General features: G+C 70.8%; 436 protein-coding genes, 3 tRNA genes, 7 pseudogenes and 1 riboswitch (2 of these 447 cut by a window edge). Of the genes and pseudogenes, 254 read left to right on the forward strand and 192 right to left on the reverse strand.

The window, feature by feature from the left end; all coding sequences use genetic code 11:
* Window positions 1-1,250 carry the 3' portion of an FUSC family protein gene (locus tag O7614_RS04040; RefSeq protein WP_278137144.1) on the forward strand. It extends 76 nt beyond the left edge of the window, so 1,250 of the gene's 1,326 nt are visible here — the last part of the coding sequence; the start codon falls outside the window, past its left edge; it ends in the stop codon at window positions 1,248-1,250.
* Window positions 1,251-1,262: 12 nt separating this feature from the next.
* On the opposite strand, the gene O7614_RS04045 is transcribed toward O7614_RS04040, so the two are convergent.
* The 8 genes from O7614_RS04045 to eccB all read right to left on the reverse strand — a co-directional run bounded on the left by O7614_RS04045 (window position 1,263) and on the right by eccB (window position 7,654).
* Entirely contained in the window at window positions 1,263-1,919 is a 657-nt protein-coding gene (locus tag O7614_RS04045) for a C39 family peptidase (RefSeq protein ID WP_278137145.1), read from the reverse strand.
* 226 nt (window positions 1,920-2,145) lie between these two features.
* Complete coding sequence (locus O7614_RS04050; RefSeq protein ID WP_278137146.1) at window positions 2,146-2,553, reverse strand: TIGR03618 family F420-dependent PPOX class oxidoreductase; 408 nt, start codon at window positions 2,551-2,553, stop codon at window positions 2,146-2,148.
* 31 nt (window positions 2,554-2,584) lie between these two features.
* The gene (locus O7614_RS04055; protein WP_278137147.1) at window positions 2,585-2,923 is read right to left on the reverse strand and encodes a YkvA family protein; all 339 of its coding nucleotides are present in this window, start codon (window positions 2,921-2,923) and stop codon (window positions 2,585-2,587) included.
* 33 nt (window positions 2,924-2,956) lie between these two features.
* Window positions 2,957-3,775: a hypothetical protein gene (locus O7614_RS04060; RefSeq protein ID WP_278137148.1), complete on the reverse strand. Its 819-nt coding sequence runs from the start codon at window positions 3,773-3,775 to the stop codon at window positions 2,957-2,959.
* A gap of 153 nt (window positions 3,776-3,928) precedes the next feature.
* Window positions 3,929-4,285 (reverse strand): hypothetical protein, encoded by a 357-nt coding sequence (locus tag O7614_RS04065; protein ID WP_278137149.1) that lies wholly within the window; start codon window positions 4,283-4,285, stop codon window positions 3,929-3,931.
* A 199-nt stretch (window positions 4,286-4,484) separates the two neighbouring features.
* A complete protein-coding gene (locus O7614_RS04070; RefSeq protein WP_278137150.1) occupies window positions 4,485-5,768 on the reverse strand; it encodes a WXG100 family type VII secretion target in 1,284 nt (427 codons plus the stop codon).
* The gene (locus O7614_RS04075) at window positions 5,761-6,171 is read right to left on the reverse strand and encodes a hypothetical protein (protein ID WP_278137151.1); all 411 of its coding nucleotides are present in this window, start codon (window positions 6,169-6,171) and stop codon (window positions 5,761-5,763) included. Before O7614_RS04075 ends, O7614_RS04070 begins: the two co-directional genes overlap by 8 nt.
* A gap of 46 nt (window positions 6,172-6,217) precedes the next feature.
* A complete protein-coding gene (gene eccB / locus O7614_RS04080; RefSeq protein ID WP_278137152.1) occupies window positions 6,218-7,654 on the reverse strand; it encodes a type VII secretion protein EccB in 1,437 nt (478 codons plus the stop codon).
* Between the two features lie 160 nt (window positions 7,655-7,814).
* Here eccB and O7614_RS04085 point away from each other — a divergent pair, with 160 nt between their 5' ends.
* Entirely contained in the window at window positions 7,815-8,996 is a 1,182-nt protein-coding gene (locus O7614_RS04085) for a type VII secretion protein EccE (protein ID WP_278137153.1), read from the forward strand.
* A 12-nt stretch (window positions 8,997-9,008) separates the two neighbouring features.
* On the opposite strand, the gene eccD is transcribed toward O7614_RS04085, so the two are convergent.
* Window positions 9,009-10,406 (reverse strand): type VII secretion integral membrane protein EccD, encoded by a 1,398-nt coding sequence (gene eccD / locus O7614_RS04090; RefSeq protein WP_278137154.1) that lies wholly within the window; start codon window positions 10,404-10,406, stop codon window positions 9,009-9,011.
* A gap of 166 nt (window positions 10,407-10,572) precedes the next feature.
* On the opposite strand from eccD, the gene eccCa reads away from it, so the two are divergent.
* The 3 genes from eccCa (at window position 10,573) to O7614_RS04105 (ending at window position 15,356) form a co-directional block, all read left to right on the forward strand.
* Complete coding sequence (gene eccCa, locus O7614_RS04095) at window positions 10,573-14,538, forward strand: type VII secretion protein EccCa (RefSeq protein WP_278137155.1); 3,966 nt, start codon at window positions 10,573-10,575, stop codon at window positions 14,536-14,538.
* Window positions 14,539-14,743: 205 nt separating this feature from the next.
* Entirely contained in the window at window positions 14,744-15,052 is a 309-nt protein-coding gene (locus O7614_RS04100) for a WXG100 family type VII secretion target (protein ID WP_088951260.1), read from the forward strand.
* A 25-nt stretch (window positions 15,053-15,077) separates the two neighbouring features.
* A complete protein-coding gene (locus O7614_RS04105; RefSeq protein WP_278137156.1) occupies window positions 15,078-15,356 on the forward strand; it encodes a WXG100 family type VII secretion target in 279 nt (92 codons plus the stop codon).
* An 87-nt stretch (window positions 15,357-15,443) separates the two neighbouring features.
* On the opposite strand, the gene mycP (O7614_RS04110) is transcribed toward O7614_RS04105, so the two are convergent.
* Window positions 15,444-16,676, reverse strand: a complete 1,233-nt coding sequence (gene mycP, locus O7614_RS04110) for a type VII secretion-associated serine protease mycosin (protein WP_278137157.1) — start codon at window positions 16,674-16,676, stop codon at window positions 15,444-15,446.
* 50 nt (window positions 16,677-16,726) lie between these two features.
* The gene (locus O7614_RS04115; protein ID WP_278137158.1) at window positions 16,727-17,053 is read right to left on the reverse strand and encodes a MarR family winged helix-turn-helix transcriptional regulator; all 327 of its coding nucleotides are present in this window, start codon (window positions 17,051-17,053) and stop codon (window positions 16,727-16,729) included.
* 196 nt (window positions 17,054-17,249) lie between these two features.
* Here O7614_RS04115 and O7614_RS04120 point away from each other — a divergent pair, with 196 nt between their 5' ends.
* The gene (locus tag O7614_RS04120; protein ID WP_278137159.1) at window positions 17,250-17,963 is read left to right on the forward strand and encodes a carbonic anhydrase; all 714 of its coding nucleotides are present in this window, start codon (window positions 17,250-17,252) and stop codon (window positions 17,961-17,963) included.
* 56 nt (window positions 17,964-18,019) lie between these two features.
* On the opposite strand, the gene O7614_RS04125 is transcribed toward O7614_RS04120, so the two are convergent.
* Window positions 18,020-19,039 carry a hypothetical protein gene (locus tag O7614_RS04125; protein WP_278137160.1) on the reverse strand — a complete coding sequence of 340 codons (1,020 nt, stop codon included), beginning with the start codon at window positions 19,037-19,039 and terminating at the stop codon, window positions 18,020-18,022.
* A gap of 4 nt (window positions 19,040-19,043) precedes the next feature.
* Window positions 19,044-19,174, reverse strand: a riboswitch (cyclic di-AMP (ydaO/yuaA leader).
* Window positions 19,175-19,340: 166 nt separating this feature from the next.
* Window positions 19,341-20,711, reverse strand: a complete 1,371-nt coding sequence (locus O7614_RS04130) for a YibE/F family protein (RefSeq protein WP_278137161.1) — start codon at window positions 20,709-20,711, stop codon at window positions 19,341-19,343.
* Window positions 20,712-21,023: 312 nt separating this feature from the next.
* Here O7614_RS04130 and O7614_RS04135 point away from each other — a divergent pair, with 312 nt between their 5' ends.
* Entirely contained in the window at window positions 21,024-23,084 is a 2,061-nt protein-coding gene (locus O7614_RS04135) for a heavy metal translocating P-type ATPase (RefSeq protein WP_278137162.1), read from the forward strand.
* A 6-nt stretch (window positions 23,085-23,090) separates the two neighbouring features.
* Here the strand turns inward: O7614_RS04135 and O7614_RS04140 are convergent, their stop codons facing one another.
* Complete coding sequence (locus O7614_RS04140) at window positions 23,091-23,387, reverse strand: metal-sensitive transcriptional regulator (RefSeq protein WP_030329541.1); 297 nt, start codon at window positions 23,385-23,387, stop codon at window positions 23,091-23,093.
* A gap of 87 nt (window positions 23,388-23,474) precedes the next feature.
* Between O7614_RS04140 and O7614_RS04145 the strand changes: the two genes are divergently transcribed.
* From O7614_RS04145 to O7614_RS04165, 5 genes are all read left to right on the forward strand, one after another.
* Window positions 23,475-23,684 carry a copper ion binding protein gene (locus tag O7614_RS04145; protein WP_278137163.1) on the forward strand — a complete coding sequence of 70 codons (210 nt, stop codon included), beginning with the start codon at window positions 23,475-23,477 and terminating at the stop codon, window positions 23,682-23,684.
* A gap of 13 nt (window positions 23,685-23,697) precedes the next feature.
* Window positions 23,698-23,859, forward strand: a complete 162-nt coding sequence (locus tag O7614_RS04150) for a hypothetical protein (RefSeq protein ID WP_278137164.1) — start codon at window positions 23,698-23,700, stop codon at window positions 23,857-23,859.
* A gap of 12 nt (window positions 23,860-23,871) precedes the next feature.
* Window positions 23,872-26,127 (forward strand): heavy metal translocating P-type ATPase, encoded by a 2,256-nt coding sequence (locus O7614_RS04155; RefSeq protein WP_278137165.1) that lies wholly within the window; start codon window positions 23,872-23,874, stop codon window positions 26,125-26,127.
* 74 nt (window positions 26,128-26,201) lie between these two features.
* Window positions 26,202-26,375: a CsbD family protein gene (locus tag O7614_RS04160; protein WP_278137166.1), complete on the forward strand. Its 174-nt coding sequence runs from the start codon at window positions 26,202-26,204 to the stop codon at window positions 26,373-26,375.
* Between the two features lie 49 nt (window positions 26,376-26,424).
* Window positions 26,425-26,634, forward strand: a complete 210-nt coding sequence (locus O7614_RS04165; protein WP_278137167.1) for an alpha/beta hydrolase — start codon at window positions 26,425-26,427, stop codon at window positions 26,632-26,634.
* A 132-nt stretch (window positions 26,635-26,766) separates the two neighbouring features.
* Here O7614_RS04165 and O7614_RS04170 read toward each other — a convergent pair whose 3' ends face one another.
* From O7614_RS04170 to O7614_RS04180, 3 genes are all read right to left on the reverse strand, one after another.
* Window positions 26,767-28,047, reverse strand: coding sequence for a DUF6596 domain-containing protein (locus tag O7614_RS04170; protein ID WP_278137168.1), 1,281 nt, complete (start codon window positions 28,045-28,047; stop codon window positions 26,767-26,769).
* The gene (locus O7614_RS04175) at window positions 28,044-28,400 is read right to left on the reverse strand and encodes a YciI family protein (protein ID WP_278142142.1); all 357 of its coding nucleotides are present in this window, start codon (window positions 28,398-28,400) and stop codon (window positions 28,044-28,046) included. Before O7614_RS04175 ends, O7614_RS04170 begins: the two co-directional genes overlap by 4 nt.
* 148 nt (window positions 28,401-28,548) lie before the next feature.
* Window positions 28,549-29,820: a DUF2786 domain-containing protein gene (locus O7614_RS04180; RefSeq protein WP_278137169.1), complete on the reverse strand. Its 1,272-nt coding sequence runs from the start codon at window positions 29,818-29,820 to the stop codon at window positions 28,549-28,551.
* Between the two features lie 310 nt (window positions 29,821-30,130).
* Here O7614_RS04180 and O7614_RS04185 point away from each other — a divergent pair, with 310 nt between their 5' ends.
* Together O7614_RS04185 and O7614_RS04190 are read left to right on the forward strand one after the other, a co-directional pair.
* On the forward strand, window positions 30,131-30,613 hold the full coding sequence (locus tag O7614_RS04185; RefSeq protein ID WP_278137170.1) for a DUF2243 domain-containing protein: 483 nt from the start codon (window positions 30,131-30,133) through the stop codon (window positions 30,611-30,613).
* Window positions 30,614-30,669: 56 nt separating this feature from the next.
* A complete protein-coding gene (locus tag O7614_RS04190; protein ID WP_278137171.1) occupies window positions 30,670-31,515 on the forward strand; it encodes a cytochrome c oxidase assembly protein in 846 nt (281 codons plus the stop codon).
* Here O7614_RS04190 and O7614_RS04195 read toward each other — a convergent pair whose 3' ends face one another.
* The 4 genes from O7614_RS04195 to O7614_RS04210 are packed head-to-tail and all read right to left on the reverse strand — an operon-like array spanning window position 31,516 to window position 37,238.
* A complete protein-coding gene (locus O7614_RS04195; RefSeq protein ID WP_278142143.1) occupies window positions 31,516-32,643 on the reverse strand; it encodes a CaiB/BaiF CoA-transferase family protein in 1,128 nt (375 codons plus the stop codon). It lies immediately after the preceding gene.
* Window positions 32,644-32,699: 56 nt separating this feature from the next.
* On the reverse strand, window positions 32,700-34,853 hold the full coding sequence (locus O7614_RS04200; protein WP_278137172.1) for a 3-hydroxyacyl-CoA dehydrogenase NAD-binding domain-containing protein: 2,154 nt from the start codon (window positions 34,851-34,853) through the stop codon (window positions 32,700-32,702).
* A gap of 14 nt (window positions 34,854-34,867) precedes the next feature.
* The gene (locus tag O7614_RS04205; protein ID WP_278137173.1) at window positions 34,868-36,082 is read right to left on the reverse strand and encodes an acetyl-CoA C-acetyltransferase; all 1,215 of its coding nucleotides are present in this window, start codon (window positions 36,080-36,082) and stop codon (window positions 34,868-34,870) included.
* Entirely contained in the window at window positions 36,072-37,238 is a 1,167-nt protein-coding gene (locus O7614_RS04210; RefSeq protein ID WP_278137174.1) for an acyl-CoA dehydrogenase family protein, read from the reverse strand. Before O7614_RS04210 ends, O7614_RS04205 begins: the two co-directional genes overlap by 11 nt.
* Window positions 37,239-37,818: 580 nt before the next feature.
* On the opposite strand from O7614_RS04210, the gene O7614_RS04215 reads away from it, so the two are divergent.
* On the forward strand, window positions 37,819-38,463 hold the full coding sequence (locus O7614_RS04215; RefSeq protein WP_278137175.1) for a TetR/AcrR family transcriptional regulator: 645 nt from the start codon (window positions 37,819-37,821) through the stop codon (window positions 38,461-38,463).
* 10 nt (window positions 38,464-38,473) lie between these two features.
* Here O7614_RS04215 and O7614_RS04220 read toward each other — a convergent pair whose 3' ends face one another.
* Window positions 38,474-39,451 carry a zf-HC2 domain-containing protein gene (locus tag O7614_RS04220; protein ID WP_278137176.1) on the reverse strand — a complete coding sequence of 326 codons (978 nt, stop codon included), beginning with the start codon at window positions 39,449-39,451 and terminating at the stop codon, window positions 38,474-38,476.
* 24 nt (window positions 39,452-39,475) lie between these two features.
* Here O7614_RS04220 and O7614_RS04225 point away from each other — a divergent pair, with 24 nt between their 5' ends.
* From O7614_RS04225 to O7614_RS04260, 8 genes are all read left to right on the forward strand, one after another.
* Complete coding sequence (locus tag O7614_RS04225) at window positions 39,476-40,516, forward strand: SAM-dependent methyltransferase (RefSeq protein WP_278137177.1); 1,041 nt, start codon at window positions 39,476-39,478, stop codon at window positions 40,514-40,516.
* A gap of 437 nt (window positions 40,517-40,953) precedes the next feature.
* A complete protein-coding gene (kdpF, locus tag O7614_RS04230) occupies window positions 40,954-41,043 on the forward strand; it encodes a K(+)-transporting ATPase subunit F (RefSeq protein ID WP_036390805.1) in 90 nt (29 codons plus the stop codon).
* On the forward strand, window positions 41,043-42,698 hold the full coding sequence (gene kdpA, locus O7614_RS04235; RefSeq protein ID WP_278137178.1) for a potassium-transporting ATPase subunit KdpA: 1,656 nt from the start codon (window positions 41,043-41,045) through the stop codon (window positions 42,696-42,698). The genes kdpF and kdpA overlap by 1 nt, the downstream gene beginning before the upstream one ends.
* Before the next feature lie 20 nt (window positions 42,699-42,718).
* On the forward strand, window positions 42,719-44,926 hold the full coding sequence (gene kdpB / locus O7614_RS04240) for a potassium-transporting ATPase subunit KdpB (RefSeq protein WP_278137179.1): 2,208 nt from the start codon (window positions 42,719-42,721) through the stop codon (window positions 44,924-44,926).
* Window positions 44,926-45,807 carry a potassium-transporting ATPase subunit C gene (locus tag O7614_RS04245; protein WP_278137180.1) on the forward strand — a complete coding sequence of 294 codons (882 nt, stop codon included), beginning with the start codon at window positions 44,926-44,928 and terminating at the stop codon, window positions 45,805-45,807. The genes kdpB and O7614_RS04245 overlap by 1 nt, the downstream gene beginning before the upstream one ends.
* A 76-nt stretch (window positions 45,808-45,883) precedes the next feature.
* The gene (locus O7614_RS04250) at window positions 45,884-48,433 is read left to right on the forward strand and encodes a DUF4118 domain-containing protein (protein WP_278137181.1); all 2,550 of its coding nucleotides are present in this window, start codon (window positions 45,884-45,886) and stop codon (window positions 48,431-48,433) included.
* Complete coding sequence (locus O7614_RS04255) at window positions 48,430-49,110, forward strand: response regulator (RefSeq protein ID WP_278137182.1); 681 nt, start codon at window positions 48,430-48,432, stop codon at window positions 49,108-49,110. The genes O7614_RS04250 and O7614_RS04255 overlap by 4 nt, the downstream gene beginning before the upstream one ends.
* Before the next feature lie 100 nt (window positions 49,111-49,210).
* Entirely contained in the window at window positions 49,211-51,220 is a 2,010-nt protein-coding gene (locus O7614_RS04260; RefSeq protein WP_278137183.1) for an FAD-dependent oxidoreductase, read from the forward strand.
* On the opposite strand, the gene O7614_RS04265 is transcribed toward O7614_RS04260, so the two are convergent.
* From O7614_RS04265 to O7614_RS04275, 3 genes are all read right to left on the reverse strand, one after another.
* Window positions 51,121-51,507, reverse strand: coding sequence for an SAV_915 family protein (locus tag O7614_RS04265; protein ID WP_278137184.1), 387 nt, complete (start codon window positions 51,505-51,507; stop codon window positions 51,121-51,123). The genes O7614_RS04260 and O7614_RS04265 overlap by 100 nt on opposite strands.
* Window positions 51,508-51,636: 129 nt before the next feature.
* Window positions 51,637-52,041 carry a hypothetical protein gene (locus tag O7614_RS04270; protein ID WP_278137185.1) on the reverse strand — a complete coding sequence of 135 codons (405 nt, stop codon included), beginning with the start codon at window positions 52,039-52,041 and terminating at the stop codon, window positions 51,637-51,639.
* A 105-nt stretch (window positions 52,042-52,146) separates the two neighbouring features.
* Window positions 52,147-53,070, reverse strand: a complete 924-nt coding sequence (locus O7614_RS04275; RefSeq protein WP_278137186.1) for an SDR family oxidoreductase — start codon at window positions 53,068-53,070, stop codon at window positions 52,147-52,149.
* A 181-nt stretch (window positions 53,071-53,251) separates the two neighbouring features.
* On the opposite strand from O7614_RS04275, the gene O7614_RS04280 reads away from it, so the two are divergent.
* Window positions 53,252-54,007: a dienelactone hydrolase family protein gene (locus tag O7614_RS04280; RefSeq protein WP_278137187.1), complete on the forward strand. Its 756-nt coding sequence runs from the start codon at window positions 53,252-53,254 to the stop codon at window positions 54,005-54,007.
* Between the two features lie 29 nt (window positions 54,008-54,036).
* Here O7614_RS04280 and O7614_RS04285 read toward each other — a convergent pair whose 3' ends face one another.
* The 8 genes from O7614_RS04285 to O7614_RS04320 all read right to left on the reverse strand — a co-directional run bounded on the left by O7614_RS04285 (window position 54,037) and on the right by O7614_RS04320 (window position 61,282).
* On the reverse strand, window positions 54,037-55,140 hold the full coding sequence (locus tag O7614_RS04285; protein WP_278137188.1) for an L-dopachrome tautomerase-related protein: 1,104 nt from the start codon (window positions 55,138-55,140) through the stop codon (window positions 54,037-54,039).
* A 155-nt stretch (window positions 55,141-55,295) separates the two neighbouring features.
* Window positions 55,296-56,177, reverse strand: a complete 882-nt coding sequence (locus O7614_RS04290; RefSeq protein WP_278137189.1) for an SMP-30/gluconolactonase/LRE family protein — start codon at window positions 56,175-56,177, stop codon at window positions 55,296-55,298.
* Between the two features lie 73 nt (window positions 56,178-56,250).
* A complete protein-coding gene (locus O7614_RS04295; RefSeq protein WP_278137190.1) occupies window positions 56,251-57,192 on the reverse strand; it encodes a sugar kinase in 942 nt (313 codons plus the stop codon).
* A complete protein-coding gene (locus tag O7614_RS04300) occupies window positions 57,189-57,809 on the reverse strand; it encodes a bifunctional 4-hydroxy-2-oxoglutarate aldolase/2-dehydro-3-deoxy-phosphogluconate aldolase (protein ID WP_278137191.1) in 621 nt (206 codons plus the stop codon). Before O7614_RS04300 ends, O7614_RS04295 begins: the two co-directional genes overlap by 4 nt.
* 11 nt (window positions 57,810-57,820) lie before the next feature.
* Window positions 57,821-58,654 carry a hypothetical protein gene (locus O7614_RS04305; protein WP_278137192.1) on the reverse strand — a complete coding sequence of 278 codons (834 nt, stop codon included), beginning with the start codon at window positions 58,652-58,654 and terminating at the stop codon, window positions 57,821-57,823.
* Window positions 58,648-59,793, reverse strand: coding sequence for a galactonate dehydratase (gene dgoD / locus O7614_RS04310; RefSeq protein WP_278137193.1), 1,146 nt, complete (start codon window positions 59,791-59,793; stop codon window positions 58,648-58,650). The genes O7614_RS04305 and dgoD overlap by 7 nt, the downstream gene beginning before the upstream one ends.
* The gene (locus O7614_RS04315) at window positions 59,790-60,500 is read right to left on the reverse strand and encodes a FadR/GntR family transcriptional regulator (RefSeq protein ID WP_278137194.1); all 711 of its coding nucleotides are present in this window, start codon (window positions 60,498-60,500) and stop codon (window positions 59,790-59,792) included. Before O7614_RS04315 ends, dgoD begins: the two co-directional genes overlap by 4 nt.
* A gap of 35 nt (window positions 60,501-60,535) precedes the next feature.
* The gene (locus tag O7614_RS04320) at window positions 60,536-61,282 is read right to left on the reverse strand and encodes an SDR family oxidoreductase (protein WP_278137195.1); all 747 of its coding nucleotides are present in this window, start codon (window positions 61,280-61,282) and stop codon (window positions 60,536-60,538) included.
* A 159-nt stretch (window positions 61,283-61,441) separates the two neighbouring features.
* Between O7614_RS04320 and O7614_RS04325 the strand changes: the two genes are divergently transcribed.
* Genes O7614_RS04325 through O7614_RS04345 form a run of 5 tightly spaced genes read left to right on the forward strand, consistent with a single transcriptional unit; the run spans window position 61,442 to window position 68,863 of the window.
* Window positions 61,442-62,737: an extracellular solute-binding protein gene (locus tag O7614_RS04325; protein ID WP_278137196.1), complete on the forward strand. Its 1,296-nt coding sequence runs from the start codon at window positions 61,442-61,444 to the stop codon at window positions 62,735-62,737.
* 1 nt (window position 62,738) lies between these two features.
* The gene (locus tag O7614_RS04330) at window positions 62,739-63,656 is read left to right on the forward strand and encodes a sugar ABC transporter permease (protein WP_278137197.1); all 918 of its coding nucleotides are present in this window, start codon (window positions 62,739-62,741) and stop codon (window positions 63,654-63,656) included.
* Window positions 63,656-64,477, forward strand: a complete 822-nt coding sequence (locus O7614_RS04335) for a carbohydrate ABC transporter permease (protein WP_278137198.1) — start codon at window positions 63,656-63,658, stop codon at window positions 64,475-64,477. Before O7614_RS04330 ends, O7614_RS04335 begins: the two co-directional genes overlap by 1 nt.
* Window positions 64,474-66,552, forward strand: a complete 2,079-nt coding sequence (locus O7614_RS04340) for an alpha-galactosidase (protein ID WP_278137199.1) — start codon at window positions 64,474-64,476, stop codon at window positions 66,550-66,552. The genes O7614_RS04335 and O7614_RS04340 overlap by 4 nt, the downstream gene beginning before the upstream one ends.
* A 46-nt stretch (window positions 66,553-66,598) precedes the next feature.
* Window positions 66,599-68,863: a glycoside hydrolase family 27 protein gene (locus tag O7614_RS04345; RefSeq protein WP_278137200.1), complete on the forward strand. Its 2,265-nt coding sequence runs from the start codon at window positions 66,599-66,601 to the stop codon at window positions 68,861-68,863.
* 530 nt (window positions 68,864-69,393) lie between these two features.
* Here the strand turns inward: O7614_RS04345 and O7614_RS04350 are convergent.
* The 4 genes and pseudogenes from O7614_RS04350 to O7614_RS04365 all read right to left on the reverse strand — a co-directional run.
* Window positions 69,394-69,594, reverse strand: a pseudogene (locus O7614_RS04350) (HNH endonuclease); the annotation flags it as partial.
* A 103-nt stretch (window positions 69,595-69,697) separates the two neighbouring features.
* Window positions 69,698-71,200, reverse strand: coding sequence for a group II intron reverse transcriptase/maturase (gene ltrA / locus O7614_RS04355; RefSeq protein ID WP_278137201.1), 1,503 nt, complete (start codon window positions 71,198-71,200; stop codon window positions 69,698-69,700).
* Window positions 71,201-71,666: 466 nt separating this feature from the next.
* On the reverse strand, window positions 71,667-72,794 hold the full coding sequence (locus O7614_RS04360; protein ID WP_278137202.1) for a DUF222 domain-containing protein: 1,128 nt from the start codon (window positions 72,792-72,794) through the stop codon (window positions 71,667-71,669).
* A 446-nt stretch (window positions 72,795-73,240) separates the two neighbouring features.
* Complete coding sequence (locus tag O7614_RS04365; RefSeq protein ID WP_278137203.1) at window positions 73,241-73,720, reverse strand: helix-turn-helix domain-containing protein; 480 nt, start codon at window positions 73,718-73,720, stop codon at window positions 73,241-73,243.
* A gap of 275 nt (window positions 73,721-73,995) precedes the next feature.
* Here O7614_RS04365 and O7614_RS04370 point away from each other — a divergent pair, with 275 nt between their 5' ends.
* Complete coding sequence (locus O7614_RS04370; RefSeq protein WP_278137204.1) at window positions 73,996-75,465, forward strand: MFS transporter; 1,470 nt, start codon at window positions 73,996-73,998, stop codon at window positions 75,463-75,465.
* A gap of 6 nt (window positions 75,466-75,471) precedes the next feature.
* Here O7614_RS04370 and O7614_RS04375 read toward each other — a convergent pair whose 3' ends face one another.
* Complete coding sequence (locus O7614_RS04375; protein WP_278137205.1) at window positions 75,472-76,338, reverse strand: oxidoreductase; 867 nt, start codon at window positions 76,336-76,338, stop codon at window positions 75,472-75,474.
* Between the two features lie 131 nt (window positions 76,339-76,469).
* Here O7614_RS04375 and O7614_RS04380 point away from each other — a divergent pair, with 131 nt between their 5' ends.
* The 6 genes from O7614_RS04380 to O7614_RS04405 all read left to right on the forward strand — a co-directional run bounded on the left by O7614_RS04380 (window position 76,470) and on the right by O7614_RS04405 (window position 81,742).
* Window positions 76,470-77,351: a helix-turn-helix transcriptional regulator gene (locus O7614_RS04380; protein ID WP_278137206.1), complete on the forward strand. Its 882-nt coding sequence runs from the start codon at window positions 76,470-76,472 to the stop codon at window positions 77,349-77,351.
* 5 nt (window positions 77,352-77,356) lie between these two features.
* Window positions 77,357-77,479 (forward strand): hypothetical protein, encoded by a 123-nt coding sequence (locus O7614_RS04385; protein ID WP_278137207.1) that lies wholly within the window; start codon window positions 77,357-77,359, stop codon window positions 77,477-77,479.
* Window positions 77,480-77,525: 46 nt separating this feature from the next.
* A complete protein-coding gene (locus tag O7614_RS04390) occupies window positions 77,526-78,068 on the forward strand; it encodes a TetR/AcrR family transcriptional regulator (RefSeq protein ID WP_278137208.1) in 543 nt (180 codons plus the stop codon).
* 90 nt (window positions 78,069-78,158) lie between these two features.
* A complete protein-coding gene (locus O7614_RS04395; RefSeq protein ID WP_278137209.1) occupies window positions 78,159-79,190 on the forward strand; it encodes a medium chain dehydrogenase/reductase family protein in 1,032 nt (343 codons plus the stop codon).
* A gap of 201 nt (window positions 79,191-79,391) precedes the next feature.
* Window positions 79,392-80,606 carry a PP2C family protein-serine/threonine phosphatase gene (locus O7614_RS04400; protein ID WP_278137210.1) on the forward strand — a complete coding sequence of 405 codons (1,215 nt, stop codon included), beginning with the start codon at window positions 79,392-79,394 and terminating at the stop codon, window positions 80,604-80,606.
* A 68-nt stretch (window positions 80,607-80,674) separates the two neighbouring features.
* Window positions 80,675-81,742 (forward strand): DUF2855 family protein, encoded by a 1,068-nt coding sequence (locus O7614_RS04405; RefSeq protein ID WP_278137211.1) that lies wholly within the window; start codon window positions 80,675-80,677, stop codon window positions 81,740-81,742.
* A gap of 16 nt (window positions 81,743-81,758) precedes the next feature.
* Here O7614_RS04405 and O7614_RS04410 read toward each other — a convergent pair whose 3' ends face one another.
* Window positions 81,759-82,565, reverse strand: coding sequence for an RNA polymerase sigma factor SigF (locus O7614_RS04410; protein ID WP_278137212.1), 807 nt, complete (start codon window positions 82,563-82,565; stop codon window positions 81,759-81,761).
* A 371-nt stretch (window positions 82,566-82,936) separates the two neighbouring features.
* Here O7614_RS04410 and O7614_RS04415 point away from each other — a divergent pair, with 371 nt between their 5' ends.
* From O7614_RS04415 to O7614_RS04425, 3 genes are all read left to right on the forward strand, one after another.
* Window positions 82,937-84,811: a sigma-70 family RNA polymerase sigma factor gene (locus O7614_RS04415; RefSeq protein WP_278137213.1), complete on the forward strand. Its 1,875-nt coding sequence runs from the start codon at window positions 82,937-82,939 to the stop codon at window positions 84,809-84,811.
* Window positions 84,812-85,026: 215 nt separating this feature from the next.
* Entirely contained in the window at window positions 85,027-85,551 is a 525-nt protein-coding gene (locus tag O7614_RS04420) for a DUF305 domain-containing protein (RefSeq protein WP_278137214.1), read from the forward strand.
* Between the two features lie 24 nt (window positions 85,552-85,575).
* Window positions 85,576-86,274: a hypothetical protein gene (locus O7614_RS04425; protein WP_278137215.1), complete on the forward strand. Its 699-nt coding sequence runs from the start codon at window positions 85,576-85,578 to the stop codon at window positions 86,272-86,274.
* 18 nt (window positions 86,275-86,292) lie between these two features.
* On the opposite strand, the gene O7614_RS04430 is transcribed toward O7614_RS04425, so the two are convergent.
* Window positions 86,293-86,853 (reverse strand): GNAT family N-acetyltransferase, encoded by a 561-nt coding sequence (locus tag O7614_RS04430; protein WP_278137216.1) that lies wholly within the window; start codon window positions 86,851-86,853, stop codon window positions 86,293-86,295.
* 81 nt (window positions 86,854-86,934) lie between these two features.
* Between O7614_RS04430 and O7614_RS04435 the strand changes: the two genes are divergently transcribed.
* The 8 genes from O7614_RS04435 (at window position 86,935) to O7614_RS04470 (ending at window position 97,580) form a co-directional block, all read left to right on the forward strand.
* Window positions 86,935-87,645 carry a siderophore-interacting protein gene (locus tag O7614_RS04435; RefSeq protein WP_278137217.1) on the forward strand — a complete coding sequence of 237 codons (711 nt, stop codon included), beginning with the start codon at window positions 86,935-86,937 and terminating at the stop codon, window positions 87,643-87,645.
* A complete protein-coding gene (locus O7614_RS04440; protein WP_278137218.1) occupies window positions 87,642-88,898 on the forward strand; it encodes an MFS transporter in 1,257 nt (418 codons plus the stop codon). Before O7614_RS04435 ends, O7614_RS04440 begins: the two co-directional genes overlap by 4 nt.
* Before the next feature lie 28 nt (window positions 88,899-88,926).
* Window positions 88,927-90,099, forward strand: coding sequence for a siderophore biosynthesis protein (locus O7614_RS04445; RefSeq protein ID WP_278137219.1), 1,173 nt, complete (start codon window positions 88,927-88,929; stop codon window positions 90,097-90,099).
* The gene (locus O7614_RS04450) at window positions 90,092-91,720 is read left to right on the forward strand and encodes an IucA/IucC family siderophore biosynthesis protein (protein ID WP_278137220.1); all 1,629 of its coding nucleotides are present in this window, start codon (window positions 90,092-90,094) and stop codon (window positions 91,718-91,720) included. Before O7614_RS04445 ends, O7614_RS04450 begins: the two co-directional genes overlap by 8 nt.
* On the forward strand, window positions 91,717-93,312 hold the full coding sequence (locus O7614_RS04455; protein ID WP_278137221.1) for an IucA/IucC family protein: 1,596 nt from the start codon (window positions 91,717-91,719) through the stop codon (window positions 93,310-93,312). Before O7614_RS04450 ends, O7614_RS04455 begins: the two co-directional genes overlap by 4 nt.
* The gene (locus O7614_RS04460; protein WP_278137222.1) at window positions 93,309-94,454 is read left to right on the forward strand and encodes an alanine racemase; all 1,146 of its coding nucleotides are present in this window, start codon (window positions 93,309-93,311) and stop codon (window positions 94,452-94,454) included. The genes O7614_RS04455 and O7614_RS04460 overlap by 4 nt, the downstream gene beginning before the upstream one ends.
* Before the next feature lie 224 nt (window positions 94,455-94,678).
* Window positions 94,679-95,983: a cellulose binding domain-containing protein gene (locus O7614_RS04465; protein ID WP_278137223.1), complete on the forward strand. Its 1,305-nt coding sequence runs from the start codon at window positions 94,679-94,681 to the stop codon at window positions 95,981-95,983.
* A 208-nt stretch (window positions 95,984-96,191) separates the two neighbouring features.
* Complete coding sequence (locus O7614_RS04470; protein WP_278137224.1) at window positions 96,192-97,580, forward strand: glycoside hydrolase family 6 protein; 1,389 nt, start codon at window positions 96,192-96,194, stop codon at window positions 97,578-97,580.
* Window positions 97,581-97,844: 264 nt separating this feature from the next.
* On the opposite strand, the gene O7614_RS04475 is transcribed toward O7614_RS04470, so the two are convergent.
* Together O7614_RS04475 and O7614_RS04480 are read right to left on the reverse strand one after the other, a co-directional pair.
* Window positions 97,845-98,219, reverse strand: coding sequence for a hypothetical protein (locus O7614_RS04475; protein WP_278137225.1), 375 nt, complete (start codon window positions 98,217-98,219; stop codon window positions 97,845-97,847).
* Between the two features lie 11 nt (window positions 98,220-98,230).
* A complete protein-coding gene (locus O7614_RS04480) occupies window positions 98,231-98,659 on the reverse strand; it encodes a hypothetical protein (RefSeq protein WP_278137226.1) in 429 nt (142 codons plus the stop codon).
* Between the two features lie 133 nt (window positions 98,660-98,792).
* Here O7614_RS04480 and O7614_RS04485 point away from each other — a divergent pair, with 133 nt between their 5' ends.
* Window positions 98,793-99,359, forward strand: coding sequence for a TetR/AcrR family transcriptional regulator (locus O7614_RS04485; RefSeq protein WP_278137227.1), 567 nt, complete (start codon window positions 98,793-98,795; stop codon window positions 99,357-99,359).
* A gap of 72 nt (window positions 99,360-99,431) precedes the next feature.
* Here the strand turns inward: O7614_RS04485 and O7614_RS04490 are convergent, their stop codons facing one another.
* Window positions 99,432-100,262: a peptidoglycan DD-metalloendopeptidase family protein gene (locus O7614_RS04490; protein ID WP_278137228.1), complete on the reverse strand. Its 831-nt coding sequence runs from the start codon at window positions 100,260-100,262 to the stop codon at window positions 99,432-99,434.
* A 251-nt stretch (window positions 100,263-100,513) separates the two neighbouring features.
* Here O7614_RS04490 and O7614_RS04495 point away from each other — a divergent pair, with 251 nt between their 5' ends.
* Together O7614_RS04495 and O7614_RS04500 are read left to right on the forward strand one after the other, a co-directional pair.
* On the forward strand, window positions 100,514-101,461 hold the full coding sequence (locus tag O7614_RS04495) for an SDR family NAD(P)-dependent oxidoreductase (protein WP_278137229.1): 948 nt from the start codon (window positions 100,514-100,516) through the stop codon (window positions 101,459-101,461).
* Window positions 101,458-101,697: an NAD(P)-binding domain-containing protein gene (locus O7614_RS04500; RefSeq protein ID WP_278137230.1), complete on the forward strand. Its 240-nt coding sequence runs from the start codon at window positions 101,458-101,460 to the stop codon at window positions 101,695-101,697. The genes O7614_RS04495 and O7614_RS04500 overlap by 4 nt, the downstream gene beginning before the upstream one ends.
* A gap of 41 nt (window positions 101,698-101,738) precedes the next feature.
* Here O7614_RS04500 and O7614_RS04505 read toward each other — a convergent pair whose 3' ends face one another.
* From O7614_RS04505 to O7614_RS04520, 4 genes are all read right to left on the reverse strand, one after another.
* Window positions 101,739-102,305 (reverse strand): hypothetical protein, encoded by a 567-nt coding sequence (locus tag O7614_RS04505; RefSeq protein ID WP_278137231.1) that lies wholly within the window; start codon window positions 102,303-102,305, stop codon window positions 101,739-101,741.
* Window positions 102,295-102,432 carry a hypothetical protein gene (locus tag O7614_RS04510; RefSeq protein WP_278137232.1) on the reverse strand — a complete coding sequence of 46 codons (138 nt, stop codon included), beginning with the start codon at window positions 102,430-102,432 and terminating at the stop codon, window positions 102,295-102,297. The genes O7614_RS04505 and O7614_RS04510 overlap by 11 nt, the downstream gene beginning before the upstream one ends.
* 297 nt (window positions 102,433-102,729) lie before the next feature.
* Complete coding sequence (locus O7614_RS04515; protein ID WP_278137233.1) at window positions 102,730-103,452, reverse strand: class I SAM-dependent methyltransferase; 723 nt, start codon at window positions 103,450-103,452, stop codon at window positions 102,730-102,732.
* A gap of 102 nt (window positions 103,453-103,554) precedes the next feature.
* Window positions 103,555-104,007 (reverse strand): hypothetical protein, encoded by a 453-nt coding sequence (locus O7614_RS04520; protein WP_278137234.1) that lies wholly within the window; start codon window positions 104,005-104,007, stop codon window positions 103,555-103,557.
* A gap of 75 nt (window positions 104,008-104,082) precedes the next feature.
* Between O7614_RS04520 and O7614_RS04525 the strand changes: the two are divergent.
* Both O7614_RS04525 and O7614_RS04530 read left to right on the forward strand, forming a co-directional pair.
* A pseudogene (locus O7614_RS04525) lies at window positions 104,083-104,222 on the forward strand (methyltransferase domain-containing protein); the annotation flags it as partial.
* A gap of 8 nt (window positions 104,223-104,230) precedes the next feature.
* Window positions 104,231-104,395, forward strand: a pseudogene (locus O7614_RS04530) (transcriptional repressor); the annotation flags it as partial.
* Between the two features lie 57 nt (window positions 104,396-104,452).
* Here O7614_RS04530 and O7614_RS04535 read toward each other — a convergent pair.
* The 4 genes from O7614_RS04535 to O7614_RS04550 are packed head-to-tail and all read right to left on the reverse strand — an operon-like array spanning window position 104,453 to window position 107,301.
* A complete protein-coding gene (locus O7614_RS04535; RefSeq protein ID WP_278137235.1) occupies window positions 104,453-104,875 on the reverse strand; it encodes a Fur family transcriptional regulator in 423 nt (140 codons plus the stop codon).
* 1 nt (window position 104,876) lies between these two features.
* Window positions 104,877-105,746 carry a class I SAM-dependent methyltransferase gene (locus O7614_RS04540; RefSeq protein ID WP_278137236.1) on the reverse strand — a complete coding sequence of 290 codons (870 nt, stop codon included), beginning with the start codon at window positions 105,744-105,746 and terminating at the stop codon, window positions 104,877-104,879.
* Window positions 105,743-106,003, reverse strand: coding sequence for a type B 50S ribosomal protein L31 (locus tag O7614_RS04545; protein WP_278137237.1), 261 nt, complete (start codon window positions 106,001-106,003; stop codon window positions 105,743-105,745). Before O7614_RS04545 ends, O7614_RS04540 begins: the two co-directional genes overlap by 4 nt.
* Entirely contained in the window at window positions 106,000-107,301 is a 1,302-nt protein-coding gene (locus O7614_RS04550) for a GTP-binding protein (protein WP_278137238.1), read from the reverse strand. Before O7614_RS04550 ends, O7614_RS04545 begins: the two co-directional genes overlap by 4 nt.
* Window positions 107,302-107,515: 214 nt before the next feature.
* Here O7614_RS04550 and O7614_RS04555 point away from each other — a divergent pair.
* The 14 genes and pseudogenes from O7614_RS04555 to O7614_RS04620 all read left to right on the forward strand — a co-directional run.
* Window positions 107,516-107,718: pseudogene (locus O7614_RS04555) on the forward strand (winged helix-turn-helix domain-containing protein); the annotation flags it as partial.
* Between the two features lie 74 nt (window positions 107,719-107,792).
* Window positions 107,793-108,029 carry a 50S ribosomal protein L28 gene (gene rpmB / locus O7614_RS04560; protein ID WP_278137239.1) on the forward strand — a complete coding sequence of 79 codons (237 nt, stop codon included), beginning with the start codon at window positions 107,793-107,795 and terminating at the stop codon, window positions 108,027-108,029.
* Window positions 108,029-108,196: a 50S ribosomal protein L33 gene (gene rpmG, locus O7614_RS04565; protein ID WP_018783846.1), complete on the forward strand. Its 168-nt coding sequence runs from the start codon at window positions 108,029-108,031 to the stop codon at window positions 108,194-108,196. The genes rpmB and rpmG overlap by 1 nt, the downstream gene beginning before the upstream one ends.
* On the forward strand, window positions 108,196-108,501 hold the full coding sequence (gene rpsN / locus O7614_RS04570) for a 30S ribosomal protein S14 (RefSeq protein WP_278137240.1): 306 nt from the start codon (window positions 108,196-108,198) through the stop codon (window positions 108,499-108,501). Before rpmG ends, rpsN begins: the two co-directional genes overlap by 1 nt.
* A gap of 53 nt (window positions 108,502-108,554) precedes the next feature.
* A complete protein-coding gene (locus tag O7614_RS04575; RefSeq protein ID WP_278137241.1) occupies window positions 108,555-110,027 on the forward strand; it encodes a choice-of-anchor M domain-containing protein in 1,473 nt (490 codons plus the stop codon).
* A gap of 130 nt (window positions 110,028-110,157) precedes the next feature.
* Window positions 110,158-111,420: a DUF916 domain-containing protein gene (locus tag O7614_RS04580; protein WP_278137242.1), complete on the forward strand. Its 1,263-nt coding sequence runs from the start codon at window positions 110,158-110,160 to the stop codon at window positions 111,418-111,420.
* A 25-nt stretch (window positions 111,421-111,445) separates the two neighbouring features.
* Window positions 111,446-113,035, forward strand: a complete 1,590-nt coding sequence (locus O7614_RS04585) for a TIGR03773 family transporter-associated surface protein (protein WP_278137243.1) — start codon at window positions 111,446-111,448, stop codon at window positions 113,033-113,035.
* Window positions 113,032-114,624, forward strand: a complete 1,593-nt coding sequence (locus O7614_RS04590; protein ID WP_278137244.1) for an anchored repeat ABC transporter, substrate-binding protein — start codon at window positions 113,032-113,034, stop codon at window positions 114,622-114,624. Before O7614_RS04585 ends, O7614_RS04590 begins: the two co-directional genes overlap by 4 nt.
* The gene (locus O7614_RS04595) at window positions 114,624-115,616 is read left to right on the forward strand and encodes a choice-of-anchor M domain-containing protein (protein WP_278137245.1); all 993 of its coding nucleotides are present in this window, start codon (window positions 114,624-114,626) and stop codon (window positions 115,614-115,616) included. Before O7614_RS04590 ends, O7614_RS04595 begins: the two co-directional genes overlap by 1 nt.
* Complete coding sequence (locus O7614_RS04600; RefSeq protein ID WP_278137246.1) at window positions 115,613-116,356, forward strand: anchored repeat-type ABC transporter ATP-binding subunit; 744 nt, start codon at window positions 115,613-115,615, stop codon at window positions 116,354-116,356. Before O7614_RS04595 ends, O7614_RS04600 begins: the two co-directional genes overlap by 4 nt.
* Window positions 116,356-117,231 (forward strand): anchored repeat-type ABC transporter permease subunit, encoded by an 876-nt coding sequence (locus O7614_RS04605; protein WP_347404332.1) that lies wholly within the window; start codon window positions 116,356-116,358, stop codon window positions 117,229-117,231. Before O7614_RS04600 ends, O7614_RS04605 begins: the two co-directional genes overlap by 1 nt.
* Before the next feature lie 62 nt (window positions 117,232-117,293).
* Window positions 117,294-117,944: a choice-of-anchor M domain-containing protein gene (locus O7614_RS04610; RefSeq protein ID WP_278137247.1), complete on the forward strand. Its 651-nt coding sequence runs from the start codon at window positions 117,294-117,296 to the stop codon at window positions 117,942-117,944.
* Window positions 117,941-118,594 (forward strand): choice-of-anchor M domain-containing protein, encoded by a 654-nt coding sequence (locus O7614_RS04615; RefSeq protein WP_278137248.1) that lies wholly within the window; start codon window positions 117,941-117,943, stop codon window positions 118,592-118,594. The genes O7614_RS04610 and O7614_RS04615 overlap by 4 nt, the downstream gene beginning before the upstream one ends.
* A 667-nt stretch (window positions 118,595-119,261) precedes the next feature.
* The gene (locus tag O7614_RS04620; RefSeq protein ID WP_278137249.1) at window positions 119,262-120,041 is read left to right on the forward strand and encodes a transposase family protein; all 780 of its coding nucleotides are present in this window, start codon (window positions 119,262-119,264) and stop codon (window positions 120,039-120,041) included.
* Between the two features lie 255 nt (window positions 120,042-120,296).
* Here O7614_RS04620 and O7614_RS04625 read toward each other — a convergent pair whose 3' ends face one another.
* The 3 genes from O7614_RS04625 to O7614_RS04635 form a co-directional block, all read right to left on the reverse strand.
* A complete protein-coding gene (locus tag O7614_RS04625; protein ID WP_278137250.1) occupies window positions 120,297-120,944 on the reverse strand; it encodes a nucleotidyl transferase AbiEii/AbiGii toxin family protein in 648 nt (215 codons plus the stop codon).
* A gap of 2 nt (window positions 120,945-120,946) precedes the next feature.
* A complete protein-coding gene (locus O7614_RS04630; RefSeq protein ID WP_278137252.1) occupies window positions 120,947-121,513 on the reverse strand; it encodes a hypothetical protein in 567 nt (188 codons plus the stop codon).
* Between the two features lie 95 nt (window positions 121,514-121,608).
* Entirely contained in the window at window positions 121,609-123,957 is a 2,349-nt protein-coding gene (locus tag O7614_RS04635) for a DEAD/DEAH box helicase (protein ID WP_278137253.1), read from the reverse strand.
* Window positions 123,958-124,018: 61 nt separating this feature from the next.
* Here O7614_RS04635 and O7614_RS04640 point away from each other — a divergent pair, with 61 nt between their 5' ends.
* On the forward strand, window positions 124,019-124,330 hold the full coding sequence (locus O7614_RS04640) for a hypothetical protein (protein ID WP_278137254.1): 312 nt from the start codon (window positions 124,019-124,021) through the stop codon (window positions 124,328-124,330).
* A 6-nt stretch (window positions 124,331-124,336) separates the two neighbouring features.
* Complete coding sequence (locus tag O7614_RS04645) at window positions 124,337-125,485, forward strand: hypothetical protein (protein WP_278137255.1); 1,149 nt, start codon at window positions 124,337-124,339, stop codon at window positions 125,483-125,485.
* Between the two features lie 57 nt (window positions 125,486-125,542).
* Here O7614_RS04645 and O7614_RS04650 read toward each other — a convergent pair whose 3' ends face one another.
* Window positions 125,543-125,881 carry a hypothetical protein gene (locus O7614_RS04650; protein WP_278137256.1) on the reverse strand — a complete coding sequence of 113 codons (339 nt, stop codon included), beginning with the start codon at window positions 125,879-125,881 and terminating at the stop codon, window positions 125,543-125,545.
* A gap of 589 nt (window positions 125,882-126,470) precedes the next feature.
* Here O7614_RS04650 and O7614_RS04655 point away from each other — a divergent pair.
* Entirely contained in the window at window positions 126,471-127,715 is a 1,245-nt protein-coding gene (locus O7614_RS04655) for an IS256 family transposase (protein WP_278137257.1), read from the forward strand.
* Window positions 127,716-128,063: 348 nt separating this feature from the next.
* Window positions 128,064-129,254 carry an IS110 family transposase gene (locus tag O7614_RS04660; protein ID WP_278137258.1) on the forward strand — a complete coding sequence of 397 codons (1,191 nt, stop codon included), beginning with the start codon at window positions 128,064-128,066 and terminating at the stop codon, window positions 129,252-129,254.
* Between the two features lie 205 nt (window positions 129,255-129,459).
* On the opposite strand, the gene O7614_RS04665 is transcribed toward O7614_RS04660, so the two are convergent.
* Window positions 129,460-130,491, reverse strand: a complete 1,032-nt coding sequence (locus tag O7614_RS04665) for an XRE family transcriptional regulator (RefSeq protein WP_278137259.1) — start codon at window positions 130,489-130,491, stop codon at window positions 129,460-129,462.
* Between the two features lie 202 nt (window positions 130,492-130,693).
* Here O7614_RS04665 and O7614_RS04670 point away from each other — a divergent pair, with 202 nt between their 5' ends.
* The 9 genes from O7614_RS04670 (at window position 130,694) to O7614_RS04710 (ending at window position 140,386) form a co-directional block, all read left to right on the forward strand.
* The gene (locus O7614_RS04670) at window positions 130,694-131,221 is read left to right on the forward strand and encodes a patatin-like phospholipase family protein (RefSeq protein WP_278137260.1); all 528 of its coding nucleotides are present in this window, start codon (window positions 130,694-130,696) and stop codon (window positions 131,219-131,221) included.
* A complete protein-coding gene (locus O7614_RS04675) occupies window positions 131,193-131,645 on the forward strand; it encodes a hypothetical protein (protein WP_278142144.1) in 453 nt (150 codons plus the stop codon). Before O7614_RS04670 ends, O7614_RS04675 begins: the two co-directional genes overlap by 29 nt.
* 4 nt (window positions 131,646-131,649) lie before the next feature.
* Window positions 131,650-132,807, forward strand: coding sequence for a nucleotidyltransferase (locus O7614_RS04680; protein WP_208635351.1), 1,158 nt, complete (start codon window positions 131,650-131,652; stop codon window positions 132,805-132,807).
* Entirely contained in the window at window positions 132,779-133,195 is a 417-nt protein-coding gene (locus tag O7614_RS04685; protein WP_104115817.1) for a hypothetical protein, read from the forward strand. The genes O7614_RS04680 and O7614_RS04685 overlap by 29 nt, the downstream gene beginning before the upstream one ends.
* An 85-nt stretch (window positions 133,196-133,280) precedes the next feature.
* The gene (locus O7614_RS04690) at window positions 133,281-136,280 is read left to right on the forward strand and encodes a hypothetical protein (RefSeq protein ID WP_278137261.1); all 3,000 of its coding nucleotides are present in this window, start codon (window positions 133,281-133,283) and stop codon (window positions 136,278-136,280) included.
* Between the two features lie 243 nt (window positions 136,281-136,523).
* Window positions 136,524-136,979 (forward strand): hypothetical protein, encoded by a 456-nt coding sequence (locus tag O7614_RS04695; protein ID WP_278137262.1) that lies wholly within the window; start codon window positions 136,524-136,526, stop codon window positions 136,977-136,979.
* Window positions 136,964-137,608 carry a hypothetical protein gene (locus O7614_RS04700; protein ID WP_278137263.1) on the forward strand — a complete coding sequence of 215 codons (645 nt, stop codon included), beginning with the start codon at window positions 136,964-136,966 and terminating at the stop codon, window positions 137,606-137,608. Before O7614_RS04695 ends, O7614_RS04700 begins: the two co-directional genes overlap by 16 nt.
* A gap of 184 nt (window positions 137,609-137,792) precedes the next feature.
* Entirely contained in the window at window positions 137,793-139,316 is a 1,524-nt protein-coding gene (locus O7614_RS04705; RefSeq protein ID WP_278137264.1) for a hypothetical protein, read from the forward strand.
* 140 nt (window positions 139,317-139,456) lie between these two features.
* A complete protein-coding gene (locus O7614_RS04710) occupies window positions 139,457-140,386 on the forward strand; it encodes a hypothetical protein (RefSeq protein WP_278137265.1) in 930 nt (309 codons plus the stop codon).
* A 507-nt stretch (window positions 140,387-140,893) separates the two neighbouring features.
* Here O7614_RS04710 and O7614_RS04715 read toward each other — a convergent pair.
* From O7614_RS04715 to O7614_RS04735, 5 genes are all read right to left on the reverse strand, one after another.
* On the reverse strand, window positions 140,894-142,342 hold the full coding sequence (locus O7614_RS04715) for a PIN-like domain-containing protein (RefSeq protein ID WP_347404333.1): 1,449 nt from the start codon (window positions 142,340-142,342) through the stop codon (window positions 140,894-140,896).
* A 392-nt stretch (window positions 142,343-142,734) separates the two neighbouring features.
* The gene (locus O7614_RS04720) at window positions 142,735-143,514 is read right to left on the reverse strand and encodes a DUF3883 domain-containing protein (protein WP_278137267.1); all 780 of its coding nucleotides are present in this window, start codon (window positions 143,512-143,514) and stop codon (window positions 142,735-142,737) included.
* A 112-nt stretch (window positions 143,515-143,626) separates the two neighbouring features.
* Window positions 143,627-145,516, reverse strand: coding sequence for a DEAD/DEAH box helicase (locus tag O7614_RS04725; protein WP_278137268.1), 1,890 nt, complete (start codon window positions 145,514-145,516; stop codon window positions 143,627-143,629).
* Window positions 145,513-146,841, reverse strand: a complete 1,329-nt coding sequence (locus O7614_RS04730; RefSeq protein ID WP_278137269.1) for a ParB N-terminal domain-containing protein — start codon at window positions 146,839-146,841, stop codon at window positions 145,513-145,515. The genes O7614_RS04725 and O7614_RS04730 overlap by 4 nt, the downstream gene beginning before the upstream one ends.
* Window positions 146,838-147,617: a hypothetical protein gene (locus tag O7614_RS04735; RefSeq protein ID WP_278137270.1), complete on the reverse strand. Its 780-nt coding sequence runs from the start codon at window positions 147,615-147,617 to the stop codon at window positions 146,838-146,840. The genes O7614_RS04730 and O7614_RS04735 overlap by 4 nt, the downstream gene beginning before the upstream one ends.
* A gap of 1,052 nt (window positions 147,618-148,669) precedes the next feature.
* Between O7614_RS04735 and dcm the strand changes: the two genes are divergently transcribed.
* The 5 genes from dcm to O7614_RS04760 all read left to right on the forward strand — a co-directional run bounded on the left by dcm (window position 148,670) and on the right by O7614_RS04760 (window position 153,217).
* Window positions 148,670-149,848, forward strand: a complete 1,179-nt coding sequence (gene dcm, locus O7614_RS04740) for a DNA (cytosine-5-)-methyltransferase (RefSeq protein ID WP_278137271.1) — start codon at window positions 148,670-148,672, stop codon at window positions 149,846-149,848.
* Between the two features lie 58 nt (window positions 149,849-149,906).
* On the forward strand, window positions 149,907-150,620 hold the full coding sequence (locus O7614_RS04745) for a GIY-YIG nuclease family protein (protein WP_278137272.1): 714 nt from the start codon (window positions 149,907-149,909) through the stop codon (window positions 150,618-150,620).
* Between the two features lie 78 nt (window positions 150,621-150,698).
* Window positions 150,699-151,139, forward strand: a complete 441-nt coding sequence (locus O7614_RS04750; RefSeq protein ID WP_278137273.1) for a very short patch repair endonuclease — start codon at window positions 150,699-150,701, stop codon at window positions 151,137-151,139.
* 261 nt (window positions 151,140-151,400) lie between these two features.
* Window positions 151,401-152,102 carry a hypothetical protein gene (locus O7614_RS04755; RefSeq protein ID WP_278137274.1) on the forward strand — a complete coding sequence of 234 codons (702 nt, stop codon included), beginning with the start codon at window positions 151,401-151,403 and terminating at the stop codon, window positions 152,100-152,102.
* The gene (locus O7614_RS04760; RefSeq protein WP_278137275.1) at window positions 152,099-153,217 is read left to right on the forward strand and encodes an XRE family transcriptional regulator; all 1,119 of its coding nucleotides are present in this window, start codon (window positions 152,099-152,101) and stop codon (window positions 153,215-153,217) included. The genes O7614_RS04755 and O7614_RS04760 overlap by 4 nt, the downstream gene beginning before the upstream one ends.
* Before the next feature lie 307 nt (window positions 153,218-153,524).
* On the opposite strand, the gene O7614_RS04765 is transcribed toward O7614_RS04760, so the two are convergent.
* On the reverse strand, window positions 153,525-154,577 hold the full coding sequence (locus tag O7614_RS04765) for a GlsB/YeaQ/YmgE family stress response membrane protein (protein ID WP_278137276.1): 1,053 nt from the start codon (window positions 154,575-154,577) through the stop codon (window positions 153,525-153,527).
* Window positions 154,574-154,993: a PadR family transcriptional regulator gene (locus tag O7614_RS04770; RefSeq protein WP_278137277.1), complete on the reverse strand. Its 420-nt coding sequence runs from the start codon at window positions 154,991-154,993 to the stop codon at window positions 154,574-154,576. The genes O7614_RS04765 and O7614_RS04770 overlap by 4 nt, the downstream gene beginning before the upstream one ends.
* A gap of 382 nt (window positions 154,994-155,375) precedes the next feature.
* Here O7614_RS04770 and O7614_RS04775 point away from each other — a divergent pair, with 382 nt between their 5' ends.
* On the forward strand, window positions 155,376-155,714 hold the full coding sequence (locus tag O7614_RS04775; RefSeq protein WP_278137278.1) for a hypothetical protein: 339 nt from the start codon (window positions 155,376-155,378) through the stop codon (window positions 155,712-155,714).
* A 296-nt stretch (window positions 155,715-156,010) separates the two neighbouring features.
* Here O7614_RS04775 and O7614_RS04780 read toward each other — a convergent pair whose 3' ends face one another.
* The 3 genes from O7614_RS04780 to O7614_RS04790 all read right to left on the reverse strand — a co-directional run bounded on the left by O7614_RS04780 (window position 156,011) and on the right by O7614_RS04790 (window position 159,818).
* Complete coding sequence (locus O7614_RS04780; protein WP_278137279.1) at window positions 156,011-156,946, reverse strand: replication-relaxation family protein; 936 nt, start codon at window positions 156,944-156,946, stop codon at window positions 156,011-156,013.
* Window positions 156,947-157,571: 625 nt separating this feature from the next.
* The gene (locus O7614_RS04785) at window positions 157,572-158,540 is read right to left on the reverse strand and encodes a replication-relaxation family protein (protein ID WP_278137280.1); all 969 of its coding nucleotides are present in this window, start codon (window positions 158,538-158,540) and stop codon (window positions 157,572-157,574) included.
* A gap of 411 nt (window positions 158,541-158,951) precedes the next feature.
* Entirely contained in the window at window positions 158,952-159,818 is an 867-nt protein-coding gene (locus O7614_RS04790) for a hypothetical protein (RefSeq protein WP_278137281.1), read from the reverse strand.
* A gap of 1,836 nt (window positions 159,819-161,654) precedes the next feature.
* Between O7614_RS04790 and O7614_RS04795 the strand changes: the two genes are divergently transcribed.
* From O7614_RS04795 to O7614_RS04810, 4 genes are all read left to right on the forward strand, one after another.
* Window positions 161,655-161,975, forward strand: a complete 321-nt coding sequence (locus tag O7614_RS04795) for a helix-turn-helix domain-containing protein (RefSeq protein WP_278137282.1) — start codon at window positions 161,655-161,657, stop codon at window positions 161,973-161,975.
* Window positions 161,976-162,174: 199 nt separating this feature from the next.
* Window positions 162,175-163,638, forward strand: a complete 1,464-nt coding sequence (locus O7614_RS04800) for a site-specific integrase (RefSeq protein ID WP_278137283.1) — start codon at window positions 162,175-162,177, stop codon at window positions 163,636-163,638.
* An 80-nt stretch (window positions 163,639-163,718) separates the two neighbouring features.
* Window positions 163,719-164,144, forward strand: coding sequence for a class I SAM-dependent methyltransferase (locus O7614_RS04805; RefSeq protein WP_278137284.1), 426 nt, complete (start codon window positions 163,719-163,721; stop codon window positions 164,142-164,144).
* A gap of 54 nt (window positions 164,145-164,198) precedes the next feature.
* Window positions 164,199-164,543: a hypothetical protein gene (locus tag O7614_RS04810; protein ID WP_278137285.1), complete on the forward strand. Its 345-nt coding sequence runs from the start codon at window positions 164,199-164,201 to the stop codon at window positions 164,541-164,543.
* A gap of 369 nt (window positions 164,544-164,912) precedes the next feature.
* On the opposite strand, the gene O7614_RS04815 is transcribed toward O7614_RS04810, so the two are convergent.
* Genes O7614_RS04815 through O7614_RS04830 form a run of 4 tightly spaced genes read right to left on the reverse strand, consistent with a single transcriptional unit; the run spans window position 164,913 to window position 168,741 of the window.
* Window positions 164,913-165,581 (reverse strand): GNAT family N-acetyltransferase, encoded by a 669-nt coding sequence (locus tag O7614_RS04815; protein ID WP_278137286.1) that lies wholly within the window; start codon window positions 165,579-165,581, stop codon window positions 164,913-164,915.
* Window positions 165,582-165,624: 43 nt separating this feature from the next.
* Window positions 165,625-166,308: a GPP34 family phosphoprotein gene (locus tag O7614_RS04820; RefSeq protein WP_278137287.1), complete on the reverse strand. Its 684-nt coding sequence runs from the start codon at window positions 166,306-166,308 to the stop codon at window positions 165,625-165,627.
* Window positions 166,309-166,324: 16 nt separating this feature from the next.
* Window positions 166,325-167,338 carry an acetamidase/formamidase family protein gene (locus tag O7614_RS04825; RefSeq protein ID WP_278137288.1) on the reverse strand — a complete coding sequence of 338 codons (1,014 nt, stop codon included), beginning with the start codon at window positions 167,336-167,338 and terminating at the stop codon, window positions 166,325-166,327.
* The gene (locus O7614_RS04830; protein WP_278137289.1) at window positions 167,335-168,741 is read right to left on the reverse strand and encodes an APC family permease; all 1,407 of its coding nucleotides are present in this window, start codon (window positions 168,739-168,741) and stop codon (window positions 167,335-167,337) included. The genes O7614_RS04825 and O7614_RS04830 overlap by 4 nt, the downstream gene beginning before the upstream one ends.
* A gap of 282 nt (window positions 168,742-169,023) precedes the next feature.
* Here O7614_RS04830 and O7614_RS04835 point away from each other — a divergent pair, with 282 nt between their 5' ends.
* The 4 genes from O7614_RS04835 (at window position 169,024) to O7614_RS04850 (ending at window position 173,060) form a co-directional block, all read left to right on the forward strand.
* A complete protein-coding gene (locus O7614_RS04835) occupies window positions 169,024-170,256 on the forward strand; it encodes a helix-turn-helix transcriptional regulator (protein ID WP_278137290.1) in 1,233 nt (410 codons plus the stop codon).
* A 3-nt stretch (window positions 170,257-170,259) separates the two neighbouring features.
* On the forward strand, window positions 170,260-170,970 hold the full coding sequence (locus O7614_RS04840) for a creatininase family protein (RefSeq protein ID WP_278137291.1): 711 nt from the start codon (window positions 170,260-170,262) through the stop codon (window positions 170,968-170,970).
* A 135-nt stretch (window positions 170,971-171,105) separates the two neighbouring features.
* Window positions 171,106-171,228 carry a hypothetical protein gene (locus O7614_RS04845; RefSeq protein ID WP_278137292.1) on the forward strand — a complete coding sequence of 41 codons (123 nt, stop codon included), beginning with the start codon at window positions 171,106-171,108 and terminating at the stop codon, window positions 171,226-171,228.
* A gap of 644 nt (window positions 171,229-171,872) precedes the next feature.
* Window positions 171,873-173,060 carry a prolyl oligopeptidase family serine peptidase gene (locus O7614_RS04850; protein WP_347404393.1) on the forward strand — a complete coding sequence of 396 codons (1,188 nt, stop codon included), beginning with the start codon at window positions 171,873-171,875 and terminating at the stop codon, window positions 173,058-173,060.
* On the opposite strand, the gene O7614_RS04855 is transcribed toward O7614_RS04850, so the two are convergent.
* A complete protein-coding gene (locus O7614_RS04855; protein WP_278142145.1) occupies window positions 173,024-174,418 on the reverse strand; it encodes a helix-turn-helix transcriptional regulator in 1,395 nt (464 codons plus the stop codon). The genes O7614_RS04850 and O7614_RS04855 overlap by 37 nt on opposite strands.
* 115 nt (window positions 174,419-174,533) lie before the next feature.
* Here O7614_RS04855 and O7614_RS04860 point away from each other — a divergent pair, with 115 nt between their 5' ends.
* From O7614_RS04860 to O7614_RS04885, 6 genes are read left to right on the forward strand one after another with little or no spacing between them, the layout of a single operon-like run.
* Window positions 174,534-175,394 (forward strand): SDR family oxidoreductase, encoded by an 861-nt coding sequence (locus O7614_RS04860; protein WP_278137294.1) that lies wholly within the window; start codon window positions 174,534-174,536, stop codon window positions 175,392-175,394.
* Window positions 175,391-176,194 carry a class I SAM-dependent methyltransferase gene (locus O7614_RS04865; RefSeq protein WP_278137295.1) on the forward strand — a complete coding sequence of 268 codons (804 nt, stop codon included), beginning with the start codon at window positions 175,391-175,393 and terminating at the stop codon, window positions 176,192-176,194. The genes O7614_RS04860 and O7614_RS04865 overlap by 4 nt, the downstream gene beginning before the upstream one ends.
* Window positions 176,191-177,114 carry a hypothetical protein gene (locus tag O7614_RS04870; protein WP_278137296.1) on the forward strand — a complete coding sequence of 308 codons (924 nt, stop codon included), beginning with the start codon at window positions 176,191-176,193 and terminating at the stop codon, window positions 177,112-177,114. The genes O7614_RS04865 and O7614_RS04870 overlap by 4 nt, the downstream gene beginning before the upstream one ends.
* Entirely contained in the window at window positions 177,114-177,677 is a 564-nt protein-coding gene (locus O7614_RS04875; RefSeq protein ID WP_278137297.1) for a hypothetical protein, read from the forward strand. The genes O7614_RS04870 and O7614_RS04875 overlap by 1 nt, the downstream gene beginning before the upstream one ends.
* Window positions 177,674-178,870 carry an NUDIX domain-containing protein gene (locus tag O7614_RS04880; RefSeq protein ID WP_278137298.1) on the forward strand — a complete coding sequence of 399 codons (1,197 nt, stop codon included), beginning with the start codon at window positions 177,674-177,676 and terminating at the stop codon, window positions 178,868-178,870. Before O7614_RS04875 ends, O7614_RS04880 begins: the two co-directional genes overlap by 4 nt.
* Window positions 178,867-179,553 (forward strand): hypothetical protein, encoded by a 687-nt coding sequence (locus O7614_RS04885; protein ID WP_278137299.1) that lies wholly within the window; start codon window positions 178,867-178,869, stop codon window positions 179,551-179,553. Before O7614_RS04880 ends, O7614_RS04885 begins: the two co-directional genes overlap by 4 nt.
* A gap of 56 nt (window positions 179,554-179,609) precedes the next feature.
* Here O7614_RS04885 and O7614_RS04890 read toward each other — a convergent pair whose 3' ends face one another.
* Complete coding sequence (locus tag O7614_RS04890; protein ID WP_278137300.1) at window positions 179,610-180,056, reverse strand: hypothetical protein; 447 nt, start codon at window positions 180,054-180,056, stop codon at window positions 179,610-179,612.
* Window positions 180,057-180,234: 178 nt separating this feature from the next.
* Here O7614_RS04890 and O7614_RS04895 point away from each other — a divergent pair, with 178 nt between their 5' ends.
* From O7614_RS04895 to O7614_RS04910, 4 genes are all read left to right on the forward strand, one after another.
* Window positions 180,235-180,942: a helix-turn-helix transcriptional regulator gene (locus O7614_RS04895; RefSeq protein WP_278137301.1), complete on the forward strand. Its 708-nt coding sequence runs from the start codon at window positions 180,235-180,237 to the stop codon at window positions 180,940-180,942.
* A 313-nt stretch (window positions 180,943-181,255) separates the two neighbouring features.
* On the forward strand, window positions 181,256-182,815 hold the full coding sequence (locus O7614_RS04900; RefSeq protein WP_278137302.1) for a reverse transcriptase domain-containing protein: 1,560 nt from the start codon (window positions 181,256-181,258) through the stop codon (window positions 182,813-182,815).
* 212 nt (window positions 182,816-183,027) lie between these two features.
* Window positions 183,028-183,408 (forward strand): hypothetical protein, encoded by a 381-nt coding sequence (locus tag O7614_RS04905; protein ID WP_278137303.1) that lies wholly within the window; start codon window positions 183,028-183,030, stop codon window positions 183,406-183,408.
* Window positions 183,409-183,871: 463 nt separating this feature from the next.
* Window positions 183,872-183,944: transfer RNA gene (locus O7614_RS04910), tRNA-Arg, on the forward strand.
* Window positions 183,945-184,131: 187 nt separating this feature from the next.
* Here O7614_RS04910 and O7614_RS04915 read toward each other — a convergent pair.
* The 13 genes from O7614_RS04915 to O7614_RS04975 all read right to left on the reverse strand — a co-directional run bounded on the left by O7614_RS04915 (window position 184,132) and on the right by O7614_RS04975 (window position 192,829).
* Window positions 184,132-185,448: a tyrosine-type recombinase/integrase gene (locus O7614_RS04915; protein WP_278137304.1), complete on the reverse strand. Its 1,317-nt coding sequence runs from the start codon at window positions 185,446-185,448 to the stop codon at window positions 184,132-184,134.
* 89 nt (window positions 185,449-185,537) lie between these two features.
* Window positions 185,538-185,726 carry a helix-turn-helix domain-containing protein gene (locus tag O7614_RS04920; RefSeq protein WP_030504500.1) on the reverse strand — a complete coding sequence of 63 codons (189 nt, stop codon included), beginning with the start codon at window positions 185,724-185,726 and terminating at the stop codon, window positions 185,538-185,540.
* 26 nt (window positions 185,727-185,752) lie between these two features.
* On the reverse strand, window positions 185,753-187,558 hold the full coding sequence (locus O7614_RS04925; protein WP_278137305.1) for a replication initiator: 1,806 nt from the start codon (window positions 187,556-187,558) through the stop codon (window positions 185,753-185,755).
* On the reverse strand, window positions 187,558-187,821 hold the full coding sequence (locus tag O7614_RS04930) for a hypothetical protein (protein WP_278137306.1): 264 nt from the start codon (window positions 187,819-187,821) through the stop codon (window positions 187,558-187,560). Before O7614_RS04930 ends, O7614_RS04925 begins: the two co-directional genes overlap by 1 nt.
* On the reverse strand, window positions 187,818-188,645 hold the full coding sequence (locus O7614_RS04935) for a DUF2637 domain-containing protein (RefSeq protein WP_278137307.1): 828 nt from the start codon (window positions 188,643-188,645) through the stop codon (window positions 187,818-187,820). The genes O7614_RS04930 and O7614_RS04935 overlap by 4 nt, the downstream gene beginning before the upstream one ends.
* Window positions 188,632-188,928 carry a hypothetical protein gene (locus O7614_RS04940; RefSeq protein WP_088986530.1) on the reverse strand — a complete coding sequence of 99 codons (297 nt, stop codon included), beginning with the start codon at window positions 188,926-188,928 and terminating at the stop codon, window positions 188,632-188,634. The genes O7614_RS04935 and O7614_RS04940 overlap by 14 nt, the downstream gene beginning before the upstream one ends.
* Window positions 188,925-189,335, reverse strand: coding sequence for an RRQRL motif-containing zinc-binding protein (locus O7614_RS04945; RefSeq protein WP_278137308.1), 411 nt, complete (start codon window positions 189,333-189,335; stop codon window positions 188,925-188,927). Before O7614_RS04945 ends, O7614_RS04940 begins: the two co-directional genes overlap by 4 nt.
* Entirely contained in the window at window positions 189,332-189,634 is a 303-nt protein-coding gene (locus O7614_RS04950; RefSeq protein ID WP_278137309.1) for a hypothetical protein, read from the reverse strand. Before O7614_RS04950 ends, O7614_RS04945 begins: the two co-directional genes overlap by 4 nt.
* Window positions 189,634-190,077, reverse strand: a complete 444-nt coding sequence (locus O7614_RS04955) for a hypothetical protein (RefSeq protein WP_278137310.1) — start codon at window positions 190,075-190,077, stop codon at window positions 189,634-189,636. The genes O7614_RS04950 and O7614_RS04955 overlap by 1 nt, the downstream gene beginning before the upstream one ends.
* Before the next feature lie 86 nt (window positions 190,078-190,163).
* Window positions 190,164-190,373 (reverse strand): hypothetical protein, encoded by a 210-nt coding sequence (locus O7614_RS04960; RefSeq protein ID WP_278137311.1) that lies wholly within the window; start codon window positions 190,371-190,373, stop codon window positions 190,164-190,166.
* Window positions 190,370-191,239 carry an FtsK/SpoIIIE domain-containing protein gene (locus tag O7614_RS04965; protein ID WP_278137312.1) on the reverse strand — a complete coding sequence of 290 codons (870 nt, stop codon included), beginning with the start codon at window positions 191,237-191,239 and terminating at the stop codon, window positions 190,370-190,372. Before O7614_RS04965 ends, O7614_RS04960 begins: the two co-directional genes overlap by 4 nt.
* An 83-nt stretch (window positions 191,240-191,322) precedes the next feature.
* Window positions 191,323-192,216: a hypothetical protein gene (locus tag O7614_RS04970; protein ID WP_278142146.1), complete on the reverse strand. Its 894-nt coding sequence runs from the start codon at window positions 192,214-192,216 to the stop codon at window positions 191,323-191,325.
* A 295-nt stretch (window positions 192,217-192,511) separates the two neighbouring features.
* Window positions 192,512-192,829, reverse strand: a complete 318-nt coding sequence (locus O7614_RS04975; protein WP_278137314.1) for a hypothetical protein — start codon at window positions 192,827-192,829, stop codon at window positions 192,512-192,514.
* Window positions 192,830-192,988: 159 nt separating this feature from the next.
* Between O7614_RS04975 and O7614_RS04980 the strand changes: the two genes are divergently transcribed.
* Complete coding sequence (locus O7614_RS04980; RefSeq protein ID WP_278137315.1) at window positions 192,989-193,747, forward strand: XRE family transcriptional regulator; 759 nt, start codon at window positions 192,989-192,991, stop codon at window positions 193,745-193,747.
* A gap of 4 nt (window positions 193,748-193,751) precedes the next feature.
* Complete coding sequence (locus O7614_RS04985; RefSeq protein WP_278137316.1) at window positions 193,752-194,222, forward strand: NUDIX domain-containing protein; 471 nt, start codon at window positions 193,752-193,754, stop codon at window positions 194,220-194,222.
* Here the strand turns inward: O7614_RS04985 and O7614_RS04990 are convergent.
* From O7614_RS04990 to O7614_RS05020, 7 genes are all read right to left on the reverse strand, one after another.
* Window positions 194,210-194,770: an HD domain-containing protein gene (locus tag O7614_RS04990; protein WP_278137317.1), complete on the reverse strand. Its 561-nt coding sequence runs from the start codon at window positions 194,768-194,770 to the stop codon at window positions 194,210-194,212. The genes O7614_RS04985 and O7614_RS04990 overlap by 13 nt on opposite strands.
* Window positions 194,771-196,691: 1,921 nt before the next feature.
* Window positions 196,692-197,690, reverse strand: coding sequence for a hypothetical protein (locus O7614_RS04995; RefSeq protein ID WP_278137318.1), 999 nt, complete (start codon window positions 197,688-197,690; stop codon window positions 196,692-196,694).
* A gap of 239 nt (window positions 197,691-197,929) precedes the next feature.
* Window positions 197,930-198,148: a hypothetical protein gene (locus tag O7614_RS05000; protein WP_278137319.1), complete on the reverse strand. Its 219-nt coding sequence runs from the start codon at window positions 198,146-198,148 to the stop codon at window positions 197,930-197,932.
* A gap of 416 nt (window positions 198,149-198,564) precedes the next feature.
* The gene (locus O7614_RS05005) at window positions 198,565-198,831 is read right to left on the reverse strand and encodes a hypothetical protein (RefSeq protein WP_278137320.1); all 267 of its coding nucleotides are present in this window, start codon (window positions 198,829-198,831) and stop codon (window positions 198,565-198,567) included.
* 54 nt (window positions 198,832-198,885) lie between these two features.
* Window positions 198,886-199,236 (reverse strand): DoxX family protein, encoded by a 351-nt coding sequence (locus O7614_RS05010; protein ID WP_278137321.1) that lies wholly within the window; start codon window positions 199,234-199,236, stop codon window positions 198,886-198,888.
* Between the two features lie 428 nt (window positions 199,237-199,664).
* Window positions 199,665-200,243 (reverse strand): ATP-dependent Clp protease proteolytic subunit, encoded by a 579-nt coding sequence (locus O7614_RS05015; protein ID WP_278142147.1) that lies wholly within the window; start codon window positions 200,241-200,243, stop codon window positions 199,665-199,667.
* 157 nt (window positions 200,244-200,400) lie between these two features.
* A complete protein-coding gene (locus O7614_RS05020) occupies window positions 200,401-200,988 on the reverse strand; it encodes a helix-turn-helix transcriptional regulator (protein ID WP_278137322.1) in 588 nt (195 codons plus the stop codon).
* 176 nt (window positions 200,989-201,164) lie between these two features.
* On the opposite strand from O7614_RS05020, the gene O7614_RS05025 reads away from it, so the two are divergent.
* On the forward strand, window positions 201,165-202,178 hold the full coding sequence (locus tag O7614_RS05025; protein ID WP_278137323.1) for a potassium channel family protein: 1,014 nt from the start codon (window positions 201,165-201,167) through the stop codon (window positions 202,176-202,178).
* A gap of 59 nt (window positions 202,179-202,237) precedes the next feature.
* Here the strand turns inward: O7614_RS05025 and O7614_RS05030 are convergent, their stop codons facing one another.
* Window positions 202,238-202,717 carry a MarR family winged helix-turn-helix transcriptional regulator gene (locus O7614_RS05030; RefSeq protein WP_278137324.1) on the reverse strand — a complete coding sequence of 160 codons (480 nt, stop codon included), beginning with the start codon at window positions 202,715-202,717 and terminating at the stop codon, window positions 202,238-202,240.
* Between the two features lie 82 nt (window positions 202,718-202,799).
* Here O7614_RS05030 and O7614_RS05035 point away from each other — a divergent pair, with 82 nt between their 5' ends.
* A complete protein-coding gene (locus O7614_RS05035) occupies window positions 202,800-203,444 on the forward strand; it encodes an NAD(P)H-dependent oxidoreductase (protein WP_278137325.1) in 645 nt (214 codons plus the stop codon).
* Window positions 203,445-203,515: 71 nt separating this feature from the next.
* On the opposite strand, the gene O7614_RS05040 is transcribed toward O7614_RS05035, so the two are convergent.
* The 3 genes from O7614_RS05040 to O7614_RS05050 form a co-directional block, all read right to left on the reverse strand.
* Complete coding sequence (locus O7614_RS05040; RefSeq protein ID WP_278137326.1) at window positions 203,516-204,550, reverse strand: 2-oxoacid:ferredoxin oxidoreductase subunit beta; 1,035 nt, start codon at window positions 204,548-204,550, stop codon at window positions 203,516-203,518.
* Entirely contained in the window at window positions 204,543-206,390 is a 1,848-nt protein-coding gene (locus O7614_RS05045) for a 2-oxoacid:acceptor oxidoreductase subunit alpha (RefSeq protein WP_278137327.1), read from the reverse strand. The genes O7614_RS05040 and O7614_RS05045 overlap by 8 nt, the downstream gene beginning before the upstream one ends.
* A gap of 287 nt (window positions 206,391-206,677) precedes the next feature.
* Window positions 206,678-208,105: a hypothetical protein gene (locus O7614_RS05050; RefSeq protein ID WP_278137328.1), complete on the reverse strand. Its 1,428-nt coding sequence runs from the start codon at window positions 208,103-208,105 to the stop codon at window positions 206,678-206,680.
* A 130-nt stretch (window positions 208,106-208,235) separates the two neighbouring features.
* Here O7614_RS05050 and ndhC point away from each other — a divergent pair, with 130 nt between their 5' ends.
* Window positions 208,236-208,613 carry an NADH-quinone oxidoreductase subunit A gene (gene ndhC, locus O7614_RS05055; protein ID WP_088986508.1) on the forward strand — a complete coding sequence of 126 codons (378 nt, stop codon included), beginning with the start codon at window positions 208,236-208,238 and terminating at the stop codon, window positions 208,611-208,613.
* 67 nt (window positions 208,614-208,680) lie between these two features.
* On the opposite strand, the gene folP is transcribed toward ndhC, so the two are convergent.
* Window positions 208,681-209,550, reverse strand: a complete 870-nt coding sequence (folP, locus tag O7614_RS05060; protein WP_278137329.1) for a dihydropteroate synthase — start codon at window positions 209,548-209,550, stop codon at window positions 208,681-208,683.
* Between the two features lie 153 nt (window positions 209,551-209,703).
* Between folP and O7614_RS05065 the strand changes: the two genes are divergently transcribed.
* Both O7614_RS05065 and O7614_RS05070 read left to right on the forward strand, forming a co-directional pair.
* Window positions 209,704-210,306, forward strand: coding sequence for a DivIVA domain-containing protein (locus tag O7614_RS05065; protein ID WP_278137330.1), 603 nt, complete (start codon window positions 209,704-209,706; stop codon window positions 210,304-210,306).
* On the forward strand, window positions 210,303-210,800 hold the full coding sequence (locus O7614_RS05070; protein ID WP_278137331.1) for an SRPBCC family protein: 498 nt from the start codon (window positions 210,303-210,305) through the stop codon (window positions 210,798-210,800). Before O7614_RS05065 ends, O7614_RS05070 begins: the two co-directional genes overlap by 4 nt.
* Here O7614_RS05070 and O7614_RS05075 read toward each other — a convergent pair.
* A complete protein-coding gene (locus O7614_RS05075; protein ID WP_278137332.1) occupies window positions 210,745-211,638 on the reverse strand; it encodes a sterol desaturase family protein in 894 nt (297 codons plus the stop codon). The genes O7614_RS05070 and O7614_RS05075 overlap by 56 nt on opposite strands.
* A 137-nt stretch (window positions 211,639-211,775) precedes the next feature.
* On the opposite strand from O7614_RS05075, the gene O7614_RS05080 reads away from it, so the two are divergent.
* Entirely contained in the window at window positions 211,776-212,357 is a 582-nt protein-coding gene (locus O7614_RS05080; protein WP_278137333.1) for a DNA-3-methyladenine glycosylase I, read from the forward strand.
* A 13-nt stretch (window positions 212,358-212,370) separates the two neighbouring features.
* Window positions 212,371-212,997 (forward strand): hypothetical protein, encoded by a 627-nt coding sequence (locus tag O7614_RS05085; RefSeq protein ID WP_278137334.1) that lies wholly within the window; start codon window positions 212,371-212,373, stop codon window positions 212,995-212,997.
* Between the two features lie 45 nt (window positions 212,998-213,042).
* Here O7614_RS05085 and O7614_RS05090 read toward each other — a convergent pair whose 3' ends face one another.
* The 4 genes from O7614_RS05090 to O7614_RS05105 are packed head-to-tail and all read right to left on the reverse strand — an operon-like array spanning window position 213,043 to window position 217,271.
* Window positions 213,043-214,284 carry a DUF1501 domain-containing protein gene (locus tag O7614_RS05090; RefSeq protein ID WP_278137335.1) on the reverse strand — a complete coding sequence of 414 codons (1,242 nt, stop codon included), beginning with the start codon at window positions 214,282-214,284 and terminating at the stop codon, window positions 213,043-213,045.
* A gap of 14 nt (window positions 214,285-214,298) precedes the next feature.
* On the reverse strand, window positions 214,299-215,597 hold the full coding sequence (locus tag O7614_RS05095; protein WP_278137337.1) for a DUF1800 domain-containing protein: 1,299 nt from the start codon (window positions 215,595-215,597) through the stop codon (window positions 214,299-214,301).
* A 59-nt stretch (window positions 215,598-215,656) separates the two neighbouring features.
* Complete coding sequence (locus O7614_RS05100) at window positions 215,657-216,448, reverse strand: enoyl-CoA hydratase-related protein (protein ID WP_278137338.1); 792 nt, start codon at window positions 216,446-216,448, stop codon at window positions 215,657-215,659.
* A gap of 4 nt (window positions 216,449-216,452) precedes the next feature.
* Window positions 216,453-217,271 (reverse strand): PaaX family transcriptional regulator C-terminal domain-containing protein, encoded by an 819-nt coding sequence (locus O7614_RS05105; RefSeq protein ID WP_278137339.1) that lies wholly within the window; start codon window positions 217,269-217,271, stop codon window positions 216,453-216,455.
* Window positions 217,272-217,461: 190 nt separating this feature from the next.
* On the opposite strand from O7614_RS05105, the gene O7614_RS05110 reads away from it, so the two are divergent.
* Both O7614_RS05110 and O7614_RS05115 read left to right on the forward strand, forming a co-directional pair.
* Window positions 217,462-217,629, forward strand: coding sequence for a DUF3117 domain-containing protein (locus tag O7614_RS05110; protein WP_007455245.1), 168 nt, complete (start codon window positions 217,462-217,464; stop codon window positions 217,627-217,629).
* A 148-nt stretch (window positions 217,630-217,777) separates the two neighbouring features.
* On the forward strand, window positions 217,778-219,232 hold the full coding sequence (locus O7614_RS05115) for a leucyl aminopeptidase family protein (protein ID WP_278137340.1): 1,455 nt from the start codon (window positions 217,778-217,780) through the stop codon (window positions 219,230-219,232).
* A gap of 5 nt (window positions 219,233-219,237) precedes the next feature.
* On the opposite strand, the gene O7614_RS05120 is transcribed toward O7614_RS05115, so the two are convergent.
* Window positions 219,238-219,888 (reverse strand): O-methyltransferase, encoded by a 651-nt coding sequence (locus tag O7614_RS05120; RefSeq protein WP_278142148.1) that lies wholly within the window; start codon window positions 219,886-219,888, stop codon window positions 219,238-219,240.
* 440 nt (window positions 219,889-220,328) lie between these two features.
* Here O7614_RS05120 and O7614_RS05125 point away from each other — a divergent pair, with 440 nt between their 5' ends.
* Window positions 220,329-221,597, forward strand: a complete 1,269-nt coding sequence (locus O7614_RS05125; protein ID WP_347404394.1) for a trypsin-like peptidase domain-containing protein — start codon at window positions 220,329-220,331, stop codon at window positions 221,595-221,597.
* Between the two features lie 76 nt (window positions 221,598-221,673).
* Window positions 221,674-222,096 carry a preprotein translocase subunit TatB gene (locus tag O7614_RS05130; protein WP_278137341.1) on the forward strand — a complete coding sequence of 141 codons (423 nt, stop codon included), beginning with the start codon at window positions 221,674-221,676 and terminating at the stop codon, window positions 222,094-222,096.
* A gap of 69 nt (window positions 222,097-222,165) precedes the next feature.
* On the opposite strand, the gene O7614_RS05135 is transcribed toward O7614_RS05130, so the two are convergent.
* The 3 genes from O7614_RS05135 to O7614_RS05145 all read right to left on the reverse strand — a co-directional run bounded on the left by O7614_RS05135 (window position 222,166) and on the right by O7614_RS05145 (window position 225,320).
* Window positions 222,166-223,314, reverse strand: a complete 1,149-nt coding sequence (locus tag O7614_RS05135) for an Mrp/NBP35 family ATP-binding protein (protein WP_278137342.1) — start codon at window positions 223,312-223,314, stop codon at window positions 222,166-222,168.
* A 76-nt stretch (window positions 223,315-223,390) separates the two neighbouring features.
* The gene (locus tag O7614_RS05140) at window positions 223,391-224,041 is read right to left on the reverse strand and encodes a DUF1003 domain-containing protein (protein WP_278137343.1); all 651 of its coding nucleotides are present in this window, start codon (window positions 224,039-224,041) and stop codon (window positions 223,391-223,393) included.
* On the reverse strand, window positions 224,034-225,320 hold the full coding sequence (locus O7614_RS05145) for a CBS domain-containing protein (RefSeq protein ID WP_278137345.1): 1,287 nt from the start codon (window positions 225,318-225,320) through the stop codon (window positions 224,034-224,036). Before O7614_RS05145 ends, O7614_RS05140 begins: the two co-directional genes overlap by 8 nt.
* A gap of 33 nt (window positions 225,321-225,353) precedes the next feature.
* On the opposite strand from O7614_RS05145, the gene O7614_RS05150 reads away from it, so the two are divergent.
* Together O7614_RS05150 and O7614_RS05155 are read left to right on the forward strand one after the other, a co-directional pair.
* Entirely contained in the window at window positions 225,354-226,223 is an 870-nt protein-coding gene (locus O7614_RS05150; protein WP_278137346.1) for a PhzF family phenazine biosynthesis protein, read from the forward strand.
* Between the two features lie 12 nt (window positions 226,224-226,235).
* Window positions 226,236-226,763, forward strand: coding sequence for a hypothetical protein (locus tag O7614_RS05155; RefSeq protein ID WP_278137347.1), 528 nt, complete (start codon window positions 226,236-226,238; stop codon window positions 226,761-226,763).
* Window positions 226,764-226,771: 8 nt separating this feature from the next.
* On the opposite strand, the gene O7614_RS05160 is transcribed toward O7614_RS05155, so the two are convergent.
* Entirely contained in the window at window positions 226,772-227,497 is a 726-nt protein-coding gene (locus O7614_RS05160; RefSeq protein ID WP_278137348.1) for an HAD family hydrolase, read from the reverse strand.
* 106 nt (window positions 227,498-227,603) lie between these two features.
* Between O7614_RS05160 and O7614_RS05165 the strand changes: the two genes are divergently transcribed.
* The 3 genes from O7614_RS05165 to O7614_RS05175 all read left to right on the forward strand — a co-directional run bounded on the left by O7614_RS05165 (window position 227,604) and on the right by O7614_RS05175 (window position 230,519).
* On the forward strand, window positions 227,604-228,548 hold the full coding sequence (locus O7614_RS05165; protein ID WP_278137349.1) for a DMT family transporter: 945 nt from the start codon (window positions 227,604-227,606) through the stop codon (window positions 228,546-228,548).
* A 64-nt stretch (window positions 228,549-228,612) separates the two neighbouring features.
* The gene (locus tag O7614_RS05170; RefSeq protein WP_278137350.1) at window positions 228,613-229,140 is read left to right on the forward strand and encodes a SigE family RNA polymerase sigma factor; all 528 of its coding nucleotides are present in this window, start codon (window positions 228,613-228,615) and stop codon (window positions 229,138-229,140) included.
* Entirely contained in the window at window positions 229,137-230,519 is a 1,383-nt protein-coding gene (locus O7614_RS05175; protein ID WP_278137351.1) for a hypothetical protein, read from the forward strand. Before O7614_RS05170 ends, O7614_RS05175 begins: the two co-directional genes overlap by 4 nt.
* Here the strand turns inward: O7614_RS05175 and O7614_RS05180 are convergent.
* Both O7614_RS05180 and O7614_RS05185 read right to left on the reverse strand, forming a co-directional pair.
* Window positions 230,452-230,772, reverse strand: coding sequence for a hypothetical protein (locus tag O7614_RS05180; protein ID WP_278137352.1), 321 nt, complete (start codon window positions 230,770-230,772; stop codon window positions 230,452-230,454). The two genes, O7614_RS05175 and O7614_RS05180, sit on opposite strands and share 68 nt — an antisense overlap.
* Before the next feature lie 10 nt (window positions 230,773-230,782).
* Window positions 230,783-231,610, reverse strand: a complete 828-nt coding sequence (locus O7614_RS05185; RefSeq protein WP_278142150.1) for an SDR family NAD(P)-dependent oxidoreductase — start codon at window positions 231,608-231,610, stop codon at window positions 230,783-230,785.
* Between the two features lie 128 nt (window positions 231,611-231,738).
* Between O7614_RS05185 and O7614_RS05190 the strand changes: the two genes are divergently transcribed.
* Entirely contained in the window at window positions 231,739-232,695 is a 957-nt protein-coding gene (locus O7614_RS05190; RefSeq protein WP_278137353.1) for a CoA ester lyase, read from the forward strand.
* Between the two features lie 76 nt (window positions 232,696-232,771).
* On the opposite strand, the gene O7614_RS05195 is transcribed toward O7614_RS05190, so the two are convergent.
* Window positions 232,772-233,302 carry a DUF4190 domain-containing protein gene (locus O7614_RS05195; RefSeq protein WP_278137354.1) on the reverse strand — a complete coding sequence of 177 codons (531 nt, stop codon included), beginning with the start codon at window positions 233,300-233,302 and terminating at the stop codon, window positions 232,772-232,774.
* Window positions 233,303-233,418: 116 nt separating this feature from the next.
* On the opposite strand from O7614_RS05195, the gene O7614_RS05200 reads away from it, so the two are divergent.
* Window positions 233,419-234,324 carry an SDR family NAD(P)-dependent oxidoreductase gene (locus O7614_RS05200; RefSeq protein ID WP_278137355.1) on the forward strand — a complete coding sequence of 302 codons (906 nt, stop codon included), beginning with the start codon at window positions 233,419-233,421 and terminating at the stop codon, window positions 234,322-234,324.
* A gap of 20 nt (window positions 234,325-234,344) precedes the next feature.
* Here O7614_RS05200 and O7614_RS05205 read toward each other — a convergent pair whose 3' ends face one another.
* On the reverse strand, window positions 234,345-234,884 hold the full coding sequence (locus O7614_RS05205; protein WP_278137356.1) for a DUF4190 domain-containing protein: 540 nt from the start codon (window positions 234,882-234,884) through the stop codon (window positions 234,345-234,347).
* 177 nt (window positions 234,885-235,061) lie between these two features.
* Between O7614_RS05205 and O7614_RS05210 the strand changes: the two genes are divergently transcribed.
* The 5 genes from O7614_RS05210 (at window position 235,062) to O7614_RS05230 (ending at window position 241,812) form a co-directional block, all read left to right on the forward strand.
* Window positions 235,062-236,258, forward strand: a complete 1,197-nt coding sequence (locus O7614_RS05210) for an acyl-CoA dehydrogenase family protein (RefSeq protein WP_278137357.1) — start codon at window positions 235,062-235,064, stop codon at window positions 236,256-236,258.
* Window positions 236,259-236,529: 271 nt separating this feature from the next.
* Window positions 236,530-236,691 carry a hypothetical protein gene (locus O7614_RS05215; RefSeq protein WP_278137358.1) on the forward strand — a complete coding sequence of 54 codons (162 nt, stop codon included), beginning with the start codon at window positions 236,530-236,532 and terminating at the stop codon, window positions 236,689-236,691.
* A gap of 467 nt (window positions 236,692-237,158) precedes the next feature.
* On the forward strand, window positions 237,159-237,635 hold the full coding sequence (locus O7614_RS05220; protein ID WP_278137359.1) for a hypothetical protein: 477 nt from the start codon (window positions 237,159-237,161) through the stop codon (window positions 237,633-237,635).
* 239 nt (window positions 237,636-237,874) lie between these two features.
* The gene (locus tag O7614_RS05225; protein ID WP_278137360.1) at window positions 237,875-241,393 is read left to right on the forward strand and encodes an ALF repeat-containing protein; all 3,519 of its coding nucleotides are present in this window, start codon (window positions 237,875-237,877) and stop codon (window positions 241,391-241,393) included.
* A complete protein-coding gene (locus O7614_RS05230; RefSeq protein WP_278137361.1) occupies window positions 241,384-241,812 on the forward strand; it encodes a hypothetical protein in 429 nt (142 codons plus the stop codon). Before O7614_RS05225 ends, O7614_RS05230 begins: the two co-directional genes overlap by 10 nt.
* Before the next feature lie 73 nt (window positions 241,813-241,885).
* Here the strand turns inward: O7614_RS05230 and O7614_RS05235 are convergent, their stop codons facing one another.
* On the reverse strand, window positions 241,886-242,293 hold the full coding sequence (locus O7614_RS05235; RefSeq protein WP_278137362.1) for a CoA-binding protein: 408 nt from the start codon (window positions 242,291-242,293) through the stop codon (window positions 241,886-241,888).
* Between the two features lie 25 nt (window positions 242,294-242,318).
* Window positions 242,319-244,385 (reverse strand): intein-containing Rv2578c family radical SAM protein, encoded by a 2,067-nt coding sequence (locus tag O7614_RS05240; RefSeq protein ID WP_278137363.1) that lies wholly within the window; start codon window positions 244,383-244,385, stop codon window positions 242,319-242,321.
* A gap of 93 nt (window positions 244,386-244,478) precedes the next feature.
* Between O7614_RS05240 and O7614_RS05245 the strand changes: the two genes are divergently transcribed.
* Window positions 244,479-244,898, forward strand: a complete 420-nt coding sequence (locus tag O7614_RS05245; RefSeq protein WP_278137364.1) for a DUF393 domain-containing protein — start codon at window positions 244,479-244,481, stop codon at window positions 244,896-244,898.
* Here the strand turns inward: O7614_RS05245 and O7614_RS05250 are convergent.
* The 3 genes from O7614_RS05250 to trxA form a co-directional block, all read right to left on the reverse strand.
* Window positions 244,862-245,797, reverse strand: coding sequence for an HTTM domain-containing protein (locus O7614_RS05250; RefSeq protein ID WP_278137365.1), 936 nt, complete (start codon window positions 245,795-245,797; stop codon window positions 244,862-244,864). The two genes, O7614_RS05245 and O7614_RS05250, sit on opposite strands and share 37 nt — an antisense overlap.
* Window positions 245,794-246,234: a hypothetical protein gene (locus O7614_RS05255; RefSeq protein ID WP_278137366.1), complete on the reverse strand. Its 441-nt coding sequence runs from the start codon at window positions 246,232-246,234 to the stop codon at window positions 245,794-245,796. Before O7614_RS05255 ends, O7614_RS05250 begins: the two co-directional genes overlap by 4 nt.
* 150 nt (window positions 246,235-246,384) lie before the next feature.
* Entirely contained in the window at window positions 246,385-246,747 is a 363-nt protein-coding gene (trxA, locus tag O7614_RS05260) for a thioredoxin (protein WP_030329190.1), read from the reverse strand.
* Between the two features lie 548 nt (window positions 246,748-247,295).
* Between trxA and O7614_RS05265 the strand changes: the two genes are divergently transcribed.
* From O7614_RS05265 to O7614_RS05315, 11 genes are all read left to right on the forward strand, one after another.
* Window positions 247,296-247,811, forward strand: a complete 516-nt coding sequence (locus tag O7614_RS05265) for a MaoC family dehydratase (protein WP_278137367.1) — start codon at window positions 247,296-247,298, stop codon at window positions 247,809-247,811.
* A 112-nt stretch (window positions 247,812-247,923) separates the two neighbouring features.
* Window positions 247,924-248,439 (forward strand): hypothetical protein, encoded by a 516-nt coding sequence (locus O7614_RS05270; protein ID WP_278137368.1) that lies wholly within the window; start codon window positions 247,924-247,926, stop codon window positions 248,437-248,439.
* Between the two features lie 52 nt (window positions 248,440-248,491).
* A complete protein-coding gene (locus O7614_RS05275) occupies window positions 248,492-249,115 on the forward strand; it encodes an RNA methyltransferase (RefSeq protein WP_278142151.1) in 624 nt (207 codons plus the stop codon).
* A gap of 81 nt (window positions 249,116-249,196) precedes the next feature.
* Window positions 249,197-249,874 carry a DUF6758 family protein gene (locus O7614_RS05280; protein ID WP_347404334.1) on the forward strand — a complete coding sequence of 226 codons (678 nt, stop codon included), beginning with the start codon at window positions 249,197-249,199 and terminating at the stop codon, window positions 249,872-249,874.
* A 116-nt stretch (window positions 249,875-249,990) separates the two neighbouring features.
* Window positions 249,991-250,149, forward strand: a complete 159-nt coding sequence (locus O7614_RS05285) for a hypothetical protein (protein WP_007455302.1) — start codon at window positions 249,991-249,993, stop codon at window positions 250,147-250,149.
* Window positions 250,150-250,155: 6 nt separating this feature from the next.
* Window positions 250,156-251,031, forward strand: a complete 876-nt coding sequence (locus O7614_RS05290; RefSeq protein WP_278137370.1) for a PH domain-containing protein — start codon at window positions 250,156-250,158, stop codon at window positions 251,029-251,031.
* Between the two features lie 103 nt (window positions 251,032-251,134).
* On the forward strand, window positions 251,135-251,923 hold the full coding sequence (locus tag O7614_RS05295; protein ID WP_278137371.1) for a SigE family RNA polymerase sigma factor: 789 nt from the start codon (window positions 251,135-251,137) through the stop codon (window positions 251,921-251,923).
* Between the two features lie 83 nt (window positions 251,924-252,006).
* Window positions 252,007-253,182: a hypothetical protein gene (locus O7614_RS05300; protein ID WP_278137372.1), complete on the forward strand. Its 1,176-nt coding sequence runs from the start codon at window positions 252,007-252,009 to the stop codon at window positions 253,180-253,182.
* A 51-nt stretch (window positions 253,183-253,233) separates the two neighbouring features.
* Window positions 253,234-254,106, forward strand: a complete 873-nt coding sequence (locus tag O7614_RS05305; RefSeq protein ID WP_278137373.1) for a PHP domain-containing protein — start codon at window positions 253,234-253,236, stop codon at window positions 254,104-254,106.
* Window positions 254,107-254,146: 40 nt separating this feature from the next.
* On the forward strand, window positions 254,147-254,761 hold the full coding sequence (locus O7614_RS05310; RefSeq protein ID WP_278137374.1) for a MarC family protein: 615 nt from the start codon (window positions 254,147-254,149) through the stop codon (window positions 254,759-254,761).
* Between the two features lie 137 nt (window positions 254,762-254,898).
* Window positions 254,899-255,726, forward strand: coding sequence for a PD-(D/E)XK nuclease family protein (locus O7614_RS05315; protein WP_278142152.1), 828 nt, complete (start codon window positions 254,899-254,901; stop codon window positions 255,724-255,726).
* A gap of 28 nt (window positions 255,727-255,754) precedes the next feature.
* Here O7614_RS05315 and O7614_RS05320 read toward each other — a convergent pair whose 3' ends face one another.
* Window positions 255,755-256,618: an oxygenase MpaB family protein gene (locus O7614_RS05320; RefSeq protein ID WP_278137375.1), complete on the reverse strand. Its 864-nt coding sequence runs from the start codon at window positions 256,616-256,618 to the stop codon at window positions 255,755-255,757.
* Window positions 256,619-256,677: 59 nt separating this feature from the next.
* Complete coding sequence (locus O7614_RS05325; protein ID WP_278137376.1) at window positions 256,678-257,106, reverse strand: Fur family transcriptional regulator; 429 nt, start codon at window positions 257,104-257,106, stop codon at window positions 256,678-256,680.
* Between the two features lie 204 nt (window positions 257,107-257,310).
* Between O7614_RS05325 and O7614_RS05330 the strand changes: the two genes are divergently transcribed.
* Window positions 257,311-257,793: a DUF2231 domain-containing protein gene (locus O7614_RS05330; RefSeq protein WP_278142153.1), complete on the forward strand. Its 483-nt coding sequence runs from the start codon at window positions 257,311-257,313 to the stop codon at window positions 257,791-257,793.
* A 16-nt stretch (window positions 257,794-257,809) separates the two neighbouring features.
* Here the strand turns inward: O7614_RS05330 and O7614_RS05335 are convergent, their stop codons facing one another.
* A complete protein-coding gene (locus O7614_RS05335) occupies window positions 257,810-258,145 on the reverse strand; it encodes a hypothetical protein (RefSeq protein WP_278137377.1) in 336 nt (111 codons plus the stop codon).
* Window positions 258,146-258,285: 140 nt separating this feature from the next.
* On the opposite strand from O7614_RS05335, the gene O7614_RS05340 reads away from it, so the two are divergent.
* Window positions 258,286-258,468: a hypothetical protein gene (locus O7614_RS05340; protein ID WP_278137378.1), complete on the forward strand. Its 183-nt coding sequence runs from the start codon at window positions 258,286-258,288 to the stop codon at window positions 258,466-258,468.
* Window positions 258,469-258,591: 123 nt separating this feature from the next.
* Here the strand turns inward: O7614_RS05340 and O7614_RS05345 are convergent, their stop codons facing one another.
* On the reverse strand, window positions 258,592-258,864 hold the full coding sequence (locus O7614_RS05345) for a hypothetical protein (RefSeq protein WP_278137379.1): 273 nt from the start codon (window positions 258,862-258,864) through the stop codon (window positions 258,592-258,594).
* A gap of 694 nt (window positions 258,865-259,558) precedes the next feature.
* Between O7614_RS05345 and O7614_RS05350 the strand changes: the two genes are divergently transcribed.
* On the forward strand, window positions 259,559-259,768 hold the full coding sequence (locus tag O7614_RS05350; RefSeq protein ID WP_278142454.1) for a hypothetical protein: 210 nt from the start codon (window positions 259,559-259,561) through the stop codon (window positions 259,766-259,768).
* 14 nt (window positions 259,769-259,782) lie between these two features.
* On the opposite strand, the pseudogene O7614_RS05355 reads toward O7614_RS05350, so the two are convergent.
* Together O7614_RS05355 and O7614_RS05360 are read right to left on the reverse strand one after the other, a co-directional pair.
* Window positions 259,783-259,989 (reverse strand): annotated as a pseudogene (locus O7614_RS05355) (FmdB family zinc ribbon protein); the annotation flags it as partial.
* Window positions 259,986-260,663 (reverse strand): 5-formyltetrahydrofolate cyclo-ligase, encoded by a 678-nt coding sequence (locus O7614_RS05360; RefSeq protein WP_278137380.1) that lies wholly within the window; start codon window positions 260,661-260,663, stop codon window positions 259,986-259,988. The gene O7614_RS05360 and the pseudogene O7614_RS05355, both read right to left, overlap by 4 nt.
* Before the next feature lie 85 nt (window positions 260,664-260,748).
* On the opposite strand from O7614_RS05360, the gene O7614_RS05365 reads away from it, so the two are divergent.
* The 7 genes from O7614_RS05365 (at window position 260,749) to O7614_RS05395 (ending at window position 269,403) form a co-directional block, all read left to right on the forward strand.
* Window positions 260,749-263,106 carry a diguanylate cyclase gene (locus tag O7614_RS05365; RefSeq protein WP_278137381.1) on the forward strand — a complete coding sequence of 786 codons (2,358 nt, stop codon included), beginning with the start codon at window positions 260,749-260,751 and terminating at the stop codon, window positions 263,104-263,106.
* 9 nt (window positions 263,107-263,115) lie between these two features.
* Window positions 263,116-264,078 carry a UTP--glucose-1-phosphate uridylyltransferase gene (locus O7614_RS05370; RefSeq protein WP_278137382.1) on the forward strand — a complete coding sequence of 321 codons (963 nt, stop codon included), beginning with the start codon at window positions 263,116-263,118 and terminating at the stop codon, window positions 264,076-264,078.
* On the forward strand, window positions 264,075-265,388 hold the full coding sequence (glp, locus tag O7614_RS05375; RefSeq protein WP_278137383.1) for a gephyrin-like molybdotransferase Glp: 1,314 nt from the start codon (window positions 264,075-264,077) through the stop codon (window positions 265,386-265,388). Before O7614_RS05370 ends, glp begins: the two co-directional genes overlap by 4 nt.
* 109 nt (window positions 265,389-265,497) lie before the next feature.
* Window positions 265,498-266,148, forward strand: a complete 651-nt coding sequence (locus O7614_RS05380) for a GNAT family protein (protein ID WP_278137384.1) — start codon at window positions 265,498-265,500, stop codon at window positions 266,146-266,148.
* A gap of 237 nt (window positions 266,149-266,385) precedes the next feature.
* Entirely contained in the window at window positions 266,386-267,168 is a 783-nt protein-coding gene (locus tag O7614_RS05385) for a hypothetical protein (protein WP_278137385.1), read from the forward strand.
* Between the two features lie 215 nt (window positions 267,169-267,383).
* Window positions 267,384-267,460: transfer RNA gene (locus O7614_RS05390), tRNA-Ala, on the forward strand.
* A 734-nt stretch (window positions 267,461-268,194) separates the two neighbouring features.
* Window positions 268,195-269,403 carry a helix-turn-helix transcriptional regulator gene (locus O7614_RS05395; protein WP_278137386.1) on the forward strand — a complete coding sequence of 403 codons (1,209 nt, stop codon included), beginning with the start codon at window positions 268,195-268,197 and terminating at the stop codon, window positions 269,401-269,403.
* A 326-nt stretch (window positions 269,404-269,729) separates the two neighbouring features.
* Here the strand turns inward: O7614_RS05395 and O7614_RS05400 are convergent, their stop codons facing one another.
* Window positions 269,730-270,578, reverse strand: a complete 849-nt coding sequence (locus tag O7614_RS05400; RefSeq protein WP_278137387.1) for a hypothetical protein — start codon at window positions 270,576-270,578, stop codon at window positions 269,730-269,732.
* Between the two features lie 357 nt (window positions 270,579-270,935).
* A complete protein-coding gene (locus O7614_RS05405) occupies window positions 270,936-271,190 on the reverse strand; it encodes a hypothetical protein (protein ID WP_278137388.1) in 255 nt (84 codons plus the stop codon).
* Between the two features lie 70 nt (window positions 271,191-271,260).
* Here O7614_RS05405 and O7614_RS05410 point away from each other — a divergent pair, with 70 nt between their 5' ends.
* Both O7614_RS05410 and O7614_RS05415 read left to right on the forward strand, forming a co-directional pair.
* Window positions 271,261-272,346 carry a Gfo/Idh/MocA family oxidoreductase gene (locus O7614_RS05410; protein ID WP_278137389.1) on the forward strand — a complete coding sequence of 362 codons (1,086 nt, stop codon included), beginning with the start codon at window positions 271,261-271,263 and terminating at the stop codon, window positions 272,344-272,346.
* Between the two features lie 131 nt (window positions 272,347-272,477).
* Window positions 272,478-273,467, forward strand: a complete 990-nt coding sequence (locus tag O7614_RS05415; RefSeq protein WP_278137390.1) for a hypothetical protein — start codon at window positions 272,478-272,480, stop codon at window positions 273,465-273,467.
* Window positions 273,468-273,530: 63 nt separating this feature from the next.
* On the opposite strand, the gene O7614_RS05420 is transcribed toward O7614_RS05415, so the two are convergent.
* Complete coding sequence (locus O7614_RS05420) at window positions 273,531-274,184, reverse strand: DUF4352 domain-containing protein (protein WP_278137391.1); 654 nt, start codon at window positions 274,182-274,184, stop codon at window positions 273,531-273,533.
* A gap of 411 nt (window positions 274,185-274,595) precedes the next feature.
* Window positions 274,596-275,252 (reverse strand): 4'-phosphopantetheinyl transferase superfamily protein, encoded by a 657-nt coding sequence (locus O7614_RS05425; protein ID WP_278137392.1) that lies wholly within the window; start codon window positions 275,250-275,252, stop codon window positions 274,596-274,598.
* A 201-nt stretch (window positions 275,253-275,453) separates the two neighbouring features.
* Here O7614_RS05425 and O7614_RS05430 point away from each other — a divergent pair, with 201 nt between their 5' ends.
* Window positions 275,454-275,723 (forward strand): hypothetical protein, encoded by a 270-nt coding sequence (locus tag O7614_RS05430; RefSeq protein ID WP_278137393.1) that lies wholly within the window; start codon window positions 275,454-275,456, stop codon window positions 275,721-275,723.
* 48 nt (window positions 275,724-275,771) lie between these two features.
* On the opposite strand, the gene O7614_RS05435 is transcribed toward O7614_RS05430, so the two are convergent.
* The 3 genes from O7614_RS05435 to O7614_RS05445 all read right to left on the reverse strand — a co-directional run bounded on the left by O7614_RS05435 (window position 275,772) and on the right by O7614_RS05445 (window position 279,865).
* A complete protein-coding gene (locus O7614_RS05435) occupies window positions 275,772-276,554 on the reverse strand; it encodes a peptidase (RefSeq protein WP_278137394.1) in 783 nt (260 codons plus the stop codon).
* Window positions 276,554-277,837 carry a VWA domain-containing protein gene (locus O7614_RS05440; protein WP_278137395.1) on the reverse strand — a complete coding sequence of 428 codons (1,284 nt, stop codon included), beginning with the start codon at window positions 277,835-277,837 and terminating at the stop codon, window positions 276,554-276,556. Before O7614_RS05440 ends, O7614_RS05435 begins: the two co-directional genes overlap by 1 nt.
* 366 nt (window positions 277,838-278,203) lie before the next feature.
* Complete coding sequence (locus tag O7614_RS05445; RefSeq protein ID WP_278142154.1) at window positions 278,204-279,865, reverse strand: phospholipid carrier-dependent glycosyltransferase; 1,662 nt, start codon at window positions 279,863-279,865, stop codon at window positions 278,204-278,206.
* Between the two features lie 131 nt (window positions 279,866-279,996).
* Here O7614_RS05445 and rsmI point away from each other — a divergent pair, with 131 nt between their 5' ends.
* Complete coding sequence (rsmI, locus tag O7614_RS05450; protein WP_278137396.1) at window positions 279,997-280,845, forward strand: 16S rRNA (cytidine(1402)-2'-O)-methyltransferase; 849 nt, start codon at window positions 279,997-279,999, stop codon at window positions 280,843-280,845.
* A 104-nt stretch (window positions 280,846-280,949) separates the two neighbouring features.
* Here the strand turns inward: rsmI and O7614_RS05455 are convergent, their stop codons facing one another.
* Window positions 280,950-282,068 (reverse strand): hypothetical protein, encoded by a 1,119-nt coding sequence (locus O7614_RS05455; protein ID WP_278137397.1) that lies wholly within the window; start codon window positions 282,066-282,068, stop codon window positions 280,950-280,952.
* Between the two features lie 158 nt (window positions 282,069-282,226).
* Between O7614_RS05455 and metG the strand changes: the two genes are divergently transcribed.
* The gene (metG, locus tag O7614_RS05460) at window positions 282,227-284,029 is read left to right on the forward strand and encodes a methionine--tRNA ligase (RefSeq protein WP_278137398.1); all 1,803 of its coding nucleotides are present in this window, start codon (window positions 282,227-282,229) and stop codon (window positions 284,027-284,029) included.
* 46 nt (window positions 284,030-284,075) lie between these two features.
* Here metG and O7614_RS05465 read toward each other — a convergent pair whose 3' ends face one another.
* On the reverse strand, window positions 284,076-285,323 hold the full coding sequence (locus O7614_RS05465) for a hypothetical protein (protein WP_278137399.1): 1,248 nt from the start codon (window positions 285,321-285,323) through the stop codon (window positions 284,076-284,078).
* A gap of 131 nt (window positions 285,324-285,454) precedes the next feature.
* Between O7614_RS05465 and O7614_RS05470 the strand changes: the two genes are divergently transcribed.
* From O7614_RS05470 to O7614_RS05495, 6 genes are all read left to right on the forward strand, one after another.
* Window positions 285,455-286,354 carry a TatD family hydrolase gene (locus O7614_RS05470; protein WP_278137400.1) on the forward strand — a complete coding sequence of 300 codons (900 nt, stop codon included), beginning with the start codon at window positions 285,455-285,457 and terminating at the stop codon, window positions 286,352-286,354.
* Window positions 286,355-286,400: 46 nt separating this feature from the next.
* Window positions 286,401-287,270, forward strand: coding sequence for a 16S rRNA (adenine(1518)-N(6)/adenine(1519)-N(6))-dimethyltransferase RsmA (gene rsmA, locus O7614_RS05475; protein WP_278137401.1), 870 nt, complete (start codon window positions 286,401-286,403; stop codon window positions 287,268-287,270).
* 87 nt (window positions 287,271-287,357) lie between these two features.
* Window positions 287,358-288,308 carry a 4-(cytidine 5'-diphospho)-2-C-methyl-D-erythritol kinase gene (locus O7614_RS05480; protein ID WP_278137402.1) on the forward strand — a complete coding sequence of 317 codons (951 nt, stop codon included), beginning with the start codon at window positions 287,358-287,360 and terminating at the stop codon, window positions 288,306-288,308.
* A gap of 120 nt (window positions 288,309-288,428) precedes the next feature.
* The gene (locus tag O7614_RS05485) at window positions 288,429-290,234 is read left to right on the forward strand and encodes an ABC-F family ATP-binding cassette domain-containing protein (RefSeq protein WP_278137403.1); all 1,806 of its coding nucleotides are present in this window, start codon (window positions 288,429-288,431) and stop codon (window positions 290,232-290,234) included.
* Window positions 290,235-290,334: 100 nt separating this feature from the next.
* The gene (locus O7614_RS05490) at window positions 290,335-290,790 is read left to right on the forward strand and encodes a DUF4383 domain-containing protein (RefSeq protein WP_278137404.1); all 456 of its coding nucleotides are present in this window, start codon (window positions 290,335-290,337) and stop codon (window positions 290,788-290,790) included.
* 206 nt (window positions 290,791-290,996) lie between these two features.
* Window positions 290,997-291,473: a DUF4383 domain-containing protein gene (locus O7614_RS05495; RefSeq protein WP_278137405.1), complete on the forward strand. Its 477-nt coding sequence runs from the start codon at window positions 290,997-290,999 to the stop codon at window positions 291,471-291,473.
* A gap of 7 nt (window positions 291,474-291,480) precedes the next feature.
* Here O7614_RS05495 and O7614_RS05500 read toward each other — a convergent pair whose 3' ends face one another.
* A complete protein-coding gene (locus O7614_RS05500; protein ID WP_278137406.1) occupies window positions 291,481-292,179 on the reverse strand; it encodes a TetR/AcrR family transcriptional regulator in 699 nt (232 codons plus the stop codon).
* 224 nt (window positions 292,180-292,403) lie between these two features.
* Complete coding sequence (locus tag O7614_RS05505; RefSeq protein ID WP_278137407.1) at window positions 292,404-293,369, reverse strand: acyl-CoA desaturase; 966 nt, start codon at window positions 293,367-293,369, stop codon at window positions 292,404-292,406.
* Between the two features lie 229 nt (window positions 293,370-293,598).
* Here O7614_RS05505 and O7614_RS05510 point away from each other — a divergent pair, with 229 nt between their 5' ends.
* The 9 genes from O7614_RS05510 to O7614_RS05550 all read left to right on the forward strand — a co-directional run bounded on the left by O7614_RS05510 (window position 293,599) and on the right by O7614_RS05550 (window position 302,176).
* Window positions 293,599-294,342: a helix-turn-helix domain-containing protein gene (locus O7614_RS05510; protein ID WP_278142155.1), complete on the forward strand. Its 744-nt coding sequence runs from the start codon at window positions 293,599-293,601 to the stop codon at window positions 294,340-294,342.
* 50 nt (window positions 294,343-294,392) lie between these two features.
* Window positions 294,393-294,464 (forward strand) — tRNA-Gln (locus tag O7614_RS05515).
* A 102-nt stretch (window positions 294,465-294,566) separates the two neighbouring features.
* Window positions 294,567-296,138, forward strand: coding sequence for a bifunctional UDP-N-acetylglucosamine diphosphorylase/glucosamine-1-phosphate N-acetyltransferase GlmU (glmU, locus tag O7614_RS05520; protein WP_347404335.1), 1,572 nt, complete (start codon window positions 294,567-294,569; stop codon window positions 296,136-296,138).
* A 58-nt stretch (window positions 296,139-296,196) separates the two neighbouring features.
* Entirely contained in the window at window positions 296,197-297,177 is a 981-nt protein-coding gene (locus O7614_RS05525) for a ribose-phosphate diphosphokinase (protein ID WP_030329105.1), read from the forward strand.
* A gap of 335 nt (window positions 297,178-297,512) precedes the next feature.
* On the forward strand, window positions 297,513-298,211 hold the full coding sequence (locus tag O7614_RS05530; protein WP_278137408.1) for a 50S ribosomal protein L25/general stress protein Ctc: 699 nt from the start codon (window positions 297,513-297,515) through the stop codon (window positions 298,209-298,211).
* 93 nt (window positions 298,212-298,304) lie between these two features.
* Complete coding sequence (gene pth, locus O7614_RS05535) at window positions 298,305-298,895, forward strand: aminoacyl-tRNA hydrolase (RefSeq protein ID WP_278137409.1); 591 nt, start codon at window positions 298,305-298,307, stop codon at window positions 298,893-298,895.
* A 135-nt stretch (window positions 298,896-299,030) separates the two neighbouring features.
* A complete protein-coding gene (locus O7614_RS05540) occupies window positions 299,031-299,861 on the forward strand; it encodes an inositol monophosphatase family protein (RefSeq protein WP_278137410.1) in 831 nt (276 codons plus the stop codon).
* Window positions 299,862-299,936: 75 nt separating this feature from the next.
* Window positions 299,937-300,848, forward strand: a complete 912-nt coding sequence (gene cysD, locus O7614_RS05545; protein ID WP_278137411.1) for a sulfate adenylyltransferase subunit CysD — start codon at window positions 299,937-299,939, stop codon at window positions 300,846-300,848.
* Between the two features lie 74 nt (window positions 300,849-300,922).
* Complete coding sequence (locus O7614_RS05550; protein ID WP_278142157.1) at window positions 300,923-302,176, forward strand: GTP-binding protein; 1,254 nt, start codon at window positions 300,923-300,925, stop codon at window positions 302,174-302,176.
* A gap of 109 nt (window positions 302,177-302,285) precedes the next feature.
* Here O7614_RS05550 and galK read toward each other — a convergent pair whose 3' ends face one another.
* Window positions 302,286-303,455 (reverse strand): galactokinase, encoded by a 1,170-nt coding sequence (gene galK / locus O7614_RS05555; RefSeq protein ID WP_278137412.1) that lies wholly within the window; start codon window positions 303,453-303,455, stop codon window positions 302,286-302,288.
* Window positions 303,452-304,381 carry a UDP-glucose 4-epimerase GalE gene (galE, locus tag O7614_RS05560; protein ID WP_278142158.1) on the reverse strand — a complete coding sequence of 310 codons (930 nt, stop codon included), beginning with the start codon at window positions 304,379-304,381 and terminating at the stop codon, window positions 303,452-303,454. The genes galK and galE overlap by 4 nt, the downstream gene beginning before the upstream one ends.
* A 249-nt stretch (window positions 304,382-304,630) precedes the next feature.
* On the opposite strand from galE, the pseudogene O7614_RS05565 reads away from it, so the two are divergent.
* From O7614_RS05565 to O7614_RS05590, 6 genes and pseudogenes are all read left to right on the forward strand, one after another.
* Window positions 304,631-305,605: pseudogene (locus tag O7614_RS05565) on the forward strand (hemolysin family protein); the annotation flags it as partial.
* Between the two features lie 216 nt (window positions 305,606-305,821).
* A complete protein-coding gene (gene trpS / locus O7614_RS05570) occupies window positions 305,822-306,847 on the forward strand; it encodes a tryptophan--tRNA ligase (protein ID WP_278137413.1) in 1,026 nt (341 codons plus the stop codon).
* A gap of 24 nt (window positions 306,848-306,871) precedes the next feature.
* Complete coding sequence (locus O7614_RS05575; protein ID WP_278137414.1) at window positions 306,872-307,441, forward strand: 2'-5' RNA ligase family protein; 570 nt, start codon at window positions 306,872-306,874, stop codon at window positions 307,439-307,441.
* A gap of 79 nt (window positions 307,442-307,520) precedes the next feature.
* Complete coding sequence (locus O7614_RS05580; RefSeq protein ID WP_278137415.1) at window positions 307,521-308,447, forward strand: YhjD/YihY/BrkB family envelope integrity protein; 927 nt, start codon at window positions 307,521-307,523, stop codon at window positions 308,445-308,447.
* Window positions 308,448-308,464: 17 nt separating this feature from the next.
* On the forward strand, window positions 308,465-308,833 hold the full coding sequence (locus O7614_RS05585) for a GntR family transcriptional regulator (RefSeq protein ID WP_278137416.1): 369 nt from the start codon (window positions 308,465-308,467) through the stop codon (window positions 308,831-308,833).
* Between the two features lie 81 nt (window positions 308,834-308,914).
* On the forward strand, window positions 308,915-309,352 hold the full coding sequence (locus O7614_RS05590) for a hypothetical protein (RefSeq protein ID WP_278137417.1): 438 nt from the start codon (window positions 308,915-308,917) through the stop codon (window positions 309,350-309,352).
* 154 nt (window positions 309,353-309,506) lie between these two features.
* Here O7614_RS05590 and O7614_RS05595 read toward each other — a convergent pair whose 3' ends face one another.
* A complete protein-coding gene (locus tag O7614_RS05595) occupies window positions 309,507-311,144 on the reverse strand; it encodes a glycoside hydrolase family 13 protein (protein WP_278137419.1) in 1,638 nt (545 codons plus the stop codon).
* A gap of 70 nt (window positions 311,145-311,214) precedes the next feature.
* A complete protein-coding gene (locus O7614_RS05600) occupies window positions 311,215-312,261 on the reverse strand; it encodes a LacI family DNA-binding transcriptional regulator (RefSeq protein ID WP_278137420.1) in 1,047 nt (348 codons plus the stop codon).
* 200 nt (window positions 312,262-312,461) lie between these two features.
* Here O7614_RS05600 and O7614_RS05605 point away from each other — a divergent pair, with 200 nt between their 5' ends.
* From O7614_RS05605 to O7614_RS05655, 11 genes are all read left to right on the forward strand, one after another.
* On the forward strand, window positions 312,462-313,712 hold the full coding sequence (locus O7614_RS05605) for a maltose ABC transporter substrate-binding protein (RefSeq protein WP_278137421.1): 1,251 nt from the start codon (window positions 312,462-312,464) through the stop codon (window positions 313,710-313,712).
* The gene (locus O7614_RS05610; RefSeq protein WP_278137422.1) at window positions 313,712-315,352 is read left to right on the forward strand and encodes an ABC transporter permease subunit; all 1,641 of its coding nucleotides are present in this window, start codon (window positions 313,712-313,714) and stop codon (window positions 315,350-315,352) included. The genes O7614_RS05605 and O7614_RS05610 overlap by 1 nt, the downstream gene beginning before the upstream one ends.
* On the forward strand, window positions 315,349-316,260 hold the full coding sequence (locus O7614_RS05615) for an ABC transporter permease subunit (protein ID WP_278137423.1): 912 nt from the start codon (window positions 315,349-315,351) through the stop codon (window positions 316,258-316,260). The genes O7614_RS05610 and O7614_RS05615 overlap by 4 nt, the downstream gene beginning before the upstream one ends.
* A gap of 68 nt (window positions 316,261-316,328) precedes the next feature.
* Entirely contained in the window at window positions 316,329-316,670 is a 342-nt protein-coding gene (locus O7614_RS05620) for a hypothetical protein (protein WP_145786243.1), read from the forward strand.
* A 277-nt stretch (window positions 316,671-316,947) separates the two neighbouring features.
* A complete protein-coding gene (locus tag O7614_RS05625) occupies window positions 316,948-318,015 on the forward strand; it encodes a BMP family ABC transporter substrate-binding protein (protein WP_278142159.1) in 1,068 nt (355 codons plus the stop codon).
* A gap of 249 nt (window positions 318,016-318,264) precedes the next feature.
* Window positions 318,265-319,863 (forward strand): ABC transporter ATP-binding protein, encoded by a 1,599-nt coding sequence (locus O7614_RS05630; protein ID WP_347404395.1) that lies wholly within the window; start codon window positions 318,265-318,267, stop codon window positions 319,861-319,863.
* 76 nt (window positions 319,864-319,939) lie between these two features.
* The gene (locus tag O7614_RS05635; protein WP_278137424.1) at window positions 319,940-321,316 is read left to right on the forward strand and encodes an ABC transporter permease; all 1,377 of its coding nucleotides are present in this window, start codon (window positions 319,940-319,942) and stop codon (window positions 321,314-321,316) included.
* Window positions 321,317-321,319: 3 nt separating this feature from the next.
* The gene (locus O7614_RS05640) at window positions 321,320-322,600 is read left to right on the forward strand and encodes an ABC transporter permease (RefSeq protein ID WP_278137425.1); all 1,281 of its coding nucleotides are present in this window, start codon (window positions 321,320-321,322) and stop codon (window positions 322,598-322,600) included.
* 181 nt (window positions 322,601-322,781) lie between these two features.
* Window positions 322,782-323,492: a cytidine deaminase gene (locus O7614_RS05645; RefSeq protein WP_278137426.1), complete on the forward strand. Its 711-nt coding sequence runs from the start codon at window positions 322,782-322,784 to the stop codon at window positions 323,490-323,492.
* A gap of 233 nt (window positions 323,493-323,725) precedes the next feature.
* Window positions 323,726-325,006, forward strand: a complete 1,281-nt coding sequence (locus tag O7614_RS05650; RefSeq protein WP_278137427.1) for a thymidine phosphorylase — start codon at window positions 323,726-323,728, stop codon at window positions 325,004-325,006.
* Window positions 325,007-325,117: 111 nt separating this feature from the next.
* Complete coding sequence (locus O7614_RS05655; protein WP_278137428.1) at window positions 325,118-325,798, forward strand: DUF4272 domain-containing protein; 681 nt, start codon at window positions 325,118-325,120, stop codon at window positions 325,796-325,798.
* Window positions 325,799-325,800: 2 nt separating this feature from the next.
* On the opposite strand, the gene O7614_RS05660 is transcribed toward O7614_RS05655, so the two are convergent.
* Window positions 325,801-326,793 (reverse strand): putative RNA methyltransferase, encoded by a 993-nt coding sequence (locus O7614_RS05660; protein ID WP_278137429.1) that lies wholly within the window; start codon window positions 326,791-326,793, stop codon window positions 325,801-325,803.
* 1 nt (window position 326,794) lies between these two features.
* On the reverse strand, window positions 326,795-327,283 hold the full coding sequence (locus O7614_RS05665) for a MarR family transcriptional regulator (RefSeq protein ID WP_278137430.1): 489 nt from the start codon (window positions 327,281-327,283) through the stop codon (window positions 326,795-326,797).
* Window positions 327,284-327,341: 58 nt separating this feature from the next.
* Between O7614_RS05665 and O7614_RS05670 the strand changes: the two genes are divergently transcribed.
* Complete coding sequence (locus O7614_RS05670) at window positions 327,342-327,758, forward strand: PPOX class F420-dependent oxidoreductase (RefSeq protein ID WP_278137431.1); 417 nt, start codon at window positions 327,342-327,344, stop codon at window positions 327,756-327,758.
* Between the two features lie 45 nt (window positions 327,759-327,803).
* Complete coding sequence (locus O7614_RS05675; RefSeq protein WP_278137432.1) at window positions 327,804-328,877, forward strand: adenosine deaminase; 1,074 nt, start codon at window positions 327,804-327,806, stop codon at window positions 328,875-328,877.
* Between the two features lie 5 nt (window positions 328,878-328,882).
* On the opposite strand, the gene O7614_RS05680 is transcribed toward O7614_RS05675, so the two are convergent.
* Entirely contained in the window at window positions 328,883-329,218 is a 336-nt protein-coding gene (locus tag O7614_RS05680) for a hypothetical protein (protein ID WP_278137433.1), read from the reverse strand.
* Between the two features lie 460 nt (window positions 329,219-329,678).
* On the opposite strand from O7614_RS05680, the gene O7614_RS05685 reads away from it, so the two are divergent.
* From O7614_RS05685 to O7614_RS05700, 4 genes are all read left to right on the forward strand, one after another.
* Complete coding sequence (locus tag O7614_RS05685; protein WP_278137434.1) at window positions 329,679-333,287, forward strand: nitrate- and nitrite sensing domain-containing protein; 3,609 nt, start codon at window positions 329,679-329,681, stop codon at window positions 333,285-333,287.
* On the forward strand, window positions 333,284-333,688 hold the full coding sequence (locus tag O7614_RS05690) for a roadblock/LC7 domain-containing protein (protein ID WP_030329023.1): 405 nt from the start codon (window positions 333,284-333,286) through the stop codon (window positions 333,686-333,688). The genes O7614_RS05685 and O7614_RS05690 overlap by 4 nt, the downstream gene beginning before the upstream one ends.
* A gap of 98 nt (window positions 333,689-333,786) precedes the next feature.
* On the forward strand, window positions 333,787-334,164 hold the full coding sequence (locus O7614_RS05695) for a DUF742 domain-containing protein (protein ID WP_030329021.1): 378 nt from the start codon (window positions 333,787-333,789) through the stop codon (window positions 334,162-334,164).
* A gap of 1 nt (window position 334,165) precedes the next feature.
* Window positions 334,166-334,759: an ATP/GTP-binding protein gene (locus O7614_RS05700; RefSeq protein ID WP_278137435.1), complete on the forward strand. Its 594-nt coding sequence runs from the start codon at window positions 334,166-334,168 to the stop codon at window positions 334,757-334,759.
* Window positions 334,760-334,987: 228 nt separating this feature from the next.
* Here the strand turns inward: O7614_RS05700 and O7614_RS05705 are convergent, their stop codons facing one another.
* Window positions 334,988-337,414, reverse strand: coding sequence for a transposase (locus O7614_RS05705; RefSeq protein ID WP_278142161.1), 2,427 nt, complete (start codon window positions 337,412-337,414; stop codon window positions 334,988-334,990).
* A 39-nt stretch (window positions 337,415-337,453) separates the two neighbouring features.
* On the reverse strand, window positions 337,454-338,413 hold the full coding sequence (locus tag O7614_RS05710; RefSeq protein WP_278137436.1) for a DNA primase: 960 nt from the start codon (window positions 338,411-338,413) through the stop codon (window positions 337,454-337,456).
* 160 nt (window positions 338,414-338,573) lie between these two features.
* Between O7614_RS05710 and O7614_RS05715 the strand changes: the two genes are divergently transcribed.
* Window positions 338,574-338,915 (forward strand): helix-turn-helix transcriptional regulator, encoded by a 342-nt coding sequence (locus tag O7614_RS05715; RefSeq protein WP_278137437.1) that lies wholly within the window; start codon window positions 338,574-338,576, stop codon window positions 338,913-338,915.
* Between the two features lie 52 nt (window positions 338,916-338,967).
* Here O7614_RS05715 and O7614_RS05720 read toward each other — a convergent pair whose 3' ends face one another.
* From O7614_RS05720 to deoC, 10 genes are all read right to left on the reverse strand, one after another.
* The gene (locus tag O7614_RS05720; RefSeq protein ID WP_278137438.1) at window positions 338,968-339,642 is read right to left on the reverse strand and encodes a permease prefix domain 1-containing protein; all 675 of its coding nucleotides are present in this window, start codon (window positions 339,640-339,642) and stop codon (window positions 338,968-338,970) included.
* Window positions 339,643-339,710: 68 nt separating this feature from the next.
* Complete coding sequence (gene cydC, locus O7614_RS05725; protein WP_347404336.1) at window positions 339,711-341,486, reverse strand: thiol reductant ABC exporter subunit CydC; 1,776 nt, start codon at window positions 341,484-341,486, stop codon at window positions 339,711-339,713.
* On the reverse strand, window positions 341,483-343,159 hold the full coding sequence (gene cydD / locus O7614_RS05730) for a thiol reductant ABC exporter subunit CydD (protein WP_278137439.1): 1,677 nt from the start codon (window positions 343,157-343,159) through the stop codon (window positions 341,483-341,485). Before cydD ends, cydC begins: the two co-directional genes overlap by 4 nt.
* Window positions 343,156-344,163, reverse strand: coding sequence for a cytochrome d ubiquinol oxidase subunit II (locus tag O7614_RS05735; RefSeq protein ID WP_278137440.1), 1,008 nt, complete (start codon window positions 344,161-344,163; stop codon window positions 343,156-343,158). The genes cydD and O7614_RS05735 overlap by 4 nt, the downstream gene beginning before the upstream one ends.
* A 26-nt stretch (window positions 344,164-344,189) precedes the next feature.
* The gene (locus O7614_RS05740) at window positions 344,190-345,443 is read right to left on the reverse strand and encodes a cytochrome ubiquinol oxidase subunit I (protein WP_278137441.1); all 1,254 of its coding nucleotides are present in this window, start codon (window positions 345,441-345,443) and stop codon (window positions 344,190-344,192) included.
* Between the two features lie 406 nt (window positions 345,444-345,849).
* The gene (locus O7614_RS05745; RefSeq protein ID WP_278137442.1) at window positions 345,850-346,755 is read right to left on the reverse strand and encodes a M56 family metallopeptidase; all 906 of its coding nucleotides are present in this window, start codon (window positions 346,753-346,755) and stop codon (window positions 345,850-345,852) included.
* A 10-nt stretch (window positions 346,756-346,765) separates the two neighbouring features.
* The gene (locus tag O7614_RS05750; RefSeq protein ID WP_278137443.1) at window positions 346,766-347,227 is read right to left on the reverse strand and encodes a BlaI/MecI/CopY family transcriptional regulator; all 462 of its coding nucleotides are present in this window, start codon (window positions 347,225-347,227) and stop codon (window positions 346,766-346,768) included.
* A 183-nt stretch (window positions 347,228-347,410) separates the two neighbouring features.
* On the reverse strand, window positions 347,411-348,235 hold the full coding sequence (locus tag O7614_RS05755) for an aldehyde dehydrogenase family protein (RefSeq protein ID WP_278137444.1): 825 nt from the start codon (window positions 348,233-348,235) through the stop codon (window positions 347,411-347,413).
* Complete coding sequence (locus tag O7614_RS05760) at window positions 348,228-349,658, reverse strand: aldehyde dehydrogenase family protein (RefSeq protein ID WP_278137445.1); 1,431 nt, start codon at window positions 349,656-349,658, stop codon at window positions 348,228-348,230. Before O7614_RS05760 ends, O7614_RS05755 begins: the two co-directional genes overlap by 8 nt.
* Before the next feature lie 6 nt (window positions 349,659-349,664).
* Entirely contained in the window at window positions 349,665-350,624 is a 960-nt protein-coding gene (deoC, locus tag O7614_RS05765; RefSeq protein WP_278137446.1) for a deoxyribose-phosphate aldolase, read from the reverse strand.
* A 134-nt stretch (window positions 350,625-350,758) separates the two neighbouring features.
* Between deoC and upp the strand changes: the two genes are divergently transcribed.
* Both upp and O7614_RS05775 read left to right on the forward strand, forming a co-directional pair.
* Window positions 350,759-351,391 carry a uracil phosphoribosyltransferase gene (upp, locus tag O7614_RS05770; protein WP_278137447.1) on the forward strand — a complete coding sequence of 211 codons (633 nt, stop codon included), beginning with the start codon at window positions 350,759-350,761 and terminating at the stop codon, window positions 351,389-351,391.
* A 74-nt stretch (window positions 351,392-351,465) separates the two neighbouring features.
* Entirely contained in the window at window positions 351,466-352,143 is a 678-nt protein-coding gene (locus O7614_RS05775) for a GPP34 family phosphoprotein (RefSeq protein ID WP_278137448.1), read from the forward strand.
* A 75-nt stretch (window positions 352,144-352,218) separates the two neighbouring features.
* On the opposite strand, the gene O7614_RS05780 is transcribed toward O7614_RS05775, so the two are convergent.
* Together O7614_RS05780 and O7614_RS05785 are read right to left on the reverse strand one after the other, a co-directional pair.
* Window positions 352,219-353,886, reverse strand: coding sequence for a phospho-sugar mutase (locus O7614_RS05780; RefSeq protein WP_278137449.1), 1,668 nt, complete (start codon window positions 353,884-353,886; stop codon window positions 352,219-352,221).
* A gap of 48 nt (window positions 353,887-353,934) precedes the next feature.
* On the reverse strand, window positions 353,935-356,010 hold the full coding sequence (locus O7614_RS05785; RefSeq protein WP_278137450.1) for a serine/threonine-protein kinase: 2,076 nt from the start codon (window positions 356,008-356,010) through the stop codon (window positions 353,935-353,937).
* A gap of 206 nt (window positions 356,011-356,216) precedes the next feature.
* On the opposite strand from O7614_RS05785, the gene O7614_RS05790 reads away from it, so the two are divergent.
* Together O7614_RS05790 and O7614_RS05795 are read left to right on the forward strand one after the other, a co-directional pair.
* On the forward strand, window positions 356,217-357,800 hold the full coding sequence (locus tag O7614_RS05790; RefSeq protein ID WP_278137451.1) for a methylmalonyl-CoA mutase family protein: 1,584 nt from the start codon (window positions 356,217-356,219) through the stop codon (window positions 357,798-357,800).
* 446 nt (window positions 357,801-358,246) lie between these two features.
* A complete protein-coding gene (locus O7614_RS05795) occupies window positions 358,247-359,506 on the forward strand; it encodes an amidohydrolase (protein WP_278137452.1) in 1,260 nt (419 codons plus the stop codon).
* On the opposite strand, the gene O7614_RS05800 is transcribed toward O7614_RS05795, so the two are convergent.
* Complete coding sequence (locus O7614_RS05800; RefSeq protein ID WP_278137453.1) at window positions 359,463-360,410, reverse strand: DUF4349 domain-containing protein; 948 nt, start codon at window positions 360,408-360,410, stop codon at window positions 359,463-359,465. The genes O7614_RS05795 and O7614_RS05800 overlap by 44 nt on opposite strands.
* Before the next feature lie 114 nt (window positions 360,411-360,524).
* Here O7614_RS05800 and O7614_RS05805 point away from each other — a divergent pair, with 114 nt between their 5' ends.
* From O7614_RS05805 to O7614_RS05820, 4 genes are all read left to right on the forward strand, one after another.
* The gene (locus O7614_RS05805) at window positions 360,525-361,157 is read left to right on the forward strand and encodes an MBL fold metallo-hydrolase (RefSeq protein ID WP_278137454.1); all 633 of its coding nucleotides are present in this window, start codon (window positions 360,525-360,527) and stop codon (window positions 361,155-361,157) included.
* 4 nt (window positions 361,158-361,161) lie between these two features.
* Complete coding sequence (locus O7614_RS05810) at window positions 361,162-362,184, forward strand: hypothetical protein (RefSeq protein ID WP_278137455.1); 1,023 nt, start codon at window positions 361,162-361,164, stop codon at window positions 362,182-362,184.
* Between the two features lie 134 nt (window positions 362,185-362,318).
* On the forward strand, window positions 362,319-363,053 hold the full coding sequence (locus O7614_RS05815; protein WP_278142162.1) for a hypothetical protein: 735 nt from the start codon (window positions 362,319-362,321) through the stop codon (window positions 363,051-363,053).
* Between the two features lie 55 nt (window positions 363,054-363,108).
* Window positions 363,109-364,065, forward strand: a complete 957-nt coding sequence (locus O7614_RS05820) for a GNAT family N-acetyltransferase (protein ID WP_278137456.1) — start codon at window positions 363,109-363,111, stop codon at window positions 364,063-364,065.
* Between the two features lie 75 nt (window positions 364,066-364,140).
* Here the strand turns inward: O7614_RS05820 and O7614_RS05825 are convergent, their stop codons facing one another.
* Window positions 364,141-364,596 (reverse strand): gamma-glutamylcyclotransferase, encoded by a 456-nt coding sequence (locus tag O7614_RS05825; RefSeq protein WP_278137457.1) that lies wholly within the window; start codon window positions 364,594-364,596, stop codon window positions 364,141-364,143.
* 106 nt (window positions 364,597-364,702) lie between these two features.
* On the opposite strand from O7614_RS05825, the gene O7614_RS05830 reads away from it, so the two are divergent.
* A complete protein-coding gene (locus O7614_RS05830) occupies window positions 364,703-366,106 on the forward strand; it encodes an NAD(P)H-quinone dehydrogenase (RefSeq protein WP_278137458.1) in 1,404 nt (467 codons plus the stop codon).
* 44 nt (window positions 366,107-366,150) lie between these two features.
* On the opposite strand, the gene O7614_RS05835 is transcribed toward O7614_RS05830, so the two are convergent.
* Window positions 366,151-366,318, reverse strand: coding sequence for a hypothetical protein (locus O7614_RS05835; RefSeq protein WP_278137459.1), 168 nt, complete (start codon window positions 366,316-366,318; stop codon window positions 366,151-366,153).
* Between the two features lie 262 nt (window positions 366,319-366,580).
* Entirely contained in the window at window positions 366,581-367,201 is a 621-nt protein-coding gene (locus O7614_RS05840; RefSeq protein ID WP_278137460.1) for a DedA family protein, read from the reverse strand.
* Between the two features lie 523 nt (window positions 367,202-367,724).
* Between O7614_RS05840 and thrS the strand changes: the two genes are divergently transcribed.
* The gene (thrS, locus tag O7614_RS05845) at window positions 367,725-368,942 is read left to right on the forward strand and encodes a threonine--tRNA ligase (RefSeq protein WP_278137461.1); all 1,218 of its coding nucleotides are present in this window, start codon (window positions 367,725-367,727) and stop codon (window positions 368,940-368,942) included.
* A gap of 39 nt (window positions 368,943-368,981) precedes the next feature.
* On the opposite strand, the gene O7614_RS05850 is transcribed toward thrS, so the two are convergent.
* From O7614_RS05850 to O7614_RS05875, 6 genes and pseudogenes are all read right to left on the reverse strand, one after another.
* Window positions 368,982-370,907: an ABC transporter ATP-binding protein gene (locus O7614_RS05850; protein WP_278142163.1), complete on the reverse strand. Its 1,926-nt coding sequence runs from the start codon at window positions 370,905-370,907 to the stop codon at window positions 368,982-368,984.
* A 152-nt stretch (window positions 370,908-371,059) separates the two neighbouring features.
* Window positions 371,060-372,793, reverse strand: a complete 1,734-nt coding sequence (locus tag O7614_RS05855) for an ABC transporter ATP-binding protein (protein WP_278137462.1) — start codon at window positions 372,791-372,793, stop codon at window positions 371,060-371,062.
* Window positions 372,787-373,269 carry a MarR family transcriptional regulator gene (locus O7614_RS05860; RefSeq protein WP_278137463.1) on the reverse strand — a complete coding sequence of 161 codons (483 nt, stop codon included), beginning with the start codon at window positions 373,267-373,269 and terminating at the stop codon, window positions 372,787-372,789. Before O7614_RS05860 ends, O7614_RS05855 begins: the two co-directional genes overlap by 7 nt.
* A 25-nt stretch (window positions 373,270-373,294) precedes the next feature.
* Window positions 373,295-373,405: pseudogene (locus O7614_RS05865) on the reverse strand (DoxX family protein); the annotation flags it as partial.
* A 116-nt stretch (window positions 373,406-373,521) separates the two neighbouring features.
* A complete protein-coding gene (locus O7614_RS05870) occupies window positions 373,522-374,961 on the reverse strand; it encodes a GuaB1 family IMP dehydrogenase-related protein (RefSeq protein WP_278137464.1) in 1,440 nt (479 codons plus the stop codon).
* Between the two features lie 108 nt (window positions 374,962-375,069).
* Window positions 375,070-376,824 (reverse strand): biotin carboxylase N-terminal domain-containing protein, encoded by a 1,755-nt coding sequence (locus tag O7614_RS05875; protein WP_278137465.1) that lies wholly within the window; start codon window positions 376,822-376,824, stop codon window positions 375,070-375,072.
* A gap of 148 nt (window positions 376,825-376,972) precedes the next feature.
* Between O7614_RS05875 and O7614_RS05880 the strand changes: the two genes are divergently transcribed.
* The 3 genes from O7614_RS05880 (at window position 376,973) to O7614_RS05890 (ending at window position 379,513) form a co-directional block, all read left to right on the forward strand.
* Entirely contained in the window at window positions 376,973-377,584 is a 612-nt protein-coding gene (locus O7614_RS05880) for a PadR family transcriptional regulator (protein WP_278142164.1), read from the forward strand.
* A 121-nt stretch (window positions 377,585-377,705) separates the two neighbouring features.
* A complete protein-coding gene (locus O7614_RS05885) occupies window positions 377,706-378,665 on the forward strand; it encodes an ATP-binding cassette domain-containing protein (RefSeq protein WP_278137466.1) in 960 nt (319 codons plus the stop codon).
* A 92-nt stretch (window positions 378,666-378,757) separates the two neighbouring features.
* Window positions 378,758-379,513: an ABC transporter permease gene (locus tag O7614_RS05890; RefSeq protein WP_088986366.1), complete on the forward strand. Its 756-nt coding sequence runs from the start codon at window positions 378,758-378,760 to the stop codon at window positions 379,511-379,513.
* A gap of 128 nt (window positions 379,514-379,641) precedes the next feature.
* Here O7614_RS05890 and O7614_RS05895 read toward each other — a convergent pair whose 3' ends face one another.
* The 6 genes from O7614_RS05895 to O7614_RS05920 form a co-directional block, all read right to left on the reverse strand.
* Window positions 379,642-380,295, reverse strand: a complete 654-nt coding sequence (locus O7614_RS05895; RefSeq protein ID WP_278137467.1) for an O-methyltransferase — start codon at window positions 380,293-380,295, stop codon at window positions 379,642-379,644.
* Window positions 380,292-380,960: a Maf family protein gene (locus O7614_RS05900; protein WP_278137468.1), complete on the reverse strand. Its 669-nt coding sequence runs from the start codon at window positions 380,958-380,960 to the stop codon at window positions 380,292-380,294. The genes O7614_RS05895 and O7614_RS05900 overlap by 4 nt, the downstream gene beginning before the upstream one ends.
* A 159-nt stretch (window positions 380,961-381,119) precedes the next feature.
* Window positions 381,120-382,223: a type VII secretion-associated serine protease mycosin gene (gene mycP, locus O7614_RS05905; protein WP_278142165.1), complete on the reverse strand. Its 1,104-nt coding sequence runs from the start codon at window positions 382,221-382,223 to the stop codon at window positions 381,120-381,122.
* Window positions 382,224-382,276: 53 nt separating this feature from the next.
* Window positions 382,277-383,605 (reverse strand): hypothetical protein, encoded by a 1,329-nt coding sequence (locus tag O7614_RS05910; RefSeq protein WP_278137469.1) that lies wholly within the window; start codon window positions 383,603-383,605, stop codon window positions 382,277-382,279.
* Window positions 383,606-383,652: 47 nt separating this feature from the next.
* Entirely contained in the window at window positions 383,653-384,111 is a 459-nt protein-coding gene (locus O7614_RS05915; protein ID WP_278137470.1) for a hypothetical protein, read from the reverse strand.
* Between the two features lie 89 nt (window positions 384,112-384,200).
* Window positions 384,201-384,395: an acyl-CoA carboxylase subunit epsilon gene (locus O7614_RS05920; protein WP_278137471.1), complete on the reverse strand. Its 195-nt coding sequence runs from the start codon at window positions 384,393-384,395 to the stop codon at window positions 384,201-384,203.
* 90 nt (window positions 384,396-384,485) lie between these two features.
* Between O7614_RS05920 and O7614_RS05925 the strand changes: the two genes are divergently transcribed.
* Both O7614_RS05925 and O7614_RS05930 read left to right on the forward strand, forming a co-directional pair.
* Entirely contained in the window at window positions 384,486-386,474 is a 1,989-nt protein-coding gene (locus tag O7614_RS05925) for a serine/threonine-protein kinase (RefSeq protein ID WP_278137472.1), read from the forward strand.
* A 65-nt stretch (window positions 386,475-386,539) separates the two neighbouring features.
* Window positions 386,540-386,767 (forward strand): hypothetical protein, encoded by a 228-nt coding sequence (locus tag O7614_RS05930; RefSeq protein WP_278137473.1) that lies wholly within the window; start codon window positions 386,540-386,542, stop codon window positions 386,765-386,767.
* A 76-nt stretch (window positions 386,768-386,843) separates the two neighbouring features.
* Here the strand turns inward: O7614_RS05930 and O7614_RS05935 are convergent, their stop codons facing one another.
* The gene (locus tag O7614_RS05935; protein WP_278142166.1) at window positions 386,844-387,596 is read right to left on the reverse strand and encodes a GH25 family lysozyme; all 753 of its coding nucleotides are present in this window, start codon (window positions 387,594-387,596) and stop codon (window positions 386,844-386,846) included.
* A gap of 125 nt (window positions 387,597-387,721) precedes the next feature.
* Entirely contained in the window at window positions 387,722-388,273 is a 552-nt protein-coding gene (locus O7614_RS05940) for a Uma2 family endonuclease (RefSeq protein ID WP_278137474.1), read from the reverse strand.
* Window positions 388,274-388,374: 101 nt separating this feature from the next.
* Here O7614_RS05940 and O7614_RS05945 point away from each other — a divergent pair, with 101 nt between their 5' ends.
* The 4 genes from O7614_RS05945 (at window position 388,375) to O7614_RS05960 (ending at window position 391,674) form a co-directional block, all read left to right on the forward strand.
* The gene (locus O7614_RS05945; protein WP_278137475.1) at window positions 388,375-389,118 is read left to right on the forward strand and encodes a M50 family metallopeptidase; all 744 of its coding nucleotides are present in this window, start codon (window positions 388,375-388,377) and stop codon (window positions 389,116-389,118) included.
* 162 nt (window positions 389,119-389,280) lie between these two features.
* Entirely contained in the window at window positions 389,281-390,264 is a 984-nt protein-coding gene (locus O7614_RS05950; protein ID WP_278137476.1) for a 2-dehydropantoate 2-reductase N-terminal domain-containing protein, read from the forward strand.
* Window positions 390,265-390,326: 62 nt separating this feature from the next.
* The gene (locus O7614_RS05955) at window positions 390,327-390,827 is read left to right on the forward strand and encodes a SigE family RNA polymerase sigma factor (RefSeq protein WP_278137477.1); all 501 of its coding nucleotides are present in this window, start codon (window positions 390,327-390,329) and stop codon (window positions 390,825-390,827) included.
* Complete coding sequence (locus O7614_RS05960) at window positions 390,820-391,674, forward strand: hypothetical protein (RefSeq protein ID WP_278137478.1); 855 nt, start codon at window positions 390,820-390,822, stop codon at window positions 391,672-391,674. Before O7614_RS05955 ends, O7614_RS05960 begins: the two co-directional genes overlap by 8 nt.
* A gap of 8 nt (window positions 391,675-391,682) precedes the next feature.
* On the opposite strand, the gene O7614_RS05965 is transcribed toward O7614_RS05960, so the two are convergent.
* Entirely contained in the window at window positions 391,683-393,266 is a 1,584-nt protein-coding gene (locus O7614_RS05965) for an acyl-CoA carboxylase subunit beta (RefSeq protein ID WP_278137479.1), read from the reverse strand.
* A gap of 84 nt (window positions 393,267-393,350) precedes the next feature.
* Here O7614_RS05965 and O7614_RS05970 point away from each other — a divergent pair, with 84 nt between their 5' ends.
* Both O7614_RS05970 and O7614_RS05975 read left to right on the forward strand, forming a co-directional pair.
* A complete protein-coding gene (locus O7614_RS05970) occupies window positions 393,351-394,226 on the forward strand; it encodes a biotin--[acetyl-CoA-carboxylase] ligase (RefSeq protein ID WP_278137480.1) in 876 nt (291 codons plus the stop codon).
* Window positions 394,227-394,378: 152 nt separating this feature from the next.
* Entirely contained in the window at window positions 394,379-394,951 is a 573-nt protein-coding gene (locus tag O7614_RS05975) for a PH domain-containing protein (protein ID WP_278137481.1), read from the forward strand.
* Between the two features lie 44 nt (window positions 394,952-394,995).
* Here O7614_RS05975 and O7614_RS05980 read toward each other — a convergent pair whose 3' ends face one another.
* The 3 genes from O7614_RS05980 to O7614_RS05990 all read right to left on the reverse strand — a co-directional run bounded on the left by O7614_RS05980 (window position 394,996) and on the right by O7614_RS05990 (window position 397,007).
* The gene (locus O7614_RS05980) at window positions 394,996-395,694 is read right to left on the reverse strand and encodes a MaoC/PaaZ C-terminal domain-containing protein (RefSeq protein WP_278137482.1); all 699 of its coding nucleotides are present in this window, start codon (window positions 395,692-395,694) and stop codon (window positions 394,996-394,998) included.
* Window positions 395,691-396,395 (reverse strand): GtrA family protein, encoded by a 705-nt coding sequence (locus tag O7614_RS05985; protein WP_278137483.1) that lies wholly within the window; start codon window positions 396,393-396,395, stop codon window positions 395,691-395,693. The genes O7614_RS05980 and O7614_RS05985 overlap by 4 nt, the downstream gene beginning before the upstream one ends.
* Window positions 396,396-396,458: 63 nt before the next feature.
* Entirely contained in the window at window positions 396,459-397,007 is a 549-nt protein-coding gene (locus O7614_RS05990; protein ID WP_278137484.1) for a GtrA family protein, read from the reverse strand.
* Between the two features lie 427 nt (window positions 397,008-397,434).
* Between O7614_RS05990 and O7614_RS05995 the strand changes: the two genes are divergently transcribed.
* The 4 genes from O7614_RS05995 (at window position 397,435) to O7614_RS06010 (ending at window position 402,656) form a co-directional block, all read left to right on the forward strand.
* On the forward strand, window positions 397,435-399,279 hold the full coding sequence (locus O7614_RS05995; RefSeq protein WP_278137485.1) for a phosphoenolpyruvate carboxykinase (GTP): 1,845 nt from the start codon (window positions 397,435-397,437) through the stop codon (window positions 399,277-399,279).
* Window positions 399,280-399,316: 37 nt separating this feature from the next.
* Window positions 399,317-400,174: a hypothetical protein gene (locus tag O7614_RS06000; protein WP_278137486.1), complete on the forward strand. Its 858-nt coding sequence runs from the start codon at window positions 399,317-399,319 to the stop codon at window positions 400,172-400,174.
* A gap of 537 nt (window positions 400,175-400,711) precedes the next feature.
* Window positions 400,712-401,854 carry a geranylgeranyl reductase family protein gene (locus O7614_RS06005; protein WP_278137487.1) on the forward strand — a complete coding sequence of 381 codons (1,143 nt, stop codon included), beginning with the start codon at window positions 400,712-400,714 and terminating at the stop codon, window positions 401,852-401,854.
* A gap of 31 nt (window positions 401,855-401,885) precedes the next feature.
* Complete coding sequence (locus tag O7614_RS06010) at window positions 401,886-402,656, forward strand: isoprenyl transferase (RefSeq protein WP_074316799.1); 771 nt, start codon at window positions 401,886-401,888, stop codon at window positions 402,654-402,656.
* A 36-nt stretch (window positions 402,657-402,692) separates the two neighbouring features.
* Here the strand turns inward: O7614_RS06010 and otsB are convergent, their stop codons facing one another.
* The 3 genes from otsB to O7614_RS06025 form a co-directional block, all read right to left on the reverse strand.
* Window positions 402,693-403,517, reverse strand: a complete 825-nt coding sequence (gene otsB, locus O7614_RS06015; protein WP_278137488.1) for a trehalose-phosphatase — start codon at window positions 403,515-403,517, stop codon at window positions 402,693-402,695.
* Between the two features lie 67 nt (window positions 403,518-403,584).
* Complete coding sequence (locus O7614_RS06020) at window positions 403,585-403,938, reverse strand: hypothetical protein (protein WP_278137489.1); 354 nt, start codon at window positions 403,936-403,938, stop codon at window positions 403,585-403,587.
* A gap of 162 nt (window positions 403,939-404,100) precedes the next feature.
* Window positions 404,101-404,544 carry an XRE family transcriptional regulator gene (locus O7614_RS06025; RefSeq protein ID WP_278142167.1) on the reverse strand — a complete coding sequence of 148 codons (444 nt, stop codon included), beginning with the start codon at window positions 404,542-404,544 and terminating at the stop codon, window positions 404,101-404,103.
* A gap of 264 nt (window positions 404,545-404,808) precedes the next feature.
* On the opposite strand from O7614_RS06025, the gene O7614_RS06030 reads away from it, so the two are divergent.
* The 7 genes from O7614_RS06030 (at window position 404,809) to O7614_RS06060 (ending at window position 411,852) form a co-directional block, all read left to right on the forward strand.
* Window positions 404,809-405,153, forward strand: a complete 345-nt coding sequence (locus O7614_RS06030) for a hypothetical protein (protein WP_278137490.1) — start codon at window positions 404,809-404,811, stop codon at window positions 405,151-405,153.
* A 31-nt stretch (window positions 405,154-405,184) separates the two neighbouring features.
* The gene (locus O7614_RS06035) at window positions 405,185-405,520 is read left to right on the forward strand and encodes a hypothetical protein (RefSeq protein WP_278137491.1); all 336 of its coding nucleotides are present in this window, start codon (window positions 405,185-405,187) and stop codon (window positions 405,518-405,520) included.
* A 405-nt stretch (window positions 405,521-405,925) separates the two neighbouring features.
* Window positions 405,926-407,341 carry a PhoH family protein gene (locus tag O7614_RS06040; protein ID WP_278137492.1) on the forward strand — a complete coding sequence of 472 codons (1,416 nt, stop codon included), beginning with the start codon at window positions 405,926-405,928 and terminating at the stop codon, window positions 407,339-407,341.
* Between the two features lie 277 nt (window positions 407,342-407,618).
* Window positions 407,619-408,296 (forward strand): lytic transglycosylase domain-containing protein, encoded by a 678-nt coding sequence (locus O7614_RS06045; protein WP_278137493.1) that lies wholly within the window; start codon window positions 407,619-407,621, stop codon window positions 408,294-408,296.
* A 107-nt stretch (window positions 408,297-408,403) separates the two neighbouring features.
* Complete coding sequence (locus O7614_RS06050) at window positions 408,404-409,057, forward strand: rhomboid family intramembrane serine protease (protein ID WP_278137494.1); 654 nt, start codon at window positions 408,404-408,406, stop codon at window positions 409,055-409,057.
* A 105-nt stretch (window positions 409,058-409,162) separates the two neighbouring features.
* The gene (locus O7614_RS06055; protein ID WP_278137495.1) at window positions 409,163-410,131 is read left to right on the forward strand and encodes an NAD(P)/FAD-dependent oxidoreductase; all 969 of its coding nucleotides are present in this window, start codon (window positions 409,163-409,165) and stop codon (window positions 410,129-410,131) included.
* Between the two features lie 65 nt (window positions 410,132-410,196).
* Window positions 410,197-411,852 (forward strand): hypothetical protein, encoded by a 1,656-nt coding sequence (locus O7614_RS06060; RefSeq protein WP_278137496.1) that lies wholly within the window; start codon window positions 410,197-410,199, stop codon window positions 411,850-411,852.
* Between the two features lie 23 nt (window positions 411,853-411,875).
* Here the strand turns inward: O7614_RS06060 and O7614_RS06065 are convergent, their stop codons facing one another.
* Together O7614_RS06065 and glpX are read right to left on the reverse strand one after the other, a co-directional pair.
* Entirely contained in the window at window positions 411,876-412,847 is a 972-nt protein-coding gene (locus tag O7614_RS06065; protein WP_278137497.1) for a DMT family transporter, read from the reverse strand.
* On the reverse strand, window positions 412,844-413,875 hold the full coding sequence (glpX, locus tag O7614_RS06070) for a class II fructose-bisphosphatase (RefSeq protein ID WP_278137498.1): 1,032 nt from the start codon (window positions 413,873-413,875) through the stop codon (window positions 412,844-412,846). Before glpX ends, O7614_RS06065 begins: the two co-directional genes overlap by 4 nt.
* Before the next feature lie 159 nt (window positions 413,876-414,034).
* Between glpX and O7614_RS06075 the strand changes: the two genes are divergently transcribed.
* The 3 genes from O7614_RS06075 (at window position 414,035) to O7614_RS06085 (ending at window position 416,702) form a co-directional block, all read left to right on the forward strand.
* Window positions 414,035-414,682 (forward strand): DUF4245 domain-containing protein, encoded by a 648-nt coding sequence (locus O7614_RS06075; protein WP_278137499.1) that lies wholly within the window; start codon window positions 414,035-414,037, stop codon window positions 414,680-414,682.
* Window positions 414,683-414,799: 117 nt separating this feature from the next.
* Window positions 414,800-415,612 carry a hypothetical protein gene (locus tag O7614_RS06080; RefSeq protein ID WP_278137500.1) on the forward strand — a complete coding sequence of 271 codons (813 nt, stop codon included), beginning with the start codon at window positions 414,800-414,802 and terminating at the stop codon, window positions 415,610-415,612.
* Window positions 415,613-415,853: 241 nt separating this feature from the next.
* Complete coding sequence (locus tag O7614_RS06085) at window positions 415,854-416,702, forward strand: hypothetical protein (RefSeq protein ID WP_278137501.1); 849 nt, start codon at window positions 415,854-415,856, stop codon at window positions 416,700-416,702.
* A 125-nt stretch (window positions 416,703-416,827) separates the two neighbouring features.
* Here O7614_RS06085 and O7614_RS06090 read toward each other — a convergent pair whose 3' ends face one another.
* The 3 genes from O7614_RS06090 to xseA are packed head-to-tail and all read right to left on the reverse strand — an operon-like array spanning window position 416,828 to window position 418,447.
* Window positions 416,828-417,049, reverse strand: a complete 222-nt coding sequence (locus O7614_RS06090) for an exodeoxyribonuclease VII small subunit (RefSeq protein ID WP_234584122.1) — start codon at window positions 417,047-417,049, stop codon at window positions 416,828-416,830.
* Between the two features lie 10 nt (window positions 417,050-417,059).
* A complete protein-coding gene (locus tag O7614_RS06095) occupies window positions 417,060-417,218 on the reverse strand; it encodes a hypothetical protein (protein ID WP_278137502.1) in 159 nt (52 codons plus the stop codon).
* Window positions 417,215-418,447 (reverse strand): exodeoxyribonuclease VII large subunit, encoded by a 1,233-nt coding sequence (gene xseA, locus O7614_RS06100; RefSeq protein ID WP_278142168.1) that lies wholly within the window; start codon window positions 418,445-418,447, stop codon window positions 417,215-417,217. Before xseA ends, O7614_RS06095 begins: the two co-directional genes overlap by 4 nt.
* A gap of 170 nt (window positions 418,448-418,617) precedes the next feature.
* On the opposite strand from xseA, the gene O7614_RS06105 reads away from it, so the two are divergent.
* Together O7614_RS06105 and O7614_RS06110 are read left to right on the forward strand one after the other, a co-directional pair.
* Entirely contained in the window at window positions 418,618-419,604 is a 987-nt protein-coding gene (locus tag O7614_RS06105; RefSeq protein ID WP_278137503.1) for a 4-hydroxy-3-methylbut-2-enyl diphosphate reductase, read from the forward strand.
* Window positions 419,605-419,644: 40 nt separating this feature from the next.
* Entirely contained in the window at window positions 419,645-420,088 is a 444-nt protein-coding gene (locus O7614_RS06110; RefSeq protein ID WP_278137504.1) for a hypothetical protein, read from the forward strand.
* Between the two features lie 70 nt (window positions 420,089-420,158).
* On the opposite strand, the gene O7614_RS06115 is transcribed toward O7614_RS06110, so the two are convergent.
* Window positions 420,159-423,458, reverse strand: a complete 3,300-nt coding sequence (locus O7614_RS06115; protein ID WP_278137505.1) for a S8 family serine peptidase — start codon at window positions 423,456-423,458, stop codon at window positions 420,159-420,161.
* A 149-nt stretch (window positions 423,459-423,607) separates the two neighbouring features.
* Window positions 423,608-424,768: a DNA recombination protein RmuC gene (locus O7614_RS06120; protein WP_278137506.1), complete on the reverse strand. Its 1,161-nt coding sequence runs from the start codon at window positions 424,766-424,768 to the stop codon at window positions 423,608-423,610.
* A gap of 53 nt (window positions 424,769-424,821) precedes the next feature.
* On the opposite strand from O7614_RS06120, the gene O7614_RS06125 reads away from it, so the two are divergent.
* Window positions 424,822-425,622, forward strand: a complete 801-nt coding sequence (locus tag O7614_RS06125; protein ID WP_278137507.1) for a hypothetical protein — start codon at window positions 424,822-424,824, stop codon at window positions 425,620-425,622.
* A gap of 136 nt (window positions 425,623-425,758) precedes the next feature.
* On the opposite strand, the gene ppc is transcribed toward O7614_RS06125, so the two are convergent.
* On the reverse strand, window positions 425,759-428,545 hold the full coding sequence (ppc, locus tag O7614_RS06130) for a phosphoenolpyruvate carboxylase (protein WP_278137508.1): 2,787 nt from the start codon (window positions 428,543-428,545) through the stop codon (window positions 425,759-425,761).
* Window positions 428,546-428,672: 127 nt separating this feature from the next.
* Window positions 428,673-429,749: a hypothetical protein gene (locus O7614_RS06135; protein WP_278137509.1), complete on the reverse strand. Its 1,077-nt coding sequence runs from the start codon at window positions 429,747-429,749 to the stop codon at window positions 428,673-428,675.
* A gap of 71 nt (window positions 429,750-429,820) precedes the next feature.
* Between O7614_RS06135 and O7614_RS06140 the strand changes: the two genes are divergently transcribed.
* Entirely contained in the window at window positions 429,821-430,861 is a 1,041-nt protein-coding gene (locus O7614_RS06140; RefSeq protein ID WP_278137510.1) for a S66 peptidase family protein, read from the forward strand.
* 87 nt (window positions 430,862-430,948) lie between these two features.
* Here the strand turns inward: O7614_RS06140 and O7614_RS06145 are convergent, their stop codons facing one another.
* A complete protein-coding gene (locus tag O7614_RS06145; RefSeq protein WP_278137511.1) occupies window positions 430,949-431,863 on the reverse strand; it encodes a cyclase family protein in 915 nt (304 codons plus the stop codon).
* 753 nt (window positions 431,864-432,616) lie between these two features.
* Between O7614_RS06145 and mfd the strand changes: the two genes are divergently transcribed.
* The 4 genes from mfd (at window position 432,617) to O7614_RS06165 (ending at window position 439,915) form a co-directional block, all read left to right on the forward strand.
* Complete coding sequence (gene mfd, locus O7614_RS06150; protein WP_278137512.1) at window positions 432,617-436,267, forward strand: transcription-repair coupling factor; 3,651 nt, start codon at window positions 432,617-432,619, stop codon at window positions 436,265-436,267.
* A 177-nt stretch (window positions 436,268-436,444) separates the two neighbouring features.
* Window positions 436,445-437,197: a hypothetical protein gene (locus O7614_RS06155; protein WP_278137513.1), complete on the forward strand. Its 753-nt coding sequence runs from the start codon at window positions 436,445-436,447 to the stop codon at window positions 437,195-437,197.
* Window positions 437,198-437,199: 2 nt separating this feature from the next.
* Complete coding sequence (locus O7614_RS06160; RefSeq protein WP_278137514.1) at window positions 437,200-438,186, forward strand: nucleoside triphosphate pyrophosphohydrolase; 987 nt, start codon at window positions 437,200-437,202, stop codon at window positions 438,184-438,186.
* Window positions 438,187-438,295: 109 nt separating this feature from the next.
* Window positions 438,296-439,915 carry a DUF885 domain-containing protein gene (locus tag O7614_RS06165; RefSeq protein ID WP_278137515.1) on the forward strand — a complete coding sequence of 540 codons (1,620 nt, stop codon included), beginning with the start codon at window positions 438,296-438,298 and terminating at the stop codon, window positions 439,913-439,915.
* Window positions 439,916-439,934: 19 nt separating this feature from the next.
* Here the strand turns inward: O7614_RS06165 and nudC are convergent, their stop codons facing one another.
* Window positions 439,935-440,816, reverse strand: coding sequence for an NAD(+) diphosphatase (gene nudC / locus O7614_RS06170; protein WP_278137516.1), 882 nt, complete (start codon window positions 440,814-440,816; stop codon window positions 439,935-439,937).
* On the reverse strand, window positions 440,813-441,505 hold the full coding sequence (locus tag O7614_RS06175) for a hypothetical protein (RefSeq protein WP_278137517.1): 693 nt from the start codon (window positions 441,503-441,505) through the stop codon (window positions 440,813-440,815). The genes nudC and O7614_RS06175 overlap by 4 nt, the downstream gene beginning before the upstream one ends.
* 213 nt (window positions 441,506-441,718) lie before the next feature.
* Between O7614_RS06175 and eno the strand changes: the two genes are divergently transcribed.
* The 17 genes from eno to O7614_RS06260 all read left to right on the forward strand — a co-directional run bounded on the left by eno (window position 441,719) and on the right by O7614_RS06260 (window position 456,338).
* Window positions 441,719-443,002: a phosphopyruvate hydratase gene (gene eno, locus O7614_RS06180; RefSeq protein WP_269681111.1), complete on the forward strand. Its 1,284-nt coding sequence runs from the start codon at window positions 441,719-441,721 to the stop codon at window positions 443,000-443,002.
* 78 nt (window positions 443,003-443,080) lie between these two features.
* Entirely contained in the window at window positions 443,081-443,719 is a 639-nt protein-coding gene (locus O7614_RS06185) for a septum formation initiator family protein (protein WP_278142169.1), read from the forward strand.
* Window positions 443,720-443,812: 93 nt separating this feature from the next.
* Entirely contained in the window at window positions 443,813-444,370 is a 558-nt protein-coding gene (locus O7614_RS06190) for a DUF501 domain-containing protein (RefSeq protein ID WP_278137518.1), read from the forward strand.
* Window positions 444,367-444,888 carry an amino-acid N-acetyltransferase gene (locus O7614_RS06195; RefSeq protein WP_278137519.1) on the forward strand — a complete coding sequence of 174 codons (522 nt, stop codon included), beginning with the start codon at window positions 444,367-444,369 and terminating at the stop codon, window positions 444,886-444,888. Before O7614_RS06190 ends, O7614_RS06195 begins: the two co-directional genes overlap by 4 nt.
* Window positions 444,889-444,939: 51 nt before the next feature.
* The gene (locus tag O7614_RS06200; RefSeq protein WP_278142170.1) at window positions 444,940-445,881 is read left to right on the forward strand and encodes a Ppx/GppA phosphatase family protein; all 942 of its coding nucleotides are present in this window, start codon (window positions 444,940-444,942) and stop codon (window positions 445,879-445,881) included.
* Between the two features lie 171 nt (window positions 445,882-446,052).
* Window positions 446,053-446,505, forward strand: coding sequence for a peptidoglycan-binding domain-containing protein (locus O7614_RS06205; protein WP_278137520.1), 453 nt, complete (start codon window positions 446,053-446,055; stop codon window positions 446,503-446,505).
* A 121-nt stretch (window positions 446,506-446,626) separates the two neighbouring features.
* Complete coding sequence (locus O7614_RS06210; protein ID WP_179782175.1) at window positions 446,627-446,959, forward strand: PadR family transcriptional regulator; 333 nt, start codon at window positions 446,627-446,629, stop codon at window positions 446,957-446,959.
* Window positions 446,956-447,993 carry a hypothetical protein gene (locus tag O7614_RS06215; protein WP_278137521.1) on the forward strand — a complete coding sequence of 346 codons (1,038 nt, stop codon included), beginning with the start codon at window positions 446,956-446,958 and terminating at the stop codon, window positions 447,991-447,993. The genes O7614_RS06210 and O7614_RS06215 overlap by 4 nt, the downstream gene beginning before the upstream one ends.
* 130 nt (window positions 447,994-448,123) lie before the next feature.
* A complete protein-coding gene (locus O7614_RS06220) occupies window positions 448,124-448,789 on the forward strand; it encodes a hypothetical protein (RefSeq protein WP_278137522.1) in 666 nt (221 codons plus the stop codon).
* A 199-nt stretch (window positions 448,790-448,988) separates the two neighbouring features.
* Window positions 448,989-449,675, forward strand: coding sequence for a dienelactone hydrolase family protein (locus O7614_RS06225; protein WP_278137523.1), 687 nt, complete (start codon window positions 448,989-448,991; stop codon window positions 449,673-449,675).
* Window positions 449,668-450,408, forward strand: a complete 741-nt coding sequence (locus O7614_RS06230) for a uracil-DNA glycosylase (RefSeq protein WP_347404337.1) — start codon at window positions 449,668-449,670, stop codon at window positions 450,406-450,408. Before O7614_RS06225 ends, O7614_RS06230 begins: the two co-directional genes overlap by 8 nt.
* 20 nt (window positions 450,409-450,428) lie before the next feature.
* Window positions 450,429-451,217, forward strand: coding sequence for a DUF4129 domain-containing protein (locus O7614_RS06235; protein WP_278137524.1), 789 nt, complete (start codon window positions 450,429-450,431; stop codon window positions 451,215-451,217).
* A complete protein-coding gene (locus tag O7614_RS06240; RefSeq protein ID WP_278137525.1) occupies window positions 451,214-451,798 on the forward strand; it encodes a hypothetical protein in 585 nt (194 codons plus the stop codon). The genes O7614_RS06235 and O7614_RS06240 overlap by 4 nt, the downstream gene beginning before the upstream one ends.
* Window positions 451,798-452,805, forward strand: a complete 1,008-nt coding sequence (locus tag O7614_RS06245; protein ID WP_278137526.1) for a MoxR family ATPase — start codon at window positions 451,798-451,800, stop codon at window positions 452,803-452,805. Before O7614_RS06240 ends, O7614_RS06245 begins: the two co-directional genes overlap by 1 nt.
* A complete protein-coding gene (locus O7614_RS06250) occupies window positions 452,805-454,232 on the forward strand; it encodes a DUF58 domain-containing protein (RefSeq protein WP_278137527.1) in 1,428 nt (475 codons plus the stop codon). Before O7614_RS06245 ends, O7614_RS06250 begins: the two co-directional genes overlap by 1 nt.
* A gap of 108 nt (window positions 454,233-454,340) precedes the next feature.
* A complete protein-coding gene (locus O7614_RS06255; protein WP_278137528.1) occupies window positions 454,341-454,904 on the forward strand; it encodes a hypothetical protein in 564 nt (187 codons plus the stop codon).
* Window positions 454,905-455,006: 102 nt separating this feature from the next.
* Window positions 455,007-456,338, forward strand: coding sequence for an NAD(P)/FAD-dependent oxidoreductase (locus O7614_RS06260; RefSeq protein ID WP_278137529.1), 1,332 nt, complete (start codon window positions 455,007-455,009; stop codon window positions 456,336-456,338).
* A gap of 91 nt (window positions 456,339-456,429) precedes the next feature.
* Here O7614_RS06260 and O7614_RS06265 read toward each other — a convergent pair whose 3' ends face one another.
* Window positions 456,430-457,842, reverse strand: the 3' portion of a protein-coding gene (locus tag O7614_RS06265; RefSeq protein WP_278137530.1) for a hypothetical protein. 447 nt of this gene lie beyond the right edge of the window; 1,413 of the gene's 1,860 nt are visible here — the last part of the coding sequence; its start codon lies off the right edge, out of view; it ends in the stop codon at window positions 456,430-456,432.

Genomic DNA, 457,842 nt, shown 5'->3' on the forward strand with positions numbered 1-457,842 from the left:
TCGAACGGGTACGCCACCGGAGCGGTGAGGCGGGGCGGATCCGCGCCCGGCAGTGGGAGGTCACCCTGGTGATCTCCATTCAGGCCGGGCTGGCCGCCGCGATCGCCGCCCTGCTCGCCAACAATCTGCTCGGCCCCGGATCGCACGTCTTCGCCCCTGCCGCCGCCGTCGGAACGATCGCCACCGCCATCGGGCAGCGCGCCCGGCGCACCTTCGAGCTGTTGGGCGGCGTGTCGCTGGGCATCGTCATCGGGGACACGCTGCGTTACCTGCTCGGCTCGGGCCCGTGGCAGACCGGTGTGGTCGTTGCGCTGGCCATCGCCGCCGCGCTGCTGGTGGCCGGCAAGGGTGGCGCGCTGGTCGGTCAGGCCGGCGGTACCGCCGTGCTGATCGCCACGCTCGCCCCGATGGACCGTGGCCTGGAGGTGCCCCGGATCTTCGATGCGCTCGTCGGTGGAGTGGTCGGTCTGGTGGTGGTCGCGCTGTTGCTGCCGATCAACCCGATGCGGGTGCTGGACCGCGCCGCGGCACCGATCTTCGAAGTCCTCTGCGAGCAACTCGCCAAACTGGCGCGGGCCCTACGGGAGCGCGACGGCGACCGGACGATGCGCGTTCTGGAGCGACTCCGGGACACCGAGAGCGACCTGGGCCGGCTGCACGACGCGCTCAGCGGTGCGGAGGAGGTGGTGACCATCGCCCCGGCCCGGTGGCACCGCCGCGAGCAGTTCCACAGGTACGCCCGCAGCGCGGACCACCTGGAGCGTCTGCTGCTCGACAGCCGGGCCCTGTCCCGCTGGTCGTCGACAGCACTGCAGTACGGCGAGCCGATCCCGTCGGAGCTGCCGGACGCGATCGGCCGGCTCGGTCGGGCGGTCGCGGCGATGCGCATGGAGTGCCGGGTCGGCGACGACCCCCGGGCCACCCGCCGGCTGGTCGAGGAGTGCGCCGAGCTGGCAGGGCGTGCCGCCGTGAGCGGGGTCAAGTCGTTCGGCGAGTCGCTGGTCACCGGAGTGCGTACCGCGGCCAGCGACCTGCTCCGGGCGTGTGGGTACGGACCCGACGACGCCAACCGGATCGTGCGTCGGGCGGCAGGCGCCGGTGAGGCGGAGGTCCATCCGCCGGCCCGGCTGACCATGCGCCGGATCCGGCCCGGCCGAGCCACCCGAGCGCGCCGCCGCGCGCACCTCGCCTCCCGTGCCCGCAACGAGAGCCGGGCCGGCCTCCCCCCGAGGGAGAGACCGGCCCGGTGAAACTCGTCCAGGTCAGGAGGAGTAGCCGCGCTCGGCGATCCAGTTGGCGACCTTCGGCAGGCTCACCCAGTACTCGCCCAGCGTCGGGTCGGCCGGGTCGGCGACCCGGATGCTGTCGCCACCGTCCCGGTAGCCGACGAGGGTCAGGTAGTGGCCGCCCTCGTACGAGTGCGGGTTGCCGTCGGTGTCGACGGTTGTGCCCTTGACGTTGGCCACCACCGGGCGGCCGGCGTCCACCGCCGCCAGTACGTCCCGGCGCAACTGCTCGACCTGGTCGGGACGGGCGACGGAGTCACGAATCTCGGTGGTCCGGTACTTGCCACCGGTCAGCTCGTTCAGCACCCGGGTGGTGTCCAGGGCCGAGGGAGTGCCCGCCTCGGTGGTGCCGAGCAGCTTGGCCACCTCGTCCTGGGAGAGCGCCTTGCCCTGGGCGGACAGCGCGATCCGGGTCGCGGCCGGGCCGCAGTAGTAGAAGTTGGGCTGGGCCTGGTAGTCGATGCCGAGGACCCGCTCGGCGGACCGCTGGGTCTGCTGGCTCGTCGACGTCGACGACGTCTGAGCCGGAGTGGCCGGGGCGGCATGGGCGGCTACCGCCGGGCCGAGGGCACAACCGCCGGCAACAAGCAGGCCGGCAACGGACAAACCGCTCTTCTGGGCGATCGGATTCATTGTCGAGTCTCCGTTCGGGGGTTGACGTCTCCGCGCAGCGGAGGACGCAGCACCGGGAATGGCGCTCGGCTCAACACGGGGGGCGACCACCGGCGGGTTCGGCCGTTGGCGCACCGGGGACGCAACGGCCCTGCTCCGGCGGACATTCCTCCGGCGGCGTGGTGCGGCCGTCGCGATCAGGTGTAACGGCAGGAGACCGGGCGGGATTCCGCCGGCCCTCAGCGGATCAGAGGCTCCGCAGCAACCCGGTCACGGTGATCTCGATGACCACCCGCTCCGGATTCGGACGGGGGGTCCGGTACCGCTCGGCGTAGCGGCGCTCCGCCTCTGCCACGGAGGCGCGGTCCGACCGCAGCACCGCGCGGCCCTCGATGGTCAACCAACGGCGGCCATCCACGTGGCAGACGGCCACCGCCGCGCCCGCCGGACCCGCAGCGGCCACCTGGCGGGCCTTGCTGGACGTGCCGGAGGTGATGACCCGGGCCAGTCCGGCTGCCGGGTCGAGGGTCACCCCTACCGGTACGACGTGCGGAGTGCCGTCGGCCCGCAGAGTGGTGAGCGTGGCGAGATGACGTTCCGCGCAGAACGCGACAACCCGCTCATCGTGCACGTCCAGCCGATGACCGCCCGCCATGCCCGCCCCCTGTCCGCCGCACCGAACCCGATCATGGCACGCGGCGTGCGCGGTCCCGATCCGGCAGGGCATCCGGCTGACCGGGCAGGTGTCGACCGGCCGCCCGACGCTTGTGCACCAGCCGGGTGAGGTAGATCAGTGCCGCAGCCAGGACACCCATGTCGTCCAGGTAGATCGGGTCCGGGAGCACGTCGACCGGGAAGATCGTGTAGATCAGCGCCCCGTAGAAGGCGACCTTGCCGCCGGCGCCGAGCCCGGTCAACATCCGTCGCGTACGCACCACGCGCACCGCCAGCACCACGGCACCGACCAGTGTGGCGATCGCCAGGATGCCGACGATCACCACGAGGACCCACGCCTGTCGGGACATGCCGTCACGCTAACCCACCCGACGGCAGGCGGCTCAGAACGCGGGCACCGTCGCGCGACCGCGCGCCGTCACCTTGTTCTCCCGGGTCTGCTCGACGTTCTCCCGGGTCTGCTCGACCGCCGACCGGGCAACCTCGCTGAGCGGCAACACCGACGACGAATCCGCGACCCGTCGCCCGGTGGCGGCGTGTGCCTCCTCACGGAGACTGCGGGCCGCCGACATGGCCAACTCGGCCGCCCGCCAAGCAATCTGCTCCTGCTCACGGGCGACGGCGTGCTTGGCCGCCAGGTTGTCGCGGATCGCCCGTTGCAGCACCAACTCCTGCTCGACCGGGTGCAGCCGCGGGTCCCAACCGTCGCGGTGCGCGAACACCTCGCTGAGCTGTTCCACCGACAACTCCCGCCGCCAGTACGCATTCAGCGCGGCGCGGTGCAGGTAGCGCTCACGGTCCGCGTACTCGGCGGGAGTCCGGGCGGTGTGCGGCAACGGCATGGCGGCCGCAGCGGCGAGCCGTCGTACGGCTGCCTCGGCTGTCTCGTACGTCTGCCAGGCCGCCTCGACAGCCTCCTGCGCGGTCACCCACTCCGCCCGGCGGCGCTGGGCGGAACTGGTCGCCCGCTCCGCGGCTACCGCGATCTCCTGCGCGTAGCGGCTCTGCTCGCGCTCCTCCTGCACCTGTTCGAGGTGACTTGGCATGGCGGCGCTGCGGATCCGGGCAGCCGGGTCGAAGCGGAGTCGGCCGGGCCGCAGCAGGAGCGCGGAGACGGTGACGCCGACCACCCCGAGCAGGCTCAGCCAGATGACGGCGGCTCGGGAGAGGTCGGGCAGGGCGGCGGAGAGGATGGTCTGCATGATCAGCACCTCGCGGTCGAAGGCGGGTATCGACGGGTGGCAGGAGGAGCCCGACAGCACCGGTCGGCCAGGTGGTGGGGGTCGTCCCGTCGGCGGAGACTCAGCTGCCGCGACGGACGACCGGGACCGGGCCCGGGAATCGCCGGAACTGGATCAGCGGGCGGGCGGACCGCGCCGCGCCGGAGTGCCACGGCCGGGATCGACGGCCGGCGCGGGGCGCTGGCTCACCGGGACGAGAACGGGTGCGGCGGCGATGTCGACCGCGTCGGCCGGCGGGGCGACGAACTGGCCGGCACGCTCAGTGGCCGGGCCCGCATCGGGGTGAACCGTTGCCACCCGGCTGCTGACGGCGCTCGGCCGCAGTGGTGTCGGGGTGGGCGGCGGCGTCGCGGCGAGAGCGCCGCCGAGGCCGACCGCCAGCACCAGCGCGGTGACCGCCAGTCGGGTCAGTTCGCGCAGCGACCGCAGCGCAGCCCACAGGGCTGGGCGGACACAGGCTGCGGACGACACAGGACCAACCTATCGCCCACTCCGGTGTGCCGCAGCACGGTGACGGCCTGATCCGCCGTGACCACCACCACCCCGGGCACAGTGGAGGGTTTGGATCGGCGACCGGAAATGGCGGTGCCCCCGGCCGGAAGGGGGCCGATCGGGGGCACACGCGTCTTTCAGCTGACCGCGCCGCTGGCGTGCCGGCGGCGGTGGGTGGTCAGTGGCCGGTGCCGAGCACCGGGGGCGCGGCGTCGCCGTTGTCACGCCACACCATCTCGTCCTCGGTCAACCAGGTCATCCGCTCGTCGGGGTCGTCCTCGTGAGGTCGACCCCGCCCGCCGAGCACTCCGGAATTGCTGCCACCCGGCCTGCTGTTGCCGCCGGCCGTGGCTGCCCGGCCGCCACGCTGGCCGTCGATGCCGCGCCCGACCCCGCTGGCGGAGCGAGTGTCCGCCGGGGCGACCGCACCGGTCGGACGAGTCGCCGTGGTGGGCGTGCTGCCCGAACCGGCGAGCGTGGCGGTGCGCAGGACTCCGCCGGCCGGCGCACCGCCCTGCGTACCGAAGAGCAGGCCAGGGCCGGAGCTGGCGGCGAGGGTCGCCGTGCTCGGCCCGGACAGCCCCACCAGCCCGGCGGCACCACCAGCGACCAGAGCCCCGCCGACCAACGGGTCAGCCCCGGCGAGCGACGTGCTCCGTGGATCGGAGTCGCCGGTGGCGTCGATCGGGCCGGTGACGACGGCCGGCACGCCACCCGTACCCGGGCCGTGCTGGCCAGGCACCGAGCTGTCGCCGATGCCCGGCGGCTGGGCGCCGCGGTCAGGCTTCCCGATGGTGGCATCACCGGTACGCGCGCTGACGTCGGTGCTGGTAGGCCCGGCGCTCGCCCTGGCGACCGTCGGAACAGCCTGCGGTGACGTCGGGTCCTGGCGGGCACCGTTCGGAGTGTCCGGATGGGGCAGGGGTGGATCGACGACCCGGTCATAGGCGGACATCTGATAACCGTCGGCCAACTCGGCCACCAGGTTCACCATCCGCTGGTGGGCTTTCTCCTGCTCTTCCTTGTCCTGCTGGTGGCCGACGATGCCCATGACCACCGCGCCCGGCAGACCGAAGGTGGCGGCACCCTTGACCGCACCGGAGATCGCCTTGTCGTTGTCGTCGGTCTCCTCCGGGCTCTCGGCCTGCTTGCGGGCGGTCCGTAGATGGTCGGCCATCATGGTCAGCCCCTGCTTGATGCCGGCCATCCCGTCACCCAGCGCGTCGGAGTGGGCGACGATCAGGCTGAGCCGCCGGTGGAACTCCCGACCCGCCGAACCCGTCCAGGTGTTGCCGAGCTTCTCCAGGTCGCCGCTCAACTCGCGGCCGAAGCCGTCCAGGATGCCCTTGAGCTCGGCCCACTGGGCGGCCACCCCCTCGATCTGCTCCGGCTGGCCGGCCATTACGCCGTCGTAGAGCTGCTGGTGGGTGTTGCCCTGGTAGCGCTGGGTGTAATCAGACACGCCCGTCCTCCTTCGGCTCGAACGCCCGATCGACGCCGTTCAGCGCTGCGGTGACATCGGTGGCGTTGGCCGCGTTGCGCGCCTCGGCGGTGCGGTAGTTGGCCAGGATCGTGCTGGTCGCCTGTTGCGCCGCCAGCACCGCCCGGCGGACCCGCTCGGCCTGGTCGACATAGGACTGGTGGACCTCGGTGTAGCGGCGCGCCTGGGCGGTGGCGTCGAGGAAGCTGCCGAGCGCCGGCGGGCTGCACTGCATCTCGGTGTTGAGCTTGCGCAGCACCGACTCCACCTGACTCAACCGCGAAGCCAGGTGCTGGTGGAAGTCCTCTAAGGACAACAGGTCGACTTCCGTACGCCCGGTCATGGCAACATCCCCGTCGTTCTGGTTGACAACCGTCAGCGACATCCAGGCTAGTCCACGGCTACGACGCGGGGCGACCCGTCACCGCTGCTCAGCCATCCGCCCCGGTCACTGCCGGACCGTCGGGCGAGAAGACCGTCATCGCGCCCTCGCGGCTGAGGGTGGGCCCGGTCGGGACCAGCGCGAGCAGCGAACCGGGCACCGCCAGCGGAGTGACCCCGCCGTAACCGAGCACCCCCAGCGTCTCCGCCGAGCCGAGCGGGTAGCGGATGCCCTGCGGGCTGATCAGGTAGATCGTCGACCCGGCGGCGCCGGAACCGCTGGTCCCGGCGCCGGGTGAGGCCTGCGCGATGACCCCCTTGCCGCCGGGCAGCAGGACCGCCTCGGTGGTCCGTACCGCGTCGCGCCTGGTCTGTGGCACCGGCACCGGGCCCGGGTTGGTCGCGGTCAGCTCGGCCGGGGCCCGCTCGAACACCTCCAGGGTGGTGGTCGGCGGCCCACCCGAGCCGCTCGCCCGGTACGTCGCGCACAGCGCGGTCTGACCCGAACTGGTCGGGTAGAAGCTGGGCATCGTCCTCGGCAGCCCCTCCTCCTCGACCCGCTGCTCGACGAACAACTCACCAGCCTGGTTCGGTGTGATGTCCGTGATCCGGCCCCCGCCGCTGACCATCAACAGGGCGGTGATCTCACTGATCGAGGCGAGACCCTCGCGGGTGAGCACGTAGTACCGTCCGGCGGCGCTGAAGACCTGACCGACGGTTGCCGGTCGGCCGGCGACCATCCGCGTGCTGGACTCACCCTCGCCGGGCAGCGACGGCTTGCGCAGCGGTGGCCCGGCCGGAACGGTGTTGAGCAGTTGCTGCCCGACCCGTAGCGGCGCCGTGTCGGCCATCTTCAACGCCGTGAGCGTGCGGTCCCCGCCGAGCACCTGGAGCCGGACGTTGTTGGTGACCAGGTACCGCTGGTCGTCTACCACGACGAGCGCCGCCCGGTCGGCCAGCGGGACGCCGCCGGGCAGCGCCCGGTCGATCACCACCCGGGTGCGGGAGCGCTGCGGGTCGACCGGATCGGGCACGTCGCAGACCGACCAGGGCAGACCGGTCAGCGACTTGCGGTCCGGCAGGGCGTCCGGTGCGCCGACGATGCCGAGGGTGAGCCCGCGTGGCCGGTCCCGCAGGGAGGCCTGGGACATCGTCCGCACCGTGGCGTCCGGCTTGTCGAGGATCAGACGCGCCGAGGCGTAGTTGAGCGTCGGATGAAGCTGCCCCTGCAGGAACACGTACGTCGCGCCGGTCTCCCGTTCGATGACCAGGGTCTGGTCCTGCAACGGCGCGGTGTTACCGGTGAGCTGACCGTACGCCCCGACCCCGCCGAGCACGACGGCCGCGGTGATGACACTGCCGAAGACGGCCATCCCGAGCCTCCGCATCGGCAGGTTGGTGGTCTCCGGATCACCCGACAGCAACGCGGAGACGATCCGGCGGGTGACGAAGCGGTACGCCTGCACCTGATCGCGGCGGGTCCGCATGACTTACCTCCGGCGGGGTGGATCCGCGACGATCAGGTCGGGGTGCCGTCGCGGGCTTCCCTACGATAAGGGGCCGACCGGGGTTCCTCGGGACCACCGTTCGTGGCCGGCACCGGACCGACCCGGCGCAGAGCCGTACGTGCAGGAGGGACAGTCAGCGATGACGCAGGTTCAGGCACGACCCGCCCGAGCGGCCGCGGACCGGTCCACGACAAGCTCGACGCCGCCGATCGACCGGCCAGATCGGGGACGCGTCGGCCCGGTGCTGGTGGGGCAACTCGTCGTGCTGGAGTTGTGTGTGCTCGGCGTCTGGGCCGCGTCGGCCGGGCCCGGCTGGGTGCTCGCCGCGGCAGGTGGCGTGGGGCTGCTGGTCGTCCTGGCCACCTTCGCCCGACGGGGTGGCCGCTGGTGGTTCGAGGACCTGCTGCTGCGGCGACGGTTGCGGCGTCGTGCTGAACGCGCCTCGGCCGCGGTGGCCGGTGGCACGGCGGTGGACCCACGGCTGGCCACACTCGCTCCCGAGTTGAGCATCATCGAGCTGACCGACCGGGGCACCCGGCTCGGCATCGGGCAGGACGCCCAGGGGTGGTTCGCCGCGGTCGCGCTGCAGTCCGTCAGCGGGGCCACGGTCGGGTCGGTGCAGGCGTCCACGGTGGACCAGGTGTTGCGGGTGCTCACGGATTTCAGCGCCCCGGTGTCCCGGGCCCAGGTCGTCGCACACACCCTGGTCTGGTACCCGGCGCCCGGCGCGCCGCCGGCCGCACACCGGACCGTCTGGGTGGCACTGCGGCTCACCGTCCGCGACGCTCGGGTCGAGGCGGTGAGCCGGGGAGGCGGGCTGCCCGGTGTACACCGGACCGTGGCTGCCGGGATCGGCCGTCTCGGCAAGGCGCTGACCGGCGCGGGCCTGGCCCACCGGCCGCTGGGCCGGGAGGAGTTGCGCGCTGCCATCGTCTCGGCCGCCGGCCTGGACCTCGGGCCGGAAGCGCCGACGGAGACCTGGCGAGCGCTGCGTGGCGGCGGGTGGACCCACCGGTGCATGGCACTGCGGGGTCGTTCGGACGCGCCGCTCGGCCCGCTCGTCGACGCGATCACCGCGACCTCGGCGCCCTCGCACACGGTGGCCGCCACGGTGTCGATGGACGGCCGGGTGGCGGCGCCGCTGCTACGGATCGCCGCGATGGACGGCCACGTCGACGCGTTGCTGAAGGTGGTCCGTGACGTGGCGCATCGGGCTGGCATGTCCACCCGACCGGTGGACGGTCAGCACGGACCGGGCGTCTACGCCAGCGCGCCGGTCGCGTCGGCGTTGGGGGCCTCCACCCGACCGCGACCGCAGTGACCGGGCGGACGGTCAGGGCCGGAGGTTGACGATCCAGCCGTAGAGCCCGCACACCCAGAAGGCGAGCGGGACCAGCGCGATGATCAGCAGGATCTCGACGATGTCGAGGAGCCTGCCCCAGACCGGCGAGATGCGCTTGCCGGCAACGGTCAGGCCGTAGATCAAGCTGATCACCGCAGCCAGCACCAGGCCGCCGAGGACCAGACCGAGCCTGACCGGCAGCGACCCGTCGGTGAAGGTCGCCGCAGCGGTCAGGCCCAGCCCCACGGTGCCGGCGAGCAGCACCGGGGCGCGCTGGGCCCGGCCCAGCAGCGGTCGGGCCCGCAGCAGCGACAACAGCGCCAGCACCAGGCACAACAGCACCGCCGCCAGCCGGCCGTCGACAGCCAGCACGAGTTGCGCGCCCAGTACCAGCAGCGCGACAGTCCACAACAGACCGGTCAGGAACTGGTCGGCACGTTCACTGCGCTGGAGCACCTGCCGGCCGTCCACCGACTCGGTGTCGGTCTTCAGGTCCTCCGGGCCGGTCGGGATCGACGGCACCGGCAACCGCGCCAGCCGGTAGGCCGTCATCGGCAGGGCCGGGACCACGCCGAACGCCACCGCGGCCACCACCGCGGCGGCGGCCGGCGCGTCGAGGCCGAGGACCAGGCACAACAGCGCGCCGAGGCCGGTCGCGGCGCCCACTCCGATCGCGGCGAAGAAGAGGGGGTACCGGTCACCGACCGCCAACACGGCAACGGCCCCGGCGACCACCGCGGCGGTCGCCGCCATCAGCACGTGCGGGCTGGCCAGGTCGGCCAGCGGCCGGTCGCCGGCGAGCAGCAGCAGACCGCCGGTGGCGGCGTGCGCCGAGCCGACGATGGCGAGCACCGCACCGGTCTGGCTGTCGCCGGCAGCTCTGGAGAGCACCGCCGCGCCGACCAGGAGTGCCACCGCGACCAGCAGGGCGGCCAGCGCACCCGGCAGGTGCGGTGGGCCGGCGAAGAGCGCGGCGAGTGCGCCGGCGCCGAACGCCGCCGCCGCGAAGACCACCGCGAAGGACCGGGTCGCACCGGCCTGCCAGGCCCCGGGACGTTGGTTGGTAGCGGTGGCGACCGCGTCCACCACATCGTCGAAGACGATTTCCGGTGCGGCGGCGGACCGAGGGTTGAAGTAGAGCACCTCGCCGTCGCGGATGCTGAGCTGCGCAGCGGTACGGCCACCGTCCAGCGGAGCACCGCCCAACCGGGACAGAGCCCAGCCGCCGTGCCGCGCGCCCTCGTCGGCCAGGTCCTCGCCGGCGTAACGCAACAGGGTGGGGAGCAGGTCCGCAATCGGCACGTCCGACGGCAGCGCCAGATCCATCCGGGTACGCGGAGCCACGATGGTGATCCGGCTCAGACCACCGGTCGCCGTCTTCGTCGCCACAGTGGCCTCCAGGTGTGCGTCTGCGATCGGCTGGCCGCGATGCTGCGGTCCGGGTCCACCGCGCCCACGGCAGATTACCTACGATGGCGGGCACGTACGATGCCCACCCGCGGGCTCCGATCCGCGACGGCACGTCATCAGGGCCGCTTCTGGGGAGGAGACAGCCGTGAGCACGGTGGTGTTCCGCCGGCTCCCGCGTCAGCCGGGGCCGGCCCTACCTCGGGGCGAGGTGCTGCTGGAGTCGCCCCCCGAGCTGCCCGAGCCGACCCCCCGCGGCATGGGGCAACTGCTCATGATCCTGCCGATGTTCTGCGGGGTCGGCGCGATGGCCTTCCTCTATGCCGGCAGGGGCGGCGGCATGATGACGTACGTCGCCGGCGGCCTCTTCGGCGTCTCGATGCTCGGCATGGCGATCGGCTCGCTGGCCAACAGCGGTGGCAAGGACAAGGCCGAGTTGAACGCCGACCGCCGCGACTACATGCGCTACCTGGCGCAGATGCGTAGGCGCACCCGGCGTGCCGCCGAGCAGCAGCGGGCCGCGATGGCCTGGCGGCACCCGGAGCCCGACGCGCTCTGGTCGATCGCCGCGTCCCGCCGGCTCTGGGAGCGGCGGATCACCGAGGACGACTTCGGCGAGACGAGGATCGCCCTCGGCCCGCAGCGACTGGCGGTCGAAATCGTCCCGCCGGAGACGAAACCGGTGGAGGACCTCGAGCCGATGAGCGCCATCGCGCTTCGCCGGTTCGTCCGCGCACACTCCACAGTGCCCGAGTTGCCGACCGCGCTGTCGTTGCGCGCGTTCAGCCGGGTGGTGCTGCGCGGCGACCGCGAGCCGGTGCTCAACCTGACCCGGGCGGCGCTCGGTCAACTGGCCACCTTCCACGCACCGGACGACCTGGTGGTCGCGGTGGTCGCCGCTCCGGACCGGCAGTCGTCGTGGGGCTGGGTGAAGTGGCTGCCCCACGCCCACCACAGCGCCCGTACGGACGCGGCCGGCGCGCGCCGGCTGGTCTTCGCCAGCCTGGCCGAGGCCGAGGCCGCGCTCGCCGGTGAGCTGGCGGCGCGACCCCGCTTCGCACCCGAGGCCAAGCCGCTGACCACCGCCGCGCACCTGGTCGTGGTCATCGACGGTGGCGAGGTCTCGCCGACCTGCCAGCTGGTGGGGCCAGGGTTGCTCGGCACGACCGTGATCGACCTGTCCGGCACGGTGCCGCGCGACGCCGGCCGCTGGCTGCTCTGCCTCGACGTGGCCGACGGCAGCTCGCTCGACCTCGTCCGTGGCAGTTCGTCGTCGCCGTTGGGTCGACCCGACCAGCTCAGCGCGGAGGCCGCCGAAGGGCTGGCCCGGCAGATCGCCCCCTACCGGCTGTCCCAGCAGCAGACCAGCAACGAGGAGCCGCTGGCCCGCAGCATGGAGCTACCGGACCTGCTCGGTGTGGGTGACGCCGCCACGGTGGACGTCCAGAACACCTGGCGTCCGCGCGGCCACCGGGACCGGCTGCGCATCCCGCTCGGCGTCGGCCCGGACGGCAACGTGGTCGAGCTCGACTTCAAGGAGTCCGCGCACGAGGGCATGGGCCCGCACGGTCTGGTGATCGGCGCGACCGGGTCCGGCAAGAGCGAGTTGCTCCGTACGGTGGTGGCCGCGCTGGCGGTGACCCACTCCTCGGAGGAGTTGAACTTCGTCCTGGTGGACTTCAAGGGCGGCGCGACGTTCGCCTCGTTGGAGGCGCTGCCGCACACCAGCGCGGTGATCACCAACCTGGCCGACGAGCTGCCGCTGGTCGACCGTATGCGGGACGCGCTCGCCGGCGAGATGGTGCGTCGGCAGGAGTTGCTGCGGGCGGCCGGAAACTACGTCTCGCGCTTCGAGTACGAGAAGGCCCGCGCGGCCGGCGAGCCGCTCGCCCCGATGCCCAGCCTGCTGATCATCTGCGACGAGTTCAGTGAGCTGCTCGCCGCCAAACCCGACTTCATCGACCTGTTCGTGATGATCGGCCGGCTCGGCCGGTCGCTCGGCGTGCACCTTCTGTTGGCCAGCCAGCGGCTCGAAGAGGGCAAGTTGCGTGGTCTGGACACGCACCTGTCGTACCGGATCGGTCTGCGTACCTTCTCCGCCGTGGAGAGCCGGATCGTGCTGGGCGTGCCGGACGCCTACGAGCTGCCGAACGCCCCCGGTCACGGCTACCTGAAGACCGACACCAGCACGATGCTGCGGTTCCGGGCCGCTTACGTGTCGGGGGCGTACCGGGCGCCGGGGCAGCAGGCGAGCGCCTCGCAGGCGTTGGTGCAGCGTCGGATCGTGCCGTACGGCCTCGACTTCGTTGCGGCCCAGCTTCCGCAGATGCCGGTGGCCGCCGCTCCGGAGCCGGAGCAACCGGCCGACGGCAAGGCCGTGGCGATGCTCGACGTGCTGATCGACCAGCTCAAGGGTCGAGGCCGCCCCGCCCACCAGGTGTGGCTGCCCCCGCTGGCCGATCCGCCGGGTCTGGGCGAGCTGCTCGGTGCGCTGGCCGTCGACCCGACCTACGGGTTGTGCACCGCGTCCTGGCCCGGGCGGGGGCGGCTGACCGTGCCGGTCGGTGTGGTGGACCGCCCGTACGAGCAGCGCCGTGACCCGATGATGGTCGAGCTGGCCGGTGCCGGCGGCAACGTGGTCATCGTCGGCCGTTCGCTGAGTGGCAAGAGCACCATGCTGCGTACGCTGCTCGCCTCGCTGGCCCTCACGCACACGCCGCGCGAGGTTCAGTTCTTCTGCCTGGACTTCGGCGGGGGCGCGCTGCGCAGCCTGGAGCGGCTCCCGCACATGGCGGGGGTGGCCGGTCGACGAGACGTCGAGGCGGTACGCCGGACGGTGGCCGAGGTGGTGGCCGTCCTGGACGACCGGGAGACGCGCTTCGCCCAGCACGGCATCGACTCGGTGGCCAGCTACCGCCGTCGCCGGGCTGCCGGCGAGTTCGGCGACGACCCGTTCGGCGACGTGTTCCTGGTGGTGGACGGCTGGAACACCCTGCGCCAGGAGTACGAGGAGCTGGAGCAGACCATCACCACGCTGGCCAACCGTGGCCTGGGTTTCGGCGTACACGTGGTGCTCACGGCCGTGCGGTGGGCGGAGATCCGGATCAACATGCGGGATCTGCTCGGCACCAAGCTGGAGTTGCGGCTCGGCGACGCGTCCGAGTCGGAGATCGATCGCCGGGCGGCGACGAACGTGCCGGAGAAGTCGCCTGGTCGCGGCCTGACCCGGGACAAGCTGCACTTCCTCACCGCGATCTCGCGAATCGACGGTCGTCGGGACATCGACGACCTCAGCGAGGCGTCGGTGTCCCTGGCCGGGCACGTGGCGGCGAACTGGCCGGGGCGCCCGGCGCCGAAGGTGCGGCTGTTGCCCCGCCGGCTGCCGGTGGACGAGTTGGCGCGGATCATCGACCGGTCGGCACCCGGTCTGCCGATCGGTGTCAACGAGTCGGCGCTCGCGCCGGTCTACCTGGATCTGGTCAACGAGCCGCACCTGACGGTCTTCGGTGACGCGGAGTGCGGCAAGACCAACCTGTTGCGGCTGATCGCCCGGGGCATCACCGAGCGGTACACACCGGCGCAGGCCCGCCTGGTGATCGCCGACTACCGGCGTGGTCTGCTGGGCGCGGTGGAGGGCGATCACCTGCTGGACTACGCCCCGTCCAACCAGGCGTTCGCGCAGGGGCTCGCCTCGATCCGCAGCGCGTTGTCCAACCGGCTACCCGGGCCGGACGTGACCACCGCCCAACTGCGTGACCGCAGCTGGTGGAAGGGCCCGGACCTGTACATCCTGGTCGACGACTACGACCTGGTCGCCTCCGGTGGCAGCAATCCGCTCAGCGCTCTGCAGGAGTTGCTGCCGCAGGCACGCGACATCGGTCTGCACCTGATCATCACGCGTCGGGTCGGCGGGGTGTCCCGGGCGCTCTACGAGCCGGTGCTGCAACGGTTGCGTGAGTTGGACTCCCCGGGGCTGCTGATGTCCGGTAACCGGGAGGAGGGCGCGGTCTTCGGGTCGCTGCGGCCGAGCCCGCAGCCACCGGGTCGAGGCACCCTGGTCCGGCGGCGGGACGGCCAGCAGCTGATCCAGACCGCGTGGGCCGAGCCGTCGTGACGGGCATCGGTCTTCGGTAGGGCGTCCTGGGCCGCCTCGGTCCGATTCACCACCATCCATCGGACGTCGGTGGTCAGGGCTGCGAGGGCTGGTCGGCTTCCGCTACGGTCTTCACTGGAGTGTCCGTCGGTGGGGTGTTGCTGCCTTGCCGCGGGGGAGGGGTGCGGCGGAGCCGCCACCACAAAATGACGGAAGGGTGTGAAGCATGGCGTTCGAGGTCGAAGCAGCGACTCTGCATACCGCCGCGAGTGACGTGCGGTCCACGCGCAGCGAGGTTGACGGCGAGCTGAAGAAGCTGTGGAACGTGGTCGACGACCTGGCAATGGCGTGGAAGGGCCAGGCGTCCACGGGCTTCCAGTCGCTGATGACGCGTTGGAGCGAAGACACCAGCAAGCTGCTGACGGCGATGGACAACATCGCCGATCTGCTCGACAAGTCGGGTACGACGCACCAGGTCAACGACGAAGAGCAGCAGCAGATGCTGGACAAGTTCCACTCTGCTCTCAACCCGTGATCCGCAGCCAGCAGAGGAGGAAATCGTGACGATCAAAGTTGACTATGCGGTCCTCGAGAGCAGCAACCAGCAGATGCAGGCCATCTCGAAGACCCTTGAGGAAAAGCTCGACACGCTGCGGGCCATGCTGACCAAGCTGCACTGGGACGGCGAGGACCGGGTTGCCTACGAGGCGCACCAGGCGAAGTGGGATGCGGCGGTGCAGGACATCAACCGGATCCTGAACGAGATCGGTGGTGCCGTCGGCATCGCGCGGGAAAACTACCTCACCACCGAGATGAGCAACTCGAAGGTGTGGGGCTGAGCGGTTCGCTGGTGTGGCTCCGGTCCGGTCGACCCGGGCCGGAGCCGCATTGTTTCTGGCCCCGGCGAGGTGCTGCGGACCGGCGGGTCAACCGGCTGTCGGTGCGTCGCTGCGTCGGCCCGGGCGCCAACCGCGCCGGCGGCCCCGGGTGACGATCGGCCGTCCGATCAGCAGCAGCACGGCGATCAGTCCGCCGATCAGTGCGGTCCAGATCGCGGCGCCACGTTGCCAACGCAGCGGGTCGTCCTGCGTCATCGGCATGGGGATCGCGCTGACGGGCGGGTTCGTCCGGGTGCCCAGCAGACTCGACACCGCCCGGTACGGGTTGATCATGCCGTAGCCGATGTCGGCGTTGTGGCCTTCCGGTGGGTTGTCGGCGGTGCGTTCCAGCCGTTCGGCGACCTGTTGCGGGCTGAGGTCGGGGTAGGCGGCCCGGACCAGCGCGGCCGCACCCGAGACGTACGCGGCGGCGTAACTGGTGCCGCCGTTCGGCTCGGCGCGGTAGCCGGCCCCGCGTGGTGCCGGCCCGATGATGTTCAACCCTGGCGCGGCGATGTCGACGTAGTCGCCGCTGATCGAGGTGCCGACGTGCCCGCCCGCCTCGTCGACCCCACCGACCGCCAGCACCCCGGGGTACGCGGCCGGATAACCCGGCCTGCTCTGCTGCCCCTCCTCCTGGTTGCCGGCGGCAGCGACCAGCACCACCCGCTCGGCCAGTGCCCGTTCGACGGCGGCGGTGAGTTCCGGGCCGGGAATGGTCGTCAGGGACAGGTTGATCACGTCGGCGCCCTGCTCGACCGCCCAGTCGATCGCGGCGGCGATCTGCTTGGGAAGCTGCGGGTCGTCGGTGTCCCTGAGGTCCGGCAGGACCCGGATGGGGAGGATGCGGGCGGCTGGGGCGATGCCGCTGAACGGGACGCCAGTGCCCTCCCGGCCCGCGATGATGCCGGCGATCATCGTGCCGTGCCCGACGAGGTCGCACTGGCCCTTGTTGGCCGGCAGACCGTTGAAGTCGCGACCTTCGAGCACCTGGCCGCTGAGCAGGGGGTGGGTTGCGGAGACGCCGGAGTCGATCACGGCTACCGTCACTCCGGCGCCCCGGGACAGCGGCCACGCCGAGGACGGTTCGAGCCGCCGCAGTGCCCACGGTGTCTCTGCCAGACCCTCCTCGCCCTCGGGACCGCAGCTGGAGGGTGCGGCGTTGGCCGGGGGCGGTGCCACCATGCCGGTGCCGAGCAGCACCGCCAGTATTCCACTGAGGACCGCGAGGGTGGTGTGGCGGGACGCGGGGGTCGCGCTCGACGGCGGGCATTCGCGCACCCGCAGAGATTACCGCTGTGCCCGTCCGGGCAACGGCCCGGCGACGAGAGTCAGGCCGGGGAGCCGACGTCGGCGGTCGGCGTATCGGCGAACAGTGCGAGCAGCGCGCCGACCTGGCGGTCGGCTTCGGCGGGATGCCGGAACCGGCCGGCCGGGTTGAGGGTGTATTCGTTGCGCCGTCCGACGCGGGTGCGGTGCAGGTATCCGTCCGCCTCCAGGTCGGCGACGATCGCCTGCGCGGCGCGCTCGGTCACCCCGACCTCGGCGGCGACATCCCGCAGTCGGGCGGTGGGGTCGCGGGCGATGGCCAGCAGAACGTGGCCGTGGTTGGTGAGGAACGTCCAGTTCCGCCCGCTGCCGGCCGACGTGTTCGCCATCGTGTGACCGCCTCTCCGGATGCCGCTCTCGTAGCGTCGCCCACGGGTCGTGTCGGGGTCAACGTATGAAATCTATATCACGCATCCCTTGACGCGTCTTTCGGTGCGTGTGACGGTGGACCCCGAGCCAGCGCTCGCCGCCGGCCCGCCTGAAGCCGTTTGACCAGGTCAGATGCGTCGAGACGAGGTGCGGGGAATGAGTCATTCCGGAACGATCGGCGGGCAGCCAGGGCTGCAGCGGACCACCGACCGGGCACCCGCGCTGAGCGAGCCGGTCCGGGCGTACGCCGAGTTGGTCGCCGGTAACCGGCGCTTCGTCGACGGTGCCCCTCGCCACCCGAACCAGGACGCCGGGCGCCGGGCCGCCGTGGCCGACGGGCAGCACCCGTTCGCGGTGATCGTCGGCTGTTCCGACTCCCGCCTGGCCGCCGAGATCATCTTCGATCGCGGGCTGGGTGATCTGTTCGTGGTCCGTACCGCCGGCCACACCGCCGGCCCGGAGGTGCTCGGCAGCGTGGAGTACGCGGTGACTGTGCTCGGCACCCCGCTGGTGGTGGTGCTCGGACACGACTCGTGCGGCGCGGTGCAGGCGGCCCGGGAGTCCGCAGCGACCGGCACCCGACCGCCGGGCCACCTGCCCGCGGTGGTCGACGCCGTGCTGCCCAGTCTGCGCCGGGCCGAGGCCGAGGGTGTGCAGGACATCGACGGCATCGTGGACATCCACATCGCACAGACCGTCGAGACCCTGCTCGGGCAGTCGCCCGTGCTGGCCGACGAGGTGGCGCAGGGGCGGTGCGCGGTAGTGGGTGTGTCGTACCGGCTCGCCGCTGGAGAGGCACGCCCGGTGGCCGCGGTGCCGGCCGGCTTCACGACCCTCGCCACCGACCCGGCCGCGCCTGCCGCCGCCTGACGCGACGAGGGCCGCCCCGCGAAGCGGAACGGCCCTCGCGTCGAGGATCCGGCGGGTCAGAGCAGCGACATGTGGACGTGGTCGGTGTGGTTCGACGGCCCGCTGTACGAACTCCAGCCGGTCGCCGGGAACCAGATCTGCCGGTTCCAGATCACGTAGTAGATGCCCAGCCGGTCGGCGTTACGGATGAGGAAGGCGGCGACATTGTTGCCGTACTTCCGGGTGTCGTCGTTGTGCCACGGGGCGAAGCCGCTCTTCTGCAGCGACCAGTCGCAGGCGCGGCCCTTCGGGTGCTCCCACGGCCCGCCGGAGCGGTAGCAGCCGACGAACCGGTTGAAGCCGGCCGCCCTGACCTCCTTGTACGCGTGCAACGTGCGGGGCGTGACGCAACCGGACGTGGTCGGGTCCTTCTCGCTGCACGACTGCGGCTTCCAGTCACCGTCGGCGGTGCGACCCGGGCCGATTTTGGCAACCTTCGAGGTGGCGTCCACCAGGCCGCCGGTGAAGCCCTTGCCGCCGACGAGGGAGAGCGCCTTGTCCGCCTCGCTCTTCCGCTTCGCCATCAGGGCGGTCTGCTTCTGCTGCTCGCGGACCTCCGCGTCGAGGGCCAGCTTGGCCTGCTCGGCGCGGGCCTTCACCGTGTTGACCTCGGCGAGCTTCTTCTCGTGCACCATGTTCAGCTCGTCGAGCAGTGAGGCGCGCTGGACGAACGAGTCGGGAGCCTCGCTCTCCAGCAGCACCGCGAGCGCGCCGATGCGGCCGGTCCGGTACGACTGGGCGGCGATCTGCCCGACCTGCGGCGTCAACGCGTCCAGGTCGGCCTGGGCCCGATCGACCTCCTGCGCCAGCTCACCCTGCCGCTTCTTGGATTTGTCCAGTTGGGACTTGGCTGCGGAGTAGTCGCGGTTGGCCTGCTCGATGACGTCGGTGAGCAGCTGCGGCTCGTCGTCCTCCTCGTGCCCGGACGGGGTGGGAGTCGTCGGGGCGGCGTGGGCCGGGAGGGGCCCGGCGAGCATGGTCAGTGCGGCGATCACGGCCACCACGGGTGTCAACCAGCGGCGTAGGGGTGCCGTCACAATGTTCCCTTCCGTCGACCGCCGACCGGGTTAGCTGACGGGTTCGGGGCGGAAGTGGCCCCTACCGCTGACGCGGATTCACCCCACGTAACTGGGTCCCCGGCTCGCCGGTTGGCGATTGGGCGGTGGCACCGCAGGCGCCGCTTCGCGCCTTCATCGGTGACCGGCAGCGAGGTTACCCGAGAGTCGACCGGCTGAGCTATGCCTGGATGCCGACCAAAAGTGTCATTTCGCCATAGCGTTGAGTGACCAGTGACGTGGTTCTCAGGGTGGAGGCCCGATCTGGTCACGCTGAGGAGTGTCACCATGTCGTATCCGTGCTCCTGTTCGGCTCCGGCCACCGGTCGGCGGCGGTGGATGGGGGTGAGGTCCGCGTCGGGTCCGACTCGTCGGGGTGACCCGTTCGCGGTGAGATCAGTGCGGCCAGTGCCTCCGCCCGGTCCGTCTGCGGTCGCGGGGCGGGAGCGTCGGCGGGCGACGTGGTGTCGGTGCGACCGGCGGCGGTCACCATTGCGGCCAGCCCGGTGGTCAGCGGCACCGCGGCGATCAGGCCGAGGGTGGCGACCGCGCTGCGGACGATCTCCTGGGCGAGGAACTCGCTGGTCAGGATCTGCCCGATCGGCCGCGCGTCGGCGGTGAGCAGGAGCAACAACGGCAGCGACGCGCCCGCGTACGCCAGCACGATGGTGTTGACAGTGGACGCGATGTGCGCTCGACCGACCCGGGTTGCCGCACGGTACAGCTGCAACCGGGTCAGCCCAGGGTTGGCGTACGCCAGCTCGGTGACGGTGGCCGCCTGGGTGACCGTGACATCGTCGAGCACCCCGAGCGATCCGATGATGATTCCGGCGAGCAGCAGGCCGTGCAGGTCCACGTCGCCCTGGAACATCGAGAGGGTGGTGGCCTCCTCGCTGCCGAAACCGGTGAGGTGGGTCGCGGCGGTGGCGATGGTGGCGAGCACGCCGGTCAACACCAGGCTGCCCAGGGTCCCGAGCACCGCGACCGAGGTCTGTGCGGTGACCCCGTGCGTCAGGTAGAGCACCACGAACATGATCAGAGCGGCGCCGACCACGGCGACCAGCAGGGGCGACCTCCCCGCGCTGATGCCCGGCAGCACGAAGGTGAGCAGGATCGCGAAGCTGGCGGCCAGCCCGGCGAGCGCGGCCAGGCCCCGCCACCGACCGAACGCGACGATCGCGGCGGCGAAGACCACCGCCAACCACAACAGCGGGGTGCCCCGCTGGTGCTCGGCGATGTTCCAGTTGCTGATGGTGGGATCGGTGGGGTCGGTCAGCTCCACCAGGATGATCTCGTCGCCGACCTCGACCCGGGGCGCTCCGGGCCCGTCCGGCACCGGCGTGCGTACCTGCTGGCCGGCCGACGGTCCGTCGTCCACGCGGACGTCGACAGTGCCACAGCGCCCGTCGCCGACGCGCGGTGTGCCCTCGGGTGTCGACGGCGTCGGCGGGCACGGCTCGGTCACCACCCGGGTCACCGTGCCGGGGTAGCGCGGCACGTCCGCCCCGCCGTCGGACTGTGGCGAGCCGCCGCGCGGCCAGAGGAGCACGGCCGCGAGCACCGTGGCGACGAAGAGGGGCACCACGGTCATGACGAGGATCCGTCGGACCCGGGGCGGGGCGGACGGAGCGGGACGGGTGTGGTCGGAACCCACTGTGAGACTCCCAACGATCCGGTGCGGGGTACGTGTCAGTGGGCCGGTCGGTTCACCGTCACTGTCGAAACCCGGTGGAAGAACGCGACCGTTCGCCGGCTGACGACCGCTTGATCACGGACGGTCAGCGCCGGGCCCGAACGGCCAGCCGCGACGCCGCCGCGAAGCGGCGCCGGTGCCTGTTCGTGCCTCGGTCTACGGGGGGTCATCGTGGGGAATGCTAACCAGGGAGGCTGGGAGATCGCAGGTCGTGACGGAGTGTCGGTGGTCGAACCGCGCGCGGGGAGGTTCCCGGACCGGCATGTTGGAGACATGCCCGTACCGTCACCGCACGACCCTGGACGGCACGCCCCGGCCGCGCCGTCGCAGCACGACGAGCACGCCGGGCACGACAAGCACGCCGGACACGATCCCGGGATGTTCCGCCGTCGCTTCTGGGTCTGCCTGGCTCTCACCGTCCCGGTGGTCCTGAGCAGCCGCCTGGTGTCGGACCAGTTGGGTCTGAGCTGGGACGTTCCCGGTCGCTCCTGGGTGGGCCCGGTGCTCGGCTCGGTGGTGTTCTGGTGGGGCGGTTGGCCGTTCCTCGTCGGTGCGGTGCGGGAGGTGCGGGACCGGGCACCCGGAATGATGCTGCTGGTCGCGATGGCGATCACCGTGGCCTACACGGCGTCACTGGCGACCAGCGTGGGTGCCTTCGACCTGGACTTCTGGTGGGAGTTGGGAGCGCTGGTCACCATCATGTTGCTCGGGCACTGGCAGGAGATGAAGGCCATCGGGCAGGCCCGGGGAGCACTCGCGGCGCTGGCCGCGTTGTTGCCGGACGAGGCCGAGCGGGTCGCGGCGGACGGGCAGGTCGAGGCGGTGCCGGTGTCCGGCCTGCGGGTCGGTGACGTGGTGCTGGTCCGCCCGGGCGGTCGGGTGCCGGCGGACGGTCGGGTCGTCGACGGCGCCGCCGAGCTGGACGAGTCGATGATCACCGGTGAGTCACGGCCGGTCGCCCGGTCGACGGGTGAGCGGGTGGTGGCCGGCACCGTGGCGACCGACTCGGCGATCCGGGTCCGCGTCGAGGCGCTGGGTGAGCAGACCGCGCTTGCCGGCATCCAACGGATGGTCGCGCAGGCCCAGGGTTCCGGCGGACGGGCTCAACTACTGGCCGACCGGTTCGCCGCCGCGCTGTTCTACGTGGCCACCGGCACCGCCGTGCTGACCGTGCTGGTCTGGACCGCGCTCGGTCGCCCCGACGAGGCGGTGGTTCGCGCGGTCACCGTGCTGGTGATCGCCTGCCCGCACGCGCTGGGTCTGGCCATCCCTCTCGTCGTCGCGCTCTCCACCGCGTTGGCCGCGCGGTCCGGGATCCTGGTCAAGGACCGGTTGGCGTTGGAGCGGATGCGGAGCGTCGGTGCGGTGCTCTTCGACAAGACCGGCACGCTGACCCGGGGCGAGCACGTGGTGACCGACACGGTGACGATGCCGGGTGTCGAGCAGGACGAGGTGCTGCGGATCGCGGCGGGCGTCGAGTCGGACAGCGAGCATCCGCTGGCCCGGGCGATCGTGGCGGCGGCCGGGTCCGCCGGCCCGCTCCCGGCCGCCGGGTTCCGGTCGCTGCCGGGCCGCGGCGTGCGGGCGACGGTCGACGGCACGGAGTACGCGGTCGGCGGTGCGGCCCTGCTGCGGGAACTGGGCCTGTCCCTCCCGACTGAGCTGGAGGCGGCGACCGGGCGGTGGTCGGCGCGGGGGGCTGCGGTGCTACACCTGGTGCGGCTGCCGGAGACCGTGCTCGGCGCGTTCGCGCTGACCGACGAGGTGCGCCCGGAGGCTCGGCGGGCCGTCGACGAGCTGCGTGCCGAGGGCGTCCGGACCATCGCCATGATCACGGGTGACGCCCGGCCGGTGGCCGAGGCGGTCGCGGCCGAACTCGGTTTCCGGCCCGGCGTCGACGAGGTCTTCGCCGAGGTGCTGCCGGCGGAGAAGGACGACCGGGTGACCGACCTGCAACGGAGAGGGCTGACCGTGGCGATGGTCGGCGACGGGGTGAACGACGCACCGGCGTTGGCCCGGGCGGACGTCGGCGTCGCGATCGGCGCGGGCACCGATGTGGCGATCGAGTCCGCCGGGGTGGTCCTGGCGTCGTCGGACCCGCGCGGGGTGGGGGCCGTGGTCCGGCTCTCCCGGGCGTCGTACCGCAAGATGCGACAGAACCTGGCCTGGGCGGCGGGCTACAACGTGGTGGCGCTGCCGCTGGCGGCGGGGGTGCTGGCCGGGGCCGGTGTGGCGTTGAGCCCGGCGCTGGCGGCGGTGCTGATGTCCGCGTCCACCATCGTGGTGGCGCTCAACGCGCAGTTGCTCCGCCGGGTCCGTCTCGACGCGGACTGAGAGTCGTCAGCCGCGCTTCATCAGCCGGCCGACCGCCGCCATCATCTCGGTGGCCATCTCGTCGGCCCGGCCCTCGGCCGCCCCCTCGTGCATGCAGTGCCGGGCGTGCCCGTCCAGCAGCCCGAGCGCCACCTTGTCGAGGGCGGCCTGGATCGCGGAGATCTGGGTGAGCACGTCGATGCAGTAGCGGTCGTCGTCGACCATCTTCTCGATGCCGCGGACCTGCCCCTCGACGCGGCGGAGTCGCGCGAGCAGTTGGTCCTTGCTGGCGGTGTACCCGCGGATCGGGGTGGGTGCGGTCATGCCGACCAGGATAGCCTACCCCCGGGGGGTATGGTACGGTCGCTTCCGGTGGGATACCCCCACCCGGTATCGGTAAGGAGACGTTCGATGGTCAACACGACGTACCAGGTGCAGGGCATGACCTGTGGGCACTGCGTCAGCGCGGTCGCCGCCGAGGTCGGTGCCATCGCCGGGGTGCACGACGTCCAGGTCGACCTCGCCGCCGGCCGGGTCACCGTCGACAGCGACCAGCCGTTGGACACCGAGGCGGTCCGGGCCGCCGTCGACGAGGCCGGCTACCACCTCGTCGACGCGTGATCGGAGGGCCGCCATGCGCACCGTGACGAGGCTGGCCGGCGTCGGGCAGTGGCGGGCCTTCGCCGACTTCGCCCCGACCGGGGGCGAGCCGCTGACCCTCGGTGTGGACGTGACCGTCCCCGGCGAGCCGACCGGGGGCGCCGCCCACGGCACCCCCGGGCACGGGCACAACTGACGGGAAAAGACGATGACCACCACCAGCAGTAGACCGCTACCCGAGGCACCGAACCGGATCGAGTTGGCGATCGGCGGCATGACCTGCGCCGCCTGCGCCGCCCGGATCGAGAAGAAGCTCAACCGGATGGACGGCGTGAGCGCGACCGTCAACTACGCCACCGAGAAGGCCACCGTCCGGTTCGTCGACGGGGTCACCCCGGACGACCTCATCGACACCGTGCAGAAGACCGGCTACACGGCGGCGCTGCCCAGCCCACCGATCGAGGAGCACTCGGTGGACCCGCTACAGGGTCCGCGTACGCGGCTCTGGGTCTCGGTGGCGTTGAGCGTGCCGGTGGTGCTGCTGGCCATGGTCCCGGCCTGGCAGTTCGACTACTGGCAGTGGCTGTCGCTGACCCTGGCCGCCCCGGTGGTGGTCTGGGGTGGCTTGCCGTTCCACCGGGCCGCCTGGACGAACCTGCGGCACGGCGCGGCGACGATGGACACCCTGGTGTCGCTCGGCACGCTGGCCGCGTTCGGCTGGTCGCTCTGGGCGCTGTTCCTCGGTGACGCCGGGATGCCCGGGATGACGCACCCGTTCCGCCTCGACATCACCCGCACCGAGGGCACCGGCAACATCTACCTGGAGGCGGCCTCCGGGGTGACGGTGTTCATCCTGGCCGGACGCTACTTCGAGGCGCGATCCAAGCGCACCGCGGGCGCGGCCCTGCGGGCCCTGCTCGAACTCGGCGCCCGCGAGGTGGCGGTGCTGCGCGACGGGGTGGAGAGCCTGATCCCGGTGGACCGGCTCGCCGTCGGCGACCGGTTCGTGGTCCGCCCCGGGGAGAAGATCGCCACCGACGGGGTGGTCGACGAGGGCACCTCCGCCGTCGACGCCAGCATGCTCACCGGTGAGTCGGTGCCGGTCGAGGTCGGCCCCGGTGACCGTGTGGTCGGTGCCACCATCAACGCGGGCGGGCGGCTGATCGTCACCGCGACCAGGGTCGGTGCGGACACCCAACTCGCCCGGATGGCCGACCTGGTCGAGCAGGCGCAGAGCGGCAAGGCGGCGGTGCAGCGGTTGGCGGACCGGATCTCCGGTGTCTTCGTGCCGATCGTCATCACGCTCTCCGTCGGCACCCTCGGCTGGTGGCTCGGCACCGGAGCGGGCCCGACCGCGGCGTTCACCGCCGCCGTGGCCGTGCTGATCATCGCCTGCCCCTGTGCGCTCGGCCTGGCCACCCCGACGGCGTTGCTGGTCGGCACCGGTCGGGGAGCGCAGCTCGGTGTGCTGATCAAGGGGCCGGAGGTCCTGGAGTCGACCCGCCGGGTGGACACCGTCGTGCTGGACAAGACGGGCACCGTCACGACCGGCCGGATGACGCTGGTGGATGTGGTGCCGGCGAGCGGGGAGGACCGGGCCGAGCTGCTCCGGCTCGCCGGCGCGGTGGAAGCCGCCTCCGAGCACCCGATCGCCCGAGCGGTCGCCACGGGTGCCGCCGAGGCCGGTGCGCTGCCTCCGGTGAACGGCTTCCGCAACCTCGAAGGGTTGGGCGTGACCGGCACCGTGGACGGTCGGGTCGTGCTGGTCGGCCGCGCCCGGCTGTTGCGCGAGCGGCAGGTCGACGTACCGCCGGAGGTCGAGTGGGCTGTCAGCGAGGCGGAGGCCGCCGGCCGGACGGCGATCGTCGCTGGCTGGGACGGGCGGGCCCGCGGCGTGCTCGCGGTTGCCGACGTGGTCCGGCCGACCAGCCGGGCGGCGGTCGCCCGGCTGCGTGCGCTGGGGCTCACTCCGGTCCTGCTGACCGGGGACAACACCGCAGTGGCCAGAGCGGTCGCGGCCGAGGTGGGCATCGACGAGGTGATCGCCGAGGTGTTGCCGGCCGGCAAGGTCGACGTGGTCAAGCGGCTTCAGGCCGAGGGGCGGTCGGTGGCGATGGTCGGTGACGGGGTCAACGATGCCCCGGCGCTGGCCCAGGCCGACCTCGGGTTGGCCATGGGCACCGGCACCGACGTGGCGATCGAGGCGTCCGACCTCACTCTCGTCCGGGGTGACCTGGACGCCGCGGTGGACGCCATCCGGTTGTCCCGACGCACGCTCGGCATCATCCGGGGCAACCTGTTCTGGGCGTTCGGTTACAACGTGGCCGCCCTGCCGTTGGCCGCCGCCGGTCTGCTCAACCCGATGATCGCCGGTGCCACCATGGCGCTGTCCTCGGTCTTCGTGGTGGCCAACAGTCTGCGGCTGCGCCGATTCCGGTCGGCGGCCGCCGACAGCGGACTGTGATGGCGGTAATGGTTGGACCGGTGACGGCGGGGGTATTGCTGATGTCGTAGCGACGCTAGCGATGGAGGTTGACGATGGGTTTCGACGACAAGATCAACAACGCCAGCGAGGACGCGGCCGGCAAGCTGAAGGAAGGCGCCGGTCGGGCCACCGACAACGAGCAGCTCGAGGCCGAGGGTCGCGCTGACCAGTCCACGGCCAAGCTCAAGCAGGCCGGCGAGAAGATTAAGGACGCCTTCAAGAGCTGACGTACGACGTACCCCGCACGCCGGGTCGGTGATCTCTCACCGACCCGGCGTGCTGCGTGTCCCGGCGAGCGGCTATGGCTGGGCTCGTAACGTGGCCCGGCAGTTGGGCCGGCACGGCGTGCTGCTCACCTACCAGGGGTGGGGGCACGGCAGCTACAGCAGCAGCCCGTGCGTGCAGCAGACCGTCGACGCCTACCTGATCGACCTGGTGGTGCCGGCTCGGGACGCCGTTTGCCCGGCCGTCGAGCCCGAAGTCTGACCGCCCGCCCGCCGGCCGTCGCGGAACCCCCGGCGGCCTGCGGTGTGGTCAGCTGCGGCGGGTGGCGCCCGACGAGTGCAGGTGACCGACGGTCACCGTCGGGCGCGCCCAAGCCCCAGCCGGGGTGAGGACCTACTCGTCCAGGGCGCCGCCCTGAGGAGCGCGGGTCCCCGTCGGGCGGGCGGCCCGCAGCTCCAGGTAGCGCTGCTCGGGCAGGCTCGTGGTGCCGCGTGCCGCCGCCAGGTACGCGTCCCGCGCCGCCCCGGGTTCACCGGCCAGCTCCAGCAGGTGCGCACGTACGGCGGCGAGCCGGTGGTGCCCGGCGGTGCGCTCGTCGGCGTCCAGCGCGGTGAGCAGGTCGAGCCCGGCCCGAGGGCCCTCCACCATGGCCACCGCCACCGCCTGGTTGAGGGTGACCATCGGGTTCGGGGCGATCCGGGCCAGCAGCCGGTAGAGCGCGACGATCTGCCGCCAGTCCGTCTCCGCCGCCGTCGACGCCTCGGCGTGCACCGCGGCGATCGCCGCCTGGAGCTGGTACGGGCCGGGCGGCGACCAGGTCAACGCCTCCGTGATCAACGTGATCCCCTCCGCGATGGCGGCGGCGTCCCACCGGGTGCGGTCCTGCTCGGCGAGGGGCACCAACTCCCCGTCCGGGCCGAGCCGGGCCGCCCGGTGCGCGTCGGTCAGCAGCATCAGCGCCAGCAGCCCGGTCACCTCGCCGTCGTCCGGCAGCAGCCCGCGCAGGATGCGGGCCAGCCGGATCGCCTCGCCGGTCAGGTCGCCCCGGTGCAGGTCCGGCCCGCTGGACGCGGTATACCCCTCGTTGAAGATCAGGTAGAGCACCCGGAGCACCGACCGCAGCCGCTCGTCCCGCTCGGCCGGCTCGGGCATGGTGAACCGGGCACCGGCGGCCTCGATCCGCTGCTTGGCGCGGCGGATCCGTTGACTCATCGTCGCCTCGGGCACCAGGTGCGCCCGGGCGATCTGGGCGGTGCTGAGACCGCCGACCGCGCGCAGGGTGAGCGTCACCTGCGCCGATCCGGTCAGCGCCGGGTGGCAACAGAGGAAGAGCAGGGTCAGCGTGTCGTCGGCGTCCGGCACCGCCGGTTCCGCGTCGGCAGGCGGCGACACCCCGGCGTACGCCGGTTCGCGCAGCGTCACCGCCACCTCGCGGTCCCGGCGAGCGCTCTCGCTGCGCCACTCGTCGGTGAGCCGGCGGGTGGCCACGGTGAGCAGCCAGGCGCGGGGACTGTCCGGTACGCCTTGCCCGGGCCACTGCGTCGCGGCGGCGAGCAGGGCCTCCTGGACCGCGTCCTCGCACCTGTCGAACTGGCCGTGCCGGCGGACCAGGAGGCCGAGGACCTGCGGCGCGAGGGTTCGCAGCAGATCCTCGACCGTCCGGTCCTCGGTCACATCTCCGTCCCGGCCTGCTCCATGACGGGGCGGACCTCCATCGCGCCGCCGAAGCGTACGTCCGGCCACCGGGCGGCGATCTCGGCGGCCCGCTGCGGGCTGTCGCAGTCCACGGTCAGGTAACCGGCGAACTGCTCCTTGCTCTCCATGAACGGCCCGTCGACGACCTCGGTGCTGCCGTCGATCTGCCGGACCGTCAACGTCTGCGACGGGTTGGCCAGCGCCTGCCCGTCGACCAGCTCGCCGGTCTCGGTCAGCTCCTTCATGATCTCGTCGACCTCGCCGAAGAGGGCGGTGCGGTCCTGCTCGGTCAGCTCCTCGGTGAAGCCGGGCCGGTTCCAGATCAGCAGCATGTACTTCACAGCGGTGCTCCTCAGACCTCGGTCGCACCCCCGGTCGGGGCGCGGCTCACCGGAGGGTCGGAGCCGACAACCCGTTCCCTACGGCGTACCGAAGAAAATCGCAGATATCTTCGCCGGTGGTGGTCCCACGCCGGTCGGGTCAGCGGCGATCGGGCCGGCCGGGTACCTGTCGGGGCTGCTTGCGCCCGCCGCCGACGTCCAACGAGGCCCGGTCTGCCGCCGACGTGCCGGAGGACCAGCCCTCGGCGTCCCGGACGCTGAGCCGGTGCCGGGTGACGCCGGGGAAGAGCGTGTCCAGCCGTTCCCGGACCGCCTCACCCCGTGCGGCGAGCACCGGCAACAGTCGCTCCGCCCCGGCCGTCTCGGCCGCCGCCCGGTCCGCCGCGTCGGTCGCCGCCTCGGTGGCCGTCCGCAGCCGCTCGCCGATCCGCAGCGCGAACGCGTTGAGGAAGGACTCGTCCCACACCTTCGTCCGCCGTCCCGCCCCCGAGCGCCGCTCGGCGCGTCCACGCAGCATCGCGGCCGTGGCCTGGACCAGCAGCGAGGTGTAGAGCAACTCCACCGCGACCAGATCGGCCGGCCAACCCAGCACGGTGGTGAAGCCGAGGTCGTCGGACCAGACCGCCTCGCACCGGTTCGCCGCCGCCACCTCCTGCACCAGCAGCGCCTTCGCGCCCGCGTACGGGGTGTCGGTGCTCAGGCGTACCCCGCCCGGCAGGTCGCCGCGCTCCGCGCCGGCCGCCAGCAGCGCCTCGTCGATGCTGTGCCGGGCGATCAGCTCCTGCGCCTTGGCGGTCAACGCCTCCGCCTCGGCCGGGAAGGTGGTCGACTCGGCCTTGGCCAGCAACGCCCGTACCCGGTCGAGCATCGGCGACCCGCTGCGGGCCGCTCTTGCCGGTCGGGCGGTCACCGCGCCGGTCGTGCCCGGCGGCGGGCGCAGCACCGCGATCGGCGGCAGGCTCTCCACCAGCGCGAGGGTGTCCACGGCGGTCCGGAGCGCGTCGGCCCGGTCCAGGCCCTCCGCAGTGGTCCAGGCGGCCAGCACGTAGTGGTCGTCGTCGCGGGCGTCGGCGGTCAGCTCGCGTAGCTGGTCGTCCCACCAGGCGGGGACCGGTTCGGCCTGCGCACGCCGTTGGGCGGCCATCGCGGCACGGACCAGCCGCGCCGCACGGGCGTCGAGCCGCCGGCCGGTGATCCGGTCCACGTCGACGGGCTGCCAGCCGCGCGGCCAGAGTCGGCTCAGACCGCGGACCAGGCGGCGCAGCAACGCGGCGTCCACCGCCGCGGTGCCGTCCGCCGCGCCGGTGCCGACCATCAGGTGGTCGAGCTGTCGTTCGGCCTGCCGTACGTCGGTGCCGCGCACCGCCGCGAGCGCGTTGGCGACGAGTTCGTCCGCATCCGGCACGGGCACCTCCTCTCCTCGGTTCTGACCTCTGCTGCCCCGACAGGTCCCATGTGCTGCCCCGACAGGTCCCATGATCATGCCGCGAGCGATGTCGGAGCGGTGAAACGGGCATCTACCCGGGTTGCCCGGCCCTGCCTTCCCGGCCGGCGTGTGATCGACACCAGGTCCCGGAAGTGCCGGTATCTCGCCGGGGGGATCACGTAACAGCGCCGACCTGGGGCGACCGTGGCCTTCGGTCCTCGGCGCGAGCGGGTCATGGCATGGCTCATCTGGTTTGGGGTATTTGCCGGCTAACCGACATGACGCGAGGTGTGTGATGGCCGATTCGAGCATGCCGAGGGCAGGCACCGTCGACGTGCGCGCGTCCGTCCTGGCCGGTGTCCTGATCGGCGTCGCGATCATGGCGGCCGTGGACGAGATCGTCTTCCACCAGTTACTCGCCTGGCACCACTTCTACGACCGGTCGACGCCGTCGGTCGCGCTGCTCTCCGACGGGCTGCTGCACGCCGCCGAGGTGGTCGCCCTGGTCGGCGGATTCTTCTGGTTCGCCGACCTGCGCCGACGGGGTGCGCTGTCGACCCGGCTGACCTGGGGTGGCTTCCTGCTCGGTGCCGGAGGTTTCCAGCTCTTCGACGGGCTGGTCGACCACAAGGTGCTCCGGCTGCACCAGATCCGCTACGGCGTACACCTGGTTCCGTACGACCTGGTCTGGAACGTGGCCGGAGCGGTGCTGCTGCTGGCCGGCGTCGCGGTGCTGGTGCGGGCCCGGTCCCGCCGGCCCGGCAACGGCAATCGATGACGTGCCCGGCGGTGCTCGCGCACGGCGGGCCTGCGGCGAACGGATCGGGCTGGCCCGTGCCGCCACAACTGGCGCACGGCGGGCACGCGGCGGAGGGGCCGGGTTGGTCGCCGCTGTTCCCGGTCGTGCTGCTGGCGGGCGTCTACCTGCTGGCCGCCGTCCGCGACCCGCGTGGTTGGGACCACCGGCGTACCATCGCGTGGCTGGTCGGCTGCGCCCTGCTGGCCGTCGCCGTGGGGCCGCTGGGCCGACTGTCCGACGATCCGCGCGGGCACATGGCGCAACACCTGCTGCTCGGCATGCTCGCTCCGCTCGGGCTGGTACTCGGCGCCCCGGTGACGCTGCTGCTGCGGGTCTCCCCGCCGCCGGTACGCCGGACGGTGGGTCGGCTTCTGCGCGCCCGGCCCCTGCACCTGCTCGCCCATCCGGTCACCGCCGCGCTGCTGAGCACCGGTGGGTTGGCGCTGGTGCTGCTCACTGCGCTGTATGCGGTGGCCGAGCGTCAGCCGGTCCTGCACCACGCGCTGCACCTGCACTACCTGGCCGCCGGGTACCTGTTCGCCTGGTCGTTGGTCGGACCGGACCCGGCGCCCCGACGCCCCGGGCTCGCCGTACGGGTCGGCGCGCAGATCGGTGCGGCGGCCGGTCACTCAGTGCTGGCCAAGTATCTGTACGCGCACGCCGAAACGCTCCCACCCGGCCTGGTCGACCGCGATCCGGTGGAGTTCCAGTCGGCCGCCCAACTCATGTACTACGGCGGCGACCTGGCCGAACTCCTCCTGGCGGTAGCCCTCTTCGCCACCTGGTACGCCCACCGCACCCGCCGCCCGGTCCGCCCCCCGAGGCGGTTGATCAAGAGGTTTGCGTCACCACAGGACGATTCCCTGACGCAAAGCTCTTGATCAACCTGGCGGGCGCGGGGGCCACCCGGTCAGGATGTCGTCGACGGGTTGCGCGTCTCGTTCTGGGTCGGGGGCTGGGGTCGGGCGCGTTGTCGGCGTCCGGTCGAAGCGCGGCGCAGGTGCCGGCTGGATCTCACCACCCACCTCGACGAAGGTGTCCCGGGCGGCGTTGTGCGGATGCCGGTGCGCCTCGCCGGGAGCGAGCACCGGCGCGACGCAGGCGTCCAGGTCGGCGAAGACCGCCGTCCACTCGTCCCGGGTGCGCTCGGCGAACCGCTCGGTGAACCGTCGCCGCAGCTCGTCCCAGCCGCTCGGGTCGTACTGCGCGGGCAGGCCCGGGTCGTCGGCGAGGTCGAGGCCGGCCAGGAGTACGGCGTAGAAGGCCGGTTCCATAGCGCCGACAGCCATGAATCCACCGTCCGAGGTGGCGTACGTGTCGTAGAACGGCGCCCCGCCGTCGAACATGTTGCGCCCGCGCGGTGCGGCCCACAGCCCGCTGTCGAGCAGCCCGTGCAGGAACGAGGTGAGCAGGGCCGAGCCGTCCACCATCGCCGCGTCGACCACCTGGCCGGTGCCGGAACGCTCCCGCTCCAACAGGGCGGCCAGCACGCCCACGGCGAGCAACATGCCGCCCCCGCCGAAGTCGCCGAGCAGGTTCATCGGCGCGTACGGGCGCTCACCCGCGCGTCCCAGCGGCTCCAACGCCCCGGCGACCGCGATGTAGTCGATGTCGTGCCCGGCTCGGGCGGCCAGCGGGCCGTCCTGGCCCCAGCCGGTCATCCGCGCGTACACCAGCCGGCGGTTGCGGGCCTGGCACACCTCCGGGCCGAAGCCGAGCCGCTCGGCCACCCCCGGCCGGTACGCCTCGACCAGCACGTCCGCCCGATCGGTCAGCCGTAACAGGTCCGCCACCCCGTCCGGGGTTTTCAGGTCCAGCGTGGTGATCCGCCGACCGCGCTGCAACGGGCCGCCGGTCGGAGCGGCCAGCCGGCCCGCTCCCGGAGCGCCCGGCCGGTCCACCCGCACCACGTCCGCGCCCAGGTCGGCGAGCACCATGCACCCGAACGGCGCGGGCGCGAGGCTCGCCAGCTCGACCACCCGCACCCCGGCCAGCGGCCCACCGCGCACTGCGGTGCCCGGGCCGTCGTCCGCCGTGGATCCGCCGGGGCTCGGCCAGGGCGCCGTCACGCGACGCCGACCGGTTCGGCGGTACGGGCGGCGAGCCGGTCGACCAGGTCGGCGGGCGGCCTGAACCGGTCACCGTAGCGGTCGGCCAACTCGGTGGCGCGGGCCGCGAAGCCGGCCGGACCGCCCGCGTACTGCCGGACGTAGCGGATCACGCCTCCCGTCCACGCCGGGAAGCCGATGCCGAAGATCGAGCCGATGTTGGCGTCGGTCTCGGTACGCAGGACGCCCTCGTCGAGGCAGCGCAGCGCGTCCAGCGCCTCGGCGAAGAGCATCCGCTCCTGCAGGTCGGTGAACGGCACCGCCCGTCCCGCGTCGGTGATCAGGTCGGCCAGGCCGGGCCACAACCGTCCCCGGGTGCCCTCCTCGTACGCGTAGAAGCCCCGCCCGGCTCCGCGCCCCGGCCGGTCGTACGCGTCGACCAGCTCGTCCACGAGCCGGTGCGCCGGCAGCGGCCGGAACTCCTCGCTGGCCGCCTCGAACTGGCGGCGGATCCGCTGGACCAGGGTGAGGCTCACCTCGTCGGCCAGCGCGAGCGGCCCGGTCGGGTAGCCGGCCTGCAGCGCGGCCTGCTCCACCGACGCGGCGGGGACGCCCTCGGCGACCATTCCGATCGCCTCGTCCATGAACTGGCCGATCACCCGGCTGGTGAAGAAGCCCCGCCCGTCGTTGACCACGATCGGGGTCTTGCCGATCCGCCGACCCAGGTCGAACGCGCGGGCCAGCGCGGCGTCGCCGGTGCGCTCGCCGACCACGATCTCCAGCAGTGGCATCCGGTCCACCGGGGAGAAGAAGTGCATGCCGATGAAGTCGGCCGGCCGGTCCACTCCCTCGGCCAGCCCGGTGATCGGCAGGGTGGACGTGTTGGAGGCGATCAGCGCGCCGGGTGCCAACACCGGCAGCACCTCGGCGAACACGGCCTTCTTGAGCGCCGGGTCCTCGAAGACCGCCTCGATGACCGCGTCGCAGCCGGCGAGGGCGTCCACCTGGTCGGTGGTGGCGATCCGGTCCAGCACCGCGCGGGCGTCCGCCTCGGAGGCCCGGCCCTTACGGACCTTGCGGGCCAGCAGCCGTTCGGCGTGCTCCCGGGCCCGCCCGGCGGCCTCCGCCGTGACGTCCTTGACCACCACGTCGATACCGGCGCCGGCGCAGGCGTACGCGATGCCCGCGCCCATCATGCCCGCGCCCAGCACCGCCACCCGGCGCACCGGCGCAACGTCCACTGACGGTCGGGCGGCACCGCCGTTGACGGCCTTCAGGTCGAAGAAGAACGCCCCGATCATGTTCTTGGCGACCTGCCCGGTGAGCAGGCCGATCAGGTGCCGGGTCTCCACGGCCAGGGCGGTCTCCAGGTCGACCTGTGCGCCTTCGACGGCGGCGGCCAGGATCGCCTCGGGCGCGGGCAGCCGGGCCCCCTTGAGCTGCTTGCGCAGGGTGGCAGGGAAGGCGGGCAACTGGGCGGCCAGCGACCGGCTGGACGGGCTGCCGCCGGGCATCCGGTAGTCCGGCCGGTCCCACGGCTGCTTCGGCTGCGGGTTGGCCGCGATCCAGGCCCGGGCCCGGTCCAGTAGCTCCGCCTCGGTGGCGACCACCTCGTCCACGATCCCGGCGGCCAGGGCGTCGCCCGGGCGCATCCGTCGGCCGGTGAGCAGCACGGTGGTCAGCGCACCCGCCAGGCCGAGCATCCGTACGGTCCGGGTGACGCCGCCGGCCCCGGGCAGCAGGCCCAGGGTCACCTCGGGTAGCCCGAGCCGGCTGTCGGGCACGTCCAGCGCGATCCGGTGGTGGCAGGCGAGCGCGATCTCCAGGCCGCCGCCGAGCGCCGAGCCGTTCACCGCCGCGACCACCGGGCGGCCCAGCATCTCCAGCCGGCGCAGGTCCCGTTTGATGGTGCCGAGCAGGTCGGCCAGCGCGGGCGCGTCCTCGCGGGTGGCCCGGATCATCTCCGGCAGGTCACCGCCGGCGAAGAACGTCGACTTCGCGCTGGTCACGATGACTCCGGCGAGGTCGGGCTCGGCCTCCAGCCGGTCCAGCACCGCGCTCATCGAGGCGACGTACGCCCGGTTCATGGTGTTCGCGGACTGGGTGGGGTCGTCGAGGGTGAGCGTGACGACGCCGTCGGCGCCGCGGTCGTACCGGATGGTGTCGGTCATGGTCGTCCTCCGGGTCAGCAGCGCTCGATAACGGTGGCGACGCCCATGCCGCCGCCGATGCAGAGGGTCACCACGGCGCGGCGCAGGTCGCGGCGCTCCAACTCGTCCAACGCCGTACCGAGCAGCATCGCTCCGGTCGCGCCGAGCGGGTGGCCGAGAGCGATCGCGCCACCGTTGACGTTCACCCGGTCCGGGTCGAGGCCCAGGTCACGGACGTACTTGAGCACCACCGCCGCGAACGCCTCGTTGATTTCGAACAGGTCGATGTCGTCGACTGTCAGTCCGGCGGCGGCGAGCGCCTTGTGAGTGGCCGGGATCGGGCCGGTCAACATCAGCGTCGGGTCCGCCCCGCTGACCGCAGCGCCGACGATCCGGGCGCGCGGAGTGAGGCCGAGGTCGCGGCCGACCTGCTCGGAGCCGAGCAGCACCAGCGCCGCACCGTCCACGATGCCGGACGAGTTGCCGGCGTGGTGGACGTGCTCGATCGCCTCCAACCAGTGGAACTTCTGCAACGCGACAGCGTCGAAGCCGGCCGCCTCGCCGATCGTGGCGAAGGACGGGGTGAGCCGGGCCAGCGCCTCCCGGGTCGTCTCCGGGCGCGGGTGTTCGTCAACGGTGAGGATGTCCAGCCCGTTGCCGTCCCGGACCGGCACCACCGACCTGCCGAAGTACCCCCCGGCCCACGCCTTGGCGGCCCGTTCCTGCGAGCGCAGCGCGTAACCGTCCACGTCGTCGCGGGTGAAACCCTCAAGCGTCGCGATCAGGTCGGCGCTGACGCCCTGCGGCACGAACGACGTGGCCAGCGCGGTCTGCGGGTCGGTGGCCCAGGCCGCGCCGTCGGAGCCCAGCGGCACCCGGGACATCGACTCCACCCCACCGGCCAGCAGCAGATGCTCCCAACCGGAGCGGATCCGTGCGGCGGCGGAGTTGACCGCCTCCAACCCGGAGGCGCAGAACCTGTTGAGCTGCACCCCGCCCACCTCGTTGGGCAGCCCAGCCAGCAGCGCGGCGGCCCGCGCCAGGTCACCGCCCTGCTCGCCGACCGGGGTGACGATGCCGAGCAGCAGATCCTCCAGCCGGCCGACGTCCAGGCCGGGATTGCGCTCGCGCACCGCGTCGATCAGGCCCACCACCAGCGAGATCGGCTTGACCCCGTGCAGCGCGCCGGTGTCCCGGCCGCGTCCGCGCGGGGTGCGGACCGCGTCGTAGACGTACGCCTCAGAGGGCACGGGCGATCAGCTCCTTCATGATCTCGTTGGTGCCGCCGTAGATCTTCTGCACCCGGGCGTCGGCGTACATCCGGGCGATCGGGTACTCCGTCGTGTAGCCGTAGCCACCGAAGATCTGCAGGCACCGGTCGACGACCTCGCACTGCCCGTCGGTGAGCCAGGACTTCGCCATCGCGGCGGTGGCCACGTCCAGGTCGCCGCGGCTGTGCCGGACGATGCAGTCGTCCAGGAAGACCCGGCTGACCCGGGTACGGGTGGCGCACTCCGCGAGCACCATCCGGGTGTTCTGGTGGCCCATCAGCGGCTTGCCGAAGGCGGTGCGCTCCTTCGCGTACGCGACGGTGAGCGCGACCGCCCGCTCCATCGCCGCGACCGCGCCGACACCGATGACCAGCCGTTCCTGCGGGAGCTGCTGCATGAGCTGGATGAAGCCCAGCCCTTCGGCCCCGCCGAGCAGGTTGGCCGCCGGCACCCGGAACTCGTCGAAGAACAGCTCCGCCGTGTCGTTGCCGTGCAACCCGATCTTGGCAAGCAGTCGGCCCCGGCGGAAGCCATCCGGGTCGCCACCCACCTCGCAGACCAGCAGTGAGACCCCGGCTGCCCGCTGCTCCGGGTCGGTCTTCACCGCCACGATGATCAGGTCGGCCAGGCCACCGTTGGTGATGAACGTCTTCGCGCCGGTGACCAGGTAGTCGTCCCCGTCGCGGATCGCCCGGGTCCGCATCGCCTGAAGATCGGAGCCGCCGTCCGGCTCGGTCATGGCGATCGCGCCGACCAGCTCGCCGCTGCACAGGCCGGGCAGCCAGCGTCGCTTCTGCTCCTCGCTGCCGTACGCCGCCAGGTAGCCGGTGACGATCCCACTGTGGACGGCCAGCCCGAGGCTGCTCTCCCCGGTGTACGCCTGCTCGTGCAGCAGCACGGCCTCGTGGGTGAAGTCGCCGCCACCGCCGCCGTACTCCTCCGGGACGGACAGGCCGAGCAACCCCAGCTCACCGGCGCGCCGGTAGTGCTCACGATCCGGGTGGCCCTGTGCCAGCAGGCGCTCGGTGTGCGGCAGCACCTCCTTGGTGAAGAAGGTGCGGGCCAGCTCGGCGAGGTCGCCGTGCTCCGGCTTCCGCCAGGGCGAGGGTGGACCGTCGGGTGGGGGCGTCGGCATGAGCACCACCCTCGCGTCCTGTTGACGGCATGTCAATAAGTCGTGATCAGCTCCCGGGCCCCGGTGGCCGCGCACACGTCGGGGTGTCGGGAACCGCCGCCCGGGACCGCTGGGCCTGGGTCCGGCGCGCCAGCACGAACTCATTCGCACCTGGCCCGGGCATCGTCGATCAGGGGGTTGTGGTGCCCCGAGGCTGTGGGCGCGGAGATCTTGGACAGTTTCCGTTACGCGCTAACAGTGCTGTCCCGAGACATGTGTCAAGGGGAAGTCCCGATAGATGTGTCATGGGTGCGCAGTCCTTCCGAACGGGTGAGGGTGGACACGACGATGCAGCCGCGGGGCGAGCGACCTGGGCAGCGTGGGCGTGGTCGGAGAGGGGTGCGGATGGATCAGGCGACGGAGTTGGCGTGGTTGCGGGAGCGGGTCGGGGGATTGGAGGCAGCGCTGCGCTGTGCACGGGGCGCCACCTGGGACGGCACGTGGTTCGGCGTCGCTAGGACGCGCGGTGAGCGGTTACGGACAGCAGCGGCGGTGCCTGACGACGAGGGCGACGCGGTGAGCTGCCGATAGGGTCGGGCAGATGAGTGTCGAGACGGCTCCCCGCCGCCGCCGGTTGGAGCCGGACGCCCGGCGCGGCCAGATCCTGGCCTGTGCGGTCCGGTTGTTCGGCGAGCGGCCGTACGCGGACGTGTCGACCACCGACGTCGCCCGCGAGGCCGGTGTCGCCCGGGGCCTGGTCAACCACTACTTCGGCACGAAGAAGGACCTCTACCTGGAGGTCGTCCGGGTCATGGTGACCATTCCTGAGGTGGCAGTGGAGCGGCTACCCAGGGGGGACCTGCGGACCCGGGTCGACGCCAGCGTCACCTGGTTCCTCGACGTGGTGTCCCGGCACAGCACCTCCTGGTTGGCGGCGGTCACCGCCCGGGGGATGGGCGGGGATGCCGACGTGGAGCGGGTGCTGGCCGAGGCCGAGGAGGTCGCCGCGGACCGCATGCTCGTCGCCGTCGGGCTGGCCGGCCAAGCCGCGCACCACGAAGAACTTCGCGGCATGGTCCGGGCGTACTGCGGGTTGGCGACGTCGACCGCCCGGGAGTGGCTACAGCGCGGCGCGTTGACCCGTGACCAGGTGCACCTGCTGCTCACCACCACCCTGCTGGCCATCGTCGAACAGGTCATCCCGCAGGTCATCGCCGACGGCGGGCCGGCACGCCCGCAGAGCTGAGCGGCCCCGATCAGGCCGCATGTCGCTCGTCGGCCCGCCCGGCACGAGCCGCCCTGCCGACCCGTCCGCCTCGAGCCGCCGGAGTGGTCGCACCGACGTGCGACGCCGCGGCGGCTGGCCCGAACTGCGCTGCCGGGGCGGCGAATCGGTCGGCGGCCTGGGCCGGGTACGACTCGGGGCGGACCAACCGCAGCGGCCGATCCACCTCGTCGGCGCCGAACCGCCAGCGGGACGGTCCCGGCTGCCGCTGCGGGGCGGGCCCACCGGGGCGTAGGCCGGGCCGGGACAGCAGCACGGTGATCAGGTAGCCGACCACCAGGAAGCCGTGGCTGACCAGCCGTTCCGCGCTCACCGACCCGGTGGCCAGGTCGTTGACCGAGAGCAGTAGCAACGTGCCGACGAATGCGCTGAGCATCGGCAGCAGACCCGCCGGCGGGGTGCGGCGTACCGCCACGAAGAGGAAGCCGGCCCCGACCGCCACGTTCCAGGCGGCCGACTCGTGCCACAGGTGCTGGCCGGCGGCGTGCAGGTGGTCGGCGGTCGCTCCCCGGCCCACCTGGGACAGGCCGAGCACCAACTGCACCGCGCCGAGCAGGCCGAGCGCCGCGCGCAGCCCGACGACCAGGGTGCCGCGTCCCGGCAGGTGGGGCCGCCACCGCGACCGGCGGGCCGGCGGCGTGGCGTCGGCCGCCGTGCCGGCATCGACGCTCGCGCCGGCCACGACACCGCCGCCGATGGCGGCCAGGATCGCGTCGGTCCGGTCAGGGACGTCGGTGACCAATCGGGTACGAACGCGGCGCGTCACCGCAGCCGCCGTCGTGAACCAGGCCCGGCAATCGGCGCACCCGTCCAGGTGCCCCTGCGCCGCCGCCCGTTCGGCGGCGGTCTCCTCCCCGTCCAGCTGCGCGGACAGGATCTCCCGCCACTGCTCACACCCCATGTGTGGGTAGTCGGTCCGGGCGTCGCTCCGGTTCCCGGCGGTCGTCACGCGTTGTGGAATACTCGCCCGATCATGACGCGCTACGGCCTGCTGATCCTCCCCGCCACCAACCGGGTGTACGCCCGCTCCGCCATCGACCTCACCCGGGCCGAGCTGGAGATCTTCGGCCGTTCGGCGCTCGACGGCCGGATCGGCGAGCTGGACACCGAGGTGGTCGGCGGTGCGACGTACGTCACGTTCGCCGGTGACGGGCTGACCGCGCGGGACCTGGCCGTCCTGGGCAACCTCTCTGCCGGGTACGCGTTGTTCGAGATCGTCGGCGACCTGCTGCGCCCGGTCGAGTGGAGCCGGCTGGACCGCTACGACGACGACCTGCTCACCATCCAGAAGTACCCGGGCAAGACCAACGAGCAGTTCACCAAGCTGCTGCTCAACGTCACCCTGCTCGCCTCGGACTGGGCGACCGAGTTGACCAGCCGGCGGTTCCGGGTGCTCGACCCGCTCTGCGGCCGGGGCACCACCCTCAACCAGGCGCTGATGTACGGCTTCGACGCGGCCGGCATCGAGCGCGACCAGAAGGACGTCGAGGCGTACCGGGCGTTCATCACCACCTGGCTGAAGCAGAAGCGGGTCAAGCACCGGGTGCTCGAATCGGGGCCGGTGCGGCGCGAGCGCAAGGTGGTCGGCCGGCGGGTCCGCGTCGAGCTGGCGCCGACCCGCGAGGAGCACAAGGCGGGCCGCACGCAGTTGCTGGACGTGGTCAACGCCGACACCACCCGCGCGGGCGAGTTCTTCCGGCCGGAGACCGTCGACCTGGTCGTCGCCGACGCGCCGTACGGCGTGCAGCACGGCAGCCGTACCGCCGATCAGGGTCTGTCGCGCGACCCGCTGGCGCTGCTCGCGGACGCCGCGCCGGTCTGGGCGCGGGTGCTGCGGCCCGGCGGCGCGCTCGGTATCTCCTGGAACACCCACGTCGCGGGCCGCGACGACGCGGCGGCGGCGTTGGCCGACGCCGGTCTGACCGTGGTCGACGACGAGCCCTACCGCGCGCTGCGGCACCGGGTCGACCAGTCGATCATGCGGGACGTGCTGGTGGCCCGCCGCCCGGCCTGAACGGCCTCGCGGATCCGCCCGCGCCGCGCCGTGCGCCACCCCGTCCGGGTCGCGCATGGCCTCTCTCGTGCGTCCCCTTTGCTCTGCACCCGCGGAGGCACCAGCTACAGACCGTGAGTGTCGCCTCCGCGGGTGCAGAGCAAAGGGCGGACACCTGGTCTTGCCCCTGCGGATCACCGAGGGGCTTGTGTCGCATTTCACCCGTTCAGTGAGCGGGTGTGAAAACCACGTCAAGAAAAGGTTCGCCTCCGTCATGGTCGCGTTATGACCCCTGCCGTCCGGCGGGTGGTGGGGCTTTGATTGCCCGGCGCGACCGGAAGGCGGTCGCGGCGAACCTTTCCGGTAAGAGGAGTCAGCGTGTCTGACGTGGTGTTCGTGGTCCTGACGGTGGCGCTGTTCGCAGTGCTCGCCCTGGTGGTCCGGGCGGTGGAGAAGCTGTGAACGCGGTCAACGCCGTCGGTCTGGTGCTCGCGATCGTCCTGGGCGCGTTCCTGGTGTTCGCCCTGTTGTTTCCGGAGCGCTTCTGATGACCATGACAACAGCGGGCGTCATTTTCGTGCTGACGCTGGTGGCGGCCCTCGTCGCCGTCTACAAGCCGTTCGGCGACTACATGTTCCGGGCGGTCTCCGGCACGAAGCAGTCCCGGGTCGAGCGGGGCATCTTCCGGCTGGTCGGGGTCAACCCGGCCGCCGAGCAGACCTGGGGCGTGTACGCCCGCAGTGTGCTGGCGTTCTCCGCGGTCTCGATCCTGTTCCTGTACCTGTTCCAGCGGGTGCAGAACCACCTGTGGCTGTCGCTGGGCTTGGACCCGGTGATGACCCACGGTGCCTGGAACACCGCCGTGTCGTTCGTGACCAACACCAACTGGCAGTGGTACTCGGGTGAGTCGACCATGGGCCACCTGGTGCAGATGGCCGGCCTGGCCGTGCAGAACTTCGCCTCGGCGGCGGTCGGCATCGCGGTGGCGGTGGCGCTGGTCCGCGGCTTCGCCCGCAGCCGGACCGGGCAGCTCGGCAACTTCTGGGTCGACCTGACCCGGATCGTGCTGCGTATCCTGCTGCCGATCGCGGTCCTCGGTGCCATCGTCCTGATGATCGGCGGGGTGGTGCAGAACCTGTCCGGTGGCACCGACGTGACCACGCTGACCGGCGGCACCCAGACCGTCACCGGTGGCCCGGTCGCCAGCCAGGAAGTGATCAAGGAGTTGGGCACCAACGGGGGCGGCTTCTACAACGTCAACAGCTCCCACCCGTTCGAGAACCCCACCACCTGGACGAACTGGCTGGAGATCTTCCTGCTCCTGCTGATCCCGTTCAGCCTGCCCCGGGTGTTCGGCCGGATGGTCGGGCAGAACCGGCAGGGCTACGCCATCGCGGCGGTGATGGGCATCCTGGCGTTCGCCAGCATCGCCATCACCAACGCCTTCGAACTGGTCGGCCACGGCACGGTGCCGCAGGCGGTCGGTGCGGCGATGGAGGGCAAGGAGGTGCGGTTCGACGTCTCGAACTCGGCCACCTTCGCCGCCGCCACCACGCTCACCTCGACCGGTTCGGTGAACTCGTTCCACGACTCGTTCACCTCGCTCGGCGGGGGAATGTTGCTGGGCAACATGATGCTCGGCGAGGTCGCCCCCGGTGGCGTCGGTGCCGGTCTGTACGGCCTGCTCATCCTCGCCGTGATCACGGTGTTCATCGCCGGGCTGATGGTCGGCCGCACCCCGGAGTACCTGGGCAAGAAGATCAGCTCGCGAGAGATCAAGTTCGCCTCGCTCTACTTCCTGATCACGCCGATCCTGGTGCTCGTCGGCACGGCGGCCGCCTTCGCCACCGGCAACAACTCCACCGCGCTCAACGTCGGCCCGCACGGCCTCTCCGAGGTGCTGTACGCCTTCACCTCGGCCAGCAACAACAACGGCTCCGCGTTCGCCGGCATCACGGTCAACACGGCCTGGTGGAACACCGCGCTCGGGTTGTGCATGCTGCTCGGCCGATTCCTGCCGATCATCTTCGTGCTCGCGTTGGCCGGCTCGCTGGCCCGCCAGGCACCCACCCCCGCGTCCGAGGGCACCCTGCCGACCCACCGACCCCTGTTCATCGGGATGGTCGTCGGCGTCACGGTGGTCCTCGTCGCGCTGACCTTCCTGCCCGCGCTGGCGCTCGGCCCGCTGGCAGAGGGGCTCTGACCATCATGAGGAACGAGGACATGTCCGTCACCTCTGTGACATCCGGGACCGACGAGCAACCGACCGCCGGCACCCCGGCCACCCAGGGCAACCGTATCGGCGGGGGCCTGCTCGATCCCAAGCAACTGCTCCGGTCTCTGCCGGACGCGGTCCGCAAGCTCAACCCGACCACCCTGTGGCGCAACCCGGTGATGCTGATCGTCGAGGTCGGCGCCGCCTTCACCACCGTCCTGGCGGTGACCGACCCGTCGGTGTTCGCCTGGGCGATCACCATCTGGCTCTGGTTGACAGTGATCTTCGCCAACCTGGCCGAGGCGGTCGCCGAGGGTCGGGGCAAGGCCCAGGCCGCGACGCTGCGGCAGGCGAAGAAGGACACCATCGCCACCCGGCTGATCGACTGGAAGCCCGGCGCCCGGGCCAACACCTACCGCGACGAGGCGGTGCCCGCGCCGGAACTGCGCCAGGGCGACATCGTGCTGGTCGAGGCGGGCGGCATCATCCCCGGTGACGGTGACATCGTCGAGGGCATCGCCAGCGTCGACGAGTCGGCCATCACCGGCGAGTCGGCCCCGGTCATCCGCGAGTCCGGCGGGGACCGCAGCGCGGTCACCGGCGGCACCAAGGTGCTCTCCGACCGGATCATCGTGAAGATCACCCAGAAGCCGGGGGAGAGCTTCATCGACCGGATGATCGCCCTGGTCGAGGGCGCCAACCGGCAGAAGACACCGAACGAGATCGCGCTGAACATCCTGCTCGCCGCGCTCACGATCATCTTCCTGCTGGCCGTCGTCACCCTCCAGCCGCTGGCGATCTTCTCCAAGGCGTACCAGGCGGCGGCACCGGACAGCGGGGCGATCACCGACTCCGGCGTCACCGGGGTCGTGCTGATCTCGCTGCTGGTCTGCCTGATCCCGACCACCATCGGCGCGCTGCTCTCCGCCATCGGCATCGCCGGCATGGACCGGCTGGTGCAGCGCAACGTCCTGGCCATGAGCGGCCGGGCCGTCGAGGCGGCCGGCGACGTCAACACCCTGCTGCTGGACAAGACCGGCACCATCACGCTGGGCAACCGGCAGGCCGCCGAGTTCGTGCCGGTCGAGGGGGTCGACGCCGCGACCGTGGCCGACGCCGCCCAACTGTCCAGCCTGGCCGACGAGACCCCGGAGGGGCGCTCGGTGGTCGTCCTGGCGAAGAACGAGTTCGGGCTGCGCGAGCGGGAGCCCGGCGTCATGCCGCACGCCACGTTCGTACCGTTCACCGCGCAGACCCGGATGAGCGGCGTCGACCTCACTCCGGACGCCAGCGTGGACGCCGGCGCGGTGGGCACGGCCCGCCGGGTCCGCAAGGGCGCCGCCGCCGCGGTGATGAAGTGGGTACGCGAGAACGGCGGCCACCCGACCGAGCAGGTCGGCGAGATCGTGGACGCGATCAGCGGCACCGGCGGCACCCCGCTCGTGGTCGCCGAGCACGTCGACGGTGAGCCCGCCCGCGCCCTGGGCGTCATCCACCTCAAGGACGTCGTCAAGTCCGGCATGCGGGAGCGGTTCGACGAGATGCGCCGGATGGGCATCCGCACCGTGATGATCACCGGTGACAACCCGCGTACCGCCAAGGCGATCGCCGACGAGGCCGGGGTGGACGACTTCCTGGCCGAGGCGACGCCGGAGGACAAGCTCGCGCTGATCAAGCGGGAACAGGAGGGTGGCCGGCTGGTCGCGATGACCGGTGACGGCACCAACGACGCCCCGGCGCTCGCCCAGGCCGACGTCGGCGTGGCCATGAACACCGGCACGTCGGCGGCCAAGGAGGCCGGCAACATGGTCGACCTCGACTCCGACCCGACCAAGCTGATCGAGATCGTGGAGATCGGCAAGCAGTTGCTGATCACCAGGGGTGCGCTGACCACGTTCAGCATCTCCAACGACATCGCGAAGTACTTCGCGATCATCCCGGCCATGTTCGCCGGCCTCTACCCGAGCCTGGACACGCTGAACATCATGCGGCTGGCCAGCCCGGAGTCGGCGATCCTGTCCGCGGTCATCTTCAACGCCCTGGTGATCATCGCGCTGATCCCGCTCGCCCTGCGCGGTGTGCGGTACCGGCCGGCCGCCGCGTCGAAGCTGCTCAGCCGCAACCTGCTGGTGTACGGGCTGGGCGGCATCATCGTGCCGTTCATCGGGATCAAGCTCATCGACCTGCTCATCCAGTTCATCCCGGGGATTTCGTGATGCGCCTACCCACCTGGATCGCCCAACACCTCGCCGCGCTGCGCGCCCTGCTCGTCTTCACGGTGCTGCTCGGCCTGGTCTACCCACTGGCCCTGGTCGCGGTCGGTCAGCTGCCCGGCCTCAACCACAAGGCCGACGGTTCGCTCATCGACACCGGCGGGAAGACGATCGGCAGCGCGCTGATCGGCCAGTCCTTCACCGACGCGGACGGCAACCCGGTCGCCCGTTACTTCCAGTCCCGCCCCTCCGCCGCCGGCGACGGCTACGACCCGACCTCCACCTCGGCCAGCAACCTGGGCCCGGAGAGCGTTGTCGACACCATCGCCACCGACCCGGAGGAGTCCAGCGAGAGCCTGCTCACCCAGGTGTGCGGGCGCAGCAAGTCGGTCGGCGAGCTGAACGGCGTCGACGGTCGCCGCCCCTACTGCACCGACGACGGGGTGGGGGCCGTGCTCGCGGTCTTCCGCGCTGACGGGCTGACCGGCCCGGTCACCCGGGTGGTCAGCGTCAACCAGACCGCCCCGGCAACGCCCTTCGTCAGCTCGTACCAGGGGGTCACGGTGGAGCTGGCCCAGCCCGGCGAGGACTACGTGGCCGCCGGTGGCGTGGTCACCCCGATCCGGGGCGACGCGCCCGCCGACCCGGCGGTGCCGGCCGACGCGGTCACCGCCAGCGCCAGCGGCCTCGACCCGCAGATCAGCCCGGCGTACGCCGAGTTGCAGGTGAACCGGGTCGCGCGGGAGCGCGGCGCGGACCCGGCGGCGGTCCGCAAGCTGGTCGAGGAGCACACAGACGGGCGGGCGCTCGGGTTCATGGGTGCGCCCGGGGTCAACGTGCTGGAGCTCAACATCGCCCTCGACAAGCAGTTCACCGCGCGCTGAGCGTGCAAGGAAGGGCCCCTTATTAACGCCAGGCGTTAATAAGGGGCCCTTCCTTCGAGATTGAGAGGATGGTCCCGTGCCACGCGGAGAACTGCGCATCTATCTCGGAGCCGCCCCCGGCGTCGGCAAGACGTACGCCATGTTGGAGGAGGCCCAGCGGCGGGCCGCGCGCGGCACCGACGTGGTGATCGGTTTCGTGGAGACCCACGGCCGGCAGCAGACCGCCGCGATGCTCGGCGACCTGGAGCAGGTGCCCCGCCGCACGATGGACTATCGCGGCGCCGAGTTCACCGAGATGGACCTGGACGCGGTGCTGGCCCGCCGGCCGGAGATCGCGGTGGTGGACGAGCTGGCGCACACCAACGTGCCCGGTTCCCGCCACGACAAGCGCTGGCAGGACGTCCAGGAGCTGCTCGACGCGGGGATCGACGTGCTGTCCACGGTCAACGTGCAGCACCTGGAGTCGGTCAACGACGTCGTCGCCCAGATCACCGGCACCACCCAGCGGGAGACCGTGCCGGACGAGATCGTCCGCGCCGCCGAGCAGGTCGAGCTGGTCGACATGACCCCCGAGGCGCTGCGTCGGCGGATGGCGCACGGCAACATCTACCGACCCGACAAGATCGACGCCGCGCTGGGCAACTACTTCCGGGTCGGCAACCTCACCGCGCTGCGTGAGCTGGCGCTGCTCTGGCTGGCCGACAAGGTCGACGAGCAGCTCGACCGGTACCGCAACCAGCAGGGCATCGCCGCGACCTGGGAGGCCCGGGAACGGGTTGTGGTGGCGTTGACCGGCGGCCCGGAGGGCGAGACGCTGATCCGGCGTGCGGCCCGGATCGCCGCCCGCAGCAAGGGCGCCGACCTGCTCGCCGTGCACGTGGCCCGCAGCGACGGCCTGGCCGGCGCGGACCCGGCCCAACTGGCCCGCCAACGAGTGCTGGTGGAGAGCCTCGGCGGCACGTACCACCAGGTGCTCGGCACCGACGTGCCGGCCGCGTTGCTGGACTTCGCCCGGGGCGTGAACGCCACCCAGCTGGTGCTCGGCGCCAGCCGGCGGGGCCGACTCGCGCAGATCTTCGCCCGAGGTGTCGGGGTGACCACCACCGCGCTGTCCGGGGCGATCGACGTGCACCTGGTCACCCACAAGGAGGCCGGTAAGGGTCGTCGGGCGGGGGCCGTACCCGCGGCGCTGTCGCGCCGGCGCCGGCTGCTCGGCTTCGGCCTGGCCGTACTGGGTATGCCGCTGCTCACCCTGCTGCTGAAGACCCTGCCCGACCTGACGCTGACCAACGACATCCTGCTGTTCCTCGCCGGCGTCGTCGGGGTCGCGCTGGTCGGCGGGGTGTGGCCGGCCCTGGTCGCCGCGCTCGGCGGGTCGCTGCTGCTCAACTGGTTCTTCACCCCGCCGTTCCGCACGCTGACCATCGCCGAGGCGGACAACCTGCTCGCCCTGGCCGTGTTCGTCGGGGTGGCCCTCGCGGTGAGCTGGATCGTCGACGTGGCTGCCCGGCGCACCCGGGAGGCCGCCCGCGCCGCCGCCGACGCGCAGACCCTCGCCGCCGTCGCCGGTGGCGTGCTACGCGGCGAACGCACTCTGACCGCCCTGCTCGACCAGCTCCGGGAGACCTTCGGCCTGCGCGCGGTGAGCGTGCTTGAGTTGGCCGAGGACGCCAGCGGTCGCCCCGACCGGGCCCGCGAGGAGCACGCCTGGGGCGTCGTGGCCAGCGTCGGCGACCAGCCGCCCTGCACGCCCGAAGGCGGCGAGACGACGGTACCGGTCGACGACCGGATCACCGTCGTGCTCTGCGGTCGACGGCTGGAGGCCGCCGACCGGCGGATCGTCGAGGCGTTCGCCGCCCAGGCCGCCGTCGCGCTGCGCCAGGAACGGCTCGCCGAGGAGGCCGCCACCGCCCGACCCCTTGCCGCGGCGGACCGGATGCGCACCGCGCTGCTCGCGGCGGTCAGCCACGACCTGCGTACGCCACTGGCGTCGGCGAAGGCGGCGGTGACCAGTCTGCGCAGCCACGACATCGAGTTCGACGAGTCCGACCGCGAGGAGCTGTTGGAGACCGCCGAGGAGTCACTGGACCGGCTTGCCCGGCTGGTCGGCAACCTGCTGGACATGAGCCGGCTCCAGGCGGGCGTGCTCGGCATCTCGGCGACGGCGATCGGCCTGGAGGACGCCGTACCCCTGGCGCTTGACGAACTTGGTCCGGCGGCCGCGACGGTCGGCACGGACATCCCGGCCGACCTGCCGGCCGCCACCGCCGATCCGGGTCTGCTGGAACGGGTACTGGTCAACGTCGTCGCCAACGCGCTGCGCTACAGCCCGCCGGACCAGCCTCCGACGATCACCGCCAGCGCGCACGCCGGCCAGGTGGAGCTGCGGGTGATCGACCGGGGTCCGGGTATCCCCGAGGACCAGTGGGAGCACGTCTTCCTGCCGTTCCAACGCCTCGGCGACCGGGACAACCAGACCGGCGTCGGTCTCGGTCTTGCCCTGTCCCGGGGCCTGGCCGAGGCGATGGGTGGCAGCATCACCCCGGAGACCACCCCGGGCGGTGGGCTCACCATGGTGCTGCGGCTGCCCGCCGCGCCCACCAGCTCGGAGGGGCCGCAGGAATGACGCGCATCCTGGTCGTCGACGACGAACCGCAGATCCTTCGTGCTCTGCGGATCAACCTGCGCGCCCGCCGGTACGACGTGGACGTCGCCGCTACCGGGGCCGCCGCGTTGAAGGCCGCCGCCAGCCACCCGCCCGACCTGGTGGTGCTCGACCTCGGGCTGCCCGACATCGACGGCGTGGAGGTGATCCGCGGTCTGCGCGGATGGACCGCCGTGCCGATCATCGTGCTCTCCGGTCGGGCCGGCAGTGAGGACAAGGTGGCGGCGCTCGACGCCGGCGCGGACGACTACGTCACCAAGCCGTTCGGGGTGGAGGAACTGCTGGCCCGCATCCGCGCCGTCACCCGCCGGCTCGGCGCGCCCAGCGAAGCGGTGCCGGCGCTGCGGATCGGCCAGCACACCGTCGACCTGGTCGACCACAGTGTGCGGCGCGACGACGGCACCGAGGTGAAACTGACCCCCACCCAGTGGAGTGTGTTGGAGAAACTGCTGCGACACCCCGGCAAACTGGTCAGCCAGCGTCAACTCCTCCAGGACGTGTGGGGGCCGGAATACCAGAACGAGACCAACTACCTGCGGCAGTACCTGGCCCAGCTGCGGCGCAAGCTGGAGGACGACCCGGCCCGCCCTCGGCACCTCATCACCGAGCCGGGAATGGGTTACCGCTACCGGCCGTGACCCGTTGACACCCGCCGGCAGAGATTGAAGAATTTCTGTTTGCAGCGGCAGCGGCGTGCTTCTGTAACCGTCCCCTCCGGTTACCCCTCGGGAGTTCGCCGTGTCAGTGCCCCTGTCCCGCCGCCGACTGCTGACCGCCGGCGGTGCCGGCCTCGTCCTGGCCGGCCTCTCCGATCCGTTCCGGGCCGGTCCCGCCCGCGCCGCTGTCACCACCGCCGACCTGGTCGTCTACGGTGCCACCTCCGGCGGGTTGGCCGCCGCGATCACCATGCGCCGGCTCGGCCACACTGCGGTGGTGCTCGAGCCCACCAGCCACGTCGGTGGGCTGAGCACCGCCGGGCTGGGCGCCACCGACACCGGGGTCCAGGCGTCCATCGGCGGGCTGGCCGCCGAGTTCTACCGCCGGGTGTACGTGAAGTACCACGGCGGAACACTCACACCGACGTCCCCGCTGCGGATGACCTTCGAGCCGCGCGTCGCCACCGCCGTCTTCGCCGAGATGCTGGCCGAGGCCGGGGTTCCGGTCATCGTCGACGCCCGGCTGACCGGTCTCGGCCGCAGCGGCAACCGGATCACCGAGCTGCGCACCGAGGACGGGTCGATCTACTCCGGCGGCGTGTTCGTCGACGCCACCTACGAGGGTGACCTGCTGGCCATGGCCGGGGTGGGGTTCACCGTCGGGCGGGAGTCCAACGACACCTACGGCGAGACGATAAACGGGGTGCAGTCCCGCAACACCCACCAGTTCGTCTACCCGGTCGACCCGTACGTGACGGCCGGCTCACCCACGAGCGGTCTGCTGCCGGGGATATCCGCCACCCCGCTCGCCCCGCAGGGCAGCGGCGACGACCGGATCCAGGCGTACTGCTTCCGGATGTGCCTCACCCAGGCGGCCAACCGGATCCCGTTCGGCAAGCCGTCCGACTACGACCCGATCCGGTACGAGCTGCAGCTGCGCCACATCCAGGCCGGCTTCACCGGGCCGTACTTCACCACCCACTCGATCGGCGGCGGGAAGACCGACTCCAACAACAACGGCGCGGTCTCCACCGACCACATCGGCTTCAACCACGCGTACCCGACGGCCAGTTGGGCGGCACGGGAGAGCATCATCGCCGAGCACCGCAGCTACCAGCAGGGGATGATGTGGTTCCTGGCCAACGATCCCCGGTTGCCGGCGTCGGTGCGTGAGTCGACCGCCCGGTGGGGGCTGCCGGTCGACGAGTTCACCGGCACGGGTGGCTGGCCGCCGCTGCTCTACATCCGGGAGGCCCGCCGGATGGTCTCCGCGTACGTGATGACCGAGGCCGACTGCCGGGGCCGGGTGCGGGCCACCGACTCGGTGGGGCTGGCCAGCTACACGATGGACTCGCACAACTGTCAGCGGGTAGTAGTCGACGGAAAGGTCCGCAACGAGGGGGACGTGCAGATCGGCGTGCCGTCGCCGTACCCGGTCAGCTACCGGGCGATCGTGCCGCACCAGGCGCAGTGCGCCAACCTGTTGGTGCCGGTCTGCCTCTCGGCGAGCCACATCGCGTACGGGTCGATCCGGATGGAACCGGTGTTCATGATCCTCGGGCAGGCGGCGGCCACCGCCGCGTCGCTGGCGCTCGGCGGGAACCTCGCCGTACAGGCCGTGTCCGTGCCCGCCCTGCAGGCCCGGCTGCGCCAGGACGGCGCGGTGCTGGAATGGGGATCGACCAGCGAGGTGATCCTCGACAACGCGGCGGCCAGCGGAATCACCCGGGCCGGGACGTGGCTGCGCAGCACCAGCATCGGTGGCTACTACGGCCCGGACTACGAGCACGACGGCAACACCGCCAAGGGCGTCAACCGACTGCGGTTCCGCCCGACACTGCCCACCTCCGGGTCGTGGACCGTGCAACTACGCTGGACCGCCGACCCCAACCGGGCGACCAACGTGCCGGTGGACATCGCGTACTCCGGCGGGGTGGCCACCCGGACGGTCGACCAGCGGCAGTCCGGCGGCCAGTGGGTGCCGTTGGGCACCTACCCGTTCACGGCGGGCACCGAGGGGAGCGTGCTGATCCGCACCGAGGACACCGACGGCCACGTGATCGCCGACGCGGTGCGCTTCGTCCGCGCCTGACCGATCGGACCGGCGGCGGTCCTCGGATCCAGAGGTGGTGCCACCAGCAACGGGTCGACCTGGATCACGTCGATGCCGAGCGGGCGAAGCATGCCGCGCAGTGCCGACTCGCAGAGCTCCTCCCACGGCTGCTCCGCGCCCATCGCGGTGACCAGCAGCTCGGGGCGGCTGAAGGCGATGCCCACCCGCCGCCCCTGCGGGGATCGGCCGGTCCGTACCGTCCGCACCAGCCGTCCCGGCAGGTCACGCACCGGAACGGCGTAGATTGCCGGGCCCTCGTCGTCCATGGTCGGGGTTGGTCCTCTCCACACGTGCCGCCAGGGCGGCGGTGATCAGCTGAATCGTTCGAGGTCGCGGGCGAAGCGGCGGATCGTCGCGGCCCGCGCCCATGACGGTGCGGGCACCGGCTGGGCGGCTCATGCGGCGGACACCGTCCACGCCGGGGTGGCCGTCGCGGTACGCGGGTCCGCCGGCGCGCTCAGGTCGAGCGCGCGGAGGATGTAGTTGGCCTCCGCCACCTCCACCCCGGCGCGCAGGCGCAGGTCGGCCACGGCGCGGTGCAGCACTGTCATGCTGTCGGCGGAGAGGCGGATCACGGCGTCGACGTCGGCGGCGATCCACCACGCGTCGACCGCGCACGGCTCGTGCCGCAGGTACTCCACCAGGTGGCTGCCGGGCGCGGATGGGCCGAGCCGGACGCTGACCAGCGCCTCGTGTCGCCGCTCCGGCAGGTCTGTGCTGGTCGTGGGCTCGCCGAGGTTGTCGTCGGTGCCCGGTGGGGTGTCTCCGCGTTCCCAGCGTGTCATCCGCCAAGGACTCATTGACCCATCGTCGCCACCGGGCGACGGTGGAGCGCCCGTCGATACGCCGTTTCGACGGGCGACCGCCCATTCTTGACGCCCCGTTCACGCGGGGGCGCCCACGGTTCAGAACTCGACGCCCACCAGCCGCTCGGAGATCCCCCAGAGGCGGGCGGCGTCGTCGGTGTTGCGCGCCGAACGGTAGACGGCCAGCTCGGTCGGTTTGCCGGTGAACTGGCCCAGACCGTCCGGGCCGTAGAACCGGCCGCCCTGCGCCTGCGGGCTGGTGGCCGCGTAGAGGGCGGGACGCAGCCCGGCGTCCACCGAGTGCACCAGGAAGCCCCAGCGGGCCAGCCGACTCATGATCGAGTGGTGCAGTGAGGGGCGGCTGCGGCCCAGGTTGGGGCCGGAGGCGTACAGGTTCGTCATGGTGGTGCCCGGGTGGGCGACATTGCTGACGATGCCCCAGCCCCCGGTGCGACTGCGCCGGTCGAGTTCCAACCCGAAGTGCAGGGTGGCCAGCTTCGAGGCGTTGTAGGCGCGGATCGACGCGTATCGCCGGGTGCTCTGGAGGTCGTCCCAGTCCAGCCGCCCTGAGCGGGCGGCACTGCTCGACATGGTGGTGACCCGCGCCCGCCCGGCGCGGAGTAGCGGCAGCAGCCGTCCGGTCAGCGCGAAGTGGCCGAGGTGGTTGGTGCCGAGTTGCAGTTCGAAGCCCTCCGCGGTGGCGTGCCGGGTAGGGGGTGTCATCACGCCCGCATTGTTGATCAGGAGGTGGATGGGCCGGCCCTCGCCGAGCAGCGTGCCGGCCAGCGCCGCCACCGAGTCCAGCGAGGCGAGGTCCAGCTCCCGGGTCGACGCGACGGCGCCCGGCGCGGCAGCCCGTACGGCGTCCAGTGCGGCGGCGCCCTTGGCCGGGTTGCGGACCGGCAACACCACCTCGGCGCCGGCCTGCGCCAGTCGGGTGGCCAGGCCGAGGCCCAGCCCGTCGCTACCGCCGGTCACGACGGCGAGTCTTCCGGTCAGGTCCGGAACGGTCAGGTCGAGCACAGCATCTCCCGGGTCGAGGATGTCCGTCAGGTGTCGTGGACAAGCCTGGATCGATCTCCGGTCACCACCCAGGGTGGCTCTGTCCAGGGACCACCGGTCCCTGGCTGAGGGAAGCTGCCGGGCCGCCGGCTCCGGCGAGTAGCGTTCCGGACGGACCAAGATCGGCGTACGAGGAGGCACGGTGCAGACGACGACGGTGGACATCCCGACCGACGACGGCGTGGCGGACGCAACTCTGAGCCGGCCGGACGGCAACGGCCCGTTCCCGGCGGTGCTGCTCTTCATGGACGCCTTCGGGCCGCGCCCACGACTCGTGGAGATGGCGGAACGGATCGCCGCCCAGGGCTACCTAGTGCTGACGCCACACCTCTTCTACCGGGGCGGCCGGGCACCGCTGTTCGACCTGTCCCGACTCGGCGAGCCGGACCAGCGCGGCGCCCTCTTCGAGCAGATCATGCCGCTGATCGGCGCGCTGACCCCCAAGGTGATCAGCCGGGACACCGCCGCCTACCTGGACTTCCTGGCGGCCCGCGACGACGTCCGGCCGGGCCCGGTGGCGATCACCGGATACTGCATGGGCGGCACGAACGCGCTGCGGGCCGTCGAGGCGCATCCCGACCGCATCGCGGCGGTCGCCAGCTTCCACGGCGGGCGGATCGTCACCGACGCGCCGGACAGCCCGCACCTGGGCGTCGGCTCGATCACCGGTGAGGTGTACCTCGGGCACGCCGACAACGACCAGTCGATGACGCCCGAGCAGATCGCCACCCTGGAGAAGGCGCTCGACGCCGCCGGCGTGCGCTACCGCTCCGAGGTGTACGAGGGCGCGCACCACGGCTTCACCATGGCCGACACCCCGATGTACGACGAGAAGGCCACCGAGCGTCACTGGACCGCCCTGTTCGACGTCCTGGGCCGCGCCCTGCCCACGGGCTGACGATCGGGGATCGCCAGCCACCCGCACGCTCAGCGGCGCAGCAGCACCGGGCCGGCGTCGATGCGGGTGCGGAACAGCGCGTACGGCTTGCGCCGTAGGTCGTGGCCCCGCTGATACTGCGGCTGCCGGTGCAGTTGGTTGGCGGTGACGTAGAGGTGCCCGTCGGTGGCCACCGACATGGTGTCCGGCCAGAGCAGTCGCGGGTCGTGGACAAGCGTTTCGTACCCGCCGTCCGGCAGCCGGCGCAGCACCGCGTCGTGCTCGTACGAGGTGAGGTACAACCGGCCCGCGTCGTCGCTCTCCAACCCGTCCGAGGCGGTGCCCTTGTCGCCCTCGTCGACCACGGTCGCCGCGGCTGCCTCCTGGGTGACACCGGGGTCGGCCAGCGCCTCGGTGGAGACGCTGTACCAGTGCCGGGACGCCAGCGGGCAGTAGTAGAGCCGGCTGCCGTCGGCGGAGATCGCGATGCCGTCGGAGCCCATGGTCAGCGGCTTCGGCGGCCCGTCCGCCGGGCGTTCGAGGAACGGTCGGCCCTCGACCACCGGGCGGAACGACGTCAGCGGCTCCGCCTTGGTGGACGGGTGGTCGTGCAGCCGCCGCCAGGAGGCCCCGCTGGCCAGGTCCACGACGATGATCCCGTTCGGCCCGGTGGCCGCGGAGTCGGTGATGTAGGCGACCCCCGACTCGCCCCGCCGCAGGTCGAAGCGGACGTCGTTGAGGTACGTCGTCGGCAGCGCCACGTCCGCCGGAAAGGTGATCACCTGGGCGACCGTGTCGGTGTCCAGGTCGATCCGCACCAGCTTCGGGCCGCCCGGCTTCGTGGGCTGGAACATCGGGCTGCCGGTGTCCAGTACCCAGAGCCGGTCGGCCGGGTCCACCACGATGCTCTGCACCGAGACGAACGCGCCCGCGTCGTCGTCGCCGGACGGGTCGTTCCACGCCTGGTCGGGGTAGGGCACCTCCCGGCCGTCGCGCAGCTCCACGACGGTGGCGGGCACCTCGTCGCCCCACTTGGGGAAGTTGACGAAGATCCGACCGGAGTGCGAGACGCTCACCCCGGTCGGCATCGGGCCGGTGAAGGTGTGCACCAGCTCCAGCTCGCCAACCGGCTCGTCGCCGACCGGCCCGTTCACGCCGCCCGCCCCACGGTGCTCATCGCCCGCCCCCTGCCGATCCGCCGGATGTCCCCTCCACTGCTGCTATTCCCGCCAGGACGTCCGGTATGCGTCGCCGCTCAGCGGAGCCGGGGAGGGGGCGGCGGAGCCGGAGGCGGGCCGGCGGGGCTCGGTCAGGCCACCGGCGCGGCGGCCCTGGCGGCCGGCAGGCCGGGCACCGGTACGTCCACCGCGAGCAGCGCTCCGTCCTCCGGGCCGGCCGAGGTCAGCCCCACCCGGGCGGTGCCGATGAAGAGTCGGCGCAGCTCGGGGCCGCCGAGGCAGATGCCGGCCGGCTGCTTGGCCGGCAGCCGGATCTCCCGCTCCAGGGTGCCGTCCGGCCGGTAGCGGCGTACCGCCGAACCGCCCCACAGCGCTATCCAGAGGTGCCCGGCGGCGTCGACGGTCATGCCGTCCGGGCCGCCGTCGGCAGGGGACAGCCGCAGGAACGGCTCCCGCCCGTGCAGGGCGCCGGTGGCGGGGTCGACGGTGAAACGGTCGATCTCGCCGCGCGGCGTGTCGGCCAGGTACATGGTGCTGCCGGTCGCGTCGAACGCCGGCCCGTTCGGGATGGTCAGCCCGGTCACCGCGGGCACCGGCGCCGCGCCCGGCGCGAGCCGGTACAGCGCTCCCTCGCCGGGCACCATCGCGTACGTCATGCTGCCGGCCCAGAAGCGGCCGTGCGGGTCGGCCACCGCGTCGTTCATCCGGGTCGGCTCGGCCGCGGTGCCGACCAGGTCGGCGACCGGTCGGCTGTCACCGGTGGCGGGCAGCAGGCTGACCCCGGTCCCGGCGGCGGCCAGCCAGTCACCGGGCCGACCGGCCACCGGGGCGACCGCGCCGAGCGGCACATCGAGACGGCGTACCTCACGCAGTGGGGCCGGTGCGTCGCCGTCGGTCTCCAGCAGTCGTCCGACCAGCAGATCGACGAGGATCAGCCGGTCGTCGACCCAGCGCAGTCCTTCGCCCAGCTCCAACCGGTCAGTGCTCCAGACGGTCGGCTCGGTCAGCTCCATCTCGCTCCTCCAACTGTCAGCGGCGGTCGGCGGTGCGCGGTCGTACCGGCCGGGCGGTCCGCCGATCACCCGGTCAGCGGACCGTACCGCCCGGCTCGTGGTCCAGCAGTGTCAGCTCCGCCCGGTCGGGCAGGCCCTCCCAGTCGCCCCGGCTGGCCACCGCGAACGCCCCGGTGGTGACGGCCCGGTCCAGTCGGGCCGGCGCGTCGGCGCCGTCGAGCCAGCCGGAGAGCAGTCCGGCCACGAAGGCGTCGCCCGCGCCGACGGTGTCCACCACCGGCACCGTCCGGGCTGGACGGTGCAGCGTGCCGGTCGCGCGGTGGCTGGTTGCCCCGCCGGCGCCGTGCTTGACGACGACCTCGGCCACCCCGGCGGAGAGCAACGCCGTGACCGGGTCGGGGGCGTCGGTCAGCACGGCCAACTCGTCGTCGGAGGCGACCACCAGGTCGATCGAGGGCAGCAGCGGTCGTAGCGCGGTGGCGGCCTCGACGACCGACCAGAGCCGATGCCGGTGGTTGACGTCCAGGCAGACGGTGCTGCCGGCGGCGCGGGCGCGCCGCACGGCCTCCACCACCGCCTGGTACGGCTCGACGCCGAGCGCGCAGGTGATGCCGGTGACGTGCAGCAGCCGGGGCGGCGACCCGGGTGCGTCGAAGGCCCGGGTCACGTCGGCCGGGCGCAGCCGCGAGCCGGCCGAACCGGCGCGGTGGTAGGTGACCCGGTTGATGTCGGCGACCCGGTTCTCGAAGAGGATCAGCCCGGTCGGGGCGCTCGGGTCGACCCGGGACCAGCGCAGGTCGACACCCTCGGCGCGCAGCGTACGGCGGACCAGCTCACCGGGCTCGTCGGCGCCGGTGACGCCGACCCAGGCCGCCTGGTGGCCGAGCCGGGCCAGGCCGATCGCCACGTTCGACTCGGAGCCGGCGACGGAGATCCCGGCGGTGCCGCCCAGCCGCAGTGGGCCGGTGGTGCGGAACGCCGCCATCGTCTCGCCGAGCGTGAGGAGGTCGGTCATCGCCGCACCGCCGCGAGGAAGGCGCCGGCGCGTTCCCGCAGCGCCGCCGGGTCGCCGCCGCGGACGGCGTCACCGAGCAGGGGGGAACCGACCCCGACCGCGAGGGCGCCCCGGTCCAGGTAGCGTCGCGCGCCCTCCGCGTCGACGCCGCCGACCGGTACGAACGCGGTGCCGGGGAACGGGTCGCGCAGCGCGCCGAGGTAGTCCGGCCCACCGAGGGACGCCGGGAAGAGCTTGATCGCGGTGGCCCCGCCGCCGTTGGCCTGCACCACCTCGGTGGGGGTGAGCGCACCGGCGAGCACCGGCAGCCCGAGCCGCCCGCCTTCGGCGAGGCTCGGCGCGAGCGCCGGGGTGACCAGGAAAGCAGCGCCCGCGTCGGCCGCCGCGCGGGCGTCCTCGGCGCTGAGCACGGTGCCCGCACCCAGTGCGTAGTCGGGCCCGAGGGTGGCCCGGGCACGTCGGATGACGTCGAGTGCGTCGGCGCTGGTGAGCGAGACCTCGACCAGTGCGACACCGCTCTCGGCCAGGGTGAGCACGGCGGTCAGCGCCGCCGCCGGGTCCGGGCCGCGGACGATGGCCAGCAACCGGTGGGTACGCAGCTCGTCGAGCAGGTTCATCGCGGGTGTCCTCAGTGGGTGCGGTGGGCGGAGATGCTGAGTCGCCAGGCGACCTCGCCGGTGGGGGGTACGACCGCCGCGTCGGCCGGGCCGGCGTCGGCCAGGTCGAAGGCGGCGCCGAGCATCGGCTCGACACCGATGCTGCGGTAGGGGCCGGTTTCCGGCCAACCACCGAGGTTGCGCCAGAGCGCGGTGCTACGGGGCTGGTCGGCGCACTCCAGCTCCAGGGTCAGGCGATCAACACCGTCGATCACCTGGACCCGGGGGCAGTCGAGCAGCACCGCGCCGAGCGCGGTCCCGTCGTCTGCGCCGAACGTGTCCAGCGGCAGTCCGCCGGGTGCCGGCCACGCCCCGCTGAGCCACGGCGCGTCAGCGGGCCAGGTGCCCGGCGGCAGCAACGCGGCGGCTTCCGGATGCAGCCGGGTCGGCGTGCCGGTGGGCGCGTCGAGGCGGGCTGCGGAGGAGAGGTCGAGCAGGGCGTGCGCGGCCCAGACGAAGCGGTACCCCGGATCGGCGGCCAGCCGGTAGTCGGCCACCACCACCCCGGCGGAGTCGGCGATCCGGCGGGTCAGGACGAACGTCGGGCGTTGGATGACCACGGTGCCGGGGCCCGCGCTGCGCCAGGGGCGGGACCACACCTCGCCGTGGTCCGGTCGACCGCGAACGGTGGGCAGGCACTCCTCCAGGCCGCCGGCGTCCACGAACGCGTCGTCGGGGCGTACCCCGTGGCGGCCGGGCTCCGGGCCCCGCCACAGCCACTCCCGGCCCCCGCCGCGCAGGCTGGTCCACCGGCCTCCGTGCGCGGCGTCGTACGTCACCCGCAACGCCACCGGCCGGGTCACCATTCGGCGAACGACCCGTCGGCGTGCTGCCAGACCGGGTTGCGCCAGGCGTGCGGGGTCTCGGCGGCCTTGCGGACCGCCGCCTCGTCCACAGTGATGCCCAACCCGGGCCGGTCGAAGCGGGCGATGTGTCCGTCGACGAACCGGAACGGCTCCGGGTCGACCACGTAGTCCAGCAGCTCCGAGCCGGCGTTGTAGTGGATGCCGATGCTCTGCTCCTGGATCAGGAAGTTCGGCGTCGCGAAGGCCACCTGGAGGCTGGCGGCCAGGGAGACCGGGCCGAGCGGGCAGTGCGGGGCGAGTAGCGCGCCGTACGTCTCGGCCAGCGCGGCGATCCGGCGGACCTCGGAGATGCCGCCGGCGTGCGACAGGTCCGGCTGGACCACTGCCACCCCGGCCTGCAACGGGCCGAGGAACTCGTTGCGGCCGTAGAGCCGCTCGCCGGTGGCCACCGGGATCGGCGTGCTGGCGACGATGTCGCGCAGGTGGTGGGCCTGGTCGGGCAGGACCGGCTCCTCCACGAAGAACGGACGCAGCGGGGTCAGCTCGGGCAGGATCCGGCGTACCGCGGCCAGGCCGGCCCGACCGTGGAAGTCCAGCGCGATGTCCCGGTCGGGGCCGAGCACCTCCCGGGCCGCCGCGACCCGGCCGACGACCGCGTCCACCTCGGCGGAGGTGGGGATGGCCGACAGGCGCCCGGACGCGTTCATCTTGATCCCGGTGAGACCGGCGGCGACCTGCGCGGCGGCGGCGTCGGCGATCTCGTCGGGCTCGTCTCCGCCGATCCAGGAGTAGATCCGCACCCGGTCGCGGACGGCACCGCCGAGCAGAGCGTGCACCGGTGCCCCGTACGCCTGCCCGGCGATGTCCCAGAGTGCCTGGTCCAGGCCGGCGACCGCGCTGGAGAGGATCGGGCCACCCCGGTAGAAGCCGCCCTTGGTGAGGATCTGCCAGTGCTGCTCGATGCGGAGCGGGTCCGCGCCGATCAGGTACTCGGAGAGCACCTCGACGGCGCTGCGCACCACTTCGGCGCGCCCCTCCACCACCGGTTCACCCCACCCGACCAGCCCGTCGTCGGTCTCCACCCGACAGAACAGCCACCGTGGCGCGACGAGGAAGGTCTCGATCCGCTCGATCTTCACTGACTGCCCCTCTGTCCGCGTGCCTTCTCGACGTCGCGGACGGCCTTGTCCAGCAACTCACGCATGGCGGCCTCGGCCGCCGTCTCGTCCCGGCTGCGCAGTGCGTCCACGACGGCCCGGTGGCTGGGCACCGGGTCGTCGTGGGGGGCTCCGCCGTGCACCAGCCGGTCCCGTTCGGCGAGCCCGGTCTCCATCACCACTTCCATCCGCTCCAGCAGCTCGTTGTGGGTGGCGGTGAGCAGCGCGCGGTGGAAGGCGAGGTCGGCGGCGATGGCGGCGGTGGGATCGCCGTTGGCTTCGGCCATCTCGGCCAGGGCCCGGTCCAGGGCGGCTAGGTCGTCCTCGGTGGCCCGGGTCGCGGCCAGCCGGGCGGCGGCCGGCTCGATGATGGCGCGCACCTCGTGCAGTTGGTCGAGCAGCCGCTGGTCGGTGCCCTCGGCGAACTGCCAGCGGATCACGTCTCCGTCGAGCAGGTTCCAGTCGGACCGGGGCCGGACGAAGGTGCCGCGCTTCTGCCGGGCGTCCACGATGCCCTTGGCGGAGAGGACCTTCAGCGCCTCGCGGAGCGCCGTGAGGCTGACGTCGAACTCCTCCTGCAGCGCGACTATGTTCAGGGTCGCGCCGGCGGCGATCTCACCGGTGAGGATGCGACGGGCGATCGCTTCGACGGTCTGTCCGTGGATGCCGCGGCGGGCGTACTGTGCCAATGCTCCTGGCCTTTTCGCTGGTCGGTATCGATCTCTCAGGCCGAGGCTTTCACCGCTGTCCAACCACCGTCCACCACGAGGCTCGCGCCGGTGATGTAGGCGGCGTCCGGTGAGGCCAGGAAGGCGACCGTCGAGGCCACCTCGTCCGGAGTGCCGAAGCGCTTCGCCACGGTCTCGGCGACGCTCTGCCGACGGTCCTCTTCGGACACGTCGGCCCAGGCGGCGGTGAGGATCGGCCCGGGCAGCACCGTGTTGACGCGCACCTGCGGGCCGTACTCCACGGCGAGTTGGCGGCCGAGTGCGACCAGGCCACCCTTGGCGGCGGCGTACGCGGGCCGGCCGGGCAGCCCGACCAGCGCGTGCACCGAGGAGATCAGCACCACCGCTCCCGAGCGGGCCCGCAGGTCGTCCAGGCAGGCGCGGACGCCGAGGAAGGAGCCGGTGAGGCTGACGCCGAGCTGGTGGTCCCAGGACTGTCGACTGGTCTCGTGCGCCGGAGCGACCCGCACGGCGTACGCGGTGCTGACCAGGATGTCGACCGGGCCGAGGCGGTCCCGTACGGCGGTCACGGCGGCCGTCCAGTCGGCCTCGTCGCTGACATCGCCCACTACGGACAGTGCTCGGCTGCCGTGCGCCGTCAGCTCCTCGGCCAGCGGGGCCGGGTCGGCCACGTCGAACAGCGCGACCGCTGCTCCCTCGGCGGCAAGCCGCCGGGCGGTGGCCGCGCCGATCCCGCCCATCGCGCCGGTGACCAGCGCGTTCTTGCCTTCAAGCCGGCGCATAGGCTGATCCACCTGACCCCCACCCTGGTCTCATCTAATCATTAATTACGAAGATATCTTGACAGCCGGCAGCGGCCGATGCAACCTTCTGGTCACAGCATTCACATGGACGACACATCGCGCGGTGACGCTGCGTGTCGTAAAGGAAGGGATACCTCCGTGAGCGACTTCGACCCCGGTCGCCGGCGATTCCTTGGCCACCTCGGGCTCGCCGGTCTGGGCGCGCTCGGCGCCAGCTCGTTCCTCAGCGCGTGCGCCAGCTCCGCCAGCGGGCCGACGACGAGCAACGGCTCGGGCGCGGTCACCATCCAGTCCAACCTCTCCTCGCCGCAGGCCAAGGCCGCGATGGAGAAGCTGATCGAGACCTTCAACGCGCAGGGCAAGGGCACGGCGAGTCTAAACACGATCGCCTCGGAGACCTTCCGGACCCAGCTGCCGACCTACCTGACCTCGGCCAACCCACCGGATCTCTACACCTGGTACGCGGGCTCCGTCGCCAACGACTACGCCAGCAAGGACCTGTTGCTGGACGTCTCCGACGTCTGGAAGTCGCTGGGCGACTACCCCGAGTCGCTGCGCATCCTCTCCACCGCCGCCAGCGGCAAGCAGGTCTTCGTTCCGATGAACAACTACTGGTGGGGCTTCTTCTACCGCAAGTCCAACTTCGCCAAGTGGGGCGTGCAGGAGCCGAAGACCTGGACCGACTTCCTGGCGCTGTGCGAGACGCTGAAGAGCAAGGGCGTCCCGCCGATCGGCATCGGTCTCGGCGACACCCCGTGGGTGGCCTCGGCCTGGTTCGACTACCTGAACATCCGGATCAACGGCGCGCCCTTCCACCGCGAGCTGCTCGCCGGCAAGCAGCGCTTCGACGACCCCAAGGTCAAGGCGGTCTTCACCCGCTGGCGCGAAGCACTGCCCTACTTCGACCCCAAGGGCAAGGCGTACCCGTTCCAGGAGGCGACCACCGCGCTGCTGGCCGGCAAGACCGGGATGTTCCTGATCGGCACGTTCTTCGCCGACGCGGCGCCCAAGGACGCCCTCGGTGACCTGGACTTCTTCCGGTTCCCGATCATCGACCCGGCGGTGCCGCTGGCCGAGGAGGCCCCGACGGACGGTTTCTTCGCCAGCGCGAAGACCGCCAACCCGACCGGCACCAAGGCCCTGCTGACCTACCTCTCCGGGGTCGAGGCCCAGGAGGCGTACGTCAAGGCCAGCTCCGGCATCGTGCTGCCGGCCAATCCCAAGGCCAAGGCGTCCGACTCGCCGCTGGTGGTCAAGGGCAAGGCGATGCTCGGCGAGGCCAAGGAGCTGACCCAGTTCTTCAACCGGGACTCCAGCGACGCGCTCCAGCCGACCGCGGACACCGCGCTGACCAAGTTCATCGACAAGCCGGACCAGATCGACGCGATCCTGCGGGAGTGGCAGGCCGGCGCCGAGAAGGTCTTCAAGGGCTGACGTGACAGCAACGATCTCCCCGACTTCGGTCACCCCCACCCGGCGGCGGCGACGGTCGGCTCGACTGTCGCCGCTGCTGGTGGCCTTCGTCCTCGTGCCGTTCGCGGTCGAGAGCATCTGGGTGTTCTGGCCGGCGCTCCAGGGCTTCTGGTTCTCGCTCACCCGCTGGGACGGGATGTCGTCGCCGGCCTTCGTCGGCACGGACAACTACGTCGAGCTGGCCGGTGACGCGACCTTCCGGGGCGCGCTGGTCAACACGGTGATCTGGCTGGTGCTCTTCGGTGGCCTCTCCGTGCTGGGCGGGTTCGGCATGGCGCTGGTCCTGCAGAAGGAGCGGCGCGGTGTCGGCTTCTACCGCGCCGCGCTGTTCACCCCGGTGGTGTTCTCGCTGGTGGTGACGGCGCTGGTCTGGCGGGTCTTCTACCAGCCCGACGGCATCGCCGACACGCTGCTGCGGGCGGTCGGTCTGGAACAGCTGATCCGGCCCTGGCTCGCCGACCCGCAGACCGCCCTGTACGCGGTGATCCTGCCCGCCCTGTGGCGGCAGATCGGGTACGTGATGGTGCTGTTCCTGGCCGGCCTGAAGGCGATCGACCCGGCGCTGCACGAGGCGGCCCGGATGGACGGCGCCAACTCCTGGCAGCGGCTGCGGCACGTGACGATCCCGCAGCTCAAGGGAGTCAACGCGGTCGTGCTGTCGGTCATCGTGATCGACTCGCTGCGCTCGTTCGACATCGTCTGGTCGCTGACCAAGGGCGGCCCGTACCACTCGTCGGAGCTGCTCAGCACCTACATGTACTCGACCGCGTTCCAGAGTCTGCGGCTGGGTTACGCCTCCGCCATCGCCGTCGTGATCTTCGTACTCGCGCTGGCGGTCATCCTCGGCTACCTGGTCCGCGCGTTCCGGGAGGAAGCGTGATGAACAAGCTCCGTACCGGGGCCTTCCACACCGGCATGATCCTGCTCTCGCTGCTCTGGCTGGGGCCGGTGCTCTGGGTGGTGGTGATGTCCACCCGGTCGTTCGACGACATCGCGGCCCACGGGGTCGGCAGCCTGCCCCGGTCGTTCACCCTGGACACCTACCGGCAGGCGTGGACCGACGGCGGCGAGTTGCGCGCGCTGATCAACAGCATGCTGGTCACCGTACCGTCGGTGGCGCTGAGCCTGGGGCTGGCCGCGATGGCCGCGTTCGCGCTGAGCCGGTTCCGGATCCCCGGCCGGCGGACCGTCCTGCTGCTGATGCTCGCCGGCAACCTGCTGCCACCGCAGATCCTGCTCATCCCGGTGGCCAAGTTCAGCGAGCTGACCGGCCTGTACGACACGCTCTGGGCGCTGATCACGGTGCAGGTCGGCTTCGGGCTCGGCTTCTACACGTTCGTGCTGCACGGCTTCATGCGGGACCTGCCGAACGAGATCCAGGAAGCGGCGACGATCGACGGCGCGGGCACGGCACAGATCTTCACCAGGGTGATGCTGCCGCTGACCCGACCCGCGCTGGCCGCCCTGGGGGCGCTCTCCTTCACCTGGATCTTCAACGACCTGCTGTGGGCGATCACCGTGCTGCGTACCGACGACAACATGCCGGTCACCCCGGCGCTGCTCGCCCTGCAGGGGCAGTTCGTCTCGTCCTGGAACGTCATCGCCGCCGGTACGGTCATCGCTGCCGTACCCACCGTCGCGGTGTTCCTGCGCTTCCAGCGGCACTTCGTCTCCGGCCTGGCGCTGGGAGCGGTCAAGTGACCGGGCAGCGGTGGACGCTGCGCGGCACGCACACCGAGTACACGGTGACAGTGCCGGCGCACGGCCGCTGGCTGGAGCTTGCCGCGTGGGGCCCGCACGGTGTCTCGGACGGCCCGTCACCGGTCGCCTACGACGGCCCGGTGCCGTTCCTCACCGCCGGCGACGCGGCCCCCATCGAGTACGCGACCGACGCCGACCGGCCGTTCACCGGCGCCGACCTGGTGGTGGAGAACTCGGACGGGCAGCGCCGGGTGGGCTTCGTCCACACCGGCGAGCGGGTCGACGCCAACCTGCGGGAGCTGGCCGTCGACTTCGCCGACCCGGTGACCGGGCTGCGCGCCACGATGCACTACCGGGTGCCCGCCGGCACGGACGTGGTGCAGCGCTGGGTCGAACTGACCAACGGCGGGTCCGCGCCGCTGCGGGTGGTCCGGGCCTTCTCGGGCGGCTTCTGCGTGCCGACTCCGCACGGTGCGCTGCTCAGCCACCAGTGGGGGCAGTGGGCACAGGAGTTCCAGCTGTCCCACGTCGAGTTGGGCCACGGCACCTTCAGCATCGGCAGCTCTCAGGGCGTACCCGGGCATCTGCACGTGCCCTGGCTGGCCGTGCGGGACACCGCGGACCCGGCCGGCTCGGCGTGGGGGATGGGGTTGGCCTGGACCGGCTCCTGGGAGATCAGCGCGGAGCGGGACACCGGCGGCCTGACCCGGGTCCGGATCGGCCGCCAGCTGGTCGACGGACCGCTGGAGCTGGTCCCCGGCGAGTCCCTGGCCCTGCCGGTGGTCACCGGCGCGTACAGCCCGGACGGCCTGGACGGGCTGGCCCGGGTCTGGCACACCCACCAGCGGTTGCTGGCCGGTGAACGGCTCACCCCGCGCCCGGTGCTCTACAACTCCTGGGAGGCCACCTACTTCACGGTCGAGGCGCAGAGTCAGCTCGCGCTGGCCCGGATCGCGGCCGAGCTGGGCGTGGAGACGTTCGTGGTGGACGACGGTTGGTTCGTCGGCCGCAACGACGACACCGCCGGGCTGGGTGACTGGACGCCCGACCCGGCGAAGTTCCCGGCCGGGTTCGACGCGTTCATCGCCGACGTGCGCGCACTCGGGCTGAACTTCGGGCTCTGGGTCGAGCCGGAGTGCGTGAACCCGAAGTCGACGCTCTACGCCGAGCACCCGGACTGGGTCTACTCCGTCGACGGCCGGCCCCTCACCCCGGTCCGCAACCAGTACCTGCTCGACCTGGGCCGACCGGAGGTCGCCGAGTTCGTCCACTCCACAGTGGACGGCCTGCTGCGCCGCTACGACATCGACTACCTGAAGTGGGACTTCAACCGGCCACGTACCGAGCCGGGTCGTCCCGGTGGGGTCGCTGCGCTCGACCTGGACGGCGGACACGTCGCCAACCTGCACCGGATCTACGAGCAGCTGCGCCGGGACCACCCCGGTGTGCTGATCGAGGCCTGCGCCGGCGGTGGCGCGCGGACCGACCTGGCGATGGCCGCCCGGGCCGACGTCTTCTGGCCCAGCGACAACACCGGGCCCCTGGACCGGCTCGCCATCCAGTACGGCTTCCTGCACGCCAACGCCCCCCACCTGCTCAGCTCCTGGGTCACCGACGCGCCCGGTCTGTTCGACAGCCGGCCGCGAACGCTGGCGTTCCGGTTCGTCCTGGCGATGGCCGGTGTGCTCGGCATCGGCGCGGACATCCGCGCCTGGACTCCCGACGAACGGGCCGAGGCGGCCGACTGGATCGCCCGCTACAAGGAGATCCGGGACGTCGTCACGACCGGCGCTGTGCACCTGATCGGTGGCCCCGACCAGACCCGATGCGCGGTGCAGTACACGGCCCCGGACGAGCGGCGGGTGGTCGTCCTCGCCTGGCACACCGGCCGGCTCGACGGCACCGGCCTGCTGCCGGCCCGCCCGGTGCGGCTGCCCCTGCGGGGCCTCGACCCGACAGGTCGCTACCGACACGGCGACCAGCTCTACTCCGGCAGCCACCTCGCCGCGGTGGGCCTGCCCGTGCAGTGGAGTGCGACCCACGACGCCGAGCTCATCGTGCTGACCCGCGACTGAGATCGGAGCACCACCACCCCCACCCCCGAGGGACAGGAGTACCTCCATGCGCCTGAACCGACCGCTGACCGCTGCTCTTGCCGTGCTCGGCCTGGGCCTGGCCAGCCCCATGCCGGCGCTGGCCGGCCCACCCCAGGCTGGCCCACCCCAGGCCGGCGGCCCGGCGCAGGCTGGCCCACCCCAGGCCGGCGGCCCGGCGCAGGCCGGTCATGGGCCCGGTCGTCCCGGCCACGCCCCGGCCGGCAGCGGCGCGGAGGACCAGGGCGCGCCCGCCTACTTCAACAGCGGGCTCGCCCCGACGCCCTACCAGGGCTGGAACACCTACTTCGGCCTCGGTGGCGACCCCACCGAGGCCGAAGTACGGTCGGTCACCGACTTCATGGTCCACAGTGGCCTCCGCGACGCCGGCTACACGTACGTCTGGATCGACGGCAACTGGGCCGCGCCCACCCCGCGCAACGAGGCAGGTCAGCTCGTCGCCGACCCGGCCCGCTTCCCCGGCGGGATGGCCGCGCTGGCCGCGTACATCCACAGCAAGGGGATGAAGGCCGGCATCTACACCGACGCCGGCCCCTACCTGCCGGGACAGTGCGGGCTCGGCAGCAACGGGCACTACCAGGCCGACATCGCACAGTTCGCCGGCTGGGGCTTCGACGCGCTCAAGGCCGACTGGCTCTGCGGTCGCGCCGCCGGCCTCGACCCCGAGGCCACCTTCCGTGAGCTGGCCGAGGCGGTACGCCAGTCACCGCGCCCGATGCTGCTCAACATCTGCAATCCGGTCAGCTCCGACTGGGGTGGCGGCCCGTACACCCCGGAGCAGCTCTCCACCTGGAGCTACACGTACGCGCCCACCATCGCCGACTCCTGGCGGACGTACACCGACGTGGGGCTGACGGACCCGACCCCGCAGTGGGCGTACCAGTGGGTGTTGCGCAACATGGACGTCAACGCGTACCACCCGGCGGCCACCGGACCGGGGCACTACAACGACCCGGACTACCTGCTGCCGATGCGCCCGCTGCCCGACGGCGGGTACGAGTTGAGTCTGGACGAATCCAAGACGCAGCTCGGCATGTGGGCGATCATGGCCGCGCCGCTGGTGATCGGCTCCGACCCGCGGGGCCTGCCGAAGGAGATGATCTCGGCGTTGACCAACCCGGAGATCATCGCCGTGGACCAGGATCCGCTGGTCCGACAGGGCGTCAAGGTCGCCGACACCGGCACCGACGCGCAGGTCTGGAGCAAGGTGCTCACCGGCTCCGGCAAGCGGGCCGTCGCGCTGCTCAACCGGCACGACACCGCCCAGCAGATCACGGTGACCTTCGCCGACGTCGCACTCGGCGGTGCGGTCCGCGTTCGCGACCTCTGGGCCCGCGCCGACCTGGACGCCCAGCCCGGCACCGTCGGAGTCCAGCCGTTCACCGGCTCGTACACCGTCGAGGTGCCGGCGCACGGGGTGGCCATGCTTCGCCTGGACGGCACCGACCAGGTCGCCGGCGCCAACCTCGGCGGCACCGCCAGTGCCAGCCCGGCCCTGGTCCGGGTGGACGACACGCACGCCACCGCCTTCGTCCGCGACGCTTCCGGCGCGCTGGCCGTCAACACCCGCACCGGTACGACGTGGGGCACGCACTGGACCTCGCTCGGCGGCCCGGTCGGCGGCCGGATCCTCGGCCAGCCGGCGGCGTACGCCTCGGCGGGTGGGCGGCTCGACGTCTTCGTCCGCGGCACCGACAACGCGGCTTGGCAGCGCAGTTACACCGCCGGCAGGTGGGGACCGTGGCGCAGCCTCGGTGGCACGTTGACCGACGCGCCGACGGTGGCCTGGACCAGCCCGACCCAGTGGACGCTCGTCGGGCGTGGTGCCGACGGCAAGCTCTGGTCGCGTACCCCGAGCACCGGCTGGACCGGCGTCGGAGCCCCCGACGACAGGCCGTTCTACGGTCGCCCGAGCGCCGTCGTCGACGACGCCGGCGTCCTGCACGTGGCGGTCCGTAGCCGCACCGACGAGGTGTGGTGGAGCAGCCGCACCGGCACCACCTGGTCGGCCTGGACCAACCTGGGCGGCACGACCAACGGCAGTCCGACCCTGCTCGCCACCTCCGGCCGGGTCTACCTGTTCTCGCTGGCCGCCGACAACCGACTGTGGCAGCGCAACCTGACCGACGGTGCCTGGGGCGGCTGGTTCCAACGTGGTGAGTTAGCCACGGACGCGTTCCGGGGTGCGCCCGGCGCCACCGCCGGTGCCAACGGCAGTGCCTGGCTGGCGGTACGCGGTGTGGACAACCGCGTGCACCAGGTCGTCCTCTGATCCACGGTGGCGGGCCGTCCACCGGCGGCCCGCCACCGCGCCCGCAAGGCCGGGCCGCCTCGGTGTGATTGTCGGCTCCGCCCTGGGCTCCGCTTCGCGGTTCAGGCTGGGACGAGCTCCCGGCATCGAAGCGGCGGGCCGGCGTTGGTTCGTCAAGACGGCCACCACCACTGCGGGCCGGGCGTCCCCTCGAACGAGCCCGCGCGTTCCTTCTCGACTCTGCGGCCGGCTGGCGGGGCAACGACGATCAGCGCCATGCCGTGGACCGGTCGACCAGAGAGGCGCCGACCGCTCGATATACCGAGGTGTCAGCGCTGGTCCGTGCCTGGCGGTCGGCAGTGACCCGACGCCACCGACCGTCGCCGAACGCCCCGCCACCGTCCACGGTGTGCCGAGGTGCCGACCGCTCGGCCCGCCGACGTACCAGCGCTACTGCTTGGCTGGCTGCACTCCGATGCCGCCGACCACGCGATTGCGCAGGCCGGCCGAGCTGGACGCAGGTTCGGTAGCTCCGGCGATCGAGGATCGGCCTACGTTCGCCGGTGGTAGTGGTTGCGGCGGGGTAGTTGGTTGGGGTCGAGCCAGGCCGGTGGCATGAACTCGGGCTGGCCGTCGTCGCCGAGGCGCACCGTCCACTCGCTGTGGTGGACGTGTCGGTGGTGGTGGGCGCAGAGCAGGACGGCGTTGTCGAGGCTGGTCGGCCCGCCGTCAGCCCAGTGCCGGATGTGGTTGAGTCGGCCCGGGGCGCGGTGGCGGCGTTGCCGCTGCCCCGTTTCCCCGGGCCGCTCTCCGAACCCGGCGTGCGACTTTCACCGCACCGGGCTCTCCACGAGGTCATGCCATCTGGTCGGTGATCTGTAAGGGCCAAGGGGATGGGATCGTGTTGCCTCGCAGCCGGTATCGGCTGACTCGTGTTGAGGCGATGTTGAACAGTTCGATCCCGTCCAGGGCGATGGGACGCCAGCCAGTAGGGCCGCGTAACCATCGCCGGACGTCTCTCCAAGGCATGCGTTGGCGGCGCATCACCCAGTGCACGACGCGCCACCAGACGAAGGTCTGGAGTTTGTCGAAGGTGTGTTTGGCCACCGCGTGTTTGAAGTAGTTCGCCCAGCCACGCTGGATCTGGTTGATCCGGATCAGCGTTGCCCGGTACTCGGCCTGGGACAATCTGCGGGTCAGAGTTCGGATCTTTGCCTTGAAATCGCGGACTGGCCTGTCTGCGATGAAGGTGTAGACGTAGCTCTTATCCGTTCCCCGTTTACGCATCCACTTGATATGGAAGCCGAGGAAGTCGAACCCGTCGCTCATGTGCACCACCTGGGTTTTCGCCACGGACAGGCGAAGTCCCACAGGTGCCAGCACCCTGCTCACCTCCTCGCGCACCGTTTCGGCGTTGGTTTGGGTACCGAACACCAGCACGACGAAGTCGTCCGCGTAGCGGACCATCCGCCAGGTGCCCAGCCCGTTGCGACGCCGGGTCTTGCGGCGCTCGTGGCTCCATGACCGCCACTGAGCGTCGAAGTGCTCATCGAGCACGCTCAGAGCGATGTTGGCCAGCAGCGGTGAGAGAATGCCCCCTTGAGGAGTGCCGGTGAGGCTGTCCTCCCGATCACCGGATCTGGTCATGACTCCGGCTTTCAGGAACGCCTTCACCAGGGCCAGTACACGTTTGTCCGAGATCCGTAGACGCATCCGATCCATCAACGCGGTGTGGTCGATGGAATCGAAACACGCTTCGATGTCGGCATCCAGGACCCACTGATAACCCTTCGTGCCCAACATCTGAATCTCGGCAATCGCGTCGTGCACTCGCCGGTTGGGCCGGAAACCGAACGATGACGGCTTGAAGTCCGCCTCGAAGATCGGCTCCAACACCAGCTTCAGCGCCGCTTGGACCACCCGGTCGGTAACCGTCGGGATCCCCAACTTGCGGACCTTGCCCGACCCGCGCTTCGGAATCAGTTGCTGCCGCACCGGCAACGCCTGAAACTCTCGCGCTTTCAACCGCTCTCGAATGCGTTCCAAGAACGCCTGTTCACCGACCCGCTCCCGAATGTCAAAGACGGTTGAGCCGTCCACACCCGCAGAACGGGCCCCGGCGTTGCCCGCGACCCGGTCGAACGCCATCATCAGCGTCGCCGGGTCATACACCAGGTTGTACAGATCATCGAAGCGACGGCACGGATCGGCCGTCGCCCATTGGTGCAATTTGGTCTGCATCCGTCGTACCCGCGCCTGCGCCAACCCGGCGTCAGGCCACGCGCCCGGAACATTCACTCCGGGATCTTCGACCATCACAGTCCCTTCCTTGCTGACCTCGCTGTCGCCCTTCGCCATGCGGCCGGCTCTCCCGACCTCGGACTACTACGGCGACTCCGCCCCGTCACGGCCGGATCGGCCGACGGTGGACCCAGCCCCACCCGCGTTGGCCACGCGGTATCAGGCACGTCCGTGACGGTTCCCGTGTTCACTGACCGATCGATCGTCGAAGGAGGCGCCTGGCTCTACCCCCGCGGCATCGCCACGACTACCCCGCGGCACTTCGTCGTGGCCTCCAGCCGGCCGTCCACATCACCGACCCGGAGTTCCCCGCCCATCAGGGGCGGGTACGCACCGCGCCCAGCCATCTGCCAGATTCCCAGCTGGTGGTCCATTAGGGGGCTTCACACACCAGTTCCTCACGTACACCTCTCCGACTCGCTAGCCGAACCCGCACCATCTGGCAGTACTGGCACGCCTCGGCGTCGTCAGGGGCCGCTTGCCGCCAGGCCCGGCACCTCCCGAACCCGGCTGCCCCTCAGCTTCACCGTCCTGCCGCGACAGGACGGCGGTGGTGGTCTCTCACCTCCACTCGATCAATCAGCGCCTCACGGCGCACGTGGGCGGCGCACCAACGCGGGGGCCGGTCGCAGCCGGGGAACGCGCAGCCGCCGTCGCGCAGCACCAACGCCCGGCGTAGTGGGCCGGTGATGAGGCGGCGTTGTCGGCCGACGTCGAGGACCTGACCGGCGCCGCCGAGGACGGCGGGCAGCACGGTGGCGTCGCAGGCGATTCGGCGCACGGTGTCGCGGGTGAGTCGCAGGCCGATGTCGAGGGTGCCGGCGCGTAGTTGCCGGGTGAGGATGTCGTAGTTAGTGGTGACGACGATCTGGGCGGGGTCACCACCGTTGTCGGGTACGTCGCCGGTGCGGAGGGCGAGGCGGCAGACGTCGGCGAGGGCGTCGTGGCGGCGTTGGCCGGCGCTTCGGGTGTCGTCGGGGCCGGCGGGTGCGCTCAGCGGGTCGATGGCGGCGCGTAGCAGCCCGACGGCCTCCGCGTCGAGGATGCCGGTGAGTCGGATTCGCCCGTCGGTTTGTGTGGAGATGGTGAGGTGTCGGTCGCGGGTGGCGCGGGCGTCCTCGGCGGCCAGGGCCGCTGCGGCGGCGTCGTCGGCGAGGTCGGGGGCGACGTGGTCGAGAATCCGGCTGCCCATCCGACGTAGCAGGGTGGGGTCGAACTGGCCCGCCCATTCGACCAGCACGCCAACCGCCTTGTCGGCCACCTCATCGCCCGCCGACGCCGTCACCGTGGCGGCTATGTCGGCGATGACCCGGGCCTGCTCCACGCTGACCGCCCCGCCTGCCAACGCCTCCCGCACCGCTGGCGGGGCGACGTCGACCGAGGCCGCGAGCCCGACCAGCCGACGCGCGGCGGCGACGTCGAGCCGCAGGCGATGACGCAGCCACACGGTCGTCGAGGACGCGCCCTGCGCCACGGCTGTGCCCCGCCCGTCCAACTCCCGCACGACCGCCAACTGCACCGCCGCCAGCCGCTGCTGCAACCGATGGGCGGCGTCAAGCGCCGCGATCAGCTCACGCTCGGAGAGGGCCCAGGCAGCGGCGTCGGCGCAGCTCGCCACCGCACTCTCCGCCCGCGCCAACTCATCGATCACCAGCAAATTCTAGAACAGGTGTACGACAAGAATCGGCCGTCGCGTGACCGCGGAAACCGACGCGTCCGCCCACACCGAAGCACGCGCCGCCAAGATCGGCACAACATCAGCGATGTTGGTGCCTCCCGCGCTGTCGTAGGCACCAACAGCCGGGAAGTTGCTCAAATCTCGGGCGCAGGGCGCAGGGCGCAGGGCGCAGGGCGCAGGGGCGCTCGGGCGCGGGGCGGGCGCGGGGCGGGCGCGGGGCGGGCGGGCGGGCGCTTGGTGCGGGGCGGGCGCTTGGTGCAGGGCGCGCCAGGCGCGACGCGGGGGCGCGGTGATGGGCGCGGTGATGGGGGCGGTGATGGGGGCGGCGGCCGGAGGGATGCGCGGCTCGCCCTCGCGGGCGCGGCGTCAACGGGTCGGGGGCCACCGGGCGTCGCTCGCCCTGATGGTGGCCGAAGGCGTCAGTCGCGTCGGATCGCTCCCGGCCCGGCGTTGATGTCGATGTCACCGCTCTCCACGTGGTGGCCTGCGGCGCAGCGGAGTACCGCGCGTACCGGTTCGCCGCAGTCGTGGTGGGTGGCGGTGACGGACGGGCCGGCCTCGTCGGCGGTCCAGGTGTCGCCCCAGGTGCGGAGCGCGGTGATCACGGGTAGCAGTTCGCGGCCCTTGCGGGTGAGCTGGTACTCGTGGCGGGTGCGCTGCCCCGGCTCCCGGTAGGGGATCCGTTCGAGCAGGTTGGCCGCGACCATCTCCTTGAGGCGGGCGGCCATGGCGGGCTCGCCGACGCCGACCCGGCGGACGAAGTCGTCGAAGCGGCGGGTGCCGAGCAGTGCCTCGCGCATGATCAGGACGGTCGACCTGCTGCCCACGATGTCCATAGCCCGGGCCACCGAGCAGTTCGCAGTCGACCAGGAGTCGCGATCGTCTCGTAGGTCTTCCATGTGGTTCAGCTTACCTGGCTTGCGTCGACGCTAGCCAGGTGCTTCACTGGGACGCTGCTGGCTTAGGCATACGCAAGTCAGCCCGACCAGCACCGAGCCCGGCCAGCACCGAGCCCGGCCAGCACCGAGCCCGACCAGCATCGAGCCCGGCCAGCACCGAGCCCGGCCAGCACCGAGCCCGACCAGCATCGAGGACGCCAGTGACCACCAACACCACGGCCCCGACCGCCGCCACACCAGCCGCCGGGCGCCCATCCGTCCGCGGCTCTCGCCCGATGACCCTGATCGCCATGTGCCTGGGCGCGATGATCACGTTCCTGCAGATCACCGCGACGGTCTCCGCCCTGACGACCATCCAGCGCGACCTTGAGATCGACCCCACCACCGTGATCTGGATCCCCAGCGCCTACACGCTGGTCGTGGCGAGCGTGGTGCTGTCCGCTGCCACGCTGGGCAACCGCTACGGACGCCGACGCATGTTCGGCGCTGGCGTCGTCGCCATGATCGTTGGTGGTGCCGTGGTGGCCGGTGCGCCCACGGCGGCCTGGGTGATCGTCGGGCAGTTGGTCGCCGGCCTGGGCGGGGCCCTGATCCTGCCCAACAGTCTCGCGATCCTCGGCGCGACCTTCACCGACCCGCACCGCCGCACCGAGGTCATCACCGCCTGGTCGGCCGCCTCCGGGATCGGACTCGCGATCGGCCCGCTCATCGCCGGCGCGCTGCTGCGGCACTACCAGTGGCACAGCGTCTTCCTGTCCACGATCGTGCTGGGCGTGATCACCCTCGTCGTCGCCGCCATCGGGGTGGCCGAGTCCCGACCGAGCGCCGCCCGACTCGACGTACCCGGCCTGCTGCTCGGCACCGTCGCCATCGCCGCCGCCGTCTACGCGATGATCCAGGGCGGCAAGGACGGCTACACCAGCCCGGTGATGGTGGTCGCCTGGGTGGTGGCGGCCGTCGCTCTCGTCGGGTTCGTGCTCGTCGAGTCGCGCACCAGCGCGCCGATGCTCGACGTACGGCTGTTCCGGTCTGGTTCGTTCAGTGCGGTAATGGTCGTCGCCGCGGTGTCGCTGTTCGGCTTCACCGGCGTGGCGATCCTGCTGGTCCTCTTCCACGAGCGGGCGCAGGCACTCAGCCCGCTGGACACCGGATGGCGGATGCTGGCGTTCTTCGGTGTCTACGCGGCTGCGGCCTTCGGTGCGGGGCGGCTGATCCGCCGTACCGGGTTCAAGGCACCCCTCACCGCCGGCCTCGTCCTCGGCGCCCTGGCCAGCTTCGGGCTGGCCGCCCAGGGCCCGACCACCCCGTTCGGTCAGCGTTGGCCACTACTCGCGTTGTTCGGCGCCGCCAGCGCCCTGGTGGTGGCCCCGGCCACGGCGGCGGCGTTGGCCAGCGTCGCGCCCGCCCAGGCGGGGATGGCCTCCGGCGCGGTCAACGCCGCCCGCCAGGTGGGCTCGGTGATCGGCTCGTCCCTGCTGGGGACGCTGCTCACCACCACGATGCTTGCTGACCTGCCGGACCGACTCGCCGCCCACCAGGTGGGGGAGCCGACCCGGACGGCCGTCCAGGCGGCGGTGGCCGCCGGCGCCACCGGCGACCAGCCACTGCCCGACCCGGTCCGGTCGGCGCTTGCCGAGGCGCTGACCGCCGGTGTTCAGGCCGGTCTGCGGATCAACGGCATCGTCTTCCTCGTCACCGCCGTGCTCGCGCTCACGCTGATCCGCAACCGGCCCCACGAACACTAGAACCGGCTAGGCGGCGAACGCGTCCAGCTCCTCGATCGCGTCGGCCGGCAGCTTCAGGTCGGCGGCGGCGACGTTCTCCCGCAGGTGTGCCACGCTCGACGTGCCGGGGATCAGCACGGTGGTGGGGGAGCGCTGAAGTAGCCAGGCCAGGGCGACCTGCTGCGGTGAGGCGCCCACCCGGGCGGCGACGCCGTCGAGCGTGTCGGACTGCAGGGGCGTGAACCCGCCGAGCGGGAAGAACGCGGCGAACGCGATGTTCTCCGCCGCGCACCTGTCGACGAGGGCGTCGTCCTGTCGGTTGGCGAGGTTGTAGAGGTTCTGCACGGTGACCACCGGCGCGATGGCCTGGGCCTCGGTGAGCTGGCCGAGCGTGACGCCGCTGAGCCCGAGGTGCCGGATCAGGCCCTCCTGGCGCAGCTCCGCCAGCGCGGCGAACTGCTCACCGAGGGGCGCGTCCCTGGTCGTCTCCGACATGCCGACCCGCAGGTTGACCACGTCGAGGGTGTCCAGGCCGAGGTGCCGGAGATTCTCCCGGACCTGGGCCTTCAGGTCCGCCGGATCCAGGGACGGGATCCAGGAGCCGTCGTCGCCGCGCCGCGCGCCGACCTTGGTGACCAGGTGCAGATCTTCGGGGTACGGGTGCAGCGCCTCCCGGATCAGCTCGTTGACCACCACCGGGCCGTAGAAGTCGCTGGTGTCGATGTGCCGGACACCCAGGTCGACGGCCTCGCGGAGCACGGCGAGCGCCTGCTCGCGGTCGCGGGGCGGGCCGAAGGCCCGGGGGCCGGCCAACTGCATCGCCCCGTAACCCATCCGGCTCAGGGTGAGGCCGTCGGCCACTGTCAGCGGGCCGCCGGGAAGGTTCTCGATCATGTCGTCCTCTTTTCGTCATCGCCATGGACAGCTGCGACTGTGCGCCGGCAGCCGATCGGCCGGCAGGGCGAGTTGTTCCTGGTAGTGACACGACCAGTCACCGGCCGGCAAAGCGGCCTACCGTCGAGGACATGGACGCGACCAACCAGCTCGGCGACTTCCTGCGTGCCCGTCGGGAGCAGATCCGACCCGAGGACGTCGGGCTCGGTCCGGGCGTGGGTCTGCGCCGGGTGCCGGGGCTGCGGCGCGAGGAGGTGGCGATGCTGGCGGGCATCAGCGCCGACTACTACCTGCGGTTGGAGCAGGGACGCGAACGGCACCCCTCCGTGCAGGTCCTCGATGCGCTCGCCGGGGTGCTGCGGTTGGACCCGGAGGCGACCGCGTACATGATCGGGTTGACCCGGGTGCGTTCGCGCCGGGCGGCCCGGCCGGCGGTCGAGCGGGTGCCGGTCAGCATCCTGCACCTGCTGCGGCAGCTCACCATGCCGGCCTACGTGCAGAACCGCTACCTCGACATCCTGGCCTCGAACCCGATGGCGAGGGCGCTGTCGCCGAACCTCGCCCCGGGGGCCAACCGGCTCCGTGCGGTATTCCTGGACGAGGCCGAGCGGGACCTGTTCCGGGACTGGCGGCCGGCGATGCAGAGCGTGGTGGGGCAGATGCGTGCCGACTCGGCCGGGGACGCCGACGACCCACGGCTGGCGGCGCTGGTGGGGGAGTTGTCGATCAAGAGCGACTGCTTTCGTCGGTTGTGGGCACGCCACGAGGTGCGTCGCCGCGAGGGCGTGATCAGCCGGCTCCACCATCCGGAGGTCGGCGACCTCGACCTGTACTGCGACAAGCTCGCGGTCGCGGGCGCCGACGGGCAGCTGTTGGTGATCTATCACGCCGAGCCCGGTACGGAGTCCGCGCGCTCGTTGGCTCTGCTCGGCTCGATCGCGGCCAGCACGGCGGACGACGTCCCGGACAGCCTCCGCCCCGGCGATCCGGCCCGCCTCTACCCGTTGGAGTGAGCGGGGTGGCCGCTCAGCGTTGGCGCGGGGTCACCGGCGACTTTCCCGGCAGTCCGTTCGCCGGGCTGCGGTACCGCTTCGGCGACTACGACGAGAGCGCGATTCGGCTCCTGCGCATCGCGCCGTGAACGTGAGGCTTGACGGACGATAGTTTGTGAGTGCACACTTACAAACATGCGATCGACCGCCGAGGCCCGCCGGGTCACCGTCCTGAACGCCGCCGTGTCGGCGTTCGCACGCACCGGCTTCCACGCCACACCGGTCACCACCGTGGCCGCCGCCGCAGGCATCTCCGAGGCGTACGTCTTCCGGCTCTTCTCCGGCAAGCTCGGGTTGTTCGTGGCGGCTGCCGGCGCGTGCTTCGAACGGATCGCCGCGGCGATCGAGGCGGGGGCCGAGCGCGCTGTCGCCGACAGCCCGGAGGAGATCCTCGACGCGATGGGCGGTGCCTACGCGGAGCTGATCGCCGACCGCGATCTGCTGCTCTTCCAGGTGCAGGTGCAGGCCGTCACGGACATCCCCGAGATCGCCGAGGCGGTCCGCGCCGGCTATCGCCGGGTCGCCACCTTCGTGCAGGACCGCGCCGGTGCCAGCGACGCGCAGGTGCAGCAGTTCTTCGCGTACGGCCAGCTCTGCCACCTGATCGTGACCGCAGGCCTGGAGCAGGTGCCCGAGCCGTGGGCTCGCGCACTGACCGCCGGCATCCGCCACCCCTGATCCGACTTCCGACCCTGGGCCGCGCCAGCGGCCCACTTTTCGCGGCCAACATGTGTGTGAGTGCACACTTACGAACAAGAGGAGATGACGATGACGACCGACGCAATGATCACCGAAGTGGTGCTGCCCGGCGTGGTGGAGCCCGACGGGCTCCGGCTGCACCGACGCCCCCTGCCCGTCGCGGGCCGGGGGCAGGCGCTCGTCGAGGTCGAGGCCACCGGCATCTCGTTCGCCGAGCAGCAGATGCGCCGGGCCCTCTACCCTGGCCAGCCGAAGTTCCCGTTCGTGCCCGGCTACGACCTCGTCGGCACGGTCCGGGCGGTCGGTCCCGACACCGACGAGTCGCTGGTCGGTACCCGGGTCGCGGCGGTCACCAAGATCGGCGCCTGGGCCTCACACGCGCTTGTCGAGACCGATGCCCTGACGCCCGTGCCCGCGGACCTGGACCCCGCCGAGGCCGAGACCGTCGTGGTCAACGGGGTGACCGCCTGGCAGATGCTGCGGGGCGCCGACCTGCGGGCCGGACAGACCATCCTCGTGCACGGCGCGAACGGCGGAGTCGGGACCGTGCTCGTCCAACTCGGACGACACCTCGGCCTGCGGGTCATCGGCACCGCCGCCGCACGACACCACGCCGGGCTGCGCAACCTCGGTGTCGAACCGCTCGACTACCGCGATCCGGACCTCGCCACGCGGATCCGTGAACTGTCGCCCGGCGGCGTCGACGCCGTCTTCGACCCGGTCGCCGGCCCCGGCGTCCGCACCTCGTACGCGCTGCTCGCCCCCGGTGGCAAGCTGGTGGTCTACGGCAACGCCGCCGCCGTGGGCACCGGGCAGTCGGTGCTGTGGGTCTTCGTGAAGCTGCTGGCGCGCCTCTACACCTGGAACGTGCTGCCGAACGGCCACCGGGCCGGTTTCTACAACTTCTGGGCCGGCAGCCGCACCCGGCGGGCCGCGTTCCGGCGTCGCCTGCGTACCGACCTGGGCATCGTGCTCGACCTCCTGCGGCAGGGAGTGATCGTGCCGCAGATCGCCGCCCGCTACCCGCTCAGCGAGGTCTCCGCGGCTCTGGTGTTCGCCGAGACCCGCAGCCGGGCCGGCAAGGTGGTGCTCGAACCCTGACCCGTGGGCCCGTCGAGGGCGCTGGTGGGGAAGTCGGCGTCACCCCGGCTACTGTCAGCAGACGACGGGCCCGCTGACCGAGCGTCGGTCGGGGCCGTCGGTCCGCGACGGGCTGTCGTGCTGGTCGCCGCGACAGGTCGACCGCCGATGACAGGGGCGCCACCGTGCTCCTACGGTGGGTACGACACGGGGAGGTGGGGCGTGGCCGACGTCGGCGAGGTGGTGCGTTGGCTGCAGCTCAACGCACCCCGAGGTGGACCGGACGAGCTGTCCCACCTGGTCGCCCGGGCGGCTCCGGCCATCAACGCCAGCGAGATCGTGATCTATCTGGCCGACTACACACAGACCCTCCTCGTGCCGCTGCTCGGCGCGGGTCCGGTCCGGGACGAGCTGCCGATCGAGACGACCCTCGCCGGCCGGGCCTTCACCACCCTCGACATCCAGCGTGCGCCGGACGGCCCCGATCGGATCTGGGTCCCCCTCCTGCTCGGGTGCGAGCGGATGGGTGTGTTGGAGATCGTCTCGCCGGAGGCCGCCAGCGAGGCGATGGACGGGCCCGCCTGGGAGGTGGCGGTCAACGTCGCTCAGATCCTGGTCAACCGCCGGCTCTACGGTGACGTGGTCGAGCGGATGCGGCGCCGACTCCCGATGCAGGTCGCTGCCGAGATCGTGTGGGGCCTCCTCCCACCGCTGACCTTCGCCACCGACGACCTGGTGATCACCGCCATCCTCGAACCGTGTTACGACGTCGGCGGCGACATCTTCGACTACGCGCTGAACGACGAGGTGCTCAGCGTCGGACTCTTCGACACCTGCGGGCACGGCATCAAGGCGAGCACCCTCGCCTCACTCGTCGTCAGCGCGTACCGCAACGCCCGCCGGAGTGGCCTCGACCTGGTCGACACGGCGATCAGCATCGACAGGTGGGTGCGATCCGAGCACCCGAACTTCTTCGCGACCGGGTTGCTCGCCGAGTTGGATCGCCGCACCGGCCGCCTGAGCATGATCAACGCAGGCCACCCCGGTGCGATGCTGCTGCGCGACGGCAAGGCCATTCGCGAGCTTCCGGGGCCGACCGCGCTGCCGCTCGGCCTGGGCCACCTGTCTGCCCGCCGCCCCCGGGTGCACGTGGAGGACCTGCACCCGGGCGACCGCATCCTCGCCTACACCGACGGCATCACCGATGCGCGCAGCGCCGACGGGGAGCGGTTCGGGCTCGATCGGCTCGTCGACTTCGTCAACCGGGCCCTGAACGACCAGCTGCCCAGCCCGGAGACGATGCGTCGGCTGGTACGCGCCGTCGTCGGGTACCAGGACGACACGCTCGAGGACGACGCGACGGCTCTCTTCGTGGAATGGCGGCCGCCGCACCTGCCGCTGGCGCACCTGCGTGACCTGGCCGCGAACCGCCCCTGACCGCGCGAGTGGGATTTTGCACTCGCAGTGCACTTGTCTGCTCTCGTGGGGGTGTCTAGCGTCACCTCATGGCCGACTCATGGACCTTCGCCGTGACGCGTGACGACCTCGGGCAGACCACACTCGTCGATGGCGCCGCGCCGGTCGCGGCCGACGGCGAGGCGGTGCTGCGGGTGGACCGCGTCGGCCTCACCGCCAACAACGTGACCTACGCGGTGCTCGGCGACGCGATGCGCTACTGGGAGTTCTTCCCGCCGGCGTCCCGAGGGCTCGGACCGCAGTGGGGCCTGCCACCGCTCTGGGGTTTCGCCGAGGTGGTCGCCTCGACGGTTACCGGCGTCGAGGTCGGGCAGCGGGTCTACGGATACCTGCCGCCCGCGGGTCACCTGCTGGTGCGTCCGGACCGGGTGGACGCCTCCGGCTTCCGCGACGCGAGCCCGCACCGGGCACAGTTGCCGTCGCCGTACAACGCGTACCGGTCGACGAGCGGTGACCCGGCGTACCGGCCCGACCAGGAGGACCTGCTGATCCTGTTCCGGCCACTGTTCTTCACCTCGTTCATGCTGGCCGACCAGGTCGTCGACAACGACTTCTACGACGCCGAGTCGCTGCTCGTGTCGTCGGCGTCGAGCAAGACGGCGTACGCCGCCGCGTTCGAGCTGCGCGGTCGTGGGCCGCGCCTGGTCGGGCTCACGTCACCCGGCAACCTCAGCTTCACCCGGTCGCTGGGCTGCTACGACGAGGTCGTCTCGTACGACGACATCTCCGCGCTCGACGCCGTCCCGACCGTCTACCTCGACCTGTCCGGCGCTCCCTCGACCCGGGTCGCACTGCGCCGGCACCTCGGCGACCGTCTCGTCCGGGACATCGCCGTCGGGCTCACCAACCAGACGCCGAACGCCGAGGCCGCCGGGGAGGTGTTCTTCGCGCCGGTGCAGATGCGCAAGCGCAGCCAGGACTGGGGGCGCGACGGTCTCGACAGGAGATTCACCGAGGCCTGGCAGCGCTTCACCACAGTCGTCAGCGCATGGCTCGACGTTCGGCTGGGGGTGGGCCCGGATGCCCTCCGCGAGGCGTGGCTCGACGTCCTCGCGGGTCGTACGCCGCCGCGGGTGGGTCACGTCGTCCAGCTCTGAGCGGTCGACCGGGCCTCTAGAAGGCGTTGTCGGCGGTGAGGTGTCGACGCAGCGTGGCCAGCGATCGGGTGATCAGCCGGGAGACGTGCATCTGCGAGACGCCGACCTGCTCGGCGATCTGGGCCTGGGTCAGGTTGCCGTGGAAGCGCAGGCTCAGGATTTCGCGTTCCCGCGGCGGCAGCGTCGCGAGGGCCGGAGCGAGGGCCACCCGGATCTCGACGCGGTCGAACTCGTGGTCGTCACCACCGAGGGTGTCCGAGAGTTCCCGATCGCCGGCAGCCCCGATCGGAGTGGACAGCGAGGTGGCCCGGTAGGCGCGGGCGCCCTCCAACCCCTCCAGGACGGTCTCCTCGGGAAGGCCGAGGTAGGACGCGACGTCGGCCACCGTCGGCGAGCGACCGAGGGTCTGGGTCAGGGTGCTGTTCGCCGCGCTGATCGACAGACGCAGCTCCTGGAGGCGGCGGGGCACGCGCACTGCCCAGGTGCGGTCCCGGAAGTACCGCTTGATCTCGCCGATGATGGTGGGGATGGCGTAGCCGGTGAAGTCGACGCCCCGGCTGGGGTCGAAGTTGTCGACGGCCTTGATGAGCCCGACCGAGGCGGTCTGGGCCAGGTCCTCGTCGGCGGCGCCCCGCCCGCCGTAACGGCGGGCCAGGTGACGGGCGAGCGGCAACCACGCCTCGATGGCGCGGTCCCGTAGCTCGGCCCGGCGAGGGTGGTCGGTCGGGGTCGCCGCCAGGGCGGCCAGCAGCTCGTCCGGGCTCTGGTCACCGCTCAGCTGCCTGAGGAGGGTGGTGGTCGCTGTTCCGGCGATGCTGGCCATGAGGATGGTCCTTCCGCAGATGCCCGTCGTTCGGGTCGACCGGAAGAGATCTCCGAACCGGCTGCCGCCGGGGCGCACGTGCGGGCGAGGGTGCGCTGTCGCAAGGCCACGAGCACGGGCCTCACCGCCGCGTCATGTCGTTCATTTGGTGACGTGGACGTTACCCGAAAGACTGGCTATTTACTAGCCGAAAGTACGATGCCGCGCAGGCGAATGTCGCTCAATTTGCCGCCTGCGGCCCTGGATGGCGATCGGCCCGTCGTCGGCCCGACAATTCTGTAATCCGACCCGACGCTGCCAGTCTCCGATCTTGAGGGCGGTCAACGCGCAGCGCGGGCACCGCGCGGACGAGCACACGAGGAGTGACACAGATGTCGTCAGCCGGTCGAGCACTACCCGATGCCGGGTTGGTCGTCGCGGCCCGACAGGGCGACCAGCGCGCCCTCGACGACGTCGTCGCGGCCTCGCTCCCGCTGGTCTACAACATCGTCGGGCGTGCGTTGCGCGGTCACGCCGACGTCGACGACGTGGTCCAGGAGACATTGGTACGGGTGATCCGCTACCTGCCCGCGCTCAACGACCCGGCGGCGTACCGGTCGTGGCTGGTGGCGATCGCCATCCGTCAGGTGCGCGACTGGGAACAGCGCCGACGCGTCGCGCTCAACCGCGACGCCGGGCTCGACGCGATCCACAACGTGCCCGACCCCGCCTCGGACTTCGCCGGGATGACCATCCTCCGGCTCGGCCTCACCGACCAGCGACGGGAGGTTGCCGAGGCGACCCGCTGGCTCGACCCGGACGACCAGGAGCTGCTGTCACTGTGGTGGCTGGAGGAGACCGGCGAGATCGCCCGCAACGAGGTCGCCGACGCGCTCGGGCTGTCACCAGGGCACGTCGCGGTGCGGATCCACCGGATGAAGGAGCAGATCCAGAGCGCCCGAGGCGTCGTACGCGCGCTGCGTGCCCGGCCCGGCTGCCCGGACCTGCAGGCCGTGACCGCCGAGTGGGACGGCACTCCCAGCCCGCTGTGGCGCAAGCGACTGGCCCGGCACGTCCGCGACTGCGCGTTCTGTGGGCGACTCGGCTCCACGCTCCTGCCGATCGACCGGCTGCTCGCCGGCCTGCCGATGCTGCCGTTGCCGGCGGGCCTCACCGCCCACTTCCCGGGCACCGCGGCGCCGACAGCCGCAGCGCAGGTCGTCGGACCCCCGAGCCCGACGGTCGCCCACGGCGCCGGGCCGACCCCACCCTCCGACGCCGGCGGTGGCGGCCCGAGCGTCGTCGACCTCGCGATGAACCGGCCGCGTGGCCTCGTCCCATCCCTGGCCGCCGGTGTGGCGGCGGCCGTCCTGGCCATCACCACGGCGGTCGTGATCCTGCCGGACGACCCGTCCGCACCCTCCTGGGCCGCTCCGCCGTCCGCGGCGCCCACCGTCGTGGTCCCGCCGAGCGTCGCGCCCTCGCCGAGCGCACGGCCCTCGTCGAAGGCTCCGGTCGTCCCGGCGGTCAGCTCCGCCCGAAAGGGCGTCGGAGTGTGGAACTTCGCCGGTGCCAGTCAGGCGTTGGCGAACTCGAAGGCAGGCTGGTACTACACCTGGGGCACCCAGCACCCGGGGATCAGCACCCCGCGGGGTGTGACGTTCGTGCCCATGATCCGCAGTGCGGAGAACGTGACGGCCCCGGAACTGGCCCGGGCGAAGGCGGCAGGTCCGGACCTGCTCACGTTCAACGAGCCGGACATGCCCGAGCAGGCGAACATGACCGTCGAGCAGGCGCTCGACCTGTGGCCGCAGCTGATGGCGACGGGCAGCAGGCTGGGCAGCCCGGCGGTCGCCTTCGGCGGGCCCGATCCGCAGGGTTGGCTCGGCCGGTTCATGACCGGCGCCCAGGCCCGAGGTCACCGGGTGGACTTCATCACCCTGCACTGGTTCGGGGCCGACTTCGCGACCACCGCCGCGGTCGACCAACTCCGGCAGTACCTCCAGGCTGTCTACCAGCGGTACCGGAAACCGATCTGGCTGACCGAATTCGCCCTGATCCGCTTCGACGGCGGCGGTGCACAGTTCCCCGGCCAGGAGCAGCAGGCGGCCTTCCTCACCGCGGCCACCGCCATGCTCGGTGAACTGTCCTACGTGCAGCGCTACGCGTGGTTCGGCCTGCCCGCCACGGACAAGGACCGGTCCGGGTTGTTCAGCAGCGGAACCCAGGCGACAGCGGTCGGCCGCGCCTTCCAGGCCGCCCGTTGAGCGGGGGCGCGCCGGTGGACCAGCCGGTCACGGTCGGGCGCGCCGGGGTCGGCGGGGGCGTCGCAGGGCCTCGTCGCCCGCGCCGGGGAACCACGTCGGGGTCTGCCTGGCGGCTCGTCGGTGTCGTCGCGACCCTGGTCGCGACGACGCTGGCCGTCGGCCTCAGCCAGGGTTGGGGTCGCGCCGAGACGGCAGGCCGGTCGGCGGCAGCTTCGGTGACGGCAGCCCCATCGCCCGCTGCGGTGCCGTCCGCTGCGGCGACCGCGCCGGTGGTGCTCAACGGCACCGATGACGCCTTCATCCAACTGCTGATCCCGATGAACGAGGGCGCGCTCGCGCTGATCGACCACCTCGACACCCGGTCGACGGGTGCCGATCCGTCGCTGCTGGCCGTTCTCGGTGACGTTCGGAAGGCGCACCAGGCCGAGTTGCGGGACCTGCGCGCAATCCTGGCCGCCGGCAACGTGCCGGAGCTGAACATCCACGAGGGGCATCAGATGCCCGGCATGGTCACCGCTGCCAGTCTCGCCGAGCTGCGCGACGCGCCCGACGCCGAGGTGCCGTCCCGAGCAGCTGCCTTGTTGCGGGCGCACCTCGCGCAGACCGTGGTGCTGTGCCGGGGGGAGCAGAGCGCCGGGGGCAGCTCGGAGCTGAAGGCGCTCGCCGGCCGGATCCAGCAGGCGAGAGCCATCGAGTTGAGCGCTCTGGACGGTCGTCCCGGCGCTGCGCGGGTCGACTGAGCATGCCGCGCAGAAGACCGACCGATGCGGGTGTCTGACCTCCACTCCGCCGTCCGTACCCCGGCCCGGGTGGCACCGGCGGCCCACCGTGCCGAGGCGTCGCCGGTCGCCCGGCGTGCCGCGCACCGTACCCGGACCTCAATGCCGACCGGTGCGGTCGCAGCGGTGACCTCGTCACCGACCGCAGGGTGGCGGGGCGGTCATCGCCGCGCTGCCGGCCGGAACGCGATCGTCGCGTCGATCCTGACGATGAGCGCAGGTTGGTTGCTCGCGATCCTGGTCGCGCCGCACGTCACGCTCTCTCCGGGCTGGCGGATGGCTGCCCTCTTCTGCCACCTGACCTGCCTCGTGGTGGGCTTCGGCGCGGTGTTGACCGTGGACTGGATCAGCCTCCGCTGGCTGCTCCGCCGCGAACCGCTGGGCAGCGTGCTGACCGCGGCACGCGGCGTGCACCTGCTCATCTGGCTGGGCCTGGTCGGTCTCCTGGTCAGCGGTGCCGCCCTGGGCCCGGACACGTCGTCCGGGCTTGTCTGGGTCAAGCTGCTCGCGGTGTTGGCGGTGGGTATCAACGGGCTGTTCCTCGGACGCGTCCGGGATCGACTCACCGCCGCGGACGGCAGCCCGCCCTGGTCCGCCCTGCTCGCGGGTGTCGTCGCGGCCACCGTTTCCCAAGTGGGATGGTGGACCGCGACCCTGATCGGCTTCTGGAACGCCAACAGCTGACGCCCTCCGCGTCGGTGCTCAGGCCGGCGTCGGGTGGTTCGCCTCGAACCGGTCGCGCGTCAGGAATGCGAGCTGGGCCCGCTTGTCCGGCATGTCGATCTCCGAGTCGAGGGTGAACCCCTCGATCTCCAGTCGGCGCAGGGCGAGATGGTTGCGAACGTCCGGCTCGACCACGATCCGCCGGGCGGACGGGTCGCGGAACAGGAAGCGGGCGAGGGCCGGACCGACGACGTTGGTGAGACCGCGGGCCAGCCGCCGGTCCGGGCTGAGCAGCAGGTGCATGCCCACGTCGCCGGGCTGGACGCGGTAGCGCTCGCCGACCGGGTCCGCCTCGGGCTGGTAGGTCTGGAAGAGGCCGACCGGCTCCGCGTCGACCATGATCAGGTACGCGTGGTGTGTCGGCAGGCTGTCGACGAAGGCGTAGATCTCGCGTACCTCTTCGAGGGTGTGTGACCCCATACCCCAGAACGAGTTGCGGGGCAGGGTCACCCAGCCGTGCAGGAGCGCGGCGTCCCGGTCAGGATCCACGGTCGCCAACGACAACTCACCGAGACCGGCGACTTTCTCCAGGTACGTCATCGGGCGCTGTCCTCTGTTCCTTCCAGGACGTGACTTAGGTTAACCTCCCCTAACCAAGGATGACCTTACCTGGAGGGGTGCGTGAAACGGAACTGGGAGGCCCTGGTCCTCAAGGCCATGGGAGGCCGGGACTTTCGGTTGACCGTGCTGGGCACCGAGTCGATCGATGGTCACTACCAGCGGCTCCTGCTCGACGGCGGCGGCCTGCTGGAGGCGTGCGGGGTGCACCCCACGATGTGGATCCGGCTGTGGTTCGACAACGACGGCCGAGCACACCAGCGGGCGTACACGCTGGTCGACCCCGACCCGGCCACCGGCCGATTCACCCTCGAATTCGCCATCCACGACGGCTGCGCGGCCCGCTGGGCCACCACGGCCCAGATCGGCGACACCATCAGCGCGACAGTGCAGGGCAGCGCGTTCGAACTGCCCGACCCGGCACCCGAGCACCTCTACCTCGTCGGCGACGCGGCGTCCCTACCCGCGGTGAACAGCCTGCTCGACGCCAGCGCCGACATCCCGGCGACGGTCTGGCTGGAGTACGCCCACGACGGCGAGAAGGCGCTCGTGCCGCGCGCCCGAGCGCACCACGACGTCACCTGGGTGCCGCGGCGCGACGGGGGTCAACATCTCGTCGACACGGTCTGCGCGGCCCTGCCGACCGGCGGCGCGGGGCACTACTGGGTGGCCTGCGAGGCGGCCACGACCCGTGGCATCACCCGACACATCCGGCGGACGTTGGGTGTCGACAAGGACCGGGTCACCTCCCTCGGCTACTGGAAAGCCGCATGAAGGGCCGGCTCGGCACGCTGACCGCGCTGTACGTCACCCAGTACCTCGGGGTCGGCTTCATCACCGTCGGGCTGACCGCCATCCTGCGCGACGGCGGCACCTCGCTGGACACCCTGGCCCTGTTGCAGATCGTCGGCCTGATCTGGCCCATCAAGTTCCTCTGGGCACCCGTCCTGGACCGGTACGGTTCGCGCCACCGCGGTCACTACCGGTCCTGGCTGCTCGTGCTCCAGAGCGCCCTGGTGCTCGCGCTGTTGGCGCTGTTGCCGTTCACCGACCCGGCCGACGCGCTCGGCCCGATCGTCGCGATCTGCGCCGCGTACGTCTTCTTCTCCGCCACGCAGGACATCGCCGTGGACGCCGTCGCGGTCCGGATGCTCGCCGAGTCGAGCCGGGGGACCGGTAACGGGATCCAGGTCGCCGCGAGCTACCTCGGCAACCTGCTCGGCGGTGGAGCGTGCGTCCTGGTCTACGACCGGTTCGGCTGGGTTCCGGCGATCGGCCTGCTGGCCGCGATGACCGCTGTCGGCCTGCTGGTGGTGTGGCGGTTCCGGGAGCCTCCCCGTACCGATCGGGTCGCCGGGATCGGCCCCGCCTACCGGGCGCTGCTGTCGGTGTTCGGCCAGCCGGGCTGCCGGTGGTGGACGTTCGGTGTGGTGCCACTGGTCTACGTCGGCGCGGGCATGGCGTACGCCCTGGTGACGCCCGCCCTGGTCGACGCCGGTTGGTCGTTGGGCCGGATCGGCGTCGTCACCGGGGTGGTGACCAGCGCCCCGGCCATCGTGGCCGGGCTGGTCGCCGGGCTGGGCATCGGGCGGTTCGGCCGCAGCGGCGTCCTCGTGGTCGGCGGTGCGGCCCTCACGGTGTCGACCCTGCTCCTGCTGCCACTGATGAACGGTCGCGCGCCGTTGGGCGCGACGGTCGCCGCGCTCTGCTGCTTCATGGTGGCCTACACGATCGCCAACGTGGTGCTCTACACGGTCAACATGGACTACTCGCGCCCCGACACCGGCGGCACCGACTTCACTGTCCTGTCGTCGTTCGGCCTGGTCTGCTCGTTCGTGGCCGCGTCCATCGGTCTCGCGGCCGCCGACCGGGTCGGCTACCCGGCGGTCGCGGTCGCCGCCATCGTGCTGGTGGCCGCCGGTGTCGCCCTCGGTCTCGCACACCAGCGGCGGTTCCCCCGCGGCTCCGGTCCCGTCGCCGACCCGGCAGCGCAACCGACCGGGGACGGTGTGAAGGCTGCGGCGTGACAACGGTTGATGGCCGGCGGAGGCGTCGTTGCGGCTGTACCTGACCGCGCTCAACCCCACCGACTCCGTTGTGGACGGGTTCCTCCCCGCCGCTGCGGCGCTCGGGCTTCCGGTCACCGTGCTGACCGACCGGCCGGCGGAGTGGCCGGCGGACGTTCCGGTGGCGCTCTGCGCGGTCCGTGACGCGGCCGCGGTGGTCGCGGCGACGGCACCGAGCCCACCGGTGGCGCTACTGTCCAATAGCGACCACCTCCAGGAGGTCACCGCGATCGCCGCCCGCCAGCTGGGCCTGCCCGGCAAGAACCCCGACGCCGCCCGCCTGTGCAAGGACAAGGCCGCGGCCCGCCGGGCGATCGCGGCTGCGGGGCTCGACCTGGTACGCACCGTCACCATCGACCCCGGTGCCGTACCACAGGTTCCGGCCGGGATGTTCCCGGCCGTGGTCAAGCCCCGGGCGGGGGTGGCCAGCGAGGACGTGTACCTGGTGGTCGACCAGCCCGAGCTGACCGCCCGGGTCACCGAGATCCGTGGCCGTCGCCCCGAGGTGGCCCTGGTGGTCGAGGAGTACCTCGCCGGCGAGCTGCGGACCTTCGAGACCCTCGGTGACGGCGCCGCGCTGGCGTCGCTCGGCGGTTGGTGTACCGGCCTCGGGCCGCCACCGACCTTCACCGAGGAGAGCCTCGCCTGGTCGCCCCCGGCGGAGCGGGAGAGCACCCGGTTGCGGGCGCGCCTCGACGCGCTCGGGGTCGGCTTCGGCGCCTGCCACACCGAGTACGTCATCTCCGACGGCCGGGTCCGGCTGATCGAGGTGAACTACCGGCTCATCGGCGACCGGATGGACCTGATCCTCGCCGAACTGCTCGACGTGCCGTTGTTCGAGCACGTCATCCGCCTGCACCTCGGCGAGCCGTTGACCGCTCTCGACCTGCCCGCCACCGTCGACAGGTACGCCCAGGTCGAGTATGTGTGCGCGGATCGACCCGGACGCCTCGTCACCGCACCGGGCCGGGTGGAGGCCGTGCACGGCGACGTCCGGTTGGCCTGCTATCCGCTGCGCGAGGTGGGCCGCGTCGCCGACCGCACCGGAACGAACCGTGACTACCTCGCCGTGCTGCACGCCGTCGGCCCCGACGAGGGCAGCGTCCGGCAGTCGCTGGCCGCCTTCCGCAGCGATCTCCAGTGGACCATCGTCGGTGACTGACGACTGTGAGCGGGAGCTCTTCGCCCGGGTGCTCGACGCACTGCTGCGCGAGGATCACCTCGGTCTGCTCAGCACCGGCCGAGCGGACGGGCCCGACTGGTGGCAGGTGCCGCATCCCGCCGGTGTGCTGCGCGTCCCGGTGCGGGGGGACGGGTTCCAGCAGGCCCTGCGCAGTGCCGCACCGATCGTGCTGCTGCTCGACGGTGACGGCGACATCCAGCGCATGGACACGCTGGAAGGGCTGTTGACGCTGCTCGCCCCGCGCGGCAGCCCCGAGGCCGAGGCCGGCTGGCGGGACTTCGGCGTCGAGTGCCGCGCCGACCTGCGGGCCCGGCGGCTCGCCGCCCGCAACCGGCAACGGGTGCTCGCCGCGGTGGCCGCCGAACGTTCGAGCACCCCGACGGGCCTGCCGGCGGCGCTCCTGGACGACGTGCTCGCCGCCCACCACGGCCACCCGGTCTACCCCACCGACCGGTGCCGGCACGGTCTCGGTGACGACGAACTGCTCCGGTACGCCCCGGAACACGCCCCGCGTCTCACGCTGCGGTGGCATGCCGTCCCCGCCGAGGACGTCCGGCTCACCGGCGAGCTCCCGCCCTGGTGGCCGAGCCCGCAGCGACCGGACCAGGTCTTGATGCCGGTGCATCCGATCACCGCGACACGGGACGCGCTACCGGTGACGGACCTGCCGGCGATCACCGCACGGCCCACCCTCTCCATGCGGACGGTAGCGCTCGACCACGACCCGTACCTGCATCTCAAACTGCCGTTACCAACCGCGAGCCTCGGCGCCCGCAACCGGCGCACGCTGCGCCCCGGCTCACTCGCTGACGGCGCGGCCGTCGCAGTGCTGCTCGACCGGATCGCCAACGCCGAACCCACCTTCGCCGGGCGGATCCGGCACGCCGACGAGGGCACCTGGGCACACGTCGACGGGGACGAGCGGCGCAGCTTCCTCCTGCGCCGATTCCCCCGCGATCTGGCCGGCGTGCACGTGGTGCCGGTCGCGGCCCTCGCCGCAGCCGACCCGGCCGCCGGAACGGTCCTCGAACGCATCAGCCCCGAGCGACCGGTGACGCTGCTCGAGTCCTACCTGGACCTGCTGCTCGACTGGCACGTCCACCTCTGGCTGCGGCACGGGATCGCCCTGGAAGCGCATCCGCAGAACATCCACCTGCTGGTGCATCCCGACGGCACTGTCGGTCTGCTCTACAAGGACAACGACGGGGCCCGACTCGACGCGCGACACGGCGGCCCGGGCGGGCTCGTCCTCGACGACGACCGGATGTGGGCGCGCGACCCGCAGGAACTGGCCGACGTGTTCATCACCATCACCCTGCACCTGGCCGCCGCCGCGCCCCTGGTCGCGCTGGCCGCTCGGGGGCTGCCCGTGCCGTCACCCGCCGACGCGCTGGCACCCCGGCTCGCCGCCGCCCGCGACCGTTGGGGAGACGGACCCACCGCGCGAACATTCACCGAGCGGGTCCTGCGGGCCGCCCACCTGCCCATCAAGGCGATGCTCACCGCCGGCACCCTGCTGCCCAAACAGCGGTTGGGCTGTGCCGACATCAACAAGTACTACCTTCGTACCGGCCCGAACTACCTCCGGGAGACACGATGAGCGCCCAGTTGCGCTCCCGGCCGGGCACCGACACCGGTCGGCTCGCCGACCTGGCCGCCGCGCACGCCGTCTTCGGCTGCCTGGTCCGCGAGCTGGCCCTGCCGGACGCCACCCCGAAGGTGGTCGACGATGCCGCCCACCTGCTGCTGCCCAACCTCGACGTCACGGTGCGCTGCGAGGTCGCGCGGAACTCACCGCTCGGGGCGCACCGCTACGTCGGCCCGGTGCAGCGGACGACCGACAGCGGCCGGTGGGCGGACCTCGACGCCGACGGGTTGGCCCGCCTGGTCGCGGCCGAACTCACCAGCCGTACCGGCCTGGTCAACGACGAGTTCGTCGAGCAGGTCCAGGCCAGCCGGGACACCGTGGCCCGACTGCTGGCCGACCGACCGGCCGAGAACCCGAAGCCCACCGGCGAGCCCGCCATCGACGCGTACGTCGACTCCGAACAGTCACTGGTCTTCGGCCACCCGTACCACCCCACCCCGAAATGGCGCAGCGGTGACCCGGACCGTTGGCGGGCGTACGCGCCGGAGCTGCGCACGTCGTTCCGGCTGCACTGGCTCGCCGTACCGGACGATCTGGTCGTCGGCGCCGGGCCGTTCGACTCTCTCGTGGCCGCCCTCGAACCGCCGCGCCCCCCGGCCGGGCACCGCGTCCTACCGGTGCATCCCTGGCAGCTTTCCCTGCTCCCGCCGACGCACGCGCGCCTGCGCGACCTGGGCGAGGCCGGCGTGCCGGTGCGGCCGACGGCGAGCGTCCGCACCCTCTACGCCCCGGCGGCCGACCTGTTCGTCAAGACCAGTCTGCACGTACGGATCACCAACTGCCTGCGCAAGAACGCCCGTTACGAACTCACCGGGGCGGTGGCGCTGACCGACCTGCTGGCCCGGGTACCGATGCCGGACGGCGTCCGACTGCTCACCGAACCCGCCTACCGCACCGTGGACGTTCCCGGCCCGGACGAGGCGTACGGGACGATCCTGCGCACCGGCCTGCGCCCGCACCTGCGTCCCGGGGACACCCCGGTGCTGGCGGCGGCGCTGGCCGCCACGCCGCTGGTGACACCGGACCCGGTGGCCTGGTGGCGCGCGTACGTCGGGTTGCTGGTGCCGGCGGTGCTGCGGTGCTGGCTCCGCCACGGGGTCGTGCACGAGGCACACCTGCAGAACGTGGTCGTCGTGCTCGACCGCGACCGCCGCCCGGTACGCATGCTGCTGCGCGACCTGGAAGGGGTGAAACTCGACGCCGACCGGCTGGTCGGCTGGCCCGACAGCGTCCCCCCGCAGGTCCGCTACCGGTCCGGGGACGCCTGTCGGCGGATCGTCTACTGCCTCTTCGTGAACCACCTCGGTGGCATCTGCGGGGCACTGGCCGACGCGCGACCCGGAATCGAACGGCGACTGTGGCAGGAGCTACGGACCGTCCTCGACGCGGTGGCGACCGATCTCGACGATCCACCCGAGCTGCGCGCGCTGCTGGCCGGGGAACCGCTGCCGGCCAAGGCGAACCTGCTGGTCCGGTGGCGGCGCGACGCGGACCGGGCGGCGCCCTTCGTGTCGGTGCCCAACCCGATGGGCGGTCCCCGATGACGCGACCCGTCTACGTCCACGACCTCGACGCGCTGGCCACCGAGGTCCGCGCCATCCGGGCGGCGCTGCCCCGGCAGGTGGAGTTCCTCTACGCGGTCAAGGCCAACCCGGATCCCGGTGTGCTGCGGACCCTCGCCCCGGTCGTCGACGGGTTCGAGGCCGCGAGCCGTGGCGAGCTGCGGAGGCTGGCCGAGCTGCTGCCGGGCCGGGCTCCCGCCGCGTACGCCGGGCCGGGCAAGACCGACGCGGACCTCGCCGCCGCTCTCGCCGCCGATGTGCACCGCATCCACGTCGAGTCACCCGCCGAGCTTCGGCGGCTCGGCGCGCTGGCCACCGCCTCGGGTCGGTCGGCCCAGGTGTTGCTGCGCGTGAACCTGCCGGTCGACGCGCCCGGCGCGAGCCTGGTCATGGGCGGTGGGCCGAGCCCGTTCGGTATGGACCCGGCCGAGGCTGTCGAGTGTGCCCGCCGCCCGCCCGCCGGCATCGACGTACGCGGAATCCACGCTCATCTGGCCAGCGGGCTGGACGCCTCCCTCGCCGGCACGGTCGCGGCCGCTGTCGTCCGGTGGGCCGTCACCGAGGTCGGTGCCGACGAGGTCGACGTCGGCGGAGGCATGGCCGTCGACTACACCGACCCGGCGGCCCGATTCGACTGGGTGGCCTACGGTCGGGCACTGGCGGACGTCCTCGACACGTATCCGGGAGTGCGGCTGCGCATCGAGCCAGGCCGGTCGGTCACCGCCTACTGCGGGGCGTACCTCACCGAGGTCGTCGACGTGAAGCGCTCCTACGGCGAGTGGTTCGTGGTGGTGGCCGGTGGGACCCACCACCTGCGCACGCCGGCGGCGAAGGGGCACGCGCAGCCATTCAGCGTGCACCGGCGGTACGACCTGGACGGCCCGCGTACCGACGGCGGGCCGGTCACCGTCGTCGGGCAGCTCTGCACCCCGAAGGACGTGCTGTCCTTCTCGGCCACCGCCGGGACGATCGGCGTGGGTGACGTGTTGGCCTTCGGCATGGCCGGGGCGTACGCCTGGAACATCAGTCACCGCGACTTCCTGCTGCACGAGCCTCCGCTGTTCCGGACCGGTGACCCGCAGGAGGTGGCCGCCGAGTGGGCGGCCCGACCGCCCGGAACGTGACGTCCGGCGACCTGACCAGCTCGGCGTGTTATCGATAACATGCTATCTTTCACCCGGGAGTGAAGGGCACGCTCCCGGTCACCGCAGCTAGTCGGCGAAGACGTGCCGCCGCACGCCCTGTCCCGCCGACTCCCAGGCCGTGACCCGTCCGGGCACCCGAGTCGATGCCAGCCGATCGCAGTCCGTCGCTGGCCGACGCAGCCCTACGGCAAGGAGCCCAGGCAATGCTGAAACGTAGGTATCTCCTCCCATCCATCACGGCCGCGGCACTTCTCCTCGCGGCCACCGCAGGCGGCGCACTGAGCGGCGGTTTCGGTGCGACAGCGGTCGCCGCCACCAACGGCACTCTCGCGGCGACCGCCGGTTGCGGCAAAGCCCCCACGCTCACCAGTGGAACGCGCACGATCCAGAGCAGCGGGCAGAGTCGTACCTACAACCTGCGGATCCCGGACGGGTACGACCGGAACCGCCCCTACCGACTGATCTTCGGCTTCCACTGGTTGAACGGCTCGGCGAACAACGTCACCTCGGCTGGCTACTACGGGCTGCAACCGCTGTCGAACAACAGCGCGATCTTCGTCGCGCCGCAGGGCCTCAACGCCGGCTGGGCCAACACCAACGGCCGGGACCTGACTCTCTTCGACGACATCTCCCGGCAGGTCGAGAACGACCTCTGCGTCGACACGACCCAGCGTTTCGCGCTGGGCTGGAGCTACGGCGGGGCCATGAGCTACGCGGTGGCCTGCGCCCGACCCACCGTCATCCGCGCGGTCACCGTCATATCCGGCGCCAACCTCAGCGGCTGCAACGGCGGGACACAGCCCGTCGCCTACTTCGGCATCCACGGCACCTTCGACAGCGTGCTGAACATCTCCCAGGGTCGGCAACTGCGCGACACGTTCGTGCGGAACAACGGCTGCACCGCGCAGAGCCCTCGCGAGCCGAGCCGGGGCAGCCTCACCCACATCACCACCGCCTACTCCGGCTGCCGAGCCGGATACCCGGTGCAGTGGGCCGCGTTCGACGGCGACCACACGCCGAGCCCGGTCGACGGCTCCGGTAGCCCCAACGACTCCCGCACGTGGACCTCGGGGGAGATCTGGAGGTTCTTCAGCCAGTTCGAGTCGACCACCCCGCCGACGACTCCGCCTCCGACGACTCCGCCGCCGACGAGCCCGCCGCCCACCACCCCGCCGCCGACGACCCCGCCGCCCACCGGTGAACCGGGCACCTGCACCGCCACCTACCGGGCGGTCAACAGTTGGCCCGGCGGCTTCCAGGGCGAGGTGACCGTGGCCAACAACACGGCCACGACGATCAACGGCTGGACCGTGGGCCTGACCCTGGCCGGCGGCCAGGCCATCAGCAGCCTCTGGAGCGGGGTCAACTCCGGCACCACCGGGAACGTCACAGTGCGCAACGCCGCCTACAACGGCACGCTGGGCTCGAACGCCTCGACCACGTTCGGATTCACCGCCACCGGCGACGGCTCCACCCCACCCGGCAACGTCACCTGCACCAGCCCCTGACCGACGGCACGAAGGAGGGCCCGGAGCTGGCTTGCTCCGGGCCCCACAGGTGTGGGAACGGCGCGGGTACGCGAGCCGCGCCCCGCAACGCGGCTGATGTCGCATCGACGAGTCTGCACACCTTGGCAGGGGAGCGCGCCTCCGCTACCGTCCATGGGAACGCTCCCACAAACTTAGATACATCAATGTGATCAGGAGGAAACACGTCGTGGCTATCCTCTCCCCGCTCCGCAGCAGATCGGCGGCCATCAGTGTGGCGGCCATCGCGGGCACCGCCGCTGCAGCCGTCTGCTTCGCCGTCGGCGGCGCGTCCGCCGGCACGGTGTCCGGATCGCTCTACCGCGACCCGAGTTCGGCAGTCGTCCGCTGGGTCGCCGCCAACCCCGGCGACTCGCGTGTCGGCGTCATCCGCGACAAGATCGCGAGTCAGCCGCAGGCCCGTTGGTTCGCCAACTTCAACCCGTCCACCGTGCAGGCGGAGGTCTCCGAGCACATCGGCGCCGCCAACGCAGCACAGCAGATCCCGGTGCTCGCGGTCTACGAGATCACCAACCGGGACTGCGGCGGAGCCAGCGCGGGTGGGGCGCCGGATCTCAACCAGTACCAGACGTGGGTGTCCAACTTCGCCAGAGGACTGGGCAACCAGACCGTCCTGATCATCCTGGAGACCGACTCGCTCGCTCTGCTGACCTGCCTGAGCAGCAGTGAAATCAACGCGCGCAACCAGGCGATCTCGACGGCCACCCGGACCATCAAGTCGGCCAACCCCAACGCCAAGGTGTACCTCGACGCCGGCCACTCGACCTGGAACAGCGCGGGTGAGACGGCCAACCGGCTCCGGGCGGCCGGGGTGCAGTACGCCGACGGCTTCTTCAGCAACGTGTCGAACTACAACTCCACCTCCAGTGAGGCGAACTTCGGCCGGGCGGTCATCTCCTCCCTCAACGGCATGGGCGTCTCGGGTAAGCGTCAGGTCATCGACACCAGCCGCAACGGAGGTGCCAGCGGGGACTGGTGCGGCGACGACAACACCGACCGGCGCATCGGGCAGTACCCGACGACGAACACCGGCGACGCCAACATCGACGCGTACCTCTGGGTGAAGCCGCCGGGGGAGGCGGACGGTTGCCGCTACACGGCCGGTTCGTTCCAGCCTGACCTGGCCTTCAGCCTGGCCAACGGCGCACCCAACCCGCCGACGACCACGCCACCTACCACCACGCCGCCGACGACCACGCCGCCGACGACCACGCCGCCGACCACGAACCCGCCGACCACTCCCCCCAACAGCACGCCGCCGGCCGGCGGCGGCTGCTACGCGGACGTGGCGATCAACCAGTGGGCCGGCGGGTTCACCGCGAGCGTGACGGTCACCGCCGGCATGTCGGACATCAACGGATGGACGGTGACCATCGTGCTGCCGAGCGGTGCCGCGGTCACCGGCACCTGGAACGCCCAGGCCAGCGGCACCAGCGGAACCGTCCAGTTCCGCAACGTGAGCTACAACGGGCGCGTCCCCGGCCGGCAGTCGACCAACTTCGGCTTCCAGGGCACCGGCACCGGTCCGGGCACGACGGCCACCTGCGTGACCGCCTGATCCACCCGATGCCGCGGCCCGGCGCGGAGGAACACCCTCCGCGCCGGGCCCGTCGCCGTCCGGCGGTACGAGGCGGCCCGACGCTCGTTGGTCGCCGGCCGCCAGCACCCGGGCCGGGCACCGCCGGCACGGCGTGTCGGCCATCGCCCGGCTGGAACTGGCCCGGACGCTTCGGGAACTGGACGCGTCGCCATCGCTCCGGACGGCACGGCCTACGTGACCTTCGCGTCTCTCGACAGGTCGCCGCACGTCCGACGGCTCGCCTCACGGCCGGATAGGCGTGCTCGGGCGTCGACGACCGAGGTGGAAGGCCGCGCCCGCGACCAGCGCGGCCACGACGATCAGTGCGGCGAAGACCGGGTGCATGTCCTTGGACAGGCTCGGGGCGCGTTCGGGCCCGATGGCCCAGAGGATCAGTGGTGTGGCGTAGGCGGCGGCGAGAGCGACCGTCCAGCGGCGTATTCCGCGGAGATGGGCGTGCCGCAGGCTGACGATCAGCGCAAGGGTGACCGGGACGATTGCCAGCATGGCGAACTGGCCGATGACCAGGACCGGGACCGCCCAGATCGAGATGATGGCGGTCCGGTCCGCACGCCGGGCGCTGCCTTCCTGACTGTGGGGAAGTGAGGTGGAGGGCATGGTCGTCCCCGTCATCGGGCCGGGTTGGTGGTCGCGGGACGCCACGCCAGCCAGCCGCGACACAGCACGTAGGCCGCCGCGACGACGGCAACGAGCCCGAAGTCGATGATGGCCGACAGGCGTGCCTCAGGGACGTCTCCGATCAGCGCGCCGAACACGACGAGAGCGGCTTTGCCGACGAGCACGACCTCCCAGACACCGGCCGTTTGGCGCGGCCTGACCGCGAGCAGGGCAAAGAGCGCGGCGAAGATGCCGAAGCTGGACACTCGCCAGCCTTCGATGAACAGACGGTCGTCGCTGGCGTTGATGGTGAGCAGCACGCCGTTGACGAACGCGACGCCGGTGGCGAGGGAGGCGAGGGCCGCCAGCCCACGGCCGGCGAGGTCTGCGCGGTGGGTGGGGGTGGCGATGTCGATTCGGGTAGCAGTCGCGGCGGTCATGAGGGAGTCTCCTTCTCTGGAAACGAATGTAAACTTACAACCGTTAACTTACATGGTCGCCTAACACCTGTAAAGTCAACGTGTGACCACACCGCGAACACGGGCCCGCAACAAGCGCGGCGAAGGTGCTCAGTTGCGTGACGAGATCGTCGACGCCGCGATGAAGCTGCTGGAGGACGGCACACCGCAGAACCTGACCCTGCGGGCGGTCGCCCGGCAGGCCGGCATCTCCGCACCGTCGATCTATCCGCACTTCCCGGACCTGGACTCGATTCTGCTCGCGGTCGCGCAACGCGCGTTCGGCATCCTGGAGCAGGAACTGGGCGTACCGGATGACGCGGATCCGGTCGACCGCCTGCGCGCGATCTGCGCGGTCTACCTGACCTTCGCCGAACACCGGCCCCACCAGTACCGGGTGATGTTCGGTGCCGTTTGGGATGCCGGGCAGGCCCTTGAGCGGGCCCCGGCCATGGCGGACGAGCTCGCCGTTCTCGGCATGGGAGCCTTCGAGATCTTCCGGCGTACGCTCGCCGACTGCGTTGCGGCGGGACGGTCGGCCAGCGCGGACCCCTTCGGCGACGCGACGGCCCTCTGGGTCGGGTTGCACGGGTTCGCCCAGCTCCAGGTGGCGGCGCCATTGTTCCCGTGGCCACCGGAGCTGCGCGACTCCGTCATCGACCGGCTGGCGCTGCTGCGCTGACGGCGAGGCCGGCCGGACCCCCTCGCCAGACTGTGGTGTCCGAGTTCATCGACCCGAACACCTTCCGCTGAATCAGCCGATGCCGTCGACCGCGGCCCTGAGTGCATTGATCGACGGATCCCAACTGAAGTTCAGGACGGGGATGCCGGAAGCGGCAGCGTTGCTGTCGCTACCAAGGACCACCGCCCGGGGCTTACCGGTGCCCTGGGGCACCACCAGGTACCAGTTTCCCTTCACGTTCGCGATGAACACTTCGTCTACCTCCTGGTCGGGCGGGTTCGGAGTGGTGACGTCTCCGACGTAGGTCTCGAAATCGACAGTCGCGCGGAAATTCGTCGGACTGCCGGTGTTCAACCACAGACTCGTGTGCACATGCGGTCCGACACCCGAGTCACTGCCGTTCGCCGAAGCGCCGGAGTACGCGATCGTCTGGCCTCGCGACACGCGTCGACCCGTGGAGACGGCGATCGACGACAGGTGCAGGTGCCGGGTGTAGTTGCCGTCGTCGTGGGCCATCCCCACGACCCGCCCGGTCGCGGTGGAGGTGTCGGTCTTCACGTAACGGATCGTGCCGTTCGCCGCGGCCACGACGGGAGTGCCGATGCCGACCGCGTAGTCGGTACCCGGCTCACCCGAGGGCGGCGTCCGGTTCCGGTGATCCTGCCAAGAGCTGGAGATCCGGACATCTCCGCACGGCCGCTGATAGCTGCCAGCGGCCTGGGCTGAGCCGGGCAGCAGACCAAAGGCGGCCGACACCCCGGACGCCGCCAACGCGGCGCCGGTGAGGAACCCCCGCCTCGAGAGCCCTCGCAGGTAGGCGATGCCACCGAGATCCTCGGGCCCCAGATCGCCGTAGCTGGCGTTCCGGGAAAGGTCGGGGGGCGGCTCCTCGTTGAGGATCATCGATGAAATTTAGGGCCATCGTCCGTTGCGGGGCAAGCCCGGAGTTGGTGTTTCGGATCTGAGGGCTTCAGATGCGGTCCGTCCCGGTGGGCCTCCTCGCGCGGTGGGCCGGCGTGCTCAGCCGCCCGTCGAAGGAGCGGTGACCGGCGCTCATCCTGGTCCTGCCACTACCAGGAAAACCAGGACCCGGACCCCGCCCGCTGGTTGAGTGACAGTGGTTGCCGTAAGCGTGATCGGAAGAGGGGACAGAGATGACTGAGCGAATCACCACCCCGTTCGGTTTCACCTCGACCGCCGACGAGGTCATCGCCGGGGTCGATCTCACCGGTAGGCGGGCTGTCATCACCGGAGGGGCTGCCGGGATCGGCGTGGAGACCGCCCGCTCGCTGGCCGCCGCCGGTGCCGAGGTGGTGCTCGGGGTCCGCCGGGTGGCCGCCGGTGAGCAGGCCGCCGCCGACATCGCCGCCGCTATCGGCGCGGACCGGGTCACCGTCCGTGAGCTGGACCTGGCCAACCAGGAATCGGTACGCCGATTCGTCGCCGACTGGGACCAGCCGTTACACATCCTGGTCAACAACGCCGGGATCATGGCGCTGCCGGAGTTGGAGCGCACCGCCGAGGGCTGGGAGATGCAGTTCGCCACCAACTTCATGGGGCACTTCGCGTTGACCGTCGGCCTGCACGACGCGCTCGCCGCCGCCGGAGGGGCGCGGGTCGTGTCGGTCAGTTCCAGTGGCAACCTGTTCTCCCCGGTGATCTTCGACGATCTGCACTTCGCGTTCCGTCCGTACGACCCGTTGCTGGCGTACGGGCAGTCCAAGAGCGCCGAGGCGTTGCTCGCCGTCGAGGCGACCCGCCGCTGGTCCGGCGAGGGCATCTACGCCAACGCGTTGAACCCCGGAGCCATCGCCACCGGCCTGCAGAAGCACACCGGAGGGCTGCGTACCCCGAAGGAACGGCAGAAGACCCCGCAGCAGGGTGCCGCGACCTCGGTGTTGCTCGCCGCGTCCCCGCTGCTCGACGGCATCGGCGGTCGCTACTTCGAGGACTGCGCCGAGGCGCCGGTGGTGACCGAACGGCCGGCCGACTACAGCGGTGTGGCCGCGTACGCGGTCGACCCGGGCAACGCCGAGCGGCTCTGGAACGTGGCGTCGGACCTGATGACGGCCGGCGCGACGACGTCGGGTGGGGCCCGATGAACGCCGCTGGTCTCATCGGCCTCGGCGATCAGGGCGCGCCGATGGCGCGGGCGGTCGGCGGCGGGTACGACCTGCACGTCTGGGCCCGCCGACCGGAATCGCTGCGGACACTCGACACAACCGGGTTCACCGTCGCGGACAGTGTCGCGGCGCTCGCCGGTGCGGTGGACGTCCTGCTGCTGTGCCTGCGTGACGACGACGACATCCTCGATCTGCTGGAGTTTCTCCGCTCCTGACACGTGGCCGGACCGTCGCACGTCAGGATGCGTACCGGGGATCAGGCGCGTCGGCCCCACAACGGCAGCAGCGGCGGCAGGTCCCCCAGTATGGCCGTCGAGCGGCGGTCGGGGCACGCCTCGGGGGGCTCACCAGGCATGGAGCGGCCGTACTGGTCGGGCAGATTTCCCCAGCCGCCGACGGGGCGCGGAGCGCGCGGCGGCGCGGGACAGGTGTCGGCGGCACGGCTGACCGTACACAGATGCGTCCAGTCCTCACCGAGGTCGAACACGTAGGCGAACGACATCCCGGGGCGCAGCATCTCCAGCCGGCAGGACCGGCCGTCACGGGTGCCCGGAAAGGCGGGACCCGCCCGCCAGGCCGACAAGCTCACCTGCACCCCGCCGGGCAGGACGAACATCCGCAGGTGACCCAGGTCCCAGCGGCCGAAGGCGACATCGACCGCCTCGGCGAACTCCGCGAACGTGTGCGCCGCACTGGCCGCGAAAACCCGACCGGGCCGCGGCCACCAGTCCCGGCCGCGCCCCGTCACCAACTCCACCGCAATCGACAACGCCTCCGCCGAAGCCTCCCCGGCGCGCGCGGCTGGCACGACGTCAGCGCCCATCCGGCCCACCGAACACCGCCGCCACCAGCGCGACGCCGGTCACCACCACCGCACCGGCAGCCACCTCGACACCCAACGGCGTCGGCCCACCATCGGCAACACGCCCAGGACCCCGATCGACACTCACCGCATGCCTCCACCAGCCCGGGCCCGCGCATCGGACCCGCCGTGACATCCATGTCAGCCCCGCCGGCCAGCCACCGTCGACGACTTTCACGCGACCGCTACGACCATCGCGCGAATTTTCACGGCAATCCGACGGCCCCCGTGCCGACGAACGGCAAACGCCATCAGGAGGCGGCCAACCACAGACCCCACACCGCGCAGTGAGACGGGCGGCCGGCGAAACCCTCCATATCGGGAAACGACGCTCTCCGCGAACAGCCTCGGCGGACGAGTGCCTCGGCCCCGGATCGCCGACGTATCAGGGCCGGCGTACGGCCCGGACCACGTCCAGTGGCCCGACCTCGCCGGTCAGGCCGGCGTCGGTGAGCTCAGCGAGCAGAACGCGGGCCGACGTGACGTACCAGCGGTATGCGGCATGGTCCTCGCGTACCGGGGTGCCGTCGGCGTCGCGGACCCGGTAGCGCATCCGCCAGGTCACCGTGTCCGGGCCGGACGGTTCGGCGGACCCGCCGCCCTCGTACGTGTGGCGGCCGACCCGCACCGTGCTGAAGGTGGAGTAAGGAATCGGCACGGGTTCTGTCGGTGGTTGCAGGTTGATCACCAGCGGTGCGCCGGGTGCGAGGCGCTCGGCCACCCGGCGCAGGAACGTGCGCCGTCCGTCGGGATCGAGGTGGCCGATCATGTTCATCGCCAGGACGGCACCGAGGCGGGCCGGTAGGTCGACGCCGAGGGCGTCGGCCGCGACGACCGTGACCCGCTGGCGCAGGTCGGGCCGGGCGGCCATCCGGGACAACAGCACCGCCCGCAGCACCGGCGACGGTTCCACCGCGACCACGTCGGCGCCGGGGACGGCCGCGGTGAGCACCTCGGTGCCGAGGCCGCTTCCCGCCCCAACGTCGAGCAGGGCCGCGTCACCGACCGCGCCGCGCAGCGCCTCGGTCACCGGCGTGCGCAGGGCCTGCCAGGCCGGCTCGCTGAGCAGATGCAGGTACTCACCGGAGATCGCGTACTCGTCGCTCACCCCGCCACCATAGTGGAAATGATTTCCGTTAGCACCTCCTGTGGGGTGGGCCGCACCGCAGGGGCGCGCCCCACGGGTGGACCGCTCGTCCCGGAAGGAGCCTCAGTGCTCGTCGTAGTGGCCGGCGTGTGCCGCGTGTCGGTGGCCGTGGTGGATGTAGTCGAGGTGGTCGCCGTGCAGCACCGGCGAGTGACCGCAGCCGTCGCCGTGGACGTGGTCGTGCTCCTCGGCGGCTACGTGCTCGCCGGAGGCGCACTCGTCGTAGTGGTCGTCGTGTGCCTGGTGCACGTGCCCGTCGTGCAGGTAGTCGGTGTGCCCGTCGTGCGCGACGGCAACGTGCCCGCATCCGTCGCCGTGGCGGTGTTCGTGCTGCCCGGTGGGGCGGTGGCCGTCGGTGCTGCACTCGTCGTAGTGCCCGTCGTGGGCGTGGTGCAGGTGCCCGTCGTGCAGGAAGTCGACGTGTCCGAGGTGCTCCACGCTGGGGTGCCCGCACTCCGGTCCGTGGGTGTGGCGGTGCTCGTCGGTGTGGGTCGGGTGCATGGTGCCGGTGCTCATCTGGTCCTCCTGAGATCGCTTCGTCTCCAAAATACATGCAATAGTGCGCACCTTTTTACTGATTGCGAATACCGGGAGGTCGACGTGCGGGTGGGCGACGCCCAGCAGCCAGGCTTCCCGGCCGGCAGCTTCGACGCGGTCCTGACCGGGCTGGTCGTCCTCCTGCTGCCGACCCCGGGCAGGCCCTTCAAGCGCACGCGCGGCTGCTCCACCCGGCAGACCGAGCAAACACCACCACCATCAGGTCTGCGGCGAGTGCGGGCGCACGGTGGAGGTGGCCGGGCCCGCCGTGGAGCGGTGGGCCGAACAGGTGGCCGCCCAGCGCGGCTTCACCGAGGTGGGGCACACCCTGGAAATCTTCGGCGTCTGCGCGGAGTGCGCCCGCTGACCTCCGCCGGGAGGGACAGTGATCTGCCCTGCCTCGACCCGCTCCGCGACGCCGTCCTCACGTGCCGGCGCAGGTCGCGCAGACGCCCAGGAGGTCGAGCCGGTCAGGATGCGGGGTGAAGCCGGTGTGCTGGTGCAGTTCGCCGAGCCAGTTCGTCACGATCTCGGGTGGGCACTCGGTCACCGTCTCGCAGCGGGTGCAGATGAGGTGCTGGTGCGGTGCGGTGCCGCAGTGACGGTAGGCGCGCTGGCCGTCGAGGTCGAAGGTGTGCAGGAGGCCGGCGTCGGCGAGGCTGTGCAGCGCCCGGTAGACGGTGGTCAGGCCGATGTGCCGCACGGTGCTGACGAGCTCGGCGTGTACCTCTTGAGCGGTGAGCGGGCGGGATCTTCCGACCAGCAGCGCCAGGACGGCGCGGCGCTGCGCGGTGGGTGTCAGACCGGCGACCCGCAGTTGCGCCTCCGGAACGAGAGGGGCGGCCATCTCAGGGGTGTACGCCGAGGTGCACGCTGCGAGCGGAGAGCCGGAACAGGTCGCCGCGATGACCGAGCCACTCCTTGCCAGCCGGGTCGAGGAGGTGGTCCCAGGCGTCGAGGTCGGCGGCGCTGAGCAGACCGGTGGGCCGCAGCCGGCTGACCCGTCCGGCGAGGGCTTCCACGACGGCCCACCGGATGGTGTCGGGCAGCGGCGCCGGCTGCTCGTCCAGTGCGGTGCGGGTGGTGACCGGTGACAATCCGGCGTGTCGTAGTGCTTCCGTCCACCCGTACGGCATCCGCCGGCTGTCGGGCAGCTCCGCCCGCATCCGGGCGAACCAGCGGTCCTGGGCGGCGTGCAGCCGGACCTCCAGACCGGGTTCGCCGAGGCCGACGTCCCAGGGCAGGTGGCGATCCGGCAGACCACCCTCGGCGAGAGCCAGCCGTCCGCCGGGGGCGAGCAGACCGGCGAGGGCGGTGACCGCCGCCTGCTGGTCCCCGGCATGGTGTACCGAGGCCGATGCCCAGACCAGGTCCGCCGGAGCGTCGAGCGCCTCCCGCAGAGCGGCCGTCTCGGCGGGGATGTCGACGCGCAGTGGCTCGATGCGTACCCGGCGGTCCGACCATTCAGCGCTGATGTGGTCGCGGGCGGCGTCCAGGACGGTCTGGTGCGCGTCCACCGCGACGACCCGGCCGCAGGTCATCATCCGGGCGATGGCCAGGGACATCCCGGCGGCGCCGCAGCCCACGTCGACCGCGAGCCGATCGCCGGGGGCGACCAGCTCGCGGGCGATCATCAGGTACCAGTTGCGGTCGCGCCGGGCCGCGTCGACCAGCTGTGGCGCCAGCTCGGTCCAGTCGACCGGCGCGTCGGTGCTCACTTGTTCTGGGGGCCGCGGCGGGCGTATTTCTGGCGGAATTTCTCGACCCGGCCGGCGGTGTCGAGCAGGCGTTGCTTGCCGGTCCAGAAGGGGTGGCTGGCGGACGAGATCTGCACGTCGATGACGGGGTAGGTGTTGCCGTCGGTCCACTCGATGGACTGGTCGCTGGTGGCGGTGGAGCGGGTGAGGAAGGCGAAGTCAGCGCCCTTGTCGCGGTAGACGACGGGTCGGTAGTCGGGGTGGATTCCGGGCTTCATGCGGGTCGTACTCCTTCGGTGTCGGTGTCGGTGTCGGTCAGTTCTTCGGCGCCGAGGGGGAAGCAGCCGGCGAACGGGTCGGGATAGGTGCGCCAGGTGTCTTCGCCGTCGGCGAGTTCGGCGTCGGTGAGCAGGCAGCGGGCGAGGGTGTGGTGTAGCTCGACGGGGTCGGTGTCGAGGCCGATGAAGACCAGGTGCTGGTGGCGGTCGCCGTAGTAGGGGTCCCAGTCCATGGCGGCGGCGAGGCGGCGTTGGTCTTCGACGTGGTCCCAGCGGTCCTCGGGCAGGCTGACCAGCCAGTGTCCGAGGGAGCCCATGGCCAGGCCGCCGCCGGCGAACTCCCAGGCCACCACGGTGTCGGGTTGGCTGGCCAGCCAGAAGTGGCCCCGGGAGCGGATCATCTCGGCGTTGACGTCTTCCAGGGCGTCGTGCAGGCGTTGCGGGTGGAACGGGCGGCGGGCGCGGAAGACGGCGGAGACCACGCCGCAGTCGGATTCCGGCTCGTGGGTGCCGAGTGTGTAGCCCTGCAGGCCGCGGGCGAGCACCCCGGGGGTCTCTGGTCGGTGCCGGTGGGTGTGGCGCAGCTGGCGGGTCAGCGTGTCGGCGTCGACGAGGTCACCGTCGACGCGGAGGTGGGCCGCCCACGGTGCCATGCGCTGCAGCAGGACCGCCATCCGGCTGGTGTCGAACTCGCCTTCCCGGGACTGGCCCCAGAGCAGCAGGGTGTCGGCGTACTCGATCTGCCGGACGACGACGTCGGCGAGCGCCCGGTGGTCGTCGTCGGCGGCCTGGATGCCGAGGGCGGTGAGGTCGTCGGTGCTGGCCAGGCCGTCGAGGAGGTGTTCGGCGTCGAGGACGGTGACGTAGGAGTCGATGCGGATGAGGTCGGTGATCGGTGCGCCGTCGACGAGGCAGTGGGCGCAGGCGGCGGCGACCGCCTCGGGCTCGACCACTTCGGGCAGCATCAGCACCAGGTCCTGACCGGGGTGGCTGCGGGTGAACCGGACGAGGGTGGGCAGCACGTCCTCGCGCAGGGTGCAGGAGACGCAGCCGTGCCGAAGCTCGACCTGCTCGTCCTCGACGATGCCGCCGCCGGACCGGACCACCCGACGGACCAGACCCTGCCGGATCCCGGTGAGGTCGTGCCGCACCAGCAGCAGCGACTCGTCGGCGGCGAGTAACGCCCGGGCGACGGCGAAGGTCGCCGCTGGCCAGAACCCGGACAGCACCGTCAGCGATGGGCGGGTATCGGCGTCGGCTGTCACGGTATGGGTCGGGGCCTGTGGTGACGACGACATCAGATTCCTCTCGACTTACTTGAAAACGATTGTCATTCTAAGCACATGCGAGCCGTCGAGGCGAACAGGGATGTGTCGGTGGGGGCGCCGCCGGCGCGCGAGGCCGGTGACGTCCTCACCGCCACGGTCCACCTCACGCTCGGCCCGGGCGGCTGTGAAGTGGACGTCGATCGACTAGCTGCTCTGCCGGCCTTTCTGGGCGGCGACGGCCGAACATCCACGCCAGGTCTTCACCCGACGGCAACTGCTGGATCGGGTCTGGGGCAGCCCTGCACGGGGCCGCGCGGCGTGGACGTCCACGGCCGGCGGCTGCGCGCCAAGATCGGCACGGACCTGCCGGTGGTGACGACGCTGTGCGGTGTTGGCTACCGCCCCGGCACCGACTGCGCCGTCGAGATCGTGGGCGACCCGGCGTGAGACTGACCGAACAGCTGATGTAACACTGAAAACCGTTTTCGTTACTGTTTGAGTCCCAGCGAGGAGAGAGCACTGTGTCCCGACGTTGTGACGTCACCGGCGCGAAGCCGAGCTTCGGCAACGCCGTGTCCCACTCCCACCGGCGCACCCGCCGCCGGTGGAACCCGAACCTGCAGAACCACCGCTACTGGCTGCCGTCGGAACGACGCTGGGTCAGCCTCACCCTGACCGCCAAGGCGCTGAAGACGGTGGACCGCAAGGGCATCGAGAAGGTTGTCGCCGAAATGCGTGCCAAGGGAGTGAAGCTCTGATGGCCAAGCAGACCGATGTGCGTCCGATCGTGCGGCTGCGCAGCACCGCCGGCACCGGCTACACGTACGTCACCCGCAAGAACCGCCGTAACGACCCGGACCGGCTGGTCCTGCGCAAGTACGACCCGGTCGTGCGCCGGCACGTCGAGTTCCGTGAGGCCCGCTGATGGCCAAGAAGAGCCTGGTCAACCGGCAGGCGCGCCGCGAGGAACTGGTAGCCCGGCACGCCGAGAGGCGCGCGGAGCTGAAGCGGCTGGTCGCGCACCCGGACACCGACCCGGAGGTACGCGCCGACGCGGTCCGTCGGCTCAGCCGGCTGCCGCGGGATTCCAGCCCGGCGCGGCTGCGCTCGCGCGACCAGATCGACGGCCGCCCACGCGGCGTGCTGACCCGCTTCGGGTTGTCCCGGGTGCGGTTCCGTGAGCTGGCGCTGCGTGGCGAGTTGCCCGGGGTGCGCAAGGCGTCCTGGTGATGTCACCACATGTACCACCGCGCGCAGCTAAGCGCGGTGCTGAAAGGGGAGGTATGAATGCGACTCTGAGGGCTCGCGGTTTCGCGGCCCTGGTTGCCGGGGCGGTGGTGGTCGCCGGCACGGTGCTGGCGCCGACCGCCGCGTCGGCGGCCGAGAAGGTGGTGTTGTCCAAGGGGCACACCGATGCGGTCGACGTGCACTACGAGGGCGGTGCGCTGTCGTTGAAGGTGCACGACGACACCGTCAGCCCTTCGGTGACGCGGGATCCGGCGGACGTGACGTTCCAGGTTCTCCCGGAGGCGGCCATGACCGTGCCGGACGACGCCCGGTTCGCGTTCCTCGGGCCGGCGGGAAGCCAGGTCTGGCTGCTTCCGATGACCCAGGACCCGGATCTGCTCTGGCCGGGCTGGAACACCACGACGCTCGACTCCGGCGTGTTCGAGGGCGACAAGGTGCGTCTGAGCCTGGTCGACGTGGAGGGCCCCGGCAACGTCACGCTGTTCACGCAGGACTCGTTCGGCGGTCCGATCATCAAGTTCCGCTCCGACGACGGCCTGCCGGACGCGATCGACGTGCCGGCGCACACCCACGCGCACTCGAACTGGGCGTTCAGCGCGCTGGGCAACTACACGCTGAAGTTCCAGGCCGACGCGACGTTGACCAACGGCACGACGGTCAGCACCGGGCCGGTCGACTACTCGTTCGTCGTCGGCGAGCTGTCCGGCGGCGGGCCGGAGGTCGGCCTGTCGGTCAGCGGGATGGCCGACGAGTACCAGCCCAACGACACGGTCACGCTCAACGCGGTGCAGACGCCGCAGACCGAGCTGGACCACTACCACTGGTTCAGCAAGTGCCCGGGCGCCGCGGACTGGAGCATCATCTCGGGCGAGGCGGGCGCGAGTTACTCGTTCACCGCGACCCGGGAGCTGAACGCCTGCGAGTACGTGGCCAAGCTCTACGACGACGACCACGAGGTCGTGGCGACCAGCGAGCCGGTGACCCTGTGGGTGGCGTTCCCGCCCGAGGATCCGGCCGCCTCGCAGACGATCACCGCGTCGATCGACGAGACGCAGGGCTCGCTGGTGATCAGCGTCAACCCGGACGACCGGGCCGTGGTGCTGCCGCCCGCGCAGCTCAACTCCGCCGGTGACCGGTGGGAGAGCAACGGTGAGCTGCGGCCGGTCACGGTGACCGACACCCGCGCCGGCCAGCCGGGGTGGAGTGCGTCCGGGCAGATCCCGGCGGACTTCGTCGGGCCGGACGGGGCGACGTTCAGCTCCGGCTACCTCGGCTGGACGCCGCAGGTCCTGACCCAGGCTGACGGGCAGGGCGTGGTCCCCGGGCCGGAGGTCGCACCGTACGTCGTCGGAGCCGGCGGCGGTCTCGGTAACAGCGCGGTGCTCGGCTCGGCGCCGGACGGCACCGGACGGGGTACCGCGCAGCTGGGCGCGGGCCTGCGGCTGAGCCTGCCCACCGAGACGGCGGCAGGGACCTACACCGCGACCCTGACCCTCACCGCCATCTGATCGCACCGAACCGTCCGGTGGCCGGGTGTTGAGCCTGGCCACCGGACGACCGCGCGGGGTGGGCGCGTCGTTGCCGCGACCCGCCCGCCCCGCACCTCCCCTCGTACCCAGGAACGGACCCGTCCCCGCAATGCGCCTGCTCGCCACCATCGCCGCCGGGATCGCCCTGCTCGGCGTGGTTCCTGTGCCACCTGCCCCCGCGCTGGCCGTACCCGCCCCCGCCAGCCCGCCTGCGACACAAGGGACGTCGCCGTCGCCGGCACCGTCGCCCGCAGCCGCGACCTGGGGCGTGGCTCCGTCGAGCGCGCGTGGGCCGAACGGCCGGCCGGCGTTCAGCTACAAACTCGACCCGGGCGCCACCCTGACCGACTACGTCGGCGTCACGAACCATTCCAACCGCCCGCTCACCCTGAACCTCTACGCCAGCGACGCGGTCACCACCACGCGGGGCGGGTTCGATCTGCTGGCCGCCGACCGGAAGCCCACCGACGTGGGCTCCTGGGTCCGCCTGCCGAGCCGCACCCTGACCATCCCGTCGACGTCCCGGCTGGACGTCCCGTTCACGCTCACCGTCCCGCGCAACGCCACGCCCGGAGATCACGCCGGAGGAATCGTCGCCTCACTGGCCGGCACCGCCGTCGACGCGCAGGGCAACCAGGTCGCCGTCGACCACCGGGTCGGCGCGCGTATCTACCTGCGGGTCACCGGTGAGCTGCAGCCGACGCTGACCGTCGAAGACCTGCGCGTGCGGCACACCGGCTCGGCCAACCCGCTGGCCGGGGGCACGGTCACCGCCACGTTCACGGTCCGCAACACCGGCAACGTACGGCTCAGCGGGCAGCCGGTGCTCGGTGTGGCCGGGCCGTTCGGCCTGGGCCGGCGGTCCGTCACCGGTGCGGACCTGCCGGAGATCCTGCCCGGCGGCGAGCTGACCACCACCGTACGCATGTCGGGTGTTCCGCCGCTGTTCCGGCTGACCGCGAACGCGGCCGTCACGCCGGCCGCCGTGGGGGACCAGGTCCTCGACCCGCCACCGCGGGCCGGCACGGCGCAGGCGGCCGTCTGGGCGGTGCCCTGGCCGCAGCTGGCCCTGCTGGCCCTACTCGTCCTCGTCGGCTGGGCGCTGATCGCGGCGCGACGCCGCCGGACGGCGCAGTTCGCGCGGGCGGTGGCCGCCGCCCGGGAGGAGGGCCGAGCGCAGGCCGGCCGGGCACCGGACAGCCGGGCACCGGACGGCCAGGACACCCCGGTAGCCGCCGGCCGGCAGACCCCGGCCGCCGCACCGGGCGGACCAGCACCCGACAACCACCCGATGCCACACGTCGACCGTCCCGGTCCGGGCCCCGACAACCGGCAATCCACCAGCGAAGACACGGGAAAGGACGAGAAGTGACTCGGCTACGCCTGGGGAGCGACCAATGAGGATGAAAAGCATGCGCGCCGGCGCCGCGAGCCTTGCCGCCGTCGTGCTGGCGCTGGCACCCGGAGCAACGCCGGCCGCCGCCGAGCCGGCCGCCGTCACCTCGGCCGGCGCCGATCTGGTCTCCGTCGCGCTCGACGGTGACACGATGTCGTTGCGCTTCCGGGATGCCGCGCAGGTGTCCCGTGACGCGCTCGGACACGAACCGGCCGAGGTGGTGCTCGGGCCGGACGGCGGCCTGGCCGGCCGCGTCCCGGCCGGACCGGCTTTCGCCTTCCTCGGGAAGCCGGGCCACGCCGTGTGGTCACTGTCCGCCGGTGACACCGGGTTCCCGGCCCTGGACACCACCGGAGTACGCCCCGGCGCCGTCGCCGACGACACGGTGGACCTCACCGTGAGCTCGCTGGAGGGTCCGGGAACGTTCACCGCGTACACCCTCTCCGGTCTCGGCGCGGCGACCCCGCTCTTCGGCAGCGGTCCGGGCCTGACGCGGACGGCGCGGCTGCCGGTGGCGTCGCGGACCGGTGGCGTCGTCTGGGCTTTCGACGCGGCCGGTGACTACCGGTTGACCCTGACCGGCTCGGCCACCCTGCGCTCCGGTCGGAAGGTCAGCGCGGAGACGACGTACCGGGTGCGCGTGCCGGCGATCAGCCCGATGGAGCAGGCGCCGCCTGCGGCTGCGGTCGAGCAGGTGCCGGGGTCCGGCAAGCAGCCGGCGGCGCGCGCGTTCGCGGCACCCGAGGCTGCGCCGAAACCCGCGGCTGCGCCGAAACCCGCCGCAGCCCCTCCGGCGGCGGCCCCGAAGGCGGCGGCCACCACCGCCTCGGGCGCCCGGCAGGTGATCGCCGACGGGCACGTCGACATGGGCCCGCAACTGTCCGGGGACAACTGGACGATCCGGATCAAGGACGACCGGACCAGCCCGCCGGTCTGGCGGGAGACCGCCGACGTGGTGCTGCACGTGAAGGACAAGGCGAAGATAACGGTGCCCGCCGGCGCCGACTTCCTCGGCAAGCAGGGTGACACGGTGTGGCTGCTGCCGCAGACCCAGCAGGCGGGTCTCGTCTGGCCGGGGTGGAACACCCAGCACGAGTCCGTCGTCTCGGGCGTCAAGGGCAACGTCACCTGGACGCTGAAGGGCGTCGACGGGCCCGGCCGGTTCGCTCTCTTCCTGACCGGCTCGTTCGGCGGCGAGAACGTGCTGTTCGACTCCACCAAGGCGTTCCCGCAGAAGTTGGACATCCCGCTGAACACCCACACCCACGGCAACTGGGCGTTCGGCAAGCCCGGTCTGTACCGCCTCGCGGTGCAGATGAGCGGCACCACCACGGCGGGCCGGGCAGTCAGCGCCACGAAGACGCTCACCATCGCCGTCGGCGACAGCACCGATCCGAACGCCGGGTTCGGCCCCGGTTCTGGTTCCGGCTCCGTCGGCGACGGCGGTTCGGATCAGGGTGGCGGTGGCCCGCTGCCGCGTACCGGCGCCGGTTGGGTGCTCACGGCCGCGGCGCTGGGCGTCGTCCTGGTGGCGGTCGGCGCTCTGCTGATGGTGCTGGCCCGTCGACGCGCCGCGCTCCGGACCCGGTGACGGCGGTGCCGAGCACGGCAAGCCACCGCGCACCGCCGCGGTGGCTTGCCGTGCTGCCGCTGCTGGCCGCGTTGCTCGTCGGCGGCTGCCAGTCGGAGGTGGCGTTGAGTTCGCACGACGAGCGGATCCAGGTGTTGACGACCACCGGGATCCTGCGGGATCTGGCCCGCAACGTGGGCGGCGACCGGGTGACCGTGACCTCGATGGTGCCGGACGGGGCCGATCCGCACAGCTACGAGCCGTCGCTGCGGGACATCCGTGACGTCGTCTACGCCGACGTGGCGTTCAGCAACTACCTGCTTCTTGAGGAGCAGGTAGTCATCAAGGCGCTGGACGCGAACCTGCGCGACGGCGTACCGAACATCTCGCTGGCCGAGGGAGCGGTGAAGTACGCCGCGGAGATCATCCCGCTGGTCGAGGACGTGTCGCTGGACACCATCTGGCTGGGCATGCGGGTACGCGGCACCGGTGCGGCGCAGGGAGCGGACCGGTCCTCGGAGGTGCTGCTCAGCGCGACCGGCGTGGACGGGCCGGGGCAGATGTACGCGTACCTCACCGAGTCGTTCGGCAACCCGTCGTTCTCCGTCGACTCGGGCGACGGGTTCGACCCCGCCAACGGCTACCGGGACGACACCGCGACGCTGCCGCCGGACGCGCACACCCACATGAGCTGGGCGTTCACCAAGCCGGGAATCTACCGGCTGACCATGCGGGCGCGGCTGGCCGTCGACCCGCAGACGGCGCCCGTCCCGATGGGTGAGCAGGTGTTCACCTTCGCCGTCGGGGTCGACCCGCACTCGGTGCCGGGCATGTCGGACGTGCTGAGCGGCGGGCACGCCGATGTCACAGTTGACCTCGACCAGCGTCGGCTCTACCTGCTCGCCGACCTCGAGGGTGGCGGCGAGGCGACCCAACGGGTGTACGACCCGGCGCGCACCGTGATCGAGGTGCCGAACAAGGCACTGCTGGAGGTGCCCGGTGACCGGCGTTTCCGGTTCCTCGGCCGGCCGGGTACCCAGGTCTACCAGTTGCCGCAGGCGGTCCTCGGCAAGCACGTGCACGGTGAGATCGACCCGCACCTGTGGCAGAACGTCCGTAACGCCATGTCCTACGTGGAGCTGATCCGGGACACGCTGATCGGCGTTGATCCCGACGGCGCCGCCGACTACCGGGCGAACGCCGCGGCCTACATCCGGCAACTGGAAGAACTCGACTCGTACGTGCGGGACACCATCGCGCAGATCCCACCGTCGCGGCGTCACCTCGTCACCACGCACGACGCGTTCGGTTACCTGGGCCAGGCGTACGGGGTGCAGATATCCGGCTTCGTCACGCCCAACCCGGCCGCCGAGCCGAGCCTCGCCGACCGCCGCAAGCTCACCGAGACGATCCGCAACCTGCGCATACCTGCTGTCTTTCTGGAGCCGAACCTGGCGTCCCGGTCCGCCACGCTGACCGAGGTGGCCCGGGAGGAGGACCTGCGGGTGTGCCCGATCTACGGCGACGCGTTCGACCGCGACGTCACCACCTACGCCGAGATGATGCGGTTCAACGCCGAATCGCTGCACGAGTGCCTGACGGAGAAGTGATGGAGGAGCCAGTGACGGCAGGACGGGCGCGACGCCGCCCCCGCACGACCAGCGCCATCCTGCGGTGCGCGGTGGCCACGGTCATCGTGCTGGCCACGACGCAGGCCCCGGCCCGGGCCGAGGAGCCGACACCGGGCCTCGACCAGTCGATCGCCGCCGACCAGCCCCTCGCCAGCGGGCGGACGACGCTCGCCACCGGGCACGTCGACATCGGCCCCCGCTACGTCGACAACCGGTGGACGTTGCTCATCCACGACGGCACGCAGGCGCAACCGGTGTGGCGTGATCCCGACGAGGCCCTGCTGCGGGTCTCCGATGCCGCGCTGCAGACCGTTCCGGACGATCCGGCGTACGCCTTCCTCGGCATCGAGGCCGGCAAGCGGGCGTACGTGGTGCCGCAGGTCCAGAACCAGGACGTCGTCTGGCTGGGCTGGAACACCCAGGACCCCCGGGTGATGCAGACCATCGACCGCGGCGTCACTCTGACCCTGCTCGGTGTGCGTGGTCCGGGGACCCTCACCACCTACCTGCAGTCGGGCAACTTCGCGCCGCCGCAGCCGCTGTGGCGGTCTGCCGAGGCGACGGCACAGCCCTTCTGGGTCGAGGTCAACACCCACACCCACGCCAACTGGGTCTTTTCCGCACCGGGTGTCTATCTGGTCGCGGTGCAGGTCTCGGCCGACCTGGTCGACGGGGAGACGGTGTCGGCGACCGGCACACTGCGTTTCGCGGTGGGCGATGCCACCAGCGCCGACGAGGCCCTCGCCGCCGTGGCCGACATTCCCGCACCGGCTGGCCAGGAGCCGCCCGCCGACGGCCCGGCCGCAGCCGACGACCGCGCGGACGGCTCGCCAACCCTGCTGATCGCGGCGCTCGCAGGGACAGCGGTCGCGCTCGCTCTCGGCCTGGTCATCTTGATGCTGCGCGGACGTGGCGCCCGACGGCGGGCCGAGCAGGAACGCGCCGTCGCATCGTCGGAGGGCCAGCGGTGAGAGCACTGGACATCGACGGGTTGGACGTCGATCTGGGTGGCCGGCCCGTCCTGCGGGACATCCGGCTGCACCTGGACCGGGGTGAGCTGGTCGGGTTGCTCGGGCCCAACGGCGCCGGGAAGACCACCCTGCTCCGCGCCATCCTGTCACTGACCCGCACCCGCGGTGGCACGGTGACTGTGGAGGGTAAGCCGTCGCGTCCCGGCCGTTCCGGAATCGGATACGTCCCCCAGCGCCACGAGTTCACCTGGGACTTTCCCATCTCCGTCGAACAGGCCGTGATGAGCGGCCGGACCGGCCGCATCGGCTTGCTGCGGCGACCTGGCGTCGCCGACTGGCGGGCGGTCGGCGACGCGCTGGACCGGGTACAGCTGACCGGATTGCGGCACCGGCCGGTCGGCGAGCTCTCCGGCGGGCAACGGCAACGCGTGCTGGTCGCGCGGGCCCTCGCGCTCGCGCCGCGCATCCTGCTGCTGGACGAGCCGTTCACCGGACTCGACATGCCCACCCAGGAGCTGCTGGGCGACCTGTTCGTCAGCCTGGCGGCAGAGGACCGGGCGGTGTTGATGACCACTCACGATCTCGTCGCGGCGGTGGACTCCTGCACCCGTCTGGTCCTGCTCAACGGCCGGATCGTCGCCGACGGGCAGCCGGCGGACCTGCAGGACGCCGAGTTGTGGACGAAGACCTTCGGGGTGAGCGCGACCTCCCCGCTGCTGAAGCTCGTGAGGGCAACCTGATGTCGATCACCGATTTCCTCACCGACCTGTTCAACCCCGACCTCGCGTTCCTGCCCAAGGCGCTGGCGATCGCGGTCATGTCCAGCATCGTCTGCGGAGTCGTCGGCTGCTACGTCGTCCTACGCGGGATGGCGTTCATCGGTGACGCCGTGGCGCACGCGGTCTTCCCGGGCATCGCGGTCGCCTTCGTGTTCCAGGGCAGCCTGGTGCTCGGTGGCGCCGTCGCCGGTGTCGCCACCGCCCTGCTGATCGCGATCTTCTCGCAGAACCGGCGGATCAAGGAGGACTCGATCATCGGTGTCTTCCTGGTCGGCGCGTTCGCCCTCGGCATCGTGATCATTTCGCAGGCCCCCGGATACGCCGGGTCGTTGCAGCAGTTCCTCTTCGGCTCGATCACCGGTATTCCGGACCGGGACCTCTACGTCGTCGGGGGCACCGGCCTGGTCATCCTCGGCCTGGTGCTCGCCCTGCACAAGGAATTCGTCGCGGTCTGCCTGGACCGGGAGATGTCGCGTGGCATGGGGCTGTCGGTGTTCTGGCTCGACATCGTGCTCTACGTCCTGGTCACCCTGGCCGTGGTGATCTCCCTGCAGACCATCGGCAACATCCTCGTGCTGGCCCTGCTGATCACCCCCGCGGCGGCAGCCCGGCTGCTCACCGACCGCCTCGGCGTCATGATGCTGCTCGCCCCGGTGATCGGCGGCACGTCGGCACTCGTCGGGCTGTACCTGTCCTGGAGCTACGACACACCGGTCGGCGGCACCATCGTCCTGGTCGCCACCGCGGTCTTCCTCACCGCCTGGCTGGCAGCCCCCCGGCACGGAGTGCTGGCCCGGCGCTGGAAGCGTCCGATCGTAGAACCTTCCCCACGTTGAATAAAACGACTATCGTTTTCGATAACGTGGTCCACAGGGGACCACGTGGAAGGAGTTCCTTCGTGCGCAAGCCCATCCGCCTGCTTCTCGCCTCCGGTGTGGTGACCGCGGCGCTGCTCGCGGCCGCCCCCGCGGCGGCGCAGGCATCCCTGGTGACGTTCAACTCCGGGCACCTCGACCTGGTCGACATCGCCTACGAGGACGGTGCGCTGGAGCTCGGCGTCCACGACGAGGACAACGACGTCGAGTACGCCGCCGACGAGGTCAAGGTCGTCGTCAAGCGACAGGCCAAGGTCACCGTCCCGAACGATCCCGCCTTCGGTTTCCTCGGTACGCCCGGCGTGTCGAAGGTGTGGATCCTGCCCGAGATCCAGAACGCCAGCCTGGTCTGGCCCGGCATCGCCGCCGAGGAGGTCGAGCCCGGCACCTTCACCGCCGACACCCTCACCCTCAGCCTGCGGTCGGTCAACGGCCCCGGGCAACTCGCCATCTACACCGAGAACGCCGTCGGTCAGCCCACCGTCCTCGCCGACAGCGGCGACGGCCTGCCCGACACCATCGCCGTGACCGCCGGCGACCACACCCACGCCAACTGGGCCTTCGACAGCGCCGGCACGTACCGCGTCACCTTCCGGGCCACCGGCACCCTCGCCGCCAACGGACAGAAGGTCACCAGCGAGCCGGCAACCCTGCGCGTCGTGGTCAAGGAGTGAACACCGTGCGTACCCGTAGTCGCTTCCTCACCGGCCTGACCCTGACCGCAGCCCTGCTCGCCGGCGCCGCCACCCCCGCCACCGCTGCTCCGATCGTCCTGTCCAGCGGCCACACCGACGTCATCGACGTCGACTACGCCGGCGGGGCGCTGACCGTCAACCTGCTCGACGACACCGTCAGCCCGTCGGTGGAGCGCAACCCCGCCGACGTCGTCCTGCGCGTCCCCAACACCGCCAAGCTCACCGTGCCCGGCGGCAGCGCCTGGTCGTTCCTCGGCACCGGCGGTCAAGCCTGGGTGCTGCCCCAGAGCAACACCGCCGGACTGCTCTGGGCCGGGTGGAACACCACCGAGGTGCCCAGCGGCGTGCTGCAGAACAACCGGGTGACCTTCAAGCTCACCAACGTCACGGGACCGGCGGGCTTCAGCATCTACACCGTCTCCGGCGGCACCCCGACGGTGCTGTTCGACAGCGGCAACGGGCTGCCCGACAGCCTCAACGTCAGCCGCAACACCCACGCCCACGCCAACTGGGGCTTCGACGCCGCCGGCACCTACACCGTCACCTTCGAGGTCACCGCCAAGCTCGCCTCCACCGGCGCCACCATCACCTCCGGTGCCAAGACCTGGACCTTCGAGGTTCTTCCCTGACCGTAGTGCTGGAACGCAGACGTCCGCCGAGGTAGGGGTTACCGGCAAGCGGCGGACCTGGCCGGCGCGCGAGCCCCATCGCCCACCCGGGCCGTGCGCCGGCCGGGCCCGCGTCAGCGGCCATTGACGCCACGCCTGGTGCGTGTTGCGCGTGACGCAACGTCAACGACAACCGTGATCGTTGTCGTGGGTGAGGAGGAGAATGTCTCTCACCCTGCCACCGGATCTGTCGCAGGCGCGACCCCCATCGCGCCGGCCGCTTCACCCTGCCCAACAAGATCAACCGGAGTCACAGGGAGACTCCAAAGACGACGCTCCGCCGGTGTCCGCAGGCTAGTGACCTGCGGCTTTCCCGCCATCGAGGAAACCATCGCAGGCATCGTCGCCACCGCCAAGCCACCGCCGCCCTGTCCAGACAACGCCTCAACGTCCTTTGGGCCTGCATCCGCGACAAGACCCCCTACCAGCCTAAGCAGCCAAGATCGGCAGAGGTGGCGCTGTGCGAACTCGCGTAGAGACTCCGAGCTGTGGTCCTGGGCTGCGACAACGGCGGTCCGGGGAACGTAGGTGAACGTCGGCCACTCCCTGCCACCCCAGGTGAACCCCAGGTCGCTAGACTAAGGGATGTCTCGTAACTCTGTGATGGTCCATGGTGGATCATGTCGGGGTGCAGGTGATCTCAGCGGCCCGCTCGGAGTGGATCTTCCCGTTCACCGGGTTGCAGCCCGTCCAGTTCCGCAGGCTGGTCAGGCTGGTCGCCGAACGTGGCGGGGACGCGATCGCTGATGGCCGGCCGGGTCGGCAGTGGTCACTTGACCTCGCTGATCGGGTGTTGCTGGTGGCCGCGTACTGGCGCACGAACCTGACCATGCGGCAGATCGGTCCGCTGTTCGGGGTGTCGCACTCGGCCGCGCACCGGGTGATCGACACCCTCGGCCCGCTGCTCGCCCTGGCCCCTGTGCGTCGGCGCCGGGTCGACCAGATCGCGATCGTCGACGGCACCCTGATCCCGACCCGGGACCACCGGCTGGCCGCCCAGAGTAAGAACTACCGCTACAGCACGAATCTGCAGGTCGCCATCGACGCCCACACCCGCCTCGTCGTGGCCCTCGGTGACCCACAGCCCGGCAACCGCAACGACACCATCGTCTACCGCACCTCGGGTATCGACCAGAAACTGGCAGGTAGACCGGTCATGGCCGACGGCGCCTACCGCGGCAACCCCGAGGTGATCATCCCGTACCGCAAACCGGCCGACGGCAGCGAACTACCCGACTGGAAGAAGGAGCTGAACAGGCAACACCGCAAGGTCCGCGCGCAGGTCGAACACGCCCTGGCCCGGATAAAGACCTTCAAGATCCTGCGGGACTACCGACGAGCCGCCCACACATTGGCCGACACCGCTTCCGGCATCGCCAATCTCCACAACATCATCCTGCTCCGGTGACACCGACACCGTTGACCGGCAACGCCTTCACCGAGTTACGAGACATCCTTTAGGCCCTCGCGCCCCCGTAGCTCAGGGGATAGAGCATCGGTTTCCTAACCCGACGCACCGCCGGTGTCCGCAGGCCGATAACCTGCGGCTTTCCTATCGTCCCCGTTGCGTGCCGGTCGCTTCGCGGGCTCGCTGCGATCGCTTGCCGAAGATCCGCTGGAACGTCGTGGGTCCTGCGTGTACAGGCTCAACGTCGCCGTCGGCTCATCCCTCCTCGGCGTCGAGCAGTTCGCGGCGCCACTCCGCGAATCGGCTTCGGAGATCGTCCAGCGCTGGGCCGGTGACGCCGTACTGGGCGAAGTCGTCGGGATCGAGTTGGGCGGCTTGTCCGAGGGCGTCGGCGAAGATGCGCGGGTCGAAGCCGCGGTCGGCGCGCTGCGCGAGGGCGAGGAGGGCGTCGCGGGTGTAGCGGCCGGAACTGAGCGTGGCGTCGATGTCGATGAAGTCCCGGGCGAACGCGCGCCCGTAGAGGGCGCTCATCTTGTTCGCGACCGCGTCGTCGGGGTGCAGGACCGGTCCGATCGCCATGAGGATCGGTTCGTTGGCACGCCAGTCCACGCCGAGTTCGACCTTGGAAACCCGTGCGCCGTCGGTGACTGCGAGCCGGGCGAAGGTGTCGTACTGCCGCTCAACCTCGACGGTGAGGCCGTCGTCCCGGTAGGCGTGCACGACTGCGGCGACTGCGGCGGTGAATTCGTCGCGGCGGTCCCAGGCGGTGAACAGGTCGACGTCCTCGCTGGGCCGCTCGACGAGCCCGGCGGCTTGGACCGCGTAGCCGCCGGCCAGCGCGAAGCCGTATCGATGGCTTGCGCCGAGGCCGGTGCGGGCGAGGCGTTCGTGGAAGGGGTCCACCGTTATGCCGCGTTGCTGCGGGTCGCGGCGAGTTCGGGGAAGGCGTCTTCCCAGCGTTGGCGGAGCTGGGGTGGCAGCCAGAGGGTGGGCCAGAGCCGCCGGAGTAGGTCGGCGTCGAGCCAGGTGTGCAGATCCTCGACGGTGTTGGCTTCGGTGAGTACCACCTTGTACATGCTGGTCAGGCGTGCGGGCCGGTCAAGGTCGTACTCGGCGTGCCCGGACCAGTCGAGGTGACGCGGAAGCGTCACCGTGCCCTCGGTCGGGCCCAGCAGCGCGGCGAGGGTCTCGGCCACCACGTAAGGCTTCCGGTCGCCGTAGGACCGGTAGTCCGCCGGCGGCTGGGGTGGTGTCCGGCGCCGGCTGATGTTGGTCGCCCGCCGGACCTCCGGTCGTAGCGCCTGACGGATCGTCTCCCGGCTGTAGCCGGTGACCCGCTGCAGATCCACCGGCCGCCACCCGGCCGCGTGGAACGCCCGCAGCCGCTCGTCCCGCTCGGTCAACGCGGCCGCGCGCGTCGCCTCGTACCTGGAGACAACCCCATGCAGCTCATCCTCGGAGAACCGGCTCATGCTCGTCAGCCTACTACGCTAGGCCAAGCGCGCTTGGCTTTTGGTCATTTCCGGGTACCCGGCGGGACCAGCCAGGTGATCGCGATCGGATGCACTCATGTTCTGGTGAAGCCGAGTGCCCGATATCCGGGCATGCGGCGTGGGAGTGAGGCGGCGAGGATGGGGGTGGCCGGGTCGTGGTAGTCGTGGACCTCGGCGACGTCCTTGCCGGGTGCGGCGCGGATGACACGACCGGCGCATTGGACGAGTAGGCCGTCGTAGGAGATCGGGCCGGCGAGGAAGAGGGTGTCGAGGGCGGGGGCGTCGAAGCCTTCACCGATGAACGGTGTGGTGCCGATGACGAGCACGCCGTCGCCGACCTTGGCGCCGTCGAGCCGGCCAACGATGGTCCGCCGTTCGCTGGTGCTCATCGCGCCTTGGAGCACGAGCGCGTGATGGCCACGTGCGGCGAGCAGGGCGGTGAGAGCCTCGACCTGGGCGACCCGTCGGGTCAGGACGAGACAGTTGCGACCGAGAGTCAGGGCAACGGTGACATCATCGGCGATCTGGGTGTTGCGGGGCTCGTCGAGGGCCAAGCGCCGGTGGACCTCGGCGAGCGCGCCGGGGGCGTCAAGGTCGACGTCGCCGGGCTGGAAGGTAGTCTCGTGGATGAACAGCGCTCGTCGCGGTCCGGCGTCGGCGTGCATCGCTGCCGCGAGGGTGCCTTGTTCCTCGTCGGTGAGGGTGTGCCGGACGGGTCCGAGTTGCCAGGTGACGAGTTGGCCGAGGCCGTCGCGTCGGGTGGGTGTGGCGGTGAGACCGAGCCAGAACTGCGCGGCGATCCGCTTGACCGAGTGCTCGTATGCGGCGGCGCCGAGGTGGTGGCATTCGTCGACGATGACGTGCCCGTACCCCTGAGTCAGGGTGGCGACGTCGTCGCGCCGGGCCAGGGAGGGCAGCAACGCGATGTCCACCGTGCCCGTGAGCTTGCGTCGGCCGCCGCCGAGTTGGCCGGGCTTGATGCCGAGGAACTGTTGGATGCGGGTGCGCCACTGGTCGGCGAGGGCTTTGCGGTCGACGAGGACGAGGGTGGAGGTGTTGCGTTCGGCGATCACGGCGCAGGCCATGACGGTCTTGCCGGAGCCCGGTGGAGCGACCAGGATCCCGTCATCGTGGGCGAGAAGCGCGCTGACCGCGTTGGCCTGCCTGCTGATGAGTTCGGCGGTGAACGCGGCGTCGATCTCGGTCCCGGGGTTTCTTGCGTCCGTGACTGCCAGCCGCGACCCGGCGCGCTCGACGATCGTGGTGATGGTGTGCCGCAGGCCCCGCGGGAGGACCAAGCGGTCATCGAGGGTGAGGTCGTAGCCCTGGATGAAGCGCGGGGTGTCCCAGGTGGACTTGCGGAGTCGCTGCAACTCGTAGAACTTCGGGTTGGCCATGGCAGCGGCGTGCTTGAACGTCGCCAGCGCGGCGGGGGTGAGCTGTCCGGCGTCGATGCTCAGCCCGGCGCCGACTTCCGCGTGGACCACCCCAGGGAGCGGAGGATGGACCCGGGTCGCGGCGGACCGGCTCATCGTGGCGACGTCGGCACCGGTGACGGCTTGCCTGGCCTGCCGGGCGACGTGTTCGGCGTCGCCGGGGCTGAGCCGGTCCAGCGTCGACAGGAACGCCCACTGATCGGCATACGGCTCGAGGGTGCCGAGGTCGAGGAACGTGGTCAGTCCATCCTTGCGGCGGCGTCCCTGCAGCGGTGCGGCGATGAGGTTGCCGAAGCCACCCTCGGGCAGCACGTCCTGGTTGGGAAACAGCCTGTCGTACGACCGCAGATCCATCGACCCGCGCAGCACCATCGCCTCACGCAGCAGAACCGTGCCGACGGCGCGCGCGGTGACCGCGGGAACAGCGCCACTGAAGAAGATCCACACGTGGGCGCCGCGGCCTGACTGGGAGATCTCCAACGCGGCAGGCACCGCGCCGGCTCGTGCCGCTTTCACGTACGCGAGGGCGTCGAGCATCGCCGTCGGCCCGTCGAAGTCGGCCACGACGAAGTGGCAGGTGTTGCCGGGCAGCAGCGGGTACAGGCCCATGAACACGTCGCCGACCAGATGCGCCGCGACGACCTCCGTCGTCCGGGGCAGGTAGGCGGCACCCCGCCGGTCCATACCCTTACGCCAACCGCCCGCGACCGCGGGCATCCAACCGGCAGCGCCGGTACGGGCGTTGTCCCACCGCACGGCGTACACGTCGGCCCGGGCCTGGAACCGGTCGGCGAACAACGCCAGCTTGTCCCGAGTCGGCGAAGCCATGGTGACCAGCCCTGGCGGCGCAACCGGCGCGGACAGCTGCTCCGGCGCCGCAGACGTGTCCTGGCCGCGCAACTCCAGCAGACGCGCCAGCCGGGCGTTCTCCGCCCGTAACCGCTCCACCTCCCGCCGAAGATCGACGAACTCGGCCACCGAACTCATGCCGACCATCCTCGCGCATCGGACTCCGAACGCCCCGACAGCCGTCCGCTATCCTCCGCCGATGGCATCGGAGGCAAACGCCGCGCTGGAGGCGATGATCGAGGAAGCCACCGTCGACGCGTACGGCGACGACGAACAGCTCACCGGCTTGTTCACCATGATCGAAGAGCATCTGGCGGTGCCGTTCACCACCACCGTCCTCGGCGTCGAGGCCACCGTGCGCAAGATCGACCTGACTGCCGACACCATCGTCGCGGTCTGCGCCCGAGACCGCCACCGGCAAAAGATCGACCTCCTCGACCTGCCGCTACCCACCCCAGCGCCCGTAGGCGCCGCGTGGATCGACGCCTACCGGCACTGGGCCGGAAGGTAGGCCACGGTGAGCGAGTACCAGTACTACGAGTTCACCGCCGTCGACCGAGCCCTCACTGCCCGGGAGCGGGCCGAGTTGCGGTCGCTGTCTACCCGAGCCGACATCACCGCCACCAGCTTCGTCAACACCTACGAGTGGGGCGACTTCAAGGGCGACCCGCGCACGCTGATGGAACGGTACTTCGACGCGCACCTCTACCTGGCGAACTGGGGCACCCACCAGCTCATGCTGCGGCTACCGAAACACGTGCTCGACCCCGCAACCGTCGCCCAGTACTGCCAGGGCGACAGCGCGTCCGCGTGGACCGTCGGCAAGCACGTCATCGTCGACCTGCACGACGAGGACGAGGACGGCACCGACGAGTGGGACCTCGACGGCCACGGTCTACTCGCCTCCATCATCCCGGTCCGGGCCCGCCTCGCCGCCGGCGATCTGCGCCTGCTCTACCTGGCCTGGCTGCGCTGCGTACAGTCCGAGGAGATCGCCGACGACGAGCCTGAACCGCCCGTCCCCGCCGGCATGGGCACCCTCGACGCGGCCCTCACCGCCGTCGCCGAGTTCCTGCGCATTGACCCCGACCTGATCGCGGCTGCGGCGGCTGGGTCGTCGCCGGCCGCCGCTGGCGAACCGACCGCTACACAACTACGGAAGTGGGTCGTCGGGCTGCCCGCCCGGGACAAGGACGCCATTCTGACTGACCTGATCACCGGCGGCGACAGCCACCTACGCAGCCGGCTGCTGCGCCGCTACCGCGACGCAGATACCGACATCCCCACCCCAGCAGCCGGCCGCACCGCCGGGGAACTGCTCGCCACCGCCACGGACCTGCGCGCCGAAAGGGAACGACGGGACGTCGAGCAGCGCGAACGCGACCGGGTCCGCCGGGAACGCTCCGCCACAGCCGCCCGGCAACGGCACCTTGACACCCTCGCGATCGACCAACCCACCGCCTGGCAGCGGGTAGACGAACTCATCGCCACGAAGAAACCCCGCGAGTACGACACCGCCGTTCAGCTCCTCGTCGACCTACACGATCTCGGCGAACGCGACGGAGACAGCACATCGTTCCGACACCGGCTGGCCGAGCTACGGGCGGTGCACGCCCGCAAGCCCAGCCTGCTCGAACGCCTCAACCTCGCGGGCCTCGACACCTGACGCACGGTTCGCCGCCCGATATCAGCCGCCGTATATCACCGCCAAGCAGTACCCGGATCAGGGGTTGAGGTCGGCCCACTGCGCCTGCGTCAGCAGGCCCTCATGCTCCAGCCGGTGGGCGATCTTGGCCTTCGTGGCCGCATCCAGCGTCTCGGGTAGATCCTCGAACGAGGCGGGCAGGACATCCAGCAGGGAAACGATCTGTTGGCCGTCTCGCACCGTCAAAAGCAGCATGCACCGCCAGTGCGGCGAAAGCTCAGGCCGGTGCCCCAACCGGTGCACCAGTACCGGCCACAGATATTGCACCGCTGCTGGATCGGCGAACTCCGCCAACCACCCTGCCCCATGATTGCGGTTCAGTCCGCAATGAATCGCCTCGGTGTCGAGCCGGATCAACTCTGAAGTGTCGACTGCCTTGATCGTCCGGGGAGCACCTGAACTCACAGCGAGAGTTTCCCATGCGAGAACGAGCCGCCCGACACGCCGATCCCGGCCCGCCCGCCCGCGGACCGGCCAGGACGAAGGGTCAACCCTGACCGGCAAGCCTAGGACTCATGAGGAGATCGTCGGGCGATGGCGCACCCGCTCCGCCGAACGCCGGCACGCGTCGGCCTCATGCTGATTCAGCCTCCGAAGTCCGCGGACGATTTCCGTGAGGCCCGTCGCCTGCCCGGCTGCACGCTTCCACGCCTGGGAGCGCGCAGCCTGTCGACGCCGCGTGGAACCTTCGGCCGGCGTTGACACGCGGGCTCGCACATCGTGTCCGTGGTGCCGGCCGGCAACGGCGACAGGCTGACGCTGCCGTGCCCGCGGGGCCGGGAATAGGGATGGCTGTGTGTGTTCCGCCGTGATCGTGGCTGAGCGCGCCTCGGGTTGCGTCCACGGGAGTGGTGTACGACTTGCCCGTGATGGGCGTGTTGCGTAGATAGGAGACGGCCATCGCGTGATCCTTCGAGACGACCAAGTCATGAAGGAGAGGAACGCGATGGCCGCATCTGAGAGTGTGAACCCTGTTGACCTGCTGCGCGAGCAGATCGAGGGCGCGTCGCCGGACGTGTTGCAGGCGATGGTCAAGGCGTTTGCGCAGGCGTTGATGTCTGCGGAGGCGGACGCGGTCTGCGGCGCTGGGTATGGGCAGCGCAGCGACGAGCGGGTGAACTCCCGCAACGGCTACCGGTCCCGGGAGTGGGACACCCGGGCCGGGACGATCGACCTGGCGATCCCGAAGCTGCGCCACGGCTCCTACTTCCCGGACTGGCTGCTGACGCACCGGCGGCGGGCCGAGCAGGCCCTGGTCTCGGTCGTGGCCACCTCGTATCTGCTCGGGGTGTCGACCCGGCGGGTGGAGAAGCTGGTCGAGCAGCTCGGCATCCGGCAGTTGTCGAAGTCGCAGGTCTCGGAGATGGCCACGCATTTGGACGCCCAGGTCGAGGCGTTCCGCAACCGACCCCTCGATTCCGAGCATTACACGTTCGTGTGGATGGACGCGCTCACGATGAAGGTCCGCGAGCACGGCCGCACCGTCAATGTCCACGCGCTGATCGCCGTTGGGGTCAACGCCGACGGCGGGCGTGAGGTGTTGGGCCTCGACGTGGCCTCCGACGAGGACGGCGCCGGCTGGTTGGCGTTCCTGCGGTCGCTGACCGCCCGCGGCCTGTCCGGTGTTCGCCTGGTCATCTCCGATGCCCACGCCGGTCTCGTGGCCGCGATCGGGGCGGCCTTACCCGGCGCCTGCTGGCAGCGGTGCCGCACCCACTACCTGCGCAACCTTCTGACCAAGGTGCCGAAGTCCGCGCAGCCCTGGATCGCCACCCTGGTCCGCACGATCTTCGACCAGCCCGACGCCGACGCCGTCCACGCCCAGTTCGCCCGGGTCGTGGCCACGATCGAGGCGAAGTTTCCCGCCGCTGCTGAGCATCTCGATCAGGCGCGCGACGACCTCCTGGCCTTCACCGGCTTCCCCCGCGAGATCTGGCGCCAGATCTGGTCGAACAACCCCCAAGAGCGGCTGAACAAGGAGATCCGCCGCCGCACCGACGTCGTCGGGATCTTCCCCAACCGCCCAGCGATCATCCGCCTCGTCGGCGCCGTCCTGGCCGAGCAGACCGACGAATGGACCGAAGGACGCCGCTACATGGGCCTGGAACTCCTCGCCAAAGCCCGCACGATCACCATCGACACCCACCAACACGACACCGACCACACCGACACGGCACCGATCACCGCATAACATCAAACCGGATCCCGCGATGGCCGTCTCTTACACCACCAGCGCGGACGTGACCGAGCCTCGAGGTGCCACCCACTCCCGCCTCGCGGGCGCGCTGGGTTGAACGGGCGCGGCCTTGGCGGCCGTAGACCCTGAAGCCCAGGAAGTGGCGGGTATGGCTGCGTGTGTTTCGCCGAGATCGCTTGGCTCACGGTAGGAGATGTCACCCGCCGCCTCGCCGTCTGTGAGATTCGGTAGACCGCTGATGGAGACCCGCGACCCGCGTTCGCATCGTTAGAAGGTGCCGGCAAACCCGAACCCACAGACCAGGGCATCCGGAAAGACTCCTCAACGAAGGGAAGAACGACGGTGGCGAGGCTGTGGATCGGCGTGGACATCGGCAAGACCCACCACCACGTCGCCGCCGTCGACGGCGACGGCCGGCTCGTCTACTCCCGTCGGGTCGCCAACGACGAGACCTCCCTGCTCACCGTCATGGCCGAGGTGTCGACGCACGGCCGTCCGGTCTGCTGGGCGGTCGACGTCACCACCGGCCTGTCCGCGCTGCTGCTGACTCTGCTCTGGCGCCGACAGGTCCAGGTCCGCTACGTCTCCGGCACCGTCGCGTTCCACATGGCCGCTGCGTTCGCCGGAGAGAACAAGACCGACGCCCGCGACGCGGTGGTCATCGCCCAGACCATCCGCATGCGCCCCGACATCCCGATCCTGGAACCCTCCGACCGGCTCCTCGCCGAACTCACCGTCCTGACCAGCTACCGCGCCGACCTCGTCGGCCAGCGCGTCGCCACCCTGTTCCGCTTGCAGGAACTCCTCACCGGGATCAGCCCCGCCCTCGAACGCGCGGTCGACCTCAACCGCAAAGCACCGATGATGGTCCTGGCCTGCTGGCAGACACCGGCGGCAATCCGGCACGCCGGCGTCGACCGGATCACCGCCCTGCTCCGCCGCGGCCATGTCAGGAACGCCGTCCAGGTGGCCGAGGCGATGGTCGCCGCCGCCCGGCAGCAGACCGTGAACCTGCCCGGCCAACGCGCCGCCGCCGTGGTCGTCGGGCAGATGGCCACCGAGATCCTCGCCCTCGAACAACGCATCGCCACTGTCGACGACCTCATCGCCGACCAACTCGACCAGCACCCCCTCGCGCCGATCATCGGGAGCCTGCGCGGCATGGGCGCGCTGCTCACCGCCGAACTGCTCGTCCACACCGCCGGCATGACCGAGTACGACAGTCCGGCGAAACTGGCCGCGCACGCGGGGTTGGCACCTGTTTCCCGCGACTCCGGAACGGTCTCCGGGAACCATCGACAGCCTCGCCGCTATCACCGCAGGCTGCGGCACGTTCTGTGGATGGCCGCCTTCACCGCTGCCAGGGAATGCCCCACGTCGCGTGCCTATTACGAGAAGAAACGGGCCGAAGGAAAGAACCACCGCCAAGCAATACTCGCCCTCGCGCGACGACGCGTCGACGTCCTCTGGGCGCTTATCCGCGACCGCAAGACCTTCAGCCGACCGGCACCAACGATCCGCGCCGCAGCCTGAACCAGCCTGTTTGCCGCCGACGCGAACCCATCGCGCCGGCCGCTCCGCCCTGCCCACCAAGATCAGCCGGAGTCACATGGAGACTCCTCTAAAACGGTGCTCTATTTGTGTCCGCAGGCCGACTGCCTGCGGTTTATCTATTCTGCCCCTTGTGTGCGGGTCGCAGCGGACAGGTGCTGTGCTCGCTTGCTGAAGATCAGATTCTTTATTCGGTAGATGTTGTGGCTGTGGTGATGCCGGCGATGATGTGGGCCGGTAGGGCTGCCCGTGCGGTCTTGCTGTGTGGGGCCTCCAGATAGCTGAGCAGGCGTGATGGCGTCTCAGGTGGTCCGAGTGGGACTGGTTCGAGGCGTCGCCATCCGCGGGCGGAGGAGGCCTTGATGGCTGTGAGGTAGGTGCTTTCGGTCATGCGGCCTAAGGTGCGGGCGCGCATGAGTAGGGCGGCTAGGGACACCTGCCAGCATCGCTTGAGCTCGAATAGCTTGGGCCAATCTACTGTGGTTGGTAGTTGGTTTCGGATCTCGTCCGCTGGCATGAGGAATGCCGCAGCGAATTGGTGCGCTTGTGTTTCGACCTCTTTTATCCCCCAGATTTGTTCGCCGTGGAGGACGAGGTGGGCGAGTTCGTGAGCGGCGTCGAAGCGTGAGCGTGACCGGTCATTTTTGTCCGTACCGAGCACGACGACTGGGTGGTCGGAGAAGGGCAGTGAGAAGGCGTCGACGTCTGCGGTTCCGAGCGGGAGTCGGATGACGGCGATGCCGTGCCCTTCGAGGAGCCGGACGACGTCGGTGATCGGGCCGGCGGGGACGTTCCATGTCTTGCGGACTTGGTCGGCGATCCGCTCGATCTCGCTGCGGGGAGCGTCGAGCCCGCTGGAGCGGATGCGGGGGACGTCGCCGCCGGCGAAGTGTCCGGTCCGAGTCGCGTGGAGGGCTAGATCGTGGGCGACGTGGGCGATCGCTCTTGCGCGACGGCGGTCTACCACTGCGGTCCGGCGCAGCGACCGGAAGAAGCCTTCGTGTGTCTCGGTCAACGGCTGGGCGAGGAACTCGGTGGGCACCTGCAGCGTGGCGCTGAGGGCGTGAACGCTCTCCGGGCTGGGACGTGCTGCGCCGCTCTCGAACTGGCTGATGGCCGCCGGTGTCAGGCCGACGGCGGCAGCGAGCTGAGCCTGGCTGAGCCCGACGAGTTCGCGGGCCACCCGCAGGCGTCCCCGTTCGAACGTCGACGTGCTCATGACTCTCCCAACCCGATCTTGTACTCCCGCATTGTGGCTGATCCGGCGCGTCGTGCCCGGTTGGCGCGGCGAAACAGTTACCTTCCGAGTGTAGAAGCACGCGCGGAAGTGGACGTCGTGATATTAAGTACGAGGCCAAAGTTGATGATCGTCGAGGAGGGCGGATCGCGGTGGTGACGGTGACGAGACCGGGTGGCGGCGGGTGACGACGCAGCGGTTCCAGATCCTGTCGCTGGACGGCGGGGGGTTGCGGGGGATGTTCTCCGCAGCCGTGCTGGCCCGGCTCGAGGAGGATCTCGGCATCCGGGTCACGGATCACTTCGACCTGATTGCCGGCACGTCGACCGGTGGCATCATCGCGTTGGGCCTGGGGTTGGGCATGACACCTCGCGAGATCCTCGAGTTCTACACCGACCTCGGTCCGCGGGTCTTTCGTGACCGCAGCCGGTTGCGGGGCCTGCGGCACCTGGTACGTGCCAAGTACGCCGCCGGGCCGCTGCGCGCCGCGCTGACCGAGGTGCTGGGCGAGCGGACCTTCGGCGAGAGCACCAAGCGGTTGGTGATCACCTCGTACAACGTGGGGCGCCGACGACGTGTACCTGTTCCGCACCCCGCACCTGCCGCAGCTGACCCGGGACTGGCGCGAACGGGCCGTCGACGTCGCCATGGCCACCGCCGCCGCCCCGACCTATCTGCCCGGCATGCCGCTGGGCGGTACCCGGCTGGTTGACGGAGGCGTCTGGGCGAACAACCCGGCGATGGTGGCCCTGACCGAGGCCGTCGGGCCGCTCGGCCTGCCGCTGGACGCGATCCGGGTCTTCAGCCTGGGCACCACCACCGACGTGCGCCACCGCAGCCGCCGCCTCGACGGAGGAGGGCTTCTGCCGTGGGCTCGCGACGCCGTCGAGGTGCTGATGCGCGCGCAGAGCGAGAGCGCGATCAAGCAGGTCCGCCACTTCCTCAGCAACGACCGGGTGCTCCGGCTCAACCCGACCGTGCCAACCGGGGTGCTCGCCTTGGACAAGGTCGACGCCGACGACCTCATCGGCCGGGCCGCCCACGAGAGCCGCGCCGCCTCCCCGAGCTTCAACCGCTGCTTCGCCGACCACCGCGCGCCGGCGTACGTCCCGTACCACCCGGCCCGGAAGGACTGACGCGATGGACACCATCGAGCAGATGCTCTCCATGCTCCTCGACGGGGCGGTGGAGACCCTGGACATCTCCCCGCACCTGCAGCAGCTCGCCGTCGAACGCTACGAGGAGGTTGGCACCTGGCTCGCCGAACACGGCGAGCCGGACTGGCGCATCTACCCCCAGGGATCCTTCCGGCTCGGCACCGTGGTGCGTCCGACCACCCGGACGGGAGAGTACGACATTGACCTGGTCTGCCGGGTGCCGCGGCGCAAGGAGAACATCACCCAGGCCCAGCTCAAGCAGTTGCTCGGCGACATGCTCCACGCCTACCTGCGGTGGAAGACCCGGCAGGGCCACACCGACGGCCCCAAGTCCTGCGAGGCCCGCCGCCGCTGCTGGACCCTCGAGTACCCAGACCACGGCTTCCACCTCGACGTCCTGCCCACCATCCCGGACATCGAGCACCCGCCCACCGGCATCCTGCTGACCGACCAGAACCTGCGCGAGTGGCAGCACAGCAACCCGATCGGCTACGCCGACTGGTTCAAGCGGCGCTGCGAACAGGGCCGGAGCCTCGTCGAGGCCAAGCGCCACCTCAACGTCGCTGACGTGCCCGACTGGACGGTCCGCAGCACGCTGCAGCGCATCGTCCAGGTTCTCAAGTGGCACTGCATGCTGCGGTTCGCGAACGACCCGGACAAGCGGCCCCCGTCGATCCTGATCACTACCCTCGCCGCCCGGGCCTACCGCGGCGAGCAGGACCTGTTCACCGGCACCCGAGCCGTGCTCGACGGGATGACCTCCTTCATCGAGAACCGCCACGGCACATGGTGGGTGCCCAACCCGGCGCACGAGGAGGAGAACTTTACGGACAAGTGGAACGAGTACCCCGAGCGGCGCCTGGCCTTCATCGCCTGGCACCGGGACATCGTCACCGTGCTCGACGACCTCGCCGGCCTGCAGGGCAAGGGCCTCCAGGTCATCGCTTCCCGCATGTCCGAGGGCTTCAGTGCCGGACCTGTGTTCAAGTCGGTGGAGGGTTACGGTGACCGCATGCGCCACAGCCGCGAGACCGGGGCCCTGCGCATGACCTCCACCGGCCTGCTCACCACCACCGCCACCACCGGCCCCCGGGTCCGCGACCACCACTTCCATGGCGAGCACCCCGACCCGCGCCGTTAACCTCCGCCGTCAGCTCATCGCGATCACCGCACTGCTACCGGACGCCGTCGGTGCGGTCCACCGTGGTGAGCTGGCGTGCATCATCCGCCTGCAACCGTCCCCGGCCAGCCAGATCTACACCGTGCGGCTGACCTATCGGCACGGCCGACGCCCCGAGGTGATGGTCACCGACCCGCCGCTCGCCCGGCACCCAGGGGCTGCCGCACTGCCGCACGTCTACGCCGGCGACGAGCTCTGCCTGTACTACCCCGGCCAGTGGAAGCAGGACATGTTCCTCGCCGCCACGGTCGTACCGTGGGCCGCGGAGTGGCTCATGCACTATGAGATCTGGCTCGTCACTGGACGATGGACTGGAGGTGGCCACACCCATGCCGGCGCAGGCCAATAGCCAGCTAGGAGCTACAGGGTCGTGGACCCCGGTTCCGCTCGATTCTCGGCTGCACCGCGGCCCTGCGGCCATCACCTTCGCTCCCGTGCTCGGGAAACTCGAGTCGCTGCCGTTGGACCAGCTCACCTGGGAGAACTTCGAACGGATCCAGTGGCGGGTCATGCGCGATGTCGAGGGTCTGCGTCACGCGCAGATCTACGGCGAGCGCGGCCAGAGTCAGTACGGGCTGGATGTTGTCGCGCTCGCGCCGGACGGGGTCGGCGTTGCACTGCAGAGCAAGCGCTACAAGCGGTTTGGCCCGGCAGAGCTCAAAGCCGCTGTGACGAAGTTCCGGTCGACGACCCGTCCGTTCCAAGTGAGTCGGCTCATCATCGGCGTGAGTCGAGAGGTCACGTCGACCAAAGTCGTCGAGGATCTCGCTAAGTTCCGGGCCGAATTTCACCCGATCACGTTGGACCTGTGGGACAGGCAGGAGCTGTCCCGACTCCTTCGCGGCGCACCGGAGATCGTCATCGAGTTCTTCGGCCTCCCGACAGCCGAGGCGTTCTGCCTGCCGTTCGAGCTGGAACCCGTGCGGGTGCCGACCGCCGACGCGGTAGCCATCCGGGAGGCTCTGGCCCGGACACCGGAGGAGACAACGGGTGCAGCCGCCCTGCTCCGGAAGGCACGCGCCGCGTCGGAAGAGCCCGAGCGCGCCTTGGCTCTGATCGAAGAAGCTCAGGGAAAACTGCGCGCAGCAGGATTTGCCAGCTACGCCGAGCAGCACGAAAACGAGCGTACTCGCCTTCTGGCGGGTCTCGGTCGCGTCGGCGAGGCGGCTCGGCGGATCCTGGATGACATCTGGACAGCCCTCGACCGAGGGCTGAGCACCACTGCGCAGATCGGCCAACGGCGACTGCGCGAACTCGCCCGCGACGCGGCACCCGACGGTCCAGCGGTGGAGTTGGTGAAGGTCGCCGACGCGGCGATGGACCTGTATTTCGACCCGCTGGCGTCCTTGCCGGAAGCCCGTGTGCTGGTCGTCGGTGAGCACGCTGACCAGGTCCGACTCGCCGTCCTTGCCGGCGAGACCGCACTCGCGAACGACGACCATGCCTGGCTGACCCGCGAGCGGCAGAAGCTGGCCGCGCTGGCGGAAACGGAGACCAGTGACCGAGTGCTCCAGACGCGGCTGCGGCTGCTGGTCGCCGAGTCGAGCGGCGACTGGTCGAACCTTCTCGAGGACGCGCGGAAACTCCGCCTCGGACACGCCCTCGGCGGCCTGGTCACAGCGCGCTACGCGCGGCACTGTGCGCTACATCAAAGATTCGAGGAGGCAGAAGCCCTCTGGGACGAGGCAGCCGGTGACGCGTGCCTCGCCCAAAGCTGGACAGACGCGGCAACCTGGACATTCAGCCGCCGAGCCTTCCGCAGCCGCTGGAAGCCCTTCACAAGCGACAAACTGCTGCCGCTGCAAACGGCGCTACGCGAGATGGGGCCCACTCGCCCCATCATCGCGACTGCCGAGGGCGCCTACGAGGACGCTCTGGAAGGGCTACGCGTTCACAAGCTGCGCTCCGCAGCGATCTCCGCCCAACGAGCACTGCGAGACGCTGTGGCGATCAGCGACTGGGTGGCAGAGGGCAAGGCCAGGCAAGTCCTGGCCGCCGCGCTGATCGAGGCGGACGAGCCGGTGGCCGCCGCGCGCCACCTCACCCGCGCAGGCGACGTCGAAGCCATCAAGAACCTAGGCAAGGCGTGCTCCAGCAGCTTCATCGACATCACCGCCGACCTGTCCGCCCCCAACTACTGGACCGTCGGTACCGCCTACCGGCTGATCTCTCAGCAGGCAGACGTGATTCCCGACGGCATGGTAAGGGTGATAGCGGGTCACATCGTCGCCGAGATCGCAGGCGCTGAAGCACACGAGCTTGTCGACCTCAGATCCTTCGCGACCTCTCGTTACCGCGGAGCCCTGAGCGCTCTCGCCGGCATCTCCGACCGCCTCACGTCTGAACATGCCGAGACGGTCTTGTCCCACTTCGAGCGGCAGCCGCAGGTAGAAGTCAATCACTATCGCCTCCACGATGAGGACGAAGCCACAGCGGTAGCGCGCATCGCAATCAACCAGCCGGCACTCAGCCAGCGAGCCATACCGCACTTGGTGGCGTTGTTGGCCCGGTCGCAGTCATCTCGCAACCAGGCCGCGCGGGAAGCTATCGACCATTACATCGAGATCGCGAAACCTCACCTCGCCGAGCTGGCCGCCGAAGATGACGGGTGGGCGCAGGAGACGATCGCCTATCACGATCCCGAAGCCAACCCGCCGGAAGTTGTCGAGCAGGCGTTGAGCCGCCTCACTACCCCACTCAGCCACCAGCCGGGCGTCTACAGCACGGGAACCACCGCCGTCGGCGACTCGCTGCTCGTTCGTGCGATGCCCTCCACGCGCCTGGAGCCAGCCGTCGCGGAACTCCTCCGGCGAGCCGACGACCCCCACGTCGGCTCTAGCGACCGAGGGGAATACCTGATCGCCGCGTCCAATCTCGCTCACCATCTCGACGACAACGACCGCGACAAGCACTTCCCGGTCGCCCTGCGATGTGCCTCCGCGCCTACACCGTCTGAGCACGACGAATTTGATCAGCGGTTCGACCATCGGCTCGGATTCCTACAGATCACCAACCCCGACCAGGATAGCCGTGACCGCGCGTTGTTCCTCGCGGCCTGCCTAGCCACCGACGACGCTCAACGCGTTGCGGTCAGACGCCAGGCGTACGCACTTCTCAGAGCCGGCGAAAACTCGGACTACTGGCCGACGCGAGCCCTGCAACAACTCGGTGACGCAATGAAGGACGACGTTGGATTCCTGGTCGCGCAGGGGTGGGCACTCAGGTCGCTCGCGGCAATCCTCTGGGCGCGGCACGGCAACCCGCCGCAAGCCGGGGCACGGCTCGCCGCCGATACTGACGTCCGCGTCCGACGAGCCCTTGCCAAGGCCCTCGCCAACGTCGAAGTCGCGGACTATCAGTCCTCCGCGCGTGACCGGCTCGCCCAAGACCCCTGCCACAGCGTCCGCTCCGCCCTGTGCAGCCGGACAAGATAGTCCGAGTAGCGTGACCCCACGCTGCGATTGACTGCCGCTCTTCGGCCGGGATGCTCCGCCTTTCCGGGGTGCTCAACCTTGCGCCAAGGCATCAGAATGGACTGCGTGGCAGTTTCGCCCGGCACAGCAAGAGCGACCGGCCCCAACGGCAACTCGTCGGCACCTACGGTCCCGGGTAGGTCTGCCACGCCCGGTGGCCTATCTGGCCCTGCCTACGTCAGATATTCCCGCGACACCCTGACCGTGGACGGCGGGCCGGACGGCCGGTGGATCGCCGCAGACGAGTCTGGCTGGGATGGCGAGGCCCTTTTTCAGCCCACTGAGCCGTACATGACCATCGGTTCGGTCGCCATCGACGACGGCGATGCCGACACGGTGCTGGCCCTGCTGCGCCGCGACGCCGGGATCGAGCAGGCCGCTGAGCTCAAGTTCGGCCACTTCGCCCGGGGCCGTAACCAGCGACGACTTGAGGTGCTCGCCGGAGCGCTAAGGCCCGGCGGCATGCTTGCTGGCAGGGTGAGCATCTTCATGATCGACAAGCGGTTCTTTGTCACAGCCAAGATCATTGACTTGCTGCTTGAGGAGTATGCGCACGAGAACGGGGTGGACCTGCACGCGGACGACCAGGCTCGGCGGTACGCACAGAAGCTGATCGAAGAGGGCCCGCGGCGCTTGGGGCCACCATGTTCGACGAAGTGATCAGAATGTTCGTCCGCTTCGCCGGCATCCGCAACCGAGGACAGGCGTTGGTCGAGGTAGCAGAGTTGTTCCAGGTACTCGATGCTGCCGAACGCCGATCGCATCGCCGAGCGATCACGGACATCCTGGGCATGCTGCTACGGTGCCGCGCTGAGGCTGATGAACTGCAGAAGACGATGCTCGAACCGGACTTCCTTCTGGCCATGGAACCGTTAATCCCGACGATGCCCGCCGTGCTCAACGAGTGGTCACGGCAAATCGGGCCGGCAAGCCTGCTCATGGACGCCCACAAGGTTCTGACCGACGACCGCATCGACATCTTGTGGAAGGCCATGACGGCGGGTCACCCAGACTTCCGATACCTCTGGACTGGCGTCAGGCCACGAGGGCTGGCACGGGGTGACTCATCGAATCATCCGTCGATCCAACTCGCCGACCTCGTAGCAGGGGCGGGACGTGCCGTGGCGCACTTTCACGAGGGCTTGACCACCTCCACCGCCGAGGTCGGCGCCGCACTCGCAGCCAGCGTCGCCCCGCTCATCACACCGCACAGCCTGATCGCGCACGACGAGCCCATCCGCTTCTCCCGGCCAAAAGAGTGGAGGGGCCGCCCGCCTGCAGGCTCGTAGTTCGCAGGCACCCCGATCCTGTTCGGTGTGAACGCGGGTTCAACCTTGGCCCATTCGTTCGGGGGTCCGAAACCATGGGTCAGTTTCAGGCGGAGCCAGACGTTCGATTCGTTCTTCGGACCGGACTGCTCTATATGGCCGTGTCCAGCTCGATCGAGTACGCGGGGCCCCTTACTGTCGGGTGGTGCAGCGATGGGATTCGCTCAATGAGCGGCAGCTCGACCTGCTTCGCCGGATCCACGGCGGCGATGACCTCAGCGGCTCGGACGGCGTCGAGTACCGCCGGTCGGCGCGTGCGCTCCAGGACCGGAACCTGGTGACGGTGACACGCAAGGCAGGGGTGTGGAGGGCGTCCTCGACCGATGCCGGTCGCTACTACCTTGAGCATGGCCACCATCCCGATCATCCCGACCATCGTGCTTCCCTCCCGCGGTCCGAAACACCGGCACCCGGCGGCATCGCCGGCGGCGCTTCGTCGGCGGACCTGCTGCGATCGGCTCGCGAACTGCTCGACCGCCTACAGCACGAGGGCGGCATGGTCCGTATCGAGAGTCCCGACAGTGAAACGCGGGCCCGGTACCGCCGGATCATTCACGCGTTCAAGCAGCAGGGACTTGTGCCATCGGGTCACCATCTGCGCCACACTGGCCGCGACGCCGGCGACATCGTCATCCGCTTATACACCGGCGCCGGTCTGGACGAGACCGACTGGAACAGGATCCGGCTCAACACCCGACGTGTCACCACCGACCCGCATCTGGCGTTCAGCGCCCTCGAAGCCGATCCGACCAGCCTCGCCGTCAGCCCGGACCTACTGCCCCGGGCGTTGCTGCTGATCCGGCAGCTCGCCGGCGAGGCGGCCCGGCGTGGGCACCGGCTCGGGGTCAACACCAAGGCGAAACACCCGCGGATGTTCCTCCAGGCCGGGCAGGTCCGACGCACGGTCACCCTGACCGAGGAACGCGACCAGGTCCTGCACGAACCCACCGCCGAGGAGCTGAAGGTGCTGCGCCTGCGGCCGTGGATGAAACCCGCGGAGTTTGACGTCGTCGACTCCGGCAGGCTCCGCTTGGAGATTGCCCGGGCCGGACACGACAACCGGGACACCTGGACCGACACCGCACGCGTACGTCTGGAACAGCGCGTCGCGCAGATCATCCAAGGGTTCGAGGCTGGCGTCACCGCCGACGAACAGCAACGGCGGGCAGCCGAAGCCGCGCGGGAGAAGGCCGCGGCCGAGCACCGGCGGCGGCAGGAGGAAGCCGCGGCCGAGCGCAGACGGCAGGAGGAGGCCACCCTCGCCCAATGGCACGCCGCGATGGCCGACGCCCGCGTCCAGGCCGCGGACAACATCCGCGCGGAAACCTTCCGCCACGCCTACCAGGCGTGGACCACCGCAGCCGGCATCCGCGCGTTCTGCACCGCCCTTGAACAAGCGGCCGAGGGGCGGACCCGCGCCGGTGGGTACCTCGCCAGCTGGGTCGCGTGGGGCAGGGCCGCCGCCGACCCCATCCGCAATCCCCGCGTGCTAGCTGACATCGACTACAACCCCGAACCCGGACCCGACGACCTGCGCCCGCTCCTCAATGGCTGGAGCCCCCACGGGGCACGCAAGGAGCACCGCCCTGATCACGACCGTCAGGCCCACGCCGGCATCCGCCGACAGGCCGAATCGTGGCACCACGGGCTGCTCGACCGCGGCGCCTGACGTGCGTCCACCCCTCAACCGCCACCACACTCCGGCCGGATGCGCACGAGCATGCGCCGGGACCTGCCGCCATCGCGGCGCGAACCGCCGCCATGACCCGGTACCACGCAACAAGCGACGCTCACCCGAAGGACGACTGGATGAGAATCGACCCCTCCCGCTTCACCGTCGGCGACGAATGGGCGTACCGGCAGTCGGACCACGCACGGTCCGAACGCGTCCGCATCCTGGCCGTCGAGCCGAAGAAGAACAGAGCCCGCCTCGAGATCAGATTCCTCGACGACCCCGACGAACGCGTGGAGAAGGTCCCCGGATCGCGGCTGCGGGTGCCGTGGAGCGAGGTCGGGAGCTTCGATGCGCTGATGGCGAACTGGCAACGCATCGACGACCTGAGCCTCGATCACACAGAGGAAGCCTGCGTCGAGGAGATCTTCGGCCTCCTGATCAGCGAAGACGTAGCCGAACTGCTCTGGTCCCCGGTGTCATGCGCCACCGACATCCACGACAGGGCCCGGCTGAGCGAGATCATCGACGGCCCGGTCGACGACATCCTCGCCTCGGCTGAATGGTTCGACCACGACGGCCGGACCATCCTGTCACCGGCCGGCACCCTCCACCTGGTCGAGGCCGCGTGCCATGCCCATCCGACCCAGGTCCTCGACCTCGTCATCGAGCAGGAAGCCCAGTCCCGCCGCAAATGCAAGTTCGGCGATGAGCACCGCGTCGGCCGCGACAGCCGGTCGACGACACCGGAATGGGAGTACGACTGGTACCGCCGCCACGACCGGCCCCGTCACGAGCTACTACGCCAGTGGTGCGGCCACCGAGCAGTCACCCACCACGAACGGTTCCTCGCCGCCGAAGCCGAAACCCACCGCCTCGACATCCTGGTAACCGACCTCCTCAAGGCCTTGGACAACCTCGGCGAACACGATCAGGCTGCCCGGTTCGCGGAGGAACACGAACGCGACCGCATCACACCCCACACGATCCGCCCCGTGGTCGAACGCCCCCTACACCCCTCCGAGATACCCGTACGCGAGATCAAGGTCAGGCACCGCTGGTGGTAAAACCTCGCCGGACGACGCTGTCCTCGCTGCAACGCCGCCATAACCAGCCGTCGCGTGCCAGCGACTGCGGATCCGGCTGCAGAACTAGTCGTCGACGGCGGTCAGCGCGGCTACGACCAGCGTGAGCGCGGCGACCATCCCCTCCGGCGACGGCGACGGCGACGGCTGTTGCGGCTCGGCGCTGAGCGACCGCGGTGCCGCACCAGAGGGCCCCACTAGCTGCTGTCAGCCCGGGAGCGGGCTTGCCCGAGCAGTTCTCGTGTGTGAGCCAACTCCACGGTGACGCCGGCGAAGCCGGCGGCCACCGCCCGGGCGGTGATCTGCACATTGGTCGTGTTCCAGCGGCACCCGTTTCTACGATGCCACAGTTCGCATGGACTCGCGGCAGGGTAGTGCGGTGTCACTCATCGACAGCATTGGTGCCGACTAGCAGGCGATAGCGGCAGGCGTGGACCCGGCGCAGCAGGAGGCCGCAGCTGTCGACCATGCAATTGAACGCTGGAGCACTCACTCCTCCTCGGAGAGCGTTGAGATGGTAGCCCCTATTTCTAGCAACTCATGCAGCAGCTTCAGCAACCGCCGACCATCAATCAACTGTACATCCCACGCGCCGATAGCCTTCTTAGCCGTCTCTGAAAACTCGCCTGTGGTCACCACCATCCCAGACTCGGCCGCATGCTTTTGCATTGCCTTCACGAGTGCGTGAATACTCTCGCTTTCAATCGGCTCTGAGCCACGTTCGATCGCCACTAGAGTGATACCGCTGGCGAGATTCGAATGAGGATGCGCCGCTCGAACGCTATAGCCCGAAGTTGAGCTATCTACGACCGGCTCGACGTCCTGATATCCCATCGCGATTAGAAGTGCCAGAACAAGCTGTTCAAACACAAATGGTGGCAGAGATTGCAAATCAGAGTCCAGCGGTTCGCTATCGGTAGCGCGCAAAACGCTCACCGTCTCGGCAATCCGTGTCATTGTCTCCGACCTACGAACTGAACGCACCGTCTCAACACTGACGCTGCCCGGGAACTTGGCAGCCGCCGTTCCAAGCAACCCAGAAAGGGTCAACAGACGCAATTGCGCGCCTGTGCACTCAAACATTTCCTGGCCAAGTTCGGGGCGAGGGCTTATCGGCTCCCCGTTTTTGTCGAAAATCCACCAATCGCTTTTGACGTCATTCGTCACCAAGGTAATTAGGTTATGCCGAGGCTCCTCGGAAGCTCGATCGAGAACCTGCCTCCAGAAAACGTAATCGCCTGCAGCGCCATACGGAGACTTTTTCCCCGCATCCTTGTAGCCAGGAGGAATTTCGTTTGGGAAGCGGAAATCGATAGCTTCGCTAACGATTTTCGTCAGTTGTGGCTGCGAGTACGGCTTCCCTATCCTGCCTCGCGTGAGGAGGTCGAGCCGCTGAAGTATCGGATCTTCGTTCCCGATATCGCCGGGACCGATGTCATGTTCCTCCTGCAACGCCTTCAGCTCCGCCAAAGCCGAATCCATGAGACCGACAAGCCTGTCGTGAATGGACTTCTCGTCCAGTCCATGTTCTTGTGGGGCCCAATCTCTGCCTGCCATGTTGTACTGCCTAAATTCAACCAGGCGCTGAACTGACTTCTTCAGATTCGACACAGCAACGGCACTGGCCTGCGCAAGCGTCAATCGCATATCCCGAAACTGAGCCATCTTGCCTTCGACCACCCCCCGCCTGTTCCGGTGGAACTCGGTCGCAGCTTGGTGCGGAACCCACAGGCGATCCTCGACATTCTTGAGAGTCGCAAACACCTGCTCTCTTGCTGCTCTGGTCACTCTGTACAGGTGAAGCAGAGCACTTGCATCTAAAACAACCAAGCCGCCAAAGGAAGGGCCCCCTACGTCCGGATTTGTCCAGGAGCGGAAGGCCTGATGAAGTCCTAGCTTGCCTGGATCGGGGGTGCCGAGTGAGTCGCTCACGGGCACAAACTACGCTTCTCCAAGCTTGCCGTCGAGCCTGCGTCGATGCGTGTCGACCCGATGCGGCGCACTAGGTAGCCTCCTATTGAGGCCTCGCTTCTGCGAGCAGAAGTAGGGCGTCGGCCGACTATGGTTGGTCATGGTGACTTCGATATCGCATCAACTCTGACTATTGCAGTTTGAGCGCCTTCGGATACCGGCAGGTCGCCCAGCGCAGCGCTACCTGTGCCAACTGGCACGATAATGACCAGTCAACGCTGAGTTGCACGCAGACGGTCCCAGCAGCGGCGCAGGTTCAAATACTGCCGCACCGCCATGACTCAGATCAGAGGCGTCTGATCGGTTCGCCGCAAGCTTGAGGTGCGGAGAATTGGTCCGCCTATGGTGGCTCATCCGAGTCAGCGTGCGAGGCCTGGCATGGTGAAGTCAGCGAGGGAAAAGGAGACTGGACGCCACGCAGTAGGCAGTGGGGTGATCACCGCCGACTCGGTCCATGTAAACTCAGTAGTATCCGATGGAACCACCGAAGCGACATCCTGAGCGCTGACCTCGAAGACGCCAGCGATATGCGCTGGTTTAAGAACCGACGCGACAAAAGCCTCGCTTTTGAAGACGACCTGAGTGAGAATCCACTCGTCACCATAAACGACGCTTTTGTTGTACTCATTACGGCTCAAGTGAAAAGTGCCGCGGCTGTTGACGCTGCAACCTTTGACCTCGACGCGAAGCGCGGGCGGGCCGCTGCACTCGATGTCATAGCCAAATGTATCGGAGATGGGCGCCACGTGGGTGGGATTCCGGCCGTCGGCTCGCAGCGCCGCCAGGATAACCGCCTCGGCGGCATCGCCCATTCGCTTAGCGAACTCGGACTCACGGGAAGGGCTCACTGAGCGGACGACGTCCAGAAGTATGTCGTCAAGCTCGGGATCAAGCCATTCCAAGTCGCGCAAGACATTTGTAGGGATGTACTCGCGGGAAACGCGGTGGGGCGACACCGCGAGGCGCAGCCAGGAAGGCTCGTCGTAGGTCAACAGCACCCGGGCAATATGACGCAAGGTTGCACTGTTAGCTATGCTCGCGATCCCGGCGAGCGGAGGCGCTAGAACAATCGACCTGGTTTGCTTGGCGAGCCCGACCGCCAGCAGGCGCTCCGCATGCGTTGTCAAATCCGTGGCCACCGCTATGAAGCCACCTTGGGCACTGGCGGCACCGACCCAGTCTGCGACATCGCGGCGCGGTGCAAGGTGAGCGGCATGACAGAGGAGCAGAACCGCGTGAGCTACACCGCGCTTAGGCAGCATCGAGCCGTGCCTTAACATGCGACGCGATAGCCTCTAGATCGTCCGAGGCTGCCGGCTGTTCGGGCGTGTCGTTGTCCGGCTCAGGAAGAGCCACACGAACCAAGCCTGGATCGTCCATTAGCACGGACAGCGCAGTGATCTTTTCACGCAGTCGAATGTTGATGGTCTCGTCGATGCTTCCCTCACTGAGCAGCAGTGTAAACCGGGTAGTCACGTTGTCCTTGAGCCCGAGCCGGTGGATGCGGTCTTGGCTCTGCAGGAAGTGGCCAGCGTTGAAGGTCCGGTCGAGGTAGATGGCGTGATGGCACCAGTGGTGCAAGCTGATGCCTTCACCGCAGGCAGCCGGGTTGGCGAGCAGGACGTGGCAGTCTCGGTCGTGTCGGAAGCGATCCAGCTCGGCCTCGCGACTGAGCGCCCCGTTCGGCGCGCTATCTCGCGTGGGAATTCCTCCATGGACGATGGCCGGCTGGAAGCTCTTGAGGTGCGTGGCAAGCGACCGGATGTTACGTACGAAGGTAGACCAGACGATGACTTTTTCGCCACGTTCGCGCGCTTGTTCGACCATCGATTTAACATGCTGATACTTCCAAGGCGTTTCATAGTCCCGGTACCGGGCCAGCAGCTCGGCGAGCGGCTCGCTGCCGTCTAGGGCAAGCGGCGGGTGTATGAATCCAAGCTCGTCGGCGTCGTCCGAGCCGGCGACCAACAGCATCGGGTTAGTCGCGGCCTCCAATAGGTACATGACGACCCTACCGAGCCTGTCGAACTGCCGACGGGTCGGGCGGTCGAGCTCGAAGTCGCCGCGATAACGACCTAGCAGAGCGCTATAAATCGCCTGCTGGATAGGACTCATCATTCGCGTAGTCACATCGAAAGTGGTGCCGGGCAGGCCAAGGCGTGACTTGGGCGTGCGGACGAAGTAGCGTTGAATCGCGGCGCTGGTCTGGCTCAGCACATCGTCGTCGCGACCCGCGCGTTCGTTGTAAGCGCTCGCCGGCAGAATCTTTTGGTCCTGTCCTGGATAGAGAAAGCGCATGAGGGCGATTAGGTCGAAGGCGCCTTGAGGGGCTGGGGTGCCGGTCAGGATGTCACGGCGCTGAGCGGCGTAGGCGAGGTCAAGCACCGCGCGGCCGTGCACTCCCTGGGCTCCACGCTTCACCCGGTGCGCTTCGTCGAGGATGACGTGGGTGGGTCGGCGGCCGACATACCCCCGGATGCGGTCGTAGTCGGAGGCGACGCGGTTGTAGCTAGTCAAGAGCACCTCGACGTCGCTATCGATTGAGACAGCCCCAGCGTGGGTCGCGATGCGTGGCGGCCTCTCAAAACATGCGGCAGCATCCTCACGCCAGGCCTCGAAGGCGGCTAGGGGCGCGATGACGAGAAGCTGCTCAACGTCCTTGCGAGCTCGCATCAAAGTGTAATTGGCCAGCGCTACCGTGGTCTTGCCGGCACCGGGGACGGAGAAGTCCGCACCGTGCGGGAGCCGCTGGATCATCGCGAGGTTCTCCAGCTGGAAGCCGCGCAATTGTCGGCGGAAGCCCGCTGCGGCTAGCTGGGCCGCTAGTGTGTCGGGCGAGGTCGGATGGGATCCGGCAGCTACGTCCTCGCGGCGCTTCTGGTCACTGATAAGCGAGCGAATCTGTTCCTGCAGCGTTGCGCCCAGCCGAACCGGCTCCGAAAAGACCGTTCGCACCTCACGGAGCGCTGTCAGTTCGGCCAGAAATACATCGACACGCACCTCCATGCGGTCGGCCGACCCGCCGATGATTCCTCGTGACATCGATGCCTGCAGGCGGGCCCAAGCCCCAGCGACGGCTGGGGCCTGGCGGGTGACGACGACGAGCGGGCGGCCCTGCTGATAGAGCTCGGCAAAAATCACGCCTGGCGGCTTTCGATTTCGTTCAGCAGACCTCTGATTTCGGCGAGTTTAAGACCGAAGGTATGCTCATCCCACTCAGTCTGAGCCCGAGCCTTTGGGAGATCTTTGCCGATTCGCCTAAGCGCGTTGATCGCCTTATCAGCCTGGGAAAGAGGAGCCTTGACTGCTGACTGGTCTGCCACTTCGTCTGCGGCCTCCTCTGCGGCAGCGACGATTGCGCCACGTAGGGAGGTGAGAACCTGACGGGCGGAGACTCTGTCCCCGTTACCGAGGTCTACGTTCTCATCGGGCGTCCGAGCAGCAATCAAGCTGAGCAGCTCATTTAACGGCTGCGCAGGTGGGTCCTCGCCAAGCAGGTCGTCCAGCAGGTCGTCGCCCGGATCGGTAGCCTCGGCGGAATGGGCGGCGGCGAGCACCGGCTTGAGCGCCGGATCACGCTCTATTTCGCGATGGATAAGCTGTGCGGCGTCTGCACGCCGGAGATGACGCAGCTTGCGGTACTCCACGTTGGCCAACGTGCCGAGGAAATATGCCGCCCGCACACTGTCGGCCTCGGCCGCGGGTTTGTTTCGAATATGCCCGGTCAGCTCAGTAAAGGCGGACTCGTTGTCGGCGAAATCGACGTGCAGGCGAGCGCCCTTCGACAGGTCAACTAGCTGGTGCACCTGTTGAAGCTTATCGTGCAAATCCCGCACTTTCGCAACGTCGCTGTGCATGCGACGGGCGACGCGCCCAAAGTCCTTGCCCTCGCGATCGTAAAGTTCTTCGATGAGGAACGCTTCATTAACCCATGAGTACTCTTGCTTAAAGTCGCGCGCGATCTGCAGTTCTGCCTCAAGATCGACAAGCTCGTCGATCTGGGCGTCTTCCGGGAGGACAAGGCATTGGACGTAACGCGCTCTCAACCAATCGTCGTCCTGATATAGGGAGCGCAAGGCGGCGGTACGCCGATTTCCATTGATAAGAACACCCTCGGCAGTGATGATTGCAGGGTCCTGCTGACCGCGATCTCTCAGGTCCGCCTTTAGCTCTTTGAAGCCTTCCTGGCTGGTGAGGATGCGGTACTGCGCCTCCTGTGCGACCGGGCCGAGCGGGTCAGCACTGAACAGATCAGCTTGGCCAGCGCGGTGAATCTCACGGCGCTGCTCGGCCTTGGTGCGATGGTTGAGCGTGGAAAAGCGGACCCAGGCAACCTCAACCTCGACCTGCGGCAACTCCTTCTGCTCGCGTGGCCAGGCCGGAACCAGCACATGGCGCGTTGGGGGACGGTTCCGCAGCAGCGCCACGCGATCCTGGTCAAGCATCGGATTGAGCAACCGGATCATCTCCTGTAGGTGGTCGAACGGCCGATGCCGAATCTAGCCGAGATGGTGGTTCGGACCTCGCCGTTTTTGCGCTGGAAACCGACATGCCCCAGATACGCCGGCAAGGCCTGCCTATCAATTCCGAATAGGCCGAGCAAGATGCCGGGAAAGAAACGCTGCTCCGTACCCGCCCAGTTCAAGTCGCGTGCATCGGGATTGCTGCTGTCGGGCATGATATAGATGCACGGCGGGGGTACAAGTAGCCCGCCAATTTGAACGGCTCGATTCTGCTTCGGGCACCGGCGCTTGGGTGTACCACATAGGTGATTGTGAAATATGACGCCATCTACAGTCCGGTCGGCCGGGTCAAGGACGCGGGTGCGCATGCGCTGGATGCCCTTAGCGATGTGCTCACCCGGTTCGGCCTTCATGCTATCGCATAGCCACCAGAGGTACGTCTCGCGCGCCCAATCCGGCACCGACCAGCGAATGCTGCTATGTACGCCATCCGGGCAGCCTTTCTGGATGATCGCCACGTCGCCAAACCGGGGGACCGACAGCCGGTAAATAGTGTCATCGCCGTACTGGGGTTTGGTGACGCTGTCTACCAATCCCGCCCCCAGCAGCGCCTCCAGGATGTCGAGCAAAAATTGGCGGCGGCCGGCGTTGCTCGCGCTCATGCTGCCGCGCGCTGCTTCAATCGCCGCGGGCACTGCGTCGCGATACTCCTCGGCCGTCAGTCCGTACCGGGCCAGCACCTCGGTATCCGTGACCAAGTTCTGGATGAGGTAGTCCACCCGGCGCACGGCGTCAGGCGTCGGCGCCCCCGCATGGCGACATGGTGCAGCTTCGTCCGGCAGCACTGTCGTTAGCCTCCCCAGATGTCCGGCCCCGTCCACCAGGCCGTTGGGCGATCCTATGGACGGTCTCGTTCCAGGACCATGGACTTTCATGTTGCTGCGGGCCGCTCAGCCCGAGATCCCACAGTCATGATTGCGGCACAGAAGAATACAGTCTGCTGCCGGCTGAGGGCGAGCACCAGGGCCGCCCCGAAAGTTCCTCGGATACTTCTGTCCTGCTCGCAGGAAGTTGACGAGGCCGATGGCCCATGGTCAGCGGCTCGCACGGCAGCGTCAGGACTTCGGGCCTGGTCCTTCAGGGACCGTCCTTCGGGGACCGTCAGTCTTTTCGATTCGGAGAGCTGCGCTGGAGGCAGCGGCGTGTTGAGACGCAGCCGTCATGATCTGTGGTGAGGTCGTTGGCGGACGAGCGCCGACGAGAGTTGCGTGGGATCGGCGTCGGGCGGGCGGCAGCCTAGCCAGGAATCCAGAATTCGCAGCGGTGCCTGGCTCGACGGCGATCGTGGTGATCCCGCCGTCGAAGGTCGAAGAGTGTGGCGGCGTGGCTCGTCCTGGCGACGGGAACTAGCGCGGTGCCCGGAACGGGGGCGCGTCGAATGCGGTGCCGTACCCGGCGATGACGTCAAGATCGCCAGAAGAGCCGAAGTTGATCTCCAACGTGATCAAACAGCGATGGGTCTTCGAGCGAAGTCTGAGCCCGGCTCATCCATCATCGCCAGCTCATTCACGACCATGAAGCCCACGCGACAACTTCGACGGCGTGATCACCATCATCATGATCGACATCCCTGCCAAGCGCCTCATGACTCAGCAGATCAACTCGATAATCGGTACGAACGTCACATAACCGATGAAGCACGTGAACCGGACGTTATCTAAGCCTTTTGTGGTCGACGGGCCATGATCGTGGCGACTGACGCAGAATACGGCGTGCGACCCGCGAGCCCCGATGGCTTGTGGATCAACGTAAGGTTTGTACTGTAAGACCCGTGACCGAGCTAGTGTTGATCCCTTCCGATGCCAGCGCTACCAAGCCCACCGCGGCGGAGTTCTTCGCCGGCATAGGTCTCGTGCGCCTCGGTCTAGAGGACGCCGGCTTTGAGGTCACCTGGTCGAACGACATCGAACCGGCCAAGAAGGAGATGTACGAAGGTCACTTCAGGGACCCGGTTGGCGCGCACACCTACGAGCCCGGCGACATAGCGAACGTCAAGGGCGCTCAGATGCCAGACGACCTAGCCTTGGCCTGGGCGTCATTTCCCTGCACCGACCTATCCCTGGCAGGCGCACGACGCGGCCTCGCTGGCAGCGAATCAGGAACATTTTGGCACTTCGTGCGAGTGCTTGAGCAGATGGGCGACCGACGGCCGTCCGTCGTGGCGTTGGAAAACGTCGTAGGCCTGGCGACCAGCCACGGCGGCGAGGACCTTGCCGCCGCCATCCGCGCCCTAAATGATCTTGACTACTCAGTGGATGTGCTCGCGCTCGATGCCCGTCGCTTCGTGCCGCAGTCACGCCCACGGCTATTCCTCGTTGGCGCGCTTGAGCCCCCAGCCGACGAGCCCGTCCCCAACAGCGAGCTGCGGCCGGACTGGCTGCAAGCGCCGTTCGGCGATCCGAGCTTGCGGACTCACCGCACTTTGCTGCCGGCGCCTCCGCCGCCGATGACCACAGGCTTGACCGAGCTCGCGGACAAGGTGCCGTCCAGCAGCGACCTCTGGTGGGATGAGCAGCGCCAGGCAGCCTTCGTCAGCTCCCTGTCGCCCATTCAGGCCGAGCGGCTGGAATCCCTACGCAAGGGTCGCGGACTCTCCCGTCGAACCGCGTACCGGCGCACCCGCGCCGGGAAGCCGACCTGGGAGATCCGTCCCGATGACATTTCCGGATGCTTGCGCACAGCGCGAGGTGGGTCCTCGAAGCAGGCCGTCGTCGAGGCTGGGCAGGGCAAGGTTCGGGTGCGTTGGATGACGCCGCGGGAGTACGCGAAGCTGATGGGCGCCGCTGACTACCGCCTTGACGGGCTGCGCACGAATCAGGCTCTGTTCGGCTTCGGTGACGCGGTGTGCGTGCCTGTGGTGGCGTGGCTCGGCCGTGAGTATCTGATGCCGCTCGTGCGCGGCGAGCTGCGCTCGGCGGAGTCGCGACGCCTGGCGGTGGTGGGTGCCTAGCGTTCCTCGGCCGGCCCGCAACACGCTGCCGGCTCCGGCGGTCCGCGACTTTCGGGGAATGCTGGACGCGGCGCTCGCCACACGGGACGTGCATGGCCGGCAGTGGTCAGATGCCCGCTGGGGCTGCTACGCGTTCTACGACTACGACGGTGAGCCCATCTACGTTGGCCAGACCAACGAGCGGTTGCGCGTGCGGGTGCGACGGCACCTGACCAACCAGCGCACCGACGCTGTGGCCATGCGCATCCTCGACGTCTTCGAGGTCGCCGAGATGGAACTGTGGCCGCTGTGGGAGTTCGAAGAGGTCGCGGGTAAACGACACCCGGACTACGCGGCAGCCCAGCAGAGGCTCAACGCGGTCGAGTACACCGCTTACTTGAAAGCGATCCGGGAGAGCCGCTTCAAGGCCATCCTCAACGAGAAAATCCCGCCAGTCTCACCGACTGTCGACCTGCCCACATCCGGCCGGTTTCCGCTCATTAGCGACGCCATCCGCCGTGAGAGGGGGCATCCGGATATCCGCATCGCCCGTCGTGCCGAGACGATCTCCCGACTCGCTGCGGTGGCGCATGAGCGGGGTGAGGTCTCCGACGGTCTGCGGCGGGTGCTGGTCATCCAAGGCGTCCGGCTGGCCTACATCGCCGCCGTCCGGCTGGCCTACGCCGAAGGCCGACCTACACCCGACCCCTCTGCCATCGACGTCACCGGTCTCGTCGGCAGTGTGTTGTTCGAGCATGACGACAGCCCTGACCTCTTCGACACGGACGGGTAGCGGACCGAGACGACGGGCGCGCTTGGGCGCGGCGAGCACCGGACGGCTTTCGAGGCGGTTCTGACTAGGGTGAGAGACATGCCAGATCAGTCGTGGGCCTCCAGCCCGGCGACTCGACGCGCCATGCAGGGCAACCGTAGCCGCGACACCAGTCCAGAATTGGCGCTGCGCCGGGCGCTGCACGCCAAGGGCCTTCGCTACCGCGTCTGCGCTCAACCGCTTCCGGACCTGCGCCGCAAGATCGACATCATTTTCCGCCCAGCCCGCGTCGCCGTCGAGGTCTACGGATGCTTTTGGCACGGCTGCCCCCAGCACCACCGACAGCCGACGGCAAACAACAAATACTGGCGCGAGAAGCTCGCCAGAAACATGGACCGCGACCGACGGACTCACCAGGCCCTCGAGGACGCCGGTTGGCTGCTGATCATCGTGTGGGAGCACGACGACCTAGCTGCGGCGGCGGGCCGGATCGCCGAGTCGGTGCGAGGCCGTCGAGGATTCAGTACGCCTGAAGGATGAGAATCAAGGGCAGGGCCTTCTTGCACCAGCTAATACAGGGCGTTAGATGGCTAGGCCGTTGAGCTACGGCTCCCTCGCATGCCCTACTCGGCGTCCAACTCATGTTGCCGGTGCCGATGGTGGCACGGGCGTGCGTCGGCGCATGGTGGCGCTGCTAATTCCGAGCGCTGCGGACGCGTGAGGTGAGCGGTATTCGAGTCCCGGCGTGTTGTCCGCTTGATTTCCGCGACTTCAACTGTGGTGTCGGCTAGATTTCCCGGCATGAGCCTGTTGGACAACGCGGCCGCGGTACTGGATGAGCGGGGCGTGCTTGAGCCGCTTGGCGGGTTGATCCGGCAGGTGTACCGGCGTGCCGCGGACCGGCACGAGCCGGAGCTCGGCGACGATGCGATGAGTTTCGGCACCACCGTGTGGCGCAACTTGACCAACCTGGGCAAGGCAACGTTCGCCGGTGTCGACGGAGTGCGGGTGCGGCTGGAGGACAACTCCCTGGAGGTCCTTTGCGCCGGGTACGTCGTGCGGCTCTACTCACTGCAGGGTGGGATCGAGTCGATCCGGTGGGAGGGTAGCGAGGCCCGGCTGGGCGGGGCGGTGGAGAACAGCCACGACGGCCAGTTGGCTTTCGACGACGACGAGCAGTTCCCGGAGGTCTTCGCCGGTATGGTGCCGCCCAAGCGGCATCTGCGCGTCGCGCACACCGGGGACATCACGACCGGCGAGGCGACGGCGTACCTCGGACTGCCCCGGGACAACCGTGAGGGCGGATCGCCGTGGTTCGAGGTGATGCTGTGGTTCGGCGAGGCGGTGACGGTCGGGACCCCGCTGCCGGTCGTCGGCGATCCGACCGGCGTGCCGGGGCAGCGGCACGATGAGCTGCCGATCCCCGAGCTGCCGATTGAGACGCTGCGGCCCGGCCTCGCCGCCGGCCGTACTTTCGGTGCTTCCGCCGGCCGATCGGCGTGACCGGAGGGATCCGCCCGCCGGTCCCGGCCACCGCGGCCGTCGCGGCGTTTGAGCCGCACGCCCTCGGGTTGGCGCGCCGGTGGCGGCGGATGCGCAAAAACGAGCTGGCTCGGCAGATCGGGGTCACGGCGGCGGCGGTCAGCCAGTACGAGCTGGGGCAGGCCCGTCCCTCGGCGGCGGTGCTGGCCCGGCTGGCGTTGGCGCTGATGATGCCGGTCGAGTTCTTCGCCGCCGGCATTCCGGCTCCCACGTCGCCGGGGCGCGCGCACTTCCGTAGCCTGCGGACCACAAGTCAGGCTGAGCGCGACCAGGCGGAGGCTTTCGGCGAGGTCGCCTGGCGGATGGTCGAGGTGTTGAGCCGGCAGCTGCGGCTGCCCGAACTGCGGCTGCCCCAGCTTGACCTGCCGGAACCGGCGCGTGCCGAGGATATCCGCGCAGCCGCCGCGGCAGGGCGCCGGGAGTTCGGGCTCGACGACGGGCCGGTGCCGCACACGGTACGGCTGCTGGAGGCGCACGGGGTGATCGTGCTGTCGTTGCCGGACGCCTCGGAGCGGGTCGACGCCTTCTCGCACTGGTACGGGCAGCGGCCGTTCGTCTTCCTGAACCCGGGCAAGAATGACAGGGCTCGCTCCCGGATGGACACCGCCCACGAACTGGGTCATCTGTTGCTGCATCACGACGCGGAGCCCGGCAGTCAGATCCTTGAGCGTGAGGCCACGGCCTTCGCTTCCGAGTTCCTCGCCCCCAGTCCGGCGTTGGCCGCGGAACTGCCGGCCCGCCTGGACTTTGACCGGCTGCACGAGTTGAAACGCCGCTGGGGCATCAGCCTGAAGGCGCTCGTGTATCGGGGTCACGACCTGGGCGTATACCGGGACCACACTTACCGGCGGGGCATGACCCTGCTCGCCCAGTGGGGGCATCCCGAACCGGGTGACCTGGGTCCTCGCGAGCAGCCCTCCCTGCTCGGCCGGGCTGTGGCACTCCTCGGGCCGCAGCGGGTAACGATAGATAGTTTGGCAGCGCAGGCCGGCCTTCCGGCAGCCCTGGCTCGTTCAGTGATCGACGCCGCCAGCGAACAGTTGCCCGAACTGCGGCTGGCTACAGGAGACTCCTGATGCAACGGAGGGTGCGTCGGAACTGCTGGGCCGGCCGACGATCGGGATGATCCTTCGAGGTTGCGGCACTCCGCCCCTGGGCGGGGCGGGCACTCCGGTGTCCTGCGGGTGGGGACGGCTGGTTGGTGTGGCTATCCCAGGCCCACTGTTCGTCCACCGACGGCCCGCCAGTTGCGCTGGCGAAAGCGGTGGGTTCCGGGCGGACGTAGCGCAGGCAAGTGATCGGCCCGGCGGGGCCGGCGCAGCATGATCGCGAGAGCTTCCAGGTGCAGGCGGGGGCCGGAGGCAGCTCAGGGCTGCGGAAGTGTCACCCCTCTGCTGTCGCTTCCGGCCGATGCCCGCAGGTCGCGCAGGCGTTGTCCAGCACTCGTCGACGTACGCTCCGGTGTCGTGCGGCCTGACACGCGAGGGCAACTGTGAGCAGCGCCGCGCCGGCGAGAAGAATCAATGATCCAGTGGTGACGACGAGGCCCGCCGGGGTGTGTCCGCCGCCGCTGGTCCCCCAGATCGCCTGGCTGAGCTGATCGGTGCCGAGCAGACCGGCGGGGGTGGTGAGGAGCACCGTCGCCCAGAGTCCGGTGTCATCGGCGCGCAGGGCGCGGCCGAGTCCGACGAGTAGGACCAGGGCGAACAGAAGCCCACCGGCCATCGCCAGAAGTTCCGGGGTCGAGCTGTACGAGACAAACCAATTCCCGCCGTTCTCGGCGGAGCTGAAAGCCGCGGACACGGCTGTTCCGAAGCCGGCCGCGAGGAGCGGCAGGCCTCGTGCGATCCAGCTGGGATGAGAGGGCAGTGCGAGGGTGGCGAGGCCAAGCGCGATGGCGGGGAGTAGCACGGACAGCGGCGGTCGGGGTTGTCCGATGAGAGCGGCCACGAGTGGCAATGCGACGGTCAGCAGGAGGCCGCCGGCCGCCGCGGTTCGTGCCCAAGACCCGGGCAGCGCCGTGGCGGTGAGGCCGACGACCAGCCAGCCCAGCCAGATGACGGCGCCGATGGTCTGGAACGGACCCGCCGGGTCCAGCCCGGTGACGCGGGGGTCGTTCAGCTCGACCTGCAGGAGCAGGAAGGTCGCGACTGCGACGAGGGTGTTCAGCGCGGCGGTCGCGGCCAGTGGCAAGGCGGCGGCCAGCCCGAGGGCGCCGTACCCGCGCAGTCTCTCCCGGAGTCCGGCACCGAGGAGGTCGAGGGCGTCGTGCGGGGAGGGCCAGCGCCGCCCCGGTCCGACCGTGTCGAGGTATGTTCCGACGATCTCGTCGCCTCGCTCGGCCTGGTAGTCACCCGGGTAGGCCCGCAGCAGTCGCCGGTAGCGGGACTCCAGCGGTGACCCGGCCTGCTCCGGCGCGGGGTTGGGCTGGTTCATGCCAAGCCTCCGCTCGGTCGAAGGGTGGGGCGGGCGATCGCCCCCGGGAGGTTGACAGGGGCGCGTGAGGTGCCGCCGGCGGCGGTGCCTGCGGGCCGAATCCGTAGCCGCTGACTGGCGGCCTCTACGTTGCGGCGCAGTCGTTCGGTCTCCGCGGTGAGCACGGACCGGCCCACTTCGGTGAGCCGGTAGTAGCGGCGCAGCCGTCCCTCGACGATCTCCTCGTGGTCCCGCTCGACCAGCCCCTCGTCGCTGAGGCGATCAAGCGCGCCGTAAAGGGTGCCGGGCCGCAGCGCCAGCCGACCGCCGGAGAGCGCGGCGACGTCGCTGATGATGCCGTAGCCGTGCATGGGCTCCCGTGCAAGGGCGGTAAGGATGAGGAAGGTGGGCTCCCGCAGCGGCGTGGGTGTGGCCATGGCCTCAATATATCGGTGATGAAGCTATACCGGTGGCCAGGCGCTGAAAAACGCCGGCCCGGTCCTAGCAAAGGGCAATCGCTGGCGGAGCTTGCCGATCAGGTCGGATGTCGTCCTATGCGGCCGTCGGTGCCGAAAAGGATGGCCGAGGAGATCGCTGCAGGCGCCTGTCCGCCGCCGGCTCTGCCGGCGAAGTGGTGAACCAGCCACGAAACGGCAGCGGCCGGGAGGCGACCACGGTCGCGCGCCGGTGCGGTCGCCGGGTTGTGGACGGGGTGGCGGCCGGCCGTGCTGGCCGGGCGAGGTTCATGGCTCGGCGGGCGGCGCGGGCGGCAGCGCACATGCCGCGCTGGCCGGCGCACTGCAGGTTGCGGCAGTTGCCGTGGTTGTCGGGTTGGTGGGCGGCGGTGACATCGAGGGCGAGCCGCCACAGGAGTGGGTCGATCACATCGCCGGGGATCACGGCGAGCAGGCTGAGGCGTTCACGAGGCATGGTGAAGTCCCTTTCGTCGACGGTCGCATCGTCCGGCACGGACTACCGGACGGACGGTGGACACGATCGACGCTCACCTTTGCCCAAAGATCAAGTCTTCCGGTCTCTTCGGCCTTTCCGGCTGGCAGCGCGAAGGTTGTTGTGACGGTCAGCTACAACTGTCACTTTTCAGCGATGGTTATCACCGCGGCTGATCCGCCGCTCCGGGCGGTGGTAGGAATTCGCTGAAGATTGATCGCCGGGTTCCGCCGGCCGGAGTCGGCGGCGGTCGCGTGAAGACGTTCGCCACTCACAGCAACTCACAGCGGCGTGCCGCCAGTGCGGGCGCGGGCGCTATCGCCGGAGAGCGTGGCTGACAGATTCTGACAGTTCCCGATCGAGGCGCGGTTCGCTTCCGGTCGCCTCGGTGCGCGCCCGTAAGGCGGTGACGGTTACCGGGCCGGCGAGCTGGCGGGTGGGGGTGGTTCGGCGGCGTGCGGCGGCCTGCAGGCCGCCGCACGCGCCGCGTGTTCCGCTGCTCCTCATTAGGCGGCCCGCTCGGCGGGGGTGGGCTGGTTGTGGGTGGGGTATTGGTCGTCGTGGTGGGTGTCGGTGTAGGGCAAGTCGATGAGTCGGTGACGGCCGGTACAGCCGGGGAGTTGCCAGATCTGGTGGGCGGGGCTGGCGGCGAGGGCGGTGCGTAGTTCGGCGGTGGTGGTGGCGATGACCGCCTTCGGGTCGGTGCCGGCGATCCGGTGGTGCAGGTTCGCCTCGCGTCGTGCGGAGGGTAGGTGCAACAGCACCGGCCATGCCCAGGTGCTCAGCATGTACAGCCGCTCGTATTTGATGATTTTGTCAATGAGGACCTGCAGGTTCTCACCGCTGGTGTCGTACTCGAGGAAGAACGGCACGGACCTTCCGTCCTCGGTCCATATTCCGGCGCCGTCGGGACGGGGGAGGCCGGTCGCTCCGGCGAGGATGATGTTCGGGTTGGCGCCTTCGCGGTAGAGGGTGCCGGGTTCGTGGTAGGCCGATGCGGGTTGCCAGCGGGCGAGGTCGCTGTCGGGGTGGGTGCGGGCGTGGGCGGCGAGGTCGATGAAGACCTGGTTGCCGCCGAGCAGGTGCGGCAGGTCCGGTCGGTTGGTCAGGGAGTGTTTGCGGCGGCGGGCTTGGTCGCGGCGGCCTCGTGGGAGTCCGCGTTGGGCGTGGACGTGGTCGTAGCCGAGTTGGTCCAGGACGTAGTGGTAGGGGTGCGAGCCTCCGTCGGCTTTGTTGGGTCGGAACCGGTCGACCGCTCGCAGGGCGGTGAGGCGGCGTAGCCGGCGTTGGGTGAAGTCCAGGGATGGGAACAGGGCGGCGGCTATCTGGTCGGTGGTGAGCACGCCGTGGTCGTAGAGCCAGCCCAGGAGCCGGTCGTCGCGGGCGGTGATGCTGGCCTGCAGACGCAGCAGCGGATCCGCGGCGGGTAGGTGTTTACCCATGGGCACAAGCCCTGGGGGAGAGACCCGAGACTGGAGGGTCTGTCTGGAGCGGTCCCAGACTCCTGACAGCGGGGCTGACCTGGGCTGTGAGCGGCCGTGCGGGGTCAGGTTGGGGGTCAGGATCAAGACGGACGGTAAAACGGAGATCGGCACTGACCGCTGAAGCGCCGGGCACAACGGGTTCAGCGTGAGGGTGTGGTGAGGGTGGGTGTGAGTCGGGCCGGTGACGCTGGTGAGGTTCGCGGTGCGGGATGATCATTGTTGTTACCTCAAGGTCGCAGGTGCGAGTGGGTGTGAGGTTGGTGCGCCCCGTGGCCGCAGGGGGCGGGAGCAACCGGAGGTCCGTAATCGCTGTCCGGAAGCCTGGTTGGACATGCCAACCTGCCTGGTCTCGCGCGTTTGGCGAACTTCCGGTGACACGGGCAGCCAATCGCCTGAAGGTCGAAGTTGGTGTAGCGGCTGCGACGTGCGGTGTGAGAGCCGTCGGCGTTGCCGTTCGGGTTCGAAGCGAACGGCAACCTCCGGTAGTCCTCCTGACAGTGGCCGGGTGATCGCTTCGTTGGGCCGCCCCGGTCTGCTCCTCGACCGGCCCACCCGGGCCGGTCGAGGAGCAGCGGTCGGTTGGTCAGTGGCGTGGCGGGTAGTGGTACTCGCCGTTGGCCACGGATTCTTCGTAGGGGCGTTCGGGGTCGTAGATGGGGTGTGGGGCTCGGGGCCGTACCTCCTTGAAGGTCACGGTGTCGGGCGGCCACTGATCGGGGGTGTGGGGAAGGTCGGTCAGGGCGAGGCGGTGTGTCTCGCCGATCGGCTGCCAGAGCGGGTCGGCCGGGTGGCCGTGCTCGGGGTTGCTGGTGACGACGGTGAGGTGCCGCGTGTTGCGGCGCTCGAGGTAGCGGCGCAGGTCCTGCTCTCGCTGCGGGTCGGCGGCGTGGAACAGCAGAGTCGCCAGGCCGGTTTGTTCGGCCAGCCGCCGGTAGGCGTGGACGTGGTCGGCGAGGTCGGCGGGACGGATCTCGCTGGGGTCGGGCTGGTACCAGAACGCGTGGCGGTCGCGGTCGTGGATGTACTCGCCGTGCCAGGCGGCATGTCGCGCCGCGGTGACGTATCGGCAGGTGCGCGGTGACCACCAGGTGCGTAGGTCACTCCCGGGTTCGGTGAGCGCGTGGGTGGCCAGGTCGACGAAGAAGTCGTTGGCCTGCAGCAGGCCGGGCAGGCCCGCGTGTTCGCGGAGCCGGTCGCGGGCCCGGTACGCCTGCGCCGGTGTGACGTCGCGGTCTTCGTCGAGTGGGGTGAGTTGGGCGCCGATCGGGCCGAGGCACCACGAGGTGTCGGCGGTGACCGCAACGCTGGTGTTCCAGAGGCGGTCGATCCAGCCGCGTCGGGCGAGGATCGCAAGACGTCGGGTGGCCGACGCCGTGGTGGTCGCGAAACCGAGTGCGGTGAGCTGCGCGGTGGTCAGGACGCGATGCTCGGCGAGCATCTCGACGGCCCACCAGTCGGGCCGGCGCATGCGGCCGCTCTCAGCCAGGAGCAGCTCCACCGGGATCGGTCGGGTGGACGGGACAGTGAACTGGGAATGGTAGGTGGTCGACATGACCGGTACCTCCAAGATGGCACCACCCCGACAGGGGGTGGCAGGGGTGGATGAATGTTCGTGCGACCGCGTCGATGCGGCGCACCTCGGGCGGATCACGCCACCGCGGTCGTGCGTCGCGGTGGGTGACAGGGCAACGGCTCGCCTGTTCCGTGCCCGGACGGCAGCCCGGGCACGGAGCTGGCTGGTCCGCGCGGCCGGATCACCGGCCGGTCATGCGGTACGGCGAGAATCCGAGCGCGGCTTCTGGCGCCGTCATTAACAAACCGTCGCTTGTGTGCTCTGGCGAACGCCTGCCCCACTCACAGCCACTCACAGCCACTCACAACGAGGGGTTTTCTCAGTTGAGGTGATCCGTCCCAGGAGCCCTCACCGGGGGAAGTGACGGCGCCGCGAGAAGAGGGAGCCGACCTACGCGACTGCCGTCGACGTGGCGGTAGGGGTGGAGAGGCGACGGCGGCTGGCGGCGCGCAGACTGGCCCGGCGTTCGGCTTGCGCCGCCAACGCCTCGGCGGCCTGCGGGGACGCTGCGCCGGTCAGCATGCCGTTGGCGAGGGCTTCGGCGAGGCGGGTGTCGATGCGACCCAACCGCATGCGCAGGGCGTCGGTGCTGATGCCCATCCGGGCCGCGATCGGATCCATGGCCCGCCGTCCCAGTCGCACGTCGATGTAGGGCTGCTCGTCGTCGGCGTCGAGGATCCCCAGGCGCACCGCGCGGCGTACCAGCACGTCCGGATGCCCGTAGGGCACCTGCGGGGTCCGCGGTCCCGTGACGCGCTCCACGTCCTCGACCGGAACGAACTCGCTGGCCTGCTGTCGCAGCGCGTGCCCGGCGCGCCACCCGGCCCGGCACAACGACGCGTACGGCGCCCGGCGGGCCACGTCCACGTGATTTTTCAGCGCCGCCAGGAAACCCGCGAGGATCTCCGCGCCGATGTCGTCGGGGTCACCGCGGTAGCCGTCAGACAAGCGCCTGGCGTAGCGGCGCAGCGCCGGCATCGCCATGCCGACCGCGGCGATGACCCACTGCGGTCCGTCCAGGCGGGCACGACGGATCAACTCTCGCCACACCGCGTCGCGGGGCGTGTAGGCGCGCGGGTTCGCCAGCAGCCAGTCCCGCAGCGCCGGCAGCGCCACGGAACCCCTTGGCAGGCCGTCATCCGGACCGAACATGTCGAGGTCGAGGGACAGGGGCGCCGGGTCCCTGGTCAGCGCCGCGAACGCGACGTCGACGGCGTCCAGGGGTGCGGCGGGCCAGATCGTGTCGGACACACTCATGATCAGTACTCCTCGGTCAGAGACCATCGAGGGGTCGCCGTCTTTTCGGCGACGCTGGGATGCCGATTACGCCACGACCCACTCACAACCGCTCACAGCGCAGGTCAGGCTCGCTTTTCGCCCCCGGCGGACCGCCGTGGCGCCCCACCCGAACTCCGGGTGTCAGTCCGGCACCTGGCGGGCGACGCGGACGGGCCGCGGTACGGCTGAGCAGGGCTGTGAGCCACCGAGGCGCACCGTGGGCGGCACCCGGACGGCTCAGCGAAGAGGTCACGGTCGTCGAGCCGCGCCCACCGCTCACAGTCACTCACAGCGGCTCACAGTCACTCACAGCCGCTGGCCCCGCCCGTCTGGTCAGCGAATCTCGTCCGTCATCGGCGGTCGGATCACTCTCGTTGGCACTGAACCACCTTGGCTGGCGTCGGACCGACAGCGCCGATGAACTTCGTGCCGTCGAAGGCGCGCCGTAGCCATTTCACCGCTGGAGTCGCACCGCCGCTGGTCACCTCGCGCTAGGGGTGCTGAGCAGGGCTGTGAGCGTAGGGGCGGGTGCGAGAAGTGTCCGACAGGAGAGTCTCCGGGGCCCTATACACCCTCCCACTCACAGCGACTCACAGCCGCTCACACAGACTCACAGCGACTCACAGCGGCGTGGCATTCGCTGCCGGCACGCTCGGTAGGCCAGCGGACGGCGCCGGCGTGGCGCGAACCCCGACCAAATGCCGCGTCCTCGTCCCCGGGCGTCAGGCCCGGCGCCTCACCCATGTCGACCGCCGAGGTGTGCGCACCAGTGGGAGAACCCTCGGTCCCGGCTGCCTCGCCCGGGAAGCGGGCGATCCGGTGTCAACGAGGGCGGTCGATTGACAGGTTGTCCGTGCGGGCGTTGGCGACCGCGTCCGAGAGGACAGGACCGTCGGCATGGGCGCTGTGTCACTTTGTCCGGACACGCGTTCACGAGCGGTCACATGACGTCGAGAAGCGTCGATGGGTATCGTGCGCGCGGCCATGGCCTCAAGGTGGGCACAGCATCTCCTCCGTGTCTGGACCGGTGTCCGTGACGTCGCGCATGTCATCGATGCTCGTCGTTGACAACTTGTCCGGCGGGTCGCTGATCAGGCCCGGGACAACTTTTCCTCGCGTTTCACCGGCCTGGAGTGACACTGGCGCAGGTTGGCGGAGGTCCGTCCCGTGGCGGCGATGGCCAACCGGCATGACATCCCCGCGCCGCGTAGGCGGGTGTGTCAACCGCTCGCCAGCGTTGTCCGCGCTCGTCGGTGACGGACATGTTCGCGGACAACTTGTCATCGACTTGCATGAGTGCCTGACCGGTCGTGCCACTTCGCCGTGTGACACGTTGGCACCGTGGCGGAGCCGTTGGCGGACAGGCTGTCGCAGCATTCGTCAACCGTCACACCGCCCACCGTGTCATCGACATTCGCCACTGCCCGGGTGGGTTGGCGTCGAGGCGGCGGCGCATCGGCGTGGTATCGGCGCCGGCTCCGTGTGAGCGCACGGACGGGCGGCCTGTGAGTCCCTGTGAGTGGCGGTGAGTCAAACAGGCGTTCGCCAGAGCACACAGGCGCGGGTTTACAGATGTCAGTGCCCTGACCGGCGCGGCGCGGAGCCGACATCGAGATGTGTAAGCACCGACGTAAGTGGCGCCTGAGCTGTCCCGGCCGGCCGTGCTGGATGTCGCCGAGCCAGATCGAGCGCCTGTCGGATCTGCTCCTGCGGTCCGGCCGTGAGGGCCGAGTCCGCATCCGGGCATCCGGCCTCACCGCCGCGCGCCCCCGTGCCTGACGCCGTACGCCCGTACCCACCGTTGAGGAGATGACCATGAGATCGTCCAGACGCACTCGAACGGTGCCACCGCAGTCTGGGGAAGAGGCGGCCGCGGGTGAGCGGGAGCCGACGTGGACGGCCGAGCGGATCCGCGCCCTGGGTGCCAGCACCGACCTGGCAACCGCCGCGGCGGTGCTCGGCATGTCCCGCTCCGCCGCCTACAAGCTGATCCGCCGCGACGCGTTCCCCGTGCCGCACTTCCGCGTCGGTGCCCACTACCGGATACCGACGGCGCCGCTGCTCGCCGCCCTGCACCTGCACGACCTGGGGACCACGCCAGAGCAAGCCGGCGGTGCCGCGAACGCCCCACCGTAGGCGCCTCCCGCGCCGGCGAGGACCCATTCCGTCCAACCCCCACGCCGCGCTACCGCGCGTGGCCCTGATCCCGCTCCGAGCTTCCGCCGGGACCGTCGTCTGACGGTCCCGGCGACTTGATCGTGCCTGCGGATCACGCGTGGATGTCGATCGACGAAACCGATGCACCCCTACCTGATCTCGAGGAGCACCACCTGCCATGCCTGACGGAAGCATCTTCAAACGCTGCGGCTGCCGCCACCCCGACACCGGCAAGCCCTTCGGCAACGACTGTCCGAAGCTGCGCCGCCCCAACCGCGCCTGGAGTTCCGAGCACGGCCACTGGGCCTACCAACTCGAACTCCCACCTACCGCCGACGGCCGACGTCGCCAACTACGCCGCGCCGGCCTGCCCAACCGCCGCGCCGCTGCCGACGAACTCGACCAGGCCCGGGAACTGCTCGCACTCGCCCTGCGTGGGGACCGGCGGCGCCGCACCGACATCGCCGACCTACTTCAGGCCGCGGTGCGGGCCAAGCGCCCCCTACCCGAGGTCAACCGCCTACGGCAGCGGCTGCGCGGCGACGGCCCTCTTGCGGACACGCCGACCCTCGCTGAGTACCTCACCGGCTGGCTGACCCACCTCACGGTCGACGCGAACACGCAGCGCGGCTACGAATCGATCACCCGGGTCCACCTCATCCCACACCTGGGGGACATCCCGCTGGACAAGCTGCGCACCACCCACATCCGCGCCATGTTCGCCGCCATCGAGCGCCGCAACGACGAGATCACCGCCGCGAAGGCGAGCACCGACCCAGTGATCCGCACGACCGTCACTGGCGTGCGACCCACCGGCCCTAGCACACGCCAGCGCATCCGCGCCTGTCTACGCAAGGCGATCAACGACGCCCTCGCCGACGAACTCATCGTCGGCGCCAACCCCGCAGCCCTGGTCAAGGTGCCCGCCGACCGGCCCCTGCCAATCGTGTGGGAGGACGAACGCATACAGCGGTGGAAGAGCACCGGCGAGGTCCCCGGACCGGTGATGGTGTGGACCGACTCCCAGGTCGTGCGGTTCCTCGACTATGCCGCCGCGCACGCTCCGGACCTGCATCCGATGTGGCACTACATGGCCTACCGCGGACCCCGCCGCGGCGAGGCGTGCGGCCTGCGTGACAGCGAGGTTCGCCTGCACCGACGGGAGACCACCATCAACAACCAGATCGCCACCCACGGCTACACCGCTGTGCAGAAACCGCCGAAGAGCAGAGCCGGCAACCGCGACGTCGCCCTCGACGCCGACACCGTCAAGGTCCTCACCGCCTACAGGGCCCACCGCGCCCAGTGGCAACTCGCCGCCGGCCCGGCGTGGCCCGACACCGGACTGTTCTTCGTCCGCCCCGACGGGCAGCCGTGGCACCCAAGCGCCGTCACCCAACGGTTCCGGCGGCTTGTCCGCAAAGCCGGGCTACCCCCGACCCGGCTGCACGACCTACGCCACAGCGCCGCCACCATCGCCCTCGACGCCGGCATCGACATCAAAGTCGTCTCCGAGCAACTCGGTCACTCCACCACGACCCTGACTCGCGACACCTACCAGAGTGTCACTAGGCGGATGCACCAGGACGCCGCCGATGCTGTCGCGAAGAAGATCAACCAGAAACGCCGCAAGGCGGGATGAACCTCACCTCACGAAAGCGGCGGCGGACGACCGTGTGCGGCCGGGCCGGCCCCGGTCGCCCGAGCGAATACGCTCGCGACATGGGCGGTGACGACCAGCGGCTGAGCCGGCGGGGCAGCTTCGACGAAGACCCGGACAACTACCAGGCGGCCCGGCCGGGATACCCGCGGCGGGTGTACGAGGTGCTTGCCGAGTGCGGGCTGCGACCGGGTGCGCGCGTCCTGGAGATCGGACCCGGCACCGGGCAGGTGACCCGTCCCCTCGTGGACGCCGGCGCGTCGGTGCTGGCGGTGGAACTCGGTGGCCGGCTGGCGGCCCGGCTGCGAACGAACCTGACCGGCCACGACGTGACCGTCGTCGAGGGCGACTTCGCCACCGTGGCGCTGCCCGACGACACCTTCGACCTGGCGGTCTGCGCCACCGCGTTCCACTGGCTGGACGCGGGCGCGGCGGTGCGACGGCTGGCCCGCCTGGTGCGGCCGGGCGGAGGGCTGGCGGTGTGGTGAACGGTCTTCGGCGACCCCGACCGCAGCCCGCCCTGGCGTACGGAGCTGGACGCGGTGTACCGACGATGGCTACCGGGGCAGGGGCGCGGCCCCGCCGGTGTGCCAGCGCCGCTGCGGGTCGCCGAGCGCATGGCGGAACTGCGGGCAGGTGACTGGTTCGGCCCCGTTCAGGTCGAGATGATCCGCTGGGAGCACCAGCTGACCCCGCACGGCGCGCGCGGGCTGTGGGGGACCTTCCCGAACGTCCGCGAGTTGAGCACTGACCAGCGCGAGGCGTTCCTCGACGGCGTCGCCGAGGTGATCGCCCGCCAACCCGGGGCGACGGCGATCGACCACTACGTCACCGCGCTATACACGGCGCCGCGGCGAGACAGCTCCGCCCTTCCGGCCGGTTCTTGAAAGCCGGCAGCGGACGACTGAAGGCCGCCAGCGATCCACGCCTTAAACAGGGACTGGGCCAGCCGGGACTGCAGGAGCCGGACACCACCTGCAAGCCGATGCGCCCCTCCGAGTTGATGTTCGGGGGTTGGGTGCGGGTAGCACCGCTGCGCTGGTGCAGGCGGTCGCGGCCGGGGCTGCGCATTCGGGCGGAGGGTGTGGCCGGCGACGACAGCGGGGGACCGTCGTCGCCGGCCACGTCGGTCGCCGCTGCCGTCCCTCTACGGGCCGGCGACCGGCTTTGAGCGTCCTGGCGTGGGCCCAGCGCGGCTGGCGGGCGCCGAGGCGGGACGGTCGGTGGGAGCGGTGACCTGGGCGTCCGCACCGTGTCTAGCGTTGCGCGTCGGACTGAGCGGGCGCGGGCGCGGTGACGGTCGCCGGCCTGGCGGTGTTCACAGGCCAGGATCCGGGAGCCGGGTGAGGGTCGCGGCGCATCGGGGCGATGACCGGCCCGTCGGGCAGGGTGAGCGCGGGTCTCGGGAGGTAGCCGTGCCGGCGGTACACGTCCTGGCTGCTATGGATGGTCTCGGTCCAGGAGGGTATGTCGATGCGGTCGAGGCGGCTCTCGTGGTGGGTGAGCATCGCCTTGCCGATGCCGCGCTGCCGGGCGGCAGGAATGACGGCGAGAACTGCCAGGTGGTAGTGAGGATCGGTGGGTCGGACCGCGGTGAGTAGTTGGTCGAGGAGTTCGAACTGCCGCGCGTGCCGGCCGGCGGCGTCGGCCAGTCGGCTGCGGTAGTTCGACGGTGGCGGGATGCTGCGGTAGCGGTGAAACCCCATCGCTGCGGCGCTCAGGTCATCGGTGATCTGGATGTCGCCGAAGAACATGGCGTGTTCCACCCAGATGACCGCCACGTCAGTGAGGATCCGCCGCCGGCAGGTCGGATCGGGCACCAGCCACTGGGCGAGCGGACCGGAATGCAGGGCGTCGGCAATCAGCGCGGCGACCGGATCCTTGTCCGCCCACCGGGCGGCACGGATACGCGGAATGACGTCCATGAGATGCCTCCAAGGGCAGCGGATCGGGTGGGGCGGTTACGGCTTATCGGTAGGTGGCGGTGGCGAGGTCACCGACGGCGGCGTCCACCGCGGCGGTGATGTCGCGTACCTGCCGGTGGTGCTGCGCGGCGATGGTGCGTAGCTGCACGGTGAGGGCGGCTATGTCGTCGGCGAGGTACAGGTGGTTGGTCAGGCCGAGGGTCGCGACGAGGCCGCCGAGGGCGGCGGTGTGGTTGTCGGGCTGGTCACGGCCGGCGGCGATGTAGTGCAGCCGGGCGCGGGCGACGACCGGCCACTTCAGGTCGGCGGGCAGGTACCGGTCTGTGCGGGCGAGCCCGCCGAGGCGCCGGCGCACGTCGTGGCGCAGGATCCCGCCGGCGTGCAGGCCGGCGCGGGTGCGGTCGTACAGGTCGTCGGCGAACCCGCGCAGCCACCCCCGCAGCGACAGGGCCGGATGGGCGTGGCGGATGGATGCCAGGGCGGTGTCGGCGATCAGGTCCCCGACCGGGCGGTCCAGGTGCAGCCAGACACGCTGCTCCTCGCCCGGCCCGGTGTCGTCGCTGGTAACGAGAGCGATCCGCCCGGCGAGGAAAAGGTCGATGAGTACCGCACCGGCCAGGCCGAGGGCGAGGGCCTGGCGGTGAATGTGCGGGTGGCCGGTGTCGTCGTCGTGACCGAGCAGGAACAACTCGTCCCGCAGCGGCAACGGAGGGATGGACGAGGTCATCTCGATCCCGCCCTCTCTACCGCGGCCCGTCGGCGTGCTGCCGCAGGTGGGCGTGCATCCCGCCGTAGGCGGCCTGCGGCTGCGGAAGCAGCAGCTTGCCGACGGCGGCGAGGACCGTGTAGTTCGGGTCGCAGACGTTGCCGATCGGCGCCCGCCCGGCCTGCGACACCAGCTGGTAGGCGTCGAGCTGCTCCAGGCCGGTGAGGTCACTCACCCAGCCGACCAGGTCGCGGTGCGCGATCCGGTACGCGTCCTCCAGGGGACGGGCGCAGCCAACTGACATGATCGACGTGTCGGTCTCCAGGCGGGGCCACACCGTCGGAACGCCCTTGATGACCTCGATGATCAGGGTGGTGGTCGTGGCGATCTCCACCCCGATGCCGCAGACCTCACCCTCGCCCTGGCGGGCATGCCCGTCGCCGAGGGCGAGCATCGCCCCGTGCACATTCACCCCCAGATACAAGGTGGTACCGGCGCGCAACTCCGGCGTGTCGAGGTTCCCGCCATGGCTGTCGGGCACGATGGTCGAGCGCGCCTCGAACCCGCCGGGTGCGACCCCGATCGTGCCGATCATCGGGTCCAGGGGCAGGTCGACGCTGTGGTCGCTGCCCGTGGCGTGGAAGCGGACCGTCCCGGCCTGCCGGTCGATGTCGTACACCCACACCCGCTCCTCCAGCGGTGGCTGCAGCGTAGCGGTGTGCGAGGTCGAGGTGAGCGCTCCGAAGTGCGGGAACGTCGACGAGGCTCCCCAGTCCCGGGCGGGCTCGATGGCAGCGAGGCGGATCGCGAGGGTGTCGCCGGGCTCAGCGTCCTCGACGAAGAACGGCCCCGACACCGGGTTCAGGTACGGCATCCGGCACACCCGCGACGGCAGGTCCGCCGGCCCGCGCACGAGACCGCCGAAGCAGTCCTCCGTGAACACTCGCAGCACGTCGCCGGAGCGGACGTGGGCCACCGGCATCCGGCCACCGAAGGTGTAGGCCAACTCATCGCGAGCCGGACGGTAAGTAATCGTGTCCATGCCGGTCACACCCGTTCCACGTGACGGGCCTGCGGCTGCGCGGGCGCCAAACCCGACAGCGCGGGCCGGCGGCCGGCCAGGTACAGGCCGGCGAGAACGACCATGCCGAGGGCGAGCCAGGCCAGGCCGAGGCGCTGCGCGGCGATGTTGGCGTTGACCACCACGTAGGCGAGGATCGCGAACCCGATCGCGGGCATGACCAGGTGCGCCCACCAGTTGCCGCTGCGCTGGCGGATGAGGTGGTGCACGACCACGGAGACGTGCAGCACGAGGAAGGCGACCATCGCCCCGAAGTTGATCAGCGACGACAGAAGGGTGATCCCGTCGACGCGGGTGGCCATGTAGAGGCCGAGGGCGAGGGACACGGCGCCGGTGAGCAGGGTGGCGTTGATCGGCACGTTGCGGCGGATCGATACCTTCGCCAGGAACGCGGGCAGTTGCCGATCGCGGGCCATCGCGTACAGCAGGCGTGAGGTGGCGACCTGGGCGACCATCGAGTTCGGCAGGCCCCACGCGATGGCCGTCGCCACCGCGCACAGGGTCGCCAGCCACCCTCCGCCAGCCACCTGCGCGGCGTCGTAGAAGGCGGTGCCGTTCGGATCCCCGCCGCTGAGCAGCGAGGCCGGCTCGGGGACGAGCATCGCGGCCAGCCAGGTCTGGGCGATGAACAGCACCCCGGCCAGGATGAGGACGGCGGCCATGGCCCGGCCGATCTGCCGGGAACCGCCCTTGGTCTCCTCGGCCAGCATTGAGATGCCGTCGAAGCCGAGGAAGGACAGCACCGCGATCGACACCGCACCGGCGACAAGCGACCAGGTGAACGTGTCGGAGTTGTAGAACGCGTCCCAACTGAACCTGCCCCTACCCGAGGCAAGAGCCCAACCGGCGACAGCGAGGAAGACCGCCAGGACGACCAACTCACCGACCAGCATCACCCGGGTCACCATCGCGGTCATCCGCATCCCGACAGAGTTGACGACCGTGTTGACCGCGACGAACCCGAGCAGCCACAACCAGACCGGCACCGCCGGGACGGTGGCGTGCATCGCCACCGACGCCACCAGGTACAGCAGACCCGGCACGAGAACGTAGTCGAGCAGGATCACCCAGCCGGCCAGGAACCCGACCGGTGCGCTGATACCCCGGCCGGCGTAGTTGTAGACGCTGCCCGACATCGGGAACGCCTTCACCATCTGCGCGTAGGAGAACGCGGTGAACACCAACGCCACCACACCGACCGCGTACGCCAGGGCCACCATCCCGCCGGAGCCGGCGTAGACGCTGCCGAAGATCGCCATCGGCGCGATCGGCACCATGTACACCAGCCCGTACGCGACCAAGTCCCGAAACCGGAGTTGCCGGCTCAGTTCCTGTCGATATCCATATCGGGAGAGGTCATTCTGAAAACTCATCACACTCCTCAAATGTCTGCGTCCTGGCCAATCTCGCGACTCGCAGCTGACTCGTCAGCGAAGGCAACCGCTTCGTCGGACCTGAACCGCTGCTAATGATTTCGACCAGTAAGCGGACAGGTATCTCAGCAACGAGATTTGCTCACCGAGACAGATGAGTCGATAGCGCTGATGCGGACACACGGTGTTGTCCGCATGCAACTGTCCGCGTAGCGTTCGACCACGTACGGTCAGACCTTTCCAACTGCGGCAGTGACGGACAGACAGCACTCAGGAGTACCGGTGGCGCAAACTCCACGACGGCTGACCCCGCACCGATCGGCGCTGCATGGATTCGGTGCCGCGCTTCGGCAGTGGCGCGAGCGCCGCGGGCTGTCCCAGCGCGCTCTGGGCGGGCTGGTGCACGTCAGCGGGGACCTCATCGGCAAGGTGGAGAAGGCCGAACGTTGGCCGTCCGCCCGCTTCGTCGAGTCGTGTGAGGGCGCACTGCAGACGGGTGGTGAGCTGGTCCGCTTTCTGTCAGACCTCGAGAGTGGGCGTCGCCTCACCAGCGTCGGCTACCGCTTGGTCGACGGTGCGGAGGGCCAACTCCGGGCCTCCATCGATCATCCCGACAGGCCCTACCTGCTCCGCTCGTGGTACGAGCAGCTCGCCGGTCTGTCCATTGCCGGAAACCGCACCGGATACGCCGGGATGGCGTCCACCGCCCATGCGCAGATCAGCATCGCAGCCGCCGTCGGGCGGCGAAGCCGTTCAGCCGATCGTCGAGACGTACTCATCGCGCAGGCACTGTGGGCGGAGTTTCTCAGCTGGATCGACGAGCAGGGCGACGCCGCCGAGGCTGACGCCTGGCTGCGACGCGCCCAACAGCAGGCCGTCGAAGCCAACGCGCCGGCGCTCGCCAGCTACGTCCTGATGAGGCAGAGCCAACGCGCCCTCGAACGCTTCGATCCGCGTAATGCCATTGCCTTGGCGCAGCGGGCGCTGGAGGAGGTCCGGCTACCAGGCCGTATCCGCGCTCTACTGCTGATCCGCCAGGCCCAGGCCTACGCGATGGGAGGTGACCAGAACGCCTGTGCAGCCAGCATCGACAAGGCGCACAGGGTCGCCGGCAGCGCCGACTGGGGCTCGGAACTGCCGATCGATGTCGGCGTCCACTGCGACGCGGTGTACGTGGCTGCCCACGAAGCGCAATGCCGTCTGCTCCTCGGCCAACCGGCGGCTGCTGCCGATCTCTACGAGCAACTCCTGCGCCACTGGCCAGCTCAGTGGCGCGTCGACGAGGCCCTTTGGCGATCGGCCCTGTCCACCGCCTATCTCAACAGTGGCGACGTCGAGCGCGCGGCGACCGAGGCCGCCAACGCCCTGGCCTTGGCCACTGGCACCTCCTCCGCGCGAGCTCTGCGCTGGTTGAACCCGACGGCGGTGGCCCTGCGCCAGCAGACAGCCATTCCCGAGGCGGCGGCCTTCGTGCTCGCCTATCGGCGGGCGACGCTCGAAGCGTGCAACCATTAGCCCGTGGATCTCATCACCACGGCGACGAGCACCGACGAGTCCGAACGAGCAGCGTCCGTCGCGGTCCTCCCAGTCGGGAGTTTCGAACAGCACGGCGCCCACCTCCCGCTGCTGACGGACACCATCGTGGCATGCGCGATTGCGAAGGCAGTCGCCGAGCGCTACGGCCTCTTTCTGCTGCCGCCCGTGACGATCTCCTGCTCCCACGAGCACGCCGCGTGGCGTGGAACGGTCAGTATCAGCGCCACCACCCTCGCCGCCGTGGTCGTTGACATCGCTGACTCCCTGCGTGAATCGGGCATCGACCGGCTCGCTGTGATCAACGGACACGGCGGGAACTACGCGCTTGCCAACATCGTTCAGGAAGCCAACGTCGCCGGACCGAGGATGACCCTGTTCCCCGCTCGGGCCGACTGGGACGACGCTCGAGTTGCCGCCGGCCTGCACAGCACAGCCCACCAGGACATGCACGCTGGCGAGCTCGAGGTCTCGCTGCTTCTGCACGTTGCGCCGGAAGTGGTGCGTGATGGCTTCCAGCATGCAGACCACCTAGCGGACGATCGACGTCACCTCCTCACGCGGGGCATGAGTGGCTACACCACCAGCGGCGTCATTGGTCTGCCGTCCCACGGCACCGCGGCCAAGGGCAGAGCCGTACTCGAAGACCTTGTGCGCTCCTTCGCCGACCACTACGGCCTCCTGCCGAGACTCTAGGCATGATCAGGAATGTTGCTGGACGAGAGCTTCTGTTCGCATCGACGTTGTCCTCGGGAGAGCGATCGGGCGGCCGCAGTTTGCAGGGTGAGCCGGGAGCAGGGACAAGGTGCTCGGACGTAGAGTCGGCGACGTATGGGCACACACGCCGGCACGGAAATCCGAGCGCTGCCGGTGGCCGCGCCGGTGTCCCGGCGACCGGTTGACGAGCCCGCCGTCGTCCGGTCCGCGTGGAAGTTGTTCGAGGAGGACCTGTGAGGCTGGGCGACAGGATCGCTGAAGTGTCGGTGGACGATGCCGTCCGCGCCTCCGTGAGTTATGACCAGCTGCGTACCGGTGCTGACGGCCTGTACTGGCTGGAGACTCGCCCCGACGCCGGCGGGAGTACGACGGTGACACGGTGGCGGTCCGGCGAGGGCAAGCATGATGTCAGTCCGAAGGGCTTCGATGTCGCCAGCGGCGTTCACGCGTATGGGGGCGGATCGTTCGCTGTCGTCGAGGGGATGTTGTGGTGCGTCGGCGGAGATGGCCTCTACCGGCGCCGTCGTCACGGCGATGAACTCGAATTGGTCAGCCATGGATGCTTCGGTGACCTGACGATCGGCGACGGCGAGTTGCTGGCTGTGCGGGAGTCGGAGCAGGGTGACCAACTCGTCGCGGTGTCGCTCACCGGTGCTCCGCAGATGCGAACTCTCGTCTCGTCTCGGGGGTTCCTCGGCGCGCCTCGGCCAGGTCCGGGCTCGTTGGCCTGGACCGCCTGGAGCGAGCACGACATGCCTTGGGACGCGTGTGAGGTGTGGGCCGCCGCCTACTCACCGCACGGTGGGGTCGAGGACCCGGTAAGGCTCGCCGGTGGTTCGGATGAGTCTGCGGTGGAGCCGCGGTGGGGACCCGGCGGGGCGTTGTACTTCGTGTCGGACCGCAATGGCTGGTGGAACCTCTACCGGTGGAACGGCCTCCAGGCGGAGGCGGTGGCGCCGATCGCGGGTGAGTGCGCCGCGGAGCCGTGGGAATTGGGTTACACGTCGTATGGCTTCCTCGACGACGGTCGGATCGTCGTGGCGGTGCAGGAGGGGCCGCGGCACCGCCTCGTCGTCGTCGAGTCCGACGGTACTGTCCGCCCCGTCGACCTCCCGTACACGTCGATCAAGCCGTACCTCGCCGTGCAAGGGACGACCGTGGCGTTGATCGGATCGTCACCGACCGCAGCCCCGCAGGTCTCGCTCGTGAACCTGGCTGACGCTGCCCCCCAGGTGGAGGTGCTTGCCAGGTCGGAGCACGCCGCGCTCGACGGGGCGTGCGTTTCGACGCCGACGGAGTTGCGCGTCCGAGTGGCCAGTGGTCGGGAGGTGTTTGCCCTGGTGTATCCGCCGACGGGCTCGGCGGCGGACTGGCGGGCGCCGGTGATCGTTCGGGCGCATCCCGGGCCTACCGCCTCCTGCCTGCTTCGCCTGGATTGGCAGGCGCAGTTCTTCACCAGTCGCGGGTTCGCCGTCGTTGATGTCGACTACCTGGGAAGCACTGGGTACGGCCGCGTGTTCCGGGAATCGCTGTACGGCCGGTGGGGCCTGGACGACGTCGATGACTGCGCGGCGGTGGCGGTGCACCTGCTGTCCACCGGGCGGGCGGTGCCGGGGCAGGTGTTCATCCGCGGTGCCAGCGCCGGCGGCTACAGCGCGTTGCACGCGGTGTCACAGGACGGCCCGTTCGCCGCCGCCACCGCGGTGTCGGCGATCGTCGATCCTGAGCGGTGGGCGCTGACGGTGCCCCGGTTCCAGCGGGCGCACGCGATGCGGCTGCGCGGGGGCGCCGGCCCGGTCCGTGCGGTCAGGGTTCAATGGCCGGTGCTGCTCATTCACGGCACCGGCGACGAGGTGGCCGTGGTCGAGGATGTCCGCGACCTCGCCGACGAGTTGACGTCTCTCGGCATGGCGCCCGAGGTGTTGCTTCTTCCTGATGTCGGCCACTACGTGGCGTCGTCCCGTCGAGCAGGCGCGGCGCTGGAGGCGGAGTTGGCTCACTATCGCTCGGTGATGGCGGGTGCGGCCATCGATCAACCGGGTTGCACAGCCGCCAGCGGTAGTCGGTGACGCACGTACTCGCCGAACTCGCGGACCTCGGGCTCACCCCGATAGGACTCGAGGTCAGCCTGTACCTCGACGATGCGCTGCAGGCAGCGGTGCGAGGTGGTTCGTGCCGCGAAGTCGACTGCCTCGCGTGCGGTGGCGCAGGCTTCGTCGATGCGGCCGGCGGCGGCCAGCGACGAGGCCATGAGCGCGGTGTCGATGGCGAGTCGCCGGACATGGGTGGGGCTCAGCGCGGCGAGAGCGTCGCCCGCGTGCCGTTGAGTGTGCCGCGGTCGGCCCAGGTCGTGGAAGCAGTGGGCGATCTCGTCGGCGAGGTACGCCGCGTCGAAGTACCGGATCCACGCCGGCTCGTCCTCGGGCTTGCTGCGGGCTAGTTGCGTCTCCACGATGTCAAGGTGGGTCAGGCAGTCGCCTTCGCGTCCGAGGCGGGCGTGCGTGCGCGCCACCACCGCGTGCAGTGCGGCTGCCACAGCGGGCGTCGCCCGGGTCTCGCTCCCTCTCACCGCCGTGAGCGCCATTCTGCGTGCCGGCTCGGGGTGCCCGCAGTGCAGCGCGAGATGGCCGATGTTCACGGCGAGCAGGTAGCTGCCGTACAGGCGGTCGTCGGCAGCTTCCGTCAGACGTAGAGCGCGAAGGTACCGGCGCTGGGCGAGGCCGTGGGCGCCAGTGTCGACCGCCTGGTACCCGCAGAGTTCGAAGAATCCCGCCGCCAGCGTGTAGAGCTGGCGACCAACCGCCGCAGACGTTGGAGTATTCGCCAACAGTCGGTTCAGCTCGCCTTCGACGTACCGCTGCACCTGCGCGTGAACTCGTCCAGCACCGTGGGTGTGGTCCAACTGCCGGAACATCGCCAGAGCGGTCTCCGCCGAATGAAGATCCTCTTCGTCGATCTGGTCAGGCGAGCCGGGCCGTCCGGCCGCGGGCGGCCGGGGTCCAGCCGCAGCGTTCAGCCAGTCAAGGGCGGCGCGATCGAGGACACCGGGTTGGAACGGAACCCGAGCGACCATCTCGGCCAGCCCCAACGTTCCTGTCGGGCGATTGGACAGCGCGCTGCTGAGGCCGCCGTCGGCCGGTGAGGGGGCGCTCGGCTTGCCGTCGCTGGTCCGGTTCTTGTCGAGCAGCGGTAGCAGGCGCATCAGAGAGCCGCCGGTCACCAGCGCCTTGTCGCAGGCCTCGACGAACTCGCGGGAGGGGAACCGATCGGCTGTCTCCACACGACGTACGAGATCGGCACTGAAGCGGATCATGATGCCGAGCCGCGCCTGCGAGAGGTTCGCGCGTTCGCGCAGTCGGCGCAGTTCGGCGCCGAAGAAGTGGCGCTCGGACAGGGATGGCTCGAGCTCCCGCGGGGTCTGGCCCATGACACCGCCTTTCGGGCTGCTCGCCGCCGACGGCATTGAGCAGCGTGGACGTCGCGCACATAGGGTCACTCAGTGTTCAGCGCGGCGCAACCAGGATCGCCATTAACTACGCCGCATGACCGTCGGCCTGTTCGGCGCGCCGCATGCGGACAAACCCTTCGTCCGCATGCTCGCCATTCACGACAGCGACGCTGAGGGTGAGTGTGAGGAGGAGGGGCGCGATCACTCGTCAGATCCGCCCTCTGGTTGTTCACGAACCTGGGAGGTGCCAGTGGAGCACGAAGTCGTTCCATCCGCCCTGATCGTGACGGGTGCCGGGAGGGGTATCGGGCTCGCCATCGTGCGGGCGACCATGAGCAGGGCCCTTCATGTGTACGGGCTGGATATTCACGTGCCCGCGGACGTTCCGCGCGGAGACCAGGGCCCTTCCTGGCACGACGTCGATGTCGCGGATGAGCAGCAGGTGCGGTCGTTCTTCGCCGATCACGTCAAGCCGGGTTCGGTGGGTGGGCTGGTGAACTGCGCGGGAGCGGTGGGGCGCACCTCGATCATCGATGCGGACGTAGCCGAGTGGGAACGGATGCTCGCGGTCAACCTGAGCTCGGCTTTCCTGGTGATCCGTGAGTTCGTTGCGTATGCCGCCCTTCCTGCCGCCATCGTCAACGTCAGTTCCGTGAACGCCCACTACGGGCACCCGGAGCGACTCGGGTACGCGGTCGCCAAAGGCGGCGTGGAGGCCCTCACCCGGGTCACTGCTCGGCAATTGGCCGGTCGAGGCATCCGCGTCAACACGGTCGTGCCGGGTGCGATCGCCACCCAGATGACCCCCGACAAGGCCGCCGGTCACCGCTGCCTCCTCGGGCGCTGCGGTGAACCGGAAGAGGTGGCGGACGCGATCACGTTCCTGCTGTCGCCGAAGGCGTCGTACATCACCGGCAGCACGCTGCACGTCGACGGAGGACTGGGATTGCGATGACGACTACCCACGGCGGCATCGCCGAGATCGACTACGCAGCCATGATCCGCGCCCTGAACCAGGTCCACTACGCGGGCGAGACGTCGTTCTACAACACAGCACCGCTGCGCCCCTGCGAGGAGGCGCTCTATCACCGGCTCGGTGCGGGGGCGCGAATCCTCGATGTGGGATGCGGTGCCGGTCGCGTCACCCAAGCGATAACCGTATTGGGCGGCGACATCGTCGGCGTCGACATCAACGAGGTGGCTCTGGCAGTTGCCCGGGCCGCGTGCCCGAACGGCACCTTCGTGCACGGCAGCATGAACGCCCTGCCACTACCAGCGGACACTTTCGACCAGGTGTGGTGCCTCCGCTTCTCCTTCAACGCGCTGGCAACCGAGGCCGAACGTGTGGAAGCCCTGCACGAGATGTGGCGGGTGTGCGCCCCGGGAGGCACCGTCCTGGTAGAGACGTTCAACTGGCACTACGCCGGCCGGCTCGGGCTTGTCCGTATCGCCAATCTGCTGGACCTGGCCGCCCGCGCCGCGCGATGGCGGGGGCAGCGCCGCACCGGCTCGCGGCCCCTGCCAGCGCGCGACATCATCTACCTCGCCAACAAGACCAGCGGAGCGGCACCTGGCTACGCCCACCTCACCACCGCCCACGAGCTGTACCTCCTCGCGGCGACATGCGGGATCCGGCAGTACGCGACCGTGACATCGGAGGAGGGTGTCCTGTCGGCCCCCGCGCTCCCGGTACGCGGCAGACACCGCCGGTACTCGATGTGGCTCGTCCTCCGCAAGCCCGGGGAGCGGTCATGAGCTTGTTGAGAGTCGGCAACCACGCGCTGGAGATCCGGATCGCTGAGTCGGCACCACGCTGCCTGCGGCGGTTCGTCGCCCGACTCGCTGACACGGAACTGCCGACCATGCCGGCCGGGCAGGTCATGCAGGTACGTGATGGGCACCGAACCCGGCTGACCGTCGACGTCAGTAGAGGTAAGGTCCTCCTGGAACTGGCCGCAGAGCTGGCTGGCGATCCACCCACGTTGGAGATCGGAGTGCTCCAGGCCGCGGCACGCTCCTTGGCCGTCATGGGGGACGGCGAGCTGACGCTCCTGCACGGGAGTGCGGTGACCATAGACGGGGGACGGTCGGCCATAGCGGTGCTGGACGGCGGACGCGGGCAGGGCAAGACATCACTCGCGCTGGGCGTCGCCGCTCACGGAGGCAGCCTCCTGGTCGACGAGTTCGCCTTCACCGCTTTCCCCTGCCGTCAGCCCTGCGTGGTGCCGATGCCCACCCTGCCCTGGCACGTACGCGCCGACATGGCGTCGCTGCTGGCACCTCACGCCACCGAACGGCTCCTCTACCCGGTGGATCTTCCCACCCCCACCACTGCCGGACACCGCCCGCTGCCGCTGAGCCTCATCGTCATTCCGGATCAGGGTCTTGCGGCGGGTGAACTGCGCGAGACGCCTACTCCCGCAGCCCGGGATCTGCTGCGCGCGGCGGTGACCGACCACGAGGCGAAGCTACGCGACCCGACTCTTGACCACGTCTCGATCTTCTCCTCGGCTGACGAGGTCACCATCAGCCGCAGTCTTCCCGCATTCAACTTGGCGGAGAAGGCGCTCGACGCACTTGCCGCTGTACCGGTCATCCGCGTCGGCATCGGCAAGCCAGACGATTTGCCCACCAGTGTTGCCGCGGTGATCCGTCGGACAAGAGGAGATTCGTGATGCGGCAGCCGGCCGCGCCACCGATGCTCCTCCTCGCCGGCACCAGCGAGGCTGGAAAGTCGAGCGCGGGCGAGTACCTGGCCGCCCTCGGCGCCCGCCGCGTCAAGATCAGGACGGTCCTCGTGCAACTCACCTCAGGCCGGCAGGCCTACCACGAGGGCGTGGAGACGCGGGAAGGCTTCGGGTACGACGAGTTCGTCTCGAAACTCCTCGTACTAACCGACCGCGGCGAGGCCCCCTTGGCAGTCGAGAGCTTCATCGATGCCGCTTTGGCTATGACTGTGAAGCGAACGTGGCCGGCACCATGCTCGATTATCTTCATCACCGCTCCAGAACTCATCCGCGTCAAACGCCTCGCGCAGGCCCGAGGGCTGACCGCCGACGAGGCCCGACGCATCATCCGACGCAAAGACGAGCGGAAACGCGTCCACGAACAGCTTCCGGCCTGGCGCGCAATTACCGATCACTGGGTCGACAACACTGCCAACATCATCAGCTTCAGGGCTCGTCTCCGCGACGCGTTCCAGACCATGCAGACAGCCCCAGGAGGCATCCAGCCATGACTCGTCGATACGCCTCCGCCGGTGCCGTCGTCGCGACCGACGACCTCAGCTCTCCACAAGTCCTGCTCCTCGATCAGGTCCGAAAGACCGGTGAACGACAGACCGTCGCGCCGAAAGGCCGACTGGAGCCAGGCGAGGCACCACTCCTCGCAGCCAAGAGGGAGGTGGCCGAGGAAGCCGGCCTCACCGACACGCACTACAGCGCGTATCTCGGGCAGGAGGCTTACACGTTCACCGACAACGACGGCACGCCAGCGACGAAGATCGTCGACTGGTTCCTCTTCTCGACGTCCACCACCACCACGACGCCGGCCCGGGACGAAGGCTTCGTCCAGGCCCGCTGGCTCGAGGCTTCCGCCGCCCGGCAGGCCGCCAGCCATCCCCAGTTCCAGCAGGTGCTGGATCGCGCCCTTGCCGTCATCACCTGGCGTGCCGCTCATCCCCTGCCGTTCAGCCGAAAGCTCAGTTACCTGGTCAACCAGGTGGCGGCAGAGGCCGAGGCCGTCATCGCCGGACATCCGGATGCCGGGGTGGGGCTGTGCGGATCCGCCGCACGAGGAGACTTCATCGAGGGCTGGAGCGACGTTGACTTCATCGCTTGGAACCTGCCCCCCACGTCGGCCGCCGCCACGTCGCTCCACGAGATCGTCAGTGAAGCGGCCCGACGCCACGGTTCTCGAGCGTCGCTGCACCTCGCCGACAGCCACGGGGGCGACGCCCGTCGCCTCGGTCCGCTCTACGACATGAAGATGCGGGTGGTGCTGCGTCGCGTAGGGCTCGACACCGCCGTGATCGCAGGTGCCACCGCCCCTACGCCGGCCGTCACCACAGAACTGACCGATCTCGCTGGTGATGTTGGCGTACTGCACGAGTTCGCCGTCGCCCGTCTGGCCGCCAGCCACCACACAGAATCGGAGCGCGAGGACACCGCACGCCGAGTGTTGTCGGTGCTGTCGAGCGCCGGTCGACTGCTTGTCGCACATCGAGCGCCAGAGGTCGGCCTGCGGCTTCCCGAGGTGGTCGAGGCGCTGCGCGACTGGCCGGGCACCCAGCTCAGATCGCTCCTTGGAGACTACGACGCCTACCGCCGTGCAGGCGCAGACGACGTAGCGCAGGCCGAACTGCTCGCCGCGCGGGTGCCAGGTGCGCTTGTGGCCGTGAGGAGCATGCTCGAAGAGTCGGCATCCCTATGATCATTTTCGTCGACGGGATCGATGGCAGCGGGAAGACGACTCTGATCAGACACCTTGCCACCGCCCTCAACAGCAGTGGCATTGAAGCAGTCGTCTCCAGCCCACTGTGGCGTTACCTCCCCATGATCGCCGCGCCGGAACAGTTCGCTTCCTGGGTCGTCAGTACCCCAGGTATGGACGTTGCAGAGGCGCTCATCGGGGCGATGATTGATCGTCTCGATGATCTCCGCGACCTGAGCGTCGCACAAGACCGAGTGCACCTGGTTGATCGCGGGCCGAAGACCGTCTACGCATCCGCCCGCGCCCACGCCCACGAACGACACACGGCATTCGAACCCCTTCGGGAAAATCTGGCCGCCTCGGTCCGAGCACTCACCGACGTCCAGCCGTGCGTGGCGATCGAACTTGGGGAGGGCGAGGAGGCGCTCCAGATGGCCCTTCCGCGCCTCACATCATCTCAGACCGTGACGCCCGGTTACCTAAGGTATTTGCAAGCTTTCGCCATAGAAATGCATACCTTTGGCGACTGGCCGGGCCTGCCAACGCAACGACTTGACGTATCCGTTTCGGCCGAATTCAATTGCGCGACGGTCATCGAGTCTCTCCGCCTCCCGACGATCAGGAACGGTCGCGCGGACGTAGGAGAAGCAGCGCCCGCAAATAGACGGGGCCGGCAGGCATGAGCCAGCGCATGCCTGCCAATGTTCGACCGCGCTCGAGCAGGCCGGCCCAGGCCCGATTAGCCGACGCCGGCCGGCTTCAGAAAGGATGTGACCTTGTCGAACGAGAAGAGGCCGTCGCGCAGATCCTGGTAGCCCTGCGCGACCAGGTCTGGATCAACTCCAGCAGCACGCGCCTGCTCCCGCAGCTTAGCCAAGCCGATCCGGGACCGCAGGATCCGTGCCTCCATCTCGACGTCACGGATTTGCGCGCAGGCGGCTAGTTCCTGCCCCGCTCGCCGCAGGAAGAAGACTGCGGCGAACGGGCCACCCACCCGGAGAACACCAGCAGCAGCCAGGAGCAGCATTGCTGCGGCTGGAGCGCCGGCGGCTTTACCCGGCGATGCCGCCGAGGCCTCCTCGCCGGACTTCTTCTCCGCCAGCCGCTCCAGCAACGGAGCCGCCAACGGGCCGCCGACACCGGCAGCACCGGCAGCGGCGAGATAGAGCAGGCCTACGACAGGCACGGCGATAACCCTCCAAGACGAAAACGTGACAGCGGCCCGGGCCGCACCCCACCGACGTCAGCGGCGAGCCTGGGAGAGGGCGAACCGGCAAACGAGGCGATAGAGGAGCAGAGGACCGTGTTGCGAAGAGTTGCACACCTGCCACCTCCCGCGCAACATGACCCTGTACTCTTCTCTCGTGGATGAGGAGCTCACTGACGACGAAGGCCCACTGCAGATCGCGGCCGGCACCGCCGGCAACCACCGGTTCGGCGCCCTGCTGAAAACTCTGCGCGAACGCAGCAGCCTCAGCCCACAGCAACTCGCCGACCAGGCAGGCGTACACGTGTCGTTTGTCCGCGGCATCGAACGAGGCGCCCAAGCACCCTCGATGGACACGGCCGCCGCCCTGCTGGCCCGCGTACGAGAACAGGCCCGGATCCAATGGCAGGCCACCGGCCCGGTCGACCTGCTCATCCGCGACCCCGGCACCGACCGCGACACCGCCTTCGCGTTCACCGCGAAGGTGAAAGGCCAGAACCGGCGCACCGACGGCGGCCCGGAGATGGCCGCCCTGCGCTTTGCCACCACCATGCGCCAGATGGGCCCACAGATGGCTGCCGCGCTAGCCGACCCGGACACCGGCCCGCACGCCAGCGCCGTCCGCCTCGTCACCACCATGCAGGAACTGGGCCCGCAGATGTTCGCCATGCTGGCCGGCACCTATCACCAACCGGCCGACGACCCCGACCGGGACACCCGCGAGCAACCGGCCCCACCGGAACCTGCCGACGACACAAGATTCGGCCGAGTAGTCCGGCTCCTCGCCGCAGCCGACGAGCGAACCCTGATCCGAGTCGAGCGCCTCCTAGACGCCGAGCGTTCCCTGAACGCCGACAACGACTAGCTACAGCACCTCAGCCGGCCAGAAAATCCGTCCCACGCCCCACCCACCAGCTGCCAGCTGCCAGCTGCCCCAGATTGGGTGGACGTTCGTACCGCCGAGCAGCACATTCTGCGCACCCACCACACCGCCGCGACAACGAAAACCGGACCTACCTGGCGGCTGGTGGCGGGTCGTTGTCCCTCGAGGCAACTTCGGAGGGGCGCCAGATTTCCAATCGCGGCCCCGCGGACCTGCCTCGTACCATCGGTGTTGTCACGTGGTGGTTATGCCCTCGAGGGGATGAGTGCGAGTCGAAACTGCTCTGTTCGGGCGTATGAGTCAGAGCCTGCCCGAGGCCGTTAGGCAGGAATTGTCGTCGCGCAACCGCCTGTTGCCGCGTCGCTGGGACTACGTCGCCCTGTCAGCGGACTCGTCCGCTGTGGAGAGGTGGCTGCGCCCGCGGTTGCGGCGCGGCCCCTCTGGTAGAGCCGCCAGCGTCGTTTTCGCAGACAAGGGTTGGCGCGGGGCGCGACCGCTGCACGTCATGACCCTCGAGGACAGGGTGCTGTACAGGGCCCTGGTCGGGCTCGTCAAAGAGGCGCTGCCGGACCGGCTGCGAAACCGAGAATCGATCGAGCAGTTCCGTGCCGCGCCGCTCGACGTTCCGAGCGTCAGGTACATCAGCAAGACAGACGTGACTGCCTATTATGAGTTCGTTGACCATGAGTTGCTCTGCGCAGAACTGGTAGCCCAGACAGGCGAAGAACTTGCGGTGGAGTCGCTTGCCGACCTGTTGGCCTCGGTTATCGGCCGTCGAGTAGGCCTACCGCAGGTGCACCCATCCAGCGATGTTCTGGGTGATAGTTACATCGATCCTGTTCGGAGGCGTCTACTCCGGCGAGGTCACGCCACGTTCACCTACTCTGACGACTTCAGGATTGCCTCACGTTCGCTGGGCGAAGCGCGCAAGTCGTTGGAGGCGTGCGCCATGGAGGTGCATGCCCTTGGCTTGGTGCTCAACGAGCGTAAGACCTATACCTACGGTATGGCGAGGTACCGGGAGTCACTGACATCGTTCGCTGAAGCAGAGCGACGCTTGTTCGAGGAGGGCGACTCGGCCGACTCGTCGGGCGGCCTTGGATTTCTGGATTCGGGCTACGGCGACGCGGATGGTGAGGAGACTGGGCGGTCTACTCTTGGCGCCTCACCAGCGAACAGCAGTGTCGACGAGGATGATGCGTTCACCGCCGAGAATGACGAGGTCGCTGAGGAGATCGACGCCCGCCGCGTCCAAGCCGCTCAGCGGGCGTGGGAGCTGTGGGAGGAGGAAGACGAGTCCGAGGAGACGCAGGCGGGCCAAGACGCCGCCATAACGCAGTCTTTGCTTGGCCGAGCCTTGTTGACGCTTGGCGTGGCTGGCGACAATCGTCCGCTGAAATTGCTGTCTGCCCTCCTCCGCTACGAGCCGGCGCTGACACCACAGGTAGCGGCATATCTCGACGCGTATGGACGGGGCGGCAGACGTGCGCGTACCGAGATCCGAAGCGCGCTTGACCAGGTCGTTAGCGGCAACATCCTCAGCACATGGCAGGGAATCTGGATCGCCCATGCAGCCGGCGGTGTGCAACGAGCGACACGTAAACATGCCTATGAGGACTGGCTCGCACGCTGCGTCGCCGACGGCCAAGATGGCCTCGCCGCCACCGCTGCGGCGTCGTTGGGGCGGATCGGCCGAGGTGATGCCGGTGTGGTTGCATCCGCCGTCGATCGGGTCGGCCCCGAATGGCGTCGCCTGGCGTTCTGGGGCCTGATCGGCCTTGATCGCGCTCGCGCCGAAAGTACCGCCGACGACGAGTTGGATCGGCTGCTGATGGCCCAAGCGGCTGAACAGTGACTGCGTCGGTTCCGCGAGTTCTGTCAGTCGAAGCTGAAGCGGCGTCGGCACTGCTGTTCCGCACTCTAGGCGCTCACCGAGCAGCCGTCGCGGCCCTAAAACCGCAGCCGCGTTCCCGCCTGCGACCATCCCCAGATGGAGACCCAGTACAGGATCGATGCCAAGCCACTCTGGTCAGGCTGCTATCGATCACCGAGGCGTTCGCTGCGGAGTTGCTGTCACGCGAAGTAGAGCGGGCCCTTTCGGGCGCCTCGAACGCGACGGCCACCAAGATCGCCGAAGATGCCATCATCCGCGGTACCGGGGGTTGGTCAGATCAGCAGAGGTCATACAAGGATTGGCTCGGAGTCAACGAGGACTGGAAGGCGGTCGAGCGACTGGCCGAGGCACGTAACGCCGTCGCCCACGGCCTAGGCAAGCTGACCAGACGCCAGATCCGCAGCGAGCGCAGCGTCAAGGACAAGCTGAGGGCTGCTGGCATCACCGTCGACGACAACCGGGTCGTGCTGTCCGACGGGAGCCTCGCCGCAGCCGCCTCAGCATGCCGCGACTTTATCGAAAGACTTGATCTGGCAGTCCAAGCGAAAGTCTGACCGGGAGGTCACAGTCGGCGGGCTACTGCCGGGCTGGTCAGGTCCCCTACAGTCCGGGCGAGGTCGGCGCTGACCCGCGCGACCAGGGCCAGCCCGGAGATCTCCGGGTAACGACTCGCCCGCCACCGCTCCGCCAAACGCCGACCCAGAGTCGGTTTCGTGCCTGAGTCAGCGCTCGAAGCCGTGGACGTTTGCCGCCGAGGCGCGCTCCTGCCAGCCGGCGGGCTCCCGGCACACCATGATCTTTTCCGATGTGCGCGGTGTGTGCTCCCCAGCGGATGCCAACCCGGGTGAACCGGTGCCAACGCGGGTCACTACGGCCGACCGCCGGTCGCAAACCACGGTTCGTGTGCTCCGGGTGTGGTCCTGGGCTGGGCGAACAGGGGGCCGGGTGACGTGGGTCAACGTGAGCCACTCCCTGCCACCCCAGGTGAACCCCCAGGTCGCTAGACTGTGCCCTCGCGCCCCCGTAGCTCAGGGGATAGAGCATCGGTTTCCTAAACCGTGTGTCGCAGGTTCGAATCCTGCCGGGGGCACCTCGATACACAGCCGAAACGCCATCTGAGCTGGCAATAAACACGCTGCTCAATTAGAACAGGTGTGCAGCCGTAGGTCACCGGAAGCCGGCGTTTGTCGTAGGTCGCGGAACAGACGCGGAATGACCTTGAAGTCATCTGCCCAGGTCAGCCGATACGGCCGGGGCAAGATCCGGAACGGCGACCATCATACGGGCCACGCCACGCCTGTCAGAGCCTCAGCGATCCTGTCGTTGACGGTGGCCTCTGCGCCGTCGATGCACTTGGCGTAGACCTTGAGCAGTACGTCCACGGAGTGTCCGGCCCGGTCGGCTACTTCGGTTGCTGGCACACCGGCGTTGAGCCACAGCGACACGGCGGCGTGCCGCAGGTCGTATGGCCGACCAGCGAGCGGAGAGTCAACCTGGCGCGGCGTCAACGCGAGCCGACGCGCCTCATCCCAGACGCGCGAGTACGTCGAGGCGGCAACCACGTTGCCCCGCTCACTCTGGAACAGCCGGCCGTCCTTGGCGACGCCGAACCGCTCCAAGTGTGCGCGCAGGATCGTCACGAGCGTGGGCGGCATCGGCACGCTGCGCGGCTCATCCTCGGCCCGGTGCTTCAGCCCTCGATCGTCGTGAACCTCGCCGCTGTCGGTCCACCGCTTGCCTGCCTGGGGTCGACTCTTGGCCAGCGTCAGTCGACCCCATCCCTTCTCGGGTAGGTCGCAGTCCTGCTCACGCAACGCCAACGCCTCTGCTGGACGGAGCGCGGCGAAGTACAGGCAGGCGAAGAACGCGACCAGGCGCTCACCACGCTTGGCCTTTCGTCCCCGCTGGCCGACGTAGGTGACAGCGATCAGCAGTTCCAGCGCCTGGCGTTGGTTGACGACCACCCGCCGATCGACGACCTCGGCAATCTTCTTCCGTTGCGATCGCACCCGAAGCTTGTCGATCGGGTTGAATTCCAGCTCTTCCAGCTCGACCGCGTACTGAAGCGCGTTGTAGAACACCGACCGCTTCCGGCGGGCGGTGGTCGCGGCGGCCGGCTTGCCGTCGAGCTTCACCACCAGGACGTCGAGCGCACTCCGAACGGTTGCCGCCTCCCGAAGCTCAGGCAGCGGCAGGGAAGCGTGGCGCAGCCAGCGCATCGCGTCAGCGAGGTCCGGCGGCATGTCGAGGCCACGAGCTGGCGGCGGCAGCACGTGGTTACGCAGCGCTTGGCGAAGCAGCTCGACCGGCGGCCGACCTGTGGCGTCCTTGACGAGTGCCGCTGTGACGGCGGCGAGCGCCTCGGTCATGCTGTCGCGGGATTTGGCCGCAGCGCCCGCCCACTTCATGTCGACGTACTTTGTGGCGAAGTCCAGCCAGGTTGTGGCCGCCGGGGCTTCGGTCAGCGAGTCCGGTAGCCCGGTGTCAGTATCGAAAGCCTCGCCCTGGTTGGCTGCCTGCATCAGGTCGGAGCGGAAGCTGTCGGCCAAGGCCCGGGTGACGAACGTGCGGGACTTCTCGCGGCCAGCCACCACCCACCGGACGGTGTACGACCGCTTGACCTTCTTCGACCCGATACCTCCGGCGTTCGGTTTGATCGCCCAGATGCGCACGCGACGAGACTTCACGCCGCCACCTCGCGCCGCTGCTCCAGCCAGATCCGGAGGTCTTTCCTCGAAATCCGAAGCTCCCCGTTGGGAAGCCGGATGCAGGCCGGGGCGATGCCGAGTTCGCGCCACCGGTAGAACGTCCGGCGGGACACGTTGTTAAGCGCGGCGAGCACCTCCGGAACGGTCATCAGGTCGTCATCCACGGTCAGAGGTCCTTCCTCCTGTCGTATCAAGCGGCGACCGGCGTGGAGCCGGCCAAGGTGGTGCCGAGTTCGTGGGCGAGTTCTTCGCGGCCGGTGGCGTGTCGGGCGCGGGCCATGGCGGCGGCGGTGTTGGCGAGCAGCGCGTCTCCGGTGGTGTGCCAGCCGACGCCGGCGAAGGTGAGGGTGCCGACGATGAGCGGGGTGGTGTCGTTGAGGTGGTCGACGGCCCGCAGGGCGGCGGGTTGCTCGTCGGCCTGGTGCTCGTGTTCGTGGCGGCGGAAGGCGACGCGGGTGTCGCGTAGGAGTTGGAAGGTGACGGAGTAGCGGCGGGCTTTGGTGAGGAAGTGGCCGCCGAAGCCGAGCATGTGTGCCCACCGACGCAGCCGGGCGTAAGGGTTGCCGGTCGCCGGTTTCGCCGGTTCGGCGTCAAGGCTGGCTTGACGTTCGGCGACGCAGACGGGGCAAGCGCGGTAACGGGTGTGGGTGCCGCAGTCGGGGCACTCCCACCGCTCGACGAAGCCGGGTGTGGGCCGGTAGTCCCGGGGCCGCTGCGAGAGCGGGACGGGTGTGCTCGTGGGTCGGCCGAGTCGCCAGCAGGCGTCGATGAGGCGGGCGGTGTGGTCGCCGTCGGGGTCGGCGTAGTCGCCGATGCTGTCGGCGTCGAGCCTGACGGAGCGGTGCCCGGTTACCTCGGTGCTCTTGGTGGCGTACTTGGCAAGGTAGCCGGCGACCATGCCGTCGGTGACCTCACCGCTCCCGGTCAGACTGATGGGTCGGATGTCGAGGCCCTTGGACGGGTCACCCCACACGATCGACCAGCCCTCGGGCCGGTCGGGATGGGTAGGGGTGGTGTAGCCGACCTGGGTCACAGCGTGGCGGATGGCGTCGTCGAGGTCGGCGGCGGTGAACCCGGCCGGTGGTGGGATGACGGCGGTGGGATCGGTGGGGTCGACGCCGTCGAGGCGCACCAGGGCGTGGAAGTGCACTGCTCCGCGTGCTTGGAACTCGGCGGCTTTGCCGTGGGACAGCCGGACCGGAGCGAGGGTGCGGACCTTGCCCGAGGCTGTGACCATTCGGGCCGGGGGGATGCCGCGTCGGCGGGCGAGTTGGGCCAGGTGGCGTTCCGCGGCTTGCTTGGTGCGCCGCCATAGTTCGCCTGCGAACACGTTCCAGACGACCTGGTGGTCGTGGTCGTAGCAGTCCAGGCACAGCGGCTGCCCGAGCACCTGGTCCCCGGGTTCGTGGCGTGCCCAGCAGACGGCCGGGAGGCCGTGGGCGCAGAGTCCGGCGGTGGGGTCGGTGCTGCGGCGGGCGTGGCAGGGGTCGGGGCGGCAGTCGCAGCGTTTGCGGTTGGCGCAGGTGTGCCGCTTGACCGCGCGGACGTGCACAGCACCGAAGGACGGCGCGGTGAATGTGGCGAACACGGCCGGGTGTCGGGAGACGGTGTCAGGGACGCCTTTGCCGCCGACGAGGCCGGCGCGCAGGAGTTGGTAGGCGTCGCGTTGGTAGACGCCAGCGCAGGTTGGGCAGACGGTGGCGCGTCGGTTGCCGCACGCCTTGTAGATGGCGGCGTCGGGCATGGCGTCGGTGTGCCGGGCGTCGAGGAGTCGGCCGGTGGAGGGTTCGACGGTGAGGAGCTGCCCGGCGAGGCGGATGGGTCGGGTGCAGCCGGCGGCGGCGCGGACGTGTTCGATCCAGCCGAAGTAGTCGGGGTGCTGGGCGCGGGTGAACGCGGAGCCGGCGGCGGTGTAGCCGACGAACGGGATGGTGTCGGCGTTCGAGCCCACACCCCGGGCCGAAGCGCGGGGTGTGAGGTCCAGCGTCGAATCCATCAGCCGACGACCTCGTGGTGTCGGTTGGTGATGGTGTGTTGGGTGACGATGATGCGGCAGGCGCCGCACTGGCGGTCGGCCGGTTCGTGCCGGTGGCACGGAACAGTGGTGGTCGTGTCGCCGCAGCGGATCGTGGCCGGGGTGCGGCAGGGACCGCCGGGGATGACGTCGACGACGGTGCGTCGGGTGTCGTAGATGTGTGGTTCGGCGAAGGCCGGGCAGGTGTGGAAGGTGTAGTCGATGTCGACGACGTGGATGGTCATCGGGCACCACCCGTGACGGGGGTGCCGTTGACGGCCGGGGTGTGGCCGGTGATGGTGTGCAGCAGTTCCCGGGCGATGTCCGGGGTGACGGAGAGCAGGCCGGCGAGTTCGTCGATGGTGATGGGTCGGCCGGTGCTCTGTTCGTGGCGTCCGACAACGAATCGGGCGGTGGGCATCAGGTGCGCCGGAACCTCGGGCCGGGCGGCCGGGATCGGGGTGAAGGCGGGTGCCGTGATGGCGGCCGGCGCAGGTGGCGGCGTGGCGTCGACGGCCGGCACAGGGGCCGGGGTGGTGTCGACGGCCGGCGTGGTGGTCGGCGCGGTGGCCGGTGTCGTGTCGGTGAGGTCGTTGACGGCGGCGAGGAGGGCGGCGGCTTCGGCTTGGATGGCGGCGAAGTCGGGGCGGATGCGTCCGGCGACGAGTTCGACGCCGATGACGAGGACGACGACCAGGGCGAAGACCAGGCGTAGGCCGAGGCTGCCTGGTGAGGCGAAGTTGATGGTGGCCGACAGCATGGCGGCGGCGGCGAAGACAACCATGGCACCACGCTTGGCGTCTTTGGCGATACCGGAGGTGCGGACGACGGTCAGCATCGACACCATCGCGGCGTCGAAGATCAGCGGCACGAGGTAAGCGAAGTAGCCGGCGTTCTGAGTCCACAGGTAGTGGGCCTGGTGCAGGTAGCTGGTCAGCAAAGCGCCGAGCAGGACGAAGCGGTTGTACCGCTTGATGGAGGCAATCGCCTTGAGCATGGTCGGTACGGCGTTGCGGGCGTACTCGGCGGCGAACTGCTCGGTGACGGCAGTGGGGTCAGTGGTGGCCATGGGGAGTCACCTCCGGAGCCGGGATGGCGTCGAGGGGGATGAGGTCGACCACGCCGGAGCAGTGGGCGCACATGATGGGGGCCAGCCCTTGGGCGGCGAGCTGCTGCCGGAAGCAGGGCAGGCAGGCGAAGTCGGCCGGGAACAGTCCGTCGCCCTCGCAGAGGGCGCAGGCTCCGAGGCAGACGGGGCAGGGCTTGTAGACCGGGCCGAGGATGTCGTGGATGCCGGCAGGGCTGCTGCCCTCGATGCACCACAGGCAGGGGTCAGATAGGTGGAAGCTCACGACGGGTTCCCTTCGTGGCAGTCGAGGCATTCGCCGTAGCGGCGGGGGATGTAGTAGGGCTTGACCTGCTGGCAGATCCGGCAGGTCCGGCGGGCACGAAGCGCCTTGGCGATGGCCTCCCGCTGAGCGGGCGTGGCAGTGCGCTTCGGTGCTGCCATGTCGAGGCGGTAGAGGTAGGCGACCCGATGCTGTTTGCGGTGCCGCCAATAGATCTGCGCAATGGGGTCTTGGCCGTTGGGGCGAAGGCCGGCGGCGCGCAGCTGCCGCACGGTGGCCAGGCCGTCGGGGGCGCAGTGGTAGGGGAAGGTGGGGAACCCGTAGCGGGTGCCGAGCGGGTCGTAGAACTCGACCCGGATGCCGGTGCGCTCGGCCAGGTTGTCGAGGTCGACGCTGCGCAGGTCGGTCATGGTTTGTCACCGCCCCAGCGCTGTTGGGCGGCCTGCTTGGAGATTCCGAGCCGGGAGCCGATTTCCGACCAGGAGTAGCCGAACGTGCGGAGGCCGATCACGGCCTCACCGATGGCGTCGTCAATGACCGACGACAGGGCGACCAGGTCGCGCAGTGCTTCCACATCGCCGGTGGCGACGCGACGACCGTGAGCGCGGATGATCCGGCGGCCGAACGCGGCGAACTCGTCGTTCTCGACGACATTGCGGCGCTTCTGCCGAGGAAGCTTCGGCGTCAAGGGCTTCTTGACGGTGCTCATTAGTTCTCGCCTCCCGTGATGTGGAGGCAGTCCCACTCGTCGGCAGCCGCTTCCAGGGCGGTGATGACCTGCTCGGCAGTGCGGGCCGGGTCGTCGTTCCACGAGTACGGGGAGTCCCACTCACCGAGTAGGTGGCCGTCCTCATCGACGAGGAAGATCGGGGCGATGGTGTCGAGGTAGTCGACGAACGCGCCGAGGGTGCCGAGGTAGTCGGCGAGGGTGTCGGGGCCGAGTTGGGAGAAGTGCTCGACGCGGTGTCCGGCGCAGGCGATGCCGATAGCCCCGGCGGCGCAGGCCGGCGGGGTGAGGTGGTCGGCGGGTTCGTAGATGTCGTAGTAGCTGCCCTGGGTCCAGCCGTGCCGGCGCAGGTAGAGAGCAGCCATCCGCAGCAGATCGGCCGGTGTGACCGGTGCTGTGGTGGGTGGGTTCTGGGTAGCCTTCATGGCAACCACGTCCTTTCAGAAGGGCTTGGTGGGAGGTCGGCGGAACCGGTTCGCTTTCCAGGGCTGAGGCCGGTTCCGTCGGCCGATCAGTGAGTGCGCAGCCGCAGGTAGCGGCGTTGGCGGTTGTCGTCGCCGCCCATTGGCGTCGGTGAGGACAGGTAGACCAGTCGGCCGCTGGCGGACGCGGCGCGGACCATGACGGCGATGTCCTCAGGACGGCCGATGACCCACAGTTCGGTGAATTGGGCGGCCCGCTGGTTGTTGGCCTTGGCGTAGGCGCGTTCGCGGGTGGTCATGCCGCCATCTCCCACTCCGTGGAGGTGCCGGCCGGGATGGGAAGGCCGCCGGGGCGGCGGGTCCAGGCGGCGTAGTCGGCGATGTTGTAGATGTCGGTGTCGGTGAGGTAGGCGGCCTTGATGCGGCGGGGGACGCCGCCTTCGGCCAGGAGGTACGCCGCGCCTTGGTTGGTGGGCGCAATGTCGGAGGCGGTGTAGCCCTGCTCGGCCCAGCCTTGGCCGAGGATGATGTTGGAGCTGTTCAGCGAGGTGCACCGGAACGCGGCCCGGTAGCCGAACAGGTCCCGCAACGAGGCGGGGATGATGTCCCACGACGGGCGCTGAGTCGCCGCGACGACGGGCATGCCGCAGGCCCGGCCGAGGGAGACGAGCCCTCGCAGGAGAGTGGAGAACTCCTCCTGCTGTGCCTTGGTGCCGAGCACCGTGGAGAACATGGCGAGTTCGTCGATGACGGTGAGGATGACCGACATGCCGTCATCGGGGCCGAGCTTGCGGCGCCGGTTGGCGAGCAGCCAGGTGTAGCGGTTGGTGGCCACGGTCAGCAGGCGACGCAGGACCGAGATGCCCTGGTCGATGTCGGGGCCGATGAACGCGTCGGCGAGGTCGCGCCAGGGGCCGAGTTCGACGAGTTTGGCGTCGAAGAGTACGAGGCGGGTCAGGTCGGACAGGACGCCGTGGGCGCAGATGTTGTTGACCAGGCCGGACTTGCCGCCGCCGGGCTCACCAGCGGCGAGCAGGTTGTGGTAGACGACGTCGAGGTAGACGGGTTGGCCGAACTCGTCGATCCCGATGAACACCGGGTCGAACATCGACAGGCCAGCACCCACCGGCACCGCGCCAGCGGTGGTGGGAGATGTGGTGGTCATGAGGTGCCCTCCTGGGCGTAGTGGGCGCGAGGAACCACACGAACGAGCCGTCATGGCTCCTCGCGTCCCGAGATGGGTGAAGGTCAGATCCAGTCGGAGGTGTCGTCGTCTTCCACGGACGACGCAGACGAAGCCGCGGGCTTGCTGCCGTTGGCCGTCGTCGGGGCCGGCTTCTTGCCGGCCGGCTTGCCCTGGGTCGGAAGGTTGATCGTCGGAGCGGTGACGTCCGGCAGATCCAGGGCGGTAGGCACCGTCAGCGGTGACGCCGAGACCGGTGCGGCCAGGTCGATCACGTCGACCAGAGGTGAACCGACGTGGGCGGTGAGCACCTCGCGGCGTTTGATGTCGAACCGCAGGTAGGCGGCGTTGTTCTCCGAAGCGCGCTCGATGAGCACGGTGGAGGCGTGGCAGGTGACCGCGATCTTGTCGAGGCGGGATTCCAGATCCTTAGCCGACAGGCCGGGGCGGAGGTAGACCCAGACCCGTTCACCAACCGGGGTGGGGCGAGCCCACAGGATCAGCGGCAGCGACCCGGACTGGTTGGCGATGATGAACTGCGCGAAGCACACGCGCAGCCGGTGCCGCACCACGAGGCACCACATCCAGGCGATGACGCAGCGACGGACCGCCGGGATGGCGGCGGGGACGCCGACGACCAGGGCGACCACGAGCAGGGTCACCAGGGTCGGGGTGTGGTTGGCGAGCTGCACCCACGCGGTGAGCAGCAGAACCGCCATGGCGGTTTCGAGGCTCCACCACCACAGCAGCCGAATCACCGGCCAGATCCGCACGAGCAGCCAGGCGAGGGCACCGGTCGGAACGCCGATCAGGGCACCGACGAACAGGGACACGATCGGGTGCCAGTAGGAAGCGGCCACCACGGCCGACAACAGGCCGACGATGACCGCCGTGAGGATGAACGCCATCTTGGCGTTACGTGCGGAGGAACGGTGGACCTTGGCCTCGATGACCGTCACCGTTCCGGTTGACTTGCCGCCGAAGCGGCGGGGGCTAGACTTGGACACGACGAGTCCTCCCAATGCCAGTTGGGTTGGATGAGTGGGCGGCACCGGGGTCGGCAGACGTAGGAGTCAGTACCGACCCCGGGCCATTTCTTTGGGGTTGTCACCACTGCCAGGTGGCGACCGGACCGGGAGATGTAGGAGTCAGGAACACTCCCGGGACCGCATTGAGGTGGGATTCAGCGGACCATCAGGCCGCTAGGGTGGCCACGGACACCAGTGGCACACACAGCACAGCGGTGCGAGGGACCTACTTGGCCGGAGAACCAGTCTTCGGCTTCAGCGAGACCGCCCGGAACGCGACGCCGTTACGCCCGTTGGTCGCCCACGGAATGGCCTCCAACTGCTCGACGGCCAGGAAGTCGCCCACCTTCACGCTCGGCTTCTCTCCCGCCGTGGTGATGGTGATGACCTCCCCGCCGTTCTCGTCGAGCACGAAGACCTGGGTGGACCACATGAGCCGGCCCGTGTTCTTCTCGGACTTCTGGTTGCCGTTCTGGTCGTTCTTCGGCTCCGGGTCCTTCGACGCCGTCACCTGCTTGTTCGTGGTGTCCACGTACAGCTTCACAACAGACCTCCTGTGTCTGAGCGCATCCCTTGTTGGACGACTGCTCGGTGATGAGTCCACTGTCGCCACACTGGGTGTCACGGCATCACCACTCGCGCTGTACGTCTTGGGACGTCCCCGCTAAGCTCAAGTCGTCCCCCACGTCCAAGGGAGTACGCAATGGCGAATGAGCGGTTACGCGAGGCGATGCTCAAGGTCGGGTTGTCCACATACGAGCTAGCAGAGCGCATAGACGTCAACCCGAAGACAGCGGAGCGATGGGTGACGCTCGACCGCGCGCCTTACCCACGCCATCGACATGCCATCGCCGCCATCGTGCAGGAACGCGAGGCGTACCTGTGGCCGAAGGTCGTTTCGCCGGAACGAGCAACGCGTATCGCAGAATCTGAACTCGTTCACGTCTACCCGCGTCGTGCGGCCATCCCGTTGGACATCTGGGGCCGACTGATCGATCAGGCCACCGAGGAGATCGGGATCCTGGTCTATGCCGGGCTGTTCCTCCCAGAGCAGGTTCCAAGCATCATCAAGGACTTGACCATGAAGGCGCAGGCAGGAGTCCGGGTACGGCTTCTCCTAGGCGACCCGAAGTCGCAAGCGGTGGCGGCCCGAGGAGCGGAGGAGGGAATCGGGGACGCGATGGCCGGCAAGGTGCACAACGTCCTGGCGTTCTACAACCAGCTCTGCGGCGTTGAAGGCATCTTCGCCCGCTTCCACGGCACCACGCTCTACAACTCGATCTACCGGTTCGACAACGAGCTACTCGTCAATACGCACGCATACGGATTCCCAGCGGCTCACGCTCCGGTGTTGCACCTTCGGCGGCTTTCGGCAGGGGAGCTGTTCGACACCTACGCAGACAGCTTTGACCGCGTGTGGTCAAGTGGACACCCGATCTGGGGTCCGACCGTGGCAGCCTAGAGGCATGGCGAGGATCGAGCACTACAACGACCCGGACGCACCCAAGGCCAACAGCATCGTGGTAGCTGTGACGGTCTTCGTTCAAGACGGTCAAGGGCGTGTCCTGCTCATCCGGCGCACGGACAACGGCCTGTGGGCGCTACCGGGCGGCGCCCAGGACTTCGGTGAGTCCATCGCCGAAACAGCCGCGCGTGAGACTCGGGAAGAGGCCGGCGTCGAGGTTGAGGTTGTCGACATTGTGGGAACGTACACGGACCCGAGGCATGTGGTGGAGTACAGCGATGGAGAGGTCCGGCAGCAGTTCTCCATTTGCTTCCGGGCTCGTTACGTCAGCGGCGAGTTGCGCACCAGCGAGGAGTCAGCCGAGGTGCGATGGGTGTCCCAGGACGAGCTAGACAGCCTGCCGATCCACCAGTCGATGCGGCTCCGGATCGATCACGGGTACGAGCGCCGAGCCAAGCCCTACATTGGCTGAGCAGCGAGAGTTGCTTCGGTCCGCTTGACAGCCTCAAGCAGTGTCGGCGTTGCCCGAGCCCAGAAGCGGACGACGATGCTGTCTGGCTCGTAACGCTGGTGAATCTCGGCCAACCGATCCAGCACATCCAGGTCTTGGCCATCGGGACCGGTGGTCATGTCAGCGAACCAAAGGGCATCCGCGGTTGGCGACCGTTCCTGGTCGAACTCCTCAGCAAGGACACTGCCGAGCCCCCGCTCGTCGGCCTCAAACTGAGCGCAGGAGTGATGGGCGACCAAGGCAGCGATCCTGCGCGGCCAACCGTTGGCCAGAAGCCAACGAGCACCATCGAGAGCGTGTAGACCTGTGTCTGCAACGCTAGAGGCATAGCCCAGGTCATGTAGCCATGCCGAAGCCACCAACGCCTGAGCATCAGCGTCGTCAAGAACATGAGCGATGCGGTCAGACTTCAAAGCGACAGCCTGCACATGCTTCCACCTTCGCGGCAGTCCGCCAGCCAGGTGGCGCTCTGCCAGCTCAGCGGCCTGCACTAGGAGGTCGTCATCCACGCATCCAGGCTACGCGTCCCGAGACGTCCCCAGCATCAGCCCATCGCTGCTTCGGGAGGTGCCGGCTGACTGTCGGACACCGGCAGTGTCAAGCCTCAGTCGCCAACCTGGCGTCGGTGCGACTCACGACGTAGCGGGTCGAGCATGCTCCTCCAGGTGCCGGCGGACAACGCCATCATGCGCTCAACCACATCCCGTGCTCGGTGCTCGTCGTCGAACTGGTGCCTTACCTCCTGGCCCTCGTCACCTCCGAGGCGTCCCCGCACGATCCACGAGTCCCCGTCTGACATCAACCAGATGTCGCGCCGTCCCATCCGGCCCCACACGCCGTTCCACCAGCGGCCCTGCACATCCACACCGAGAGCCTATCGAACGCACGTACGAAGCAGCCGGCTGCCGGCAATGTTGTGCAAAGTTTCTGTACGTCTTCAAGGCGGCCCGAGACGGGCCGCAAGCGCCGCCGATTGGGCGTCATGACCGCCCGGCCGGGGGATGGCCGGGCGGTCATGCCCATTGCCCATCGGCTGGCGCGGAACAGCGGAAAGCCCGGGGCCGCCGCAGACTGTGGGGCCGAGGGTAGTTGGTGCTCGTGGGCCGGCAGCCGGCCGGGCCGCGCCCCGAGCGGCGCGGCGCAGTGAAGGGCACGCCGGGTCCGCGCGGCGGGTCGCGGCGGCGAGTTGGTCGCGGTTACCGCGCCTCCGGCGGGGGCGCAACGACTCCGAGATGGCCTGGGTCCGTCGGCGGGTCGCGGTCCGTGGGTAGTTGCGCAGGGCCATCCCGCCAGCCGCCGACCCGGGCGAGCCGAGCAGACCACCGCCCGGCCCGCCAGCGTCCGTACGTGCGTCAAGGTCCGCTTGACATGGCGGACCGGGCGGCGGCCCGCTCCCCAGAGGGCGGGTCGGCGGCAGACGGGATGGCGTACAGCGTGCGCGTCAATAATTGAGGAATTCATGGTAGCGTGCTTTGCTATGTCGTTTCCCGATTGGGGGAATGTGCCGGCATGGCTAGGAGCCGGCTCGCTACTCCTCGCCTTCCGCGTCTTTCTGCGTGATCGTTCAACTCGTGATCGCGAACAGATCGATCAGCTTGGAGTTTGGTCAGAGGGCAGCGTCGAGGAGTCATCGCCTGGGTCGCCCATCCTTGATGTGTGGGTCACATGGTACGTGCGTAACAACAGCTCCTTGCCGCTAACCGTAATTGAGCTTACGCATACGACGAAAGTGCGCTGGTTGTTGCCCACCAATTGGAGCACGCAAACGGCAAGCGGAAAACCTGGCGTCATCGCTTATCGACCAATTAATCCAACTGTAGTTAGCCGAAATTTCTACCACGACGTTGGTCAAATTCCACCAGATACGACAAAGGAATTGCAGAAAGCGCATGTTGGCGTCACCGGCCTGTCGCTCGCGGGCGCTTTCGTCGATAGGCGAGACCCTGTTTTCTGTACTTCAATAGTGCTCCTTGCCGTAGATAATGCGGGGCGAAGGTGGGAGTTGCGACCTGGTTACGGAGGGCAAGCTAGGCGCGTTAGGTGGTTCAACCTCGCCCGGCGTAGGCGCTATCCGATTGATTGGAGAGGACCGCTATTCCGTAGGCGAATGCGCAAAGCAATCGCTAGGAGCATCAAGGAAACCGAAGCCCAGCGAGCGGAGATATATGGTGAAGGCGCTTGGGGATTCCAGCAGCGCTCAGCTCAGGTGCCCAGGGACCGAGACGCTCAGAGCCGTAACGTGGGTGACTAACTGAGTGACGACGGGTACGAGCGGCGGCGGACGTCCACGGACCATGACGGAAGGTCTCCGCAGGTAGCCGCCTAGGTTCACCAAGGTCAGCGAGCCGTGTTGATTACCTGGGGGTCAAGGGGTCGCGGGGTTGACATCCATAGGAGCATCGGGATGGCAAGCGCGTGGAGCCGTTCCAATTACGATATATGGTTCACGAAAACGCCCACTGGAATGGTCACGAAAAGGCTGGCCAGGATGCCGAGCCTACGAGTCCCTGAGGGTTGCGCCCCGTCCTGGGTGATTTCAAAGGGAGGAAAAAGCCAATCAGTCAGCCGGTTAGTTATGCCCGAGACTGCCGAGAGGAGAACAGCAATAGTCGGCAGCCATATGGTGGCACTCCAAATGGCAGGCTCCGGTTCGATCGCCAACATGATCGCGACCCACGGCACGTAGAAGTAGGAAATGCCGAGAAAGAATCGCCAAAACGGTCTTCTCATAAAGGACCATTTCGGCACGCCCTTCTCAATTTCATCGCAGATGCTTGCGAAAGCTGCACGCGTCCACCCAGCTGAAGGTGAAGTTACCTCCAGGTACACCGCCAAATCGGTGCCGAACGGTGAAGCACTCTTCGGCCCCAGTCGAAGGTACACGCCGTCGGTCACCCATTCCGACGATCTACGGTAGGTTTTACTTGGCGACTGGGAGTCATCAGCCAGGAAGCGGACGGACTGGGTCGAGCGGCGGTCCATCTCGGCGGTAACGCTCGGAATTTTGCCAAACACTTCCTCGTATTTGTCAATAACAGTTAGTTCGACAATGTCCTCGATCGGGACTTCTTCGAAGTCTTTTAGGTTGTCGCGCTTCACTTCATATTCGGAGATCTGCTTCAAGACCTCCCCGGGGGACGTTGGAGACACTTCGGAAATAAGTACGTCTAAGACCTTGCGTCGACGCAAATCTTTTGCCTTCAGATTCAGGCCGCCATCTGGATCCGCCTCGAACTCTCGGATAACCCTAGCGACTTCTTCATCGAAGCTGTTCAGTGTGGCGACGAGATCGGTCTTCCTCTGCTCGACAAGTTCGCGTCGACGCTGATCTGCGACCCCGAGAACGACTCGGCCCAACGCCTGCAACGCGGACATATCGCCCGCCCAGCAAGTCCAAGTTCTCTTTCTTGACATGGTGCGAGCGTTCATCCGGGAAGGTCATCCTCTCGCGATGGATCCTAGATCGATCGCTAACCCTACGACGTTGGTGAGACGATTTCGTCCTCCAGTCGGCCGGCGCGCCGCCAGTGGTCGCCGAACGACCAACTGAGTGGCGATAGGTACAGGCAGCGCCGGACATCCAGGGACCCACGTGGATCGCTCGGACAGGTCGGCATGAGTGCTGCTGCAGATGGTCCGGGGCTGATGCTTCCTTCGGGACGGAGAGGTCACCGTGGCACGGGTCGGTATCGGATCTCGTAGATCACGGAATCAGGCTCGTTACGTGGAGCGCCTGGTTGCCTGACGTAGGCCAGCACCTCGACGCGCTCTTTGAGGAAGTTGAGCTGACTCTCGTAGACGGCCGCGAGGAGCACGGACATTTCTTGCTCGTCCTGGGGCGGCTCGCAGGGTGGGTAGGTCAGGTAGGCCTCTTGGACGAGAACCATGGCTCGCCCCGTCAGTGGGAACTCGCCCAGCTCGACAGTCGATCGAGTTAGCCAACCATCCGGCACTGCACCGCCTCCCTGGCGCGTATCGGCTCGGGTGTCAGACCGCTGGGAGCGTATGGTCGGCGTGAGAGGGAGCGCAAGCTGCACTGAGATCGCCCCTGCCACGGCATCAAGCTAGATCCGGAACATGTGCGGAATGATCAAGCATGTCACTACCGAGATGTTCGGTGAACGCCCTGCTGGGACACCGGATGCGCCGGTGGACGCTAAACCGTTCCTAAACCGTGTGTCGCAGGTTCGAATCCTGCCGGGGGCACCAGGTCACACCCTTGAGCACCGATCACTGATCCGCCTTCCGGGGCCTACGTGCCCGATGTCCGCCCGATCGCCTCGCCAGCTTCGGGTTGCTCGCGTCAAGGCGACCGGCAAGCGGGCCGCGCCGGACCGGCCCCGGTCTGCTGGCGACCACCGTACGGTCGGTGCCCGCCGCGGACGCCGTCGAAGTAGTCGCTGCCGTAGCCGGGGTGGACGCCGCCGTAGCGACGGACCTCGTCGATCGATGGCCAGTCCATCGCCACGTGGTTGTCCGTGATGCGGACGTCGCTCGTGCGCGGCACGTCGTCGAAGACCACGATGCCGTTGACCCGCACGCTGTGCACCCGGACGCCGTCCACCACCATCGCGGTGGAGGAGGAGATGTGCGCGGAACGTTGTCGGGCCCGCGGCGGAACGGATCACCAGTGGTATGCCAGGTGCACTGCCAGCGCGGCGACCGAGGTGACGAAGAAGACCGCCCATCCCAGGAGGTTGCGGGAGCCGACGCGCAGATGTGCGACGAGCGCGCCGACGAAGTACAGCACGAGTCCGGCGGCGGCGAGCGTTCCCAGCAGTGGCACGGCGAACCCGGCCAGCAGCCCGAGGGAGCCGGCGGCCAGCGCCGTGCCCAACCGCGGTAACCACGAGTACGGCACCCGCTTCATGTCCGCCTGGGCCTTCGGATAGTCGTGGCCGATCAGGTACGTGACGGCGGCGATGCCGGTGAAGACGGAGGCGAGGATGGTGACCGTGACGTATGCGGCGAACATGTGCCCTCCCTTGTGGCTGTCTGCCTCAAGGACGGGGTGGGGCTGCCCCGGTGTGACGTGCAACGCTGTGACCTGCGGCACGGGGTGGGCTGCGGGAGACCTGCAGCTCACGCTCGACCGGTTGACGCCGAGGACGTGCCGACGGGTCAGAGCAACTCGTACATCTCCTCGGAGGCGGCCCCGGTCTCGCCGGCCGGCGGTGCCCCACGGTGACGGGCTTGCCGAAGTCGCTCATGCGCATGTCGGTGACGAGGTCACCCAGCGTCTTCGTGGGAGAGCGCGGTGAGGCGGCCGTCGGCGACGAGGGTCGCGGCGAGGGCAATCGAGAGGGCTGGGATCAGTCGACGCATAGACTCTGACGGGCGACCGCTAGCCGATCTCTTCAGCGGCAGCCACCGTGCGGCAGGCCAGGGCGGCGGGTGTGGGGATCAGGCCGACGTCAACTGCTCGGCTCGGCTGAGCACATGGTCGACGAGGCCGTACTCCCGTGCCTGCTCGGCGGTGAACCACCGGTCCCGGTCCCAGTCGCGCTGGATCTCGTCGAGCGTCCGTCCACTGTGCTGGGCGATCAATTCCTGCATCGTGCGTTTCACGTGCAGCATGTTCTCCGCCTGGATGGTGATGTCGGAGGCGGTGCCGCCCATCCCTCCGGAGGGCTGGTGCATCATGATCCGCGAGTGCGGCAGCGCGTACCGCTTGCCCGCCGCGCCGGCGCAGAGCAGGAACTGCCCCATCGAGCCGGCGAATCCGAGCGCGAGCGTGGCCACGTCGTTGCGGACGTAGCGCATCGTGTCGTAGACCGCCATCCCCGCGCTCACCGAGCCGCCCGGCGAGTTGATGTAGAGGTAGATGTCCGAGTCGGCGTCCTCGGCGGCGAGCAGCAGGATCTGCGCGCAGATCTGGTTGGCCGACTCCTCGGTCACCTCGGTGCCGAGGAAGACGATCCGCTCCCGCAGCAGCCGCTCGAACACTTGATCGCCAAAGGACGGCTGTCCGCCGTCCCGCATGGTCGCGTCGTACCAGATCATGTGTCGCAGCCCTCCACCGTGCCGGCGGGCGGTGGGGCCACCCGGGGAACCGGCTTCTCCAGCGTGCGCCCGGCGGCGGTCGCGGCCGAGGGATTCTGCCGGCGGCAGATCGGCCCAGGGCAGAACCCCGGCCTGCCTACGCCCGGGTCAGCCGCCGCTGGCCCGTCCGGGCCCGGCGGCAGGCCAGCATCTTGGAGGTACGCGGACCGGGGTGCGCGGCCGGTGCGGAGGCGATCAGTCGAACTCGCAGCCCCGCTCCTGAAATGGTCGACCCGATGGGGTCGGTTGGACCGCCGACGTGCAGGATCGGCCCGCCCAGCCGCAGCACCGGTCCGGCCGGCAGCCGTGCGGGGGCACCAGCGGCGGCCACGGGTGGCGTCGCCCCACCGCGCTGAAAGCCGATTCGGAGTGCGGGGCCGGTCTCGTTGCGTGGGGCGGGCACCTGCTCCAGCCGGCCCAGAGCGGCCCGGGGCGCGGCGGGGATGCGACGCTCGACCCGGCGCAGGTCGTCGCGGGCCGCTTCGAGCAGGTCGGAGAGTTGGATGCCGAGCGCCCGGCAGATCGCGGCGAGCACCTCCGAGGAGGCTTCCTTGCGGCCCCGTTCCACCTCGGACAGGTAGGGCACCGAAACCCCGGCGGCGGCGGCCACCTCCCGTAACGTGCGGCCCTGGCTCTGGCGCAGTCGGCGCAACACTCCGCCGATGACTCGTCGCAGCAACGACATGCCGGCCTCACTTTCGCGGTCGTCGTCGGGAACACCCTCATCATGCCTGTCCCCGGCCGTCCGAGCCGACCCATGCGGGCCCGCGCTGTTCCGTCCGGAGCAACCCGGACGTGCGATGCCCGGCGTACCCGCTATGTTGTGGGCGTGCAGGCGACGGCGGGGGAGCAGGTTCGACGGTGATCCATTTCCCCGCGCAGCGTCGGGGCCCACTGAGCGCGCTGAGCCTACGGCTCGCCGCCGCACTGGGCCTGGTCTTCGCCGTGGTCGCCGCTGTCTACCTGGGCCGGGACGGCTACCGCGATGTCAACGAGGACGGCCTCACCCTGCTCGACTGCTTCTACTACGCGGTCGTGTCGCTCTCGACCACCGGCTACGGCGACATCACGCCGGCCACGCCGTCGGCTCGGCTGGTCAACGTCCTCTTCATCACGCCGGCCCGAGTGATCTTCCTGATCATCCTGGTCGGCACCACCCTGGAAGTCTTGACCGAGCAGTACCGGACCGGCCGTCGTCTGGCTCGGTGGAGGAGAGCGGTGAAGGACCACGTCATCATCTGCGGCTACGGCACCAAGGGGCGCAGCGCGGTCTCTGCCCTGATGGAGAACGGTCTGGACCGTTCTCGGATCGTGGTGGTGGAGCGCAGCGCCGCCGCGCTGCGGCAGGCCACCTCCGCCGGGCTGGTGGCCATCGAGGGTTCGGCGACCCGCTCGTCGGTGTTGAACGAGGCACACGTCAAGAGCGCCAAGGCCGTGATCATCGCGACCGACAGCGACGATGCCTCGGTCCTGGTCGCGTTGACGGTCCGGCAGCTCACCGCAGGCCAGGTCCGGATCATCGCGGCGGCGCGGGAGGCGGAAAACGCCCCGCTGCTCAAGCAGAGCGGCGCCCACCACGTGATCGTCTCCTCGGCGACCGCGGGCCGGCTGCTCGGCCTGTCCACCTCGGCTCCGCCGCTGATCGACGTGGTGGAGGACCTGCTCACTCCGGGGCAGGGCATGGCGCTGGCGATGCGCTCGGCGGAGCGGGACGAGGTGGGCCGCTCGCCGCGTGAGCTGGACTCACTGGTGATCGCCCTGGTGCGGCGGGGCAAGGTGGTCACCCTGGCCGACCGGGCCGGCGCGGTGATCGAGACCGGCGACATGCTGGTGCACGTACGCGACGACCGCCCCCAGTCGGCCACGACCGCCTGACGGTTCCACCGCGTGTGACCTGACCGCTCTGCCGCCACGGTGGCCTCGGCGGCCGGTCGTCAGAGTGGGTCGTCCCCGGCGCAGATCGCCTCGGTGCAGTTGACCGCGGCGCCGGAGGAGGCCCGGCTCAGCAGCTCGTAGAGCGTCTCCCGCTCGGCGGGATCCAGGGCGCCCAGCACCTCGTCCTCCGCGCCGGCGAGGGCACATTCGGCCTCGCTGAGGCGTTTCGCCCCATCTTCGGTGAGCTCGACGACGTGACGGCGGCGATCCTCGGGGGAGCGCCGACGCTCGATCAGCTGCTTCGCCTCCAGGTCGTTGAGCAGCCCGACGATGTTGGTGCTGTCCATCTCCAGGATGGTGGCGAGCGCCTGTTGGCCGGTGCCGCCGCCGGCGCGCAGCACGGTGAGCGCGACCAGATGCCGGGGTCGCAGGCCCAGCGGTGCCAGCACCGACTCCGACCGCAGCCGCATCCGCCGGGCCAGATGGTCCAGCAGGGCGCCCGAGCGGTGCTCTGCGGAGTCGAGCGGCTGCGCGGACATGTGACCCAGTCTACCGAGTCCGCGGAACATCTCCCTGCTATAAATAGTTGGTGCTGCACAGATGATCCCTGGAGGAGGAATAATGCACCTGCTACATATTGACTCGAGCATCCGCGGTGACTGGTCGGTCAGCCGACGCCTCACCGCCCGCGCGGTGGACGCCTGGCGTGCGGCCCATCCGGACGGCACCGTGGCCTATCGGGACCTGGGCGCCGAGCCGCTGCCGCACCTGGACGCGGACGGCGGCCTGGCTCGGATGACGCCACCGGACCAGCACACCCCGGCGCAGCGCGAATCCTGGGAGTTGAGCGAGCGGCTGGTCGACGAGGTGAAGCAGGCCGACGTGGTGCTCCTCGGGCTGCCGCTCTACAACTTCGGTGCGCCCAGCAGCGTCAAGTCCTGGGTCGACCACCTGATCGTTCCCGGGCTGGCGTACGACCCGACGACGCAGGAGGGCATGCTCGGCGGTCGTGAGTTCGTGGTGCTGGCCACCCGGGGCGGAGGCTACGGCGAGGGCACCCCGCGCTACGGCTGGGACCACGCCGAGCCGTGGCTGCCGCACGGTCTCTCGATGACCGGCATGCAGCCGCGCTTCATCAGCGCCGAGTTGACCCTGGCACCGTCGGTGCCGGCGATGGCCGAGCTGGTCCCGCTGCACGAGGCGAGCCTCGCGGCGGCCGAGAAGGAGATCGACAACCTCTGGACGCCGGCCTCCGCCCAGCGTTGAGCCAGCGCCGGTACGAACGAGAGCGGCCGCCCCCGATCCCGGGGACGGCCGCTCTCGTCAGATCCGACGGATCAGAGGATCGTCCAGGTGTCGCCGCTGCCGAGCAGACCGGCAAGCTGCTGCTCGGGCGTCTCGGTGACCGTCGCCTTGGCCGCCGCGAGCTGCCCCTGCACCACGCTGTCGTAGGACGGCCGAGCCACCGAGCGGAACACCCCGATCGGGGTGTTGCGCAGGTCCAGGCCGGGCAACCGGGACAGCGCGAACGCGTACGCCGGGTCGCTGACCGTCGCGTCGTGCACGACGACCTCCTCCGGCCGGACCGTGCCGGTCTCCCGGACCTCCAGGCCGAAGCCGCCGGGCGGGTGCACCACGCAGAACTGGCCGTCGGCACCGAAGGTGATGGGCTGGCCGTGCTCCAGGCGGATCAGGTAGTCGTCCCGGGTGGACGGGTCCTTGAGCTGCTCGAACGCCCCGTCGTTGAAGATGTTGCAGTTTTGGTAGATCTCCACGAACGCCGAACCCTCGTGCTCGGCGGCGGCCCGCAGCACCGACTGCAGGTGCTTGCGGTCGGAGTCGATGGTCCGGCCGACGAAGCTGGCCTCCGCGCCGAGCGCGAGCGAGAGCGGGTTGAACGGGGCGTCCGCCGAGCCAGCCGGGGTCGACTTGGTGATCTTGCCGACCTCGGAGGTGGGCGAGTACTGACCCTTGGTCAGGCCGTAGATCCGGTTGTTGAACAGCAGGATCTTGAGGTTGACGTTGCGCCGCAGGGCGTGGATCAGGTGGTTGCCACCGATGGAGAGCGCGTCGCCGTCACCGGTGACGACCCAGACCGACAGGTCCGGCCGGGACACCGACAGGCCGGTCGCGATCGCCGGGGCCCGCCCGTGGATCGAGTGCATCCCGTACGTGTTCATGTAGTACGGGAAGCGGGACGAGCAACCGATCCCGGAGACGAAGACGGTGCGCTCCCGGGGGATGTTCAGCTCCGGCATGAACTGCTGGATGGCCGCCAGGATCGCGTAGTCACCGCAGCCGGGGCACCAGCGCACCTCCTGGTCGGACTTGAAGTCCTTGGCGGTGAGCTTGAGGGCGACGGGCTCAGACATTCTTCAGGACCTCTTCCAGCGTCGTCTCCAGCTCGGCGGCCGTGAACGGAAGACCGCGGACCTGGTTGTAGCTGATCGCGTCGACCAGGTAGCGGGCCCGGATGACGTGGGCGAGCTGACCCAGGTTCATCTCCGGGATGACCACCCTGTCGTACGAGCGCAGCACCTCACCGAGGTTGGCCGGCATCGGGGCCAGGTGCCGCAGGTGCGCCTGGGCGACGGACAGCCCCCGCTGGCGCAGTCCACGGCAGGCGGCGCCGATCGGCCCGTACGTCGAGCCCCAGCCGAGGACCAGCACCCGGGCGTCGCCGTCCGGGTCCTCCACCTCGATGTCCGGCACCGGGATCGTCTCGATCCGGGCGGCCCGGGTCCGCACCATGAAGTCGTGGTTGGCCGGGTCGTAGGAGATGTCACCGGTCTTGTCGGCCTTCTCCAGGCCGCCGATCCGGTGCTCCAGCCCCGCGGTGCCGGGGATGGCCCACGGGCGGGCCAGGGTCTCCGGGTCGCGCAGGTAGGGCAGGAAGGTGGTGCCGTCCTCACCGTTGGGCTTGGTGGCGAAGTCGACCCGTAGGTCGGGAAGCGACTCCACGTCGGGCAGCAGCCACGGCTCCGAGCCGTTGGCGACGTAGTTGTCGGACAGCAGGATCACCGGCGTGCGGTAGGTCAGCGCGATCCGGGCCGCCTCCAGCGCCGCGAAGAAGCAGTCCGACGGTGAGCGGGGCGCGATGACCGCGACCGGTGCCTCTCCGTGCCGACCGAAGAGCGCCATGTTGAGGTCGGCCTGCTCGGTCTTGGTCGGCATGCCGGTCGACGGGCCGGCGCGCTGCACGTCCACGATCACCAGCGGCAGCTCCAGCGCGACGGCCAGCGAGATCGTCTCGCTCTTGAGCGCCACGCCGGGACCACTGGTGGTGGTCACCCCGAGCGAACCCCCGTACGACGCGCCCAGCGCGGCACCGACGGCGGCGATCTCGTCCTCGGCCTGCACGGTGAGAACGCCGAAACGCTTGTGCTTGCTCAGCTCGTGCAGGATGTCCGAGGCGGGCGTGATCGGGTACGCGCCGAGGAAGACCGGCAGCCCGGAACGGACGCCGGCGGCGACCAGCCCCAGCGACAGCGCCGCGTTGCCGGTGATGTTGCGGTAGGTGCCCGGCTTCATCTTCGCCGGCTTGACCTCGTAGCGGACCGCGAAGTCCTCGGTGGTCTCGCCGAAGTTCCAGCCGGCCTTGAAGGCGGCCACGTTCGCCGCGACCAGCTCCGGGCGCGACGCGAACTTGCGCTCCAGGAAGCGCAGCGTCGACTCGTAGGGCCGGGAGTACATCCAGGAGAGCAGCCCGAGGGCGAACATGTTCTTCGACCGCTCGGCGTCCTTCTTGGACACCTGGAACGCGGCGAGCGCACCGACCGTCATCGACGTCAGCGCGACCGGGTGCACGACGTAGCCGGCCAGCGACTCGTCGTCCAGCGGGCTGGCCTGGTAGCCGACCTTGGCGAGGTTGCGCTTGGTGAACTCGTCGGTGTTGACGATGATGTCCGCGCCGCGCGGCAGGTCGGCCAGGTTGGCCTTGAGGGCCGCCGGGTTCATCGCCACCAGCACGTTGGGCGCGTCGCCCGGGGTGAGGATGTCGTAGTCGGCGAAGTGCACCTGGAAGCTCGACACGCCGGGCAGGGTGCCGGCGGGGGCTCGGATCTCGGCGGGGAAGTTTGGCAGCGTGGAGATGTCGTTGCCGAGCTGCGCAGTCTCCGAGGTGAACCGGTCGCCGGTCAACTGCATGCCGTCGCCGGAGTCGCCGGCGAACCGGATGACCACCCGGTCGAGTTGACGGATCTGCTTGGTCACTGTGCCACCTTCGTTCGCGACTGCGGGGCTCTCGCCTTGCCCGGCCACGGAACCTCCTCGACGCAACGTCTCACCGCACCGCCCCAGGCTGGCCCGGCCGCTGTCGTACCTCACCTGAGAGCCTACGTCTAAGGGAGCCCTAACCATCCCCGGAGGTCCGCCGACTGGGACCCCTAAAGGCAGCGAATTGCCCCGTTTTGAGGGCTTGCGCCCCGGCCGCCGTAATTCAGATCACCACCGGGCCGCTTCCGCTGACCCCGCCGCGTGCGGCCGGGGCCATCCGTCGATCAGTCGACCGGCTCGGGCGCCGGCCCGGGCGCCGGGCCGTTGAGCCGGCGCCGCAGCGAGGTGGTGGCCAACGTGAGGGCGAGCACCACCAGCAGCGCGGAGACCGCGATCAGCAGGATCGCGGTGCGCCGCACCGAGGTCATCCCGCCGTCGTCGCCGGCAGCACCCCCGGGGAGTACGCCCTGGGAGCCGGTCGGCGCGGGCGGTGAGACCACCGGCGTGGCCAGAGCGGCCGCCGCGGTGATCCGGAAGCTCATCTGCACCTGGCGGGTCGCGCCGCTGCGCGGATCGAGTTGACCGATCACGGCCCCGGACAACGGTGCTTGCCGCTGGGCCTCCGGCGTCGCCTCCACGGGCAACCGCAGCTCAGCGGTCCTGCCCGCCGCCACCACGCCCGCGTCGCAGCGGGTCCGGGTCGGGTCGACCGCCACGCAGCCGGCCGGTGGAACCGGAACGGTAACCCCGGGCGGCAGGACTACCTCCACCCGTCCGGCGGCGTCCACCGAGCCGGTGTTGCCCAGCCGGACCGCGAGGATGCTGGCGGTGCCGCTGATGTCGAACGCCACCTCGTCGGCGGCGAGAGCGATCCCGGGCACCGGCGGACCGGGCGGGAAGAGCACCGCGAAGCCCTGGTCGTCGGACGCCTCCCCGGGCACTCCCGGCGCGTCGGCGACGACCTGGACGGAGCCGGCGAGCGGCATCTGCCGCCAGGCGTCGCCGTCGACCCGCAGGCGGAGCAGCGCACTGAAGCGCGCCCCCGCCTCGGCCGTCCAGGCCCCACAGAGGTACGTGTCGGCACCGGCGGCGGTGCAGCCCTTCGTGCCGGCGTCGGACAGACCGACCGGCAGCGTGTACGAGAGGCGGATCCGCTGCGTGGTCGTGCCGGTGTTGTGGACGGTGACCTGCAACGTGGTGGGCGTGCTCGCCGTGTTCCAGTACGCCTCGCCGAGGGTGATGTCCTGGGTGGTGACCTGGACGCCCAGTGGGCTCGGCGGTGTCACCGAACCGGAGGCGGGTGGGCGCACCGGCGGTGCCGGGGGTGTCGGCGGAACGGGAGGCGCCGCCGTCGGTTGCCCGCCCGGCGCGGGTGCGGTGGTGGTCGGCGCCGGCGGCACGTCCGGAGCGGTGGTCACCGGTGCCGGAGGGGTCGTCTCCGGCGCGGGAGCGGTGGTCTCCGGTGCCGGATCGCTCGGCAGCGGATCGGTCGGCTCCTCGGTCGGGGGCGGCTCCTCCGACGCGGTGGCCTCGGGTTCGCTGACCGGATCGGTGGCCACCACCACCGGATCCGTTTCCGGCGTCGCCGCGCTTGCCCAGGTCGGTCCCACGGCGAGCACCGCGAGCAGGCCGAGCGCGAGCGCGGTCGCCAGCCGGGGCGCGCAACGCCGCCCCTCGGCCCGGAGACCGGGCGATGCCTTCGGGCGGGCCATCTGTCCTCCGGTGCCATGGGTGGGGGTCCAGTATTCGGTAACAGTTGCCCTGGTGCACTAGTCCCGCCTGGAAACAAATTCGTAACGTGTTCGGGACGGCGCTTCCGGCCGGACGGTAGGCTCCCGGACTGTGACCGGATACCTGGGCTCGTACGCGACGCTCGGGCTCTTGCTGCTCGCCAGCGTCCTGTTCTTCGTTACGGCGTTCTCGGCCAACCGGGTGTTACGCCCGGCCCGTCCGGCCGATCCGCCCGGCAAGCGGGCCAGCTACGAGTGCGGGCTCGACCCGGTCGGTGCGGACTGGGCGCAGATGCAGATCCGCTACTACGTCTACGCGTACCTGTACGTGCTGTTCGCGGTCGAGGCGGTGTTCCTCTTCCCGTGGGCGGTGGTCTTCGACCGGCCGGGCTTCGGTCTGGTGACGGTGGTGGAGATGGCGGTGTTCGTGGCGGTGCTCGCGCTCGGCATCCTCTACGCGTGGCGCAGGAACATCCTGCGCTGGACCTGAGCGTCGCGACCTCCGGCGATCGTGCCGGTCGACCCGGCCGTTCGCGGTCGGTTACGGCGACGACCGGTCAGGCAAGGCCCCGACGAGTCGCTGCCGGCCGGCGGTCACCCCGGATCGAGGCCACCATGTCCAGCACCCGACGGGTCGGGCCGACCTGGTGGGCCCGGAAGACCCGAGCGCCCAGCCAGGCCGACACCGCCGTCGCGGCGAGCGTCCCCTCCAGGCGTTCGGCTACCGGCAGGTCCAGCGTCTCCCCGACGAAGTCCTTGTTGGAGAGCGCCACCAGCACCGGCCAGCCGGTCGTGGTCAGCTCGTCCAGTCGACGGGTGATCTCCAGGGAGTGCCGGGTGTTCTTGCCGAAGTCGTGTGCCGGGTCGATCAGGATTCCGTCGGGGCGTACCCCCTCCGCGACCGCTCGTTCGGCGAGCCCGGTCACCGTCGCGACCACGTCGGCGACCACGTCGTCGAAGGCGGCCCGGTGCGGTCTGGTCCGGGGGACCAGGCCGCCGGCGTGCGCGCAGACCAGCCCCGCGCCGGTCTGCGCGGCCACCCGGGCCAGCGCCGGGTCGGCACCCGACCAGGTGTCGTTGAGCAGGTCGGCGCCGGCGGCCACGGCCTCCGTCGCCACCTCGGCTCGCCAGGTGTCGATGGAGATCACCACCTCCGGAAACGCGGCCCGGACCGCGGCGATCGTGTCCACCGTGCGCCGGATCTCCTCGGCGACGTCCACGTCCAGGCCCGGACCGGCCTTGACGCCGCCGATGTCGATGATGGCCGCGCCCTCGCGCACCGCCCGCTCGACCGCGCGCAGCGCGTTGTCGGCGGCGAAGGTGGCGCCTCGGTCGAAGAACGAGTCCGGCGTGCGGTTGATGATGGCCATGACCACCAGCTCACCGGGGGCGAACGTGCGCCCACCCAGCCGAAGCGCCCCCGCCATGCCCGCCTCCTGAGAGTCCGCGCCGTCGCCGCGGCGGCCGAACCCGACGCTAGTCGGTCGTCGGAGCGGAACTGTGGGCGGGCGTCCGCACCGATCATGATCGGTGCGGGTGGCGGGGTCGCTCCCGGCTCGCTGCCATGCCACGATCAGTACATGGGTCAGCTTCTGCTCCTCCTGGTCGTGGCATTGACCGTCGCGGCGGTGGTTTTCGGCGTGACGGTGCTGGTCAGCGGTCGTGATCCCGGCCTGGTGGCCGCCGAGCCGGATTCGCAGGCCGTGGCGTTGCCCGGCACCCGACCGCTACGCGAATCCGACGTGGGGGCGGTCCGTTTCGACACCGGGTTGCGCGGGTACCGGATGGCTCAGGTCGATCAGGCGATGCGTCGCGCCGCCTACGACATCGGCTACAAGTCGGAGCTGATCGGCGTGCTGGAAGCGGAGGTCACCGCGTTGCGTGAGGGGCGCACCGAAGACGCGGACGCGCTGCGACAGGCCCGCGAACAGTCCGCCAGCAAGGTGACGACTGAAGACGCGGCGAAGCCGGGCGGGGATGTGCCGCTGGACGGGGACGCCGGCTCCGGCTCGGCGCCCGTCGGCTCGGCCGGCGCGGCAGAGCTGCCCTCCGCCACCTCGTCCCCGACGGATTCGGACGGGGTCGCGCCGGCCGTGGCGCCGACCGGCGACGAGCCGGCAGACGGCGAGCAGACCGAAGGCGCCGGGCAGCGCGACACGGTGGTCCGGTCGGAGACGGCGTGACCGACCCCGGAGGCGTCGACGATCTTCGGGAGGCGGCCCAACCCGGTGCCGGTGAGGTGACCGCCACGGTGATCGTCGACGCCCCGGCGGCACAGGTCTTCGCCGCGCTGCTCGCCTGGGAACGTCAGTCCGACTGGATCCCGTTCACCCGGGTGCGGGTGGTCGAGGGCGACGGGCGCGAGGGCAGCCGGATCGAGGCGGTGACCGCGCTCGGTCGGGCCACGCTGCGCGACGAGATGCGGGTGGTCCGGGTCGACGAACCGTACGAGATCGGCGTGGTGCACCACGGTCAGTTGCTGCGTGGCCCGGGGGTGCTCCGCTGCACCCAGCTGGGTCGGGCCCGCACCCAGGTGGTCTGGCACGAGTGGTTCCACCTGCCGGGCGGTCGGGCCGGTCGGGTGGCCTGGCCGTTGCTCTGGCCCGGCTCCAAGATCGGCCTCACCCAGGCGCTGAAGAGGTTCGCCCGTCTGGTCGAGCAGGGCCGGCTGCCCTGACCACACCCGGTGCCGGCTGCCAGCCCGGCGCTCGGAAGAGGTACCCCGCCCGATGGCGCCAGGTCACCGCGGCGCGCAGGTCCCGGGCGATCGAGGCGTACTCGTGGAAGGCCACCCGCACCGGGTTGTAGCTGCCCACGTTCTTGGTGAGGCCGTACACGCAGCGCTCCCGCTCCGGCGCGAACGAGCCGAAGAGTCGGTCCCAGACGATCAGGATGCCGCCGAAGTTGCGATCCAGGTAGCCGCCCTGCGAGGCGTGGTGCACCCGGTGGTGCGAGGGGGTGTTGAACACCGCCTCGTACCAGCGCGGCATCTTCTCGATGCGTTCGGTGTGGATCCAGAACTGGTAGAGCAGGTTGACCGACCCGCAGAACGCCACCACCGCCGGGTGCACGCCGGCCAGGATCAGCGGGATGTAGAAGACCCAACTGGTCAGCCCGGTCCACGGCTGGCGCAGTGCGGTGGAGAGGTTGAACCGCTCCGACGAGTGGTGCACCACGTGCGAGGCCCAGAGGATCCGGATCACGTGGTGGCCGCGGTGCGACCAGTAGTAGCAGAAGTCCTGCGCGAGCAGGATCAGCGGCCAGGTCCACCAGATCTCGGCCACCCGCAGCGGGGTGAGCGCGTAGAGCAGCGCGTACGCGGCGGCGATCGGCACCTTCCAGAGCAGGTCGGTGAAGACGCTGCCCAGACCCATCGCCAGGCTGGTCGCGGTGTCCGCGCCGCCGTAACCGACCTCGTCGTCGTCGCGGTGCAGCAGGTAGGAGACCCGTTCCAGCACGATGAGCAGCACGAAGGCCGGGATCGACCAGGCGATGACGTCCGGGAACTCCTTCATCGCGCGGCCTCCGCTCGCCGTCGCCGGCCGGGGCGCACCCCTGGGTGACCCCGACTTACCGGTCGGTAACAAGCACCATAGGCAGCCGAGCGGCAGGTGGCAATGGGGCGTCGGTGCGATGCCCTAGCGTGTACGAGGTGACGGACCTGGTGATCGGCGCCGACGGGCTGGCTCGCTGCGCGTGGGGGTCGAGCACCCCCGACTACGCGGTCTACCACGACACCGAGTGGGGGCGGCCGCTGCACGGCGACGACGCGCTCTACGAGCGGATGACGCTGGAGGCGTTCCAGTCCGGGTTGTCCTGGTTGACCATCCTGCGTAAGCGCCCGGCGTTCCGGCTGGCCTTCGACGAGTTCCACATCCCGACCGTCGCCGGATACGACGACTCCGACGTGACCCGGCTGCTCGCCGACGCCGGCATCGTCCGCAACCGGGCCAAGATCGAGGCGGCGATCGCCAACGCCCGTGCCGCGCTCGAGCTGCCGGAGGGGTTGTCAGCGCTGCTGTGGTCCTTCGCGCCGGAGCGCCGGCCGGCCCGTCCCGCCTCGTTCGCCGAGCTGGCGCCGATCACCGCCGAGTCGACGGCGATGGCCAAGGCCCTCAAGAAGCGCGGCTTCCGGTTCGTGGGGCCGACCACCGCGTACGCCCTGATGCAGGCCACCGGCATGGTCGACGATCACATCGTCGGCTGTCACGTCACCCTCCCCGCGGCGACATGATGGGATGGCAGGCATGACGACCGAGACCGCGTACCGGGCCGGCGGGTCCGGCCGAGCCGACCGGGTGGGCACCTGGGCCGTGCTGCTGCCCGCCGAGCGGTACGAAGCCGAGCGGCTCGTGCACCACGACACGTTGGAGTTGACCGGTCTGCCCGACGCCGTCCGACCGGGCCCGGGAGACCAGGTGGCGGTGCTGGTCGACGCGCCACCACGGCTGGTGGTGGCGCTCGGCCGGGTCAGCGCAGCGGGACGACGTCACCAGGAGGACCCGGACGACCCGCAGTCCGGGGTCGAGCCGGGGGCGCTGGTCGTGGCGTACACCCGTCGGGCCTTCGACGAGCCGGTGCCGGCCGACCTGCTGACGCTCGACGGGCCGGTCAGCGCACTGGAGCCGGCGGCCTTCCGGGCGCTGGCCGACCAGCTCGGCCCGCCGCCGGCTCGGCGCACCTGGCTGGTCAGCCTCGACCTGCCGATCGAGGCCGGCACGCCGGCCGAGGCGGTCCGGCTGTTCTGGTCCTACGTGCAGGAGCTCGGCCCGCGTGAGCTGCCCGCCTTCGTGTCACCGGCCGGCGACGAGCTGGCCATGCAGGCGTTCGTGCTGGGCGCGGAGGCCAACCAGGACCCGGAAGAGGACGACTAGGGCGTTTTTGGAAGTGTCGGCCGGCCAGCACGTCCAGAACGCGCCCTAGAAGAGCTTGTCCAGGCGGCCCTTCCAGTCGGCGAGGACCGGGCCCGGGTCGGTGTCCAGCACGCGTTCGAGCAACGTGGCGTAGACGTCCCGGAAGTCGGTGGTGTATTTCAGGTCGCCGTCGTCGAGGTCGGTGAGGCTGGGCGCGTCGCCGTGCCAACCGCCGCGCACACCCGCGCCGAGCAGCAGCACGTCCGAGGCGGTGCCGTGGTCGGTGCCGTCCGAGGCGTTGGCCTTGACCCGGCGGCCGAACTCGGAGTAGACCGCCACCACCACCTTCCGGCCCGCCTCGGTGCGACTCATCCGGTCGGCGAACCCGGTCAACGCCCGGTCCAGCTGACCCAGCAGGACGGCCTGCAACTGTTTCTCGTCGGCGTGCGTGTCGAAGCCACCGAGCGACACCGAGAAGGCCCGGGTGGACACTCCCGCCTCGACGCACTGCGCGACCAGGTCGAGCTGCGCGTCCAACGGCGTGCGTGCCCCACCGGTGGCCGTGGCGGGGGCCTGCTCGCCGTCCGGGTCGGCCGTGTCGGGGTCGGCGGAGTCGCGTACCTGGCGGATCATGTCGTCCACCGACCGTAGGTCGGCGAAGCAGGCGGCAGCCCGGGCCCGAGCGGCGGATTCACCCGGCTCGGCCGCTTCGAAAGCCTTCAGCGTCTCCGCCGACAGCCCCTTGGCGGCCTTGCGGTCGGTCACCGGCACTGCGGCACCGGCGCTCTGCGCCCCGGCCAACAGCGGTGGCAGCGCCGGCTCGAAGGAGACCGCCAGCCGGGGGTCGCCGCCGGCCCGGTCCAGCCAACGCCCCAGCCATCCGGTGTTGCCCGGCCGGTCCGGCTGGGCGGTGTGCCAGATGTCCATCGACCGGAAGTGGCTGCGGTCCGGCTTCGGGTAGCCGACCCCGCGCACGATCGCCAGCCCACCCTTCGACCAGCGTTGGTGCAGACCCTCCAGGGCCGGGTTGAGGCCGAAGCCGTCGTCCAGCCGGCGTACCTCGTTGTCCGGGTACGCCAGTTCGGGGCGTGCCGCCCGGTAGGCCGGGTCGCCGTACGGGATGACCGTGTTGAGCCCGTCGTTGCCGCCGTAGAGGGTCACCAGCACCAGCGTGCGAGCCTCCGGATCGCGGTCGCCGCTGGTGTCCAACAGGTCCCGCAGGGTGTACGCGCCGGCGCCGGCGGCCAGCGCGCCCGCGCCGACCACCCCGCTGGTCAGCAGGAACCTGCGTCGGGTCAGGGTGTCCATGTCGACTCCTCCGCTCAGCTGACTGTGTATTCGGGGCTGACCAGGCCGGCGGCCAGCAGCTTGCGGGGCTCGCCGGCCAGCGGCGTGAGGGCGGCGCGGGTGCGCGCGCCCCAGCCGTCGACCACCAGCAGTCGGGCCAACGCGTCCGGCCGGCCGGCGGTGGGCGCGGCGGTCAGGCGGGCCAGCACCGCCGGCGCCGTGGCGGCGGCGAGCATCCCGGCTGTCCGTAGCCGGGCCTGCAACGACGAGGTGGTCAGCCAGGCCGCCCCGGCCGGCCAGCCGCCCACGCTGGGTGGCCGCAGCGGCACCTGGTCCAGGGCGTTGAGACTGCCCAGCAACTGTTTGCGTTGCTGCTCGGGCAGGGCGGACGGGCGGATGCCGAGCTGCCGTAGCGCCCCCACCAACCACTCCACCGGCTGCTTGACCAGCGTGCCCCGGGTCTGCGCGAAGGCTGGCGAGGAGAAGATCGCGCGCAGGGTCGCCACGGTGTCCGCGCCGGCCAGACCTTCCGGTGCCGGGACGTCCGTACCGGCGTAGCGGAACCAGAGCCGCCCGGCGACGAACGTCGCCGCCGCGGGTTGGGCGGCCAGCAGCGCGGCGTAGGTCGGGGCGTCGAACCGGCCGCTCTGACCGAGGATGGTCTTCTCACCGGGGTCGTGTCGCTTGGCCTCGAAGCGGGCCACCCCGGTCCGCCGATCGATCGCCCAGCCCGTCAGGGCGCGCGCGCCGGCCTTCACGTCCGCCTCGGTGTAGTTGCCGATGCCGAGGGTGAACAACTCCATCAGCTCGCGGGCGAGGTTCTCGTTCGGTGCCTTGCGGGTGTTCTTCTGCCCGTCCAGCCAGATGATCAGGGCGGGGTCGCGCACCATCGCGTCGACCAGCGGGCCCAGCGGGCCCCGCCCGTGCCGGCGCAGTGTGTCCAACTGCCCCATCATCGGCCGCGCGGACTTGACCTTCTGAGCGCTGGTCGCCCAGTGCCCGTGCCAGAAGAACAGCAGCTTCTCGGTCAGCCCGTCCTCGGCGGCCACCATCCGGTCCAGCCACCACCCGGTGATCTGCTGGAGCTGCTCGCGGCGCTCCGCATTGGCCTTCTGCCGCTGTTCCCGGGTGGATTCCTTGGTCAGTGCGGCGTACGGGTCCGGGGCCAGTGTCGGCGGCGGGGTGGCCGCCGCACCCCGGTCGGCCCGCCCCGGGTCGAGCAGGCGGTCCAACGTCGCTGCCGGGCCGGCCCGCTCGGCCGCGTCCACCTCGTCGGCGGTAGGCCCGAAGGTGGCCCGGCGCAGCAGGTGCGCCACCGCTTCACGATCGCTCATGACGGCTGACGTTAGGCGGCCCGTGTTCGAGGACGGTAAGGGTGGCGTCCGAATCGCGTTCAGCGTCCCTCGAAGACCGGTTTCTGCTTGCCGACGAAGGCGAGGGTGGACGCTCGGTGGTCGGCGGTGGCACCACAGATCGACTGGGCCTGCGCCTCGGCCGCGAGGGCGTCGGCGAGGGTGCCGGCGTCGGCGATGGAGAGTTGTCGCTTGATCGCCCCGTACGCGACCGTGGGGCCGGCGGCGAGGCGGGCGGCCAGCTCCTGGGCAGCCGGCAGCACCTGCTCGTCGTCGTCCGTCAGTCGATTGAGCAGCCCCAGCCGGCAGGCCTCCTCGGCGCGCACCGGCTCGGCCAGCATCAGCAACTCCACCGCCTTGGCGTGGCCGACCAGTCGAGGCAGCGTCCAGGAGGCGCCGGTGTCGGCGGCGAGACCCACCTTGGCGAAGGCCATCAGGAAACTGGTGCTCGGACCGCCGATGCGGATGTCGGCGAGGAACGCCAGCGACGCGCCGGCCCCGGCGGCCATCCCACGGACCGCGGCGATCACCGGCTTGGGCAGGTTGGCCAGCCGGGCGGCGATCGGGTTGTAGTGCGCCCGCACGGTGGCCAGGGGGTCGCTGCCGGAGTTTTCCAGGGTCGACACGTGTTCGCGCAGGTCCTGACCGGCGCTGAACGAACCGCCCGCCCCGGCCAGCACGACCGCACGGCAGGACCGGTCGGTCTCCAGCTCCGCGAGGGCGTCCCGCAGCGCCTCCTTGAGCGCCACGTCGAACGCGTTCATCGCGGTCGGCCGGTTCAGCGTGAGGGTGACGACGGCGTCGGTCCGGTCGACCAGCAGCGGCTCGGTCACGTGTCTAACGACCCTTCTGTCGGACGATGCGGTTGCCGGCGTCGAGGCACTGTTCGACGTACCGGTCGGCGGCCGGACGCAGACGTGCCGCGTGCCGGTCGAAGAAGCTGGCCGCGGCGGTGCCGGGCCAGCGCTCGGGCAGCAGCGCCGGGGGCAGTTGCGGGTCCCGGAAGAGGAACGTACGCCACGCGTGCACGAGTCGGAACCGCGTCGCGTACGCCTCCTCGTCGCTGCTACGCACGGTGACCGCCGCGAGCAGTGGGCGCTGGTCCGCGACGAACCGCTCGTAGGCTCGGCCGATCTCGGTCAGGTTCCACGCGCGCCGGACCACGCCCATCGCGCCGGGGGTGCCGGCGAAGTGGGCGGCGGTGAACCGCTCGAACCGAATGCCGGCCTCGGCGAGGAGCAGGTCCACGTCGTCGGCCGGGCGGGTGGCGACCCAGGTCTGCTCGTCGAGCGTGCCGTAGCCGAGGAAGCTCAGGTTGGCCGCGAGCCGCTGCCGGTCCCGCCGGGAGCCGGGGGCCTCCAGCACCAGCAGATCGAATCGGCCGTCCCAGGTGACCCGGCCGGTTCGGTAGATCCGGGCCGCTGCCTCGTCGAGCCGTCGCGCTGCTTTCGGTGTGATCGAATATCCCGGTCCGGAGACCAACCGGAGAGGTTCGAGCCAACCCTGGCGCACCATCCGGGACACGGCGGTGCGAACGGCGGGCGGCGCAATTCCCAGCGGTGCTAGTAGCTTGACCAGGGCAGCGACCGGTGCCCGGCCACCCCTCGGACGGAGGTGGTCGCCGTACAGGTCGAAGAGTGCCGACCGTGCCTGCATGACCGCACATTGTGACAGGCCTTCTCAAGATAAGCTAGATGCTGTTACATCAATGCTGCTCCGGTTTGGGTCCGGCGGTGTTCATCAGGGAAAATCGTTGGTCGACGCCCCCGTGACCGTTGCGGGTGGTCGTGACGAAGTGGCTGTGGGGCAACCCACCGACCCTGGTGTAGGTCTGAGGGGAGACAACATGGCGGCGATGAAGCCGCGGACGGGCGACGGTCCGCTGGAAGTCACCAAGGAGGGTCGGGGCATCGTCATGCGGGTCCCGCTGGAGGGCGGTGGCCGGCTCGTCGTCGAGATGACTCCCGACGAGGCCAACGCGCTCGGTGACGCGTTGAAGGCAGCGGCCGGCTGAGTATGGAGTGGTCCGGGCGGCGTACGTCGCCCGGAGCGTTCTTTCGGACCCTGAGCCACCGGTACCGCCGGTGGCTCAGGGTCTTCATCGGTGCGGGTAGGCGGGTTCGGTTCCGCTCCGCGAAACTTCCCTGGAGGTACGGTCCCGCGTGCTCGCCATCCGTCTGATCGCCGAGCCCGACCGGCTCGACGTCCTCGTCCTGCCTGTCCGTGCCGCCGATTCGGCCGAGGTCGTTCCGACTGCGGTGGCACCTCCGGACGGCACCGCCGACGAGGCCGCCGCACTGGTGCCGGCGGCCCGACTGACCGGCCGGGCCGGCGAGATCCACACTCAGCTGCGCCCCGGTCGCACCCCCGGCCGGATGCTCCTGCTCGGCGTCGGCGACGGTGGCGAGGCAGCGTGGCGGACGGCCGGTGCCGCGCTGGCCCGCTCCACCACGGATGAGACGCATATCACCATCGCGCTTCCGGTCGGGGTGACTCCGGCCGCAGTCCGTGGGTTCACCGAAGGGCTGCTGCTCGCCTCGTACCGGTTCCGAATGACCGAGGCCGGCACCGCGCCGACGCTCGACAGCGTCGACCTTCTGCTCGCCGACCCGACCGTGTTCGAGACCACCATCGCCACCGCCCGGACCACCGCGGCGATGACCCATCTCGCCCGTGACCTGACCAACACCCCCTCCTCGGTGAAGACCCCGCAGTGGTTCGCCGACCAGGTGGCCTCCGCCGCAGCCGACCTGCCGGACCTGCGACTGCGGGTCCGCGGGCCGGCCGAACTGGCCGACGAGGGCTTCGGCGGCATCCTCGCCGTGGGAGGTGGTTCGGCCAGCGGCCCCCGGCTCGTCGAGCTGGACTGGCACCCGGCCGACGCCCGTACCCACGTGGTGCTGGTCGGCAAGGGGATCACCTTCGACACCGGCGGCATCTCGATCAAGCCGGTGCCGGCGATGAAGCTGATGCGCAAGGACATGGCCGGCGCGGCCGCGGTCGTCGCCGCCACCCTGGGAGCCGCCGAATTGCGGCTGCCGGTCCGGGTCACCACGTTGGCCCCGCTCGCCGAGAACATGGTCAGCGGCGCGGCGTTCCGACCCGGTGACGTCATCCGGCACTACGGCGGGACGACCAGCGAGACGACCAACTCCGACGCCGAGGGCCGACTGGTCCTCGCCGACGCGTTGGCCTACGCGGTGCAGCAGCTCAAGCCGGACCTGCTGCTCGACCTCGCCACCCTCACCGGTGCCAACGCCGTGGCCCTGGGCAAGCGCACCGCCGCTCTGTACAGCGAGAACGACCAACTGGCCACGGACGTGCTGGCCGCAGCGGAGGCGGCCGGCGAGTCGGCGTGGCGGATGCCACTGCACACCGACTACGTCGAACACCTGGGCAGCGAGATCGCCGACCTCTACAGCGCCCCGGCACAGGGTGCCGGTTCGGTGCTGGCCGCCCTCTACCTGCGCGAGTTCACCGGCGAACTACGGGACCGCTGGCTGCACCTGGACATGTCCGCCCCGTCCTGGGCCGACGGCGACCACGCCGAGGTCAGCCGGGGCGCGACCGGCTGGGGCGTCCGGTGGTTGCTGCGCTGGCTGGCCAGCGTCGACTGACCAGGTCAGCACTTCACCGCGGCGAGCAGCCCGTGCCCGACCGGGAGCAGCGCGGGAATCCAGTGCTCCGACTCCCGGACCGCCTTGATCGTCTCGCGGACCGTCACCGTCTCCGCGTCCCGAGCAGCCGGGTCACCGATCCGGCCGCTGGCGAGCACACCGTTGAGTGCGAGCACGCCCCCCGGGCGCAACAGCCGCAGCGCCGCCTCCACGCAGGCGTGGAAGCCGGTCGCCTCCGCGTCCACGAACACCAGGTCGTACGCGCCGTCGGCGAGCCGGGGCAGCACGTCGAGCGCACGACCGGTGATGATCCGCGTTCGTCCGGCCGCGAAGCCCGCCTCGGCGAAGATCCGTCGGGCGATCCGCTGGTGCTCCACCTCCACGTCGATGGTGGTGAGCACCCCGTCCGCGCGCATGCCGCGCAGCAACCAGACCCCGCTCACCCCGGTGCCGGTGCCGATCTCCACCACGGCGCGCGCGTTGCCGGCGGCCGCCAGCAGCCGCAGCGCCGCTCCCGCACCGGGGGTGACCGCGTCGAGGCCCACCTCCCGGGCCAGGCTGCGGGCGGTGCGCAGGACAAGATCCTCGGCGACGTACGACTCGGCGAACTGCTGAGCCTGGGCCGTCGAACTGCCGGAACCGGCGACCGTGGCGATGGGGCACCTCCGGGGGCGGTGCGTGGTGCGGGGGCGGGTTGGCACTGTGAGCGTAGAGGCGACCGCCGTGGGGCGCAGCCGCGCCTCCGTCTGTCGCGATCACCGGGGCAACCGGTGACTGCACCGCGTACATCCGTGCAATCCTGGAGGCGGTATCCCGTCAGCCGCGACCGAACCGGCCCGTGGCCGGGCGACGCGGCGCGGGATCCGGGGACGGACTGGGAGGCACCGACGTGACCGACGGCTGGGACTGGCGCCGGGGCGGTGAGACTCCGGCGGGACCGCCCGGGGCGGGGAACCCTCCGGCCGGGCCGCCGACCACGCCGGAGGCGGGCAACGCGTCCATCCTGCCGCCAGGCGGGCCGGCGCCAGGGTCTCCGCCGGTGGCTGGTGCGCCCTCGCCGAACTGGCCGGCACCAGGGCATCCGTCGGTGGCGGGTGTGCCGAACGCCACGCCGCCGCCGAGTTGGCCGGCACCGACAGCAGGCGGGGTGCCCGGCCCGGCTGGGGCGTCGCCCTGGTGGTCGGACGCGCTCGCCGATCCATGGCGAGACCCGGCTGCGCCGACCGCAGTGGTGGTGCCCGGGCCGGTGATGGCCGGCGCCGAGCCCGAGGCGGTCACCGATCCGGACGCGCCGGGCCGACCGGCGCTGCGTCACCTGCTGCTCATCCCCGTGATCACCGCCCTCCTGGCCGGCACCCTCGGCGGGGCGCTGGGTTACGCGTTCGCGGTGCGTGGCGGTGCGGGTGGGGCGGTGCTCGGCGGTGCGCCGGCAGAGGTGCCGGCGCTGGCCCAGCGAAAGCCGGAGTCACTGGCCGGTGTCGCCGAACGTGTCCTGCCCAGCGTGGTCACCGTCCGGGTGAGCAGCCTCGGCGGGACCAGCGAGGGCTCCGGCTTCATCGCCACCGCCGACGGCCATGTGATCACCAACGACCACGTGGTGGCCGGCGGCACCGGCAAGGCCTCGGTGGTCTTCAACGACGGCAGCAGCGCTCCAGCGACCATCGTCGGTCAGGACCCGGAGTCGGACATCGCCGTGATCAAGGTGAGTCGTCCCGGGTTGCGGGCGGTCGAATTCGGCGACTCGGACGCGTTGGCCGTCGGCGACCCGGTGCTCGCCATCGGTTCACCGTTGTCGCTGGCCAACACCGTGACCGCCGGCATCGTCAGTGCTCTGGACCGGACGATGCAGGCGGGCGAGCCGGGCGGGCCGGTGCGCTACTACGCGGCCATCCAGACCGACGCCGCGGTCAACCACGGCAACTCGGGCGGCCCGTTGGTCGACGGCGCCGGGCGGGTGGTCGGAGTGAACTCCACCATCAAGTCGCTGGTCGCCGAGGGGCAGGAGGCGGGCAACATCGGTCTCGCCTTCGCCATCCCGATCAACCAGGCCAAGCGGGTGACCCAGGACATCATCGGCACCGGCAAGGCCCGGCGTACGGTGATCGGCGCCCGGGTGGACGGCCCGACCGGAGTTGTCGGGGGTGGCCTGCGGCTGGCGGAGGTGGAGCCGTCCGGCCCGGCGGACGGCGCCGGGTTGAAGGTCGGCGACGTGATTCTCAAGATCAATGGGCGGCCGATGACCGAGCCGACCGACCTGACCGCGTTGGTGCGCAAGTACGCGCCAGGGTCCGTGGTTACCGTCGAGTTTCGGCGCGGCTCCGCGCGGCAGAACACCTCGGTACGACTCGCCGCGGACGCGAAGTGAACAGCGGCTCACCCCTTGCCCGAACGCCGCCCGGCGTGCGTAGTCTTGCTGCTGACGCCGAGAGGAGGCCAACGGGATGCTCGACAACCTGAACTGGTGGGAGATCGGAGCGCTGCTGCTCCTGGCGCTGCTGATCTTCGGCGACCGGCTGCCCGCAGTCATCACCGACGGCCTGCGGTTGGTGCGCAACCTGCGCAACATGGCTCGCAACGCCACCGGCGACCTGAGTCGAGAGCTGGGCACCGACATCCAGCTGGAGGATCTGCACCCGAAGGCGTTCATCCGCAAGCACCTCCTCAGCGAGGAGGACGAGGCGGCGATCCGCAAGCCGCTGCAGGGCGTCTACGACAACCTCCGCGCCGATGTCGGCAGCGTGCACGACGACCTGAAGGACGTGGCCAACTCCGCGGACCTGCGCTCGGGCGGCTCCCGGCCCAGCACGGCCACCAGCAGCCCGTCGGCGCCAGCCCCCCGCGTCAGCTACGACGACGCCACCTGACCGGCACGGCACAGAGACGAAACCGCCCCGCAGGCCCGAGTGGCCGGCGGGGCGTCGTCGATCAGGGGCTCAGCGCCCAGCGGGCTTGAGGCCGAGCGGCTTGCCGAGCAGCGACTCACGGCGGACGGCGAGCCGGTCGGCGATCGTGCCGAGCGCCTGAGCGGCCGGGGACTCCGGCTCGGCCAGCACGATCGGGTTGCCGGCGTCGCCGGCCTCGCGGACCCGGGTGTCCAGCGGGATCTGCCCGAGCAGCGGCACCTGGGCGCCGATGGTCCGGCTCAGTGACTCGGCGACGGCCGTGCCACCGCCGGCACCGAAGATCTCCATCCGGGAGCCGTCCGGCAGCTCCAGCCAGGACATGTTCTCGATGACGCCGACCACGCGCTGATGGGTCTGCAGGGCGATCGCACCGGCCCGCTCGGCCACCTCGGCGGCGGCGGTCTGCGGGGTGGTGACTATCAGGATCTCCGAGTTGGGGAGCAACTGGGCCAGCGAGATGGCCACGTCACCGGTGCCCGGGGGCAGGTCGAGCAGGAGCACGTCCAGGTCGCCCCAGTAGACGTCGGCCAGGAACTGCTGCAACGCCCGGTGCAGCATCGGGCCGCGCCACACCACGGCGGCGTTGCCGGAGGTGAACATGCCGATGGAGATCACCTTCACGCCGTGCGACTGCGGCGGCATGATCATGTCTTCGACCCGGGTGGGTCGGCCGTCCGCGCCGAGCATCCGGGGCACCGAGTGGCCGTAGATGTCCGCGTCGACCACACCGACGGAGAGCCCACGCGCGGCGAGCGCCGCCGCCAGGTTGACCGTCACGCTGGACTTACCGACGCCACCCTTGCCGCTGGCCACCGCGTACACGCGGGTCCGCGAGCCGGGCTGGGCGAACGGGATGACCGGTTCCTCGGTGGCGCCACCGCCGCGCAGCTGCGACTGCAGCGACTGCCGCTGCTCGGGGGTCATCACCCCGAAGTCGATCTCCACGCCGGTGACGCCGGGCACTGCGGCGACGGCGGCGGTGATGTCCGTGCGCAGCTTGTCCTTGAGTGGGCATCCGGCGACGGTGAGCAGCAGCTCGACGCGTACGACGCCGCTGGCAGCGATCGTGGCGGAGCGGACCATGCCCAGCTCGGTGATGGGCCGGCGGATCTCCGGGTCGTTGACGGTGGCCAGGGCGGCCTGGATCGCGTCCTCGACGGTGCTCACGGGTGCTGACATGCCCGCAATGCTACGTCGCGGGGCATCCGCTGCCGCCGCTGCCCGGGGCGGTGTGAGCCAATCGATGACGCGGCGGTCAACCCTCCGACCGGCGCGGCCCGGTGCCGTCCGGCCGGGCGCCGCGGGTGAAGTCGCCGTCCAGGTCGTCGCGGGGTTCGTCCAGGCTGACACCGTCGGTCGGGCGCTGGCCACGTCGCTCCTGCCGGCTGTCCTTTTCCTGCTGGCGGCGCTCCAGTCGTTGCCGGCGTTGCCCGGCCTCGTCCAGTTCCTCGGCCAGCCGGGTCAGCTCGGAACGGAGGAAGTCGCGGGTGGCGACCTCACCCAGCGCGATCCGCAGCGCGGCGATCTCGCGGGCCAGGTACTCGGTGTCCGCCTTCTGCGCGGTGGCCCGCCGCCGGTCCTCCTCCAACGCCAACCGGTCCCGGTCGGCCTGCCGGTTCTGGGCCAGCAGGATCAGTGGTGCGGCGTAGCTGGCCTGCAACGACAGCACCAGGGTCAGGAACGTGAACGTGTACGGGTCGAAGCGCAGGTCTGCCGGCGCCAACGTGTTCCAGACGAACCAGATGGTGATGACCACCGTCATGACCACGATGAAGTTCGCGGTGCCCATGCCCCGGGCGATGCCCTCCGACCACCGGCCGAACGCCTCCGCGTCGAACCGGGGCAGCTTGATGCCCCGCGGCTCGCGTGGTTGGTCCAGCCGTTCGGTTCGCCGCTGCTCAGCCATCCACGCCATCCAGCACAGGGTCGGTGGCGCCCGGGGCGGGCAGGGCGTCCCGGTCCCGCCAGTCCCGGGGCAGCGAGTGGTCCAGCACGTCGTCCACGGTCACGGCGCCGACCAGCCGGTTGTTCCGGTCGATCACCGGCATGGCGACCAGGTCGTAGGTGGCCATCCGACGGGTGATCTCCGGCAGCGGGGTGGTGGGGCGCAGCGGGTCGATGTCGTTGACCACCACCTTGCCGAGCAGGTCGGCGGGTGGTTCGCGCAGTAGCGCCTGGAAGTGCACCATGCCCAGGTAGCGGCCGGTCGGCGTGTTCTGCGGTGCCCGGGTCACGAAGACCTGCGCGGCGACGGCGGGGGAGAGTTGCGGCTCCCGGATCCGGGCCAGCGCCTCGGCGACGGTGGCGTCCGGCGGCAGGATGACCGGCTCCGACGTCATCACGCTGCCCGCCGTGCCCGGCGTGTACTTGAGCAGCTGACGCACCGGGTCCGCCTCGTCGGGCTCCATCAGGTCCAGCAGCACGTCCTGCTCCGGTGGGGGCAGCTCGTTGAGCAGGTCCGCGGCGTCATCCGGGTCCATCTCCTCCAGGACGTCGGCGGCGCGCTCCCGGTCGAGGGCGGCGAGGATCTCCACCTGGTCGTGCTCCGGCAACTCGCTGAGCACGTCGGCCAGCCGCTCGTCGTCCAGCGCGGCCGCCACCTCGTTGCGTCGTGCGTCGGGCAGGTCCTGCAACGCGTTGGCCAGGTCGGCGGGGCGCATGTCCTCCAGGACGGCGAGCAGGTTCGCCGTACCCCGGTTGTCGGCGATGCCGCTGAGCCCGCGCACCCGGTCCCACTCGACCTGGTGCAGGTGACCTCGGCGGGTGAGTCGCCCGGTCTGCTCCCGTACGGCGACCCGGGTCAGTGACCACTCGCCGCCCCGGGAGCATTCCATGGCGACGTCCACCACCGCGCCGGGCTGGCCGCCCGGGTCGAGTTGCACCCGGCGGTCCAGCAGTTCCTGGAGCACCAGCAACTCGTTGGGGCGCTTCTCGAACCGGCGCAGGTTGAGGGTGCCGGAGCCGAGCACGACGGCGTCCGCGTCGATGGAGGTGATCCGGTTGATGGACAGGAAGATCCGACGACGCATCGGCATCTCCGCGACCAGGCCCACCACCTCCGGCGGACGTTTCGTCGCCCGGAGCCGTGCCACGGCGTCACGGACCCGGCCCACCTGGTCACCGTTCGGATCGAAGACGGCGACTCCGGCGAGACGGGCGATGTAGACCCGGGTCGGCGTGCTCACGGGCACCAGCCTAAGCGCCTAGTGTTTATCAACATGTCGACCTTGGCCTACGAGATCGTGGACGTCTTCACCGACCGCCCCTTCGCCGGCAACCCGCTGGCCGTGGTGTTCGGCGCGGAGGGGCTGGCCACCGAGCAGATGCAGGCGCTCGCGCTGGAGTTCAACCTCTCCGAGACGGTGTTCGTGCTGCCTCCGACCCAGGTTGGCGTCACCTACCGGGCCCGGATCTTCACTCCGGTGGAGGAGTTGCCGTTCGCCGGGCACCCCAGTGTCGGTGCGGCGGTCACCGCGAGCCGGCGGGGCATGTTCGGTGTGGGGCAGGTCACCCAGGAGTGCCATGCCGGGGTGCTGCCGATCGAGGTGACCGCCTCCGGGGCGACGCTGACCGGCGGCACACCGACCCTCGGGCCGGAGCTGGATCCGGAGCCGTTGCTGGAGATCGCGGGGCTGGCCGCGGAGGACCACGTCGGCCCAGCTCCACGCGTCGCCGGCTGCGGGTTGGAGTTCCCGTACCTGCCGGTGCGCCCGGAGGCGGTGGCCCGCGCCCGGGTGGACGCGGCTGCGGCGCAGCGGTACGGGGTGTCGCACGTCAGCGTCTTCTCCTGGGACGGGGCCGCGCAAACCGCGCACGCCCGGGTCTTCGTGCCGGGGATCGGTATTCCGGAGGACCCGGCGACCGGCTCGGCGGCGCTCGGTCTGGGTGTCTGGCTGGTGGCGACGGGTCTGCTGCTCGGTGAGGGGCTGTCCCGTTACGCGGTGCGTCAGGGTGTGGAGATGAACCGTCCGTCGGCGCTGGCCTGCACGGTCACCGCGTCGAACGGGGTGGCGGTCGGAGCGACGGTCGCCGGCCAGGTGATGCCGGTCGCCCGGGGCGAGATCGCCGTCCCGCCATTCGTTGGCTGATCCCAGACGTCGATGCGGGAGGATGCGACTGTGACTGACGACGCGCACGGGTCGACGCCGCTGGTCGACGAGGCGATGAAGAAGGCCGCGGTGGCCTGGGTGAGCGTCTCGGGCGGGCCGGCGCTCGCGCTCTGGTGCGCTCCACTCGAGGGTGCGCTCCTGGTGGTCAGCGGGCCGGGCGAGCAGGCGGCGCCGGGTCTGGCCGACGCGACCGAGGCGCAGGTCTCCCTGCGCGGCGACCACGGTGGCCGGATCGTCACCTGGTCGGCGAGGGTGAGCCGGGTGCAGCCGGGCACCGAGGAGTGGGACACCATCGCGCCGTTGGTGGCGGCGAAGCGTCTCAACGCTCCCGGCCCGACCGCCGACCTGGTGGCCCGCTGGGCTGCCGAGGGGTGCGCGGTGAACCGGCTCGCGCCGGCGGGAACGCCGCTGGCCGGCACCGAGCTGCCGGCCGACGCGCAGGCCGAGCCACCCCGGGCCACCCCGGCGGTCCGGGCCACCCGCAAGCCGTTCCGCCTGCATCGGGTCCGTCGTCGCTGATCGGCGCGTCACCCCGTCCGGCCACCCACCGCCACCACCTCGGCGTCGGCTTCGGTGTCGACGAGGGCGAGCACCTCGCCCAGGGTGCCGAGTGTTGGCCCGCGCCAGTCCAGGTCGGCGTTGAACACCATGTGCGTGGCCAGGTCCGGTGCGGCGAGCCGGACGGCGGTCATCCCGGCCCGCTCCGCGCCGGTCAACTCCTGGCTGCCGCCGTCGCCGACGTACAGGCAGTCGCCGGGGGCCAGCCCGAGTCGCCGACAGGCGGTCAGGTAGAGCTCCGGATCCGGTTTGCACCGCCCGAGCTGCACCGAGAAGACCCGCACGTCGAGCAGGGGAGCGACGGCGAGCTGTGGCAGGAAGGCCGGCAGTTCGTGCGTACAGTCGCTGATCACGCCGGTGCGCAGGCCGCGCTGGCGTAGGGCCGCGAGCACCGGCACGGCGTCGGCCCGCAGCCAGGTGTCCGCGCGGACCGCCCGGTGTCGGGACGCCACGGCCGCCCGCACCGCATGGTCACTGGGGTGTACGCCGGCCTGGGCGCACACCCAGCGCAGGGTCGCCTCCGCGTTGCCGAGCAGGCCGGTGGCCCGTTCGTAGTACGTACGGTCCAGCACCTCGGTCAACGTGTCGGTGTGACAGCCGAGCAGCTCGGCGGTGCCGGCGTGCGCGACGCCGCGCTGCACCGAGTGGGTCAGGGTGCCGAAGAAGTCGAACAGCACCGCCTGGTAGGTGGGCATGGTGGAGCGCCTCCAGGCGGTCGAGGGTCGCCGGCGCCGATCTGCGTGATCGTAACGGAGTGATGACCCTCCGTGCTGACCGTCATACGTGTGAGGATTACGACCCGTGCCCCCACCTTCACACCGGCCGTCCCTGGATCCGCTGACCACCGGAGCGGTCGGCCTGGCCGTGGTCGCGGTGTCGTCGTCCGCGCCGCTGATCGCGTACGCCGCCGCGCCCGCGCTGGCCATCGCGTTCTGGCGCAACCTGCTCGCGGTTGCCGTGCTGGGCCCGTTCTCGCTGGCCCGGCGTCGTGCCGAGTTCCGTCGGCTGACCATCGGCGTGGGCCGCCGGGAGGGCCTGTTCTGTGTCCTGTCCGGGGTAGCGCTGGCCGGTCACTTCGCCACCTGGGTGCCGAGCGCCCAGCTCACCACCGTCGCCACGTCCACCGCGTTGGTGGCCACCCAGCCGGTCTGGCAGGGGCTGATCGCCCGCGCCCAGGGGCGTCGGCTGCCCCGGATCGTGTGGATCGGCATCGCGGTGGCGGTCGGCGGGGCGGCGGTCGCCACCGGCGTGGACGTGGGGGTCTCCGGCCGGGCCGTCCTCGGCGACGTGCTGGCGCTGGCCGGCGCGATGTTCGCCGCCGTCTACACCGCCTTCGGCGAACGGGCCCGGACGAGCATCAGCACGACCACGTACACCACCATCTGCTACGGGATCTGCGCCCTCATCCTGCTGGCCATGTGCCTGGTCGGCGGCGTACGGCTGACCGGGTTCGACGGGCGTACCTGGCTGGCCATCCTGGCCCTGGTGGCCGGCGCCCAACTGCTCGGGCACTCGATGTTCAACTACGCCCTGCAGAAGATCCCGGCGACCACGGTGAGCGTGCTGATCCTGCTGGAGGCGCCCGGCGCGGCACTGCTCGGGTGGGCCTGGCTGGGTCAGGTTCCCCGCCCGTACGCGCTGCTCGGGATGGCGTTGCTGCTGGCCGGCGTGGCGGTGGTGGTGCTCGGCGGTCGTCGCGCCGCACCCACCGCGCTGCCCACCGACCCGACCCCGCTCCACGACTGATCGCCCGCTGGTTCCCTCCGTGACGGACCCGCCGCGCGTCTATCCCGGTGAGGAGGGCGATCCGTTGACGACTGAGGACCGCACCCGGGACAGTTTCGCCGACTTCGTCCGGGCCGAGACCGCCGGGCTGACCCGGCTCGCGTACCTGTTGACCGGTGACCGGCACCATGCCGAGGACCTGGTCCAGGTGGCACTGGCTCGGGTCGCGGTGCGGTGGGAGAGGGTCGCAGACCCGCACGCCTACCTGCGGCGGGTGCTCTGCACCCAGGCGGCCAGTTGGTGGCGCTGGCGACGGGCCCGTCCGCCCGAGCGGCTGGACGGCGTCGTGCCGGAACGTCCCGACCCGGGCGACGACGCCGAGGTCCGGCTGGTGCTGTGGACGGCGTTGGCCCGGCTGACCGTGCGGCAGCGCGCGGTCCTCGTGTTGCGCTACTACGAGGACCGCACCGAGACGGAGACGGCAGCACTGCTCGGCTGCCGGGTCGGCACGGTGAAGAGTCAGACCCGGCACGCCCTTCGCCGGCTGCGGGTGCTCGCCCCGGAGCTGGCCGAACTCGTCGGCCGGAGCCCGCAGGAGGTGACCTCCCGATGACCGCCCGACTCTCCGAGGCGCTGCGCCGTCTCGCCGCCGACGTGCCGCCCGCGCGCGTACCGGACGGGCTCTTCGACGCGGCGCGGACCCGGCACCGTCGTCGCCGGGCCGTCGTCGCCGGCGCGCTCGCCGTCCTGGTCCTCCTTCTCGGCACCGGGTACGCGCTGCACCCGGTGGCCCTGCCCCTGCCCGCCGGCCCGCGTCACGACACCCCCGGCCTACCGACCAAGCTGGTCGACCCGCCGCTGCGGACGGCCTCGGTGGGTTACTCGGCACCTGGCGTGGCGGCGATGCTCTTCGGAGGTCCCGCCGTGCGCACCGACTGGTTCGAGACGCGGATGGGTGTGGTGGCCGCGGACGACGACCGCTACCGCGTGCTGGACGGCGATCCGGCCGTGGCGGGTTTCGAGGCGCTGCTCTCCCCGGACGGCCGGTACGCCTGGGTGGGCGATTCCCTGGTCGACCTGAAATCCGGAAAGACCACCTCGAACCGCCCGGACGGCTACCCGCTCGCCTTCGGGCCGAACGGGAAACGCCTGGTCTACGCCGACCCCGACACCACGTTCACGTCCCCGAACACCTACTCCACCCCGTACGTCGGGGTCTACGACCGGGATCGCGGGACGGACGTGTTGCGGGTGCCTGTCGACACCGCCTGGATCCCGCCGGGGCGCACGGCCGCGCTGTCGCCGGACGGCGGTGACCTCGCCCTCCAGGTCCGCGACGAGGTCTGGCTGACCCGGGTGGGTGACGCGGGCGCGGATCGGCTCGCCCAGCCGTACCGGAAGCTGCCGCTGGCCGGCGGGCGGCTCGCCGGTGCCGGCTCCTGGCTGCCGGGCGGGCGGTCGGTGGCGGTCCTGGGCCGGTCCACCTGCACCGACTGCCCGGTGCTGTCCTACCGGCGCACCTGGACCCTGACCCTGCTGTCCACCGTCGACGGCACCCCGTCGGCCGGTACGGCGTTCCCGCCGTTGCGCTCTCGATCGTTCGTGCAACTGCTCGGTTGGCGCTCGGCGGACGAGGCTGTCGCGTTGGTCGGCGTGCCGGGGCCACAGGCGGAGGACCTCCCGGAGGAGCACGACATCGCGTGGGGGCCGTATCACGAGGTCGGCACGGAGGCCGTGGAACTCGTGGTGCTCCGCCGGGGCGCGACAGCCCCGGACGTGCTCTTCCGGACCCCGGAGGGCATCACCGACCTGTCGGTCGCCGCCGACCTCGCGATCAGCGGGGCGGTACGCGAGTCCGGCCGCCCCCACTACGGGCCGCCACCGTTCTGGGCCCTCGCTGTGGGATTCGTCCTCGCGGTTCTCGTCACCCGGCCTGTGTTGGCGATGCTCCGTCGCTGGCGTGACCGGCGACTGGCTCGTGCACCTCGATGACCCGGGTGGTCGGGGCGGCGTCGCCGAGCGCGCTCCGCAGGGCCGCCCGGTCCGGGTCGGCGAGGAACGACTCGTACCCGGCCCGGGAGTCGAACCGGATCACGTGCACCTCGGTCTGCCCGTCGGTGCCGTGCAGCCGGCGGTCGAGGTGGCCGCCGTGTCGTTCGAGCAGGGCCAGCACGGCGTCCTCGTAACGCTGTCCGGCCGTCTCCGCGCCGGCGGCGAACTCGACGACCGCGACGAGTGTCAGCATGGCGGCCACGCTAGTCATCGATGCCGACGGCCTTGGCGCTGGCCTCCCAGAGCCGGGCCGCGAGCTGCGGATCGGCGGCCTTCCGGTACGGCCGACGCAGCCGACGGTCGACGTAGTAACCCCCGTCGACCAGCCGTGAGCGATCCTGGTTGGCCAGCCACACCAGGGTCTCGGCGCCCTTCTCCGGGCTGCGGAACGGCATGAACCGCATGCCGATCGCCACCAGTCTGCTGTCGTTGCCGAACCGGGTACGCACCACACCGGGGTGGAAGCTGTACACCGACATCGTCGGCCAGCGCCGGGCCGCCTCGACGGTGAACAGGACGTTCGCCTGCTTGCTGGTGCCGTACGCGATCGTCGAGTGGTAGCCGCGCAGTGGCGCGTTCAGGTCGTCCGGGTCCAGTGCGCCGAAGCGGTGCGCGCCGGAGGCGGTCACCACGACCCGGTCCACCCGGTCGGCGAGCAGATTGGTCAGCAGGAACGGAGCCAGGTGGTTGGCCTGGATGGACATCTCGAAGCCGTCGACGGTGGTGAGCGGTTGCAACGCGATCGCTCCGGCGTTGTTGGCGAGCACGTCGATCCGGTCGTACGTCGTCCGTAACTGCCCGGCCAGCCGGCGCACGTCGTCGAGGATCGCGAAGTCGGCCCGGAACAACTCCGGACGCTCGCCCGAGCTTTCGCGGACCCGTTCCGCGGCGGCCTGGAGCCTCGCCGGGTCCCGCCCGACCAGCGCAACCCGGTCACCCCGGCAGGCCAGGCGCACGGCGGCGGCCAACCCGATGCCGGAGCTGGCCCCGGTCACCACAACCAGTCGTCGGCGCCCAGTGAGATCTTCCACAGGTCCATTCACCCCGGTCATGGCGCGAGGTTACCGTGGCGTCACAACGCCCTTTGGGATCGTTAAGTTCACGGATCTGTCGTCAGGTGGCGTCGGCATGCCCGCCGGACGCTGGAAGGAGCGCATCCATGGCCGTAGTCGGTCGCCCCCGCAGGTCCTGCCTCGCCGTACCGGGCTCCAGCGTCAAGATGCTCGGCAAGGCGCAGGGCCTTCCGGCCGACCAGGTCTTCCTCGACCTGGAGGACGCCGTCGCCCCGCTGGCCAAGCCGGACGCGCGCAAGAACATCGTCGCCGCGCTCAACGAGGGTGACTGGGCCGGCAAGGCCCGGGTGGTCCGGGTCAACGACCTGACCACCCCGTGGACCTACCGGGACGTCATCGAGGTCGTGGAGGGCGCCGGCGCCAACCTGGACTGCATCATGCTGCCGAAGGTGCAGACCCCCGCCCAGGTGCAGTGGCTGGACCTGACGCTCACCCAGATCGAGAAGACGATCGGCCTGGAGGTCGGTCGGATCGGCATCGAGGCGCAGATCGAGAACGCCGCCGGACTGGTCAACGTGGACGCGATCGCCGCCGCCTCGCCGCGCGTGGAGACCATCATCTTCGGCCCGGCCGACTTCATGGCGTCGATCAACATGAAGTCGATGGTGGTCGGCGGCTTGATCCCGGACTACCCGGGCGACCCGTACCACTACATTCTCATGCGGATCCTGATGGCCGCCCGGATGCACGACAAGCAGGCCATCGACGGCCCCTTCCTGCAGATCCGGGACGTCGACGGGTTCCGCGAGGTGGCCAAGCGCTCGGCGGCGCTGGGCTTCGACGGCAAGTGGGTGCTGCACCCGGGTCAGATCGACGCCGCCAACGAGGTCTACCAGCCGGCGCAGGCCGACTACGACCACGCCGAGCTGATCCTCGACGCGTACGAGCACTACACCTCGGAGGCCGGTGGCCGGCTCGGTGCCGTGATGCTCGGCGACGAGATGATCGACGAGGCGTCCCGCAAGATGGCGCTTGTCATCTCCGCGAAGGGCCGGGCCGCCGGAATGAGCCGTACCTCCTCGTTCACCCCGCCGGAGCAGTGACCGGCCGGGCCGGGTCGACCGCCGTACGGCCGTCGATCCGGTCCGCGACCGGTGGTACGCCGACCCGGCCGCCGCTTCAGTAGCTGCCGCTACCGCTGCCGTTGCTCGTCGTGATCGCGAAGATGATGGCGGCGGCGTAGAGGGCGATGCCCAGCACCATCAGCGCGGTGATGATCCAGCCGACGATGATGCCGGCCTTCGCCATTCCCTCACCGCCCTCGCCGCTGACCCGGATCTGCTTCTGCGCCACGTGGCCGAGGATCGCCCCGATCGGCGCGGTGACGCCGCAGGTGGTGAGGCCGGCCAGGGCCAGCACCAGCGACGCGATGGCCAGCCCGTTGGTCTTCTGCGGTGCCGGGTAGCCGTAACCGGGGTGCGGGGGGTAGCCGGGCGGCGCGTACATCCCCACCGGCTGCCCCGGCGGCACCGTCGCACCCGTGTACGGGTCGCCCGGCGCGTACGGGTCGGTGGGCGCGTACGGGTTGGTGGGGCCGGGTTGGGTGGGTACCGGTTGACCGGCCACCGGGGTCGGGTCCGGTGCGGGGCTCGACGGCTGAGCCGACCACGTGGGGTCGCTCCAGCCGCCGGGCGGCGGGGGATTGGTCATACGAACTCTCCGTCAGGTCGGGTGCGGCATCAGGGTAGCCAGCAGCGCCCAAACCCGACGCCCCCGCTACCGGGTGCCGCGTTGCCCGGGCCGGTTCTAGCGGGCAGGATCCTGGCATGGCATTCGACGCGCGCGCCGCGGACCGCTCCGGCAGCCGAACCAGACGGGACGTCAGCCGTCCCGGCGGTGCTCGACGTGCCCGCGCGGCCACACCGGCGGGCAGCCCCGGCCCCGACGAGCCGGTCGCGCTCGCCGACCCGGTGACCATGCGGCTCGACGGACGGGTCGCCCTGGTGACCGGGGCGGGCAGCCCGGACGGCATCGGGTACGCCACCGCGCGCCGACTCGCCGACCTGGGCGCTCGGGTGGCCATCGTCTCCACCACCCGGCGCATCCACGAGCGGGCCGGTGAGCTGGGGGTGACCGGCTTCGTCGCGGATCTGACCGACGAGTCGGAGGTCGGCGCGCTCGCCGACGCGGTCGCCGAGCAGTTGGGCGACGTCGAGGTGCTGGTCAACAACGCCGGCCTGGCCAGCCGGGCCAGCCAGGGAGTGCTGCGGCCGGTCGCGCAGCTGACCTACGACGAGTGGCGTGGTGAGATCGACCGCAACCTGTCCACCGCGTTCCTGTGCAGTCGCGCCTTCATCGGGGGGATGGCCGAGCGGGGCTGGGGGCGGATCGTCAACCTCGCCGCCACGGCCGGCCCGGTCAACGCACTGCCCACCGAGGCCGCGTACGCCGCGGCGAAGGCCGGAGTCGTCGGGCTGACCCGGGCGCTCGCCATGGAGATGATCGCCGACGGTGTGACGGTGAACGCGGTCGCACCGGGCACGATCTACACCGCCGCGTCCACGATGGCCGAGATCAAGCAGGGGTTGGGCACTCCGGTGGGCCGACCGGGCACTCCGGACGAGGTTGCCGCGGCGATCAGCTTCCTCTGCTCGCCGGCCGCCTCGTACATCACGGGTCAGATGCTGGTGGTGGATGGCGGCAACAGCGTCCGTGAGGCCCGTTTCCGCTGACCGCGCCGCTGGCCCGTCTGTCAGTAGCCGTTGCTGTCGCCGGTGTTGGCGAAGGCCACCAGCGCCAGCCAGCCGCAGCAGGCCAGCACGGTGAGCCCGGTGAAGACGTAGCCGAGGATCAACCCCCAGGTGGCGAGTTGGTCGCCGTCCTCGCCAGTGGTCCGGATCTGCCGCTTCGCCAGGTGGCCGAGGACGGCGCCGGCCGGCGGGAACACGAAGGCGAACACCAGCGACAGGATCGCGAGCACGTTGGTGCCCCGACCCGGGCCGCCGGGCGGTGGGCCGTACTGACCGTAGGGGCCCTGCGGGGGGTACGGCGGCTGCTGACTCCAGTGCGCCGACTGCTGCGGGCCCTGCTGCGCGTACGGCGACGGTTCGTCCGCCGGTGGCCCGTACGGTGAGCGTTCCGCCGGTAGCTCGTACGCCGGCTGGTCCGGCGGCGGCGCATACGGCGGCTGCCCGGCTGGCGGCGGCGCGTACGGCGACTGGTCCCGGGGTGGCTCGTAGGGTGACGGTGGCTGCTCGTCTGATGGTGGTCCCGACGGCGGCGGGTAGCTCACGGCTGTCCTCCTCCTGCCGGTGCCGGAAAAGTCCCTCTTGCCGGACGCTACCCGCAGCGGTGAACCTTTTCACAGCGGTTGTGTGGACTGGTCACCTTGGCCTCCTGCGGCCCGGAGACCGATACTGACCCAGCGTTCAGTTACCCACGAGTAGTGCGCGGATCCCCGGAGGCTGAGATGGCTCGACTCGCCCAGACGCCCGGCCTGACCGATGTGCAACAGTCGATCCTGGAGACCGTTCGGGACTTCGCCGACAAGGAGATCATCCCGCACGCGCAGCGGCTGGAACACGCCGACGAATACCCCACCGACATCCTCGACGGGATGCGCGAGATGGGGCTGTTCGGCCTTACCATCGACGAGGAGTTCGGCGGCCTGGGTGAGTCCCTGCTGACCTACGCGCTGGTGGTCGAGCAACTGTCCCGGGGCTGGATGTCGATCTCCGGCATCGTCAACACCCACTTCATCGTGGCGTACCTGATCTCCCAGCACGGCTCCGCCGAGCAGAAGGCCCGCCTGCTGCCGAAGATGGCCACCGGCGAGGTCCGGGGCGCGTTCTCGATGTCCGAGCCGGAGACCGGCTCCGACGTCTCCGCGATCAAGTCAAGGGCCGTACGCGACGGCGACAACTACGTGCTCAACGGGCAGAAGATGTGGCTGACCAACGGGGCGTACTCCTCGGTGGTGGCCACCCTGGTCAAGACCGACACCGGCGCCGACTCGGTGTACGGCAACATGAGCACCTTCCTGCTGGAGAAAGAGCCGGGCTTCGGCGAGACCGCCCCCGGCCTCACCATCCCCGGCAAGATCGAGAAAATGGGCTACAAGGGCGTCGAGACCACCGAGATGGTCCTCGACGGGGTGACCGTGCCCGGCTCCTCGATCCTCGGCGGCACCGACCAGGTGGGCCGAGGTTTCTACCAGATGATGGACGGCATCGAGGTGGGCCGGGTCAACGTGGCCGCCCGCGCCTGCGGCATCTCCATCCGCGCCTTCGAGTTGGCGGTCAGCTACGCCCAGCAGCGCAAGACGTTCGGCCAGCCGCTCGCCAGGCACCAGGCGATCGCCTTCAAGCTCGCCGAGATGGGCACGAAGATCGAGGCCGCGCACGCCCTCATGGTCAACGCCGCACGCCTCAAGGACGCCGGCCAGCGCAACGACGTCGAGGCCGGGATGGCCAAGCTGCTCGCCTCGGAATACTGCGCCGAGGTCGTCCAGGAGGCGTTCCGCATCCACGGTGGCTACGGCTACTCCAAGGAGTACGAGATCGAGCGGCTGATGCGGGAGGCCCCGTTCCTGCTCATCGGCGAGGGCACCTCGGAGATCCAGAAGACCATCATCTCCCGCGGCCTCCTCAAGGAGTACAAGCTCTAGGTGTTGAGATCGATGCCGCGTGAAGCGAGGTGGCACGCCAACATCGAGGTAGTGACATGTGTCACATTCAGCGGGCGCATGGGATCGGCTGCGGCTGCCTAGGGTTAATCAACGGCTACACGAAGACTTGCTACGTACTACGGGGGTATCGTGGCGCTTCCTTTTGGCTGCCCGCAGTTCCGGGGGCCAGCCCTCTCGTCGCGCCTCGGGTGTGCAGGCGATCATTCCTGCAACCGGGGCGGTGTTGTTCGGTGTCCTGCTGGAGGCGCCGGTGCCCGCCACGGTTGGCGGTCGCGAGTTCCTCGAGCTCGGTCAGCACGTCGCGTTGCGTGGCGGCGAGATCTTCACCGTCGGCCGGCTGGCCGAGTTGGCGAAGGAAGCCACCGCGCGGGCCGTGCTCATCCACGTGCGCGACGCTTGGGCGGGGAAGTGATGGCGCTTCCCCGGTGGTGGCCAGCCCTCGTGGTGGCGAGTGCCGTGCTGGCTTCGCCGGACGGGGCGGACGCTCGGCGGTGGGCCCCGACCGCCGGCGCCGAGGTCGACGATCCGTCTTTGCTGCTGCGCCTGCCACGCCTCGCCGAAGTCCTCGCCGAGCGGGTCGACGAAGTAGCCGAAGGTGAGCGGCTCGCCTTCCTCCGCGTTCTGGACGGGGTTCTGGCCGATGGTGACCAGTCCGAAAAGGACGCCGCTGCGACGGGGTTCCTCGAATCCCCCTGGCCGTGGAACAGTGGGGCCTCGATGTCCGCCGAGCCTGGCCTGAGATGGGTGCCAGGTCGCAGCACTATTGCGGTGAGTGGAATGCCATAACGGCAGTGCGGTCGCCTGACTGGATGCGGTCGGCCTGACGTTCGTTCCGATGACGGTCGCGCCAGGTGGCGACCGACCAGAGAAGGAGAAGTCATGGGTAAGAGAGTCATTCCCGCCGCCTTGGCGGCACTGGGAGTCACGGCAGCGGTCGCTGTTCCGGTGGCGCTGTCGATAGGGCCGGCCAATGCGGCGGAAGAGATGCCTTCGCTCGTGGAGGACTTCTCCTATCCGGGTGCCGCAGCCATCGAGCAGGCCCGCGACATCGAGCTCATCAAGGGCGATGGTCGGATCACCCTCGTCGACTGCACGACCAACCCGGAACTGATCCGGGTGGAAAGCCTTCTGCGCACTGATTTCTGCTTCCTGGTGAAGGGGGACACGGGCTGGTTGAGCCTTCGCCTGGACGGTGTGTTTTTGATCCACTCCGGCGACCAGCGAGTGGCGGCGAAGGTTGCCGCCAACGGCACGGAAGAGACGATCAACATCCGGGAGAACCAGGTCGAGTCGGTCGGCATCGGCGATCCGGACTTCGGCGTACTTCTCGAAATCCGGGCGACGCCGCCGGCCTGAGAGGTGCCTGCTTTTCGGCGGCGTTGACGCAACGTGGCGCGATCAGAATAACCAATGGTGAGGGCTGCGTTAAGCCCTCACCATTGGTTGCGCCCATGAATAATTAATGTGTGACGGACGTCACTGCAGCCGGGGTCTCGCTAATTCGGCCCTCGTGAACAAATAGACGCATGTCGTCTACCCCTTATTTATCTGGCGAGCTTCATTCGAAGCGTTATCCACCGCCGACTGCCCGGCGAATGAGGCAACGTCTCGCCGCCGGCGCGCTGTCGGTCATCGTGGCGGTCGGGGCACCCTTCATCTCGGCTACGCCTGCCGTGGCGCAAGATCCCGTTCCCGGCCTCGTGACCGACCGATCCGGTGTCGTTGCGATGTCCTCGTCTGCGGGCCCGGCCACCGCCCGAGCGGCCGAAGCGGCGTTGCTCGGCTCCGACGAGCGGTTGCAGGAATTCCTGTCTACCGGCCAGCAGGAGACCCTGATCCAGGACGACCGCGTCCGGGTGGCCCAGCTGATGTCGACCAGCGGGCCCGCGATGACGGCAGCAGCCCGACCAGCACTGGGCGGCTCCCCGACTGACTTGCGGGCCTTCCTGTCGAACGGGTGGCAGGCGCCCGCCGTGCAGGACCGACGGATCCGAGTTGCGTCGCTCATCGCCATCGGCGGTCCGGCGACCAAGAAGGCGGGCCAGACCGCTCTGAACGGTGGCGACGCCGCCGTCGCGGAATTCCTGCGCAACGGCGCCTTCGTGGCGAGGACCCAAGACAATCGGATCGAGATTGCGACGATCATGTCGGTCGGCGGCGCGGAGGTGCGCCGAACGGCACAGGTCGCCCTCTCCGGAACCGACCTGGACGTACAGGAGTGGCTTGATCGCGGGCAGCATGTGGCGCGTGCCCGTGATCAGGAAGTCATGACGGTCGCGCAGCTGACCGAGATCGCCCGGCAGTCGCAGGCACTCGCCGCCAAGGAGACCAAGGCTGCTGAGGAGGCGTCCGAACGGGCGGTGACCGCGGCTCAGCTGGCCAAGGAGGCAGCGGAGACTGCGGCGGCCGAGACTGCGGCTGCCAAGGATTCGGCGGTCAAGGCGGCTGCTGCCGCTGGTCGTGCGGCCGACGCTGCGGCCCGCGCGGCCGACGCCGCACAGGATGCGATCGGAGCCGCGAACGCCGCGAACCAGGCAGCCCGTAATGCCGCCAACGCGGCGTCCCGGGCGGCTTCGGCGGCCGCGCTCGCGGGCAATGCGGCCGCGCAGGCGTACAAGGCGGCTGCGGATGCCGCGACCGACGCCACCAAGGCGAGCGCCGCGCGCAAGGCCGCCGAGACGGCCCGGGATTCGGCACGCCTGATCGACGACATCGTCGCCTCCATGCCCAAGGTCATGGCGGCGGCCGACGAGGCGAAGGCGGCCGCCAGTGCGGCCCGCAGCGCGGTGGGCAATGCTCGGGCAGCAGCTGCCGCAGCCCAAAGCGCGGGTAGTCAGGCCAACGTCGCCGAGAGCGAGGCCGCCAGGGCCCGTCGTGAGGCGAACCGCGCGGTGGCGCTGGCTCTGGCAGCCGAACGGGCCGCCACGAGGGCTGAGTCGCTCGCAGCGCAGGCGTCGGCCGCTGCCGGGCAGGCTCTCCGGCTGGCAAGGGACGCCGCCCAGCACGCCCGTGCCGCCGCCGCCGCTGCGGACCTGGCGGCGGAGCACGCCGGTGACGCTGCCACGGCAGCGGCCGAGTCGACAAGGCACGCAGCAGCCGCGCAGGTCGCAGCGGACATGGCCACGTCGGCGGCTCAGCAGGCAGACCTGGTCGACCGTACGGCCAGGGCAGGTGAGGCCGACCGGCTCACCTTCGAGACCGAGCAGGCTGTCGCGGAGGCCGCGGAACTCCGGATCGCGGAGGACGACCAGCCGATGCCTCCGCTCCCGGATGCGCCGGAGGCGGACCGGGTGGACACTGCGACCCGGCAACTGCTCGTGGAGGCGGCAGCCCCGGGTGCCCCCACCGCCGTGGTGCTGTCGAAGGGTCGAGCCGCTGCCCTGAACGTGAGTCGGTCCGGCTCCTCGTGGAGCCGCGCGGCTGCCCAGGCCGCCCTTGCCAGTGATGAGGCAGGCGTGCGGAGTTGGCTGGCGACCGTGCGGTTAACCGCCGCCGAGCAGGACGATCGCGACCGTGTCTCCGAGATGGCGACAACCACGAGCAAGCCCAATCTGAAGGTCGCCATCGAGGTCGCGCTCGACGGGACACACGCCGATGTCGTCGCATTCCTCAAGTTCCCTGCTTACGACGGCAAGGTGCAGGACGACCGGATCGCGATCGCCGCGGTCATGGACGCCGGTGGCCCGGCGACCGACGCGGCGGCGCAGGTCGCGCTCAATGGCACACCGCAGAACGCGCACGATTTCCTCCGCACGGGTCAGTACCTCGCGGCGGCTCAGGACGATCGAGTGGCGATCGCTGGCATCATGAACGGGGCCGGCCCCGAGGTTGTCGCCGCAGCCCGCATCGCGCTGGCGGGTCCGCGTGCTTTCGCCCGTGACTTCGTCCAGGTGGGGCAGTACAAGGCGGCGCAGCGGGATCACGACGCCGCGGTGCACGCCGCCACGATCAAGGGCTACGTCGCCCGGAGCGCCGAGTACGCCGCGAAGGCGCAGGTTGACGCGGCACGCGCTGCCGAGGTGGCGGCGCGGGCGCGGGCAGCCGCGAGCGAGGCGCAGGGGCACGCCGAGCGTGCCGTCCGCCTGGCCGAGGAGGCGGCCGGCTACGCGGCGCAGGCGGCGCAGTCAGCTCTGGAGGCAAGGGTGTCGGCCGATCAGGCCGCAGCCTCCGCGCTGGTTGCCCGTAACGCTGCCAACCGGGCTGTCCAGGCGGCTCAGGCGGCAAATGCCTCGGCGTCGCGGGCTGCTGACTCGGCTCGTAAGGCCCGTTCGTCGGCGAACTGGGCGCAGACGTCGGCCGCCAGGGCACGAGAGTCGGCGCTCGCGGCGGGTGCTGACGCGGTCGCCGCCGCGCAGGCCTCGCAGGAGGCGCTGGTGACCGCGATGGAGAAGGTGCGGGCCGAGGCGGAGGCGCAGCGGGCCGGTGGGCCGCAGGAGATCTTTTTTGGGCGGGAGGCCTACGGCCAGGTGCGCGGTACCGAGTCCACTCTCGCTACCGCACCGGGCAACGGCATCATCGTCTTCCGGCTCTTCATCAGCGATAAGTACTTCTACTGCCCGCCGACTGCGGTCCTGCCCTGTGGCAAGGGCGATGGCCGGTCTTTCTCGGAAGACTCCCAGGCGGGCTACCGCGTTGCGGTCGCGTGGAACACGGAGACGGGAACGGTGAGCATCACGGCCTCCCCGAGCTGCTTCAAGGTCGGGTATTGTTCACCGCCCCGGTTGATCGGGCAGGGCAACAACCTCGATATTCTCGGCTCAGGGGCGGGGCGGCTGGATTTCGCCGTCGAGGCTCAATCCTCGATTCCCGGGTTGCCAACCATCAACCAAAAGATCAGCATCAAGATCGAATCTGGAGTGACAGTGGTCAAGATCGATGGTGATCCGTACCCGGACTTCGAGGCGGTCCAGTTCAAGAACAACAGCAACAGCGGGTCACTGCTCGCGAACTCGTCCCATGCAGGCCCCGGCGGGCCTCAGCTACAGCTGTGGGATCTGACCGAGAACCGCAAGCAGACCTGGGTCGACGGTCAATCCCGGGACTTCGCGTTGGAGTACTACCTCCTGCAGAAGGAGCTCTGCCAGATCAACCCGGCTCTGTCGATGTGCCGTTGACCGTGGAGCCTAACCAGAATGCCGGGCAGCGGCTCAAAGCGCTGCCGCTGCCCGGCTTCGTCCTGATCTACACCGCGGTGTATGGCGCGCTGATCGCGATCGGCAGTGTCGTCGGGTACCTCGTGGTGGCGAATCAGCCATCCTTCGGGGCGTTCGTGGTGGAGGTCGTGCTGGCCGCCGCATACATCGTGCCCGTGTCGGTGATCCCCTTCGCTGTCGCGCTCGGGATCCTCTTCCTCTTCCGCGACGCGAAACCTGTCTGGTTCCGACTGGCGGCCGTGCTGCTCTGCAGTCTGCCGTCGGTGTGCACGCCCGAGCCGCGACAGTTGGCGTACTTCCTGCCGATGCAACTCTTGGTCGCGTTCATCGTGCGTCAGCCGTACGACCCGGAGCGGGACCAGGTGGGTGGTCACCACTGAGAGCGGAGAGCCGCGCTCCCCGACCGACCTCTGTTGGTCGGGGAGCGCGGATCGACGTTCCGGGATGCCGGGGTCAGCCGAGCCGGGTGAGCTGGGCGGCGGCCCGTTCCACGATGAGGCAGCGGTCCTCGACGTACTCCATGCCGGTCTCCTCGGCGATCCGCCGCGCCTCGGCCGAGACGATGCCCAGTTGCAGCCAGACCGCCGGGGCGCCGATCGCCGCCGCGTCCCGGACCACCTGGACGGCGTCGGCCGCCGGCCGGAACACGTCCACCAGGTCGACCGGGTGCGGGATGTCGGCCAGCGTCGGGTACGCGCGTTCCCCGAACAGTTCGTCGACAGTCGGGTTGACCGGGATGATGCGCCAGCCGTAACGCTGCATCTGCAACGGCACGGCGTGCGCGGCCTTCAACGGGTCGCGGGACGCGCCCACGACGGCGATCACGGCGGAGTCGGCGAGGATCTGCTGAGCGGTACGCACCCGCCGACTGTAGCTCCGAGCCCGATTACAGCAGAGTCAGTTGCTCCGCCGACGGTGGTGGTGGTGGCTCGGGCAGGTTGCGGTTGTCGCCGCGCTCGCCCTGGTGCATGCCGTGTCGGCGGGCGGCGATCCGCACCCGTGCGGTCACCTCCCGCTGGTACGCCTGCGGGGCGTACGCACCGGCCCGGTACAGCTCGCGGTAGCGGGGCACCAGGTGTGGGTGTTCCCGGGCGAGCCAGGGCGCGTACCACTCCCGGGCGCCGGGACGCAGGTGCAGGGGTAGTGCGGTCACGCTGGTCGCCCCGGCTGCGGCGATCGCCGACACGGTGGCGTCGATCGACGCGTCGTCGTCGCTGAGGCCGGGCAGGATCGGGGCCATCAGCACCCCGACGGAGAAGCCGGCGTCGGTGAGTGCCCGAACCGCGTCCAACCGGCGGCGTGGGTGTGGTGTGCCCGGCTCGACGGAACGCCAGAGCTGTTCGTCGACGAACCCCACGGAGAACGAGATGCCCACACTGGTGACCTCGGCGGCCTGACGTAGCAACGGCAGGTCGCGCAGGATCAGCGTGCCCTTGGTCAGGATCGAGAACGGGTTGGCGAAGTCCCGTAGGGCCGCGATGATCTGCGGCATCAACCGGTAGCGGCCCTCGGCCCGCTGGTAGCAGTCGACGTTGGTGCCCATCGCCACGTGCGCGCCCCGCCACTTCGGCGCGGCCAGCTCCCGCCGTACCAGCTCACCGGCGTTGACCTTGACGATCACCTTCCGGTCGAAGTCCGCACCGGCGTCGAGATCGAGGTAGGTGTGCGTGTTGCGGGCGAAGCAGTTGTGGCTGACCACCCCGTTGGCGATGAAGTCGCCGGTGCCGGTGGTGATGTCCCAGAGCGGCAACTCCAGCCCGAGCGCCTGGATGTCGACAACCCTGAGGTCCGCCATGCACTTCAGTGCGGCGCCCTCGATCGAGCGCTTCCTGCTGATCGCCGGGTCGGTCAGGTGAAAGAACCGGAGCCGGGCGGTGAGACCTCCGGTCAGCCTGATCTGCCGCACCCGGTTGGGGCGGCCGGGATCCTCTCGGACGTACGAGAACCCGAACCGTCGAAGCGCGGCCGTCGTCTGGTCGAGGATCGCGTCGTCGCTGTTACTGATGCGCAGGATTCCCCGGCTGCAACTGCCCTCGGCGTCGAAGATGCCTGCCAGGAAGCCGAGCCGCCACTCGTCGCTGGGACTGACCGGCCACTGGATCAGCCCGGTGATCCTCTCGATGTCCCGCTGCTTGGAGGTGCGGATGGCCGACAGGGCTCGGCGTGTGGCGCTGGCCGGTGTGAACGCGAAGCGGCTCGTCTCGATGCCCTCCTGGGCGAGGTAGCGCTCACTCCTGCTCAACGCCTCGTCATCGATCAGCGCCAGACGGAACCGGTGCACCACCCCGTAGGAGTACGAGAAGGTGCGGAGGTGGGCGTCGCCCCGCACCATCCCGCAGAGGTAGCCCCGGCGGTAGTCGAGTGACTCCTTGGGCCCGGCCGCGAAACGGCCCGTTCCGATGAGGCGGTTGTTCGTTGTCAGGTAGGGGCGTTTGCCGCTGCCCTGCATGGCACCGGTGACGTACTTCCAGCCACGGTCCGAGAGGAACCGGTGGTCGCCGCTGGCGATGAGCGTGGTGCCGTCCGCCAATGTGACTCGGTATGCGGGCTTCACGGTGGACCACTTGTCGAGGACGGTGGTGACCACATACCGGCGGTAGGCACCGCGGCGCTCGGTGCCATAGATGCGGTCGCCGGGCTCCAACTCGCTGATCGGCTTCGTGCGCCCGTCCGCCATCAGGATCGGGGTGTCACCGGCCATGCAGTAAACACACGCATGACTGCATCCCCGGTACGGGTTGATGGTCCACCCGAAGGGCACGCGGGACTGCCCGGGCACCCGGTTGAGGATGGACTTGGCCTGCACCTCGTAGAAGGTCATCCCGGCGAACTCGGGAGTGTCGAAGGTGCGGGCGACGGCGCCGGGCAGCGCCAGCGGCAGGGGTGGCGTCGCTGGCGCTGCCCGCTCGGGGTCTCCCTCGACCGGGGGAGCGGTGAGGTTGTCCCAGCGCATGGGCACTATTCGAACACGTGTACGAGCAGCGCGCAAGTGACCCGCCGGACACCCGTGAGTGCTCGGCGGTGCCGACGGGGGAGGATGGACGCCATGGAGACGTCGACCTTCGTCTACGACGGTGACTGCGCGTTCTGCACGACCTGTGCGGAGTTCGTCGAACGCCGGATCCCCACCACGGCGCGCGTGGTGCCCTGGCAGTTCGCCGACCTGGACGTGCTCGGCCTCACCGTGGCCGAGTGCGAGGAGGCCGTGCAGTGGGTCGGTGCGGACGGCGTACGCGCCGCCGGGCCGGATGCCATCGCGCAGCTGCTCGCCGGCAGCGGCCCGGTCTGGCGGGTGGCCGGCGCCGGCCTGCGGTTCCCGCCGGTACGCGTCGCGGCCTGGCCGGTGTACCGCTGGGTGGCGCGCAACCGGCACCGCCTGCCCGGCGGCACGGCGGCCTGTTCCCTGCCGCAGGAAGCCCGCGAACGGCTCTACGGCCCGGCTGGACGCCCGACCGCCGGGGCCTGATCGCCGAGCGGCGACGAGTCCGCACGGGCATCGATCGGGGGCTGGTCAGGTGGTGTCGACGTGGGCGCGGTGGGGCCGCGGCCGACGAGCCGGCGGGCCCAGACCAGCGGGCGGACCCGTTCCAGCGGCAGGAAGCTGGTCATCGCGGCCAGGTGCGGCGCGAACGAGATGGTGATGGTCGCGATGGTGACCGCGTGGAACGAGTAGAAGAAGCCGACCATGGCGAGTCGCCAGCGGGGTGGCAGGAAGAAGACGACCGGGCTGAGCAGTTCGAACGCCACGATGCCGAACTGGGCGACGATCAGCAGGTACGGCACCTGGGCGATGAGGTCGGCCAGGTCGGTGCCGCGCCGGATGATCGCGCGGGCCAGCACCGAGCCGGTCAGCCAGTCCAGGCCGCCGAAGCGCAGCTTGGCGAAGGCGGCCAGGAAGTACGTGCAGATCACCGCGATCTGGGTGACTCGTAGGGCCCAGCCGCCGGCCTCGGTGCGGGTGGTGTCGCCGTGCCGGGCCCGGCCGGCGGTGGGCAGCACGGCCAGCGCGATGAGCAGTCCGAACCGGTCGTGGTCGACCTTCCCGTAGCTCATCGCGATGATCATCCACTCCAGGTACAGCGCGCAGACCGTCCAGCCGAGCAGACGGGGTGCGCGTCCGGTCGCGGCGAGGAGTGCGAGCGCCAGCAACGACCAGAAGATCACCGTCACCAGCGTCTCGGTCGGCGTCGGCAGGGGGAGCGCGCGGCCGATCAGCAACGGCTGGTAAAGGTCGCCGGGCACGCTGACGCGGGTGCGCACCCAGGGGGTGAAGACCACCAGGTCGGCGGCGACGAAGAGGTAGATCAGGGTCCGGAACGCGGCCACCCGACCTCGGGGGACGGCCTCGGTCAGCCAGCGGGTCATCGGGGCGCCTGCCAGCTGACGACGGTCTGGTCGGTGTGCTGCCCGGTCGGCCGACCGGCGCGGATGCCGTGCCAGCGGATGACGATGCGGACCTCGACCAGCGCGGGGGCGTCCGGGTGGCGTTCGGCGTACGCGTCGGCGACCTCGGTGAGCAGCGTCGGGTCGGCGGCGTATCGCGCCTGCTGACCCTCGATCTCGGCGCGGCGGATGCCGGTCGCGTCCTGGTCGAGGTCGATCACCGTCCCGGCGCTGTTGACTCCCTCGACGCGGGTGTCGGGGGCGGGTGCGTTCGGCGGGTTGGAGGTGGAGTACATCCGGAACGGGCCGAACGGGAAGTCGTCGTCGCTGCCCCAGAAGGTGCCGACCAGTAGCAGGGCGAGGCCGAGTGCGGTCGCGCCGAGCCGGGTCACGCGCCCGCGGGTGCTCAGGGTCTCCATCGGGTCGTGACGATACGGGATGTACCGGCCGGGTCGGGTCCCACCGACGGTCAGTTCGGCCTGCCCGGGCAGGTGATCATGCAGGCCTTGCCCGGGTACGACGAAGGCCGGGCCCGCACCGGGCCCGGCCTTTCGTGTCGTTCGGACGACTCAGTGGTTGTGCTCGGCCAGCTGCTTGCGGACGTCGTCCATGTCCAGTGCCTCGACCTGCTCGATCAGGTTCTCCAGCGCCGACTCGGGGAGGGCGCCCGGCTGGGCGAAGACGATGACGCCGTCGCGGATCGCCATGATCGTGGGGATCGACCGGATGTCGAACTTGGCGCCCAACTCCTGCTGGGCCTCGGTGTCGACCTTGCCGAACACGATGTTCTGGTGCTTCTCCGAGGAGCGCTCGTAGACCGGGGCGAACCGCTTGCACGGACCACACCAGTCGGCCCAGAAGTCGACCAGGACGATGCCGTCGTTGCCGGTCACCTCGTCGAAGTTCGCCGAGGTCAGCTCAACGGTTGCCATTGCACTCTCCGATCACCGCGGTTTGTCTACGACCCGTAGAACCAGGGCTGACCGTATCGAATTCCCGGGGGGTGGGTCACGAAACGTGCCGGTCCAGCCAGGGCGCCCGGGGTCATCGACTCACGTCTGTTTCTTCCGGACCTGCGGAACGCAAATGCACGACGCACTTGCGTGACCTGCGGTAATGGGAGCGTTTCCAAGGAGATCCACCCGATTGAGCTGTACGAATCGGTAACTTGGCCTGTGACAAGGAGGTATCCGGCCTGCGGAGATCGCTGATCAACCGCCGAACCGTCACCCTGAGTAGTGTTACAAAAAGATAAATGTGACGCCGATCTCTGTCGAACCTACGCTGTCGTAGGGCAGACTTCTCGGCATCAGAGCGTGGGCGGCGGGTGCCGGGGAGGGCCCCGCCGCTCATTGCGTCTCCCCCCGGGTGTCAGTGACCGGTGTGACTTTTCCACCGCCGATGCGCCCCGCCGGTTGCCTTAACCTTCGGTAAGGCATGCTGTGCCGAACTCCATCGCCGCCCGTCGGAGGGGACCAGGATGCAGTTCGGCCGCTACTACGAGGAGTTCGAGGTCGGCGCGGTCTACCGGCACTGGCCGGGCAAGACCGTCACCGAGTACGACGACCACCTCTTCTGCCTGCTCACCATGAACCACCACCCGCTGCACATGGACGCGCACTACGCCGAGACGGCCAGCCAGTTCAAGCGCAACGTGGTGGTCGGCAACTACATCTACTCCCTGCTGCTCGGCATGTCGGTGCCCGACGTGAGTGGAAAGGCCATCGCCAACCTGGAGGTCGAGTCGCTGCGGCACGTAGCGCCGACCTTCCACGGCGACACCATCTACGGCGAGACAACGGTGCTGGACAAGCGCGAGTCCGGCTCCAAGCCCGACCGTGGGGTGGTGTCGGTGGAGACCCGCGGCTACAACCAGGACGGCACCATGGTCTGCGTCTTCCGGCGCAAGGTCATGGTCCCCAAGCGGGAGTACGCGGCCGCCGCCGTCCCCGACGGGGTGGATCCCGAGCGGCCCAGCTTCCCCGAGCCACGGTGAGCGGCGCGGCGGGCTGACCGCCCTCGGACGCCGGGCCCCTTCCCGCAGCGCGTTTGCCGCGGAAGGGGCCCTTCTCCCGTTCTCGGGGCATATGCTGACGCCGGAGGTTCCGATGAGCCACTCCGTTGCCGGAGAGCCGTCCTCTGCCGGCCGCCGAGCCGCGTCGTCGACCACGGCTGCCTATTCCGCCGCCGAGTGGGACCTGCTCACCAGCCTTCCCGGTCGGGTTCTCGTCGCCGCCGCCACCTCGGGACCGGGGCGCGCCGAACGGGGGGTCATGGCCGGCCTCGCCGGTCTGGACGCCGTGGCCGCAGGCCGAGCCTTCGACAGCGATCTCGTCCGTGCGGTGGTCGCCGCGATCTACGCCCGGCACGACGCCACCCCGCAGCCCACCGAGCAGCTCACCGATCTGGTGGACCTGTTGGCCGGCTGCCGGGCGGCGAACCGGGTCCTACGCCGGCGCGCCGACCCTGCCGACTCGGCCGCGTACCGCCAGTGGGTGCAGTCGGTAGCGGCCCGGGTGTGCCGCGCGGTGCCCAACCCCGGCGAAGGTCGGGTGGACCACCTGGCCACCCCGGCGGACCGGCGCTTCCTGAAGCGGCTCGGCGCCGCGCTTGGGCTGTGCTGATCCGGCAGGTCGTCGCGGCGGGCGCCGACGTGGTCCGTACCCTCTGATGACCGTGACCGAAGACCAGCTTGAGGTGGGTGTGGGCCCCTGGCCGGGGGACCCGCCGGACGACCCGCGTTACGACAGGCAGTTGCTGGCCGAGGGGGACCGGCGCAACGTCGTCGACCGCTACCGCTACTGGCGGCGCGAGGCGATCGTCGCCGACCTGGACCAGCGCCGGCACGGTTTCCACGTCGCCATCGAGAACTGGCAGCACGACTTCAACATTGGCACGGTGGTCCGCAACGCCAACGCGTTCAACGCCGCCGAGGTGCACATCGTCGGGCGGCGACGGTGGAACCGGCGTGGCGCGATGGTGACCGATCGCTACCAGCACGTGCGGCACCACGAGACGATCGAGGAGTTCGTGGCCTGGGCCGCCGAGCGTCGACTTCCGGTGTTCGGCATCGACAACCTGCCCGGGTCGCGTCCGCTGGAGACCGGCGCTCTTCCCCGGGACTGCGTCCTGCTGTTCGGCCAGGAGGGGCCCGGGCTCTCCGCGCCGGCCCGAGCGGCGTGCGACCAGCTCTACTCCATCGCCCAGTACGGCTCGACGAGGTCGATCAACGCCGGTGTGGCCAGCGGTATCGCCATGCACGCCTGGATTCGCGCGCACGCCGGGCCGCCGCCGGACTGAACCGCGCCCCGGACGCCGAATTGGACGTTCCCGCTTGACGTGCCATCGGTATGGGGTGACGGTGGGGATGTGAGTGTCGCGGTGAGTTGTCCGAGATGCGGGGGCCCGGTACGGGCGCCGGATCTGATGCACACCGACTCGAGATGCGTGCGCTGCGGCCCCGTGCCGCCGCTGCACGTGCCCGAGCACATCGGAGCGGACATCGTGGCGAGCGTGGTGGAACGGATCACCGCGACCGCGGATCCGCCGGGAACGCCGCTGTGGTGCCCCTGGCCGTTGCCACCGGGCTGGACGCTCACCGGCGTGGCGTACGCCGGGGACGACCGGACGGGAGTGCGGGCGACAGCGGTGGCCTGCGCGGGCCCGGCACCCCTCGGCGGTGGCCCGGCCGACCTGGTCTTCGTGGCCGAGGAGCCGGGCGTCGGGCTGGGCACCCGGCTCGCCGGACTGGCCGGGCCGGACCCGGGACCGGAGTTGGCCGACGCGTTGACCGACCCGGGGCCAGGTCATCCCGACCACGTCGGGCAGGCCAAGATCAGAGTCGCCGGGCACCCCACTCCACTGTGGTTGGTGAATTCTCCGACAGATCGAAGCGCGTACGCAGGCGAGGCTCGGGGAATGTGGCTCCATGCGATAGCCTGGCCGGCGAGTGCGGGTCACCTGCTCGCGGAAGACGTCGTGCTGCACGACCTGACCGAGTGGACTCCGCCCGAGCTCGTGTACGGCGCACCGTCCCCGTACTTACCCGGGAGGCCTTGACAAGTCTCCCGGTTTGACGGAGAACGGACGCAGATATTCACTGTACGACACCACACTGATACTCTGGGTGCCGCTGCGGTAATGGGACCCGGCGCCGCGCGAGAGGATGGCCCGCCATGGTCAAGAAGGTCCTCACCTGGGCCGGAATCGCATTCTTGATCTTCTTCGTCGCCTACCGGCCAAACTCTGCGGCTGATGTCTTCAAGTCGCTCGGCGGCGGGATCATGGATATTGCGCAGGGGTTCGGCGACTTCTTCACCAGTCTCGTCGCCTAGCCGCCGATGGGTAGCCCCTCCGGTCCACCCTTCGACCCGGACGACCCCGACCGGGAGCGCCGCGAGCGCGACACCGAGCCGATCCCGCGGATCGGGCCCGATGACGGCCCGGGCTACGGGGCCGGGCCGAGCCTGTCCGACGGTCCGTCCCTTTCGGACGACGTCGGCTATGGCGACGGGCCCGGCTATGCCGGCCAGGGTCGTTCCGGTCGGGCGTGGATCCGTGATCCGGAGGCTGGCTACCAGCCGCCGCAGATCTCCGAGGACGAGCTGGCCGGGTTGCGCGCCGACGCGACCGGAGCGACTCCCCGGCGGGTGCTACCCCTGGAGGACGAGCCGAGTTCGCTGGTCGCCCGCTACCTCTTCCCTACCGAACGCTACCGGGGTGAGTGGAAGCGGCACTGGATCCACCTCACCACCCCGCTGTTGATCGGCATCGCGGCGACCTTCGTGCTCGGCTACCTCTCCGGCTTCCTCGCCGGGCAGAACGTGGGGGCGCTGACCACCATCGCCGTGCTGCTCTGGTTCGCCGTGATGGGCTGGGTGGCGTGGAAGGTCGCGGACTGGTGGTATGACCGTTTTATCTTGACCAACAAGCGGGTCATGGTGGTCAACGGCATCATCACCCGTCGGGTCGCGATGATGCCGCTGGTCCGGGTCACCGACATGAAGTACGAGCAGACCCCGACCGGGCGAGCGCTCAACTACGGCACCTTCGTGTTGGAGTCCGCCGGCCAGGAGCAGGCGCTCCGCGAGATCAAGAACCTACCCAACCCGAACGAGCTCTACCTGCGCGTCGTCGAGGAGATGTACGAGCCGCAGGCAGTCGAGGCGCGGCTCGGCAAGGAAGCCGACGAAGCCAAGGCCGACGACGGGGCGTGAAGGTTTTCGACCGAACATCGGAGTAAGTGCGCACCTTTCGTCATGGACCGGAACGCCTCTGACGTGGCACTCTGCCAGGACGACCGGGGTGTGGAGGTGGGCGGTGACGAGCAGGGACTCGTTGGAGGAGCAGTTCCGCGAGTTCGTCGCGGCCCGCTCCGCCGCGCTCCTACGCACCGCTTATCTGCTCACCGGCGACTGGGCCACGGCGGAGGATCTGCTCCAGACGGCGCTGACCAAGACCTACCTGGCGTGGAAGCGGCTCGGCGGAATCGAGGCCGTCGAACCGTACGCCCGACGTGTGATGGTCAACACATCCACGAGCTGGTGGCGGCGGCGCTGGCATGGTGAACGCCCGACCGAGGTGCTGCCCGAACGGGCCGGGATCGACGAGATCGAGCAGCAGCTCGACCGTGACCTGCTCTGGCGGCATCTGCGGCAGTTGCCCAACCGGCAGCGGGCGGTGTTGGTGTTGCGCTACTACGAGGACATGTCGGAGGCGCAGACCGCCGCGATGCTGGACATCTCACCGGGCACGGTGAAGAGCCAGACGTCCCGAGCCCTGGCCACGCTGCGTCGGCGGATGGGAGCCGACGCAGCCGACCTCCCCGCCGCAGCCGGCGCCGCCGGTCGGTCGGCGGCTGCTGCCGGTCGGCCGACCGCATCCGGTGCCGTTCGGCCAGCCGGCTCGGGCGTCCCAGACGGGCGGCTCCCGGCCACCAGTGCGACGCCCCGCCCCCGGCAGACGACCGGCCGGGTAGCACCCCGCCCGGCCACACCCCGCCCGGCCACACCCCGCCCGGCCACACCCCGCCCGGTCGTCCCGCAGGTCGTGTTGCCCACCGCCCCGGCGGCCGTGCCCGTCGGCACCGGCTCCGGGGAGCAGCAGTGAGCGGATCGCCAGGCCGACCCGACAACCTGCGGGCCGGGCCGAGGCGTTCATACGAGGTGCGGCCAGACGAGCTGGAAGGTGCGGTGCGGGAGAGTCTCTCGCACCAGGTGGCCCTTGCCCGCCCGCTGAGCGCCGACCCCGCTGGCCAGGCGATTCGACGCGCGAACCGGATCCGGCGTCGGCGCACAGGTGCCGGGCTCGCGCTCGCGGCGGCCGTCACCGTGCTGCTGGGCGCCGGCATGGTTCAACTCGGCGCGGGGACCGGGCGGGACGGCGCACCGATCGCGGTGATCGGTGATCCGGACCGGCCCAACCGGCCGGTCCCGACGGCGAGCGTTCCAGGTGCCGAAACCTCGCCCGGGACGTCCGCCTCCCTGGTGGTGAGCGAGACGCTGGTCAACCCCGATGGGCAGCGGCTGGTGTTGCGCGACATCGGGCCGGCCGAGCACGCGCAGCTCCTGCCCGGCGGAGGCGGTTGGTTGGTGGTCAGCACGCCGACCACCGCCGGCCGATCCCTCTGGGTGGTGCAGAACGACGGCCTGGTGCAGGTGCTGCTCGCCGGGGCAGGCCCGATCGTCCTGGCACCGGACAGTCGACAGGTCGCCTGGCGCGACGGCAGCGACCTGATCGTGGCGGGGGTGGTCGGCGCCCAGCTCATCGGCGCGGCGCGCACCCCGGTGCCCGCAGCCGCCGAGCCCGTCCGGTTCGTCGGTGACAGCGTGCTGGTCCGGCTCGACCCCGAGAGTGCCGGTCACACCCTCTGGCGGCCGGGCACCGGGCAGATGCCCGCGGCCGTCGACCGGCAGACCCTCAACGTCTACGGAGCGCTGCCCGACGGGCGACTGGTCGGTCAGACCGTCGCGACCGACCCCGGCGGGACCTGCCTGGCCGTACTCGCCCCGACGCGTTACCTGAAGCCGGTGGAGTCCGGCTGTGGTGCGGACCTGAGCCAGGACGGCATCGGTGGGGTCTCCGCCGACGGGCGGTGGCTGCTGGCGAACGGCCGGGTGGGCAAGACCGACCAGGCACTTCTGGTCGACCTGCGACGACTCGGGCCGACGCCGACCGCCGTTGCGGCCGGGCCGCCGATAACCGGTGCGATCGTCTGGAGCAACGAAACCCAGGCCGTCTACCTCGACGGCGGCGGTGACCTGGTCCGGGTCGACGTCGGCCGGGTACGGGCCGGGAAACCGGCGGCTCCCACGCCGGTGCCCGACGTGCCGGCCGGGGACCGACCCGTCCTGGTGAAGAGCTTCTGACCCACCGACCTCCGCGGGGCAGGCCGGGTGCTCTCTCGGTAGCGTCATGAGGTGACCTCGCGTACCGGCGCCGCCCTGCGGATCGACCTGCACACCCACTCGACGGCCAGCGACGGCACGTTGACCCCGGCCGAACTGGTCCGGGCTGCCGCCACGGCAGGGCTGGACGTGTTGGCGATCACCGACCACGACACCACCGCCGGCTGGGCGCCGGCCGTCGGCGCGCTGCCGCCCGGACTGCACCTGATCCGGGGTGCGGAACTCTCCTGTCGCTGGTCCGGCACATTCCCGGCGGTGCCGCTGCACCTGCTGGCGTACCTGTTCGACCCGGACCACCCGGAACTGGTGGCCGAGCTGGCCCGGGTCCGGGCCGCCCGGGAAGATCGCGGCGAACGGATCGTCGCGCTGTTGCGCGCCGACGGCATCGACGTGAGCTGGCCGGACATCCTGGCCGGTGCGGGCGGCGGCACGGTGGGTCGGCCGCACATCGCCCAGGCGCTGATCCGGATCGGCCTGGTCGGCAGCACCCGGGAGGCGTTCGGGCCGGACTGGCTGGGCGAACGGTACCGACTCCCCAAGGACGACATCGACGTGTTTCACGCGGTCCGGCTGGTGCGCTCGGCCGGCGGCGTGCCGGTCTTCGCCCATCCCCGGGCCACCCGCCGCGGCCGGGTGGTGCCCGACGAGTTGATCGCCGAGTTGGCCGCCGCCGGGCTGGCCGGGCTCGAGGCCGACCACGAGGACCACAGCCCCGCCGAGCGGGCGCACGTCCGGGCGCTCGCCGCCGACCTGGGCCTGCTCGTCACCGGCTCCTCGGATTTCCACGGCACCCACAAGACCGTCCAACTCGGTGCGTTCACCACCGGCATCGACGCGTACGAGCGGATCGTCGCCGAAGGGGTGACCGAGGTCGCTTCCGGCTGATCCCCGTTTCGGGGAATCTCGGCGCGGCTAGGTTGATCACGTGGATCTGAAGCTGTTCGGCGAGGTTTTCGTGACCCTGCTGGTGATCACCGACCCGCCGGGCATGATGCCGATCTTCCTGGCGTTGACCGGCCCGCTGCCCGCCCGCGACCGCAACCGGGCGGCCTGGCAGGCCGTCACGCTGGCGTTGGGCGTGATCGTGGTCTTCGCGGTGGCGGGGCAGACCCTGCTGGACTACCTGCACGTGGACCTGCCGGCGTTGCAGGCGGCCGGTGGTCTGCTGCTCGTCCTCGTCGCGCTGGAGTTGCTCACCGGCAAGACCGACGGCCCGAGCTCGGACGCCACCTCGAACATCGCCCTGGTGCCGTTGGGCACCCCGCTGCTGGCTGGCCCGGGTGCCATCGTGGCCACCATGCTCTTCGTCCAGCAGGCCGACGGCCTGGGCGACTACACCGCCATCGCCGTGGCGATCCTCGCCGTGATGCTCGCGGTCTGGATCGTCCTCCGCTTCTCCGGCGGCATCGTGAAGGTCCTGCGTCCCGGCGGGATCGAGGTGCTGACCAGAATCGCCGGTCTGCTGCTGGCCGCGATCGCCGTGCAGCTCATCGCCGACGCGGTGTTCGCCTTCGTCACGCAGTACGTCAACATGACCTGACCGGCACACCCATGCTGTCGGTGGTGGATGGCAGGATCGCAGGCGTGCGACGATCCTCCTCAGCGGGACGGCCGGCGGCCGGTGGCCGGGCCCCCCAACAACGCGACGGCGCTGCCGAGCAACTCGGCTTCGAGGGCATGCCGGAGCGTCTGTTCGTCTGCACACCGAGCAAACTTGGCGCGTTCGCCGACTGCCCGCGTCGCTACCGCTACTCGTATGTCGACCGGCCGACACCACCCAAGGGCCCACCGTGGGCGCACAACTCGCTCGGGGCCAGCGTGCACACCGCCCTGAAAAACTGGTACGCGCTGCCTGCCGACCGGCGTCGCCCCGAGGCCATGGCCACTCTGCTCAAGGGCACCTGGGTCCGCGAGGGTTACCGCGACGACGAGCAGGAGCGGGCCGCCTACCGGCGGGCGTTGGGCTGGCTGGAGACGTACGTCGAGACGTTGGAGGACGACTCCGACCCGCTCGGTGTGGAGCGGGTGGTGGCGGTCAAGACCGCCGTGCTGGCGTTCAACGGTCGCGCCGACCGGATCGACTCACGGCCCGGGCCGCAGGGGCCGGAGCTGGTCATCGTCGACTACAAGACCGGTCGCAGCGGGCTGGACACGGACGACGCGCGGGGTTCGCAGGCATTGGCGCTCTACGCGTACGCGGCCGAGCGTGTGTTCCGCCGACCGTGTCGTCGAGTGGAGCTGCACCACCTGCCCACCGGCACGGTCGCCGGCCACGATCACACCGTCGAGTCGCTGGCGCGGCAGTTGACCCGTGCGGAGGAGACGGCCCGCGACATCATGGCCGCCGAGCGGGCGGTCGCCGACGGGGCCGACGCGGACGAGGCGTTCCCGGTGGCACCCAGCCCACGCTGTGGCTGGTGCGACTTCCGCCGGCACTGCCCGACCGGGGCGCAGGTGCCGGGCAAGGAACCGTGGGCGGCCGTGGACCGGCACGCCGACGGCTGATCCTGGGCGCGGTCAGCCGGTCAGCCGGTCAGCCGGCCAGCGAGGTGGCGGCGTGGCGCGCGGCTCGCTCCTTGGCGGCCTGAATCAACGGCCCCTCCAGGTAGCGGCGCGGCACGGCGGCGAACCCGAGCCGCAGGGCGCGCACCGTCAGATCCGCCGACAGCGCCGTGGTGGGCAGGCCGAGCCCGCCGTACATCCGGCGCGCCCACGACGGCAGCAGTCCGAACGCGGTGCCGGCGATCCCCAGGTACGCCCAGCGCGGTGGGCCGAGGGTGAGCCCCAACCGGGCCGGCAGGCTGAGCTTCCACGGCAACGGCGGGGCGGTGAGGAAGATCGCCGTCTCGGCCGCCTCCCGGGTCATTCGCAGCTCCGGCCGTACGGCTCGGTAGTACTCCGCGACCTCGCTCGCGGTGCCGGGCACTGTGGCCGGGTCCAGACCGACCAGAGCGGCGGACCTGCGCTGCTCGGTGTAGTAGCCGTCCACCTCGTCGTCGGTGAGCGGCAGTCCGGCCCGGCGGGCCGTGCTGAGGAAGGACTCGACCTCCGTGACATGCACCCAGCGCAGCAGGTCCGGCTCGTCGATCCGGAACGACTCCCCGGTCAGCGGGTCGGTGGCCCGCAGTCGGTCGTGCAGCCGGCGCAGCCGCGCGCCGGCCGCCTGCGCCTCCGCCGTGGTCCCGTAGACGGTGGTCGCGACATAGGTGGCGGTGCGGACCAGACGACCCCAGGCGTCGGTGCGGTAGTTGCTGTTCTGCGCGACCCCGGCCATCGCCCGGGGGTGCAACGCCTGGAGGTAGAGCGAGCGCAGGCCGGCGACGATCAGGATCGGCTCCTCGTGCACCTTCCACGTGACCGAACCCGGACCGAAGAGGCCGAGGTCATCGGAGTCCACCGTCCTAGAGTGCCACGGCCTGCCCGACCTCGTCGGGCCCGCCCGTCGGCACCGCCGGGTCAGACGTCGGCGGAGCGGCGAGCCCGGCAGCCCGGGCAGAGACCCCAGAAGGTCACCTCCGCCTCGTCCACCTCGAAGCCGTGCGAGACGTTCGGCTCCAGGCACGGCGCACTGCCCACCGCGCAGTCGATGTCGGCGATCTCGCCGCAGCCCCGGCAGACCACGTGGTGGTGGTTGTCGCCGACCCGAGCCTCGTAGCGGGCGGGACCACCCGCCGGCTCGATCCGACGGGACAGTCCGGCCCGGGACAGCGCGCCCAGCACGTCGTAGACCGCCTGCGTGGAGACCGAGTCGAGGCGTTCACGGACCCGCCGGGTGATCTCGTCGACATCCAGGTGGCCGCCACCGCCGAGCACGTCGAGCACCGCGAGGCGGGGCCGCGTCACACGCAGGCCCTTCGATCGCAGCAGCTCCTCGGCACCGGACATGGGCCAATGACAGCACGCGCGATCAGCATCGACAACCGTCGTCCGGTCCGGGTGGCCACCGACACAGCCCCCGGGCGGATCGGGACCGCGCCCCCGAGACGTGAACCCGATCGTCGCGTCGCGCGTGTGTCCGGTCGAGAGCCCGGGGACGACCGGCGGACCGTACGCTGACCGTCCCGGACCGTGATCCACCTGGAGGGTTGGATGTTCGAGGAGATCCTGGGTCTACCGGTACACGTCCTGGTGGTCCACGCGGTCGTCGTGTTCGTGCCGCTGCTGGCGGTGCTGGCCATCGCTTACGTGGGTCTGCCCCGGTGGCGGCACCGGCTGGACTGGGCCCTGGGTCTCCTCGCCGTGGCCGCACCGGTGACCGCCTTCGTGGCCGTCAAGTCGGGTGAGGCGTTCACCGATGCGCTGGTCGCTCGGGGCTTCCAGGGACAGATCCTCGACCAGATCTTCGAGCACTCCCGCTACGGCGACATCCTGTTCCGCATCGTGGTGCCGCTCGGGATCGTGGCCCTCCTGCTGCTGGCGGTGACCAGCGGACACCCGCGGGTGCCGCAGCTGCCCGGGCTGGTGACCCCGGTGCTGGCGGTGGCGACCGTGGCGCTGTCCATCGCCGCACTGGTCTACGTCTACCTGACCGGCCACACCGGTGCCGAGGCCGTCTGGGGCACGACGCTCTGACCCGCTCTGCTCCGAGTTAGAAGATGATCCGCGAGCAGAGCAGGCAGACCAGGAACACCAGCACCACGCCGGCCGCCGCGCCGAAGCCGTAGGTGACCCGCTGCGAGCGCTGTTCGGCCGCGTCCAGGCCCGCCATGTCCTGCGGCGGCAGCCGCCGAGGTGGCGCCGGCTGAAGGTGTACGGGGGGACGCCAACCCGTCGGCGGCGGCACGCTCGGTGGCGGGCCGACGTACCCGCTCTGGGGTGTGCTCGTGGGCGCGGTGGGAGGTGGGTTCGCCACCGCGTCGGCACCGCTGCCGGGCCGTCGCCAGTAGTCGTCCGGGGGGCCGCTGCCACCGCTGGGGGTCGTCACGCCGTCCGACGCTACCAACGCCGGCAGCGGCCCGGTTGTCTCTTGCCGGCGCCGAGTTGTTCCGCTGCCGTGCCGACCGGTCCTGGGCCCGACCCGCGTCGGCACGGTGGAGGTGCCCGATTGCGCTAGTCTTGCCGCTCGTGAGCACCGAAGACCCCGGCAAGCAGGGCGTACGCGGCGACGATGACCGGACCGTCGACCTGAGCGAAGACTTCGTGGTGCTGCCCGAGCAGACCTCCGACGACACCGACCGTGGTTGGGGTGAGCGGTCCGGCGGCAACGACGACTGGCTGCTCGCCGAACGCCCCCCGCACTGGGACTGATCCCGACCTCGACCGGGTGCGTGACCGTTCAGCCCGGCGGGCGGCGGCGTCGTTCAGTCGCGGATGACGGTGTGGCGGCCGGTGGGTCCGGCCTACGGCGGTGCTGCGGCCGGTGGGCCCGGCCTACGGCGGTGCTGCGGCCGCTGGGTCGCGGACGACTACGGCGAACCGGGTGCCTTCGGGGAGCCCGACGGCGCGTTGCGCCTGCTCCGGGCGGAGGGCCAGGTAGAGCGCGGGAGACCCGTCGGTCGCGTCCAGCACGTCCAGTACCAGCGCTGCCGGCGCGAGCACTGTTGCGTCGGCGCCCGCCCGCTCCGGCGTCGCGGCCAGCAGATCGACCCGGGTTCCAGGGCGGGCCACCGCAAGCGCGGCCGGCTCGGCCAGTCGGACCGGCACCCCTACAGCCCCGCTGGGCAGCGGCAACGCTCTGGCCGAGCCGCTCCCGGCGGCTGTGCTCTCTGCTCCGGTCGGGCCGGTTGGCGGTGGCCCGGCGGTGCTCGGTCGTTCGGCGGAACCGTCGTCGGTTCTGGTCGATCCGCCGTCATCGGCCCTGGTTGAGCGGCCCCCGTCGGGATCGGTTGAGCCGCTCCCGTCGACCCGGTCGGCGTTGCCGGCGGACCCCGACGGCGTAGCGGAGGGCGCGGCGGTCGGCGGGCAATTGGGCGGCGCGTGCAGGACGGCAGCGGCAAGGCCGAGCAGCGCGGCGACCAGAACCCCCCGGAGCAGGGTGCGTCCGCCGGGCCACGTGAGCCGGCGCAGCGGACGCAGCGCCCGTGCGGAGTCTGGATCACCCATCGCCTCTGCCACCCCCCGTCCGAGGGCGTCGCAGCGGCACCCTCGGCGGCAGGTTAGGCCGTTCCAGCCGTGGTTCGCCGGTCGCCGGCCGGCACCTGTGGACAACCGGCCGGCCTGTGGATAACGCCCGGCATTTGGCTGGATCTGCTATGGCCGAGTCGTCCACCGCCGGCCGGGCCGAGGGGATCGCCAGCGATGCGGCCCGAGGGACCGAGAGGGCCGTCAGGGATCATGCCGAACGGCCGACGGCCGAGCGGGCGAAGGGGCTCAGGACGCGGAGCTGGCCGCCGGGGCCTTGCCGCCGCTGGGCCCGCCCGACGACGACCCGCCCGACGACGACCCGCCCGACGACGAGGACGGCCCCGACGAGGAACCGGACGACGAGGACGAGCCGCCCGAGGATGAGCCGGACCCCTCGGCAGAGGAGGACTCGGACTTCGCCGGCTTGCTGGCCGTGCCGCCGGCGGTCGTCTCGGAGCCGGACGCCCGCGAGTCGGTGCGGTAGAAGCCCGAGCCCTTGAAGACGATTCCGACCGAGTTGAAGACCTTGCGCAGCCGCCCCTGACACGCCGGGCACTCGGTCAACGGCTCGTCAGAGAAGGACTGCACCGCCTCGAGCTGGTGACCGCACGTGGTGCAGGCGTACTGGTACGTGGGCACGTTCTCCTCCGGATCTGGGCTCCGCCAGTTGGCACTCGACGTATTCGAGTGCCAATGGTGCGTCATTCGCCCCGGGTTCGTCCAGCGGACGTGTGGGGCGCGACACCATGCGCCGCACCCGGGCCGCCGTCAAGCGTACGCACCCCGTCGGCGGGGGTGACGACCGCGCGGACAAGCCGGTCGTGCGGCTCCGCCGGAAGCGCGTCGACCAGCTCGCCGTCGTGCAGAGGCACCACGGTCAGCGTCGCCTCGGGCACCCGCGCGAGGGCTCGGTCGTAGGAGCCGCCGCCCCGCCCGAGCCGCCGACCATGGCGGTCGACCGCGAGGGCCGGCACGACCACCAGCTCCGCGTCCACCACGGCGTCCACCCCGAGGCGGACACCGGTCGGCTCGCGGATACCCCGACCGGCCGCGATCACGTCCGCCGGCCCGGTATACACCGCCCAGTCCAGATCCAGGTCCGTGAGGAGCACCGGCAGCAGCAACTCGGCGTTGGCTGGCAACGCGGCCCGCAGCACCTCCGGCAGGTCGGCGCCGCCCGGTTCGGAGCCGACCGGCACGTACGCCGTCATCCTGCTCGGGCGCAGTCTGCGGACCAGTGTGACCAGCTCAGCCTGCACGCGCCCGGCGGCAGCGGCCCGGGTGGTAACGGGCAGCGAGCGGCGGCGGGCGAGCAGTTCCACGCGGACGTTCCGCTTCGCGGTACGCGTCGCTTCCGCTTCATCAGAAAATTCCGGCACGCAACACTCCTGACGCAACGCCTCTCCCACGGTTGCTCTGTGTCAGCATCGCAAGCAACGGAGGCGGAACTTCCGGGGGGACCGAGTGACGCTACGCGGGCGGTTGACGGCAGCCTTCCTCGTAGTGGTGCTCGGGCCGGTCCTGCTCGGCGTGCTCTTCGTCGCCTCCACGATCGAGGCCGTGGACCGCAGCCGCTCCACCGAGCGACTGGCGGTGGCGGCATCCACCGTGCGCACCTCGGTCGACGCGCTCTGCCAGCAGTTGCGTGCCACCGCCGACGCGGTGGCCCTCACCGCCGATCCGCCCGTCGCCGCCACCCAACTGGTCGGCCGTGGCCTGGCCGCCGCCGTGTTGATCACCGACGTGGCCGGTCAGGTCAGCTACGTCTCGCCCGGCGCCCCGGCGGCCCCCTGGCGGGACTGCTCCGGCCCGCCCAACAGCGAGACCAACGCTCCGACCAACGGCGGAATCACCGGCTCGGCCAGCCCGGTCCGTGCGCTGGCCGCCCAGGTCGACCTCCGCGACCGTTCCGGAACCCTGCTCGGCACGGTGACCGCCGCGCAACTGGTCGACCCGGCCTTCGTGGCCCGGCTGGCGGCGGTGACCGGGGTGGCGGTCACCCTGCTCGACAGCGGTGCCAGCGCCGCGCGGGTCACCCACACGACCGAGTCCCGTGAGGTACGCGACGCGGTGCTGGCCGCCGCCAGCACCGTCGACGGCGACCGGGTCACCGAAACCAGCGAGGGACGGTACGTGCGGAGGATCGGGCCGTCCGACGCGCAGCCGCTGCCACTGGTGCTCTCCGTGCCCAGCGAACGGCCGCCCGGGCTGCACGCCACGCTGGTGGGGGTGGTGGTCCTGGCCGCGCTCCTCGCCGTACTGAGCGCTTGGCGGTTGGCCCGGGTCACCACCCGGCCGCTGGTGGAGTTGGCCGGCGCGGTCGACCGGGTGGCCCACGGCGACCTGACCGCCCGGGTGCCGGTCCGCAGCCGCGACGAGTTGGGCCGGCTGGCCGCCGCCTTCAACCGGATGACCCGGGAGACCGGCTCCTACGTCGCGGCATTGACCAGCAACCGGGACCAGCTCCGCGGACACCTCGGGGTGCTCGGTGACACCCTGGCCAGCACGCACGACCTGCAACGCATCCTGCGGGTGATCCTGCACAGCGCCATCGGCGCCACCGGCGCGCGCGCCGGCGCGGTGTTGCTGGTGGAGGCCGGTGGGGTGCTCGTCGCACAGTGCACCGAGGGGTTGGACGGACGATGGCCGGAGGGTGACACGGACGGTTCGGCGACGCTGCGGGTGCCGGTGGGTGTCGGCGTGGTCGGGGCTGTCGCCGCCACCGGGGAACCGCAGCGCGGGAGGGTGGAACCGGCCGAGACCCCGGCGGGTGAGCCGCGTTGCCGCACCTATGTCGCCGTCCCGTTCGCCGCCCCGGCCGGTGGCGCCGCGGCCACCTCCTCCGGGTCCTCGACGCCGACCGACGAGGCTGGCGCAGCCGCGGCGGCACTCGGCGTGCTGGCCCTGTACGACCGGCTGGGCGCCGACGAGTTCGACGACGACGACCTGGTCACCCTGCGCACCTTCGCCGGTCACGCGGCGGTGGCCGTGGACAACGTCCGGGTGCACGAGGAGGCGCAGCGGCTCTCGCTCACCGATCCGCTCACCGGGTTGTGGAACTACCGCTACCTGCGCGAGTCGATCCGGCGGGAGGTGGAACGGGCCAGCCGGTTCGGGCGGATGCTGAGCGTCCTCGCGCTCGACCTCGACCGGTTCAAGGACGTCAACGACACGTACGGGCACGCGGCGGGGGACACCGTGCTGGCCGAGTTCGCCCGGCGGGTACGCGGCGAGATCCGCGAGGTCGACCTGGCCTTCCGGCAGGGCGGTGAGGAGTTCGTGCTGCTGCTGCCGGAGACCGACGCGCGGGGCGCGGCGATCGTGGCCGAGCGACTCGGCGCGGTGGTGCGCGAAACCCCGATCGCCGTCGAGGCGTACGCCGGGCCGGTCCTGGTGACCGTGTCGGTGGGCATCGCCGTCTATCCGGACAACGGCAGCACCGGGCGGGAGGTGCTGGAGGCAGCCGACGACGCGCTCTACGCCGCGAAGGCCGCCGGCCGTGACACGTACCGCGTCGCCGAGGTGCGCCCCGACGTGACGACCCGGGAGCTGCCGGTGCTCGCGGCGGCGGTGAGCCCTTCCGACGGGCTGCCGCGCGCCGGCCAGCACGCGCAGGTCAGCCGGGAGCCGGGCGGGCCCGCCCGGTCGGAGTCGGCGGTGGGCGTACCCGAATCTTCGCCGGCCGGCCCGACGCGCGCCCGGTCGGACCCGGCCGACGACCCACCGGACAGCGCCGGGGCCGGTCCGGACGCCGCACGGCCGGGGTCGGGTGGCGGCGCGTCTTCTGGGCCACAGCCGCCGCGGCAGAGCCGTGGCCGATAGTCTCGCGGCATGTCGGAGCACTCAGCGAACCCCTCATCGACGGCCGCCGCAACCGGCCGTCCCCTGGCGGTCAAGGCCGTCATCCCGGCCGCCGGACTGGCCACCCGGTTCCTGCCGGCCACGAAGGCAGTGCCCAAGGAGCTGCTGCCGGTGGTGGACCGGCCGGTTCTGCAGTACATCGTCGAGGAGGCCACGCAGGCCGGCATCGGTGACGTGTTGCTGATCACCGGTCGGGGTAAGACGTCGATGGTGGACCACTTCGACCGTCGCCCCGACCTGGAGACCAGGCTGGAGGAGAAGGGCGACGCCGAGCGGCTGGCCGCCGTGCGTCGGCCGAGTGAGCTGGCCGAGATCTACACCGTGCGGCAGCCCGAGCAGCTCGGGCTCGGCCACGCCGTCGGGTACGCCGAGTCGCACGTCGGCGACCAGCCCTTCGCGGTGCTGCTCGGCGACGAGTTCGTCAAGCCGTCCGAGCCGCTGCTGCCGGCGATGCTGGAGCTGCAGGCCCGCACCGGCGGTGTGGTGCTCGCGTTCTTCGAGGTCGACCCGGCCGACACCAAGCGGTACGGCATCGCCTCCGTCGAACCGGCCGAATCCGAGCTGACCGACATCGGCGAGGTCGTCAAGGTCACCGGGATGGTGGAGAAGCCGCAGCCGGAGGATGCACCGAGCAACCTCGCGGTGCTCGGTCGCTACGTGCTGCCCGGCAAGATCTTCGACGCGATCCGGCGGACCAAGCCGGGCAGCGGCGGCGAGATCCAGCTGACCGACGCGATGGAGTTGCTGCGCACCGAGGGCACGCCGGTGCACGCGATCGTCTACCGGGGCACCCGCTACGACACGGGCATGCCGCTGGGCTACCTCCAGACGGTGGTGCAGATCGCCGCCGAGCGTGACGACCTGGGCAGCGAGTTCCGCTCCTGGCTGGCCGACTTCGTCAAGGCCGACGCGGCAGGCGGATCTGGTACATGACCTCGACGGCCGACGCCGAGGCGGCCGCGAACGAGTTGACGCCGCTCGCCGACTACCTGGGCAGCGTGCTGCGCAGGTTACGTGCGCTGCCGCCACTCGACCTCGACCTCACCCAGGCGCACGGCAACGTCCTCGCCGAGGACGTCGTCGCGCCGCACGCCTTCCCGGCCTTCGACCAGGCGGCCGTGGACGGCTACGCCGCGCGCTGGGAGGACATTTCCGGAGGCGGCCGGGGCCCGAGTTATATCCCGGCCCCCTCCGGCAAGCCCGGTGGACGGACCATCCGGCTCAACGTCGTGGGCGATCTGGGTGCCGCGAGCTGGCGGCCGGTCCGCCTCACCCCGGGCTCGTGCTTCTCGGTGGCCGCCGGGGCGCCGCTGCCGATCGCTGCGGACGTGGTGGTCCCGGTCGAGTGGACCGACCAGGGCATGGCCGCCGTGGAGATCTTCCGCACCCCCAAGCGGGGGTACGGGGTACGCCGCGCCGGTGAGGAACTGCCCGCCGGCACCCTGCTCGCCCGCGCCGGCACGTACGTCTCTCCGGCGCTGGTCGCGGTCTTCGCGGCCACCGGAATCGGGCACGTGGTGGTGCGGCCCAGCCCTCGGGTGGTCATCGTGGCCACTGGCGACGAACTTGTCGACGTGGGCCGGGGCAGCCAGCCGGGGCAGGTGGTGGACGCCAACTCGCACGCGTTGACCGCTGCGGCGGCCGAGGTGGGCGCCCTGGCGTACCGGGTGGGGATCTGCGACGACGACCCGGAGGGGCTGCGCGGGCTGCTGGAGGACCAGACCCTGCGCGCGGACCTGATCATCACCACCGGTGGCACCGGCACCGGCCCCGGGGACATGGTGCGCCGGATCCTGTCCCGCCGCGAGGGCGGCCGGGCCGGGCCGGTCACGTTCACCGACGTGGCGCTCTATCCCGGCACCGCGCTCGGGTTCGGCACGGTCGGGGCCGAGGAGGTGCCGGTGGTCTGCCTGCCCGGCGACCCCGGTGCCGCGTTGATCGGTTTCGAGGTGTTGGCCCGCCCCGCCATCCAACTGCTCGCCGGTGCCGAGCCGGTGTTCCGACCCAGTGTGCGGGCGCACCTGCTGGAGACCGTGTCGTCGCCGGCGGGGCTGCGTGAGTTCCGGCCGGCGCACGTCGCCGAGCGCCGTGGCGGCGGCTACACGGTGCAGCCCCTCAGCGGCGGGCCGTTCACCCTCTCCGGGTTGGCCGAGGCGAACGGGCTGCTGGTGCTCGGCGAGCGGGTCACCACAGCCGCCGCCGGATCCACGGTCGACGTCCTGCTGCTGGACCGCCGTCGGTGACCGTCTCCCGGCCGACCCGCCGGCCGGCCACTCGGGCGTCGCGCCGTCGCCCGGTCGTCGGGATGGGTCCACTTGCGCGCGACACGGTCCCGCGCGGGAGACTGTGCCTGTGAGTCTCTTCGGACCCCCGCGGGCACCGGGCTGGCCGGTGGAGTTGGCGGACGGCCCGGTGTTGCTGAGGCCGTACCGCCGCACCGACGCCGCAGCGTGGTCGGAGATCCGGCGGGCCAACCGGGCCTGGCTGGCACCCTGGGAGTCGTCACTGCCCGGCGCCTGGGACGACATGAACTCGCCGGCCGCGTTCCGCTGGGTGCACCGGGACCAGCGGCGTTCGGCCCGCGAGGGTGAGGGCATGCCGTTCGCGGTTTGTCTGCGCGAGGCCGACCGGGACCGCCTGGTCGGTCACCTCAATGTGGGCAGCATCGTGCGGCGAGCACTCTGCTCCGGCTACGTCGGCTACTGGGTGGACGCTCGGGTCGCCGGGCGAGGCGTCATCCCGACGGCGCTCGCGCTCGCCGTGGACCACGCGTTCGGCCCGGGCGGGTTGCACCGGGTGGAGGTCAACATCCGTCCGGAGAACCGACCGTCCCGGCGGGTGGTGGAGAAACTGGGCTTCCGCGAGGAGTCGTACCACGTGCGCTACATGCACATCGACGGCGCTTGGCGAGACCACATCGGATACGCGATGACGAGCGAGGAGATCGCTGCCGAGGGTGGCCTGTTGGCCCGCTGGCACCGGGTACGCGCCGACGCCCGGTAGGAGGACGTTCGGGATTCCCGGGGCGGGGTGGCCGGGACGGAATTTTCCGACTGCCTCCCAGCCGTCCCACGGACGGGATCGGCGCGGCGCGGCGGCAACCTGGTCGACGCGCCGTAACCTCAAGTAACTGCAAGCTGCGGCAAGCGCTCCCCGGCCGGACGATCCACGCGCCCTGGCAGGATCGGTGGAAGATCCTGCGGTCGGAGAGCGGTTGCTTCGAATTCGGTGACGGGAGGGGTGAGGGTGCCGACCTCGGTGCTCCTCGCCGTCCTCGCCGCCGCCGGCCTGCTCGCCCTGGCCCCGGCGCTGGTTCGCCGGTACGACGCCACCGAGCGGTTGGTGGCGGAGCGGGCGCAGTCGACGGCGCGGGTGCTCCAGCGCCGTCGGCGACGCCGCACTGTGCCCGGACGGCGACCCGTCCACCCTCCGCGCTCACTGATCGTCACCCTCAGTGAAGACGCGACTACCGGGGCGCTTGCTCCGCCGGTCTCCGCACCGCCGGCCGCCCGCCGCTCCGGTCGGCTGCGCGCGGTGCCACCCGCGCCGAAGAGGTCGCGCCGCCGCCCGCCACCCCGACGACAGCACACCCCCGCCGTGTACCGGCGGCGTCGGGTTCTCGCCGCCCTGCTGCTCCTCAACGTCGTCGAGCTGATCGGCGTGGTGTTCGTCAGCCCCGGCTTCTGGGTCGGCTTCGGGGTCACCTTCCTGCTCCTGGCCGTGTACGTCGTCCACCTTCGCCGCCGCGCCCTGGCCGGCCGTCGCCGCCGCCGCGCCCGGGCCAGGGAAGCCGCCTGGCTCGCCGACCGGCAGGCCGAGGTGCGCCGTGAGCAGGCCCGCCGGGCAGCGGCCCGCCGGGAGGCGCAGCGCCGCCTCGCCGCCCAGCGCGAGGGGGTACGCCGCGCCGCGATGGGCCTGGACCGGCCGGGCGACCTGCCGGCAGCGGTCAACGGCGGGTCGGTCTCGTACCGGCGGGCGGGTGGGCTCCGCGGCCGCCCCTACGAGGCCGGCCGAGGCGCCTGAGGCTCGCCCGAGTCGCGTTTGATCGACTCGGGTTCCTGGAGGTCGCGGTATCGGAACGTCCCGGATGCCCCGATCTGCAGGAACCCGAGTCGATCTTCGGGCTGGCTGTGACGCCGCACCGGGGGCGGATTCGCGGTGGGGGCAGGCGACCTGTTAGCCTTGCTGCCGGCCCGCCCGGTGTAAGCCGGGTGGGACCGAAGCCGGTTCGCCGGTGGGGGGCTGTGGCGCAGACTGGTAGCGCACCTCGTTCGCATCGAGGGGGTCAGGGGTTCAAATCCCCTCAGCTCCACCAAGAAACAGCAGGTCAAGGGCGGGTTTCCGGATGACGGGGACCCGCCCTTGATCATTTGTCCGTCGCTCGTCCGTGGGACGGAGCCCCAGTCCGCGGCGCATCGGTCCACCGGCACGTCAAGGACGTCTGGCGGATCATCGAACCGGATCTGGACGTCGGCGAAACCGGTCGGTGCCACCTGCTGGCTGGCACGGGCCACCGGGTCCGGAAGACCACCCGTCCGACGACAGCCGCCGGCGGCTTGTCCGTGACCTTCGGCAACATCAGAGTGCTCACCGCCAGTTGACCAAGACTGCGGCAAGTCAGTGCGGCCGAGCCATGGTGGCGGTCCGAAGATGTTCCTCGCCGATCAGCGGGCCGCCGCATATCGAACGCCGGAGGCCCGCGAATCGAACATCGCCGAGCCGCAGATCGAAAGCTGACCTGCCCGCAGATCGGAACTCCGCCGGTTGTCGACACGGGCATCGCCGCCAACGAGATCGCGACCGACGCCTGCGCGCTGCTCCGGCCTGGCGCATCGTCCGGCGCATTGCTCGAATCATTTGTCTTGTCCGAGCTGTCCCGCCAGCTCACCTGGTCGGAGCAGTCTGCCGACCTCTCTCCTCCAGTACTCGACGAGCTGACGAGCACGTCGGCGAGCTGGTGGGTTACCAGCATGGGGCGCCTGTGAGTACCGTGGGCTCGACGGCGGCCGATAGGCCGGTGATGCATCCCGCGCTATGAGGAGGTCCGGGATGGACTCCATGCCGGAGCTGACCTTCGGGCAGCGCCTGAAGCTCTACCGTGAGCGGTCGGGCAAGACTCGCGCTGTGCTCGGCGGGTTGGTCGGCCGGAGCGCCGAGTGGGTCAAGGCCGTGGAGACAGACCGCATCCTGCCGCCGCGCATCCACATGCTGGACCGGATCGCCCGCGCGCTCAAGGTCGACGTGTCCGCGTTGATCGGTGAGCTGAGCGATCGGTCCGCCGTGGTCAACGGGCCGGAGCATCCCGCACTTGCCTCGGTTCGTGACGCCGTCAACCGCTTCTCGTGGTCCGGTGCTCAGTCGCCGCAACCGTTAGCGGAGCTCAGGGAACGTCTCAACGCAGCGTGGCGGGCACGCCATCAGGCGTCGGACCACCGAACGGTCCTCGGCGCGCTGCTGCCGGATCTGGTGCGAGATGCCCAGCAGGCCGTGTTGACACACGAGGGTGAAGAGCGTCGTCAGGCGCATGCTCTGCTGGCAGAGGTTCTTGGCCTGGCTCAGATGTTCCTGGCGCACCAGCCCGCTGCCGAACTGCTGTGGCGGGTCGCGGACCGGGCGATGGTGGCGGCGCAGGAGTCGGGGGATCCGGAAGCGTTGGCGTGCGCGGGCTGGTTCCTGTGTCAGGTTCACCGGGACGCCGGGGACTGGGACACCGCCATGACGGTGACCTTGGACGTGGTTTCGTCGCTAGAGGCGCGAGCCGACGAGGCGAACGCTAATCTGCTCGCGCTGTGGGGCGCGCTCAATTTCGAAGCCGCCTACACCGCCGCCCGTGCCGGCGAGGAAGGCCGCGCGTGGCATTACTGGGACCGTGCGGATCGGGTGGCGCAGCGATTGCCGCAGGGCTTCTACCAGCCGCAGACGTCGTTCTCGCGGGTCATCATGGGCGCTCACGCCGTGACCGTCGCCGTCGAGTTGCACAAGTCCGGTGAGGCGGTGCGACAGGCCAATCGCCTTGACCCGGCTGTCATCCCGTCGAGGCCACGACGCGCGCGCCACCTAATCGAAGTGGCCCGCGGCTACTACGGAAAAGGCGACAGCGAGGCCACTGTGGCGACGCTCCGGCAGGCGTACGACTCCGCGCCGGAGACGATCCGTTTCAACGGCTACGCCCGGCAGATCACGCTGGACCTGCTCCACGCGCGTTCCATGCGTGGCGACGTGCACGATCTCGCGTTGAAGGTTGGCTTCGTCTCCTGATCTACGGGTAGGAACGGTACCCGTTCCGCCTCGCAACGCTACGTAGGTTCTCCCTCACGGGATGCGGCGGGCGGTGCGGATTCGCCTGGTCGCCGTGTCCCTCCCAATTCCGGGGGCAGATCAGCACGCCCTCGTGAGTGACGAGGGAGATTCGGTGCCGCGCGTCTCGTACGAGGAGTACCTGGTCGCGACAACCCGAGCTAGGAGCCGGACAGATCCGCAGTGCCGTCAGGACGTTGGTGTCCCCCGAGGGGCGCCTCCGTCGCGGACCTGGCGACCGTGGTGCCTGGCGGCCGGGCCGGGGCCGGCCGCCAGGCGTCGTCGGGTCAGGACCGGGTGAGCTTCACCGTCGTGGTGTCGTTCACGGTGACGTACTCGTCGTACTCGGTGTCGTAGCCACGGGCCTGGGAGACGGCCTCGGCCAGACCCTTGGCGAACGGGGTGGTGCCGGTCGGGACGGCTGCGGCAGTCCACTCGGTCGGGCTGCCCGGGGTGCAGGTGACCTGGGTGGAGAAGCTGCCCCGGACCAACACCCTCTTGACGATCTGGGTGACCGTGCCGTCCAGCGACACCGAGGTGGGCTGGTTGCAGGTCACCGTGCCGTGCAGGACCGCGTTGCCGTTCACCCGGTGGGCGATGCCGTCGGTCGCCACGGCGAGTTCGAGCTCCAGCGGCGCGGGCGGCGGCGGGTTGGCGATGTGCACCTCGCCGCGCGCGGCCGCCGTCCCGCCTTCGCAGTGCTGCTCGAAGGTGGCATCGAAGGTCTGCACGTAGCCGTTGGGGCCGAACACCGCGTTGATGACCGTGAAGGTGCCGGTCAGTTCGTTGCAGCCCCGTCCGTTGCCGGACAGGTCGAGGCCGGGGCCGGCCCCGTTGAACGGGTAACGGGTCGCTTGCTCGTAGGTGCCCGGAGCCAGTGCCGCGCTGCCGGGCGCGTCGAAGTCCACGGACCACCAGTCGCCGTTGTAGCCGTTGATGCTGACCGACACGCGGCTGTTGTCGACCGAGCCGTTCGTCGTGAGTTGGTCGCCGTTGCCGGTGGAGTACGAGTAGGAGCCACCGCCGGTGATGTAGTCGCCCGGATCACCGCTGAAGGAGACCGACCCGGATTCGACGGTCTGCGCGTGTGCGGGTGCCGCCAGGGTCAACCCACCCGACACACCGACGATGGACAAGACGGCTGCGAGAGCAGCCTTACGCAAGGATCCTTGCATCCCCGTTCCTCTCTGGGAGACGAGACAGCCTCGGGCGGGTGTGCCCGATAGTTGCTGTCGATCAATTACCGCACGCCATCGGCGTGTTCGACTGACCGGAGCGACAGTTCGTACAAAGTGGACGGTTGCGCGCCTGGTGCGCATCCCGGCCCCGGGCAGGAGTGGGTGGCCCGGCCGCCGACGATCACCGAACTCAGTGGAGGGGTCAGGCGAACCGCTCGGTCGTGACGGGTATCAGGCCGCGCTGCCGCACGGCGTTCGTCAGCCCGTACAGGACCGGTTCGACCGTCGGAGAGGTATCCGTCGTCAACAGGGCCGTCACGTCGAGGCACCAGGCGAGCCCGCCGCCGACGCGACGCAGGTCCCAGGTGAAGTGATCGCCGCCCCGCTCCAGGTGACCGGTGGCGACGGAACCCGGCGGGCGCGGTGGCGGCTGAACTCCTCGACGACGATGCCCTCCGCGACGTCGGTCGACTCGGAGCGGTCGTGCCGGGACAGGACCAGGTAGTAGTCCAGCGGGGCTCGCCGTGCGGCCACCTCGACGGGCACTGCGTGGAGCGGGTCGGCGGTCACGGCCACAACCGTAGCGAGAGGCGCCGCTTCCGGAGCGGCTAGCATCCGGATCCCGACGTGAGGAGCGCACATGGATTCCGCCGCCCAGACCCGGTTCGGCCTCGTCGGCAGTGGCTGGCGGGGTGAGTTCTTCCTCCGTCTGGCGCGGCAGCTGCCGGAGCGACTGCGGGTGACCGGGGTGGTCACGCGTACCGAGTCACGTGGGGCGGCGGTGGCTGCCGCATGGGACGTGCCGACCTTCCGCACGACAGCCGAAATGCTCGCCCACGAGCGACCGGACTTCGTCATCGTGTCGGTGCCCTGGCCGGTGACCCCCGAGGCGACCCGGGAGTTGGTCGCTGCCGGCGTACCGGTGCTCGCCGAGACGCCGCCCGCGCCGGACCTGGCGGGGCTGCGTGCGCTCTGGGCCGACGTCGGCGGCAGTGGTCTGGTGCAGGTCGCCGAGCAGTACCTGCTGATGCCCGGGCACGCGGCCCGCTTGGCGCTGGTCCGCGCCGGGGTGCTCGGCGAACCGACCTCCGTGCAGATCTCCTCGACTCACCTCTACCACGCGGTCTCGCTGATCCGTGGCCTGCTGGGGATCGGTTACGACACCGCCGAGGTCAGCGCGCGTGCCTTCGTCGCGCCGCTGGCCGACCCGCTGTCACCGGCCGGCTGGAGTGGGGACGACACGCCGCGGCAGCTCTCCACCATCCTGGCGACCATCGACTTCGGCGGGCGGATGGGGCTGTACGACTTCACCGACAACCAGTGGTGGAATCCGCTGCGAGGGCGTCGGTTGGTGGTGCGTGGTTCGCTCGGCGAGCTGGTGGACGACCGGGTGGTCCGCCTGGTCGACCCGACCACCCCGGTGGAGTCGACCCTGGTGCGTCGCCAGACGGGTCTCGACCTCAACCTGGAAGGGCTCGACCTGAAGCACATCAGCTTCGACGGCGACGTGGTCTATCGCAACCCGTTCCTCGGCAGTGGGATGTCCGACGACGACATCGCGGTCGCCGACATCGTCGTTCGCGCCGGGGCGTGGGCTCGGGAGGAGGGCCCGGCGCCGTATCCGCTCGCCGAAGCCTGTCAGGACCACCTGATCAGCCTGGCCATCGAGGAGTCCGTACGCACCGGCAGGCCGGTCGCCACCAGCACCCAGGCCTGGACGAGGTAACCCCGCTTCTGTCCCTTCCCCGACACGCCGCAACCGGGAGGCCCAATCAGGAGTGAGACCGGTATCGACCGACGCCCGGTGCACCCGGGCCGAAACGGGGGACAAGGATGATTCGAAGCACTCGGCGCAGGATGCTCGCAGGCACCGCCACCGCTCTGTTGGCGACCTCTCTCGGCGTCGCCGTCTCCGGGGCGGCGACCGCCGCGCCCGGGGGCGCGGCCCTGCGCACCTGCACGATCAGTACGCTGCCGTACCCGGCCGACACCTACCGGGCCGAGGCGAACGCCGTCGACCCGACGGGTCGTTACGTCGCCGGGACCGCGCTGCGGGTCGGTGAGGCCGACAACCAGTACCTGCTGTTGTTCTGGGACGGGCAGCGGGTCACCGAAGTCGAGGTGCCCAGCATGGCCGAGCCGGTCGGCATCAACGCCGACGGTGTGGTGATCGGCAACGGTTGGGCGCCGGGCGTCGGCACCGGGCAACCGTGGATCTACCGCGACGGCAAGCTCGAGCAGTTGCCGGTGCTGCCGTCCACCGGAATCTTCGTCACCGCCATCAACGACGCGGGCGACATCGTCGGCTACGGCTCCGACATCGTCCCCGGGGAGTTCGTCGGGCTGCGTTGGCCGGCGGCCCGCCCGGGCACGGTCGAGGTGCTCAAGGCCCCGGCCAACGCCCAGCCGGTCGGGATCACGCCGAACGGAACCATCGTCGGCTATGCCGGGCCCTTCGGCGACTGGACCGGCTGGGTCCGCCGGCCGAACGGCCGGATCGAGGCGCTCGGGGTCCCGGGTGGCGGGTCGACCACGGTCTCCGCGGCTGCGGGCCACTGGGCGGTCGGCCTGGTCTGGCTGGGCGGCACCTCCGCGACCAAGGTGCGGTGGGACCTCCGGAACGGCACGTACATCACGCTCGACCAGGAGATCCCCTTCCTGGCGGACGTCAACGCCAAGGGGGTCGTGGTCGGCGGTGACCGCGTCGGCAGGGGTGCCACCTCCCGGGTCCTGCCGGGCGGCGGCGACGGGGTGAACATCGGTGGGCGGTCCATCTCCGACAACGGCACCATCGTCGGGTGGCACAACGCCGACCGGGCGACCCCGGTGCGCTGGACGGGCTGCTGACCCGTCACTCGGTAAGCGGGTGGGGCCGGCCCTTCGGGGGCGGCCCCACACCGCGTCAGAGGGTCACGGCTTCCAGGAGCCCGCAGTCTCGAACATGGGCTGGTACTCCAACACTCCCGAGGCGTCGTGGACGTCGAACACGACGCTGCCGGTGCGCCTGGTGCCGGCGGTCAGGTCCTCGGCGGACGGCATCGGCTTGCCGCAGCCCGAGAAGGCCCCGGCGACCGCGTTGGCCTCGGTGCCGTCGGCGGCGACCCAGTTGAAGAAGAGGGGATTCGCCGAGGCGGTGCCCTTGGTGACGGTGAGCGTCACGTCGGCGATCACGTACATGCCCTCGTCGGGCTTGAGTCCGTAGGACGTGCAGGGCTTGGTGGCGGTGCTGAACTTCGTCACAGTGATCTCGATGGTGCCCTCGTCGCCGTCGACGACCAGGGTGTCGCCGGGCGACATGTTGCGGGTGTCGCCCGCCGGCGGTGCCGACGAGGGGACCTTGGCCCGCGGCGGGGCCGCGCCCTGGGTCACCCCTGGGGTGGGGCCCGCCTCGGTCACGCTGGTCGCGGCCCGGTTGGCGCCGATGACGACGGCCACGATGCCGCCGGCGCAGACGAGCAGGGTGAGTACGGCCGCGGTGACAGCGACGACCACGACTGTCTTCTTGGACCCGTGCGGCGGCACCGGCGGCGGTGCGGCGAGCGGATAGCCCGGCCCGCCAGCCACTGGGTAACCTCCGCCAGCCGCCGGGTACGCGGCACCCGAGAACGGCGGATGCGACGCGCTCCCCGTCGCCGACCACGGGCTGGGCGGCAGCGGCGCCTGCGGAACCGCCGGGTCACTGGTTGGCTGCGGCGGTGTCGTCGGGGACAGCTGCGTCGGTGGCTCCTGGTTCGGCTGTGGGGGGTCCTGCGGCCCGGCGGAGGGCTGGGGGTGGGTCACCGTACTCCTTGACGCCTCGGTACGTGTGGTTCGGGGAACCCGCCGACGCTACCGTGCGTGGCGGACCGCCCGGTCGTCGCTCCGGAACCCGTCCCACGGCCCGCGTCCGGTTGGTCCGGACAACCTGGATGACCGCCAGCCGATCTTCTTCGGCCACCGTGGACGCGGGAAGAAGCCACCGTGGGCCCGGGAAGATCAGCGCAGCGGAAGGACGGCCGCGGTGCGGACCAGCCCGTCGGCGACGACGAACCGGCCGACGATGGTCGACGGCGGATCGTCGACGGTTGCCCCGTCCAGTCGGGCCGGTGCGATCCGGGCGGTGAACGTACCCGCGTCCGGGTCGACGTCGAGCTGGGCGTCGCGGAAGCCCAACCACGTTCCGACGACCGGATACCAGACCTTGTAGACGGTCTCCTTGGCGCTGAACATGACGACCGGCCAGGAGGTGCCGCTGGGCAGCCCCGCGCAGAGGGCCTCCTCCTCGGGCAGCAGCACCATCCTGCGTACTCCCGGATCGATCTCGTGGTGTTGCTCGGCGTCCATTCCGACGGACCGGACGTCGGTGGTGAGCGCCGCCGCGGCGGCGCAGTAGCCGGTGGTGTGGGTGATGGTGCCGACCACCCCGGCGGGCCAGATGGGCGCGCGGTCGGCGGCGGCCGGCACGGCGGTCGGGGGCAGGCCGAGATCGGTCATGGCCCTGCGGGCGCACGACCGGCCGGCGGCGAAGTCCCGCCGACGGGTCTCCACGGCCCGTTCGCCGAGGCACGCCTGCTCGGCGGGGAGCAGTTCGCCGAGCCAGTCGTCCGACCCGGCGACGGCAACCGCGACGGTCGAGGGAAACATGTCACGCACGGTGTCGGCCTACTGATTGGTAGTGGTGGAGTATGCGGTCAAGCGTCAAATTTCCGACTCCCACGACCGGAGAAGGTACCGCAAAGATGTATCACCGGAGGGACGCGCAGCGCCCTCTCTGATGGCTCCGGGGGGACCACCATCAACAACGTGCCGGGCACGGCAGTCGCCCAGCCCCGTGGACATCTGGAAGGACGTGCGATGACCGATGGTGCGGAACGGCCGGGGGTGCGGGTCGACGATCATGCCCCGAAGACCCCCTGCTGGAGCTGCGGCTCCTGCGGTGACGAGTGGCCGTGCGCGACCAAGCGCAGCCGGCTGCTGGCGGAGTACGGGGGTGACCGGGCGATGCTCAGCGTCTACCTGGGCTCCTGTCTCGCCGCTGCCACGGAGGATCTGCGAGCCGCGCCGGTGATGTCGCTCCAGGACCGGTTCATCGGCTGGTTGCCACGCGGTTCCCGGCGCGCCTGAACCGCTGGTGGCCCCGCTGCGGGCGGGGCCACCAGCGGCGCGGCTGGCTCAGCGACGCCGAGGCCGCCTGGTCACCGCGAAGCCGACCACGCCGGCCACCGCGGCGAGCACGCCGCCGACGCCGGTCCAGACCCAGCGCGAGCCGAGATCCGGCAACCAGTCCGCCGGCGAGTCGGTCTCGTCGTCGGCCTCCGGATCGGCCACGGGTACGGCGTTGAGCACCGTGCCCGCCTTGGTGTTGGGCACCAGCGGTGCGGCCAACTCGCCGTCGTCGGCCGACGCTCCCCGGTCGGCGACTTCGCCGACCAGCAGGTCCACGTCGACAGGTGCTCCGAGATCCGGTTCGGGCAGGTCGGTCACGGAGAGCCGGATGACGTACGTGCCGGGCAGCGGGTCGGCCGACCAGGGCTCCGCCCACGGCCGCACCTCGCGCAACGTGCAGCCCAGCGACACTGTCGACGCCTTCGCGTCCACCGTCGGGGTCTGCGCCCCGGCGGTGCACGCCTGACGCCGGCGCAGCCCGTCGAAGACGTCGACGGTCCAGGTGGAGGCGCCGCTGCGCCCCTTCGGGAACGTGACGGTGGCGGTGATCTCGTGCACCTGACCGGCCGTGGCGGAGAACGCCCAGTAGAGGTGGTCGCCGATCGAGGCGTCCACCCGCACCGGCTGCCCGGCGGAGATCGGGGTGGCGGTGAGGAACGACGTGCCGGCCCGGTTCACCGGCGTGGCTCCCGGCGAGGGGGTCGGGGCGGCAACGGCGGCGGCGGGGACCAGAGCGGCCCCGCCGGCGGCGAGGAGTGCCGCCAGCGACCGGAACAGTGCGCGACGCATCAGTTCTCCCTCCAGGTGGCGACCCACCAGCGGGTGAGCAGCCCGGCGAGCAGGCCGGTGATCAACCCGGCGACGGTGAGCAGGGCGAGCAGCACCCAACCCCGGCCGAGGTCCGGCCCGTCCGGAGCGGGCGCGGCGGCGACCACGTCGATGGTCAACTCCACCGGCATGCCGGGGGTGGCCGCGGTGCCGGGGCGCGGGGCGAACGAGTTGCTCACCACCAGGCAGACGGTGGTGGGTTCGACGACCGGCGCCGAACTCTCCGTCGTCTCCGCGGCATCCTCGTCATCGGCGGTGGCCGACCAGCGCAGCCCGGCGGAGAGCACGTCGGCGCGTCCGCTGCCGGCGTCCGCGCCCCGGACCAGTTCCCGGCCGTCCGCCGCGGTGGCCCGCAGCAGCACCCCGTAGTCCCGGTTCACCTGTCGGTCCAGTGCGATGCTCACCGACGCCCGCAGTTCCTGCCCGGGGCGTACCGGCACCCGGTAGTAGCGGTGCTCGGAGAACGCCTCCCGGTCGGCGTAGACGCCGGGGGCGAGCAGTGGCGCCGAGTCGCAGGCGTTCGCGCCGCCGACCACCGTCGGGGCGCGGGTGTGCGTGTCGCCGGCCCGCTCGACGAGCTGTTTGATCCGTCCGGTCAGCTCCTCGGCGCTCTGCGCGGCGGTGTAGGTGCCTCCGGTCGCGCTGGCGATGCAGAGCAACTGCCGGCGGACCTTCTCGTCGGGGGCCAGGCCGAGGGTGTCGACGACCAGACTCGTGCCCTGGGCGGCCAGCTCGCGGGCCACCTCGCACGGGTCCGGCGGGGCGCAGGTGTCCTCGCCGTCGGTGATCAGCACGATCCGACGGGTGGTGGCCCCGCTGCCCAGGTCCTCTGCGGCGGAACGCAGTGCGAGGCCGACGGGTGTGAATCCGGTCGGCCGGAGCGTCGCCACCGCCGCCTTGGCCGCGGTCCGGTCCACCGGGCCGACCGGCACGATCTGCTGGGTGTCCTGGCAGCCGACCTTCTTGTCCTTACCTTGGTAGGTTGCGCCGAGCACCCGGATACCGAGCTGGGTCTCCTCCGGCAGCGCGTCCACCACCTCGTTGAAGGCCTGCTGGGCGACGGAGATCCGGCTGCGTCCGTCGATGTCGGCGGCGCGCATCGAGCCACTGACGTCCAGCACCAGTTCGACCCGGGGTGGCTCGGGCGCCGGCTCCTCGTCGGCCCATGCCGGGGCCGGCCCGGTCAGCGCGGTGGTCGCCAGCAGTCCGAGAAGGACAGCCGTCGGTCGTCTGAAGTTGATCACGGCCAGCAGTGTAGTGAGATCCACTTTGGATGATCGTTTGGGTGGTGGAGATCGAGCGCCGATACCCGTCGAGCAGGCCGCCGACCGCCTCTGACCGGGTGTATCCGCGCTCTGGGTCCACGCCAGGTCACCCTCGGTCAACGGTGGGAGGCAAGGTGGCGGCCCGGCTGTCAACCGTCGGAAATCTGACCCAAGTCGACCCGTTGTGCCGGTGGTGCGCGGTGGTTAAGCTCTTCATGCGCGCCCCAATCGCCCGCTTCCCCCGTGGCAGGCGATCGGGGCGCGCGTCTTTGTCAGAAGGGCCCGCACGCTTCGGCGTGCGGGCCCTTCTTCCGTCGCGCTGTGCGGCGCGTCGCCTGTCGATGCTTATATCCACCGACCGTCGAGCCACATCCGGGACAGCCAGTCCGAGTACGGAATCACCTTGCCGACGAAGATCGGATAGAAGTACGCGAAGCAGAGCGCCACCAGCAGCACGTACGCCCCCGCCGCGATGCTGCCCACCAGTCGACGCTCGTAACTCGGGTCACCGGGCACCAGCGGCGCCACCGTACCCACGTCACCCCCGGCGGGCGCGATCAGCGCGCCCAGCACGTACACCACGGCCAGCACCAGGAACGGCACCGCCGGTGCGGCGTAGAACGAGAACATCGTCCGGCCGTCGAGGGCGAACCAGAACCAGGGCAGCAGCCCGGCGGCGACGGTGAGCAGGATCGCGCCGGCCCGCCAGTCCCGACGGGCCAGGCCCAGCCAGGCCAGCGCGACCAGGGCGGGCAGGAACGACCACCAGAGCAGCGGGGTGCCGAGCAGCAGGATCTCGGAGGCGCAGGTCGGCGCGCCGCAGGTGCCGTCGCTGGCGTAGTGGAACGCCACCGGACGACCGAGCAGCAGCCACTGCCACGGCCACGACTGGTATTTGTGCGCATCGTCGAGTTGGGCGTGGAACCCGTAGGCCGCGCGGTGGTATTCGAAGAGGTTGATCAGCGGGCCGATCACCGGGCGGTCGCTGAGCGGGGCACTCGGATAGGCCGACGCGAGCCGGTAGTAACCGTCGTCGGTGATCAACCAGCCCGACCAGGTGGCGAGGTAGGTGCCCACCATGAGCACGCCGGCGAGCACCAGCCAGGGCAACTCGTCGAGCAGGGTGTCCCGCCAGGGCCGGCGTACCCCCGCCGAGCGGCGGACGCCGACCTCCCAGAAGAGCACCAGCAGCGCGAAGGCCGGGACGAAATACAGTGCGCTCCACTTCACCGCACAGGCGCAGCCGATCAGCACCCCGGCCGCCAGCCGCCACCACGGCCAGGTGCGCCAACCGGTCGGCGGGCGGCCGGCCCGGCCCGGCAGGCCCGGATCGAGCCCGTCGTCCAGAGCCCGCGCCCAGCGGCGACGGCGGGCGTCCCGATCGAGCACCAACGCGCCGAACGCGGCCAGCACGAAGAAGAGCAGGAAGATGTCGAGCAGCGCCGCGCGGGACAGCACCAGGTGGAAGCCGTCCAGGGCGAGCAGCAGGCCCGCCGCGCAGCCGAGCACCGTCGAGCGGAACATCCGCCGACCGATGCGGACCAGCAGCAGCACCGATAGCGTGCCGATCACCGCCGCCGAGAATCGCCAGCCGAACGCCGGCGCGGTGGTCATCAGGTGCCCGGGGACGGAGACCTTGGACTCGGCGTCCTGGTAGCCGAAGGCCCACTCGCCGAGGCCGATCAGCCACTTGCCCAGCGGCGGGTGCACCACGTACGACGGGACGTTGTCCTTGTAGTTCCACTCCACGCCGCGGGAGATCAGCCCGTAGGCGTCCTTGGCGTAGTACGTCTCGTCGAAGACCTTGCCCCTCGGGCTGGACAGCCCGACGAAGCGCAGGATCGCCGCGATGGCCACCACGACTGCCGTGGCCAGCCAGGAGAACCGGTCTGCCTGGGTGTCGACGGTGGCGAACCGTCGCCGGAGGGCGGCGGCCACCCCGCCGCCCTCGGCGCTCGGTGCCGCCGGCTCCTGGGTGGGGCTGGGCTCGCTCGTCACCTGGATCATCTTGTCCGGATCGGCGCTCGGGCTCTGCGCTGTCGACGCACTCGTCACCCGGCGATCGTAGGCTGCCAAGGTGTCCGGTGGCGTCCGTCGTCCCTGATACCGGTATCCCCAGTAATGAAGGAGACGAATTCGTGGGTGAAATGTCCGAAGTTGGGCGCCTGATTCTGCTCGGTGCTCCACTCGGCAACCCCGCCGACGCCTCGGCCCGACTCCGGGAGGTGCTGAGTAGCGCCGACGTGGTCGCCGCCGAGGACACCCGCCGGCTCACCCGGCTGGCCCGCGACCTCGACATCACCGTCGGCGGTCGCATCGTCTCCTACTTCGAGGGCAACGAGGAGCGGCGCACCCCCGAGCTGGTCGAGGCCATCCTCGGCGGGTACGTGGTGGCGCTGGTCACCGACGGGGGGATGCCCAGCGTCTCCGACCCCGGCTACCGGCTGGTCCGTGCCACCTTGGATGTCGGGGCGCCGGTCACGGTCGCCCCGGGGCCGAGCGCGGTCACCACCGCGCTGGCCGTCTCCGGGCTGCCCTGCGACCGGTTCTGCTTCGAGGGCTTCCTGCCCCGCACCCCCGGCGGGCGACGATCCCGGCTTCGCGCGCTCGCCGCCGAGGAGCGCACCCTGGTCTTCTTCGAGGCGCCGCACCGGATCGGGGCGACACTCACCGACCTGGCCGACGCGTTCGGGGCGGACCGGCCGGCCGCGCTCTGCCGCGAACTCACCAAGACCTACGAGGAGGTGCTCCGCCGCCCGCTCGGCGAGCTGGCCCGGTGGGCCGCCGAGGGGGACCCGCGCGGAGAGATCACCCTGGTGGTGGCCGGAGCACCGGTGACCGTCCCGGAACGCCCGGACGACGACACCCTGCGCGCGGCGGTCGCCGAGCGGGAGGCCGCCGGCCGGTCCCGCCGCGACGCCATCACCGAGGTCGCCACCGAGTACGCGCTGCGCCGCCGGGACGTCTACACGATCGTGCACAGCTGAACCGTCGACGGGGTCAAGATCCGCGCCACGTCGGGGATGCCGCTGTCCCCAGGGCACCCGGAGGCGGCACCCTCGCGGTAGTTGCACGGATCTCGGCGGCGTGCTCACCAGGCGGCGACCAGGAAGCCGACGGTGATCAGCACGGGTCCGGCGACGGCAGCGGTCACGGCCCAGCGGCGGTGCCGACGGCCGGGCAGCCGGGCCGACCCGGTCCACCGGACGATGCCGGCGGTGCAGCCCAGCACCACCAGCAGACCGGGCAGCCAGCGCAGATGCCGGCCCACGCCGGTGTCCGCGTACGCGGTGGTGGCGTCCGGACCGGTCATCCGGGCCGACAGCGGTGTGCCGCCCGCGTTCGCGATGGCGGGCACGCCGCTCACCCGTACGCCGTGCGCGATGAACCGCCCGTCCTGCGCGGTGAACGTCCCCCGGCACCGCTGGGTGAGCCCGTCGCCGGTGCAGTCGTCGATCACCACTGTGCCCACCCGGGCGTGCCCGACCGCGAGCCAGAACGGGCCTGCGCTGACCCAGGCGAAGAAGGCTGCGACCAGGCTCAGCGCCACCAGCGCGGCGAGGCCGGGCAGCGGATCGGGCGGCGGGGCCGACCGGCCCGGTGACCGGCGTCTTGTCGGGCGGAGGTCCGGGTCCCGGTCCGGCGCCGGATCCTCCCGGACCGGGGTGCCGTCCCAGTGCACCTCCTCGATCGGTGCCCAGAAGGCGTCGTCACCGTCCGGGGTGTCACCGTCGGCCCGTCGGCCGCGGTGCCGTCGGCCCTGCTGCCGGACGGGTACTCGACGCGGTATCGCGTCTACCGGCGCCCCGGTGGTCGGTTCCACCTCGACGGCCTCGGTGGCCGCGACCGCCGAGCCGACGGTCGGGCCCGGAGGGCTCGGCCGGGCCGGGCTTGGCACGGGTGCCGCCGGGCTCGGCCGGGCCGGGGTGGGTGTCGGCGCGCCCGGCGTGGGCCGGGCCGGGGTGGCGGCATGTCCCGCCGGCCGGGTCTGTTGCCTCTCCGGCCGGTCGGCCCCGGCCCGCTTGGCCGGGCTCGGTCGTGGGCTGGGACCGGGTCGTGCCGCGGAAGCCGGGTCCGTGCCGGGCACCAGCCGGGGTTGGGGCGCGACCCCGGCACCCCGGGGCGAGGCCGGATCGGAGCCGGGGTCGTCGTCGACCGCCGGCCCGCTGGGACGGTCCTCGTGGTCCCGTGCCGCTCGTCTGCCAGTCACGACGTTCATTGCACACCGGTCCGGAGGGCGGAACGGGCAGCTTGACCGCGTGTCGGCGACAAATCGGACCAATGGTCGAGGTGGTCGGCCCGGTCCGCTGACGCGGCACCCCCTATTGGTTCGCGGGCGCACCGGACGGGTCACTAGGCTTGCTGCTCATGAGTCACGTTCTCGCGGCAGTGGCCTGGCCGTACGCCAACGGCCCCCGCCACATCGGCCACGTCTCCGGTTTCGGCGTTCCCTCCGACGTCTTCGCCCGGTACATGCGGATGGCCGGTCACGACGTGCTCATGGTCTCCGGCACCGACGAGCACGGCACCCCGATCCAGGTGCAGGCCGACGCCGACGGGGTCACCCCGCGCGAGCTGGCCGACCGGTACAACAGGGTGATCGTCGAGGACCTGCACGGTCTCGGTCTCTCCTACGACCTGTTCACCCGCACCACCACCCGCAACCACTACGCGGTGGTGCAGGAGTTGTTCGAGGGGATGTACCGCAACGGCTACATCGTGCCGAAGACCACCATGGGTGCCATCTCCCCGTCCACCGGGCGCACCCTGCCCGACCGCTACATCGAGGGCACCTGCCCGATCTGCGGGTACGACAGCGCCCGGGGCGACCAGTGCGACAACTGCGGCAACCAGCTCGACCCGATCGACCTGATCAACCCGAAGTCGCGGATCAACGGGGAAACCCCGAAGTTCGTCGAGACCGAGCACTTCTTCCTGGACCTGCCCGCCCTGGCCGAGGTGCTGCGGCAGTGGCTGGACACCCGCGAGGGGTGGCGGCCCAACGTGCTGCGGTTCTCCCGCAACCTGCTCGACGACCTCCAGCCCCGGGCGATCACCCGCGACCTGGAGTGGGGCGTGCCGATCCCACTCGACGGCTGGCGGGATCGCCCGGACAAGCGGATCTACGTCTGGTTCGACGCGGTGATCGGCTACCTGTCCGCCTCGATCGAGTGGGCCCGCCGCTCCGGCGACCCGGAGGCGTGGCGGAAGTACTGGTCCGCCGACGGGGAGGGTAAGGACGCCCGGTCCTACTACTTCATGGGCAAGGACAACATCGTCTTCCACTCGGTGATCTGGCCGGCGCTGCTCTCCGGCTACTCCGGCGAGGGCTCCCGCGACGGTGAGCCGGGCGAGCTGGGCCGGCTCAACCTGCCCACCGAGGTCGTGTCGAGTGAGTACCTGACGATGGAGGGGCGCAAGTTCTCCTCGTCCCGCAAGGTGGTCATCTACGTCCGCGACTTCCTGGAGCGCTACGACGCCGACGCGCTGCGCTACTTCATCGCCGCCGCCGGCCCGGAGAGCAACGACACCGACTTCACCTGGGCCGAGTTCCTGCGCCGCAACAACGACGAGCTGGTCGCCGGCTGGGGCAACCTGGTCAACCGGTCCGTCTCGATGGCGGCGAAGAACTTCGGCGCGATCCCGCCGGTCGACCCGGCCGGGCTCACCGACGCCGACGAGGCGCTGCTCGCGGTGGCCCGGGCCGGGTTCGCCACGGTCGGCGACCTGATCGGCCGGCACCGGCAGAAGCAGGCCATCGGTGAGGCCATGAAGGTGGTCGCCGAGGCCAACAAGTATCTGTCCGAGCAGGCGCCGTGGAAGCTCAAGGACGAGGCGGACAAGCCCCGGATGGGCACCATCCTGCACGTCGCCCTCCAGGTGATCAGCGACGCCAACACGCTGCTCACCCCGTTCCTGCCGCACTCCGCGCAGCAGGTGCACGAGCTGCTCGGCGGCACCGGTGTGCACGCCCCGATGCCCGTCATCGAGCAGGTCGACGACCTGGACGGCGGCCCGGCGTACCCCGTGCTCACCGGTGACTACACCGTCGGCGCGCGCTGGGAGTCGGTGCCCATCGAGGCGGGCCGGCCGCTGGCGGCGCCGAAGCCGGTGTTCCGCAAGCTCGACCCGTCGATCGTCGACGAGGAACTGGCCCGGCTGGCGGGCTGAACGCACCAGGCCCCCGGCGGCAGGGCTGCCCTGCCGCCGGGGGAGGTCACATCGCGTACCGGGTGTCCATCACCTGGTCGTCGGTCACCTCGGCGCCGAGCGCCCACGCCTCGTAGACGCCCCGTTCCTGGCACTGCGCGCCGGTCGCCGCCACCGCCTCCGGGTTCGGGAAGCGCAGGCGCACCCGCAGCCAACCGGCCTCCTCCCGCAGCACCAGGCAGGGCACCCCCCGCCACTGGGCGAACCGGAGCCGCCGGGCCACCGCGTCCACCGGGTAGCGCGCCGCCCGGGTCATCGCCAGCACCCGGAACCCGCCGGGCAGGTCGGCCACCGCCTCGTACTCGGTGTCGCCGTAGAGGCCGACCAGTTGGGTGGAGCGCGGCGCGTCCCCGTTCGGCACGTACTCCTGGTCCGGCGAGAGGCCCGGCACCCCGGCCAACAGGTGCCGCCACTGCGGGCCCACCATCCGCAGCCATCCGCGCTGCTCGGCCTGGTAGGTGTAGAGCACGACCTCCGCCCCCTCCGCCGGGTAGGCGATCAGGGCGGCGTTCGACGGCATCGGCAGGTCGGCGAAGTCCCGGGTGATGAACTCCGGGATGAGCTGGCCGTTGCTCGGCACGAAGCCCGTGCCCAGCACCGGCGCCCCGAGCCGGTCCCGGGACGCCAGCGCGGTCAGACCGCGGTGCGCCTCGCCCACCGGCACGTCGTAGTCGCCCGGGTCGGACGCCCGCCACCGCAGCGCGTACGTCACCTCCGGGCCCTCCCGGCCGACGTCACCGTCGGTGCGCAGCACCTTCGTCGTGGTCGGCGTACGCAGGTGCGCCACGTCGTACTCGCGGTAGCAGAATCCGTGCGGCAGCCAGCCCCGCACATAGCCGGCGAGCTGTTGGGCGGAAAGAATTTTCACCATGCGGGTGCCCCGCCGGACCACCGCCGACGCGCGCGCCACCGTCAGCACCGGGTCGGTCGCGGCGGCCGGCTGCTGGCTGAGCTGGTGCAGGTACGCCCAACCCCGCTCGCGATGCGCGGGCATCATCAGCGGGACCTCCGGCTCGTCGGCCGGCTCGGCGGCCCCGTGCACCGCGGTCACCTCGCTGACGTGCACGAACCGGCGCCACGGCAGCGCGCTGCCCGGCCGGGGCGCCCACTCGAAGCCGGCCACCTCGTCGGCGCTGAACAGTTCGTACGCGGCGCCCCGGGCGATCTCCTCGGCCGGGTACACGCCGCCGCCGAACGCCACCTGCAACCCGGTACGTTCGCCGGCGGTCCCGCCGGCCTGGGGGGTGACGCTCATGCCGCCGTCTCCCTCTCCCTCAACGAGATGCCGTGTCGGCCCGGTTCGCTCGCTCACTGGCGACCGTAGAGTCGCGCGGCGTAGTCGAGGTGAACGCCGGGTGGCGGGTAGATGGACAGGCCCGGTGTGTGATGCTGTCGCTGATGAGCGAGCCCACTGAATCGCGCCGAGAGCGCGCCGCCCGGCGGGCCGGAGAGTTTCCGCCCGCCCCCGAGCCGCTGCCCCGGGCGGTACTGGACAGCCACACCCACCTGGACATCACGGTCAGCGAGGCCGGTGTGCCCGGCGGGGGGTCGGCCGGCGACCCGGTCGCGGTGGCGATCGAGTTGGCCACCAGGGTCGGGGTGGACCGGCTGGTCCAGGTGGGCGTCGACGTCGCCTCGTCCCAGTGGGGCGCGGACATCGCCGAGCGGTATCCCGCCGTGCTGGCCACCGTGGCGTTGCACCCCAACGAGGCGCCCCGGCTGACCGACCTCGACGAGGCGCTGCGGCAGATCGAGTCGCTGGCCGCCCACGATCGGGTCCGGGGGATCGGCGAGACCGGAATGGACTTCTTCCGGACCGGCGACGAGGGGCGTGCCGCACAGGAGGAGAGCTTCCGGGCGCACATCGCCATCGCCAAGCGGTACGGCAAGGCACTGGTCATCCACGACCGGGACGCCCACAAGGACGTACTGCGGATCCTGGACGACGAGGGCGCGCCGGACCGGGTGGTGCTGCACTGCTTCTCCGGTGACGCCGACTTCGCCCGCGAGTGCGTCCGCCGTGGTTACCTGCTCAGCTTCGCTGGCACCGTCACGTTCGGCAGCGCCGCCGCGCTGCGCGAGGCCGCCGCGCTCACCCCCGTCGACCAGATCCTGGTGGAGACCGACGCCCCGTACCTCACCCCGACGCCGCACCGTGGTCGGCCGAACGCGTCGTACCTGATTCCGTTGACCGTCCGGGCGCTCGCCCAGACCACCGGCACCGATCTGGACGAGCTGTGCGCGGCCATCTCCGCCACCGGCGACCGGGCTTTCGGCCCGTGGTGAGCCCGGCCCGACGGTCGATGCCGGCCCCGTCGTTACGCTTCCACGCATGACCGGTCTCCTCGGCCCGGCGGAGATCCGGGAACTCGCCGCCCGGCTGGGTGTCGCGCCCACCAAGAAGCTGGGCCAGAACTTCGTGCACGACCCGAACACCGTGCGCCGGATCGTCACCGCGGCCGGTCTGACCCCCGACGACGTGGCCCTGGAAGTCGGCCCTGGGCTCGGCTCGCTGACCCTGGGGTTGTTGCCGATCGCCGGGCACGTGCACGCCGTGGAGATCGATCCGGTGCTGGCCGGTGCGCTGCCGGAGACCGCCGCGCGGCACGCCGCCGCGGACGCCGACCGGCTCACCGTGCACCGCGCGGACGCCCTGCGCGTCGACGCCGCCGAGTTGGCCGACCCGCCGCCGACCGCGCTGGTGGCGAACCTGCCCTACAACGTCGCGGTGCCCGTGGTGCTGCACCTGCTCGCCGTGCTGCCCACCCTGCGGCACGGCCTGGTCATGGTGCAGAAGGAGGTCGCCGACCGGCTGGTCGCCGGTCCCGGCTCCAAGGTGTACGGAATCCCGTCGGTCAAACTCGCCTGGTACGCCCAGGCCCGGGGCGCCGGACGGGTTCCCCCGAACGTGTTCTGGCCGGTGCCCAACGTCGACTCCGGCCTGGTCGCCTTCACCTGCCACGAACCGCCCCGAGTCGACGTACCCCGGGAACGGGTCTTCGCCGTGGTCGACGCGGCGTTCGCGCAGCGGCGCAAGACGCTGCGCGCCGCGTTGGCCGGCTGGGCCGGTAGCGCGGACCGGGCCGCCGCCGCGCTCACCGCGGCCGGCGTCGACCCCGGTGCCCGGGGGGAGTCCCTCACCGTCGAGCAGTTCGCCGCCATCGCCGCGTCGGCTCCGGTCGGTACGCCGGGCGCGAAGTAGGCTGACGCCCGTGCCCGCCGAGGACGCCGAGGAGCTGATCGTGGCCAAGCCGTTCGACATCCGCCTGCGCTTGCGGGACGTCACCCCGTGACCGAGGCCTGGCGTCCGGACGGCGAGGACGAGCGACGCGGGGCCATCGGGCCGGTGAAGGTCCGGGTGCCCGCGAAGGTCAATCTGCACCTCGGGGTGGGCCCTCTGCGCCGGGACGGCTACCACGAGCTGAACACCGTCTACCACGCCATCTCGATCTACGACGAGTTGACCGCCCGTCGGGGTGACACGCTCGCCCTGACCATGGAGGGCGAGGGCACCGGCGAGCTGGCCCTGGACGACACCAACCTGGTGATCCGCGCGGCGCACGCCCTCGCCGGGTACGCGGGTGTGCTGCCGCACGCCCGGCTGCACCTGCGCAAGCAGATCCCGCTCGCCGGCGGGCTGGCCGGCGGCAGCGCCGACGCGGCCGCCGCGCTGGTGGCCTGTGACGCTCTCTGGGGCACCGGGCTGTCCCGCGACGAGCTGGCCGGGATCGCCGCCGACCTCGGCTCCGACGTGCCGTTCCTGATCTACGGGGGCACCGCGCTGGGCACCGGCCGGGGTGAGGCGATCAGCCCGGTGTTGGCCCGCCCGACCACCTGGCACTGGGTGGTGGCGATCGCCGACGTCGGTCTCTCCACCCCCGCCGCGTACCGCGAGTTGGACCGGCTGCGCGACTCCGGTGCCTCCGGTGCCCCGCTGGGCCCCACCGACGCCCTGCTGGGCGCGCTGCGTCAACGCGACCCCCGGGTGCTCGCCCGGACGCTCGGCAACGACCTCCAGGACGCCGCCCTGGCCATGCACCCGGCGCTGGCCGACACCCTCAAGGCCGGCGAGGAGGCCGGAGCGCTTACCGGGATCGTCTCCGGCTCCGGCCCGACCTGCGTGTTCCTCGCCGCCGACGCGGCCGACGCGGAGCGGATCGCCGCCGAGTTGACCGCCGCGGACGTGTGCCGGGAGGCGCGGGTCGCACACGGCCCGGTCGCCGGCGCCCGCGTCGGCTGACGGTACGTCCCACCGGCCCTCCGGGCGCGCGGCGCGGTCGCCCGGGGTGTCCGCGTACCCTTGGGGGAGGCGTCCAGGTGCCCGCCGGCACCGGGACGCCTTGATCATGAAGGGTGGAACGTGGCGAACATCGTCAATCTGGACCGGGTGTCCAAGGGGTACGGCGCGGCAGGGCGGCTGCTCACGGACGTCTCGCTCGGCCTGGACGACGCCGACCGGATCGGCGTGGTCGGCCTCAACGGCGCCGGCAAGTCCACCCTGCTGCGGCTGCTGACCAAGCAGGAGGGCCCCGACGACGGCCGGGTGACGCACCGCCGCGACCTGCGCGTGCTGTGGCTGCCGCAGCAGCTCACGCTCGCCCCCGACGCCACCGTCCGGGACGTGGTGCTGGGCACCGCCTGGCTCGCCGAGGGCATGGGCGCCGAGCACGAGTGGGCCGGCGACGCCGGGGTGCGTGCCATCCTCGACGGTCTCGGCATGCCGCACCTGGGTCTCGACCAGCCGGTCGGCCCGATGTCCGGTGGCGAACGACGCCGGGTGGCGCTCGCCGCGCTGCTCGTCCGCGACTCCGATCTGCTCATCCTCGACGAGCCGACCAACCATCTCGACGTCGGCGGTGTCGACTGGCTGGCCCGGCACCTGGTCGGCCGTAAGGGCTCCCTGGTGGTGGTCACCCACGACCGGTGGTTCCTCGACGCGGTCTGCACCACCACCTGGGAGGTCGCGGACCAGACCGTTCGCGCCTACGAGGGTGGCTTCGCCGCCTGGACCCTGGCCCGAGCCGAGCGCGAGCGCGTCGCCGCCGCGACCGAGGCCCGCCGGCAGAACCTCCTCCGCAAGGAGATCGCCTGGCTGCGCCGTGGCCCGCCGGCCCGAACCTCCAAGCCGCAGTTCCGCATCGACGCCGCGAACGCGTTAATCGCCGACGTGCCGCCGGCACGGGACACCATGTCCCTGCAACGGATGGCCGTCTCCCGGCTCGGCAAGCAGGTGTACGAGCTGGAGAACGTCGAGCTGCACGCCGGCCCCAAGGAGATCCTGCGCGACGTGACCTGGCTGGTCGGTCCGGGCGACCGGATCGCCATCCTCGGCGCCAACGGCGCCGGCAAGACCACGTTGCTGCGGATGCTCGCCGGTATCACCCGCCCCGACGGTGGCCGTCTCGGTACCGGCTCCACCGTGCGGCCCGCGTTCCTGTCCCAGGAGCTCGCCGAGCTGCCCGGGCACCTGCGCGTGCTCGAAGCCGTCGAGGAGGTCGCCCGCCGGGTGCAGCTCGGTGACCGGGAGGTCTCCGCGTCCCAGCTCGCGGAGGTGTTCGGCTTCGACGACCGCCGGCTCTGGACCCCGGTGAGCGACCTCTCCGGTGGGGAACGCCGCCGGTTGCAGATGCTGCGGCTGCTCGCGGGAGAGCCCAACGTCCTGCTCTTCGACGAGCCCACCAACGACCTGGACACCGACACCCTCGCCGCGTTGGAGGACCTGCTCGACTCGTGGCCCGGCACGATCATCGTGGCGAGCCACGACCGCTACCTGATCGAGCGGGTCACCGACACGGCGTACGGCATGTTCGGCGACGGCCGGCTGGTGCACCTGCCGGGCGGTGTGGACGAGTACCTCGCGCGGACCGCGGAGCGGGCCGGTACCACCCGGCCCGGTGCCAACCCGACCGCCACGCCCAGCGGGCCGACCGCGAGCGGCATGTCCGCCGCCGAGGTCCGCCAGGCCCGCAAGGAACTGAGCCGGCTGGAGCGGCAGCTCGGCAAACTCGACCAGCGCGAGACCACGTTGCTCGACCAGCTCGCGGCGGACGCCACCGACTACGCCCGGGTCGCCGAATTGGACGCCCAGCTCAAGGATCTGCGCGCCGAGCGGGAGCGGATCGAGGAGAGCTGGATGACTCTCGCCGAGGACCTTCCCGAGAGCTGACCGGCCGGGCGCGCCGGCCCGGGGCCGTGTGCGGCGTCACACCGCCACGTGCGCGACAATCGTCGGCGACACCTCACCCCACGGCGTTGGAGACACAGACATGGCCCACACCCCCGTCAACCACCCCGCGCGGCCGATCTACCGGGCGATCGGCGGGCTCACCGGTCTGTACCTGGTCGTCTTCGGTGTGCTCGGCATCGTCGAGAGCACCGGCAACGAGATCCTCGCCCAGGACGGCACCCGGGTCCTCGGTCAGGGCACCAACCTCGGCTTCTCGCTGCTCAGCGTGCTGCTCGGGATCGTCGTGCTGGTCGGCACCGCGCTCGGCCGCAACATCGACGTGGCGATCAACCAGTGGCTGGCGTACGCCCTGATGGTGATCGGCCTGGGTGGTCTCGCGTTCATCCGGACCGACGCCAACATCTTCAACTTCAGCATCACCACGGTGGTCGTGGTGCTGACGGCTTCCCTGGTGCTGCTCATGGTCGGCATGTACGGCAAGGTTGGCACGGACGAGGAGGCGGAGGCGTTCCAGAAGGCTCGCCTCGTGCTCTGATCTTTTGGTCGCGGCCTTGGTTTTCGCCGGAGCCCGAGCTGCTCCGGGCGGTCAGGCTTGATCCCTGCGCAGCTCGGGCTCCGGCGAAACCTGACCTGGTCCGGCCTTCGGCGGACCTCCGGCATTGTGGTTCTTCGGACAGCCGGTTCTACCCTGGGCGACAATCCTCCTGAAACGGTCAAACTCAGGTGGATGGGGTCTCGGGTATGCCGCACTTTCCGGTCAACCATCCGGCACGGCCGCTCTACCGGGTCCTCTCCGGTCTGGTCGGCGTCTACATCCTGGTCTTCGGCGTCTGGGGCGTCGCCGAGACGATCGGCGACCCGCTCTTCGCCCGGACCAGCACCTGGGCCCTCGGGCTCCGGACCAACCTGGCCTTCTCGCTCGCCTCGGTGATCTTCGGAATCGTCCTGATCATCGGGGCGTCGCGACGGAGCAACCTCGGCCACTACATGAACCTCACCGCGGGTGTGGTGTTCCTGGTGACCAGCATCCTGATGATGTCAGTGCTGCAGACCGACGCGAACTTCCTCAACTTCTCGATGTCGACAGTGGTCGTGTCGATGCTGTTCGGTCTGATCCTGTTCGGCACCGGCCTGTACGACAAGGTCGGCCCGGCCGAGCACGCCGAGGCGGAGCTGGAACGCCGTAAACACCCGGTGGCCGACGCCCACCGCCGCTGAGCGGGGCTCAGCGGCGGCGGGCGGTGATCAGGGTCGGCTTCGCCTCCAGGTGCGACAGCCCGTTCCACGCCAGGTTGACGAGGTGCGCCGCCACCGTCTCCTTGCGCGGCTTGCGCACCTCCAGCCACCAGCGCCCGGTCAGGGCCACCATGCCGACGAGCGCCTGTGAGTAGAGCTCGGCGAGTTTCGGGTCGTACCCCCGGCTCTTGAACTCGGCGCCCAGGATGTGCTCGACCTGGTGCGCCACGTCGTTCATCACGCTGCTGAAGTTGGCCGTGCCGGACATCAGTGGCGACTCGCGGACCAGGACCCGGAAGCCGCTGGTCTCCTCCTCGATGTAACCCAGCAGGGCCAACGCCGCCTGTTCCAGCAGCTCCCGTGGGTGCCCGGCGGTGAGCGCCGTGGTGATCCGGTCCAGTAGGGCCCGGACCTCCCGATCCACCACCACCGCGTACAGCCCCTCCTTGCCGCCGAAGTGCTCGTAGACGACCGGCTTGGAGACCTTGGCGCGAGCGGCCACCTCCTCGATCGAGGTGGCGTCGAAGCCGCGCTCGGCGAAGAGCTGCCGGCCGGTCGCGATCAACTGCTCCCGTCGCTGGGCCGCCGACATGCGCACCCGGGAGGTGGGTTTGGCCTTCGGTGCCGGGGTGGGCGGCGTTGCCCGCCGGCCGCCGACACCGTCGCCGCCGTCAGTGACCTCGGGCATGTCGCCGCCTCGCTGGCGCTCGGTGACGCCCTGCCGTGGGATGGTGCCTCCGCTGTGCCCGTTCACGTCGTCGCCTCACTGTCGGGCGGTCCGACCGCCCTGCCGCGTCCTCGGACCGTATCCGAATCGCACCCGGCTCCCCGTCGGCCGGGCCGTCCGGTCCCCCCGCGTGGCTCGGTCATCTGGCCATCCTGCCAGGCGGCATCTCGGCGCACCGCCCGGTTTTACCGGGGTGCGACCGGCTTCACCAGCTTCGCGGCGAGGCGTTCCGGCTTCGGCCAGCGCACCTGCGTCGCCGCGCCGACCTTCTCGAACAGCCAGATCACCCGGGCGGAGATGTCCACCTGGCCACGCAGGACGCCGTGCCGTGCGCTGGTCGGGTCGGCGTGGTGCAGGTTGTGCCAGCTCTCGCCGAACGACAGGATCGCCAGCGGCCAGAAGTTCGACGCGCGGTCGCCCTGACGCATCGCGAAGGGCCGCTCGCCGTAGACGTGGCAGACCGAGTTGATCGCCCAGGTGACGTGGTGCAGCAGGCCGATCCGGACCAGCCCGGCCCAGAAGAACGCGGTCAGCGCGCCCTGCCACGACCAGGTCACCAGGCCGCCGATCAGCGCCGGGCCGAGCAGTGAGACGGCCACCAGCGCGGGGAAGAGGCGGTCGACCCGGCTGATGTCACGGTCGGCGATCAGGTCTGGTGCGAAACGCTCGCGGTTGGACAGTTCGCGGCGGAACAGCCAGCCCACGTGCGCGTGGAACAGGCCCCGGCTCAACGCCCAGAAGCTGGTGCCGAAGCGCCACGGGGAGTGCGGGTCGCCCTCCAGGTCGGAGAACGCGTGGTGCCGGCGGTGGTCGGCGACCCACTGGATGATTTCGCCCTGCACCGCCAGCGAACCCGCGACCGCCAGCGTCACCCGTAGCCACCGCTTGGCCTTGAACGAGCCGTGCGTGAAGTAGCGGTGGAAGCCGACGGTGATGCCGAGCCCGGAGACGACGTACCAGACCAGGCCGATGATCACGTCGGTCCAGCCGAGCCAGCCGCCCCAGGCAACCGGCACGGCGACCAGCAGGGCGACGAAGGGGATCACCACGAAGGCCCACAGTGCGGCCAGGATGCCGGGGGACTGGCTGCCGTCGGTGAGGGGCTTGGGGCCCGGTGCGGCGGGGTTGGGATCGAGCAGGGCAGTGGACATGGGACCTCGCAGGGGGATGGTGACGATCACTAAGTTACGCCTACGTCACCGTAACTTACGGCACCGTAGATCGCACGGGAATGTTCGGACAGAGTGTCGTACGTCAGTCCTAAAATGCTGTTCATGACTGATTCTCTGGCCGCTGAAGTGCGTCGGTTACGCACCGAGGAGCAGTTGTCCGTCCGCCAGATCCAAGCCCGGACCGGCATCGGCAAAGATCGTGCGCGCGATGCTGCGCGGGGTTCCTCCGCCGGCCCGGCCCCGGCGACCGAATGCGAAGGACGAGTTGCGTGATCAGGCTGAGCGCCTGCGGCTCGGTGGCCTGTCGATTCCGGTTATCGCCGAGCGACTGGGGATCAGTCGGTCCACCGCATACCTGTGGCTGCGCCACCTTCCACTCGACGCGAACAGTGCGGCGGCTCTGGTTCGGCGCAGAGCGCATTCGAAGGCCATGGCCGACGCCCGATGGTCAGCTCACCGGGAGGCGCGGGATGCCGCGCGGCAGGAGACGATCGAGGCAGCTGCTGCCTGGGTGAAGCAGCTGCGCTACCGAGAGCTAATCACGGTCGGTGCGGCGATCTACTGGGCCGAGGGTGCCAAGGCCAAGCCGTGGCGCCCCAACGACTGTCGAGTCCGGTTCGTCAACAGCGACCCGATGCTCATCGGTCTTTTCCTCCGCTTCACAGAGGCGATGGGGGTGGACAAGCGGACCTTGCGGTACCGCGTCAGCATTCACGAGTCAGCCGACCCGGCGGCCCCGGCCTGTTGGTGGGCCGAGCAGGTCGGCGTGTCGGTCGACGAGTTCCAGCCCACCGCGCTCAAGCGTCACAACCCGGGCACCAACCGACACAACACCGGGATCGATTACCGGGGGTGCCTCGTGGTTGAGGTGCCCAAGTCGACGCGGCTCTACTGGAAGATCGAAGGGATCATGAAGGGGATGAGTGATGGCGTGGCGGCGGATGAGCGCTAAGGTGTAGCCGCAGGATGTCATCCTGAGGCGACGGTGTTCCGACGTCGTGATCGGCCGTGGTGAAATTGGCATCACCCAAGATTTTGGCTCTTGAGTTTCAGGTTCGAACCCTGGCGGCCGAGCAGCTAGTCAACAACCTCTGGGCGGGGGTATCGGACAATCCTCCCACTCCGGCTGGTTAGCATGGCCGCGAGAGTGTCCGCCGTCCCGACGGGAGCCACGTCGTGCCCCAGCCCCACCTTCGTACCGTCGTCGTGCTCGCCGCCGGTGAGGGCAAGCGGATGAAGTCGACACTGCCCAAGGTGCTGCACCCGTTGCTCGGCCGGACGCTGCTCGGTCACGTGCTGAGCGCCGCCGCGCCGCTTGCCGCGGATCGCACAGTCGTCGTCGTCGGGCACGGCGCCGACCAGGTCCGGGGGCACCTGTCCGAGGTCGCACCGCACGCCACGCCGGTGCTCCAGGCCGAGCAGCTCGGCACCGGCCACGCCGTACGGATCGCGCTGGACGCCGTCCCGGACGGGGACGGCACCGTCGTGGTGATCAACGGGGACGTGCCACTGCTGCGACCCGAGACGGTGGGCGCGCTGGTGACCGCGCACGAGGAAGCCGCCGCGGCGGCCACCGTGCTCGCCGCCGAGGTGCCCGACCCGACCGGGCTCGGCCGGATCGTCCGGGACGCCGACGGCCGCCTGGAGCAGATCGTCGAGGAACGCGACGCCGACGCGACGCAGCGGGCGATCCGGGAGATCAACGCCGGCATCTACGCCTTCGACGCGGCCCGTCTGCGCGACGCGCTGGGAAAGCTCTCCACCGACAACGACCAGGGCGAGGAGTACCTGACCGACGTCTTCGGTCTGCTCCGCTCGGCCGGTGAGCCGGTGGCGGTGCACGTCGCCGCGGACCATGTCGAGACGTTGGGCTGCAACGACCGGGTGGAGCTGGCGACGCTGCGTCGGCTGCTGCGCGACCGCATCAACGAGGCGTGGATGCGCACCGGGGTGAGCCTGCTCGACCCGGCGACCACCTGGATCGACGTGACAGTGGCCCTGGACCGCGACGCGGTGGTCGACCAGAACACCCAGCTGCGCGGTGCCACAGTGGTCGGCGCGGGCGCGCTGATCGGGCCGGACGTCACGCTCGTCGACACGGTCGTCGGCCCCGCCGCCTCGGTGGTCCGCAGCCACGCCGTCGGCGCCGAGGTGGGCGCGGGTGCCACCGTCGGGCCGTACGCGTACCTGCGGCCGGCCGCGCGGCTGGCCGACAGGGCGAAGGTCGGCACGTTCGTCGAGGTGAAGAACACGCAGATCGGCGCGGGCTCCAAGGTGCCACACCTGACGTACGTGGGTGACGCGACGATCGGCGAGCACACCAACATCGGTGCGGCGTCGGTGTTCGTGAACTACGACGGGGTGAACAAGCACCACACGGTGATCGGCAGCCACGCCCGCACCGGGGCGGACAACATGTTCGTGGCACCCGTCGAGGTGGGTGACGGGGCGTACACGGCGGCCGGTTCGGTGATCGTCGACGACGTGCCGCCGGGGGCGATGGGTGTCGCGCGGGCGCGCCAGCGCAACATCGAGGGCTGGGTGGTGAAGCGCCGCGCCGGCACGGCGGCGGCCGAGGCGGCACAGCGCGCCGGCGAGCGATCCGGCGACGCGAAGGGTGCGCAGGGATCTGGCGACGCGAAGGGTGCGTCGGTGACACCCGGCACCGCAAGCGACAGTGAGGCAATGCACGGGGTGACCGAGACGGTGGGCGGCGCGTCCGGCCCGGGAGATACTGCAACCGAATAGTCCCTGACCCACCACCACCGGGTCGGGTACCGCCGACAAAACGGGAGCAGACGGGCCCATGGGCAGCATCGTCGCCGAAAACCGCAAAAGCCTGATGCTCTTTTCCGGACGTGGCTTTCCGGAGTTGGCCAAGGAGATCGGCGAGGTGCTCGGCGTGGCGCCGACCCCGGCCGACGCGTACGAGTTCGCCAACGGCGAGATCTTCGTACGGTTCAAGGACTCGGTGCGTGGTTCGGACGCCTTCGTGGTGCAGTCCGTCACGCACGGGGTGAACACCTGGGTCATGGAGACCCTGATCATGGTGGACGCGCTGAAGCGGGGGTCGGCGAAGCGGATCACCGTGGTGCTGCCGTTCTACCCGTACGCCCGGCAGGACAAGAAGCACCGGGGTCGGGAGCCGATCTCGGCCCGCCTGGTGGCGGACCTGTTGAAGACCGCCGGCGCGAACCGCATCCTCACCGTCGACCTGCACACCGCGCAGATCCAGGGCTTCTTCGACGGCCCGGTGGATCACCTCTTCGCCATGGACATCCTGGCCGAGTACGTGGAGCACAAGTACGCCGGCCGGCCGATGACCGTGGTGGCACCGGACTCGGGCCGAGTGCGGGTGGCCGAGCGGTGGACCGACCGGCTGGGTGGTTGTCCGCTGGCGTTCATCCACAAGACCCGGGACCCGATGAAGCCCAACCAGGTCGTGGCGAACCGCGTGGTCGGCGAGGTGGAGGGTCGGGTCTGCCTGATCGTCGACGACATGATCGACACCGGTGGCACGATCGCCAAGGCCGCGGACATCCTCAAGGAGTCGGGAGCGGCGGAGATCGTGGTCGCCTCCACCCACGCGCTGCTGTCCGACCCGGCCACCGAGCGGCTGAAGAACAGCTCGATCAGCGAGATCGTGGTGACGAACACGTTGCCGCTCCCGCCGGAGAAGCAGTTGGACAAGCTGACCGTGCTGTCGATCGCGCCGCTGCTGGCGCGGGCGATCCGGGAGGTCTTCGACGACGGTTCGGTGACCACCCTCTTCGGCGGCCTGAGCTGATCATCTAGCCCCGTTTCCGCCACTCGGCATTCCGGTGGGGGCGGGGCTGTCAAACTGGTGGAAACGGGGCCGGCGCGCTGGTGGGGAGCACCACCGACGCGCCGGTCTGGAGCCGTGATCGGGGACTGCCGGAAACCCTGGAAACAGCTCGGGTAGACTGGTGCGGTTGCCACGGCGAGGGTGCCCGGCGGGCCGCTGAAAAGCGCCGCACGGAGGCACCGTCATCGACGCGGTGCTCCGGGCAGTCGTTCATGACGCATGAGCCCCAGCGAGCCCCTCGCCCCAGCACCGCCAGACGACAAGCCGCCGCAGCGAAAAGCATCAGGAGTTTCCCCGTGTCCGAGGTAAAGATCAGCGCCGAGCCCCGCACCGAGTTCGGCAAGGGTGGTGCCCGCCGTACCCGCCGGGCCGGCAAGGTGCCCGCCGTGCTGTACGGCCACGGCGAGAAGCCCAAGCACATCGCGCTGCCGTCGCGGGAGTTCGCCGCGGCGATCCGCAAGGGCGGTGCCAACCAGCTCTTCGCGATCGACATCACCGACGGCACCCAGGTGCTGGCGCTGCCGAAGGCGATCCAGCGTGACCCGATCCGGGACACCTTCGAGCACGTCGACCTGATCCTGGTCCGCCGGGGCGAGAAGGTCACCGTCGAGGTTCCGATCCAGCTGACCGGCGAGGCCGCGCGGGACACCCTGATCGTCCACGACCACGACACCCTCTCGGTGACCGCCGACGCCACCAAGGTTCCGGACCACCTCGAGGCCTCGATCGAGGGCCTGGAGGCGGGCAGCCAGGTGACCGCCGGTGACGTCGAGCTGCCGGCCGGCGTCGAGCTGGCCGCCGACTCGGAGCTGACCGTCGCGTCGGTGACCGCCGCCCCCACCGCCGAGCAGCTCGAGGCGACGCTGCCCGAGACCGAGGTGGCCACCGACGAGGCCGAGGCCGAGGTCGGCGAGGCCACCGAGGGCTCCGAGGGCGCGGACGCCGCTCCGGCCGCCGAGGGCGACGAGAACACCGAGGCGCGCACCGAGGCCTGATCGGTTCGTACTCTGCGACAGGCGTCCCCGGATGGTCGGGGGCGCCTGTCGGCGTATCGGGAGTCGGTGGATGGGCGTCGGGAGGGACAGGTCGTGACGGACGAGGCGGGGCCGTGGCTGGTGATCGGCCTGGGAAACCCCGGTCGGGAGTACGCCGGGAACCGGCACAACGTCGGCTTCATGGTGGCCGACCTGCTGGCCGGGCGGGTTGGTGCCCGGTTCGGGCGGCACAAACGGGCGGTGGCCGAGGTGGCCGAGGCGCGGCTGGGGTTCGGTGGACCGAAGCTGGTGCTGGTGAAGCCACTGACGTACATGAACCTGTCCGGCGGGCCGGTGGCGGCCCTGGCGCAGTTCTACAAGGTGCCGGCGGCCCAGGTGATCGCGGTGCACGACGAACTGGACATCGGGTTCGGCCAGGTGCGGGTGAAGTTCGGCGGCGGCGAGGGTGGGCACAACGGCCTGCGGTCGATGTCGAAGTCGCTGGGCACGAAGGACTACGCCCGGGTGCGGTTCGGCGTCGGTCGACCGCCGGGACGGCAGGACCCCGCGGATTACGTGCTGTCGGATTTCGGCGCGGCAGAGCGTAAGGAGCTGGATTTCCTGGTGGACCGGGCCGCCGACGTGGTGGAGTCGGTGATCGTCAAGGGCGTGGAGCCGACGCAGAACCTCTACCACGGCGGCTGAGCCGGGCGAGGCGTACCGGATCGGAAACGGTGGGCCGGTAGTCTGCGCCTTTCGGCGTGCCGCGACCGGCGACGCGGGTCGCGACGAATCGGCCTGTGCGGGCACGGCCCGCGGCGAGGCGACGGGAGCGGGCAGATGGGCAGTCCTCCGATGATCGATGGCGCGTTCGCCCGATGGCTGGCGTCCCGGGCCGGGCAGGCGTTGCTCGACCTGCGCACGGAGATGGGTTTCGCGGACACCGGCGCGCTGAAGTCGGCCGGGGACAAGGTGTCGCACGACCTGATCCGCACGGAGTTGGCGAAGTGGCGACCGGGCGACGCGGTGCTCTCCGAGGAGGACGAGGGATCGCGGCTGGCCTGGGCAGCGGAGGTGAACACCGGGGCGGTGTCGCGGCTGACCGCGGACCGGGTGTGGATCATCGACCCGTTGGACGGCACCCGCGAGTTCTCCGAGGAGGGCCGCTCGGACTGGGCGGTGCACGTGGCGCTCTGGGCGCGTAGCGCGCCGAGCCCGCACGGGCTGGTCGCCGGGGCGGTGGGGCTACCGGCGCAGCACCGGGTGCTGGGCACGGACTACCCGCCGGCGTACCCGCCGATGACGGTGGAGGCGGCGACGGCCGGCGAGCGGAAGATCCGCCTGGCGGCGAGCCGGAGCCGGCCGCCGGTCTTCCTCACCGACCTGGCCGAGGACGTCGGGGCGCACCTGGTGCCGATGGGCTCGGCCGGAGCGAAGATCGCCGCCGTGGTCACCGGTGAGGTGGACGCGTACATCCACGCCGGTGGGCAGTACGAGTGGGACTCGGCTGCCCCGGTCGCTGTGGCGACGGCCACCGGACTGCACGCTTCCCGGATCGACGGATCTGCGCTGAGATACAACGAGGCGGATCCACGCCTGCCGGACCTGCTGGTCTGCCGCAAGGATCTCGCCACCCGGTTGCTTGCAGCGCTGCAGCGACATTCCGGGTAGCCTGAGCGCACTTTCTTGACATGCCCGACCGGAAAGGTCTGGAAATCGGATGATCGAGCGAATCGAGTCGGTGTCATGACCACCCCGGCGGCGTACCGGGTCTCCCACCTGGACGCCCTGGAGGCGGAGAGCATCTTCGTGATGCGCGAGGTGGTCGCCGAGATGGAACGCCCGGTGCTGCTCTTCTCCGGCGGCAAGGACTCGATCGTCATGCTGCGGCTGGCGCAGAAGGCGTTCGCCCCGGCCAACATCCCCTTCCCCGTCATGCACGTCGACACCGGGCACAACTTCCCCGAGGTCCTGGAATACCGCGACCAGCGAGTCGCCGAGCTGGGGTTGCAGCTCGTGATCGCGAGCGTGCCGGAGGCTCTGGCGAGCGGGATGGTCCGGGAGTCCGGCGACGGCATGCGCAACCGGATCCAGACGCCGGTGCTGTTGGACGCGGTGGAGAAGCACCGCTTCGACGCGCTCTTCGGTGGGGCCCGCCGAGACGAGGAGAAGGCCCGCGCGAAGGAGCGGGTCTTCAGCTTCCGCGACGAGTTCGGCCAGTGGGACCCGAAGAACCAGCGGCCGGAGCTGTGGTCGCTGTACAACGGCCGGCACCACCCGGGCGAGTCGATTCGGGTCTTCCCGCTGTCCAACTGGACCGAGCTGGACGTCTGGCACTACATCGCCAGCGAACGCATCCCGCTGCCCTCGATCTACTACGCGCACGAGCGTGAGGTGGTCGAGCGGGACGGCATGCTGTACGCCGTCAACGAGTTCTTCCGCCCTCGGGCGGGCGAGGAGCGGTTCAAGGAGCAGGTGCGCTACCGCACCGTCGGCGACGCCTCCTGCACCGCCGCGGTCCGTTCCGACGCGGACACCGTGGAGAAGGTCATCGAGGAGGTGGCGGCCACCCGGATCACCGAGCGCGGCGCGACCCGTGGTGACGACCGGGTCAGCGAGGCTGCCATGGAGGACCGCAAGCGGGAGGGCTACTTCTGATGACCACCGAGATCGTGACCTCCGCGAATGCGGAGGCCCGGGCTGTTGCCGGGGCCGGGCCGGAGGCCCGGGCGATGGACCTGCTGCGGTTCGCCACGGCCGGCAGCGTGGACGACGGGAAGTCGACCCTGATCGGTCGGCTGCTCTACGACACCAAGTCGCTCTTCACCGACCAGTTGGCCGCGGTGGAGGCGGTCAGCGCGGCCCGCGGCGACGAGTACACCAACCTTGCGCTGCTCACCGACGGCCTGCGCGCCGAGCGGGAACAGGGCATCACCATCGACGTGGCGTACCGGTACTTCGCCACCCCACGGCGCAAGTTCATCATCGCGGACACCCCGGGGCACATCCAGTACACCCGCAACATGGTGACCGGGGCGTCCACCGCCGACCTGGCGCTGATCCTGGTGGACGCCCGCAAGGGCCTGGTCGAGCAGTCCCGCCGGCACGCGTTCCTGTGCTCGCTGCTGCGGGTGCCGCACCTGGTCCTCTGTGTCAACAAGATGGACCTGGTGGACTGGTCGCAGGAGGTCTACGAGCGGATCGCCGACGAGTTCACCGCGTTCGCCGCGAAGCTCGACGTCCCGGACCTGACAGTGGTGCCGATCTCCGCGCTGCGTGGCGACAACATCGTCGCCCGGTCGGAGAACATGCAGTGGTACGAGGGCCCGTCGCTGCTGCACCACCTGGAGCGGGTGCACATCGCCAGCGACCGCAACCTGGTCGACGTCCGGTTCCCGGTGCAGTACGTGATCCGCCCGCAGTCGACCACGGTGACCGACTACCGCGGTTACGCCGGCCAGGTCGCCTCCGGTGTGCTCAAGCCCGGTGACGAGGTGATGGTGCTGCCGTCCGGCTTCACCAGCCGGATCGCCGCCGTGGAGACCGCCGACGGGCCGGTCGCGGAGGCCTTCCCGCCGATGTCGGTGACGGTGCGACTGGCCGACGAGATCGACATCTCCCGGGGCGACCTGATCTGCCGCCCGAACAACGCACCGGCGGTGGCCCAGGACATCGAGGCGATGGTCTGCTGGATGGACGAGACGGCCCCGCTGCGGGTCGGCGGCCGGTACGCGATCAAGCACACCACCCGCTCGGCGCGGGCGATCGTGCGCGGGCTGCACTACCGGCTGGACATCAACTCGCTGCACCGTGACGAGTCGGCCGACGAGCTGCGGCTCAACGAGATCGGTCGGGTGCGGCTGCGGACGACGGTGCCGCTGCTGGCCGACGAGTACCGGCGCAACCGGACCACCGGAGGCTTCGTCATCATCGACGAGAGCACCAACCGCACGGTAGGCGCTGCCATGATCGTCGAAGCCAGCTAACCAGACGCAGCGCCCCCACCCCCGACCCCGGTGGTGGTCAAGAGGTTTGCGTCAGTCCGAGCCCGGATTCTGACGCAAACCTCTTGATCAACTCGATCAGGGTGGGGGCTTAGGGGAGGCGGGTGGCTCCGGGGGAGGGTAGGACCGTCAGGGCGCCGGGGGTGGTGAAGCCTCGTTCGGCGTACGCGGCCTTGACGGCGCTGGCCACCTCGTCCGCGCGGTCGGCCTCGACCAGGGCGAGGACGCAGCCGCCGAAGCCGCCGCCGGTCATCCGGGCACCCAACGCGCCAGCCGCCAACGCCGCCTCGACGGCGGTGTCGATCTCCGGCACGGTGATCTCGAAGTCGTCGCGCATCGAGACGTGTGAAGCCGTGAGCAGCGGGCCGATGTCACGGACCCGGGCACTGCGCAGCAGTGCCACCGTGTCCAGTACGCGCTGGTCCTCGGTGACCACGTGCCGGACCCTTCGCCGGGTCTCCTCGTCATCGAGCTGCGCCAGCGCGGCGTCGAGCTGGTCGACACCCACGTCCCGAAGGGCGGCGACGCCGAGCGCGCTCGCCCCGGCCTCGCAGGAGCGCCGGCGGGCAGCGTATTCACCGTCGGCGTGTCGGTGCGGTGCCCGGCTGTCGATGACCAGCACCGCCAGCCCGGCGGCGTCCAGGTCGAACGGGATGTGTTCGACCGACTCGTCCCGGCAGTCCAGGAAGAGAGCGTGGCCGGCGCGGCAGCGGATCGCCGCGGACTGGTCCATGATGCCGGTCGGCGCACCGACGTAGACGTTCTCCGCCCGCTGTGCCAGCCGGGGTTGCCGCTCCGGGGTCAGCTCCAGCCCACCGAGGTCGAGCAGGGCGGCGAGCACTGCCGACTCCAGTGCGGCCGAGGAGGAGAGCCCCGAGCCCAGCGGAACGTCGGAGGCGATCGCCAACCGGGCACCCGGCACCGGGTGCCCGGCCTCGCGGAGCGCCCAGACCACCCCGGCGACGTACGCGCCCCAGCCGCTCACCCGACCTGGCTCGGCGACGTCGTCCGCGCCGAAGGTGATCGTCTCGTCGGAGAGCTCGGACCAGACCGTCCACAGCTCGGCGTCCTGCCGGTCGGCGGCGACCACCGTCCGCAGCGGCAACGCGAAGGGCAGCACGAACCCGTCGTTGTAGTCGGTGTGCTCGCCGATCAGGTTGACCCGGCCGGGAGCCGCCCAGCGGCCGGCCGCGTCGCCGCCGTACTGGTTGGTGAAACCCTCGGCGGCCCGTGCGGCGACGTCGCCGTTCGGGCTGGTCATGACTGCTCCAGGATGTGCTTGCCGTAGAAGGCCCAGGCGTCGCCGACCATGTCGTGCAGGGTCGGCTTCTGGGGCGTCCAGCCCAGCTGGTCGTGGGCCAGCGTGGAGGAGGCGACCAGCTCGGCGGGGTCGCCCTCGCGGCGCGGCGCCACCTCGACCGGAACGGGTCGCCCGGTGACCTCGCGGACCACGTCGACCACCTGGCGGTTGGTGAAGCCGTTTCCGTTGCCGAGGTTGTAGATCCGGTGCTGACCTGCGGTGGCGGCGTCCAACGCCAGCAGGTGTGCGCGGGCGAGGTCGGCGACGTGGATGTAGTCGCGGACGCAGGTGCCGTCGACGGTCGGGTAGTCGTCGCCGAAGAGCTGGAGCTTCTCCCGCCGACCGGCGGCGACCTCCAGCGCGATCGGGATCAGGTGCGTCTCCGGGTCGTGTCGTTCACCGAGCGAGACGTCACCGTCGAGGTGGGCGCCGGCCACGTTGAAGTAGCGCAGCGAGACGGCGGCGAGCCCGTGCGCGACGGCCTCGGAGGTGAGTGCCATGTCGACGGCGAGTTTGGTGGCGCCGTACGTGTTGGTGGGTGCCTTGACCGCGGTCTCCGTGATGGGCAGCTCGGTGGGGTTGCCGTAGACGGCGGCGGTGGAGGAGAAGACCATCCGTGGCACCCCGGCGGCTCGGACCGCGTCGATCAGGGCGAGCGTGCCGACGGTGTTGTTCTGCCAGTACAGCTCCGGCTTGACCATCGACTCGCCGGCGGCGATCAGGGCGGCGAAGTGCAGCACCCCGTCGAAGCCGGCGTCCGCGGTGACGATGCGGCCGGCCTCGTGGATGGGCGCCTCGACGTGGGTCGCGTCCGGGGCGAGCGCCTCGCGGTGCCCGGTGCGCAGGTCGTCCAGGACGACCACCTGGTGACCCGCGTCGAGCAGCATCCGGGTCACCACGCTGCCGATGAAGCCGGCGCCCCCGGTGACGAGCAGTTTCACGTCGTTGCCTCCCTGCCTGGCCCGCCCGGGACGTGGCCTTCGGTGATCACCCTAAGGCGGGGGTCGACGCCGTCGCCGACACCGCCATCATCCCCATCTCACCATAATCTCTCATGATTAAACAGAGCCGAACATTCGGGGATCGCTCGCTGCGATCTCCGGTGCGAGGGGCGAACGGTGTCTACCATCTCTGTCATGCGGGAAGCGGCCCGTACCGGGCTCCGGCGACGCGTGCGGGTGCCGCCCCGCCGCGATCCCGGTCCGCTCGCCCGGGCCGTCGCCCGCGTGCTGGTTCGCGCCGCCGATGGTGCCACCCGACTCGTCACCGATCTGCTCGGGGCCGGCCCGGCGGCAGGCCGCGAGCGCATCTCCGAGGCCGACCTGCGGGACCTGGTCGCGGCGAACACGGTGCTCGACCCGGACGAGCGGCGGATCATCGACGAGGTCCTGGTAGCCGGAGCCAGCCTGATCCGCGAGGTGATGATGCCCCGCACCGAGGTGGTCTTCCTCCCGGCGCGGCTGACCATCGCCGAGGCCGCCCGGCTGGTCCGCACCGAAACGCACACCCGTTACCCGGTCACCGACGGCACCCACGACGACGTGGTCGGCTTCGTGCACCTTCGTGACGTGCTGCTCCGCCCGGACGCCGACACGTGCGTCACCGTCGGGGAGTTGGCCCGGGAGGTGAAGCGGCTCCCCGGCAGCAAGCGGGTACTCCCCGCGCTGACCGAGATGCGCCGGGAGGGCCAGCACCTGGCCGTGGTGGTCGACGAGTACGGCGGCACCGCCGGGATCGTCACCCTGGAGGACCTGATCGAGGAGTTGGTCGGCGAGATCCACGACGAGTACGACGCCGCTCCGGACCCCGTGCACGCCGGCCTGCCCGCCGTGGTGGACGGCCGCCTCAACCTCGCCGACTTCGCCGAACGGACCGCAGTGGTGCTCCCCGCCGGCCCGTACGAGACGGTTGGTGGGTTCGTGATGGCCGCGTTGGGCCGGTTGCCGGTGGCCGGCGACGAGGTGCCGGTGCCCGGTGAACCGGACGAGGTCGGCGTGCCCGACCTCGCCGAACCGCCGGGCGGCTGGCTGCTGCGGGTGCTCGAAATGGACGGCCGCCGGGTGGCCCGGCTCGCGGTGTCCGCCGTCCGACCTTCGGAACAGCGCCGGGAGCCGAACACCGAACAACGCCGCGAGTCGGTGCCGGAAATCGGCGCCGGGCAGGTGCGGGAGAGCATGGCGGAGCAGCAGCGCAGGGTCGTGGTCGGGCCGACGCGGCGGGTCGGCGCGCGCGACGCACGCGAGGTCAATAGCCCGACAGCGGCGGGCCGCAGCCGACCCGCCGGCCCGTCATGACGGACCCGGTCGCTTGCTGACAGAATTGTCGCCATGTCCGACGCTCCCGCCCGCCCCCGCGTCTTCTCCGGCATCCAGCCGACGGCCGACTCGTTCCACCTCGGCAACTACCTGGGCGCGGTCCGGCACTGGGTGGCTCTCCAGGAGACCCACGACGCTTTCTACTGCGTGGTGGATCTGCACGCCATCACCGCGGGGCACGACCCGGCGCTGCTGCGTCAACGGAGCCGGGTGGCAGCCGCCCAGCTCTTCGCGGTCGGGCTCGACCCGGAACGCAGCACCCTGTTCGTGCAGTCGCAGGTGCCCGAGCACCCGCAGCTGGCCTGGGTGCTCGGCTGCATCACCGGCTTCGGCGAGGCCAGTCGGATGACCCAGTTCAAGGACAAGTCGCAGAAGCACGGCAACGAACGGTCCAGTGTCGGGCTGTTCACCTACCCGATCCTGCAGGCCGCCGACATCCTGCTCTACCAGGCCAATGCCGTCCCGGTCGGCGAGGACCAGCGCCAGCACCTGGAACTCTCCCGGGATCTGGCGCACCGGTTCAACACGACGTTCGGCCCGACGTTCACGGTGCCCGCGCCGCACATCGTCAAGGACACTGCGAAGATCACCGATCTTCAGGACCCGACGGCGAAGATGTCCAAGTCGTCGTCGTCACCGGCCGGCATCATCGACCTGCTGGACGACCCGGCCCGCTCCGCCAAGAAGATCCGGTCGGCGGTCACCGACACCGGTCGGGAGATCGTCTTCGACGCCGAGACCAAGCCGGGTGTGTCCAACCTGCTCACCATCCACTCGGCGCTCAGCGGGCGCAGCATCGACGAACTGGTGGCCGCGTTCGCCGGCCGCGGTTACGGCGACCTGAAGAAGGAACTGGCCGAGGTGGTGACGGACTTCGTCCGACCGATCCAGGAGCGCACCCGCACCTACCTCGACGACCCGGCTCAGCTGGACAAGCTGCTCGCCAGTGGTGCGGAGAAGGCCCGCTCGGTGGCCGCCACGACCCTGCGGGCGGCGTACGAGCGGGTCGGGTTCTTCCCGCCCGTCCGCGGCGAGTAGCTCCACGGACAGGTGGACGGGTCGGTGGCCGGAGGGGCGGCGCGAAGCGTGGATCGCAGTGGCGGGGTGTCGCCGACCGGCGACACCACCCAGATCGGCATCGCGGTGGACATTCCCGAGCCGTGGGGTGGCCGGCTCACCCGGCGGCGGGTCGAGGCCGGCGACCCGCTCGCGGTTCCCGCGCATGTGACGTTGCTGGGACCCACCGAGATCCAGACGGCCAACCTGCCCGCCGTCGAGCGGCATCTGGCCGCCGTCGCCGCCGCGCACCTGCCGTTCACGCTGCACCTGCGGGGCACCGGCACGTTCCGTCCGGTCACCCAGGTGGTCTTCGTCGCGGTGGCCGCCGGGATCAGCGAGTGCGAGTTGTTGGCCGCCGCCATCGCCGCGGCGCCGGGCCTGCATCGTGAGGCGCGTTTCCCGTACCATCCGCACGTCACCGTGGCACAGGACGTGGCGCCGGAGGCCCTGGACAAGGTGTACGAGGATCTGGCCGACTTCTCCGCGATGTTCGAGGTCGACGCGTTCACCCTGTTCTCGCACAGCGGGCAGGCCCGGTGGCAGCCGCGCCGGGACTACCGTCTCGGCGACTGACCCGTCGGCGACGCGCCGGTCGGCGAGCATCGGGAGCCGGTTGCCACCACAGCAGTGGGAGATCGGCGAGGATGATCGCGTGAACGTGATCGGCCGGATCGAGGCGGGCATCGACCGCTGGGTGAGCGCCGCGCGCCACCGGTCGGGGCTCTTCGACCACGTGTGGCGGGCCGGCGCGCTGTACGCCGAGGTGTTGGCCGGGCGGTTGGCCGCCGCGATCGCCTACTACGGCTTCTTCGCGGTGTTCGCTCTCGCCCTGGTCGCGTACTCCGTCTTCGGCGCGATCCTGGAGGACAACGACGAGGTCAGCGCGGCGGCAGCCGACTTCCTCAAGGACAACCTGCCGTTCCTGGACCCGGAGCAGATCGCCAACTCCAGCAACACGGTGGGCGTGGTCGGCCTCGTCATCCTGGTCTTCACCGGCATCGGGTGGGTGGAGGCGATCCGGTCGTCGCAGCGGTTGATGTACCAGCTCAACCAGCAGCCGGGCAATCTGGTGATCCGCCGGCTGGTGGACCTGGGTGTGATGGTCGGGGTCTTCGTGCTGCTCGGCGTGTCGGTCGCGGCGGTGGACGCGTTGGAGTCGCTGCTGCGTTTCCTGCTGCGCAGCACCGGGTCGGTCGGCCTGACCACGATCAGTGCCGTGCTCAGCGTGCTGGTCAACGCGGTGCTCGCCACCGCGTTGCTCCTCGCGGTGCCCCGGCTGCGGATGAGCAGGTCCCGGTTGCGCCCGGTGGTGCTGCTGGTGGCGGTCGGCATCACGCTGCTGAACACGGTCGGGCGGTACTACGTGGTGCGTACCGAGCGCAACCCGGCGTACACCGTGGTGGCGGGCGCCGTCGGTCTGCTGCTCTACCTCTACCTGCTCAACCAGCTGGTGCTGTTCGGTGCGGCGCTCCTCGCCACCAGTTCGAGCGGGCGGGTGGTGGACCTGGCGGAGGCCGCCGCCCCGCCGAGAGACGTGGACGAGGACACCGATCCCGGTACGCCGGGCGGTGCGGGCTGACGACGGAAGGTGCAGACGTGCTGATCTCGGTTGACCCGGACTCGTCGGTGCCCCCGTACGAGCAGGTACGCGGGCAGCTCGCCGAGCTGATCGGTGACGGCCGGTTGCCGGTCGGCAGCCGACTGCCCACCGTCCGGCAACTCGCCGCCGACCTGCGGTTGGCCGCGAACACGGTGGCCCGGGCGTACCGGGAGTTGGAGGTCGCCGGGCTGCTGGAGACCCGGGGGCGCAACGGCACCTTCGTCGCACCCGGCCGGGACGACGCCGTCGACCGGTTGCAGCGCGCGGCGGCCGGGTACGCCGCCGAGGCAGCCCGGCTCGGCGTGGCGCCGGCCACCGCGCTCGCTCTGGTCCGCGCTGCCCTGGACGCCGCCCGCCCTGGCTGACCGACCACCGACCGATCGCCGGACGGGCGGTAAGTGGGCCGAAAGGCATCGTGAATCGCGTTCGCGGACCATGATGAGCCGGTGGGCGCACTCATGACACTGGACCTGCCGGGGGACTCACCGCTCCTCGGCCTGCCGTGGATCATCACCTTCGGTCCACTCGGTGACCTCGACGAGTGGGAGCCGGTGGTCTGCGGGCCCTACGAACGGCCGCACGCGTTGGCGTTGGCCGAGGCGGTGGTGGCCGAGGAGCAGTTGATGGCTGTGGTGGAGCCGTTGCTGCCGGCGCTGTCGGCCGACGAGATCCGCAGTGAGATCGCCGCCGCGCAGGTCGCCGCGGAGGACGAGGCCCGGCAGGTGGAGGGGGCCGACCTCTACGGTGACTTCGAGGACGTGATCGACGAGGAGTTGGACGCCGCCGCCGACGAGGCGGGGCACGGTGAGCCCGTCGAGCCGCCGAACGAGGCCGAGGTACGCGCCGGCTTCACCCGGATTGCGGCGCTGCTCACCGCGAAGTGACAGCCCGGACCTGCGCAGACGGACACCGGCGCCGCGCGGAGGCGACTCCGCGTGGCGCCGGTACCACCTCACCCCCCACCACAAGGGGCCGGTAGCCCAGTCGCCCGTCGGCGCGGGGCACGACGGACGACCAGGTCGAGAACGAGTTACCCGCTCAGCGCCGTTCCAACCAGGCTGCCGCGTCGACCGGCAGCAGCTGGCCGGAGCCCTGCTCGGTGAGCGTGTCGCTGGCGACGAGCGGCTGCCCGTACCCGTCGATCAGGACCGGCGCGCCGCTGAGGTTGACGACGCAGGTCAGCACGGTCTCGCCGCCGGCGCGGGAGAAGGCGAGCACGCCGGGGCCGGTCTCCAGCCAGGTGATGTCGCCGCTGTCGACGGTCAGCGCCGGGTGCTCGCGGCGGATACGCAGCGCGGCCCGGTACAGCTCCAGAGTCGAGCCGGGCACGCCGCTCTGCTCGGCAACCGACAGCGAACGCCAGGTGGAGGGGGCGGGTAGCCAGCTCAACGCGCTGCCGGCCGGACCGAAGCCGTACGGTGCCAGCTCGCCGGTCCACGGGATGGGCACCCGGCATCCGTCGCGGCTCTCGCCGGTGCGCAGGAAAGCCGGGTCCTGGCGCAGCTCGTCGGGGAGGTCGAGGACCTCGGGAAGGCCCAGTTCCTCGCCCTGGTAGAGGTACGCGCAGCCGGGCAGGGCGAGCATCAGCAGACTGGCGGCGCGGGCCCGGCGCAACCCCTCGACGCCGTCGCCGTAGCGGGTGACGTGCCGCTGCTTGTCGTGGTTGGACAGCACCCAGGTGGTGGGCGCGCCGACCACGGCCGCCTCGCCCAGCGCGGTGTCGATCACTTTGCGGAACGACTCGGCCGACCAGGTGGCGTCGAGGAAGTCGAAGCTGAACGCCTGGTGCAGCTCGTCGGGGCCGATGTAACGGGCCAGCCGCTGCGGGGTCTCGGCCCAGGCCTCGGCGACCGCCATGCGACCGCCGGGGTAGCTGTCCAGGATGGGTCGCCAGGCGCGGTAGATCTCGTGTACCTCGTCCTGGTCGAAGTAGGGCAGGCGGCCCTTGCCGAGCAGTTCGACCTGGCGTTGACCGGTCGTCATGGTGCTGAAACCGACGTCCGGCAGCCCTTCCGCCTTGATCATGCCGTGCGCCACGTCGACGCGGAAGCCGTCCACGCCCCGGTCCAGCCAGAACCGCAGCACGTCCTCGAACTCGGCGCGGACCTCCGGGTGGCGCCAGTTCAGGTCCGGCTGGGCCGGGTCGAACAGGTGCAGGTACCACTGGCCGTCGGCGACGCGCGTCCAGGCCGGGCCGCCGAAGATGCTCTCCCAGTCGTTCGGCGGCAGCTCGCCGTGCTCGCCCTGCCCGTCGGCGAAGAGGTAGCGGGCCCGCTCGGGGGAGCCGGGGCCGGTGGCGAGGGCGTCGACGAACCAGCGGTGGGCGCTGGACGTGTGGTTGGGCACCAGGTCGACGATGATCCGCAGACCGAGGGCGTGCGCGTCGGTGATCATGGCGTCGAAGTCGGCGAGGGTGCCGAACATCGGGTCGACGTCCCGGTAGTCCGCGACGTCGTAACCGCCGTCGACCATGGGGGAGGTATAGAAGGGGGTCAGCCAAAGCGCGTCCACCCCGAGCTCACGCAGGTACGGCAGGCGTTGCCGGATGCCCTGGAGGTCACCGATGCCGTCGCCGTCGCTGTCGGCGAAGCTGCGGACGTACACCTGGTAGACGACTGCGGCACGCCACCAGTCGTCATCGGCGGTGCCGGGCGGGGTGGCGGTGCTGGCGGTCATCGGTGACGTTCCCCGTCTGTTTCGGGCCGGCGCGGACGCTGAGCAATATGCCGTCCGGCCCCTGCAAGAGTCAAGCAGATCTTGCGTAAGGAAACCGCGCGACGGCCGGGGCGACAGCGGTTGAGCCGCGTACCACCAACTCCGGTCGGAACAGGTACTCCGAGTGTGGGGCGCCGTGGCCGTTGATCTCGTCCACCAGGGCCCGGACGGCCGCCACCGCCATGGCCGTCACCGGTTGGCGCATGGTGGTCAGCGGCGGGTCCGTGAAGGCCATCAGCGGAGAGTCGTCGTACCCGAGGACGGAGAGATCACCCGGAACGCTCAGGCCGCGTTGGCGGGCCGCCCGGACCGCGCCCAGTGCCATCAGGTCCGAGCCGCACACCACTGCGGTGACGCCACGATCGAGCAGTCGACCGGCTGCCGCCTCGCCACCCTCCACACCGAACAGCGACAGCTCCGCCAGCGGGCCCAGGTCGGCCTCGGCCGCACCGGCCAGCCTCGTCATCGCGGCACGCCAGCCGGCCACCTTGCGCTGCACCGGAACGAACCGGTCGGGGCCGGTGATCAGACCGATGCGTCGGTGCCCGAGCGCGACGAGGTGGGCCACCGCCAACTCGGCCGCCTCCCGGTCGTCGCAGGAGACGAAGGGCGCGGCGATGCCGGGCACGTAACCGTTGATCATCACGACGGGCAGCGGCCGGGCGATCAGGGCGCGGTAGCGGTCGTGGTTGGCGGCGGTGTCGGCGTGCAGGCCGGACACGAAGACGATCCCGGAGACCTGCCGGTCCAGCAGCATCTCCACGTACTCGTCCTCGGTGACGCCGCCCGCGGTCTGGGTGCAGAGCACCGGTGTGAAACCGCTCTGCGCCAGGGTCGACTCGATGACCTGGGCGAAGGCGGGGAAGATCGGATTGTCCAGCTCCGGTACCACCAGGCCGACCAGGCCGGCGCTGCGTTTGCGCAGGCGGGCCGGGCGTTCGTAACCGAGCACGTCGAGAGCGGTGAGGACGGCCTGCCGGGTCTCCGGGGCGACGCCGGGGCGGTCGTTGAGCACCCGCGACACCGTGGCCTCGCTGACTTCGGCCTGCTGGGCGATGTCGGACAGTCGAGCGCGCATGGCGGCACTTTAGCCCACCCGCAAGTTCTTGCGGGGCGCTCTGCAAGGCCTTCCATTATCTGCAACGTCTTGCTAACGTCCCCGCAACATACGCCAGCTGCGGCGCAGCATCTCTGCGCCGATTGGCAAGATCTTTCAGCATTTCCCGCTGGCGGTCCGCCCTTCCCCCGGGTGGGCCAGCCATGACGACAGGAGTACCGATGCGCATCCGTACCGCGGGTGTGGTCGCCCTCTTCGGCCTCGCGCTCGCCGCGTCCGGCTGTGGCGGCGACAGCGACGAGCCGGCCGCGAACGAGTCCCCCAAGGCCGCCGGCGGCAAACTGGTGATCTGGGCCGACGACAAGCGGACCGCCGCGCTCAAGCCGTTCGCCGAGAAGTTCGGCCAGGAGAACGGCGTCACCGTCGACGTGCAGGCCGTCCCGAACGAGGACCTGCAGAACAACTTCGTGACCGTGTCGAGCCAGGGCGGTGGCCCGGACGTGGTGATCGGCGCGCACGACTGGATCGGCAACCTGGTCCAGAACGGCGCCATCGATCCGGTGCAGCTGCCCGACGAGCAGAAGGCCGCCTTCAACGAGACCGCCATCAAGGCCGTCACCTTCAACGGCCAGCTCTACGGCGTGCCGTACGCCCAGGAGAACCTGGCGCTGATCCGCAACACCGAGCTGGCCCCCGAGGCCCCGAAGACGATCGAGGATCTGGTCGCCACCGGCAAGCAGCTCAAGGCGCAGAAGAAGGTCACCGAGACGCTGTGCCTCCAGGTCGGCCAGAAGGGCGACGCGTACCACATCTACCCGCTGTACACCTCGGCCGGCGGATACCTCTTCGGCACCACGGCGAACGGCGACTACGACCCGAAGGACCTCGGCGTGGGCAAGCCGGAATCGATCGAGGCGTTCAAGAAGATCGCCGCGCTCGGCGAGAAGGGCGAGGGCGTGCTGAAGCGCTCGATCGCCGACACCAACGCGACCGCCACCTTCACCGGCAAGAAGTGCGCCTTCCTGGTCTCCGGGCCGTGGGCCACCGCCGACGTCAAGAAGGCCGGCATCACCTACGACGTCTCCGCCGTTCCCGGTTTCGCCGGGGGTAAGCCGGCAGCTCCGTTCGTGGGCGTCCAGTCCTTCTACGTCGCGGCCAAGGGCAAGAACAAGGCTCTCGCCCAGGAGTTCGTCGTCAACTACGTCGCCAAGCCGGAGCTGGCCGTGGCGCTGTACCAGGCCGACCCGCGTCCGCCGGCGCTGACCGCCGCGCTGGACCAGGTCAAGGGCACTGACCCGGACCTGGCCAAGTTCATCGAGGCCGGAAAGAACGGCCAGGTGCTCCCGGCCATCCCGGCCATGGCCGCGATCTGGGACCCGTTCGGCAAGGCCGAGGCCGCGGTCATCGGCGGCGCCGACCCGACCAGCACGGTCACCGCGGCCGGCAAGACGATCGCCGACTCGATCAAGTAATGAGCACGCCGCTGTCCGGCCCGGGGCCTGCCCAGCAGGCGCCGGGCCGGGGGCCCGTCCGCACCGGGTCCCCGCGCACCTCCCGTACTGCGCGGAATCACGCGCCGATCACCGTGGCCGGCCTCGCCGCGAAGGTGATCCTGCTCGGCCTGGTGGCCGGGATCGCGATCTGGGCGGCCTTCCCGCTGGTGCAGGCCGAGCAGTGGGTCGGGCTGGCCGTGCTGGTGCTGACCACCGCCGTGCTGTTCTACCTGTACGTGGGCCGTCGGCACGTCCCGGCGAAGTACCTCGTCCCGGGCACCCTCTTCCTGATCGCCTTCCAGGTCGTGCCGGTGCTCTACACCGCGAGCACGGCCTTCACCAACTACGGGGACGGCCATCGCGGCAGCAAGGACGACGCGATCGTCGCGATCCAGAGTTCCTCGGTCAGGCAGGTCCCGGGCTCCACCCAGTACCCGATGTCGGTCGCCACCAAGGGTGACCCGGTCACCGGCGCCCTGGTCTTCCTGATCACCGACCCGCAGACCGGGGCTGTCTCCGTCGGCGACGCCCGGGGTCTGCGCCCGCTCGACCCTGGCGCGGCCACCGTCGCCCCCGGAGGGAAGGTCACCGCGGCCGACGGCTACACCGTGCTGAACGTCGGCCAGGCCAGCGCCCGCAGCAAGGACATCACGGACCTGGTGGTGCCGACCGCCGGCGGCGCGCTGCGCTCGTCCGGCCTGTCCCGGGTGTACGACGGCAAGGCCGTCCGGGCGTACGACGCGGGCTGCGACTGCGTCCGGGACAGCGACAGCGGCCAGACCTGGAACGCGGACGGCGAGGTCGGCGCGTTCGTCGCCGCAGACGGTGAGCGGCTGGCCCAGGGCTGGAAGGTGAACGTCGGACTGTCCAACTTCACCCGGGTACTCACCGACGAGCGGATCTCCGGGCCGTTCCTCGGCACGCTGCTCTGGAACTTCGCCTTCGCGATCGGCTCCACCGGCGGCACGTTCATCCTCGGTATGGTGATCGCGCTGGCGTTGCACTCGCCCCGGATGCGGGGCACCAACCTCTACCGGATGTTGCTGATCCTGCCGTACGCCATGCCGTCCTTCGCGATGCTGCTGGTCTGGCGGGACATGTTCAACACCGACTTCGGGTTGATCAACAACCTGTTCGGGCTCAGCGTCGACTGGTTCGGGCAGGACTGGTCGGCCCGCGCCGCGGTGATCCTGGTGCAGCTCTGGCTCGGCTACCCGTACATGTTCCTGGTGGCCACCGGCGCGCTACAGGCCATCCCGCGGGAGTTGACCGAGGCCACCTCGGTCGACGGGGCGTCGCCCTGGCAGTCGTTCCGGGCGGTCACCCTGCCGCTGCTGCTGGTTGCGCTCTCGCCCCTGCTGATCTCGTCGTTCGCGTTCAACTTCAACAACTTCAACGCGATCTACCTGACCACCGAGGGGGCGCCGTTCCCGGCGGACAACCCCAGCAACGGTGCCACCGACCTGTTGATCACCTACACCTACCGGCTGGCGTTCGGTGGGCAGGCCGCGCAGTTCGGCTTCGCCGCGGCGATCTCGCTGTTCATCTTCGCGATCGTCGCGGTGGTCTCGGCGGTCAGCTTCCGGCGGACCCGCCAACAGGAGGAGGTGTACTCGTGACCACGCTCAGCGGCACGGAGCGCCCGGCGGCGGTCGACCGCGCGGCGGGGAGACGGAGGAGCCGCTGGTTCGCCCAGGTCGGCTGGCGGCACCTGGTCGGCGTGCTCGGTGTGCTGTTCAGTCTCTTCCCACTCGTGTTCGTCGTCTCGGCGGCGCTCAATCCGCTCGGCACCCTGTCCTCCACCGAGTTGGTGCCGACCGGCGGGGTGTCCTTCGGGAATTTCGGGGATCTGTTCGCGCGCACCGAGTTCGCCAACTGGTTCCTGAACTCGCTGCTCATCGCCGGTGGTGCCTCGTTCGTCTCGGTCTTCCTGTCCGCGCTGGCGGCGTACGCCTTCTCCCGGATGCGATTCCAGGGGCGACGGGTGGGGCTGCTGTCGCTGCTGTTGATCCAGATGTTCCCGCAGTTCCTGGCGATCGTGGCGATCTTCCTGATCTTCGGCACGGTCACCGACCTGTGGCCGGCCATCGGTTTCAACACGCCGTGGGGCCTGTTGCTGCTCTACCTGGGTGGCGCGCTGGGTGTGAACACCTGGCTGATGAAGGGCTTCTTCGACACCCTGCCCCGGGAGTTGGACGAGTCGGCCACGATGGACGGCGCCTCGCACGCCCAGGTCTTCTTCCGGATCATGCTGCCGTTGGTGGCGCCGATCCTGGCGGTGACCGGGCTGCTCGCCTTCATCAGCACCATCAACGAGTTCCTGATGGCGAGTGTCTTCCTCACCGACACGGACGCCAAAACCCTCGCTGTCGGCATGCGCGGCATGTTGCAGGGCGGCGAGCGGAACACCAACTTCGGGATCTTCGCCGCCGGCACCCTGCTCACCGCGATCCCCACCGTGCTGGTGTTCCAGTTCCTTCAGCGCTTCATCGTCTCCGGCCTCACCTCCGGCGCGGTCAAGGGATGAGGGGCTTCGACGCGCCGGCCGGTCCGCCCCACTACTACAAACCGTCGTTTTAGGGGAGGATGATCGGCGTGGAAGCACTTCGACTAATCCTCCTCTATGTCCATCTGATCGGCTTCGCCCTGCTGCTCGGCGGCTCGATCGCCCAGTACGTCAGCGGCCCGATCCGGATCAACCAGGCCATGCTCTGGGGAGCGGCGATCCAGCTGTTGACCGGGCTCGGACTCTCCGCTCCGCTCCGCGACGGCGACGAGCCGGCGCCGGCGAAACTTGTGACGAAGTTGGTGATCGCTCTGCTGATCTTCGTCATGGTCTTCTTCTCCCGGAAGCGGGACGCGGTGAACCGCGGTCACTTCCTGGCAATCGTCGGCCTGACCCTGGTCAACGCGGCGGTCGCGGTCTTTTGGAGGTAACGTCCGGGGAGAGGGACGCCGCCCGAAAACGGATGTTGCGGACGCCTTGGCGCTTGCTTACCAGCACGAAGAGTGACGTGCCCCACGCAAGGGTTACACCCGGGTAACAGGCGCTCAACAGTCGTGCACGATTGTCGGCCGGTGGGTGGGCGCGGGCGTACGCTCCCGTCCGTAACGTGGGACAGCCGGCGGCACACCCGCAGGCCGGCTGATGGGCTGCCACCGCACAAGGCGCGGTGAGCAATGGGAAGGAGACGTCTTGCGCTCGGTGCGTGGGATGCGGATCGCCTCGATCTTCGCGGTGGGTGGGCTCGCGCTCACCGCCGCCGCGTGTGGCGAGGCCCCCGATGAGAACAACAACGCCGGCAGTGGCGCCAACAAGTTCAGCGCCTGCATGGTGACCGACGTCGGCGGCATCGACGACAAGTCGTTCAACGCCTCGGCCTGGAAGGGTCTGCAGGAGGCCAAGGCCGCCAACGACAACATCGACATCAAGTACGTCGCGTCGAAGGCCGAGGCCGACTACGAGCCGAACCTGACGCAGTACGTCAACCAGAAGTGCAACTTCATCCTGGCGGTCGGCGGTCTGATGGCCAACGCCACCTCGAAGATCGCCAAGGCGAACCCGAACCAGGAGTTCGGCATCGTCGACGCGAACCCGGGTGACGCCAACGTCTACCCGATGCAGTTCGACACCGCTCAGGCCGCGTTCCAGGCCGGTTACCTCGCCGCCGGAATGACCAAGACCGGCAAGGTGGCCACCTACGGTGCGCTGCCGATCCCGCCGGTGACGATCTTCATGGACGGTTTCGTCGACGGCGTGGCGTACTACAACACCACGAAGAAGAAGAACGTCCAGGCGCTGGGCTGGAGCAAGGAGACCCAGAAGGGCTCCTTCACCAACGACTTCGCCAAGCAGGACGAGGGCAAGAAGGTCTCCGACGCGCTGGTCGCCCAGGGCGCGGACATCATCATGCCGGTCGCCGGCGGCGCCGGCCTCGGCACCACCGCCGCGGCCAAGGCCTCGGGCGGCAAGTACAACACCATCTGGGTGGACGTCGACGGCTGCGAGAGCACCCCGGACTGCTCCGCGATCATCACCACCGTGGTCAAGAACATCCCGGAGGCCGTCAAGGAGGCCGTGGTCAAGGCCGCCGCCGGCGACAAGCTGCCGGCCAAGCCGGGCTTCGTCGGCACCCTGGCCAACAACGGTGTCTCGATCGCCCCGTACCACGACTTCGACAGCAAGGTCCCGGCCGAGCTGAAGGCCGAGGTCGACAAGATCAAGGCGGACATCGCCGCCGGCACCATCACCGTCACGTCGGCGGCCCAGCCGACCAAGTGACGACCGACCGGCCCCTCCGGTGAGATCATCGGGGAGGTCGGCGGGGGACAGGTACGAGCGATCGGCCGCTCTGGCCCCGCGGGTGACCGTGGGGTCGGAGCGGCCGATCGCGCACCGTGTCGGCCGGGCCGGTCCGGCCGGGTTGACGGCAGCTAGGCTGCACCATCGCTCGCACTCCAGGAGGTTGCGCTGAGACTCGAACTGCGCGGCATCACCAAGCGGTTCGGTGATCTGGTCGCCAACGATCACATCGACCTGACGGTGGAGCCTGGAGAGATTCACGCCCTGCTCGGCGAGAACGGCGCGGGCAAGTCGACCCTGATGAACGTGCTCTACGGGCTCTACCAGCCCGACGAGGGCGAGATCCTGGTCGACGGCAAGCCGCTGAAGCTGAGGGGCCCGTCCGACGCCATCGGCGCCGGGATCGGCATGGTGCACCAGCACTTCATGCTGGTGCCGGTCTTCACCGTCACCGAGAACATCATGCTCGGCGCCGAGCAGGTCCGGGGCGGCATCGCCGGCTTCCTGGACCGGCGGCGCGCCCGACGCGAGGTCGCCGAGGTGTCCGAGCGCTACAACCTGCGGGTCGACCCGGACGCGGTGATCGAGGACCTGCCGGTCGGCATCCAGCAGCGGGTCGAGATCGTCAAGGCCCTCACCCGCGACGTCGACCTGCTCATCCTGGACGAGCCGACAGCGGTGCTGACCCCCCAGGAGACCGAGGAACTGCTGACGGTCATGCGGTCGCTCAAGGCGGCCGGCAAGTCGATCGTCTTCATCACCCACAAACTGGGCGAGGTCAAGGCCATCGCCGACCGGATCACGGTGATCCGACGCGGCAAGACCGTCGGCACCGCCTCGCCGGAGGCCAGCCGGGACGAGCTGGCCGCGCTGATGGTCGGTCGTAACGTCCGGCTCACCGTGGACAAGACCCCGGCCACCCCGGGCGAGCCGGTGCTGGAGGTGGCCGGCCTGGTCGTCGACGACGACCGGCAGATCCGCGCGGTCGACGGAGTGGACCTGACCGTGCGCGCGGGTGAGGTGCTCGGCGTCGCCGGCGTACAGGGCAACGGTCAGACGGAGCTGATCGAAGCGATCATGGGCCTGCGCCCGGTGCTCGCCGGGGCGGTCAGCCTGGCCGGCGACCGGATCGACGGCTGGAAGCCCAAGAGGGTGCTCCGGGCGGGCGTCGGCTACGTGCCCGAGGACCGCAGCGTGGACGGCCTGGTCAAGGAGTTCAGCGTCGCGGAGAACCTGGTGCTGGACATCTACGACCGTCCGCCGTTCGGTGCCGGGCTCGCGCTCAAGCCGGACGCGATCGCGGCCTCCGCCAAGGAACGGATCGAGCAGTTCGACGTCCGTACCTCATCGGCCGACGCCGCGGTGGGCACCCTCTCCGGTGGCAACCAGCAGAAGGTGATCGTGGCCCGGGAGCTGTCCCGGCCGCTGAGGCTCCTCATCGCCGCCCAGCCGACCCGTGGCGTCGACGTCGGGTCGATCGAGTTCATCCACAGCCAGATCATCCACGAGCGGGACGTCGGCACCGCCGTCATGGTGGTCTCCAGCGAACTCGACGAGGTCATCGGCCTGGCCGACCGGATCGCGGTGATGTACCGCGGCCGGATCATCGGCATCGTCGGCCCGGACACCCCGCGCGAGGAGATCGGCCTGTTGATGGCCGGCATCAGCCCGGACACGGCACACGAGGCTGTCGCGGCCCCGGCCGCCGACAGCTCCGTCGCGGCCCCGGCCGTCGACAAGCCCGACGCACCCGCCGTCGACAAGTCCGGCGTGGCAGACGGGAGCCCGGCGAGCGACGCAGGCTCCGCGAGCGAGGACGAGGCATGAGCGAGCGCCAGCGAGCGAATCATGGTTGCAGTGCGTGGGTGCCTCATGGCGTCACGCAGCGAAGCGGAGTGACGGCATGAGCGACTCCCCCAACCCGCAGTCGGGCTCGCCGGACAAGGAGCCGGCGGGCGAGGCGCAGGCCGCGCAGGACGCGCTCGGCAACACCGAACGGGCCGAGGTGGCGACCCAGCCGGAGCGCTCGGCGTCGACGGCGGAGCAGAACCCGGAGCCGAAGCCCAGCCTGGGCCGGTTGTTCCTGGACAACCTGTGGGCGGCCAACACCTTCACGGTGACCCTGCTGTCGTTGGTGCTGGCGATCGTGGTCGGCGCGGTGCTGATGATCATCTCTGATCCGGCGGTGCTGTCCACGTACTCGTACATCACCTCTCGCCCGTCCGACGCGATCAATTCCAGCTGGACGCTGGTCAGCGAGGCGTACGCGAACCTGTTCAAGGGCTCGGTCTTCGACCCTGAGGCGTTCACCGGTTGGTTGAACGGCACCAACGGGTGGCAGCCGGTGCTCGCGCCGATCTCCGAGACGCTCACCTACAGCGCGCCGCTGGTCTTCACCGGCCTGTCGGTGGCGCTGGCCTTCCGGGGCGGCCTGTTCAACATCGGTGCGCAGGGTCAGGCCACCATCGGCGTGATCATGGCGGCGCTGGCCGGCTTCCTGCTGCCGCTGCCGCCCGGTCTGCACCTGCTGGTGGCGGTGCTGGCCGGCGCGTTGGGTGGGGCGATCTGGGGTTTCATCCCCGGCATCCTCAAGGCCCGCGCGGGCGCGCACGAGGTGATCAACACGATCATGCTCAACTACGTCGCCACGTACTTCCTCACCTGGTTGATCGTGCAGAACGGCGTGCAGGACCCGACCCGTACCGACGCGATCAGCAAGGCGGTGGACACCTCCGCCCAGCTGCCCCGACTGCTCGGCGACAACCTGCGGGTGCACGCCGGCATCCTGCTCGCCGTCCTGGCCACCTGGGCGGTCGCCTGGCTGCTGAACCGATCGACGCTCGGCTTCGAGCTGCGGGCGGTCGGCGCCAACCCGGACGCCGCACGTACCGCCGGCATCAGCGTCACCAAGACGTACATCCTGATCATGGTCTTCGCCGGCATCCTGGCTGGCCTCGGCGGCTCGAACATGGTGCTCGGCTCCACCGCCAGCGCCTTGACCCCGCTGGTGGTCGCGCAGATCGGCTTCGACGGCATCCTGGTGGCGCTACTCGGACGGGTGAAGCCCTGGGGAGTGCTGCTGGCCGCGCTGCTGTTCGGGGCGTTGCAGGCCGGTGGCAACCGGATGCAGTCGTACTCCGGGATCTCGCTGGAGCTGGTGACAGTGCTCCAGGCGCTGATCGTCATCTTCATCGCCGCGCCGGCCCTGGTGAAGGCGATCTTCCAGCTCCGGGCCGCACGCGCCACCCGGTTGCAGACGAGCCTGGCGAAGGGCTGGTAACTCATGTCCACCATGGCTGTCCCCGACATCGCCGTCGCGCCGGTCGACGAGGGCTTCTGGACCCGTAGCCGCAAGGTCGGCCTCACGTTGCTGGCGCTCGGCCTGCTGGCGGCGGTGCTCTTCGGCGCGCTCGCCACCGACCAGCAGGCCCGGTTCACGCTCAGCGACGACGCGGCCGGTGCCGCACTGGAGATCAACGGCACGATCGGGGCGATCCTGTTCGGGATCATCACGATCGCCGCCGGCGCGGCGCTGCTCGCCGGGGTGCCGAAGCGGTGGTTCCTTCCCGTGCTCGGGGCCGGACTTGTCGCCTTCGTGCTCTCGTTCCTCTGCTGGCAGGTCTCCGCCGCGCCAGCCGGGCAGAACTTCATGCCGCTGGTCAACATCATCCGGGGTACGTTCATCCTGGCCCTGCCGCTGATCTTCGGCGCGCTCGCCGGCGTGCTCTGCGAACGGTCCGGCGTGGTCAACGTGGCCATCGAGGGCCAACTGCTGATGGGCGCGTTCAGCGGGGCCCTGTTCGGCAGCATCTCCGGCAGCGTGTGGGTGGGCCTGGTCGCCGCCGCCCTCGGCGGCGCGTTCATCTCGCTGCTGCTGGCCGTCTTCGCCATCCGCTACCTGGTCGACCAGGTCGTGATGGGCATCGTGCTGAACCTGCTGGCGGTCGGCGTCACCGGCTTCCTCTACGAGCGGCTGATGCAGACCGACGCGGCGAAGTACAACAGCGCTCCCCGCTTCAGCAACTGGGAGATCCCGCTGCTGAAGGACATCCCGGTGCTCGGGCCGGCGCTGTTCCGCGGCAACATCTTCCTCTACCTCGGGCTGCTCCTGGTGCTGGTGATCCACATCGGGTTGTTCCGCACCCGGTGGGGTCTGCGTACCCGCTCGGTCGGCGAGCACCCGATCGCCGCCGACACGCTCGGCGTCAAGGTGCTGCGGGTCCGCTACCGCAACGTGCTGCTGGCCGGCGTGGTCGCCGGCATCGGCGGTGCGTCCTACACGCTGGCGCTCTACTCGTTCACCAAGAACATGATCGGCGGCAAGGGCTTCATCGCGCTCGCCGCGCTGATCTTCGGCCGGTGGAACCCGACCGGCGCGCTGCTCGCCGCGCTCTTCTTCGGTTTCGCCGACCAGCTCGCCACCTACCTCGGCGCGATCAGCAGCTCGATCCCCAGCCAGTTCCTGGCCATGCTGCCCTACCTCGCGACCATCCTGGCCGTCGCCGGGTTGGTCGGCCGAGTCCGGGCCCCGGCCGCCGACGGCAAGCCGTACATCAAGGGCTGACCGGCCACCGGTCCGTCGATCATGGAGTTGTGGTGCCTCACAAAAATCGCAAACTTCCAGCTTTCGCCCACCACCACTGCATGATCGACGAAGCTGGCGCGTCAGCGCGGCCCTCGCGGGTCTGTGCTGGTCGGCGTACCCTGACGGCTTCTGACCTGGGCTACCTGGGCAGAATGGCGGCATGAGCGACATTGACTGGGCGCGGTTGCGCGCCGCCGCCATCGACGCGATGCGGCACGCGTACGCGCCGTACTCGACGTTCCCGGTGGGCGCCGCCGCGCTGGTCGACGACGGCCGCGTGGTGGTGGGCTGCAACGTGGAGAACGCCGCGTACGGGGTGACGCTCTGCGCCGAGTGTGGGGTGGTCTCCAGCCTGCACGCCACCGGCGGCGGTCGACTCCTCGCGCTGTCCTGCGTCGACGCCACCGGCGAGCCGTTGATGCCGTGCGGGCGTTGCCGGCAGCTGCTCTGGGAGCACGGCGGCCCGGAGTGCCTGATCGAGACCAAGGGCAACCCGCTGCGGATGGCCGAGCTGCTGCCGCACGCCTTCGGCGTGGAGGACCTGGAGGCCGTCACCGGGGAGACGCCGGTGCCGGTGGTTCCGGAGCGGCTTGCCGCGTGGCGCGGGCGCGGCACCGTCTTCGTGCACGCGGACCTGTCCGCCGGCCAGCAGGTCTGGACGGCGTACTGGGAACGCTCCGCCGGGGACGACGCCGGTGCCGAGACCGGTGTGCTGGAGGAGGCGCCGAGCTGGGACGATCCGGCCGAGGCGATCACCTGGGGTCTGGCCCGATCGCCCCGGGTGGTCGTGGTGGACGCCACCGGCACCATCTTTTGGGCGGGTGAGGGCGAGCCGCCGCTGGAGATCCCGGTGCGCTGGTCCGCCAGCTGACCTCGAAACGCCAGCGACCGCACGGCAAGACCGCGAGGCCGCCCGCACCCCCATGACCGTGCTTGATCCTGGAAGTAGTGCCCTACCTCGCGAGACGAGGCGACTACTTCCTGGTTCGAGCGTGATCATGGGGGCCCGAGCGGCTGGCCCGAGGCCGCGCCACGATCATGAGGACGCCGATCGGCTGGCACGGCACTGGACGGATTCACAACGACGTGAGAAGGAACCGCAGAGTGAGTGCTTTTGCTGCTGTTGATGTCATTCGGGTCAAGCGGGACGGCGGGGTGCTGTCGGACGCGCAGATCGACTGGGTGGTCGACGCGTACACCCGGGGGGCGGTCGCGGACGAGCAGATGTCCGCGCTCGCGATGGCGATCCTGCTCAACGGCATGACCGGGCCGGAGATCGCCCGGTGGACCGCCGCGATGATCGCGAGCGGCGAGCGGTTGGACCTCTCGGCGGTACGCCGGCCGACCGTCGACAAGCACTCCACCGGAGGCGTCGGCGACAAGATCACTCTGCCGCTCACTCCGCTGGTGGCGGCGTGCGGCGCGGCCGTACCGCAGCTCAGCGGCCGGGGCCTCGGGCACACCGGCGGCACGTTGGACAAGTTGGAGTCCATCCCGGGCTGGCGGGCCACGGTGAGCAACGACGAGTTCATCAAACAGCTGGACGAGGTCGGCGCGGTGATCTGCGCGGCGGGCGCGGGGCTCGCCCCGGCGGACCGCAAGCTGTACGCGCTGCGCGACGTGACCGGCACGGTGGAGGCGATCCCGCTGATCGCCAGCTCGATCATGAGCAAGAAGATCGCCGAGGGCACCGGGGCGCTGGTCCTCGACGTCAAGGTGGGCTCGGGCGCCTTCATGAAGTCCGTCGACCAGGCCCGCGAGCTGGCGCGCACCATGGTCGAGTTGGGCGGCGCGCACGGGGTGCGGACGGTTGCCCTGCTCACCGACATGTCCACCCCGCTCGGCCTGGCGATCGGCAACGCCGTCGAGGTGACCGAGTCGGTAGAGGTGCTGGCCGGCGGTGGGCCGGCCGACGTGGTGGAGCTGACCCTCGCCCTGGCCCGGGAGATGCTCGACGCCGCGGGCCTGCCGGACGTCGACCCGGCCGCGGCGTTGCGCGACGGTCGGGCGATGGACTCCTGGCGGGCGATGATCCGGGCGCAGGGCGGTGACCCGGACGCGCCGATGCCCGAGGCCGCCGAGGTCGAGGTGGTTCGCGCCGAGCAGGACGGACACGTCGCCGCCGTCGACGCGTACGCCATGGGGGTTGCGGCGTGGCGGCTCGGCGCGGGTCGGGCCCGCAAGGAGGACCCGGTCAGCGTGCCGGCCGGTGTGGTGCTGCACAAGCGGCCGGGTGACCCGGTGCGGGCCGGTGACGCCCTCTACGAGTTGCGTGCCGAGGACGCGACGCGAATCCCGGCGGCGTTGGCGGAGGCCGCGACCGCCGTGCGTATCGCGCCGACGGCTCCGGCGTCGACGCCGCTGGTCATCGAGCGCGTCGGCTGACCGAACCGGGGCCGGGGTGGGCATGGTGCCGGTCACCTGGGAGCGCTATTGTCGCAGGCCAAGGGGGACCACCGGCCATTGCGCCGGCGCGAGCAGACAGGAAGATCCGCCGTGAGCGTTGCTGCCCCCGACCCACGTGAGGTGCGCGAGGCGAGTCTGGACGAGCTGTCCCGGCTCGGCCTTCCGCTGCCGCCGGCCCAGTTCCCGCTGGTGTGGGAGCCGGGCGACGCGATCGAGTTGCGCCCCACGGCGGAGATCGAGGCGCGGATCGCCGTGCTGCACCTGATCCTGGCCCGGTGCTTCGGGATGCCCCCGCAGGCGGCCATGAGCTGGCTGCTCGGCTCACACCTGGTGGAGATGGTGACTCCGCCGGAGTGGCAGTTCGTGATGGGCGGCAAGGGGGACCACCGGTCGTTCGTGCTGCACCACGACGCGCTCTTCGCGCTGGCCTGGGTGCTCGGGCTGAGCAAGCAGCTCGACCCCACCCTGGCCGTGGACGAACGGTTGGTCGAACGGCTGCCGCACATCGCCGGAGGGGAGACCTTCCCACACTGGCAGGCGCGGATCCTCACCGCGCCGCAGCACCCGGCCGACGCGGCGGCCCTGCTCGACCTGCACTACTGCCTGGACTGGGCCTATCTGGAGACCGAGCGCGACGGCCGGAGGGCACCGGGCCTGGTCGACGCGAACGCGATCGGGCAGCGGCGCTGGGCACTGGAGTGGGCGGTCGTCCTGCGCGGGCCGTACCACGACGAGCCCCCGGGCTGGGAAGAGGTCGACCTCTCCACCTGAGCTCAGCGAGGTCGGTACGCGGCCACCCGGACCGCCACTGTCACCCGGACGGGCTCGGGCAGTGCGGCCAGCCGGGCGGTGAGCGCGCCGGGGTCGGTGTGCCATGCGCTCGGGCCCATCCCGACCAGGCTGGCGGCCTCCGTCCGGGTCAGCGCCAGCTCCGCCCGGTGCATCGTGGAGCTGACCGGCGTGAAGTGCCCGCCCAGGCTGCTGGTCACCCGGTCCGCCTTCTCCGGGTCCACCCGGAGCAGGTCGAGTGCGTCCACCAACTCGGCGAGGTGGTCGTTGTCCGGTGTGACCACGAGCAGAGTGCCGGCCGGATCGAGCACCCGGTGGAACTCCGGGCCGTTGCGCGGCGCGAAGACGTTCAGCAGCACGGCCGTCGAGGCGTCCGCCAGCGGCAGCCGTTGCCAGGTGTCGGCGAGGGCGGCGGCGGCTCGGGGATGCGCGCGGGCCGCGCGACGCAGTGCCGGCTTGGACACGTCCAGGGCCAGACCCACGGCGTCCGGCAGCGCCGCCAGCACCGCGCCGAGGTAGCGGCCCGTGCCGGCGCCGGCATCCACCACCAGGGGGTACGCGTCGACGTCGGGCGCCGAGGGCTCGGACCGTACCGCTGCTGTCGTGTCCTTTGCTCTGCTTACCTCCAGGCGACACTCCGGGTCGGAGACCGTCGCCTCGGTCGAAGCAGAGCCCACCGGGCGGGGGGAGTTCGTCAGTCCTGGACGGTCGAGGGCGGCTGTCGCGGCGCCGGCGAGGGCGGCGGAGATGACGTCGTAGTGACCGGCGGCCTGGAAGTCCGCCCGGGCCGCGATCATTTCGGCCGTGTCGCCGGTGTGCGGGGCGCGGCCGGCGAGCAGGTTGACGTAACCCTGGCGGGCGATGTCGAAGCTGTGCCGGCGCGGGCAGCGCAGCGCCCTGGCGGTGCCGGCGGTCACCTCGGCCAGCGGCTCGCCGCAGACCGGACAGCGCAGTCGGTCGAGGATGCGGGGGTCCACGTCACGCCTCCGGATCGTGCCGTGGGTGGGGCGTGCGCCCGCCGAGGTGGTCGACCACCCGATGGGTGAGCGCGCCGAGGGCGTCGATCTCCGCCGGGCTGAGCAGGTCGATCAGGTGCCGGCGGACGGCGGCCACGTGGCCAGGGGCGGCGGACTCGATGGCCTGCCGACCGGCCGGGGTGAGTACGACGACCGAGCCCCGGGCGTCGTCGGCACACTCCTCGCGGGTCACCAGGCCACGCTGCTGCATCCGGGTGAGGTGGTGGGAGAGCCGGCTGCGGGACCAGAGCATCCGATCCGCCAGGTCGCGCAGGCGTAGGCGGCCCTCCGTTGACTCGGAGAGGTCGGAGAGCACGTCGTAGTCGGGCTCGGAGAGACCGGCGTCCTGGGTCAGTTCCCTGGCCAGCTCCAGGTCGAGCAGCCGACGCATCCGGCGGTAGCCGCGCCAGGCGCGGTCCTCCCGCTCGTCCAGCCACCGTGGCGCGTCCATGCTGCCAGCGTACCCGGATCGTTGACATGTCATCGAATTACCCCCTACGGTCGATGACATGTCAACGAAAGATCTGTGGCAGCTCTTCGGTGAACGCGGGCGCGGGGTGCTGGTCACCCTGCGCCGCGACGGCCGACCCCAACTGTCGAACCTCGACTACCTGGCCGAGCCGGGTCTCCTCCGCTGCTCGACCGTCGGCGACCGGGCCAAGGCCCGAAACCTGCGCCGGGACCCGCGGGCGAGCTTCCACGTGACGACCGGTGACGGAGGTGCGTACGCGGTGGCCGACGGCATGGCCACGGTCACCCCATCCGCCCGAACCGAGGACGACGCCACGGTGGCGGAACTGGTCGAGGTCTACCGGCGCATTCGTGGCGAGCACCCCGACTGGGCGGAGTACCGGGCCGCCATGGTCGCCGACGGTCGGGTGGTCATCCGACTCACCGTCGAACGCGTCTACGGCTGGCCCGGATGAGCGGCCTGGTCGGGCGGACGGCAACCGGCTGACTAGGGTCTGAGCATGGTCGCAACAATCCGGTACGAGGACATCGTCAAGGCTCCGAAGGCACTGCTGCACGACCACCTCGACGGCGGGCTGCGGCCGGCGACAATCGTCGACCTGGCCGCCGAGGTGGGGCACGAGCTGCCCGCCACCGATCCCGAGGCGCTGGGACGCTGGTTCGCGGAGGCGGCCGACTCCGGCTCCCTGGAGCGCTACCTCGAGACGTTCGCGCACACCGTGGCGGTCATGCAGACCGCACCGGCGCTGCGGCGGGTCGCCCGCGAGTGTGCCCTCGACCTGGCTAGCGACGGGGTGGTCTACGCCGAGGTGCGTTTCGCTCCGGAGCAGCACCTGGAGCAGGATCTCAGCCTGGACGAGGTGGTCGAGGCGGTGCTGGCCGGGTTCGCCGAGGGCACCGCCCAGGCCGTCGAGGCGGGCCTGACCATCCGGGTGGGCACCCTGCTCACGGCGATGCGGCACGCCGCCCGATCGCAGGAGATCGCCGAGCTGGCCGTGCGACACCGGGACGCCGGGGTGGTCGGCTTCGACATCGCCGGCGCCGAGGCGGGCTTCCCGCCCACCCGACACCTGGACGCCTTCGAGTACCTGCAGCGGGAGAACTTCCACTTCACCATCCACGCCGGCGAGGCGTTCGGTCTGCCCTCCATCTGGCAGGCGATCCAGTGGTGCGGTGCGGACCGGCTCGGCCACGGCGTGCGGATCGTCGACGACATCGCCCCCGACGGCGCGCTGGGTCGGCTGGCCGCGTACGTCCGGGACAAGCGGATCCCCCTGGAGTTGTGCCCCTCCTCGAACGTGCAGACCGGGGCGGTGTCCTCCATCGCCGACCACCCGATCGGGCTGCTGCGGGACCTGCGTTTCCGGGTGACTGTCAACACCGACAACCGGCTGATGAGCGGCACCTCCATGTCGCGGGAGATGTCGCTGTTGGTGGACACCTTCGGCTACGGCTGGAAGGAGTTGCAGTGGTTCACCATCAACGCGATGAAGAGCGCCTTCATCCCGTTCGACGAGCGGCTGCGGATCATCGATGAGGTGATCAAGCCGGCGTACGCCGAGCTGCTGGCCTGACCACCTCAGCCGTGCGGGTGGCCGGCGAGTAGGCCGGCCACCCGGCGCAGCACCTCCCGGGCGCGGGCGGCCTCCGCGCCCAACCCGGTCTGCCGGCGCAGGACCGCCGGCTCCGCCCGGAGCAGCGCCACGCCCCGCCGGACCAGCACCCGGGGAGCCTTGCGCTGCTCGGACAGGTCACGGGCCAGCCGGCGGAGGAACGTCGCCCCGCGTGGCCGACGCAGTGCGTACGCCCCGGCGAGCAGCCCACGGCGACGGCACTCCTCGACGATCTCGGCGGCGAAGATCCCTTCGGCTACGAAAAGTGGCGATCCGTCGACATTGAATGGCCGGGTGGACACCCGTCGGTCCGCACCGATCGCATAAACCGGCACATCGGCTCGGCCTTCACGAGCAAGTCGGGCAATGATTTCCACCGCCGCGGAGGCGTCCCAGGACTGGGGAGATTCCCAATCCACCTGGCCGTTTCGTCGCGGCAACGTAGGGTCATCGCCGTCTTTGTAGAAGTCGTCCAGGCAGAGCACCGGCAACCCGGTTTGCTGCGCTATGTACGACTTTCCGGAGCCCGAAGGGCCGGCGAGCAGGACAACGCGGTGCGGATGTTCCATTACCTTCAGTTACTCCGACCAGACGGACTGCTATCAAATCGCATCAACATCTCATCACACCTTCGGCAGGTGACAACCTGGGCTTTCTTCTTGCCGACCGGCGTGATGGAATCTCGGGGGTCCGACCCGCCGGGTCGGTCGCTGGGCGTTGCCCGGGGCAACGCGTTGAAGCTGTAATCGCGAGGGCGGTGTTGTGAGCAAACGGCCAAAGATGGCGGGCTCCCTCCTGTCGCGGCTGCGCCGGCCGGCCAGCCGGCTCGGGGACATGCCGATCTGGTCCAAGCTCGGTCTAATCATGATCGTGCCGACCATCGCCACGGTCGTGGTGGGCACCAGTGGTCTGGTCGACCACGTGGAGACGCTCAACAATGCCAACCGGGCCGGCGACCTGGCGAACCTGTCGAGCTACTCGGGTGACCTGGTCGACAGCCTGCAGGACGAGCGGACAGCCGCCGTGCTGCTGCTGGGTGCGGACGGGACGCAGCCGACGGCGCAGTACCAGGAGGCCTACAACCGGGTGAACTCCCGGGTGGACCAGGACGCGATCCCCTACCGGCAACAGCGGGCCGAGGTCGAGGACCTGCCGAGCAGCCTTGAGGGTCTGCTCGACGGCATCGACCAGAACCTGCAGGATCTTTCGGGCATCCGCAGTCAGGTGTTCAACGGGAAGCTCGCGCTCACCGAGACCGTGCAGGCGTACGAGGGCCTGATCACCGACCTGCTCGCCATCCGTGACTCGGCCACGCAGCTCGCCGGTGACAACGACCTGAGCGACCGGATGCGCGCCGCCGCGGCAGTCGCCCGGGAGAAGGAGTTCCTCGCCGTACGCCGGGTCGTGGTGCACCGCGCGCTGGGCGTGAAGGGCGGAAAGCGCCTCACGCCGGCGCTGCGCACCGACTACATCGCCAGTGGCACCGGCCAGCAGCAGGCGCTGCAGAGCTTCAAGGCCGTGGCCACCCCGGACGACGCGAAGTTCCACGACCAGACGGTCGCGGGTGGCGACCGTCGGCAGGCGCAGAACTACACCGGCTGGATCGACGGCAACACCACCGGCGACATGCGTGGCGCGCCGTTCGGCCCGGACCAGTGGGAAGCCGCCATGACGGCCAACGCGAAGCTGATCCGCACCGTCGAGACGCAGCTCGACAACGAAGTGGTCAACGAGGCCGACGCCCTCCGCTCGGACGTCCAGCGCCAGGTCTTCCTGGAGACCGGCCTGCTGCTCAGCATGCTGCTGCTGGCCATCCTCTTCGCGTACCTGGTCGCCCGATCCATGGCCCGTTCGCTGCGCGAACTGCGACAGGGCGCCCTCTCCGTCGCCCAGTACGGCCTGCCCCAGGCGGTTGCCCGACTGCGTGACCCGCAGGTCGTCGGACAGCTCACCCCGGTGCAGCTGGCCAACCAGATCGCCGAGCCGCTGCCGGTCCGCAGCCGTGACGAGTTCGGCCAGGTGACCGAGGCGTTCAACGCCGTCCACCTGGAAGCCGTCCGTACGGCCGCCGAGCAGGCCGCACTGCGCGCCTCCGTCGCGACCATGTTCGTCAACCTGGCCCGCCGTTCTCAGATCCTGGTCGACCGCCTCATCGGGCATCTCGACCGCTTGGAGCGCGGCGAAGAGGATCCGGACCGGCTGGCCGAACTGTTCCAGCTCGACCACCTGGCCACCCGAATGCGCCGCAACGACGAGAACCTGCTGGTGCTCGCCGGTGCCGACTCCACCCGTGTGCAGCGCGAGCCGGCCGCGCTCATCGACGTGCTGCGCGCCGCGCAGTCCGAGGTCGAGCACTACACCCGGATCGAGTTCGGCGTCATCGACCGCGACATCGAGGTCGCCGCGCACGCGGTCAACGACCTGGTGCACCTCGTCGCCGAGCTGTTCGACAACGCCACCGCGTTCTCCCCGCCCGACTCGCAGGTCATGGTCGAGGCCCGCCGGGTAGGCGACCGCTCCTCGCTCTACGTCGAGGACCGCGGCATCGGCATCAGCGCCGACCAGCTGCACGACCTCAACGAGCGGCTCGCGACGCCGCCGCAGGTGGACGTGGCAGTCTCCCGGATGATGGGCCTGGTCGTGGTCGCCCGGCTGGCGTCCCGGCACGGCGTTCGGGTCGAGCTGCGCCCCGGCTCCGACCGTGGGACCGTCGCCGAGGTGACCCTGCCCACCTCGGTGCTGGTGCCCCGGGCGCTCTCCGGTCGGGTGCAGCAGCCCCCGGCACTGCCCGCGGCCGGCGGCCCACAGCAGAACGGGCCCGCCCCGGTCTTCGGCGCGCTGCCGGCGCTGGGCAACGGCCCTCGTCCGAGCGAGTCCGGCAACCAGGTCACCCTCGGCGGTCGTCCGTTCGAGCCCGCCGCGCGCAACGGATCCGGCACCCCTGCCAACGCCGGTGGCTACCGCTCGATGCCGGCCTGGTCCGATCTGACCGGCGCGGCCGGGGCGAACGGCGTCAACGGTGGCGACGGGTTCACCCCGCGGCCCGCCAACGGCCAGGGGATCGACCCGCTGCCGCAGCGTCGCGCCGGGGACGACGCCCCGGCCACCGGTCAGCAGCCGTCCATTCCTCGACAGCTGCCGAGCAGCCCCGAGACGCAGCCGTACTCGGCGCCTCCGGTGTCCGCGCAGCCCTACTCCGGCGCGCCGGTGTCCGCCTCGCCGGCGTCCGGCCAGCCGTATTCAGGGCAGCCCTACTCGGGTGCTCCGTACACTGGTCCGCCGGTGTCCGCCGCCCCGGCCTCCGGGCAGCCGTACGCCGGTCCGCCGGTGTCCGCTTCGCCCGTGTCGGCGTCGCCCGCGTCCGGGCAGCCGTACTCGGCCCAGCCGTACTCGGTGCCGCCCGCCTCCAGCCAGTCGTTCAGCGGCTTCGCGCCCCGGTCGGCCCCACCCGCGCAGGCCGCCGGAGCCCCGGCACCCCCTGCCTGGCCGCCGGTACCGAACAGTGACCGGGACGCGGCGACCCCGCCGGTGCCCGAGCGGCTCGCCGCCGCCCTGGACATGACGACGGAACTGCCGCGTGTGCCGCGACCCGGCGAACAGCCGTCGGCCGCAGCGGCCCAGCCTCCGGCGCCGGTCCAGCCTCCGGCCCCGGCTCCAGCTCCAGCTCCGCAGAGTCGGCCGGCTCCGCAGCAACCGCAGGCGCAGAACCGCCAGCGGTACGCGGACGAGACGATGGAGCTGCCGATCTTCCGGGAGCTCGAGTCGGCCTGGTTCCGTACTCGCCGCCCGGGTTCGGAGGAGGGCGCCGCTGGTGCCCAGCCGGCGACGAACGGCGACAACGCTACCCAGCAGTTCGCCACCGTCGAGGCCACCGGTCAGGCAGTCCACAAGACACCACCCGGGACGACAGGTAACACACCGATGGCAGACACTCCGATGGCCGGAGGAGCGCCGCGGGGCAACGGCTCCACAGCGAACGAGGGCGGCCGCCCCAGCCTTGCTGAGAGCCTGCCGAACCGCCGGCCCCAACCGCAGACCAACGGCTGGCAGACCGCAGCCGACGACGGCTGGCGTGCTGCCTCGGCAGCGGCTGACGCGGCGCCGGTGAGCGAGACCACCACGACCGGTCTGCCGAAGCGCAAGCCGATGGCGCAGTTGGTGCCGGGTGCGGTGGAGAAGCCCACCACCTCGGTCCAGCGGCGCTCCCCGGAGGCGGTCCGTGGCCTGCTCTCCGCCTACCACCGGGGCGTGCAGCGAGGGCGTAGCACCTCGGACAACCCGACCAACCCGGAGGCGACTTCGGGAGGGCAATCCTCGCAGTCTGGCTCAGGCCCGGTGGCCGGGAGCGGGCAGAAGGAGCAAGAAGGATGACAACTACTCAGGATCTTGGTTGGCTGCTAGCCAACTTCGCCGACCGGGTGCCCGGTGTCGCGCATGCGGTCGCCGTCTCGGCCGACGGCCTACTCCTGGCGTCGTCACGGGACCTGCCACGCGACCGGGCCGACCAGCTCGCCGCGATCTCGTCCGGTCTGGTCAGCCTGACCCAGGGGGCAGCTCGCTGCTTCGAGGGAGGCGCGGTGTTGCAGACCGTCGTGGAGATGGACAATGGCTTCCTGTTCCTGATGTCCATCTCGGATGGCTCGTCCTTCGCCGTGTTGGCTGCTCGCAGCTCCGACGTGGGCCAGGTCGGCTACGAGATGGCGCTGCTGGTCGACCGGGTCGGTGACGCGCTGACCCCGCAGCCGCGTGCGGCTGCGGGCATGCTGGGTTGACGACTTGCCGACCGTGAGGTCGGCGCAACTGCAACGACAACAACGACGGGTTTCACCGGTGGGAGCCGGTAATGGGTGCGAAGGAGGTGAGCGGCGAGATGGCCGATCGTGACGAACCGACCGGAGCGTTGGTCCGTCCATACGCCGTGACCCGTGGTCGCACCCGTCCCCGGCTCGACATCGCGCTGGAGGCGCTCGTCGAGACGACGGTGCGCGGTCGGGCCGCTGCCAATGGCAACGGCGGCCAGGGCCGCGAACACCAGTACATCGCCGCGCTGTGTGACGGACGCGTGCAATCGCTCGCGGAGATCGCGGCGCGGATGCAGCTCCCGCTCGGCGTGGCCCGGGTGCTCATCGCCGACATGGCGACCGACGGCCTGGTCGCGGTCCACGAGCCGACCATCCTGGACGACTCCGACGACGCGGTGGGCACTGAACTGCTGGAGAGGGTGCTGAGTGGACTTCGCAGGCTCTGACATGTCGCACCGCCCGCCGAGCCCGAGCGGCCGCGTGACGTCGGCGAAGATCGTTATCGCCGGGGGATTCGGCGTCGGTAAGACGACGCTGGTCGGCTCGGTCTCGGAGATCACGCCGCTGACCACCGAGGCCATCATGACCTCGGCTGGTGTGGGCGTCGACGACACCCGGCAGGTGCCGGGCAAGACGACGACCACGGTGGCCATGGACTTCGGCCGGATCTCGATCGACCGAGACCTGATCCTGTACCTGTTCGGTACGCCGGGTCAGACCCGATTCTGGTTCATGTGGGACGAACTGGTTCGGGGTGCCATCGGCGCGGTCGTGCTGGTGGACACTCGCCGGCTGGCCGACTGCTTCGCGGCGATCGACTTCTTCGAGCACCGTCGCCTCCCGTACCTGGTGGCGATCAACTGCTTCGACGGGATGCAGTACCACGACCCGCAGGACGTTCGGGACGCCTTGGCGATCTCCAGCGACGTGCCGGTGGTGGCCTGCGACGCCCGTAACCGGGAGTCGACGAAGCACGTGCTGATCTCGCTGGTCGAGTACGTGCTCACCATGCGTCGTACGCGCGCCGTCGCCCCGGCCTGATCGGGACGCCGCACGCCCGGTGGTGGCTCTGGCCCCCACCGGGCGCAGCACCCTGCGCGCCCCACGCCGCTTCCGACGTGCCTGGAGGCTGTCGCTCCCGGCACGCCGAGGCCGTAGCTCTCCAGGGCTTTTCAGGAGGCGGCGTTGCCGTGCCTTGAAGCTCTGCCCCCACCACACAAACGGAAGCGCCCCCGGTCATCGACCGGGGGCGCTTCCGTACGTGGAGGATCAGGACTGGTAACCGGCGGAGCGGTACTCGTACTCCCGGTCGTCGTCGCGGTCCCCGTGGTCGCGGCTGAAGTCCCAGCCACCGGCCGCCTCGCGACCGGGCCGACCGCCCACCGCGAAACCGCCGATCTCCTGGCCGCGACGCCAGCCACGGAAGTAGCCGGTGGTGTTCTCCGCGAGACTCGCCGCATCGCGCACTATCCGCAATGGACGCTCCTCGCGCAGCGGGGAGCCCGGGACCAGATTGGCCTGAGGCACACGCTTCGGCAGCCCGGCGTTGGTCTCGGCGCCCACCGCGGGGCGGGCGGCCTGTTCCGCGGCCTGCCAGCCGGTGTCGGCAGTGGTCGACCAGTCCAGATCGGACTCCTCGGCCTGGCCGACGAACCAGGCCGACTTGGCCTGCGCGAAGATCAGCAGGTCGCCGTCGCCCTCGTCGGTGACCGGCGGTGGCCGGTGCTCGACCGGCGGTGGCCGGTGTTCCATGGTGGGCGACCGGTGCTCCATGGGGGGCGGCCGGTGCTCGGCGGCACGGTCGGTGCGAGCGGCCGCCCGGCCTCCGCGAGCAGCCTGCTCCCGGTCGACCAACCGCAGCGGCGGCGTCTCCAGGTGCGGGTCCGCAGTCGGGTTGAGCCCTTCGCGCAGCGCCCGGTCAGCCAGCGGCGGCGGCTCCACCAGCCGCAGCATCGGTGGCTCCTGGGGCAGGTCGTCGGCCAACCAGGGCGGGGTCACGCGCCCGTCGGCGCGGCCCGGATCGGTCGGGGCGTCGATGCCGCGGCTGCCCCCGTACGAGTAGGCCACCGGGTTGTTCGGCGAACTGTCGGCCGGGTCCTCCGGATTGTTGACAAGCGGCCAGTTGGCCCGGGATCCCGGGGGAGCAGCGTCCTGACCGGGTCGGGGGGTCGGCACCGGAATGCTGAGGTCGGTGGCGCTGAACCCGCCGGTGGGCGGCTCGTCGACCGGGCGCTGCAGGTGGCTCGGCCGTTCGCCGTTGGTCTTCGGGCGGGGCGGGATGACCGTACGCTGCCGTTCGGCCCGCGCGTTGTTGATCGCGGCGGTGGTCAGCGTCGGCCGGAATGGCTCGCCCGCCTCGGCCGGAGGCACCGTGCCGCGTTGCGCGGGTGCGATCGGGGTGATCCCCGGCGGTGGGGGTGGCGGCGAGGAGACCGGTCGGTTGGTCGGACCGTCGATCCGGCTGGGCGCCGGTTCGGTGCGGCTGGGAAGCGTGGACGCCGGGGGGTTGGCCATCGCGGCCGGGGCCACCGGTGCGGGTGCGACCGGCGGCGGCATGACCGGAGCCGGTGCCGTCGGGGGCGGCCCGAGTGGGCGGGGCGACGCCACCGGAGCGTTGCCGGGGATCGGCTCGGGTCGGCTGCGCCGGCCCACGGCGGGTGCGGGCTCAGCGGGCGGGGCGGGCCGGACCGGGCGCAGCCCGGCACTGGTGCCGGTCGTCCCGGTCAGCTCGCCGACCGACTCGCCTCGGCGGGCGGCGGCACGGCGGCCGGGTGCCTGGGCAGGCGTGGTGGCCCGTGAACCGAGGGCACTGACCAGGGCTTCCAACCCCGCGTCGCAGGCCCGCACGGAGGCGACGGCCTGGCGGACCGTCTCGGCCACCGCCGAGGTGAGTGCCCGGTTGACCGCAGCGCGGCGGGGCGTTTCGGAGATGGCGACCCGCAGGGCGGTGACCGCCTCGTTGATCTCCTCGGCGTCGGCGACCCCGTCGGCGGCGAGATGCGCGGCGATGGCATCGGCGGCGACCGACACCTCCCGGCCGCGGGCCACGGTGCCGCCGAGCATGCCCGGCTCGGGCAGCGCGTCGAGCACCGCCAGCGAGACGGGCTCGGCCGGGTCCGGGTACGCCCGCAGGGCCGCCGGGTAGAGCTCACGGAGGACCTCGCGCAGCGCCACGGCCGCCGAGTGCCGACCGCTGGCCAGCGCGGCGTGCGCCGAGAGCACCTGCTTGTAGCCGGCGAGATCCCGGGGCGCCGGCAGGGTGACCGCCGAGAGCGCCCCAGCCTGCAACGCGCGGGCCAGGCCGACGGCCCGCCGTTCGGCCGGAGGCGACTGCATCTCCTCAAGGGAGTCGTCGTCGGCGAACCGCTCGGCGAAGTCGTCCACCGAGTCGTCGTCGGCGATCGCCAGGGGCCGACCCGCCGCGCTCAACAGCGAGATGACCGTGTGGTCGTCGCTGTCGGCGGCGATGGCCGCACCGCTCGGCCCGCCCGACCGCTCCACGAGCAGCGCGACGAGCTGGGCGTAGCCAGCGGCGTCGTCGCTGATCTCGCAGACATGCAGCAGACGGCCTGCGTCGTCGACCACAGCGGACGTCAGCGTCGAGCCGGCGGAGGCCGGTCGGTCAGCCGGATCCGCCGAGGCCAGACCGCAGTAAACGCGCACGAGCGCCACGGCGTCGTCCTCCTCCCGGGACAGGTCTTTCCTCTGCCAGCAACTGATGCTCCCCGGTACGGGTCAGTCGCGCCAGTCCACCACCGCAGAGATCTTGCCGACAATGGTCCGCCAACCCAAACTCGCGGTCTGCGCCCCGATCTTCTTCAGCCGCCGCCGACCCATGAAAGCGCCGATTCCACCCTTGGCGGTGGCCCGCAGCGCCTCGTCCAGATCATCGAGGCTGGAGCCGGCGGAGAGCATGTCGAGCACCGCAGGCAGCCGCAATGCGTACGAGAGGTCACGAGCGACCTCGCCGGCCTCGATCAGCAGGGTCGAATCCCAGGTGTCGTGCCCGCCACGCAGGTTCTCCACGACGAGGTCGAGTTCGTAGGTGTCCTCGTCGAGTGGCGCGATATCTGCCGGCTCCACCCGTTCGGACAATTCATTCCAGCTGTCCAGTTGGGACAGATCGTTGGGGGCGCCGGACCGGATGAAACTGACCAACGACTCGGGGGTCTTGAACAGCAGCAGCTTGCCCTTGTTGCTGAGGAAGACCGGCACCTCCTCGTCGTCCTCCTCGTCGGTGACGTCCTCGTCGGCCTCGCCGTCGGCGGTCTGGGTGCCGGCGACGCCGTCCCGGCGGCGCGTCGACTCGTCCTCGTCGCTGTCGGCGAACTCCTCGGCCAGGTCCTCGTCGAGGATGACCACGGTCTCGTCGTCCTCGTCCTCCTCGACCACCTGACGGCGGGCGAGGAACGGGTCGTCCAGGTCGCGCTCGGTCGCGTCGGTAGGGGTCAGCGAGCTGGCCGGCCGGTACGCCCGCAGCGTGAAGCCCGTGCCGGCGGGCAGGGCGATCTCCACCGGATCGATGCGCAGCTCGTCCCAGAGCGCCCGGTCGACCGAGACCGCTGGGCGGTCGGTCTCCTCGATCTCGTCTGGCTGGGCCGCGCCGGTGGTGTCGTCGAGCTCGGGCTCGTCGGCGTCGGGCCGTTGGGGCGACTGGCGGGCCACGCTGACCTCCGTGTGCTTCGGGTTGCCCACCCGCCGGGGTCTCTGACCGGCGAGTGACTCTGGGCACATACCCTAGTCGGCGGACCTGGGTGACCGATGCCCGCACCCCGGTGGCCGCTTGGCGCACGGATCCGACCTGCTGGTGGTGGGCGCTGGCGAACCGGCCGTCCGACAAGTAGCGTTGCTACGCATGAAGGCCCAGGCGTTGCACGGCCACCTCGACGCTCTGCTGCTCGCCGTTCTCGAACAGGGCGCGCTGCACGGCTACGCCATCATCGAGGCGCTGCGCGAGCGCAGTGACGGCAGTCTCGATCTGCCCACCGGCACCATCTATCCGGCGTTGCGTCGCCTGGAGCGCGCCGGGCACGTGGCGAGCACCTGGAGCACCGTCAACGGCCGGGAGCGGCGGACGTACCAGCTCACCGACTCCGGCCGCCGGGCGCTGGCCGGGGAACGCGCCGGTTGGCACGACTTCCAACTGACCGTCGGCCGGTTTCTGGACCCCGCCGACCCGTCCAGCACCCCGGCCTGACCAACAGGGCGCGGTGGAGCCGCCGGGCGGTGGGCCTCAGCGGGTGGGTGGCTCAGCGGGCGACGGCCAGCAGCCAACCGCGCGCCGCACGGGTCAACGAGAAGTAGGCGCCCCCGACCAGCACCGCACCGATGATCATCGGAGGCCAGTGCAGCGCGGCGTCCCAGAGGTTGAGCGACCAGCCGAAGAGGGCGCAGCCGGCGAGGATGGACAGCGCCAGCACTCCGGTCAGGCCGGCGCCCACCGCGCGCTGCGCCAGCGCGAGGCCCGGCCGTGGCGAACGGGCGCTCGCCGCGACCACCAGCAGACCGGCCACCGCGAGCAGCAGCGCGCCCGCCCAGATCCAGTCGACCGAGTTCGAGAGCAGCAGGTAACCGGCCGGGGGGCGCGGGCCGTCGCTCCAGCTCGACCCTTTCCAGGTCAGATCGCCGGCGACCATCCCCACCCCGGCGATCGCCAGCATCCGCAGGGACAACCCGCGCAGCGCGCCCGCCGCCAGCTCGGTCTGCCAGGTGGCGAGGAGCTGCGCCGGTGAGCCGAACTCGACCACGGCCCGGCGCTGCGCCTCGGTGGGCGGCAGCCCACTTTCGCGGTACGCCTCCACGGCGTCCAGCAGCCCGTGCCGGGCCTCGGTCAACAGGTCGGACTTGAGTCGCGCCGGCCCGTGCAGCCGGGCGGCAAATTCCCGCAGGTGCTCGTCGACCAACACGTCCTCGGGGTGCGGCATGGCACCACCCTGCCATGGAATCCCGACCCCCGACGTCGGGGACAACCCTGGTCCGCCCCGGAGCCCGGTCAGGGGGCGAGCGCCAGGTAACCCCGTTCGGCAGCTGCCTGGACCATCCACTGGTCCCGGTACCAGCCCCGGACGGCGACCAGCTCGGCGTGCCGACCGCGCTGGATCACCCGACCGTCGTCGAGGACGACGATCTCGTCCAGGTCGGCCAGCCCGCTGAGCCGATGGGTGATCAGCAGCACCGAGTGCGCGGTGGGCGTGGCGGCGAGAGCGGACGCGAGCACCGCGTCCGCCGCCGCCGGATCCAGACCTTCGGTGGGCTCGTCGAGCACCAGCACCGGCGGCGCGGCGAGCAGGGCCCGGGCGAGCGCCAGGCGCTGCCGCTGCCCACCGGAGAGCTGCCCGCCCTCCTCGCCGACCAGCGTGTCCCAGCCCGCCGGCTGGGCGCGTACCCACTCCAGCAGTCCGGCTGCGGCGGTGGCCGCCGTCAGCTCCTCCTCGTCCGCACCGGCCCGTCCGAGGAGCAGGTTCTCCCGCACCGTGGCATGGAAGACGTACGCCTCGGCCAGCAGACCGCCGACCGCGCGGGGCAGTGCCTCCTCGGCGTACGCCGAAAGGTCGTGACCGTCGAGGGTGACCCGGCCGGAGACCGGCCGGACGGTGCCGGTCAGCACGGCGGCCAGGGTGCTCTTGCCGGCGCCGCTCGGGCCGACCACCGCGATCCTCCGCCCGGCGGGCAGGTCCAGGCTGACACCGTCCAGGGCGGGTGCCGCGCCGGCCCGGTACCGCACTGTCACGTCGACGAAGCGCAGCTCGTGCCGGCCGGCCAGGTCGGCCGGCCGGTCGGTGCCGGGTGTGGTCGGCGGGGCGGCATCCAGCAGGGACGCCACCCGGGCCAGGCCGGGGCGCAGCTGCGTCCACTGCCGCGCCGCCGTGACGAGGGCCAACGTCACCTCGACGGCGGCCAGTGCGCCGACGGCCAGGACACCCACCAGAACCCCCGGCACGTCGGCGGCCAGCGCGGCCAGCACCACCGCCGCCGCGGTCAGCCCGGCGGTCAGCACACCGGCCGCGTCCACCGCGAACCCGGTGGCGGCCAGCCGGCGTTCCAACCGGGCCAGTTGGCGGGCGCGTTGCTGGGCGGCGCGCAGCGCGACGTCGGTCGCTCCGAACGCGGCCAGGTCGGCGGCGCCGTGGGTGAGGTCGATCGCGTCGGTGGCCAGGGCGCCGCGCAGGGGGGCCACCTGGGCCGCGCTGCGGCGGGTGACCGCGGTCGCCAGTGCGGGCAGCGCCACCCCGGCGACCAGCACCCCGACGGCGAGCGCCCCGGCGGCGGACGGTGAGATCAGCGCCGCCCCGGCCACCGCCAGCACACCGACCAGCGCCGCCGCCGAGCCGGGGACCAGCACCCGCAGCAGCAGGTCCTGGACGGCCTCGACGTCGGAGACCAGCCGGCTCAGCACGTCCCCCGACCGGTGCGCGACGTCGCGGCGGGCCGCGAGGGTGCCGAAGACCCGAGCCCGGACGTCGGTGATCATGCGGAGCACCGCGTCGTGCCCGGCGAGCCGTTCGGTGTAGCGGAACACACCACGGCCGATCGCCAGTGCCCGCACCGCGACGATGGCCACGGTGAGCCGGTCCAGTGGAGGCTGGCCGGCAGCGCTCATCAACAGCCAGGTGGCGGTGGCCATCAGGGCGAGCCCGGCGAACTCGGTGGCGGCCGCGAGCAGCCCGGCACCGACCAGCCGACCCAGGTACGGGCGGGCCAGGCGCAGCACGGCGCGCTCGGCGAGTGCCACGCGGGCCACCGCGCCCGGTTCGTGTGCCGCGCTCATCGTGCCGCCTTCCCGGTCGGCTCGGGGGTCAGCTCCGTCACCCGACCGTCCTCCACCCGCAGGATCCGGTCGGCATCGGCGAGCAGCGCCGGCCGGTGTGCCACCAGCAGCGCGGTCCGCCCGGCGACCAGACGCCGGGCGGCGTCGAGCACCACCGCCTCGGCCGCCGTGTCCAGGCGGGCGGTGGGTTCGTCGAGCAGCACCACCGGCGCGTCCCGCAGGAAGGCCCGGGCCAGCGCCACCCGTTGCCGCTGCCCGCTGGACAGCCCGTGACCGCGCTCGCCGAGCAGGGTGTCCAGGCCGTCCGGTAGGCCGGCGACCACGTCGTCCAGAGCGGCATCGCGCACCGCGGTGGCGAGCGCGTCCGACGGGGTGTCCGGTGCGCCGAGCCGGATGTTGTCGGCCAGCGAGGCCGCGAAAAGATGAGCGCGCTGCGGCACCCAGGCCAACTGTCGGCGCCAGGCGTCCGGGTCGGCGGTGGCGAGGTCGACCCCGCCCACGGTGATCCGGCCGGTGGTCGGGGTGACGAAGCCGAGCAGCAGGCCGAGCAGAGTGCTCTTGCCGGCACCGCTGGGGCCGATGACGGCGATCCGTTCGCCGGGCCGGATGGTCAGGGTGACGTCGCGCAGCGCGGTGGTCCGCTCGTACGCCACTGTCACGCCCTCGAACCGGATCTCGTGCCGGGCGTCCGGAACGGTGGCGCCCTCGGCGGCCCGGGGTGCGACGGGCACGGCCGAGACGGTCAGCGCCTCGTCCAGCGCGGCGAGGCCTTCCATGCTGGCGTGGAAGCGGCTGCCGGCGGCCCGCAACGGCAGGTACGCCTCCGGGGTGAGGAGCAGCACCAGCAGCGCCGTCTGCAGGGCCAGCCCGCCGCCGAGCAGCCGGATGCCGACCGGCACCGCGACCAGCGCCACCGAGAGGGTGGCGACCAACTCCAGCACCAGCGCGGAGAGGAACGCGATCCGCAGGGTTTTCATGGTGGCGACCCGGTGGCCGTCGGCCATCCGGCGTACCACGTCGGTCTGTGCCCGGGCCCGCCCGAACGCCCGCAGCGTGGGCAGACCGGCGACCATGTCCAGGAAGTGCCCGCCGAGCAACGAGAGCCGCCGCCACTGCCGTTCGGTGGCGGCCTGTGCCTGCCAGCCCAGTAGCGCGCCGAAGACCGGAATCAGCGGCAGGGTCAGCGCGATGATCACCGCCGAGCTCCAGTCGGCGAAGACGACCCGGGCCAGCACGGCCACGGGCACCGTCACGCTGAGCACCAACTGGGGCAGGTAACCGGTGAAGTACGCGTCCAGTGCGTCCAGGCCGCGCCCGGCCAGGGTGGCGACCTGGCCGGCCCGCTGCCCGGCCACCCAGCCGGGCCCGTGCCGGCCGACCGCGCCGAGCAGGTCGGCGCGGAGCGTGGCCTTGACCGTGGCGGCGACCCGCGCGGAGACCGTGCCCTGTGCCCAGACCAGCGCGGAGCGGGCGGCGACCGCGACCACGAAGGCGCCCAGCGCCGGTCGGTCGAGCCGACCGTCGAAGGCGGTGGCCAGCACCGCCGCGAGGGCGGTGGCCTGCGCCACGATCAACCCGGCGGCGAGCACACCCAGGAACGCGAGCACGGCAAGGTCGCGCCGGGCCGCAGGGACCCGGCGCAGCAGACGCGGGTCGAACGGACGGCGCTTCACCAGTACACCGGTGCCCTACCGTCGGTCCGTCCTCGGAAAACCCACCAACACATCGCCTGGAAGCCTAGTAGGGCCGGAAGTAGCGGTAGCGCCACCCAGCCGAGCAGCCGCAGTGTCGGTGCGCTCGCGGCGGCGTCCGCGACGGTCAGTGAGGCGCCGGGGTCGGTCGTGGACACCAGCACGTAGGGCCAGAGGGTGGCACCGACCAGCGCCACCGGCAGCGCCAGGGCCGCGCCGGTGGCGGCCAGGGCCCACCCCGGCCGCCGCCGCGCCAGCGCCGCGCGGGCCGCCAGCAGCGCCGCCGCGAGCAGCACCGGCAGGAGTACGGCCACCGCTGGCCGCTGGACGGTGTCGCGTACCCGGGCGGAGAGCAGGCCCACGACGGTGGCCAGGGCGACCGCGCTGAGCGCCACCGGCACCAGTCGGCAGGCCGTGCGCCCGAGCACGGTGGCGGCGTCGGCCGGCAGGCGCAGGGCGAGGAAGGTCGCGCCGTGTACCGCTACCAACGCGACCATGGCCAGCCCGGCGGCTGCGGCGAACGGGGTGGCCAGGTGCGACACCCCGGCGACGTGCCCGTCGGCCTGCCGGGGCACGCCCTGAAGCAGCGCGGCGAGCAGCGCACCCCAGCCCAGTGCGGCGAGTGAGCTGCCGATCACCACGACGCGGTCCCAGCGTGCGCGGACCCGTTCGTCGCCGGGTCGGCTACGCAACTGCACCCCGACGGTGACCAGGATGACGCCGACCAGGGCGCCGGCGACGGCCGGATAGCAGCCGGAGAGCAACTCGCCCTCCAGCATCGGGAACGCGCCGAAGAGGACGCCCACGGCGGCCACCAGCCAGACCTCGTTGCCGAGGAAGAACGGGCCGAGCGCGGTGAGCGCCTCCCGCCGCCGCGCTGCGCCGCCGCCTCGGGCGAGCAGCAGCCCGACCCCGTAGTCGTAACCGGCGAGCACCAGGTAGCCGGCGAAGAACAGGCCGAGCAGGGCGTACCAGGCGAGGTCCACGGTCTTCTCCTCGGTTCCTCAGTGCCTCAGACGAGGGCGGGTTCGGGGTGGGTCGACTCGTTCGGGGGCGTGGGTGGGCGGCCGAGCGCCGGGTCGGTCGCGCCCCGGGCCGCGTGCCGGGCGAGCAGCACCCAGTTGGTGACGGCGAGGGTGCCGAGCAGCAGGCTGAACCCGATCAGCGAGGTGAGCATCACCGGCGCGCCGACCGGGGAGACGGCCTGCTCGGTGGGGAGCAGCCCGTACGCCACCCAGGGCTGGCGGCCGACCTCGCGGGCGATCCAGCCGAGGATCACCGCGACGAACGGCAGTGGCAGGGCGAGCAGGACCAGCCAGAGCGGGAAGCGCAGTCGGATGATCCAGTCGCGGAAGAGCAGGGGGAGCAGGAACCACACGCAGCCGAGAGTGAAGCCGATCAGGATCATGAAGCCCAGCCCGACGTTGGCCAGCGCCGGCGGGGTGTAGTCACCGGGGCCGAACCGCGCGGTCCAGTCGGCGATCAACGCCTGGGCCTCCGGGCTGTCGCCGCCGAACTTGGTCGGCTGCACCCCGCCGACCGGGTCGAACTGGGCGAACCCGAAGCTCTGCACCATCGAGATGGCCAGTGCGGCGGTGACCAGGCCGATCCGTAGCGAGGTGCGGAAGAACGCGAAGTCCGGCGTACGGCGGATCAGGTGCCAGGCGCTGACCGCTGCCATCAGCATCCCGCCGACCAGCAGCGCGGCCGAGACCACGTGCCCGAACGCCATGCCGAGGCTGGGGTTGGTGAGCAGCGCGCCGAAGTCGGTGAGGTGAGCGGTGCCGTCGCGTACCTCGTAGCCGACCGGGTTCTGCAGCCAGGAGTTGGCCACCATGATCCAGAACGCCGAGGCGTACGCGGTGATCGCCACACCCCAGAGCAGCGCGAGGTGGACACCCTTGCCGAGTCGGTGCCAGCCGAAGATCCACATCCCGAGGAACGTGGATTCGAGGAAGAACGCCACCAGCGTCTCGATCGCCAGGGGCGCGCCGAAGACGTTGCCGACGTAGCGCGACAGGCCACTCCAGTTCAGCCCGAACTGGAACTCCATCACGATGCCGGTGGCGATGCCGAGCACGTAGTTGATCACGTACAGCTGGCCCCAGTAGCGAGTGAGTCGTTCCCACTTCGGGTTGCCGGTGAGCACCCCGGCGGTCTGCATCGCGACCAGCAGGGTGACCAGTCCGAGCGTGACGACCACGAAGAGGAAGTGGATCGAGGTGGTGGTGGCGAACTGCAGGCGGGCGAGGAGCAGGGTGTCCATGGCCGGCTCTCCGTAGTGTTGGCTCCCTTGTCGTAGCCACCCTACACGTAGGTTCTCTACACGTCTGTCTACTACGTCATGTCGTAGTTAACTCTACGACATGACGTAGTAGATGCGCGCCCCGGAAGATCCCGCTAGATCCTGGATGTAGTGGCCTCGTTCGCACTGGGATGCCACTCGATCCTGGATCGAGCACGATCTTGGGATCGGAGGCGGGCGGCACGGGGGGCGCGGGGAGCGCGGGCGGCGCGGGGAGCGCGGGCGGCACGGGGGTGCGGGCGGCACGGGCGGCACGGGCGGCGCGGAGGGCGCGGGGGTGCAGCGCGAGCGGCGAGGAGGTGCGGGGGCGCGACGCGGGGCCTGGGGCTCAGGGCCCAGGCGAGGCCCGTGTGGGCGCCGGGTCAGCTCAGGACAGGAACAGGGTGATCGGGAGCGCGACCAGCGTGCTGGCGACCGCCAGTGCGGCGGCACCGAGCACCCGGGGCGGCCGGTCGCTGACCAGCAGACGCTGTACCCGTACGTCGAGATCCCGGTCGCCCACCCCCAGCGCGCCGGCCGGGGTGATCCGGTGACCGGCTGCGGCGAACCGCCGCAGTGCTCCCGCCAGCGGCGCGTCGGCGTGCAGTTCACGCGCCTTGTCGTCGGCGCGCATTTCGACCAGTAGGGCGACCCGCTCGTGGGCGTCGCGGACCCAGCCGAACCAGGGCAACGCCCGGCACAGCGCGGTGAACGGCAGCAGCACCAGATCGTGCCGTTCGTGGGCGTGCGCGCGTTCGTGGCTGAGCACCGCGGCCAACTCGGCGTGGTCCAGCATGCTCAGCGTGCCGGCGCTGACCACCACCTGCGGCTTCACGCCAGGCAGGCAGTACGCGGCGGCGCTCGGATGATCCAGCACGAGCGCGCCGGGCGCGGCCGGATCGTTGCGGGCGACCAGCGACAGCAGGTCCCGATGCCGGCGCTGGGCGCGTACGGTGCCGTGGATGCTGCGCACCGTCGTGGCGAGCAGCACCGCGCCGATGCCGAAGCCCACCCCGACACCGGCCAGGTGGAAGGCGGTCTCCTCGACGGGCAGGGTGCCGTGCGCGAGGTCGGAGGTCAGGGCGAGCAGCGCGCTCCCGGTCGGCAGGTCGTACGCGCTCAACCCGAGGGCCATCGGCAGACCCATCGCCGAGAGCCCCAGCGCCAACCCGACGGCCTGCCAGCAGATGATCGCCACCCGGGGGCTGCGCCACGTCCAGGTGGAGCGGGCCAACACCTGGGCCGTCAGATAGCAGGCCAGCATGGTCGCGGCGAAGTGCACGGCGTAGGCCACGGCGTGCGCCCTACCGCTCCGCTGCCTCGCCGGCGGGCCGTCGGCCCGCCGGCCCGTCCAGGCGGTCGGTCAGTTCGGCACCGCCGTCGGCGGAACCCGCACCGGGCAGGCCGGCCTCGCTCTCCAGGGCCGCCCGCAGCACTTCGGCCTCGGTGCCGCTCACCGAGCGGGCGAACCGCACCAGCGCGGCGTCCCGGCTGCCGCCCAGGTCGAGGGCGTCGAGCATGAGCTGGGCGATGTGCGCCTCACGGCTGGCCGCCGGCCGGTACCGCCAGGCCCGGCCCTCGCGCTCCCGCTGCACCATGCCCTTGCCGGCGAGCCGGTCCAGCACGGTCATCACAGTGGTGTACGCCAACTCGCGCCCGTCGAGCGCGTCGGCCACCTCGCGCACGGTCACACCATCCGACGTGCCGGGGACCACGTCCCACAACACGTCCATCACCGCACGCTCAAGATCGCCCAGCCGAGTCACGAGCCCAATCCTACCCCCGGTAGTAGACCCCGACCCAACCCGAGGCGGGACCCGAAAGCTGACCCACCCCGACGAACCCGGCCCACGTCAGGTTTTCCGGGGGGAGCCCGCCCACGCAGGGATCAAGCCTGACCGCCCGGAGTGGGCGGGCTCCCCCGGAAAACCAAGAGGCCGGGAACGAACTCACACCCCCTTGGGGTGCCACACCGTCTTGGTCTCCAGCAGCGCGGTCATCGGAGCCAGACCCGGGTCGGCGGACCAGTCGTGGTCGGCCGGGGCCGGCCGGAGCACCCGCTTGAGGTTCTCCGCCGCCTTGACCTCCCACTCGGTGGCGAGTGAAGCGTCGGTCACCCCGGTCAGGTCGAGCGCGTTGACGTCCATGTGCGCCGCCAACGCCGGGGCGGTCTCGGTGATCGCACCGGTGAGGATGTTGACCACCCCGCCCGGCAGGTCGGAGGTGGCCAGCACCTCGGCCAGCGTCACCGCCGCCAACGGTTCGGTCGGGGAGGCGGCCACGACCACCGTGTTGCCGGTGACGATCGCCGGGGCGATCACGCTGACCAGGCCGAGCAGCGCCGGGCGTTCCGGCGCCACCACCGCGACCACACCGGTCGGCTCCGGCGCGGAGATGTTGAAGTACGGGCCGGCGACCGGGTTCGCCCCGCCGTACACCTGGGCGAGCTTGTCGGCCCAGCCGGCGTACCAGACCCAGCGGTCCACCGCCGCGTCCACCTCGTCGCCGGGGATGCCCAGGGCCACGAACTGCTCGCGGCGCCCCTCCAGCATCTCGGCGGCGCGGTAGAGGATCTGACCCCGGTTGTACGCGGTCGCGCCGGCCCAGCCCTTCACGGCGGCGCGGGCGGCGACCACCGCGTCCCGGGCGTCCTTGCGGGAGGCCAGTGACACATTCGAGGACTGCACGAGATACGACCGTCCCGACTCGCTGCGCGGGAACTTCCCGCCGATGAAGAGCTTGTACGTCTTGCGTACCGCCACCCGCTCAGACATTGAGGTAACCCTCCAGCCCGTGCCGGCCGCCCTCGCGACCGTAACCCGACTCCTTGTAGCCACCGAACGGCGAGGTGGGGTCGAACTTGTTGAACGTGTTGGCCCAGACCACGCCGGCGCGCAGCCGGTCGGCCATCCACAGGATCCGGGAGCCCTTGTCGGTCCAGATCCCGGCCGACAGCCCGTACGGCGTGTTGTTGGCCTTCTCCACGGCCTCGGCCGGGGTGCGGAAGGTGAGCACCGACAACACCGGGCCGAAGATCTCCTCGCGGGCGATCCGGTGGGCCTGGGTGACCCCGGTGAAGATGGTGGGCGCGAACCAGAAGCCGCGGTCGGGCAGCTCGCACGGCGGTGACCAGCGCTCGGCGCCTTCGGCGGAACCGGCGTCGGACAGCTCGCGGATCCGCTCCAACTGGGCGGCGGAGTTGATCGCGCCGACATCGGTGTTCTTGTCCAGTGGGTCGCCCACGCGGAGTTGGGCCATCCGCCGCTTCAGCGACTCCAGCACCCGGTCGGCGACGTTCTCCTGGACCAGCAGTCGGGAGCCGGCGCAGCAGACGTGGCCCTGGTTGAAGAAGATGCCGTTGACGATGCCCTCGACGGCCTGGTCGATGGGCGCGTCGTCGAAGACGATGTTGGCGGCCTTGCCGCCCAGCTCCAGGGTGAGCTTCTTGCGGGTGCCGGCGACGGACCGGGCGATGGCCCGGCCGACGTCGGTGGAGCCGGTGAAGGCCACCTTGTCGACGCCGGGGTGCTCGACCAGGGCGCGCCCGGTGTCACCGGCGCCGGTGAGGATGTTGACCACACCGGCCGGCAGGTCGGCCTGCTGGCAGATCTCCGCGAAGAGCAGCGCGGTCAGCGGGGTGGTCTCGGCGGGCTTCAGCACCACGGTGTTGCCCGCGGCGAGCGCCGGGGCGATCTTCCACGCGAGCATGAGCAGCGGGAAGTTCCACGGGATGACCTGCGCGGCCACCCCGACCGGCTGCGGGTTGGGCCCGAAGCCGGCGTGCTCCAGCTTGTCGGCCCAACCGGCGTAGTAGAAGAAGTGCGCGGCGACCAACGGCAGGTCGACGTCGCGGGACTCCCGGATCGGCTTGCCGTTGTCCAGGGACTCCAGGACGGCCAGCTCACGGGAGCGCTCCTGGATGAGCCGGGCGATCCGGTACAGGTACTTCGCCCGGTCCCGGCCCGGCATCGGACCCCACACCTTGTCGTAAGCCGTGCGGGCGGCGCGCACCGCGCGCTCCACGTCCTGGGCGCCGGCCTCGGCGACCTCGGCCAGCACCTCCTCGGAGGCGGGGTTGATCGACTTGAAGCTGCCGCCGTCGGTCGGGTCGACGAACGTCCCGTCGATGAACAGCCCGTACGAGGGTTTGAGGTCCACCACCGAGCGGGACTCGGGGGCGGGGGCGTATTCGAACATCGGCTATCAGTCCAGGGTGAAGTAGTCGGGACCGGAGTAGGTGCCGGTCGTCAGCTTGGTGCGCTGCATCAGCAGGTCGTTGAGCAGGCTGGACGCGCCGAAGCGGAACCAGTCCGGGTCGAGCCAGTCCGGGCCGACGGTCTCGTTGACCATCACCAGGTACTTGATCGCGTCCTTGGTGGTCTTGATGCCACCGGCGGGCTTCACGCCCACCTGCCGCCCGGTCGCGGCACGGAAGTCGCGGACCGCTTCCAGCATCACCAGGGTCACCGGCAGGGTCGCCGCGACCGGGACCTTGCCGGTGGAGGTCTTGATGAAGTCGCCGCCGGCCAGCATGGCCAGCCAGGAGGCGCGCCGCACGTTGTCGTACGTGGCCAGTTCGCCGGTCTCCAGGATGACCTTGAGGTGGGCGTCCCCGCAGGCTTCCTTGGTGGCCACGATCTCGTCGTAGACCTCCTTGTACCGCCCGGCCAGGAAGGCGCCCCGGTTGATCACCATGTCGATCTCGTCGGCGCCGGCCGCGACGGCGGCCCGGGTGTCGGCGAGCTTGATCTCCAACGGGGCCTGTCCCGACGGGAAGGCGGTGGCGACGCTGGCCAGGTGCACGGCGCTTCCGCGCAGCACCTCGGCGACGTGCGGCACCATGGCCGGGTAGACGCAGACCGCCCCGACGTGCGGGCAGGACGGGTCGGCCGGGTCCGGGCGCAGCGCCTTCGCGGCCAGCGCGCGCACCTTGCCCGGGGTGTCCGCCCCCTCCAGCGTGGTCAGGTCGACCATCCGGATCGCCAGGTCGATCGCCTGGGCCTTGGCGGTGGTCTTGATGGATCGGGTGCCGAGCTGTGCCGCCCGCTGCTCCGCGCCGACCTGGTCCACGCCGGGCAGGCCGTGCAGGAAGGTCCGCAGAGCGGTCTCGGATCGTCCCAGCTCGGAGAGCTCCGACCGGGCCGACGTCGTTGTCGCCGTCATGCCGAGAAGTCTACGCACCGGAACAGCGAGTGATCTTGCGCACGTTGGGCCGGCGGGCCGTGTGACGTGAGCGGCGTCGCTGGTCCGACCGCACCCACACCACCGTGCCCTACGGACCGGTAGGTTGAGCGATCGTGGACGTACACGTCATTGACCACCCGCTGGCCCAGTCCAGGTTGACCGCCATGCGGGACGCGCGCACCGATTCCTCGACGTTCCGGGCGGCGCTGCACGAACTGACCACCATGCTGGTGTACGAGGCGGCGCGTACCTTCCCCGTCGAGCGGTATCCGGTGCAGACGCCGGTCACCGGCACCGAGGGCACCCGGCTGGCCAACCCGCCGCTGCTGGTCCCGGTGCTGCGGGCTGGCCTGGGCATGGCGGACGCCGCGTTGGGCCTGCTGCCCGAGTCGTCGATGGGTTTCGTGGGCCTGGCCCGCGACGAGGTGACCTACGAGCCGCGCGCGTACATGGAGTCGCTGCCCCGCGACCTGGCCGGGCTGCCGGTGCTGGTGCTCGACCCGATGCTGGCCACCGGTGGCTCGCTGGAGCACTCCTGCCGGCTGCTGGCCGAGCGGGGCTGCACCGACATCACGGTGCTGTGTGTGCTCGCCGCCCCGGTCGGCATCGAGCGGCTGGAGCGCTCCGGCCTGCCGTTGCGCCTGGTCACGGCCTCGATCGACGAGGGGCTCAACGACAGCATGTTCATCGTCCCCGGGCTCGGGGACGCCGGTGACCGCCAGTTCGGCGGCATGCCCCGGTTCTGAGGGCTCCACCCGGTCGGTGCAGGGTCCGGCGGGTCCGTGCGCGATGGTGGGCGGACCCGCTACCGTCTGCGGCCATGACTGGTGTTGCGCTCGCCGAGGAGTTGCTGCTTCTCGCCTACGACGACACGACCGGCAAGGCGACCATGCCGCGGATCAGCCTGGACCTCGGCATGGCCGCCGCGGTGCTGGTCGAGCTGGCCATCGCCGGCCGGATCGCGTACGCCGACGGCTCGTTGACAGTTGTCGACCCGACGCCCACCGGCGAGCCGGTCGCCGACGAGGTGCTGGGCCGGATCGCCGCCGACACCCCGCACACCCCGGCCTCGTGGGTGCAGCGCCTGCGGCACGGCCTGCGGGACCGGATCCTCGGTGATCTGTGCAGCCAGGGTGTGGTTCGGGACGTCGACGAGACCGAGCTGGGGTTCATCCACGTGCACCGTTATCCGGTGGTGGACGCCTCCGTCGAGGCGGAGGCCCGCCAGCGGCTGGCCGACGCACTGACCGGCGCGGCGGCCCCGGACGAGCGGACCGCCGCACTGGCCACCCTGGTCGTGGTGCTGCGGATGGAGACCGCGCTGGGCGTAGGTGCCGAGGAGGTCGCCACCGCTCGCCGACGGCTGGAGGAGATCGCCACCGGCGCGGGCTTCTCCGGTCAGGTGAGCACCGACGACTCGGTGGTCCGGCCGTCGGTCGGTCTGGTCGTCGCCGCGCTGGCCGGAGCGGTCGACGCGGCGCTCGGCAAGCGCGCCTGAGCGTCCGACCCGGCGCACCCCCTGACCGCAGCGTTCGGCGCGGCGCTCGGTGAGCGCGCCTGACGGCCCGCGCCGTCAGAGGCCGAGGGCGGCGCCGACCTCGGCGCGCAGCCCGGCGACGGCCTGCGCCGCCCGGCTGCGCGCCGCCGGGACGTCACCGTCGGTGACCGGCTCCACCACCTCGAGGTACGCCTTGAGCTTCGGCTCGGTCCCGGAGGGGCGGATCACCACCCGGGCCGACCCCGTGCGCAGGATCACCACGTCCGCCTCGGGCAGCAGGTCCCGGACGCTGTCCACCGGTTGACCGAGCAGGGTGGTCGGGGTGTGCGCGCGGATCCGGGCCATCGCGTCGGTGATCACCCGCAGGTCGTCCACCCGGGCGGAGAGCTGGTCGGTGTGGTGCACGCCGAACTCGGCGGCCAACTCGTCCAGCCGGTCGGTCAGGGTGCGACCCTGCGTCTTGAGGCCGGCGGCCAGCTCGGCCACGGTCAGCGCGGCGGTGATGCCGTCCTTGTCCCGGACGTGCTCCGGTGCGACGCAGTAGCCCAGCGCCTCCTCGTAGCCGAACACCAGGGGCGCGCTCCCGCCGCCGGCCCGCACGATCCACTTGAAGCCGGTGAGCGTCTCGTCGTAGGGCAGACCCCGGGCCGCGCACATCGCCCGCAGCAGTGACGACGACACGATGGTGGTCGCGTAGAGCCCGGTCACCCCTCGGCGCATCAGATGGTCGGCGAGCAGCACGCCCACCTCGTCGCCGCGCAGCATCCGCCAGCCGGCGGGTTCCTGGCGGACCACCACCGCGCACCTGTCGGCGTCCGGGTCGTTGGCGATCGCGAGGTCAGCGCCGGTGGCGTCGGCCAGGGCGATGAGCCGGTCCACCGCCCCCGGCTCCTCCGGATTGGGAAAGGACACGGTAGGAAACGCCGGGTCCGGTTCGGCCTGGTCGGGGACGATGCCGGGCACCGGGAAACCGGCGCGGGCGAAGGCGGCGGTGAGTACCGCCGCACCCACCCCGTGCAGAGGGGTGTACGCCACCGACAGGTCCCGTGGCCCGTCCGGGTCGATCACCGCGGTGGCCCGCTCGACGTACGAGGCGACCAGGTCGTCGCCGAGCACCTGCCCGGGTCGGCCCAGCGGCACCTGGGTCAGCGGGCCGACCGATCGGATGGCCGCCTCGATGCCGGCGTCGGCAGGCGGCACGATCTGGGCGCCGGCGCCCAGTGCTCCGCCCAGCTCCGCCCCCAGGTAGACCTTGTAGCCGTTGTCCTGGGGCGGGTTGTGGCTGGCCGTGACCATCACACCGGCGACTCCGCCGAGCTGGCGCACCGCGTACGCCAGCACCGGGGTGGGCAGCGGGCGGGGCAGCAGCAGCGCCGGCCGGCCGGCCCCGGTGGCCACCTGGGCGGTGCGCTCGGCGAACTGCCGGGAGCCGTGCCGGGCGTCGTACCCGATCACCAGGGGGCCGGTGCCGCCCTGGGCCGCGAGCCAGGTGACCAGGCCGGCGGCGGCCTGGGTGACCACTGCGAGGTTCATGCCGTTCGGGCCGGCGCGCAGCGGGCCGCGCAGGCCCGCGGTGCCGAAGGTCAGCGGGCCGGCGAACCGGTCGGCCAGCTCCGGGGCGCTCGCCGGCAGCCCGTCGAGCACCGCCGTCAGCTCGTCCCGGCTGGCCGGGTCGGGGTCGTCCGCCAGCCAGCGCCGAGCTTGCTCGCGAATGTCGTCGATGTCAGTGGTGTCCGCCGCCATGCCCCTTGATAGCACGGCGGCGGATCACCCCTGCGGGTTCCCTCCGGCTCAGCCGTCCCCGGTGAGCTGGAACGTCCGCACCATCTCGTCGAAGATCGGCTTGCTCTCCGCGAACTTGGCGTCGGTGGCGGTGAGGTAGAACGAGTACGCCTTGCCGCCCTCCGCCACCCCACGCCAGACACCGTGCCGCATGGCGTCGCCCTCACCGCAGGTGTATTCGAACTCGGCGGCCGGCTTGCTGGCCAGCTCGGTCGTGCTGTCGGCGCTGACCTGCTGGTACGGCTTGGCGCAGGAGGTGCTCCTGGTCTTGAGGCCGTTCTCGGCCGTCTCTACCCAGCGGACCACGTCGCTGGACCACTTCTCGGTGATGATGCGGACCTTGCGGCCGCTGTCCTCCGGGTCGATGTAGTCGGTGTAGGACCCGCCGGTGGCCTTCTTCCAGCCCTTCGGCACCATGACCTGGATCCCGCGGGCGGCGTGCTCCTGCATCTCGACGCCCGGGTTCGCCTCAGCGGACGGGGTGGGCTGCGCCGACGGGGTGCTCGGCGGGGCGTCGTCACCGCCGGAGAGCGCCACCGCGGTGAGCAGCAGCACCACGACCAGGCCGCCGGCCGCGGCGAGCTGCACCTTGCGTGGCCAGCCCTTGACCCTGCCGACGAGCTGACCACCGGTGGCGCGGACCTTGCTCAGCGCGCCGCCGCCCGAAGCGCCACCACCCGGGGCGGGGGCGGCGGCCCAGGGCTGGCCGGTGCCCGGCACCGACCACTGGTTGCCGCCGCCGTAGGTGCCGCCGATGCGCTGGGTGGCCTCCGGCGCGCCGGTGTAGCCGACCTGCTGGGTGGCGTCGGCCGGCGTGCCGTAGGTGACCCGCTGGGTGGCGTCCGGGTGCGCGCCGGCGTCCACCCGCTGGGTGGCGTCCGCGTTGCCGCCGTAGGCGCGCCCGGCGGCCGGTCGGCCGGGTGTGGGCATCGCCCCGGTGGGTGTGTGCAGCGGGCCGGCCAACGCGTCGGCGCTGGTCTCGTCGAGCCCGGTGGCGCCGGCCGAGCCGGCGGGCGTTGGGCGTTCGCCCTGGCGCAGCGACGCCAGCCGATCGGTCAACGACTCGCCGGGGGCCAGCATGGCGGGGCCGCCGATCTGGCTGTCCGGCTTCGGCGCCGGTGGAGGTGGCGGCAGGACGGACACCGGGCGCTGCTGGACCGGCACCACGGCGTACGGATCGGTGACCGAGTGCACGGCGGTCGCGGTGCTGCCCAGCGGGCCGGCGAGCAACTCGCGCAGCATGGCCCGGGAGGTGTGCACGTCCAGCCGGCGGGCCGGGTCCTTCTCCAGCAGACCCATCAGCACGCGGGTCAGCGGGCCGCTGCGCTGGGGCGGCGCGGGCGGGTCCTCGACCACGGCGTGCATGGTCTCGATCGGGTCGCCCTTGTCGAACGGTGGCCGTCCCTCGACCGCTGTGTAGAGCGTCACACCCAGCGAGAAGAGATCGCTGGGCGGGCCGAACTCCTGGCCCATGGCCCGCTCGGGCGAGATGAAGTGCGGCGAGCCGAGCACCATGCCGGGCGTGGTGAGCTGCACGTCGGTCGGCATCCGGGCCACCCCGAAGTCGGTCAGCACGCAGCGCCCGTCGGTGCAGATCAGCACGTTGGCGGGCTTCACGTCCCGGTGCAGCACACCGATCGCGTGTGCGACCTCCAACGCGCCGAGCAGCGCGATGCCGATCTTGGCGACGGCCCGCGGCGCGACCGGCCCGTCCTCGATCACCATGTCGGCGAGGCTGCGGGCGTCCAGCAGCTCCATCACGATCCACGGTCGGCCAGCCTCGGTGACCACGTCGTACACCTGCACCACCGCGGGGTGCTGGATGGCGGCGGCGGCGCGGGCCTCGCGCAGCGTGCGTTCGTACATGGCGTCACGGTCGCTGGGGGCCAGCCCTGGAGGCAGGACGACCTCCTTGACCGCCACGTCACGGCGCAGCAGGGTGTCTGTGGCGCGCCACACCGTGCCCATGCCGCCGTTGCCCACCGAGGACCGCAGCGAGTACCGGCCACCAATGGTGGTGCCGGGCGCCGCTCGGCCGTTGGCGGGACTGACTGGTCCGCCGCTCCACGTCGGGATCTGAGTCACAGAAAAGCCACCGGGGGAAATCGAGGGGGGCTGGGACACAACCCCCCTATCTTGCTGGTTCCGACGCCCGATGCGAAAGCCGACGCGACGGACGTTTATCGAAGTCGACAGAACGTGCCTTGTCGTTCACCTCGTGTCGACCGGTCGGGACGCACTGTGCGGTATCCCTCACCCGACGGCGTGGCCAGGCGTCCTACCATCCGGGGATGAGTGAACGGCGGTCAAGCGAGTCCGGTTTCCTGATCAACGGCGTCTACACGGCGGCCGACCTTCCGGAGGACCTGGACTCCCGGCTGGGCGCCCCCGGCGAATTCCCGTACACCCGAGGGGTCTACCCCACGATGTACACCTCCCGTCCGTGGACCATGCGCCAGTATGCCGGCTTCGGCACCGCCACCGAGTCCAACGCGCGGTACCACCAGTTGTTGCGGGCCGGCACCATGGGTCTCTCGGTCGCCTTCGACCTGCCGACCCAGATGGGGTACGACTCCGACGAGCCGATCGCGCACGGCGAGGTCGGCAAGGTGGGCGTCGCCATCGACTCCATCGAGGACATGCGGCTGCTCTTCGCCGACATCCCGCTGGACAAGGTCTCCACCTCGATGACCATCAACGCGCCCGGTTCGGTGCTGCTGTTGCTCTACCAACTCGTCGCCGAGGAGAACGGGGTTCCTGGCTCGGCGCTCAACGGCACGATCCAGAACGACATCCTCAAGGAGTACATCGCCCGGGGGACGTACATCTTCCCGCCGAAGCCGTCGCTGCGCCTGGTGGCGGACACGTTCGCGTACTGCCGCAAGGAGGTGCCGAAGTGGAACACCATCTCCATCTCCGGCTACCACATGGCCGAGGCCGGCGCGACGCCCGCGCAGGAGATCGCGTTCACCCTGGCCAACGGGGTGGAGTACGTACGGGCGGCGCTGGCCGCCGGGCTCGCCGTGGACGACTTCGCGCCCCGGCTGTCGTTCTTCTTCGTGGCCCGCACCACGCTGCTGGAGGAGGTGGCGAAGTTCCGCGCCGCCCGTAAGATCTGGGCCCGGCTGATGCGCGACGACTTCGGCGCCAGGGACCCGAAGTCGATGATGCTGCGGTTCCACACCCAGACCGCCGGTGTGCAGCTCACCGCCCAGCAGCCGGAGGTGAACCTGGTCCGGGTGGCGGTGCAGGGGTTGGGCGCGGTGCTCGGCGGCACCCAGTCGCTGCACACGAACAGCTTCGACGAGGCGATCGCGCTGCCCACCGAGAAGGCCGCCCGGCTCGCGCTCCGCACCCAGCAGGTGCTGGCGTACGAGACGGACCTGACCGCCACTGTCGACCCGTTCGCCGGCTCGTACGTGGTGGAGGCGATGACCGCCGAGATCGAGGCGGCGGCCGTCGAGTTGATGGAGCGGGTGGCCGACCACGGTTCCGCGGTGGACGCGATCGAGGCCGGGTTCCAGAAGCGGGAGATCGAGCAGTCCGCGTACCGGATCGCCCAGGAGATCGACTCGGGCGAGCGGGTGGTGGTCGGGCTCAACCGGTTCACCGTGGACGAGGAGGAGCCGTACGAGCCGCTGCGGGTCGACCCGGCGATCGAGTCCGCCCAGGCCGACCGGCTGGCGAGGCTGCGCGCCGAGCGGGACGCCGACGCGGTGACGCGGGCGCTCGCCGATCTGCGGGCTGCCGCCGACGGCACGGACAACGTGCTGTACCCGATGAAGGCGGCGCTGCGGGCCCGAGCCACCGTGGGCGAGGTCTGTGGGACGTTGCGTGAAGCGTGGGGGCTGTACCGGCCGACCGATCGCTTCTGAGCATCGCCGACCGCTGAGCGCGGTGTGTCCATCGCGCGCAGCGGGTACCCCGACGGTCGAGCGCGAACGCACACCGTGTGCGCCCGTGCTGGGTGGCTGCGTGTGAGCGTCCTTATCCGGCTCGTTGCGGAGTGTCGTCGGCTAATTGTCGGAGTGTCAGTTCACCACCCCGACTAATGCGACAATTTGCAACAGGGGCCCCTAAGTGGCGCCGGATTCGTGACCGCCGCGATCGGTTACGCGTTGTAGGAGGTGAGGGGCGGATGACGGCGTTCGAGCACGATTTACCTGCTGTCCCGCATATCTCCGAGCGCCCCCAGCAGGGCATACGTGACGCTACGCGGTCCGATCATTACCGTAACGAGGTTGCGCAGCGTCACCGCCGGAGGTCTAGGCTGTCTGCTGTCCCCGATGATCCATCCATTTCTAGTGATCGAGAATTCGACGTGACGAGTGCGTTGACGCTGCCCACGGATGGCCAGCTGGCGTCGTCCTGGCTGGAGACGCCGCCCGGCTCCCAGCCCCTGCCCCGCGACCTGGACCATCTCCTCGCGCTCCGCGTACCGGGGCTGATCGCTACTCGCCGTCACCTTCACTCGCACCCTGAGCTGTCCGGCAACGAGTTCGAGACGGCCGCGCTGATCGCCAGGGAGCTGTCGCTGGCCGGGTTGAACCCGCGCCTGTTGCCCAAGGGCAACGGCGTGATCTGCGACGTCAACGGCAGGCCGGACGGCCCGGTGGTGGCGCTGCGCGCCGACATCGACGCCCTGCCGCTCGACGATTCCAAGGACGTGCCCTACCGGTCGACCGTGGAGGGCGTCTGCCACGCCTGCGGGCACGACGTGCACACCTCGATCCTGCTCGGCGTCGGCATGCTGCTGGCCCAGCTCGCCGACCTCGGGGAGCTGGACGGGCGGGTCCGGCTCATCTTCCAGCCGGCCGAGGAGATCCTGCCCTGCGGCTCGCTGGAGGTCATCGAAGCCGGCGGCCTGGACGACGTGGTGCAGATCTTCGCGCTGCACTGCGACCCGAACCTGCCGGTGGGCCAGGTCGGCCTGCGGGTCGGTCCGATCACCGCCGCTGCCGACAACGTCACCGTCCGGCTCTCCGGTCCGGGTGGGCACACGGCCCGGCCGCACCTGACCGTCGACCTGGTCGACGCGCTCGGCCGGTTGATCACCGAGGTGCCCGCCCTGGTCAGTCGCCGGGTGCCGGCCAACAGTGGCCTTCTGCTGGTGTTCGGCCACGCCACGGCCGGCACCCGTTACAACGTCATCCCGTCCGAGGCGAGCGCCTCCGGCACCCTGCGGGTGATGGACCGCGACACCTGGGAGCAGGCTCCCAAGATCGTCGCTCAGGTGGTCCGCGACGTGATCGCGCCGACCGGCGCCACTGTCGACCTGGAATACCTGCGCGGCCGGCCGCCGGTGTGCAACGACTCCCGGGCCATCCAGGTGCTGACCGCCGCCACCGCCGCCGCGCTCGGCCCGGAGGGCATCGCCGAGACGCCGCAGAGCATGGGTGGTGAGGACTTCTCCTGGTACCTGGAGTACGTCCCCGGCGCCCTCGCCCGGCTCGGCGTGGGTCGCTCCGGCCCCAACGTCGACCTGCACCGCGCCAGCTTCGACGTGGACGAGCGGGCCATCCCGGCCGGCGTACGCGTCATGGTGCAGACCGCGCTGCGGGCACTGGCAGCGGCGCGCTGACCGGAGCGTCCGGGGCCGAGATCCTCTTCCGCCGACGCAGCACCAGAAGCAGCACCGCCACCGGTACGCCGAGCGCCAGCCAGGGCAGCAGCGCCCCCAGCACGGTGAGCAGGACGGTCAACGAGGCGACGAACGCCTTCCAGCCGCCCTTGAGCCCGACCAGGAAACCCGTCTCGGACTTCTCCTCGGTCGCCTTCTTCGTCGCCGGCCCGGCCAGCGACACGGTGATCGTGGAGAGGGCGGTCAGGTCGGCCAGTCGACGCTTCTTCGCCTCCAGCGAGGCCAGGTCGGCCTCCCGGCGACCCAGCTCGTTCTCCAACGTCACCAGGTCCGTGATCGTGGTGGCACGGGACAGCAGGCGGCGGGCACTGTCCACCCGGGCACGCTGACTCGTGATCCGGGCGTCCAGGTCGACGGTCTCCTCGGTGACGTCCTGAGTGTCGATCTCCCGGCTCTGCTGCGTGCCGAGCTTCGAGATCTCCTCCACCACGCCGGCGAACTTCGGCGCCGGCACCCGCAACTGCAACTCCGCCACCGCGTCCTCGTCAGCGCTGCGCCGCTGGTCACCGCCGACGAAGCCACCCGCCCGGGTGGCCACGGCGACGGTCTCGCGGGCGGCCACGTCCACATCGTCCACCTGCACGCGCATCGTTCCCGTGTAGATGATCGCCCGTTGGTCGACCCGCAGGTCCGGTGCGCCGGCACCGGCCGCCTCCTGCGTCCCACCCTTCGCGGCGTCCCTGCCCGCCTCGCCAACGTCTGCCACCGCCGGTGCCTCGGCGGCCGAGCCCGCGGTGTCCTGCGCCCCGCTGTCGCTCGCACTACAACCCGTCAACACCAGTGCGGCCGCCAGTACCGCTACCGCCAGCGCTGTGCCCCGGCCTCGTACCGTCCGTCCGTCCATCCCCGCTCCCATCGTCGTCGTCCGGTGTGGCGATAGCTCGGACGCGCCGCACGCGTCGGCTGGTTCCGGCAGACTGCGCTGAGGACGTCACGATTCGATAATCGAGGAGTCACGATGCGACTCACCAAGTACGCCCACTCCTGCCTTCGCGTGGAGCACGACGGCGGAGTGCTCGTCGTCGACCCCGGGGTGTTCAGCGACCCGACGGTGGCCCTGGACGGTGCGGACGCGGTGCTGATCACCCACGAACACCCGGACCACCTCGACCTGGCGGCGGTCCGCCTACAGCTCGACCGGCGGCCGTTCCCGATCCACGGTCCCGCCTCGCTCGCCGAGACCCTGGGCGACGCGGCCGAGGCCCTGCACCCGGTCACCGCCGGTCAGTCGTTCACCGCCGCCGGGGTCGCCGTCCGCGCGTACGGGGGGCGGCACGCGGTGATCCACCCGGACATCCCGGTGATCGACAACCTCGGCTACCTGATCAACGACGTCGTCTACCACCCGGGGGACTCCCTGGTGGTGCCCGACGAGACACCCGTCGACACGCTCTTCGCCCCCATCCACGCCCCCTGGTCGAAGTTCTCCGAGGTGCTCGACTTCATCCGCGCGGTCGCACCCCGACGTGCGTACGCCCTGCACGACGCCCTGCTCAACGACAACGGGCTGGGTGTGCTCGACCGGCAGTACACCGCGATGTCGGGCACCGACTACCAGCGGCTGGAGCCCGGCAGCCGGGTGGACGTCTGACCCGATGCCGGGCCCCTCGACGGAGCTGATACAGCAGCTCTACCGCACCCCGCCGGACCGGTTCGTGGCCGCCCGGGACGCCGCTGTGGCCGAAGCCCGCCGTTCCGGAGACGCGGTCACCGCCCGGCAGGTGGCCCGGCTGCGTCGTCCGACGGTGGCCGCCTGGCTGGTGAACCTGCTCGCCATCAGTCGGCCCGAGCTGGTGGCCGACCTGGTGCAACTCGCGGACGCGCTCCGCACCGCCCAGCGGGAGCTGCGCGGGCCCCGGCTGCGGGAGTTGTCCGCGCAGCGTCGGGCGGTGGTCGGTGCCCTGGTCGTCGAGGTCCGTAAGCTCGCCGCGGCGGAGCCGGACGCGCCACCGGCGGGTCGGCTGCCACTGGCCGAGGTGGAGGCGACCCTCAACGCGGCGTTCTCCGACGCCGAGGTCGCCGAGCAGGTCCGAGCGGGACGCCTGCTCCGGGCGGCCACCTACGCCGGTTTCGGCGAGGTGCCCCGGCCGCAGCTGCGGCTGGTCACCGACGACGAGGAGCGGGAGGAGAGCCGCCCTGCCCGCCGACCCGGTGCCCAGCGGGAACGCCCCGAGGCAGCCTCTCGCACGGACCGGGCAGCCTCCGGCACAGACCGGGCAGCCTCGGGCACGGACCGGGCGGCGAAGCGCGCGGAGCAGGCCGAGCGGGCTGCGCAGCGGGCGGCCCGCGCCGAGCGGGCCCGGCAGCGCCGCGCCTTGGACCGGGAGATGGCTCTGGCCCAGGCCGACCAGGAACGCGTCGAGGCCGAGCTGGCCGAGGCGGCCGCGCAGGAGCGGGACGGTGCTGGCGTACTCGACGGGATCGAGGCCGAACTGGCCGAGTTGGAGCGGCGACGGGCGGTCGCCGAGCAGGATCTCAGCCGGGCCAAACTCGCTCGGCGCGCCGCCGAGCGTGCGGTCACCTCGGCTCGGCGGCGCGCGGGTGAGGTGGAGGCGGCGATCGAGGCGTTGGCGGCCGAAGAGGGGGATGCGGACGCGGGCGTCGGCGCGGCAGACTGACCATCGATGGACGACGACGAGTGCGTGGACCGTCCACGGCGAGTGATCCCGGGTCGGGGAGTCGTCGTGGGTCACCGGTCGTGTTGTCCGAGGACGCCCCGGGCCCGCAGGCGATCCCGGTGGGCGGCGCTCGGATGACACCGGAGCAGGCCGCGGCCGCCAGCAAACCCGTCGTGCTCGACCTGGGTGACGCGTTCAGCCGGGACCCGACCACGCTGCGCCGGGCCCGGTTGCTCGGCATCTCCGGCTGGGCGTTCTACATCGGCGGCCGGGCCGGTGCCCTCGGCGATGTGCGGGCCGAGACCGCCGCTGCCGCCCTCGGCTTCCTCGCCCCGGACGCCGTCGCCGATGGTTGGGACGCCGCAGGCCGGGTCATCCCGCCGATCGAGGTGGCCGCCGCGAGTCTCGCCGAGTGCTGCCGGTGGGGGGCGCAGCAGCTCGATGCCCTGCCCGACACCGAGCGCCTGGCGGCACTCGTCGAACGGGCGGTGGCCGCCGCGGACGCCAGCGGAATGCCGCTCTTCGCCGCCTGGCGGGCCATGCCGCTGCCGGACCGCAGTCCGGGGGCCCGGACCGCCGCCGGGCTGCGACTGCTGCGCGAACACTTCACCGGCGCCTACCTGTTGGCGGTGCGCGCCGCCGGGATGACCGCGCTGGAGGCGGTGCTGTCCGGGCCGGAGGGGGAGGCCGGGGCGGTGGCCTGCGGCTGGCCGCCGCCGTACCCGCCGATCGGGCCCTTGGTACGTCGGCGACTCTGGGCCGAGGCCGTGACCAACAGGCTGGCCGCGCCGGCGTTCACCGCCCTCGGCCCCGCCGACTGCACCGAACTGGTGGAGTTGCTGCACCGCACCCGGGCCGCTCTCACCTGAGCCCGGCCGGAAAAAGGGCGGCGTCCGACGAGGTTGGCTGACAGGATGCTCTGCCGTGACCCTTCCCGCTGGTTGGACAACGCGCCGGCCCACGCTCGCCGACGTGCCCGCGATCCTCGCGGTGGTGCACGCCGCCGACACCTTCGCCATCGGCCATCCCGACTTCGACGCGGAGGACGTCGCGGCGTCGCTCACCGCCCCCTACTTCGACCCGACCCGGGACTCCTGGTTGGCGGTCGACCCGGAGGGCGACGTGGTCGGCTGGGCGACGGTGGACAACCCCACCGGCGTTGGCCGGGAGTTCGTGGAGATCTACGTCGACCCGGTACGCGCCGCGACCGTCCGGGCGCCGCTGTTGGCCCGACAACTGGACCGGGTCGCCGAGCGCGCCGCCGAGCGGGAGCTGCCGGCGCTCACCGTCCGCTGTGCGGTCTTCGCGCCGGAACGTGACTGGGAACGGAACCTGCGCGAGTTCGGGTTCACCCTGGTCAAGAGGTACGTCCGGATGAGCGGGCCGCTGACCGGCCGGCCCGAACAGCCTGCGCCGCCACCCGGTGTGACGGTACGGCCGGTACGGCCCGACGACGAGGCCGACCTGCGGGAGTTCCACCGGATCTCCCAGACCGCCTTCGCCGACACCGCCGACCACGAGCCGGTGTCGTACGAGCGGTGGCGGGCCAGGGTCGGTGACCTGAACGCCTGGGACGAGTGGTTCGTCGCCGAGGTGGACGGGGTGCCGGTCGGCGCGTTGCAGTCCTCGGACCAGGCGCTCGACCAGCAGCAGGGCTGGGTGAAGAGTTTGTCGGTGCTGTCCGCGTACCGTCGCAGGGGTGTGGGTGCGGCGCTGCTGCGCGGCGCCTTCGCCCGCTACGCCGAGAAGGGCCGGCAGTCCGTCGGCCTGGGCGTGGACCTCACCAACCCGACCGCCCCGCTCTCGCTGTACGAGTCGGTGGGCCTGCGGGAAACCCTGTGGACCGACATGTACGAGCTTTCCGTCCCCGCCGTTGTGTGATTGACGACCCCGGTCGGGCCCGACCGGCGACCCGGTCGACAGCGGTAGCAGACTGGGGGCGTGCGATACGCGCTGCTACGCCGACGCGGTGCCGGTGGGGCGGGACCTCAGCTCGGTGACGTAGTCGTCCGGGGCGCCCGCCTTCTCGGCGGCGTTCGCGATCTCGGACAGATACCACCCCGTCGGCAGGCCACCCTCGTACCCGTTGAAGACGTAGATCCACGCGGTCACGTCGCCGTCGAGGGTGGAGACGCGGACGTGCAGCTTGCGGTACGTGCCGGCGGCCACCCCCTCGAGTTCGTCGAGCTGACCCGCGTCGTACGGGTGGATGTCGTAGAGCGCCACGAAGACCCGGTCACCGGGAGATTCGACCAGGGTGCTCACCGCGCCCTCCCAGCCGATCACGTCCGCCCCGGCGAAGGTCAGCCGCCAGCCCTCCAGCCAGCCGGTGCCCACCATCGGGGAATGCGGACAGTAGGCCCGCATCCGGGCGGGGTCGAGATTTGAGCCGTAGGCGGCGTGATGACGCACGGCGATGACGATAGCCCGGCGGACGGGTGGGGGAGAATAAGACTGTGCGTGTCGAATGCGCTCAGGAGAAGAAAGTCTCTGTGAGCATGGACGAAGGGCGAACGCTGTGAGCCGGATCGTGATCATCGGTGGGGGGCCGGCCGGGTACGAGGCGGCCCTGGTCGCCGCCCAGCTGGACGCCGATGTCACGGTGGTGGAGGCGGACGGCGCCGGTGGGGCCTGTGTGCTCTCCGACTGCGTGCCGTCGAAGACCTTCATCGCCAGCTCGGGGGTGGTCACCGGCTACCGCGACACCGAGGAGTTCGGGGTGCACTCGGACGGCCTGGAGGCGGTCACCGTCGACGCCCGGGCGGTGCACGAGCGGGTGAAGCGTCTGGCATTGGCGCAGTCCGCGGACATCCACGCCAAGCTGCTGAAGGCGGGTGTCACCTTCGTGGCCGGCACCGCCCGGCTCGGCGAGGACTCCCTCGGGCACACCCACCGGGTCGTCGTCACCCCCGCCGACGGGGGAGAGGAATACTCGATCGCCGCCTCGACCGTGCTGGTCGCGACCGGTTCGACACCCCGCCAGCTGCCCACCGCCGTGCCGGACGGTGAGCGCATCCTGACCTGGCGCCAGGTGTACGACCTGCCGGAGCTGCCCGAGCACCTGATCGTGGTCGGCTCGGGTGTGACCGGTGCGGAGTTCGCCAGCGCGTACCTGGCGATGGGGGTCGAGGTCACCCTGGTCTCCAGCCGGGACCGGGTGATGCCGCACGAGGACGCCGACGCCGCGTCCGCCATCGAGCGGGTGTTCCGCAACCGGGGCATGGAGATCCTGAACAACTCCCGGGCCGACTCGGTCCGGCGTACCGCCGACGGCGTCGAGGTGGAGCTCTCCGACGGCCGGAAGGTGACCGGCTCACACGCGTTGATCACGGTCGGCTCGATTCCGAACACCGCCGACCTGGGCCTGGTCGAGTACGGGGTGGAGCTGGGCCGGGGCGGCTACGTGACCGTCGACCGGGCCTCCCGGACCAACGTGCCCGGCATCTACGCCGCCGGTGACTGCACGGGCGTGCTGCTGCTGGCCAGTGTCGCCGCCATGCAGGGCCGGATCGCCATGTGGCACGCCCTCGGCGAGGCGGTCCGTCCGCTGCGGTTGCGTACCGTGGCGGCGAACGTCTTCACCGACCCGGAGCTGGCCACCGTGGGTGTCTCGCAGGACGAGGTGGACGCGGGCAAGGTGCCGGCCCGCCAGGTGATGTTGCCGCTGTCCGGGAACGCCCGGGCGAAGATGGACGACCTCGCGGACGGCTTCGTGAAGCTCTTCTGCCGGCCGGCCAGCGGTCAGGTGATCGGCGGTGTGGTGGTCGCCCCGAAGGCCAGCGAGCTGATCCTGCCGATCACCATGGCGGTGGAGAACAACCTGACGGTCAACGAGTTGGCCCAGACCATCACCATCTACCCGAGTCTGTCCGGCTCGATCACCGAAGCGGCCCGCCAGCTCATGCTCCACGAGCTGGAGTAACCCGCCCCCAGATCGTTGTCGATCATGGAGTTGTGGTGGGGGGTTCACACCGTTGCGCCCCTTTTGCGGGGCACCACAACTCCATGATCGACCCCGTTGGCCCGGCACGGGTTGAGGTCGTCGTTGACTTCCAGGTGACCGATCACGGTGAGCAGCGCCGCCACGGCGATCCCACCGAGGGCCAGCACGCCGGTGTTCCGGGTTCCAGGCATCCCTTAGCCTGTCGCCGACAGCACCCGAACCGAATCCGGGACGCCCACCGAATTCGGACCCCGGGAACACCCCTAGTCAGTCGGACGAGCTACGCCTCTGCTCGGTCACGCCACGTTCAGACAGCTTCTCGAAGTGGATCGAAGGAGAAGATCATGCGGATCTCCGTGGCGCCAGCGGATCCGGGTCACAGCTCCTTCATGTGGTGGAAAAGAGTGCCCTTGAGCCGGTCGAGCAGCTTGTACCCGGAACGCCGGGTGACACTCAGTCGATCGGGATGTTCGCGCCGGCGGCGGCGCGGGCGTGGCGGGCGCTGACCAGGGTCATCGCCCATCCGGCTGCGGCGAAGCCGACGGCTGCGGCGGTGGCGATGATGGCCAGGCGCCACGCCGACTCGGTGAGCGCGGTGCCGCCGAGATGCCCGACCAGCGCGCCGTAGGTGGCCCAACCCAGCGCGGCCACCGCCTCGTAGAGCACGAACAGCCGGTACGGGTAGCGGCTGCGACCGGCCGAGAAGCAGGCTGCCATTCGTCCGCCGGGGACGAACCGGCAGAGCAGGATGACCATCGGCCCGGGTTGCCGGAGCCCCTGGGTGACTCGGCTGGCGACCCGGCGGGCCCGGCTCAGCTCGGCGTGCCGGGGTGGGCGGCGGTCGGGTGCGCTGCGCCCGAGCAGGTAGCAGGCCAGGTCGCCGGCGAACACGCCGAGCGCGCCGACGGCGATGGTGGCCGGCAGGCTGAGCCCGCCGTAGATGGTGAGCGCACCGCTGGTGATCATGACGATCTGGGTGGGGATCACCGGAACGAAGGCGTCCGCGATCAGCAGGGCGGCCAGCACGAGGTACGCCCACGTCGGCGATGCGACGTCAGTCAGTAGTTCGGGCACGCCTGCCACCTCGCCGGATGCGGCCGATTGGGTGTCTTGAGCCTGACGGCGTGTCCGGCGTCACCGTGGACAACCCCGGCCCGTCGTGACGGTCGACACGGCCGGGCCACCCGGTTTCAACGAGGCGAACCGGCCTCGGGTGACGGTTCCGGTGGCCGTCCCACCCCGGCCGGAGCGGTCGGCGGATCGGCGATCGTCGGCGTACCGTTGTCGGCGCGGCCACGCCCGTCGGGTCCCCCGTTCCTGACGAATTCGGGCCGCCAGGGCCGCCGGCGGGTCCCGCGCCGGCGGCCCGCCCCCGTCCACGCTCCGACCGCCGTAATCCAGGTGCGTCCTCGATCGCTCGACGGGTAGCGTCGCCGTATGCGCAGTGCGGTAGTGGTGACCACGACGCCGGGTGTCCCCGGCGCGCCGCTCTGACGTAACCACCGTCGACCAGGCCCCGGGGCGATCCGCCCCCGAGGGCCGCGCGGCGTTCGGTGTCCAGGTCGCCTCCGGGTCGTACCCGATCCAGGAGCCCGACATGATCGACCACCGTAGGCTCGGCCGTGAGCTGGACCTCTTCGTCTCCGATCCGCTGGCCGGCGCCGGTCTGCCGATCTGGCTGCCCGCCGGTGCCGCCGCCCGGCACGCCGTCGAGGAGTACGTCCGGGAGTTGGAACGTCGCTCCGGCCACCAGCACGTCTACTCGCCGCCGCTGGGCAAGCGCGAACTCTTCGAACTCTCCGGGCATCTCGGCTACTTCGCCGACGACATGTTCCCGCCGATGCGGTTGAGCGCCGACGACGAGTTCGTGCTCCGGCCGGCGCTCTGCCCGCACCACGCGTTGGTGTTCCGGGCCCGTGGCCGCTCCTACCGGGAGCTGCCACTGCGGGTCGCGGAGCTGGGCGGGATGTACCGCTCGGAGCGTTCCGGGGTGCTCGGTGGGCTGTCCCGGGTGCGCGCCATCTCGCTCAACGACGCGCACACCTTCTGCGCGCCCGAGCAGGTGGGTGGCGAGGTCGCCGAGATCCTCGGGCTGATCCGCGAAGCGCACGCCGCGCTGGGCGTACGCCCAGCCGGGTTCCGGCTGTCGCTGCGCGGGCCGGGCGAGAAGTACGTCGGCGACGACGCCCAGTGGGCCCGTGCGGAGGATCTGCTCCGCGCCGCGCTGGCCGGGATGGCGTACGTCGAGGCGCCCGGTGAGGCCGCGTTCTACGGGCCGAAGATCGACATTCAGATCGTCGACGCGGCCGGCCGGGAGTCGACCATCTCCACCATCCAACTCGACTTCGACAAACCTGAGCGGTTCGACCTGTCGTACACCGACTCGGACGGCAGCCGGCGTCGCCCGGTGATGGTGCACCGTAGCCTGGTCGGCAGCATGGAGCGGTTGTTCGCGTACCTCATCGAGGTGCACGAGGGCGCCTTCCCCGCCTGGTACGCGCCCGTCCAGTTGGTGCTGCTGCCGGTCGACGCGGGCCAGGTCGACGCGGCCACCGACCTGGCCCGTCAGGCCGTCGACGCCGGTCTGCGGGTCGAGGTCGACGTCGCCGGCTCGCTGGGCGCCCGGGTCCGGGACGCGACCCGCCGCCGCGTCCCGTACCTCGGGGTGTTGGGTGCCCGCGAGGCGGCTGACGGCCGCCTCGCGCTGCGTCTGCGCGACGGCCGGGCCCTGGACCCGATGCCCGCCGCCGCCGCGCTCAGCTTGATCGGTCGGCAGGTTGCCGCCCGCGCGACCGACCTGCTGCCGCCGGACTGACGCGCCCGCCGATCGTCTCGCACGCACGGCCGCCCGACCTCAGACCGACGCGGGTTGGGCGGCCGGTTCCTCGTCGGCCACGGCACCGGTGAACTGGGATCGGTAGAGCCGGTGGTACGCGCCGTGGGCGGCGAGCAACTGTTCGTGGGTGCCCTGCTCGACGATCCGGCCGTCCTCCATCATCAGGATCAGGTCGGCGTCGCGAATGGTGGAGAGCCGGTGCGCGATGACGAAGCTGGTCCGGTCCGAGCGCAGCGCGGCCATCGCCCGTTGCAGCAGCACCTCGGTGCGGGTGTCCACCGAGCTGGTGGCCTCGTCGAGGATGAGCAGCGACGGCTCGGCGAGGAACGCCCGGGCGATGGTGATGAGCTGCTTCTCGCCGGCGCTGACGTTGCTGCCCTCCTCGTCGATGACCGTGTCGTAGCCGTCGGGCAGGCTGCGCACGAACCGGTCCACGAAGGTGGCCCGCGCCGCCGCGACGATCTCCTCCTCGGTCGCGTCGGGCCGCCCGTAGGCGATGTTGTCGCGGATGGTGCCGCCGAAGAGCCAGGTGTCCTGGAGCACCATGCCGATCCGGCCGCGCAGGTCGTCGCGGCGCATCGTGGTGATGTCCACCCCGTCCAGGGTGATCCGGCCGGCGTCCAGCTCGTAGAACCGCATGACCAGGTTGACCAGGGTGGTCTTCCCGGCGCCGGTGGGGCCGACGATCGCCACTGTGTGCCCCGGCTCGGCGACCAGTGACAGGTCGTCGATCAACGGCTTGTCCGGCTCGTACCGGAACGAGACGTGCTCGAACTCGACCCGGCCGTGCGGGTCGGTGACCCGGGCCGGCTCGACCGGGTCGGGGGTCTGCTCGTCGGCGTCCAGCACCGCGAAGACCCGCTCGGCCGACGCCACCCCGGACTGGAGCAGGTTGGCCATCGACGCGAGTTGGGTGAGCGGCTGGGTGAACTGGCGGGAGTACTGGATGAACGCCTGCACGTCACCGAGGCTCATCGTCCCGGAGGCGACCCGCAGGCCACCGACCACGGCGATCGCCACGTAGCTCAGGTTCCCGATGAACATCATCGACGGCATGATGATCCCGGAGATGAACTGCGCGCCGAAGCTGGCCCGGAACAACTCCTCGTTCTTCGCGTGGAACGCGGCCTCCACCTCGCGCTGTCGACCGAAGACCTTCACCAGCTCGTGGCCGGTGTACGCCTCCTCGATCTGACCGTTCAACTCGCCGGTGTGCGTCCACTGGGCCACGAACTGCTTCTGCGAGCGCTTGGCGATGCGCTGGGTGACCAGCACCGACAGCGGCACCGCGACCAGCGCCACCAGGGCCAGCAGCGGTGAGATCCAGAACATCACGCCCAGCACGCCGACAACTGTCAGCAGCGAGGTGAGCAACTGGCTGAGGGTCTGCTGGAGGCTGGTGGAGATGTTGTCGATGTCGTTGGTGACCCGGCTGAGCAGCTCGCCTCGGGGCTGCCGGTCGAAGTAGGGCAGCGGCAGCCGGTTGAGCTTTTCCTCCACCTCGGCGCGCAGCCGCAGCACGGTGCGCTGGACCACCCCGTTGAGCAGCCACCCCTGCCACCAGGACAGCAGGCTCGCCGCCAGGTAGAGCCCGAGCGCCAACAGCAGCACCCGGCTCAGGGCGTCGAAGTCGATGCCCATCCCGGGCACCACGTCCATCCGGGCCAGCATGTCGGCGAAACTGTCGTTGCCGCTGGCCCGGGCTGCGGCGACGGCCTGCTCGGTCGTGGTGCCCGCCTCCAGCCGCCGACCGATCACCCCGCTGAAGATCAGGTCGGTGGCGTGGCCGAGGATCTTCGGCCCGGCCACGCTGAACCCGACGCTCACCACGGCGAGGGTGATGATCGCGGCCAGGTGCAGCCGGTGCGGGCGCAGCCGGCCGAGCAGCCGCCGGGCCGACGGCCCGAAGTTCATCGACTTCTCGGCGGGCATCCCGGCACTCATCCACGGAGGGCCGCCGCCCGGCCGGCCCGGAGGCAGCCGCTTCGGCGTCTGCGTGTCGCCGCCGGCCTGCTGCGTGGAGCCTCCCGGCGTCCGCCCGTCGCCGGCCGGCTTCTGACTGGGTACGGCCGCAGTGCGCGGCTCGTCGTGCTCGCTCATGCCGGCACCTCCGCCGTCTGCTGCGAGGCGACGATCTCGGCGTACGTCGGGCAGGTCTCCAACAACTCCGTGTGTCGTCCCACTCCGACGACCCCTCCGTTCTCGAGCACGATGATCTGGTCGGCATCGATGATCGTGGAAACCCGCTGGGCCACGATCACCACTGCTGAGTGAGCGGTGACCGGCCGCAACGCCGCTCTCAGCCGCGCGTCGGTGCCAAGGTCGAGCGCGGAGAACGAGTCGTCGAACAGGTAGATCTCCGGTTGCCGTACCAGTGCGCGGGCGATGGCGAGGCGCTGCCGCTGCCCACCGGAGACGGTGGTGCCACCCTGCGCGATCGGTGCGTCCAGCCCGCCGGGCATCTGCGCCACGAAGTCCCGGGCCTGGGCGATCTCCAGCGCCGCCCACAGCTCCTCGTCGGTGGCGTCCGGGTTGCCGTAGCGCAGATTGCTCGCGATCGTCCCGGTGAACAGGTAGGGCCGCTGGGGCACCAGGCCGATGCGCCGCCACAGCTCGTCGGGCGCCAGCTCCCGCACGTCCACACCGTCGACCAGCACCGTGCCCGCGGTGACGTCGACCAGGCGGGGAACCAGCGAGAGCAGGGTCGTCTTGCCGGCGCCGGTGCTGCCGATGATCGCCGTGGTGGTGCCGGGGGTGGCCCGGAAGGAGATGTCGCGCAGCACCGGCTCGACCGCTCCCGGGTACTGGAAGCGCACCCCGCGCAGCTCCAACTCGGCCCGGGTGGGCAGGTCGGTGACCGGCGTGGCGGCGGGGACCACCGAGGAGTCGGTGTCCAGCACCTCGACGATGCGTTCGGCGCAGACCGCGGCCCGGGGCACCATCATCAGCATGAAGGTGGCCATCATGACCGCCATCAGGATCTGCATCAGGTACTGCAGGAAGGCCGTCAGCGCGCCGACCTGGATCGCGTTGGCGTCCACCCGTTGCGCCCCGAACCAGAGCACCGCCACGCTGGAGACGTTCAGCACCAGCATGACCACCGGGAAGATCAGCGCCAGCAACCGGCCGGTGCGCAGCGCGGTGGCGGTCAGGTCGGCGTTGGCGACGGCGAAGCGGTCCGTCTCGTACGGCTCGCGGACGAACGCGCGGACCACGCGGATGCCGGTGATCTGCTCGCGCAGCACCCGGTTGACCGTGTCGATCCGGGTCTGCATCAGCCGGAAGCCCGGCACCATCCGGCGGATGATCGCGCCGAGCGCTATGGCCAGCACCGGCACGCTGACCAGCATCAGCCAGGACAACCCGATGTCCTCGCGCAGCGCCATGAACACGCCGCCGACGCTCATGATCGGTGCGGCGACCAGCATCGTGCAGCTCATCAGCACGAGCATCTGCACCTGCTGCACGTCGTTGGTGTTGCGGGTGATCAGCGACGGAGCTCCGAACCGGGCCACCTCACGGGCCGAGAACCTGTTGACGTGCCCGAACAGCCTGGCGCGGACGTCGCGGCCGAAGCCCATCGCGATCCGCGCGCCGAGGTAGACGGCGGCGATCGAACAGACGATCTGGATCAGGCTGACCAGCAGCATCCAACCGCCGGTGCGCACGATGTAGTCGGTGTCTCCCCGGGCCACACCCTGGTCGATGATGTCCGCGTTGAGGCTGGGCAGGTAGAGCGAGGCCATGGTGCCCACGAACTGGAGCAGCACCACCGCCAGCAGCGGTCGTTGGTAGGTGCGCAGTTGGTTGCGCAGCAGTCGGATCAGCACGCCGGATCCTTCGGTTCGGTGAGGCCTCCGGTCATCTGCGGGTCGTCCCCGCTGCCGATGACCTCCAGCAGGAACTCGCGGATCACCTGGGCCTTCTCCGGATCGGCGTCGACCGAGGTGAGCGGGCGTCCGGAGTGCATCAGCGCGCCGAGCGCGGCCACCCGTTCCCGCCCGGCGGGCGTGAGGGCCAGGCGGATGCTGCGCCGGTCGCTGTCGTCGCGCTGGCGCTCGACCAGACCGTCGCGCTCCAGCGTGTCCACGATGCCGGTGAGGGTCGCCGGCCGGACGAAGCCCTTCTCGGCGACCTGCCGGTGGGGCAGCTCGCCGTGTCGGGCGAGTGTCATCAGGGTGATCATGCCGGCCCGGGTGAGGCCGTGCTCCTCGGCGAGGTAGCGGTTCCACCGCTGCCCGACCAGGTGCCCGGCCACCACCAGCAGCCGGCCGAGCGGCACGTCCTGGAGGGTCACGAGTTCCACGGAAAGTAGATTAGCCCCCTGATAGTCAGGGGCCAAACGAAATAGCCGCAGCCGTGGCGACGAACGCGAGTTGCCCGACGGTGCGCTGCCCGAGCGGAGTGACCGGACGCCCGGCGAGGCTCAGCCTCCGGCGGGCGGCGTTGGCCCGGAAAGTCCCTCCCCAGCGTCGATCATGGAGTTGTGGTGGGTGGTTCGTTGGTCGATGCCCGTTATGTAGGGCACCACAACTCCATGATCGACCCAGATGAGGGGCTACCAGCTTGTGGGGAGGGGCATTCCTTCGGTGAAGCCGGCGGCGCTTTGGACGCCGACTAGGGCGCGGTCGTGGAACTCGGTCAGGTCCCGGGCGCCCGCGTACGTGAACGCGCTGCGTACCCCGGCGATGATCTCGTCGATCAGATCCTCCACACCGGGGCGGGCCGGGGCCAGGTACATCCGGGCCGAGGAGATGCCCTCCTCGAACACCGCCTTGCGGGCCTGGTCGTACGGGCTGTCGTCGGCGGTACGGGCGCTGACCGCCCGAGCGGACGCCATCCCGAAGCTCTCCTTGTACCGCCGGCCGTCCGCGTCCGTGTACAGGTCACCCGGGGACTCGTAGGTGCCGGCGAACCAGGAGCCGATCATCACGTTGGACGCTCCGGCCGCGAGCGCGAGCGCCACGTCCCGTGGATGCCGCACCCCGCCGTCGGCCCAGACGTGCCGGCCCAGTTCGCGGGCCGCCGCCGCGCAGTCGAGGACGGCGGAGAACTGCGGCCGGCCCACACCGGTCATCATCCGGGTGGTGCACATCGCGCCTGGTCCGACGCCGACCTTGATGATGTCCGCCCCGGCCTCGACCAGGTCGCGTACCCCCTCGGCGGTGACCACGTTGCCGGCGGCCACCGGCACTCCCGGGTCCAGCTTGCGGACCGCCTGGAGGGCCGAGATCATCCGCGCCTGGTGCCCGTGCGCGGTATCCACGACCAGGGTGTCCACCCCTGCCTCCAGCAGTGCCCGGGCTTTGCCGGTCACGTCACCGTTGATCCCGACGGCCGCCGCGATCCGCAGTCGGCCCTGGTCGTCCAGGGCCGGCGTGTAGAGGGTCGCGCGTAGCGCGCCCTGTCGGGTCAGCACCCCGACCAGCCGGCCGTCGGCGTCCACCACCGGGGCGAGCCGGCGACGGCCCGCCGAGAGCCTGTCGAACCCGGTACGCGGGTCCGCGTCCGCCGGGACGGTGTGCAACTCGGTGGACATCACGTGGCGCAGTTGAGCGAACCGGTCCACGCCCGTGGTGTCCGCCTCGGTGACCACGCCCATCGGCCGGCCGTCGTCGTCGACCACGATCACCGCACCGTGCGAGCGCTTGGGCAGCAGGTGGATGGCGTCGCCGACGGTCTCGGTCGGCCCCAGGGTGATCGGGGTGTCGTAGACCAGGTGCCGCTGCTTGACCCAGGCGACGACATTCGCCACCACCTCGATCGGGATGTCCTGCGGGATCACGGTGATCGCGCCCCGGCGGGCCACCGTCTCGGCCATCCGCCGGCCGGCGACCGCGGTCATGTTCGACACCACCAGCGGGATGGTGGTGCCGGTGCCGTCGCCGGTGGAGAGGTCGACGTCGAGCCGGGAACCCAGGTCGGAGCGGGCCGGCGCCATGAAGACGTCGGTGTAGGTCAGGTCGTGCGCGGGAACCGCGCCGTGTAGGAACCGCACCCGGCCATCATTCCCGCCCCCGGTCGCCATCGCCCACGTCGGTGCCGCAAACCACCCTCGTCGTACGGCGCTCCGTCCGACAAAGCGGACGGGAAGGCCCTCCGACCGTCAGGCGATGGTGCAGATGGCGGCACCGGCCGTGATGACCGCGCCGACCTCGGCGGCGAGGCCGCTGACCGTGCCCGCCTTGTGGGCGTGCAGCGGCTGCTCCATCTTCATCGCCTCCAGCACCACGACCAGGTCACCCTCGGCCACGGTGTCGCCGTCGGCAACCGCGATCTTGACGATGGTGCCCTGCATCGGCGAGGTGAGCGCGTCCCCACCGACCGGAGCGCCGGCCTTCGCACCGCCGCCACCGCGCCGAGTCGGCTTACGGGAGGCGGGTGCCGCGGTGGTCGTACTCCCGCCCAAGCCGGCGGGGAGGCTGACCTCGAGGCGCTTGCCGCCGACCTCGACCACGACGGTCTCGCGTTCGGCCGGCGCCTCGGCGACGCCGGCGGCGGCGGCGAACGGCGGCACGGTGTTGTGGAACTCGGTCTCGATCCACCGGGTGTGCACGGTGAACGGCTCGGCGGTGAACGCCTCGTCCCGCACGACCAGCCGGTGGAACGGCAGCGCGGTGGCCATGCCGTCGAGGACCATCTCGTCCAGCGCGCGCCGGGCGCGTTCCAGCGCCTCGGTCCGGGTCTCACCGGTGATGATCACCTTGGCGAGCAGCGAGTCGAAGTTGCCACCGATCACGTCGCCGGCCGAGATGCCGGTGTCGACCCGCACGCCGGGGCCGGTGGGCAGCCGGAGTGCGGTGACGGTGCCCGGTGCGGGCAGGAAGTTGCGGCCCGGGTCCTCGCCGTTGATCCGGAACTCGATGGAGTGCCCGCGCGGCGTCGGGTCCTCGGTGATCCGCAGCTTCTCGCCGTCGGCGATCCGGAACTGCTCGCGGACCAGGTCGATGCCGGCGGTCTCCTCGGTGACCGGGTGTTCGACCTGGAGTCGGGTGTTGACCTCCAGGAAGGAGATGGTGCCGTCCACGCCGACCAGGTATTCCACGGTGCCCGCGCCGTGGTAGCCGGCCTCGCGGCAGATCGCCTTGGCGCTGTCGTGGATCTGCGCCCGCTGGGCGTCGGTGAGGAACGGCGCGGGAGCCTCCTCGACCAGCTTCTGGTGCCGACGCTGCAACGAGCAGTCCCGGGTGCCGACGACGATCACGTTTCCGTGCTGGTCGGCGAGGACCTGCGCCTCGACGTGGCGGGGCTGGTCCAGGTAGCGCTCGACGAAGCACTCGCCCCGACCGAACGCCGCGACCGCCTCGCGGGTGGCCGACTCGAAGAGCTGCGGGATCTCCTCCATCGTGCGGGCGACCTTGAGGCCGCGACCGCCGCCACCGAAGGCGGCCTTGATGGCGACCGGCAGGCCGTGGTCGACGGCGAAGGCCATCACCTCGTCCGGGCTGGCCACCGGGTCCGGGGTGCCGGGGACCAGCGGCGCGCCGGCCCGCTGGGCGATGTGCCGGGCGGTGACCTTGTCACCCAGGTCGCGGATGGCCTGCGGGGTGGGGCCGATCCAGGTCAGCCCGGCGTCGATGACGGCCTGGGCGAAGTCGGCGTTCTCGCTGAGGAAGCCATATCCCGGGTGCACGGCGTCGGCCCCGGCCCGGGCGGCGACGTCGAGCAGCTTGTCGATGCGCAGGTAGGTCTCGGTCGCGCTGTCACCGCCGAGCGCGTACGCCTCGTCCGCGAGGGTGGCGTGCAGGGCGTCGCGGTCGGAGTCCGCGTAGACGGCGACGCTGTCGAGGCCGGCGTCGCGGCACGCACGGATCACCCGGACGGCGATCTCGCCGCGGTTGGCGATGAGTACCTTGCGCACCTTCGTGGCTCCTCCCGGGCAGGTTACTGACGGGGAGTGTATCGGCCACCCCGGCGGCCCTAACGATCGCTCAGTGTGGGATGCGGCACTGCGCCACTCCGTCTTAGTCAAACTTGGCTATTACGCTTGTGAGGTGTCTGCGACTCGAATGATGATCCTCGGTCTGGTGCGGTGGATGCAGCCCGTGCACGGCTACGACGTACGCCGTGAGCTGCTGAGCTGGAGCGCCGACAAGTGGGCCAACGTGCAGCCCGGATCGATCTACCACGCGCTGCGCAAACTCACCGAGGAAGGGCTGCTCAACGCCGTCGCGACCGAGCAGGTCGGCGCTCGTCCGGCGCGGACCACCTACGAGGTGACCGCCAAGGGGGAGGACGAGTTCGAGACGTTGCTGCGCAACCTCTGGTGGAACCTCAGCGAACCGCCCGACCCGTTCACGGCAGCGTTCTCCTTCCTGCCGGCGATGCCCCGTTCGGAGGCGGCGGCGGCCCTGCGGAACCGGGCCAACCTGCTCCGCGCCAATGTCGCCTCGATGCGTGCCTCGCTCGAGTCGGACTGGATCCGTAACGCCAAGCCGGTGCACGTCAGTTGGATGGTGGAGCTCTGGTCGGCACGCGCGGAGGCGGAGGTCGGGTGGTGCGAACGAATCGCGGAACGTGTCGAGTCCGGTGTGTCGTACCTGCCTGCTGAGCTGGAGAACGCGGATGGTTGGCCGGGGTGGCGGGACGGCGAGGAGCGGCCCGCGCCCAACGCGCAATAATCAACGTTGACTAAAAACGTTATATCGCGTTAGCCTGCTGGTGGCACAGCGGGGGAGTGCGCCGTCCGGCGTCGTCCCACTCGGCGGCCGGCTCGACCGGCCCGAACGACCAGGAGCAGAAATGATCGAGACCAGGGGGTTGCGGAAGTCGTTCCGCTCCCGCGCGGGTCGAGAGACGAAGACGGTGGACGCCGTGCGGGGCGTCGACCTCAAGGTCGCCGAGGGTGAGATCTTCGGCTTCCTCGGCCCGAACGGCGCCGGCAAGACCACCACGCTGCGGATGCTCGCCACGCTGATCGAGCCGGACGGCGGCGAAGCCACCATCGCCGGTGCCGACCTGCGCAAGGACCCGGCCGAGGTGCGCCGCCGCATCGGCTACGTCCCGCAGGGCGGCAGCACCTGGGACGAGTCCACCGCGCGTGAGGAACTGGTGCTGCACGCCCGCATGTACGGCATCGGCAAGGCCGACGCGCAACGCCGCGCCGTCCGCGCGCTGGACGCCTTCCAACTCACCGAGTACGCCGACCGCAAGTGCAAGACCTACTCCGGCGGTCAACGGCGACGGGTCGAGATCGCGCTCGGCATCATCCACGAGCCGAAGATCGTCTTCCTGGACGAGCCGACCACCGGTCTCGACCCGCAGAGCCGCGCCCACATGTGGGACGAGATCCGTCGACTGCGCAGCGACGGCATGACCGTCTTCATCACCACGCACTACCTGGACGAGGCGGACGCGCTCTGCGACCGGATCGCGATCATGGACAACGGCGAGGTCGTGGCCGAGGGCACCCCCGCCGCGCTCAAGCGGGAGATCTCCGGTGACGTGGTGCTGGTCGGGCTCGACCTGACCGCCACCCCACAGGCCGCCAAGGCCCTCGACGGCGAGCCGTTCGTCAACAAGCTGGAGACCGTCGACGAGGGCGGCCTGCGCCTCTACGTCGACGAGGGTGCCACCGCCATCCCGCAGGTGCTGCGTCGACTCGACCACGCGGGCCTGGAGCTGCGCTCGATCGAGCTGCACCGGCCCAGCCTGGACGACGTCTTCCTCACCAAGACCGGCCGCTCGCTGCGCGAGTCCTGACCACCGCTCGCTGCGCGAGTCCCGACCACCGCTCGCTGCGCGAGTCCCGACCACCGCTCGCTGCGCGAGTCCTGACCACTCGGAGACCACTCATGAAATTCGCCCGTGACACGTGGCTGATCTTCCAGCGGCAGACCCAACTGCTGCTGCGCAACCCGGTCTGGGTCTTCGTCGGCGTGTTCCAGCCGGTGATGTACCTGCTGCTCTTCGCCCCACTGCTCAAGCCGGCCCTGAACGCACCCACCCAGGCCGCCGCCTACAAGATCTTCGTACCCGGTCTGCTGGTGCTGCTGGCCATCTTCGGCGGCCTGTTCCAGGGGTTCGGCCTCATCGCCGAGCTGCGAGCCGGCGTCATCGAACGCTCCCGGGTCACCCCGATCAGCCGGCTCGCCCTGCTGCTCGGGCGCTCACTACGCGACGTGGTCTCGCTCCTCGTGCAGGCCGTCATCATCACCCTGCTGGCGCTCCTGTTCGACCTGCGGGTGTTCCTCGGTGACCTGCTGCTGGCGTACCTGATGCTGGCCCTCATCGCCCTCATGACCTCGGCCGTCTCCTACGGCGTGGCGCTCAAGGTCAAGAGCGAGGACGCGCTGGCCCCGCTGATGAACACCGTGGCGCAGCCGGTCCTGCTGTTGTCCGGCATCCTGCTGCCGCTGACGTTCGCCCCCGGCTGGTTGCAGGGCATCGCCGACTGGAACCCGTTCTCCTGGGCGGTCGACGGCACCCGAGCACTGTTCGCCGGTGACCTCGGCAGCGACAAGGTCTGGCAGGGCCTGAGCATCACCGCGGTGCTCGCCGTGCTGGGTGTCGTCTGGGCCGCGAGACAGTTCGCCCGCAGCGTCCGCTGACGCCGGCTCCGGTCTGGCCTGGGTCTGGCTTGATCGACTCGGTCTTCCTGGAAGTCGGGGCGTCCTATCGCGTGGGATGCCGCGACTTCCAGGAACCCGAGTGGGCCAAAGCGGCCGGCTGTCGCCGCTCAGCGCACCCGGGCGAGGGTGAGGCCGTCCGCGATCGGCAACATCACCGGGTCAACCCGCACGTCGGCGAGCACCTCGTCGTTGAAGGCGGCGATGGCCCGGTCGCCTTCGTCCTGCGGCGCGACGATCCGGCCGCCGCGCAGCACGTTGTCGACAGCGATCACCCCACCCGGACGCATCCGGGGCACCAACTCCGCCCAGTAGACCGGGTAGCCCGTCTTGTCCGCGTCGATGAACGCGAAATCCAGGTAGCGCTCGTGCGGCAACTGCCGCAACGTCTCCCCGGCCGGGCCGATGCGCAGCTCGATCCGGTCCTGAACACCGGCCCGAGCCCAGTAGCGCCGGGCGATGCCGGTGAACTCCTCGGAGATGTCGAAGCAGGTCAGCTGCCCACCCTCGGGCAGACCGCGGGCGATCGCCAGCGACGAGAGCCCGGTGAACGTGCCGACCTCGACGGCGTGTCGCACGTCCAGAAGTCGGGTGAGGAAGGTCAGGAAGGCCGCCTGTTCCGGCGCCACCTGCATCGTGGCGTGCTCCGGCAACACCGACCGGGTCTCCTCGGCCAGGTCCCGGATGATCTCGTCCGGCGGGGAGCCGTGTGCGACAAGATAGGCGTGCAGTTCGTCGGTGAGCGGGATCGACTTGGTGGTCATGACCGGACCGTACCGAGTGGCTCGACGGATTGGCCGCCCGGCGCGACAGTCGTCCAGAGGTCGGTGATCCGCAGATCAAGCTCGGCGAGTAGGCGTCGCAGCAACGGCATCGACAACCCGACCACCGTGCCCGGGTCACCCTCGATCCGCTCCACGAACGGCCCGCCCAGCCCGTCGATCGTGAACGCGCCGGCCACGGCCAGCGGCTCGCCACTGGCCACGTACGTCGCGATCTCGTCGTCACTGATGTCGGCGAAGTGGACAGTCGTCGAGGCGACCGCCTCCGCACGCCGCCCGGCGACCACGTCGACCAGGCAGTGCCCACTGTGCAGCACCCCACTACGCCCCCGCATCCGCTGCCACCGCCGGGTCGCGTCCGCCGGATCCGCCGGCTTGCCGAGGATCTCCCCGTCGAAGGCCAGCACCGAGTCGCAACCGACCACCAGCGTCCGCTGATCGTTGGCCGGGCTCAGCCGGGTCAGCACCGCCTGGGCCTTGAGCCGCGCCAACTCCAGGCACAACTCCTCGGCCCGGTCGGCCACCACGAGGGATTCGTCCACCCCGCTGACCAGCACATCCGGCTCAATGCCAGCGGCCTGGAGGAGCTTACGACGGGCAGGGCTCGCCGAAGCGAGCACAAGGCGAAGCGGCAAAGAGTCAGACACGAGCCCGACGTTACCGGCAACCCACCCACCAGGGCCGCCACCCGCCCCTGATCGCCCCGGGCTACTTCATCGACTCGGCTTCCTCGATATCGGGGTGTCCTGCTGGCCTGGATACCGCGACCTCAAGAAACCCGAGTCGATCAGCCTGTCGCAGACCGATCAGCGACTGATTCTGGGAGGTGGATCATCACTGCGACGCCGACGCCGCGCCACCACCGCCCAAGCGACCCCGGCAGCCACGATCACGCCCAGAGTGGCCAAACCACGCGCCGAAGCGCCGCTGCCATCATCATCCGGTCGCCGCCCGGCGGCCGTCGTCGACGGGCCAGCACCGGCCGGCGCGCTCACCGACTCAAACCCCAGCGGCGGTACGTCTGCCGTCAGCGCCGCCACGAGGTCGATCACGCCATAGCCGTACTCGTCGTCGCGCCCAGGCGGGCCCTTGTCGATAGCGGTGGCCGTGAGCCGGTGCGCTACCTCTCGCGCAGGCAGATAGGGGTATTTCGACCTGATCAATGCCGCCGCCCCAGCCACGATCGCAGTCGCGTCGGAGGTTCCGGTGCCCTTGCGGTACTTGCCGTCGAGACTCGTACTGTAGATGTCGACCGCGGGTGCGACCACGTCAATCTCCGGTCCGGTCACGGAAATGGCCGCGCGGTTCCCATTTCGGTCAATTCCACCCACCGCGACAACGCCTGGATAAGCCGCAGGGAATCTGACGAATGTATCACGGGGCTTGTTTCCTGCCCCTGCAATTACTATGACATTGGCCTGTACTGCCGCCTCTACCGCGCGTTGTAATCGAGTGCTCGGCCCTGCGACCGAAGAGATGCTGACAACCGCAGCCCCTTGGGCAATGGCGTACTCAATCGCGATCGCGAGGTGGTCGCTGTCGCCATCCTGGTCTGTTCGACTAGTTCGAATTGGCAGGATTCTGGATTCTGGGGCGATGCCGAGAGCGCCGATATTGCCCGGCCGCCCGTGAGCGGCGATTATTCCAGCCATTCCCGTGCCGTGGCTGTTCTGGTCTTGCTGGCCGTCATCTCGGCCGTCGGCGATGATGTCGGTACCGGCTAGGAGATTTTCACTCAGATCAGGGTGAGGTGCCACGCCGGTGTCCGGCACGGCCACTATCACGCCTCTGCCCTTATTGATCCTCTGCGCCTGGGTGGCATTGAGGTAGCCCAGGTGCCATTGGTCCTGACGTACCCGTTCGACACCTGTCGGAGACGGATTGCTGGGCGCTGCTGCCGGTAGGGGCAGCAGCGCAGCTGTGAGATGGAGGCAAGCCAGTAGCGCTCCGCAGGTTCTTAGGGTCAACGGTCAAGGCCTATGGCCGGACCGGGATCGATAGGATCATCCTCATTCGGCGGTCGAACAATTGGGGCGACGCCTTTGCCTGTCTCCCAAGGGTGGTCGGGGTCCCAGCGATGCGGTTCCTCGTCATACTTTGCCCGGACACCGCGTCCCGTGGACGCAGGCCCCCCAGGGCTCATGCCGCTACGGTCGGCGGAACCCAGGCCGAACGGTGACATTCCGTGGAGGGCACCTGCGCCTCGGCCGCCCCTGGGATGAGAGCCTGCGCCGCCGGTGGGTCCTGTTCCGGCGCTGCCGCCGCCGATGAGACCCCCCACTGGATTGATGCGGCGAGGTTGGTTGGCGCTAGACCCCGGTTGGCTGAGTCCCATCCCAGGCGTGCCGCCGATGAGTCCCCCGGGCGGCATTGGACGTGGTTGGGCAGAGGAGCTGCCTTTGCCCCCTGATTCGTTGCTTGGTGTATAGGCCGTATAGGGCTGCTTCCGCGGGTTATCCGGGCGATTTTCGCGTGCAGAAATGACAGGTGGTAATGGCGGTCCCCCGGCGAAGCCAGGCGTTGCAGTGATTGGCGTTGGCGAGGTAACGCCGATTGGCGGGACCGGGCTTGCGGGACTTGGGTTAATTACCCCACCTGCTCCGCCAAGGACTGGCCCGATGTTGGGACTCGTTGATGCCCCCACCAGCCCTGCGGCTGGGCTTGGTGGAGTTGTTGCGGATGGTAAAAGTGGAACTGGCACGACTGGAGGAATGATGGGTGGCCCGCCGTAGACGTCCGAGTCGCTTTGATCGACGCCAGGATTAGTCCTCGGCGCTGCTGGTGGTTTTTGGAGTGTTGCTTGGGCTTGTTGGAGTTCGCCGCTGAGGCCGAACATCATGCTCCGGGCCTGTACGTTCAGCTGTTCCAGCTCCCCATCGGCAACCGGTGGTGTGGTGACCCGGTTGCCCATTACCGCTTTCGGGTCGGCGGCGATCGAGTCGTACGCCTGCTTTTGTTGGAGCTTGGTCGCGTACACCTCGTGGATTTTGCGGAGCGCGGCGCGGGTGGTGCTGATGGCCTGGGTGGCGGCGGACAGCGCGGTGTAATTCGCGGCGGCGGCGTCGTGGGTGCGCTGGACCTTGTCGATCAGCTCGTCGAGTTCGGCGAGGTACGTGCTGGAGGCGGCGCTGGTTTCGGGTGGCCAGGCGGCGGCGAGCCCGCGCCGGTATTCCTGGAGGCGGCCGAGGTGTGTCTGGGCCAGGTCGCAGACCTTGCGCCAGCCGGCGACCTGCTTCCAGTGGTTGGCGGTGTCGTGGTCGGCGAGGCAGGCCCACATGCTGTTGACGTCCATGAGTTGCCAGTCGGTGAGGCCGGAGGTGCGGCCGGTGCCTCGTTCGATCACGGCAGGACCACCGGCCCTTCGGCGTCGGGGCTGGTCGGGTCGGCCAGCATCGGCGTTGGCCCGCCGGGTAGGACGGCGCTCGGGTCGGCGAGGGCACGCCGGACGTCGACCACCCGGGCGGCGGTGAAGGCGTCGCTGTCGGCGTAGTGGGTGGCGACCCGATCGGCGGCGGCGGCGAGGTGGCCGGTGGCGCCTCGGACGGCGTAGACCATGTCGGCGGTGGCCTGCTGTGTCTCGTGGTGTGCGTGCAGGAACGTGACCAACTCGACGAAGGCGTCGCACGGGTTGGGCAGTTTCGCGGACATGTCCTCGGCGATGTACGACAGGTGGGGCGCGTAGTTGCTCTCGACCTCGGCGGCGAGCCGGTCGGCGAAGTCGCGGAGTTGGCTGATGTCGGCCTCGATGCCGCCGTATCCGCGCAACCAGGGCGCTGGCCGACCCTCCTCAGGGATCACGGATCCTCCCTACGTGTGACGGCACCGCTTCCCTGAGTGAGGGTAACGGCTCGACGTGCCCCTGGCAGCCCCCGTCCGGGTAGGTCGGGTCAGCGTGGCAGGCCGGCGGCGCGCCACCCGCCGGGGCTGACCGGACGCCCGCTGCGCGCCCAGGCGGACGCGGTCACCGGGGCGGGGGTCACGGCCGGGCGGGAGCGGACGACGATCGCCCCGACGAGAGCGGCCAACTCCTCGGCGGTTGGCACACCGCGGACGACCCGGATCAGCGGCTCTTCGGCAGACATGCCGCCAGGGTACGCGGCCGGAAGTTACGGGGAACGCACAGTGGCGTGCCGGCGGTGTGAGCGTCGGCGGGTCCGGGTACCGTCTCAGCGATGTCGAACGCGCTTCCCCAACTCGTCGCTGACCGATACCGGCTCCTGTCGCCGCTCGGCCAGGGTGGCATGGGCCGGGTGTGGAAGGCGCGCGACGAGGTGCTGCACCGGGATGTCGCGATCAAGGAGTTGGTGCCGCCGCCCGGTCTCACCGACGAGGAGCGCCGCGAGATGCGCGAGCGCTCGTTGCGGGAGGCGCGGGCCATCGCCCGGCTCAACCACGCCAATGTGGTCCGCATCTTCGACGTGCTGCGCACCGACGGCGATCCGTGGATCGTCATGGAGTACGTGGCGTCGAGGTCGTTGCAGGACACGCTCGCCGAGGACGGCCCGGTGTCGGTGGCCCGCACGGTGGAGATCGGGCTCGGTGTGCTGGGGGCGCTCAGCGCCGCTCACAAGGCGGGCGTCATGCATCGCGACGTCAAGCCGGGCAACGTGTTGCTCGGCGAGGACGGCCGGGTGGTGTTGACCGATTTCGGCCTCGCCACGATTCCGGGCGACCCGAACGTGACCCGCACCGGCATGGTGCTCGGCTCACCCGCGTACATCTCGCCGGAACGGGCCCGCGACGGTACCGCCGGGCCCGAGGCCGACCTGTGGTCGCTGGGCGCCACGCTCTACGCGGCGGTCGAGGGCAAGTCGCCGTACGCCCGGCCGTCGGCGATCGGCACCCTGGCCGCGTTGGCCACCGAGCCGATCCCGCCGCCGAAGAACGCCGGGCCGCTCAAGGCCGTGCTCAACGGGCTGCTGCGCAAGGACCCGAACGAGCGGATCACCGCCGAGGTGGCGGAGCGGTTGCTGCGCCGCGCCGGGGGTAAGCGGTCGCGCGGGATTTCGCTGCTCGATGGCGTACGTCGACCGGGGCCGAACGGTCCGCGCGAGCCGCGCCTGCCGGTGGTGCCGGCACCGCGACCGGCCGAGAAGATCGATCGCCCGGTGTCGCCGCCGCCGGCCGCCGCTGCCGTGACCCCGGTCCCTGACGCGCCACCGGCCGCCACGACGCCGACGACCGCCGATGCCATGCCGACGGCCGTGGTTGCGTCCGATGTGGAGCCCGATGCGGCCGCGGCAGAGCCGACGGCCACGATCGACCGACCGGCCCCGGCCGACGCCGACCCGACCGCGAAGGTCACGGTCACCGGCGACTCGACCGGCGACGGTACGGCCAACGACGACGACGAGCCGACGATCGTCGACGGCCCGCCGGTGGCGCCGGAGCAGCGCAAGCCGTCGACCCCGACGTCTCTCATGCCCCCGGTGGGTCCGGCCGGTCGCGCGGCGGTGCCGCTGTCGGACGGCACGAAGCCGAACAACACCCGCCGCAACCTGCTGGTCGGGGCCCTGGTCGCCCTGCTGCTGATCGGCCTCGTGGTGATCGTGCCGCTGCTCACCAAGGACGACGACGCGACCCCACAGGCCGACCCGACAGGTGTGGCCGCCGCGACGTCGGCGCCCGCGCCGACCACTGCGGCGGCCGTGCCGCCGCCGACGACCGGTGCGCCGAGCCCGACGCCCTCGGCAACGCCCTCGGCGGACCCGAACGCGCTCCCGGCGGGCTGGAAGCTGCACAAGGATCCGGCCGGCTTCACCCTGCCGATCCCCGACGGTTGGGTGCGTAGCCAGGTCGACGGCAACACTGTCGTCTTCGACCAGTCCAACGGGCCGGGCGAGCTGCTCGTGCAGTGGACCAACACCCCGGAGAAGGACGCCGTCGCCGACTGGCGGGAGCAGGAGCCGAACCGCAAGAGGCTCGTCAACAACTACCAGAACCTCGGCATCAAGCCCTGCGACTTCTGGAAGACCTGCGGCGACTGGGAGTGGCTGGAGACCCGGGACGGGCAGCGGATCCACGTCCGTAACCGTGGGTTCGTGACGGCCAGTAACCGGGGCTACGCCCTGCGGTGGGAGATCGCCGACAAGGACTGGCAGGCCAACCTGCCGAACTTCGATCGGATCGCCGCCGGTTTCGTGCCCGACCGCCAGGACTGAAACTCATTCGCATGACCTTCCGTCGTCCTGGGTATTTGACCTTCGACGACGGAGGGAGGCACGACATGGGTTACCGACGGAGGGACACCCGGCCCCGGCTGGCACTGTGGATGCTCGTCGCGCTCGGCGACGCGATCCTGCTGCTGGTCGCCGTGGGGGTTCCGGCGCTCATCGCACTGCTCGGCGTCGTGATCGTTGCCGGTTGCGGGGTCGCCGCCTGGCGGCTGTCGCGCCGGGGTGCGCTGGCTCGCGAGGAAGCTGTGGTGCCGGCGCTGAGCCGACGGCGGGCCTGAATCGACTGTGTGGCGGCAGCCGGACCGATTGTCGACCGTGAGGTGACCGTCGATCCCGCTGCCGCCAACGGCCCGGTCAGGTGTTGTTGGCCAGGGCGATCAGGCGACTCCGGTCGCCGTTCCAGTAGTTGCGGTCCACGTTTCCGCTGATCCCGGAGACCGCGCCGGTGCTGGTGTACTGCCAGAAGCTCCACACCGACGCGCCGGCCGGCAGGGCGCCCGGCGTGCTCGACCAGCGGGCCAGCCAGAGCGGGTGGTTCGCCCACGGGCCGGTCCAGCTGCCGGTGCACTGGTTCCACCAGCTCGTGGTGGTGTAGATGACCGCGTACCGGCCGGTGCGGGAGCGGTAGGTGTTCAGGAAGTCCTGGACCCAGTTGCGCATCCCGGTGGTGCTGAGCCCGTAGCAGTAGCCGCCGCTGTACGGGTTGGCCTCGATGTCCAGTGCGGCCGGCAGGGTGCGGCTGTCCGCCGACCAGGCGCCGCCGTTGGAGGCCAGGTAGTTGGCCTGGGTGGAGCCGGCGGAGATGTTCGGGCGGGCGAAGTGGTATGCCCCGCGGATCACCCCGGCGTTGTACGAGTTGACGTAGTTCGCGTTGAAGTTCGGGTCCTTGTAGCTGGTGCCCTCGGTCGCCTTGATGAAGGCGAACTGGATGCCCGCGTTGCGGACGCTGGTCCAGTTGATGGTGCCCTGGTAGCGGGACACGTCGACGCCGGGTGTGGTGGCGGCGGCCGCCGGTCCGGCGGTCGCGACCAGGGCCGCCGCCGTGGTGGCGAGGACGGTGAGGCCGGCCGCGAGCGCGCGGCGCAGCGGTGACGGGGTACGGACCATGAGTGCCTCCAAGAGGATCGCTCTATCGACAACCATCTTTGGAGGTAAGTGCCCAAGATCGCAAGTGCAGCTGAAAAAAGCTTCATCGACGGGATGCGAAGGCCCGGTGTGCCGAGTGGGACGGTTCAGTGCAGCGTGGCCGGGTCGAGCTGCCAGCGGAACGGCTCGACGACAGTCAACGTCTCGCCGGGCTTGGCCACCTGGTCCTCGACGTAGTGCTCACCGTCCAGCCGGTACAGCCGCAGCGAGTGCCCGTCCCCGTCCTGCTCGACAAGCAGGTACCAGCGAATTCGCGCGATGGCGTAGAGCTGCATCTTGACCAGCCGGTCGGCAGCGGCGTTGCCGGGCGAGACGATTTCTCCAACGAGGGCAACCCGGTCGGCGTCGAGAAAGGCGCCGTCGTCGTCGATGTCGGTCACGACGAGATCCGGAATGACGACCCGGTCGATGCCGAGCCGGACGTTGATCGCCTCATAGACCAACAGGCCGTCAGGATCAGCCGCTGCCTCGATGCTGTTCGCCAGCCGGCGCGACACCCGCTGGTGCCATCGGCTCGGGGCAGGGCTCACGATCAGGCTCCCGTCGAGCAGCTCGATCCGGTCCGGGGTTTCACCCAGGGCGAAGTAGTCGGCCTCGGTCCAGAGCCCGACGTGGTGTCCCAGGGGTTCCGCACTCATCGGCGCTCACCTCCCGCTTCACTCGCCACCCGATCAGTCTCACAGGATACGAGCCGATGCCTCCGGAGCGACACGGAACGCCGCCGGTAGGCTCGCGCCCCATGATGTCGATCGACGGACTGGGCGAGAAGTGGGACACGCTGTTCGGCGCGCAGCCGGACCCGCCCGCGCTGCTGGTGCTGATCACCGCCGCCGTCGCGTTGGTGGTGGTGTCCACCCGGCTGCCCTGGCGGATCGCCCGGAACGCCATCACCATCGCCCACGAGGGTGGGCACGCACTGATAGCCCTGCTCACCGGCCGGAAGCTGCGCGGCATCCGGCTGCACTCGGACACGTCCGGGCTGACGCTCTCCGCCGGCCGCCCCACCGGACCGGGCATGATCCTCACCCTGCTCGCCGGGTACGTCGCCCCGCCACTGGTCGGGTTGGCCGGCGCCTGGCTGCTCGGCGGTAACCGGATCACCCTCCTGCTCTGGGTGGCGGTGGCGCTGCTGCTGGCCATGCTCGTCATGATCCGCAACGCCTTCGGCGTGGTGTCGCTGCTGGTCACCGGTGCGCTGGTGTTCGCCGTCTCCTGGTACGCCACGCCGCAGGTCCAGGCCGCGTTCGCGTACACCGGGGTGTGGTTCCTTTTGCTCGGTGGGGTGCGGCCGGTGGTGGAGCTGCAACGGCTGCGCTCGCGGGGCCGGATGCCCGCCTCCGACGCCGACCAGCTCGCCGGACTGACCCCGTTCCCGGCGATCTTCTGGGTGATGGTCTTCGCACTGGTCAACCTGGCCGCCCTGGTCGCCGGTGCGCTCCTGCTCGCCGGCCCGATCCTCACCGGCCCCGGCCTGACGGTCTGACCCGCCCGCCCCCCACCCCACCCCGCCCCCCACCTCGCACGGTCGATCATGGAGTTGTGGTGGGTAACAAAAGCCGCGAAAACTCCCGACTCGGGCACCACAACTCCATGATCGACGGGATGAGGGCGGGATGAGGGGCGGAGGGGCGGGCAGAATGGGGGCATGCGATACGTGATCATCGGGGCGGGCGCAGTCGGCGGGACGATCGGTGTGCGGTTGGCCGAGGCCGGCCGGGACGTGACCCTGGTGGCCCGTGGCGCGCACCTCGACGTGATCCGGGAGCGGGGGCTGACGCTGCGGCAGCCCGACGGTGAGGTCACCGCCCGGCTCGCCGCCACGGACGGGCCCGGCGACGAGCCGCTGCCGGCGGACACGGTGCTGGTCCTCACCGTCAAGTCGCAGGACACCGACGGCGCGCTGGCCGCCTGGGTGGACGCGCCGGTGGCCGGCGGCGGTACGGCCGGCGAGCGGCTGCCGCTGGTGACCGCGCAGAACGGGGTGGCCAACGAGCGGGCCGCGCTGCGCCTCTTCGCCGACGTGCACCCGGTCTGCGTCTGGCTGCCCGCCACCCACCTGGACCCGGGCGTGGTGGTGGCCAACGGCTACCCGCACCCGGGAATGCTCCACATCGGCCGCTACCCGAGCGGTGCCGACGACACCGACCGGGTGATCGCCGCGGACCTGGACGCCGCCGGCTTCGTCGCCCCGGTGCGGGCGGACGTCATGCGCTGGAAGTACGGCAAGCTGCTCAGCAACCTCGGCAACGGTCTGCAGGCGTTGCTCGGTCGGGACATCCCCGACGCGCTGGCCGAGCGGGTACGCGCCGAAGGCGTGGCCGCGCTCGCCGCCGCCGGCATCGCGCACACCTCGACGGAGGAGGAGAAGGCCGAACGTGGCGACCTGGTCGGCCAGCGACCGGTCGACGGCGAGGCCCGCTCCGGCGGCTCCACCTGGCAGAGTCTGGCCCGGGGCACCGGCTCGACCGAGGTCGACCACCTCAACGGCGAGGTCGCGCTGCTCGGCCGGCTGCACGGCGTACCGACACCGGCGAACGTCGCCGTCCAACGGGCGGTACGCCGGGCGGTCCGGGAGAGGATCGCGGCGGGCGCGTTCCCACTCGCCCACCTGGAGAAGATGATCGCCTGATCGGGGCAACCGACGGCCCCGCCCGGTGCGTGTTCCCTGCGACCGACACGGGGAGGTAGCGGGTGCCGGACGTCGACGGGTTCGACGAGTTCTACCGGGGGAGTCGGCAACGGCTGCTCGGATTCGTCTACGTGCTCACCGGCGACCGGGGCGAGGCGCAGGACGCCGTGCAGGAGGCGTACATCCGGGCCTGGCAGCGCTGGTCCACAGTCGGTGGCTACGACGACCCGGAGGCGTGGGTGCGGGTGGTGGCCAGCCGGATCGCCGTCAGCCGGTGGCGCAGCCTGCGCAGCCGGGCCCGAGCGTACCTGCGGCACGGGGCCACCGAGACCGTTCCCGGCCCGGGCACCGACACCGTCGAGGTGGTCGCCGCCCTGCGCCGGCTGCCCGAGGAGCAACGCGTCGCCATCGCCCTCTACTACCTGGTGGGCATGCCGGTCGCCGAGGTGGCGCGGGAGACCGAAGCTCCGGTGGGCACGGTCAAGGCTCGACTCTCCCGAGGGCGTGCCGCGCTCGCCGGGCTGCTCGCCGTCTCTGACCTGGAGGAGGCCACCGATGCGTGACGACCTGACGTTCGTCGAACAGGTCCAGCGGGACCTGCAGGACGTGCGCTGGCTCGGCCCGGAGGAGATTCGCGCCCAGGCCCGTCGCCGCAGCCAGCGCAGGATCGTGGTGGCCACCGTCGTGCTGGCCCTCGCCGGGGTTGCCGGCGTGGCGGTCGCTGCTCCGCGCAAGACTCCGTCGCCGGCCCTGCCGGTCGCGTCCGCCTCGCCGACCCGGCACGAGATCACCACCGACGCACTGTTGCAGCCAGCCGACCTGCCGCAGCCCGTCGATGTGCAGCTCAGCGATTCCGGGCTCGGTGAGCCGGTCCAACTGGATCACGAGCTCGACTCCTGCCGGACGAGCCAGGGGCGCTCGGACGGACGGAAGATGTCCATCCTGTCCCGCTCGCAGACCCTGGTGCACAAGCAGTCTCCGAGCGCTGCCACGCAAAGCAAGGGCGTGTTCACGCAGGATCTCTTCCGAATGGTGCCCGAAGCGGCCACGCAGCTCTTCGCCGATCTGGACGAGCTGGTCGCACCCTGCGCCGAGTGGCGCAGCGTCGGGCAGGTGGAGACGGCAGAGGGCATCCGCACGATGGAGGCGGTCCACCGGTGGGCGGTGGCGCAGAGGGGTTTCGCCGGGGACGACGCCGCCATCCTGCGCGACTCGCTCACCGCCCCGCGGGACGTGCAGACCGGGCAGCCGCTCGCCGACGATCCGACGCCGATCCTGCTGGCGGTCGTCCGGGTCGGCGACACCGTCTCGGTACTCCGCCTCGGCTACGAGAGCACCGAGGCGGAGCTCATGCAGCTCACCGTGGCGGCGGCGGCCCGGATGTGCGCCGCCGCCAACCCGCCCTGCTGACACCAGCCTCAGAGCGGGATGTTGCCGTGCTTCTTCGGCGGCAGGGTCTCCCGCTTGGTGCGCAGGACGCGCAGCGCCCGGACGATCTGGGTACGCGTCTCGTGCGGCGGGATCACCGCGTCGACGTACCCGCGCTCGGCGGCCACGTACGGGTTGGCCAGGGTGTCCTCGTACTCGGCGATCTTCTCGGCCCGCACCGCGGCCGGGTCGTCCGCGCCGGCCAGCTCGGAGCGGTAGAGGATGTTCACCGCGCCCTGCGCGCCCATCACCGCGATCTGCGCGGTCGGCCAGGCGAAGTTCAGGTCCGCGCCGAGGTGCTTGGAACCCATCACGTCGTACGCCCCGCCGTACGCCTTGCGGGTGATCACGGTGACCTTGGGGACGGTCGCCTCGGCGTACGCGTAGATGAGCTTGGCGCCCCGGCGGATGATGCCGTCCCACTCCTGGCCGGTGCCGGGCAGGAAGCCGGGAACGTCCACGAAGGTCAGCACCGGGATGTTGAACGCGTCGCAGGTGCGCACGAAGCGGGCGGCCTTCTCCGAGGCGGCGATGTCCAGGGTGCCGGCGAAGTGCATCGGCTGGTTGGCGACCACGCCGACCGGCCGTCCTTCGACCCGGCCGTAGCCGACCACGATGTTCTGCGCGTAGAGCGGTTGGACCTCCAGGAAGTCCCCGTCGTCCAGGACGTGCTCGATCACCGTGTGGATGTCGTACGGCTGGTTGGCGGAGTCCGGGATCAGGGTGTCCAGTTCGCGGTCCTCGTCGCTGATCTCCAGCGCGGCGGGAGCCTCGACGACCACCGGCTCGTCGAGGTTGTTCGACGGCAGGTACGACAGCAGCGCCTTCACGTAGTCGACCGCGTCCTCCTCGTCGCTGGCGAGGTAGTGCGCGTTGCCGCTGCGGGAGTTGTGCGTCCGCGCCCCGCCCAACTCCTCCATGCCGACGTCCTCGCCGGTCACCGTCTTGATGACGTCTGGTCCGGTGATGAACATGTGCGAGGTCTGGTCGACCATCACGGTGAAGTCGGTGACCGCCGGGGAGTAGACCGCGCCGCCGGCGCAGGGACCCATCACCAGCGAGATCTGCGGGATGACACCGGAGGCCCGGACGTTGCGGAAGAAGATCTCCCCGTAGAGGCCGAGGGAGACCACGCCCTCCTGGATGCGGGCGCCGCCGGAGTCGTTGATGCCGACCACCGGGCAGCCGATCTTCATGGCCAGGTCCATCACCTTGACGATTTTTTCGCCGAAGACCTCACCGAGTGAGCCACCGAAGACCGTGAAGTCCTGGGCGAAGACGCACACCTGCCGGCCGTCGACCGTGCCGTAGCCGGTGACCACGCCGTCGCCGTAGGGACGGTTCTTCTCCAGCCCGAAGGCCGTGGACCGGTGCCGGGCCAACTCGTCCAGCTCGACGAAGGAGCCCTCGTCGAGCAGCATCTCGATCCGCTCGCGGGCGGTCCTCTTGCCGCGCGCGTGCTGCTTCTCGACGGCGCGGGCCGACCCGGCGTGCACCGCCTCGTCGACCCGGCGCTCCAGGTCCGCCAGCTTGCCCGCGGTGCTGTGGGTGTTGGTCCCGGTCTCGGTAGTCACCCAGGGAATATAACGATGGTTCAGGTGGGTGCCGCTGTGCAGTACGCCTCAGTGCCGACGCGCCGCCCGCCGTAGGCTGACGGGATGTCGGGCTCCCCGTACACGAATCTTGATCGCCCGCCGCTGTCGGCGGCCCGGCTGCGCCGCGCGTTGGTCGCGCCGAACGGGCCGTGGGCCCGGCTGGAGCTGCGCACCGAGACCGGCTCCACCAACGCCGACGTGGCCGAGGCCGCTCGGACCGGCGAGCCGGAGGGCCTGGTCGTGGTCGCCGAGCAGCAGACCGCCGGGCGTGGTCGACGCGGTCGGGTCTGGCAGTCGCCGGCGCGGGCCGGCATCACCACCAGCGTCCTGCTGCGGCCTGGCGAGGCCGTGCCGGACCGCGATTGGCTGCCGGTGCCACCCACCGGGTACGGGTGGCTGCCGTTGCTGGCCGGCGTGGCGCTGGTCGAGGCGGTGGCCCGGTTGGCCGAGCTGGAGGCCACCCTCAAGTGGCCCAACGACCTGCTGATCGACGACGCGAAGTGCGCCGGTGTGCTGGCCGAGGTGGTGCCCGGGCGTTCACCGGACGAGCCGCCGGCCATCGTGCTCGGCATCGGGCTCAACGTGACGCTGCGCGCGGACGAGCTGCCGGTGAACCCGACCGGGCTGCCGGCCACGTCGCTGCAACTGGCCGGCGCGGCGGCCACCGACCGGGATCCGCTGCTGCGTGCGTTGCTGCGCTCGGTGGCCGAGTGGTACGACAGTTGGCGTTCGGCGGGCGGCGACGCGGTGGCCAGCGGTCTGCGCGACGCCTACCTGGCGGCCTGTTCGACGGTCGGCCGTGAGGTGCGCGTCATGCTTCCCGACGGTGAGGTGCTGACCGGCGCAGCGACCGGGGTGGACCGGGACGGCCAACTCCAGGTGGCCACCGCGACGACCACCCGTACCCTGGCCGCCGGTGACGTCCTCCACCTGCGCTGATCTCACGACCGGCGTCGAACGCACGACGGCCGCGACCGGCCTTCCACTTTGCAAGATCGTGAAGTGTGGGGTGGGGCCGCGTGGCGGATGTTGTGGTGGGCTCTGGGGGGTTTACCGTCTGCGCGTCGAGAAGATGGCGTTGGAGGTTCCCCGTGGCGTTTCCAGAAGATGTGCTCACGAAGGACGAGCACGTCGTGCTGCACCTACATCCGCACTGGAAGGCACTGATCCGGCCGATCGTGGTGCTGGTGCTGGCGATCGCCGCGGTGGTGGTCGGCGTGCTCCTGCTGCCCGAGAGCAGTGGCGGTTCGATCGCGCTGGCCGTGATCGGGGTGATCGCCCTGGTCGCGGTGCTGTGGCTCGGTCTGTGGCCGTTCCTGGTCTGGCGTACCACCCACTACCTGTTCACCAATGAACGTGTGCTGTTGCAGCAGGGTGTCTTCTCCCGGGACCGGCGGGACCTCCCGCTCACCCGGATCAACGACCACTCGATGAACCAGCAGTTCGTCGAGCGTCTGCTGGGCTGCGGCACGCTCACCATCGAGTCGGCCGGCGAGCGTGGCCAGTCGGTGCTGGCTGACGTGCCGGGGGTCGGCCGCGTACAGACCACCCTCTACGAGTTGGTCGAGGCACAGCACGACAAGCACTCGCTGGGCGACGGGGAGATGCGCGACATCCTGGCCGACATGAGCGAGGGTAAGCCGCTGCGCGACACCACGACCTGATCATCCGTAACGACGGAGACCCGCCCTGACCGACGTCGGGCGGGTCAGTCGTGCGGGTCGACAGTGGGCGGGGCACTCGCGGACGGTACGGCCCCGTCCGTCATGGTCCCGGCCGGTGACGGCGTGCTGGCGCGAGCGCCGGCCGCGCCGCTTTCGGGCAGGTCGCCGGCGGGTGGGCCGGCTTCGGGCGGGCCGCTGGCGGGTGGGCCGGCTTCGGGCGGGTCGCTGGCGGGTGGGCCGGCTTCGGTCGGTCGCGCGGCGAACCAGCCACGGAACCGGGTGCGCAACACCTCCTGCTCGGGCCGGTCGTCCGGGCCGAGGCGGAGCATGGTGCCGGTGAGGCTGACGGTGCCGAGCCCCGGCCGGGCGGTGGACGGTCGGGCTCCCATCACGTCGACCCGAACGGCGAGCCGGTCGCCGGCGCGCACGGGAGCGAGCCAGCGCAGCTCCTCCAGGCCCGGGGAGGCGTCCGCCGCCGCCCGGGACAGCAGGTGGTCGACGTACGCGCGCATGAACAGGCTGACCGTGTAGAAGCCGCTCGCGATCAACCCACCATGCCGGCTCTCCCCGGACAGGTCCGGGTCGACGTGGTACCACTGCGGGTCGAATCGACGGGCGAAGGCGACCATCTCGTCGCCGTCCACGGTGACCACGCCGAGATCGACGGTGAGCCCGGGGACGAGATCCTCGAAGAACAGCTCGGCGGGTTGTCCGGTGCCGGAGCGCGCGACGGGTGTCGTCACCGGCGGGGTGAGCGGCGGGTGCCGACGTGCAGCTCTGCGGCGAGTTCCGCGTCCAGGTCGGCAGCGGGGCTGACGCTCAGCCGCCTGGGCCGCCCCTGCGTGGGAGCGCCGGGCGGTGGATCGCCACGGTGCGCGGCCTCCGCCTCCTCCAGCTCGGAGACCGACTCGGCGAGTTCGGCGACCGGGTCCATCTCCGCCATGGTGTCCCACTCGTCGCGCGGAATGTCGTGCCAGGTGGAGTCCGACTTCGTCTCGTCCTCGACCTTCGCGACGGGCTGGAAGACGAAGGTCCGGTAGGACCAGAACCGGAACAGCGTGGCGAGCAGGACGCCGACGGTCTTGGCCACGTTCAGTGCGAGCAGGCCGTGCACGCCGAGGCCGTACTTGGCCGCAGCCACCGCGCCGAGCTCAATGAGCAGACCAGCGCCATTGAAAAGGAAGAAGAGGACGTACTCGCGTCGAAGTGCTGATTTCGGGCGATCCCGGTACGTCCAGTGCCGATTCATGAGGTACGACGTGATCGTGGCGACGATGGTCGCGATCACGGTTGCCTTCAACTGACCATTGACGAAAACGGTCAGTGCAAGGGCATTGAACACCGCGTAATTGATGACGGTGTTGATGCCGCCGACGATGCCGAACTTGAGCGCCTCGTGGATGAACTTCTGCCAGCGCTCAGGCAGCAGACGGACAAGACGCATGCGAAACACCTTAGGGCAGTCGTGTCAGCCGGCGATCACCGGCCGAACAGGGTAGGCGGCAGGTCACGCCCCGTGGTCACGGTCGGGCATGACCTGCGGAACGGTCGGGGTTCCCGCTTCGACGAAGACGAACCGCCGGTACGACCAGAATCGGAACAGCGTGCCGAACCCTGTGCCGACGATGTAGCTGGCCACGTTGTCGGCCAGGCGCGTCTCGAACACGGCCGGCCAGATGCTGCCGAGCCCGTACCGACTGATCGCGAGGCAGGCCACCGCGATGCCGAGCCCAACTGCGTTGAACAGGAAGAACAGCGCGTATTCACGGGCCGGGTGGTTGCGCTGACGGTGGCGCCACGTCCAGAACCGGTTGCCCAGGAAGGCGACGGAGGCCGCGATCACCGTGGAGATCGTCTTGGCCGTCAACTCTTCCACGCCGCGACTGCTCGTCAGGTAGTTGAAGAGCGCGAAGTCGACGAGAAAGGCGACACCGCCCACGGTGGCGAACTTGCTCATCTCGCGGACGAGGTGACCGAAACGATCCAGCATCTTGCGGACCAGACCCGGTCGGGTCTGCCGGGGACCCGGTTGCTCCCCGGTCATCGTGGCGGCCACGGGGCGAGCCTACCGGCTGTGGACCAGTCAGCGGGGTAGCAACGGCGAGCGGGTGTGGCCGCACGCGGGAGGCCAGCGCCGTGTGCGGAACGGTTGAACGCAGCGTAACCAATTGGGAGGACTGTCGCGGCCCGGAACGGGAATCCACGCACCGGTCGGCGGGGCATGTCCACGGCCCGACCGCAACAAGAGTCCGCCGGGGTGCACAACAAGATTTGCGTGAAACTGCGCGGGAAAGCGGGTATTAGCTCGTGATGCCGCAGCGTAGCCGTAGCTTGTGCAGTTCTTCACAACCAGTCCCACTGACTCGGAAGGCTGTCCGGTTTACGCTGAGGCCAATCCCAGGTTTCCACGAAGGCGTCGCATCGCGCCGCTGAGTCTCGTGCATCCCATAGATCGGTCAGCGTCGACCACAAGGAGATGTGTCATGGTTGCTCCGGCTGTTGTGCGGGGTATCGATCAGGCCCCGACGTCCCACCCGAAACTGCTCGCCTGGGTCCGTGAGGTCGCAGAACTGACCACCCCCGACCGTGTCGTCTGGGTGGACGGGTCCGACGAGGAGTGGCGCCGCCTCACCGACGAGCTGGTCGAGGCCGGGACGCTGGTCCGGCTGAACCCGGAGAAGAAGCCCAACTCGTTCTACGCCCGTACCGACCCGTCGGACGTCGCCCGGGTCGAGGAACGCACCTACATCTGCTCCGTCGACGAGGCGGACGCCGGCCCCACCAACAACTGGATGGCACCGGCCGAGATGAAGCGGACGATGACGGATCTGTACCGGGGCTCGATGCGCGGTCGCACGATGTACGTCATTCCGTTCGTGATGGGCCCGGTCGAGGCCGAGTCTCCGATGTTCGGTGTCGAGATCACCGACAGCCCGTACGTGGTCGCCTCCATGCGGATCATGACGCGGATGGGTGCCCGGATCCTCGAGGCGATGGGTGACGACGCGGACTTCGTACATGCCCTGCACTCGATCGGCGCGCCGCTCGCCCCCGGTCAGCAGGACGTGGCCTGGCCGTGCAACGAGACCAAGTACATCTCGCACTTCCCGGAGACCCGGGAGATCTGGTCGTACGGCTCCGGGTACGGCGGCAACTCGCTGCTCGGCAAGAAGTGCTACTCCCTGCGGATCGCCAGCGTGATGGGCCGGGACGAGGGCTGGCTCGCCGAGCACATGCTGATCCTCAAGATCACCTCGCCGGAGGGCAAGACGTACCACATCGCCGGCGCGTTCCCGTCCGCCTGCGGTAAGACCAACCTCGCCATGGTGGAGCCGACCATCCCGGGCTGGAAGGTCGAGACCATCGGCGACGACATCGCCTGGATGCGGTTCGGCCCGGACGGCCGCCTCTACGCGGTCAACCCCGAGTACGGCCTGTTCGGCGTCGCGCCCGGCACCGACTGGAAGACCAACGCCAACGCCATGCGCACCCTGGACCGGGGCAACTCCGTCTTCACCAACGTCGGCCTCACCGACGACGGCGACATCTGGTGGGAGGGCATGGGTGAGCCGCCGGCGCACCTGATCGACTGGAAGGGCAACGACTGGACGCCGGAGAGCGACAGCCTGTCCTCGCACGCGAACAGCCGGTTCTGCACCCCGATCACCCAGTGCCCCATCCTCGCCGACGAGTACTTCGACCCGAACGGCGTACCGATCGATGCGATCCTCTTCGGTGGCCGCCGCAAGGACACCGTCCCGCTGGTGACCGAGGCCCGCGACTGGGTGCACGGCGTCTACATGGGTGCCACGCTCTCCTCGGAGACCACCGCGGCCGCGTCCGGTGCCGTCGGCGTGGTCCGCCGGGACCCGATGGCGATGCTGCCCTTCATCGGCTACCACGCCGGGGACTACTTCCGGCACTGGATCGAGATGGGCAAGGGCGCTGACGGCGACGAGGCGAAGCTGCCGAAGATCTACTACGTCAACTGGTTCCGCAAGGACCCGGAGGGTTCGTTCCTCTGGCCGGGCTTCGGGGAGAACTCCCGGGTGCTCAAGTGGGTCGTCGAGCGGATCGAGGGCACGGCCGACGCGGTCGAGACCCCGGTGGGCATGGTCCCCGCGCCGGACGCGCTGGACGTCGAGGGTCTGGACATGACCCCGGAGGACGTCCGGATCGCCCTGAAGGTCGACCCGGAAGAGTGGCGCAACGAGCTGCCGATGATCACGGAGTGGTTCGAGAAGTTCGGTGACAAGCTGCCCGGCGTGCTCTGGGCCGAGCTGGACGCGCTGCGCGCGCGTCTGGACGCCGCGCAGCCGCAGCGGTAGGTGTGAAGACCGCCCCCTGCGGGCATCATCGGATCCCATGAGGACGGCCGCCGAGACCCAGGTCCGGCGGCCGTCCGCCGTCCGGGTGCTCACCATCCTGCTCGCGACGACGGCGGCGGCGACCGTCGTGGTCGAGCTGCTCAATTGGTGGTACGCCCCGGAGCAGGGCTTCGGACTGGCCGTACGGACCGGCTGGGCGATGCTGCGCTCGTTCGGCTTCCTGCTGTTGATCGGGCACGTCCGGCGGGGCCGCACGGTGGCCCGCCCGTTCGGGTTGATCCTCGCGGTCACCACGATCTTCGCGGTCGGCCGACTCATCGTGCCCCGGCAGGGGGTGCCGCCGCTGCCCGGGCTGCTCGGCTTCGCCGTGCTCACCGCGCTCTGCGCCGCGGTGGTCTGGCTGCTCTACCGCTCGTCGGCGCTGGCCGGGCACCTGGTCCGGCACCGGCCCCGACTCGTCATCGACCGGGACGGCATCTCCTGGCGGGAGACCCCTCCGCGCCGGCCGCAGGCCAACGCCTGGCTGTTGACCAGCCGGGTGGCGGCGTTCACCTACAGCCCGCTGATGCTGGTACCAGCCCTGGTGGCCGGAGGATCCATCCTGGACGGGCGGCTGAGCGCGGTACCGGCCGTCCTATTCTGGTTCGGCGCGGGCATCGCTGCCAGCTACGCCGTGCTGTTCTGCACCGCGTTCCTGATGCGGGGCAAGGACTGGGCGCGTGGCCTGCTGGTCGCCGTAACGGTCGTCGTACTCGCCGTGGATCTGCCGCTGTGCTGGTGGCTGCTGGGCGTGGACGGCCTGGTCCGCGACGGCGGCCCCCTGCTCGCCGCCGCGGCGCTGGCCCTCTACGGCCTGCGCCGGGCGAGCCGCGCCGACGACGCAGTCCCAGCCTGACCCGACGACGCCCCGCGCCCCGCGCGGTCCCGGGTCCCCTGCGCCCTGCGCCGCGCGCCCTGCGCCGCGCGCCCTGCGCCGCGCGCCCTGCGCCGCGCGCCCTGCGCCGCGCGCCCTGCGCCGCGCGCCCTGCGCCGCGCGCCCTGCGCCGCGCGCCCTGCGCCGCGCGCCCTGCGCCGCGCGCCCTGCGCCGCGCCCGCCCCGCGCCAAGATCGCGCTCGAACAAGGAAGTAGGGGTCTCATCGATGCGCCGATACCACTACTTCATGGTTCGAGCGTGGTCATGCGGGCGCACACCGCGCTGCCGCGGCGTGATCGACGCGCCGCACCGCCGCGGCGTGATCATGCGGGCGCGCTCTCGCGGATCGGTCGCTCCGGTGACGACGGCCGGGAAACGTGCCAGTGCGAGAGCGGTCCGCGCGTGCCGACAGGGGGCAGGATGGCGGGGTGGCGTCGGTCACAACGACCGACGTGGCGGCGCGGGTGGATCGTCGGGGCGGTGCGGGAGCAGTCGCGCCGGCCGGAGGGAGGCGCACGGTGAGCGACGAGTTCGACGTGGTGGTGGTGGGGGCCGGACCGGCGGGGGCAGCCGCCGCGCTGACCGCCCGCCGGGCGGGTGCCAGCGTGCTGTTGCTGGACCGGGCCGACTTCCCCCGGGACAAAGCGTGTGGCGACGGGATCGCCGCGCACTCGGTGGACGTGCTTGCCGAGCTGGGGGTGACCGAGGCGGTGGCGGGCTACGCCCCGCTGCCCGCCCTGCGCATGATCGCGCCCGGTGGCGGTGCCGTGGCCCGGGCGCTGCCCCGCCCCGCGTACACCGTGCCCCGGGAGGTCTTCGACGCGCGCCTCGTGGCGGCTGCCGTGGCGGCCGGCGCCCAACTGCGTCGGCACACCGTCCGCCGGGTCGAGCCGCGCGCCGACCGGGTGGTGCTGGACGGGGAGTTGTCCGGGCGGGTGCTGGTGGGCGCCGATGGTGCCGGGTCGGTGGTGCGGCGGGCCCTCGGCCACCCGCAGAATCCGGACCGGCACCTGGCGCTGGCCATCCGGGGGTACGCGCCGGCCCTCCCCGGCCCGCCCGAGCAGCTCATCGTCACCTCGCGGGCACGCTGGCCGGCGTACGCCTGGTCGTTCCCGATCGGCGACGGACGGGCCAACGTCGGGTACGGGGAGGTGCTGCGCGGTGAGCCGTTGAGCCGGGCCTACCTGCTGGACCGGCTGGCCGCGCTGCTGCCCGGCACCGACCTGGCGACGGTGACCGCGTTGCGTGCCCACCATCTGCCCCTGTCCACCCACCGGCCGGCACCGGGTCGAGGTCGCACGCTGTTGGCCGGGGACGCGCTGTCGTTGATCAATCCGTTCACCGGTGAGGGCATCTTCTACGCGCTGCTCTCCGGTGCGCTTGCCGGCGCGGCGGCGGCCCAGGCACCGGAGGAGGCCGCCGCCCGCTACGCCCAGGGACTGCGCCGCCGCCTCGGCACCCACCTGCGGCACAGCTCGTTCGCCGCCTGGTTGGCACGACGACGGCGGGTGGTGGACGCGGCGGTCCGGGCTGCCCGTCGGGACGATCGGGTGTTCTACGACGTGGTCGAGCTGGGGCTGGGTGACGGGCGTCTCAACGCGCGCACGCTGGCCATGATCGGCATCGGTCTGCCCGGCCGCGGTGGGGCTCCGAGGCAGTGAACTGGGGGAAGGGTCGCTACGCTGCTAGGTGATGACGCTGCGGAACCTTATCTACTCCGTGTACGAGCGCCGGCTCACGGCGAAGCTCGCCGGTAAGCCGGTGCCCCGCCATGTCGGGGTGATGTGCGACGGCAACCGCCGATGGGCGAAGGAGATGGGCTTCGTCGACCCGAACGACGGGCACCGGGTCGGCGCGGCGAAGATCAAGCACGTTCTCGGCTGGTGTGACCAGGCTGGCGTCGGGCACGTCACCCTCTATCTGCTGGCCACCGACAACCTGCGCCGTCCGGCCAGCGAGCTGGACCCACTCCTCAAGATCATTGAGGACCTGGTGGTGGAGTTGGCGGAGGAGGGCAACCCCTGGCGGCTGCGCATCGTCGGGGCGCTCGACCTGCTGCCGGCGCAGACCGCGGCGGCCCTCAAGGGCGCCGAGGAGCGCACCCGGGAACGCAGCGGCGGCGCGGAGGTCAACATCGCGGTGGGGTACGGCGGTCGCCGGGAGATCACCGACGCGGTCCGCTCGCTGCTGCTGGAGCATGCCGCCTCGGGCGGCACTATCGAGGAGTTGGCCGAGGTGCTGGACGTCGAGCACATCGCCGAGCACCTCTACACCCGTGGCCAGCCCGACCCCGACCTGGTCATCCGCACCAGCGGCGAGCAGCGTCTGTCCGGCTTCATGCTCTGGCAGTCCGCGCACTCGGAGTTCTACTTCTGCGAACTCAACTGGCCGGATTTCCGGCACATCGACTTCCTCCGGGCGCTTCGCTCGTACGCCACCAGGCAACGCCGCTACGGCGCCTGAGCGGGCTGGCCACGCGATCGTCGCCAGCCCGGCTGGTCAGGGCAGGTGGGTCAGTGCCCGGGTGAGGAAGTCGCCCAGGGCGGCCGGCGACTCGATCGTCAGGTCGGCGGCGTTCGCCACCTCGTGACCGGTCTCCGGGTTGGCCACCGCCACGCAGACGCCGAGGAAGTCCGGGTCGGCGGCGGCGCGGGCGCGCAGCGCGGCGAAGGCCTTGATGTCGGAGACGTCGTCGCCGAAATACCAGGCGCCGCTGGCGCCCTTGATCGCCTCGCCGATGACCATGCCCTTGTCCCGGTCCACTGGCGGCTTGAGCTCCAGCACCATCCGCCCGGCCTGCACCCGCAACCCGAGCCGGTCGGCCTGCGCCTCCCCCCACTGCTGCACGGTGGAGCCGAGCTGCGGGGCGGTGCGCCAGTGCAACGCCACGGAGAGCCGCTTGTACTCGACCAGCGTGCCGGGTGGCAGCTCCGCCCGAGCCTGGTCGGCCAGTTCCGCCATGGTCGGTACCCAGGGCAGCGCGGCCGGCTCGGTGACGGTCTCCCCGCCGGAGTGGCTGTGCTCCAGCCCGTAGAGGCCGTAGAGGTCCACGCCAGCGAGCCCGCCGAGTTGATCCCGGAGGAACTCGACAGGTCGGGCGGACACGATCGCGACCCGCTGCACGACCGGGGCCAACGCCTCGATCGCGGCCAGCGCCTTGGGCGCCGGGCGTACCGCGGTCGGATCGTCGTCGACGGGCGCGAGCGTGCCGTCGAAGTCGAAGAAGAGCACGGTCCCGGCCGCCCGGCTGGCGGTGGTCTGCCAGGCCTGGTCGGCGTTCAACGGGGTTCTCGGCTGCTGGTTGCCCAGATTCAACGGCGGCACGCGCGTCAGCGTACCCCGGCGATCGGGGCTCATTCCTGGCCGAGCGGACCCGTTGGGCGGTACGCGATCAGCGTTCGGCGGCCCCCCGTCCGCGCCGGCCGAACGGCACCACCGCCGCCTCCTGGCCGTGGCTCAGCAGGTAACCCTCCACGAAGCCGGTGTTGCGATCACCGGTGTGGTTCTCGATCTCGTTGAGCCGTGCCACCAGGAACTCGGTGAGGGCGGTGATCCGGTCGTTCAGACGCTCGTGCAGCTCGGCGACGACGGCCAGGACGACCGCGGTGCCGGCGGCGATGAGCACGAAGAGATTGACGAGCAGCGGAAGTTGCCCGCCATCGACTGCGAAAGTCACCGCGTTGCCGGTCGCCCACAGTGTCATCGACACCGTCGCGACCACGACTGCCAACCATTTCAGGGTCATGGACAGACCCCTCCTTCTGTCCCGCAGGGCTGGGTTCGGCCTTGTCCCGTCCCCCCGCCGATGACGAGCCCAAGCAGTACGAGTAGGGACGCTAGCGTGCCCGTTCCTGCCCCGGAGGTAAACGAATGAACCTGACCAGGCGTTCTTTCGCTATCTGAGGAACTACCCTGCCTGATTGCCCCTTTTTCGGACATCGACCGGCAACGTTGGGCGATATGCGAGGTATCTAATGGTTTCGCGGATGTGGAACTTCTCCGCGTCCGACACATTCGGATCGACGAGTCGGCGCAGCAACGCCTCGACGTCGGGGTCCATCGGAGGGGCGGGTTGACCCGTTCGGGGGCCGGCCGCGGCGCGGTCCCAGCCGAGTGCGGCGAAGGCGGCGGCGGGGTTCAACCCCAGGCCCTCGCAGAAGGCGACCACCCGCTCGGCCTCCGGGTCGCTGGCCCAGTCGCCCCGGACCCACCGGTTGATGGTCTGTCGGGAGACGCCGGTACGCCGGGACACCTCGGTCCCGCTCCAGGCCCGGGTCGCCCGTGCCTCGTCCAGGGCGCGCCGGACGAAGGTGGCGAAGGCGATCTTCCGCGCATTGGCCGTCTCGGTCACCCCGTGACCGTACGGCCAGCCGGTGCCGAGCGCGCGCCCCGGCTCGCCACTGTCACGCGGACGTGACGGGACCTTCGGGTTTCCGGTAAACGATTCGATGTCGCTGTTGAGGGGTGTCACGCGGGCAGAATAGATGCCCGTAGTGGTCAACGTAAGGGGACGAAAAGCTGATACTGTCACGTCCATGGGACAATCTACGGTGTGTCACGTGCATGAGACGACTGGTGCTCACATGCGTCACGCCCCCGGTGCCGAGGGGGTGTGGTGACCGAGCTCGCCACCCGCGCCCAGGCCTTCGGGCTGATCGCCGAGGGGGTGTCCTCGGGGCTGACCGCCCCCTGGCGCCTCTACCTCGCCCGAGGCTGCCGTTACCTGTCGCTGAGCGTCGGCGATCGCGCCGAGTGGAACGCCTGGCGTACCCATCTCGGCTGCCCCGAGCTGAGCGTCCGGGTCTACGACGCCGGCGGTGAGATCCGCCGCTCCTCGGTGGCCGAGGTCGTGCTCGACGGCTGCCGGATCAGCGTCGAGCTGGTCGAGGAGGTCAGCACCGACGACCTGGACCGGCTGCTCGTCGCGGATCCCACCACGATCGAGCCGGAGGAGCGATGACGCCGCGTCCGAGCGGGGCCGGAGCTGCCCGATGAGCCCGTTCCTCGCGGTTTTCCTCGTTGTGGTGCTCGGTGCCACCAGCTACGCCGCCGGCCGCCTGCACGGGCAGCTCAGCTACCGCATCGGCTACCGCTTCGGCTACCGGCAGGGCTACTTCGACGGTGACCGGGGTGCCTGGAACAGGCGCCGACGCGACGCCCAGGCGGCGATCGCCTCGGCCCTGTCGGTCGCGCCGGCGAGCGTGGCCCGCTCGGCGGCCGTCGCCACACGGCCGGGCACCACGTACACCGGTTCGTCGTTCACCGAGCCGGCCGCCCCGATCACCGGGCGGCACCCGACCGGCACGCTCGTCCGCCGTACCGGTTGAGGTCGGCTGGCGGGCGCCGCCCCGCCGACCGACGCCAGGAACGCGGTGCGTCGTCCGCGGCGGACACGCACCGTCGGGGCCACGTCAGACCGGTGACGGTGGCCCCACCGGCCGGGATGCGCGCAGGGGGCATGCATCCCGGCCGGTTCCGCCGCAGTGCCTTACGGCTGGTAGGTGCCTCGGTGAACGGGCGTTAACACACCTGTCTCGGGAGATCCACGTCCGACCTCTAGCCGAGAGGGTCCGGCGGGGCTAGCGTCTAGGCATGGCACGGGGTTCTCCCGAGCCAGCCGGTCCGCCCGGATCTGCGACCTCGCGCACGGGGTTCCGCATCCGACCCCGTGTCCCCGGGCACCGGAGGAGGCGGAACACGGGTGGCGGGTGCCCATCCGTCGGAGCAGGCCTGTGACGACTCGCCGTACCACCGCCGGTGCCGACCAGAGCCCGGCCGCGACTGCCACGACCCGCCGCGCCACCAGGAGCCGCCGTACGGCGGCCGCCGCGCCGGCCGACCCCAAGGAGCCGCGACCAGCCGGCCAGGCCTTTGTCCTGGACACGTCCGTGCTGCTCTCCGATCCGGCGGCGTTCCACCGGTTCGCGGAACACGAGGTGGTGCTGCCACTGGTGGTCATCACCGAGCTGGAGGGCAAGCGGCACCATCCCGAGCTGGGCTGGTTCGCCCGGCAGTCGCTGCGGATGCTCGACGACCTGCGCATCCGGCATGGCCGGCTGGACACGCCGGTGCCCGCCAACGACGTGGGCGGCACCCTGCGGGTGGAGCTGAACCACACCGACGACGGGGTGCTGCCGCCCGGTTTCCGTACCGAGAGCAACGACGCCCGGATCCTCTCCGTCGCGCTCAACCTCGCCGCCGAGGGGCGGGAGGTGACCCTGGTCAGCAAGGACATGCCGCTGCGGGTCAAGGCGGCCTCGGTGGGCCTGCGGGCCGACGAGTACCGCCACGGGCAGGCCAGCGACCCGACCTGGACCGGCATGGCCGAGATGGAGCTGACCGAGGAGCAGATCGGGTCGCTGTACGGCGGTGAGACGCTCGACCTCGACGAGGCGGCCGGGCTGCCCTGCCACACCGGCCTGGTGCTGCACTCGGGGCGTGGCTCGGCACTCGGTCGGGTGCTCCCGGACAAGTCGGTCCGGTTGGTCCGGGGTGACCGGGAGGCGTTCGGGCTGCACGGCCGCTCGGCCGAGCAGCGGATAGCGCTCGACCTGCTGCTCGACGAGTCGATCGGGATCGTCTCGCTGGGCGGCCGCGCCGGCACCGGCAAGTCGGCCCTGGCGCTCTGCGCCGGGCTGGAGGCGGTGATGGAGCGCCGTCGGCACAAGAAGGTGATCGTGTTCCGCCCGCTGTACGCCGTCGGCGGGCAGGAGTTGGGCTACCTGCCCGGCTCGGAGTCGGAGAAGATGTCGCCGTGGGCGCAGGCGGTCTTCGACACGCTCGGCGCGGTGGTGCACGAGAACGTGCTGGAGGAGGTCACCTCTCGGGGCATCCTCGAGGTGCTGCCGTTGACCCACATCCGGGGGCGCAGCCTGCACGACGCGTACGTGATCGTGGACGAGGCCCAGTCGCTGGAGCGCGGGGTGCTGTTGACAGTGCTCTCCCGGATCGGGCAGGGCTCCCGGGTGGTGCTCACCCATGACGTGGCCCAGCGGGACAATCTGCGCGTCGGCCGGCACGACGGCGTCACCGCCGTCATCGAGGCGCTCAAGGGCCATCCCCTCTTCGCGCACGTCACGCTCAGCCGTTCGGAGCGTTCGCCGATCGCCGCGATGGTGACCGATCTGCTGGAAGACATCCCGATCTGATCGTCATTTGGGGGAGTTTGTCCACATTTTAGATGTGGCACAGATCACAAAGAGGGCGGTTGGTTTCCCATCGGCCTCACTGTGCGCAATCGTGTCCCACGAGCGTCCACGCACCATGCGCATCGCTGGTGATCGTTAGTCCCGAGTGGGGCCGACATCGGCGGCGGTCGGTGCGTCGGCGCGACCGGCAACCGGTCGGGGCGCTCGTGGCACGGCTGACGGCCCACCTGGGGCCTGCGCCGGGCCGCGTCCTTGCCCCCGACGAAGGGACCACTTCGTGAGTCGGCTGTGGAGCCGGTTGGGTGCCCGTACTGCCGCCGTGGCGCTGCTCTCCGTGGGCGTAGCCGGCGGCTTCTACCTGGGCGAAGACCGGGAAACCCAGCAACAGGGCCTGGCCGAACAGGTCAGCCAGGAGGTCGACCGGGCCGATCTCGCGTACCAGCGCGAGCGGCAGGCCGCCCACCAGGTGAAGTTCGCCCAGCAGCGGGCCGCCGAATACCAGGCCAAGCTGCGCGCGGCGCAGGCCGCCAAGGAGGCCGCCGAGCGGGCCCGTCAGGCCGAGGCCGCCGCGGCGTCCCGTAAGCGCGAGCGCGATGCGGCCAACGCAACCGCCAAGCCGTACGACGGGCCGATTCCGGCGTCCTGCGAGGAGTACAGCGGCAACCGCAAGATCGGCTGCGCGCTGATGATCGACGCTGGCTTCGGCATTGCCGAATTCCCCTGCCTGGACAAGCTCTGGAACAAGGAGAGCGGCTGGAACCACAAGGCCCGCAACTCCTCGTCCGGTGCGTACGGCATCCCGCAGGCGTACCCGGGCAACAAGATGAGCGCCTTCGGTGCCGACTGGCAGACCAGCCCGGCCACCCAGATCAAGTGGGGGCTGAGCTACATCAAGGGCAGGTACAAGACGCCCTGTGGCGCCTGGACCTACTTCCAGAACAACAACCACTACTGACGGCTCTCGAAGGCGGGGCGGGTGGCTCTCCACCCGCCCCGCCTTCGCGCGTACTCCGAACGGGACGCGAGTGGCGGTCGGACGCTTTTGCTGATAGCAGTTGTACGGTGACCCTGCACCCGTCAAACGGCGACCCCTACCGGTTCGGCACCGAGGCGTTCTACGCCGCGCTCGGCCGGGCCTTCGTCGCCATGTGCGCGGTGGTCCCGTTCCTCTTCCTCATCGAGGCCGCCGACCAGGGTCTCGCGTTCGGCCTGGACGCCACGGCCGGCATCATCCCGCAACGCATCGACGGGCTGGACGGCGTCTTCTTCTCCCCGTTCCTGCACCACGGCTTCGACCACCTCTACAGCAACAGCATCCCGCTGATCCTGCTGGGCACGTTCGTCCTGGCCGCCGGAGCCCGCCGGTTCCTCTGGTCGACGCTGGTCATCATCCTGGTCAGCGGTCTCGGCGTCTGGTTCACCGGTTCGCCCAACTCGGTGGTGGTCGGCGCGAGCGGCGTCATCTTCGGCTACCTCGGCATCCTGCTCACCCGGGGCATCGTCGAGCGGAGCTGGTGGAACTTCGCGGTCGTCCTCCTGGTCGGCCTGCTCTACGGCTGGCAACTGGTCGGCATCCTCCCCACCGACGAGCGGATCTCCTGGCAGGGCCACCTGTTCGGGCTGCTCGGCGGGGTCGTCGCGGCGATCCTGTTCCGGCGACGGCGGCCGACCGTGGAGGGGCCGGACTACTCGGGCTCCACGCTCAGCCTGCCCTGACCGATTCCTCGGCGCGCCTCTGGGACGTGCTTGCCCGACCGCCGCCGCCCGCCTACGGTCGAGATCAGCAAGCGTTGATCCGTAAGCGGAAAGCGACGGTACGCCATGCGTGAGGTCGATGTCGCCGTGATCGGGGCCGGTCCGGCCGGTCTCTTCGCCGCCTACTACGCCGGGTTCCGGGGCCTGTCGGTGGCCGTGATCGACGCGCTGCCGGAGCCGGGCGGTCAGGTCACCGCGATGTACCCGGAGAAGTTGATCCTCGACGTGGCCGGTTTCCCCGCCGTCAAGGGCCGCGACCTGGTGGCCAACCTGGTCGCCCAGGCAGCCCCCTTCCATCCGCAGTACCTGCTCGGCACCCGCGCCGAGAAGCTCTCGTACTCCGATGGCCGCCCGGTGCTCGGCCTGGCCGGTGGCGAGCAGCTCGACTGCGGCGCGGTCGTGATCACCGGCGGGCTCGGCAGCTTCAGCCCTCGGCCGCTGCCGTGCGCCGACGGGGCGCCCGGCACCGGCATCGTCTACTTCGTCACCGAGCCCGCCGAGTTGGCCGGCCGGGACGTGCTCATCGTCGGTGGCGGTGACTCCGCCTTCGACTGGGCGCTGGCGCTGCAACCGTTGGCCCGTTCGGTGACCCTGGTGCACCGGCGGGAGAAGTTCCGGGCCCACGCTTCGACGGTTGCCCGGGTGCTGTCGCTGCCGGTGCGAGTGGTGGTCAACGCCGAGGTCAGCCGGTTGCTCGGCGACGGCGCGGTGACCGGCGCAGAGGTGACCGTGCGCGGCGGCGCGGCCGAGACGCTGCCGGTGGACATCGTGGTGGCGGCACTCGGCTTCACCGCCGACCTGGGCCCGCTCGCCGAGTGGGGGCTCCAGCTGGACCGCCGGCACATCCTGGTGGACAGCGCGATGGCGACGAACCTGCCGAGGGTCTTCGCGGCGGGTGACATCACCGAATACCCGGGCAAGGTCCGGCTGATCGCGACCGGCTTCGGCGAGGCCGCGACAGCCGTCAACAACGCGGCAGTGGCGATCGACCCGAGCGCGCACCTCTTCCCCGGGCACTCCTCCGACGCCGGCTGACCGTCGGTACCGGAAGCAGACCGGTCCGTAGCCGGACCGAGATCCGCTCACCCGACCCTGATGGAATGACCGGTCCCGAGGCGCGGCTCGACGGTGCACCGACGACACTGTCCTGGCTCTGCCACCCCACCACGCTGCTCGCCCTGGTCCTGCTGGTCGTCAACGACCACGTGTTGAAGCCCGCCTTTCCCGGGCTGCTGACCGGCAAGCTGAGTGACGTCGCCGGGCTGGTGCTCGCTCCGCCGCTGGTCGCGGTGCTGCTGACCCTCCTGGTGCCGCGACTGCCGGCCCGGATCGCCGCGGTGGCCGGTCTGGTCGCGGTGGGCGCCGGGTTCGCTGTCGTCAAATCCAGCGGGTACGCGGCCGAGCTCGCCTCCTCGGCCTGGACCGTGCTGGCCGGACCGTCGCTGGTCCGGGCCGACTGGACCGACCTGCTCACAGTGCCGGCCCTCGGCCTGGCGTGGTGGAGTTGGACGCGGGCCCGCGAGCGGCCGGTGCGGCAACGGGCCGCGCGGTTGGCCCGAATGCTCGTGGTGCTACCACCGGCGGTGCTGGCCGTGGCCGCCACCAGCGCCGTCTGGTACCCCTACGCCCTGGGAACCGCGATGCTCAACGACAAGCCTGCGATCTCGGTCGGCAGCGGCTACAGCACGCAGAACTGGCCGACGAGTCCGTCGGACGGGGCGTGGGCGGTCAGCGACAGCGGCGGGGCCACCTGGCGAGCGGCCACCGAGGACGAGAAGCAGCGACTGAACCACCAGGACTCGCCGCGCCGGCAGGCCTGCGCACCCGACGATGCCCGCCACTGCTACCGGGTGGTCACCGGGCACCTGCGGGTGGAGCAGAGCGACGACGCCGGTGTGACCTGGCGGGTGGCCTGGGAGGTGCCGGACGGGCAGCGCGAGGCACTGGGCCGCCAGTCACCCAACCCGGGTGACATCGGTCGCCACTTCGCCTCCCGTGAGCTGATCGTCTATCCCCGCGACGGTGGCGGCCACGAGGTGCTGGTCGCCAACGGTCGGGACGGTTTCCTCCGCAGCCTGCCGAACGGGGAATGGCAGCGAGACGGCTTCCTCTTTGAGGATGGCCGTAGCGCGATCCACGGGGAGGCCCTGCCCAGGCTGGAGGGCAGCAGCCCTCGCACCCGATCGTTCGATCTGCTGCTCGCCGTCGTGCTCGCCATGGGCCTCGGGGCCCTGGTCACCCTGGTGGCGAGTTCTCTGGCCGTCCGCCGTGCGGGTGGCGGGAGCTGGTGGGGATTCGTCGGCGGTCTGCCGATGCTGCTCGCGGGGCTCGCGTTGACGGCGTTCTGGTACCGAGGCGACGACATCCTCGGGGTGTCGTTCATGTTGGCCGCCACCCTGGCGGTAGGCATCGCACCGGCCGTCGTCGTGTCCGTCCGCGCCTGGTACGAGGGCGCGACGACGCGCTGGGTCGGCTGGATGCTGGTCGGCCTCGTGTTCACCGTCCTCCTGGCCGGAGTGCCGCTGATCGGCTGGGTGGGCGGCAACCCACCGGACACCCGGACGGCAGTGTCGTTGGCCCTGCTGGCCACCCTGCCGGGCCTGCTGCTGGCCATCCTGACCTCCGGGCTGGTCGACCCGACCCTGACGCGTGGCCGGCGGAACAGGCCGCCCTACCTGCCCAACCCGCCCTATCCGCCGTACGTGCCCTATCCGCCGTACCCGCCCCGACCGCACCAGCACGTCCCGCCGCCCTGACCCCCGCCCCTGACGGTTGATGGTCAGCGACGGGCTGGTGGGGCGAGCGCGGCGACCAGCACGGCAACCAGGGTCAGCGCTGCCCCGAGCAGGGTCTTCACACCGGGATGTGAGGCCGCGGTGGGCAGCAGCAGGTCCAGCAGGACCGCGCCCACGATCTGCCCGGCGATGGTGGCCAGGCCGAGCAGCAGCACCCCGGTGAACTGCACGATCGCCGCCGCGATCGCGATGAACACGATGCCGATCGGACCACCCAGGTAGAGCCACGGCTCGGTGGGCAGATGCCCGGTGGGCCAACCGCGTACCGCCGTGTCGATCGCGAACGCCATGAGCAGGGTGACAGTGCCCACGGCGAAGTTGACCAGGGTGGCGGTCAACGCGCTGTCGGCCGCCGCGCGGACCTGTCCGTTGACCGCCTGTTGCCAGGCGATGGCCACCCCGGCGAGCAGTGGCAGCAGAGCGAGCGCCAGCGTGCCCGGGTCTTCCAGCCGGTCGCCCACCGCCAGGACGACCGCCAGCACGGTCAGCACCGCACCGGCCAGCCGCTGTCGGGTGACCGGCTGCCGGCCCGTCGGCCCGATCCCCGCCCGGTCCACGGCGAGGCTGCTGCCGCTCTGACCGGCCACCACCGCCACGGTGAAGACGGCCACGCCCAGCGAGCCGATGGTGAGGCCCTGGGTGGCCACCAGGAACGCCCCGCACATCCCGCCGAGGCACTGCCAGGGCCGCAACGCACCGATCGCGAGCGCACGCCGCAACGCGACCAGGCCGCGCCGGCCGCCGGGGGTGGCCGGCACCAGCACCAGGAGCACCACCAGGCCCAGGCCGAAGGACACCACCGCGGCGGCGAAACCGTCGGCGAGGCGTACCCCCAGCTCGCCGTTGATGCGCGACTGCACCGCCACCGCGACCCCGGAGACCGATGCCAGCGCGACGCCGGTGATCCGGCGGGTGGCCGACAGGACCCGCGGGGCCGCCGTGTCGGTGTTCGTCACTCCTGCTCGGCCAGCGGCCGGCCGTCGAAGTCGACCGCGGAGTAGAGCGCCAGCTTCTCCAGCCGGTGGTACGAGTCGATCACCCGGATGGTGCCGCTCTTCGACCGCATGACGATCGACTGGGTGTACGCGCCGCCGGCCCGGTAGCGCACCCCGCGCAGCAGGTCACCCGAGGTGACCCCGGTCGCCACGAAGAAGCAGTTGTCCCCGGTGACCAGGTCGTCGGTGCCGAGCACCCGGTCCAGGTCGTGCCCGGCGGCGATCGCCTTCTCCCGCTCCTGGTCGTCGCGCGGCCAGAGCTTGGCCTGCATCGCGCCGCCCATGCACTTGAGCGCGCAGGCGGAGATGATGCCTTCGGGGGTGCCACCGATGCCCATCAGCACGTCGACGTCCGACTCGCCCCGGGCCGCCGCGATGGTGCCCGCGATGTCACCGTCGGAGATGAACCGGATGCCCGCCCCGGTCCGGCGGATCTGCGCGACCAGGTCGTCGTGGCGGCTCCGGTCCAGCACGCAGACCGTCACCTCGGAGACGTCGGTGCCCTTGACCTTGGCGATCCGGCGTAGGTTCTCGGCCACCCCGGCGTTGATGTCGATCACGTCGGCGTACGCCGGGCCGACGGCGAGCTTCTCCATGTAGAACACGGCGCTGGGGTCGAACATCGCGCCCCGCTCGGAGACGGCGAGCACCGCCACCGCGTTCGGCATGCCCTTGCTCATCAGGGTGGTGCCGTCGACCGGGTCGACGGCGACGTCCACCTCCGGGCCGGTGCCGTCGCCGACGTGTTCGCCGTTGAAGAGCATCGGGGCGTTGTCCTTCTCACCCTCGCCGATCACCACCACGCCGCGCATCTGGATCGAGTTGATCAGCTTGCGCATCGCGTCGACGGCGGCGCCGTCGCCGCCCTCCTTGTCGCCTCGGCCCACCCACCGACCGGCGGCCATCGCCGCTGCCTCGGTGACCCGTACCAGGTCGAGGGCGAGGTTTCGGTCGAGATCCTGTGGGATCCGCGTCCTGGTGTTCGTCATGACGGCTGCTCCTCCTCGCGACGGTGCGGGGACGACCGGTGGCGGGGCGGTCCCCGCTGCCGGCTTTGTCGCTGATCCTCACACGATGGCCGACCCGGCGTCGGCGCGGGGCGGTGATGGCCCGGATACCGCCGGTCGGGCGGCTGCGAAGATGGAGGGGTGGAACCCGCACAGCCAGCCGACCGCGACCCCGCCGACCGCACGCCGCCCGACGGTCAGCCGCCGGTCGACGTCCCCACCGGCTCCGGTGGTGAGCCCGCCGCGACCGATCCGACGCCGCCCCCGCGGATGGTGTCCGGCAAGTCCGAGCGCTCACCGAAGGACATGGCGATCTCGCTGCTGGTGCTGCTCGTCCCGATCGCCTTGCTGCTGGCGTTCTACCGGGGCTTTCTCGGCGGTGACGAGCCGACCACCGTCGATCCGGCCCCGGCCATCGAGCAGGCCCGGTCGGCGAACGTGTTTCCGGTGAGCCAGCCGCAAGGGCTCGGCTCCGACTGGTCGACGGTCAGCGCCCGCTACCAGACCGTCGAGGGCGGTGCCAACCTGCGGCTCGGCTACCTCACCCCGGAGGGGCGGGGAGTCCAGCTCCTGCAGAGCAACGTGGCGGCGGAGCGGCTGCTCCCCGCCGAGTTGACCGACCAGGCCCAGCCGCAGGGGCCCACCGAGCTGGCCGGGCGCAACTGGCAGCGCTACACCGCCCGGGACAACCAGCAGGCGCTGGTCCTGCTGGAGCCGAGCCGTACGGTGATCGTCGTCGGCGATGCCCGGGACAACGAGCTGCGCGAGTTGGCCGGCTCGCTGCGCTGACGGGGAGTCCACCGATCGGCGGACGTCGGCGAGAATGAAGATCCGTTAGGCTGCCCCGGCTCAGGTCCGGCAGGTGTCGCCGCCGGACATTCCCCCCTGCTTCGAAGTGAGATCTTCGTGAACATTCGACGGTGGAGCTTCGGCTTCCTCGCCGCCACCCTGCTCGTCCCCGGCCTGGCCGCGTGCAAGTCCGACGCCGCCGAGCCGACCGCCGGCGCGAGCCCCTCCGCGCCAGCGGTCCCGGCCGACCCGAAGGAGGCAATGCTCGCCTCGACGAAGGAACTGGCCAAGGGTGACTTCACCTTCACCGTGGCCGGTGCCGAGATGACCGGTGGCGGTCTGGTGCACAAGCCCAGCAACAGTGCGCAGCTCCAGATGAAGCTCGGCGACGCGTCGCAGGACATGTCGATCGACATGGACCTGGTCTACATCGACTCCGAGAGCTGGGTGAAGATGGACCTCGGTGGCGCCCTGGCCGGCGCCATCCCTGCCGTGGCGAAGAACAAGGGCAAGTACCAGCACCTCGACAAGACCAAGGCCGAGGGCATCGAGGATCTGCAGCTGGATCCGGAGTCGCTCGACCCGATCGCCAGCGACGCGCTGATCAAGGGCGTGACCGACGTGCAGAAGACCGGCGAGGGCGCCTACGCCGGCAAGATCGACATCTCGGCCGTCGCCGATTCGGTCGCCCTGGACGAGGACGTCGTCAAGGCTCTGGGCGCACAGGCGAAGGCGCTGCCGTTCACCGCCAAGCTGGACCCGCAGGGCCGGCTCACCGAACTGGTCATCTCCGTGCCGGCGGCCGGCGAGACCGCCGCGCACGAGGTGAAGATCGGCTACTCGGGCTACGGAACCGGTGCCGGCGCGCAGAAGCCGCCGGCTGACAAGATCGTCGAGGCGTCGCCCGAGACGTACGAGATGTTCAAGTAGTCGGAACGGGGCCGGGGCGGCCCGACGCCGCCCCGACCCCGCCTCTCGGAGGCACTCGGCGCGGGTCGCGCACCGGCAATCGGACAGAAGGGTGATTGTCCGACGCGTCAACAGGGAACAGAGAGGGAGTGATCCGGGCGCGCTGCTCGGCCCGGATCGCGCGACGCAGCCGACGGTGCTGCTGCGTCGCCCGGTTTCCGGCGCCGCCCAGGTCGTCGGGTGACCCTCTTGGGAGACACGTATGACTGTCCGACGACTCGGCGCCGGCCTGATGGCCGCCGCTTTGATCACGCCCGCCCTGGCCGCCTGCGCCAGCGGTGGCACCGGCACCGCCGGCTCGACCGCGACCCCGACGGTGACCGCGTCCGGCACGGCGAGCCCGTCCGGGGCCCCGGTCGCGGGTGACGCCAAGCAGGCCCTGCTCGACTCCACCAAGGAGATCAGCAACGGCAACTTCCGGTTCGCCCTCGCCGGTGTCGGTTCGACGGTGGAGGGGCAGGTGCACCAGCCGAGCCAGAGCGCCGCCATGAAGATCGCCATCGGCGGTCCCTCGTCCGACCTGGCGATGAAGCTCGACGTGATCCACTACAAGCCGGACAGCTGGGTCAAGCTGGAGCTGAGCGGCCCCACCGCCAACAGCCTGCCGGCCATCAAGCAGCTCAACCTCGGCAAGTACCAGCACCTGGACCAGGCCCGGATCAAGGGCAACCGCAACCTCGGCTTCGACTTCGACAAGGTCGACCCGGCGGGCAGCGCGGTGCTGACCCAGGGCATCACCGAGGTACGCAGCACCGGCACCGGCGCGTACGCCGGCACCATCGACGTCACCAAGGCCGCCGAGGCCGGCTCCCTGAACGCCGCCACGATCGCCGCGCTGGGCACCCAGGCGAAGACGGTCCCGTTCACCGCGAAGGTGGACCCGCAGGGCCGACTCAGCGAACTTGTGCTGCAGTTGCCGGCCTCCGGGCAGACCACCGCCCGGGAGATCCGGATGACGTACTCCGACTACGGTGCCGCCACCGCCGCGCAGAAGCCGCCGGCCGACCAGGTCGTCGAGGCGCCGACCGAGCTGTACAACCTGTTCAGCTGACGTACGCGAATGGGGCGGCTCCGGCCGCCCCACCCGCGATCGCTGTTCGCCAAGCCCGACATCCGCGCAACTTCCGGGCGTCGGCGGTGTTCACCGTGTTGGCGCTCTGGTCGCCCTGGTGACAGTCAGGAAGCCGGGTCCTGCCGGGCGGCGTCGATCCGCGCCCGTGCACCGTCCAGCCAGCGTTGACAGATCACCGCCAGCGCCTCGCCACGCTCCCAGAGCGCCAGGGACTCCTCCAGGGACGTGCCGCCGGCCTCCAGCCGCTCGACCACCGAGGCCAGTTCGGCGCGGGCCTGCTCGTAACTGAGCCGCTCGTCCGGCCCGGCCTTCGTGTCGTCAGTCATCGCGTCCATCTCAACACACCGCCTGCCGGGCCGCCGCGTCGCCACTCAGCCGTTCGACCGCGTTGCCGCTCACCCGTGACGCCGGGTCGGTGCTCAGCCGGGCCACCGCGTCGCCACTCACCCAGGTCACCGCGTCGCCGCTCACCCAGTTCACCGTGTCGCCACTCACCCTTCGACCGTGGCGGCCAGCTCGCCGTCGGCCAGCCGTACCCGCAGCGGGTCGCCCTTGCCGACCTCCGCCGCCGCGCGGACCACGTGGCCGTCCGCGCGCTGCACGATCGCGTACCCCCGGTCGAGGGTGGCGGCGGGGGAGAGTGCGCGCAGCCGCGCCAGGGTGTGCCGCAGCTCGTCGTCGGCGGCGGAGAGCCGGTGTTCCAGGCAGCGGCCGGCCCGCTGGCGCAACGCGGTCAGCTCGGTCGCCCGTTGCTCCACCATCACCTGCGGACGGGCCAGCACCGGCCGGGACCGCAGCCCGTCGAGCCGGTGGGTCTCCCGGTCCACCAGGTTGCGGACCGCCCGTTCGAGACGGTGCCGGGCCTGGCCGATGAGGCGTACCTCCTCGGTGAGGTCGGGGACTACCCGCTTGGCCGCGTCGGTCGGGGTGGAGGCGCGGACGTCGGCGACGTAGTCGATCAGCGGCGCGTCGGTCTCGTGGCCGATCGCGCTGACCACCGGCGTACGGCAGCCGAACACCGCGCGGCAGAGCGCCTCGTCGGAGAAGGGCAGCAGGTCCTCGATGCCGCCACCGCCCCGGGCGATGATGATCACGTCGATGCTCGGGTCGGCGTCCAGCACCTTGAGCGCGTCCACGATCTGCGGCACGGCGGACGGGCCCTGCACGGCGACGTTGACAGTGCGGAACTCCACAGCGGGCCAGCGCCGCCGGGCATTGGTCAGCACGTCCCGCTCGGCCGCCGACGCGCGACCGGTGATGAGGCCGATGCGACCGGGCAGGAACGGCAGTCGGCGCTTGCGGGCCCTGTCGAAGAGCCCTTCGGCGGCGAGCAGCTTCTTGAGCTTCTCCAGCCGGGCCAGCAGCTCCCCGAGCCCCACCTGGCGGATCTCGTCGGCCCGTAGGCTCAGTGTGCCCCGGGCGGCGTAGAACTCCGGCTTGGCGTGCAGCACCACGCGGGCACCCTCGCGCAGCTCCGGCGCGCCGGCGTCCAGCACGTCCCGATTGGTGGTGACGGTCAGGCTCAGATCCGCCGACGGGTCACGCAGGGTGAGAAACACGGTGCTGGCTCCGGGGCGGCGGCTGATCTGCGCGACCTGCCCGTCCACCCACACCCAGCCCAGCTTGGCGATCCATGCCCCCACCTTCTGGCTGACCACCCGCACCGGCCAAGGCTCCTCGGCGCTGCTTCGCGCTCCCGCCCCCGCGCCTGCCCCCTCACCCATACTCACCCGCCCACCCTACGACCCGGCCCATCCGACCCGTCGATCATGAAGTTATCGCCCTCCGTGTCGGCGTGTCGCGCCGCTAACTTCATGATCAACGAGGTTGGGGGCGGGCCGGGGTGGGGTTGTGGTGCGGTGGCGGGTGAGGGGACGGCACGTAGGATGGGTGGGTGACTGAGGCTGAGGCGACCCCCCGGACCGGCAAGCGCGTGCTCCTGGCCAAGCCCCGTGGTTACTGCGCTGGCGTCGACCGCGCGGTGCAGACCGTCGAGGAGGCGCTCAAGCTCTACGGCGCCCCGATCTACGTGCGCAAGCAGATCGTGCACAACAAGCACGTCGTGCAGACCCTGGAGGCCCAGGGCGCGATCTTCGTGGAGGAGAACGAGGAGGTGCCGGAGGGGTCCACCGTCATCTTCTCCGCGCACGGCGTGGCCCCCGAGGTCTACGAGCAGGCCAGGGCGCGTTCGTTGAAGGCGATCGACGCGACCTGCCCGCTGGTCACCAAGGTGCACCACGAGGCGAAGCGGTTCGCCGCCGAGGACTACGACATCCTGCTCATCGGTCACGAGGGGCACGAAGAGGTCATCGGCACCGCAGGCGAGGCCCCCGCGCACATCCAGTTGGTGGACGGCCCGGACGGCGCCGACAAGGTCACCGTCCGTGATCCGGAGAAGGTGGTCTGGCTCTCCCAGACCACGCTCTCGGTCGACGAGACGCTGGAGACGGTGGCCCGCCTCAAGCAGCGGCTGCCACTGCTGCAGTCGCCGCCCAGCGACGACATCTGCTATGCCACCTCCAACCGGCAGCACGTGGTCAAGGAGATCGCCGCCGACTGCGACGTGGTGATCGTCGTCGGTTCGACCAACTCCTCCAACTCGGTTCGCCTGGTCGAGGTCGCCCTGGACGCGGGTGCCCGTGCCGGTCATTTGGTCGACTTCGCCCACGAGATCGACGACGCCTGGCTGGAGGGGGCCACCACGGTGGGCCTGACCTCCGGCGCGAGCGTCCCGGACGACCTGGTCCAGGATGTGCTGACCTACCTCGCCGACCGAGGCTTCGGCGACGTCGAGGAGATCACCACCGCCAACGAGCGGCTCACGTTCTCGCTTCCGCAGGAGTTGAGGCGGGACATGAAGGCCGCCGCGGCGCGCGGCTGAACGCGGGAACCAACCCGACCCCGCGTACGTCAGATTCGGCATGAGGACTCTTCGGCTCGCCGGCTCCGTGCTGGCCGTCTGCGTGGCGCTGAGCGCCTGTGGCAGCCAGGACGCCGGCGGCGGCACACCCACCCCGACCCCGACGGGAGCGCAGCCGGTGACCAGTTCGCCCACGCCGGACCCGACCGTTTCGCCGTCGACCGTCGACCCCACCCCGACCTCCGGCCCGGGGACTCCCAAGCCCCCGAAGCCGGGCGGCCCCAGCACGCCCCCGGGAGTCGGCGCCACCACCCTGAGCGGCACCGTGCAGGCCGGCGTGGAGCCCAACTGCGTGCTGCTCGACGGCTACCTGCTCCTCGGCGGCCCGCGTGACGTGCTGACGCCCGGTGCGCGGGTCGAGGTCACCGGTCGGGTCGAGCCCGGCATGATGACCACCTGCCAACAGGGCACCCCGTTCGTCGTGTCGGCCGCCCACCGGTCCTGATCGCTCGCTCCGACAAGCGGGAGCCCGCCCCCGATCCTGGGGACGGGCTCCTGCTGGTGTTACCGAACGATCAGTTCACGGCGCCGATGGACACGGTGCCGCGACCCACGATCGCACCCTCGGTCGTGACGATCGCCAGTTCACCGGAGAGCTGACGCCCGTCGGACGGAACGGCCACCGCCGTCACCGTGCCGGTGATGGTGGTCGACTCGCCGTGCATCAGCGGCACCGCGACTGCCGGGGCGGTGATCGTGCCCAGCGACGCGGACGCGAACGCGTCGTAGTAGTCGTACGCGGTGCTGGTGCCCGGCCCGTCGACCCCGTACGGCTCCACCACGACGCGGTAGGTGCCCGCGGCCGGGTTGGTCAGCGTCACCGCCTCCTCCGAGTCGCCGTCGGCGGCCCGACCGACCTCGGTGGTGCCTCGGTAGACGTACAGGTCCAGGTCGGCGCCCGCGTTCGCGGGGTTGCCGATCCGGGCGGTGAACGTCGACGTGCCCGCCGGGATCTCGACGGTCCACTCCTGGTTGGGGCCGCCCTCGGTGATGGTCGGACGCTCGGTGCGCACGCCGGTCAGCGCGCCGCTCCGGCCGCTGACCGAGACCGGGCCGAAGGTGTTGGTGACGTCCCAGCTCACGTTGGTCGGCTCGCCGGCCTCGACACTGGGCAGCTCGACCAGCTCCGGCTCGACCGTCAGGCCCTGCACCCGCGCCTGGAGCTTGAACGGGTTGTTCAGCGCCGGTGAGGTCCGCCGCGACTCCACCTCGATCTCCCAGACCCCGGGCAGCGGGTTCTGGTAGTCACGCTCCTGCGGCTTGCAGACGTTGACGTCGGAGAAGTTGGTGTAGCAGACGGTGCTCGCGGTGCTCTCCACCGGCACACCCAGCGGGTTGATGGCGATGAATCGGGTCTGCGAGCCGGTGGCGATCCCGGACAGGTTCACCTGGAGCGCCTTGGCGCCCTCCGGCACCGTCACGAAGTACGACGTGAAGCCGTTCCGGTCGACCGAGCCCTCGTTGGTGTACGAGAAGTTGGGCTTCTTCACATCGTTCGAGGCCACCACCACCGTGGAGACCTCGAAGTCGACCACGTTGGTGGCCGGGTCGTCGATCCGCATGATCGCGCCGTGCGCGCCCTCGGCCGTCGGCTTGGCGGTCACGTTGACGGTGACGGTCTTGTTGAGCGGCAGCGCGACCGTCTTCGGGGCCTTGAACGTGCCGTCGTTGCCCTGCAACGTGACATCGTGCTTGATGGTGCCGGCCGGGCCGCTGGTACGGGTGATCTTGACCGGGTAGGTCTTGCCCTGCCCGACCTTGTGACCGCCGTCGGACGCGCCACAACGGTTGTAGACGCCGGTGCCCCGACCCGGGTTCGGCACGAACTTCACGCCGTTCCAGATGGTCAGCTGGTCGGCCAGCGGGCTGCAGACCGCAGCGTCGGAGACGTACGACCGGGTCTCGACGCCCTGGCGCAGCAGCTGCCAGGCGCCCGGCACGTTGACCATGCCGTAGCCCTGCGCGTACGTCGGCACGCCCGCGATCGGCTTGGCCGAGGTGAACAGCGCACGCCGCAGGGCGGCCGGGCTGACGCCCCGGTCGGTGGCCTTGGCGGCCGACAGCAGCAGCGCGCCGGCACCGGCGGCCTGCGGGGACGCCATCGAGGTGCCGTTGAGCATCGCGTAGCCCGGGGGCAACGCGTAGCCGGCCTCGGGGACCGGGGCACCGAGCTGCCAGGTCGGTGCGGTGGAGATGGCCGAGCCGGGGGCGGCGATGTTCGGCTTGAAGCCGCCGTCCTCGCGCGGGCCACGGGAGGAGAAGTTGAACAGGGCGTTCTTCTTCCGCACGACCGACCCGTAGTTGGCCAGCCAGGTGTCCTTGCTGATGCTGGCGGCGGCACTGATCACGTTGCTGGCGACGGACGGGTCGCCGACCGTGTTGAGGCCCGGCCCGGAGTTGCCAGCCGAGATGACCATCTGCACGCCGTACGTCTCGATCAGCTCGTTGTAGAGGTTCGCCCGGGCGTTGTTGCCGTCGTTCAGGCCCGGAAGGCCACCGATCGACATGTTGACGATGTCGACCCCACGGTTGGCCACGAGGTCGATCATGCCGGTGGTGAGGGCCGCTGCGGTGCAGCCGCCGCCCCAGGAGCAGGCGCGGGCGGAGACCAACTTGGCACCCGGGGCCGCGCCGTCGAAGGCGTCGTTGCCGAGCATGTCGTTGGCGGCGGTGATGCCGGCGACGTGGGTGCCGTGGGTGCTCTCGACGATGCCGATGTTGACGTAGTCGTAGGTGCCCGGCAGCCCGATCGGCGCGGTGTTCACGTTCTTGCGGTACTCGACGACGAACGGCTGCCGCTCGGCGACCGGGGTCGCCGGGTTGTCGGTGCCGAAGTACCCGATGTCGTACTTCTCCTTGTACGGCCGCATCAGCGCGTCGTCGGTGAAGTTCCGGTTCTGGTTGGCGTCCACCCAGATGTTGTTCGTGGCCGGGTCGTACAGCACACCCCAGGTGTCGGTGGTGTCACCGTCGCGGTTGACGTCACCGCGGGCGTCGCTGTTGGTGGTGACCGACTCGCTGAACAGGTTGAACCGGTACGTGCCGGCCGGTGCCGTCCAGGTGCCGAGACCTTCGATGGTGAACGACGGACCGGTGACCTGGGTCTGCATCCGCCGCCACGTCCCGTCCTCCAGCGGGTCCGTCGCGGTCACCCAGTCGACGATCTTGCGCTCGCCGGTGGTGGTCTGCTGCAACGCCGGATGGGCCAGGTCGACACCGGAGTCCATGATGCCGATCGTGACGCCCCGGCCGTCCCACTCCGGGTGGGCCGCGGTGAACGCCACCGCGCCGGTTTCGTTCGTCGGCATGTACGGGTTGTCCGCCCGGGTGGCCTCGCCCGGCGCCCCGACCGTGGCCTGCCGTGCGCCGGCGGTGCCGGCGGGGGTCTTCTCCGGGGTCGGGTCGGGCAGCTGGATGACCTCGTCCAGGTCGACGGCCGACACGCCGGGCAGCCGTGCCGCCGTGAGGGCCTTGTCGGTCGGGACCTTGGCCAGCACGAAGCCGACCTTGTCCTGCCGCTGGCTGACCGTGCCGCCGAGCTTGGTGAGGCTGTCGGCGACGTCCCCCGCCTCGCCCTTCTCGGTGGAGACGATCAGGGTGACGGTCGGGGCCTTCTTCGCCTTGGCTTCGCTGAGCAGTTTGGCGTCGTGAGCGCCCAGCGTCTCGGCGGCGGTGGCCGGGGAAGCATCCGGTGCGGTGACGGGGGCGGCGGCCGCGGTGGCGGCACCACCCACGACGGTCACGGCGCTAGCCGCCAGGACCGACGCGAAGAGCGCGGCAGAGGTACGCCGGCCCAAATTTCGGGGTTTGCTCACGTTCTCTTTCCTCCAGAGAACAGGGCCCTCAGGGACAAGGGCGCATGGGTGAGCAAAATCTTTCGGTGTATCGATGAGCACTGTCACTACTGGCCAGTCCCTTGTGACCACTTCGTGACATGCATGCATATGCACTGTCAGATGATTGGCTAGCGGGTCGGGACCTCGTCGGCCGGGTCGACCAGTTCGGGTGCCTGCGGCTGCCGGGGCGTCAACTCGACCTGCCCGGGCGTCGCCAACTCATCGTCCGAGACGCCCAACTCGGCGAGCTTGCGGGCGCTGACCAGCACCCGCGCCTCCAACGAGCCGACAGCCCGGTTGTACGCGGTCACGGCACCGGCCAGCGACGACCCGAGCTTGCCCACGTGGTCGCCCAGGGTGGAAAGCCGCCCGTACAGCTCGCGGGCCAGAGTGTGCACCGCGAGCGCGTTCCGGGCCAGCGCCTCCTGCCGCCACGAGTAGGCGACCGTGCGGAGCAGGGCGACGAGCGTGGCCGGCGTGGCCAGCACCACGTTGCGCGTGAAGGCGTGCTCCAGCAGCGTCGGATCACGCTGGAGCGCGACGTCGAGGAACGGGTCGGCGGGGACGAACAGCACCACGAACTCCGGTGAGCTGTCGAACGCCGACCAGTACGATTTCGCGGCCAGGGCGTCGACGTGCCCACGCAGGTGCCGGGCGTGCGCGTCGAGGTGGGTGTCCCGGCCGCGCTCGTCGCGCGACTCCATGGCCGTCAGGTAGGCGTCGAACGGCGCCTTGGCGTCCACCACCACCGATCGTCCGCCGTGCAGCCGGACCACCAGGTCCGGCCGGACGACCTGCTGGTCGGTGGCGGCGGTGACCTGTTCGGCGAAGTCGCAGTGCTCAAGCATCCCGGCTGCCTCGACGATCCGGCGCAGCTGGTGCTCGCCCCAGCGGCCCCGCACCTGCGGTGCCCGCAGCGCCGCCACCAACTGCTTGGTCTCGGTGCGCAGCTCACCGGAGACCGTGCTCATCGAGCGGACCTGCTCGCGCAGCTCGGCGTACGCGTCGACCCGGTCGTGCTCCAGCTCGGCCACCCGTTGCTCGTAGCGGCGCAGGGTGTCGTGCAACGGGGCGACCGCCCGGGCCACCGCCTCCTGGGACTGCGCGGTGGCCTCGTAGCTGAGGGCCCGCATGGACTGCTCCAACCGGCCTTCGCCCTCGCGGGTGGCGGCCAGGGTGGCATCGAGGCGGGCGATGTCGGCCGCCGACCGGGAACGCGCGGCGAGCCAGCCCACCGCCCCGCCGGCACCGAGGCACACGATCACCAGGAGCAGCGTCGAGACGTCCATCACCGGAGCTTGCCAGACGGATGCGACGTGACCTCCGGGGTACGTTCGATGGCATGGAACTTGTGCTCTGCCTCGCGGTCGTGCTGGTCGGCGCGGTGGGCGCCGCAGCGCTCATCCGCGCCCAGGCCGGTGCCCGCCGCCGCACCGAGCTCGGCGACGCGCGCGCCGAGGCGCAACGGTGGTACGAGCGGCTCGGCGGTCAGCTGATCAACCTGCACGGCGACGACCCGGCGGTACGCCAGGCGCTTGCCGATGCCGGCGAGCGCTACAACGCGGCCGGCTCGCAGCTGGAGCAGGCGCGTACGCCGCACCAGTTCGGTCTGGCTCGGGAGACCGCGCTTGAAGGGTTGGCGTACATCCGGGCGGCACGTACCGCGTTGGGCATTGACCCGGGCCCCGAGGTGCCGGCCCTGGCCGCCGCCCGCGGCGTGGGGCAGCTCACCAAGGAGCGCGAGGTCGACGTGCAGGGGCAGACCTTCCGGGCCGGACCGCAGCCCGGCCGGGAAACGCCCTACTACTACCCCGGTGGGCGCTACCAGGGCCGGCCGGTGCCGGCCGGCTGGTATTCGACGCCCTGGTGGAAGACGGCGCTGGGCGCCGGTGCCGGCGTGCTCGGCGGCATCCTGATCGCCGACGCGCTGTTCTCACCGGCCTTCGCCGACCCCGGGTACGGCTACGACGCCGGCTACCAGGAGGGCTTCGGCGACGGGTTCGACCAGGGTGGCGACCAGGACTTCGGCGCTGGTGACCAGGGTGGCGGCGACTTCGGCGGCGGCGACTTCGGAGGCGGTGACTACGCCGGCGGTGACTTCGGCGGGTTCGGTGGCGGCGACTTCGGTGGCGGAGATTTCTGACTCCGCCCAGCCCGTCGATCATGGAGTTGTGGTGGCCGATTCACCCCTGTAGGCGGCTTTTGCGGGGCACCACAACTCCATGATCGACCGGCTCGACCGGCCGGACCGGGCCGGGCCGGCCGGGCCGGGCAGCTGATCAGCCGGTGTTGCGCATTCCGGCGGCGATGCCGTTCACCGTGGTGAGCAGCGCCCGCTCCAGGGCGGTGCCGTCACTCGGTGCGCGTCGACCGCCCGGGGCGGTGGCCACCGCTCGTCCGGCGGCACCGGACTCCCGGTACTGCCGCAGCAACGCCACCTGGAGGTGGTGCAACGGCTCCAGGTACGTGTCGCGAACGGCGAGGGTGCGCTGGAGCACCGGTGAGTTCTCCAGCAGAGCGGGCGAGGCGGTGACCGCCAGCAGCTCCCGCTTGGTGAGCTCGTACTCCTGCTCGATCTGCTCGAAGATCGGGTGCAGCTTCTTCGGCACCAGGGTCTCCACGTACCGACGGGCGATGTTCAGGTCGGTCTTGGTCACCATCATCTCGACGTTCGACAGGAACGTGCGGAAGAAGTGCCAGTTGCGGTGCATCTCGGCCAGCACGTCGGCCAGGCCGGCCTCGCGGGCGGCGGCCAGCCCGGAGCCGACACCGAACCAGCCCGGCACGATCTGTCGGGTCTGCGTCCAGCCGAACACCCACGGGATCGCCCGCAGACCGGACAGGCCCGCGCCGGTGTTCGGGCGCTTCGCCGGTCGGGAGCCGATGTTCAGCGCGCCGAGCAACTCGGTGGGGGTGGACGCCCAGAAGTACGCCGGCAGGTCCGGGTCCTCGACGAGCGACCGGTAGGAGCGGAACGCGGACTCGGAGACCACGTCCATCGTCGCGTCCCAGCGCTCCAACATCTCGGCCGGCTGCCGGGGTGCGGTGTGCAGCAGGGTCGCCTGCAGCACCGCTGCGAGCGTGAGCTCCAGATTCTCCCGGGCCAGGGACGGCAGGGTGTACTTGTCGGAGATCACCTCGCCCTGCTCGGTCACCTTGATCGCGCCGTCCAGCGTGCCGTACGGCTGAGCCAGGATCGCCTCGTGCGTCGGCCCGCCGCCGCGCCCGACCGTGCCGCCCCGGCCGTGGAACAGCCGCAGGCGCACCCCGTGCCGGGCGGCCACGTCACGCAGCGCGCGTTGCGCCCGGTGGATCGACCACTGGCTGGTGGTGATCCCGGCCTCCTTGTTCGAGTCGGAGTAGCCGAGCATCACCTCCTGCACGTCGCCCCGGGCGGTCACCAGCGCCCGGTACGCGGGCAGCGACAGCAGTTCGTCGAGGAGTTCACCGCCGGCGTTCAGCTCGGCCGGGGTCTCCAGCAGCGGCACGAACCCGATCCGGGCCCGCCCACTGTGCACGTCCACCAGGCCTGCCTCGCGGGCCAGCACCACGGCGGCCAGCACGTCGTCGACGCCCAGGGTCATCGAGATGATGTACGACTCGATCACCTCGCCGCCGAACCGGTCCTGTGCCTCCCGGATGGTCCCGAACACGTCGAACGTCTTGCGGGCCGGCTCGGACAGCGACGTGTCCACCGTGGACAGTGGACGGCGGCCGGTCAGCTCGTCGGCGAGCAGCTTGGTGCGCTCCAGCCGGGTCAGTGCCGGGTAGTCGGAGACCTCGCCGACCGCCTCGTAGAGCTGGGCGAGCACCGCGTGGTGCGCCTCGGCGTGCTCCCGGACGTCCATCGTCGCCAGGTGCAGACCGAAGGCGGAGACCGTGCGGATGGTGGAGGCCAGTCGGCCGACGGCGGTGAGCTGCCCGGAGTTGCGGGCCAGCGAGGCGCGCAGCAGATCGAGGTCGGCGATCAGCTCGGCGGAGCCGCGGTAGTCGCGCCCCGGCACGTGCACGGTGCCCTGGCGCAGCCGTAGCCGGGTGTTGGCGAGCTTCGCCTTCACGCAGCGCGCCTTGAGTCGGTACGGCTCCTCCGCGTTGACCCGACGGAACCGCGTCGCCACCTCGGGCAGTGCGTCCAGGTCGGCGGCGAGGCTGGCGGACAGGTCCAGGGACACCCCGCGCAGCCGGCGGGAGACCGAGACCTCGTTGATCAGGTGGTCCATCGCCTTCTCGGTCGCGGCGATGCCGTGCTCGTGCTGGATGGTCAGCACCTCGCGGGTGACCGCCGGGGTGACGAACGGGTTGCCGTCGCGGTCGCCGCCGATCCAGGTCCCGAAGCTCAGCGGCCGGGCCGTCGGCGAGGTTTCCACGCCGAGGGTACGCAGCGTGTCGGCCAGGTCGTCGAGCACCTGCGGGGCGGCCTCGGCGTACAGGTCGCGCAGGTAGTAGATGGCGTTACGGGCCTCGTCGGTCGGGTCCGGCCGGTCGAGCCGCAGCTCGTCGGTCTGCCACATCAGGTCCAGCAACTCGGCCAGGCGGCGGTTGGCGGGGCCCTCGTCGCTGGCGCCGTAGAGGATCGCGTTGGCCGTCTCGGCGTCCAACTCGTCGGCGATGGCACGCAGCTTGGACAGGATCGAGCGGCGGGCCGCCTCGGTCGGGTGCGCGGTGAAGACCGGTCGGACCGCCAACCGACGTGCCGCGTTGGCGATCTCCTCGGCCGGTACCCCACGCTCGGCGATCATCTTGGCGGCCTGGTCCAGCCACCCGCCCTGCACCGCGCGGCGGCGGCGCAGATCCCGCGCCCGGTGCACCTGCTCGGTGATGTTGGCCAGGTGGAAGTAGGTGGAGAAGGCTCGGGCCAGCTTGGTGCCGGTGGTCACGTCGAGCCCGCCGAGGCGCTGGGCGGCCGCCGGGGCGTCGGTGCGGACCTGGGCGCGGATCTCCTCGACGAGGTCGAGCAGCGGGCGACCCTCCTGGCGGGCCAGGGTCTGCCCGAGCAGGGTGCCGAGTCGACGGATGTCGGCCCGCAGCGCGGCGTCCGGGCCGTCGTGGTCGTGCTGATCGGTCACGATGCGCTCCCTTACGTGGTGACGAAGGACAGCGCTGTCCGACTTACTGGATGGTATCCGCGCGCGCCGGATGTGCGGAGGCCCCCCGGTGATCCACTGGCTTTGGATCGGCGTTTCCGGCGTGATCTCAGCCACCGTCCCCGGTCGACCCGGGGCCGGAGCGACCCGACCCGGGGCCGGCGGTGGCGGTCCGGCGGCCCCGGACGCTGGCGGTCCGGCGGCCCCGGACGACGCTGGCGCTGACCAACCCGACGATGCCGACGACCGCCCAGAGCGCGAGCGCGATCGCGGGCCAGCCGGCGGACCGCCAGTCGAAGTAGACCGCCGCCTTGGTGAGGTCGTTGGCGAGCCCGGGGATGTTCCACCGGTGCATGCCACGCAGCACCCCGGGCAGGAACTCGGGCGCGTAGATGCCGCCGGAGCCGGGGTTGCCGAGCACCACCAGCAGCAGGATGACCAGCGCGGTGCCCGCGACGCCGAGCCAACCCTGGATGGCGCTGGCGAACATCGCGGCGGCGAAGACGGCCAGCGCGCCGATCGCGGCGATCGTCGGCACGTCGTGCTGCCAGATGTCCAGGACCGGCCCGACCATTATCGCGCCGGCGATGCCGAGCAGCACGCTGTAGACCGCCAGGGCGGCAACGCGAAGTCCCGCCCGCCGTGCCGTGCGCGGGGTGGTGCCGGCGGAGATCCCGAGCACGGTCGAGGCCAGGTAGCCGCCGAGCACGTACCCGACGTTCAGGTAGAACGGCACCACCCCGCGCGGGTCGGCCGAGGTGACCGGCACCCGGTCGACCACCTGTAACGGGGTGCTGGTGCGGGCGGCGGCGTTGCTGAGGACCTCCTTGATCGCGCTGGTGGCGGAGGGGCCGGAGGCACTCGCGACCGTCAGACGCAGGCCGTTGTCCGGGCCGGTGCTGAGCACGGCGTACACCGCGCGGCTGAGCAGGGCGTCCTCGGCGGCGGTCGGGTCGTCGTACTCGATGGGTTTGAGGGTGGTGGTCTGGTCGCGCACGGCGTCGAGCGTCGCCCGCGCGCGTTGGTCACTGGCGACGACGCCGACCGGCAGGTCGCGGGGCGTGGGTTGGTGCAGTGCTCCGACATAGGCCGCGATGAACGCGGTGGCCAGCGCGAGCGTGCCGATGAGCAGCCCGATGCTGCGCGGCGCCCAGTCGCGGTCGCGCTTTTGCGGTGCTTCCTCCACATGAGGAGCCTAATGTCCGTTCATTGGGCGGCAGGACCGAAACCGGTTGGCCGGGCGGTTAGCCTTCGATCATGGGGACACTGATCTATCCACCCAAGCCGCAGCCGGGTGACCGGGTCGCGGTCGTCTCACCCTCCGCCGGCCTGCCGGGACTCTTCCCCCACGTGTACGAGTTGGGGCTGCGCCGGCTGCGCGAGGAGTTCGGCCTGGAGCCGGTGGAGTACCCGACCACCCGGGTCATGGGTGCGGACCCGAGCGACCGGGCCCGCGACCTGACCGCCGCGTTCGCCGACCCGAGCATCACCGCGGTGCTCGCCACGGTCGGCGGCGACGACCTGATCACGGTCACCCCGCACCTCGACGACGACGTGCTGCGGGCCAACCCCAAGCCCTACTTCGGTTACTCGGACAACACGAACGTGCTCAACCACCTCTACCGGCTGGGCATCGTCGCGTACCACGGCGGGTCGGTGCTGGTGCACCTCGGTCGGCCGGGCGCGCCGCACCCGTTGACCGTCGACTCGCTGCGCGCCGCGCTCTTCACCACCGACTGGTACGAGGTGACGCCCGCGGCCACCTGGGGTGACCGGCCGAACTCGTGGACCGAACCGGAGACGCTGGCCTACGAGCCGGAGATGCTGCCCGGCGAGGGTTGGCGCTGGCAGGGGCCGCAGCGGGTGGTTCGGGGGCGTACCTGGGGTGGCTGCCTGGAGATCCTGCACTGGCTGATGGCCACCGACCGGGTGCCGACCGCCGACGAACTGGACGGTTCCGTGCTGGTCTTCGAGACCTCCCAGGAGATGCCCAGCGCCCAGGAGGTGTTCCGGATCGTGCGGAACATGGGGGAGCGGGGCCTGCTCGCCGCCTTCCCGGCGATCGTCGTCGGCCGCCCCAAGGCGTGGGATTTCGACAAACCGCTGTCGGTGCCGGAACGGCAGGCCTGGGGCGAGGCCCAGCGGGAGGCGATCATGCGTGCGCTCACGCCGTACCAGCCGGACGCGGTGGTGGTCTTCGACGTCGACCTCGGCCACACCGACCCGCAGGTGATCATCCCGTATGGCGGGGAAATCCGGGTGGACGGCGTCGAGCGCAGGATTTCGGTGCGCTACTGACCCGTCCGGGTGGTGACCTGGTGACCCCCGTGGGGCCAGGGAAATGCGTCCGCCGCACTTTCCTGATGTCTCCCGGGGCGCGTGGCGTCAGGGGTTGACGACGGCGAAGGCGCGGACCGGGAAGGTGCCCATGCCGGCCACCATCGGTGGGGCCGCGGTGAACCGGAACCCGGTCGGCGGTAGCGCGTCCAGGCCGGTCAGGTGCTCCACGATCGGTATGCCGGCGGCGAGCAGCGTGCTGTGTGCGGGGCGTTCACCGCCGGCTGCCGGGCTCATGTCGTCGATGTTGATCGAGTCGATGCCGACCAGAGCCGCGCCGGCGTCGGCCAGCGCCCGGGCGGCGTCCCCGGTCAGGTGTGGCGCCTCCGGCGCGCCGTACCGCTCGGTGCCGAAGTGCGCATCCCACCCGGTGTGCACCAGCACCGCGCGCCCGGCCACCTCGTACGGGGCGAGCATCAGCCGATCCACGGCTCGGGTGCCGGCCGGCACGCGGACCAGCACCCCGGGTAGGTCGGCGAGGCGGTCCAGCGGCACCCCGGTCAGGTCGTCTGCCCCTGCCCAGCGGTGGGCGGGCGTGTCCACGTACGTGCCGGTGTTGGCGATCAGGTCGATCCGCGCCACATGGAACTCGGTGCCCAGCGCGTACCGGTCGCGGGACGCCGCGAACGTCAGCCAGTCGGTGACCCGGGGCCCCGGCCAGCCGGGCAGAGTGGTCATCCCGTCGCTGATCACGTGGCTCAGCTCGATCAGCCTGCGGCCGGGCGTGGGCTGGCCGACGGCTACGCCCCGGCCACCCTTGTGCGGCTCCTCGATGATCGACTTAGCAGTGATCCGGACCTCGGCGACCATCAACAGCCCGAGGTGGCGGACGAACATCGCCGCCAGGTCGTCGTCGGTGATCTCCGGCCCCGGGATGTCCAGCCGAAATCCCTCGGTGCGCAGCCCGCCGCCGTTGGCGAAACTCACCTCCGCGTCGAACTGCGCCCGCCACTGCTCACCCATCCACCAACCCGACCACGTCGGCCGGCGACGGTCAAGATCCGCGCGACGCCGTGGCAGACCGGGGTGTCCGCTCCCGCGTGGGGGTCCTGCGCCCGCTCCCTCGGTGCCCGCGCCCGCGCCCGCTCCCGCGGGTCCTGCGGGTCCGGCGCGGTGAAGATCCGCGCAACATCAGGGCAAGTGCTGCCTCGGGGCACCGTGACCCACCACTTTCCCTGTTGTTGCGCGGATCTTGGGACGAGCAAGGTGCGCGGGTCGGCGACGTCTGTGCCGGAGGCCCTCCACTCTCCAAGATCGCGCAATATCAAGGATGTAGTGGTGTCGGCGCGTTGGTGAGGCCCCTACATCCTTGTTCGAGCGTGACCTTGGCGCGGTGGGTCGCCCCAAACTCGCCCAGGTCCCTGGGGAGGTCAAGATCCACGCAACATCGGGGATGCTGGGGTTTCCCGCGCGTCGGAGGCAGCAACATCCCCGATGTTGTGAGGATCTTGGGCGCGGGGCGCGGGGCGCGGGGCGCGGGGCGCGGGGCGCGGGGCGCGGGGCGCGGGGCGCGGGGCGCGGGGCGCGGGGCGCGGGGCGCGGGGCGCGGGGCGCGGGGCGCGGGGCGCGGGGCGCGGGGCGCGGGGCGCGGGGCGCGGGACCTGGGCGGAAGAGGGTGTGTGTCGGTGGACGGGGATAGGCTGGTCCTCGTGCACCCCCCGTCCGGCTGGACGAGGGGCGTCCGTCGTGTGCGTCGACTCCCCTGGAAGTGATCACATGCTCACCGGTCTGTTCTCCGCCGCCCTGGCCGACCCCGGGCTGACCCGGGCGCGTGACCTGGCGCGCTCCGGTGCCGCCCAGGTCGACGGCCTCGACATCACCGCCCCGGCGGCACTGCGCCCGTTCGCGGTGGCCGCGGTCGCGGCCGACCCCGACGGCACCGCAGGTGGGGCCGGGCGACCAGTGCTGGCGGTGACCGCCACCACCCGGGAGGCCGACGATCTCGCCGCCGCGCTGGGCGGGCTGCTGCCGGCCGAGCAGGTCGTGGTCTTCCCCTCCTGGGAGACGCTGCCCCACGAGCGGCTGTCACCCCGCTCGGACACGGTGGGTCGACGGCTGGCCGTGCTGCGCCGGTTGGCGCACCCGGAGGCCACCGACGCGCATGGCGGCACCGGGCCGCTGCGAGTGGTCGTGGCCCCGGTCCGTTCACTGCTCCAGCCGCAGCTCAAGGGGCTCGGCGATCTGGAGCCGGTGCAGCTCGCCGCCGGCGAGGAGGCGGACCTCGAAGAGGTTGCCCGCCGGCTGATCGACATGGCGTACGCCCGGGTCGACCTGGTCACCAAGCGCGGTGAGTTCGCGGTACGCGGCGGCATCCTGGATGTCTTCCCACCGACCGACGAGCACCCGTCCCGGGTCGAGTTCTGGGGCGACGAGGTCGAGGAGATCCGCACCTTCGCCGTCGCCGACCAGCGGACCATCGAGCAGGTGCCGCTGCTGTGGGCGCCGCCCTGCCGGGAGTTGCTGCTCACCCCGTCGGTCCGCGACCGGGCCGCCGCGCTCGCCGAGCAGCACCCCGAGCTGGCCGAGATTCTCGACAAGCTGGCCGAGGGCATCCCGGTGGAGGGGATGGAGTCGCTGGCCCCGGTCCTGGTCGGCCCCGACTCGCTGGAGTTGCTGCTGGACGCGATGCCGTCCGGCACCCATGTGCTGCTGTGCGACCCGGAGCGGATCCGCACGAGGGCGCACGACCTGGTGCGTACCTCGGAGGAGTTTCTCCAGGCCAGCTGGGCCGCCGCCGCGGTCGGAGGCCAGGCCCCGGTGGACGTCGGCGCTGCCGCCTTCCGCACCCTCGGCGAGGTGCGCGCCGCCGCCGGCAAGCTCGGCCAGCCGTGGTGGACGCTGTCACCGTTCGGGTTGGTCGAGGCGGAGACGGTTGAGACACGGCAGCCCTGGGAGGACGCACCGGAGGAGGCCGCCGTCACCCCGGACGACGCCATCGCGGTGACTCTCGGCGCTCAGCCGGCCCCGCTGTACCACGGCGAGACCAGCCGGGTGGTCGACGATCTCAAGCGCTGGGCCGGCGAGGGCTGGTCGATCGCGCTGGTGTTCGAGGGGCACGGCCCCGCCCAGCGGGCGGTGGAGGTGCTGCGCGACGCCGGGCTGGGCGCCCGGTTGGCCGAGGAGGTGCCGACCGCGCCGGTCCCCGGCGAGCTGGTGGTCACCTGTGGCGCGCTGAGCAGCGGGTTCGTCGACGAGGCGTCCCGTTTCGTGTTGCTGACCGGCAACGACGTGACCGGCGGTCGGGGCACGTCGACCCGGGACATGCGCAAGATGCCGAGCCGGCGGCGCAACACCATCGACCCGCTGGAGCTGAAGGCCGGCGACCACGTGGTGCACGAACAGCACGGCATCGGCCGCTACGTCGAGCTGGTGCAGCGCACCGTCAACGGCGCCAGCCGCGAATACCTGGTCATCGAGTACGCGGCCAGCAAGCGCGGCCAGCCCGGCGACCGGCTGTTCGTCCCCACCGACCAGCTCGACCAGCTCTCCCGTTACGTGGGCGGGGAGCAGCCGACCCTGCACAAGATGGGCGGCTCGGACTGGCAGAAGTCCAAGGCCCGGGCTCGTAAGGCGGTCCGGGAGATCGCCGCGCAGCTGATCCAGCTCTACGCCGCCCGCAAGGCGTCCAAGGGGCACTCGTTCGGCCCGGACACCCCGTGGCAGCGGGAGTTGGAGGACGCCTTCCCCTGGCAGGAGACGCCGGACCAGCTCGCCGCGATCGACGAGGTCAAGCGGGACATGGAGCAGACGGTCCCGATGGACCGGCTGATCTGCGGTGACGTGGGCTACGGCAAGACCGAGATCGCCGTCCGGGCCGCCTTCAAGGCCGTGCAGGACGGCAAGCAGGTGGCGGTGCTGGTGCCGACCACCCTGCTGGTGCAGCAGCACTACAACACGTTCGCCGAGCGGATGAGCCAGTTCCCGGTGCAGATCCGGCAGCTGTCGAGGTTCCAGACCCCGAAGGAGACCGAGCGGACGCTGGAGATGGTCGCCGACGGCACCGTCGACATCGTCATCGGCACCCACCGCCTGTTGCAGACCGCCACCCGGTTCAAGCAGCTCGGTCTGGTGATCGTCGACGAGGAGCAGCGCTTCGGTGTCGAGCACAAGGAGCACCTGAAGACGCTGCGCGCGTCCGTCGACGTGCTCAGCATGTCGGCCACCCCGATCCCGCGGACCCTGGAGATGGCGATCACCGGCATCCGGGAGATGTCCACCATCGCCACCCCGCCGGAGGAACGGCACCCGGTGCTCACCTTCGTGGGCGCGCAGGACGACCGGCAGGTGGCCGCGTCCATCCACCGCGAGTTGCTCCGCGACGGGCAGGTCTTCTACCTGCACAACCGGGTCGAGTCGATCGACCGGGCGGCACGGCGACTGCGGGAGCTGGTGCCCGAGGCGCGGGTCGCGGTGGCGCACGGCCAGATGGGCGAGGACGCCCTGGAGAAGGTGATGGTCGGCTTCTGGGAGAAGGAGTTCGACGTCCTGGTCTGCACCACGATCGTCGAGTCGGGCATCGACATCCCGAACGCCAACACGTTGATCGTGGAGCGGGCCGACCTGCTCGGCCTGGCGCAGCTGCACCAGATCCGGGGCCGGGTCGGCCGGGGCCGGGAGCGGGCGTACGCCTACTTCCTCTACCCGCCGGAGAAGCCGCTCACCGAGCACGCCCACGAGCGGTTGGCCACCATCGCCCAGCACACCGAGCTGGGCGCCGGCATGTACGTGGCGATGAAGGACCTGGAGATCCGGGGTGCCGGCAACCTGCTCGGCGGCGAGCAGTCCGGGCACATCGAGGGCGTCGGCTTCGACCTGTACGTGCGGATGGTCGGCGAGGCGGTCTCCGCGTTCAAGGGCGAGCGGCCGGAGGAGGACGTCGATGTCAAGATCGATCTGCCTGTCGACGCGCACCTGCCGCACGACTACGTGAGTGTGGAGCGGCTGCGCCTGGAGATGTACCGCAAGCTCGCCGAGGCCCGCGACGAGGAGCGGTTGGGCGAGGTGGTCGCCGAGATGACCGACCGGTACGGCGAGCCTCCGGCCCCGGTGCAGAACCTGGTGGAGGTGGCCCGGTTCCGCCTGCTGGCCCGTCGCTACGGCCTGACCGACGTGTCCATGCAGGGCAAGCACGTCCGGTTCGGCCCGCTGCCGCTGCCGGATTCGAAGCAGTTGCGGCTCAAGCGCTACCACCCGGACGCCGTCTACAAGCAGGCCACGGACCAGGTCAGCGTGCCCCGGCCGACCACCCGCCGGATCGGCGGCGAGCCGTTGCGCGACCAGGCGCTGTTGCAGTGGTGCGCCCAGTTGCTCTCCGATGTGCTCGGTGCCCCCGCGCCCGCAGTGGCGGCCGCCGGGGCGTCGGCCTGAGCGGGACGGCCTGAGCCTGAGCCTGACAGCGTCGGCCTGAGCCGGAGCCGGACGGCTCACCGACCAGGACGGTGCCCGGTCGCGCCGCGGGCATCGTCCTGGTCGCGCCGGCGCGCGAGGGGCGCGGGCGGTGGGGGGCGTCACAGCGACGTGGCCTGCCGTGAGAGAGTGACCGTCATGCGTGCTCGCCGTCGTGTCGCCGTCGCCAGCGTGGCGGTCGGTCTCATCGCCCTCTCCGGTTGTCGTGCCGAGCCCGGCATCGCCGCCTACATCGGTGACCACCGCATCACCGATGAGCGGGTCGCCGCCGTGCTGAAGGACCTGCGCGACAAGAACCCGGAGTCGCCCGCCGCGAGCCAACCCGGCCAGGCGGCGCCGAAGCCGGCCGGCCCGGCCGAGGTGGCCAGCGTGCTGGTGCTGGGCGAGGTGTGCAAGCAGGTCTCCGCCGAGAAGAACTACCAGCCGCGTGGCCAGGTGGCTTCCGACCAGGTCGCCCAGGCGCTCCAGCTGACGGCTGACACGGAGTACGTGCAGCAGGTGTCCGCCCTCTACACCTGCCTGTCCGGGGTGCCCTCCGAGTCGGTCGCGCCGACCGAGCAGGAGATGAAGACCCTGATCGCGGTCGGCCGCGAGGCGGGCCAGATCCCCGCCGCCACGAGCGACGAGGAGGCCGCCCGCCAGCTCGACGGCGACCAGTTGCGTGGTGCGCTGGCCACCCGGCGGTCGCTGGTCGAGGCGGTCGAGCGCTACGACGTCACGGTCAGCCCCCGGTACCGCCCGTTGGAGTTCCCGGTGCTCAGCTTCCCCGGCGACATTCCCGCCGTCAGCGTGCCGCTCGGTGAGCCGGGCTCCGACATGGTCACCGACATCTCCACCCCGGAGTCGGCCGAGTCCCCCGCCACTCCCGACGCTGAGGGCACGGCCAGCTGAACATGACGGCACGGATCGTCCTGCTGGTCACCTCGCCCCGGCTGCCGGCCGGCCTGCTGACGGCGGCGGCCTGGGACGTCGTACGCCAGCACCCGGTGTTGACCGGCGCGGAGAGCGAGTTGGCCACGGCGGTGCGCCAGGCGGGCGCCGAGGTCGTCGTGGTGGACGGCCCGGCGACGCAGCGCCTGCTGGACACCGTGGCGGCGCACGGCACGGCGGTCTGGTTGGCCGGCCCGGCCGGCGACGAGGCTCTTGCCCGGGAGCTGGGTCTGCGCCTGGCCCGGGAGCCGGGGCTGGCCGAGATGGAACTGATGTACGGCTCGTGGGACCCGCCGGGCGCGCGTCTGCTCGATGCGGTGGCCGTGCTGGACCGGTTGGCCTCGCCGGGTGGCGACCCGTGGAAGCGCGCGCAGACGCACCGCAGCCTCGCCGGTTACCTGCTGGAGGAGAGCTACGAGGCGTACGACGCGATCGACGCCGACGACACCGACGCGTTGCGTGAGGAGTTGGGCGACGTCCTCCTGCAGGTGGTGTTGCACGCGCGGCTCGCCGAGGAGTTGCCTGAGGGTGAGCGGTGGAACATCGACGACGTGGCCGGTGGCCTGGTCGACAAGATGATCCGGCGAAATCCGCACGTCTTCGCCGGTGCGGAGGTGGGCACGCTGGAGGAGATCACCGCGAACTGGGAGCGGATCAAGCGCGCCGAGAAGGCCCGGAAGTCGGTGCTGGACGGCGTCGCGGTGAGCCAGCCCGCCCTCGCCCTGGCCACCCAGATCCTGGACCGTGCGGCCCGGGCCGGCCTGGGTGTGCCACCCCCACTGTCGGACACCCAGGTGGACGCCGAGGCGAGACTGGGCGCGAGCCTCCTGGCGACGGTGGCCGCGGCCCGAGAGGCGGGCATCAACCCGGAGGCGGCCCTGCGCCGCACCACCCTCGCCTACGCCGAAGCCGTCCGCGCCGCCGAACCCCCACCCGCAGACCCGCGTTGATGATGAAGTTGCAGACCCGGCACGCCGGGAGGTCGACGGCAACAACTTCATGATCGACGGAACGGGCGTAACCGGCGGCATCGTCGGGGGTGCTCGGTAGGGTGGGCCGGTGGAAGCGTTTGGAGTGCTGGCCGAGCGGGTCGTCGAGGCGTTGCTGGAGTCCCGGCCGGGGGTTGCCACCTCGGCGGGGGATCACCGGTTCGACGATCGGCTCCCTGATCTGTCCGCCGATGCGCTCGCTGGCGACCGGGAGATGCTCTCCGACGCGGCCAACGCGCTGTCCGAACTGGACCCGGACTCGCTCGACGTGGACGAGCAGGTCGACCACGCGTTGCTCACCTCCTTCGTGGACCGGGAGCTGTTCGAGCTGACCGAGATCCGGTCGCACGAGTGGGATCCGCTGCGGCACAACCCCGGCCCGCTCCTGCACGCGCTGCTGGCCCGCCCGTACGCCCCGGCGGAGGTGCGACTGACCCAACTGGCCGGTCGGCTCGCCGCCGTACCGGACGCCCTCGCCACCGCCCGCGCGACGTTGCGCGACATGCCGCGGATCCACGCGGAGACGGCGGTCGGGCAGTTCGCCGGCACGGCCGCGCTGATCCGCGACGAGCTGCCGCCGCTGCTCGCCCAGGCGCCGAGCGCCCTCGACCGGGTCGAGCCGGCCGCCACCGCGGCGATCGCCGCGATCGAGGAGTTCGTCGCGTGGCTGCGCGCCGGCCTGGCCGCCGACGCCGGCCCCGGCCGCGACCCCCGGCTGGGCCGCCGCCGCTGGGAGGCCCGGCTCTGGCACACCTTGGACACCGAGTTGGGCGCCGCCGAGATCCAGCGCCGCGCCTGGGCCAACCTGGACCGGGTCACCGCGGAGATCCGCGAGGCGGCCGTCGAGCTGGTCGGTGGCCCGGCCGGCGACGCGGCGGTACGCCGGGCACTGGACCTGCTCGCCGCCGAGCACCCGGACGACGCCACCATCGTGGAACTGGCCGGGGTGACCCTGGACGAGACGACCGACTTCGTCCGCGCGCACGACCTGGTCACCCTGGTCGACGACCGGTGCGTGATCCAGGAGATGCCGGAGTTCGCCCGGGGTGTCGCGGTGGCCTACTGCGACGCGCCCGGCCCGCTGGAAACCGCGGCCGTGCCGACCTTCTACTGCATCGCGCCCACCCCGGCGGACTGGCCGGCGCAGCGGGTCGAGTCGTTCTACCGCGAATACAACGACCACATGATCCGCAACCTGACCGTGCACGAGGCGATGCCGGGGCACTTCCTCCAGCTCGCCCACGCCCGCCGCTACGTCGGTGGCACCCGGGTCCGGGCGCTGGCCGAGTCCGGCCCGTTCATCGAGGGCTGGGCGGTCTACGCGGAGGAGTTGATGACGGGCCTCGGCTTCGGGGGCCTGCCGGTGCGGTTGCAGCAGCTCAAGATGCAGCTCCGGATGACCATCAACGCGCTGCTCGACCAGTTGGTGCACGCCGAGGACCTGCCCGAGGCCGAGGCGATGGCGTTGATGACCGGGCGCGGCTTCCAGGAGGAGGGCGAGGCGGCCGGCAAGTGGCGTCGGGCGTTGCTGACCTCCACCCAGCTCTCCACCTACTTCGTCGGGTACAGCGAGGTCGCCGAGATCGCCGCCGCCCGACCGGACGCGGTGTCGGTGCGCGACTGGCACGACGCGATGCTCTCGCACGACTGCCCGCCCCCGCGCCACCTGCGTACCCTGCTCGGGATCTGAGAGGGCGGCCGCGCGGGGTTCAGCGGCGCGCGGCGGTCGCCGTCGCGTCGATCAGCCAGCGCGAGATGGAGTACGCGGGCGGCAGTTCCGCCGGCAGCGCATCCACGCCGAACCACCGAGCCTCGGTCAGCTCCCGGCCGTCGACCACCGGCTCGGCGTGCGGGTCGGCGGCACGGGCGGTGAAGCCGGCGAGCAGCACCCCGGGGCCGGAGATCGCCCACGGCTGGCTGCCGAAGTACGCCAGCCGGTCGACGGACAACCCGACCTCCTCGCCGACCTCCCGGTGCACCGCCGCCTCCAGGGTCTCGCCGGCCTCGACGAAGCCGGCCACGAGTGCCCACAGCCCGGTCGGTCCGGTGGAGTGTCGGACCAGCAGCAGCTCGTCGGCACGACCGGCCGGTCCGGGTCGGGTGATCGCCACCAACACCGCGGCGGAGAGCTGCATCGGGACGTACAGGCCGCAGTCCGGGCACCGCCGGGCCGTCTCGCCCGGCTTGTCGGTCAGCTCGGCTCGGCAGGCGCCACACCAACGGTGGGTACGCCGCCACGTGACCACGGCCAACGCCCGGCCGGCGAGCGTGGCGTGCGGCTCCGGCACCTCGGCGGCGAGCGACGCCCAGCCCCGGGCCCGGCCGGGGAGCACATCGGCGGTGGGCAGGTCGGTCGCCCAGGCGGGCACCCCGTCGAGGGTGCCCAGCGGCACCCAGTCGGTGTCGGCGGGCAGGTCGGCGACGCGCAGTGGTCGGCCGTCGACGTCGGTCAACAGCTTCGCGCCGGTGACCGGTAGCGCCAGGTCACCGGCGGCGGGCAGCCGCCCCCGCTCGGCCCCGGGCTGAAAACCGACGGGTCGTGCCGCGGACGCGGGGTCGTCCAACCCGGCAGCGGGGGCCGGGCCGGTCACGACCCTCCCGGGCGGCTGTCCACGACACCGGCGCCGGCCGGCGGGTCGAACGCGCCCTTGTCCACGGTCGCCGAGTAGCGGCTCAGCGCCAGCTCCATCGGTTTGCCGTCGACCGGTCCGGTGAAGCTGCCGAGCACGCCCTCCGTGGTGACGCAGGCGGTGAAGTCACCGGAGGAGCTCTGCACCTCCACACAGGCGGCGTGGTGTCCGGCGATGGTGGTGTCGCTCTGCTTGACGACCGCCTGCGGGTCGAGGGCGGCGGCGGTGAGCAGCCCGACCACCACCGGCGGTGTGACCAGCCCCTGCTGCTTGGCCTCCCCGAAGAGAGTCACGGTGGGCTTGCTGCCCGGGGTGGGCGGGGTGGCGAGGGTGCACTCCGGCCGGGCGCCGGTCGTCGTGCACCGGGTGATCGCCTCCGGGGTGACGGTGAGTCGCCCACCCGGGTAGATGTACGTGGAGCGGGCCGGGTCCTGCGCCTGCACGATCGCGGCGCTCTGGCCGCCGGGCAGCTGGTAGTCGGCCGAGTAGGTCAACTCCAACGCCCGGTCGAGTCGGGCGGCGAGGTCGTTGACGAGTTCCGAGCGGCCCATGGCCACTCCGGCGTCCTCGAATGTCTGACAGCCAGTGACCGTGAGCGACGCGATGACCGACACGGCGAGCATGCGGAGGGTGGTCGAGGCGGCGGGCATGCCGACCAGCCTGGTGGATCTGGTCCGTGCAGCGCAAACCCGTTGCCGGTTGACGCCCGGAAATCCGGGAATGTCCGTCAGTGCGGGGCGACTCGGGTGCGCGGGCGACGCCGTGCCCTTTCCCGTGGCCCGATACGCTGCGTTCAACACCTGCCTCAGCCGCACCGTCGCGGCCCACCCACGGACCGGATCACAACAACGAGGAGCGACTCAGTGGCAACCATCGAGGGAATCGTCGCCCGGGAGATTCTCGACTCGCGGGGCAACCCCACGGTCGAGGTCGAGGTCGGCCTGGACGACGGCACGGTGGCTCGCGCCGCGGTGCCCTCCGGCGCCTCCACCGGCGCGTTCGAGGCGATCGAGCTGCGCGACGGTGACGCCGACCGCTACCAGGGCAAGGGCGTGGAGAAGGCGGTCTCCAACGTCGAGGACAAGATCGTCGACCAGATCATCGGGTACGAGGCCAGCGAGCAGCGGCTCATCGACCAGAAGATGCTCGACATCGACGGCACCGACAGCAAGTCGGAGCTGGGCGCGAACGCCATCCTGGGGGTCTCCCTGGCGGTGGCGAAGGCCGCTGCCGGCAGCGCCGAGCTGAGCCTCTTCCGCTACCTGGGCGGCCCGAACGCGCACCTCCTGCCGGTGCCGATGATGAACATCCTCAACGGCGGCGCGCACGCCGACTCGAACGTCGACATCCAGGAGTTCATGATCGCGCCGATCGGCGCGCCCACCTTCCGGGAGGCGCTGCGCTCGGGCGCGGAGGTCTACCACGCGCTCAAGTCGGTGCTGAAGAAGAAGGGCCTGTCGACGGGCCTCGGTGACGAGGGCGGCTTCGCACCGAACCTGCCGACGAACGCGGCGGCCCTGGACCTGATCGCCGAGGCGGTCGAGAAGGCCGGCTACCGGCTCGGCACCGACATCGTGTTCGCGCTCGACGTGGCGGCCACCGAGTTCTTCGACAACGGCACCTACACCTTCGAGGGTGCCGCGAAGTCGGCCGAGGACATGAGCACGTACTACACCAAGCTGGCCGACGAGTACCCGATCGTGTCGATCGAGGACCCGCTGGCCGAGGACGACTGGAGCGGCTGGCAGACGCTGACCGCCTCGATCGGCGACCGGGTGCAGATCGTCGGCGACGACCTGTTCGTCACCAACCCGCAGCGCATCGCCCGTGGCATCGCGGAGAAGTCCGCGAACGCGGTCCTGGTCAAGGTCAACCAGATCGGCTCGCTGACCGAGACCCTGGACGCGGTGGACCTGGCCCACCGGGCCGGCTTCAAGTGCATGATGAGCCACCGCTCCGGCGAGACCGAGGACACCACCATCGCCGACCTGGCGGTCGCCACCGGTTGTGGCCAGATCAAGACCGGTGCGCCGGCCCGTTCGGACCGCGTCGCCAAGTACAACCAGCTGCTCCGGATCGAGGAGGAGCTGGCCGACGCGGCGCGCTACGCGGGTGCCGGCGCGTTCCCGCGCTACCGTTCGGCCTGAGACGCTGCCGGGAAGCCCCACCGCGGGGCTTCCCGACAAACTCCGTAACGCACGAAGCCTCGGGGGAGGGGTGTGACGATGCAGCAGCGCCGCACACCGGGTGGTCAGCGTCCCGCCCGCCGGCCGGGTCAGTCCGGTCGGCCGGGCGCCGGCCGCTCCACGCGGGGATCGGTGCGGGAGGCCGGCGTACGCGCCGAACCCCGTGCCGCCGCTGGTCGGGCTCCGGGTGCCGCCCGGGGCGCCGAGGGTGTGCGCTCGGCGAATCGTCCGGCCGCCGCTCGGCGTACCGCCGCCGGTGGGTCCGTCAAGCGGCTCGCCGCACCCCACCCCGGTCGTTTCACCGGTCGGGCCACCGTGCTGTTCGCGGTCCTGATCGCGCTCGCGCTGGCCTACACGTACCCGGTCCGTGTCTACCTGGACCAGCAGGCCGACATCGAGCGGATGGAGGCGGCCCAGGCGGCGCAGGAGGCGGAGATCGCCAAGCTCACCGCCGAGGCGGCCAACTGGAAGGATCCGGCGTACATCAAGACCCAGGCTCGGGAGCGGTTCTTCATGGGCGAGCCGGGCGAGAAGATGATGGTGGTGCTGTACGACCCGGACGGCGCGGCCCGGGACGCCGGGAAGTCCGGTTCGACACCTCCGGCTGGGCCGACCACCTGGTACGACACGCTCTGGTCGAGCGTGCGGGCAGCCGACAGCCAGCAGCCGGGCAAGTGAACCACCCCGAGTGTTAGGAAGGGCCCCTTCCTATACCGCAGGCGTTAACAAGGGCCCCTTCCTTATCGGCCGACCAGCACGACTGGAGTATCTGTGACTGTCGTACCACCGTCGGAGCCGGCGGCGGATTCCGTACCCCTGCCGCAGCGCGAGCCGGCCACCGAGGCCGACCTGGCCGCGGTGGCCGCGCAGCTCGGCCGCACGCCCCGGGGCACCCGGGCGGTTGCCCACCGGTGCCCGTGCGGCCTGCCGGACGTGGTGGAGACGACCCCCCGCCTGGCCGACGGCACCCCGTTCCCGACGCTCTACTACCTGACCTGCCCCCGGGCCACGGCTGCGTGCAGCCGGCTGGAGTCGGCGGGGTTGATGAAGGAGATGGCGGACCGGCTGACGACCGACCCCGAGTTGGCCGCCCACTACCGCGCCGCGCACGAGGACTACCTGGCCCGTCGAGAGGCGATCGGCGAGGTGCCGGAGATCGCCGGCATCTCGGCCGGTGGAATGCCCGGCCGGGTGAAGTGCCTGCACGTGCACCTGGGGCACGCGCTGGGCGCCGGCCCCGGGGTGAACCCGTTCGGCGACGAGACGTTGGAGCTGGTCGAACCCTGGTGGGCCACCGGCCCGTGCGTGGACGTGCCGGCGGGCGAGTGAGCGCGCCGACTGCGGATCAGATCACGGTGCGGCGGGCCCGCACCGGGGACGTCCGGGGCATCCGGCGACTGGTGGACACCTACACCAACGACCGGCGGCTGCTGAGCAAGGCCACCGTCACCCTCTACGAGCAGGTGCAGGAGTTCCGGGTCGCGGTTCGCGCCGAGGACGGCGTCGTGGTGGGCTGCGGCGCGCTGCACGTCATGTGGGAGGACCTGGCCGAGATCCGTACGGTTGCGGTGGATCCGTCGTGTCGTGGGCGGCGGATCGGGCACCGGCTGGTGGGCGAGCTGATCGACGCCGCCCGGGAGTTGGGCGTGGCCCGGATCTTCGTACTCACCTTCGAGACGCAGTTCTTCGGCGCGTTCGGCTTCCAGGAGATCGACGGCGCACCGGTGCCGCAACCCGTGTACGAGCAGTTGTTGCGCTCGTACGACGAGGGTGTCGCGGAGTTCCTGGACCTGGAGCGGGTCAAGCCGAACACGCTGGGCAACACCCGGATGCTGCTGCGCCTGTGACCCGGAGTTGGCCGGGCGGGCTGCCGTAAGGTTGCTGCCGTGACGACGCGTGTGGCGGCCATCGACTGCGGGACCAACTCGATCCGACTGTTGGTCGCCGACCTGCCCGACGACTCGGCCGGGTCACCGGCGCCGCTGGTCGACCTGACCCGACGGATGGAGATCGTCAGGCTCGGTGCGGGTGTGGACCGCACCGGTCGGCTGGCGCCCGAGGCGATCGAGCGGACCCGGGTGGCGCTGGCGTCGTACGCCGCCGACATCGAGAAGCTGGGCGCGGAGCGGGTCCGGATGTGCGCCACCTCGGCCTCCCGGGACGCCGCCAACGCGGCTGACTTCACCGAGATGGTGCAGCGCACTCTCGGTGTCGCCCCGGAGGTGGTCACCGGTGACGAGGAGGCCCGGCTGTCGTTCACCGGTGCGGTGCGCGGGCTGCCCGCCGACGCGAAGGCGCCGTTCCTGGTGGTCGACATCGGCGGCGGTTCCACCGAGTTCGTGGTCGGTGACCGGGAGGCCGGGGTGCGCGCGGCGATCTCGGTGGACATCGGCTGTGTCCGGATGACCGAGCGGCACCTGCCCGACGACCCGCCGACGCCCGAGCAGGTCGCCGCCGCGCAGGCCGACGTCGCGGCCGCGGTGGACCGGGCGCTCGCCGTGGTGCCCGGCCGTGAGGCGGCCACCCTGGTCGGCCTCGCCGGGTCGGTCACCACAGTGGTCGCCATCGCGCAGGGCCTGCGGGAGTACGACCCGGAGCGCATCCACCACGCGAGGGTCTCGTACGAGGCGGTCGCCCAGGTGACGGCGGATCTGTTGGGTCAGACCCGTGCGCAGCGGTTGGCGAACCCGGTGATGCACCCGGGCCGGGCCGACGTGATCGGCGCAGGCGCGCTGGTGCTCCGCGTGATCATGGAGCGGGCCGGGATGCCGTCGGTGGTCGCTTCCGAGCACGACATCCTCGACGGCATCGCCTGGAGCCTCCAGTCGGCGTCGCGGTAGCTGACGGCGCAAGGTCGCCGATGTGGGGTGACCAACCGGGCGGAGACCGCCACGTCGGTGAGGTGGTGTCGATCAATGCGCGGTGCGACGACTGATCGGGGCCAGTTATTGACGGACGCCTATGTTAGTCTGCGCCGAGACTCAGTCCACCATGAACCAACGGGGGTGTACATGTCGAAGCGTGTGTCACGGCGACTGGCGGCTGCGGCGCTGGTGGCGTTCAGTGTCGGGTCCTTTCAGGTCGTGACGGCCGGCTCCGCAGCGGCAGACCCGGTGTCCATTCTGGCGACGCCGACCTGCTCGAAGTCGATCACCTATCAGGGTGCGTTGGTCCCCGCCTCGTCCGGCAATTCGGTGAACTGCAGCATGCAGCGCGGCAACGTCAGTGACGCCGTGGCACGCCTGCAGGACACGATGAACGACTGTTACCGCAGCGCGCTGACCCGGGTCGGCGTCTACCCGCTGTCGATCGACCGCAACTTCGGCGGTAACACGGAAAAGGCGCTGCGGGAGGTGCAGAGGGTCGCGGGCACGGCGGCCGACGGGATCTACGGTCCGAATACGCGCAGGGCGATGTTGCACGTCGACCCTGACTACGGCGACCCCTGCCGTCGCGTCAGCTGATTCCGGAGTCTCGGATCCGAGGTGGGTCAGGTTCGTCCTGGCCCACCTCGTCGTGTTCCAGCAGGAACACGTTCGGTGCGATCGTTGACGCTACTTCGCATTGCGCACTACTGTCTAATGCGTGGACACCACACAGTTGTTGAAGGGCGTGCTTGACCTGGCCGTCCTGGCCGTGCTCCGGCAGGAGGACGGCTACGGCTACGACATCCTGCGTCGGCTGCGCGAGGCCGGCCTGGAGGAGGTCGGTGACGCCTCGGTCTACGGGACGCTGCGCCGCCTCTTCGCCGCCGGCCTGCTCACCACCTACGTCGTGCCGAGCGAATCCGGGCCGCACCGCAAGTACTACTCACTCAACGCCGCGGGGCGTGACCAGTTGACCCGCTCCGGCAAGCTCTGGCGCTCGTTCGCCACCACCATGGACAGTCTGCTCGACGATCGGGGGATGGCGGCATGACCGTCACGGAGCAGGAGATCACCGACTACGTGGCGCGGGTCCGGGCCGCGCTGGCCGACCTGCCGCCCAGCCAGCGCGACGAGTTGACCGAGGACCTCGCCGACCACCTCACCGAGGTCGCCGCCGAGTCCGAGGGCACGCTCGTCGGGCGGCTGGGCGAGCCCGAGACGTACGCCGCCGACCTGCGCGCCGCGGCCGGTGCCGCCGGTGGCACCGGCCGGAACCTCGACCAGCGGGTCGCCACCGCCCTGGTCCGGGTCCGTCGCCGGCTGCGAGAGATCGACACCCGGCTCGGCCCAATGCTCGGGTACGGGACGGCGAGCGAGTTCCTGCTGTTGCTGCGGCCGGCCTGGTGGGTGCTGCGCGGCTACCTCGCGGCGATGCTGGTGACGATGATGAGCACCGGCGGGAGCTACGGTCTGCTGCCCCGGTTCGGCGGAGAGTTGCTCGCCGGCATGGTCATGCTCGTCGCGTTCGTGCTCGCCTCCATCTGGATCGGTCGCCGCTCCGCCCGGCTCACCCGCTGGCCCCGATGGGCCCTGCATGCCGGCACGTTCGTGCTGGTGGTGTTCGCGCTCGCCGCACTGGGCCACGCGGAGGACCGGCTCGATCGCGACTACTACTACGACCAGACCTCGGTCGACAGTCAGTACAGCCAGATCCGGGACGTCTACGTCTACGACCGCGAGGGTCGCCTGGTGGAGAACGCGCGACTCTTCGACCAGAACGGCAACCCGATCCGTCTGGGCTATCCGGACTGCGGGGGTCGCGTCGACGAGTACGGCAACCCGTTGTTGCGGCCGTACCCGTACTGCCCCGAGCAGGCGCCCTTCGGGCCCCGCGCCCCGGGCGCGACCGCACCGCTCACGCCGCCGACCGCACCGCCCGCGACGACACCGACCGGCACGCCGGACCCGAGCGTCACCCCGGGCGCTTCCGTCGCGCCGCAGCCGGGCGGAACGGCTCCCGGTGAACCGCCGGCAGGCCCGACCGGGACGCCGAGCGGCCCACCGGCTCCGGCCGCGACGGGCTGAGTCACGGTGTGAACTGGATCATGCTGATGAAGCTGGGAAATAGCTGAACGGACGAGGCGAGCGGGACGGCACCGGAAATCAATGATCGTTACGGTGTCGTCTGCTCATCAACCCCTCGGAAGGAACCACCGTGTCAGAGCAGGTCGCACCCTCCTCCGCGTCCGACGCCGCAGCAGCCCAGCCGGCCGTCGAGACGCCGCAGCCGACGCCGGCCCAGCCGCAGACGGCCAAGTCGGACGGGGCCGCGCCGACCGCACCCGCATCGGATGCGACCGCGCCGACCGCACCCGCATCGGATGCGACCGCGCCGACCGCACCCGCACCGGACGGGGCCGCGCCGACCGCACCCGCATCGGACGCGACCGCGCCGGATGCGACCGCGCCGGACGCGGGCAAGCCGGAGGAGAAGTCCGGTGGCAAGAAGGCGCTGGGCATCATCGGCGCGATCCTCGCGGTCGTCGTCATCGCCGGCCTGAAGTTCGGAGTCGCCTCGGCGATCGGCAACTACTTCAACAAGGACGAGACGGCTGACGCCAAGGCCGGCGACTGCATCGCCGAGCTGCCCGAGGTCACCGGCACCAAGCAGGAGAAGGTCGACGGCGCCAAGGTCGTGTCCTGCACCTCCACCGACGCCGCGTACACGGTGGTCGGTCGGGTGAACGACCAGAGCGAGGCTCAGGCCCAGGCCGGCACCGCCTGCGACCAGTACCTCAAGGAGGGCGAGGAGGGGTACGTCTTCTCCAGCATCGAGCCGGGCAAGACCGGCTACGTCCTCTGCCTGACCAAGAAGGCCTGACCAGCGAGGAAGACCAGCATCGACGGCGGCGGGAGCGGATCCCGCCGCCGTCGGCGTACCCGCAGTCACCAGCCGGCGAACAGGAGGTGAATGCCACTGTTCCGGCGTCTTCCCGACGGCCGCGCGGCGTGGCAGGCTACCGGCACGTAGGACCACTGGGCGACCAGCCAACGATGACTGACCGCTAGGAGGACGGCCCATGGGCGAGATGGTGAGCTACCGCAGCAACGGAGGCACGAGCGAGGGGTATCTCGCGATACCCGCCAGCGGAATGGCCAGCCCTGCCGTCATCGTGATCCAGGAGTGGTGGGGCCTCGTCCCGCACATCCGGTCGGTGGCGGACCGGTTCGCCGAGGCTGGCTTCGTCGCACTCGCCCCGGACTTCTACCACGGCGAGACGACCAGCGAACCCGACGAGGCGCAGCGGCTCCTGATGGCGATGCGGATGGACGAGGCGGCGAAGGACATCGCCGGAGCAGCCGACTATCTCGCCGGGCGCCCGGAGGTCACCGGTAAGGTCGGTGCCGTGGGCTTCTGCGCCGGTGGCAGCCTCGCCCTCTGGTCGGCCACGATCTCCGAGCGGATCGTCGCCACCGCGGGCTTCTATCCTGTGCTGCCCTGGGATTCGATGCGCCCCGACTGGGCCGACTACGCCGGCAAGGCCGCTGTCATCCACTGCTCCGAAGAGGACGGCACCTCGGCCGCCGAGGGCGTACAGACCGCCCGCCGAGCCATCGAGGAGGCCGGCGGCGACTGCCACCTCTACGACTACCCGGGCACCTCGCACGCCTTCTTCAACGACGACCGGCCGGAGGCGTTCGACCAGCGCGCCGCGGCCAGCGCCTGGGCCCGCACCCTGGAACTCTTCCGGGCCAAGCTTGGCTGAGTCGCGTACCCCCGAGCAGGTGGTCGCCCGCGCAGCGCGGGCGACCGACCTGGTCGACCTCGACGCGGGCGTCAGCGACTGTTTCGCCTGCCCCCGGCTGGTCCGGTGGCGCGAGGAGGTGGCCCGCACCCGCCGGGCCGCCTTCCGCGACCAGGAATACTGGGGTCGGCCGGTGCCGGGCTTCGGCGCCGCCGACGCGCGGATCGCGATCCTCGGGCTGGCGCCCGCCGCACACGGCGGCAACCGCACCGGTCGGATCTTCACCGGCGACCGGTCGGGTGACGTGCTGTTCGCGGCGCTGCACCGGGCCGGGCTAGCCAACCAACCGACGAGCGTCGCCGCCGACGACGGGCTCGCCCTGCGCGACCTCCGGATCTTCTCGGCCGTCCGATGTGCGCCACCGGACAACAAGCCGACCCCGCAGGAACGGGACACCTGCGCACCCTGGCTGCACCGCGAGGTCTCGCTGATCCGGCCCACGCTGCGCGTCGTGGTCGCGCTGGGCGCTTTCGCCTGGGCTGCGTGGTGGCCGGTGCTCCGTCAGGTGTACGGGCTGCGACCGCCCAGCCCGCGACCGGCGTTCGGTCATGGGGCACACTGGTCCGGCACAGCCGCTCCGGATCTGCTGGGCAGCTACCACGTCAGCCAGCAGAACACCTTCACCGGACGGTTGACGCCAAAGATGCTGGACGACGTCTTCGACCAGGCTAAACAGCTGGCCGAGGTGGACTGAGAACGCGTGGGGCGGTGGCGATGACAGACGGAACACGCCCACCTGCGCCGGCACCGGCCGACGAGTCCGGTGTGTTGCGCCCGGCGTTCGGCCTGCTTCGCCGGTGGTGGCCGGTCGGAGTGGTCGCCGCGCTGCTCGCCGGTGCCGCGCTGGCGTCCGCCCACTCGTCGCTCGGCACCAGCCGGATTCCGCCGGCCGCGGAGAACGTCCCCTGGGTGCCCGAGTACCCGACCGTCGAGCCGTCCGCGTCCATCCCGGTCGAGCCACGCGACGCCGGCGAGGCCACCCAGGCGCACATACCGCAGTGGATCGCCACCGTGGCGCTGGTCCTGCTCGGGCTCGCCATCCTCGCCGCCCTCGGCTACCTGACCTGGGTCCTGATCCGGGGCGCGCTGCGCCGTACCACCCGGACACTGCCGACGCAGCGGGCCCGGCGCACCGCCGAGGGCACCGCCCGCGAGGTGGTCGCCGCCCTCGACGCCGGCCTGGTGGAGCTGGACGACCGGGACACCGACCCACGGGTGGCGGTGATCGCCTGCTGGGTGCGCCTGGAGGAGGCCGCCGCCACGGCCGGCGTGCCACGGCTCACCGGGGACACCCCCACCGACCTGGTCAGCCGGCTGCTGCGCGGCGACCCGGCGGCCGGCGTGCCGGCGATCGTCAGCGCCGACGTGCTGGCCGAGTTCGCGCACGTCTATCGGGAGGCCCGGTACGCCACCCGTCCGGTCGACGAACGCACCCGCGACCAGGCCCGCGCCGCGCTGCGCCGGCTACGCGGCGAACTCACCGCGGCGGTGGTGACCGCATGAGCAGCACCAGCATCGACGACCTGCTCGCGTTCGAGGAGGAGGCGGCCCCGTCCGGTCCGTCGGAGCGCCGCTCCCGGTTGGGTCCCGTGCTGCGTGCCCTCGCATGGGCCGCCGCACTGGTCGCGGTGTTGCTCGTCGGCCTCCGAGCGGTCGGCCTCCAGATCTCACTGCCGGTGCTGATCGCCGGGGTGCTCGCCGTCCTGGCGGTCCGCCGGGTCACCGCCCTGCTCGCGCCGCCACCCCCGCCGCCGGCGGGTGCCCGGGTCGCGCCGGGCGAGGAGGACGGCAGCTACAACTGGGGTGCCCGGGACGCGCTGCGCGGCGCGATCAACCGGTGGGAATGGCCCCTGGACTGGTCCTCGACCCGACCTGAGCGGTTCACCGGGACGGTCCTGCCGAGGATCGGTGAGCTGGCCGACGAGCGGATGCGCCTGAAGCACGGCGTCACCCGCGAATCGGATCCGGCCCGCGCCCGCGTCCTACTGGGTGACCAGCTGTGGACGTTCCTGGAGACCCCGCCTCGCCGCACCCCGTCGCCGCGCGACCTCGCGGCGATCGTCGCCGAACTGGAGAAGATCTGATGAAGGACGTGGACCGGAGCATCGCCCCCGCCGAGGTCGGCCACCTGGCTCGGGCCGTCCTGGACGCGGTCGGCACCGTCGTGGTCGGCAAGCGGGACGCGTTGGAGCTGGTCCTCGCCGGCATCCTCGCGGGCGGGCACGTCCTGCTGGAAGACCTGCCCGGGTTGGGCAAGACCCTCACCGCGCGCTCGTTCGCCCAGGCGCTCGGGTTGGACTTCCGCCGGTTGCAGTTCACCCCCGACTTGCTGCCCGCCGACGTCACCGGTTCCTTCCTGTACGACCAGCGCAACGGCGACTTCACCTTCCGGGCCGGCCCGGTCTTCACCAACCTGCTCCTCGCCGACGAGATCAACCGGACGCCCCCGAAGACCCAGTCCGCGTTGCTGGAGGCGATGCAGGAGAAGCAGGTCTCGGTGGAGGGTGTGACCTACAAGCTGGACGAGCCGTTCCACGTGCTGGCCACCGCCAACCCGATCGAGTACGAGGGCACCTACCCGCTGCCCGAGGCGCAACTGGACCGGTTCCTGCTGCGGGTCTCGTTCGGCTACCCGCACCACGAAGAGGAGTGGGAGGTGCTGCGCCGTCGGATGAGCCGTCGCCGCGAGGAGGCGGACATCAAGGCGGTGGTCGACGCGGCCACGCTGCGGGCCATGCAGGCCGCCCTGGAGGACGTGGTGGTGGAGGACTCCATCGGCCGGTACATCGTGGCCCTCACCGCGGCCACGCGGGAGCACCCGTCGGTGCTGGTCGGCGCCTCACCGCGGGGTTCGTTGGCGCTGCTGCTGCTGGCCCGGGTGCGCGCCGTCTTCGGCGGACGGGACTACGTCGTGCCAGAGGACGTCAAGGAGGTCGCCGCACCGGCCCTGGCCCACCGGATCACCCTGCGCCCGGAGATGTGGTTGCGCCGGGTCGACCCGGCGTTCGTGGTCGGCGAGGTGCTGGAGGGCACCCCGGCCCCGGCGAGTGGCGCACTGCCCAGCTACGCCGCTGGCGGGCCCCAGCGCTGATGACCGGACCGACCGTGTCGAGATCCACCGAGCCGGAACCGGCTGCCGGCTGGGCACCCACCCCGGCGCTCGGCCGGGCGGTGCTGCTCGCCGGTCTGCTGCTCGTGGCGGGGGTGCTGCTGGGGCGGGTCGACCTGATCGTGCTGGCCGCCCCGTTCGCCCTGGGCACCGCGTACGCGCTGCGCCGACGGCCCACGGCGCTGCCACAGGTGTGGATCACCTCGGGTGACGACGGGCCGCTGGTGGAGGGCGGCGACGTGGCGGCGGCCGTCAGTGTAGGCAACCCGGACACCGTCGACTACGACCTGGTGGTGCTGCGTACCCGGGTGTCGCCGTGGCTGCGGATCCTCCGGGCCGGCTTCGCCCGCGATCTGGCCGTCGGCGACGTGCCGCCGACCGGTGGCGAGGCTCCGGCGGCTGGCACAGGGCGTTCCGTCGCCGACCGGCCGTTCGTGACGTCGGTGCCCGTCGGGTCGGCGGTGGACCTGGAGTTGGCCGGCAGTGCCCTGCGCTGGGGACGGCACCCGGTCGGCCCGGCCGGCGCTCGGGTCGCCACGGCAGGCGGCCTGCTGGTTTCCCGCGCGGTGATCGTCGAGCCGGTTCGCGTGCGGGTGTACCCACGTACCGAGCCGTTCGAGGCGGTGGAGGCGATGCCCCGGGCCGCCGGTCTGGTCGGGGCACACCACTCGCGGCGCCCCGGTGAGGGCGGTGAGCTGGCCGGCGTACGGGTCTTCGCTCCCGGGGACCGGTTGCGCCGGATCGACTGGCGGGTCTCGCTGCGGGCCCGCCAGTTGCACGTGGCCGCCACCCTCTCCGACCGTGACGCGGAGGTGGTCGTGTTGCTCGACGTGCTCGCCGAGGCGGGGCGTTCCGGCGGGGTGGGGGGTGCCGCCTCGGTGCTGGACACCACCGTCCGGGCGACCGCGGCGATCGCCGAGCACTACCTGCACCGCGGCGACCGGGTCTCGTTGCTGGAGTACGGGCCGGCTGCCCGCCGGCTGCGTCCGGCAGCCGGGCGGCGGCAGTACCTGACCGTCCTGGAGTGGCTGCTCGACGTACGCGTCACGGCGTCCTCGCACGAGCCGTACGACCAGGTTTTCGGCCCACAACTGCTCTCCTCGGACGCGCTGGTGGTGGTGCTCACCCCGCTGCTGGACGAACGGTCGGCGCAGATGCTCGCCCGACTGGCCCGCGCCGGCCGGTTCGTGGTGGCGGTCGACACGTTGCCGGCCGACCTGGCCCCACCGAAGGACAAGGGTTGGGCGGAGGTGGCGTACCGGCTGTGGCGGTTGGATCGTGAGGTCATGATCGGGCAGCTTCGGGAGCACGGCGTGCCCGTGGTGCGCTGGGCCGGGGCCGGCAGCCTGGACCAGGTGCTGCGGGACGTGGCAAGGCTGGCGACGGCCCCCCGGGTGGGTGGCCGGTGAGCGCGAGGAGTGAGCTGGCGAGCCCCGCAGTCGCGAACGGAAGGCGGGAACGGTGAGCGCGAGGAGTGAGCTGGCGAGCCCCGCAGTCGCGAACGAGCGGAGGAGTAGATGATCGACGCCGTGACCGGGCGGGTCCGGGCGGTCCAGCACGCGGTCGGCCGGATCAGTGTCGCTCCGCTCCTGGTGCGGTGCGCGATCTTCGTCGTCGTGCTTGCCGGGTTCGCCCTCGCCTTCCCCGCCGAGGTGCTTTCCGGGCGGCCGATCCTGTTCCTGGCGGTTGCCGCGCTGTTGCCGGCTTTCGGTCCGCGTCGGGTCTGGGCGACCTTCACGGCGTTGGTCATGGTCGGCGGTTGGCTGCTCGCCACCGACGGGTACGGCCGTCCGGTCGCCCTCTGGCGGCTGCTCGCCCTGGCCGCCCTGCTCTATCTGGGGCACACCCTCTGCGCGCTGGCCGCGTTGCTGCCCTACGACGCGGTGGTGGACCCCGAGTTGGTCACCCGTTGGTTGTTGCGGACGGCGGCCGTCCTGCTGGGCACCGCCGTGCTGGGGGTGCTGTTGCTGCAGGCCCCGGTCGTGGGTGGGGAGACGGGCCACCAGTGGGTGACAGTGCTGGGTTTGCTGTTGGCTGTGGGCACGGCAGCGTTGCTGGGCTGGCTCCTGCGGCGGCGGTGACCGCTGGTGCGAGAGGGTTACGCAGGTCACATGGGTTGTGCTCCGTCACAGATGGGGGGCGCGAGCGGGATTACCTGAGCCGGCCGGGGAAAGATAGGCAACGTGAATCCGAAGCGGATCCTTGTGGTTGGTGCCGGGCACGTCGGTCTGTACGCGGCCCTGCGTCTGTCGAAGAAGCTCAGCTCCCGTGAGGCTGAGGTCATGGTGGTGGATCCCCAGCCGCACATGACCTATCAGCCGTTCCTGCCCGAGGCGGCGGCGGGCAACATCTCTCCGCGACACTCCGTGGTGCCCCTGAGGCGGGAGTTGCGTCGGTGCAAGATGGTTGCCGGCACGGTCACGCGGATCGAGCACGACCGCAAGGTGGCCACCGTGCAGCCGATCAGTGGCCCGGCCCGGGAGATCACCTACGACCACGTGGTCGTGGCTCCGGGTTCGGTGTCCCGCACCCTGCCGATCCCCGGCCTGCACGAGCAGGGCATCGGGTTCAAGACCATCGGCGAGGCGATCTACCTGCGCAACCATGTGCTGGACCGGCTCGACGTGGCTGCCGCCACGCCCGACGCTGACGTCCGTCGCGCGGCGCTGACCTTCACCTTCGTCGGCGGCGGGTACGCCGGCATCGAGGCGCTCGCCGAGATGGAGGACATGGCTCGCGACGCCCTGCGCTACTACCCGGAGCTCAAGCAGGACGAGGTCCGCTGGGTGCTGGTCGAGGCCACCCAGCGGGTGCTGCCCGAGGTCGACCGGGACATGGGCGCCTACACCGTGCAGCAGCTGATGAAGCGGAACATGGACATCCGGCTGGACACCCGGCTCGAGTCCTGCGTCGACGGGGTGGTCAAGCTCTCCGACGGTGACAGCTTCCGGTCCGACACGATCGTCTGGACGGCCGGCGTGAAGCCGTCGCCGATGCTGGACTCGACCGACTTCCCGCGTGACGACCGCCGGCGGATCACCTGCCTGCCCACGCTCCAGGTGGTCGACGGTGACCAGGTGGTCGAGGGTGCGTGGAGCGCCGGCGACTGCGCCGCCGTGCCGGACCTGACCAAGGAGCCGGGCAACTTCTGCTCGCCGAGCGCGCAGCACGCGGTGCGCCAGGCCGCCCGGATGGCCGACAACATCGCCGCCGTGATCCGGGGTCGCGAGCCGGTCGACTACAAGCACAAGCACGTCGGCAGCGTGGCGAGCCTCGGCCTGCACAAGGGCGTCGCCCAGGTGTACGGGATCAAGATGACCGGTTGGCCGGCCTGGGTCATGCACCGGACGTACCACATGAGCCGGATCCCGTCGTTCAACCGCAAGGTGCGTGTGGTGGTGGACTGGACGCTGGCGTTCGTCCTGAAGCGTGAGGTGGTCGCCCTCGGGCAGCTGCACGACCCGCGCGAGGAGTTCTCCGAGGCGTCCCAGCCGGTCGGCGCCCCCCGCGTCTGACCCAGCGCGAAGGAAGGGCCCCTTCTTACCGGAAACCGGTAAGAAGGGGCCCTTCCTTGTGCCGGCGCGCGGGCGCGGTCGCACCCCGGCGTCAGACCCGCCAGATCCAGGCGTCGGCGATCCGGGTGGCCGGGCCGTAGAGCTGTTCCAGGGTCGCCCGCAGACTCTCCGCGTGCGGGGCGTCGTCGGCCAACGCCACGCAGGAGGCACCCCAGAACTGGGCGTCGCGTGCGGCCTGGCGGCGTTGCTCGTCGCCGATGGCCGGCTGGTCGCCGCGCCGGGCGACGTCCGCCAGCAGAGCGGAGGTGGGCTGCTTGAAGGTGCCCATCGCCGCGGTGCCGCCCCGCCCGTACGGGCCGATGAAGAATCCCTCCGGCAGGCCGAAGGCGGCATCTGCGGCGGTGGCCCAGCGCATCGGCCAGGGCTCCTTGGGCGTGGGCAGCGGCACCGGGACCAGCACCCCGCCGGGGCGTACGCACTGCCGCCAGTGCCCGCCGCTGACGAACTCCGGCACGGCGGGTCGTTCGGCGGTCGGCAGCGGGGTCGGGAAGATCGGTAGCAGGGCCGCGCCGACGGCCAGTGGCACCAGCCGCCGGGCCCGACCGGTGCTGCGCAGTGCCCGGTCGACAGCGAGCACCAACAGTGTCGCCACGATTGGCAGCAGTGCCAGCGCGAACCGCATCGGCAACGCGCCGTCCACCACCGGCAGCCCGCCGATCAGGGCGTACGGGCCGGGCAGTGCGGTCCTGGTGCCGCCGAGCACCACCTCCGGGCCGAGGGAGAGCGCGCCCATCACCAGGCCCGCCACGACGCAGGCGAAGACCAGTCGACGCCGTCCGACCCAGATCGCGCAGGCTGCGGCGACCAGCAGCAGGGGCCAACCCAGGAAGGTGTTGTACTCGGCCGGGCCGGTGGTCAGCCGGGCGGACTCGTCGCTGCCGGCCACCGACAGCGGGGAGACCGTCCACCAACTGCTCAGGTCGGCGGAGAAGTAGGCCGGCGTGAACATGCCGTCGGCTACTCCCTGCGGGCCGGCGAACTGGAACCACAGCGGATAACCGAGCACCAGCAGGGCCAGTCCGGCGGCGATGGCCAGCCCGCCGGCGAAGCCGGGTAGCGCCCGCCGAGCCAGGTCCCGGTCCGCCACGACGTAGCTGATCGCCATCACCAGCAGGGTGACGGCGGCGAGGAAGAGCACTTCCTCGCCGATGAAGACCTGCGCGGTGATCGCGGCGGCCAGCCCGGCGGCGGAGGTGATCATCCGCCGGCGGTCCGGCCCGGCGGCGAGATCGCGACCCGGAGCGTCGGACCGCGCGGGTCCCGGGTCGGACGCGCGCAGCAGCCGGACCACCAGCCAGACGATCACCGGTACCAGCCACTGGGCGGTCATGTGCAGGTGGCTGTTGGTCTGCGAGACCATCCCCGGGCCGAACCCGCAGAGCCCTCCGCCGAGCGCGGCGGCGAACCGGCGGGCCCGCAGCGTCCGCTGGAACAGCAGGTACCA

It is taken from the genome of Micromonospora sp. WMMD961, from assembly GCF_029626145.1.
Lineage (GTDB): Bacteria > Actinomycetota > Actinomycetes > Mycobacteriales > Micromonosporaceae > Micromonospora.

Coding starts and splice junctions, on each gene's coding strand:
- O7614_RS04045 (WP_278137145.1), bottom strand. CDS start 1,919: ATGAATCCGATCGCCCAGAAGAGCGGTTTGTCCGTTGCCGGCCTGCTT.
- O7614_RS04050 (WP_278137146.1), bottom strand. CDS start 2,553: ATGGCGGGCGGTCATCGGCTGGACGTGCACGATGAGCGGGTTGTCGCG.
- O7614_RS04055 (WP_278137147.1), bottom strand. CDS start 2,923: ATGTCCCGACAGGCGTGGGTCCTCGTGGTGATCGTCGGCATCCTGGCG.
- O7614_RS04060 (WP_278137148.1), bottom strand. CDS start 3,775: ATGCAGACCATCCTCTCCGCCGCCCTGCCCGACCTCTCCCGAGCCGCC.
- O7614_RS04075 (WP_278137151.1), bottom strand. CDS start 6,171: ATGTCGCTGACGGTTGTCAACCAGAACGACGGGGATGTTGCCATGACC.
- eccB (WP_278137152.1), bottom strand. CDS start 7,654: ATGCGGACCCGCCGCGATCAGGTGCAGGCGTACCGCTTCGTCACCCGC.
- O7614_RS04085 (WP_278137153.1), top strand. CDS start 7,815: ATGACGCAGGTTCAGGCACGACCCGCCCGAGCGGCCGCGGACCGGTCC.
- O7614_RS04100 (WP_088951260.1), top strand. CDS start 14,744: ATGGCGTTCGAGGTCGAAGCAGCGACTCTGCATACCGCCGCGAGTGAC.
- O7614_RS04115 (WP_278137158.1), bottom strand. CDS start 17,053: ATGGCGAACACGTCGGCCGGCAGCGGGCGGAACTGGACGTTCCTCACC.
- O7614_RS04120 (WP_278137159.1), top strand. CDS start 17,250: ATGAGTCATTCCGGAACGATCGGCGGGCAGCCAGGGCTGCAGCGGACC.
- O7614_RS04135 (WP_278137162.1), top strand. CDS start 21,024: ATGCCCGTACCGTCACCGCACGACCCTGGACGGCACGCCCCGGCCGCG.
- O7614_RS04140 (WP_030329541.1), bottom strand. CDS start 23,387: ATGACCGCACCCACCCCGATCCGCGGGTACACCGCCAGCAAGGACCAA.
- O7614_RS04145 (WP_278137163.1), top strand. CDS start 23,475: ATGGTCAACACGACGTACCAGGTGCAGGGCATGACCTGTGGGCACTGC.
- O7614_RS04150 (WP_278137164.1), top strand. CDS start 23,698: ATGCGCACCGTGACGAGGCTGGCCGGCGTCGGGCAGTGGCGGGCCTTC.
- O7614_RS04155 (WP_278137165.1), top strand. CDS start 23,872: ATGACCACCACCAGCAGTAGACCGCTACCCGAGGCACCGAACCGGATC.
- O7614_RS04160 (WP_278137166.1), top strand. CDS start 26,202: ATGGGTTTCGACGACAAGATCAACAACGCCAGCGAGGACGCGGCCGGC.
- O7614_RS04175 (WP_278142142.1), bottom strand. CDS start 28,400: ATGCTGCTGATCTGGAACCGGCCCGGCTTCACCGAGGAGCTGACCGAG.
- O7614_RS04185 (WP_278137170.1), top strand. CDS start 30,131: ATGGCCGATTCGAGCATGCCGAGGGCAGGCACCGTCGACGTGCGCGCG.
- O7614_RS04200 (WP_278137172.1), bottom strand. CDS start 34,853: ATGACCGACACCATCCGGTACGACCGCGGCGCCGACGGCGTCGTCACG.
- O7614_RS04210 (WP_278137174.1), bottom strand. CDS start 37,238: ATGCCGACGCCCCCACCCGACGGTCCACCCTCGCCCTGGCGGAAGCCG.
- O7614_RS04215 (WP_278137175.1), top strand. CDS start 37,819: ATGAGTGTCGAGACGGCTCCCCGCCGCCGCCGGTTGGAGCCGGACGCC.
- O7614_RS04225 (WP_278137177.1), top strand. CDS start 39,476: ATGACGCGCTACGGCCTGCTGATCCTCCCCGCCACCAACCGGGTGTAC.
- kdpA (WP_278137178.1), top strand. CDS start 41,043: ATGACCATGACAACAGCGGGCGTCATTTTCGTGCTGACGCTGGTGGCG.
- kdpB (WP_278137179.1), top strand. CDS start 42,719: ATGTCCGTCACCTCTGTGACATCCGGGACCGACGAGCAACCGACCGCC.
- O7614_RS04245 (WP_278137180.1), top strand. CDS start 44,926: ATGCGCCTACCCACCTGGATCGCCCAACACCTCGCCGCGCTGCGCGCC.
- O7614_RS04255 (WP_278137182.1), top strand. CDS start 48,430: ATGACGCGCATCCTGGTCGTCGACGACGAACCGCAGATCCTTCGTGCT.
- O7614_RS04265 (WP_278137184.1), bottom strand. CDS start 51,507: ATGGACGACGAGGGCCCGGCAATCTACGCCGTTCCGGTGCGTGACCTG.
- O7614_RS04270 (WP_278137185.1), bottom strand. CDS start 52,041: ATGAGTCCTTGGCGGATGACACGCTGGGAACGCGGAGACACCCCACCG.
- O7614_RS04290 (WP_278137189.1), bottom strand. CDS start 56,177: ATGGAGCTGACCGAGCCGACCGTCTGGAGCACTGACCGGTTGGAGCTG.
- O7614_RS04295 (WP_278137190.1), bottom strand. CDS start 57,192: ATGACCGACCTCCTCACGCTCGGCGAGACGATGGCGGCGTTCCGCACC.
- O7614_RS04300 (WP_278137191.1), bottom strand. CDS start 57,809: ATGAACCTGCTCGACGAGCTGCGTACCCACCGGTTGCTGGCCATCGTC.
- O7614_RS04305 (WP_278137192.1), bottom strand. CDS start 58,654: ATGGTGACCCGGCCGGTGGCGTTGCGGGTGACGTACGACGCCGCGCAC.
- O7614_RS04320 (WP_278137195.1), bottom strand. CDS start 61,282: ATGCGCCGGCTTGAAGGCAAGAACGCGCTGGTCACCGGCGCGATGGGC.
- O7614_RS04335 (WP_278137198.1), top strand. CDS start 63,656: ATGAACAAGCTCCGTACCGGGGCCTTCCACACCGGCATGATCCTGCTC.
- O7614_RS04345 (WP_278137200.1), top strand. CDS start 66,599: ATGCGCCTGAACCGACCGCTGACCGCTGCTCTTGCCGTGCTCGGCCTG.
- ltrA (WP_278137201.1), bottom strand. CDS start 71,200: ATGGCGAAGGGCGACAGCGAGGTCAGCAAGGAAGGGACTGTGATGGTC.
- O7614_RS04365 (WP_278137203.1), bottom strand. CDS start 73,720: ATGGAAGACCTACGAGACGATCGCGACTCCTGGTCGACTGCGAACTGC.
- O7614_RS04370 (WP_278137204.1), top strand. CDS start 73,996: ATGACCCTGATCGCCATGTGCCTGGGCGCGATGATCACGTTCCTGCAG.
- O7614_RS04375 (WP_278137205.1), bottom strand. CDS start 76,338: ATGATCGAGAACCTTCCCGGCGGCCCGCTGACAGTGGCCGACGGCCTC.
- O7614_RS04380 (WP_278137206.1), top strand. CDS start 76,470: ATGGACGCGACCAACCAGCTCGGCGACTTCCTGCGTGCCCGTCGGGAG.
- O7614_RS04390 (WP_278137208.1), top strand. CDS start 77,526: ATGCGATCGACCGCCGAGGCCCGCCGGGTCACCGTCCTGAACGCCGCC.
- O7614_RS04395 (WP_278137209.1), top strand. CDS start 78,159: ATGACGACCGACGCAATGATCACCGAAGTGGTGCTGCCCGGCGTGGTG.
- O7614_RS04405 (WP_278137211.1), top strand. CDS start 80,675: ATGGCCGACTCATGGACCTTCGCCGTGACGCGTGACGACCTCGGGCAG.
- O7614_RS04410 (WP_278137212.1), bottom strand. CDS start 82,565: ATGGCCAGCATCGCCGGAACAGCGACCACCACCCTCCTCAGGCAGCTG.
- O7614_RS04415 (WP_278137213.1), top strand. CDS start 82,937: ATGTCGTCAGCCGGTCGAGCACTACCCGATGCCGGGTTGGTCGTCGCG.
- O7614_RS04425 (WP_278137215.1), top strand. CDS start 85,576: ATGCGGGTGTCTGACCTCCACTCCGCCGTCCGTACCCCGGCCCGGGTG.
- O7614_RS04430 (WP_278137216.1), bottom strand. CDS start 86,853: ATGACGTACCTGGAGAAAGTCGCCGGTCTCGGTGAGTTGTCGTTGGCG.
- O7614_RS04440 (WP_278137218.1), top strand. CDS start 87,642: ATGAAGGGCCGGCTCGGCACGCTGACCGCGCTGTACGTCACCCAGTAC.
- O7614_RS04455 (WP_278137221.1), top strand. CDS start 91,717: ATGAGCGCCCAGTTGCGCTCCCGGCCGGGCACCGACACCGGTCGGCTC.
- O7614_RS04460 (WP_278137222.1), top strand. CDS start 93,309: ATGACGCGACCCGTCTACGTCCACGACCTCGACGCGCTGGCCACCGAG.
- O7614_RS04465 (WP_278137223.1), top strand. CDS start 94,679: ATGCTGAAACGTAGGTATCTCCTCCCATCCATCACGGCCGCGGCACTT.
- O7614_RS04475 (WP_278137225.1), bottom strand. CDS start 98,219: ATGCCCTCCACCTCACTTCCCCACAGTCAGGAAGGCAGCGCCCGGCGT.
- O7614_RS04480 (WP_278137226.1), bottom strand. CDS start 98,659: ATGACCGCCGCGACTGCTACCCGAATCGACATCGCCACCCCCACCCAC.
- O7614_RS04490 (WP_278137228.1), bottom strand. CDS start 100,262: ATGATCCTCAACGAGGAGCCGCCCCCCGACCTTTCCCGGAACGCCAGC.
- O7614_RS04495 (WP_278137229.1), top strand. CDS start 100,514: ATGACTGAGCGAATCACCACCCCGTTCGGTTTCACCTCGACCGCCGAC.
- O7614_RS04500 (WP_278137230.1), top strand. CDS start 101,458: ATGAACGCCGCTGGTCTCATCGGCCTCGGCGATCAGGGCGCGCCGATG.
- O7614_RS04505 (WP_278137231.1), bottom strand. CDS start 102,305: ATGGGCGCTGACGTCGTGCCAGCCGCGCGCGCCGGGGAGGCTTCGGCG.
- O7614_RS04520 (WP_278137234.1), bottom strand. CDS start 104,007: ATGAGCACCGGCACCATGCACCCGACCCACACCGACGAGCACCGCCAC.
- O7614_RS04535 (WP_278137235.1), bottom strand. CDS start 104,875: ATGGCCGCCCCTCTCGTTCCGGAGGCGCAACTGCGGGTCGCCGGTCTG.
- O7614_RS04545 (WP_278137237.1), bottom strand. CDS start 106,003: ATGAAGCCCGGAATCCACCCCGACTACCGACCCGTCGTCTACCGCGAC.
- O7614_RS04550 (WP_278137238.1), bottom strand. CDS start 107,301: ATGTCGTCGTCACCACAGGCCCCGACCCATACCGTGACAGCCGACGCC.
- rpmG (WP_018783846.1), top strand. CDS start 108,029: ATGGCCAAGCAGACCGATGTGCGTCCGATCGTGCGGCTGCGCAGCACC.
- rpsN (WP_278137240.1), top strand. CDS start 108,196: ATGGCCAAGAAGAGCCTGGTCAACCGGCAGGCGCGCCGCGAGGAACTG.
- O7614_RS04575 (WP_278137241.1), top strand. CDS start 108,555: ATGAATGCGACTCTGAGGGCTCGCGGTTTCGCGGCCCTGGTTGCCGGG.
- O7614_RS04580 (WP_278137242.1), top strand. CDS start 110,158: ATGCGCCTGCTCGCCACCATCGCCGCCGGGATCGCCCTGCTCGGCGTG.
- O7614_RS04585 (WP_278137243.1), top strand. CDS start 111,446: ATGAGGATGAAAAGCATGCGCGCCGGCGCCGCGAGCCTTGCCGCCGTC.
- O7614_RS04595 (WP_278137245.1), top strand. CDS start 114,624: ATGGAGGAGCCAGTGACGGCAGGACGGGCGCGACGCCGCCCCCGCACG.
- O7614_RS04605 (WP_347404332.1), top strand. CDS start 116,356: ATGTCGATCACCGATTTCCTCACCGACCTGTTCAACCCCGACCTCGCG.
- O7614_RS04630 (WP_278137252.1), bottom strand. CDS start 121,513: ATGAGCCGGTTCTCCGAGGATGAGCTGCATGGGGTTGTCTCCAGGTAC.
- O7614_RS04635 (WP_278137253.1), bottom strand. CDS start 123,957: ATGAGTTCGGTGGCCGAGTTCGTCGATCTTCGGCGGGAGGTGGAGCGG.
- O7614_RS04640 (WP_278137254.1), top strand. CDS start 124,019: ATGGCATCGGAGGCAAACGCCGCGCTGGAGGCGATGATCGAGGAAGCC.
- O7614_RS04655 (WP_278137257.1), top strand. CDS start 126,471: ATGGCCGCATCTGAGAGTGTGAACCCTGTTGACCTGCTGCGCGAGCAG.
- O7614_RS04665 (WP_278137259.1), bottom strand. CDS start 130,491: ATGAGCACGTCGACGTTCGAACGGGGACGCCTGCGGGTGGCCCGCGAA.
- O7614_RS04675 (WP_278142144.1), top strand. CDS start 131,193: ATGCCGCTGGGCGGTACCCGGCTGGTTGACGGAGGCGTCTGGGCGAAC.
- O7614_RS04680 (WP_208635351.1), top strand. CDS start 131,650: ATGGACACCATCGAGCAGATGCTCTCCATGCTCCTCGACGGGGCGGTG.
- O7614_RS04685 (WP_104115817.1), top strand. CDS start 132,779: ATGGCGAGCACCCCGACCCGCGCCGTTAACCTCCGCCGTCAGCTCATC.
- O7614_RS04700 (WP_278137263.1), top strand. CDS start 136,964: ATGTTCGACGAAGTGATCAGAATGTTCGTCCGCTTCGCCGGCATCCGC.
- O7614_RS04710 (WP_278137265.1), top strand. CDS start 139,457: ATGAGAATCGACCCCTCCCGCTTCACCGTCGGCGACGAATGGGCGTAC.
- O7614_RS04730 (WP_278137269.1), bottom strand. CDS start 146,841: ATGATCCGGTTGCTCAATCCGATGCTTGACCAGGATCGCGTGGCGCTG.
- O7614_RS04745 (WP_278137272.1), top strand. CDS start 149,907: ATGCTGGACGCGGCGCTCGCCACACGGGACGTGCATGGCCGGCAGTGG.
- O7614_RS04750 (WP_278137273.1), top strand. CDS start 150,699: ATGCCAGATCAGTCGTGGGCCTCCAGCCCGGCGACTCGACGCGCCATG.
- O7614_RS04755 (WP_278137274.1), top strand. CDS start 151,401: ATGAGCCTGTTGGACAACGCGGCCGCGGTACTGGATGAGCGGGGCGTG.
- O7614_RS04765 (WP_278137276.1), bottom strand. CDS start 154,577: ATGAACCAGCCCAACCCCGCGCCGGAGCAGGCCGGGTCACCGCTGGAG.
- O7614_RS04770 (WP_278137277.1), bottom strand. CDS start 154,993: ATGGCCACACCCACGCCGCTGCGGGAGCCCACCTTCCTCATCCTTACC.
- O7614_RS04780 (WP_278137279.1), bottom strand. CDS start 156,946: ATGGGTAAACACCTACCCGCCGCGGATCCGCTGCTGCGTCTGCAGGCC.
- O7614_RS04785 (WP_278137280.1), bottom strand. CDS start 158,540: ATGTCGACCACCTACCATTCCCAGTTCACTGTCCCGTCCACCCGACCG.
- O7614_RS04790 (WP_278137281.1), bottom strand. CDS start 159,818: ATGAGTGTGTCCGACACGATCTGGCCCGCCGCACCCCTGGACGCCGTC.
- O7614_RS04795 (WP_278137282.1), top strand. CDS start 161,655: ATGAGATCGTCCAGACGCACTCGAACGGTGCCACCGCAGTCTGGGGAA.
- O7614_RS04800 (WP_278137283.1), top strand. CDS start 162,175: ATGCCTGACGGAAGCATCTTCAAACGCTGCGGCTGCCGCCACCCCGAC.
- O7614_RS04805 (WP_278137284.1), top strand. CDS start 163,719: ATGGGCGGTGACGACCAGCGGCTGAGCCGGCGGGGCAGCTTCGACGAA.
- O7614_RS04815 (WP_278137286.1), bottom strand. CDS start 165,581: ATGGACGTCATTCCGCGTATCCGTGCCGCCCGGTGGGCGGACAAGGAT.
- O7614_RS04820 (WP_278137287.1), bottom strand. CDS start 166,308: ATGACCTCGTCCATCCCTCCGTTGCCGCTGCGGGACGAGTTGTTCCTG.
- O7614_RS04830 (WP_278137289.1), bottom strand. CDS start 168,741: ATGAGTTTTCAGAATGACCTCTCCCGATATGGATATCGACAGGAACTG.
- O7614_RS04845 (WP_278137292.1), top strand. CDS start 171,106: ATGGGCACACACGCCGGCACGGAAATCCGAGCGCTGCCGGTGGCCGCG.
- O7614_RS04855 (WP_278142145.1), bottom strand. CDS start 174,418: ATGGGCCAGACCCCGCGGGAGCTCGAGCCATCCCTGTCCGAGCGCCAC.
- O7614_RS04860 (WP_278137294.1), top strand. CDS start 174,534: ATGACCGTCGGCCTGTTCGGCGCGCCGCATGCGGACAAACCCTTCGTC.
- O7614_RS04865 (WP_278137295.1), top strand. CDS start 175,391: ATGACGACTACCCACGGCGGCATCGCCGAGATCGACTACGCAGCCATG.
- O7614_RS04870 (WP_278137296.1), top strand. CDS start 176,191: ATGAGCTTGTTGAGAGTCGGCAACCACGCGCTGGAGATCCGGATCGCT.
- O7614_RS04875 (WP_278137297.1), top strand. CDS start 177,114: ATGCGGCAGCCGGCCGCGCCACCGATGCTCCTCCTCGCCGGCACCAGC.
- O7614_RS04880 (WP_278137298.1), top strand. CDS start 177,674: ATGACTCGTCGATACGCCTCCGCCGGTGCCGTCGTCGCGACCGACGAC.
- O7614_RS04885 (WP_278137299.1), top strand. CDS start 178,867: ATGATCATTTTCGTCGACGGGATCGATGGCAGCGGGAAGACGACTCTG.
- O7614_RS04900 (WP_278137302.1), top strand. CDS start 181,256: ATGAGTCAGAGCCTGCCCGAGGCCGTTAGGCAGGAATTGTCGTCGCGC.
- O7614_RS04925 (WP_278137305.1), bottom strand. CDS start 187,558: ATGGATTCGACGCTGGACCTCACACCCCGCGCTTCGGCCCGGGGTGTG.
- O7614_RS04930 (WP_278137306.1), bottom strand. CDS start 187,821: ATGACCATCCACGTCGTCGACATCGACTACACCTTCCACACCTGCCCG.
- O7614_RS04935 (WP_278137307.1), bottom strand. CDS start 188,645: ATGGCCACCACTGACCCCACTGCCGTCACCGAGCAGTTCGCCGCCGAG.
- O7614_RS04945 (WP_278137308.1), bottom strand. CDS start 189,335: ATGACCGACCTGCGCAGCGTCGACCTCGACAACCTGGCCGAGCGCACC.
- O7614_RS04950 (WP_278137309.1), bottom strand. CDS start 189,634: ATGAGCACCGTCAAGAAGCCCTTGACGCCGAAGCTTCCTCGGCAGAAG.
- O7614_RS04955 (WP_278137310.1), bottom strand. CDS start 190,077: ATGAAGGCTACCCAGAACCCACCCACCACAGCACCGGTCACACCGGCC.
- O7614_RS04960 (WP_278137311.1), bottom strand. CDS start 190,373: ATGACCACCCGCGAACGCGCCTACGCCAAGGCCAACAACCAGCGGGCC.
- O7614_RS04965 (WP_278137312.1), bottom strand. CDS start 191,239: ATGACCACCACATCTCCCACCACCGCTGGCGCGGTGCCGGTGGGTGCT.
- O7614_RS04980 (WP_278137315.1), top strand. CDS start 192,989: ATGGCGAATGAGCGGTTACGCGAGGCGATGCTCAAGGTCGGGTTGTCC.
- O7614_RS04985 (WP_278137316.1), top strand. CDS start 193,752: ATGGCGAGGATCGAGCACTACAACGACCCGGACGCACCCAAGGCCAAC.
- O7614_RS04995 (WP_278137318.1), bottom strand. CDS start 197,690: ATGAACGCTCGCACCATGTCAAGAAAGAGAACTTGGACTTGCTGGGCG.
- O7614_RS05000 (WP_278137319.1), bottom strand. CDS start 198,148: ATGGTTCTCGTCCAAGAGGCCTACCTGACCTACCCACCCTGCGAGCCG.
- O7614_RS05005 (WP_278137320.1), bottom strand. CDS start 198,831: ATGGTGGTGGACGGCGTCCGGGTGCACAGCGTGCGGGTCAACGGCATC.
- O7614_RS05010 (WP_278137321.1), bottom strand. CDS start 199,236: ATGTTCGCCGCATACGTCACGGTCACCATCCTCGCCTCCGTCTTCACC.
- O7614_RS05015 (WP_278142147.1), bottom strand. CDS start 200,243: ATGCGGGACGGCGGACAGCCGTCCTTTGGCGATCAAGTGTTCGAGCGG.
- O7614_RS05020 (WP_278137322.1), bottom strand. CDS start 200,988: ATGTCGTTGCTGCGACGAGTCATCGGCGGAGTGTTGCGCCGACTGCGC.
- O7614_RS05030 (WP_278137324.1), bottom strand. CDS start 202,717: ATGTCCGCGCAGCCGCTCGACTCCGCAGAGCACCGCTCGGGCGCCCTG.
- O7614_RS05035 (WP_278137325.1), top strand. CDS start 202,800: ATGCACCTGCTACATATTGACTCGAGCATCCGCGGTGACTGGTCGGTC.
- O7614_RS05040 (WP_278137326.1), bottom strand. CDS start 204,550: ATGTCTGAGCCCGTCGCCCTCAAGCTCACCGCCAAGGACTTCAAGTCC.
- O7614_RS05050 (WP_278137328.1), bottom strand. CDS start 208,105: ATGGCCCGCCCGAAGGCATCGCCCGGTCTCCGGGCCGAGGGGCGGCGT.
- folP (WP_278137329.1), bottom strand. CDS start 209,550: ATGGCGGGGGCGCTTCGGCTGGGTGGGCGCACGTTCGCCCCCGGTGAG.
- O7614_RS05065 (WP_278137330.1), top strand. CDS start 209,704: ATGGGTCAGCTTCTGCTCCTCCTGGTCGTGGCATTGACCGTCGCGGCG.
- O7614_RS05075 (WP_278137332.1), bottom strand. CDS start 211,638: ATGAAGGAGTTCCCGGACGTCATCGCCTGGTCGATCCCGGCCTTCGTG.
- O7614_RS05085 (WP_278137334.1), top strand. CDS start 212,371: ATGACGACCGAGACCGCGTACCGGGCCGGCGGGTCCGGCCGAGCCGAC.
- O7614_RS05090 (WP_278137335.1), bottom strand. CDS start 214,284: ATGGACACCCTGACCCGACGCAGGTTCCTGCTGACCAGCGGGGTGGTC.
- O7614_RS05095 (WP_278137337.1), bottom strand. CDS start 215,597: ATGAGCGATCGTGAAGCGGTGGCGCACCTGCTGCGCCGGGCCACCTTC.
- O7614_RS05105 (WP_278137339.1), bottom strand. CDS start 217,271: ATGCAGGCACGGTCGGCACTCTTCGACCTGTACGGCGACCACCTCCGT.
- O7614_RS05110 (WP_007455245.1), top strand. CDS start 217,462: ATGGCGGCGATGAAGCCGCGGACGGGCGACGGTCCGCTGGAAGTCACC.
- O7614_RS05130 (WP_278137341.1), top strand. CDS start 221,674: ATGCTCGACAACCTGAACTGGTGGGAGATCGGAGCGCTGCTGCTCCTG.
- O7614_RS05135 (WP_278137342.1), bottom strand. CDS start 223,314: ATGTCAGCACCCGTGAGCACCGTCGAGGACGCGATCCAGGCCGCCCTG.
- O7614_RS05140 (WP_278137343.1), bottom strand. CDS start 224,041: ATGGCTGAGCAGCGGCGAACCGAACGGCTGGACCAACCACGCGAGCCG.
- O7614_RS05150 (WP_278137346.1), top strand. CDS start 225,354: ATGTCGACCTTGGCCTACGAGATCGTGGACGTCTTCACCGACCGCCCC.
- O7614_RS05155 (WP_278137347.1), top strand. CDS start 226,236: ATGCGGGAGGATGCGACTGTGACTGACGACGCGCACGGGTCGACGCCG.
- O7614_RS05160 (WP_278137348.1), bottom strand. CDS start 227,497: ATGCCCACCTACCAGGCGGTGCTGTTCGACTTCTTCGGCACCCTGACC.
- O7614_RS05175 (WP_278137351.1), top strand. CDS start 229,137: ATGACCGCCCGACTCTCCGAGGCGCTGCGCCGTCTCGCCGCCGACGTG.
- O7614_RS05180 (WP_278137352.1), bottom strand. CDS start 230,772: ATGCTGACACTCGTCGCGGTCGTCGAGTTCGCCGCCGGCGCGGAGACG.
- O7614_RS05190 (WP_278137353.1), top strand. CDS start 231,739: ATGGCCGTAGTCGGTCGCCCCCGCAGGTCCTGCCTCGCCGTACCGGGC.
- O7614_RS05195 (WP_278137354.1), bottom strand. CDS start 233,302: ATGACCAATCCCCCGCCGCCCGGCGGCTGGAGCGACCCCACGTGGTCG.
- O7614_RS05200 (WP_278137355.1), top strand. CDS start 233,419: ATGGCATTCGACGCGCGCGCCGCGGACCGCTCCGGCAGCCGAACCAGA.
- O7614_RS05210 (WP_278137357.1), top strand. CDS start 235,062: ATGGCTCGACTCGCCCAGACGCCCGGCCTGACCGATGTGCAACAGTCG.
- O7614_RS05220 (WP_278137359.1), top strand. CDS start 237,159: ATGGGTAAGAGAGTCATTCCCGCCGCCTTGGCGGCACTGGGAGTCACG.
- O7614_RS05225 (WP_278137360.1), top strand. CDS start 237,875: ATGAGGCAACGTCTCGCCGCCGGCGCGCTGTCGGTCATCGTGGCGGTC.
- O7614_RS05240 (WP_278137363.1), bottom strand. CDS start 244,385: ATGCGCTGGGACAACCTCACCGCTCCCCCGGTCGAGGGAGACCCCGAG.
- O7614_RS05245 (WP_278137364.1), top strand. CDS start 244,479: ATGGAGACGTCGACCTTCGTCTACGACGGTGACTGCGCGTTCTGCACG.
- O7614_RS05250 (WP_278137365.1), bottom strand. CDS start 245,797: ATGACCCGCTGGCTGACCGAGGCCGTCCCCCGAGGTCGGGTGGCCGCG.
- O7614_RS05255 (WP_278137366.1), bottom strand. CDS start 246,234: ATGGAGACCCTGAGCACCCGCGGGCGCGTGACCCGGCTCGGCGCGACC.
- trxA (WP_030329190.1), bottom strand. CDS start 246,747: ATGGCAACCGTTGAGCTGACCTCGGCGAACTTCGACGAGGTGACCGGC.
- O7614_RS05265 (WP_278137367.1), top strand. CDS start 247,296: ATGCAGTTCGGCCGCTACTACGAGGAGTTCGAGGTCGGCGCGGTCTAC.
- O7614_RS05270 (WP_278137368.1), top strand. CDS start 247,924: ATGAGCCACTCCGTTGCCGGAGAGCCGTCCTCTGCCGGCCGCCGAGCC.
- O7614_RS05285 (WP_007455302.1), top strand. CDS start 249,991: ATGGTCAAGAAGGTCCTCACCTGGGCCGGAATCGCATTCTTGATCTTC.
- O7614_RS05290 (WP_278137370.1), top strand. CDS start 250,156: ATGGGTAGCCCCTCCGGTCCACCCTTCGACCCGGACGACCCCGACCGG.
- O7614_RS05315 (WP_278142152.1), top strand. CDS start 254,899: ATGCCGGAGCGTCTGTTCGTCTGCACACCGAGCAAACTTGGCGCGTTC.
- O7614_RS05325 (WP_278137376.1), bottom strand. CDS start 257,106: ATGTCCGGTGCCGAGGAGCTGCTGCGATCGAAGGGCCTGCGTGTGACG.
- O7614_RS05330 (WP_278142153.1), top strand. CDS start 257,311: ATGTTCGAGGAGATCCTGGGTCTACCGGTACACGTCCTGGTGGTCCAC.
- O7614_RS05370 (WP_278137382.1), top strand. CDS start 263,116: ATGTCGGAGCACTCAGCGAACCCCTCATCGACGGCCGCCGCAACCGGC.
- glp (WP_278137383.1), top strand. CDS start 264,075: ATGACCTCGACGGCCGACGCCGAGGCGGCCGCGAACGAGTTGACGCCG.
- O7614_RS05395 (WP_278137386.1), top strand. CDS start 268,195: ATGGACTCCATGCCGGAGCTGACCTTCGGGCAGCGCCTGAAGCTCTAC.
- O7614_RS05410 (WP_278137389.1), top strand. CDS start 271,261: ATGGATTCCGCCGCCCAGACCCGGTTCGGCCTCGTCGGCAGTGGCTGG.
- O7614_RS05415 (WP_278137390.1), top strand. CDS start 272,478: ATGCTCGCAGGCACCGCCACCGCTCTGTTGGCGACCTCTCTCGGCGTC.
- O7614_RS05430 (WP_278137393.1), top strand. CDS start 275,454: ATGACCGATGGTGCGGAACGGCCGGGGGTGCGGGTCGACGATCATGCC.
- O7614_RS05435 (WP_278137394.1), bottom strand. CDS start 276,554: ATGCGTCGCGCACTGTTCCGGTCGCTGGCGGCACTCCTCGCCGCCGGC.
- O7614_RS05445 (WP_278142154.1), bottom strand. CDS start 279,865: ATGATCCAGGTGACGAGCGAGCCCAGCCCCACCCAGGAGCCGGCGGCA.
- metG (WP_278137398.1), top strand. CDS start 282,227: ATGAGTCACGTTCTCGCGGCAGTGGCCTGGCCGTACGCCAACGGCCCC.
- O7614_RS05465 (WP_278137399.1), bottom strand. CDS start 285,323: ATGAGCGTCACCCCCCAGGCCGGCGGGACCGCCGGCGAACGTACCGGG.
- O7614_RS05470 (WP_278137400.1), top strand. CDS start 285,455: ATGCTGTCGCTGATGAGCGAGCCCACTGAATCGCGCCGAGAGCGCGCC.
- rsmA (WP_278137401.1), top strand. CDS start 286,401: ATGACCGGTCTCCTCGGCCCGGCGGAGATCCGGGAACTCGCCGCCCGG.
- O7614_RS05490 (WP_278137404.1), top strand. CDS start 290,335: ATGGCCCACACCCCCGTCAACCACCCCGCGCGGCCGATCTACCGGGCG.
- O7614_RS05495 (WP_278137405.1), top strand. CDS start 290,997: ATGCCGCACTTTCCGGTCAACCATCCGGCACGGCCGCTCTACCGGGTC.
- O7614_RS05500 (WP_278137406.1), bottom strand. CDS start 292,179: ATGCCCGAGGTCACTGACGGCGGCGACGGTGTCGGCGGCCGGCGGGCA.
- O7614_RS05505 (WP_278137407.1), bottom strand. CDS start 293,369: ATGTCCACTGCCCTGCTCGATCCCAACCCCGCCGCACCGGGCCCCAAG.
- O7614_RS05510 (WP_278142155.1), top strand. CDS start 293,599: ATGCTGCGCGGGGTTCCTCCGCCGGCCCGGCCCCGGCGACCGAATGCG.
- O7614_RS05525 (WP_030329105.1), top strand. CDS start 296,197: ATGGGCAGCATCGTCGCCGAAAACCGCAAAAGCCTGATGCTCTTTTCC.
- O7614_RS05540 (WP_278137410.1), top strand. CDS start 299,031: ATGGGCAGTCCTCCGATGATCGATGGCGCGTTCGCCCGATGGCTGGCG.
- cysD (WP_278137411.1), top strand. CDS start 299,937: ATGACCACCCCGGCGGCGTACCGGGTCTCCCACCTGGACGCCCTGGAG.
- O7614_RS05550 (WP_278142157.1), top strand. CDS start 300,923: ATGGACCTGCTGCGGTTCGCCACGGCCGGCAGCGTGGACGACGGGAAG.
- galK (WP_278137412.1), bottom strand. CDS start 303,455: ATGACCAGCCCGAACGGCGACGTCGCCGCACGGGCCGCCGAGGGTTTC.
- galE (WP_278142158.1), bottom strand. CDS start 304,381: ATGCTGCTCGACGCGGGTCACCAGGTGGTCGTCCTGGACGACCTGCGC.
- trpS (WP_278137413.1), top strand. CDS start 305,822: ATGTCCGACGCTCCCGCCCGCCCCCGCGTCTTCTCCGGCATCCAGCCG.
- O7614_RS05595 (WP_278137419.1), bottom strand. CDS start 311,144: ATGACCGCCAGCACCGCCACCCCGCCCGGCACCGCCGATGACGACTGG.
- O7614_RS05600 (WP_278137420.1), bottom strand. CDS start 312,261: ATGCGCGCTCGACTGTCCGACATCGCCCAGCAGGCCGAAGTCAGCGAG.
- O7614_RS05605 (WP_278137421.1), top strand. CDS start 312,462: ATGCGCATCCGTACCGCGGGTGTGGTCGCCCTCTTCGGCCTCGCGCTC.
- O7614_RS05610 (WP_278137422.1), top strand. CDS start 313,712: ATGAGCACGCCGCTGTCCGGCCCGGGGCCTGCCCAGCAGGCGCCGGGC.
- O7614_RS05625 (WP_278142159.1), top strand. CDS start 316,948: ATGCGGATCGCCTCGATCTTCGCGGTGGGTGGGCTCGCGCTCACCGCC.
- O7614_RS05635 (WP_278137424.1), top strand. CDS start 319,940: ATGAGCGACTCCCCCAACCCGCAGTCGGGCTCGCCGGACAAGGAGCCG.
- O7614_RS05640 (WP_278137425.1), top strand. CDS start 321,320: ATGTCCACCATGGCTGTCCCCGACATCGCCGTCGCGCCGGTCGACGAG.
- O7614_RS05645 (WP_278137426.1), top strand. CDS start 322,782: ATGAGCGACATTGACTGGGCGCGGTTGCGCGCCGCCGCCATCGACGCG.
- O7614_RS05665 (WP_278137430.1), bottom strand. CDS start 327,283: ATGGACGCGCCACGGTGGCTGGACGAGCGGGAGGACCGCGCCTGGCGC.
- O7614_RS05670 (WP_278137431.1), top strand. CDS start 327,342: ATGTCAACGAAAGATCTGTGGCAGCTCTTCGGTGAACGCGGGCGCGGG.
- O7614_RS05675 (WP_278137432.1), top strand. CDS start 327,804: ATGGTCGCAACAATCCGGTACGAGGACATCGTCAAGGCTCCGAAGGCA.
- O7614_RS05690 (WP_030329023.1), top strand. CDS start 333,284: ATGACAACTACTCAGGATCTTGGTTGGCTGCTAGCCAACTTCGCCGAC.
- O7614_RS05695 (WP_030329021.1), top strand. CDS start 333,787: ATGGCCGATCGTGACGAACCGACCGGAGCGTTGGTCCGTCCATACGCC.
- O7614_RS05700 (WP_278137435.1), top strand. CDS start 334,166: ATGTCGCACCGCCCGCCGAGCCCGAGCGGCCGCGTGACGTCGGCGAAG.
- O7614_RS05715 (WP_278137437.1), top strand. CDS start 338,574: ATGAAGGCCCAGGCGTTGCACGGCCACCTCGACGCTCTGCTGCTCGCC.
- O7614_RS05720 (WP_278137438.1), bottom strand. CDS start 339,642: ATGCCGCACCCCGAGGACGTGTTGGTCGACGAGCACCTGCGGGAATTT.
- cydC (WP_347404336.1), bottom strand. CDS start 341,486: ATGAGCGCGGCACACGAACCGGGCGCGGTGGCCCGCGTGGCACTCGCC.
- O7614_RS05740 (WP_278137441.1), bottom strand. CDS start 345,443: ATGGACACCCTGCTCCTCGCCCGCCTGCAGTTCGCCACCACCACCTCG.
- O7614_RS05755 (WP_278137444.1), bottom strand. CDS start 348,235: ATGTCTGAGCGGGTGGCGGTACGCAAGACGTACAAGCTCTTCATCGGC.
- O7614_RS05760 (WP_278137445.1), bottom strand. CDS start 349,658: ATGTTCGAATACGCCCCCGCCCCCGAGTCCCGCTCGGTGGTGGACCTC.
- deoC (WP_278137446.1), bottom strand. CDS start 350,624: ATGACGGCGACAACGACGTCGGCCCGGTCGGAGCTCTCCGAGCTGGGA.
- O7614_RS05775 (WP_278137448.1), top strand. CDS start 351,466: ATGACTGGTGTTGCGCTCGCCGAGGAGTTGCTGCTTCTCGCCTACGAC.
- O7614_RS05780 (WP_278137449.1), bottom strand. CDS start 353,886: ATGGCGGCGGACACCACTGACATCGACGACATTCGCGAGCAAGCTCGG.
- O7614_RS05790 (WP_278137451.1), top strand. CDS start 356,217: ATGAGTGAACGGCGGTCAAGCGAGTCCGGTTTCCTGATCAACGGCGTC.
- O7614_RS05800 (WP_278137453.1), bottom strand. CDS start 360,410: ATGGACGGACGGACGGTACGAGGCCGGGGCACAGCGCTGGCGGTAGCG.
- O7614_RS05805 (WP_278137454.1), top strand. CDS start 360,525: ATGCGACTCACCAAGTACGCCCACTCCTGCCTTCGCGTGGAGCACGAC.
- O7614_RS05810 (WP_278137455.1), top strand. CDS start 361,162: ATGCCGGGCCCCTCGACGGAGCTGATACAGCAGCTCTACCGCACCCCG.
- O7614_RS05815 (WP_278142162.1), top strand. CDS start 362,319: ATGACACCGGAGCAGGCCGCGGCCGCCAGCAAACCCGTCGTGCTCGAC.
- O7614_RS05835 (WP_278137459.1), bottom strand. CDS start 366,318: ATGCCTGGAACCCGGAACACCGGCGTGCTGGCCCTCGGTGGGATCGCC.
- thrS (WP_278137461.1), top strand. CDS start 367,725: ATGATCGACCACCGTAGGCTCGGCCGTGAGCTGGACCTCTTCGTCTCC.
- O7614_RS05850 (WP_278142163.1), bottom strand. CDS start 370,907: ATGAGTGCCGGGATGCCCGCCGAGAAGTCGATGAACTTCGGGCCGTCG.
- O7614_RS05880 (WP_278142164.1), top strand. CDS start 376,973: ATGATGATCCTCGGTCTGGTGCGGTGGATGCAGCCCGTGCACGGCTAC.
- O7614_RS05885 (WP_278137466.1), top strand. CDS start 377,706: ATGATCGAGACCAGGGGGTTGCGGAAGTCGTTCCGCTCCCGCGCGGGT.
- O7614_RS05890 (WP_088986366.1), top strand. CDS start 378,758: ATGAAATTCGCCCGTGACACGTGGCTGATCTTCCAGCGGCAGACCCAA.
- O7614_RS05895 (WP_278137467.1), bottom strand. CDS start 380,295: ATGACCACCAAGTCGATCCCGCTCACCGACGAACTGCACGCCTATCTT.
- O7614_RS05910 (WP_278137469.1), bottom strand. CDS start 383,605: ATGGACGTCAACAGCATGTGGGCCTGCCTCGCCGACCACGACACCGCC.
- O7614_RS05920 (WP_278137471.1), bottom strand. CDS start 384,395: ATGTCTGCCGAAGAGCCGCTGATCCGGGTCGTCCGCGGTGTGCCAACC.
- O7614_RS05925 (WP_278137472.1), top strand. CDS start 384,486: ATGTCGAACGCGCTTCCCCAACTCGTCGCTGACCGATACCGGCTCCTG.
- O7614_RS05930 (WP_278137473.1), top strand. CDS start 386,540: ATGGGTTACCGACGGAGGGACACCCGGCCCCGGCTGGCACTGTGGATG.
- O7614_RS05935 (WP_278142166.1), bottom strand. CDS start 387,596: ATGGTCCGTACCCCGTCACCGCTGCGCCGCGCGCTCGCGGCCGGCCTC.
- O7614_RS05940 (WP_278137474.1), bottom strand. CDS start 388,273: ATGAGTGCGGAACCCCTGGGACACCACGTCGGGCTCTGGACCGAGGCC.
- O7614_RS05945 (WP_278137475.1), top strand. CDS start 388,375: ATGATGTCGATCGACGGACTGGGCGAGAAGTGGGACACGCTGTTCGGC.
- O7614_RS05950 (WP_278137476.1), top strand. CDS start 389,281: ATGCGATACGTGATCATCGGGGCGGGCGCAGTCGGCGGGACGATCGGT.
- O7614_RS05960 (WP_278137478.1), top strand. CDS start 390,820: ATGCGTGACGACCTGACGTTCGTCGAACAGGTCCAGCGGGACCTGCAG.
- O7614_RS05970 (WP_278137480.1), top strand. CDS start 393,351: ATGTCGGGCTCCCCGTACACGAATCTTGATCGCCCGCCGCTGTCGGCG.
- O7614_RS05985 (WP_278137483.1), bottom strand. CDS start 396,395: ATGCGTCTTGTCCGTCTGCTGCCTGAGCGCTGGCAGAAGTTCATCCAC.
- O7614_RS05995 (WP_278137485.1), top strand. CDS start 397,435: ATGGTTGCTCCGGCTGTTGTGCGGGGTATCGATCAGGCCCCGACGTCC.
- O7614_RS06000 (WP_278137486.1), top strand. CDS start 399,317: ATGAGGACGGCCGCCGAGACCCAGGTCCGGCGGCCGTCCGCCGTCCGG.
- O7614_RS06010 (WP_074316799.1), top strand. CDS start 401,886: ATGACGCTGCGGAACCTTATCTACTCCGTGTACGAGCGCCGGCTCACG.
- O7614_RS06020 (WP_278137489.1), bottom strand. CDS start 403,938: ATGACCCTGAAATGGTTGGCAGTCGTGGTCGCGACGGTGTCGATGACA.
- O7614_RS06035 (WP_278137491.1), top strand. CDS start 405,185: ATGAGCCCGTTCCTCGCGGTTTTCCTCGTTGTGGTGCTCGGTGCCACC.
- O7614_RS06055 (WP_278137495.1), top strand. CDS start 409,163: ATGCGTGAGGTCGATGTCGCCGTGATCGGGGCCGGTCCGGCCGGTCTC.
- O7614_RS06060 (WP_278137496.1), top strand. CDS start 410,197: ATGACCGGTCCCGAGGCGCGGCTCGACGGTGCACCGACGACACTGTCC.
- glpX (WP_278137498.1), bottom strand. CDS start 413,875: ATGACGAACACCAGGACGCGGATCCCACAGGATCTCGACCGAAACCTC.
- O7614_RS06085 (WP_278137501.1), top strand. CDS start 415,854: ATGACTGTCCGACGACTCGGCGCCGGCCTGATGGCCGCCGCTTTGATC.
- O7614_RS06090 (WP_234584122.1), bottom strand. CDS start 417,049: ATGACTGACGACACGAAGGCCGGGCCGGACGAGCGGCTCAGTTACGAG.
- xseA (WP_278142168.1), bottom strand. CDS start 418,447: ATGGGTGAGGGGGCAGGCGCGGGGGCGGGAGCGCGAAGCAGCGCCGAG.
- O7614_RS06110 (WP_278137504.1), top strand. CDS start 419,645: ATGAGGACTCTTCGGCTCGCCGGCTCCGTGCTGGCCGTCTGCGTGGCG.
- O7614_RS06120 (WP_278137506.1), bottom strand. CDS start 424,768: ATGGACGTCTCGACGCTGCTCCTGGTGATCGTGTGCCTCGGTGCCGGC.
- O7614_RS06125 (WP_278137507.1), top strand. CDS start 424,822: ATGGAACTTGTGCTCTGCCTCGCGGTCGTGCTGGTCGGCGCGGTGGGC.
- O7614_RS06140 (WP_278137510.1), top strand. CDS start 429,821: ATGGGGACACTGATCTATCCACCCAAGCCGCAGCCGGGTGACCGGGTC.
- O7614_RS06145 (WP_278137511.1), bottom strand. CDS start 431,863: ATGGGTGAGCAGTGGCGGGCGCAGTTCGACGCGGAGGTGAGTTTCGCC.
- mfd (WP_278137512.1), top strand. CDS start 432,617: ATGCTCACCGGTCTGTTCTCCGCCGCCCTGGCCGACCCCGGGCTGACC.
- O7614_RS06155 (WP_278137513.1), top strand. CDS start 436,445: ATGCGTGCTCGCCGTCGTGTCGCCGTCGCCAGCGTGGCGGTCGGTCTC.
- O7614_RS06160 (WP_278137514.1), top strand. CDS start 437,200: ATGACGGCACGGATCGTCCTGCTGGTCACCTCGCCCCGGCTGCCGGCC.
- O7614_RS06175 (WP_278137517.1), bottom strand. CDS start 441,505: ATGCCCGCCGCCTCGACCACCCTCCGCATGCTCGCCGTGTCGGTCATC.
- O7614_RS06185 (WP_278142169.1), top strand. CDS start 443,081: ATGCAGCAGCGCCGCACACCGGGTGGTCAGCGTCCCGCCCGCCGGCCG.
- O7614_RS06205 (WP_278137520.1), top strand. CDS start 446,053: ATGTCGAAGCGTGTGTCACGGCGACTGGCGGCTGCGGCGCTGGTGGCG.
- O7614_RS06215 (WP_278137521.1), top strand. CDS start 446,956: ATGACCGTCACGGAGCAGGAGATCACCGACTACGTGGCGCGGGTCCGG.
- O7614_RS06225 (WP_278137523.1), top strand. CDS start 448,989: ATGGGCGAGATGGTGAGCTACCGCAGCAACGGAGGCACGAGCGAGGGG.
- O7614_RS06235 (WP_278137524.1), top strand. CDS start 450,429: ATGACAGACGGAACACGCCCACCTGCGCCGGCACCGGCCGACGAGTCC.
- O7614_RS06240 (WP_278137525.1), top strand. CDS start 451,214: ATGAGCAGCACCAGCATCGACGACCTGCTCGCGTTCGAGGAGGAGGCG.
- O7614_RS06245 (WP_278137526.1), top strand. CDS start 451,798: ATGAAGGACGTGGACCGGAGCATCGCCCCCGCCGAGGTCGGCCACCTG.
- O7614_RS06250 (WP_278137527.1), top strand. CDS start 452,805: ATGACCGGACCGACCGTGTCGAGATCCACCGAGCCGGAACCGGCTGCC.
- O7614_RS06255 (WP_278137528.1), top strand. CDS start 454,341: ATGATCGACGCCGTGACCGGGCGGGTCCGGGCGGTCCAGCACGCGGTC.